Source organism: Variovorax sp. GW823-FHT04F07, assembly GCF_058795995.1.
In genome coordinates, this window is the sequence record NZ_JBXAIG010000002.1 from 53861 (window position 1) to 499749 (window position 445889).

General features: G+C 67.9%; 440 protein-coding genes, 2 tRNA genes, 1 other RNA gene and 5 pseudogenes (2 of these 448 running past the window's edge). 249 read left to right on the top strand and 199 right to left on the bottom strand.

The window, feature by feature from the left end; translation table 11 throughout:
- The 3 genes from AC1RAA_RS09255 to ahpC all read right to left on the bottom strand — a co-directional run.
- Positions 1-1711: the 5' portion of a TonB-dependent hemoglobin/transferrin/lactoferrin family receptor gene (locus AC1RAA_RS09255; RefSeq protein WP_492732463.1), read on the bottom strand. It extends 506 nt beyond the left edge of the window; only the first 1711 of its 2217 coding nucleotides appear in the window; the start codon lies at positions 1709-1711; the stop codon falls past the left edge of the window.
- A gap of 159 nt (positions 1712-1870) precedes the next feature.
- Complete coding sequence (ahpF, locus tag AC1RAA_RS09260; RefSeq protein WP_492732464.1) at positions 1871-3427, bottom strand: alkyl hydroperoxide reductase subunit F; 1557 nt, start codon at positions 3425-3427, stop codon at positions 1871-1873.
- 88 nt (positions 3428-3515) lie between these two features.
- The gene (gene ahpC / locus AC1RAA_RS09265) at positions 3516-4079 is read right to left on the bottom strand and encodes an alkyl hydroperoxide reductase subunit C (RefSeq protein ID WP_062473036.1); all 564 of its coding nucleotides are present in this window, start codon (positions 4077-4079) and stop codon (positions 3516-3518) included.
- Between the two features lie 259 nt (positions 4080-4338).
- Here ahpC and bfr point away from each other — a divergent pair, with 259 nt between their 5' ends.
- The 6 genes from bfr to AC1RAA_RS09295 all read left to right on the top strand — a co-directional run bounded on the left by bfr (position 4339) and on the right by AC1RAA_RS09295 (position 9430).
- On the top strand, positions 4339-4815 hold the full coding sequence (bfr, locus tag AC1RAA_RS09270) for a bacterioferritin (protein ID WP_062473038.1): 477 nt from the start codon (positions 4339-4341) through the stop codon (positions 4813-4815).
- Between the two features lie 131 nt (positions 4816-4946).
- Positions 4947-5594 carry a PepSY-associated TM helix domain-containing protein gene (locus AC1RAA_RS09275; protein ID WP_062473039.1) on the top strand — a complete coding sequence of 216 codons (648 nt, stop codon included), beginning with the start codon at positions 4947-4949 and terminating at the stop codon, positions 5592-5594.
- 65 nt (positions 5595-5659) lie between these two features.
- Positions 5660-6193 (top strand): DUF2271 domain-containing protein, encoded by a 534-nt coding sequence (locus AC1RAA_RS09280; RefSeq protein WP_139706084.1) that lies wholly within the window; start codon positions 5660-5662, stop codon positions 6191-6193.
- 41 nt (positions 6194-6234) lie between these two features.
- Positions 6235-7044, top strand: a complete 810-nt coding sequence (locus tag AC1RAA_RS09285) for a DUF4198 domain-containing protein (RefSeq protein WP_062473043.1) — start codon at positions 6235-6237, stop codon at positions 7042-7044.
- Between the two features lie 14 nt (positions 7045-7058).
- Positions 7059-8069 (top strand): FAD:protein FMN transferase, encoded by a 1011-nt coding sequence (locus AC1RAA_RS09290; RefSeq protein ID WP_492732467.1) that lies wholly within the window; start codon positions 7059-7061, stop codon positions 8067-8069.
- The gene (locus AC1RAA_RS09295; RefSeq protein WP_492732468.1) at positions 8066-9430 is read left to right on the top strand and encodes a sulfite reductase subunit alpha; all 1365 of its coding nucleotides are present in this window, start codon (positions 8066-8068) and stop codon (positions 9428-9430) included. Before AC1RAA_RS09290 ends, AC1RAA_RS09295 begins: the two co-directional genes overlap by 4 nt.
- Positions 9431-9448: 18 nt before the next feature.
- Here AC1RAA_RS09295 and AC1RAA_RS09300 read toward each other — a convergent pair whose 3' ends face one another.
- Positions 9449-9670 carry a hypothetical protein gene (locus AC1RAA_RS09300; protein ID WP_139140281.1) on the bottom strand — a complete coding sequence of 74 codons (222 nt, stop codon included), beginning with the start codon at positions 9668-9670 and terminating at the stop codon, positions 9449-9451.
- Here AC1RAA_RS09300 and AC1RAA_RS09305 point away from each other — a divergent pair.
- The 7 genes from AC1RAA_RS09305 to hemP all read left to right on the top strand — a co-directional run bounded on the left by AC1RAA_RS09305 (position 9669) and on the right by hemP (position 15490).
- On the top strand, positions 9669-12050 hold the full coding sequence (locus AC1RAA_RS09305) for a catecholate siderophore receptor Fiu (protein WP_492732470.1): 2382 nt from the start codon (positions 9669-9671) through the stop codon (positions 12048-12050). The genes AC1RAA_RS09300 and AC1RAA_RS09305 overlap by 2 nt on opposite strands.
- Positions 12051-12153: 103 nt before the next feature.
- The gene (locus tag AC1RAA_RS09310; RefSeq protein ID WP_070059743.1) at positions 12154-12834 is read left to right on the top strand and encodes a Fe2+-dependent dioxygenase; all 681 of its coding nucleotides are present in this window, start codon (positions 12154-12156) and stop codon (positions 12832-12834) included.
- A 111-nt stretch (positions 12835-12945) separates the two neighbouring features.
- Positions 12946-13218, top strand: coding sequence for a (2Fe-2S)-binding protein (locus AC1RAA_RS09315; RefSeq protein WP_062473051.1), 273 nt, complete (start codon positions 12946-12948; stop codon positions 13216-13218).
- A 104-nt stretch (positions 13219-13322) separates the two neighbouring features.
- Positions 13323-14012 carry an energy transducer TonB gene (locus tag AC1RAA_RS09320; RefSeq protein ID WP_070059744.1) on the top strand — a complete coding sequence of 230 codons (690 nt, stop codon included), beginning with the start codon at positions 13323-13325 and terminating at the stop codon, positions 14010-14012.
- Between the two features lie 22 nt (positions 14013-14034).
- A complete protein-coding gene (locus AC1RAA_RS09325; RefSeq protein WP_062479023.1) occupies positions 14035-14751 on the top strand; it encodes a MotA/TolQ/ExbB proton channel family protein in 717 nt (238 codons plus the stop codon).
- 8 nt (positions 14752-14759) lie between these two features.
- Positions 14760-15173, top strand: a complete 414-nt coding sequence (locus tag AC1RAA_RS09330) for an ExbD/TolR family protein (protein ID WP_062479026.1) — start codon at positions 14760-14762, stop codon at positions 15171-15173.
- A gap of 104 nt (positions 15174-15277) precedes the next feature.
- Positions 15278-15490, top strand: a complete 213-nt coding sequence (gene hemP, locus AC1RAA_RS09335; RefSeq protein ID WP_062479029.1) for a hemin uptake protein HemP — start codon at positions 15278-15280, stop codon at positions 15488-15490.
- A 184-nt stretch (positions 15491-15674) separates the two neighbouring features.
- Here the strand turns inward: hemP and AC1RAA_RS09340 are convergent, their stop codons facing one another.
- Entirely contained in the window at positions 15675-16082 is a 408-nt protein-coding gene (locus AC1RAA_RS09340) for a GlcG/HbpS family heme-binding protein (protein WP_056583078.1), read from the bottom strand.
- A gap of 171 nt (positions 16083-16253) precedes the next feature.
- Here AC1RAA_RS09340 and AC1RAA_RS09345 point away from each other — a divergent pair, with 171 nt between their 5' ends.
- A complete protein-coding gene (locus AC1RAA_RS09345) occupies positions 16254-16955 on the top strand; it encodes a Bax inhibitor-1/YccA family protein (RefSeq protein ID WP_062479032.1) in 702 nt (233 codons plus the stop codon).
- A 46-nt stretch (positions 16956-17001) separates the two neighbouring features.
- Here AC1RAA_RS09345 and rlmD read toward each other — a convergent pair whose 3' ends face one another.
- The 5 genes from rlmD to surE form a co-directional block, all read right to left on the bottom strand.
- A complete protein-coding gene (gene rlmD, locus AC1RAA_RS09350) occupies positions 17002-18438 on the bottom strand; it encodes a 23S rRNA (uracil(1939)-C(5))-methyltransferase RlmD (RefSeq protein WP_159277556.1) in 1437 nt (478 codons plus the stop codon).
- Between the two features lie 67 nt (positions 18439-18505).
- Positions 18506-19579: a sigma-70 family RNA polymerase sigma factor gene (locus tag AC1RAA_RS09355; protein ID WP_492732472.1), complete on the bottom strand. Its 1074-nt coding sequence runs from the start codon at positions 19577-19579 to the stop codon at positions 18506-18508.
- A gap of 4 nt (positions 19580-19583) precedes the next feature.
- Positions 19584-20495 (bottom strand): peptidoglycan DD-metalloendopeptidase family protein, encoded by a 912-nt coding sequence (locus AC1RAA_RS09360; RefSeq protein ID WP_070059619.1) that lies wholly within the window; start codon positions 20493-20495, stop codon positions 19584-19586.
- An 11-nt stretch (positions 20496-20506) separates the two neighbouring features.
- Positions 20507-21283: a protein-L-isoaspartate(D-aspartate) O-methyltransferase gene (locus tag AC1RAA_RS09365; RefSeq protein ID WP_307638550.1), complete on the bottom strand. Its 777-nt coding sequence runs from the start codon at positions 21281-21283 to the stop codon at positions 20507-20509.
- Between the two features lie 4 nt (positions 21284-21287).
- Complete coding sequence (surE, locus tag AC1RAA_RS09370) at positions 21288-22046, bottom strand: 5'/3'-nucleotidase SurE (protein WP_062479041.1); 759 nt, start codon at positions 22044-22046, stop codon at positions 21288-21290.
- Positions 22047-22174: 128 nt separating this feature from the next.
- Between surE and AC1RAA_RS09375 the strand changes: the two genes are divergently transcribed.
- Complete coding sequence (locus AC1RAA_RS09375) at positions 22175-23161, top strand: NADPH:quinone oxidoreductase family protein (protein WP_492732539.1); 987 nt, start codon at positions 22175-22177, stop codon at positions 23159-23161.
- 97 nt (positions 23162-23258) lie between these two features.
- On the opposite strand, the gene AC1RAA_RS09380 is transcribed toward AC1RAA_RS09375, so the two are convergent.
- Together AC1RAA_RS09380 and AC1RAA_RS09385 are read right to left on the bottom strand one after the other, a co-directional pair.
- A complete protein-coding gene (locus AC1RAA_RS09380) occupies positions 23259-23606 on the bottom strand; it encodes an H-NS histone family protein (RefSeq protein ID WP_056583066.1) in 348 nt (115 codons plus the stop codon).
- 285 nt (positions 23607-23891) lie between these two features.
- Positions 23892-23967: transfer RNA gene (locus tag AC1RAA_RS09385), tRNA-His, on the bottom strand.
- A gap of 277 nt (positions 23968-24244) precedes the next feature.
- Between AC1RAA_RS09385 and AC1RAA_RS09390 the strand changes: the two genes are divergently transcribed.
- Together AC1RAA_RS09390 and AC1RAA_RS09395 are read left to right on the top strand one after the other, a co-directional pair.
- Positions 24245-24493, top strand: a complete 249-nt coding sequence (locus AC1RAA_RS09390; protein WP_062479046.1) for a GlsB/YeaQ/YmgE family stress response membrane protein — start codon at positions 24245-24247, stop codon at positions 24491-24493.
- 95 nt (positions 24494-24588) lie between these two features.
- Positions 24589-24921, top strand: coding sequence for a hypothetical protein (locus AC1RAA_RS09395; protein ID WP_095744681.1), 333 nt, complete (start codon positions 24589-24591; stop codon positions 24919-24921).
- A 6-nt stretch (positions 24922-24927) separates the two neighbouring features.
- On the opposite strand, the gene AC1RAA_RS09400 is transcribed toward AC1RAA_RS09395, so the two are convergent.
- The 6 genes from AC1RAA_RS09400 to AC1RAA_RS09425 all read right to left on the bottom strand — a co-directional run bounded on the left by AC1RAA_RS09400 (position 24928) and on the right by AC1RAA_RS09425 (position 30287).
- Positions 24928-25602, bottom strand: a complete 675-nt coding sequence (locus AC1RAA_RS09400; RefSeq protein ID WP_492732475.1) for a histidine phosphatase family protein — start codon at positions 25600-25602, stop codon at positions 24928-24930.
- Positions 25603-25710: 108 nt separating this feature from the next.
- Positions 25711-27630, bottom strand: coding sequence for a SurA N-terminal domain-containing protein (locus AC1RAA_RS09405; protein ID WP_492732477.1), 1920 nt, complete (start codon positions 27628-27630; stop codon positions 25711-25713).
- 76 nt (positions 27631-27706) lie between these two features.
- Positions 27707-27782 (bottom strand) — tRNA-Val (locus AC1RAA_RS09410).
- A 29-nt stretch (positions 27783-27811) separates the two neighbouring features.
- Positions 27812-28084 (bottom strand): HU family DNA-binding protein, encoded by a 273-nt coding sequence (locus tag AC1RAA_RS09415; protein WP_007830705.1) that lies wholly within the window; start codon positions 28082-28084, stop codon positions 27812-27814.
- Between the two features lie 209 nt (positions 28085-28293).
- Positions 28294-29379, bottom strand: a complete 1086-nt coding sequence (locus AC1RAA_RS09420) for a tartrate dehydrogenase (RefSeq protein ID WP_062479058.1) — start codon at positions 29377-29379, stop codon at positions 28294-28296.
- Positions 29376-30287, bottom strand: a complete 912-nt coding sequence (locus AC1RAA_RS09425) for an alpha/beta fold hydrolase (RefSeq protein ID WP_492732479.1) — start codon at positions 30285-30287, stop codon at positions 29376-29378. Before AC1RAA_RS09425 ends, AC1RAA_RS09420 begins: the two co-directional genes overlap by 4 nt.
- A 70-nt stretch (positions 30288-30357) precedes the next feature.
- Between AC1RAA_RS09425 and AC1RAA_RS09430 the strand changes: the two genes are divergently transcribed.
- Positions 30358-31320: a LysR family transcriptional regulator gene (locus tag AC1RAA_RS09430; protein WP_492732480.1), complete on the top strand. Its 963-nt coding sequence runs from the start codon at positions 30358-30360 to the stop codon at positions 31318-31320.
- 16 nt (positions 31321-31336) lie between these two features.
- Here the strand turns inward: AC1RAA_RS09430 and AC1RAA_RS09435 are convergent, their stop codons facing one another.
- Genes AC1RAA_RS09435 through uvrC form a run of 3 tightly spaced genes read right to left on the bottom strand, consistent with a single transcriptional unit; the run spans position 31337 to position 34818 of the window.
- Positions 31337-32224, bottom strand: coding sequence for a DMT family transporter (locus AC1RAA_RS09435; RefSeq protein ID WP_062479066.1), 888 nt, complete (start codon positions 32222-32224; stop codon positions 31337-31339).
- On the bottom strand, positions 32221-32787 hold the full coding sequence (gene pgsA, locus AC1RAA_RS09440) for a CDP-diacylglycerol--glycerol-3-phosphate 3-phosphatidyltransferase (RefSeq protein WP_062479069.1): 567 nt from the start codon (positions 32785-32787) through the stop codon (positions 32221-32223). Before pgsA ends, AC1RAA_RS09435 begins: the two co-directional genes overlap by 4 nt.
- A gap of 57 nt (positions 32788-32844) precedes the next feature.
- Positions 32845-34818 (bottom strand): excinuclease ABC subunit UvrC, encoded by a 1974-nt coding sequence (uvrC, locus tag AC1RAA_RS09445; RefSeq protein ID WP_492732481.1) that lies wholly within the window; start codon positions 34816-34818, stop codon positions 32845-32847.
- 151 nt (positions 34819-34969) lie between these two features.
- Here uvrC and AC1RAA_RS09450 point away from each other — a divergent pair, with 151 nt between their 5' ends.
- Complete coding sequence (locus AC1RAA_RS09450) at positions 34970-37057, top strand: gamma-glutamyltransferase family protein (RefSeq protein ID WP_492732483.1); 2088 nt, start codon at positions 34970-34972, stop codon at positions 37055-37057.
- A gap of 60 nt (positions 37058-37117) precedes the next feature.
- Here the strand turns inward: AC1RAA_RS09450 and AC1RAA_RS09455 are convergent, their stop codons facing one another.
- On the bottom strand, positions 37118-38566 hold the full coding sequence (locus tag AC1RAA_RS09455) for a M20/M25/M40 family metallo-hydrolase (protein WP_492732484.1): 1449 nt from the start codon (positions 38564-38566) through the stop codon (positions 37118-37120).
- Positions 38567-38669: 103 nt separating this feature from the next.
- Between AC1RAA_RS09455 and earP the strand changes: the two genes are divergently transcribed.
- From earP to AC1RAA_RS09470, 3 genes are all read left to right on the top strand, one after another.
- Entirely contained in the window at positions 38670-39770 is a 1101-nt protein-coding gene (gene earP / locus AC1RAA_RS09460; protein WP_492732486.1) for an elongation factor P maturation arginine rhamnosyltransferase EarP, read from the top strand.
- Between the two features lie 153 nt (positions 39771-39923).
- Complete coding sequence (gene efp / locus AC1RAA_RS09465; protein WP_062479082.1) at positions 39924-40478, top strand: elongation factor P; 555 nt, start codon at positions 39924-39926, stop codon at positions 40476-40478.
- Positions 40479-40600: 122 nt separating this feature from the next.
- On the top strand, positions 40601-41464 hold the full coding sequence (locus AC1RAA_RS09470; protein ID WP_070059745.1) for an LOG family protein: 864 nt from the start codon (positions 40601-40603) through the stop codon (positions 41462-41464).
- A gap of 15 nt (positions 41465-41479) precedes the next feature.
- Here AC1RAA_RS09470 and AC1RAA_RS09475 read toward each other — a convergent pair whose 3' ends face one another.
- The 8 genes from AC1RAA_RS09475 to pncB all read right to left on the bottom strand — a co-directional run bounded on the left by AC1RAA_RS09475 (position 41480) and on the right by pncB (position 50613).
- Complete coding sequence (locus AC1RAA_RS09475; RefSeq protein ID WP_354347215.1) at positions 41480-42130, bottom strand: TetR/AcrR family transcriptional regulator; 651 nt, start codon at positions 42128-42130, stop codon at positions 41480-41482.
- Positions 42131-42132: 2 nt separating this feature from the next.
- Positions 42133-42591: a hypothetical protein gene (locus tag AC1RAA_RS09480; RefSeq protein ID WP_095950973.1), complete on the bottom strand. Its 459-nt coding sequence runs from the start codon at positions 42589-42591 to the stop codon at positions 42133-42135.
- An 82-nt stretch (positions 42592-42673) separates the two neighbouring features.
- Positions 42674-44212, bottom strand: coding sequence for an MFS transporter (locus AC1RAA_RS09485; protein WP_492732488.1), 1539 nt, complete (start codon positions 44210-44212; stop codon positions 42674-42676).
- Between the two features lie 131 nt (positions 44213-44343).
- Complete coding sequence (locus AC1RAA_RS09490; RefSeq protein WP_354347219.1) at positions 44344-45507, bottom strand: MFS transporter; 1164 nt, start codon at positions 45505-45507, stop codon at positions 44344-44346.
- Entirely contained in the window at positions 45504-46874 is a 1371-nt protein-coding gene (locus AC1RAA_RS09495; protein WP_492732541.1) for a DNA recombination protein RmuC, read from the bottom strand. The genes AC1RAA_RS09490 and AC1RAA_RS09495 overlap by 4 nt, the downstream gene beginning before the upstream one ends.
- Before the next feature lie 42 nt (positions 46875-46916).
- The gene (locus AC1RAA_RS09500) at positions 46917-47909 is read right to left on the bottom strand and encodes a 2-hydroxyacid dehydrogenase (RefSeq protein WP_095950975.1); all 993 of its coding nucleotides are present in this window, start codon (positions 47907-47909) and stop codon (positions 46917-46919) included.
- A 34-nt stretch (positions 47910-47943) separates the two neighbouring features.
- Positions 47944-49356: a sodium:proton antiporter gene (locus AC1RAA_RS09505; protein ID WP_492732490.1), complete on the bottom strand. Its 1413-nt coding sequence runs from the start codon at positions 49354-49356 to the stop codon at positions 47944-47946.
- Between the two features lie 36 nt (positions 49357-49392).
- Positions 49393-50613 carry a nicotinate phosphoribosyltransferase gene (gene pncB, locus AC1RAA_RS09510; RefSeq protein ID WP_070059637.1) on the bottom strand — a complete coding sequence of 407 codons (1221 nt, stop codon included), beginning with the start codon at positions 50611-50613 and terminating at the stop codon, positions 49393-49395.
- Between the two features lie 185 nt (positions 50614-50798).
- Here pncB and AC1RAA_RS09515 point away from each other — a divergent pair, with 185 nt between their 5' ends.
- Together AC1RAA_RS09515 and AC1RAA_RS09520 are read left to right on the top strand one after the other, a co-directional pair.
- Positions 50799-51032, top strand: coding sequence for a CsbD family protein (locus AC1RAA_RS09515; protein ID WP_095950977.1), 234 nt, complete (start codon positions 50799-50801; stop codon positions 51030-51032).
- Positions 51033-51099: 67 nt separating this feature from the next.
- A complete protein-coding gene (locus AC1RAA_RS09520; RefSeq protein ID WP_492732492.1) occupies positions 51100-51510 on the top strand; it encodes a hypothetical protein in 411 nt (136 codons plus the stop codon).
- Positions 51511-51574: 64 nt separating this feature from the next.
- On the opposite strand, the gene AC1RAA_RS09525 is transcribed toward AC1RAA_RS09520, so the two are convergent.
- Positions 51575-52027 (bottom strand): acyl-CoA thioesterase, encoded by a 453-nt coding sequence (locus AC1RAA_RS09525; RefSeq protein WP_492732494.1) that lies wholly within the window; start codon positions 52025-52027, stop codon positions 51575-51577.
- Positions 52024-52950 (bottom strand): histone deacetylase family protein, encoded by a 927-nt coding sequence (locus tag AC1RAA_RS09530; protein WP_369632162.1) that lies wholly within the window; start codon positions 52948-52950, stop codon positions 52024-52026. The genes AC1RAA_RS09525 and AC1RAA_RS09530 overlap by 4 nt, the downstream gene beginning before the upstream one ends.
- A 184-nt stretch (positions 52951-53134) precedes the next feature.
- On the opposite strand from AC1RAA_RS09530, the gene AC1RAA_RS09535 reads away from it, so the two are divergent.
- The 5 genes and pseudogenes from AC1RAA_RS09535 (at position 53135) to AC1RAA_RS09555 (ending at position 56243) form a co-directional block, all read left to right on the top strand.
- A complete protein-coding gene (locus AC1RAA_RS09535) occupies positions 53135-53686 on the top strand; it encodes a phasin family protein (RefSeq protein ID WP_492732543.1) in 552 nt (183 codons plus the stop codon).
- A gap of 129 nt (positions 53687-53815) precedes the next feature.
- Positions 53816-54574, top strand: a complete 759-nt coding sequence (locus tag AC1RAA_RS09540; protein ID WP_354347228.1) for a 3-hydroxyacyl-CoA dehydrogenase — start codon at positions 53816-53818, stop codon at positions 54572-54574.
- A 161-nt stretch (positions 54575-54735) separates the two neighbouring features.
- Complete coding sequence (locus AC1RAA_RS09545) at positions 54736-54945, top strand: hypothetical protein (protein ID WP_492732496.1); 210 nt, start codon at positions 54736-54738, stop codon at positions 54943-54945.
- Between the two features lie 136 nt (positions 54946-55081).
- Positions 55082-55339 (top strand): annotated as a pseudogene (locus AC1RAA_RS09550) (helix-turn-helix domain-containing protein); the annotation flags it as partial.
- A gap of 142 nt (positions 55340-55481) precedes the next feature.
- Complete coding sequence (locus tag AC1RAA_RS09555; RefSeq protein WP_492732497.1) at positions 55482-56243, top strand: HNH endonuclease; 762 nt, start codon at positions 55482-55484, stop codon at positions 56241-56243.
- 20 nt (positions 56244-56263) lie between these two features.
- Here the strand turns inward: AC1RAA_RS09555 and AC1RAA_RS09560 are convergent, their stop codons facing one another.
- From AC1RAA_RS09560 to AC1RAA_RS09590, 7 genes and pseudogenes are all read right to left on the bottom strand, one after another.
- Positions 56264-56527, bottom strand: a complete 264-nt coding sequence (locus AC1RAA_RS09560) for a hypothetical protein (protein ID WP_492732500.1) — start codon at positions 56525-56527, stop codon at positions 56264-56266.
- The gene (locus tag AC1RAA_RS09565; RefSeq protein WP_492732502.1) at positions 56520-56684 is read right to left on the bottom strand and encodes a hypothetical protein; all 165 of its coding nucleotides are present in this window, start codon (positions 56682-56684) and stop codon (positions 56520-56522) included. The genes AC1RAA_RS09560 and AC1RAA_RS09565 overlap by 8 nt, the downstream gene beginning before the upstream one ends.
- Positions 56685-56725: 41 nt before the next feature.
- A complete protein-coding gene (locus AC1RAA_RS09570; RefSeq protein ID WP_492732504.1) occupies positions 56726-57631 on the bottom strand; it encodes a hypothetical protein in 906 nt (301 codons plus the stop codon).
- A 91-nt stretch (positions 57632-57722) separates the two neighbouring features.
- Positions 57723-57980: pseudogene (locus AC1RAA_RS09575) on the bottom strand (helix-turn-helix domain-containing protein); the annotation flags it as partial.
- Between the two features lie 165 nt (positions 57981-58145).
- Positions 58146-58412, bottom strand: coding sequence for a DUF6953 family protein (locus AC1RAA_RS09580; protein ID WP_492732506.1), 267 nt, complete (start codon positions 58410-58412; stop codon positions 58146-58148).
- Positions 58409-58591, bottom strand: coding sequence for a YodC family protein (locus tag AC1RAA_RS09585; protein ID WP_492732508.1), 183 nt, complete (start codon positions 58589-58591; stop codon positions 58409-58411). The genes AC1RAA_RS09580 and AC1RAA_RS09585 overlap by 4 nt, the downstream gene beginning before the upstream one ends.
- A 254-nt stretch (positions 58592-58845) precedes the next feature.
- Positions 58846-59802 (bottom strand): annotated as a pseudogene (locus AC1RAA_RS09590) (YihY/virulence factor BrkB family protein); the annotation flags it as partial.
- Here AC1RAA_RS09590 and dnaG point away from each other — a divergent pair.
- From dnaG to AC1RAA_RS09610, 4 genes are all read left to right on the top strand, one after another.
- Complete coding sequence (gene dnaG, locus AC1RAA_RS09595) at positions 59784-61811, top strand: DNA primase (protein ID WP_492732510.1); 2028 nt, start codon at positions 59784-59786, stop codon at positions 61809-61811. The pseudogene AC1RAA_RS09590 and the gene dnaG sit on opposite strands and share 19 nt — an antisense overlap.
- A gap of 296 nt (positions 61812-62107) precedes the next feature.
- The gene (gene rpoD / locus AC1RAA_RS09600; protein WP_095950669.1) at positions 62108-64471 is read left to right on the top strand and encodes an RNA polymerase sigma factor RpoD; all 2364 of its coding nucleotides are present in this window, start codon (positions 62108-62110) and stop codon (positions 64469-64471) included.
- 107 nt (positions 64472-64578) lie between these two features.
- Entirely contained in the window at positions 64579-65817 is a 1239-nt protein-coding gene (locus AC1RAA_RS09605) for a multidrug effflux MFS transporter (RefSeq protein WP_062470580.1), read from the top strand.
- A 12-nt stretch (positions 65818-65829) separates the two neighbouring features.
- Positions 65830-66957 (top strand): HPP family protein, encoded by a 1128-nt coding sequence (locus tag AC1RAA_RS09610; RefSeq protein ID WP_492732513.1) that lies wholly within the window; start codon positions 65830-65832, stop codon positions 66955-66957.
- A gap of 48 nt (positions 66958-67005) precedes the next feature.
- Here AC1RAA_RS09610 and AC1RAA_RS09615 read toward each other — a convergent pair whose 3' ends face one another.
- The 3 genes from AC1RAA_RS09615 to AC1RAA_RS09625 are packed head-to-tail and all read right to left on the bottom strand — an operon-like array spanning position 67006 to position 70187.
- Positions 67006-68004, bottom strand: a complete 999-nt coding sequence (locus AC1RAA_RS09615; protein WP_492732515.1) for a Bug family tripartite tricarboxylate transporter substrate binding protein — start codon at positions 68002-68004, stop codon at positions 67006-67008.
- Positions 68005-68043: 39 nt separating this feature from the next.
- Entirely contained in the window at positions 68044-69243 is a 1200-nt protein-coding gene (locus AC1RAA_RS09620) for a CaiB/BaiF CoA transferase family protein (RefSeq protein WP_159272594.1), read from the bottom strand.
- Positions 69240-70187, bottom strand: a complete 948-nt coding sequence (locus tag AC1RAA_RS09625; protein WP_492732517.1) for a hydroxymethylglutaryl-CoA lyase — start codon at positions 70185-70187, stop codon at positions 69240-69242. The genes AC1RAA_RS09620 and AC1RAA_RS09625 overlap by 4 nt, the downstream gene beginning before the upstream one ends.
- A 100-nt stretch (positions 70188-70287) precedes the next feature.
- Here AC1RAA_RS09625 and AC1RAA_RS09630 point away from each other — a divergent pair, with 100 nt between their 5' ends.
- The 3 genes and pseudogenes from AC1RAA_RS09630 to AC1RAA_RS09640 all read left to right on the top strand — a co-directional run bounded on the left by AC1RAA_RS09630 (position 70288) and on the right by AC1RAA_RS09640 (position 72938).
- Positions 70288-71205, top strand: a complete 918-nt coding sequence (locus AC1RAA_RS09630; RefSeq protein ID WP_487849267.1) for a LysR family transcriptional regulator — start codon at positions 70288-70290, stop codon at positions 71203-71205.
- Positions 71206-71325: 120 nt separating this feature from the next.
- Positions 71326-72219 (top strand): annotated as a pseudogene (locus AC1RAA_RS09635) (MBL fold metallo-hydrolase); the annotation flags it as partial.
- Complete coding sequence (locus AC1RAA_RS09640; protein WP_492732519.1) at positions 72213-72938, top strand: DsbA family protein; 726 nt, start codon at positions 72213-72215, stop codon at positions 72936-72938. The pseudogene AC1RAA_RS09635 and the gene AC1RAA_RS09640, both read left to right, overlap by 7 nt.
- Here AC1RAA_RS09640 and AC1RAA_RS09645 read toward each other — a convergent pair.
- From AC1RAA_RS09645 to AC1RAA_RS09690, 10 genes are all read right to left on the bottom strand, one after another.
- A complete protein-coding gene (locus AC1RAA_RS09645; RefSeq protein ID WP_492732521.1) occupies positions 72935-73234 on the bottom strand; it encodes a putative quinol monooxygenase in 300 nt (99 codons plus the stop codon). The two genes, AC1RAA_RS09640 and AC1RAA_RS09645, sit on opposite strands and share 4 nt — an antisense overlap.
- 118 nt (positions 73235-73352) lie before the next feature.
- Positions 73353-75056: a tannase/feruloyl esterase family alpha/beta hydrolase gene (locus AC1RAA_RS09650; RefSeq protein WP_492732523.1), complete on the bottom strand. Its 1704-nt coding sequence runs from the start codon at positions 75054-75056 to the stop codon at positions 73353-73355.
- Positions 75057-75095: 39 nt separating this feature from the next.
- Complete coding sequence (locus AC1RAA_RS09655) at positions 75096-75803, bottom strand: ABC transporter ATP-binding protein (RefSeq protein ID WP_095950659.1); 708 nt, start codon at positions 75801-75803, stop codon at positions 75096-75098.
- Positions 75796-76557, bottom strand: coding sequence for an ABC transporter ATP-binding protein (locus AC1RAA_RS09660; RefSeq protein ID WP_492732525.1), 762 nt, complete (start codon positions 76555-76557; stop codon positions 75796-75798). The genes AC1RAA_RS09655 and AC1RAA_RS09660 overlap by 8 nt, the downstream gene beginning before the upstream one ends.
- Complete coding sequence (locus tag AC1RAA_RS09665; protein ID WP_369644033.1) at positions 76554-77540, bottom strand: branched-chain amino acid ABC transporter permease; 987 nt, start codon at positions 77538-77540, stop codon at positions 76554-76556. The genes AC1RAA_RS09660 and AC1RAA_RS09665 overlap by 4 nt, the downstream gene beginning before the upstream one ends.
- A gap of 1 nt (position 77541) precedes the next feature.
- A complete protein-coding gene (locus AC1RAA_RS09670) occupies positions 77542-78414 on the bottom strand; it encodes a branched-chain amino acid ABC transporter permease (protein WP_056582994.1) in 873 nt (290 codons plus the stop codon).
- 330 nt (positions 78415-78744) lie between these two features.
- The gene (locus AC1RAA_RS09675) at positions 78745-79929 is read right to left on the bottom strand and encodes an ABC transporter substrate-binding protein (RefSeq protein ID WP_487849273.1); all 1185 of its coding nucleotides are present in this window, start codon (positions 79927-79929) and stop codon (positions 78745-78747) included.
- 155 nt (positions 79930-80084) lie between these two features.
- Complete coding sequence (locus AC1RAA_RS09680) at positions 80085-81074, bottom strand: PDR/VanB family oxidoreductase (protein WP_307586007.1); 990 nt, start codon at positions 81072-81074, stop codon at positions 80085-80087.
- A gap of 43 nt (positions 81075-81117) precedes the next feature.
- Complete coding sequence (locus AC1RAA_RS09685; RefSeq protein WP_062470623.1) at positions 81118-81891, bottom strand: GntR family transcriptional regulator; 774 nt, start codon at positions 81889-81891, stop codon at positions 81118-81120.
- Positions 81891-83000: an aromatic ring-hydroxylating dioxygenase subunit alpha gene (locus AC1RAA_RS09690; RefSeq protein ID WP_492732527.1), complete on the bottom strand. Its 1110-nt coding sequence runs from the start codon at positions 82998-83000 to the stop codon at positions 81891-81893. Before AC1RAA_RS09690 ends, AC1RAA_RS09685 begins: the two co-directional genes overlap by 1 nt.
- Positions 83001-83145: 145 nt before the next feature.
- Here AC1RAA_RS09690 and AC1RAA_RS09695 point away from each other — a divergent pair, with 145 nt between their 5' ends.
- The 4 genes from AC1RAA_RS09695 (at position 83146) to AC1RAA_RS09710 (ending at position 88671) form a co-directional block, all read left to right on the top strand.
- Complete coding sequence (locus AC1RAA_RS09695; protein WP_062470629.1) at positions 83146-84267, top strand: 5-methyltetrahydropteroyltriglutamate--homocysteine S-methyltransferase; 1122 nt, start codon at positions 83146-83148, stop codon at positions 84265-84267.
- 27 nt (positions 84268-84294) lie between these two features.
- A complete protein-coding gene (locus AC1RAA_RS09700; RefSeq protein ID WP_492732529.1) occupies positions 84295-84963 on the top strand; it encodes a glutathione S-transferase family protein in 669 nt (222 codons plus the stop codon).
- Positions 84964-84988: 25 nt separating this feature from the next.
- Entirely contained in the window at positions 84989-86368 is a 1380-nt protein-coding gene (locus AC1RAA_RS09705; protein ID WP_492732531.1) for a phospholipase D-like domain-containing protein, read from the top strand.
- 539 nt (positions 86369-86907) lie between these two features.
- Positions 86908-88671 (top strand): Ig-like domain-containing protein, encoded by a 1764-nt coding sequence (locus AC1RAA_RS09710; protein ID WP_492732533.1) that lies wholly within the window; start codon positions 86908-86910, stop codon positions 88669-88671.
- 8 nt (positions 88672-88679) lie between these two features.
- Here AC1RAA_RS09710 and AC1RAA_RS09715 read toward each other — a convergent pair whose 3' ends face one another.
- Positions 88680-89738 (bottom strand): ROK family protein, encoded by a 1059-nt coding sequence (locus AC1RAA_RS09715; protein ID WP_492732535.1) that lies wholly within the window; start codon positions 89736-89738, stop codon positions 88680-88682.
- 110 nt (positions 89739-89848) lie between these two features.
- Here AC1RAA_RS09715 and AC1RAA_RS09720 point away from each other — a divergent pair, with 110 nt between their 5' ends.
- The gene (locus AC1RAA_RS09720; RefSeq protein WP_492732537.1) at positions 89849-91387 is read left to right on the top strand and encodes a glycine betaine ABC transporter substrate-binding protein; all 1539 of its coding nucleotides are present in this window, start codon (positions 89849-89851) and stop codon (positions 91385-91387) included.
- Positions 91388-91705: 318 nt separating this feature from the next.
- On the opposite strand, the gene AC1RAA_RS09725 is transcribed toward AC1RAA_RS09720, so the two are convergent.
- The 8 genes from AC1RAA_RS09725 to AC1RAA_RS09760 all read right to left on the bottom strand — a co-directional run bounded on the left by AC1RAA_RS09725 (position 91706) and on the right by AC1RAA_RS09760 (position 100179).
- Positions 91706-93142: an aldehyde dehydrogenase family protein gene (locus AC1RAA_RS09725; protein WP_492729806.1), complete on the bottom strand. Its 1437-nt coding sequence runs from the start codon at positions 93140-93142 to the stop codon at positions 91706-91708.
- Positions 93143-93195: 53 nt separating this feature from the next.
- Positions 93196-94293, bottom strand: coding sequence for an SMP-30/gluconolactonase/LRE family protein (locus tag AC1RAA_RS09730; protein ID WP_492729804.1), 1098 nt, complete (start codon positions 94291-94293; stop codon positions 93196-93198).
- A gap of 49 nt (positions 94294-94342) precedes the next feature.
- Positions 94343-95704, bottom strand: a complete 1362-nt coding sequence (gene gudD / locus AC1RAA_RS09735; protein WP_139706624.1) for a glucarate dehydratase — start codon at positions 95702-95704, stop codon at positions 94343-94345.
- A gap of 16 nt (positions 95705-95720) precedes the next feature.
- Positions 95721-96707 (bottom strand): Bug family tripartite tricarboxylate transporter substrate binding protein, encoded by a 987-nt coding sequence (locus AC1RAA_RS09740; RefSeq protein WP_492729801.1) that lies wholly within the window; start codon positions 96705-96707, stop codon positions 95721-95723.
- Positions 96708-96721: 14 nt separating this feature from the next.
- Positions 96722-97180: a nuclear transport factor 2 family protein gene (locus tag AC1RAA_RS09745; RefSeq protein ID WP_492729799.1), complete on the bottom strand. Its 459-nt coding sequence runs from the start codon at positions 97178-97180 to the stop codon at positions 96722-96724.
- A gap of 52 nt (positions 97181-97232) precedes the next feature.
- Positions 97233-98144, bottom strand: coding sequence for a 5-dehydro-4-deoxyglucarate dehydratase (gene kdgD, locus AC1RAA_RS09750; protein ID WP_062470656.1), 912 nt, complete (start codon positions 98142-98144; stop codon positions 97233-97235).
- 61 nt (positions 98145-98205) lie between these two features.
- Positions 98206-99195, bottom strand: coding sequence for a Bug family tripartite tricarboxylate transporter substrate binding protein (locus AC1RAA_RS09755; RefSeq protein WP_062470659.1), 990 nt, complete (start codon positions 99193-99195; stop codon positions 98206-98208).
- Positions 99196-99318: 123 nt separating this feature from the next.
- The gene (locus AC1RAA_RS09760) at positions 99319-100179 is read right to left on the bottom strand and encodes a FadR/GntR family transcriptional regulator (RefSeq protein ID WP_492729797.1); all 861 of its coding nucleotides are present in this window, start codon (positions 100177-100179) and stop codon (positions 99319-99321) included.
- Between the two features lie 109 nt (positions 100180-100288).
- Between AC1RAA_RS09760 and AC1RAA_RS09765 the strand changes: the two genes are divergently transcribed.
- The 18 genes and pseudogenes from AC1RAA_RS09765 (at position 100289) to AC1RAA_RS09850 (ending at position 121222) form a co-directional block, all read left to right on the top strand.
- Positions 100289-101113 (top strand): NAD-dependent epimerase/dehydratase family protein, encoded by an 825-nt coding sequence (locus tag AC1RAA_RS09765; RefSeq protein WP_492729795.1) that lies wholly within the window; start codon positions 100289-100291, stop codon positions 101111-101113.
- A gap of 14 nt (positions 101114-101127) precedes the next feature.
- Positions 101128-102018: an SMP-30/gluconolactonase/LRE family protein gene (locus tag AC1RAA_RS09770; protein ID WP_492729793.1), complete on the top strand. Its 891-nt coding sequence runs from the start codon at positions 101128-101130 to the stop codon at positions 102016-102018.
- A gap of 45 nt (positions 102019-102063) precedes the next feature.
- Positions 102064-103041: a TRAP transporter substrate-binding protein gene (locus AC1RAA_RS09775; RefSeq protein ID WP_070059672.1), complete on the top strand. Its 978-nt coding sequence runs from the start codon at positions 102064-102066 to the stop codon at positions 103039-103041.
- 96 nt (positions 103042-103137) lie between these two features.
- Positions 103138-103626 carry a TRAP transporter small permease gene (locus AC1RAA_RS09780; protein WP_062470671.1) on the top strand — a complete coding sequence of 163 codons (489 nt, stop codon included), beginning with the start codon at positions 103138-103140 and terminating at the stop codon, positions 103624-103626.
- 8 nt (positions 103627-103634) lie between these two features.
- On the top strand, positions 103635-104930 hold the full coding sequence (locus tag AC1RAA_RS09785; protein WP_070059673.1) for a TRAP transporter large permease: 1296 nt from the start codon (positions 103635-103637) through the stop codon (positions 104928-104930).
- 22 nt (positions 104931-104952) lie between these two features.
- A complete protein-coding gene (garD, locus tag AC1RAA_RS09790) occupies positions 104953-106524 on the top strand; it encodes a galactarate dehydratase (RefSeq protein ID WP_492729791.1) in 1572 nt (523 codons plus the stop codon).
- 26 nt (positions 106525-106550) lie between these two features.
- Positions 106551-107312 (top strand): SDR family NAD(P)-dependent oxidoreductase, encoded by a 762-nt coding sequence (locus AC1RAA_RS09795; protein WP_492729789.1) that lies wholly within the window; start codon positions 106551-106553, stop codon positions 107310-107312.
- A 51-nt stretch (positions 107313-107363) separates the two neighbouring features.
- Positions 107364-108344 (top strand): tripartite tricarboxylate transporter substrate binding protein, encoded by a 981-nt coding sequence (locus AC1RAA_RS09800; protein WP_492729787.1) that lies wholly within the window; start codon positions 107364-107366, stop codon positions 108342-108344.
- Between the two features lie 26 nt (positions 108345-108370).
- Positions 108371-109363, top strand: coding sequence for a Bug family tripartite tricarboxylate transporter substrate binding protein (locus AC1RAA_RS09805; protein WP_492729785.1), 993 nt, complete (start codon positions 108371-108373; stop codon positions 109361-109363).
- Between the two features lie 344 nt (positions 109364-109707).
- On the top strand, positions 109708-110553 hold the full coding sequence (gene asd / locus AC1RAA_RS09810; RefSeq protein WP_153285152.1) for an archaetidylserine decarboxylase: 846 nt from the start codon (positions 109708-109710) through the stop codon (positions 110551-110553).
- A gap of 189 nt (positions 110554-110742) precedes the next feature.
- Positions 110743-111045: pseudogene (locus AC1RAA_RS09815) on the top strand (winged helix-turn-helix transcriptional regulator); the annotation flags it as partial.
- 213 nt (positions 111046-111258) lie between these two features.
- Entirely contained in the window at positions 111259-111609 is a 351-nt protein-coding gene (locus AC1RAA_RS09820) for an FKBP-type peptidyl-prolyl cis-trans isomerase (RefSeq protein WP_019655816.1), read from the top strand.
- Between the two features lie 224 nt (positions 111610-111833).
- Positions 111834-112406, top strand: coding sequence for a nucleotide exchange factor GrpE (gene grpE / locus AC1RAA_RS09825; protein WP_082817966.1), 573 nt, complete (start codon positions 111834-111836; stop codon positions 112404-112406).
- A 114-nt stretch (positions 112407-112520) separates the two neighbouring features.
- Positions 112521-114458 carry a molecular chaperone DnaK gene (dnaK, locus tag AC1RAA_RS09830; RefSeq protein ID WP_492729782.1) on the top strand — a complete coding sequence of 646 codons (1938 nt, stop codon included), beginning with the start codon at positions 112521-112523 and terminating at the stop codon, positions 114456-114458.
- Positions 114459-114561: 103 nt separating this feature from the next.
- The gene (dnaJ, locus tag AC1RAA_RS09835; RefSeq protein WP_062470698.1) at positions 114562-115698 is read left to right on the top strand and encodes a molecular chaperone DnaJ; all 1137 of its coding nucleotides are present in this window, start codon (positions 114562-114564) and stop codon (positions 115696-115698) included.
- Positions 115699-116354: 656 nt separating this feature from the next.
- Positions 116355-118277, top strand: coding sequence for a PrkA family serine protein kinase (locus AC1RAA_RS09840; protein WP_062470701.1), 1923 nt, complete (start codon positions 116355-116357; stop codon positions 118275-118277).
- Positions 118278-118358: 81 nt separating this feature from the next.
- Positions 118359-119651: a YeaH/YhbH family protein gene (locus AC1RAA_RS09845; protein WP_062470703.1), complete on the top strand. Its 1293-nt coding sequence runs from the start codon at positions 118359-118361 to the stop codon at positions 119649-119651.
- Positions 119648-121222 carry a SpoVR family protein gene (locus AC1RAA_RS09850; RefSeq protein WP_492729779.1) on the top strand — a complete coding sequence of 525 codons (1575 nt, stop codon included), beginning with the start codon at positions 119648-119650 and terminating at the stop codon, positions 121220-121222. Before AC1RAA_RS09845 ends, AC1RAA_RS09850 begins: the two co-directional genes overlap by 4 nt.
- A gap of 166 nt (positions 121223-121388) precedes the next feature.
- Here the strand turns inward: AC1RAA_RS09850 and aroQ are convergent, their stop codons facing one another.
- Together aroQ and AC1RAA_RS09860 are read right to left on the bottom strand one after the other, a co-directional pair.
- On the bottom strand, positions 121389-121829 hold the full coding sequence (gene aroQ / locus AC1RAA_RS09855; protein WP_099796126.1) for a type II 3-dehydroquinate dehydratase: 441 nt from the start codon (positions 121827-121829) through the stop codon (positions 121389-121391).
- A 46-nt stretch (positions 121830-121875) separates the two neighbouring features.
- The gene (locus AC1RAA_RS09860; RefSeq protein WP_492729777.1) at positions 121876-122871 is read right to left on the bottom strand and encodes a LysR family transcriptional regulator; all 996 of its coding nucleotides are present in this window, start codon (positions 122869-122871) and stop codon (positions 121876-121878) included.
- 170 nt (positions 122872-123041) lie between these two features.
- Between AC1RAA_RS09860 and AC1RAA_RS09865 the strand changes: the two genes are divergently transcribed.
- From AC1RAA_RS09865 to AC1RAA_RS09910, 10 genes are all read left to right on the top strand, one after another.
- The gene (locus AC1RAA_RS09865) at positions 123042-123716 is read left to right on the top strand and encodes a Rieske 2Fe-2S domain-containing protein (RefSeq protein WP_447742866.1); all 675 of its coding nucleotides are present in this window, start codon (positions 123042-123044) and stop codon (positions 123714-123716) included.
- Between the two features lie 19 nt (positions 123717-123735).
- The gene (locus tag AC1RAA_RS09870) at positions 123736-124581 is read left to right on the top strand and encodes an aromatic ring-hydroxylating dioxygenase subunit alpha (protein WP_492729775.1); all 846 of its coding nucleotides are present in this window, start codon (positions 123736-123738) and stop codon (positions 124579-124581) included.
- Positions 124578-125228: a glutathione S-transferase family protein gene (locus tag AC1RAA_RS09875; RefSeq protein ID WP_492729773.1), complete on the top strand. Its 651-nt coding sequence runs from the start codon at positions 124578-124580 to the stop codon at positions 125226-125228. The genes AC1RAA_RS09870 and AC1RAA_RS09875 overlap by 4 nt, the downstream gene beginning before the upstream one ends.
- Positions 125229-125280: 52 nt before the next feature.
- On the top strand, positions 125281-126387 hold the full coding sequence (locus tag AC1RAA_RS09880; protein ID WP_070059685.1) for an S-(hydroxymethyl)glutathione dehydrogenase/class III alcohol dehydrogenase: 1107 nt from the start codon (positions 125281-125283) through the stop codon (positions 126385-126387).
- 131 nt (positions 126388-126518) lie between these two features.
- Positions 126519-127448, top strand: coding sequence for an alpha/beta fold hydrolase (locus AC1RAA_RS09885; RefSeq protein ID WP_492729771.1), 930 nt, complete (start codon positions 126519-126521; stop codon positions 127446-127448).
- A complete protein-coding gene (gene fghA, locus AC1RAA_RS09890) occupies positions 127445-128323 on the top strand; it encodes an S-formylglutathione hydrolase (protein WP_492729769.1) in 879 nt (292 codons plus the stop codon). The genes AC1RAA_RS09885 and fghA overlap by 4 nt, the downstream gene beginning before the upstream one ends.
- 46 nt (positions 128324-128369) lie before the next feature.
- Positions 128370-128864, top strand: a complete 495-nt coding sequence (locus AC1RAA_RS09895) for a GNAT family N-acetyltransferase (RefSeq protein ID WP_223301265.1) — start codon at positions 128370-128372, stop codon at positions 128862-128864.
- A 26-nt stretch (positions 128865-128890) separates the two neighbouring features.
- A complete protein-coding gene (locus tag AC1RAA_RS09900; RefSeq protein WP_492729767.1) occupies positions 128891-129286 on the top strand; it encodes a VOC family protein in 396 nt (131 codons plus the stop codon).
- A complete protein-coding gene (locus AC1RAA_RS09905; RefSeq protein ID WP_492729765.1) occupies positions 129283-129669 on the top strand; it encodes a TfoX/Sxy family protein in 387 nt (128 codons plus the stop codon). The genes AC1RAA_RS09900 and AC1RAA_RS09905 overlap by 4 nt, the downstream gene beginning before the upstream one ends.
- Positions 129666-130286 (top strand): 3'-5' exonuclease, encoded by a 621-nt coding sequence (locus tag AC1RAA_RS09910; protein ID WP_492729763.1) that lies wholly within the window; start codon positions 129666-129668, stop codon positions 130284-130286. Before AC1RAA_RS09905 ends, AC1RAA_RS09910 begins: the two co-directional genes overlap by 4 nt.
- Positions 130287-130299: 13 nt before the next feature.
- On the opposite strand, the gene AC1RAA_RS09915 is transcribed toward AC1RAA_RS09910, so the two are convergent.
- Positions 130300-131028: an alpha/beta fold hydrolase gene (locus AC1RAA_RS09915; RefSeq protein WP_492729761.1), complete on the bottom strand. Its 729-nt coding sequence runs from the start codon at positions 131026-131028 to the stop codon at positions 130300-130302.
- Positions 131029-131196: 168 nt separating this feature from the next.
- Between AC1RAA_RS09915 and AC1RAA_RS09920 the strand changes: the two genes are divergently transcribed.
- The 5 genes from AC1RAA_RS09920 (at position 131197) to AC1RAA_RS09940 (ending at position 135442) form a co-directional block, all read left to right on the top strand.
- A complete protein-coding gene (locus AC1RAA_RS09920; RefSeq protein ID WP_070059692.1) occupies positions 131197-131514 on the top strand; it encodes an ArsR/SmtB family transcription factor in 318 nt (105 codons plus the stop codon).
- Positions 131515-131817: 303 nt separating this feature from the next.
- Complete coding sequence (locus AC1RAA_RS09925; protein WP_492729759.1) at positions 131818-133104, top strand: arsenic transporter; 1287 nt, start codon at positions 131818-131820, stop codon at positions 133102-133104.
- A 30-nt stretch (positions 133105-133134) separates the two neighbouring features.
- The gene (gene arsC / locus AC1RAA_RS09930) at positions 133135-133566 is read left to right on the top strand and encodes an arsenate reductase (glutaredoxin) (protein ID WP_492729757.1); all 432 of its coding nucleotides are present in this window, start codon (positions 133135-133137) and stop codon (positions 133564-133566) included.
- Positions 133550-134269 (top strand): arsenical resistance protein ArsH, encoded by a 720-nt coding sequence (gene arsH / locus AC1RAA_RS09935; protein WP_095744561.1) that lies wholly within the window; start codon positions 133550-133552, stop codon positions 134267-134269. The genes arsC and arsH overlap by 17 nt, the downstream gene beginning before the upstream one ends.
- A 147-nt stretch (positions 134270-134416) precedes the next feature.
- Complete coding sequence (locus AC1RAA_RS09940) at positions 134417-135442, top strand: AraC family transcriptional regulator (RefSeq protein ID WP_492729755.1); 1026 nt, start codon at positions 134417-134419, stop codon at positions 135440-135442.
- A 7-nt stretch (positions 135443-135449) separates the two neighbouring features.
- Here the strand turns inward: AC1RAA_RS09940 and AC1RAA_RS09945 are convergent, their stop codons facing one another.
- Positions 135450-136637 carry an ABC transporter substrate-binding protein gene (locus AC1RAA_RS09945; RefSeq protein ID WP_487849304.1) on the bottom strand — a complete coding sequence of 396 codons (1188 nt, stop codon included), beginning with the start codon at positions 136635-136637 and terminating at the stop codon, positions 135450-135452.
- Positions 136638-136823: 186 nt separating this feature from the next.
- Here AC1RAA_RS09945 and AC1RAA_RS09950 point away from each other — a divergent pair, with 186 nt between their 5' ends.
- The 6 genes from AC1RAA_RS09950 to AC1RAA_RS09975 are packed head-to-tail and all read left to right on the top strand — an operon-like array spanning position 136824 to position 142293.
- Positions 136824-138086 carry a dienelactone hydrolase family protein gene (locus AC1RAA_RS09950; protein WP_492729753.1) on the top strand — a complete coding sequence of 421 codons (1263 nt, stop codon included), beginning with the start codon at positions 136824-136826 and terminating at the stop codon, positions 138084-138086.
- Positions 138083-139048: a PDR/VanB family oxidoreductase gene (locus AC1RAA_RS09955; protein ID WP_492729751.1), complete on the top strand. Its 966-nt coding sequence runs from the start codon at positions 138083-138085 to the stop codon at positions 139046-139048. Before AC1RAA_RS09950 ends, AC1RAA_RS09955 begins: the two co-directional genes overlap by 4 nt.
- 23 nt (positions 139049-139071) lie before the next feature.
- Positions 139072-140439: an aromatic ring-hydroxylating dioxygenase subunit alpha gene (locus tag AC1RAA_RS09960; RefSeq protein WP_492729749.1), complete on the top strand. Its 1368-nt coding sequence runs from the start codon at positions 139072-139074 to the stop codon at positions 140437-140439.
- On the top strand, positions 140436-140921 hold the full coding sequence (locus AC1RAA_RS09965) for an aromatic-ring-hydroxylating dioxygenase subunit beta (RefSeq protein ID WP_159277630.1): 486 nt from the start codon (positions 140436-140438) through the stop codon (positions 140919-140921). The genes AC1RAA_RS09960 and AC1RAA_RS09965 overlap by 4 nt, the downstream gene beginning before the upstream one ends.
- Positions 140918-141511: a cysteine hydrolase family protein gene (locus tag AC1RAA_RS09970; RefSeq protein WP_492729747.1), complete on the top strand. Its 594-nt coding sequence runs from the start codon at positions 140918-140920 to the stop codon at positions 141509-141511. Before AC1RAA_RS09965 ends, AC1RAA_RS09970 begins: the two co-directional genes overlap by 4 nt.
- Positions 141508-142293 (top strand): SDR family oxidoreductase, encoded by a 786-nt coding sequence (locus AC1RAA_RS09975; RefSeq protein WP_492729745.1) that lies wholly within the window; start codon positions 141508-141510, stop codon positions 142291-142293. The genes AC1RAA_RS09970 and AC1RAA_RS09975 overlap by 4 nt, the downstream gene beginning before the upstream one ends.
- Positions 142294-142300: 7 nt before the next feature.
- On the opposite strand, the gene AC1RAA_RS09980 is transcribed toward AC1RAA_RS09975, so the two are convergent.
- A complete protein-coding gene (locus AC1RAA_RS09980) occupies positions 142301-143299 on the bottom strand; it encodes an AraC-like ligand-binding domain-containing protein (RefSeq protein WP_492729743.1) in 999 nt (332 codons plus the stop codon).
- A gap of 128 nt (positions 143300-143427) precedes the next feature.
- Between AC1RAA_RS09980 and gnd the strand changes: the two genes are divergently transcribed.
- Positions 143428-144849, top strand: coding sequence for a decarboxylating NADP(+)-dependent phosphogluconate dehydrogenase (gene gnd, locus AC1RAA_RS09985; RefSeq protein ID WP_492729741.1), 1422 nt, complete (start codon positions 143428-143430; stop codon positions 144847-144849).
- 143 nt (positions 144850-144992) lie between these two features.
- Here the strand turns inward: gnd and AC1RAA_RS09990 are convergent, their stop codons facing one another.
- Together AC1RAA_RS09990 and AC1RAA_RS09995 are read right to left on the bottom strand one after the other, a co-directional pair.
- Positions 144993-145502, bottom strand: a complete 510-nt coding sequence (locus tag AC1RAA_RS09990) for a gluconokinase (RefSeq protein WP_492729739.1) — start codon at positions 145500-145502, stop codon at positions 144993-144995.
- Between the two features lie 113 nt (positions 145503-145615).
- On the bottom strand, positions 145616-146263 hold the full coding sequence (locus AC1RAA_RS09995) for a helix-turn-helix transcriptional regulator (RefSeq protein WP_492729737.1): 648 nt from the start codon (positions 146261-146263) through the stop codon (positions 145616-145618).
- Between the two features lie 469 nt (positions 146264-146732).
- On the opposite strand from AC1RAA_RS09995, the gene AC1RAA_RS10000 reads away from it, so the two are divergent.
- On the top strand, positions 146733-151838 hold the full coding sequence (locus tag AC1RAA_RS10000) for a DUF5801 repeats-in-toxin domain-containing protein (protein WP_492729735.1): 5106 nt from the start codon (positions 146733-146735) through the stop codon (positions 151836-151838).
- Between the two features lie 92 nt (positions 151839-151930).
- On the opposite strand, the gene AC1RAA_RS10005 is transcribed toward AC1RAA_RS10000, so the two are convergent.
- The gene (locus AC1RAA_RS10005) at positions 151931-153025 is read right to left on the bottom strand and encodes a PA0069 family radical SAM protein (RefSeq protein ID WP_492729733.1); all 1095 of its coding nucleotides are present in this window, start codon (positions 153023-153025) and stop codon (positions 151931-151933) included.
- Between the two features lie 135 nt (positions 153026-153160).
- On the opposite strand from AC1RAA_RS10005, the gene AC1RAA_RS10010 reads away from it, so the two are divergent.
- From AC1RAA_RS10010 to AC1RAA_RS10035, 6 genes are all read left to right on the top strand, one after another.
- Positions 153161-153763: a GbsR/MarR family transcriptional regulator gene (locus AC1RAA_RS10010; RefSeq protein WP_354347325.1), complete on the top strand. Its 603-nt coding sequence runs from the start codon at positions 153161-153163 to the stop codon at positions 153761-153763.
- A gap of 68 nt (positions 153764-153831) precedes the next feature.
- Positions 153832-154263, top strand: a complete 432-nt coding sequence (locus AC1RAA_RS10015; protein ID WP_492729729.1) for a thiol-disulfide oxidoreductase DCC family protein — start codon at positions 153832-153834, stop codon at positions 154261-154263.
- Between the two features lie 52 nt (positions 154264-154315).
- Positions 154316-155257 (top strand): SAM-dependent methyltransferase, encoded by a 942-nt coding sequence (locus AC1RAA_RS10020; RefSeq protein WP_492729725.1) that lies wholly within the window; start codon positions 154316-154318, stop codon positions 155255-155257.
- Between the two features lie 30 nt (positions 155258-155287).
- Positions 155288-156328: an SRPBCC family protein gene (locus AC1RAA_RS10025; protein ID WP_492729723.1), complete on the top strand. Its 1041-nt coding sequence runs from the start codon at positions 155288-155290 to the stop codon at positions 156326-156328.
- Complete coding sequence (locus AC1RAA_RS10030; RefSeq protein ID WP_492729721.1) at positions 156325-156942, top strand: DUF4166 domain-containing protein; 618 nt, start codon at positions 156325-156327, stop codon at positions 156940-156942. The genes AC1RAA_RS10025 and AC1RAA_RS10030 overlap by 4 nt, the downstream gene beginning before the upstream one ends.
- A gap of 7 nt (positions 156943-156949) precedes the next feature.
- The gene (locus AC1RAA_RS10035) at positions 156950-157297 is read left to right on the top strand and encodes a DOPA 4,5-dioxygenase family protein (protein ID WP_070059711.1); all 348 of its coding nucleotides are present in this window, start codon (positions 156950-156952) and stop codon (positions 157295-157297) included.
- Here AC1RAA_RS10035 and AC1RAA_RS10040 read toward each other — a convergent pair.
- The 3 genes from AC1RAA_RS10040 to AC1RAA_RS10050 form a co-directional block, all read right to left on the bottom strand.
- Positions 157294-157926, bottom strand: a complete 633-nt coding sequence (locus tag AC1RAA_RS10040; RefSeq protein ID WP_492729719.1) for a phosphoribosyltransferase — start codon at positions 157924-157926, stop codon at positions 157294-157296. The genes AC1RAA_RS10035 and AC1RAA_RS10040 overlap by 4 nt on opposite strands.
- Positions 157927-158009: 83 nt before the next feature.
- Positions 158010-159344, bottom strand: a complete 1335-nt coding sequence (locus tag AC1RAA_RS10045; protein WP_492729717.1) for a Rieske 2Fe-2S domain-containing protein — start codon at positions 159342-159344, stop codon at positions 158010-158012.
- A 31-nt stretch (positions 159345-159375) separates the two neighbouring features.
- On the bottom strand, positions 159376-160359 hold the full coding sequence (locus AC1RAA_RS10050; protein WP_492729715.1) for a tripartite tricarboxylate transporter substrate binding protein: 984 nt from the start codon (positions 160357-160359) through the stop codon (positions 159376-159378).
- 115 nt (positions 160360-160474) lie between these two features.
- Here AC1RAA_RS10050 and AC1RAA_RS10055 point away from each other — a divergent pair, with 115 nt between their 5' ends.
- A complete protein-coding gene (locus AC1RAA_RS10055; RefSeq protein WP_492729713.1) occupies positions 160475-161302 on the top strand; it encodes a helix-turn-helix domain-containing protein in 828 nt (275 codons plus the stop codon).
- 10 nt (positions 161303-161312) lie between these two features.
- On the opposite strand, the gene AC1RAA_RS10060 is transcribed toward AC1RAA_RS10055, so the two are convergent.
- Positions 161313-161969 (bottom strand): glutathione S-transferase, encoded by a 657-nt coding sequence (locus AC1RAA_RS10060; RefSeq protein WP_492729711.1) that lies wholly within the window; start codon positions 161967-161969, stop codon positions 161313-161315.
- A 91-nt stretch (positions 161970-162060) separates the two neighbouring features.
- On the opposite strand from AC1RAA_RS10060, the gene AC1RAA_RS10065 reads away from it, so the two are divergent.
- Both AC1RAA_RS10065 and AC1RAA_RS10070 read left to right on the top strand, forming a co-directional pair.
- Complete coding sequence (locus AC1RAA_RS10065) at positions 162061-163281, top strand: polyhydroxyalkanoate depolymerase (RefSeq protein WP_492729709.1); 1221 nt, start codon at positions 162061-162063, stop codon at positions 163279-163281.
- 406 nt (positions 163282-163687) lie between these two features.
- Positions 163688-164386 carry an N-acetyltransferase gene (locus AC1RAA_RS10070; RefSeq protein WP_492729707.1) on the top strand — a complete coding sequence of 233 codons (699 nt, stop codon included), beginning with the start codon at positions 163688-163690 and terminating at the stop codon, positions 164384-164386.
- Here AC1RAA_RS10070 and AC1RAA_RS10075 read toward each other — a convergent pair.
- On the bottom strand, positions 164383-165285 hold the full coding sequence (locus AC1RAA_RS10075; protein WP_492729705.1) for a LysR family transcriptional regulator: 903 nt from the start codon (positions 165283-165285) through the stop codon (positions 164383-164385). The two genes, AC1RAA_RS10070 and AC1RAA_RS10075, sit on opposite strands and share 4 nt — an antisense overlap.
- Before the next feature lie 85 nt (positions 165286-165370).
- Here AC1RAA_RS10075 and AC1RAA_RS10080 point away from each other — a divergent pair, with 85 nt between their 5' ends.
- Together AC1RAA_RS10080 and AC1RAA_RS10085 are read left to right on the top strand one after the other, a co-directional pair.
- A complete protein-coding gene (locus AC1RAA_RS10080) occupies positions 165371-166483 on the top strand; it encodes an adenosine deaminase family protein (protein WP_492729703.1) in 1113 nt (370 codons plus the stop codon).
- Positions 166484-166491: 8 nt separating this feature from the next.
- Positions 166492-167475, top strand: a complete 984-nt coding sequence (locus AC1RAA_RS10085; RefSeq protein ID WP_492729701.1) for a Bug family tripartite tricarboxylate transporter substrate binding protein — start codon at positions 166492-166494, stop codon at positions 167473-167475.
- Between the two features lie 26 nt (positions 167476-167501).
- Here the strand turns inward: AC1RAA_RS10085 and AC1RAA_RS10090 are convergent, their stop codons facing one another.
- The gene (locus AC1RAA_RS10090) at positions 167502-167960 is read right to left on the bottom strand and encodes a CBS domain-containing protein (protein ID WP_062476634.1); all 459 of its coding nucleotides are present in this window, start codon (positions 167958-167960) and stop codon (positions 167502-167504) included.
- A gap of 148 nt (positions 167961-168108) precedes the next feature.
- Between AC1RAA_RS10090 and AC1RAA_RS10095 the strand changes: the two genes are divergently transcribed.
- Positions 168109-169419 carry an O-acetylhomoserine aminocarboxypropyltransferase gene (locus tag AC1RAA_RS10095; RefSeq protein ID WP_369644093.1) on the top strand — a complete coding sequence of 437 codons (1311 nt, stop codon included), beginning with the start codon at positions 168109-168111 and terminating at the stop codon, positions 169417-169419.
- Between the two features lies 1 nt (position 169420).
- Positions 169421-170227 carry an alpha/beta fold hydrolase gene (locus AC1RAA_RS10100; protein WP_492729699.1) on the top strand — a complete coding sequence of 269 codons (807 nt, stop codon included), beginning with the start codon at positions 169421-169423 and terminating at the stop codon, positions 170225-170227.
- A gap of 24 nt (positions 170228-170251) precedes the next feature.
- Here the strand turns inward: AC1RAA_RS10100 and AC1RAA_RS10105 are convergent, their stop codons facing one another.
- Both AC1RAA_RS10105 and AC1RAA_RS10110 read right to left on the bottom strand, forming a co-directional pair.
- A complete protein-coding gene (locus AC1RAA_RS10105) occupies positions 170252-170917 on the bottom strand; it encodes an NAD-dependent epimerase/dehydratase family protein (protein WP_062476626.1) in 666 nt (221 codons plus the stop codon).
- Between the two features lie 21 nt (positions 170918-170938).
- On the bottom strand, positions 170939-171322 hold the full coding sequence (locus tag AC1RAA_RS10110; RefSeq protein WP_492729697.1) for a thioredoxin family protein: 384 nt from the start codon (positions 171320-171322) through the stop codon (positions 170939-170941).
- A gap of 98 nt (positions 171323-171420) precedes the next feature.
- Here AC1RAA_RS10110 and AC1RAA_RS10115 point away from each other — a divergent pair, with 98 nt between their 5' ends.
- The gene (locus tag AC1RAA_RS10115; RefSeq protein WP_492729695.1) at positions 171421-171771 is read left to right on the top strand and encodes an Mpo1-like protein; all 351 of its coding nucleotides are present in this window, start codon (positions 171421-171423) and stop codon (positions 171769-171771) included.
- A 22-nt stretch (positions 171772-171793) separates the two neighbouring features.
- On the opposite strand, the gene AC1RAA_RS10120 is transcribed toward AC1RAA_RS10115, so the two are convergent.
- Positions 171794-173005: a YihY family inner membrane protein gene (locus tag AC1RAA_RS10120; RefSeq protein WP_492729693.1), complete on the bottom strand. Its 1212-nt coding sequence runs from the start codon at positions 173003-173005 to the stop codon at positions 171794-171796.
- A gap of 66 nt (positions 173006-173071) precedes the next feature.
- Between AC1RAA_RS10120 and AC1RAA_RS10125 the strand changes: the two genes are divergently transcribed.
- Positions 173072-173485: a DUF2069 domain-containing protein gene (locus AC1RAA_RS10125; protein WP_489057548.1), complete on the top strand. Its 414-nt coding sequence runs from the start codon at positions 173072-173074 to the stop codon at positions 173483-173485.
- Positions 173482-174909: an FAD-binding oxidoreductase gene (locus AC1RAA_RS10130; protein WP_492729691.1), complete on the top strand. Its 1428-nt coding sequence runs from the start codon at positions 173482-173484 to the stop codon at positions 174907-174909. Before AC1RAA_RS10125 ends, AC1RAA_RS10130 begins: the two co-directional genes overlap by 4 nt.
- Here the strand turns inward: AC1RAA_RS10130 and AC1RAA_RS10135 are convergent.
- The 3 genes from AC1RAA_RS10135 to nthA are packed head-to-tail and all read right to left on the bottom strand — an operon-like array spanning position 174906 to position 176580.
- On the bottom strand, positions 174906-175283 hold the full coding sequence (locus AC1RAA_RS10135; RefSeq protein ID WP_492729689.1) for a nitrile hydratase accessory protein: 378 nt from the start codon (positions 175281-175283) through the stop codon (positions 174906-174908). The genes AC1RAA_RS10130 and AC1RAA_RS10135 overlap by 4 nt on opposite strands.
- Positions 175280-175945, bottom strand: coding sequence for a nitrile hydratase subunit beta (nthB, locus tag AC1RAA_RS10140; RefSeq protein WP_492729688.1), 666 nt, complete (start codon positions 175943-175945; stop codon positions 175280-175282). The genes AC1RAA_RS10135 and nthB overlap by 4 nt, the downstream gene beginning before the upstream one ends.
- Complete coding sequence (nthA, locus tag AC1RAA_RS10145; RefSeq protein WP_492729686.1) at positions 175942-176580, bottom strand: nitrile hydratase subunit alpha; 639 nt, start codon at positions 176578-176580, stop codon at positions 175942-175944. The genes nthB and nthA overlap by 4 nt, the downstream gene beginning before the upstream one ends.
- 36 nt (positions 176581-176616) lie before the next feature.
- On the opposite strand from nthA, the gene AC1RAA_RS10150 reads away from it, so the two are divergent.
- The 3 genes from AC1RAA_RS10150 to AC1RAA_RS10160 are packed head-to-tail and all read left to right on the top strand — an operon-like array spanning position 176617 to position 179104.
- On the top strand, positions 176617-177456 hold the full coding sequence (locus tag AC1RAA_RS10150; RefSeq protein WP_070059729.1) for a thymidylate synthase: 840 nt from the start codon (positions 176617-176619) through the stop codon (positions 177454-177456).
- A 5-nt stretch (positions 177457-177461) separates the two neighbouring features.
- Entirely contained in the window at positions 177462-177980 is a 519-nt protein-coding gene (locus tag AC1RAA_RS10155) for a dihydrofolate reductase (protein WP_492729845.1), read from the top strand.
- Positions 177977-179104: a phosphatidate phosphatase App1 family protein gene (locus AC1RAA_RS10160; protein ID WP_492729684.1), complete on the top strand. Its 1128-nt coding sequence runs from the start codon at positions 177977-177979 to the stop codon at positions 179102-179104. The genes AC1RAA_RS10155 and AC1RAA_RS10160 overlap by 4 nt, the downstream gene beginning before the upstream one ends.
- Before the next feature lie 7 nt (positions 179105-179111).
- Here the strand turns inward: AC1RAA_RS10160 and AC1RAA_RS10165 are convergent, their stop codons facing one another.
- Positions 179112-180353 carry an NADH:flavin oxidoreductase/NADH oxidase family protein gene (locus tag AC1RAA_RS10165; RefSeq protein ID WP_492729682.1) on the bottom strand — a complete coding sequence of 414 codons (1242 nt, stop codon included), beginning with the start codon at positions 180351-180353 and terminating at the stop codon, positions 179112-179114.
- Positions 180354-180422: 69 nt separating this feature from the next.
- Here AC1RAA_RS10165 and AC1RAA_RS10170 point away from each other — a divergent pair, with 69 nt between their 5' ends.
- Entirely contained in the window at positions 180423-180917 is a 495-nt protein-coding gene (locus tag AC1RAA_RS10170) for a MerR family transcriptional regulator (RefSeq protein WP_095744521.1), read from the top strand.
- Positions 180918-180972: 55 nt separating this feature from the next.
- Positions 180973-181212: a hypothetical protein gene (locus AC1RAA_RS10175; protein WP_062476589.1), complete on the top strand. Its 240-nt coding sequence runs from the start codon at positions 180973-180975 to the stop codon at positions 181210-181212.
- Between the two features lie 26 nt (positions 181213-181238).
- Here the strand turns inward: AC1RAA_RS10175 and gdhA are convergent, their stop codons facing one another.
- The gene (gene gdhA, locus AC1RAA_RS10180) at positions 181239-182582 is read right to left on the bottom strand and encodes an NADP-specific glutamate dehydrogenase (protein WP_095744520.1); all 1344 of its coding nucleotides are present in this window, start codon (positions 182580-182582) and stop codon (positions 181239-181241) included.
- 231 nt (positions 182583-182813) lie between these two features.
- Here gdhA and AC1RAA_RS10185 point away from each other — a divergent pair, with 231 nt between their 5' ends.
- Positions 182814-183305, top strand: a complete 492-nt coding sequence (locus tag AC1RAA_RS10185; RefSeq protein WP_492729680.1) for a hypothetical protein — start codon at positions 182814-182816, stop codon at positions 183303-183305.
- Positions 183306-183361: 56 nt separating this feature from the next.
- Here the strand turns inward: AC1RAA_RS10185 and AC1RAA_RS10190 are convergent, their stop codons facing one another.
- Positions 183362-184381: a TRAP transporter substrate-binding protein gene (locus AC1RAA_RS10190; protein ID WP_492729679.1), complete on the bottom strand. Its 1020-nt coding sequence runs from the start codon at positions 184379-184381 to the stop codon at positions 183362-183364.
- A 46-nt stretch (positions 184382-184427) separates the two neighbouring features.
- Complete coding sequence (locus AC1RAA_RS10195; protein WP_062476577.1) at positions 184428-185210, bottom strand: IclR family transcriptional regulator; 783 nt, start codon at positions 185208-185210, stop codon at positions 184428-184430.
- 196 nt (positions 185211-185406) lie between these two features.
- Between AC1RAA_RS10195 and AC1RAA_RS10200 the strand changes: the two genes are divergently transcribed.
- Genes AC1RAA_RS10200 through AC1RAA_RS10220 form a run of 5 tightly spaced genes read left to right on the top strand, consistent with a single transcriptional unit; the run spans position 185407 to position 190131 of the window.
- On the top strand, positions 185407-186390 hold the full coding sequence (locus AC1RAA_RS10200; protein ID WP_492729843.1) for a TRAP transporter substrate-binding protein: 984 nt from the start codon (positions 185407-185409) through the stop codon (positions 186388-186390).
- Positions 186391-186418: 28 nt separating this feature from the next.
- A complete protein-coding gene (locus AC1RAA_RS10205) occupies positions 186419-186880 on the top strand; it encodes a type II 3-dehydroquinate dehydratase (protein WP_492729677.1) in 462 nt (153 codons plus the stop codon).
- Positions 186877-187443 carry a TRAP transporter small permease gene (locus AC1RAA_RS10210; protein WP_062476567.1) on the top strand — a complete coding sequence of 189 codons (567 nt, stop codon included), beginning with the start codon at positions 186877-186879 and terminating at the stop codon, positions 187441-187443. Before AC1RAA_RS10205 ends, AC1RAA_RS10210 begins: the two co-directional genes overlap by 4 nt.
- The gene (locus AC1RAA_RS10215; RefSeq protein WP_492729675.1) at positions 187440-188720 is read left to right on the top strand and encodes a TRAP transporter large permease; all 1281 of its coding nucleotides are present in this window, start codon (positions 187440-187442) and stop codon (positions 188718-188720) included. The genes AC1RAA_RS10210 and AC1RAA_RS10215 overlap by 4 nt, the downstream gene beginning before the upstream one ends.
- A 4-nt stretch (positions 188721-188724) precedes the next feature.
- The gene (locus AC1RAA_RS10220; protein ID WP_492729673.1) at positions 188725-190131 is read left to right on the top strand and encodes an ELWxxDGT repeat protein; all 1407 of its coding nucleotides are present in this window, start codon (positions 188725-188727) and stop codon (positions 190129-190131) included.
- On the opposite strand, the gene AC1RAA_RS10225 is transcribed toward AC1RAA_RS10220, so the two are convergent.
- From AC1RAA_RS10225 to AC1RAA_RS10265, 9 genes are all read right to left on the bottom strand, one after another.
- A complete protein-coding gene (locus AC1RAA_RS10225) occupies positions 190112-191044 on the bottom strand; it encodes an alpha/beta fold hydrolase (RefSeq protein WP_492729671.1) in 933 nt (310 codons plus the stop codon). The two genes, AC1RAA_RS10220 and AC1RAA_RS10225, sit on opposite strands and share 20 nt — an antisense overlap.
- Positions 191045-191056: 12 nt before the next feature.
- The gene (gene pqqE, locus AC1RAA_RS10230) at positions 191057-192259 is read right to left on the bottom strand and encodes a pyrroloquinoline quinone biosynthesis protein PqqE (protein WP_492729669.1); all 1203 of its coding nucleotides are present in this window, start codon (positions 192257-192259) and stop codon (positions 191057-191059) included.
- A complete protein-coding gene (pqqD, locus tag AC1RAA_RS10235) occupies positions 192204-192473 on the bottom strand; it encodes a pyrroloquinoline quinone biosynthesis peptide chaperone PqqD (RefSeq protein ID WP_062481654.1) in 270 nt (89 codons plus the stop codon). The genes pqqE and pqqD overlap by 56 nt, the downstream gene beginning before the upstream one ends.
- On the bottom strand, positions 192470-193207 hold the full coding sequence (gene pqqC, locus AC1RAA_RS10240) for a pyrroloquinoline-quinone synthase PqqC (protein ID WP_070059766.1): 738 nt from the start codon (positions 193205-193207) through the stop codon (positions 192470-192472). Before pqqC ends, pqqD begins: the two co-directional genes overlap by 4 nt.
- 4 nt (positions 193208-193211) lie before the next feature.
- On the bottom strand, positions 193212-194132 hold the full coding sequence (gene pqqB / locus AC1RAA_RS10245) for a pyrroloquinoline quinone biosynthesis protein PqqB (protein WP_492729666.1): 921 nt from the start codon (positions 194130-194132) through the stop codon (positions 193212-193214).
- Positions 194133-194190: 58 nt separating this feature from the next.
- Complete coding sequence (gene pqqA, locus AC1RAA_RS10250) at positions 194191-194265, bottom strand: pyrroloquinoline quinone precursor peptide PqqA (RefSeq protein WP_013539171.1); 75 nt, start codon at positions 194263-194265, stop codon at positions 194191-194193.
- Positions 194266-194300: 35 nt separating this feature from the next.
- On the bottom strand, positions 194301-196526 hold the full coding sequence (locus AC1RAA_RS10255) for an outer membrane protein assembly factor BamB family protein (protein ID WP_492729664.1): 2226 nt from the start codon (positions 196524-196526) through the stop codon (positions 194301-194303).
- A gap of 91 nt (positions 196527-196617) precedes the next feature.
- Entirely contained in the window at positions 196618-197682 is a 1065-nt protein-coding gene (locus AC1RAA_RS10260; protein WP_492729662.1) for a ThuA domain-containing protein, read from the bottom strand.
- Between the two features lie 155 nt (positions 197683-197837).
- Positions 197838-198845, bottom strand: coding sequence for a TRAP transporter substrate-binding protein (locus AC1RAA_RS10265; protein ID WP_492729660.1), 1008 nt, complete (start codon positions 198843-198845; stop codon positions 197838-197840).
- Positions 198846-198985: 140 nt separating this feature from the next.
- On the opposite strand from AC1RAA_RS10265, the gene AC1RAA_RS10270 reads away from it, so the two are divergent.
- Positions 198986-199768, top strand: coding sequence for an IclR family transcriptional regulator (locus AC1RAA_RS10270; RefSeq protein WP_062481672.1), 783 nt, complete (start codon positions 198986-198988; stop codon positions 199766-199768).
- A 16-nt stretch (positions 199769-199784) separates the two neighbouring features.
- Here the strand turns inward: AC1RAA_RS10270 and AC1RAA_RS10275 are convergent, their stop codons facing one another.
- From AC1RAA_RS10275 to AC1RAA_RS10370, 20 genes are all read right to left on the bottom strand, one after another.
- Positions 199785-206957, bottom strand: coding sequence for a prealbumin-like fold domain-containing protein (locus tag AC1RAA_RS10275; RefSeq protein ID WP_492729658.1), 7173 nt, complete (start codon positions 206955-206957; stop codon positions 199785-199787).
- Positions 206958-206965: 8 nt separating this feature from the next.
- Complete coding sequence (locus AC1RAA_RS10280) at positions 206966-214579, bottom strand: OmpA family protein (protein ID WP_492729654.1); 7614 nt, start codon at positions 214577-214579, stop codon at positions 206966-206968.
- A gap of 177 nt (positions 214580-214756) precedes the next feature.
- Positions 214757-217684 carry a beta strand repeat-containing protein gene (locus AC1RAA_RS10285; RefSeq protein WP_492729652.1) on the bottom strand — a complete coding sequence of 976 codons (2928 nt, stop codon included), beginning with the start codon at positions 217682-217684 and terminating at the stop codon, positions 214757-214759.
- Positions 217685-217862: 178 nt separating this feature from the next.
- Positions 217863-218453 carry a DUF11 domain-containing protein gene (locus tag AC1RAA_RS10290; protein WP_082818235.1) on the bottom strand — a complete coding sequence of 197 codons (591 nt, stop codon included), beginning with the start codon at positions 218451-218453 and terminating at the stop codon, positions 217863-217865.
- A gap of 908 nt (positions 218454-219361) precedes the next feature.
- Positions 219362-220216: a response regulator transcription factor gene (locus AC1RAA_RS10295; RefSeq protein WP_492729648.1), complete on the bottom strand. Its 855-nt coding sequence runs from the start codon at positions 220214-220216 to the stop codon at positions 219362-219364.
- Between the two features lie 98 nt (positions 220217-220314).
- On the bottom strand, positions 220315-220545 hold the full coding sequence (locus tag AC1RAA_RS10300) for a hypothetical protein (RefSeq protein WP_492729646.1): 231 nt from the start codon (positions 220543-220545) through the stop codon (positions 220315-220317).
- Positions 220546-220619: 74 nt separating this feature from the next.
- The gene (locus AC1RAA_RS10305) at positions 220620-221483 is read right to left on the bottom strand and encodes an intradiol ring-cleavage dioxygenase (RefSeq protein ID WP_492729644.1); all 864 of its coding nucleotides are present in this window, start codon (positions 221481-221483) and stop codon (positions 220620-220622) included.
- A complete protein-coding gene (locus tag AC1RAA_RS10310) occupies positions 221467-222504 on the bottom strand; it encodes a branched-chain amino acid ABC transporter permease (RefSeq protein ID WP_307589564.1) in 1038 nt (345 codons plus the stop codon). Before AC1RAA_RS10310 ends, AC1RAA_RS10305 begins: the two co-directional genes overlap by 17 nt.
- Before the next feature lie 5 nt (positions 222505-222509).
- Complete coding sequence (locus AC1RAA_RS10315; RefSeq protein WP_492729641.1) at positions 222510-223487, bottom strand: Bug family tripartite tricarboxylate transporter substrate binding protein; 978 nt, start codon at positions 223485-223487, stop codon at positions 222510-222512.
- A 36-nt stretch (positions 223488-223523) separates the two neighbouring features.
- Positions 223524-225119, bottom strand: coding sequence for a sulfatase-like hydrolase/transferase (locus tag AC1RAA_RS10320; protein WP_492729639.1), 1596 nt, complete (start codon positions 225117-225119; stop codon positions 223524-223526).
- A 9-nt stretch (positions 225120-225128) separates the two neighbouring features.
- On the bottom strand, positions 225129-225989 hold the full coding sequence (locus AC1RAA_RS10325; RefSeq protein ID WP_095949975.1) for a branched-chain amino acid ABC transporter permease: 861 nt from the start codon (positions 225987-225989) through the stop codon (positions 225129-225131).
- Positions 225982-226698, bottom strand: coding sequence for an ABC transporter ATP-binding protein (locus AC1RAA_RS10330; protein WP_139703647.1), 717 nt, complete (start codon positions 226696-226698; stop codon positions 225982-225984). Before AC1RAA_RS10330 ends, AC1RAA_RS10325 begins: the two co-directional genes overlap by 8 nt.
- Positions 226695-227414 carry an ABC transporter ATP-binding protein gene (locus AC1RAA_RS10335; protein WP_062479592.1) on the bottom strand — a complete coding sequence of 240 codons (720 nt, stop codon included), beginning with the start codon at positions 227412-227414 and terminating at the stop codon, positions 226695-226697. The genes AC1RAA_RS10330 and AC1RAA_RS10335 overlap by 4 nt, the downstream gene beginning before the upstream one ends.
- A gap of 12 nt (positions 227415-227426) precedes the next feature.
- Positions 227427-228680, bottom strand: coding sequence for an ABC transporter substrate-binding protein (locus AC1RAA_RS10340; RefSeq protein WP_492729635.1), 1254 nt, complete (start codon positions 228678-228680; stop codon positions 227427-227429).
- Between the two features lie 49 nt (positions 228681-228729).
- On the bottom strand, positions 228730-229797 hold the full coding sequence (locus AC1RAA_RS10345; protein WP_492729633.1) for a maleylacetate reductase: 1068 nt from the start codon (positions 229795-229797) through the stop codon (positions 228730-228732).
- A gap of 21 nt (positions 229798-229818) precedes the next feature.
- A complete protein-coding gene (locus tag AC1RAA_RS10350) occupies positions 229819-230793 on the bottom strand; it encodes a tripartite tricarboxylate transporter substrate binding protein (protein ID WP_492729631.1) in 975 nt (324 codons plus the stop codon).
- A 38-nt stretch (positions 230794-230831) separates the two neighbouring features.
- Positions 230832-232295: an aldehyde dehydrogenase family protein gene (locus tag AC1RAA_RS10355; RefSeq protein WP_095747526.1), complete on the bottom strand. Its 1464-nt coding sequence runs from the start codon at positions 232293-232295 to the stop codon at positions 230832-230834.
- Between the two features lie 95 nt (positions 232296-232390).
- Complete coding sequence (locus AC1RAA_RS10360; protein WP_070059783.1) at positions 232391-233398, bottom strand: hydroxyquinol 1,2-dioxygenase; 1008 nt, start codon at positions 233396-233398, stop codon at positions 232391-232393.
- 23 nt (positions 233399-233421) lie between these two features.
- A complete protein-coding gene (locus AC1RAA_RS10365) occupies positions 233422-233931 on the bottom strand; it encodes a cupin domain-containing protein (protein WP_492729629.1) in 510 nt (169 codons plus the stop codon).
- A gap of 158 nt (positions 233932-234089) precedes the next feature.
- Complete coding sequence (locus tag AC1RAA_RS10370) at positions 234090-235040, bottom strand: LysR family transcriptional regulator (protein ID WP_062479604.1); 951 nt, start codon at positions 235038-235040, stop codon at positions 234090-234092.
- A 204-nt stretch (positions 235041-235244) separates the two neighbouring features.
- On the opposite strand from AC1RAA_RS10370, the gene AC1RAA_RS10375 reads away from it, so the two are divergent.
- Genes AC1RAA_RS10375 through AC1RAA_RS10385 form a run of 3 tightly spaced genes read left to right on the top strand, consistent with a single transcriptional unit; the run spans position 235245 to position 235925 of the window.
- Positions 235245-235406 (top strand): hypothetical protein, encoded by a 162-nt coding sequence (locus tag AC1RAA_RS10375; RefSeq protein ID WP_390345397.1) that lies wholly within the window; start codon positions 235245-235247, stop codon positions 235404-235406.
- Between the two features lie 9 nt (positions 235407-235415).
- Positions 235416-235661, top strand: coding sequence for a hypothetical protein (locus AC1RAA_RS10380; protein ID WP_062479607.1), 246 nt, complete (start codon positions 235416-235418; stop codon positions 235659-235661).
- A gap of 12 nt (positions 235662-235673) precedes the next feature.
- Positions 235674-235925: a general secretion pathway protein GspL gene (locus AC1RAA_RS10385; protein WP_095744491.1), complete on the top strand. Its 252-nt coding sequence runs from the start codon at positions 235674-235676 to the stop codon at positions 235923-235925.
- Positions 235926-235937: 12 nt separating this feature from the next.
- Here the strand turns inward: AC1RAA_RS10385 and AC1RAA_RS10390 are convergent, their stop codons facing one another.
- The 3 genes from AC1RAA_RS10390 to AC1RAA_RS10400 are packed head-to-tail and all read right to left on the bottom strand — an operon-like array spanning position 235938 to position 239567.
- Positions 235938-237704: a cytochrome c biogenesis protein DipZ gene (locus AC1RAA_RS10390; protein ID WP_492729627.1), complete on the bottom strand. Its 1767-nt coding sequence runs from the start codon at positions 237702-237704 to the stop codon at positions 235938-235940.
- A 27-nt stretch (positions 237705-237731) separates the two neighbouring features.
- Entirely contained in the window at positions 237732-239096 is a 1365-nt protein-coding gene (locus AC1RAA_RS10395) for an ATP-binding protein (RefSeq protein ID WP_492729625.1), read from the bottom strand.
- Positions 239097-239147: 51 nt separating this feature from the next.
- Complete coding sequence (locus AC1RAA_RS10400; protein WP_492729623.1) at positions 239148-239567, bottom strand: organic hydroperoxide resistance protein; 420 nt, start codon at positions 239565-239567, stop codon at positions 239148-239150.
- Positions 239568-239760: 193 nt separating this feature from the next.
- On the opposite strand from AC1RAA_RS10400, the gene AC1RAA_RS10405 reads away from it, so the two are divergent.
- On the top strand, positions 239761-240501 hold the full coding sequence (locus AC1RAA_RS10405; protein ID WP_062470956.1) for a response regulator: 741 nt from the start codon (positions 239761-239763) through the stop codon (positions 240499-240501).
- Between the two features lie 368 nt (positions 240502-240869).
- A complete protein-coding gene (locus AC1RAA_RS10410; RefSeq protein WP_492729621.1) occupies positions 240870-241892 on the top strand; it encodes an alpha/beta fold hydrolase in 1023 nt (340 codons plus the stop codon).
- A 13-nt stretch (positions 241893-241905) separates the two neighbouring features.
- Here AC1RAA_RS10410 and AC1RAA_RS10415 read toward each other — a convergent pair whose 3' ends face one another.
- Complete coding sequence (locus AC1RAA_RS10415) at positions 241906-242817, bottom strand: formate dehydrogenase accessory sulfurtransferase FdhD (RefSeq protein ID WP_492729619.1); 912 nt, start codon at positions 242815-242817, stop codon at positions 241906-241908.
- An 82-nt stretch (positions 242818-242899) separates the two neighbouring features.
- On the opposite strand from AC1RAA_RS10415, the gene AC1RAA_RS10420 reads away from it, so the two are divergent.
- The 16 genes from AC1RAA_RS10420 to AC1RAA_RS10495 all read left to right on the top strand — a co-directional run bounded on the left by AC1RAA_RS10420 (position 242900) and on the right by AC1RAA_RS10495 (position 259933).
- Entirely contained in the window at positions 242900-243490 is a 591-nt protein-coding gene (locus AC1RAA_RS10420) for a DUF3305 domain-containing protein (RefSeq protein ID WP_159277698.1), read from the top strand.
- Positions 243483-244106: a DUF3306 domain-containing protein gene (locus AC1RAA_RS10425; RefSeq protein ID WP_492729617.1), complete on the top strand. Its 624-nt coding sequence runs from the start codon at positions 243483-243485 to the stop codon at positions 244104-244106. The genes AC1RAA_RS10420 and AC1RAA_RS10425 overlap by 8 nt, the downstream gene beginning before the upstream one ends.
- A complete protein-coding gene (locus AC1RAA_RS10430) occupies positions 244066-246144 on the top strand; it encodes a 4Fe-4S dicluster domain-containing protein (protein ID WP_492729840.1) in 2079 nt (692 codons plus the stop codon). The genes AC1RAA_RS10425 and AC1RAA_RS10430 overlap by 41 nt, the downstream gene beginning before the upstream one ends.
- Positions 246141-246758, top strand: coding sequence for a TorD/DmsD family molecular chaperone (locus tag AC1RAA_RS10435; RefSeq protein ID WP_492729615.1), 618 nt, complete (start codon positions 246141-246143; stop codon positions 246756-246758). Before AC1RAA_RS10430 ends, AC1RAA_RS10435 begins: the two co-directional genes overlap by 4 nt.
- A 119-nt stretch (positions 246759-246877) precedes the next feature.
- On the top strand, positions 246878-247102 hold the full coding sequence (locus AC1RAA_RS10440; protein ID WP_492729613.1) for a formate dehydrogenase: 225 nt from the start codon (positions 246878-246880) through the stop codon (positions 247100-247102).
- Positions 247103-247111: 9 nt separating this feature from the next.
- Positions 247112-250087, top strand: a complete 2976-nt coding sequence (locus AC1RAA_RS10445; RefSeq protein WP_492729611.1) for a formate dehydrogenase subunit alpha — start codon at positions 247112-247114, stop codon at positions 250085-250087.
- A 9-nt stretch (positions 250088-250096) separates the two neighbouring features.
- Positions 250097-250717 carry a formate dehydrogenase FDH3 subunit beta gene (gene fdh3B / locus AC1RAA_RS10450; protein WP_062470938.1) on the top strand — a complete coding sequence of 207 codons (621 nt, stop codon included), beginning with the start codon at positions 250097-250099 and terminating at the stop codon, positions 250715-250717.
- Complete coding sequence (locus AC1RAA_RS10455) at positions 250714-250965, top strand: hypothetical protein (RefSeq protein ID WP_082817975.1); 252 nt, start codon at positions 250714-250716, stop codon at positions 250963-250965. The genes fdh3B and AC1RAA_RS10455 overlap by 4 nt, the downstream gene beginning before the upstream one ends.
- 12 nt (positions 250966-250977) lie before the next feature.
- Positions 250978-252234 (top strand): formate dehydrogenase subunit gamma, encoded by a 1257-nt coding sequence (locus AC1RAA_RS10460; protein WP_492729609.1) that lies wholly within the window; start codon positions 250978-250980, stop codon positions 252232-252234.
- The gene (locus tag AC1RAA_RS10465; protein ID WP_095744480.1) at positions 252231-252620 is read left to right on the top strand and encodes a hypothetical protein; all 390 of its coding nucleotides are present in this window, start codon (positions 252231-252233) and stop codon (positions 252618-252620) included. Before AC1RAA_RS10460 ends, AC1RAA_RS10465 begins: the two co-directional genes overlap by 4 nt.
- 150 nt (positions 252621-252770) lie before the next feature.
- Positions 252771-254024: a molybdopterin molybdotransferase MoeA gene (locus AC1RAA_RS10470; RefSeq protein ID WP_492729607.1), complete on the top strand. Its 1254-nt coding sequence runs from the start codon at positions 252771-252773 to the stop codon at positions 254022-254024.
- Positions 254021-255940, top strand: a complete 1920-nt coding sequence (locus AC1RAA_RS10475) for a molybdopterin biosynthesis protein (protein WP_492729605.1) — start codon at positions 254021-254023, stop codon at positions 255938-255940. Before AC1RAA_RS10470 ends, AC1RAA_RS10475 begins: the two co-directional genes overlap by 4 nt.
- Positions 255941-255988: 48 nt before the next feature.
- Complete coding sequence (locus AC1RAA_RS10480; protein WP_447742671.1) at positions 255989-256819, top strand: ABC transporter substrate-binding protein; 831 nt, start codon at positions 255989-255991, stop codon at positions 256817-256819.
- A gap of 76 nt (positions 256820-256895) precedes the next feature.
- Positions 256896-258389, top strand: a complete 1494-nt coding sequence (locus AC1RAA_RS10485) for an ABC transporter permease (RefSeq protein WP_492729603.1) — start codon at positions 256896-256898, stop codon at positions 258387-258389.
- Between the two features lie 222 nt (positions 258390-258611).
- On the top strand, positions 258612-259397 hold the full coding sequence (gene xth, locus AC1RAA_RS10490; RefSeq protein WP_095744475.1) for an exodeoxyribonuclease III: 786 nt from the start codon (positions 258612-258614) through the stop codon (positions 259395-259397).
- Positions 259398-259402: 5 nt separating this feature from the next.
- The gene (locus AC1RAA_RS10495) at positions 259403-259933 is read left to right on the top strand and encodes a hypothetical protein (RefSeq protein ID WP_070059800.1); all 531 of its coding nucleotides are present in this window, start codon (positions 259403-259405) and stop codon (positions 259931-259933) included.
- Between the two features lie 25 nt (positions 259934-259958).
- Here AC1RAA_RS10495 and ntrC read toward each other — a convergent pair whose 3' ends face one another.
- From ntrC to AC1RAA_RS10555, 12 genes are all read right to left on the bottom strand, one after another.
- Positions 259959-261485 carry a nitrogen regulation protein NR(I) gene (ntrC, locus tag AC1RAA_RS10500; RefSeq protein ID WP_492729601.1) on the bottom strand — a complete coding sequence of 509 codons (1527 nt, stop codon included), beginning with the start codon at positions 261483-261485 and terminating at the stop codon, positions 259959-259961.
- Positions 261486-261511: 26 nt separating this feature from the next.
- Positions 261512-262591 carry a nitrogen regulation protein NR(II) gene (gene glnL, locus AC1RAA_RS10505; RefSeq protein ID WP_062470910.1) on the bottom strand — a complete coding sequence of 360 codons (1080 nt, stop codon included), beginning with the start codon at positions 262589-262591 and terminating at the stop codon, positions 261512-261514.
- A 14-nt stretch (positions 262592-262605) separates the two neighbouring features.
- The gene (locus AC1RAA_RS10510; protein ID WP_062470907.1) at positions 262606-263133 is read right to left on the bottom strand and encodes a hypothetical protein; all 528 of its coding nucleotides are present in this window, start codon (positions 263131-263133) and stop codon (positions 262606-262608) included.
- Positions 263134-263279: 146 nt separating this feature from the next.
- A complete protein-coding gene (gene glnA, locus AC1RAA_RS10515) occupies positions 263280-264695 on the bottom strand; it encodes a type I glutamate--ammonia ligase (protein WP_062470904.1) in 1416 nt (471 codons plus the stop codon).
- A gap of 147 nt (positions 264696-264842) precedes the next feature.
- The gene (locus tag AC1RAA_RS10520) at positions 264843-265643 is read right to left on the bottom strand and encodes a competence/damage-inducible protein A (RefSeq protein WP_167394999.1); all 801 of its coding nucleotides are present in this window, start codon (positions 265641-265643) and stop codon (positions 264843-264845) included.
- Complete coding sequence (locus AC1RAA_RS10525) at positions 265640-266542, bottom strand: EI24 domain-containing protein (protein WP_492729599.1); 903 nt, start codon at positions 266540-266542, stop codon at positions 265640-265642. Before AC1RAA_RS10525 ends, AC1RAA_RS10520 begins: the two co-directional genes overlap by 4 nt.
- Positions 266543-266598: 56 nt before the next feature.
- A complete protein-coding gene (locus tag AC1RAA_RS10530) occupies positions 266599-267573 on the bottom strand; it encodes a sterol desaturase family protein (RefSeq protein ID WP_492729597.1) in 975 nt (324 codons plus the stop codon).
- Between the two features lie 16 nt (positions 267574-267589).
- A complete protein-coding gene (locus tag AC1RAA_RS10535; protein WP_492729595.1) occupies positions 267590-268420 on the bottom strand; it encodes a polysaccharide deacetylase family protein in 831 nt (276 codons plus the stop codon).
- The gene (locus tag AC1RAA_RS10540) at positions 268404-269417 is read right to left on the bottom strand and encodes a YncE family protein (protein WP_492729593.1); all 1014 of its coding nucleotides are present in this window, start codon (positions 269415-269417) and stop codon (positions 268404-268406) included. Before AC1RAA_RS10540 ends, AC1RAA_RS10535 begins: the two co-directional genes overlap by 17 nt.
- 105 nt (positions 269418-269522) lie before the next feature.
- Positions 269523-270263, bottom strand: a complete 741-nt coding sequence (locus tag AC1RAA_RS10545; protein ID WP_307694364.1) for a pseudouridine synthase — start codon at positions 270261-270263, stop codon at positions 269523-269525.
- Between the two features lie 61 nt (positions 270264-270324).
- Positions 270325-272061: a gamma-glutamyltransferase gene (gene ggt, locus AC1RAA_RS10550; RefSeq protein WP_492729591.1), complete on the bottom strand. Its 1737-nt coding sequence runs from the start codon at positions 272059-272061 to the stop codon at positions 270325-270327.
- Positions 272062-272120: 59 nt separating this feature from the next.
- A complete protein-coding gene (locus AC1RAA_RS10555) occupies positions 272121-273716 on the bottom strand; it encodes a class I SAM-dependent methyltransferase (RefSeq protein ID WP_492729589.1) in 1596 nt (531 codons plus the stop codon).
- Between the two features lie 145 nt (positions 273717-273861).
- Here AC1RAA_RS10555 and AC1RAA_RS10560 point away from each other — a divergent pair, with 145 nt between their 5' ends.
- The gene (locus tag AC1RAA_RS10560; protein ID WP_062470893.1) at positions 273862-274068 is read left to right on the top strand and encodes a hypothetical protein; all 207 of its coding nucleotides are present in this window, start codon (positions 273862-273864) and stop codon (positions 274066-274068) included.
- 162 nt (positions 274069-274230) lie between these two features.
- Here AC1RAA_RS10560 and AC1RAA_RS10565 read toward each other — a convergent pair whose 3' ends face one another.
- On the bottom strand, positions 274231-274587 hold the full coding sequence (locus AC1RAA_RS10565; protein WP_492729587.1) for a hypothetical protein: 357 nt from the start codon (positions 274585-274587) through the stop codon (positions 274231-274233).
- Between the two features lie 140 nt (positions 274588-274727).
- Positions 274728-275285, bottom strand: a complete 558-nt coding sequence (locus tag AC1RAA_RS10570; RefSeq protein ID WP_492729838.1) for an ureidoglycolate lyase — start codon at positions 275283-275285, stop codon at positions 274728-274730.
- A gap of 185 nt (positions 275286-275470) precedes the next feature.
- Here AC1RAA_RS10570 and AC1RAA_RS10575 point away from each other — a divergent pair, with 185 nt between their 5' ends.
- Both AC1RAA_RS10575 and AC1RAA_RS10580 read left to right on the top strand, forming a co-directional pair.
- Positions 275471-276796: an MFS transporter gene (locus tag AC1RAA_RS10575; protein ID WP_062470888.1), complete on the top strand. Its 1326-nt coding sequence runs from the start codon at positions 275471-275473 to the stop codon at positions 276794-276796.
- 73 nt (positions 276797-276869) lie between these two features.
- Positions 276870-277577: a FadR/GntR family transcriptional regulator gene (locus tag AC1RAA_RS10580; protein WP_492729584.1), complete on the top strand. Its 708-nt coding sequence runs from the start codon at positions 276870-276872 to the stop codon at positions 277575-277577.
- Positions 277578-277581: 4 nt separating this feature from the next.
- Here the strand turns inward: AC1RAA_RS10580 and AC1RAA_RS10585 are convergent, their stop codons facing one another.
- Together AC1RAA_RS10585 and AC1RAA_RS10590 are read right to left on the bottom strand one after the other, a co-directional pair.
- A complete protein-coding gene (locus AC1RAA_RS10585) occupies positions 277582-277899 on the bottom strand; it encodes an antibiotic biosynthesis monooxygenase family protein (protein WP_095744461.1) in 318 nt (105 codons plus the stop codon).
- Positions 277896-278849, bottom strand: a complete 954-nt coding sequence (locus AC1RAA_RS10590; protein WP_492729581.1) for an alpha/beta fold hydrolase — start codon at positions 278847-278849, stop codon at positions 277896-277898. The genes AC1RAA_RS10585 and AC1RAA_RS10590 overlap by 4 nt, the downstream gene beginning before the upstream one ends.
- A gap of 354 nt (positions 278850-279203) precedes the next feature.
- Between AC1RAA_RS10590 and AC1RAA_RS10595 the strand changes: the two genes are divergently transcribed.
- The 16 genes from AC1RAA_RS10595 (at position 279204) to AC1RAA_RS10670 (ending at position 309627) form a co-directional block, all read left to right on the top strand.
- A complete protein-coding gene (locus AC1RAA_RS10595) occupies positions 279204-280037 on the top strand; it encodes a DUF6502 family protein (protein ID WP_095950009.1) in 834 nt (277 codons plus the stop codon).
- A complete protein-coding gene (locus tag AC1RAA_RS10600; RefSeq protein WP_492729579.1) occupies positions 280034-281380 on the top strand; it encodes a DUF5666 domain-containing protein in 1347 nt (448 codons plus the stop codon). Before AC1RAA_RS10595 ends, AC1RAA_RS10600 begins: the two co-directional genes overlap by 4 nt.
- A 390-nt stretch (positions 281381-281770) precedes the next feature.
- Positions 281771-282241 carry a hypothetical protein gene (locus AC1RAA_RS10605; RefSeq protein WP_062470870.1) on the top strand — a complete coding sequence of 157 codons (471 nt, stop codon included), beginning with the start codon at positions 281771-281773 and terminating at the stop codon, positions 282239-282241.
- Between the two features lie 377 nt (positions 282242-282618).
- Positions 282619-284301, top strand: a complete 1683-nt coding sequence (locus AC1RAA_RS10610; protein WP_492729577.1) for a sensor histidine kinase — start codon at positions 282619-282621, stop codon at positions 284299-284301.
- 37 nt (positions 284302-284338) lie between these two features.
- A complete protein-coding gene (locus AC1RAA_RS10615; RefSeq protein WP_095950012.1) occupies positions 284339-285025 on the top strand; it encodes a response regulator in 687 nt (228 codons plus the stop codon).
- Between the two features lie 858 nt (positions 285026-285883).
- Positions 285884-286657, top strand: a complete 774-nt coding sequence (locus AC1RAA_RS10620; RefSeq protein WP_095744458.1) for a LuxR C-terminal-related transcriptional regulator — start codon at positions 285884-285886, stop codon at positions 286655-286657.
- Between the two features lie 14 nt (positions 286658-286671).
- Positions 286672-287124, top strand: coding sequence for a hypothetical protein (locus AC1RAA_RS10625; RefSeq protein WP_492729575.1), 453 nt, complete (start codon positions 286672-286674; stop codon positions 287122-287124).
- Between the two features lie 496 nt (positions 287125-287620).
- Complete coding sequence (locus AC1RAA_RS10630; protein ID WP_492729573.1) at positions 287621-298615, top strand: peroxidase family protein; 10995 nt, start codon at positions 287621-287623, stop codon at positions 298613-298615.
- A gap of 41 nt (positions 298616-298656) precedes the next feature.
- A complete protein-coding gene (locus tag AC1RAA_RS10635) occupies positions 298657-298926 on the top strand; it encodes a hypothetical protein (protein ID WP_157627276.1) in 270 nt (89 codons plus the stop codon).
- Between the two features lie 31 nt (positions 298927-298957).
- Positions 298958-300640, top strand: a complete 1683-nt coding sequence (locus AC1RAA_RS10640) for a type I secretion system permease/ATPase (protein WP_095950015.1) — start codon at positions 298958-298960, stop codon at positions 300638-300640.
- Positions 300641-300676: 36 nt separating this feature from the next.
- Positions 300677-302014, top strand: coding sequence for an HlyD family type I secretion periplasmic adaptor subunit (locus AC1RAA_RS10645; protein WP_492729571.1), 1338 nt, complete (start codon positions 300677-300679; stop codon positions 302012-302014).
- A 34-nt stretch (positions 302015-302048) separates the two neighbouring features.
- A complete protein-coding gene (locus AC1RAA_RS10650) occupies positions 302049-303833 on the top strand; it encodes a multicopper oxidase family protein (RefSeq protein ID WP_095950016.1) in 1785 nt (594 codons plus the stop codon).
- 29 nt (positions 303834-303862) lie between these two features.
- On the top strand, positions 303863-304516 hold the full coding sequence (locus tag AC1RAA_RS10655) for an SCO family protein (protein WP_070059880.1): 654 nt from the start codon (positions 303863-303865) through the stop codon (positions 304514-304516).
- Positions 304517-304602: 86 nt separating this feature from the next.
- On the top strand, positions 304603-305964 hold the full coding sequence (locus AC1RAA_RS10660) for a TolC family outer membrane protein (protein WP_492729567.1): 1362 nt from the start codon (positions 304603-304605) through the stop codon (positions 305962-305964).
- Positions 305965-306042: 78 nt separating this feature from the next.
- Positions 306043-306699 carry a winged helix-turn-helix domain-containing protein gene (locus AC1RAA_RS10665; protein WP_492729565.1) on the top strand — a complete coding sequence of 219 codons (657 nt, stop codon included), beginning with the start codon at positions 306043-306045 and terminating at the stop codon, positions 306697-306699.
- A gap of 216 nt (positions 306700-306915) precedes the next feature.
- Positions 306916-309627, top strand: a complete 2712-nt coding sequence (locus tag AC1RAA_RS10670; protein WP_492740565.1) for an NAD(P)/FAD-dependent oxidoreductase — start codon at positions 306916-306918, stop codon at positions 309625-309627.
- A gap of 68 nt (positions 309628-309695) precedes the next feature.
- Here AC1RAA_RS10670 and AC1RAA_RS10675 read toward each other — a convergent pair whose 3' ends face one another.
- Positions 309696-310706 carry an AraC family transcriptional regulator gene (locus AC1RAA_RS10675; protein WP_492729559.1) on the bottom strand — a complete coding sequence of 337 codons (1011 nt, stop codon included), beginning with the start codon at positions 310704-310706 and terminating at the stop codon, positions 309696-309698.
- Between the two features lie 224 nt (positions 310707-310930).
- Between AC1RAA_RS10675 and AC1RAA_RS10680 the strand changes: the two genes are divergently transcribed.
- The 12 genes from AC1RAA_RS10680 (at position 310931) to AC1RAA_RS10735 (ending at position 324557) form a co-directional block, all read left to right on the top strand.
- Positions 310931-312502: a long-chain-fatty-acid--CoA ligase gene (locus tag AC1RAA_RS10680; protein WP_492729557.1), complete on the top strand. Its 1572-nt coding sequence runs from the start codon at positions 310931-310933 to the stop codon at positions 312500-312502.
- A 44-nt stretch (positions 312503-312546) separates the two neighbouring features.
- The gene (locus AC1RAA_RS10685; RefSeq protein ID WP_492729555.1) at positions 312547-313731 is read left to right on the top strand and encodes a lipid-transfer protein; all 1185 of its coding nucleotides are present in this window, start codon (positions 312547-312549) and stop codon (positions 313729-313731) included.
- Positions 313732-313760: 29 nt separating this feature from the next.
- Entirely contained in the window at positions 313761-314201 is a 441-nt protein-coding gene (locus AC1RAA_RS10690) for a MaoC family dehydratase N-terminal domain-containing protein (RefSeq protein ID WP_095744448.1), read from the top strand.
- A gap of 11 nt (positions 314202-314212) precedes the next feature.
- A complete protein-coding gene (locus AC1RAA_RS10695; protein ID WP_492729551.1) occupies positions 314213-314632 on the top strand; it encodes a MaoC family dehydratase in 420 nt (139 codons plus the stop codon).
- Between the two features lie 26 nt (positions 314633-314658).
- Positions 314659-315489, top strand: coding sequence for an SDR family NAD(P)-dependent oxidoreductase (locus AC1RAA_RS10700; protein WP_492729547.1), 831 nt, complete (start codon positions 314659-314661; stop codon positions 315487-315489).
- A gap of 3 nt (positions 315490-315492) precedes the next feature.
- Entirely contained in the window at positions 315493-316296 is an 804-nt protein-coding gene (locus tag AC1RAA_RS10705) for an enoyl-CoA hydratase/isomerase family protein (RefSeq protein WP_492729542.1), read from the top strand.
- A 22-nt stretch (positions 316297-316318) separates the two neighbouring features.
- Positions 316319-317470, top strand: a complete 1152-nt coding sequence (locus tag AC1RAA_RS10710; protein WP_492729540.1) for an acyl-CoA dehydrogenase family protein — start codon at positions 316319-316321, stop codon at positions 317468-317470.
- Positions 317471-317713: 243 nt separating this feature from the next.
- Positions 317714-318697 (top strand): Bug family tripartite tricarboxylate transporter substrate binding protein, encoded by a 984-nt coding sequence (locus AC1RAA_RS10715; protein WP_492729538.1) that lies wholly within the window; start codon positions 317714-317716, stop codon positions 318695-318697.
- Between the two features lie 55 nt (positions 318698-318752).
- Positions 318753-321113: an arylsulfatase gene (locus tag AC1RAA_RS10720; RefSeq protein WP_492729536.1), complete on the top strand. Its 2361-nt coding sequence runs from the start codon at positions 318753-318755 to the stop codon at positions 321111-321113.
- Complete coding sequence (locus AC1RAA_RS10725; protein ID WP_492729534.1) at positions 321110-322441, top strand: DUF1254 domain-containing protein; 1332 nt, start codon at positions 321110-321112, stop codon at positions 322439-322441. Before AC1RAA_RS10720 ends, AC1RAA_RS10725 begins: the two co-directional genes overlap by 4 nt.
- A gap of 52 nt (positions 322442-322493) precedes the next feature.
- The gene (locus AC1RAA_RS10730; protein WP_492729532.1) at positions 322494-323489 is read left to right on the top strand and encodes a Bug family tripartite tricarboxylate transporter substrate binding protein; all 996 of its coding nucleotides are present in this window, start codon (positions 322494-322496) and stop codon (positions 323487-323489) included.
- 21 nt (positions 323490-323510) lie between these two features.
- Positions 323511-324557 (top strand): AraC family transcriptional regulator, encoded by a 1047-nt coding sequence (locus AC1RAA_RS10735; protein WP_492729530.1) that lies wholly within the window; start codon positions 323511-323513, stop codon positions 324555-324557.
- A gap of 13 nt (positions 324558-324570) precedes the next feature.
- Here AC1RAA_RS10735 and AC1RAA_RS10740 read toward each other — a convergent pair whose 3' ends face one another.
- Positions 324571-325299, bottom strand: coding sequence for a Crp/Fnr family transcriptional regulator (locus AC1RAA_RS10740; protein ID WP_082817968.1), 729 nt, complete (start codon positions 325297-325299; stop codon positions 324571-324573).
- Positions 325300-325721: 422 nt separating this feature from the next.
- Here AC1RAA_RS10740 and AC1RAA_RS10745 point away from each other — a divergent pair, with 422 nt between their 5' ends.
- The 4 genes from AC1RAA_RS10745 to AC1RAA_RS10760 all read left to right on the top strand — a co-directional run bounded on the left by AC1RAA_RS10745 (position 325722) and on the right by AC1RAA_RS10760 (position 329830).
- Positions 325722-327050, top strand: a complete 1329-nt coding sequence (locus AC1RAA_RS10745; RefSeq protein ID WP_492729528.1) for a porin — start codon at positions 325722-325724, stop codon at positions 327048-327050.
- A 22-nt stretch (positions 327051-327072) separates the two neighbouring features.
- Entirely contained in the window at positions 327073-327921 is an 849-nt protein-coding gene (locus tag AC1RAA_RS10750; protein WP_492729526.1) for an acid phosphatase, read from the top strand.
- Between the two features lie 117 nt (positions 327922-328038).
- On the top strand, positions 328039-328722 hold the full coding sequence (locus AC1RAA_RS10755; RefSeq protein ID WP_095744436.1) for a hypothetical protein: 684 nt from the start codon (positions 328039-328041) through the stop codon (positions 328720-328722).
- An 85-nt stretch (positions 328723-328807) separates the two neighbouring features.
- A complete protein-coding gene (locus AC1RAA_RS10760; RefSeq protein WP_070059833.1) occupies positions 328808-329830 on the top strand; it encodes a Bug family tripartite tricarboxylate transporter substrate binding protein in 1023 nt (340 codons plus the stop codon).
- Between the two features lie 21 nt (positions 329831-329851).
- On the opposite strand, the gene AC1RAA_RS10765 is transcribed toward AC1RAA_RS10760, so the two are convergent.
- Positions 329852-330757, bottom strand: a complete 906-nt coding sequence (locus AC1RAA_RS10765) for a LysR family transcriptional regulator (RefSeq protein ID WP_062470965.1) — start codon at positions 330755-330757, stop codon at positions 329852-329854.
- Positions 330758-330944: 187 nt separating this feature from the next.
- On the opposite strand from AC1RAA_RS10765, the gene AC1RAA_RS10770 reads away from it, so the two are divergent.
- Entirely contained in the window at positions 330945-331949 is a 1005-nt protein-coding gene (locus AC1RAA_RS10770) for a Bug family tripartite tricarboxylate transporter substrate binding protein (protein WP_492729524.1), read from the top strand.
- Positions 331950-331970: 21 nt separating this feature from the next.
- Entirely contained in the window at positions 331971-333512 is a 1542-nt protein-coding gene (locus tag AC1RAA_RS10775) for an amidase (RefSeq protein ID WP_492729522.1), read from the top strand.
- 13 nt (positions 333513-333525) lie between these two features.
- Here AC1RAA_RS10775 and AC1RAA_RS10780 read toward each other — a convergent pair whose 3' ends face one another.
- On the bottom strand, positions 333526-334872 hold the full coding sequence (locus tag AC1RAA_RS10780; RefSeq protein WP_492729520.1) for an aminotransferase-like domain-containing protein: 1347 nt from the start codon (positions 334870-334872) through the stop codon (positions 333526-333528).
- Between the two features lie 127 nt (positions 334873-334999).
- On the opposite strand from AC1RAA_RS10780, the gene AC1RAA_RS10785 reads away from it, so the two are divergent.
- The 3 genes from AC1RAA_RS10785 (at position 335000) to AC1RAA_RS10795 (ending at position 337434) form a co-directional block, all read left to right on the top strand.
- Positions 335000-335629 (top strand): LysE family translocator, encoded by a 630-nt coding sequence (locus AC1RAA_RS10785; RefSeq protein WP_492729518.1) that lies wholly within the window; start codon positions 335000-335002, stop codon positions 335627-335629.
- A 31-nt stretch (positions 335630-335660) separates the two neighbouring features.
- Positions 335661-336509, top strand: a complete 849-nt coding sequence (locus AC1RAA_RS10790) for a PhzF family phenazine biosynthesis protein (RefSeq protein ID WP_492729516.1) — start codon at positions 335661-335663, stop codon at positions 336507-336509.
- A gap of 292 nt (positions 336510-336801) precedes the next feature.
- Complete coding sequence (locus AC1RAA_RS10795; protein WP_062470962.1) at positions 336802-337434, top strand: TetR family transcriptional regulator C-terminal domain-containing protein; 633 nt, start codon at positions 336802-336804, stop codon at positions 337432-337434.
- 18 nt (positions 337435-337452) lie between these two features.
- Here the strand turns inward: AC1RAA_RS10795 and AC1RAA_RS10800 are convergent, their stop codons facing one another.
- On the bottom strand, positions 337453-338391 hold the full coding sequence (locus AC1RAA_RS10800) for a LysR family transcriptional regulator (RefSeq protein WP_159275093.1): 939 nt from the start codon (positions 338389-338391) through the stop codon (positions 337453-337455).
- Between the two features lie 111 nt (positions 338392-338502).
- Here AC1RAA_RS10800 and AC1RAA_RS10805 point away from each other — a divergent pair, with 111 nt between their 5' ends.
- The 7 genes from AC1RAA_RS10805 to AC1RAA_RS10835 all read left to right on the top strand — a co-directional run bounded on the left by AC1RAA_RS10805 (position 338503) and on the right by AC1RAA_RS10835 (position 346139).
- The gene (locus tag AC1RAA_RS10805) at positions 338503-339720 is read left to right on the top strand and encodes an MFS transporter (protein ID WP_492729514.1); all 1218 of its coding nucleotides are present in this window, start codon (positions 338503-338505) and stop codon (positions 339718-339720) included.
- A 178-nt stretch (positions 339721-339898) separates the two neighbouring features.
- Positions 339899-341167, top strand: coding sequence for an amidohydrolase family protein (locus tag AC1RAA_RS10810; protein WP_492729512.1), 1269 nt, complete (start codon positions 339899-339901; stop codon positions 341165-341167).
- Between the two features lie 19 nt (positions 341168-341186).
- Positions 341187-342050, top strand: a complete 864-nt coding sequence (locus tag AC1RAA_RS10815; RefSeq protein ID WP_492729510.1) for a creatininase family protein — start codon at positions 341187-341189, stop codon at positions 342048-342050.
- Between the two features lie 61 nt (positions 342051-342111).
- The gene (locus AC1RAA_RS10820) at positions 342112-343098 is read left to right on the top strand and encodes an ABC transporter substrate-binding protein (protein WP_492729508.1); all 987 of its coding nucleotides are present in this window, start codon (positions 342112-342114) and stop codon (positions 343096-343098) included.
- A 13-nt stretch (positions 343099-343111) separates the two neighbouring features.
- Positions 343112-343945: an ABC transporter ATP-binding protein gene (locus tag AC1RAA_RS10825; protein WP_492729506.1), complete on the top strand. Its 834-nt coding sequence runs from the start codon at positions 343112-343114 to the stop codon at positions 343943-343945.
- Entirely contained in the window at positions 343942-344760 is an 819-nt protein-coding gene (locus AC1RAA_RS10830) for an ABC transporter permease (RefSeq protein ID WP_492729504.1), read from the top strand. Before AC1RAA_RS10825 ends, AC1RAA_RS10830 begins: the two co-directional genes overlap by 4 nt.
- 8 nt (positions 344761-344768) lie before the next feature.
- Positions 344769-346139, top strand: coding sequence for an FAD-binding oxidoreductase (locus tag AC1RAA_RS10835; protein WP_492729502.1), 1371 nt, complete (start codon positions 344769-344771; stop codon positions 346137-346139).
- Positions 346140-346161: 22 nt separating this feature from the next.
- Here AC1RAA_RS10835 and AC1RAA_RS10840 read toward each other — a convergent pair whose 3' ends face one another.
- A complete protein-coding gene (locus AC1RAA_RS10840) occupies positions 346162-347088 on the bottom strand; it encodes a LysR family transcriptional regulator (RefSeq protein WP_492729500.1) in 927 nt (308 codons plus the stop codon).
- Between the two features lie 82 nt (positions 347089-347170).
- On the opposite strand from AC1RAA_RS10840, the gene AC1RAA_RS10845 reads away from it, so the two are divergent.
- The 3 genes from AC1RAA_RS10845 (at position 347171) to AC1RAA_RS10855 (ending at position 350136) form a co-directional block, all read left to right on the top strand.
- Positions 347171-348490 (top strand): arylsulfatase, encoded by a 1320-nt coding sequence (locus AC1RAA_RS10845; protein ID WP_492729498.1) that lies wholly within the window; start codon positions 347171-347173, stop codon positions 348488-348490.
- A gap of 58 nt (positions 348491-348548) precedes the next feature.
- Positions 348549-349523 (top strand): Bug family tripartite tricarboxylate transporter substrate binding protein, encoded by a 975-nt coding sequence (locus tag AC1RAA_RS10850; RefSeq protein ID WP_492729496.1) that lies wholly within the window; start codon positions 348549-348551, stop codon positions 349521-349523.
- Between the two features lie 292 nt (positions 349524-349815).
- Positions 349816-350136, top strand: coding sequence for a hypothetical protein (locus AC1RAA_RS10855; RefSeq protein WP_492729494.1), 321 nt, complete (start codon positions 349816-349818; stop codon positions 350134-350136).
- Position 350137: 1 nt separating this feature from the next.
- Here AC1RAA_RS10855 and AC1RAA_RS10860 read toward each other — a convergent pair whose 3' ends face one another.
- Positions 350138-350863, bottom strand: a complete 726-nt coding sequence (locus AC1RAA_RS10860; protein WP_492729491.1) for an SOS response-associated peptidase — start codon at positions 350861-350863, stop codon at positions 350138-350140.
- Between the two features lie 85 nt (positions 350864-350948).
- Between AC1RAA_RS10860 and AC1RAA_RS10865 the strand changes: the two genes are divergently transcribed.
- The 5 genes from AC1RAA_RS10865 to AC1RAA_RS10885 are packed head-to-tail and all read left to right on the top strand — an operon-like array spanning position 350949 to position 352836.
- Positions 350949-351428 (top strand): hypothetical protein, encoded by a 480-nt coding sequence (locus AC1RAA_RS10865; RefSeq protein ID WP_492729486.1) that lies wholly within the window; start codon positions 350949-350951, stop codon positions 351426-351428.
- 2 nt (positions 351429-351430) lie between these two features.
- Positions 351431-351739 (top strand): hypothetical protein, encoded by a 309-nt coding sequence (locus AC1RAA_RS10870; protein WP_492729484.1) that lies wholly within the window; start codon positions 351431-351433, stop codon positions 351737-351739.
- Positions 351726-351953 carry a hypothetical protein gene (locus AC1RAA_RS10875; protein WP_492729482.1) on the top strand — a complete coding sequence of 76 codons (228 nt, stop codon included), beginning with the start codon at positions 351726-351728 and terminating at the stop codon, positions 351951-351953. Before AC1RAA_RS10870 ends, AC1RAA_RS10875 begins: the two co-directional genes overlap by 14 nt.
- Positions 351950-352261 (top strand): hypothetical protein, encoded by a 312-nt coding sequence (locus AC1RAA_RS10880; RefSeq protein ID WP_492729480.1) that lies wholly within the window; start codon positions 351950-351952, stop codon positions 352259-352261. The genes AC1RAA_RS10875 and AC1RAA_RS10880 overlap by 4 nt, the downstream gene beginning before the upstream one ends.
- A gap of 8 nt (positions 352262-352269) precedes the next feature.
- A complete protein-coding gene (locus AC1RAA_RS10885; RefSeq protein WP_492729478.1) occupies positions 352270-352836 on the top strand; it encodes a thermonuclease family protein in 567 nt (188 codons plus the stop codon).
- A 7-nt stretch (positions 352837-352843) separates the two neighbouring features.
- On the opposite strand, the gene AC1RAA_RS10890 is transcribed toward AC1RAA_RS10885, so the two are convergent.
- Positions 352844-353455, bottom strand: coding sequence for a hypothetical protein (locus AC1RAA_RS10890; RefSeq protein WP_492740567.1), 612 nt, complete (start codon positions 353453-353455; stop codon positions 352844-352846).
- Between the two features lie 5 nt (positions 353456-353460).
- Positions 353461-353667 (bottom strand): hypothetical protein, encoded by a 207-nt coding sequence (locus tag AC1RAA_RS10895; protein WP_492729474.1) that lies wholly within the window; start codon positions 353665-353667, stop codon positions 353461-353463.
- Between the two features lie 320 nt (positions 353668-353987).
- On the opposite strand from AC1RAA_RS10895, the gene AC1RAA_RS10900 reads away from it, so the two are divergent.
- Positions 353988-354173 carry a hypothetical protein gene (locus AC1RAA_RS10900; RefSeq protein ID WP_492729472.1) on the top strand — a complete coding sequence of 62 codons (186 nt, stop codon included), beginning with the start codon at positions 353988-353990 and terminating at the stop codon, positions 354171-354173.
- On the opposite strand, the gene AC1RAA_RS10905 is transcribed toward AC1RAA_RS10900, so the two are convergent.
- Both AC1RAA_RS10905 and AC1RAA_RS10910 read right to left on the bottom strand, forming a co-directional pair.
- Positions 354170-356338 (bottom strand): hypothetical protein, encoded by a 2169-nt coding sequence (locus tag AC1RAA_RS10905; RefSeq protein ID WP_492729470.1) that lies wholly within the window; start codon positions 356336-356338, stop codon positions 354170-354172. The two genes, AC1RAA_RS10900 and AC1RAA_RS10905, sit on opposite strands and share 4 nt — an antisense overlap.
- Positions 356338-358482: a hypothetical protein gene (locus AC1RAA_RS10910; protein ID WP_492729468.1), complete on the bottom strand. Its 2145-nt coding sequence runs from the start codon at positions 358480-358482 to the stop codon at positions 356338-356340. The genes AC1RAA_RS10905 and AC1RAA_RS10910 overlap by 1 nt, the downstream gene beginning before the upstream one ends.
- A gap of 143 nt (positions 358483-358625) precedes the next feature.
- Here AC1RAA_RS10910 and AC1RAA_RS10915 point away from each other — a divergent pair, with 143 nt between their 5' ends.
- The gene (locus AC1RAA_RS10915) at positions 358626-359174 is read left to right on the top strand and encodes a HEPN domain-containing protein (RefSeq protein WP_492729466.1); all 549 of its coding nucleotides are present in this window, start codon (positions 358626-358628) and stop codon (positions 359172-359174) included.
- A gap of 27 nt (positions 359175-359201) precedes the next feature.
- Here AC1RAA_RS10915 and AC1RAA_RS10920 read toward each other — a convergent pair whose 3' ends face one another.
- The 22 genes from AC1RAA_RS10920 to AC1RAA_RS11025 all read right to left on the bottom strand — a co-directional run bounded on the left by AC1RAA_RS10920 (position 359202) and on the right by AC1RAA_RS11025 (position 376218).
- The gene (locus tag AC1RAA_RS10920; protein ID WP_492729464.1) at positions 359202-359720 is read right to left on the bottom strand and encodes a hypothetical protein; all 519 of its coding nucleotides are present in this window, start codon (positions 359718-359720) and stop codon (positions 359202-359204) included.
- Between the two features lie 2 nt (positions 359721-359722).
- Positions 359723-360256 (bottom strand): lysozyme, encoded by a 534-nt coding sequence (locus AC1RAA_RS10925; RefSeq protein ID WP_492729462.1) that lies wholly within the window; start codon positions 360254-360256, stop codon positions 359723-359725.
- Positions 360253-360567, bottom strand: coding sequence for a hypothetical protein (locus AC1RAA_RS10930; RefSeq protein ID WP_492729460.1), 315 nt, complete (start codon positions 360565-360567; stop codon positions 360253-360255). Before AC1RAA_RS10930 ends, AC1RAA_RS10925 begins: the two co-directional genes overlap by 4 nt.
- On the bottom strand, positions 360564-360902 hold the full coding sequence (locus AC1RAA_RS10935) for a phage fiber-tail adaptor protein (RefSeq protein WP_492729458.1): 339 nt from the start codon (positions 360900-360902) through the stop codon (positions 360564-360566). Before AC1RAA_RS10935 ends, AC1RAA_RS10930 begins: the two co-directional genes overlap by 4 nt.
- Positions 360903-360911: 9 nt before the next feature.
- On the bottom strand, positions 360912-361679 hold the full coding sequence (locus AC1RAA_RS10940) for a hypothetical protein (protein ID WP_492729456.1): 768 nt from the start codon (positions 361677-361679) through the stop codon (positions 360912-360914).
- Positions 361676-362023 carry a hypothetical protein gene (locus AC1RAA_RS10945; protein WP_492729454.1) on the bottom strand — a complete coding sequence of 116 codons (348 nt, stop codon included), beginning with the start codon at positions 362021-362023 and terminating at the stop codon, positions 361676-361678. The genes AC1RAA_RS10940 and AC1RAA_RS10945 overlap by 4 nt, the downstream gene beginning before the upstream one ends.
- The gene (locus AC1RAA_RS10950) at positions 362024-363253 is read right to left on the bottom strand and encodes a hypothetical protein (protein ID WP_492729452.1); all 1230 of its coding nucleotides are present in this window, start codon (positions 363251-363253) and stop codon (positions 362024-362026) included. It abuts the gene before it with no gap.
- 9 nt (positions 363254-363262) lie between these two features.
- Positions 363263-363670: a hypothetical protein gene (locus AC1RAA_RS10955; RefSeq protein ID WP_492729450.1), complete on the bottom strand. Its 408-nt coding sequence runs from the start codon at positions 363668-363670 to the stop codon at positions 363263-363265.
- Between the two features lie 68 nt (positions 363671-363738).
- Positions 363739-364749, bottom strand: a complete 1011-nt coding sequence (locus AC1RAA_RS10960) for a hypothetical protein (protein ID WP_492729448.1) — start codon at positions 364747-364749, stop codon at positions 363739-363741.
- A complete protein-coding gene (locus AC1RAA_RS10965) occupies positions 364749-366653 on the bottom strand; it encodes a hypothetical protein (RefSeq protein WP_492729446.1) in 1905 nt (634 codons plus the stop codon). Before AC1RAA_RS10965 ends, AC1RAA_RS10960 begins: the two co-directional genes overlap by 1 nt.
- On the bottom strand, positions 366650-368221 hold the full coding sequence (locus tag AC1RAA_RS10970) for a hypothetical protein (protein ID WP_492729444.1): 1572 nt from the start codon (positions 368219-368221) through the stop codon (positions 366650-366652). The genes AC1RAA_RS10965 and AC1RAA_RS10970 overlap by 4 nt, the downstream gene beginning before the upstream one ends.
- The gene (locus AC1RAA_RS10975) at positions 368218-369045 is read right to left on the bottom strand and encodes a hypothetical protein (protein WP_492729442.1); all 828 of its coding nucleotides are present in this window, start codon (positions 369043-369045) and stop codon (positions 368218-368220) included. The genes AC1RAA_RS10970 and AC1RAA_RS10975 overlap by 4 nt, the downstream gene beginning before the upstream one ends.
- Before the next feature lie 4 nt (positions 369046-369049).
- Positions 369050-369481, bottom strand: a complete 432-nt coding sequence (locus AC1RAA_RS10980) for a hypothetical protein (protein WP_492729440.1) — start codon at positions 369479-369481, stop codon at positions 369050-369052.
- 10 nt (positions 369482-369491) lie between these two features.
- Positions 369492-369992, bottom strand: coding sequence for a hypothetical protein (locus tag AC1RAA_RS10985; protein ID WP_492729438.1), 501 nt, complete (start codon positions 369990-369992; stop codon positions 369492-369494).
- Positions 369982-371211: a hypothetical protein gene (locus AC1RAA_RS10990; protein ID WP_492729436.1), complete on the bottom strand. Its 1230-nt coding sequence runs from the start codon at positions 371209-371211 to the stop codon at positions 369982-369984. Before AC1RAA_RS10990 ends, AC1RAA_RS10985 begins: the two co-directional genes overlap by 11 nt.
- Before the next feature lie 50 nt (positions 371212-371261).
- Entirely contained in the window at positions 371262-371960 is a 699-nt protein-coding gene (locus AC1RAA_RS10995) for a phage adaptor protein (protein ID WP_492729434.1), read from the bottom strand.
- A complete protein-coding gene (locus AC1RAA_RS11000) occupies positions 371957-372082 on the bottom strand; it encodes a hypothetical protein (RefSeq protein WP_492729432.1) in 126 nt (41 codons plus the stop codon). Before AC1RAA_RS11000 ends, AC1RAA_RS10995 begins: the two co-directional genes overlap by 4 nt.
- A 7-nt stretch (positions 372083-372089) precedes the next feature.
- Positions 372090-372413: a Gp49 family protein gene (locus AC1RAA_RS11005; protein WP_492729430.1), complete on the bottom strand. Its 324-nt coding sequence runs from the start codon at positions 372411-372413 to the stop codon at positions 372090-372092.
- A 21-nt stretch (positions 372414-372434) separates the two neighbouring features.
- A complete protein-coding gene (locus AC1RAA_RS11010) occupies positions 372435-373202 on the bottom strand; it encodes a RyR domain-containing protein (RefSeq protein ID WP_492729426.1) in 768 nt (255 codons plus the stop codon).
- Positions 373203-373275: 73 nt separating this feature from the next.
- On the bottom strand, positions 373276-373749 hold the full coding sequence (locus AC1RAA_RS11015; protein ID WP_492729423.1) for a hypothetical protein: 474 nt from the start codon (positions 373747-373749) through the stop codon (positions 373276-373278).
- Positions 373750-373813: 64 nt separating this feature from the next.
- A complete protein-coding gene (locus AC1RAA_RS11020) occupies positions 373814-375094 on the bottom strand; it encodes a N4-gp56 family major capsid protein (protein WP_492729421.1) in 1281 nt (426 codons plus the stop codon).
- A gap of 26 nt (positions 375095-375120) precedes the next feature.
- Positions 375121-376218, bottom strand: a complete 1098-nt coding sequence (locus AC1RAA_RS11025) for a hypothetical protein (RefSeq protein ID WP_492729419.1) — start codon at positions 376216-376218, stop codon at positions 375121-375123.
- A 164-nt stretch (positions 376219-376382) separates the two neighbouring features.
- On the opposite strand from AC1RAA_RS11025, the gene AC1RAA_RS11030 reads away from it, so the two are divergent.
- Positions 376383-376910 (top strand): hypothetical protein, encoded by a 528-nt coding sequence (locus AC1RAA_RS11030; protein WP_492729417.1) that lies wholly within the window; start codon positions 376383-376385, stop codon positions 376908-376910.
- On the opposite strand, the gene AC1RAA_RS11035 is transcribed toward AC1RAA_RS11030, so the two are convergent.
- The 23 genes from AC1RAA_RS11035 to AC1RAA_RS11145 all read right to left on the bottom strand — a co-directional run bounded on the left by AC1RAA_RS11035 (position 376907) and on the right by AC1RAA_RS11145 (position 392675).
- A complete protein-coding gene (locus AC1RAA_RS11035) occupies positions 376907-379201 on the bottom strand; it encodes a portal protein (protein WP_492729415.1) in 2295 nt (764 codons plus the stop codon). The two genes, AC1RAA_RS11030 and AC1RAA_RS11035, sit on opposite strands and share 4 nt — an antisense overlap.
- 8 nt (positions 379202-379209) lie before the next feature.
- Positions 379210-380745 carry a terminase gene (locus tag AC1RAA_RS11040; protein ID WP_492729413.1) on the bottom strand — a complete coding sequence of 512 codons (1536 nt, stop codon included), beginning with the start codon at positions 380743-380745 and terminating at the stop codon, positions 379210-379212.
- Positions 380735-381394, bottom strand: a complete 660-nt coding sequence (locus AC1RAA_RS11045) for a hypothetical protein (RefSeq protein WP_492729411.1) — start codon at positions 381392-381394, stop codon at positions 380735-380737. The genes AC1RAA_RS11040 and AC1RAA_RS11045 overlap by 11 nt, the downstream gene beginning before the upstream one ends.
- Positions 381395-381507: 113 nt before the next feature.
- The gene (locus AC1RAA_RS11050; RefSeq protein ID WP_492729409.1) at positions 381508-382179 is read right to left on the bottom strand and encodes a hypothetical protein; all 672 of its coding nucleotides are present in this window, start codon (positions 382177-382179) and stop codon (positions 381508-381510) included.
- Between the two features lie 198 nt (positions 382180-382377).
- Complete coding sequence (locus tag AC1RAA_RS11055) at positions 382378-382662, bottom strand: hypothetical protein (protein WP_492729407.1); 285 nt, start codon at positions 382660-382662, stop codon at positions 382378-382380.
- A gap of 140 nt (positions 382663-382802) precedes the next feature.
- Entirely contained in the window at positions 382803-383021 is a 219-nt protein-coding gene (locus AC1RAA_RS11060) for a hypothetical protein (RefSeq protein WP_492729405.1), read from the bottom strand.
- A 58-nt stretch (positions 383022-383079) separates the two neighbouring features.
- Positions 383080-383352: a hypothetical protein gene (locus AC1RAA_RS11065; RefSeq protein WP_492729403.1), complete on the bottom strand. Its 273-nt coding sequence runs from the start codon at positions 383350-383352 to the stop codon at positions 383080-383082.
- Complete coding sequence (locus tag AC1RAA_RS11070; protein WP_492729402.1) at positions 383349-383666, bottom strand: hypothetical protein; 318 nt, start codon at positions 383664-383666, stop codon at positions 383349-383351. The genes AC1RAA_RS11065 and AC1RAA_RS11070 overlap by 4 nt, the downstream gene beginning before the upstream one ends.
- Before the next feature lie 29 nt (positions 383667-383695).
- Positions 383696-384010: a hypothetical protein gene (locus tag AC1RAA_RS11075; protein WP_492729400.1), complete on the bottom strand. Its 315-nt coding sequence runs from the start codon at positions 384008-384010 to the stop codon at positions 383696-383698.
- Positions 384011-384065: 55 nt separating this feature from the next.
- The gene (locus AC1RAA_RS11080) at positions 384066-384575 is read right to left on the bottom strand and encodes a hypothetical protein (RefSeq protein WP_492729398.1); all 510 of its coding nucleotides are present in this window, start codon (positions 384573-384575) and stop codon (positions 384066-384068) included.
- A complete protein-coding gene (locus AC1RAA_RS11085; protein WP_492729396.1) occupies positions 384572-385060 on the bottom strand; it encodes a hypothetical protein in 489 nt (162 codons plus the stop codon). Before AC1RAA_RS11085 ends, AC1RAA_RS11080 begins: the two co-directional genes overlap by 4 nt.
- The gene (locus AC1RAA_RS11090; RefSeq protein ID WP_492729394.1) at positions 385024-385275 is read right to left on the bottom strand and encodes a LexA family protein; all 252 of its coding nucleotides are present in this window, start codon (positions 385273-385275) and stop codon (positions 385024-385026) included. Before AC1RAA_RS11090 ends, AC1RAA_RS11085 begins: the two co-directional genes overlap by 37 nt.
- A complete protein-coding gene (locus tag AC1RAA_RS11095) occupies positions 385272-385619 on the bottom strand; it encodes a hypothetical protein (RefSeq protein WP_492729392.1) in 348 nt (115 codons plus the stop codon). Before AC1RAA_RS11095 ends, AC1RAA_RS11090 begins: the two co-directional genes overlap by 4 nt.
- Entirely contained in the window at positions 385616-386161 is a 546-nt protein-coding gene (locus tag AC1RAA_RS11100) for a hypothetical protein (protein ID WP_492729390.1), read from the bottom strand. The genes AC1RAA_RS11095 and AC1RAA_RS11100 overlap by 4 nt, the downstream gene beginning before the upstream one ends.
- Positions 386158-386622: a hypothetical protein gene (locus AC1RAA_RS11105; protein ID WP_492729388.1), complete on the bottom strand. Its 465-nt coding sequence runs from the start codon at positions 386620-386622 to the stop codon at positions 386158-386160. Before AC1RAA_RS11105 ends, AC1RAA_RS11100 begins: the two co-directional genes overlap by 4 nt.
- Positions 386619-387089: a RusA family crossover junction endodeoxyribonuclease gene (locus AC1RAA_RS11110; RefSeq protein ID WP_492729386.1), complete on the bottom strand. Its 471-nt coding sequence runs from the start codon at positions 387087-387089 to the stop codon at positions 386619-386621. The genes AC1RAA_RS11105 and AC1RAA_RS11110 overlap by 4 nt, the downstream gene beginning before the upstream one ends.
- Entirely contained in the window at positions 387086-387301 is a 216-nt protein-coding gene (locus tag AC1RAA_RS11115; protein WP_492729384.1) for a hypothetical protein, read from the bottom strand. Before AC1RAA_RS11115 ends, AC1RAA_RS11110 begins: the two co-directional genes overlap by 4 nt.
- A complete protein-coding gene (locus AC1RAA_RS11120) occupies positions 387298-387687 on the bottom strand; it encodes a hypothetical protein (RefSeq protein WP_492729382.1) in 390 nt (129 codons plus the stop codon). The genes AC1RAA_RS11115 and AC1RAA_RS11120 overlap by 4 nt, the downstream gene beginning before the upstream one ends.
- Entirely contained in the window at positions 387677-388264 is a 588-nt protein-coding gene (locus AC1RAA_RS11125; protein WP_492729380.1) for a hypothetical protein, read from the bottom strand. The genes AC1RAA_RS11120 and AC1RAA_RS11125 overlap by 11 nt, the downstream gene beginning before the upstream one ends.
- On the bottom strand, positions 388251-389342 hold the full coding sequence (locus tag AC1RAA_RS11130) for a hypothetical protein (protein ID WP_492729378.1): 1092 nt from the start codon (positions 389340-389342) through the stop codon (positions 388251-388253). The genes AC1RAA_RS11125 and AC1RAA_RS11130 overlap by 14 nt, the downstream gene beginning before the upstream one ends.
- Positions 389339-391981, bottom strand: a complete 2643-nt coding sequence (locus tag AC1RAA_RS11135; RefSeq protein ID WP_492729376.1) for a DNA methyltransferase — start codon at positions 391979-391981, stop codon at positions 389339-389341. Before AC1RAA_RS11135 ends, AC1RAA_RS11130 begins: the two co-directional genes overlap by 4 nt.
- Complete coding sequence (locus tag AC1RAA_RS11140) at positions 391981-392301, bottom strand: hypothetical protein (RefSeq protein ID WP_492729374.1); 321 nt, start codon at positions 392299-392301, stop codon at positions 391981-391983. Before AC1RAA_RS11140 ends, AC1RAA_RS11135 begins: the two co-directional genes overlap by 1 nt.
- Positions 392298-392675 (bottom strand): hypothetical protein, encoded by a 378-nt coding sequence (locus AC1RAA_RS11145; protein ID WP_492740569.1) that lies wholly within the window; start codon positions 392673-392675, stop codon positions 392298-392300. The genes AC1RAA_RS11140 and AC1RAA_RS11145 overlap by 4 nt, the downstream gene beginning before the upstream one ends.
- An 86-nt stretch (positions 392676-392761) precedes the next feature.
- On the opposite strand from AC1RAA_RS11145, the gene AC1RAA_RS11150 reads away from it, so the two are divergent.
- From AC1RAA_RS11150 to AC1RAA_RS11250, 21 genes are all read left to right on the top strand, one after another.
- The gene (locus tag AC1RAA_RS11150; RefSeq protein WP_492729370.1) at positions 392762-393241 is read left to right on the top strand and encodes a hypothetical protein; all 480 of its coding nucleotides are present in this window, start codon (positions 392762-392764) and stop codon (positions 393239-393241) included.
- Between the two features lie 48 nt (positions 393242-393289).
- Positions 393290-393934: a LexA family protein gene (locus AC1RAA_RS11155; RefSeq protein ID WP_492729368.1), complete on the top strand. Its 645-nt coding sequence runs from the start codon at positions 393290-393292 to the stop codon at positions 393932-393934.
- A 236-nt stretch (positions 393935-394170) separates the two neighbouring features.
- Positions 394171-394305 carry a hypothetical protein gene (locus tag AC1RAA_RS11160; protein ID WP_492729366.1) on the top strand — a complete coding sequence of 45 codons (135 nt, stop codon included), beginning with the start codon at positions 394171-394173 and terminating at the stop codon, positions 394303-394305.
- Between the two features lie 2 nt (positions 394306-394307).
- Positions 394308-394625, top strand: coding sequence for a hypothetical protein (locus AC1RAA_RS11165; RefSeq protein WP_492729364.1), 318 nt, complete (start codon positions 394308-394310; stop codon positions 394623-394625).
- A 301-nt stretch (positions 394626-394926) separates the two neighbouring features.
- Entirely contained in the window at positions 394927-395487 is a 561-nt protein-coding gene (locus AC1RAA_RS11170) for an LPD29 domain-containing protein (RefSeq protein WP_492729362.1), read from the top strand.
- A complete protein-coding gene (locus AC1RAA_RS11175) occupies positions 395487-395651 on the top strand; it encodes a hypothetical protein (protein WP_492729360.1) in 165 nt (54 codons plus the stop codon). The genes AC1RAA_RS11170 and AC1RAA_RS11175 overlap by 1 nt, the downstream gene beginning before the upstream one ends.
- The gene (locus AC1RAA_RS11180) at positions 395648-395857 is read left to right on the top strand and encodes a hypothetical protein (RefSeq protein ID WP_492729358.1); all 210 of its coding nucleotides are present in this window, start codon (positions 395648-395650) and stop codon (positions 395855-395857) included. Before AC1RAA_RS11175 ends, AC1RAA_RS11180 begins: the two co-directional genes overlap by 4 nt.
- The gene (locus AC1RAA_RS11185) at positions 395854-396294 is read left to right on the top strand and encodes a hypothetical protein (RefSeq protein ID WP_492729356.1); all 441 of its coding nucleotides are present in this window, start codon (positions 395854-395856) and stop codon (positions 396292-396294) included. The genes AC1RAA_RS11180 and AC1RAA_RS11185 overlap by 4 nt, the downstream gene beginning before the upstream one ends.
- On the top strand, positions 396291-396797 hold the full coding sequence (locus AC1RAA_RS11190) for an HNH endonuclease (protein WP_492729354.1): 507 nt from the start codon (positions 396291-396293) through the stop codon (positions 396795-396797). Before AC1RAA_RS11185 ends, AC1RAA_RS11190 begins: the two co-directional genes overlap by 4 nt.
- Positions 396785-397039: a hypothetical protein gene (locus AC1RAA_RS11195; protein WP_492729352.1), complete on the top strand. Its 255-nt coding sequence runs from the start codon at positions 396785-396787 to the stop codon at positions 397037-397039. Before AC1RAA_RS11190 ends, AC1RAA_RS11195 begins: the two co-directional genes overlap by 13 nt.
- On the top strand, positions 397036-397218 hold the full coding sequence (locus tag AC1RAA_RS11200; RefSeq protein WP_492729350.1) for a hypothetical protein: 183 nt from the start codon (positions 397036-397038) through the stop codon (positions 397216-397218). The genes AC1RAA_RS11195 and AC1RAA_RS11200 overlap by 4 nt, the downstream gene beginning before the upstream one ends.
- Before the next feature lie 14 nt (positions 397219-397232).
- Positions 397233-398066, top strand: coding sequence for a RecB family exonuclease (locus AC1RAA_RS11205; protein ID WP_492729348.1), 834 nt, complete (start codon positions 397233-397235; stop codon positions 398064-398066).
- 27 nt (positions 398067-398093) lie between these two features.
- Positions 398094-399326 (top strand): hypothetical protein, encoded by a 1233-nt coding sequence (locus AC1RAA_RS11210; RefSeq protein ID WP_492729346.1) that lies wholly within the window; start codon positions 398094-398096, stop codon positions 399324-399326.
- Between the two features lie 11 nt (positions 399327-399337).
- The gene (locus tag AC1RAA_RS11215) at positions 399338-401095 is read left to right on the top strand and encodes an AAA family ATPase (RefSeq protein WP_492729344.1); all 1758 of its coding nucleotides are present in this window, start codon (positions 399338-399340) and stop codon (positions 401093-401095) included.
- Positions 401095-401526: a hypothetical protein gene (locus AC1RAA_RS11220; protein ID WP_492729342.1), complete on the top strand. Its 432-nt coding sequence runs from the start codon at positions 401095-401097 to the stop codon at positions 401524-401526. Before AC1RAA_RS11215 ends, AC1RAA_RS11220 begins: the two co-directional genes overlap by 1 nt.
- Entirely contained in the window at positions 401523-402140 is a 618-nt protein-coding gene (locus AC1RAA_RS11225; protein ID WP_492729341.1) for a 3'-5' exonuclease, read from the top strand. The genes AC1RAA_RS11220 and AC1RAA_RS11225 overlap by 4 nt, the downstream gene beginning before the upstream one ends.
- A 2-nt stretch (positions 402141-402142) precedes the next feature.
- Positions 402143-402382: a hypothetical protein gene (locus AC1RAA_RS11230; protein ID WP_492729339.1), complete on the top strand. Its 240-nt coding sequence runs from the start codon at positions 402143-402145 to the stop codon at positions 402380-402382.
- A gap of 168 nt (positions 402383-402550) precedes the next feature.
- Positions 402551-403234 carry a hypothetical protein gene (locus tag AC1RAA_RS11235; RefSeq protein WP_492729337.1) on the top strand — a complete coding sequence of 228 codons (684 nt, stop codon included), beginning with the start codon at positions 402551-402553 and terminating at the stop codon, positions 403232-403234.
- A 5-nt stretch (positions 403235-403239) separates the two neighbouring features.
- Positions 403240-403404 (top strand): hypothetical protein, encoded by a 165-nt coding sequence (locus AC1RAA_RS11240; protein ID WP_492729335.1) that lies wholly within the window; start codon positions 403240-403242, stop codon positions 403402-403404.
- Positions 403404-404324 carry a deazapurine DNA modification protein DpdA family protein gene (locus tag AC1RAA_RS11245; protein ID WP_492729334.1) on the top strand — a complete coding sequence of 307 codons (921 nt, stop codon included), beginning with the start codon at positions 403404-403406 and terminating at the stop codon, positions 404322-404324. The genes AC1RAA_RS11240 and AC1RAA_RS11245 overlap by 1 nt, the downstream gene beginning before the upstream one ends.
- Positions 404321-404788, top strand: a complete 468-nt coding sequence (locus tag AC1RAA_RS11250; RefSeq protein ID WP_492729332.1) for a Rel homology DNA-binding domain-containing protein — start codon at positions 404321-404323, stop codon at positions 404786-404788. Before AC1RAA_RS11245 ends, AC1RAA_RS11250 begins: the two co-directional genes overlap by 4 nt.
- 2 nt (positions 404789-404790) lie before the next feature.
- Here AC1RAA_RS11250 and AC1RAA_RS11255 read toward each other — a convergent pair whose 3' ends face one another.
- The gene (locus AC1RAA_RS11255; RefSeq protein ID WP_492729330.1) at positions 404791-405048 is read right to left on the bottom strand and encodes a hypothetical protein; all 258 of its coding nucleotides are present in this window, start codon (positions 405046-405048) and stop codon (positions 404791-404793) included.
- Between the two features lie 29 nt (positions 405049-405077).
- Here AC1RAA_RS11255 and AC1RAA_RS11260 point away from each other — a divergent pair, with 29 nt between their 5' ends.
- Genes AC1RAA_RS11260 through AC1RAA_RS11315 form a run of 12 tightly spaced genes read left to right on the top strand, consistent with a single transcriptional unit; the run spans position 405078 to position 411430 of the window.
- Entirely contained in the window at positions 405078-405944 is an 867-nt protein-coding gene (locus tag AC1RAA_RS11260; RefSeq protein ID WP_492729328.1) for a hypothetical protein, read from the top strand.
- Positions 405944-406144 carry a hypothetical protein gene (locus AC1RAA_RS11265; RefSeq protein WP_492729326.1) on the top strand — a complete coding sequence of 67 codons (201 nt, stop codon included), beginning with the start codon at positions 405944-405946 and terminating at the stop codon, positions 406142-406144. Before AC1RAA_RS11260 ends, AC1RAA_RS11265 begins: the two co-directional genes overlap by 1 nt.
- 37 nt (positions 406145-406181) lie before the next feature.
- Positions 406182-406898, top strand: coding sequence for a hypothetical protein (locus tag AC1RAA_RS11270; RefSeq protein ID WP_492729836.1), 717 nt, complete (start codon positions 406182-406184; stop codon positions 406896-406898).
- Positions 406895-407158 (top strand): hypothetical protein, encoded by a 264-nt coding sequence (locus AC1RAA_RS11275; protein WP_492729324.1) that lies wholly within the window; start codon positions 406895-406897, stop codon positions 407156-407158. The genes AC1RAA_RS11270 and AC1RAA_RS11275 overlap by 4 nt, the downstream gene beginning before the upstream one ends.
- Positions 407155-407379, top strand: a complete 225-nt coding sequence (locus AC1RAA_RS11280; RefSeq protein ID WP_492729322.1) for a hypothetical protein — start codon at positions 407155-407157, stop codon at positions 407377-407379. The genes AC1RAA_RS11275 and AC1RAA_RS11280 overlap by 4 nt, the downstream gene beginning before the upstream one ends.
- Before the next feature lie 2 nt (positions 407380-407381).
- Positions 407382-407618 carry a hypothetical protein gene (locus AC1RAA_RS11285; protein ID WP_492729320.1) on the top strand — a complete coding sequence of 79 codons (237 nt, stop codon included), beginning with the start codon at positions 407382-407384 and terminating at the stop codon, positions 407616-407618.
- On the top strand, positions 407615-408145 hold the full coding sequence (locus AC1RAA_RS11290) for a hypothetical protein (RefSeq protein WP_492729318.1): 531 nt from the start codon (positions 407615-407617) through the stop codon (positions 408143-408145). The genes AC1RAA_RS11285 and AC1RAA_RS11290 overlap by 4 nt, the downstream gene beginning before the upstream one ends.
- A complete protein-coding gene (locus AC1RAA_RS11295) occupies positions 408135-408686 on the top strand; it encodes a hypothetical protein (protein ID WP_492729316.1) in 552 nt (183 codons plus the stop codon). Before AC1RAA_RS11290 ends, AC1RAA_RS11295 begins: the two co-directional genes overlap by 11 nt.
- On the top strand, positions 408683-409348 hold the full coding sequence (locus AC1RAA_RS11300; RefSeq protein WP_492729314.1) for a J domain-containing protein: 666 nt from the start codon (positions 408683-408685) through the stop codon (positions 409346-409348). Before AC1RAA_RS11295 ends, AC1RAA_RS11300 begins: the two co-directional genes overlap by 4 nt.
- Entirely contained in the window at positions 409345-410073 is a 729-nt protein-coding gene (locus tag AC1RAA_RS11305; RefSeq protein WP_492729312.1) for a hypothetical protein, read from the top strand. Before AC1RAA_RS11300 ends, AC1RAA_RS11305 begins: the two co-directional genes overlap by 4 nt.
- Positions 410070-410288 carry an excisionase family protein gene (gene xisR / locus AC1RAA_RS11310; RefSeq protein ID WP_492729310.1) on the top strand — a complete coding sequence of 73 codons (219 nt, stop codon included), beginning with the start codon at positions 410070-410072 and terminating at the stop codon, positions 410286-410288. Before AC1RAA_RS11305 ends, xisR begins: the two co-directional genes overlap by 4 nt.
- A complete protein-coding gene (locus tag AC1RAA_RS11315; RefSeq protein WP_492729308.1) occupies positions 410285-411430 on the top strand; it encodes an Arm DNA-binding domain-containing protein in 1146 nt (381 codons plus the stop codon). The genes xisR and AC1RAA_RS11315 overlap by 4 nt, the downstream gene beginning before the upstream one ends.
- Before the next feature lie 133 nt (positions 411431-411563).
- On the opposite strand, the gene ssrA is transcribed toward AC1RAA_RS11315, so the two are convergent.
- The 4 genes from ssrA to ompA all read right to left on the bottom strand — a co-directional run bounded on the left by ssrA (position 411564) and on the right by ompA (position 414143).
- Positions 411564-411948: a transfer-messenger RNA gene (gene ssrA / locus AC1RAA_RS11320) on the bottom strand.
- 12 nt (positions 411949-411960) lie between these two features.
- The gene (locus AC1RAA_RS11325) at positions 411961-412638 is read right to left on the bottom strand and encodes an HAD family hydrolase (protein ID WP_390345513.1); all 678 of its coding nucleotides are present in this window, start codon (positions 412636-412638) and stop codon (positions 411961-411963) included.
- Complete coding sequence (gene ubiG / locus AC1RAA_RS11330) at positions 412635-413363, bottom strand: bifunctional 2-polyprenyl-6-hydroxyphenol methylase/3-demethylubiquinol 3-O-methyltransferase UbiG (RefSeq protein ID WP_070064006.1); 729 nt, start codon at positions 413361-413363, stop codon at positions 412635-412637. Before ubiG ends, AC1RAA_RS11325 begins: the two co-directional genes overlap by 4 nt.
- A gap of 129 nt (positions 413364-413492) precedes the next feature.
- Positions 413493-414143, bottom strand: a complete 651-nt coding sequence (gene ompA / locus AC1RAA_RS11335) for an outer membrane protein OmpA (protein WP_070064005.1) — start codon at positions 414141-414143, stop codon at positions 413493-413495.
- 224 nt (positions 414144-414367) lie between these two features.
- Between ompA and gyrA the strand changes: the two genes are divergently transcribed.
- From gyrA to mnhG, 21 genes are all read left to right on the top strand, one after another.
- Positions 414368-417013, top strand: a complete 2646-nt coding sequence (gyrA, locus tag AC1RAA_RS11340) for a DNA gyrase subunit A (protein ID WP_062468652.1) — start codon at positions 414368-414370, stop codon at positions 417011-417013.
- Positions 417010-417603, top strand: a complete 594-nt coding sequence (locus AC1RAA_RS11345) for a DUF2059 domain-containing protein (RefSeq protein ID WP_225616959.1) — start codon at positions 417010-417012, stop codon at positions 417601-417603. Before gyrA ends, AC1RAA_RS11345 begins: the two co-directional genes overlap by 4 nt.
- 6 nt (positions 417604-417609) lie before the next feature.
- The gene (serC, locus tag AC1RAA_RS11350; protein ID WP_492729304.1) at positions 417610-418740 is read left to right on the top strand and encodes a 3-phosphoserine/phosphohydroxythreonine transaminase; all 1131 of its coding nucleotides are present in this window, start codon (positions 417610-417612) and stop codon (positions 418738-418740) included.
- A 24-nt stretch (positions 418741-418764) separates the two neighbouring features.
- Positions 418765-419886 (top strand): prephenate dehydratase, encoded by a 1122-nt coding sequence (pheA, locus tag AC1RAA_RS11355; RefSeq protein ID WP_492729302.1) that lies wholly within the window; start codon positions 418765-418767, stop codon positions 419884-419886.
- Positions 419887-419904: 18 nt separating this feature from the next.
- Positions 419905-420798: a prephenate dehydrogenase gene (locus AC1RAA_RS11360; protein ID WP_492729300.1), complete on the top strand. Its 894-nt coding sequence runs from the start codon at positions 419905-419907 to the stop codon at positions 420796-420798.
- 1 nt (position 420799) lies between these two features.
- A complete protein-coding gene (locus AC1RAA_RS11365; RefSeq protein ID WP_492729297.1) occupies positions 420800-422818 on the top strand; it encodes a bifunctional 3-phosphoshikimate 1-carboxyvinyltransferase/cytidylate kinase in 2019 nt (672 codons plus the stop codon).
- Positions 422819-423050: 232 nt separating this feature from the next.
- Positions 423051-424739 carry a 30S ribosomal protein S1 gene (gene rpsA, locus AC1RAA_RS11370; protein WP_062468664.1) on the top strand — a complete coding sequence of 563 codons (1689 nt, stop codon included), beginning with the start codon at positions 423051-423053 and terminating at the stop codon, positions 424737-424739.
- 80 nt (positions 424740-424819) lie between these two features.
- A complete protein-coding gene (locus tag AC1RAA_RS11375) occupies positions 424820-425146 on the top strand; it encodes an integration host factor subunit beta (RefSeq protein ID WP_056582668.1) in 327 nt (108 codons plus the stop codon).
- Positions 425147-425192: 46 nt separating this feature from the next.
- The gene (locus tag AC1RAA_RS11380) at positions 425193-425528 is read left to right on the top strand and encodes a LapA family protein (protein ID WP_492729294.1); all 336 of its coding nucleotides are present in this window, start codon (positions 425193-425195) and stop codon (positions 425526-425528) included.
- Entirely contained in the window at positions 425518-426696 is a 1179-nt protein-coding gene (gene lapB / locus AC1RAA_RS11385) for a lipopolysaccharide assembly protein LapB (protein WP_307584920.1), read from the top strand. Before AC1RAA_RS11380 ends, lapB begins: the two co-directional genes overlap by 11 nt.
- A gap of 137 nt (positions 426697-426833) precedes the next feature.
- Positions 426834-427166: a ComEA family DNA-binding protein gene (locus AC1RAA_RS11390; protein WP_095744337.1), complete on the top strand. Its 333-nt coding sequence runs from the start codon at positions 426834-426836 to the stop codon at positions 427164-427166.
- A 162-nt stretch (positions 427167-427328) separates the two neighbouring features.
- Entirely contained in the window at positions 427329-428297 is a 969-nt protein-coding gene (locus AC1RAA_RS11395; RefSeq protein WP_492694673.1) for a TRAP transporter substrate-binding protein, read from the top strand.
- A gap of 3 nt (positions 428298-428300) precedes the next feature.
- The gene (locus AC1RAA_RS11400) at positions 428301-428834 is read left to right on the top strand and encodes a TRAP transporter small permease (protein ID WP_492729291.1); all 534 of its coding nucleotides are present in this window, start codon (positions 428301-428303) and stop codon (positions 428832-428834) included.
- Between the two features lie 21 nt (positions 428835-428855).
- Complete coding sequence (locus AC1RAA_RS11405) at positions 428856-430169, top strand: TRAP transporter large permease (RefSeq protein ID WP_174250226.1); 1314 nt, start codon at positions 428856-428858, stop codon at positions 430167-430169.
- Positions 430170-430194: 25 nt separating this feature from the next.
- The gene (gene crcB, locus AC1RAA_RS11410; RefSeq protein WP_062468679.1) at positions 430195-430581 is read left to right on the top strand and encodes a fluoride efflux transporter CrcB; all 387 of its coding nucleotides are present in this window, start codon (positions 430195-430197) and stop codon (positions 430579-430581) included.
- Between the two features lie 77 nt (positions 430582-430658).
- Positions 430659-433625 carry a monovalent cation/H+ antiporter subunit A gene (locus AC1RAA_RS11415; protein ID WP_492729288.1) on the top strand — a complete coding sequence of 989 codons (2967 nt, stop codon included), beginning with the start codon at positions 430659-430661 and terminating at the stop codon, positions 433623-433625.
- Complete coding sequence (locus AC1RAA_RS11420; protein WP_056582686.1) at positions 433625-433975, top strand: Na+/H+ antiporter subunit C; 351 nt, start codon at positions 433625-433627, stop codon at positions 433973-433975. Before AC1RAA_RS11415 ends, AC1RAA_RS11420 begins: the two co-directional genes overlap by 1 nt.
- On the top strand, positions 433972-435678 hold the full coding sequence (locus AC1RAA_RS11425) for a monovalent cation/H+ antiporter subunit D (RefSeq protein WP_159274629.1): 1707 nt from the start codon (positions 433972-433974) through the stop codon (positions 435676-435678). The genes AC1RAA_RS11420 and AC1RAA_RS11425 overlap by 4 nt, the downstream gene beginning before the upstream one ends.
- Entirely contained in the window at positions 435675-436166 is a 492-nt protein-coding gene (locus AC1RAA_RS11430; RefSeq protein WP_062468688.1) for a Na+/H+ antiporter subunit E, read from the top strand. The genes AC1RAA_RS11425 and AC1RAA_RS11430 overlap by 4 nt, the downstream gene beginning before the upstream one ends.
- Entirely contained in the window at positions 436163-436441 is a 279-nt protein-coding gene (locus AC1RAA_RS11435) for a K+/H+ antiporter subunit F (protein WP_062468691.1), read from the top strand. Before AC1RAA_RS11430 ends, AC1RAA_RS11435 begins: the two co-directional genes overlap by 4 nt.
- Positions 436438-436788, top strand: coding sequence for a monovalent cation/H(+) antiporter subunit G (mnhG, locus tag AC1RAA_RS11440; protein WP_062468694.1), 351 nt, complete (start codon positions 436438-436440; stop codon positions 436786-436788). Before AC1RAA_RS11435 ends, mnhG begins: the two co-directional genes overlap by 4 nt.
- Before the next feature lie 15 nt (positions 436789-436803).
- Here the strand turns inward: mnhG and AC1RAA_RS11445 are convergent, their stop codons facing one another.
- Positions 436804-437799 (bottom strand): ABC transporter substrate-binding protein, encoded by a 996-nt coding sequence (locus AC1RAA_RS11445; protein WP_492677906.1) that lies wholly within the window; start codon positions 437797-437799, stop codon positions 436804-436806.
- A 120-nt stretch (positions 437800-437919) separates the two neighbouring features.
- On the opposite strand from AC1RAA_RS11445, the gene AC1RAA_RS11450 reads away from it, so the two are divergent.
- The 6 genes from AC1RAA_RS11450 to AC1RAA_RS11475 all read left to right on the top strand — a co-directional run bounded on the left by AC1RAA_RS11450 (position 437920) and on the right by AC1RAA_RS11475 (position 443260).
- Complete coding sequence (locus AC1RAA_RS11450; RefSeq protein ID WP_492729286.1) at positions 437920-438609, top strand: TetR family transcriptional regulator; 690 nt, start codon at positions 437920-437922, stop codon at positions 438607-438609.
- Between the two features lie 83 nt (positions 438610-438692).
- Positions 438693-439505 (top strand): ABC transporter permease, encoded by an 813-nt coding sequence (locus tag AC1RAA_RS11455; protein ID WP_492729284.1) that lies wholly within the window; start codon positions 438693-438695, stop codon positions 439503-439505.
- Positions 439502-440551 carry an NAD-dependent epimerase/dehydratase family protein gene (locus tag AC1RAA_RS11460; protein WP_492729282.1) on the top strand — a complete coding sequence of 350 codons (1050 nt, stop codon included), beginning with the start codon at positions 439502-439504 and terminating at the stop codon, positions 440549-440551. Before AC1RAA_RS11455 ends, AC1RAA_RS11460 begins: the two co-directional genes overlap by 4 nt.
- A 4-nt stretch (positions 440552-440555) precedes the next feature.
- Positions 440556-441392 (top strand): GNAT family N-acetyltransferase, encoded by an 837-nt coding sequence (locus tag AC1RAA_RS11465; RefSeq protein ID WP_492740571.1) that lies wholly within the window; start codon positions 440556-440558, stop codon positions 441390-441392.
- A 12-nt stretch (positions 441393-441404) separates the two neighbouring features.
- On the top strand, positions 441405-442472 hold the full coding sequence (locus AC1RAA_RS11470; RefSeq protein WP_492729278.1) for a dihydrodipicolinate synthase family protein: 1068 nt from the start codon (positions 441405-441407) through the stop codon (positions 442470-442472).
- Positions 442469-443260, top strand: coding sequence for an ABC transporter ATP-binding protein (locus AC1RAA_RS11475; protein ID WP_139701848.1), 792 nt, complete (start codon positions 442469-442471; stop codon positions 443258-443260). Before AC1RAA_RS11470 ends, AC1RAA_RS11475 begins: the two co-directional genes overlap by 4 nt.
- Positions 443261-443285: 25 nt before the next feature.
- On the opposite strand, the gene AC1RAA_RS11480 is transcribed toward AC1RAA_RS11475, so the two are convergent.
- The 3 genes in view from AC1RAA_RS11480 to AC1RAA_RS11490 are tightly spaced (at most 34 nt apart) and all read right to left on the bottom strand, a layout consistent with a single transcriptional unit that may run on beyond the window.
- Positions 443286-444308 carry an XdhC family protein gene (locus AC1RAA_RS11480; RefSeq protein ID WP_492729276.1) on the bottom strand — a complete coding sequence of 341 codons (1023 nt, stop codon included), beginning with the start codon at positions 444306-444308 and terminating at the stop codon, positions 443286-443288.
- Positions 444309-444324: 16 nt separating this feature from the next.
- Entirely contained in the window at positions 444325-444978 is a 654-nt protein-coding gene (locus AC1RAA_RS11485; RefSeq protein WP_492729274.1) for an SRPBCC family protein, read from the bottom strand.
- Positions 444979-445012: 34 nt separating this feature from the next.
- On the bottom strand, positions 445013-445889 hold the 3' portion of the coding sequence (locus AC1RAA_RS11490) for a vWA domain-containing protein (protein ID WP_492729272.1). 338 nt of this gene lie beyond the right edge of the window; the window shows 877 of its 1215 coding nt (coding positions 339-1215); its start codon lies beyond the right edge, outside the window; the stop codon is at positions 445013-445015.

A 445889-nucleotide genomic window follows, 5' to 3' on the forward strand; every position in this document is an offset into this window, starting at 1 on the left:
CGATGCGCGGAATGCCGCGCCCGCCCACGAGCCTGTCGTTCTCGATGAGGTCCTTGTAGTCGCCGGTGAAGGCGGCCACGTCGAAGCTCAGGAGGCCGGTGCGACCGCGCACGCCCAGCTCGATGTTCTGGCTCTTCTCGGGCTTGAGGTTCGGGTTCGGGATCGTCTTGTAGCCCGAAATCACGTTCTCGAAGAAGTTGTTCACCTGGAACGCGTTGGGCGCCTTGAAACCCGAGGCGTAGTTGCCATACACGCTGAACTGCGGCGTGGCGCGGAACAGCACGCCCAGCTTGGGCGACACGGCCGAGCCCGACAGCGACACGGCCTGCGCGTTGAAGCCCGCCTGCTTCGCGTCGAGCGAGAAGCGGTCGAAGCGGATGCCGGGCGTGATGCTCCAGCGGTCGTGGATGAACTCGTCCTGCACGTAGAAGGCGGTCGAGGTTTCGCGCGTGTCGGGAAAGCGCTTGAGCGGGTAGCTCTCGCCGGCCGGCGGCACGAGGCCGGTCTGCAGGTTCTCGACATTGGTGCGCGTGTAGTCCAGGCCGTAGGTGATCTTCTGGGCCCAGCTGCCCATGCGGATCGTCTTGTCGGCCTGCAGGCCGAACTGCCAGGTGTTCTCGTCGTAGGTGACGTCGCGCGTGCGGTCGGCCGCGGTGAAGCGGTCTTCGTGGATGTACTCGCGCGAGCCGGCCTTCTGGTAGCTCACGACGGCGAGCAGGTTGTCGGCCACGACGCTGTTAAGGCGCAGCCGGCCTTCGTAGGTCAGGCGGTCGCGGTCGAGGTCGGTCTTGGCATTGAGGCCGATCACCGAGGTGGACGCATACGGCGGCTTGGCGACGCCCGACAGCAGGTTGTAGCGGCTGCTCTTCTCGACGTGCTCGAAGGTGAAGGCGTGGCGCTGGTCGGCGTTGGGCGTGAGGATGGCCTTGGCCAGCAGCGAACGGGTCTGGTCGCGCTGCGGATTGGGCGTGGTGCGGTCGAGGTTGGGCACGTTGAGCGAGCCCCGGTTCTCGAGTTCGCTGGCGTGCCCCAGGTTGGCGGACACGAGCCACTCGAGCACGTCGTTCGCCTTGCCCGCCAGCGTGACGCCGCCGCGCACGCCGTTGTCTTCGCCGCTGTAACCGATGTTCGCACTGCCGCCGAAGGTCTTGCCCTCGCGCAGGAAGGACGAGGGCTCGCGGGTGATGAAGTTGACCAGCCCGGCCAGGCCGTCCGAGCCGTACAGCGCCGAGGCCGGGCCCTTGATGATCTCGATGCGCTCGACGAGACTGATGTCGAAGTAGTCACGCCCGAAAGCATTGGCGCTGAACACGTAGCTGCGCGGCGTGCGGATGCCGTCGGTCAGCAGCAGCACGCGGTTGCCGTCCAGGCCGCGGATGTTGAAGCCCGCGTTGCTGTCGCGCCCGGTGTTGCCCTGCGCCAACCCGAAGCGCGCCGGCGAACGCTTGACCGACACGTTGGGCAGGTCGCGCACGGCATCGCGGATGTCGTGGATCTGCTTGCTCTCGATGTCCTGGCGGTTGATGACCTCGATGCTCAGCGGCAGGTCGTCCCTGGCCTGCTCCGAGCGCGATCCGCTCACCACCACTTCGCCGAGCGCCGCGAGTTGCTGGGACCACGCGGGCGCGGCGGCCATGCCGAAAGCAGAGGCGATCAGCCAGGGCAGCAGCGCGGGTCGATGGGAAGACGGTCGAGGGAAATGAGCGGCCACGAAAAAGGTCCAGGAAACAGTTGATGAACTGCTTGCTGGACCTTGAGGCGCAGAGGCTGCGCGAGTGACCTGGCTGGCAATGAGGGGCAGCGGTGTGCCCGTGTTTTTATTGTATGAGAATAATTCTCATCTTCACAACTTCAGGCACTTAAGACTTACTCACGCAGGGGCCGTCGTGCGGATCAGGTGGTCGAACGCACCGAGCGCCGCCTTCGCGCCGTCGCCGGCCGCGATGATGATCTGCTTGAACGGCACCGTGGTGACGTCACCCGCCGCGAACACGCCGGGCACCGAGGTCTGGCCGCGCGCGTCGACAACGATCTCGCCGTGCTTCGTCAGCTCGACCGTGCCCTTGAGCCAGTCGGTGTTGGGCACCAGGCCGATCTGGATGAACACGCCTTCGAGCTCGACCTTCTTCAGCTCGCCCGATGCGCGGTCCTTGTAGACCAGCCCGTTGACCTTCTGGTCGCCGGTGATCTCGGTGGTCTGCGCGTTGGTGAAGATGTCGACGTTCCTCAGGCTCTTGAGCTTGCGCTGCAGCACGGCATCGGCGCGCAGTTGCGTGTCGAATTCGATCAGCGTCACGTGGCCGACGATGCCGGCCAGGTCGATCGCCGCTTCGACGCCCGAGTTGCCGCCGCCGATCACCGCCACGCGCTTGCCCTTGAACAGCGGACCGTCGCAGTGCGGGCAGTAGGCCACGCCCTTGTTCTTGAACTCGTGCTCGCCGGGCACGTTGATGTTGCGCCAGCGGGCACCGGTCGAGATGATGACGGTCTTGCTCTTGAGCGACGCGCCGCTTTCGAGCTGCACCTCGATGAGGTCCTTGCCCGGCACCAGGGCCTTGGCGCGCTGCAGGTTCATGATGTCGACGTCGTAGTCGCGCACGTGCTCTTCGAGGGCGTGGGCGAACTTCGGTCCTTCGGTTTCCTTGATCGAGATGAAGTTCTCGATGCCCAGCGTGTCGAGCACCTGGCCGCCGAAACGTTCCGAGGCAACGCCCGTGCGGATGCCCTTGCGCGCGGCATACACGGCGGCTGCGGCACCGGCGGGGCCACCGCCGACGATCAGCACGTCGAACGCGTCCTTGGCGGCGATCTTCGCGGCTTCGCGCTCGACGCCGCTGGTGTCGATCTTGGCGAGGATTTCTTCCAGGCTCATGCGCCCCTGGCCGAACTCGGTGCCGTTCAGGAACACGGTCGGCACGGCCATGATCTGGCGTTCCTTCACTTCGTCCTGGAAGGTGCCGCCCTCGATCATCGCGGTGCGGATGCGCGGGTTCTGGATGGCCATCAGGTTCAGCGCCTGGACCACGTCGGGGCAGTTGTGGCAGGTGAGCGAGACGTAGATCTCGAACTCGAAGTCGCCGTCGAGCGCCTTGATCTGGTCGAGCACGGCCTGCTCGACCTTCGGGGGGTAGCCGCCGATCTGCAGCAGCGCAAGGATCAGCGACGTGAATTCATGGCCCATCGGCAGGCCGGCAAAGCGCGGGCCGTGGTTTTCGCTCGGGCGGTTGACCGAGAACGAGGGCTTGCGGTGGTTGTCGTCGCGGCTTTCGGTCAGCGTGACCAGCGGCGAGACTTCGGCAACGTCCTTCAGCAGCGACAGCATTTCGCCCGAAGCCTTGCTGTCGTCGAGCGAGGCAACGATCTCGATCGGCTGCGTGGCGCGTTCGAGGTAACTCTTCAATTGGGCTTTGGTGCTGGCGTCAAGCATGGCGGACTCTCTTTCGATAACTGGAAACTATCAACTGGGAACAAAAAAGCCCGGGGCCTCATGAGCGCCCGGGCTTTGTGCGGGGCGCTTAGATCTTGCCGACGAGGTCGAACGACGGAGCGATGGTCTTGTCGCCATCATTCCACTTGGCCGGGCAGACTTCGTTCGGGTGCTCGGCGGTGTAGACCGCTGCCTTCAGCTTGCGCAGGGTTTCCTTGACGTCGCGGGCGATCTCGTTGGAGTGCACTTCGGCGGTCTTGATGATGCCGTCGGGGTTGATCACGAAGGTGCCGCGCAGTGCCAGGCCTTCTTCGGGGATGTGCACGCCGAACGCGTTGGTCAGCGTGTGGGTCGGGTCGCCCACCAGCGGGAACTTGGCCTTGCCGACGGCCGGCGACGTGTCGTGCCAGACCTTGTGCGAGAAGTGCGTGTCGGTGGTCACGATGTAGACCTCGGCACCCAGCTTCTGGAACTCGGGGTAGTGGTCGGCCGCGTCTTCGACTTCGGTCGGGCAGTTGAAGGTGAAGGCCGCCGGCATGAAGATCAGCACAGACCACTTGCCCTTGAGCGTCTCGTCGGACACATCGATGAACTTGCCGTTGAGGTAAGCCTGGGTCTTGAAGGGTTGGACTGCGGTGTTGATCAGGGACATGTGATTCCTTGGATGCTGCGGTTGGAAAAATAAGCGTGAGCCATGAGTATAACTACCAATATATCATTTTTGATAGATATCAACTATTGAAAGTATTGGAACCCGCTATGTTTGCCATCACCTCGCGCGTCGCCTTGCGCCAGGTCAATACGAACGTGTATCACCATCACACGCATGCAGACCGGCGCAGCATGGGTTTGCTTGCAAGCGTGTGTTCGCCCCTCCGACAATCACCGCTTTCAGAACAAGGAAAATAATCATGAAGGGCGACCCCAAAGTCATCGAACACCTGCAGGCGCAGCTCAAGAACGAGCTGACTGCCATCAACCAGTACTTCCTCCACTACCGCATGCTCAAGCACTGGGGCCTGGACAAGCTGGCAAAGAAGGAATACGAGGAATCCATCGGCGAGATGAAGCACGCCGACAAGCTCATGGACCGCATCTTCATGCTCGACGGCCTGCCCAACCTGCAGGACCTGGGCAAGCTGAACATCGGCGAAGACGTGCCCGAGCTGCTGCGTTGCGACCTCGGCGCCGAAACCGGCGCGCAGGCGACCATCAAGGACGGCATCGCGCATTGCGAATCGGTGCGCGACTATGTCTCGCGCGACCTGCTGCAAGAGATCCTGGACGACACCGAGGAGCACATCGACTTCCTCGAGACGCAGATCGACCTGATCGACCGCGTCGGCCTGCAGAACTACCTGCAGTTGCAAGTGGGCGAGCTCGAGTAAGCACAACGCAACGCTGCCACGGCATTGCAAACAAACGGGGCTTCGGCCCCGTTTTTTATTGCTCTTTACTTAACTTCATAGCCACTGAATAGCAGTCATTCTCATTCGCGCGACTACAATTCGCGCTTTCGATGACTGCCCCCGCCCGTTCCGACAACCGCCGCCGCGCCTATTGGCTCAAGACCCTCCACGAGTGGCATTGGGTCAGTTCCGCCATCTGTCTCGTCGGGATGATCCTGTTCAGCGTCACGGGCTTCACGCTCAACCACGCGGGCCAGATCGAGGCCAAGCCGGTGGTCACCACGCACAACGGCACGGTCGACGACGCCTTGCGCGCCCGCCTCGAACAGCAGCTGCCGGCCGCCAAGGCCCAGCAGGGCAAGGCGCCGCTTCCCGCCGAACTGCAAGCTTGGCTGCGCAAGCAATGGGACATCGACACCGCCGGCCGCGAGGCCGAGTGGTCCGACGACGAAATCTACCTCTCGCTCCCCCGCCCCGGCGGCGACGCCTGGCTGCGCCTGAGCCTGCCCGAAGGCGAGGTCGAATACGAACGCACCGACCGCGGCTGGCTCTCCTACTTCAACGACCTGCACAAGGGCCGCAACACCGGCACGGCCTGGAGCTGGTTCATCGACATCTTCGCGGCCGCCACGCTGGTCTTCTCGGTCACCGGGCTGTTCATTCTCAAGATGCACGCAGGCAACCGCCCCTTCACCTGGCCCATGGTGGGCATGGGGCTGGTGGTGCCGGTGCTGCTCGCGTTGCTGTTCATTCACTGACCGGTCCGATCGACGGATCGTCCGGTGCGTTGTCTTTGCTGATTCAGGAAGAAAGAGGTTTTCCCATGCACCTTCGCTACTCGCTCGCGCCGATCGCCATGTCGGCGCTGTTCGCGGCCCCGGCCATCGCTGCCGGCCTGTCGGTCAACATCGAGATTCCCCGGCTCAACGTGTCGGAGTACCACCGCCCCTACGTGGCGACATGGATCGAACGCGCCGACAGCACGATGGCCGGCACGCTGGCCGTCTGGTACGACGTGCGCACCAAGACCAACAACCCCGAAGGCGAAGGCACCAAGTGGCTCAAGGACATGCGCCAGTGGTGGCGCCGCGGCGGCCGTGAGTTGGCAGTGCCCGTCGATGGCGTGACCGGCGCCTCCAAGCCCGCCGGCAAGCACCAGCTGAGCTTCACCGAAGGCACGGGCGCCATGCCCAAGCTCGCGCCCGGCGCCTACAAGCTGGTGGTGGAAGCCGCCCGTGAAGTCGGCGGCCGCGAGGTCGTGACCATCCCGTTCCAGTGGCCCCCCACCGCCGCTGCGCAACCGGTTGCTGCCGGCAAGGAAGAGCTCGGCGAAATCAAGCTCGAACTCAAGCCCTGACTTCCGACCGATCCGCCCCCTCTCTCATTCCAAGGACCACCATGACCCGCTTCACCCTGCGCGCCGCCGGCCTCGCCCTCGCCCTTTCGGCCGTTGCCTCCGTGACCCAGGCGCACAACGCCTGGCTGCTGCCCTCGACCACCGTGCTGTCGAAGGCCGACACCGTGAGCGTCGACGCCGCCGTGTCGAACGACCTGTTCGTTGCCAATCACGCGCCGCTGCGCCTGGACGGCCTGCAGATCACCGCCCCCGACGGCAGCTCGGTCAAGCCGGAATCCGAAGCCAAGCTCAAGCTGCGCAACGTGTTCGACGTGAACGTCGCGCAGCCGGGCACCTACCGCATCGCGGTGGTCAACAACGGCGCGTTCGCCGCCTGGAAGGACAAGGCCACGGGCCAGAACAAGCGCGCCCGCGGCACGGCCGAAACCATCGCCAAGGAAATCCCGGCCGATGCGCAGGACGTGACCATCACCCAATCGGCCGGCCGCATCGAGACCTTCGTGACCGTCGGCAAGCCCTCGGCGCTCAAGCCCATCGGCCAGGGCCTGGAACTGATCTCGGCCGGCAGCCCGACCGACCTGGCCAAGGGCGAGAAGGCCACCTTCACGCTGCACCTGGACGGCAAGCCCGCCAAGGACCTCGAAGTGACCGTGACCGCCGGCAACACCCAGTACCGCGACAAGCTCGACGAGCTCAAGCTCAAGACCGACGACAAGGGCCAGTTCAGCGTGACCTGGCCGGCCGCCGGCATGTACTGGCTCGACGCCAGCACCAAGGACAGCAAGACCACCGTGCCGCAAGCCAAGGAACGCCGCCTGAGCTACGCGGCCACCCTGGAAGTGATGCCCTGACCCTGCGTTTTTCCTTGGGCCTTTCCTTCAGCACCTGGCGCGCGGGCGGCTACGCCAGCGCGGCCGTTCCCCGTCCCGCCGATCCCGCCAGCCTTCAGCAGCTCGGCGGGCAGACGATGGGCACGACCTGGTCGCTGCGCTTCGACAACCCGCGGATGCTGCCGCTCGCGCAAGTGCGCGAGGCGGTCGAGGCGGCGCTCGCGCGTGTGATCGCGCAAATGAGCCACTGGGAGCCAGGCTCCCTCATCAGCCGCTTCAACACCGCACCCGCCGGTTCGCGCCATGCGCTGCCGGCGGAGTTCGCACAGGTGATGCAGTGCGCCCTCGCGTGGGCGCAGGCCAGCGGCGGCGCGATCGATCCGACGGTCGGTGCGCTGGTGGCGCGCTGGGGCTTCGGCCCCGCAGCGTCACAGGACAACGCCCTGCCCTCACGCGACGCGCTGGCCGCGATCCACTCGAACGTCGGCTGGCAACGGCTGACCTTCGATGAGGTCAACCACACGCTGATGCAACCCGGCGGCGTGCAGCTCGACCTGTCGGGCATCGCCAAGGGCTTCGCGGTGGACCATGGCGTCGACGCCCTGCGCGCACTCGGTCTCACCGACCTGCTGTTCGAGATCGGCGGCGAGCTGCGCGGCATCGGCCGGCGGCCCGGCGGTGCACCGTGGCAGGTCCAGGTCGACACCGAGATGCCGACCCCGCAACGCATCCCCCTGGCCGACATGGCCGTCGCCACCTCGGGCGACCGCTGGCATCGGCGCGCCATCGACGGCCGCAGCTGGTCGCACACCATCGATCCGCGCGATGGCGAGCCCGTAGCGCATGCGCTGGCCAGCGTCACCGTGCTGCACCCGCAGTGCATGCAGGCGGACGCGCTCGCCACCGTGCTGACCGTGCTCGGCCCCGACGAGGGCCTGGCCTTCGCGCAGCAGCGCGACATCGCGGCCCTGTTCATCGCCCGCGCCGACGACGGGTCGCTCACCGAGCGAGCCACGCGCGCGTGGCTCGCCCAGGCGGGCGCATGACCGAGACCCTGTGGCGCGCGCTGGCCGCCAGCGCGACGGTCGCGGCCTATGCCGCGCTGTGCCTGCGCATCTACGCACGCCAGCGGCAGCTGCACGCCACGGCCGCCCGCGAAGCCGCGGCGCTGTCGGCCGGTGACGGCGCGCAGGCGTCGCCCACCCTCGTGCTGTTCGCCAGCCAGACCGGCCAGGCGGAAACCATCGCGTGGCAGACCGCGCGACGTCTGCGCGCAGCCGGCACCGCCGTGCGCGTGATGGCCCTCAACGCCCTCGACAGCGCCACGCTGGCCTCGGCCCGCCGCGCCCTCTTCGTGGCCAGCACCTACGGCGAAGGCGATGCGCCCGACGGCGCCAGCGTGTTCGCCGAGCGCGTGATGGGCGCGCCGCTGGCGCTGCCTTCGCTGCGCTACGCCGTGCTGGCGCTCGGCGACCGCCAGTACACCCACTTCTGCGGCTTCGGCCGCGCACTCGACGCGTGGCTCCACACGGCCGGCGCCGTGCGCGACTTCGAACCCATCGAGGTCGACAACAGCGACCCCGCCGCGCTCGCCGATTGGCACGCCCGCTGGGGCGATGCGCCGGAAGGCGACGACGACGCCCCGGCGAGCTTCGCGCCCTGGCGGCTCACGCGGCGCGAACTGCTCAACGCCGGCAGCACGGGCGGCCCAGTCTTCCACCTCGGCCTCACGCCGCAAGCCGGCGCCCTGCCGCACTGGGCATCGGGCGATCTGGCACAGGTCGCCGTCGCAAGCGATCCGACGCGGCCGCGCGACTACTCGATCGCCTCCCTGCCCGCCGACGGCGAACTGCAACTGCTCGTGCGGCAGGAGCAGCACCCCGACGGCTCGATGGGCGCTGCGTCGGGCCTGCTCACCTCGACACTCTCGGTCGGCGACTCCGTCGCACTGCGCCTGCGGCCGCACCGCGGCTTCCGGCTCGAAGGCAACGAGAACCGTCCGCTGATCCTGATCGGCAACGGCACCGGACTGGCCGGCCTGCGCGCCCACCTGCGCGCACGCGCCGCGGCCGGCCGCAAGGACAACTGGCTGGTGTTCGGCGAGCGTCAGTCCGCCCACGACTTCCTCTGCCGCGAAGAAATCGAAGCCTGGCAGGCAGACGACACGCTCGCGCGGCTCGACATGGTGTTCTCGCGCGACCAGGCCGAGCGCTTCTACGTGCAGCACCGCCTGCTGCAGATGGCCGACACGCTGCAGGCCTGGCTGCGCGACGGCGCCGCCGTTTATGTCTGCGGCAGCCTGCAAGGCATGGCATCGGGCGTGGACGCGGCGCTGCGCCAGATCGCCGGCGACGACCTCTGGGCCGAGCTGTCGGCCGACGGGCGCTACCGCCGCGACGTCTACTGAACGGCCCGCGCAGCCTCGTCAGTTGCGCGCCGGCAACGGAGCGGGCGAAACTTTCTGGTTAAAAGCGGCCAGTTGAGCACCTTGGTATTGAGAAGCAATATCATTTGCATCGATTTGCAAAAACCCTTCGCAAATCAGCTCACCCAGCCAGTCTTGCCGCCCTTTTTCTCCCCGAGAGTGCGCCGCCCGGACCCAGCCAGTCGAGCTCTGCCCGCCCGCCCTTTCTGGAGAAAACAACATGGCCTATATCAAGAGCCGCAAACACGCCGTCGCACGCGCCGTTCCTCACCTTTCGGGTGCCGCCGCAGCCACGCTGCTGGCCATCGCAGCCCCCGCCGCCTTTGCCCAGACCGGGCGGGCCCTGCCTGAAGTCCGCGTGCAGGATTCGAGCGCCGCCGACTACAAGACCGACACCTCGGCCAACCCGAAGTTCACGGCCCCGCTGGTGAACACGCCGCAGACGATCCAGGTGATCAAGGAACAGATCATTCGCGAACAAGGCGCGACCACGCTCACCGAAGCGCTGCGCAACACCGCCGGCGTCGGCACCTTCTTCCTGGGCGAAAACGGCAACACGAACACCGGCGACGCCGTCTTCATGCGCGGCTTCGACAGCTCCAGCAGCATCTTCGTGGACGGCATCCGCGACCTGGGCTCGGTCTCGCGCGACATGTTCAACATCGAGCAGGTCGAAGTCGTGAAGGGCCCGTCGGGCACCGACGTGGGCCGCACCTCGCCCACCGGCTACATCAACCTCGTCACCAAGAAGCCGAAGCTCGAAGACAGCTTCCTGGGCTCGCTCGGTTTCGGCAGCGCCGACTACAAGCGCGGCAGCATCGACTGGAACAAGTCGCTCAGCAGCGCCAACGGCATCGGCGCCGCCTTCCGCCTGAATGCGGCGATGGAAGACTCGGGCGTGCCCGGCCGCGACTTCGTCAAGAACAAGCGCACGGCCATTGCACCGTCGATCGCGCTCGGCCTGAATTCGCCCACGCGCTTCTACTTCGACTACCTGCACGTCGACCAGGACAACGTGCCCGATGGCGGCGTGCCGACCATCGGCCTGCCCAGCTACTCGAACCCCGATCCGGTCGCTCTCGGCGCACGTCGCCGCAGCTTCCTGAACTACGCGGCTCCGGTTGATCCGAAGAATTTCTACGGCACCGCCTACGACTTCAACAAGGTGACGGCCGACATGTTCACCGCGCGCGTGGAGCACGACTTCACGCCCGACGTCACGCTGCGCAACACCACCCGCTACGGCAAGACGAAGCAGGACTACATGCTGACGGCGTTCATGCTCGGCGGCCTGGGCACCAACGGCAACCCGCCGCCCTCGGGCAACACCGCGTTCCTCAGCACGCCGATCCCGGGCCTGCCGTCCACCTGGACGACCACGCGCAACCTGCCGACCAACAAGAACCAGGAAAACACGATCTTCGTCAACCAGACGAACGTGACCGCCAAGTTCAACACCGGCAGCCTGAGCCACTCGCTCAGCGCGGGCGTCGAGCTGATCCGTGAAGAGCAGTCGAGCCTGGGCTACTTCAGCCCCGGCGCCACGTTCAACGGCAAGGTCGTGCAGAACGGCGCCTGGCCGGTGGCCAACCTGTACGCGCCGAACCCGTACGTGAACGGCTACAACCGCATGCTCAGCGGCGCCGACAGCAAGGGCGTGACCAACACGGTCGGCCTGTACGCCTTCGACACCATCAAGCTCAACGAGCAATGGCAGATCACCGGCGGCCTGCGCTTCGACCACTACAGCACCTCGTTCCAGAGCGCGACGCTGTCGACCGCAGCGACCAACCCCGGCCTGCCGGTCGGCACGCTGGTGCCCTCGTCGCTCAAGCTCTCCGACAACCTGTTCACCGGCAAGATCGGCGTGGTCTACAAGCCCGCGAAGAACGGCAGCATCTATGCGGCCTACGGCACCTCGGCCCAGCCCCCGGGCGGCGCGAACTTCTCGCTGTCGGCCGCCGGCACGGGCAGCAGCGCGGCGCGCACCGACTTCCTGCCGCAGAAGGCCAAGACCTTCGAAGTGGGCACGAAGTGGGATGTGCTGGACGACAAGCTGTCTCTGACCGGCGCGGTCTATCGCACCGACGTGACCAACGAAGTCGTGCAGGACCCGACCAACACCGCGCTGTACTACCAGAGCGGCAAGAAGCGCGTGCAGGGCATCGAGCTGGGCGTGGCGGGCACCATCACCGAACGCTGGGGCATGAGCGCCGGCTTCACGACGATGGACACCAAGGTGCAAAGCGGCCCCAACGTCACGGCCGACGGCACCAACGTGCTGACCTACACGCCGAAGAACTCGTTCACGGCCTGGACCACCTACCAGTTCCCGTTCGGCCTGACGGTCGGCGGTGGCGCGCGCTACAACGGCAAGCTGCACCGCGGCACCGACGGCGCGGTGGGCACGCCGGCGTACATCGACTCCTACTGGGTGTTCGATGCCATGGCGTCGTACCGCATCAACAAGAACGTCGACATCCAGCTGAACATCGCCAACGTGTTCGACAAGCAGTACGCCGCCGCCATCAACAAGAGCGGCTACCGCTACACGCCGGGCCTCCCTCGCTCGGCCAAGATCACCGCGAACTTCGCGTTCTGATCCCGACGACCGCGTCGCCTCCGTGCCGGCCCCTGCGGCAGGCGCGGTGCGACACTCGAGCCCCGGCCTGCGCCGGGGCTTTTTTCTTGTGGAGTTCACCGAAATGATGCTGCATGTGCCCGACGTGCTGAGCCCGGACCAGGTGCGCGAGATGCGCGCCGCGCTCGATGCCACCCACTGGGTCGACGGCCGCGAAACCGTGGGAGACCAAGGCGCGCAGGTGAAGCGCAACCGCCAGTTGCCGGAGTCTTCGCCGGTCTCGCGCGAACTCGGCGCGACCATCCTGGCGGCACTCTCGCGCCACGCGCTGTTCTTCTCGGCCGCGCTGCCCGCGCGTTTCGTGCCGCCGCTGTTCAACCGCTACGAGGGCGGCGAGCACTACGGCGTGCACGTCGACGGCTCGGTGCGCGCGGTGCCGGGCAGCAGCCAGCAGCTGCGCACCGACCTGTCGTGCACCCTCTTCCTGAGCGATCCGGAGGATTACGACGGCGGCGAGCTGGAAGTGATCGACACCTACGGCTCGCACGAGGTCAAGCTGCCGGCCGGCGACCTGATCCTCTACCCGGCGAGCAGCCTGCACCGCGTGCACCCGGTCACGCGCGGGGCGCGGGTGTGCTCCTTCTTCTGGCTGCAGAGCATGGTGCGCAGCGACGCCCAGCGCGGCATGCTGTTCGAACTCGACCAGACGATCCAGAAACTGCGCGCCCGCCTGGGCGAATGCGAGGAAACCGTGGCGCTCACCGGCCACTATCACAACCTCTTGCGGCTCTGGGCCGAGGTGTAACACCGGCTTGCAAAGTCCGGCGGCATGTCAGTCATAGTGATTGCAAATGCGATGGATTCTTATTTATAATGAGTCACATCCAACAGCCAGCCAACTGCCGCTTTCACCGCCATGATCGTTTGCGTCTGCCGCCGAGTCTCTGACCGTGAAATCGCACGTCATGTGCGCGCGGGCATGACTTTCGACGAAGTCCAGTTCGAACTCGGCGTGGCCACCCAGTGTGGCCAGTGTGAAGGTTGTGCCCGCGACATCGTGGCGCAGTGCAGTGTCTCTCACCCGGTCGCCGCCTTGAACTGCGAATCGGCGCCGAGAGCGATCCAGCTTGCCAACTCCATCAAGGAAAGCAAAGCATGGAACTCGTCTCGGCTCTCGGCGGCAGCCTGATCCTCGTCGCCGGCTCTGTCTGGTGGATTTTTCGCAAGTAGCGTCTCTGTAGCGGTTTTGCTGCAATCGGGGCACGATTTGTAGTGCCCGCATTCGAATGGTTGATCGTGTCTGACCGCTTTGCCCCCCCTCCCTCCTTTCTTGGCCTGTCGCGCACTGTCGTCATTGCCGGCGGCGTGATCCTGTTTCACGGCGCCGCGCTGTGGGCGCTGCAAAGCGGCCTGCTGCGCCGGGCCGCCGAAGTGGTGATTCCCGTCGAGATCCTGAGCCAGTTCGTCGAACCGCCGAAACCCAAGGCCGATCCGCCGCCCCCGCCGCCTCCGCCGCCGCAACCCAAGGTGAGCAAGGCGCCGCCGCCGCCGCGCCCGCAGGCCATCCGCGAACCCAAGCCGACGCCCGCGCCGAACGCGACCTCGGGCACCACCGAGCCGCCGCCCCCGCCTGCGCCCCCGGCACCGCCCGCGCCGCCGGCCCCTCCCGCACCGCCGCCGTCGCCCCCAGCGCCGCCCGCTGTGCAACTGCCGTCGAGCAATGCCGACTACCTGCAGAACCCGAAGGCGGTCTATCCCGCCATGAGCAAGCGGCTCGGCGAGCAGGGCAAGGTGATCGTGCGCGTGCTCGTGGGCGCCGACGGCCTGCCCAAGAGCGCCGAGGTCAAGAAGTCCAGCGGCTTCGACCGCCTCGACGAGGCCGCCGTCGAATACATCATGAAATGCCGGTTCGTGCCCGGCAAGGTCAACGGCGTGGTGCAGGCCATGTCTTACGACGCCCCCGTCAACTACGTCCTGAACTAATTTTTCTCTGGAGCAACTTCGTATGGATTCCCAATTTGGCTTGATGAACGTCTGGAATCAGGGCGACTTCGTCACCAAGGCTGTCGCGGTTCTGTTGATCGGCATGTCCCTCGCATCGTGGATCGTGATCATCGTGAAGGCGCTCGACGTCATCAAATACAAGCGCCTGGCCAAGCACTCACAGGACTTCTGGCACAGCGAAGACTTCGCCACCGCCCTGAACAAGCTGGGCACCGACGACAGCAACCCCTTCCGCGCCCTGGCACTCGAAGGCCGCGAAGCCGCCGCCCACCACCGCAACACCAAGGCGCACCTGCATGACGCGCTCGACGTGAGCGACTGGATCACGCGCGCCCTGCGCAACGGCATCGACGCCTTCACGGCGCGCCTGCAGACCGGCCTGGCCATCCTCGCTTCGGTGGGTTCGACGGCACCCTTCATCGGCCTGTTCGGCACCGTCTGGGGCATCTACCACGCGCTGATGAGCATCGGCTCGGCCGGCCAGGCGACCATCGACAAGGTGGCCGGCCCGATCGGCGAAGCGCTGATCATGACGGCCCTGGGCCTGGCGGTCGCCATTCCCGCCGTGCTGGGCTACAACGCCCTGGTGCGCGGCAACAAGTTCGTGCTGACCAAGCTCAACAGCTTCGCCCACGACCTGCACGCCTACTTCGTGACCGGCGCCCGCGTGCAAAGCGGCAGCGGCGAAGCCGTCGTGGTTCCGCTCAAGAAGGGCTGAGCAGCATCATGGCTTTCGGAACGCAAGACGAACCCGATGAGGTGATGAACGAGATCAACATGACGCCGCTGGTCGACGTCATGCTGGTGCTCCTGATCATCTTCATCATCACCGTGCCGGTCATGAAGCACGCGGTCAACATCGACCTGCCCCGCGCCAGCAGCGAGCCCGAGCAGCCCAAGCCGCAGAACATCCTGTTCAGCGTCACGGCCGACGGCGCCTACTACTGGAACGAACAGAAGATCGACGACAGCGAACTGCCGAACCGCCTGGCCGCCGAAGCCGCCAAGGAACCGCAGCCCGAGCTGCACATCCGCGGCGACAAGGCCGTGCGCTACGAGCGCGTGGCCAAGGCCATGGCCGAGGCACGCGAAGCCGGCGTGCGCAAGATCGGCTTCATCACCGAACCCGACACGAAGTGATCTGAACGGGTGAATGACGGATCGAAAAAAAGTTGATCGCGACGATTGACTTTATATTGAGAATCATTATCATTCACTCATCGCTTCCATAAAGGGAACTCCAGATGCCAGCCACCCCGAATGCCTTTTCCGTCCTGAACCACCCTTCGCTCGACCAATCGGGTGGCGGTCATGCGTCGATCCAGGCAGCGCGTCCGGCGCCGATGGTCGAAAGCACGGAGCTTCTGAAAGGAAGCAAGACCGTGGGCATCATGCACAACGGCTCGCTCTACCGGCTTCAGGCCACCAAACTCGGCAAGCTGATCCTGACCAAGTAGGTCGTTCAGCCCGCCCCTCGCGCAAGTTTCATCGTGGGGCGACTCGAGGAGATTCATCTCCGAAGGGTCGTTTTTTGCTAGCCAACGGTTCGCCGACTAGCCAAGCTTTTTTTCACGCTGAAGCCCCGAAAAAAGAAAACGCCGACCATCAGGTCGGCGTTTTGCTTTGGGCGAATGAAACGGCTTACAGGCCGAGCGCGGCGATGCCGGCCTTGGCGATCTGCGCATCTTCGTTCGACTTCACGCCGCTCACGCCCACAGCGCCGATGACGTGGCCGTCCTTCACGATCGGCACGCCGCCTTCGAGCAGGCCTTCCACCAGGGGCGCCGTCAGGAATGCGGTGCGGCCGCCGTTGATGATGTCTTCATAGACCTTGCTCTCGCGACGGCCCATGGCGGCGGTGTGTGCCTTGGCCGGAGCGATGTGCGAGGACAGCGCGGCGGCGCCGTCCAAGCGCTGCAGCCAGAGCAGGTTGCCGGCGTCGTCGGAGATGGCGATGGTCACGGCCCAGTTGTTCTTCAGGGCCTCGGCTTCCGCTGCAGCGGCGATGGCCTTGACGTCGGCGAGTTCGAGGAATGATTTGGTCTTCATGGATAAGCTCAGGTTGCGTCGAAACCCGACAGCATAACGGCGGGGCGCCACAGCGTCCCGCGGGGGCTTAAGAACAACGGGCATACGGTCTTTGCAAGGCCCCCTCTTGCAGCCCCCTAGAATGCGCCCAACTGCGTGTCATTGCATGCAGCAACCTCAGGAGCTTCGGCCATGAACGACCGTGTGACCACCCTCGACACTTCCACCGGCTACGGCCAGACACTGCCGCAGGCCGAACGCCAGCGCGTGCTGCGCAATACCTACTGGCTGCTGGCGCTGAGCCTGCTGCCCACCGTGCTGGGCGCCTGGATCGGCGTGAGCACCGGCATCACCCGCTCGCTCACCGGCGGACTCGGCCTGATCGTCTTCCTCGGCGGCGCCTTCGGCTTCATGTTCGCGATCGAGAAGACCAAGAACTCGGCCGCCGGCGTGCCGGTGCTGCTGGGCTTCACCTTCTTCATGGGCCTGATGCTGTCGCGCCTGCTCGCGATGGTGCTGGGCTTCAAGAACGGCCCCGAACTGATCATGACGGCCTTCGGCGGCACCGCCGGCGTGTTCTTCGTGATGGCCTCGCTGGCCACGGTCATCAAGCGCGACCTGTCGGGCATGGGCAAGTTCCTGTTCGTCGGCGCCCTGGTGCTGATGCTCGGCGCCGTCATCAACGTCTTCGTGGGCTCGAGCACCGGCATGCTGGTGATCTCGGTGGCAGCCATCGGCATCTTCTCGGCCTACATGCTCTACGACCTGAAGCAGATCATGGACGGCGGCGAGACCAACTACATCAGCGCCACGCTGGCCCTGTACCTGGACATGTTCAATGTGTTCCAGAGCCTGCTGGCCCTGCTGGGCATCTTCGGCGGCGAGCGCGACTGAGCGGCTTGCTCCGACCCCAGGAAAAAAGGCCCCGCGGGGCCTTTTTTCATTCCAGCTCGAAGACCGCGATCGACTCGACGTGCGCCGTGTGCGGGAACATGTTCACCACCCCCGCGAAGGTGCAGCGGTAGCCCGCCTGGTGCACCAGCAGGCCGGCGTCGCGTGCCAGCGTCGACGGGTTGCAGCTCACGTAGACGATGCGCTTGGGCGGCGTCCAGCCACCGGTGCGCAGTTCAGGCTGCTGGTGCAGGTCGGCCATGGCCTTGGCCAGCGCGAAGGCGCCTTCGCGCGGCGGGTCGACCAGCCACTTGTCGGCACTGCCGTCGGCCACCAGCATCTCGGGCGTCATGTCGAACAGGTTGCGCGCCACGAACCGGGTGGCCGACAGCGCACGCCGCTCAGGCGTTGCAGGCTGGTTTCTCTGGAAGTTGTCGGTGGCGCGTGCCACCAGCGTGTCGCTGCCCTCGATGCCGAGCACTTCGCGCGCCTGGCTCGCCAGCGGCAACGTGAAGTTGCCCAGGCCGCAGAACCAGTCGATCACGCGCTCCTCGGGCTGCACGTCGAGCAGGCGCAGCGCCTTGCCGACCAGCGCACGGTTGATGTGCGGGTTGACCTGGGTGAAATCGGTGGGCTTGAACGGCATCGTCACACCGAACGCGGGCAGGCGGTAGGCCAGCGGCGTGCCGCCCTCTTCCAGCAGCTTCACGGTGTCCGGGCCCTTGGCCTGCAGCCACCATTGAACGCCCTCGTTCTCGGCCGCGAACGCCTTGAGCCGCCCGATGTCGGCGCCCGACAGCGGCTCCAGGTGCCGCAGCACCAGGGCGATGGTGCCCAGCGCGGTCGAATCCGGCGCGTCGCCGCAGGCCAGCTCGATCTGCGGGCAGGTGTCACGCGCGTCCATGGAACCGATCAGCGCGCGCAGCGGCATCAGCATGGCGCTGACCTGCTTGGGCAGCACGGGGCAGACCTGCATGTCGGCCAGGTAGCGGCTCTTGCGCTCGTGGAAGCCGATCAGCACCGTGCCCTTCTTGACCACGTGGCGCACCGACAGGCGCGCACGGTAGCGGTAGTGCCAGGCCGGGCCTTCGAGCGGGCGCAGCACGTTCTCGGGCTTGACCTTGCCCAGGTGCCAGAGGTTGTCTTCCAGTGCACGCTGCTTCACCGCCACCTGGGCAGCGGCGTCCAGGTGCTGCATCTTGCAGCCGCCGCACGCGCCCGTGTGCAGGCCGAAGTGCGGGCAACCCGGGCGCACGCGCTGCGAGGATTCGCGGCGGATCTGCGTGACCGTGCCCTGCTCCCAGTTGTTCTTGCGGCGGTGGACGTTGAACTGCACCTCCTCGAAGGGCAATGCGCCTTCGATGAACACGACCATGCCGTCGGACTTGTGGGAGACGCCTTGGGCGTCCAGGTCGAGCGATTCGACCTGGAGCCATTCATCGGCGGGGCTCGCGGGGACTTTCTTTTCTTCGATGGATTCCGTCATCCCCCGATTGTCTCAGCGTGGCCGGGGTGGTCCCGGCGCGACGGGTTACCTTCTTTTCTTCACACCGCTAGAACAGCGCGTCGCGGCCGACGCCGGAGCGCGCCAGCTGCTTGCGCATCTTGGCCAGGGCCTCGTTCTGGATCTGCCGCACGCGCTCGCGTGTCAGGCCCAGCCGCACGCTCAGCACCTCGAGCGTCTCGGGCTCCCGGTCGTGCAGGCCGTAGCGGCCTTCGAGCACCTCGCGCTCCCGCGCGTTAAGGGCCTGCACCCACTGGTCGAGCAGGCGCTCCACCTCGTGCGTGTGGGTCACGCCGGCGGGGTTGCCCTGCTCGTCGTCGGAGGCCACGGTGTCGGCCAGCGTGAAGCCTTCTTCGCCGCGCGCATCGCCTGCATCGAGCGAACGCGGCGCCTCGGCCAGCGCCAGCAGGTCGGCCACCGCCTGCACCTCGCGACCGAGCAGCGCGGCCACGTCCTCGACGCGCACGCCGTCCGGCCGGCTCGCCAGGAACTCCGCGTCGCCCTCGAGCGTGCGGCGCGCCCGCAAGACCTGCTGCAGCTCGCGCACGACATGCACCGGCAGGCGGATCGCCCGCGATTGCGTGATGACGGCGCGCTCGACCGACTGGCGGATCCACCAGGTCGCATACGTGGAGAAGCGAAACCCGCGTTCGGGCTCGAATTTCGTGATGGCATGCATCAGCCCGAGGTTGCCTTCCTCGATGAGGTCGGACAGCGGCATGCCGCGCCCCAGGTAGTTCTTGGCGATGTTGACCACGAGCCGCAGGTTGTGCTCGATCATCGATTGCCGCGCCGCGAAGTCGCCGGCGCGTGCGGCGCAGGCGGTGGTGTATTCCTCGGCCGGGGTGAAGAGTCCGGTGCGGCGGACCTGGCGCAGGTAGATGGTCAGGGCATCGGCGCCTTCGCCGCCCATGACCTCGGTGGCGGTGCCGTGGGGCGGCGCCGATGCTGCTGAGGGAGTCGATGGGTCCGCTGCGGGGTCGTCGGGAAGAGAGTCCGTGCTCAGCGGCTCGTCGCTGCTGTCCTGATGGCCATTGTGGCCACCGTTGTTTCGAGGTGAAGGGCTGCCCTGCCCCGCCAGCCCACGCACGGGCAGTGTGCGAAGAGGGCGGGAGGCAGCCATGGCATCACCGGTTGGGCAGGTAGCGCGACGGGTCGACGGGCTTGCCCTGGCGGCGGATCTCGAAATGCAGCTTCACGCGATCGGCGTCGCTGTTGCCCATCTCGGCGATCTTCTGGCCCTTCTGAACCGACTGGTCTTCCTTCACGAGCAGCGTCTGGTTGTGCGCATACGCCGTGAGGTAGGTGTTGTTGTGCTTCAAGATGATCAGGTTGCCGTAGCCGCGCAGGCCGGCACCGGCGTAGACCACACGGCCGTCGGCCGCGGCCAGCACGGGGTCGCCGGCCTTGCCGCTGATGTCGTAGCCCTTGTTCTTGGCTTCGTCGAAACCGGCGATCAGCGAACCGCTGGCAGGCCAGATCCAGCCCAGGTCGTCGTCACCCGAGCTGCTCGGGCCCGAAGGCGAGGCCGTGACAGGCGGCTTGGTGGTGCCGCTCGCGCCACTGGCCGGCACGGCCGGCGTGACGGAAGCCTGTGGGGCCACCGGCTTGGTGGTCGCCTCGGTGGGCGCAGCAGGCGCCGAGGTGGACGGTGCCGTGGCAACCGCCGTGCTCCCACCGGTCGGTGGAATCACGCGCAACACCTGGCCGACTTCGATCAGGTCGGGGTTGTCGAGGTTGTTCCAGCGCACGATGTCCTGCCAGCGCTGGCCCGTTTCGCTGCCGATGCGGCGGATGGAGTCACCGGGGCGCACGGCGTAGTAGCCGGGCTTGCCGTAGTTCTCGATACCGGGGAGCGGTTTGCCGGACGCGTCGGTCGTGATGGGAGGACCGCCGGGCGTCGTTGCCCCGGGTGCGCGCGTCATGGTGCCCCGGTCTTCGACCGGTGCGGGACCGCGCGGTGCGGAGCAGCCCGCGATCACGAGCACAACAGCCAACGTGATGCCTGCGAACAAACTCCGATTGCCAAAACCCTGCATTTGTTATTCCTTCAAGCGATGCCCGATTTTAGGGGGACAAAGTGAACCGCCTCAAGAATGCGCCGCTCGAGCCCACGGGGGGTCTTGTCGATCACGACGAGGGCCTGTCCACCGGTGGCGGAATGGGTCGGCGCGACGATGCGCCCGCCCACCGCGAGCTGCGTGATCCAGGCCTCGGGCACGGCCTCACCGCCTGCCGCGGCGATGATGCCCGCGTACGGCGCACCCTTCGCGTAACCGATCATGCCGTCGCCCAACATCAGGTGGACGGTGGCCAGACGGAAGTGCCGCAGATTGGTGCGCGCACGCTCGTGCAACCCGCGCAGACGTTCGATGCTGTAGACCTCGGTCGCCACTTCATTCAGCACCGCGGCCTGGTAGCCGCAGCCGGTGCCGATCTCGAGCACGCGGCCCAGCCGTTCCTGCGGCTTGCCGACCAGCGCCGGCGCGCCCAGCAGCAGCTCGATCATGCGAGCCACCACATTGGGCTTGGAAATGGTCTGCCCCAGCCCGATCGGCAGGCTGGTGTCTTCATAGGCCTGGTTGACCAGCGCGCTGTCGACGAAGCGATGCCGCTCGACGGTGCCCATGGCGCGCAGCACGCGCGCGTCGGTGATGCCCTGCGCCGCGAGCTTTTGCACCATGCGGGCTCGCACGGCGTCGGACGCCATCGAGGGCGTGGACGGGACCATCGGCTTGACCGGCACGGCGGGCATGCGCCCGCGCGTGGCGGCCGAAGCGGTGGGGGTCAGTCGAACCGGGAAACTGGGCCGCGGAGGGGTCGCCATGTCGTCAATTGCCGAGACGGGCGACCGTCTCGCGCCATTGGCCCAGGTTGGCGTGGTCGGTCAGGTCGATCTGCAAGGGCGTCAGCGCGATGTGGCCGGCCGCGGTCGCATGGAAGTCGGTGCCCTCCCCGCTGTCCTTGGCGCTGCCTGCACCGGCGATCCAGTACATGGTTTCGCCGCGCGGGCTGTCCTGCGTGATCACCTTTTCGGCGGCGTGGCGGCGCCCGAGCCGGCACACCTTGACTGGCTTCAGTTCGTCGAACGGCCGGTTCGGCACGTTCACGTTGAGCAGGAAGGCGGGGCCGCCGAGCATCTTTTCGCGCTCGATCTGCTGTACCAGCCGGCGCGCCACCTGGGCCGCCGCATCCACGTGCGCCCAACCCTTTTCGATCTGCGAGAAGGCGATGGCCGGGATGCCGAACAGGTAGGCCTCCATCGCCGCGCCCACGGTGCCTGAATAGATGGTGTCGTCGCCCATGTTGGCGCCGTTGTTGATGCCCGAGACCACCAGGTCGGGGCGGTAGTCGAGCAGGCCCTTGAGCGCGATGTGCACGCAATCGGCCGGCGTGCCCGTCACGTAGCGGAAACCGTTGTGCGCCTTGTGCACGTACAGCGGCGCGGCCAGCGTGAGTGCATTCGACTTGGCGCTGTTGTTGTGCTCAGGTGCCACCACCTCGACGTCGGCGATGTCCTTGAGTGCGTCGTGCAACGCGACGATGCCCGGCGCCTGAAAGCCATCGTCATTGGAAATAAGTATCTTCATGGTGCTTCTGGGTGCAGCGGATTGTAGGTGCGGGGTGCGTCGCAGCAGGGACAACGCCGCACCACAGCGCCGCCTATCATCGCCCCGAATTCATTGCCCACACGACTCATTCGAAGGAGACCCCGAGCATGCACGCATGGCTTTGCGAAAACCCCACCGGCGTCGACGCGCTGACCTGGAAAGAACTGCCCACCCCCACGCCGGGCCCGGGCCAGGTGCTGATCGAGATCAAGGCGGCCAGCCTGAATTTTCCCGACCTGCTGATCGTGCAGAACAAGTACCAGATGAAGCCGCCGCTGCCCTTCGTTCCCGGATCGGAATATGCGGGCGTGATCCAGGCGGTGGGCGAAGGCGTCACGCACCTCAAGGTCGGCCAGAACGTGGCGTGCCTGTCGGGCACGGGCGGCTTCGGCACCCACACGCTGGCACCCGCCGCGCTGTGCATGCCGCTGCCCGAAGGCTTTGGCCATGTCGACGCGGCCGCTTTCATCATGATCTACGCCACCTCGTGGCACGCACTGATGGACCGCGCGCAGCTCAAGGCGGGCGAAACGGTGCTGGTGCTGGGCGCGGCCGGCGGCGTGGGCACCGCGGCGATCCAGATCGCCAAGGCGGCGGGCGCCAAGGTGATCGCCGCGGCATCGACCGACGAAAAGGGCGAACTGTGCCGCTCGATCGGCGCCGACGCGACGATCAATTACACGACGCACGCACTGCCCAATGGTTTCCGCGATGCCATCAAAGCCGCGACCGACGGCAAAGGCCCGGATGTGATTTACGACCCCGTGGGCGGCGATTTCGCAGAACCCGCATTCCGCTCGATTGGCTGGCGCGGTCGCTATTTGGTGGTCGGTTTTGCATCGGGCCCGATCCCGTCGCTGCCATTGAATCTCACGCTGCTCAAAGGCGCGTCGCTGGTGGGCGTGTTCTGGGGCGATTTCGCCAAGCGCGAACCCAAGGCCAATGCGCAGATGATGGCCGAATTGGCCCAGTGGTACGGCCAGGGAAAAATCAAGCCGGTGATCGACAGCACGATGCCGATGGCCGAATTGAAGGCTGCCTATGCGCACATGGGATCGCGCGGCGTCAAGGGAAAACTGGTGATGGTCAACTGATCGAACGCGCGCGCATCGCCGTGCGCGCCATCCAATAAAAAAGCCCGCCGAAGCGGGCTTTTTTATTGGGCGAATGTCCAACTGATTCTGCAGGCAATCACTTGATCTCGTAATCGGAGAGCGACTTGCCGGCTGCCAGGGCTTCCGTGACCCAGCGCGGCTTGCGGCCACGGCCACCGGACCAGGTTTCGCCCGTTGGGCCGCGGTATTTGGCGGCGGCCTTGGCGGCTGCAGGACCTGCGCTACGCTTGGTTGCGGCGGCACGGCCACCACCCAGCTTCAGATCGGAAGCGGTCAAACCGTATTCCGCAATCTTCCTGCGCACTTCTTCGATCACGCCGGCCCGTTCCTGGTTACGCAGGTCTTCGGCCTGCTTGCGCAATTGCGCAATCTGCTCGTCGTGCTTCTGGATCTGGGAATTGATATCGGCGAGTGACGAAGCCATTGTTGGACTCCTGTTGTGAATTGAAAACGGCTGAATTCTAATTCAAACCACTTTTGCCACAAGCGCCTTTTCAGCAGAAAAATGCAGGCGCATTGGTGGAATGCAACAACCCGCAACACACGCGCACCATTTTGGGTACTTTCAAAATCGAGGGTAGCGGGGAAAGAATGCGGCGTGCAACCAGGCGCTTGAAGCGACGGCGAAGCCAGAAATGACAACGCCGGGCAAGCCCGGCGTTGGAATCCCTTGGGTGCTATTGAGAAATAGCGCTGGGACTGAATTTTTTGGGGTGGCTGATGGGACTCGAACCCACGACGACCAGAATCACAATCTGGGACTCTACCAACTGAGCTACAGCCACCGTAGAGCCTCTGATTGTAGCGTTAAAAATCGCGGCTTTCGCTCCCGCGATCACCAAAGACGCTGAAATGCCACATCGACATGCGGCCCAACGCCTTCGGAGGCCGTCCGCGATGGCCTGCCGCCACACATGCGCCCTGCCCCATGGGCATAACTTCGCAGTCGCCCGTTCGATGTGCCTGGACGACGCTGAGCCGCGAATGGCTCCGCTATCATGAATGCGAGCGGCCCGACCGGGCCCGGCTTTCGCCACTTCACTTCATCAAAGGAACTTCTTCATGAGCATCGTCTGGACTATCCTGATCGGGTTCGTCGTGGGTCTCGTGGCGCGGGCCGTCAAGCCGGGCAACGATTCCGCCGGCTTTATCGTGACCACGCTGATCGGCATTGCAGGTTCGCTGGGCGTGACCTACCTCGGCCAGGCGATGGGCTGGTACACCGCCGGCCAGGGCGCCGGCTTCATCGCCTCCGTGCTGGGCGCGATCGTGCTGCTGATTCTCTACGGCCTCATCAAGCGCAAGAGCTGATGCCCCTGACGCCGTGCCGCGCAACGCGGCCGGCGGTTCTTCCGGCTGCCTGAGCCCCCCACTTCTTCAGCCAGCCTCGCGAGGCCTTCACGCCGATGCCCCGCAAACCACGCGCCCGTCATCACGTCTATGTGGTCGAACTCGACGACCGCGTCTGGAACAACGGCCGCTTCCGGCGCGCCAACCCCGACTACCAGCTCGGCAAGCCCTTCGTCTATGTCGGCATGACCGGCCTGGACCCCGACATCCGTTTCGACAAGCACAAGGCCGGCATCCAGGCCAATCGCTTCGTGCAGGAATTCGGCCTGCGACTGTTGCCCGCGCTCTACGAACGCTACAACCCGATGCCGTACGACGATGCGCGGCTGATGGAGGTCGACCTGGGCATCGCCCTGCGCCGCGCCGGCTACGGCGTCTGGCAGGCCTGACGCGGTTCAGGAGTAGGTGACCCAGTCCGCATACGCCGGGCCGTCGAGGTGCGGCAAGGTGTTGTAGGTCACGAGCATGTGCCGCTTCGGCGTGAAGGCGAACTCGGTCACCGAGCTGTTGCGGATGCGCAGGTTGAGTTCGATGGTCGTCTCGGCGCTCGTGCCCAGCACATGGCCGACCGCGGTGCTGATCGGCCCGCCGCTCGACACCACCAGCACCTTTGCGCCGTGGTGTCGTTCGCGCACATGGTCGAGCGCCGTGGTCACGCCGGCCAGGAAGTCAACGTAGCTCGGCATGCCGACCGGCGCCGTACGCCCCTGCATCCATGCCCCCAGCCCATCGCGCAGCAGGCGGAAGTGATGGCGGTACATCTCGGGTGAATCGGGCTTCTCGAGCTTGCCCTGGTGTACCGTGGCAATGACGGCTTCGCTGTCGTATTCGTTGAGCCCCGGCCATGGGAGCACGTCGTCACGCGACAGCCCGAGCCCCTGCGCGATGCCCACCCAGGTCTGCTTGTGACGCTTCAGGGTGCCGGTGATGACGGCATCGAAACGCATGCCGCGCTCGCGCCAGTATTCACCCAGGCGCACGGACTGCCGGTGTCCGAGCTCGCTCAGGTTGTCGTAGTCGGCAGCACCGAAACTGGCCTGCCCATGGCGCACGAGGTAAAGGGTTCCCATGCGCCGGATTCTGGCAAGAAGCGCGACACGCGCTTGTCCCTCGTGCGACCAAAAAAAAGCCCGGGTCGTCGAACCCGGGCTTGTGGCGAGCAGCAGTTGCCCGTCTGATCAGCGTGCCGCCGCAGCGGTCGGCAGCGTGTCGGCCGGCTTCGGCACGAGGATCTCCACCTTGAAGCGTTGCTTCAGCAGCTCGTAGTAGGCAGCGGCTTCGGCGGCGGTCACCGATTGGGCGATCTGCATGCTTTCCTGCTGTGCCTGTTCGGCCGTCGGCGGCGTGCGCGGCACGACCTTGGTCACGCGGACCACGGCGTAGCCTTGGGTGCCGAGGTCCACGCCGAGCAGCGCGGGCAGCTTGGCGCCGTCGGCACGCAGTGCGGCGTCGATCACCAGCGTCGGCTGCGACTGGGCATCGATGCGCGACACCGTGACCGGTGCGCCGAAGGTGGCGCCGTCGGCCTTCACCTTCCACGCGGCGAGCTTGGCTTCGCCCTCGGTCTTGGCCAGTGCTGCGGCGCGCTCGGTGATGAGCTGTGCGCGGATCTTGTCCTTCACATCGGCCAACGGAATCGGATGCGCGGCCGTGTACTGCGTCACGCGGCCCGATGCGAGTTGGTTCGGACCGACTTCGATGGCTTCGGTGTTCTGCTTGCGGTCGAGCGAGTCGGAGGCATACAGCGCCTGCAGGAAGTTGCGGCTAGCGAGCGGGCCGGTGGCGCCCGGCGCGGGCGTGCGCGGCACGTTGGTGGCGGTCTGGATCGTGAGCTTCAGCTTCTCGGCGGCCGGCTTCAGGCTCTCGGGTTGCTGATAGATGGTGTCCGTGAAAATTTCCGCAGCCTTCGCGAATTCCTGCGTGGCTTGTTGGGCGCGCACGTCGTTCTCGATGGTCGCGCGCACCTTCTCGAACGGCGGCACCACGGCCGGCTTGATGTCGGTCAGCTGGATGATGTGATAGCCGAACTCGGTCTCGACGAGGTCGCTGATGTCGCCCTTCTTGAGCGCGAACATCGCGTCTTCGAACGGCTTGACCATCGCGCCGCGCGTGACGAAATCGAGGTCGCCGCCCTTCTCGGCCGAGCCGGGGTCCTGCGAGTTCTTGCGTGCCACGTCGGCGAAGGTGGCCGGTGCCTTCTTCACGTCGGCCAGCAGCTGCTCGGCCTTGGCCTTCGCCTTGGCGCGGTCGCCGCTGGACATGCTGGCCGGCGCGGTGATCAGGATGTGGCTCGCACGGCGCTCTTCCTTGATGCCGAAGCGCGCGGTGTTCTGTTCGTAGTAGGTCTTGAGGTCGGCTTCGTTCGCGACGATGTTCTTCTTCGCGGCTTCGAGGTCGAGCACGAGGTACTCGATGCTGGCCTGCTCCGGCGCCTGGAACTGCGACGTGTGGTCCTTGTAGTAGGCCTCGATGTCGGCATCGCTGACCGTCACCTTCGACGCGAAGCTCTCGGGCGCGAAACGCGCGACCTGGATTTCACGGCGGTCATAGAAGGCATTCACCGTGGCAGCAGTCAGCGCCGCCGGTGCGAAGCTCGTGCCCGTCACGCCCAGCAGCACCTGCTGCGAGGCCATGTCGGCGCGCACCGAGGCTTCGTACTGCTCGGGCGTGCGGCCGGTGGCGCGCAGGAAGGCTTCGCGGTCGAACTTGCCGTCGGCCGTGCGGAACGCAGCCAGGCCGGCGTCCTGCGCGAACATGCGCGCGAGGCGGTCTTCGGACACCGACATGTTGGTCTTGACCGCCGCGGCCGCCAACACGCGATCGCGCACCATGCGTTCCAGCGTGGCGTAGCGCAGCGCGTCGGAGTCGAGCAGCGTCGGATCGACGTTGGGCGACTGCTGGCGGATGCGGTCGGTCTCGACGCGGTGCTGCTGGTCCCACTCGGGCTTGGTGATGTCATGGCCCTGGATGCGGGCCACCTTCTCGTCGCCGCCCATGCCCTGGTAGCGCTCGACACCAAAGAAGACGAACGAGGGAATGATCAGCAAGAACAAGAAAATCATCACGACTTTGTTGTACTTGCGGAAGGTATCAAACATGCTTGAACACTCTTTTTCGACGGGCGCCGGACGGCAATAAAAAAGGCGAACCGGTGTTCGCCTTTGCATCGGGTGGTGGTGGGTGCTGAGGGGCTCGAACCCCCGACCTACGCCTTGTAAGGGCGCCGCTCTACCAACTGAGCTAAGCACCCCACCTGGAATACTCTCCGAGTCTACAGCCTCAGTTCAGCGCGTCTTTGAGCGCCTTGCCGGGACGGAACTTCGGGATCTTGGCTGCCTTGATTTTAATCGCGTCGCCGGTGCGGGGATTCCGGCCGGTGCGGGCTGCGCGTTTGCCGACTGCGAAAGTGCCGAAACCGACGAGCGACACGGAACCGCCCTTCTTGAGCGTGGTACGAATGGCGCCAATGGTGGATTCGAGCGCACGGGTCGCTGCGGCTTTGGAAATATCGGCGTTCTTTGCGATGTGCTCAATCAGTTCGGTCTTGTTCACAAGGGCCCCTTGTCGAAAAAAAGTTGGTCGGCTTTCGTCAGCTGCGACCTGGCCGCGACGGGAGCGACTCAAGAACATGGCAGGCCTGACGCCTCGGCAGCTCACTGCCAGCGAGGATTACAACCACTGGTCTGCGGGGTGTCAATAAGACACAACGCACTGCAGCCCAGCGGAGCGCGCGATTTTAGGGGCGTTTCGCGACGTACTTTTCAAAGGGCCTCGGCAATTGCCTTTCCGAGGTCGGCCGTGCCCGCCCGACCGCCGATGTCCGGCGTGCGCGGTGCGCCGCTTTGGGGCGCGAGCACCTTCTCGATGGTCGCCAGGATCGCATCGTGCGCGTCCTTGTGGCCGAGGAACTCCAGCATCATCGCGCCGCACCAGATCTGGCCGATCGGGTTGGCGATGCCCTGCCCGGCGATGTCCGGCGCCGAGCCGTGCACCGGCTCGAACAGCGAGGGCGTGGTGCGCTCGGGGTTGAGGTTGGCGCTGGGCGCGATGCCGATCGTGCCGGTGCAGGCCGGGCCCAGGTCGGACAGGATGTCGCCGAACAGGTTGCTCGCCACCACCACGTCGAAGAAGTCGGGCCGCTGCACGAAGTGCGCCGTGAGGATGTCGATGTGGAACTTGTCCAGCGTGATGCCCGGGTAGCCCTTGGCCATTTCCACCACGCGCTCGTCCCAGTAAGGCATGGTGATCGAGATGCCGTTCGACTTGGTGGCGCTCGTCAGGTGCTTCTTGGGCCGCGATTGCGCGAGCTCGAAGGCGAACTTCAGCACGCGGTCGACGCCCACGCGCGACATCACGGTTTCCTGCACCACGATCTCGCGCGGCGTGCCCTGGTACATGCGCCCGCCGATGCTCGAGTACTCGCCCTCGGTGTTCTCGCGCACGATGTACATGTCGATCTCGCCGGGCGCGCGCGGCGTGCCGTCGCGGCGCACCACGGGCGCGACGATGCCGGGCATCAGGCGCGCGGGGCGCAGGTTGATGTACTGGTCGAACTCGCGGCGAAACATCAGCAGCGAGCCCCATAGCGACACGTGGTCGGGAATCTTCTCGGGCCAGCCGACCGCGCCGAAGAAGATGGCGTCGTGCCCCCCGATCTGGTCCTTCCAGTTGTCGGGCAGCATCTGGCCGTGCTTCTCGTAATAGTCCCAGCTCGAGAAGTCGAAGTGGTCGAACTTCAGGTCGATGCCGAATTTGCGCGCCGCCGCATCGAGCACGCGCAGCCCCTCGGGCATGACTTCCTTGCCGATGCCGTCGCCGGCGATGACTGCGATTCTGTGGGTGCTCATGGATGGGCTCCTGGGTGTTCGGGGAAAACGAAAAAATTCAGCGCCTCGGCCAGCAAGGCGTCGGGCGCTTCTTCGGGGATGTAGTGGCCGCAGGGCAGCGCGCGGCCCGACACGTCGTCGGCGCGTTCGCGCCACAGCGAGAGCACGTCGAAGGCGCGCCCCACTGCCCCGTGCTCGCCCCACAGCACGCGCAGCGGCTGCGCGAGGCGGCGGCCAGCGGCGATGTCGGCGCGGTCGTGCACGAGGTCGATGGTGGCGGAGGCGCGGTAGTCCTCGCAGATGGATTCGGCCGTGCCCGGGATGGCGATGCAACGCTCGTACTCGGCCAGCACCTCGGGTGCGAACGGCACGAGCCCCGCGTGCCGCCCGCCCATCACGCTGCGCACGTAGCGCACCGGATCGGACGCAATCAGCGCCTCGGGCAGCGGCGACGGCTGGATCAGGAAGAACCAGTGCCAGTAGGCCTTGGCAAACGCTTCGGAGGTGCCTTCGTACATCGCCAGCGTCGGCGCGATGTCGAGCAGCAGCATGCGCTCGACCGCGCCCGGATGGTCGGCCGCGAGCCGGTGCGCCACGCGCGCGCCGCGGTCGTGCGCGAGCACGGCGAAGCGATCGAAGCCATGGTGGTGCATGGCGGCCAGCGCGTCGCGCGCCATCTCCCGCTTGCTATAGACCGCGTGTTCGGCATCGGCCGCCGGCCGGCCCGAGTCGCCGTAGCCGCGCAGGTCCACGGCCACCACCGTGAAGCGCTCGGCCAGCGCGAGCGCCACGCGGTGCCAGATCGCATGCGTCTGCGGATGGCCGTGCAACAACAGCAAGGGAGCGCCCTGCCCGCCGATGCGACCGTGGATGTGCACGCCATCGCGGGCAATGTCGAAGCGGGGGAAGTCGAGGAAGGAGGCCGTCACGCCGCGATTGTGCGTTGCACCCCGGCGGCCATCAAGCAACAATCAGCCAATTCATACTTTCCAATCTTGCATGAATCCCCACGCGATGGAACGCGGCGATCTCGAACTGGTGCTGGCCATCCGCGACCAGGGCAGCCTGGCCGGCGCGGCCGCCACGCTCGACGTGGTGCCCTCGGTCATCACCAAGCGGCTCGGCGCGCTGGAGGCCCGGCTCGGGCAGCGGCTGTTCGACCGCACGACGCGCCGGCTCAGCGTCACGGCCGAAGGCGAGGCCGTGTGCCTGCATGCGCGCACGCTGCTCGAAGGCTTCGCGGCGCTCGAAAGCGAACTCGGCGAGCGGCAGAACGCGCTGATCGGCACGGTCCGTCTCGCCGCCACCTTCGGCTTCGGCCGGCACTGGCTCGGCCCGACACTCGCGGACTTCCAGGCGCAGCACCCCGGCCTGCAGGTCGAGCTGCTGCTGACCGAGCAGCTGCCCGACCTCGGCGCCGAAGGCTACGACGGCGCGGTCTGGTTGTGGGCGGTGCAGCAGCACCGCGCCGCCGACTGGACCACGCGCCGCATCGCGCGCAACCAGCGCGTGCTGGCCGCCTCGCCCGACTACCTGGCACGCCGCGGCACGCCGGCCACGGTGGAGGCGCTGGCCACGCACGACTGCCTGATCGCGCGCGAGAACGGCGACGCCGCGCAGTCGCGCCAGTTCGCGCTCTGGACGCTGCGCCACGCGCGCGACGGCAGCACGGCGCGCGTGCGGGTGCAGGGTCCGCTCACGAGCAATTCAGGAGAAATGGTGCGCGACTGGTGCCTCGCGGGCCACGGCGTCATGCTGCGCAGCCTCTGGGACATCGCGCCGCAGCTCGCAAGCGGCGAGCTGGTGCGCGTGCTGCCGCAGTACGGCATGCCCGATGCCGACATCCACTGGGTCGCGCCGTGGCGGCCGAAGACGCCGCGCCGCGTGCGCCTGCTGGTCGATCACCTGGTCGAGCAGTTCCGTTTGGAGCCCTGGAAGCCGGCCAAGCCGGCCGGGCGCTGAAAAGGAGAAAGCGCCGTCAGCGCTCCGCGCGCACCACGAGGCTCACGCCGACGGCCGTCAGGCCGATGCCCAGCACCGTGGTCCAGGTGATCGGTTCCGCGAACAGCAGCCAGGCCATCAGCGCCGTGCACGGCGGCACGAGGTACAGCAGGCTGGTGACGGCGGTGGCCGTGCCGCGCTGGATCAACATATAGAGCAGCGAGCTGCCGCCCAGCGACAGCGCCAGCACCGACCACGCCATGGCGCCGATCGAATGCGTGTTCCATTCGATGGCCTGCGCCTCGAGCGCGGCGAAAGGCAGGGTCACGAGCAGCGCGGCGGCCATCTGCACCGCGCTGGCGCTGCGCACGTCGCAAGGCGCCACGAAGCGCTTCTGGTACAGCGTGCCCGCCGTGATCGACAGCAGCGCCATCACGGCCAGCCCCATCGTCAGGGCGTTGACCTCGGTGCCCTGCCCCAGCTTGCGCGACACCACCAAGACCAGCCCGGCGAAACCCAGCGCAAGCCCGGTCCACTGCCGTCCCGAAATGCGCCCACCGTTGAAAGACAGCCAGACCGCCGTGAGCACCGGCTGGATGCCGACCAGCAGCGCCACCAGCCCCGCGCCCATGCCCGCATGCACCGCCGCCCAGACGCCACCGAGGTAGCCGGCCTGCATCAGCACGCCCGTGACCGCCAGGTGTCCCCATTGCGCCCGTTTCGCCGGCCACGCCACGCGCGCGAGCATGACCCACACGCCGAAGCAGGCGAGCGACAGCGCATAGCGCACGGCGAGGAACTTGAGGGGCGGCGCATAGGGCATGCCATAGCGCGCAACGATGAAACCCGTGCTCCAGATCAGCACGAAGACCGCCGGCATCGCCCGCAGCCATCCTGCGTTGCGGACCGAGACGGCCGCGGTCATTTGGAGTGGGCCCGAATCTCGGGAATGGCCTTTTGCAGGTAATAGACCATCGACCAGACGGTGAGCACCGCCGAGATCCAGATCAGCCACTGGCCCCAGAGGCCGGTGTCGATCACCTTGAAGAGGTGCCCGTCATAGAGCAGGAAGGGAATCGCGACCATCTGCACGGTCGTCTTGACCTTGCCGATCATGTGGACCGCCACGCTCTTGCCGGCGCCGATGCGCGCCATCCATTCGCGCAGCGCCGAGATGGCGATCTCGCGTCCGATGATGATGAGCGCCACGAACACGTCGGCGCGCTGCAGATGCACCAGCACCAGCAGCGCGGCGCAGACGAGAAACTTGTCGGCCACCGGATCGAGGAAGGCGCCGAAGGAAGAGGTCTGGTTGAGCTTGCGCGCCAGGTAGCCGTCGAGCCAGTCGGTGGCGGCGAACACGATGAACATGACCGTGGCGATCAGGTTGCGCGTCGGTTCGCTGATCGGCAGGTAGAAAACGCCGACGATCAACGGAATCGCGACGATGCGCGTCCAGGTCATGATGGTCGGTAGGGTCCAGAACATGCGGGCGATTGTGTCATGCACGCGTGAAGCGCCGGAAGGACGGGGGCAATCCCGGCTTCAACGCAGCGCGCGATAGATTTCCTCGGCCAGTTCGGTGGCAATGCCCTCGACCGAGGCGAGGTCTTCGACGCTCGCCGCCGCCACGCCGCGGATGCCGCCGAAACGCTGCAGCAGGCGCGCCCGGCGCTTCGGGCCGATGCCCGGAATGTCTTCGAGCTGGCTGCCGCCCACGCGCACCTTGGCGCGCTTGGCCCGCATGCCGGTGATGGCGAAGCGGTGCGCCTCGTCGCGGATCTGGGCCACGAGCATCAGGGCGGCCGAATCCTTGCCGAGGTAGACCTTCTCGCGGCCGTCGGCAAACACCAGTTCTTCAAGCCCGACCTTGCGGCCTTCGCCCTTCTCGACGCCAACGATCAGCGACAGCGGCAGGCCCAGTTCGCTGAACACCTCGCGCGCCATCGACACCTGACCCTTGCCGCCGTCGACCAACACCAGGTCGGGCATGCGCGCGGCCGGCGTCCTGGGCGGCGGCGCCTCGACGCCTTCGGCCCCTTCGCTTTCCGCGTCGCCCGGGGCCAGGGCCTCGGTCTCGGCCGCCATCGCCTCGGCCAGCTTGCCGTAGCGGCGGTGCAGCACCTGACGCATGGCGGCGTAGTCGTCGCCGGGCGTGATGCCGTCGATGTTGTAGCGGCGGTACTCGCGGTTCTGCATCGTGTGGTGCGCGAACACCACGCACGAGGCCTGCGTGGCCTCGCCCGCCGTGTGCGAGATGTCGAAGCACTCGACGCGGAAGTTCTCCAGGTCGTCCGATGCCAGTTCGAGCGCGTCGGCCAACGCACGGGTGCGCGCCTGCTGCGAGCCCTCTTCGGCCAGCAGCCGCGCGAGCTGCAGGCCGGCATTCGTCTCGGCCATCTCGAGCCAGTGGCGGCGCTGTTCGTGCGGCTGGAACACCGCCGTCACGCGCGCGCCGGCCTGCTGCGAAATGGCCTCGATGAGCGCGCGGCTCACCTGCCGGCCCAGCACCAGCGTGGCGGGCACCGGCACGTCGATGTAGTGCTGGGCGATGAAGGCCTCGAGCACCTGCACCTCGATCGGGTCGGCGGCCACCGGGGCGGCGCCGTCTTCGGCGTCGAGCTCGCCGTGGTGGATCTGCGCCGCGTCGTCCACGTGCACCGGAAAGTACGCGCGGTCGCCCAGGTGGCGCCCGCCGCGCACCATCGCGAGGTTGACGCAGGCCTTGCCGCCCTGCACCTTGACCGCGAGGATGTCGACGTCCTTGTCGGACACCACCTCGATCGACTGCTGGTGCAGCACGCGCGAGATCGCCGACATCTGGTTGCGCAGCTCGGCCGCCTGCTCGAACTCGAGCTTCTCGGCGTGCGCCGTCATGCGTTGCTCGAGCGTGGAGAGCACGCCCTGTGTGTCGCCGAGCAGGAAGGCCTCGGCGCTGGCCACGTCCTGCGCGTAGGCCTCGGGCGAAATGAGGCCCACGCAGGGGCCGCTGCAGCGCTTGATCTGGTACAGCAGGCAGGGCCGCGTGCGGTTGGCGTACACCGTGTCCTCGCAGGTGCGCAGGCGGAACACCTTCTGCAGCAGCTGGATCGATTCCTTCACCGCCCAGGCGCTCGGGTACGGCCCGAAGTAGCGATGCTTCTTGTCGACCGCGCCGCGGTAGTAGGCCAGCCGCGGAAACCCGTGCGAGGCGATCTTCAGGTAGGGGTAGCTCTTGTCGTCGCGAAACAGGATGTTGTAGCGCGGCTTGAGCGTCTTGATCAGGTTGTTCTCGAGCAGCAGCGCCTCGGCCTCGGAGCGCACCACGGTGGTCTCCATGCGCACGATCTTCGAGATCATGTGGCCGATGCGGGTGCCCCCGTGGCTCTTCTGGAAGTAGTTGGCGACCCGCTTCTTCAGGTTGCGCGCCTTGCCCACATACAGCACGGCGCCGGCCGCGTCGAAATAGCGGTAGACACCCGGCAACTGCGGCAGGGCCGCGACTTCGCTGAGCAATTGATCGGAATGCACGTCGGACATGGCGGCTATTGTGGCGCGCGGCGTGAGGGCCGGCTGGGCCCGACGCAAAGGCGACACGGACAGGAACGGAATGTGCTCAAGATCGCAGCGGGCGCCGGGGGGCGCCCATTGTCTTTTTTGGCATTCAAATTAACAGCAAAGGGAAATATTCATGAAGAAGAACTCCGTGCGCGCATGGTGGGCGTTGACGCCCCTCGCGCTCTCGCTGGCCGTGGCCGGCTGCGGCGGCAACAGCAACAACAACGCGCAGAACAACGCCGCACTGGTCGCGGCCATTGCCGCGATCAACGCGGCCAACCAGCCCACGCCCACGACCCCGCCCGCCGCCGACAACGGCTGCCAGATCCCGAGCAGCGGCACCTCCGTGGTCGTCGGCTCGGGCGACCCGGGCGATCCGGCCGCGCCCGAGCCAGCGTTGGGCTACGTGCCCGGCCACAAGCTGGTGTACGCCAAGAACTACATGGTGGTCGCGAACCATCCGCTGGCCACGCGCGCCGGCTGCGACGTGCTGAAAGCCGGCGGCAGCGCGGTCGATGCGGCGGTGGCGGTGCAGGCGGTGCTCGGCCTGGTCGAGCCGCAGTCGAGCGGGCTGGGCGGCGGCGCCTTCATGCTCCATTACGACGCGGCGACGAAGAAGGTGCAGGCGTACGACGGGCGCGAGACGGCGCCTGCGGCTGCCACCGAGAACTACCTGCGCTGGATCGACGACACGAACGACCAAACCGCACCCAAGCCCGGCGGCGCCCGCTGGAGCGGCCGCTCCATCGGCACGCCGGGCGCCGTGCGCATGCTCGACATCGCCTATCAAGACCACGGCAAGCTGCCCTGGAAAGACCTGTTCAGCTATGGCATCACGCTGGCGTCCGACGGCTTCCTGATCGGTGGACGCATGGCGGGCGCCATCGCGGGCTCCGCGGCATACCTGAAGCGCGACGCCGACGCCACAGCCTACTTCTTCAACGCCGACGGCACGCCCAAGGCGCTGGGCACCCGGCTCACGAACCCGGCCTACGCCAAGACGCTGAACACCATCGCCACGCAAGGCGCCAACGCCTTCTACACGGGCGACATCGCCAAGGGCATCGTCGACAAGATCGGCGTCACCACGGCGGCCAACGACGGCTCGGCCATCACGCCCGGCAAGACCACGCTGGCCGACCTGGCCAGCTACAGGGCCAAGCGCCGCGACCCGGTCTGCAGCACCTACCGCGAGTACTACATCTGCAGCATGTCGCCGCCGTCCTCGGGCGGCATCGCGGTGGTGGCGACCCTCGGCATCCTCGAGACCTTCAACCTGGGCCTGTACAAGCCGACCGCCATCGACCTCGAAGGCGGCAAGCCGAGCGTGATGGGCGTGCACCTGGTGAGCGAAGCCGAGCGGCTGGCGTATGCCGACCGCGACAAGTACGTGGCGGACACCGACTTCGTGCCGCTGCCCGGCGGCAGCCCCGCCATGCTGATCGACAAGTCCTACCTGCAGGGCCGCGCCAGCCTCATCAGCCTGACGAAGAGCATGAATCTCGCCAAGGCTGGCGACCGGGGCGATGTGCCGCTGGGCATCGACAAGACCGAAGAGCATGGCACCACGCACTTCACCGTCGTCGACAAGCAAGGCAACGTGGTCGTGATGACCACGACGGTGGAAGGCAGCATGGGCTCGTTCCACATGACGCAGGGCTTCCTGCTGAACAACCAGCTGACCGACTTCGCACTCAACCCGATCGACACCTCGGTGACCCCGAACGTGAAGTTCGCCAACCGCGTCGCGCCCGGCAAGCGCCCGCGCAGCACGATGGCGCCGACGCTGGTGTTCAAGAAGAACGCCGACGGCAGCATGGGCGAGTTCGTGATGGGAACAGGTTCGCCGGGCGGCGGCACGATCATCCAGTACGTGGTGAAGACACTGGTCGGCGCGCTGGACTGGGGCCTCGATGCGCAACAAGCCACGTCACTGGTCGACTTCGGTGCCACCAACACCCCGCCACCGACGCCCCCTGGCGCCACCTACAGCCTCACCAACGTGGGCGGCGAGCACCCGGCCATCGACACCTCGAACTCAGGCAACAACGATCCGCTGATCGCCGGCCTGCGCGCGCTCGGCCACACGGTGAACCTCGGGGCGCAGTCCAGCGGCGTGAGCACCATCCTGCGCACGAACGTCGGCGGCAAGCCCGTGCTGACCGGCGGCGCAGACCCGCGCCGCGAAGGCATCGTGCTGGGCGACACCTTCACGCCCTGAACGACAAGGGGGCTGGCGCCGCCTTCGCCGCGCCAGCCCCTTGCCCGATCACCTGTTGATTTACTTCGCGACTTCCGACACCAGCCGGTACAGGAACTCGCGCCCGTCGTACAGGCGCTGGATCTCGATGCGCTCGTCCAGCCCGTGCGCACGCGCATCGGCCGGCTCGAGGAACATGCCGGTCACGCCGTACATCGGGATGCCGGCGTTGCGCAGGAAGCGGCTGTCGGTGGCGCCGGTGCTCATGGCGGGCACCACGGGAACGCCGGGCCACATCTGCTGCGTGAGCGATTCCACCGTCTTCACCAGGTCGCCGTTCAGCGGCGAGGCCGGGCTGCGCAGCGGCTTGCCCATGTTGCGCACCACGATCTTGTCGTTGCCCACGGCCTGGGTCAGCAGGCGCTCGACCTCCTCGGGATCGTCGTGCGGCAGGATGCGGCAGTTGACCGTGGCCTTGGCCGATTGCGGCAGCGCGTTCTCGGCATGGCCGGCCTGCACCATCGTCGCCACGCAGGTGGTGCGCAGCTGCGCGTTGTAGGCCGGGTTGGCCGTCATGCGCTCGAGCACGCCGGCGTCGGGGTTGCCGCTGCCGATGGCGCGCATGTCGTCGGCCAGCTGGCCGGTGGCAAAGGGGGCGCTGCGCGCGAAGTAAGTCTTGGTGACGTCCGCGAGCTTGATCGGGAAGGCGTAGTTGCCCAGGCGCTCCAGGCCGGCCGAGAGCGCGTAGATCGGGTTGGTCTTGGTCGGCACCGAGCTGTGGCCGCCCACGTCGCGCGCCTCGAGCATGTAGGTGGTGTACATCTTCTCGGCCACCTGCATGCGGTGCAGGTTCGGCTTGCCGCCGCGCAGCTCGCCGCCACCGCCCTCGTTGATGCCGAACTCGGCCTGCAACAGCTCGGGCTTGTTGTTGATGAGCCAGAAGGCACCGTTGCTCAGCGCGTCGCCGCGCTCCTCGTCGGCGGTGAGCGCCAGGATGATGTCGCGCTTGGGCTTGAAGCCTTCCTGCTTGAGCTGCCCCAGCACGGAGACCAGCGCCGCGGCCATGGCCTTGTCGTCGATGGCGCCGCGCGCCGTGAAGTAGCCGCCGGTTTCCTGCAGCTTGAAGGGGTCGGTCTTCCAGTCTTCGCGGCGGGCCTCGACCACGTCGATGTGGGCCAGCAGCAGCAGCGGCTTCTTGCTGCCGTCGCCCTTGAAGCGCAGCACCAGGTTCCCCTTCTTCGGGAAGGGCTCGAAGATCTGGATGTCGCCGGGCGCAAAGCCCGCGTCGACCAGCCGTTTTTCCATGGCCCGCGCCGCGACCGTGTTGTCGCCCACCGAGTGGGTGGTGTTGATCTCGATCAGTTCCTTGTAGATCTCGCGAAAGCGCTGCTGCTGCGCAGTGAGCGGCGCGGTCTGGGCCTGGGCGCCGGCGATGCCGGCCAGGGCCAGCGAGAGCGCGAGCACGCCGCGTTTGGCGCTGCTCAAGGGCGAAGAAGAAAACGACGAACGGCGACAGGTCTGCATCCTCATGGTCTGGCTCTCTCCGATGGTTGTTGTGGCGAGGGCAGCATAGCAAGCGGGCCGCGTTTTCGCCCGCGCCTGAGCGACCGCGAAGACAGGCACACTCGCGGCCATGGGCACGCGCATGCAATGGGACATCTTCTGCAAGGTCATCGACAACCACGGCGACCTGGGCGTCTGCTGGCGCCTGGCCTGCCAGCTGGCGGCGGCGGGCGAGCGCGCGCGGCTGTGGGTCGACGACCCGACGGCGCTGCACTGGATGGCGCCGGCCGGCTGCGACGGCGTGCAGGTGATCGACTGGTCCGACGCCGAAGTCGTGCGCCGCGCGGTTGCCGACCCGGCGCCTGAGGTGCTGGTCGAGGCTTTCGGTTGCGACCCGGAACCGGAACTCATCGCGCGTTTCGCGCAGGCCCCAAGCCCTGCGCAGGCCTGGATCAACCTCGAGTACCTGTCGGCCGAACCCTATGTCGAGAAACTGCACCGGCTGCCCTCGCCCGTGTTCAAGGGCCCGGGCGCCGGGCTGACGAAACGTTTCTTCTACCCGGGCTTCACGCCCGCGACCGGCGGCCTGCTGCGAGAGCCCGACCTGATGGTGCGCCAGGCGCGCTTCGACCGGGCGCGCTGGCTGGAGGCGCAGCAGATTCCCTGGCAGGAAGGCGAGCGCCTGGTGTCGCTCTTCTGTTATGAGCCGCCCGCGCTGGCCGCCCTGCTCGCCCGGCTGGCCGCCGACCCGGTGCCCACGCGGCTGCTGGTCACCGCGGGCCGGGCCGCGCGTGCCGTGCAGGCCTGCCTTGCGAACACCGACACGCCCGATCGCCCGCCGGGCGGCCGGGGTTCGCTATCAATTTCATACCTCCCCTACCTCAGCCAGGCGGATTTCGACCACCTGCTGTGGGCCTGCGACCTCAATTTCGTGCGCGGCGAAGACTCGCTGGTGCGTGCCCTCTGGGCCGGCGCGCCGCTGGTCTGGCAGATCTACCCGCAGGACGACGACGCGCACCACGTCAAGCTCAACGCCTGGCTCGACTGGCTCGGCGCCCCCCCGGAGCTGCGGCTTTTTCACCACGCCTGGAACGGCTTCGGCGACGCCCCCCTGCCCGCGCCCGGCCCGCTGGACGCCTGGCGCGAAACCGCCCGCGCGGCGCGCGGCAGGCTGCTCGCGCAGGACGATCTGCTGGCCCAGTTGCGGCAGCTGGTCGCCGGAAAAAGCTAAAATAGCGGGCTTTGCGGAATTCAGCCCTGCCCGCCACGGTCGGGGAGGCCTTTCGCCAAACCTGCCGCGGGACATGTACGGCGGGGCCAGATACGACGGCATGCAGCGCCGAGGGCCCCGCGCACCGAGCGGCCAACATCCAGAGAACCTGATATGAAAATCGCTCAAGAAATCCGCGCCGGCAACGTCATCATGCACGGCAAGGACCCGATGGTCGTCCTCAAGACCGAATACAGCCGCGGCGGCCGCAACAGCGCCACCGTGCGCATGAAGATGAAGAGCCTGATCGCCAACTTCAACACCGAAGTGGTCTTCAAGGCCGACGACAAGATCGACCAGATCGTGCTGGACAAGAAGGAGTGCACCTACTCCTACTTCGCCGATCCGATGTACGTCTGCATGGACGCCGAGTACAACCAGTACGAAGTCGAAGCCGAGAACATGGGCGACGCCCTGAACTACCTCGAAGACGGCATGGCCGTCGAAGTGGTGTTCTACGACGGCAAGGCCATCTCGGTCGAACTGCCGACCAGCGTCGAGCGCGAAATCACCTGGACCGAGCCGGCCGTCAAGGGCGACACCTCGGGCAAGGTCATGAAGCCCGCCAAGATCGCCACCGGCTTCGAAGTCGGCGTGCCGCTGTTCGTGTCGCAAGGCGACAAGATCGAAATCGACACCCGCACCGGCGAGTACCGCAAGCGCGTCTGAGCGCGTCTGCACCCGGCTGACCACCACCACGACGAAGGCTCCGCAAGGAGCCTTTTTCGTTGGCGGGCACGCGGGTTGCATCGGCGCACAATGCCAAGCCAATTCCGTTCGACGACCGTTTCATGAACAACACGCACAACATTCACGACAAGCGCCTGGCCGATGCCTGGGCCACGCTGCAGTCCCATTCCGACCGGGGCCTGCCCCTCGATCCCGATCCCTCGCGCCTGGCCTTCGCCGACCCCGAGTTCCTGCTGCGCCGCGAAACGCGCGGCATCCGCATGCAGCTCGAGCTGATGAAGCCCGACCTCGAGCAGCGCGCCCACGGCATCGAGAACACGGTGGTGGTCTTCGGCAGCGCGCGCTTTCGCAGCGAAGACGAGGCCGCCGCGCTGGTCGCGCAGGCCGAGGCGGCCGGCGACACGGCCCTGGCCGAGCGCTGGCGCCGGCTCTCGCGCAACTCGCACTACTACGAGAAGGCGCGCACCTTCGGCAAGCTGGTCGCGCAGTACAGCGAGAAGAAGGAACCGCAGGACAAGCTCTTCGTGTGCACTGGCGGCGGCCCCGGCATCATGCAGGCGGCCAACCGCGGCGCGCACGAAGCCGGCGGCCTCTCGGTCGGCCTGGCCATCGCGCTGCCGATGGAAGAAGAAGCCAACCCCTACGTCACGCCGGCGCTGAGCTTCAAGTTCCACTACTTCGCGATCCGCAAGATGCATTTCATGATGCGTGCGAAGGCGCTGGTGGCGTTCCCGGGCGGCTTCGGCACGCTCGACGAGCTGTTCGAGGTGATCACGCTGGTGCAGACCAAGAAGTCGAAGCCGGTGCCGATCGTGCTCTTCGGCTCGGACTACTGGAAGAAGCTGATCGACTTCGACTTCCTGGTCGACGAAGGCGTGATCTCGCCTGGCGACGTGAAGCTCTTCGAATACGTCGACGCGCCGGAAGACGCGTGGGACGCGATCAAACGTTTCTACAAACTCTGATCGACCCGATATCGATCAGGCGTCGTCGCTGTCGTCGGGCCGCAGGGCCTGCTCGAAGAAGCGCGTGAGCGCGCGGGCGCGGCGGCGGCGGTCGGCCACGGGGTTCGCGTGCGGCCCCATGGCCACGGCATCGTCGGCCACGCCGTGCAGCGCATTGAAGAGGATCACGGCCGTCAGCGTTGCGTCCTCGACTTCCCACACGCCCGCGGCGTCGCCCTGCTTCAGCAGGGTGACCAGCTGCGTGATGACGACGTTGTCGTTGCGCATGCGCCGGTCCTCGGGGCGGTACTCGTGGAACACCACGTCGTGCAGCGCAACGTTGTCCAGGTAGGTCTCCAGCCCCGCTTCCACCCAGGCCTTGAGCCGCGCGCGGTACTTGCCCGGCGCGTGGCGGTCCATCGCCTCCTGCAGGCGGGCGCAGAAGGTGTCGACGAAGCGTTGCTGCAGCGCGCCGAGCAGCGCCTCCTTCGACGGAAAGTACAGGTAGAAGGTGCCCTTGGCCACCTGCGCGCCGGCGGCGATGTCGTCGATGCTGGTGGCGGGAATGCCCTTGGCGATGAACAGCTGCTCGGCGGCGTCCATCAGCGCGACGGCGCGGGTCTGCGGCGCCTTGGTGCGGCGGCGCGCGGCGGTGGCGGGGGCGTCGTCGGGGCTGCTGCTTGTCATGCTCAAGAACCGGCCATGGCACCGGCGCGTGCCGTGTCGATGGCGGCGTGCACCGCCGCGGCATCGAGACGCAGGCCGCGCGGGGCCAGCACGCGCTCGCGCAGCCAGGCCAGGGCCTCGTCGGTGCGGGCGAAGGTGCTGGCGGGAATGCCGAAGAGTTTTTCGACGTTCATCTTGCTGATCTTCTCGAACTGGTCGGCGGGCACCACGCTCGCCATGCCCATCATATGGCGGCGGATGTCGGCGCCGCGCGCCTGCAGCCACTGCTTCGCACTCTGAGCGCTGCCCTCGGGATGCACCAGCGCGTCGGCGTCCGCGAACACGCGCAGCGAGACAAAGGGCTCGCCGCGGTCGAGCCAGCGGTTCCAGTCTTCGGTGAAGGCCTGCAGGCTTTCCAGCGTCTGCAGGCCTGCGGACACGCTGATGACCAGCGGCCATTGACTGAGTTCGTGACGGATCATGAAAGACTCCTTGTAGACAACCGGAAGGCGCCGGGCACTGCGGCGCAGGAAGGGAATGCGGACAGCGGGCATGGCGAACAGCTCAGGCGCGCGTGGGGGCTGCGAGCGCGGCGGCCCGCGGCCTGACGCGCAGCAGCAGCCCCGCCGCCACCAGGCCGGCCACGCCGGCACAGGCCATCGCGGCATGGAAGCCGCCCGCGAGCGCATCGCTCAGGAGCCGCTGTGCCACGCCCGGGTCGAGCGCGGCCAGCGCGCCGAGGTCGTGACGGGACACCGCCGCCACGGCCGCCTGCGGTGCGTCGGGCACGCCGGCACGCGCGAGCGACTCGGTCATCAGCGCGGTGGCGCGCGTGCGCATCAGCGTGCCGAGCAGCGCGATGCCGATCAGCATGCCGCCCTGGCGCAGCGCATTCATGGTGGCCGAGGCCATGCCCGAGCGCTGCGCGGGCACCGACGCCATCACCGCCGTGCTCGTGGCCGGCACGGCCAGGCCCGCGCCCGCCCCCAGCGCCACGAAGAGCAGCGCCAGCGGCAGGTACGGCGTGTCGGCCGAGAACAGCGTCAGCAGCAGCATCGCCACGCCGATCAGTCCGTAGCCCGCGACCATCAGCGTGTGCACCTCGAAGCGGCGCGCCAGCCGGCCGAACTGCGAGGCCACGAGGCCCGTCGCCACGAACTGCGGCACCAGCCGCCAGCCGGTCTCGCTGGCCGACCAGCCCTGCACCTGCTGCAGGAACAGCGAGAAGAAGAACAGGCTGGCGTAGGTCGAGAAGCCCAGCACGAACGAGGCGAAGTTGGTGACCGAAAAGCGCGCGTCGCGGAACAGCGCGAGTGGCAGCAGCGGCCGTTCCACGCGCGCCTCCACGGCCAGGAACAGCGCCAGCCCGACACCCGCCGCGACGAGCGCGACCACCGCGTGGCGCGAACCCCAGCCGTGTTCGCCCGCGGCAATGAGCCCGTAGGTCAGTGCGCCCAGCCAGAGCACGCTGAGCACCTGCCCGACCGGATCGAGCGCCGCGTGCTCGGGGTGCGAGGACTCGCGCAGGCCCCACATCCCCAGCGCCACGGTCAGCACGCCGATCGGCAGGTTGATGAGGAAGATGCTCTGCCAGCCCGCGTGGTCCACCAGCAACCCGCCGAGCATCGGCCCGAGGATCAGCGACAGCGCCGTGAACGACGACCAGCCGCCGATCACCCGCGCGCGGCTGGCCGGCTCGGGAAAGGCATGCGCCAGCAGCGACAGCGCGCCCGGGATCATCAGCGCGCCGGCCACGCCCTGCACCGCGCGGCCCGCCAGCAGCATCGGTAGGCCCGACGCCATCGCACACATCGCCGAGCCCACGGTGAAGACCACCACGCCGGCCAGCCAGGCGCGCTTGCGGCCGTAGCGGTCGCCGATCGGGCCGGCCGACAGCATGAAGGCCGACAGGCACAGCGCGTAGATGTCGATCACCCACTGCAGCCCGGCCAGGTCGGTCGCGAGCGCGCGCTGCAGCGTGGGCAGCGCGACATTGACGATGCTGACGTCGAGCGTAGCGATGAAGCTGCCGAGGTAGACCGCCGCCACCAGGGCCAGGCGGCGGCGCGGGTCGGTCGCAGCCGACGGGGAATGGGAGTCCATGGACGCCTTCGAGTCAGGAACGAAGAAGGCGCCGATACTGACTTTGAGTCAGTATTTTGTCAATCAAATGAGAATTACTGTTATTTGCAACGTGGGATTCAGGCCGCCGTCAGGCGCCCTCCCCGCGCACGTCAGAGCTTCAAGCCCCAGGTCGCTTTCGCGCCCAGCGCGAGCACGCCGCCCACCACCCAGAACACGCCGGCAATGCCGATCAGCGCACCGAGCGAGCCGAACAGCATCGGCATCGCGACGCTCGACGCGTTGATGGTCATCAGCCGCAGCCCCAGCGCCTCGCCGTGCCGGGCATGCGGCGTGATCTGGTGCAGCATGCTCATCACCATCGGTTGCACCGCGCCGAGCGCGAAGCCCAGCACCACGGAGCAGATGCCCATGGTCCACGGCGAATCCAGCAGCGGGTAGATGGCGAACACGGCCGCAGTGACAACGGTCGAACTCAGGATCACGCTACGCTCCGACGCACGCGACGCGATCAGCGGCAGCACCACGCGAATGACCGCCGCGGCGATCGCGAAGGCGCCGAGGATGGAGCCGATCACCGAGGCGCTGATGCCCCGGTCGTGGCCCAGCACCGGCAGCACGAAGGCGTGCACGTCCCAGCTCGACGACTGCAGCCAGTTCACGAACAGCAGGCGGCGGAACATCGGCTCGCGCAGCAGGTCCCAGGCCCGCGTGGGCGCGGCGCCCGGCACCGGCGCCACCCGCGGCGGCTCGTGCGCGCCGCGCGCCAGCAGCCAGCACAGCAGCGGCAAAAAGGCCATCACGGCGAAGCAGATGCGAAAGGCCAGCAAGTCGGCCGGCGCGCGGCCGGCGTGGTCGATCAGCATCCCGGCCAGGAAGGGCCCGACGAAGTTCGCCGCCGCCGGCGCGATGGCCAGCCAGCTGAACACGCGCTTGAGCTGTGTCGGGTCGGTGGCCGAGCGGCCCACGTGCCGCTGCAGCGCGATGACGGTCGCGCCAGTGGCGCCGCCGGTCAGCAGCGCGGCGATGCACATGACGGGAAACACCGGAAAAACCAGCGCCAGCCCTGCCCCGCCCGAGGCCGCGATCACCGACAGCCACAGCGGTCGCTTGAGCCCGTGCCGGTCGGCGAAGCGCCCGGCCGGCAATGCAAGAAACACCTGGGTCAGCGCGAACAGCGCGATCAGCAGGCCGACGGCCGCTGCGCTGTAGCCTTGCTGCAGCGCGAGCAGCGGGGTGGCGAGCCGCATGCCCGCCATCGTGGCGTGCAAACAGACCTGCGCCACGATGACGCGCAGCAGTTCAGAACCTTTCACGGGGTGTCGTCGGCCTCGCTGTCAGTGTCGGCCGTGGGCGGCAGCAACGCCTGCGACTGCGCCTCGGGCAAGGCCTCGACCTTGCGCAGCGCCAGGCGCATCTGCTTGGCGCGCGTGTCGGCCTTGTCGATGGTGTCGGAGGCCTTGGCCACCTGTTCCTTGATGCGCGCGACCCATTCGCCGTAACGCTCGAACTCTGTCTTGACCGCGCCCAGCACCTTCCAGACCTCGGAGGCCTGGCGCTCCAGCGCCAGCGTGCGAAAGCCCATGTGCAGGCTGTTGAGCATGGCGAGCAAGGTGGTCGGGCCGGCCAGCGTCACGCGATGCTGGCGCTGGATCGCGTCCATCAGTCCGGGGCGGCGCAGCACCTCGGCATAGAGGCTCTCGACCGGCAGGAACAGGATCGCGAAATCGGTGGTGTGCGGCGCCGCGAGGTAGTTCTCGGCGATCGACTTGGCCTCGACGCGGATGCGCGTTTCGAGCGCCTTGGCCGCGGCCTCGGCGCCGGCTGCATCGGCGCGCTCGTGGGCATCGATGAGGCGTTCGTAATCGTCGCGCGGAAACTTGGCGTCGATCGGCAGCCACACCGGCGCGCCGTCGTCGCCGCGCCCCGGAAAGCGGATCGCGAAGTCCACGCGCTGGCCGCTGCGCGGCTTGGTCTCGACCTGGCGCGCGTACTGCTCGGGCGTGAGCACCTGCTCGAGCAGCGCCTCGAGCTGCACCTCGCCGAACACGCCGCGCGTCTTCACGTTGGTCAGCACGCGCTGCAGGCTGCCCACGCCGACGGCCAGCGTCTGCATCTCGCCCAGGCCCTTGTGCACCTGCTCGAGCCGGTCGGCCACCTGCTTGAAGCTTTCGCCCAGGCGCGCCTCGAGCGTGCTCTGCAGTTTTTCGTCGACGGTCTTGCGCATCTCGTCGAGCTTGGCGGTGTTGCTCTGCTGCAGCTGGGCGAGCTGGGTTTCCATGGTCGTGCGCACCTCGGAAAGGCGGCGCGCGTTCGATTCGCTCAGCCCCTGCAGCTGGGTGTTCAGCGTGTCGGCCAGGGTCTTCTGCAGCGACGCGAGCTGCAGCGCGAAGGCGTCGAGCTGGGCGTTCTGCGTGCGCGTGGCCTCGGCGCCCTGCTGCACCAGCGACTGCTGGAAGGTGGCGAAGGCCTGCGCGGTTTCCTGGCGTGCGCCGCGCGAGCTTTCGCCGATCTCGTGGCGCAGCTCGCGCTCGGTGCGTTCGTTGGCGCGGCCCATGGCGGCGAGCACGCCCAGCATTTCGCTGTGGTCAGGTGGGGGTGGCCGGCGGGCCAGCAGCCAGATGACCAGCACCAGCTGCACCACGGCGAGTGCGGCCAGTGCGAGAAGAATCAGATCCGTCAGTTCCAAGGTGGGGGCGTGTCGCGCTCGCGGTCAGATTTCAGGTTACTTCGTGGCCGCTGGCACCGGCGTGACCGGGGTCAAGGGCCCCTTGCCGGTGCCCCAGGCGATGAGGTTGTCGGCCGCGAGGTCGGCCATGGCGCGGCGCGTGGGCACGGTGGCGCTGGCGATGTGCGGCGTGAGCACGACGTTCGGCACGGTGAGCAGGTCGGGGTGGACCTTGGGCTCGCCCTCGAACACGTCGAGGCCGGCGGCGGCGATGCGCTTCTCGCGCAGCGCCACGGCCAGCGCGGCGTCGTCGACGATGCCGCCGCGCGCGATGTTGACCAGCGTGGCGGTCGGCTTCATGAGCGCGATCTCGGCCGCGCCGATGGTGTGGTGCGAGGCCGGCGAGTACGGCACGACCAGCACGACGTGGTCGGCGGTCTTGAGCAGCTCGTCCTTGCCGACATAGCGGGCCTTGCACTCGGCCTCGAGCGCGGCATCGAGGCGCGAGCGGTTGTGATAGATCACGTTCATGCCGAAGCCGTGCGCGCCGCGCCGGGCAATGCCCTGCCCGATGCGGCCCATGCCGATGATGCCCAGCGTCGAGCCGTGGATGTCGGAGCCGGCGAACATGTCGTAGCTCCACTTTTCCCACTTGCCCGCGCGCAGGAAGTGTTCGCTCTCGGTGATTCGGCGCGCGGTGGCCATGAGCAGCGCGAAGCCGAAGTCGGCCGTGGTCTCGGTCAGCACGTCGGGCGCGTTGGTGCCCAGCACGCCGCGCGCGGCCATGGCGTCGACGTCGAAGTTGTTGTAGCCCACGGCCATGTTGGCGCAGATCTTCAGCTCGGGGCAGGCGTCGAGCACCGCGGCGTCGATGCGCTCGCTGCCGGTGGTGAAGGCGCCCTGCTTGCCCTGCAGCTTCGCGATCAGCTGGTCTTTGCTCCAGGTCTCGTCGGCCTGGTTCGACTCGACCTCGAAATGCTGCGCCAGGCGCGCGAGGGTCTCGGGGAACACCGCGCGCGCGACCAGGATCTTGGGCTTGCTGCTGCTCATGGAACGTGTCTCTTTCTTTGAAGGGCTGGAAGGATCAACGGAAGAAGATGAAGGTGCACAGGACGAACAGCGGGACCAGGATCGCCCCCGACCACGCCATGTAGCCGAAGAAGCTGGGCATGCGCACGCCGCGGCTTTCGGCGATGGCCTTGACCATCAGGTTCGGCGCGTTGCCGATGTAGGTGTTGGCGCCCATGAACACGGCGCCGGCCGAGATGGCGGCCAGCGTGCTGGCATAGGTGGTCATGAGCGCCACCGGGTCGCCGCCCGCCGTGTTGAAGAACACGAGGTAGGTCGGCGCGTTGTCCAGGAACGAGCTCAGGATGCCGGTGGCCCAGAAGTACATGGCCGGGTCGGGCTGGCCGTCGGCGCGCGTCACGGCCGCGACGATGGCGCCGAACGGGCCCTGCGTGCCGGCCTTGAGCATGGCGATCACCGGGATGATGGTCAGGAAGATCCCGGCGAAGAGCTTGGCCACCTCGGCCATCGGGCCCCACTCGAACTGGTTGTCGGCGTGCACCTTGGGCGCCGTGAGCTTGTACGAGACGATGGCGATCAGCGCCAGCCCCACGTCGCGCACCAGGCCCGGCAGGCCGACCTCGGTGCCGAACACGTCGAACACCACGGGCGATTTCCAGAAGCCGCTCAGCAGCACCAGCGCGACGATGCCGCCCAGCAGCCAGAAGTTGGCCGCGCCGTCGAAGCCCAGGCGCGGGGTGTCGGGCGTCGGGTCCACGGGCAGCACGCCGTCCTTGCGGTAGAAGTGGCGGTCGATGACGTAGAACAACGCCAGCAGCACGGCCAGGATGAAGATCGTCTCGGGCAGGATGTGCTGCGCGGTCCAGAAGAAGCCCACGCCCTTGAGGAAGCCGAGGAACAGCGGCGGGTCGCCCAGCGGCGTGAGCGAGCCGCCCGCGTTCGACACGATGAAGATGAAGAACACGATCACGTGCACCTTGCGCTGCCGGTTGTCGTTGGCCCGGATCAGCGGCCGGATCAGCAGCATCGAGGCGCCCGTGGTCCCCATGAAGCTCGCGAGCACCGCGCCGATGGCCAGGATCGCCGTGTTGAGCCCCGGCGTGCCGTGCAGGTTGCCGCGGATGTGGATGCCCCCCGCCACGGTGAAGAGCGCCGTGAGCAGGATGATGAACGGGATGTACTCGGCCACCAGCGCATGCACGAGCTGCACGCCCGCCAGCCCCGCGCCGTAGGTCGCGGCAAAGGGCAGCAGGAAGGCCAGCGCCCAGGCGGCGGAAATCTTGCCGTAGTGGTGGTGCCAGAACGCGGGCGTGGCCAGCGGCAGCAGCGCGATGGACAGCAGGATGCCGGCGAACGGCACGCCCCACAGCGGCGAGAGCGCGGCACCGTCGAAATCGGCGGCGAAGGCCAGGGCGGGAAAGAGCATCGGCAGCGCCGCGGCTGCCGTCAGTCGGATCGTTTTCTTCATGGGGGCTGTACCGTACCAGACAGGTCAGTACAGCCTTCAAACGGGGGGTTGTTCGATCTCGAACACCTGGCGCAGGTAGGCCAGGTATTTCTCGTCCTCGCACATGTTCTTGGACGGCGTGTCCGACAGCTTGGCCACCGGCTGGTCGTTGCACTGGATCATCTTGATGACGATCTGCAGCGGCTCGTAGCCCAGGTCGTTGGTGAGGTTGGTGCCGATGCCGAAGGCCAGCAGGCAGCGGCCGCGGAACTGCTGGTACAGCTCGATGGTGCGCGGCACCGTGAGGCCGTCGCTGAAGATCAGCGTCTTGGTGAGCGGGTCGACCCGGTTCGCGTGGTAGTGCGCCAGCATGCGCTCGCCCCACTGGAACGGGTCGCCGCTGTCGTGGCGCGCGCCGTCGAAGAGCTTGCAGAAGTACAGGTCGAAGTCGCGCAGGAAGGCGCTCATGCCGTACACGTCGGACAGCGCGATGCCCAGGTCGCCGCGGTATTCGCGGGCCCAGCTCTCGAAGCCGAAGATCTGGCTGTCGCGCAGCCGCGGGCCCAGCGCCTGGCAGGCCTGCAGGTATTCGTGCGCCATGGTGCCCAGAGGGATGAGCCCGAGCTTCATGGCGTACAGCACGTTGCTGGTGCCCGCCAGCTGCGGCAGCCGCTCGCCCGCGGGCGACTTGGCCGGCGGCGAGGCCACGGCGCCGAGCCGCTGGGTCAGGGTGCGCAGCACTTCCTCGTGCCAGTCTTTCGAGAAGCGGCGGCGAGTGCCGTAGTCGGCGATCTTCAGGTCGCCCAGGCCGGCTTCCTGCAGCTGGCTGATCTTGAGGTCGAGGCGGCGGCGGCCTTCCTCGAAGTCGGGGTTCTTCTGCGTGTTGCGAAAGTAGACCTCGTTCACGATGGCCAACACCGGGATCTCGAACAGGATGGTGTGCAGCCACGGCCCCTTGATGCGGATCTCAAGCTCGCCCGAGGGCTGGGGGATGACGTTGATGTACTTCTCGTTGAGCCGGAACAGGCCCAGGAAGTCGACGAAGTCGCTCTTGATGAAGCGCATCGAGCGCAGGTAGGCGAGTTCGGCGTCGCGGAACTGCAGCGAGCACAGGCTGCGGATCTCGTCGCGGATCTGTCCCGCGAACTGCGCGAGGTTGACGCCCGGGTTGCGGCACTTGAAGCGGTACTCGACCCGCGCCCCCGGAAAGTGGTGCAGGACCACCTGCATCATCGTGAACTTGTAGAGGTCGGTGTCGAGCAGGCTGTGAATGATCATGGTGCGGTGCGCGGTGTCTCGGGTCTCTGTCGTCGGCGTCCGTTCCATTATCACGGCCTGCGTCGGCCTGTGCCTACGAGGGCCGGCCTGCACGTCCTACCGGCAGGGGGAATCACCCACGCGACATTGATTTCACGGCGGCGGCATGTTCCGCCGGGTCATCACTCTTTCTCAAGGAGATTCGCATGAACAAGGACACCATCGAAGGCAACTGGAAGCAGCTCAAGGGCAAGATCAAGGAGCAATGGGGCAAGCTGACCGACGACGACTTCGACGTCATCGCCGGCAAGCGCGACCAGCTGCTGGGCCGCATCCAGGAACGCCACGGCATCAGCCGCGACGAGGCCGAGAAGCAGGTCAAGGACTGGGAATCTCGCGACGGCCGCTCGCCGGACGCACTCTGGTTCGAGAAGAACTGAGAAAGAAGCAGGCGCCCTGCGCCCTTCCCTTCTCTTTCCCTGTCATTCACCGCAAAGGACACACACCATGAAAAAACAACACCTCGTCATGCTCGCCCTCGCCTCCACCTTCTTCGTCGCCGGCCAGGCCGGTGCGATGACCAAGGACGAGTACAAGGTCGCCAAGGAGAAGGTCGAGGCCGACTACAAGGTCGCCAAGGCCCAGTGCGACACGATGAAGGACAACGCCAAGGACGTCTGCCAGAAGGAAGCCAAGGGCAAGGAAGAAGTGGCCAAGGCCGAGCTGGAGCAGCAGTACCAGCCGAGCGACAGCCATGCCCGCAAGGTGGCCGAAGAGAAGGTGAAGGCCACCTATGAAGTCGCGAAGGAAAAGTGCGACGACCAGAGTGGCGCGGCCAAGGACGCTTGCGTGAAGCAGGCCAAGGCTGATGAAGCCCAGGGCAAGGCCGACATCAAGGCCATGAAGAAGACGATGTAAGCGGGGTCACACCCCACTCACCCACGAACGGCGCCTGCGGGCGCCGTTTTTCATGGGCGGGCGCTCAGGCGCGCAGCGAATCGACCACCTGCTGCAGCGCCTCGGGCAACGGCACCGGCCGCTGCGTCGCGCGGTCGACGTACACATGGACGAAGTGCCCCTGCGCGGCGGCAGTGTCAGCGCCCTCGGCAAAGAGCGCGATCTCGTAGCGCACGCTCGATCGGCCCGCCTGCGCCACGCGGATGCCCGCCTCCACCGTCTGCGGGAAGGCCACCGGCGCGAAGTAGTTGCACTGCGTCTCGACCACGAAGCCGATGGTCTGGCCACCGTGGATATCGAGCGCGCCGCGCTCGATGAGCAGCGCGTTCACCGCGGTGTCGAACCAGCTGTAGTAGACGACGTTGTTGACGTGGCCGTACATGTCGTTGTCGGCCCAGCGCGTCGGGATGCTGCGAAACGCCCGGTAGGCGCTGCGGGTGTGGGGCGTGGGCTTGGGGGTGGGGGTCGGGGCACTCATCGCGCGGCATTTTGCCAGCGGCGCCAGTAATCGAGCGCCACCCGGAAGGTGCCCAGCTGCACCTGCACCGTCTCGGCGATGTCGCTGGCGTAGCCGCCGGCCATCGCGAAGGCCGTCGGGATGCGGCGCTGCCAGGTCCAGTCGAACACGCGGCGGTCGCGCGCCTCCAGCCCGTCGAAGCTCAGCTTGAGGCGGCCCAGCCGGTCGCGCTCGAAGGGGTCGGCGCCGGCCAGGTAGATCACGAGGCCGGGCGAGAAGCGGCGGTCGAGCTCGTCGAGCGCGTGCTCCAGCGCCGCCAGGTAGTCGGTGTCGCCGCAGCCGTCGGGCAGCTCCACGTCGAGGTCGCTCGCCTCCTTGCGGAACGGAAAGTTCTTCTGGCCGTGCACCGACAGCGTGAACACGCTCGGGTCGCCCTGGAAGATGCGGGCGGTGCCGTTGCCCTGGTGCACGTCGAGGTCGATCATGGCCACCCTGAGCAGCCGGCCGGCGCGGGCCTGCTCGACCTGCATCAGCCGCGCGGCCACCGCCGCGTCGTTGAAGACGCAGAAGCCGCTGCCCTTGTCTGCATAGGCGTGGTGCGTGCCGCCCGCCATGTTGGCCGACACACCGCCCGCGAAGGCCGCGCGGCAGGCCGCGATGGTGGCGCCGGTGGAGCGGCGCGAGCGCTCGACCATCGCCTCGCTCCAGGGAAAGCCGATCTCGCGCATGGCCTGCGGGCTCACGCGGCCTTCGCTGACGGCGGCGATCCATTCGGGGGTGTGGGCCAGCGCCAGCTCGTCGTCGGTGGCGCGCGGGGCCGGGTCCATCTCGACGGCCGGCAGCTGCTCCTGCAGGCGATCGCGCAGCATCGCGTAGCGCGACATGGGAAAGCGGTGGCCCGGCGGCAGGGGCAGGACGAACTGCCCGGAATAGAAAGCACGCATGGCCGCATTCTGGCCGCGCAGGCCGGATTTAGAAGGCCGCTTCTAAATTGCTGCACAGCAGCAAAAACCACTTGATCGCTGCGTTCAGCTGCCTATACTTCAGGCCATGCTGCACCGCAACATGAACGACGAGGCGCAGCGCAACGTGAATCGACCACCCCATCATCCTTTCTGGAGATCTCAAATGGCCCTGACCGCTGACCAAATCCTCGCCGCTCAAAAAGCAAACCTCGAAACCCTGTTCGGCCTGACCACCAAGGCTTTCGAAGGCGTTGAAAAGCTGGTCGAACTGAACGTGACCGCTTCCAAGGCCGCCCTGACCGAAGCACAGAGCACCGCTCAAGCTGCCCTGAACGTCAAGGACGCCCAAGAGCTGCTGACGCTGCAAGCCAGCCTGTTCCAGCCCCTGGCCGAAAAGACCGCTGCCTACAGCCGTCACCTGTACGACATCGCCCAAGGCACCAGCGCCGAATTCTCGAAGGCTTTCGAAGCCAAGGCCGCTGAAGCCCAGCAAGCCTTCGTCGGCCTCGTCGACAGCGCTTCCAAGAACGCCCCCGCCGGTTCGGAAACCGCCGTCGCCGTGCTCAAGAGCGCCGTGGCCGCCGCCAACAACGCTTTCGAATCGGTCCAGAAGGCCGTCAAGCAAGCGTCGGACGTCGCCGAAGCCAACTTCAACGCCGTGTCGACCCAAGCCGTCGCCGCTGCCAAGACGGCCACCGCTTCGCGCAAGCGCTAAGCACCGACCACCACCAGTTGTCTCCTTGGGTCCTCACGGATCCAATTCAGGGCCTCGTCTCACGACGAGGCCTTTTTTTTGTCCGGCGGCCGTCTTCGATAATGCGGGTCTCATTTCAGGAGACTCTCAATGCAGATCGACGGCAAAGTTTTTATCGTGACCGGTGGCGCTTCGGGCCTCGGCGAAGGCACGGCGCGCATGCTGGCCGCCAACGGCGCCAAGGTGGTGATCGCCGACATGCAGGCTGACAAGGGCGAAGCCGTTGCGAAGGAAATCGGTGGCGTGTTCGTCAAGTGCGACGTGAGCCAGGAAGCCGACGGCCAAGCCGTGGTGGCTGCCGCCGTCAAGCTCGGCAAGCTGATGGGCCTGGTCAACTGCGCCGGCATCGCGCCGGCCGAGAAGACCGTGGGCAAGAACGGCCCGCACGCGCTGGCCGTGTTCAGCAAGACCGTCACGGTCAACCTGATCGGCAGCTTCAACATGATCCGCCTGGCGGCCGACGCCATGGGCAAGAACGAGCCCGAAGCCACAGGCGAGCGCGGCGTGCTGATCTCGACCGCCTCGGTCGCAGCCTACGACGGCCAGATCGGCCAGGCCGCCTACAGCGCCTCGAAGGGCGGCGTGGTCGGCATGACCTTGCCCATCGCCCGCGACCTCGCGCGCAGCGGCATCCGCAACATGACCATCGCCCCCGGCATCTTCGGCACGCCCATGCTGTTCGGCATGCCGCAGGAGGTGCAGGACGCGCTGGCAGCCAGCGTGCCCTTCCCCTCGCGCCTGGGCACGCCCGAGGACTACGCCAAGCTGGCCAAGCACATCATCGAGAACGACATGCTCAACGGCGAGGTGATTCGTCTGGACGGAGCGATTCGATTGGCCCCTCGCTAAAAGTCGCATGAATAGGGAGCTTCGCGCTCCCTTTTTTGCAGCAATGCGATTTAGGGTGATTATCGATTTCGGTCACTTGATCCAAGCCGCGAATTTAGTGGGGTAAGCGGGAGCCGGAAATGGGATCACCAGATTCGCTCCTATCTTTTTCAGGTAGTTCAGTGAACAACGTGGTCCGAGCCCTCGAAGAACGCCTTGCCGAAGAACTCGAGCAGCTCTTGAAACTTCGATACCTCCTCATCCTGAAAGACGAGGAACGCTATGACAACGCAAAATTCAAGGCGGTGTACCAAGAGGTCCAAGATCTCCGTCTTGCGATCCGGGAGGCGACCGGCATTTGGCCTCCGCCCGTCGATTCCAAGCTTATCTAGACAGCCAATTTGTCACGCAGAGGGTGAACGTGTTGATTGCCGCCGAAAATTGACCCAGCTAAAGCAGTAATTTCCGTCTAAGACTGACCCACGTAAAACCCTACCCTGCTGTTTTTTAAAGCAGGGGATCCTAAGAGTGATAGACGTGGCGACATTGAGTGTCATCAGACGCTGGGCCCTGCGCGAGCAGATGTCCATTCGCGAGATAGCCAGGCGTACAGGCCTGTCTCGCAACACCGTAAAGAAGTACCTGCGAGCCGGCGATGAAGAGCCGCGCTACGCCAAGCGGACGAGTTCAAGCAAGCTCGATCCCTATGCCGAGAAGCTCGCGACCTGGCTCGCGATCGAGGCCACCAAATCGCGCAAACAGCGGCGCAATCTGCGGCAGATCCACACACCGAATGTTCAAGCAAGGCCAGCGACTGATCTGGAACGCCTCACAGGAGTCACTCCCGATCTACTGATTCCGCATTTAGGGCGGACAACGTGTAAGATGATGTTGCAAGAATAATCTTGCTTAAAAACATGGGGTTGCGATGAAAGACCGAGTCATAGCGGAGCTATTTGGAAAAGCAGCAGGTTGCTGCAGTATTTGCGGAATGAGTGTTTTCATCGAGGACGTGAAGATCGGCGAGATGGCACACATCATTGCCCAAAGCGATGACGGTCCTAGAGGTGATGCTGACTTTCCTGGAGATCGGGACTCCTATGAGAATTTAATTCTTCTATGCCGCAATCACCACGGCATTGTTGATGGCAATAAGGAGGCCTACACGGTTGAACGACTTCACACAATAAAAAATGATCATGAACTGCGGGTAAGAACCAATCTCGCAGAGCACTCAAATAAGCATCTAGACATTGCCGGCCTTTCAGCACTCCTGAGGTATTTGCCATTTACTCAAATCCCGGCTTTAGTTGAATTTCTCCCAATCAACTTTCTTCCTAGAATTTTTGAGATCCAAAGTGCCATTGAGGCGTTCCCCATCGACAACCCCCATTGCCGGCCGTTTAACGATTCGAAGCTCGAAATTCTTTATACTTCATTTGTTGAAGGTTTTGACGCACTGTACGGCGAATTAACCGCCTCAGTAAACGGGATTTCCGTCTACATCAATCCTGAATCCGCTTCAGCCGAACTAGTTTTAAAACTGAATCCTGCGTTGCCGTATCAAGACAAGGCAAATGCAAAGACGAGGATCGATGCGGCAGGACGGAAGTTTCTCGAAGCCTACTACCCATTACTGAACTATTTGCGCAGTAATTTTCCTGAAGTAAACATCGCTTCGTTTCGCTAAGTAGGTAGCGATCCCTGCGTTCAACCCAGCCTGCCAACGATGCTTTGAAGCGCTGGCTGTAGCTCGTTGTTCTGGGCAAGGTACTGCACCGTGTAGTCGTACAAATCCAGAAAATCTTGATGACCAACCTCTGGTTCGAACTGAGTGCCGTAGTACCTGACCTTTTCGGCCAGGTTGTCCAGCACCTTCCATTCCTCAGCGACAACCAGCAACTCGAAGTCGGCCCGGGATGCGTTCGCTACGAACTTCCATTCGTACCTGCTGATGCCGTGGATGTCACTCAAGGGGAAGCTCCGTCTGCACAGCCAGGAGCAGTTGGTACTTCGACTGTGCGAGCTGTGCTTGTAGCTTGGATCGCTTCAGGTTGCGGCGAAGGTTGTACGTGGCGATCAGCAGAGCGCCGATTGCGAGGGGTGTGAGGACGAAGAGTAGTTCGGTCATGGTGAGCCTTTAATTGCTCACCTTATTTATGACCGAGCACCCTACTTCTTCGGAGGCCCAGGAAGCTCGAAGAGATCCCGTGCTCGAAAGTGCTTGCAGATCGCCGATGCTGTGCTTTCGAACAACCCGTCAGTCACCGTCGCCGAGTGGATGGCGACACTCAGTTGGCCGTAGATTTCTCGAAGCGAAGGAAACTTGCTGCTGAAATCCTTGGGCTGCGTATCCATGTACTCATCCATGATCACATCTGCCTTGTCTGTCGTCGTGGCAAAGAGACGAGCCCACTGCTCGATGAGGGTACGAAGCATGAAGACGCCGGAGAGTGGTTGCCCGGCCTGATACGCCACGACCGCCCCGGAGTAAAACTTTCTCACCTCATCAGGGATTTCCTTCGGCACTTCCACATGCTCCATCGGACCGCGACCCACGAGTGTCAAACGGTTGCCAAGACGGCGGATGACAAACACCTCTGGGACGCCTCTACACGACTGGCAGACGTAGGAAAGGACATAGAACTCAACCTTGCCCTTGTCTGTCTGTATGCCACCCACATGGTTGTTAGATGCATTCAGAAGGTTACTTACAGACGTAAGGCTGTATGGCTCTTGGCGCTTGCACTTCGTGCAATACGTCTTGATGTGCGGCGCCTCCCACGTGATGTCGTTCGACTCGAAAATCTCCGAACCAAAGACTGGAAACCGGCCGGCGCCCCTCTCCTGGACGTACCAAGGCCAATCAGCGCTGTTAGCAAAGCGGTCGTCGATGTGCTCTTTCTGAAACTTGGGTGGACTCAGCCGGTGCCCAGCGACTGCGCCATCAACATTTACCACGACTGACTGGTACATGTGCTTCTTCTCTAGCAACTCCAATACCGCAGCTCGTACTAGCTTCGTCAGGTCGGTCTTGATTTCGGAGACAGCTTCTTCTGGGTGCGTGTATGTTTTCATGAGCCGTGGATCATCGTCGGTGGCTGGCCGCCGTTCAATCTGTAAGTGACGCCAAAAGTTAGCGCCCATTAACTTAATTTCTGGTGAGTGTGTGGATCTGCCGCAGATTGCGCCGCTGTTTGCGCGATTTGGTTGCCTCGATCGCGAGCCAGGTCGCGAGCTTCTCGGCATAGAGATCGAGCTTGCTTGAACTCGTCCGCTTGGCGTAGCGCGGCTCTTCATCGCCGGCTCGCAGGTACTTCTTTACGGTGTTGCGAGAGAGGCCTGTACGCCTGGCTATCTCGCGAATGGACATCTGCTCGCGCAGGGCCCAGCGTCTGATGACACTCAATGTCGCCACGTCTATCACTCCTAGGATCCCCTGCTTTAAAAAACAGCAGGGTAGGGTTTTACGTGGGTCAGTCTTAGACGGAAATTACTGCTTTAGCTGGGTCAATTTTCGGCGGCAATCAACAGGCGAGTGAGCGAATCTTAGAGATTGCTCAAAGAAAAAGGACCGCAAAGGTCCTTTTTGTTACCCGCGCTGCTCGCGCCCCGGCTCATCGGTCGAACACCGCCACCGCCAGTATCGATCAGGCTTGACCCAAACCGCAGTCGTTTCGTTCAGCTTTCGGAACGCTGCAAGCACTTCCTTGGCGAGCACGATGTTCCCGTCATCATTGATCCGGTAGAGATGCTCTGCATGAGCTTTGATGCCAACGTCCACCGATTCGTCTTGGTAGACGCAAGATTGGTCGGTTAGCCGATCCTGCATCCACTTCGCCAGATCGTCAGCGGTCACGGCTTCTTCTTGACCAATACAAGTTGGTCTTCGTAAAACTCACCCTGTTCGAGCTTCTTACCTGCAAACCACTGGGTGTAGTAGCGACGACCGGGCTCGCTCGGCTGAGCCTTGATCGTCATGTCGGGGCCGTCGGACGCCAGTTTCACCACATCACCCACTTCGAATTTGTATGTCATTCCTCTTCTACTCCTCGTCTCTGAAATTGGTTGAACCCCGAAGATGAGGGTCCATACCGACGACTTCAAGAGGGTCACGGCCCATGGGCTCAATTTCGGGATCAGGTTTTATCCGGATCAAATTCTCGGCAGGGGATCTGTAAAGGCATCTGCCATCGAGAACGACATGCTCAACGGCGAGGTGATTCGTCTGGACGGAGCGATTCGATTGGCCCCTCGCTGATCTCGGACGCCGGCGGCTTCGTGCTGCCGGTGCGGTCCAGGCGCTCGTAGTTCGCGATCACCTGGGCCCCGAGCAGCACCAGCATGGCGGCGATTTCCAGGCTCAGCAGCACCACGATGGCCGTGGTGAGCGAGCCGTAGACGATGTTCACCTGCGACAGCGTCGAGAAGTACCAGATCAGCACGCGCCGTGTGGCCTCCCACAGCAGCGCGGCCGTGACGCCGCCCAGCAGCGCATGCCGCAGCGACATGCGCCCGGCCGGCATCACGAGGTAGAGCGAGGTCAGCATGAAGATCTCGCCGCCCAGCCCCAGCAGGTACAGCAGCAGGCCCGAAATGCCCGACAGCGACCAGCTGCGCCCCAGCAGGTCGACGCTTTCCTGCCCCACCAGCTGCAGCGCCCCCGACACCAGCGTGACCAGCAGCAGCCCCGCGCACAGGCTCAGGATGTAGAGGTACGGCATCGCCACCGACACCAGGAAATGGCGCTTGTGATCGTCCTTGCGGTGGTGAAAAATCACCGCCATCGCGCTCTCGAGCACGCTGAACGCCAGCGAGCTGAAGAAGATCATCGTCACCAGCAGCACCGGACCGAGCACCGAGCGGTGGTCCAGGAAACTCGACAGCTCGGCCACGATCGCTTTCGACTGCCCCGGCAGCAGCCATTCGAGATAACGCCCGATGGTGCGCAGCAGCTCGGCCTGGTCGATCACGTGCGACAGCGCCATCACGCTCACGATCAGCAGCGGCACGATGGACAGCAGCGCGTAGTACGCCACCGCCCCCGCCAGCAGCAGGCCCTGGTTGGCGCGAAAGTCCTTGAGCGCGCCCCAGACGAAGCGCAGCGGATGGCGCAGCAGCGGCGCGGCGTGTTGCAAAGGCAGAGGCGTCTTCATGCGTGATGTGGATTTGCGGCGGGGTTCAGTATGCCGCCCGTGCGCTTGCGTATGATTTACCGCTCCCCGCAGCCATGACCATCCCCGCTTCATTCATCCAGGAACTCATCGCGCGCGCCGATGTGGTCGAAATCGTCGGCCGCTACGTCCAGCTCAAGAAGGCCGGCGCCAATTTCATGGGGCTGTGCCCCTTCCACGGCGAGAAGTCGCCCTCGTTCTCGGTCAGCCCGACCAAGCAGTTCTATCACTGCTTCGGTTGCGGCGTGCACGGCAACGCCATCGGCTTCCTCATGGAACATGCGGGCATGGGCTTCGTCGAAGCCGTGCACGATCTGGCCGGCCAGTACGGCCTGGTCGTGCCCGAGGACGACGTCTCGCCCGCCGAACGCGCCCGCGCCGCCAGCCAGCGCCAGAAACAGGCCACGCTGACCGACGTGCTCGAGAAGGCCGGCGACGCCTACCGCAAGGCGCTGCGCCAGGCGCCCGGCGCCATCGACTACCTCAAGGGCCGCGGCGTGTCGGGCGAGATCGCCAAGCAGTTCGGCATCGGCTATGCGCCGGCCGGCTGGCGCGCGCTGGCCAGCGTGTTTCCCGACTACGACGACCCGCTGCTCGCCGAGAGCGGGCTGGTGATCGTCAACAACGAGGAAGGCAAGCTCAGCGACGAGGAAGCCAAGCGCTACGACCGTTTCCGCGACCGCGTGATGTTCCCGATCCGCAACGTCAAGGGCGAGTGCATCGGCTTCGGCGGGCGCGTGCTCGGCGACGAAAAACCCAAGTACCTGAACTCGCCCGAGACGCCCGTCTTCAGCAAGGGCCGCGAGCTCTACGGCCTGTACGAGGCGCGCGCCGCCTTCCGCGACCGCGGCTACGCGCTCGTCACCGAGGGCTACATGGACGTGGTGGCGCTGGCCCAGCTCGGTTTTCCGAACGCGGTGGCCACGCTGGGCACCGCCTGCACCACCGAGCATGTGCAGAAGCTCTTCCGCTTCACCGAATCGGTGGTGTTCAGCTTCGACGGCGACGCCGCCGGACGCCGCGCCGCGCGCAAGGCGCTCGACGGCGCCCTGCCCTACGCCACCGACACGCGCAGCATCAAGTTCCTGTTCCTGCCGGCCGAGCACGACCCCGACAGCTACATCCGCGCGCACGGCGCCGAGGCCTTCGCGGGCTTCGTGGCCGAGGCCACGCCGCTGTCGCGCTTCATGCTCGAAGCCGCCCGCGAAGGCTGCGACCTGAGCTCCGCCGAGGGCCGCGCCCACATGACCAGCAACGTGCGCCCGCTCTGGAGCGCCATGCCCGACGGTGCGCTCAAGCGACAGCTGCTCAGCGAGATCGCCACGCTGGTCCAGCTCGACGCCGCCGCGCTGTCCGACCTGTGGGCCACAGCCGCGCCCGGCCCGCGCAAGGGCGCCGGCGCACCATCCCAGGCGCCGCAGCGCCACAGCGAACCCGACAGCTACGGCAACGACCCCGGCGACTACTACCCGGACATGCCGCCGACGCAGGACTACGAGCCGCCGCGCTACGAAAACGAGAGCAAACCCAAGTTCCAGCCGCGCAAGTTCACCAAGGGCAAGCGCTGGGGCGGCAAGTTCGAGGAGCCCATCGAGCCGCTGCGCGGACGCGGCAAGCCGCCGAGCCGGCCCGACGTGGCGGTGCGGCTGGTGCTGTCGAACATGGCGCAGTGGGAGGCGCTGTCCCACGAGCTGCACGTGATGCTGTGCGACCTGCCGGGCGAACACGGCGCCCTCTTCACCTGGCTGGACAGCCAGCTGCACGAGCACGGCGTGCAGCCCTGGGCGGCGCTGCGCGAAGGCCTGCGCGGGCTCGATTTCGCGCCGCTGGCCGAGCGCCTCATGAGCGTTTCCGAGGCCGGGCCGGTGCCCGAGGGCGAGGAAGAACAGCACCTGGCCGAGGCCGCCAAGGAACTGGGGAGCGTGCTTGACTTCATGCTCGACGACCGGCTCAAGGCCCAGCAGAGCGAGGCCATCGCTTCGGTTGGAAAAGACCCGAAAGCCCTGGAACGCTACAAGGCACTGGAAGCCCGCCGGCTCGAATTGCGAGACCGCATTCGCGCGTCGGGGACAGATACTGCTTGAAATTTGCGCAACAGGCTATAATGTAGGGCTTCGCAACTGGCGAAATTAGGCAAGAGCGACAGCAGCACCTCCGGGCCGACCCCTAGCGCAACGCACTCCAACGGTAAATTCCGGCGGAAAGGGTCAATAACCGCAAGGACTGCACACCAAATGTTCGCCCGACATCTTGCCTGGTGAGGAATTAATTCCTCGTTTCCCAATTGTTTTGTCCGTGCCTGTGCACGGGCATGGTGGTGCTGTCCGCGTGACAGCGCGCCTGTGATCCCGCTTGTCTTTTCTTGTCGTAACGAGGTCGTATGCCCAGTTCAAAGAAGCCTGCTCCTTCACTTGCCAAAAGCGCCAAGAGCGCTGCCACCAAGCCCGCAGCAGAGAAACCGCTGAAAGCCGGTGCCAAACCGGCAACCAAGACGGCTGCCGCCGCGTCCAAAACGGCAGCCGCAACGAAAGTGAAAACCGTGCCCACGAAATCGACCTCTCTCGACGATCCAAAAAAAGCCGCGGCCACTGCCACGGCTGCCCCCGCCGCCAAGAAAGTTGGCCGTCCGCCCAAGGCCGCCGGCGCTGCCGCCGCGCCCGCCACCGGCGCCAAGCGCGGGCGCAAGCCCAAGGCCGCCAAGGAAGCCGGCGAGAGCGACATCGACCTGTCGGACATCGAGGAAGACCTGGCCGGTGACGAGCCCGCGGCCGTCGCGACCACCGAAGAGAAGGTCAAGCCGCTGCGCATGAAGATCAGCAAGGCGAAGGAACGCGCCTTGATGAAGGAGTTCGGCCTCGACGAGACCGTGCTCTCCGAAGAAGACCTGGCCAAGCGCCGCTCGCGCCTGAAGACCCTGATCACGCTGGGCAAGACCCGCGGCTACCTCACGCACGGCGAAATCTCCGACCACTTGCCCGACAAGCTGGTCGACGCCGAGACCATGGAAGTCGTGGTCACCATGCTCAACGACATGGGCGTGGCGGTGTACGAGCAGACGCCCGACGCCGAAACCCTGCTGCTGAACAACACCGCGCCCACCGCCACCACGGTGGAAGAAGCCGAGGAAGAAGCCGAAGCGGCTCTGTCCACGGTGGACAGCGAATTCGGCCGCACCACCGACCCGGTCCGCATGTATATGCGCGAAATGGGCACGGTCGAGCTGCTGACGCGCGAAGGCGAAATCGAAATCGCCAAGCGCATCGAAGGCGGCCTGATGGCCATGATGGAAGCCATCTCGGCCTCCCCCGCCACCATCGCCGCGATCCTCGAAATGGCCGCGACCATCCGTGAAGGCAAGGTCGTCATCTCGACCATCGTGGACGGCTTCTCGAACCCCAACGAGGCCGACGACTACGTGGCCGAAGAAGACTTCGACGAATTCGACGAAGAAGACGACGACGACGGCAAGGGCGGCTCCAAGGCCCTGACCAAGAAGCTCGAAGAACTCAAGAACGAAGCCCTCTCGCGCTTCGACCGCATCGCCGAGATGTTCGAGAAGATCCACAAGATCTACGAGAAGGAAGGCTACGGCACGCCCGCGTACACCAAGGCCCAGCAGGCCGTGTCCGACGAGCTGATGACCATCCGCTTCACGGCCAAGACCATCGAGAAGCTGTGCGACCTGGTGCGCACGCAGGTGGACGACGTGCGCAAGAAGGAACGCGAACTGCGCCGCATCATCGTGGACAAGTGCGGCTTCCCGCAGGACGAGTTCATCCGCGACTTCAGCGGCTTCGACAAGAACGGCAACCGCATCGCCTCCAACCTGCTGAACCTCAAGTGGGTCGAGAAGCAGGCCGCGGCCGGCAAGCCCTGGAGCGCCGTGCTCGCGCGCAACATCCCGCCGGTGCAGGAACTGCAGCAGAAACTCACCGACATCCAGTCGCGCGTGGTGGTGCCGCTGACCGAGCTCAAGGACATCAACAAGCGCATGAACGAGGGCGAATCGTCCTCGCGCGATGCCAAGAAGGAAATGATCGAGGCCAACCTGCGCCTCGTGATCTCCATCGCCAAGAAGTACACCAACCGCGGCCTGCAGTTCCTCGACCTGATCCAGGAAGGCAACATCGGCCTGATGAAGGCGGTCGACAAGTTCGAATACCGTCGCGGCTACAAGTTCTCGACCTACGCGACGTGGTGGATCCGCCAGGCCATCACCCGCTCGATCGCCGACCAGGCGCGCACCATCCGCATCCCGGTGCACATGATCGAGACGATCAACAAGATGAACCGCATCTCGCGCCAGCACTTGCAGGAGTTCGGCTTCGAGCCCGACGCCGGCATCCTGGCCGCCAAGATGGAGATCCCGGAAGACAAGATCCGCAAGATCATGAAGATCGCGAAGGAGCCGATCTCGATGGAAACCCCCATCGGCGACGACGACGATTCGCACCTGGGCGACTTCATCGAGGACAGCAGCAACACGGCCCCCATCGAGGCCGCGATGCAAGCCGGCCTGCGCGACGTGGTCAAGGACATCCTCGACTCCCTCACGCCGCGCGAAGCCAAGGTGCTGCGCATGCGCTTCGGCATCGAGATGTCCACCGACCACACACTGGAAGAAGTCGGCAAGCAGTTCGACGTGACCCGCGAGCGCATCCGCCAGATCGAAGCCAAGGCGCTGCGCAAGCTGAAGCACCCGTCGCGTTCCGACAAGCTGCGCAGCTTCATCGACACCCTGTAATCCAGGTTCGCTGAAGCCCAAGCGCCCGCCTTGCCCCTCACCCGGGCGGCGGGCGTTCTCGTTTTCCACCGACACACAACACACAAGTACAACGGAGCCGCCTTTCCATGAATCCCGACGCAGACAAACTCTGGCAGGCCCCGCGCTGGGCGCTTGCCGTGCTGCTCGCCGTGCTGGGCATGCTCGGGCCCTTCTCCATCGACACCTACATCCCGGCCTTCTCGGGCATCGCGAAATCGATCGGCGCCACGCCGGCCGAGATGCAGCAGACGCTGTCGGCCTACCTGTTCGGCTTCGCCTTCATGAACCTGTTCCACGGCGCGCTGTCGGACAGCTTCGGCCGCCGGCCGGTGGTGCTGTGGGGGCTGGCGGTGTTCACGCTGGCCTCGCTGGGCTGCGCGCTGTCGCAGAACATCACGCAGCTGGTGCTGTTCCGCGGCCTGCAGGGCCTGTCGACCGGTGCCGGCATCGTGGTGTCGCGCGCCGTGATCCGCGACATGTTCCCGCCGGCCGAGGCGCAGCGGGTGATGAGCCAGGTCACGATCTACTTCGGCGTGGCGCCGGCCATCGCGCCCATCGTGGGCGGCTTCCTGTTCGTGCACGCGGGCTGGCACTCGATCTTCTGGTTCCTCGTGGCCGTGGGCGTGGTGCTGTTCGTCGCCAACTACAAGCTGCTGCCCGAGACGCTGCACAAGGACCACCGCCAGCCCTTCCAGGTGCGCCACCTGATGCGCGGCTACCGCGACCTGTGCTCCGACCCGCGCTTTCTCTTGCTGGCCTTCGCGAGCGGCGTGCCCTTCAACGGCATGTTCCTCTACGTGCTGGCCGCGCCCGCGTTCCTGGGCGACCACCTCGCGCTGCAGCCGCAGCAGTTCTTCTGGTTCTTCCTGCTGACCATCGGCGGCATCATGCTCGGCGCGCGCGCCAGCGGCCGCATGGCCGGCAAGGTGGCGCCCAAGCGGCAGATCCGCGACGGCTTCCTGATCATGATGGTCACCTCGGTGGTCAACGTGGTGGCCAACATCTTCTTCCAGGCGCATGTGGCCTGGGCCGTGTGGCCGCTGGCGGTGTTCGCCTTCGGCTGGGCGCTGATGGTGCCGGTGGTCACGTTGCTCGTGCTCGACCTGCACCCCGAGCGCCGCGGCATGGCCTCGTCATTGCAGGCCGTGATCGGCTCCACCGCCAACGGCGTCGTGGCCGGCGCGGTGGCGCCGCTGGTGATGCACTCCACGCTGGCACTGGCCCTCACCTCCGCGCTGATGCTCACGATCGGGCTGGTTGCCTGGGTCTGGCTGCACCACCGCTGGCCCGACATCGGGCGTCGGGTGGCTCACGAAGAAGCCTGAGGGGGACGGGGGATGCGATTCGCCGCACTGTGGACTTATCTGCGCGCCTGGCTCCCGGGCCCTTCCAACGTCAACGCGCGCGAGCGCCTGCGCGCCGTGGGCGGCGCAGGCATCGGGCTGCTGATCACCGGCCTGCTGTGCCGCTGGCTGTCCGTCCCGCTCGAGCACGCGGTGTGGCTGGTCGCACCGATGGGCGCCACCGCCGTGCTGGTGTTTGCCGTGCCCGCCAGTCCGCTGGCGCAGCCCTGGTCAGTGATCGGCGGCAACACGCTGTCGACGCTGGTGGGCATCGCCTGCGCCAGCTGGATTCCCGACACCGCCGTGGCCGCCGCCGTGGCCGTGGCGCTGGCCATCGGCCTCATGTTCTTCACGCGCTGCCTGCACCCGCCCGGCGGCGCGGCGGCGCTGCTGGCGGTGCTCACGCACACCACCGATTTTTCGGCGGCGCTGTTCCCGGTGCTCGTGAACTCGCTGCTGCTGGTGCTGGCGGGCGTGGCCTACAACACGCTCACGGGGCGGCGCTATCCGCACGTGCAGGTGGCGCGCCCGCCCTCGCCCGACGCGCGCTTCAGCCAGGCCGACATCGACGCCGTGCTGGCGCGCTACAACCAGGTGCTCGACATCAGCCGCGACGACCTCGAGTCGCTCATCCAGCAGACCGAGCTCGAGTCGTACAAGCGCCGCCTGGGCACGCTGCACTGCGCCGACATCATGTCGCGCACGCCGATCTCGGTGGAGTTCGGCACGCCGCTGCAGGAGGCCTGGACGCTGATGCACCAGCACCGCATCAAGGCATTGCCGGTGACCGACCGCACGCGCCGCGTGGTCGGCATCGTCACGCAGGCCGACTTCTTCCGCCAGCTCGACCTGCAGCACCACGACGGCATCGCGGGCCGGCTGCGCGACCTGATCCGCGCCACGCGCACGGTGATGTCGAACAAGCCCGAGGTGGTCGGCCAGATCATGACGCGCCAGGTGCGCGTGGCCAGCGCCGACCGGCCGGTGGTCGAACTGGTGCCGCTGTTCTCCGAAGGCGGCCACCACCACATTCCGATCATCGATGAAGAGAAGCGGCTGACGGGGATGATCACGCAGTCGGATTTCGTGCGGGCGCTGTACCGCGCAGTGAGCCCGGCGTAGGGCCCGCACGTCGCCTTCCCCTTCTCGCGAAGGGGAAGGCGCAAGGCTTCACTCCAGCACCACGTTCGCCTTCTTCACCAGCGCCGCATAGCGCGCGGCCTCGCTGCGGAAGTAGCTCGCGGCCTGCTCGGGCGACGTGGGCTTGACGATGTTGCCCTGCTTGTCCATCGCCTCGCGCACCTCGGGCGCGGCAAAGGCGGCCACGATGGCCTCGTGCACGCGCTTCACGTCCGCCGGCTGCATCTTCGGCGGGCCGATCACCGCGAACCAGCCTTCGACCGCGTAGTTCGGCAGCCCCTGCTCCGCGATCGTCGCAATCTCGGGCGCGGCCGGCGAACGCGCCGAGCCGCACAGGCCGATGGCGCGCAGTGCGCCGCTCTTGAGATGCGGCTGCACCGCCGGCAGCGCGACCACGCCCATCTCGACCTGCCCCGCGATCATGTCGGTCACCATCGGCCCGGTGCCCTTGTACGGAATGTGCCGCGCCTTCACGCCGGCCTCGTCCATGAACATCTCGCCCGCGAGGTGGATGATGGTGCCGTTGCCCGACGAGGCGTAGTTGTAGCCCTCGGGTTTCGCGCGCAGCAGCGCCACCAGCTCCTTCACGTTCTTGGCCGGCAGCTTCGGGTTCACGGCCAGCACCAGCGGCGTGGCGCCCACCACGCTGATGGGCGTGATGTCGGCGATGGCGTCGAAAGGCATCTTCTTGAACACGCTCGGGTTGATCACGTGGTTGTTCGACACCATGCCGAGCGTGAACCCGTCAGGCGGGGCCTTGATCACGGCCGAGGTGCCGGTGATGCCGCCGGCGCCCGGCAGGTTCTCGATCACCACCGGCTGGCCCAGCGCCTTGCCGAGCGCGACCGAGGCGGCGCGCGCAATGGCGTCCACGCCCGAGCCCGCGCTGATCGGCAGGATGAAGCGCACGGGCTTGTCGCTGCCCTGCGCGAACACCGGGCGGGCGGCCGACAGCACGACCGCCGACGCCCCCAGGCCGAGCAACGCACGGCGGTTGAATGAAGAAGAGGAAAACGGAATCGGGCTCATGGGTCTTGTCTCTCTTTGTCTTTGTCGGTGCTTGAAAAATCAGGCCACGGCCGCTTCGGCATGCAGCGCCTCGACCTGTTCGTGCGCGTAGCCCAGCTCGGCCAGCAGCGCGCGCGTGTGCTCGCCCAGCGTCGGCGGATGCAGGCGCACGCCCAGCCGCTCGCCGCCGAGCGTGATCGGGAACAGCGTGGTCTGCGCCATCTCGCCGGCCCGCTCGCCATCGGGCAGGCGGATGTCCGCGAGGCCGCCGGTGGCCTGCAGGTGCGGATCGGCATACAGGTCTTCGGGCCGTGTGATCGGCGCGAACGGCAGGCCGCGCGCTTCGAAGATCGCCGACAGCTCGGCGGCCGAACGGTCGGCCAGGCGGGTGCGCAGCGCGGCCAGCAAGGTCGGGCGCAGGCGCACGCGGTCGTTGTTGGTCTGCAAGGTGGCGTCGGCCTTCAGGTCGTCGAAGCCCAGCGCGTCGCAGAAGGTCTTCCACTGCGCGTCGCTCACGGCCGCCAGGAAGATCTGCTCGCCGTCCTTCACGGTGAACACGTCGTACAGCGCCCAGGCCGAGATGCGCTCGGGCATCGGCGCGGCCGCCTGCCCCGTGATGGCGTACTGCAGCATGTGCTGGCCGACCAGGAACACGTTGTTCTCGAACAGCGCCGACTGCACTTCCTGCCCCCGGCCGGTTTCGGCGCGCTGCATCAGCGCGGCGATGGCGCCGATGGCACCGAACATGCCGCCCATGATGTCGTTCACGCTCGTTCCCGCGCGCAGCGGATCGCCGGGGCGCCCCGTCATGTAGGCCAGGCCGCCCATCATCTGCACCACCTCGTCGAGCGCGGTGCGATGCTCGTACGGGCCGGGCAGGAAGCCCGTGTGGTTCACGTACACGAGGCGCGGATTGAGCTTGCCCAGCGCGGCGTAGCCCAGGCCGTACTTGTCCATCGTGCCGGGCCGGAAGTTCTGCGCCACCACGTCGGCCGTGGCGCACAGGCGCAGCGCGGCCTCGAGCCCCTGCGGATGGCGCAGGTCGAGCGCGATGCTCTTCTTGTTGCGGTTGAACATCGGGAAGAAGCCCGCACCCGCGCCCAGCAGGTGCCGCGTGCGGTCGCCGTCGATGGGCTCGACCTTGATGACCTCGGCGCCCAGGTCGGCCAGCACCATGCCGCAGGTCGGCCCCATGACCATGTGCGTGAACTCGACCACACGGATGCCCGCGAGCGGCAGGCGTTTGGCTTCGGTGCTCATGCGGCGACGCCTTCCGCCAGTGCAAAGGTCTTCGGAAAGCCCGCGCGCCACACCGTGCCCTGCAGCGTCTCGCCGTCGAGCCAGACGGCCACGCGCTTCCTCAGATCGAGCAGCTTCGACAGATCGACACCCGTCTGCACGCCCATGCTCTCGAGCATGAAGACGAGGTCTTCGGTGTCGACGTTGCCGCTCGCGCCCGGTGCATGCGGGCAGCCGCCGATGCCAGCCAGGCAGGCGTCGAAGCGCGTGATGCCAACTTCCAGCGCGGCGTAGACATTGGCCAGGCCCAGCCCGCGCGTGTCGTGGAAATGCCCGCACCACAGGCGGTCGCCCGCGATGTGCAGTGCGCGCTCGAACAGGCTGCGCACCATGGCCGGATCGGCGTAGCCCACCGTGTCGGCCAGGCTCACGCGGTCGGCACCGGCATCGAGCAGCGCCTGCATCAGGCGCAGCACTTCGTCGGGGTCGACATGGCCCTGCAGCGTGCAGCCGAAGGCCGTGCCGACGCCGCCGTCGATCAGCGTCTTCGAGCCCGCCGCGTCGCGCGCCGCGCGGATGCGGCCGACCTCGGCCACCACCTCGTCGGGCGTCTTGCGCAGGTTGGCCAGGCTGTGCGCGTGGCTGGCCGACAGCGGCACCATCATCAGGTCGGCCTCGCCCGCGATGGCGCGCTCGGCGCCCTTCAGGTTGGGCACCAGCACCGAGGCGAAAAGCCCTGGCAGCGTCTTCGCAAAAGCCAGCAGCTCGGCCGTGTCGGCCAGCTGCGGCAGCAGGTGCGCCGGCACGAACGAGCCGACCTCGATCTCGCGCTGGCCGGCCGCGTGCGCGTCGCGGATCCATTCGAGCTTGCGTGCGGTTGGCAGCACGCGGGCAATGCTTTGCAGGCCGTCGCGCAGGCCCACTTCGCGGACGACCGCGCGCGGCGGCAGGAAGGCGTGAATCAAGAGCGTGTCTCCGTCGTGAGGGAATGACGCCGATCGTAGAAGTTCCGATTCAGTCCTGAAGGTATATTTTGGAAGCCGTTTGCTTCCAGATTGGAACTTCATGAGAGACCTCGACCTGACCACCTTGCGCCTGTTCGTCGCCGTCTGCGACAGCCGCAGCATCGCGCGCGCGGGCGAGCAGGCGAACATCGTCGGCTCGGCGATCAGCAAGCGCCTGGCCCAGCTCGAAGACACGGTCGGCACGCCGCTGCTGCTGCGCAAGCGCCGCGGCGTGGTGCCCACGCCGGCCGGCGAAACGCTGCTCGAACACGCGCGCGCCATGCTCGGCAGCGCCACCCGCATCGAGCGCGACATGGCCGCCTACGCGGGCGGCGCGCGCGGGCACGTGCGCATCCTGGCCTCGGCCTCGGTCATGGCCGAATCGCTGGCCGAGGACGTGGCCGGCTTCCTGCAGGACCCGGCGCACCGCAACATCCGCGTCGACATGGAAGAGCGCGTGAGCCCCGAGATCGTGCGCGGCATCCGCGAGGGCATCGCGTCCATCGGCCTGTGCTGGGACGCGGCCGACCTCGACGGGCTGGAGCGGCGCGACTACCGCTCGGACCACCTGGCCATCGTGGCCCACCCGTCGCACCCCGTGGCCCGCCACGACGCGGTGCGCTTCGAGCAGGTGCTCGACCACGAATTCGTCGGCATGCCCGCGCTCAGCGCCGTGCAGCTGATGCTGGCGCGCGAAGCGGCCGTGGCCGGCAAGCCGCTCGTGTACCGCGTGCTGGTGTCCAACTTCGACGCCGCGCTGCGCGTGGTGCGCGCCGGGCTGGCCATCAGCGTGGTGCCGGCGGAGGTCGCCCGGCCGTTCACCGAGGCCTTCGGGCTGCGGCTGATGCCGCTCACGGACGACTGGGCGCGCCGGCGCTTCGCGATCTGCTTTCGCAGCGAGGCGGCGCTGTCGCCCTCGGCGCAGCTGCTGGTCGCGCACCTCGAGCGGTGCGCCACGGACCGCGCGGAAGCCGCCTGATTCGTCCGATAACCGAAACGATCCATTGTGCTGGCGGTGGTTTTTGTTTCGTTTCGCGCAACCTAACATTCGGTCTGTTCACGCTGTCACCCTCAACCCCATCGACCGAAAGACACCGCCATGTTCCGCAGAACCCTCGTTGCCGCCGCCGCCCTGTCCGCCGCATTCGCCCTCGCGCCGCTCGCCGCCCAGGCCGCCCAGCCGCTGAAGATCGACGTCTACAACCCCGGCACGAAGTCGATGTTCCCCGTGTCGTCGGTGCTCGTCGCCGGCGCCACCGATGCCGTGCTGGTCGACGCCCAGTTCCAGCGCAACGACGCGCAGGCGCTGGTGCAGAAGATCAAGGACAGCGGCAAGAAGCTGACCACGGTCTACATCAGCCACAGCGACCCCGACTACTACTTCGGCCTGGACGTGATCCGCGCCGCCTTCCCCGACGCGAAGATCGTCGCCACGCCGCAGACCGTGGCCGCCATCCAGGCCTCCAAGGACGGCAAGCTCGCGCACTGGGGCCCGATCCTCAAGGACAACGCGCCCCAGGCGCTGGTCGTGCCCGAGCCGCTGGCCGGCGACAGCCTCACGCTCGAAGGCAAGAAGATCCAGGTCGTCGGCCTGGACGGCCCCTCGCCCGCGCGCACCTTCGCGTGGATTCCCTCGCTGAAGGCGGTGGTCGGCGGCATTCCGGTGTCGGCCAACATCCACGTCTGGGTGGCCGACACGCAGACGGTGCAGTCGCGCCGCGACTGGCTCAAGACCCTCGACCGCATCGCCGCGCTGCACCCCAAGACCGTGGTGCCCGGCCACTACCTGCCGAACGCCGACGGCTCGGCGCCCTACACCGTGGCCTCGGTGAAGTTCACGCGCGACTACCTGAAGGCCTTCGAAACCGAAGCAACGAAGGCCAAGGACTCGGCCGCGCTGATCGCCGCCATGAAGCAGCGCTACCCGAAGCTCGAGGACGCCTCGTCGCTCGAGCTCGGCGCCAAGGTCATCAAGGGAGAAATGAAGTGGCCCCAATAACCAACAACAACGTCGACTCCGCCACGCTGCACTGCATCTTCGATCCGCTGTGCGGCTGGTGCTACGCCGCCGCGCCGCTGGTCGAGGCCGCGCGCACCGTGCCGGGCCTGCGCGTCGAGCTCCACGCCGGCGGCATGATGACCGGCGCCAACCGCCGCCCCATCACGCCGCAGTGGCGCGACTATGTGATCCCGCACGACAGGCGCATCGCCGAACTCACGGGCCAGCCCTTCGGCGAGGCCTACTTCGAAGGCCTGCTGCGCGACACCGGCGCGGTGATGGACTCCGAACCGCCGATCACCGCCATCCTCGCCGCCGAATCGCTTCGCGCGGGCGGCGGGCTCGACATGGCGCACCGCGTGCAGCAGGCCCACTATGTCGAAGGCCAGCGCATCGCGGAGGCTGGCGTGCTCGCCGAACTGGCGGTTGAACTCGGCTTCGATACCGACGCTTTCGCCACGGCTTTCCAGCAGCACACGGGCGACGCCACCGCGCGGCACATCGCCGCGAGCCGCGACCTGCTGCAGCGCGCGGGCGGCCAGGGCTTTCCGACCTTCGTGCTGGCGCAGGCCGATGGCAGCGCGGGCCGCATCGACATCGGGCCGTGGCTGGGGCGTGCCGACGACTGGAAGGCGCAGCTCGCCACCTTCGTCGCGCCGGCGCCGTCTGCAACGGCATCCGAAGCCTGCGGCCCCGACGGCTGCGCGATCTAGGCGACCTTCTCGAGGAACACCAGCCGGATCGGCGCGTCCAGCAGCTCGTCGAACCGCTTCTCGAAGGCCTGGAAATACGGCGTGGCGAAGTGCGCGTCCAGCGCGGCCTGGTCCTGGAACGACTCGCGCATGTAGAAACTGCCGGGCTCGTCGCGCAGCTCGAACAAGGTGTAGTCGAGGCAGCCGGGCTCCTGCCGCGTGGGCGCCACCAGCGCGCTCAGGGCGTCACGCAGCGCCTCGCGCTGGCCGGTCTTGGCCTTCAGGACGGCGATGCTGATGAGGGGCGTGGTGCTCATGGGTCGTTTTGAAGTTCGGATGCCTGCAGTCTGCGGCGACACCCGCACATGAAAAAGCCCCCTCGCCCCGAAACTCCTTCAATCGCCCCTTGAAGATCGCGGCCGCTTCAAGCGAGCGCTACCGGCTGCACTGAAAGCTCGCCGCCTGCGACGCATCCCCACTCACATAACGCGGCCACAGCGGCCACTCGCACAGCGGACGCGCGCGGGTCGTCTTGAATGGCGGCTGCACTTCCTGTTCAAGCAATTGCAGCCCGGCCGGCGCACGCCCACGCTCGACCCAGTCGGCCAGCGCGCCGAGCATGTCGACGTTGGCCGGTGCGCCGCTGCCCACATGGTCGACACCGGGCGCGGTGTACAGGCGCATGAAGCGGTCCACGTTCTCGCGGCTCATGCGCGCCACCACCGACTCGTAATAGCGAATGCCCGCGAACGGGCTCTGCGCGTAGTCGGCCATGTGCTCCAGCATCAGCAGCTTGCCGCCGCGCGCATGGAAGGCGCTCAGGTCGGGGTTGGTCGAGTCCATGAGCTGCGACACGGTGGCGATGCGCGCGGCGAAGTCTTCGGCGCGGTAGTTGCGCACGTCGAGCGACGGATTGCGCGCATAGAAATACTGCAGCGCCCCGCTGCCGTAGAACCATGCGATGCCGTTGCTCGGCTGCGGCGGCACGGTCGGCGCGGCGGTGCCGGTCCACCACGCGTTCCAGCCGCCCATCGACGCAAAGGCCGGCGTGCCTTCGCCACCGATGCCCCAGCCCGGGTACTCGGTGACGCCATACGCCAGCGGCACGGGCGAGCGCCACGGCGAGCGCAGCGTGCGCACCGCCTGCACCTGCGCGTCGTTGAGGCAGTTGTCGCCGCTCGTGCCCGACGCGCAGCGCAAGGTGGCCGGGTCGAAGCGCTGCAGGCAGGCCACCGGGTTCGACACGATGCGGTCGGCCACGCCATCCGTCGCGTCGCACGACGCGAGCACCGCGTTGTGCACCAGCTGCACCTGCGCGGGCCGCAGCCAGCCTTCGCCGAAGGTGGCGATGCCGTTGCGCGTGCCCGCATGCTGCAGCCCGGTCCAGTTGATCACCGGCACGCGGCTGAAGATGCCGTCGAAGTCCTGCGGATAGCGCTGTGCCATCGTGAGCGCCTCGCGCCCGCCTTCGGAACTGCCCATGAAGTAGAGCTTCTGCGGCGCGTGGCCGTAGGCGCGCTGCGTCAGCGCCACCGCCACGTCGCGCACCTTCTTGTACGAGGCATGCGCGAAGTTCACGAGCGCCTCGTCGTTGAGCGCAAAGGCCTGCGGCGGCTGGCCCTGCACGTTCTGGTGACCCGAGTCGGTGCCGTAGGTCGCGTAGCCCTGCGCGAGCGGCGTGGGCAGGTCGAAGCGCGCGGCAGGCACCAGCGCCAGGCCGGTGATCAGCGTGCCGTTGAAGCCCCCGCCGCCGTACTGCACGCTGCGCCCGTTCCACGCAAGCGGCAGGTTGACCTGGAACAGGATCGGCGGCGCACTCGCGTCGAGCGGTGCGATGCGCCCGAGCACCTTGCAGTACGCGGGCATTGCCGGCGTGATGCGCGACGCGGGGCTGGGGCCGCGCTCGGCCACGGCCAATGCAGACGCCGGCACGAGCGCTGCCGAGTCGATCATCGCCGCGCCGCTGGGCAGGCCGATGGCAGTGGGCGCCACCGGCGCGGTGAGCGCCGCGCAGGCCTGGGCCGGATCGGCGCCGAGGCCGAGCCGCGTGGGGCCGGTCGGCGCCGTGCCGCATGCGGCGAGCAAGGCGGCGGTCGCCAGCATGGCGCCCCCGCTGAACACTGTCTGGGGGATCGCCATCTGTCTGTCTCCTAGTAGTTCGTTGTGACTGACCAGCCGCTACCGCGCCACGCCCAGCAGCCGGTCCAGCACCTCCGGCTGCGCGCGCAGCGCCGCCGCGGTGTCGGCATGCACGATGGTCCCGTGGTCGAGCACCACGGCCTGGTCGGAAATCGCGAGGATCGCCTGCGGGTGCTGCTCCACGATGATCGCTGCCAGCCCTTCGCCCTGCGTGATGCGGCGGATGGCGCGCAGCAGCTCTTCCACGATGATCGGCGCCAGGCCTTCGAGCGGCTCGTCGAGCAGCAGCAGCTTCGGGTTGAGCACCAGCGCGCGGCCCACGGCCAGCATCTGCTGCTCGCCGCCCGAGAGCTGCGTGCCCAGGTTGGTCTTGCGCTCGGCCAGGCGCGGGAACATCTCGTACACGCGCTGCGGGTTCCACTGGCCCGGGCGCTCCACGGCCGTGAGGTTCTCGTGCACCGTGAGCGACTTGAAGATGTTGCGCTCCTGCGGCACCCAGCCGATGCCGGCCGCCGCGCGCTGGTGCGGCTGCAGCTTGTGCAGCGCCGCCTGCCCGCCGAGCGCGATGGTGCCGCCGTGCTGGCGCGTGGCGCCGGCCAGCGTGTTGATGAGCGTGGTCTTGCCCGTGCCGTTGCGGCCCAGCAGCGCGAGCGTCTGGCCCTCGCCGAGCGTGAAGGCCACGTCGTGCAGCACCACGGCCTCGCCGTAGCCGGCGCTCAGGTTCTCGATGCGCAGCAGTTCAGACATGGGCATGTTCTCCGTGGCCCAGGTAGACCTCTTTCACTTTCGGATCGTTGGCGATCGTCTCGGGGTCGCCCTCGGTCAGCAGCGCACCGTTGACCAGCACGGTCATGCGGTCGGCGAAGCTGAACACCAGGTCCATGTCGTGCTCGATGAGCAGCACCGACACGTCGGCCGGCAACGCGGCCACGGTCTGCAGCAGCTCTTCGCGCTCGCCGGCGGGCACGCCGGCCACGGGCTCGTCAAGCAGCAGCACGCGCGGCTCGCAGGCCAGCGCGATGGCGATCTCCAGCAGGCGGCGCTTGCCGTAGGCCATGAATTTCGTCTGCTGCTGCGCCACGTCGGCGAGGTGGAACTGCTCCAGCAGTTGCCCGGCCCGCTCGGCGATGCGCTTGTCCGCGCCCAGCGGGCGCCACCATTGCGCGCCGATGCCCTTGTGCTGCGACACCACGAGCGCCAGCGTTTCCAGCGGCGTCATCGAGTCGAAGAGCTGGTTGATCTGGAAGGTGCGCACCAGCCCGCGCGCCACCCGCTTGTGCGGCGCGAGCGTGGTGATGTCTTCGCCGAGCAGCGAGATGCGGCCTTCGGTGGGCGTGAGCACGCCGGTCAGCAGGTTGATCAGCGTGGTCTTGCCGGCGCCGTTCGGGCCGATGAGCGCATGGCGCGCGCCGCGCTTCAGTTCCATCGTGACGTTGTTCGTGGCCGTGATGCCGCCGAAGCGCATCACGAGGCCTTGGGTCGAGAGCACGGTATCGGTCATGCCGCACCGCCCTTCTTCTTCGCAGTGCCGAACCAGGTCCAGGGCTTGAGCAGGCGGTCGCGTCCCACGAGCACCAGCAGCACGAGGATGAGGCCGATCCAGAACATCCAGTACTGCGGCGTCACCGAGGACAGCCAGGTCTGCAGCAGCTTGAAGACGATGGCGCCCGCCACACCGCCGTACAGCCAGCCCACGCCGCCGATGACCAGCATCAGCAGCACGTCGGCCGAGCGGTCGAAGGCCAGCACGTCGAGCGAGGCGAAGCCGGTGGTCTGCGCCAGCAGCGCACCCGCGGCGCCCGCGATGCCGGCGGCCACGGTGTAGACCACGGCGAGCCGCGACACCACCGGGATGCCGATGGCCATGGCGCGCAGCCGGTTGTCGCGGATGGCCTTGAGCGTGGCGCCGAAGGGCGAATGCACGATGCGGCGCATCACGAGGAACAGCACGAGCATCACGGCCAGCGAGTACCAGGCGGCCGTGCGGCCATACAGGTCGAACTCGAACAGGCCGAGCACCGGCCCCATCACCACGCCCTGCAGGCCGTCGGCGCCGCCTGTGAGCCAGTCGAGCTTGTTGGCGAGTTCGAGCAGCAGCAGCGCGGTGCCCAGCGTGACCATGAGCCGCGTGAGGTCGCTGCCGCGCAGGATGGTCACGCTGGCCACGAGGCCCAGCACGGCCGACAGCACGGTGGCGAACACGAGGCCGACGGTCGGGTCGGGCATGACGAGCTTGGCAAACAGCGCGGCGGCGTACGCGCCGAAGCCGAAGAAGGCGGCGTGGCCGAGCGACACGATGCCGGTGTAGCCGAGGATGAGATCGAGCGACATCGCGAACAGCGCGACGATGGCGATCTCGTTGACCAACAGCGAGTGCGAGGGCATGGCCAGCGGCAACGCGAAGGCCACGGCCCAGACCACGAACTCCCAGGGGCGCCAGCGCGCGGTGCGCAGCAGGGCCGATTCATAGGCAGGCGCGCTCATCTCAGCGGCCTCCCTTGCGCGTGAACAGGCCCTGGGGCCGCCACATGAGGATCAGGATCATGAGCAGGTAGACGGTGAACGCGCCCATCTTCGGAATGAAGTACTTGCCGGCCACGTCGGCAATGCCGAGCAGCAGCGCGGCGGCGAGCGGCCCGGTGATCGACGAGGTGCCGCCGACCGAGACGACGATGAGGAAATAGATCATGTACTTGAGCGGGAAGGTCGGATCGAGCCCGAGGATTTCCGCGCCCAGCGCACCGCCCAGCCCGGCCAGGCCCGAGCCCACGGCGAAGGTCAGCAGGAACACGATGTTGACGTTGATGCCCAGCCCGGCGGCCACGCGCGGGTCGTCGACGGCGGCGCGCAGGCGGCTGCCGAAGCGCGTCTTCGAGAGGATGAGTTGCAGCACCACGGTGAGCACGGCGCACACGGCGATGATGAAGATGCGGTAGTGGCCCATGCCCAGCAGGAACGCGCCGTCGCCGAATTCGCTGCGCCCGCGCAGCCACTCGGGCAGCTGCAGGTTCTGCTGCGACGAGCCGACGAAGTAGTCGACGGCCGCGACGGCCATGAACGCCAGCCCGATGGAGAACAGCACCTGGTCCAGGTGCGGCTTGCCGTACATCGGCCGGTAGAGCGTGCGCTCCAGCAGCGCGCCGGCCAGCGCGACGACGATGAACGCGAGCGGCAGGCAGGCCAGGAACGGCACGCCGAACTTCTGCATCGCGAACACGGTGAGGTAGCCGCCCGCCATGGCGAAGGCACCGTGCGCGAGGTTGATGAAGTTCATCAGCCCGAGCGTCACGGCCAGCCCCACGGCGAGGACGAAGAGCAGCATGCCGTAGGCGATGCCGTCGAAAAGAATGGTCAGCATGTCGGTTGTCTGGGTCTGGTGCGGTCGTTCAGGATGCTGCTATTCGGGGTGCGTGCACAGGACACCGGGTACTTCCCTCCGCGAATGTCCCCCGGGGCTTCGCCCCTCCTCCTTGATTTCGCTGCGGGAAGCACCCAGTGCCCTGAGCCCGAGGGGCGCTGTCGGGGTGCTGGCCGATCAACAACGGCTCTGCACCCGCTCACGTCGATGGGGTACCTTGCGCAGCGAAATCAAGGAGGAGGCCGAAGGCCGGGGGACATTCGCGGAGCAAGGCACCCCGTCGGCGGGAGCGCCGCCCTGAACGGCAACGTTCCCACCGGCGAAGCGAAATTACTTGGCTTTACCCGGGTCCTTCACGCCCTTGAGCACGTCGAACTCGATGTTGTAGAGCTGCCCGTCCTTCTTTTCAACCTTGCGCAGGTACACGTCCTGCACGATGTCGCGCGTCTGCGCATCGATCAGCACCTGGCCGCGCGGGCTTTCGAAGACCTGGCCCTTCATGGCTGCCAGCAGCGCTTCGCCGCCGCCCTGGCCCTTGGTGGTCTTGAGGGCTTCGTAGATCACGCGCATGCCGTCATAGCCGCCCACGGCCATGAAGTTGGGGCGCATCTTCGGGTTGGCTTTCTGGAAGGCCTCGACGAACTTCTTGTTCAGCGCCGAGGGGTGCGCGGCCGAGTAGTGGTGCGAGGTGACCACGCCCAGCGCGCCGTCGCCCATGTCGTTCAGTTGATCGTCATCCGTCACGTCGCCGGTGGCGATCATCTTGATGCCGGCCTTGTCCATGCCGCGCTCCAGGAACTGCTTCATCACCGCCGCGCCCGCGCCCGAGGGCACGAAGACGAACAGCGCGTCGGGCTTGGCGTCGCGCACCTTCTGCAGGAACGGCGCGAAGTCGGGGTTGCGCAGCGGCACGCGCAGCTTCTCGAGCACCTTGCCGCCGTTGAGCTGGAAGCGCTCGCTGAAGAACTTCTCGGCGTCGTTGCCGGGGCCGTAGTCGGTGACCAGCGTGACCACCGACTTCACGCCGTTCTTGGGCGCCCAGTCGCCCATCACCACCGACACCTGCGGCAGCGTGAAGCTGCTGCGCACGATGTAGGGCGAGGCCTCGGTGATGCTCGAGGTGGCGGCGGCCATCACGACCTGCGGCGTCTTCGACTGCGTGGCCAGCGGCGCGGCGGCCAGCGCGGCCGGCGTGATGCCAAAGCCGGCGATCACGTTGACCTTGTCGTTGACGATGAGCTCCTGCGCCAGGCGCTTGGTCACGTCGGGCAGGCCGGTGTCGTCCTTCACGATCAGCTCGACCTTCTTGCCGGCCACGGTGTCGCCGTTCTGAGCCATGTACAGGCGCGCGGCGGCCTCGATCTGGCGGCCGGTGGAGGCCGACTGCCCCGTCATCGGCAGGATCAGGCCGATCTTGAACTTGTTGTCCTGGGCGCTGGCCACAGGCAGCGACAGCGCGGTGGCGAGCGCAATCGCCGAAAGGCCGGCGGTCTGGATGAGATGGCGTCTTTGCATGGAATTTTTCCTTTGAGGGACGGAACGCGAAACCGGGCGTATTTTGAACAATTCGCAACAATTAGCGGAGCAGGCAACCACCTAGCCACCCGCCGCACGGGCCTTTGTTGCGCGATCAGTCGAATGGTTGCGCGATGATCGCGCAACCGATGTTTTCAACGGTCCGGGCGGTACGCGGAATCGAGCGTGAGCGTACCCACGGCGCGTGACACGCAGGCGCAGATGCGCGTGGTCGCCTGCTTCTCGTGCGGGCTCAGGAACACGTCGCGGTGGTCGACCTCGCCGTCCACGGCCAGCACGTCCATGGCGCACAGGCCGCACTCGCCGCGCTTGCAGTCCGACAGGGTCTGCACGCCGGCCGCATCGAGCGCGTCGAGCAGGGTGCAGTCGGCCGGCACGGTGATCGACAGGTCGTGGCGCGGAATGCGCACGGTGAAGGCCTGCGTGGCGAGGCGCCCGCTGCTGCCGAAGGTTTCGAAGCGCAGGTCGGCGAGCGGCCGGCCGGCCGCGGCCCAGGCGCGCTTGACGGCTTCGAGCATCGGCACCGGGCCGCAGGTGTAGAGCTGGCCGCCGGGCGGCAGCGCGGCGATGGCGGCGTCGAAGTCGATGGGCGCGGCGCCTTCGTGCGCCTGCACGCCGGCCTCACCCAGCGCATCGCGCAGGGTGTCGAGGTAGCCGAACTCGCCCGCGTGGCGCGCGCCGTACAGCATGGCCACCGGCACGCCGCGGCGTTGCGCCAGCGCGCCCAGGCGCTGCGCCATCAGCACCAGCGGCGTGATACCGATGCCGCCCGCCACGAGCAGGTAGCCGGGGGCCGCGAGGTCGAGCGGAAAGTGGTTCTGCGGCGCGCTCACCTGCAGCCGGTCGCCCACGGCCAGCCGCCACATCGCGCGCGAGCCGCCACGGCCGTCGTCCAGCCGCTTGACGGCGATGCGCCAGCAGCTGCCGTCGCCCTCGCCCACCAGCGAGTAGGAGCGCGTCTGCACGCGGCCCTGCTCGGTCATCACCTGCACCTGCAGGTGGGCGCCGGGCTCATGCGCGGCAACGAAGTCGGTGTCGGGGCGCAGCGTGAACTCGCGCACGGTGGGCGTGACGTCGCGCAGCGCCACCACCTGCGCCTGCATCCATTGAAGATCGCTTTTCATCGGGGAACACCAGCAGGGAAAGAGAAGAAAAAGAAGTCGTCGATCAGCCGCGACGGCGGATCAGTTGCACGCCCGGCAGCGGGCGCTGTTCGGCGCTCGGCGTGCCGTGCAGCGCCTCGCGCAGGTTGCGCCGCGCGATGCGGCTGTGCTCGCGCATCAGCGCTTCGGCGCGCGAGCCCTCGCCAGACTCGATGGCGTCGAGCACCTGCAGGTGCTGGTCCTGCGCGATCACGAGCATGTCGCGCGCGGCCGGCGAATTGGCCTGCACGATGACGAAGCCCGAGGGCGAGGCGAACGGCAGGTTGACCACGCGCTCCAGCTGCTGCGCGATGACGGGGCTGCCCGCCATCTCGCACAGCAGCGCGTGGAATTTTTCGTTGTGCGTCACGTAGCGCGAGAAGGCCGCGTCGTCGAGCGCGGGCTCGCGCAGCAGCTCGTCGATGCGCGTGAGGCAGGCGCGCGCTTCGCGCAGCACCACGGGCGCCGCGCCGCGCTCGGCCGCCAGCCGCGCCACCAAGCCTTCGAGCGTGCCGCGCAGCTCGATGGCGTCGGCCACGTCGCGTTCGGAAAAGGTGCGCACGGCATAGCCGCCGTTGGGCAGCGCTTCGAGCAGGCCTTCCTGTTCGAGCCGCATGAGCGCGCTGCGCACCGGCGTGCGCGACACGCCGAGCTGTTCGGAGATGGCGACCTCGGCAATGCGCGCGCCGCCGGGCAGTTCGCCCGCCAGGATCATCTCGCGCAGCCGCAGCTGCGCCTTCACGGCCTGCGAGCTGCCGCTGTCGCCGGGCTCGGCGGGAGAGACGGTGGCGACCTTCATCACGCGGCCTGGCTCTCTGGGGCGGGACGGATCGGGATCGCGGCGCGCGCGGGCCGTTCCTTCTCGATCATGCGGTCGATGAGGCGCCGCGCCCACATCGAGCCGGCGTCGATGTTGAGGTTGTAGAACTGGTGGTCGGGGTGCTCGTCGATGGCCTTCTGCTGCGCCTCGAGCACGATCTCGTCCTCGCGGAAGATGCCCGAGACGCCCTCGCGCAGCTCGTGCGTGAGGCGCTGTTCGCCCAGGCAGTAGTTGCGCGCGAAGGCCCAGAAGTACAGGCAGGTCTTGTCGGTCTCGGGCGTGATGGTGTTGAGCACGTAGCCGTTGACGCCCTTGCTGCGGTCGCCGGCGCTGTCGTTCGACGGCACCGCGCCGCTGCCGGCCTCGGCCACACCGACGTCGATGTTCACGGTGCACGGGCCTTCGAAACGGATGATCTGCCAACGGTCGACCTTGCCCGTGTAGCCGCGCGCGTGGCGGATCTGGTTGCCCCAGAACGGCGGCGCGTCGATGTTCTCCATCCAGCGCGTGACGGTGGCCGAGCGGTCGCCGTGCGTGGCCACGAAGGGCGCCTCGGCCACCTCGCGGTTGCCGATCGACGAGCCGTGCACGAAGGTCTCGTGCGTGAGGTCCATGAGGTTGTCGACCACGAGCCGGTAGTCGCAGTTCACGCGGATCATCTTGCCGTCGCCGGCCCAGGCCGGGTCGTCGTTCCAGTGCATGTCGGGCACCAGCGCCGGGTCGGCCTTGGCCGGGTCGCCGGGCCAGATCCACACGAAGCGGTGCTTCTCGACCACCGGAAAGCTGCGCACACAGGCCGAAGGGTTGAGCGTCTCCTGGCTCGGCATGTGGGTGCAGCGGCCCTGGCTGTTGTAGACCAGGCCGTGGTAGCCGCAGACCAGCTCGTCGCCCTCGAGGCGGCCCAGCGACAGCGGCATCAGCCTATGCCAGCAGGCGTCTTCGAGCGCGGCCACCTGGCCGTCGGTGCGGCGGAACAGCACCACTTTCTGGTTGCAGATGGTGCGTGGCAGCAGCGCGTGACGCACTTCGACGTCGTAGGCGGCGGCATACCAGGCGTTGAGCGGAAAGGCGGTCGTGGGCGTCTTCATGAATACGCAATGTATACAGAACAACGAGAAATTCCAGTATGAAACCCCTTATTCGAGGGTAAATACTGACCCCTACGTATACAAACAGGCTTTTCACGAAGGCGCTAGGATTCCGCTCGTTCACAGTCACGACGGAGTTCATTCCATGTCCCAGCATGCCGCCCTGCCCGCCCGCTACGACCACGTGGGCAGCTTCCTGCGCCCGCAATACCTGCTCGAAGCCCGCGAACAGAAAGCCAAGGGCCAGATCACGCCCGAGCAACTGCGCGAGGTCGAAGACAAGGCCATCACCGAGATCGTCCGCTTCCAGGAAGACATCGGCCTCAAGAGCATCACCGACGGCGAGTTCCGCCGCACCTACTTCCACATCGACTTCCTCGACCAGCTCGGCGGCGTGAAGACCGACATCCCGGTCACCATCCGCCGCCCCGACGGCACCGAGGAACTGGCGCCGCCCGCGATGCGCGTGATCGACAAGGTGCGCCACGTGAAGGACATCCAGCTCGCCGACTTCCAGTACCTCAAGAGCCAGGTGTCGGCCGGCCGCACGCCGAAGGTGACCATCCCCTCGCCGACGATGCTGCACTTCCGTGGCGGGCGCGCCGGCATCAGCAAGGACGCGTACCCCGAGCTCGACCCGGTGTTCTACGACGACGTGGCCAAGGCCTATGGCGACGAGTTGCGCTCGCTGGCCGCGGCCGGCTGCACCTACGTGCAGATGGACGACACCAACCTCGCCTACCTGTGCGACGAGCACATGCGCGAAGCCGCCCGCAAGCGCGGCGACGACCCGAACGAGCTGCCGCACCGCTACGCGGCCTTCATCAACAAGGTGGTGGCGCAGAAGCCGCCGGGCATGCTGTTGGCCATGCACCTGTGCCGCGGCAACTTCAAGAGCACGCACGCCGCGGCCGGCAACTACGAGCCGGTGGCCGAGGCGCTCCTGAAGGAGATGGACCTCGACGCCTACTTCATGGAGTACGACGACGCCCGCTCGGGCGACTTCAAGCCACTGCGCTACCTGCCCAAGGGCAAGACCGTGGTGCTCGGCCTGGTGACCACCAAGTTCGGCGAGATGGAAGACAAGGACGAACTCAAGCGCCGCATCGAGGACGCCAGCAAGTACGCCTCGCTCGACCAGCTCGCGCTGTCGCCGCAGTGCGGCTTCTCCAGCACGGTGCACGGCAACAACATCGCCGTCGAAGCGCAGCGCAACAAGCTGCGGCTCGTGGTCGAAACGGCGCAGGAAGTCTGGGGCTCGACCTGACGCGCGCTTTCTGTTGAAGTCGGGGGCATGACGACGACGCAGATTTACTCCGGCCCCCTCAGCATGTTCGGCGCGAAGGTGCAGATCGCCGCGTACGAAAAAGGCATCACTTTCGAGCTCACCATGGTGCCGTTCACCACCGACGACGCCTACGAGCCCAAGCATCCCGAGGTGCTGCGCGTGAACCCGGTGAGGCAGCAGGTGCCGGTGCTGGTCGACGACGAGGTGGCGCTGTTCGACTCGACGCAGATCTTCGAGTACCTCGAAGATCGCCATCCGCAGCCGGCGCTGTGGCCCAAGGGCATCGCCGACCGGGCCCGCGCGCGGCAGCTGGAGCAGAAGTCGGACGAGGTGTTTTTTCCGAACGTCATCAAGCTCTTCGGCTTGCAGGACGCCATGCAGAGCGCGCCGGCCGTGGCCGCATGCGCCGGCTGCGCGCGCTTCTACGAAGAGATGGAAGGCCTGCTCGCCACGCGCGAATACCTGGCCGGCCCCTACTCCTTCGCCGACATCGCCTTCTACATGGCGCATGTGTTCGCCGACCGCAAGGGCGCCGGCATGACCGGCGCCACGCCGCGCCTCGTGGCCTGGCGCGAGCGCGTGGGCGCGCGGCCCGCCGTGCGCGCGGTGGTCGATCCGATGATGCGGTTCCTGGCTTCGCAAGGGCGCGGCGTGCCGGCCTTCCTGCAGCGCTGAGCGGGCACCGAGGCATCACCCGCCCATGCCGGACACCCTCTTCGACTGGCTGCCCTCCCCTTCGCAGCATTTTCTTGTCGTCACTTTCGCGTTGCTGGTCTATGTGCTGACCACGCGCACGCGCCGCGAGCAGCGCGCCCCCACCACCGCCATCGCGTGGGTCATGGGGCTGGTGCTCATGCCCTACGTGATCCTTCCGATGTACCTGCTGTTCGGCCAGCGCAAGCTGCGCCCGGCCGGCGCGCCCCGGCCGCCGCGTTCGCTGCCGCCGGGCCACTGGGCGGCCGACCTGATCGAGAGCTTCGGCCTGGCGCCGCCCGGGCGCTGCGCGATCCGCATGCACGCCGACGGCGAGGCCGCGCGCGAGGCGCTGTTCGAGGTGATCGACGGCGCGCGCCAGCGCCTGGACGTGTGCACCTTCATCATCGGCGACGACGCGCTCGGCCACGCCGTGCTGGCGCGGCTCGCGCAGCGCGCGCGCGAGGGCGTCAAGGTGCGCGTGCTGCTCGACGGCTTCGGCGCGCTGTCGCTGCCGCGCCATCACTTCGACCGGCTGCGCGCGGCGGGGGGCGAGGTGGCGGTGTTCCGCCCCTTCTTCAGCCTGCGCCGCATCGGGCCGCGCAACCTGCGCAACCACCGCAAGCTCACCATCGCCGACGACCGCTGGCTGTGGTCGGGCGGGCGCAACCTCGCGGGCGAGTACTTCTCCGGCAACGACAAGCACCCCGAAGCCTGGCACGACCTGTCCTTCGACCTGCAGGGCAGCGTGGCCGCCGCCGCCGCGCGCCAGTTCGACCACGACTGGAGCTCGGTGCGCGGGCGCAAGGCGCGCGCCATCACCGCCGCCAACGTGCCCGCGGGCCCCGGCTGCGCCATGGCCCAGTTCCTGCCGAGCGGCCCCGACCAGACCGAGGACACGGCGCATGCACTGCTCATCGACGCCTGCTTTCGCGCCGAGCACCGCATCCTCGCGATCACGCCCTACTTCGTGCCCGGCGACGGCCTGCGCGACGCGCTGCGGCTCGCCGCGCGGCGCGGTGTGCAGGTGACCATCGCGATGCCCGCGCAGTCGAACCACCGGCTGGCCGACTTCGTGCGCGCACGCGCCATGCGCGACCTCGCGCGCGCCGGCGTGAGCTTTCGCATGCTGCCCTTCATGGCGCACGCCAAAGCCGTGGTGGTCGACGACGAACTGGCGATGTGCGGCTCGATCAACCTCGACCTGCGCAGCCTGCTGCTGAACCACGAGGCGGCGGTGGTGTTCTACGGCCACGACGACATCGAATGGCTGGCCGAATGGATCGAGACCACCGCCTCGGCCGGCGAGCCCTACCGCGCGCGGCGCCCAGGGCTGCTGCGCGACGTGGCCGAGGGGCTGCTGCTGACCGTCGCCTTCCAGCTGTAGGCAGGTGGTGCATCGCCCAAGATGCGCGAATGCAACACAATTGCAACCAATTGAACATTCACACTAGAATCGCCACCGGTTCCGGTGGATGACCGTTCTCCCGGAGCCCCCTGCATCGCGGGGCAGCCCGCTCCGGCCCGGCCTCATGGGGCCCACCGAAGCGCCATTCGTACCGCCGTTGTCGTGAGAAAGTGCCCAAATAACAGGCACCACTACAGCGAGGCCAGTTCCCTTCCTACGAGCCCAGAAATTAAGATAAAGGTTCACTGATTGTTGCCACATCGTGTGGAGGAATGAGCGGTCCGCCCGCCCCTCTGCCCTGAATGAGCAACCAGTAGTCCCCCGCACTTCAGAAGCATCGGCGCCCGTCAGGGCGTATCGCCTTCGGCGACCTCGATGCGATGCAGGAGCGTGACCGGCAAAGGCGGTCGCGGCGGGGTTTGAGCGCTGGGCGCCGGGCGACACCTTCGCGCGGCCCGAAGCGGTCCCCTTTGTTGTCGATCACTGCCGGATTCCCCTGAGCACGGGGAGAAAAATCGATGCCTTTCATTGATTCGCTGCTGGCGCTCGCGCGCCGGCTGGGCGCAGCCTTGCCTGTCGTTTGGGCCCTGCTGCTGCCGTTGTCCGCCGCCCCGACCTGGGCAGCCCTGAACGAAGTCGGCCGCGCCACGCCGAGCGTGCACCGCCTGCGCTTCTTCATCGACCCGCAACTGGCGGCCGACATCGGCGCGCCCGAGGCCGGCCGCCGGCTCGCGCAGTACGTGGCCGACCTCAACACCGTGTTCATGCGCGAGACGGTGCGCAGCTTCACCTTCGACCCCGCGAAAGACCTGCAGATCGTCGCGCCCGGCGCGGCGCCGCCCTGCGGCTTCAGCGGCGTGGCCGGCGGCGAGATCGTGCTGTGCGTCGGCCCCTCGAAGCGCGGCTACAGCCACGGCGGCCTGACCACCAGCACCACCTTCCCGCCCACCGGTGTGACCTGGAACCTGAACTGGACCGCCATCCACGACCCGCTGCGCCTGTCGCGCGCCATCACGCCGGCCGCGCCCGAGTCCACCGAGAAGGACTACCTCGGCCGCCAGCTCAAGACCCTGCTGCACGAGCTGGAGCACGTGTTCGGCGCCGGCTCGGGCGAGTACTACAACGCCATCGCCGTCGCCGACACCACCGAGACCGCGCCCGCCAGCGACCTGGCCCTGGTGAAGCACACCGACCGCTACTGGTGGCCGCGCCAGCACTGGCGCCTCGACCCGCTGCTGGGCACCGTGTTCGAGCAGCGCTACGACCCGGCCGCCAACCGCGTCGCCACGCTCGGCCTGATCCGCTTCACCGAAGGCACCAAGGCGCAGATCAACACCGACTGGCGCGACTGGCCCAAGCTCGGCAGCTCGAAATTCATGGCCGCGACCACCGCCACGCAGGTGCGCGTGACCGAACGCGAGAGCGGCGCCGCGCTGGCCGGCGCGCCGGTGTCGGTGTGGCGCGACCCGGGTGCCGGCAAGCCGCTGGAGCCGATCGCGCAGGGCACGACGAATACCGACGGCCGTTTCGTCTTCGACTGGCGTTGCGGCTTCAGCTGCTTCGCCGTCGGCAAGACCACGCTGCTCGTGAAGGCCCAGGCCCCGGGCCGCGCACCGGGCGCGACCTGGTTCACCATCTTCGACGCCTTCGAGCAGAAGGCGGTGCAGGGGCAGGCGGCCTTCACCATCGACCTGCCGCTGGGCGTGCCCGACAGCCAGAAGCCGGTCGTGTCCCTGGCCGCGCCCGCGATGGCGACCGTGGGCCAGCCCGTGGCGCTGGCGCCCGTGGCGGTCGACAACGTCGGTGTCTTCGGCGTGAAGGTGATCGGCACCGACAGCCTGCCGATCTGCACCTTCACCGCCCCGCCCTACACCTGCCACTGGACGCCGACCGCGCCGGGCGTGCAGATCGTCCGCGTGATCGCCATCGACGCGGCGGGCAATGCCGAGGTCGCGTCGGCGCAGGTGATCGTGCGCGCGCCCGCCGACACCACGGCACCGACCGTCACGCTGAACGTGCCGTCCATGGCGGCGTCGGCCGCCGGCCTGCCGGTGCGGCTGACGGCCAGCGCGACCGACGACACCGGCGTGGCCGAGCTCGCCTTCATCGTCGACGGCAAGACCGTCTGCGCGCTGCGCGCCGCGCCTTATGCCTGCAGCTGGACGCCCGCGCGTGCGGGCCTGGCGAACATCGAACTGCGCGCCACCGATGCAGCAGGCAATGTCGCCACCGCCTCGGCCATCGCGCGCGTCGGTGCGGAACTGCGACCCGAAGACCTGTAGGAGATAACTCAACGCCGGTTCGTGAAGCTGGCGTTGCCCAGCCCGGTGCCGATCGTCAGCACGCCCCAGTGACGCACGTCGCGCATGAAGGGCAGCTCGCTCAGGCCCTGCACCACCGCGTCGTTGTGCATGAGCACCAGCGTCGCGCCCGAGCCGATGATCGGCAGCCGCCGCCATAGCGCGGCCGGCAGGTGGAAGGCCCGGCTCTCCCAGTCGCCCGGCAGGTTCTGCGCGCCGCGCGCGATCGAGCCGTCGGAGCGGATCAGCCCCGGGCAGCCGATGCCGATGAAAGGCGCGAGCCGGATCTTGCGGCGCTCGGCGTAGACGACCATGTCCTCGAGCATGTCGGCGATGCGCTCGACCATGTGGCTGCGGTTCGGGCCGTCGTCGGCGTGGCGCCACTTCTCACGCTTGACCACCTTGGTGCGCGAGAAGTCGGGCGCCTTGCGGTGGCGCGTCTTCACGATGCCGCAGCGCACGTTGGTGCCGCCGATGTCCACCGCCAGGATGGCGTCGTGCCCCTTCAGCAGCGGCGGCGGCGTCAGGTGCGCCCAGCCGATCAGCCCGCCGTCGTCGACGTTGTGCGACAGCCGGCCCAGCTGCACATGCACGCCCAGGTCCTCGAGCATCGCGCCTGCCTCCAGGATCGCGCGCTCGCCCACGTCGCTCTCGGGAAAGCCGCCGCCGACCACGATGCGCTGCACCTTGCGCCACGAGGGCTGGCGCACGAAGCGCTGGACCACGAAGGCCAGCTCTTCCGCGAACTCTTCGATGGCGCCATGCATCACGTCGCCGGCGGCCGTGGCGGTCTTTCCCTGCAGCGCGCGGTCGAGCTGCTTCTTGCTCAGATCGCGCGAGTGGGCCGCGCCCAGCGGGTCGCGGCCGGTCTTGCGGCGCCGCTTGCGCCAGCGCTCGAGCAGTTCGCGAAACGCCGTCTGGCTGGCCTGGTCGCCGACGAAGCCGTCCTTGTCGCGCAGCTGCAGGCTGTAGCCGTCCACGCGCAGGCCGGGCAGCTCGCGCAGGCCATGGATGTCGGGACCGGGGGGCGCGTGCCTGGTTTTTTTCATGACGGCCACTATGGGCCGCCGCGCGGCCGTGGCGCATCGGCTTCGCGCACCACGGCGTGTAGGAGACGGACGGGTACGGCTGGCGCGGCGATGCCGATACACTGACCCGGATGCACCTGCCTCGCAGCTTCTGGCACCCCGCCCTGTGGCTTTTCGCGATGCTCTGGCTGGCCGCCGCGCCTTGTGCGCAAGCCGCCGACGAGACGCTGCGCGTCGGCTCCAAGCGCTTCACCGAGTCGTACATCCTGGCCGAGGTGCTGGCGCAGACCGCCGCGCCGCACACCGCCTCGCCGCCCGTCGTGCGGCAGGGGCTGGGCAACACGGCCATCGTCTACGAAGCGCTGCGCTCGGGCGCCATCGACCTGTACGCCGAATACACCGGCACCATCGCACTTGAGATCCTCAAGGGCTCGCCCGCCGACACGCGCGAGGCCATGAACACCGCACTCGCGCCGCTCGGGCTGGGCGTGGCGATTCCGCTGGGCTTCAACGACGGCTACGCGCTGGCCGTGCGCGCCGCCGATGCCGACAAGCTCGGTCTGCGCACGCTGAGCGACCTGGCCCGGCACCCCGAGCTGCGCATCGGGCTGTCGAACGAATTCATCGGCCGCGCCGACGGCTGGAAGGGCCTGGCGGCAAGCTACGGCTTCACGCAGACGCCGACCGGGCTCGACCACGGCCTGGCCTACGAGGCGATGACGGCCAAACAGATCGACGCGATCGACATCTACACCACCGACGCCAAGATCGACCACCTCGGCCTGCGCGTGCTCGTGGACGACAAGCAGTACTTTCCGCGCTACGACGCGGTGGTGCTCTACAAGCTCGACCTGCCTGCGCGGCTGCCGAAGGCGTGGGCTGCGTTGCAGACGCTCGAAGGCAAGATCGACGAGCACGCGATGATCGCGATGAACGCACGCGCCGAACTGCAGGGCGTGCGCTTCGACACCATCGCGCGCGACTTCCTGGCCGGCGCCACCAAGGACGGCAAGACGCCGCCGAGCGCCGCGCGCGGCTTCACGGCCAAGCTCTTCGGCCCCGACCTCTGGCCGCTGGCGCGCCAGCACCTGCTGCTGGTGGCGGTGTCGGTCGGCGTGGCCATCCTCATCGGCGTGCCGCTCGCGATCCTCGTGTTTCCGCACCTGCGGCTGCGTGCCGTGGTGCTGGGCTTCGCGAGCGTGATGCAGACCGTGCCGTCGCTGGCGCTGCTCGCGGTGCTGATCTCTTTGCTTGGCGCCATCGGCGCCCTGCCCGCGCTCATCGCGCTCACGCTGTACTCGCTGCTGCCGATCATGCGCAACACCGTGACCGGGCTGGCCGAAGTGCCGAATGGACTTCGGCTGGCCGGCACCGCGCTGGGCATGACGCCGCCGCAGAGCCTTCAGTTGGTGCTGCTGCCGCTCGCGTTGCCCACGCTGCTGGCGGGCGTTCGCACCGCGACAGCCATTGCCATCGGCACGGCCACCATCGCGGCTTTCATCGGCGCGGGCGGCTTCGGTGAGCGCATCGTGACAGGACTCGCGCTCAACGACCGCGAGCTGTTGATGGCGGGAGCGCTGCCGGCTGCGGCCATGGCGCTGATCAGCGAAGGCATCTTCGAGCTGATCGAATTCCTGATGCGTCGCAGTCGCAGGGCACCATTGGCCTGAGCTGTTCAGGGCGACGCTCACGCCGACGCGGTACCTTGCTCCGCGAATGTCCCCCGGGCTTCGCCCTCCTCCTTGATTTCGCTGCGCAAGGCACCGCATCGGCGTGAGCGTGTTCAGTGCGGTCGTTGATCGGCCGCACACCAGCGCCGCGTCCCGTGCGCAGGACACCGGGTGCTTCCCGCAGCGAAATCAAGGAGGAGGGGCGAAGCCCCGGGGGACATTCGCGGAGGGAAGTACCCGGTGGCCTGTGCACGCGCCCCAACAGGGCAGACGTTAAAAAGCCCCCAACTGGGGGCTTCCAACGAGACAAGAAAAGCGTCAGGCCAACGTGTAAGCCGTCTTCACCGTAGTGAAGAACTCCTGCGCGTACTTGCCCTGCTCCCGCGGTCCATAGCTCGATCCTTTGCGGCCGCCAAACGGCACGTGATAGTCCACCCCCGCCGTCGGCAGGTTCACCATCACCATCCCCGCCTGGCTGTGGCGCTTGAAGTGCGTCGCGTACTTCAGCGAGGTCGTCGCGATGCCGGCCGACAAACCGAACTCGGTGTCGTTCGCCGTCGCCAGCGCCTCTTCGTAGTTCTTCACGCGGATCACGCTCGCCACCGGCCCGAACACCTCCTCGCGGTTGATGCGCATGTTCGCGGCGGACTCGCTGAACAGTGCCGGCGACATGTAGTAGCCGTCCGTCTCCAGCTTCAGCAGTTCGCCGCCAGCCGCCAGCGTGGCGCCTTCGCCCTTGCCGATGGCGACGTATTCCATGTCTTGGTCGAGCTGCGACTTCGACGAGACCGGCCCCACGTCGGTGCCCTGCGCCAGCGCGTCGCCGACCTTGATCTTCGCCATGCGCGCCTTTATCGCGTCGATGAACTTCGGGTAAATGCCTTCGGTGACGATGAGTCGGCTCGACGCCGTGCAGCGCTGGCCGGTCGAGTAGAACGCGCTCTGCACGCTGAGCTCCACAGCCTGCGCGAGGTCGGCGTCGTCGAGCACCACCTGCGGGTTCTTGCCGCCCATTTCGAGCTGCACCTTCTTGTGGTTGGTGACGCATTGCACCGCGATGTTGCGGCCCACACCCACCGAGCCCGTGAAGCTGATCGCATGGATGCCGGGGTGGTTGACCAGCGCATCGCCGATCACGCTGCCGCGCCCCATCACGAGGTTGAACACGCCGCCCGGAATGCCCGAGCGGCTGATGATCTCGGCCAGCGCCCATGCGCAGCCCGGCACGAGGTCGGCGGGCTTGAGCACCACGCAGTTGCCGAAGGCCAATGCGGGCGCGATCTTCCAGGCGGGAATCGCGATGGGGAAGTTCCACGGCGTGATGAGCCCGACCACGCCGACCGGCTCGCGCGTGATCTCCACGCCGATGTTCGGACGCACCGACGGCAGCACCTCGCCCGACAGGCGCAGGCACTCGCCCGCGAAGAACTTGAAGATCTGCCCCGCGCGCGTGGCCTCGCCGATGCCTTCGGCCTTGGTCTTTCCCTCTTCGCGCGCCAGCAGCGTGCCCAGCTCTTCCTTGCGCGCGAGGATCTCGGTGCCGATCTTGTCGAGCGCATCGGAGCGCGCCTGGATGCTGCCCGTCGCCCAGGCGGGGAAGGCCGCGGTGGCGGCGGCCACGGCGGCGTCGACCTGGCCCTTGTCGCCCTGCGTGTACTGGCCCAGCACGTCGGCCAGGTTGCTGGGGTTGATGTTGGGGCTGTAGCTGTGGCCGGCCAGCCATTCGCCATTGATGAGGTTGTTGAATTCAGTCATCGTCGATGTCCTTGTGTGCGTGTTGCGGTGAGGAGGTTGGAAAAGTCCGACGGCTAGGTGGCGCCTTCGGACTCCACGTAGAGGGCGTACAGCGAATGGCTGGCCGCCATGTAGAGGCGATTGTTTTTGGGGCCGCCGAAGGTGAGGTTGGCACAGCGTTCGGGCAGGCGGATGAAACCGATGGGCTTGCCTTGCGCGTTGAAGATCTTGACGCCATCGAGGTCTTCGGACTTCGCCTGCGGCTGATAGACCTTCATGCCGTTGCCTGCATCGACGGGTTCGGGCGCGAGCGCGCCGTTCCAGCCCCAGCCCATCCAGAGGTTGCCGTCGCGGTCGACGCGAAAGCCGTCGAGCGCCGCAGCGCCCGTGCCATCGATGAGCTTCACCTTGTTCGACACACTGCCATCGGCCGCCACGTCATAACTCCAGAGGCTGCGGTTGGGCGTGCCCTTCCATTCGACGACGTAGAGCTTCTTCTCGTCCGGCGAGAAGGCCAGGCCGTTGGGATTCACGAGGTCGGTGATCACCGCCGAGAGCTGGCCGTCGGGCGTGAGGCGGTACACGTTGGTCGTCGCCTGCTCGGACGCGGCCTTCTCGCCTTCCCACGTGCCCGAGATGCCGAAGAGCGGATCGGTGAACCACACGGTATCGTCCGATTTCACAACCACGTCGTTCGGCGAGTTCAGGCGCTTGCCCTGGTAGCGGTCGGCCAGCACGGTCACGCGCCCGTCGGATTCGGTGCGCACCACGCGCCGCGTCACCGAGTGCTCGCAGCTGATGAGGCGGCCCTGCCGGTCGCGCGTGTTGCCGTTGCAGTAGCCGGCGTTCGCCTTATGGACCTTGAACTCGCCGGTCTTTTCCTCGTAGCGCATCAGACGGTTGTTCGGAATGTCGCTGCACACGAGATAACCCTCGCGCGGCAGGTACACCGGGCCCTCGGCCCAGCGCATGCCGGTGCCGACCTGCTCGAGCGTGCTGCTGTAGATGCGGTACTTCGCAAAGCTGGGGTCGAGAATCAGCACCGACGGATCGGGATACCGCTGCTGCGGCTTGTAGGGAAACGACTGGGCGCCCGCGGCGGCGGCCACCGCGCCGAGTGCCGAGCCGGCAGCCGCTTGCAGCAGGCGACGGCGATCCATGTGCTTGTTCATTCAGTCTCCTGGGATGTTTCAGCCGTCAGCGCACGAAGGCACCGGGCGCTCAGCGGACCATGCAGGGGCGCTTGTTGTCGAAGGTCCAGTTCGGAATGAGGAACTGCATCGCCTGCGCATCGTTGCGCGCGCCCAGGCCATGCTTCAGGTACAGCTGGTGCGCCTTCTCGACCTCGGCCATGTCGAGCTCGATGCCCAGGCCGCCGCGCGTGGGCACCTGCACGAGGCCGCCTTCGATCTGCAGCGGTGCCTTCGTGAGGCGCTGGCCGTCCTGCCAGATCCAGTGCGTGTCGATGGCCGTGACCTTGCCGGGCGCCGCAGCGGCCACGTGCGTGAACATCGCGAGCGACACGTCGAAGTGGTTGTTCGAATGCGAGCCCCAGGTCAGGCCCCAGGCCTGGCACAGCTGCGCCACGCGCACCGAGCCCTGCATCGTCCAGAAGTGCGGGTCGGCCAGCGGAATGTCGACCGACTGCAGCGAGAGGCTGTGCACCATCTCGCGCCAGTCGGTGGCGACCATGTTGGTGGCGGTGGGCAGGCCCGTGGCGCGGCGGAACTCGGCCATCACCTCGCGGCCCGAGAACACGCCCTCGGCGCCGCATGGGTCTTCGGCATAGGCCATCACGCCGTGCAGGTCGCGGCACAGGCGGATGGCGTCGGCCAGCAGCCAGCCGCCGTTGGGGTCGAGCGTGACGCGCGCCTGCGGAAAGCGCGCGTGCAGCGCGCGGATCGCCTCGACCTCTTCCTCGCCGCGCAGCACGCCGCCCTTGAGCTTGAAGTCGGTGAAACCGTAGCGCGCATGCGTGGCCTCAGCCAGCCGCACGATGGCCTCGGGCGTCATCGCCTCTTCGTGGCGCAGTCGGAACCAGTCGTTGTCGGCGCCGGGGTCGGACTCGTACGGCAGGTCGGTCTTGGTGCGGTCGCCCACGTAGAAGAGGTAGCCGAGCATCTGCACCGCATCGCGCTGCTGGCCTTCGCCGAGCAGCGCGGCCACGGGCACGCCCAGGTGCTGGCCCAGCAGGTCGAGCAGCGCGGCTTCGGCGGCCGTCACGGCATGGATGGTCACGCGCAGGTCGAAGGTCTGCAGGCCGCGCCCGCCGCTGTCGCGCGCGGCAAAGGCGCTGCGCATGCGGTTGAGCACGGCGTTGTGGTTGCCGATGGGCTGGCCCACGATGAGGTCGCGCGCGTCTTCGAGCGTCTGGCGGATCTTCTCGCCGCCCGGCACCTCGCCCACGCCGGTGTGGCCGGCGCTGTCGGTGAGGATCAGCAGGTTGCGCGTGAAGAACGGACCGTGCGCGCCGCTGAGGTTCATCAGCATGCTGTCATGGCCCGCAACGGGCACGACGCGCATGGCGGTGACGACGGGCGCGCCCGACACGATAGGGGAGGCAGCGGATTCAGGAGAGGTCATCTTCGGGCTCGGTGGCTCAGTCTGCGGTGATGTGGCGGGTGTCGATCAATGTCTTCCATCGCGCCCACTCGCGCAACTGGAAGGCGGTGAAGTCCTCGGGCGTGCTGGCGACGATTTCCAGGCCTTGGTCGAGCATGCGCTTCTTCGTCTCGGGGTCCTGCATGGCGGCGATGACCGCGTCGCTCAGCTTCTTCTTCGTGGCAGGCGGCAGGCCCTTGGGCGCGGCCATGCCCTGCCACGAATAGACCTCGGCGCCCTTCACGCCGGCCTCGGCGAGCGTGGGCACGTCGGGCAGCACGGGCGAGCGCTTGTCGCCGGTGACGGCCAGCGCGCGCAGCTTGCCGGCGCGGATGTGCGGCAGCACGGCGTTCACGTTCTGGAACGAGAAGTCGACCTGGTTGCCCAGCAGGTCGTTCACCGCCGGCGCGCCGCCCTTGTAGGGCACGTGCACGCCTTCGGTCTTCGATTGCTGCCAGAAGAGCTCGGCCGACAGGTGGTCGGACGAGCCGTTGCCCGAGCTCGCGAACGAGACCTTGCCGGGCGTCTTGCGCAACAGCGCGAGCACGTCGGCCACGCTGCGCTCGGGCCGCGCGACATTCGCCACGAGCACGTTGGGCGCCTGCACGGGCACGCTGATGTAGTCGAAGTCCTTGGTGGCGTCGTAGGGCACGCCCTTTTGCAGATGCGGCGTGACGACGAAGGCGCCCAGCGACGACACCAGCAGCGTGTAGCCGTCGGGCAGTGCGCGCTTCACGAAGCCGGTGCCGATGGTGCCGGTGGCGCCGGGCCGGTTGTCGACCACGAAGCTGCCGCCGAGTTTGCCCTGCAGCTGCTGCGCCAATGCGCGCGCCACCATGTCGGTGGAGCCACCGGCCGGGAACGGCACGATGATCGTCACGGGTTTCTGCTGCGGCCATGCATCGGCCTGCGCCGAGGCGTGCAGCGGCAGCAGAGCGGTGGCGGCGAGCGCGAGGCCCGCGGCCAGGAGTTGTTGTCTCTTCATCGATCGCGCCTCCGTCAGGTCGTGAGACGCACAGCCTGGCGCGCGAGCAGCTTCCACTCGCCGCCCTGCTTCTGCCAGACGCCGAGGATCTTCAGCGCGACCTTGCCGGGCTTGCCTGAGTCGTTGGTGTCGGCCGTGAGCGTGTGGCGCACGATGGCGGTGTTTCCGTCGACGACCTTGATGGTCTGGTCGGTGATCGCGATGGTCACGAAGTCCGACTTGCGGTCGAGCAGGTCGGCGATGAAGCTGGCCTGCGTGTCGACCTTGCCGCCCGAATGGCCGTAGCTCAGGTCGTCGGCCACCAGCGCGCGCAGCGCGGCCGGCGTCGGGTCGACCATGGCGACGCGCAGCCGCTCGGCGGCCGCGGCCACTGCCGGTTCGGCCGATGCGCCGCTGTTGCTGCCTCCGCTGGCGGCGCAGCCCGCGAACACGGCGGTCGCTGCGGCGGCGAGCAGGAATTTTCTGATGAGCATGTCGTTGTCTCCTGTTTGTTTTGTGGTGCGGTCGACTGCGATCAGTGCCTGCTTACTGCGGGCCGAGCGTGTCGATGAGCGCCTTCAGTGCGTCCATCTCGTCGGGCTTCAGGTCGGTCAGCGGCGCGCGCACGGGGCCGGCGTCGTGGCCGACAAGCTTGGCGCCCGCCTTCACGATGCTCACGGCGTAGCCGGGCACGCGGTTGCGCAGCTCCAGGTAAGGCATGAAGAAGTTCTTCAGCAGGCGGTGCTGCGTGGCCATGTCGTCGTTGGCGACCGCGTGATAGAAGTCCATCGCCGTCTTCGGAATGAAGTTGAAGACCGCCGACGAGTACACCGGCGTGCCCATCGCCTTGTAGGCCGCGGCATACACCTCGGCCGTGGGCAGGCCGCCCAGGTAGGCAAAGCGGTCGCCCATCTTCTGGAAGATCGCGACCATCGCCTCGATGTCGCCCACGCCGTCCTTGAAGCCGACGAGGTTCGGGTTGCGCTCGGCCAGGCGAGCCAGCGTGTCGGGCTTCAGGCGGCTCGAAGCGCGGTTGTAGACGATCACGCCGAACTTCACGCTCTTGCACACGGCCTCGACGTGCGCGGCCAGGCCTTCCTGGCCGGCTTCGGTGAGGTAGTGCGGCAGCAGCAGGATGCCGTGCGCGCCGGCCTTCTCTGCGGCCTGTGCGCATTGGATGGCGAAGCGCGTCGGGCCGCCGGCACCGGCAATGATCGGCACCACGCCGCGGCAGGTGTCGACCGCCGTCTGGATGATGCCGGGGTACTCGTCACCGGTCAGCGAGAAGAACTCGCCCGTGCCGCCCGCGGCGAACAGCGCGCTCGCGCCGTAGGGCGCCAGCCATTCGAGGCGCTCGATGTAGCCCTTCTTGTTGAAGTCGCCGTTGCTGTCGAAGTCGGTCAGCGGGAACGAGAGCAGGCCGGAGCCCATGATGGTCTTGAGTTCTTGCGGGTTCATCGGAAGTCGTCCAGTGAAAAAAGAGAAATGAGGAAAAGAAGAGAGAAGAAGAAGGGGCCGCTCAGTCGAGCTTGAGATTGGCCTGCTGGATCACTTGCGCCCAGCGCGCGCGTTCCTTGGCGAAGAACTGGTCCTGCTCGGGCGCGGTCATGGTCACGACCTCGGCGCCCTGCCCCGCAAGGCGCGCCCGGATGTCGGGCGTGCGGATGATGCGGACCAGTTCCTTGTTGAGCCGGGCGATCACCGCGTCAGGGGTGCCGCGCGCCGCGACCACGCCCTGCCATGTGCCCGACTCGTAGCCGGGAACGCCCTGCTCCGCGATGGTCGGCACGCTGCCGATCAGGGGCATGCGCGTCGACTTCGACACCGCGATGAGCTTGAGCTTGCCGCTCTGTACATGCGGGTACGTGGCCAACATGCCGTTCATGAGCACCTGCGTCTGGCCCGCGACGGTGTCGAGCACGGCCTGCACGCCGCCCTTGTAGGGCACGTACTCCCACTTGGCGCCGCTCTTGCGCTGCAGCTCGACGCCGGCCAGGTGCGCGGTGCTGCCGCTGGCAGTGACGGCGAAGTTGAGGTCGCTCTTCTTCGACAGCTCGACCAGCTCCTTCAGCGTGTTGGCCTGCACCGACGGGTGCACCACCAGCAGGTGCGGCGAGTAGGCCAGCATGGCCACGCTGCGCAGGTCCTTCGACGGATCGAACGGCAGCTTGGGGTACAGCGACGGGCTGATGGCCAGCGCACCGAGGTCGCACAGCATGAGCGTGTGGCCGTCGGCCGGCGCCTTGGCCAGCATGTCCGCGCCGAGGTTGCCGTTGGCGCCCGCGCGGTTCTCGATGACCACGGGCTGGCCCAGCGCTTCGGACAGCGGCTGGCCGATGGCGCGCGCAATGATGTCCGACGAGCCGCCCGGCGGGTACGGCACGATGAGACGGATGGGCTTGGAAGGCCAGGTGCCGCCCGCCCCTTGCGCGAACGCGTGCAAGGGCAGGCTGGCGGCCAGTGTGGTGGCGAGGGCGGCGCCGAGTGCGCCGCGTCGGTTGACGGTCATGGGGGCTGTCTCCTGAAGTTCGATGCAGGCATGCGGGACCGCGATGGCGCCGCATGTTATCAGTCATCGTACAACTAGAAAATCAGCTTGTCCAGACTTGGCCCCCGAAAACCCGGGGAGAACTCAGCGCGAAGGGGTGTTGTCGGACGAGGCGGCGCCGTGGCCGGCCGCCTCCGCCCTGGCTTTTTGCTGTTGCGCGGCTTCCTGCGCCATGCGCAGCCGCTCGCGGCTGTTGGTCAGGTGGATGCGCATCGCGGCGCGTGCCGACTCGGGGTCGCGGCGCGCGATGGCCGCGTAGATTTCCTCGTGCTCGCGGTTCACGCGGCTCAGGTAGCTGCCGTCCTGCACGCGGATCGCGCTGATGCGCGTGCGCGGGATGATCGTCGTGCCCAGGTGCCGCATGATGTCGGCGAAGTAGGGGTTGCCGGTCGACTGCGCGATCTCCAGGTGGAAGGCGAAGTCGGGTCCCACGGTGTCGCCGCCCACCGTGACGTTCTGCTCGAACGCGTCGAGCGCCTGGCGCATCGCGACCAGCTGCTCGTCGGTGCGCCGGCTCGCGGCCAGCCCGGCGGATTCGGTCTCCAGGCTGATGCGCAGCTCGAGCACGGCGAGCACGTCGACCGAGGTCGCGATCTCGCCGGGATCGAGGCGAAACACCCCGCCCATGCCGCCCGGACGCGGCTGCAGCACGAAGGTGCCCACGCCGTGCAGCGTCTCGACCAGCCCGCCCGCCTGCAGCTTCGACAGCGCCTCGCGCACCACGGTGCGGCTCACGCCGTAGGCCTGCATGATGGCCGACTCGGTCGGCAGCTTGTCGCCGGGGCGCAGCGACTGGCTGCGGATCTTCTCGCCCAGGTCTTCCACCAGCCCGTTCGCCAGGCCGCGCGCGCGCTGACGCGGCCGCCCCACGAAAGCGGCGTTGCCCGCCGGGTTGTCAGCGGTCGTTGTCTGAACTTCGGGATTACCCGCAGTCGTTGAGGCCATGACGACGATCATAATCCCCTCACAGTTGTACGACAACAGATAACTTATCACCTAAAAACGGTGACGACGTTGTCCACCTCCTCCGCTTCCCCTCACACATCCCGAAGACATGTCGACGCCTGAAGCCCCCTCCCCCCAGCTCGGCCGCCTGCTGCTGACCGGCGCCGCCGGCGGCCTGGGCCGCGTGCTGCGCGAACGGCTCGCGCCTTTTGCGAACGTGATCCGCCTTTCCGACATCGCCGACATCGCGCCGGCCACCGGCGCACATGAAGAAGTCGTGCCCTGCGACCTGTCCGACAAGGCCGCGGTCGACGCGCTGGTGGCCGGCTGCGACGCCATCGCCCATTTCGGCGGCGTGTCAGTCGAGCGCCCGTTCGAGGAAGTGCTCGAAGCCAACATCAAGGGCGTGTTCAACCTGTACGAGGCCGCGCGCCGCCATGGCGTGAAGCGCGTGGTGTTCGCCAGCTCGAACCACGTGATCGGTTTCTACAAGCAGGACGAGCACATCGACGCGCACGCCGCGCGCCGGCCCGACGGCTACTACGGCCTGTCGAAGTCCTTCGGCGAGGACATGGCGCAGTTCTACTTCGACCGCTGGGGCATCGAGACGGTGAGCATCCGCATCGGCTCGTCGTTCCCCGAGCCGCTCAACCGCCGGATGATGAGCACCTGGCTCAGCTACCGCGACCTCACGACGCTGATCCAGAAGTCGCTCTTCACGCCCGACGTGAAGCACACGGTGGTCTACGGCATGTCGGCCAACCGCGACCTGTGGTGGGACAACGCCGCCGCCGCGCACCTGGGCTTCGCGGCGCAAGACAGCTCCGAGGTGTTCCGCGACAAGGTCGAGGCGCAGCCGCCGGTGGCGCCCACCGATCCGAACGCCATCTACCAGGGCGGCGCCTTCACCGCGCAAGGCCCGTTCGGCGACTGAACAGGCCGCACCGCATGCAAGCCGAACTCGTTCTCGACGCGCGCAACGGCACGGGCGAAAGCCCGGTGTGGCTGGCCACGCAGCAGGCGCTGTACTGGGTCGACATTCCCGCGCGCACGCTCAACCGCTGGCACGCCGGCGAAGGCCATGCGCAGTGGCACGCCGACGAAATGATCGCCTGCATCGCACCGCGCGCCGACCGGCCCGGCGAATGGATCGCCGGCATGGAAAGCGGCCTGTTCTCGCTGCGCGAGCGCACCGACGGCACGCTCGCGGCCACGCCGCTCGCCCCGGTAGCGCACGCCGCGCCGGGCATGCGTTTCAACGACGGCCGCTGCGACCGGCAAGGCCGCTTCTGGGCCGGCACGATGCGGCTGGACATGGCCGCGGGCGCGCGCGTCGGCCGCCTGTACCGCCACGGCCCCGGCGACGACGGCGCGGCCTTGCAGTTGGACGACCTGATCGTGCCCAACGGCCTGGCCTTCAGTCCCGACGGCCGCACGATGTACCTGTCGGACTCGCACCCGAACGTGCAGGCCGTCTGGGCCTTCGACTACGACACCAACACCGGCACGCCGAGCAACCGCCGTCTCTTCGTCGACATGAATCCCCTGCCCGGCCGCCCCGACGGCGCAGCGATGGACGTCGACGGCTGCTACTGGATCTGCGGCAACGACGCCGGCCTGGTGCACCGCTTCACGCCCGACGGCCGGCTCGACCGCTCGCTCGCCGTGCCGGTGAAGAAGCCCGCCATGTGCGCCTTCGGCGGCCCGACGCTCGACACGCTGTTCGTCACCTCGATCCGCCCCGGCGGCATCGACCTGTCGGACCAGCCGCTGGCTGGCGGCGTGTTCGCGCTGCGCCCCGGCGTGGCCGGTGTGCCCGAGCCGGCCTTCGGCGGCTGACCCTTTTCTTTTTTATTGACGACAACCACCAAGAGGACGAGACAAATGAAGCTCTACAAGACACTCATCGCACTTGCTGCCGGCGCGGCGGCCGCGTTGACCACGCTGGCTGCCGGCGCCACCGAGTTCCGCTCGGCCGACATCCACCCCGACGACTACCCCACCGTGACCGCCGTGAAGTTCATGAGCGAACGGCTCAAGGCGCTGTCCGGGGGCAAGCACAGCATCAAGGTCTTCAACAACAGCGCGCTCGGCAACGAGAAGGACACGATCGAGCAGACCAAGATCGGCGCGCTGCAGATGGTGCGCGTGAACATCGCGCCCATGAACAACATCTGCCCCGAGACGCAGGTGCCGACCATGCCCTTCCTGTTCCGTTCGGTGGAGCACCTGCACAAGGTGCTCGACGGCCCGGTCGGCGAAGAAATCCTGAAGTCGTGCGAGAAGCAGGGCTTCGTGGGCCTGGCCTACTACGACAGCGGCGCGCGCTCGATGTTCACGGCCAAGAAGCCGGTGCGCAACTTCGCCGACATGAAGGGCCTGAAGGTCCGCGTGCAGCAGTCCGACCTGTGGGTGTCGATGCTCGAGGCCATGGGCGCCAACGCCACGCCGATGCCGATGGGCGAGGTCTACACGGGCCTGAAGACCGGCCTCATCGACGCCGCCGAAAACAACTACCCCACCTACGAAAGCGCGCGCGCCTTCGAGGTCGCCAAGTACTACAGCAAGACCGAGCACTCGATGGCGCCCGAGATGCTGCTGTTCTCCAAGCGCGCGTGGGACAAGCTCTCCGCCGAAGAGCAGGGCTGGCTGCGTCAGGCCGCCAAGGAATCGGTGCCCTACATGCGCAAGCAGTGGCAGGAGCGTGAAGTGAAGTCGCTGGCCACGGTGAAGGCCGGCGGCGCCGAGATCATCGACGTCGACAAGGCCCCGTTCCAGGCCGCGATGAAGCCGGTGTACGACAAGTTCATCACGGACGCGAAGCTCAAGGACCTGGTCAAGCGCGTCCAGGACACGAAGTAAACAGGGCTCGCCCCCAGGCTTCGCGCACTTCGTGACCCTGCGCCCCTGCCGGGGGCCACGAAGAGGCGGAGCCTCTCCATTTTTCGCGCTGGAAATATGTACACCAAACTTTGCCGCACGCTCGCCCGTGCCTGCATGTGGTTGGGCATCCTCGGTCTCGTCGCGGTGATCTGCGCCGTGAGCTGGCAGGTGTTCGGCCGCTACGTGCTCAACAACACTCCCACCTGGGCCGAGAGCCTCGCGCTGCTGCTGGTGCTCTACGTGACCATGCTGGGCGTGGCCGTGGGCGTGCGCGACGCGGGCCACATCGGACTTGAATCGTTCCTCGTGCTCGCACCCGACTGGCTGCGCCTGAAGATGGAATACCTCATCCACGCGCTGATCCTGCTGTTCGGCCTGGCCATGGCCTGGAACTGCGCCTCGCTCGCCGAATCGGTGTGGGACTACCGCCTGCCCACGCTGTGGATTTCCGAAGGCTGGAAGTACGTGCCCGCCGCCGTGTCGGGCGTCCTCATCGTGATGTTCTCGATCGAACACATCATCGCGCTCGCTCAAGGCCGCGAAGTCGAACCCGCCTGGGGCTGAACCTCATCATGACGACCCCTCTTCTCATTCTCTGCCTCTCGTTCACGCTGTTCCTCCTGCTCGGCGTGCCGGTGGCGTTCTCGATCGGCCTGTCGGCCCTGGCCACGCTGCTGTACGAAGGCCTGCCGCTCGCGGTGGGCTTCCAGCAGATGACCTCGGGCATGGGCATCTTCTCGTTCCTGGCCATTCCCTTCTTCATCTTCGCCGGCGAGCTGATGCTCTACGGCGGCATCGCGGACCGCATCGTCAACTTCGCGCGCAACCTCGTGGGCCACGTGCGCGGCGGCCTCGGCATGTCGAACGTGGTGGCCTGCACCCTGTTCGGCGGCGTCTCCGGCTCGCCCGTGGCGGACGTCTCGGCCATGGGCGCCGTGATGATCCCGATGATGAAGAAGGAGGGCTACCACGCCGACTACGCCGTCAACGTGACGACGCACGCGGCCCTGGTCGGCGCGCTGATGCCGACCAGCCACAACCTCATCATTTACTCGCTCGCAGCGGGCGGCAAGGTGTCGATCGCGGCGCTGATCCTGGCGGCGCTGCTGCCGGCGGCCGTGCTCACGCTGAGCAACCTCGCGGCCGCGTACCTCGTGGCCGTGAAGCGCGGCTACCCGGCCGGCAGCTTCCCGGGCTGGGCCATCGTGGCGCGCTCGTTCGCGGCGGCGCTGCCGGGCCTGTTCATCGTGGTGCTGATCCTCGGCGGCATCCTGTCGGGCATCTTCACGGCGACCGAATCGGCGGCGGTGGCGGTGCTCTATGCGCTGGCGCTCACGATCTTCGTGTACCGCACGCTGAAGTGGGAGCACTTCATCAAGGCCGCCTCGAAGGCTGTGCGCACCACGGGCGTGATCCTGCTGCTCATCGGCATCTCGAGCACCTTCGGCTACCTCATCAGCCTGTACGGCGTGGCCGAACTCACGGGCCAGATGCTGTCGCAGGTGACGACCACGCCGTGGATGATCTTCCTGCTCATCAACATCATCCTGTTCGTGCTGGGCACCTTCCTGGACATGGCCGCGACCATCCTGCTGTGCACGCCGATCTTCCTGCCCATTGCACAGCAGTACGGCATGACCTCGGTGCAGTTCGGCGTGGTGATGCTCATCAACTGCGCGCTCGGCCTGAACACGCCGCCCGTGGGCACCACGCAGTTCGTCGGCTGCGCCATCGGCGGGGTGTCGGTGGGCACGGTGATGCGCACGATCTGGCCCTTCTACGGCGCGTTGATCTTCGCGCTCGGCGTGGTCACCTTCGTGCCGGCGTTTTCCACCTGGCTGCCGAGCCTCTTCATGGTGGTGAAGTAAAGAAAAGAGAAAGGGCCTCCCGATGGCCGATGCGAACACCCGACCGCCGCTGTACATCCGCATCCACGCGGCCGACAACGTCGCCATCGTCGCGAACGACGGCGGCCTGAAGGCCGGCACGGTCTTCGACGACGGCCTGGTGCTGGTCGACACCGTGCCCCAGGGCCATAAGGTGGCACTCGTCGACCTGGCCGAAGGCGACGCCATCCGCCGCTACAACGTGGTGATCGGCTACGCGCTCAAGGCGCTGCCGCGCGGCAGCTGGGTGCACGAGCGCGTGATGCGCATGCCGGTCGCGCCGGAGCTCGACGGCCTGCCCATCGCCACGGTCAAGCCCCCTGCCCTGCCGGCGCTCGAGGGCTACACCTTCGAGGGCTACCGCAACGCCGACGGCTCGGTGGGCACGCGCAACATCCTCGCGATCACGCAGACCGTGCAGTGCGTGGCGGGCGTCACCGAATTCGCCGTGCAGCGCATCAAGGCCGAGCTGCTGCCGAAGTACCCGCATGTGGACGACGTGGTGGCGCTCGAACACAGCTACGGCTGCGGCGTGGCCATCGACGCGCCCGACGCCATCGTGCCGATCCGCACCCTGCGCAACATCAGCCTCAACCCGAACTTCGGCGGCGAGGTGATGGTCGTGAGCCTGGGCTGCGAGAAGCTGCAGCCCGAGCGGCTGCTGCCGCCCGGCACCATCCCCATCGCTGACCAGCGCGGCGCGCCCGCCGAGGAGCTCGACGTCGTCTGCCTGCAGGACGACGCGCACGTCGGCTTCATGTCGATGATCGATTCGGTGATGCGCCAGGCCGAGACGCACCTCGCGCGCCTCAACAAACGCCGGCGCGAGACCGTGCCCGCGAGCGAGCTCGTCGTGGGCGTGCAGTGCGGCGGCAGCGACGCCTTCTCGGGCGTCACCGCCAACCCGGCCGTGGGCTTTTGCACCGACCTGCTGGTGCGCGCGGGCGCCACCGTGATGTTCTCGGAAGTCACCGAGGTGCGCGACGGCATCGACCAGCTCACCTCGCGCGCGGCCACGCCCGAAGTGGCCGACGCCATGATCCGCGAGATGGCCTGGTACGACGCCTACCTCGACAAGGGCCGCGTCGACCGCAGCGCCAACACCACGCCGGGCAACAAGAAGGGCGGGCTGTCGAACATCGTCGAGAAGGCGATGGGCTCGATCGTCAAGTCGGGCTCGGCGCCGATCACCGGCGTGCTCGCGCCCGGCGAGAAGCTGACGCACAAGGGCCTGATCTACGCCGCCACACCGGCCAGCGACTTCATCTGCGGCACGCTGCAACTCGCGGCCGGCATGAACCTGCACGTGTTCACCACCGGCCGCGGCACGCCCTACGGGCTGGCCGAGGTGCCGGTGATCAAGGTCGCCACGCGCAGCGACCTCGCGCGCCGCTGGCACGACCTGATGGACGTGAACGCGGGCCGCATCGCCGACGGCGAGGCCAGCATCGAGGACATCGGCTGGGAGATGTTCCGCCTGATGCTCGACGTGGCCAGCGGCCGCAAGAAGACCTGGGCCGAGCACTGGAAGCTGCACAACGCGCTGGTGCTGTTCAACCCGGCACCGGTCACCTGATCGACTCACCCTCACGGAGCACAGCCATGGAAGACCTCAAGGACAAGACCGCCCTCGTCACCGGTGCCAGCACCGGCATCGGCGCCGCGGTGGCCATCGCGTTCGCCGCGCGCGGCATGCGCGTGGCCGTGCACTACAACAGCTCGGCCGATGCGGCGACCCGCGTGGTCGACACCATCCGCGCCGCCGGCGGCACGGCCTTCGCGCTGCAGGCCGACGTGCGAGACACGGCCGCGATCCGCGCCTGCGTGCAGGAAACCACGGCGCAGTTCGGCCGCATCGACGTGCTCGTGAACAACGCCGGCAGCCTCGTCAAGCGCATGCCCATCGCCGACTTCGACGATGCGCTGTTCGACGAGGTGATGCACATCAACGCGCGCTCCGTGCTGGCCTTCTGCCGCGAGACGGTGCCGCAGATGCGCAAGCAAGGCAGCGGCGCCATCATCAACGTGACCTCGGTGGCCGCACGCACCGGCGGCGGGCCCGGCGCCTACCTGTACGCCGGCGCCAAGGGCTTCGTGAGCACCGCAACGCACGGCCTGGCGCGGGAACTCGTGGGCGACCGCATCCGCGTGAACGCGGTGGCGCCGGGCGTGATCCAGACGCCGTTCCAGGACCGCTTCTCGACGCCCGCGATGCTCGAGACCTTCAGGACCGGCATCCCGATGGGGCGCCTGGGCACGGCCGACGAATGCGTGGGTGCCTTCCTGTACCTCGCGTCCGAACAGCTCTCGGGCTACGTGACGGGACAGGTGCTCGAGGTGAACGGCGGGCAGTACATGCCCTGACGCCCCCCCGCCTTCTCAGCACAACAGATCAACAACGGAGACAGAGACATCATGAAGAGAAGCCAGTTCGTCCGCGGCATTGCCGCCCTCTCGGCCACCGCCGCCCTCTCGCTCGGCCTGGCCGCGCCCGCCGCGGCGCAAGCCAGCGACTTCCCGAACCGCACCATCGAGCTGCTCGTGCCCTACCAGCCCGGCGGCGGCACCGATGGGCTGGCGCGCGCGTTCTCGGAAGCCAGCCGCAAGCACATCTCGCAGAGCATCGTGATCGTCAACCGTCCCGGCGCGGGCGGCGCCATCGGCTGGACCGAGGTGATCAACGCCAAGCCCGACGGCTACAAGCTCGCGGTGCTCACGGTGGAGCTGCTCACACTGCCGCACCTGGGCCTGGCCAAGTTCAACTACGACGACTTCCAGCCCATTGCGCAGCTCAACGCCGACCCGGCCGCGATCACCGTGAAGGCCGATGCGCCGTGGAACACCATCGAAGAATTCCTCGCCGCCGCGAAGAAGTCGCCCGAGGGCATCCGCGTGGGCAACTCGGGCAACGGCTCGATCTGGCACCTGGCCGCCGCCGCGCTCGAAGACAAGACCGGCACCAAGTTCGGCCACATCCCGTTCCAGGGCGCCGCGCCTGCCGTGCTGGCGCTGCTGGGCGGCCACATCGAGGCCGTGGCCGTGAGCCCCGCTGAAGTCACGACGCACGTGCAGGGCGGCAAGCTCAAGGTGCTGATGGTGATGGCCGACAAGCGCGTGAAGGGCTTCGAGAAGATCCCGACCGCCAAGGAGCGCGGCATCGACCTGTCGATCGGCACGTGGCGCGGCCTGGGCGCACCGAAGAACACGCCACCCGAAGTGATGGCCAAGCTGCGCGAGATCACCGCCAAGACCGCCGCCGAGCCGCTGATGCACGAGGTGATGGACAAGCAGAACCTGGGCTACGTCTACACCGACGGCGCGGTGTTCAAGGAAACGCTGGCCAAGGACAACGCCTACTTCAAGGCGCTGATCACCAAGCTGAACATCAAGCCGTGAACGCGACACGACAAGGAGACACAGCCATGCAACGTCGCACACTCATACAGTCCGCCCTCGCCGCCTCGCTGGCGGCGGCCCTGCCCGCCTTCGCGCAAGGCGGCACCACCTGGCCCACGGGCAAGGCCATCACCTACCTCGTGCCCTTTCCCGCGGGCGGCACCACCGACGTGCTGGGCCGGCTCATCGGGCAGAAGCTCGGCACCGTGCTGGGCACGAGCGTGATCATCGACAACAAGGGCGGCGCCGGCGGCAGCGTGGGCTCCGAGATCGGCGCGCGCGCCGCGCCCGACGGCTTCACGCTGGTAGGCGGCACGATCAGCTCGCATGCCATCAACGTGAGCCTGTACCCCAAGCTGGGCTACGACCCGCAGAAGTCGTTCGCGCCCGTGACGCTCATCGGCACCAACCCCGTGGTGCTGGTGGTGAACCAGGCCAGCCCCTACAAGACGCTGAAGGACGTGATCGCCGCGAGCAAGGCCAAGGCCGGTGGCCTCTCGTCGGCCTCGGCGGGCACGGGCACCTCGCAGCACCTGGCGCTGGAGCTGCTGGGCTACAAGTCGGGCGTGAAGTTCACGCACATCCCGTACAAGGGCAGCGGCCCAGCGATCCAGGACGTGATCGGCGGCCAGGTCGACATGATGTTCGACACCACCGTGGTGGCCGGCCCGCACATCCAGAGCGGCAAGCTGCGCGCCATCGCCGTCACCTCGGCCAAGCGACTGGCCTCGATGCCCGACGTGCCGACGGTGGCCGAGTCGGGCGTACCCGGCCTGCAGGACTTCGAGGTGGTGTCGTGGCAGGCGATCTTCGTGCCCGCGGGCACGCCGGCGCCCGTCGTCGACCGCCTGCACACCGAGATCCGCAAGATCCTCGCGACGCCCGAGATGCAGGACAAGCTCAAGGGCTTCGGCATGGAGCCCGCCGACCTCACGACCGCGCAGATCGCCGCCTTCCAGAAAACGGAAGTGGAGAAGTGGGCGCAGGTGATCAAGGCCGCAGGCATCAAGGCCGACTGACCTCCCCCTTCCCCGCATCCGACAACATCCACACCCCCACAAGCGCCCGGTGGGCGGTGTGGTGCGGGCGGCCCCTCTGTGCCGCCGAGGCGCGCAGCGTTTCGCGGATCAGGGCTCGCAGCTGTTTGAGCGAAGCGAGTTCTGCGAGACCCCGCGAAACGCGAGCACCGCAGGGCAGCCGCGAAGCGGCCGGCACAGTGGGGCCGCCCGCGCCGCGCCGCCCGCCGGGCGCGTGCCTGCAAAGGTCAAGGACCAGCAAGGAACCAAGGGAAGCTTCCTACGCCCCCAAGAAGAAGCGCTTTATAGAATGCCCGTCCGATTCCGCATTCCAGGCCTTCCACAACGTGTCCGATCGCTCCGCAGTTCTGCCCCAATACCTGTTCCCCAAGCAGGCCCTGACCAATTTCGCCGGCTGGGTCGCAGGCAAGGAACGAGGCGCGGTCACCACCTGGATCATTCGCCGCTTCGTTGCCAAGTACGGCGTCGACATGGGCGAAGCGCTCGAGTCCGACATCCATCACTACAAGAGCTTCAACCAGTTCTTCACGCGCGCCCTCAAGCCCGGCATGCGCCCCCTCGCGCAGGCCGACCTCGTGTGCCCCGTGGACGGCGCCATCAGCCAGTTCGGCGCCATCGAGGGCGACCAGATCTTCCAGGCCAAGGGCCACAACTACACGACCACCGCGCTGGTCGGCGGCGATGCCGCGCTGGCCGCCAAGTTCGCGCACGGCAGCTTTGCCACGCTGTACCTGAGCCCCAAGGACTACCACCGCATCCACATGCCCTGCGACGGGCGACTGGTGCGCATGATCCACGTGCCCGGCGACCTGTTCTCGGTCAACCCGACCACCGCGCGCGGCGTGCCCGGCCTGTTCGCGCGCAACGAGCGCGTGGTGTGCGTCTTCGAATCGGCCAACGGCCCCTTCGTGCTCGTTCTCGTGGGCGCCACCATCGTCGGCAGCATGGCCACCGTGTGGCACGGCGTGGTCAACCCGCCGCGCGTGGGCGAGCTGCGCGAGTGGCACTACAACGACCAGCAGATCGACATCAAGAAGGGCGACGAGATGGGCCGGTTCTTGCTGGGCTCCACCGTCGTCATGCTGTTCCCGGCGCCCGCGCTGGCCTTCAACCCGGACTGGTCGCCCACCCGCGCGATCCGCCTGGGCGAAGCCATGGCCAACTACGCCTGATTTGTGAAGCTTTGTCTCGAAACCCGCATGCTGCATGCCTGTACAGCTATAAAACCAGTAGCATCCTGATCCTTCGCGCTATAGTCGTCGGCCAGCCAGACGGTCCATGACGACCAATCACAAACAAGAGTGCGCCGCCCCGGCCTGCCCCCGGCCGACGGTCCGCCCAGCTTCGAGGAGATGATGTCGATGAGTACCAAGGAAAACGCAGCCATCAGCCAGTTGCTCGCCCTGCTCGAAGCCCGCTATGCGCTGCGTGTGCTGTGGGCCCTGCGCGACGGCCACGCCCAGACCTTCCGGCTGCTGCAGGACAGCGTCGGCGGCATCACTCCCAACACCCTCAACACCCGCATCAAGGAGCTGCGCGAAGCCGGCGTCGTGAGCCACGGCAGCGACGGCTACTGCCTCACGCTGAGCGGACAAGACCTGCTCAAGCGCCTGTCCGACCTGCAGGCCTTCGCCGCCAAGTGGCAATTGGGGCAGAGCAAGAAGGCCGCGGGGCCGGCCGCCGCGCAGCCTGCATCGGCCGAGGCATCCTCGCCCGTGGCGCCTGCTGCGCCAGCGCCGTCCGCCCCCGACGCAGCACCTCCCGCAACCACGCCGCCCGGCTCCGACAGCCAGGGCTGAAGCGGGGTCCTCGCGGGCCTCGGTAAACTCCGCGCCTCCGATTCCTCTCCCATTTCATCGACGCAAGGAGCGTTTCCCATGCCCACCACCCCCTCCGGCCTGCAATACGAAGACACCGAAGTCGGCACCGGCGCCGAAGCCAAGGCCGGCCACCACGTGCACGTGCACTACACGGGCTGGCTCTACAACGACGGCGTGCAAGGCGCCAAGTTCGACTCCAGCCGCGACCGCAACGACCCCTTCGCGTTCTCGCTGGGCGCCGGCCAAGTCATCAAGGGCTGGGACGAAGGCGTCGCCGGCATGAAGATCGGTGGCAAGCGCACGCTGATCATCCCCGCCTCGCTGGGCTACGGTGCCCGCGGCGCCGGCGGCGTGATCCCCCCGAACGCCACCCTGAAGTTCGACGTCGAGCTCCTCGACGCGCATTAAGGGCTCGCCCCCAGGCTGCGCGGCACTTCGTGTCCGCTTCGCCAACCCCCTACCGGGGGCGACACCTGCGGCCCGGCGAAGCCGGTTCCGCGGTGTCTCTCGCGAAAGCCACTTCGCACCCCTCTTGCGGCCGCTTTGGCCGCATTTTTACGCTTGAAAAGCCCTAGAGCAGCCCCAAGTGGCTGGCTGTGTTTGTTTTCCGGCGCACGCCGGTTCTTTGAAAAATGTCTGACCCGCAACAATCCGCACAGAATTCTCAAATGCTGCAAGGCGAGCCCAGTCCCGAAGAACTGGAGGCCGCGCAAGCCGCCAACGAAGCCGAGGCGCTCGACGCCCTGGCCGTGGCGCAAGGCGAACTGGCTGCCCTTCAGACCAAGAATGCCGAGCTGGCCGACCAGTACCTGCGCGCCCAGGCCGACGTGCAGAACGCCCGCCGCCGCGCCGACGACGAGATCACCAAGGCCCGCAAGTTCGCGGTCGAAGCCTTTGCCGAGAGCCTGCTGCCGGTGACCGACAGCCTCGAAGCCGGCCTGGCCGTCAAGGACGCCACGCCCGAGCAGATCCGCGAAGGCGCCGAAGCCACGCTGCGCCAACTCAAGAGCGCGCTCGAACGCAACAAGGTGATCGAAGTGGCCCCCGCTGCCGGCGACAAGTTCGACCCGCACCTGCACCAGGCCATCTCGATGGTGCCCGCCGACCAGGACGCCAACACCGTGGTGGGCCTGCTGCAAAAGGGCTACACGATCAACGAGCGCGTGCTGCGCCCGGCGCTGGTCACCGTGGCCGCCCCGAAGTAAATCGGCACTGCCCCACAAGATTCCCACAGGAAATCCCCGCGTCGTCCCTTGAATCGCACCGGGTTATCCACAAGTTCATAACAACATATTTTTCCGAATTTCAGGAGTAAGAACATGGCAAAGATCATCGGCATCGACCTCGGCACCACCAACTCGTGCGTGTCGATCATGGAAGGCAACACCACGCGTGTGATCGAGAACTCGGAAGGTGCGCGCACCACGCCGTCGATCGTCGCGTACCAGGAAGACGGTGAAGTCTTGGTCGGTGCCTCGGCCAAGCGCCAGGCCGTCACCAACCCCAAGAACACGCTGTACGCGATCAAGCGCCTGATCGGCCGCAAGTTCGAGGAAAAGGAAGTCCAGAAGGACATCGACCTGATGCCCTACACCATCGCCAAGGCCGACAACGGCGACGCATGGGTGGAAGTGCGCGGCAAGAAGATGGCCCCGCAGCAGGTCAGCGCCGACATCCTGCGCAAGATGAAGAAGACCGCCGAAGACTACCTCGGCGAAGCCGTGACCGAAGCCGTGATCACGGTGCCGGCCTACTTCAACGACGCACAGCGCCAGGCCACCAAGGACGCCGGCCGCATCGCGGGCCTGGACGTCAAGCGCATCATCAACGAGCCCACCGCTGCTGCCCTGGCCTTCGGCCTGGACAAGCAGGACAAGGCCGACCGCAAGATCGCCGTGTATGACCTGGGCGGCGGTACCTTCGACGTGTCGATCATCGAGATCGCGGACGTCGACGGCGAGAAGCAGTTCGAAGTGCTGTCGACCAACGGCGACACCTTCCTGGGCGGCGAAGACTTCGACCAGCGCATCATCGACTACATCATCGGCGAGTTCAAAAAGGAACAAGGCGTCGACCTGAGCAAGGACGTGCTAGCCCTGCAGCGCCTGAAGGAAGCCGCTGAAAAGGCCAAGATCGAGCTGTCGAACAGCGCGCAGACCGACATCAACCTGCCGTACATCACGGCCGATGCCACCGGTCCGAAGCACCTGAACATCAAGCTCACCCGCGCCAAGCTGGAAAGCCTGGTCGATGAGCTGGTCGAGCGCACCATCGCGCCTTGCCGCCTGGCCATCAAGGACGCCGGCATCAGCGTGAACGACATCAACGACGTGATCCTGGTCGGCGGCATGACCCGCATGCCCAAGGTGCAGGAAAAGGTGAAGGCCTTCTTCGGCAAGGAACCGCGCAAGGACGTGAACCCCGACGAAGCCGTGGCTGTCGGCGCCGCCATTCAAGGCCAGGTGCTCTCGGGCGACCGCAAGGACGTGCTGCTGCTGGACGTGACCCCGCTGTCGCTGGGCATCGAGACCATGGGCGGCGTGATGACCAAGATGATCACGAAGAACACCACGATCCCGACGAAGTTCGCACAGACCTTCTCGACCGCCGAGGACAACCAGCCGGCCGTGACCATCAAGGTGTTCCAGGGCGAGCGCGAGATCGCCTCGGGCAACAAGCTGCTGGGCGAGTTCAACCTGGAAGGCATTCCGCCGGCATCGCGCGGCACGCCGCAGATCGAGGTGAGCTTCGACATCGACGCCAACGGCATCCTGCACGTCGGCGCCAAGGACAAGGGCACCGGCAAGGAAAACAAGATCACCATCAAGGCGAACTCGGGCCTGAGCGAAGACGAGATCCAGAAGATGGTCAAGGACGCCGAGCTCAACGCCGACGAAGACAAGAAGAAGCTCGAGATCGTGCAGGCGCGCAACCAGGGCGAAGCCATGGTGCACAGCGTGAAGAAGTCGCTCGGCGAGCATGGCGCCAGCCTCGAAGCTGCCGAGAAGGACGCGATCGAAGCCGCGATCAAGGACCTGGAAGAAGCCCTCAAGGGTGAAGACAAGACCGTGATCGAGGAAAAGACCAACACGCTGATGACCGCGAGCCAGAAGCTCGGCGAGAAGATGTATGCCGAATCGCAGGCTGCGGCCAACGCCTCGGCCGCCAGCGGCCCGGCAGGCGCGGAAGCTGCGGCGCATGCCCAGGCTGACGACAACGTGGTCGACGCCGAAGTCAAGGAAGTGAAGAAGGGCTGATCCCCTGCCCTTCTAACAAGGCTGGAACACCTGAACAGGTGCTCCAGCCTTTCTCGCTTCCAGTTCCCCGACGAGTTCCCGCCGCCCGACCGAATCTGCTGCCATGGCCACCAAACGCGACTACTACGAAACCCTCGGCGTTCCCAAGAACGCGAGCGAGGAAGAAATCAAGAAGGCTTATCGCAAGCTTGCGATGAAGCACCACCCCGACCGCAACCACGGCGACACCAGCAAGGACGCCGAGGCCAAGTTCAAGGAGGTGAAGGAAGCGTACGAAATGCTGTCGGACGGCCAGAAGCGCGCGGCCTACGACCAGTACGGCCATGCCGGCGTCGATCCCAACATGCGCGGCGGCCCCGGCGCGGAAGGCTTCGGCGGCTTCGCGGAGGCCTTCGGCGACATCTTCGGCGACGTGTTCGGCGGCGGCCGCGGCCGCACCAGCGGCGGACGCCAGGTGTTCCGCGGCAGCGACCTGAGCTACGCGATGGAAGTCACGCTCGAGGAAGCCGCCGACGGCAAGGACGCACAGATCCGCATCCCGAGCTGGGACGACTGCGGCACCTGCCACGGCTCCGGCGCCAAGCCCGGCACCAAGCCCATCACCTGCACCACCTGCCACGGCGCGGGCGCCGTGCAGATGCGCCAAGGCTTCTTCAGCGTGCAGCAGACCTGCCCGACCTGCCACGGCAGCGGCAAGATCGTTCCCGAGCCCTGCACCGTGTGCCACGGCCAGGGCAAGATCAAGAACAACAAGACGCTCGAGGTGAAGATTCCGGCCGGCATCGACGACGGCATGCGCATCCGCAGCACCGGCAACGGCGAGCCCGGCACCAACGGCGGGCCACCCGGCGACCTGTACATCGAGATCCGCCTCAAGAAGCACGACCTGTTCGAGCGCGACGGCGACGACCTGCACTGCGTGGTGCCCGTGAGCGTCACCACCGCGGCGCTCGGCGGCGAGATCAACGTGCCCACGCTCAAGGGCGCGGCCGCCATCGACATTCCCGACGGCACCCAGAGCGGCAAGCAGTTCCGCCTGCGCGGCAAGGGCATCAAGGGCGTGCGTTCGAGCTACCCGGGCGACCTGTACTGCCACGTGCGCGTGGAAACGCCCGTGAAGCTCACCGAGCACCAGCGCAAGCTGCTCAAGGAGCTCGACGAATCGCTCAAGAAGGGTGGCGAGAAACACAGCCCGACCGACAAGGGCTGGTTCGACAAGGCCAAGGAATTCTTCAGCTGATGATGATGCTGACGCGCTGACGGCCTTCGTCAGCGCCGGGCCGGCGCCCTGTCGGCCCGAAGCGTGCCCTCTTTCGGCCGCTGCCGCCCTGTGGCGGCGCGCCAGGCACGCGAACGGTGCTCCCCGCACCGTTGCGGAACGCCGCCGACCGGCGCCCGCGTTGTCTTCCCACGTTGCCATGCGCCAGCCACTCGCCACAGGAGTGGCGCGGGGATTGCTTTAATGTTTTTTTGGATATGCAATAAACCAAACGACAGGTCGCGCGTTATTGCTGAAAGGCATCGGCTTTATTGAACCCGGGTTCAATTAGGAAAGGTGTTCGCCACAGAATTTCAATGAGGACGATAGCCATTCGGCATAGTCATTTCATCCGGGGACAATTACGCGAGCGCGAGCTTTTCAATTTAACAGAAACACGAATAGAAGTTCCTTGTTTTCCGAGGAACTTTACTCGGCAGAGGGGTTCAGAATAAATAAAACATTTGCCCGGTTCATTCTTTGCTTTATGCTGATTGAACCGATTGTGTAGATAGTGTGTAAGGGAGTTTTCCACGGCATACGGCCATGGGCGGGGCCCCTCTTCCAAGAGGAGCGACGCAGTCTCTGGCTGTAGGCATCGGGGTCAAAAGCCCCGCCGACCTGAAGGAGGCGCGACCATGGACGTGATCAGCAACTTTGCAGCCCGCTACGAACGCACCCGCGAGGAAGTTCTCTCGCTGCAGGAATATCTGGATATCTGCAAACGCGATCCGACGGCATATGCAACGGCCTCCGAACGAATGCTCCAGGCCATTGGCGAGCCGGAACTGGTAGATACCCGCAATGACCCCCGTCTTTCGCGGATCTTCGCGAACAAGGTCATCAAGATCTATCCGGCGTTCAAGGAGTTCTATGGCATGGAAGATGCCATCGAGCAGGTGGTGTCCTATTTCCGCCACGCCGCGCAGGGACTCGAAGAAAAGAAGCAAATCCTTTACCTGCTGGGGCCCGTCGGCGGCGGCAAGAGCTCGATCGCGGAGCGCCTGAAGCAGCTCATGGAGCACGTGCCCTTCTATGCGATCCACGGCTCCCCGGTGAACGAATCGCCCCTCGGGCTGTTCGACACCCTCGAAGACGGCGAGATCCTCGAAAAAGAGTACGGCATCCCCGTGCGCTACCTGAACCGCATCCTGTCGCCCTGGGCCGTCAAGCGCCTCGAGGAGTACGGCGGCGACATCCGCCAGTTCAAGGTGGTCAAGCGCTACCCCTCAGTGCTGCGCCAGATCGCGGTCGCCAAGACCGAACCCGGCGACGAGAACAACCAGGACATCTCTTCGCTGGTCGGCAAGGTCGACATCCGCAAGCTCGAGACCTACGCCCAGGACGACCCCGACGCGTACGCCTACTCCGGCGGCCTGTGCCTGGCGAACCAGGGCCTGCTCGAGTTCGTGGAAATGTTCAAGGCACCCATCAAGGTGCTGCACCCGCTGCTCACGGCCACGCAGGAAAGCAACTTCAAGGGCACCGAGGGCTTCGGCGCCATTCCCTTCGACGGCATCGTGCTGGCCCACAGCAACGAGAGCGAGTGGAAGGCGTTCCGCAACAACAAGAACAACGAGGCTTTCCTCGACCGGATCTACATCGTGAAGGTGCCGTACTGCCTGCGCGCCTCCGAAGAGATCAAGATCTACGAGAAGCTGGTGCGCAACTCCTCGCTGGCCAAGGCGCCGTGCGCGCCCGGCACCTTGCGCATGATGGCGCAGCTGTCGGTGCTCACGCGCCTGAAGGAGCCCGAGAACTCCAGCACCTTCAGCAAGATGCAGGTGTACGACGGCGAGAACCTCAAGGACACCGATCCCAAGGCCAAGTCGATCCAGGAGTACCGCGACTACGCGGGCGTCGACGAAGGCATGAGCGGCGTCTCCACGCGCTTCGCCTTCAAGATCATCTCCAAGGTCTTCAACTTCGACAGCACCGAGGTGGCCGCCAACCCGGTGCACCTGATGTATGTGCTCGAACAGCAGATCGAGCGCGAGCAGTTTCCGCCGGAAACCGAGCAGAAGTACATCAGCTACATCAAGGAGCTGCTGGCGCCGCGCTATGCCGAGTTCATCGGCAAGGAGATCCAGACTGCCTACCTGGAGAGCTACAGCGAGTACGGCCAGAACATCTTCGACCGCTACGTGACCTACGCCGACTACTGGATCCAGGACCAGGAGTTCCGCGACGTGGACACCGGCGAAGTGTTCGACCGGGCTTCGCTCAACGGCGAACTCGAGAAGATCGAGCGACCCGCCGGCATCGGCAACCCGAAGGACTTCCGCAACGAGATCGTCAACTTCGTGCTGCGCGCACGGGCCGGCAACGCGGGGCGCAACCCGGCGTGGACCAGCTACGAGAAGCTGCGCGCGGTGATCGAAAAGAAGATGTTCTCCAACACCGAAGAGCTGCTGCCGGTGATCAGTTTCAACACCAAGAGCAGCGCCGACGAGCAGAAGAAGCACGAAGACTTCGTGACCCGCATGGTCGAGAAGGGCTACACCGCCAAGCAGGTCCGGCTTCTGTGCGAGTGGTACCTGCGGGTGCGCAAGAGTTCATAGCGGACAGCGGGAACAACGGACGCGTGCGAAGGACCTAACCAGCGCACCGTCCACCGTTTTGCAAGGAGCTTTGAAAACATCGTGGCCATCCTGCAGCAGATCATCGATCGTCGGCTCTCGGGCAAGAACAAGTCCATCGGCAACCGCGAGCGCTTCCTTCGGCGCTACAAGGGCCAGATCCAGGAGGCGGTGCGGCGCGCGGTCAGCGGGCGCAACATCCGCGAGCTGGAGCAAGGCGAAGACGTGACCCTGCCGCGCCACGATGTCTCCGAGCCGGTGTTCGGCCATGCGCGCGGCGGCGACCGCGAGTACGTGCACCCCGGCAACCAGGAATACCTCAAGGGCGACCGCATCGCGCGCCCCGAGGGCCAGGGCGGCGGCGGCTCGGGCAGCGGCGAGGCCAGCGACAGCGGCGAAGGCGAGGACGACTTCGTCTTCCGCCTCACGCGCGAGGAGTTCATGCGCGTCTTCTTCGACGACCTTGCGCTGCCCCACCTCGTGCGCACCCAGATCGCCGAAGTGCCCGAGTGGAAGAGCCACCGCGCCGGCTTCACCAGCGACGGCTCGCCCAACAACCTGCACGTGGTGCGCTCCATGCGCGGCGCGCTGGCGCGGCGCATTGCATTGGGCGGCGAACCGCGCAAGGAGCTCAAGCGCCTGGAGGCGCACCTCCTGGTCCTGAAAGCGCATCCGCAGGCCGAGACCGCGCTGATCCAGAAGGAAATCCGCGAGACCGAGGATCTCATCGCCGAGCTGCGCCGCACCATGCGGCACGTGCCCTACATCGACCCGATCGACCTGCGCTACCGCAACCGCGTGAAGACGCCCGTGCCCAGCGCCAAGGCCGTGATGTTCTGCCTCATGGACGTGTCGGGCTCGATGGACGAGGCGCGCAAGGACATGGCCAAGCGCTTCTTCATGCTGCTGTACCTGTTTCTCACACGGCACTACGAGCGCATCGACCTCGTGTTCCTGCGCCACCACACGCAGGCGCAGGAAGTGACCGAAGAAGAGTTCTTCCACGCCACCGAGACCGGCGGCACCGTGGTGTCGAGCGCACTGGTGCTCATGGACGAGATCATCAAGGCCCGCTACGCCAGCGGCGAATGGAACGTGTACGGCGCCCAGGCCAGCGACGGCGACAACTGGCACCAGGACAGCGGCCGCTGCCGCGAACTGCTGGTCGACAACATCCTGCCCGTGGTGCGCTACTACGCCTACGTGCAGGTGGCCGAGACCGAGCAGAACCTGTGGCAGGAATACCAGCAGCTCGAAGGCGTGGCGCCCAACTTCGCCATGCGCAAGGTATCGGACGCGCAGGACATCTACCCGGTGTTCCGCGACCTGTTCAAGAAGGAAGGGGTGCCCACATGATCACCACCGAACGCCCTCCCGGGGCCCCCGTCCTGCCGCGCAGCACCGACCTGCCCACCTCCCGCCTCGAGCGCCTGCCCAGCCCGTCCGACTGGACCTTCGAACTCATCGAGATGTACCACACCGAGATCGCCAAGACGGCGAGGAGCTTCGGCCTGGACACCTACCCGAACCAGCTCGAGGTGATCACGGCCGAGCAGATGATGGACGCCTACGCCAGCGTGGGCATGCCCATGATCTACAGACACTGGTCGTACGGCAAGCAGTTCATCTCCACCGAGAAGAACTACAAGCGCGGCCACATGGGGCTGGCCTACGAGATCGTCATCAACTCCGATCCGTGCATTGCCTACCTCATGGAAGAAAACACCATGGCCATGCAGGCCCTGGTGATCGCGCACGCGGCCTACGGCCACAACAGCTTCTTCAAGGGCAACTACCTGTTCCGCATGTGGACCGACGCGTCGTCGATCATCGACTACCTCGTCTACGCGCGGCACTACATCGCCGAGTGCGAGGAACGCCACGGCCTCGACGCGGTGGAAGACCTGCTCGACTCCTGCCACGCGCTCATGAACTACGGCGTCGACCGCTACCGCCGTCCGCAGAAGCGTTCGCTGGCGCAAGAGAGCGCGCAGCGCACCGACCGCGAGCGCCACATGCAGCAGCAGGTGAACGACCTGTGGCGCACGCTGCCGCGCAAGAGCGAACAGGCGGCCGAGTCCGAAGCCGCGCGCCGCTTTCCGCCCGAGCCGCAGGAGAACCTGCTCTACTTCATCGAGAAGAACGCCGCCCTGCTCGAGCCGTGGCAGCGCGAGGTGGTGCGCATCGTGCGCAAGATCGCGCAGTACTTCTACCCACAGCGCCAGACCCAGGTCATGAACGAAGGCTGGGCCACCTTCTGGCACTACACGCTGCTCAACACCATGTACGACCGCGGCCAGCTGGACGACGGCTTCATGATGGAATGGCTCAGCTCGCACACCAGCGTGGTGTTCCAGCCGCCCGTGGGCCACCGCGCCTACAGCGGCATCAACCCCTATGCGCTGGGCTTCAAGATGTTCACCGACCTGCGCCGCGTCTGCGAAAAGCCGACCGACGAAGACCGCCGCTGGTTCCCCGACTTCGCGGGCACCGACTGGGTCAAGACGCTCGACTACGCGATGCGCAACTTCAAGGACGAGAGCTTTGTCGGCCAGTTCCTCAGCCCGAAGACGATGCGCGATTTCCGCCTGTTCTCGATCCGCGACTACCAGAGCGAATCGGAGCTCGAGGTGTCGGCCATCCATGACGACAGCGGCTACCAGGCGCTGCGCGAGTCGCTGTCACGCCAGTACGACATCGGCAACCGCGAGCCCGACATCCAGGTCTGGAGCGTGGCCACGCGCGGCGACCGCTCGCTCACGCTGCGCCATACGCAGCGCAACAACCTGCCGCTGAACGACAACGCCGAAGAAGTGCTGAAGCACGTCGCAAGGCTCTGGGGCTTCGACGTGCACCTGGAAAGCGTCGACAGCGCAGGCCGGGTCAGCCGCAGCTGGAAGGCCGCGGCGCCGAAGCAAACCTACTGAGAAACCTGCTGCTCAGAGCGGCTGTTGATCAGCCGTCCACCCGAAGCGTGCCCCCGTGCGCAGGGCACTGGGTGCTTCCCGCAGCGAAATCAAGGAGGAGCCGAAGGCGGGGGACATTCGCGGAGGGAAGTACCCGGTGCCTTGCGCACGCCCCCGAAAGGCAACCTCAGGGAACCAGCGCGGCGATGGCCAGCGTGTACCCCTTCACCCCCAGCCCCACGATGATCCCGCGCGCCGCAGGCGAGATGTACGAGTGGTGGCGAAACTCCTCGCGCGCATGCACGTTCGAGATGTGCAGCTCGATCAGCGGCACGCTCGCCCCCTTGATCGCGTCGTGCAGTGCAATGGATGTGTGGGTGTAGGCCCCCGGGTTCATCACCACGCCCAACATGTTCCCGGCGGCCACTTCGCGGCCCGCCTCCTGAACCCAGTCGATCAGCACGCCTTCGTGGTTCGACTGGCGGCACTCGATCTCCACACCGAGTTTCGCGCCCGTGTCCTTGCACAGGCGTTCGACGTCGGCGAGCGTGTCGCGGCCGTACTGTTCGGGCTCGCGCGTGCCGAGCAGGTTGAGGTTGGGGCCGTTGAGGACGAGGATTTTCTTCATGATGGATCGGTGAAGGAAGCAACCGGATACCGGCAGATGGCCAAGATTATGGTCGCGCCGCCGACCGCACCCGCCGTGCAGGTGACACCGCCGCGGTCGACCCCACGTAGTGGTTGTACGAGCCGATGTCCGCCACGCAGCGCGCCATCAGGTCGACGAACGCGCGCAACTTCTGCCCCATGTAGCGCTGCCGCTGGTAGGCGCAGTACAGCCGCCGCGCCTCCGGCGGCCACTGCGGCAGCACCGGCACCAGCACGCCCTGCGCCACCTCGGGGCCCGCGAAGAACACCGGCAGCGGCGCGATGCCCAGGCCGTCGATGCAGAAAGTCTTCATCACCCAGTGGTCGTTGGTCTCGAAGGCCGGCTCCGTGCGCACCACATGGCGCCCCGAGGCCTGCTGCGACACCAGCCGCAGCGGCGACGGCGGGCCCGACGGCTCGCGCATCGCGATCATCCGGTGCTGCGCCAGCGCCTCGGGCGTCAGCGGTGTGCCCTGCCGCGCCAGATACTGCGGGCTGGCGTACAGGCCGTAGGCCAGCCGGCCCAGCAGCTTGGCGACCAGGTCCGGCAGGTCGGGCGGCGCCGAGCCGACGTAGCAATCGACCTCGCCGATCTGCGGGGCCTGCGCGCCGTTCGCCACGTCGAGCTGGCAACGCACGTTCGGGTGCGATTCGAGAAAGATCCGCACCACATGGCAGACGAAGGAGGTGCTGAACTGCGTGTCCGACAGCAACGTGAGCCGGCCCGACACCCCGCCCGTGAGCTCCTGCACCTCGGTGCGCGCCGTTTCCAGCCGGCCGCTCACCTCGCCGAGCAGCCCCTCGCAGCGTGCGAAGAACGCACGCCCGGCCTCCGTGGGCGCGATGCGGCGCGAGCTGCGCAGCAGCAGCTGGGCGCCCAGCAGTTCCTCCAGCCGCGTGAGCTGCCGGCTCAGCGTGGCCTTCGACACGCCCGACAGGCTCTCGGCCTTGGTGAGGCTGCCGCTCTTCATCACGAGGACGAAGGCCTCGACCAGCGCGAGGTCGATGCGCCCTGCGCTCATGAAAGCCACCGCCGTGGGAGTCGTCGTTGCAGGAATGAAAAGGAGCGTCTTGGCATGGGGCTTTCATCGGTGCGACGGACACGCTACGGTAGGCGGCACCGCCGACAAGGGCATGGCCGATGCTATGCCGATTTGTGGCGCCCTTTCCCGCCGCCCCACGATCAAGACCCATGAACCCTTCCGCCACCTGGCACCCCGTCACGCCCTCCGCCGAGGTGCGCGCCGGCGCCAACATCGTCGCCGGCTTTGCGCAAGGCCAGGAGCTCGCGCTGTGGCGCGCGGCCGATGGCTCGCCGCAGGCCTGGGAGAACCGCTGCCCGCACCGCAGCGTGCGCTTCACGCTCGGCCAGGTGACCGGCGGCGACCGCCTGGCCTGCGCGTACCACGGCTGGCAGTACGAGGCCGGCAGCGGCGCCTGCGTGCGCATCCCGGCGCACCCGGCCATGCAAGCGCCGCGCAACGTCTGCGCCAAGACGTTCGCCACGGCGGATGCCGCGGGGATGCTGTGGGTGCGCCTCGCGGCCGACGGCGCAGATGCGCCGCCCGAACTGGCCGGCGCCGTGCCCGCCGGCTGGCACCTCGCCCGCACGCTGACGCTGCGCGTGGCCGCGTCCGAGGTGCGCGCTGCGCTGGCGTCGCATGGCTTCGCGTCGACAGGAACGCCCGATGCATGGCAAGGCACGCTGGGCGAATCGCCCGTCGCCGCGCTGCTGCTCGACGCCCAGCCGCAGCTGAGCTTCCTGCACCTGTGGACCGACGCAGCCCCCGGCTCCGACGCGATGGCCCGGGTGCACCGCGCGGCGCGACAGCTGCGCAGCGACATCGAAGCCGCCGCCTCGCACTGAACAAGAAGAAAGAAGCAACATGCCCTTCGTCACCGACGATCCCAACATGCTCGACGACTGGCTCGTCGTCGGCCCCGCCAGCGGCTTGCCGCGCACGGCGCGGCTGCTCGGCGAAACCCTGCAGCTGCACACCGACGCCGACGGCACGCCGCACGCCCGGCTCGGCACCGACGCGCTGACCGTGCAGTCGCGCTACGGCTTCCTCTGGGTCTGCCCCAGCGGCCGCCCCGCGCGCCCGCTGTTCGCCTTCCCCGAGCACGAAGAGCCTGGCCGCCGCATCGTCGATTGCGGCGGGCTCGGCGTGGCCGTGTCGGGCCTGCGCGTGATCGAGAACTTCCTGGACATGGCGCACTTCCCCTTCGTGCACCCCGACTACCTCGGCAAGGTGCCGCACACCGAAGTGGCCAAGTACAACGTCGAGGTCGACGCCGCCACCGACGAGATCTGGGCCACCGACTGCCGCTTCTGGCAGCCGCGCGCCTCGGCCGCCCACGACACGGGCAGCGAGGTGTTCTACAAGTACCGCGTGATGCAGCCCTTCTCGGCCATGCTCTACAAGTCGAGCCACCGGCCCGACAGGCTCGACGCCATCGGCCTCTTCTTGCAGCCGGTGGACGACGAGCACGTCATCGCCCACACGCTGCTGGCCTACTTCGACGACGTGTCGAGCGACGCCGAGCTCATCGCCTTCCAGCACACGATCTTCGGGCAGGACAAGCCAATTTTGGAGAACCACGCCTTCAAGCGCATGCCGCTCGAAGGCCGCGCCGAGACACCCACGCGCGGCGACACCACCTCCGTCACCTACCGCCGCTGGCTGCGCGAGCGCGGCATGCGCTTCGGCACCGCGAGGGCCGCCGCATGACCGTCCGGCTCTACGACTACCCGCTCTCGGGCAACTGCTTCAAGGTGCGGCAGATGCTGCTGTGGCTCGGTGTGGACCACGCGAGCGTGCCGGTCGATTTCCATCCGGGGCGCGAGCACAAGTCCGCCACGTTCCTTGCCACCATCAACCCGCTCGGCCAGCTCCCGGTGATCGACGACGAAGGCTTCGTGCTGCGCGACGCGCAGGCCATCCTGGTCTACCTCGCGAGCCGCTACGACGACGCACGGCGGCGCTGGTACCCCGCCGACCCGAAGCTGCGCGGCCAGGTCGCGATGTGGCTCGCCATGGCCGACGAGATCACGCGCACCGCCTCGGCCGCCCGGCTGCACGACGCGCTGGGCTACACGCACCTGGACATCGAGGCCTGCCGGCGCGGTGCGCGCGCGGCCTTCCGTGTGCTCGACGACCACCTGGCCGAGCAGCACGCCGCCACCGGCCTGCGCTGGCTCGTGGCCGCGCCCGAGCCGACCATTGCCGACCTCGCCTGCTTTCCGTACGTGGCGCTGGCGGGCGAAGGCGGCATCTCGCTCGACGAGTTTCCCGCGCTGCGCCGCTGGGTCTGGGACTTTCGTCACCTGCCGGGCTTTGTGGGCATGTCGGGTATCTTCCCGGCTGGCCCCGCCTGAAGGCTCGCCTGAGTATCCTTGTCCCCTTCCGCTCTCTGAAGAACCGAATCCCATGAAAACCAAAGCCGCCGTCGCCTGGCAAGCAGGCCAACCCCTGACCATCGAAACCGTGGACCTCCAAGGCCCGAAGTTCGGTGAAGTGCTGGTCGAGATCAAGGCCACCGGCATCTGCCACACCGACTACTACACGCTCTCGGGCGCCGACCCCGAAGGCATCTTCCCCGCCATCCTGGGCCACGAAGGCGCGGGCATCGTGGTCGACGTCGGCCCCGGCGTCACCACGCTGAAAAAGGGCGACCACGTCATTCCGCTGTACACACCCGAATGCCGCCAGTGCAAGTTCTGCCTGAGCCGCAAGACCAACCTGTGCCAGCTGATCCGCGGCACGCAGGGCAAGGGCCTCATGCCCGACGCCACCAGCCGCTTCAGCCTCGACGGCAAGCCCATCTTCCACTACATGGGCACGAGCACCTTCAGCAACTACACGGTCGCGCCCGAGATCTCGCTGGCCAAGATCCGCGAAGACGCGCCCTTCGACAAGGTCTGCTACATCGGCTGCGGCGTCACCACCGGCATCGGCGCGGTGATCTTCACGGCCAAGGTCGAAGCCGGCGCGAACGTCGTGGTGTTCGGCCTGGGCGGCATCGGCCTGAACGTGATCCAGGGCGCCAAGATGGTGGGCGCCGACAAGATCATCGGCGTCGACCTGAACCCCGAGCGCGAGGCCATGGCCCGCCAGTTCGGCATGACGCACTTCATCAACCCCAAGACCACCGAGAACGTGGTCGACGCCATCGTGCAGCTGACCGACGGCGGCGCCGACTACAGCTTCGAGTGCATCGGCAACACGCAGGTGATGCGCCAGGCGCTCGAGTGCACGCACAAGGGCTGGGGCCGCAGCATCATCATCGGCGTGGCCGAGGCCGGTGCCGAGATCAGCACGCGCCCGTTCCAGCTGGTCACCGGCCGCAAGTGGGAAGGCTCGGCCTTCGGCGGCGCACGCGGTCGCACCGACGTGCCGAAGATCGTCGACTGGTACATGGAAGGCAAGATCAACATCGACGACCTGATCACGCACACCATGCCGCTGGAAGACATCAACAAGGGCTTCGACCTGATGAAGCGCGGCGAGTCGATCCGCGGCGTGGTGCTTTACTAACCCCCAGTCTTCGCGCACTTCGTGTCGCTTCGCCAACCCCCTTGCAGGGGGCAACACCAGCGGCCCGGCAAAGCCGGTTCCGCGGTGTTCCTGGAAAAGACATCGGCTCCCCCTTTGGAGGTGATCTCGTGATGGAAAGAATGGAACCCCTGCGCAAGATAGAAGCGGGCGTCCTCGAAGTCGCCTATTACGAAGCCGGCCCCGCCGACGGCCCGCCCGTGCTGCTGATGCACGGCTTTCCGTACGACATTCACACTTACGCCGAGGTCGCGCCGATGCTGGCCGCCCAAGGCTGCCGCGTGATCGTGCCGTACATGCGCGGTTACGGCGCCACGCGCTTCCTGAGCGAGGCCACGCCGCGCTCAGGCGAACAGGCGGCCTTCGGCGTCGACCTGCTCGCGCTGCTCGACGCCTTGAAGATCGAGCGCGCCGTGCTCGCCGGCTACGACTGGGGCGGCCGCGCCGCCTGCGTGGTGGCGGCGCTGTGGCCTGAGCGCTGCGCGGGGCTGGTCTCGCTCAACAGCTACAACATCCAGAACATCGCCAAGGCGATGGAACCCGACACGCCCGCCAACGAGCACAGCCTCTGGTACCAGTACTACTTCCACAGCGAACGCGGGCGCGCCGGTCTCGCGAAGGACCGCAAGGCCCTCACCAGATTGCTGTGGCAGTTGTGGTCGCCGACATGGCAATTTGACGACGCCACCTTCGCGCGCAGTGCCGCCGCCTTCGAGCACCCCGACTTCGTGGACGTGGTGATCCATTCGTACCGCCACCGCTTCGGCCTCGTGCCCGGCGACCCGGCCTATGCCGACATCGAACGCCGCCTTGCCGCGCAGCCGACGATCACCGTGCCCGCCATCACCTTCGACGGCATCGACGACGGCGTGCGACCACCCGCCGATGCCTCGGCCCACGCGCACCGCTTCAGCGGGCCGCGTTCGCACCGCCTCGTGCCCGGCGCGGGCCACAACCTGCCGCAGGAAGCGCCGCGCACCTTTGCCGACGCCGCGCTCGAACTCGTGCCCGCGCTGCGCAGCCAGACGACCTCCTCTTCATGACCGACACCACCCCGACACTTCTTTCCGAACACCACGCCTTCGGCAGCGTGCAGCGCTTCGTCGAGCACCGCTCGCACGAAATCGGCCTGCCGATGCGCTTCTCGGTCTACCTGCCGCCGCAGGCCGCGCACACGCGCGTGCCCGCCCTGCTCTACCTTGCCGGCCTGACCTGCAACGAGGAGACCTTCGCGGTGAAGGCCGGCGCGCAGCGCATGGCCGCGAGCCTGGGCGTTGCGCTCATCGCACCCGACACCAGCCCGCGCGGCGCCGGGCCCGAAGGCCTGCCGGGCGCGAAAGACAGCTGGGACTTCGGCATCGGCGCCGGCTTCTACCTCGACGCCACCGCCGAGCCCTGGGCCACGCACTGGCGCATGGAAAGCTGGATCGTGCACGAGCTGCTGCCGCTGGTGGCCCGCCACTTTCCGGTCGACGGCGAGCGCATCGGCATCTTCGGCCACTCGATGGGCGGCCACGGCGCGCTCACGCTGGCGCTGCGGTACCCGGGGCGCTTCAAGTCGCTCTCCGCCTTCGCGCCGATCTGCGCGCCCACCCAGTGCCCGTGGGGCCAGAAGGCCTTCGCCGGCTACCTAGGCGAACCGGGCGACGACCGCGCGCAATGGCTCGCGCACGACGCCAGCGCGCTGATGCAATCGCAGACCGTGGCGCCCTATCCGCAGGGCATCCTCATCGACCAGGGCCTGGCCGACAAATTCCTCGCCGAGCAGCTGCACCCCGAAGCCTTCGAGGCCGCCTGCTTCGCCGCCGGCCAGCCGCTCACGCTGCGCCGCCACGCGGGCTACGACCACGGCTACTACTTCATCCAGAGCTTCATGGCGGACCACATCGCGCACCATGCGCAGACGCTGAACGGCTGAGCACAAAGGGGTGCGGTCCGCACCCGGCGTGGCTATCATGGTCCGCATGTCCGCCGCCCAGATTCCCGCCTTCCAGCTGCGCTCGCGCGATGGCGGCGCCGAAGAGAACATGGTGCTCGCGGGCATCTGGCGCCGCGCCTGGGTGTCGGCCAACCGCAGCGCCGTCCACGTCGAGCCCATCGGCCACTGGCTGCGGCGCGTGCAGACCGAATTCATCCCGCCCGCCGACGTGGTGCTGGCCGAGCGCGACGGCCAGGTGCTGGCCTTCATGGTGCTGCTCACGGCGCGCGAGTACGTGGCCCAGCTGTTCGTCGAGCCGCACCTGCGCAGCCAGGGCCTGGGCAAGGCGCTGCTCGACGAGGCCTGCGTGCGCATGCCGCACGGCTGGCGGCTGCACGTGGCCGTCACCAACACCGAGGCGCAGCGGTTCTACGAACGCTACGGCCTCGTGCGCGGCGTGGTCGACCGGCATCCTGGCAGCGGGCGCGAACGCATCGCCTACCATTGGTCGCCCACCCGCGCGCCCTGGCGCACGGGCTGACACCCTTCGCACTTCCTTCCTGCCCCATGCGCATCCGCATCGACCACATCGCCCTCTGGACCACCGACCTCGAACGCTGCAAGCGCTTCTACGTCGACTACTTCGGCGCCACCGCCGGCGCCGGCTACGTCAACCCGGCCAAGGGCTTCGCCTCGTGCTTCCTGAGCCTGGGCGACGGCGCGCGCATCGAGGCCATGACCACGAGCACCCTCTCGCCCGTGGTCGCCGAGGCCGGCGCGCAGCGCATGGGCTGGACGCACCTGGCGATCTCGGTCGGCTCCGACGCCGAGGTCGATGCGCTCACGCAGCGGCTGAAGGCCGACGGCTATCCGCTGCTCGACGGCCCGCGCCGCACCGGCGACAGCTACTACGAGAGCGTGGTGCTCGACCCGGACGGCAACCGCATCGAGATCACTGCATGAGCGCTTTCGTCCAGAGCCTGCACGAGACCTTCGAGCGCCTCGGCCGCATCGAGACCCGCCGCATGTTCGGCGGCCACGGCGTGTGGCACGAGGGCCGCATGATCGCGCTCATCGCCAAGGACACGCTGTACCTCAAGTCCGATGCCGGCAGCGCCGCGCACTTCGACGCACTCAACCTGCCGCCCTTCACCTACGTGCGCGAAGGCAAGGAGATGCCGATGTCGTACCGCCTGGCGCCGGCCGACCTGTTCGAAGACCGCGAGGAAGCCGCGCGCTGGGGCCGACTGGCCTACGAGGCCGCGCTGCGTTCGGGCCAGCCGCCGAAGCCGAAAAAACCCAAACCCAAGACAACCCCCAAGGCCGCGAAAGCGAAGACCCGGTGAACGCCCCCCACACCAACAGCCACCGGCTCCCGCCCCTTCCCGAACGTGAACAGATCGCGCTGCTCGATCCGTTCGACAGCCTCGACCTGAAAGACATCGTGGTCGTCAGCTCGCTGGCCGAGGCCGAGCGCGCCGCAGACGAATTGCTCGACGCCGGCGTGGCCGGCTTCGACACCGAGTCGCGCCCCACCTTCGCAAAGAACGAAGTGTCGACCGGCCCGCACGTGGTGCAGTTCGCCACGCGCGACACGGCCTGGCTGTTCCAGCTGCACCGCGACGAATGCAACCCCGTGGTCGCGGGCCTGCTCGCGTCCACCGAACTGCGCAAGGTCGGCTTCGGCCTCTCGAGCGACCTGTCGCTGATCCGCCTGCGGCTGGCGATTGCGCCGCAGGCCGTGTTCGACATCGACGACGAATTCCGCCGGCGCGGCTACCGCCGCTCGGTGGGCGTGAAGACGGCGGTGGCGCTGATGTTCAACCGCCGCTTCGCCAAGTCGCGCAAGGCGACCACCTCGAACTGGGCGCACAAGCAGCTCACCGAGTCGCAGATCCGCTACGCGGCCAACGACGCCTATGCGTCGCTGCGCGTGTTCGACGCGCTCTTTCCGAACGGCTGACTGAAGCCTTCCGTCAGTCGCGCCCCGCTTCGAGGATCGCCTGCGCCAGCCGCTGCGGGTTCGAGAAGAACATCTCGTGGCTGCCCGGGCACTCCACGAGCCGGAACAACCCCAGCCGCTCCGACAGCCGCGGATGCCACGGCAGGCTGTGCGGCAGCGCCGTGTCCTGCTGGCAGTTGACGTACGACTTGCCCAGCGCCAGCGCCGCCAGCGGCTGCTTCAGCTGGATCTTGTCGGTGAAGGTGCGGTACGGGTGCGGGTTGAGCTTGTCGTAGGCGGACTGCGCCAGCGGCAGGTCGGCGTCGTTGATGAAGGCCTCGCGCCAGATCTCGAAGGGCAACGTCACGGCGTTGTTGTTGGCGGCCGCCACCACGTCGAACATGGTCACGTAATGCGGCGGCACCATGTCGTTGAGCGCCTCGCCATCGAGCGGCACGAAGGCGTTGATGTAGACCAGCCGCTGCAGCCGCGCCGCGATGCGGTCGGCCACGCCCGAGATCACCATGCCGCCGTAGCTGTGGCCCACGAGCCGCACCTGCGTGAGGTCCTTGCCCTCGATGAAGCGGACCACCGAGGCGATGGCGTCGGCCAGGCCGGTGCTCGCGCGGTCGTCGCCGGGGTTGTTGCCTGCCACGGTGGGGCAATGCACGGTGTGGCCGGCCGCGCGCAGGCCGTCGGCCACGGCCTCCATTTCGGCGCCGGTGTGCCAGGCGCCGTGAACCAGAACATAGGTGTCGGACATGGGTGTCTCCTTCGTTGGATGCGTCATTGGGGAATGGACCGAGGGCGACTGTAGAAAAAGCGGTACGTCGCGGATGGCCGTTGCCTGCCAGGGCGATGGCCGATTCGCGCCACCGGTCTTTTTGTCTTTCGGGTTGCCTCTGTTCAATAATTCAAAGATACTTGAATAATGGAAGAAAACGATGTGGTCCGCGCCTTGGGCGCACTCGCGCAACCCGTGCGCCTTCGGGTGTTCCGTGCCTTGGTGGTGGCCGGGCCCGACGGGCTGACGCCGGGTGCGCTGACCGAAGCGCTGGCGGTGTCGGCGACGGGGCTGTCCTTTCACCTCAAGGAGCTGGTGAACGCGAGCCTCGTCTCGCAGGAGCGCCAGGGGCGCAACCTCATCTACCGCGCGTCGTTCGAGCGGATGAACGGCCTGCTCGGCTACCTCACCGAGAACTGCTGCCAGGGGGAAGCCTGCCTTCCCGCGACCACCTGCGACTGCTGACCATGAAAGCTTGTGCTGTTGCACGCAGCGTGCGTGCGCTCTGGCGTGCTCCCGCCGACGGGGCACCTTGCTCCGCGAATGTCCTCCGGGCTTCGCCCTCCCCCTTGATTTCGCTGCGCAAGGCACCCCATCGACGTGAGCGTTGTTCGCGGCGGTCGTTGATCGGCGAGCACCAGCAGCGCCTCCATGTGCGCAGGGCACTGGGTGCTTCCCGCAGCGAAATCAAGGAGGAGGCCGCAGGCCGGGGGACATTCGCGGAGGGAAGTACCCGGTGGCCTGCGCACACGCCCTGAACAGAAGAACATGACCACCGCCCTCCTCATCTTCGCCGGCACATTGCTGCTCGTCATCTGGCAACCACGCGACCTCGGCATCGGCTGGAGCGCCTCGCTGGGCGCCATCATCGCCCTGCTCTTCGGCGTGGTGCAGCTCACCGACATCCCCGTCGTCTGGGCCATCGTCTGGAACGCCACCGCGACCTTCATCGCGGTGATCCTCATCAGCCTGCTGCTCGACGAAGCCGGCTTCTTCGAGTGGGCCGCGCTGCACGTGGCCCGTTGGGGGCGCGGTAACGGCCGGCGGCTGTTCGCCTTCATCGTGCTGCTGGGCGCCGCGGTCTCGGCCCTCTTTGCCAACGACGGCGCGGCGCTGATCCTCACGCCCATCGTGATGGCCATGCTCGTGGCGCTCGGCTTCACGCCGGCGACCACCCTGGCCTTCGTCATGGCGGCGGGCTTCATCGCCGACACGGCCAGCCTGCCGCTGATCGTGTCGAACCTCGTGAACATCGTGTCGGCCGACTTCTTCGGCATCGGCTTCAACGCGTACGCCTCGGTGATGGTGCCGGTCAACGTCGCGGCCGTGCTCGCGAGCCTGGGCGTGCTGCTGTGGTGCTTCCGGCGCGACATTCCCGCCCACTACGACATGGCTCGCCTCAAGCAACCCGCCGATGCGATTCGCGACCGCGACACCTTCCGCGCCGGCTGGGTCGTGCTCGCGCTGCTGCTCGTAGGCTTCTTCGGCCTGGAGCCGCTGGGCGTGCCGGTGAGCGCCGTGGCCGCCTTCGGCGCGGTGATCCTGCTCGCGGTGGCGGCACGCGGCCCGGTGATCGGCACGCGCCAGGTGCTGCGCGGCGCGCCCTGGCAGATCGTCGTCTTCTCGCTGGGCATGTACCTCGTGGTCTACGGGCTGCGCAACGCCGGACTCACCGGCCAGATTGCCACGCTGCTGAACCTGTTCGCGCAAGGCGGCGTCTGGGGCGCGGCCATGGGCACCGGCTTTCTCGCGGCGGTGCTCTCCTCGGTCATGAACAACATGCCGACCGTGCTGGTCGGCGCGCTGTCGATCGAGGCCTCGGGCGCCGTGGGCCTCGTGAAGGAGGCCATGGTCTATGCCAACGTGATCGGCTGCGACCTCGGCCCGAAGATCACGCCCATCGGCAGCCTCGCCACGCTGCTGTGGCTGCACGTGCTCGCGAAGAAGGGCATGACCATCACCTGGGGCCACTACTTCCGCATCGGCATCGTGCTGACCCTGCCCGTGCTGGCCGCGACGCTCGCCGCGCTGGCGCTGCGCCTCAGCCTGGGCTGATCCATTTTTTCTTCTCTCAACGAGCCTGCCATGAGCGACATCACCATCTATCACAACCCCGCCTGCGGCACCTCGCGCAACGTGCTCGCGCTGATCCGCAACACGGGCGACGAACCCACCGTCATCGAGTACCTGAAGACCCCACCCGACCGCGCCACGCTCACGCAGCTGATCGCGGCGATGGGCGTGCCCGTGCGCGAGGTGCTGCGCCAGAAGGGCACGCCGTACGACGAGCTGGGCCTGGGCGATCCGAAGTGGAGCGACGAACAGCTCATCGACTTCATGCTGCAGCACCCGATCCTCATCAATCGCCCCATCGTCGTCACGCCGCTGGGCACGCGCCTGTGCCGGCCTTCCGAGGCCGTGCTCGACATCCTGCCGAAGCCGCAGCAAGGCGCGTTCGCCAAGGAAGACGGCGAAGCCGTGATCGACGCGAAAGGCCAGCGTGTCGCCAAGCCCTGATCTCCCGCAGCTCGACGCCGACGCGTTCCGTGTTCCCCGCCTGCAGGAGCTGCTTCCCACCGCACGCGCCACGCACGCACCGCGCATCCTGCTGCTGTACGGATCGCTGCGCGAGCGCTCCTACAGCCGCCTGCTGACCGAAGAGGCCGCGCGCCTGCTGCGCGCGATGGGCGCCGAGCCCCGCATCTACGACCCGCGCGGCCTGCCGCTGCCCGACGGCGAACCCGAAGACCACCCGAAGGTGCAGGAGCTGCGCGATCTTGCGCAGTGGGCCGAGGGCATGGTGTGGACCTCGCCCGAACGCCACGGCGCGATGACCGGGATCATGAAGGCGCAGATCGACTGGATTCCGCTGGCCGTCGGCTCGGTGCGGCCCACGCAGGGCAAGACGCTCGCGGTGATGGAAGTGTCGGGCGGCTCGCAGTCCTTCAACGCCGTGAACCAGCTGCGCGTGCTGGGCCGTTGGATGCGCATGATCACCATCCCCAACCAGTCGTCGGTGGCCAAGGCCTTCCTCGAGTTCGACGACGCGGGCCGCATGAAGCCCTCGCCCTACTACGAGCGCGTGGTCGACGTGATGGAAGAGCTGGTGAAGTTCACGCTGCTCACGCGCGACTGCGCGGACCACCTGGTCGATCGCTACAGCGAGCGGCGCGAGAGTGCCGAAGCGCTGTCGAAGCGAGTGAATCTCCGCAGCATCTAGACACAAGCCAGGCAGGCTTCTTGCAACGGGGACGCCCGTTGCCCGGGCAACTCCCATGGCGGCGCGCGGCGCACCCACGTAGATTCCAGCGTAGAAAAAAGCGTCCGTTTCCGTCGCTTTCCCCACTTTGGCCCCGCAGGAGTGTCCATGGACGCATGGTCGAGTCAGCAACTGTCCCCGCTGTACAGGCGCGAGGTCTTCCGCTCGCGCGAGGCCGAAGAGACGCACGCGCGCGTGGCCCATGAGCTGAAGCCGCACCGCAGCGTGTGGCGCTCGGGCGATGTCGATGCGATCTTCTGCCGCGCCGAGATGAGCGCACTGTCGCTGTGCATCCTGCGCTACGGCTGCGACGTCGACATCGAGCCCGACGCGCTCGGCAACTTCGTGCTGGTGCAGATGCCGCTGCGCGGCCGCGCCGACATCCACACCGGCGGACAGACGCTGCAGATCCACCCCGGCCAGGGCGCCATCATTTCGGCCCACAAGCCGGTGCGCCTGCGCTGGCATGCCGACTGCGAACAGCTGATGCTGAAGATCGAGCTCAGCCGCCTGCAGGAGGTCGCGCGCCATGCCTTCGCGCTGCGCGGCAGTGACACCGTGGGCGAGATCGATTTCGACATGCCCCTGCGCCTGGACGACGCGGCGGGCACGCAGTGGTGCCGCATGGTGGCAAGCCTGGCTTCGCTGCTGCCGCCCACGGAGTTCGAGCGTCACGACCCGCGCTGGCTCGCGCACTGCGAAGACAACCTCATGCTCTACCTGCTGTGCCACCGGCCGAACTCGGTGCTGCAGCGGCATGCCGACGCGCAGCGCGGCACCGAGGAAACCAGCCTGCGGCAACTGCGCCGGGCCGAAGAATTCATGCGCGAGCGGCTCGACTCGCTGCTCTCGCTCGAAGACGTGGCACAGGCCGCGGGCGTCACGCGCCGCGGGCTCGCCCTGCTCTTCAAGCGCCACCGCGACCTGTCGCCCGGCGAGGTGCTGCGCAACATGCGGCTCGATGCCGCGCACGCACTGCTGACACGGCACGACGGCGCCAGCGTCACCGAGGTGGCGCTGAACTGCGGCTTCTCGCACCTGAGCCGCTTTGCCGCCTGCTACCGCGAGCGCTTCGGTCAGCTGCCGCGCGACACCTCGCGCGACCCCGCGCGGCTCCCGGCCGCGCGGCACTGAAGCCCAATCAGGACTTCATCGCGCACTGCACAGCGGTGCGATCCTGGTAGCGCTCCAGCACGGTGCCGATCACCTTGTTGGCGATGCGCCCGCTGCCGTCCTTGGCGACCACGCGCAGGTAGTAGTTCTGGATCGGGAAGTTGTTGGGGCCGTAGCGGAAATCGCCGCGCACCGACTTGTAATTGGCGGCCTTGATCGCCTTGAGCAGCGCAGGCTTGTCGGCCACCTTGCCGCCGACGTCGCGCACCGCCGCATCCATCGCCATGAGCACGTCGTAGGCCTGGCCGGCATAGAACGACGGGTTGCGCCCGTTGTTCTGCTGGCGGAACGCGGCCACGAAGCGCTGGTTGGCCGGGTTGTCGAGGTCGAACGACCAGTGCGCGGTGTTGAAGAGGCCCAGCATCGGCTCGCCGACGGCGGGGATCATGTCCTCGTCGGCCGAGAAGGCGGTGGAGATCAGCGCCACGTCTTTCGACAGCCCCGCGCCGACGAACTGCTTGATGAAGCTCACGCCCATCGCGCCGGGCAAGAAGAAGTACAGCGCATCGGGCTTCGAGGCGCGGATCTGCGCCAGCTCGGCCGAGTAGTCCAGCTGCCCGAGCTTGGTGTACAGCTCGTCGCCCACGGCGCCCTTGAAGGTGTGCTTGAAGCCGTTGATGGCGTCCTTGCCGCCCGGGTAGCTGGGCGCGATCATCGCGACCTTCTTGAAACCCTTGTCGCTCGCGAACTTGCCGGCCGACTCGTAGTACGCGTCGTTCGGGTACGAGGCGCCGAAGAAGTACGGGTTGCAGCGCGCGCCCGAATAGTCGCTCGGGCCGGTGTTGCTCGACAGGTAGGGCACCTTGGCGGCGAAGAGCGGCGGGCCGACGGCCAGCGCGACCGACGAGCCGACGGGCCCGGTGAACAGGTCGATCTTGTCGCGCAGCAGCATGCGCTCGACCACCTGGCGCGCCATCTCGGGGTTGCCGGCCGTGTCGGCCTCGACGAACTCCACCGGCACCCCGCCGAGCTTGCCACCCAGCTGCTTCATGGCCACGGCGAAGCCGGCCTTGGCTTCGGCGCCGCCGACGGCAAACGGGCCGGACAGGTCCATCGCCAGGCCGACTTTCACGGTCTGCGCCTGCGCGGGTAAAGCCAGCGCGCCCACCAGGACGGTGAGCGCGCACAAGACGGATCGGGGCGTGGCCTGCGACATGAAAGGTCTCCTCGGGGTGAGTTCGTTGAACGTGGGGGGCAGCAAATGCAGGGCGCAGTCTCTGTGCGGCGGCGGCGCCCCGCTATCCGTTTCGTGCGGCGCAAACCGCTGCACGAAATGGACAGACAACGCCCCGGCGCGCTCCCCAGAATCGCCGCCGACCCCACCACTTCAAGAGACGAACCGATGAGCGACACCATCGACATCCCGGCCGGCGACGGCACCCAGACCTTTCGCGGCTACCTGGCCCTGCCGGCCTCGGGGCGCGGCCCCGGCATCGTGCTGTGCCAGGAGATCTTCGGCGTCAACGCCTACGTGCGCGAGGTGGCCGACCTCTATGCGCAGGAAGGCTACGTGGTGCTCGCGCCCGACCTGTTCTGGCGCATGGAGCCCGGCGTCGATCTGGGCTACTCGCCCGAAGACTGGCAGCGCGCCTTCGGCTTCTTCCAGAAGTTCGACATCGAAGCCGGCGTGGCCGACGTCACGGCGAGCGTGAAGGCGCTGCGCGCGCACCCGGCCTGCACCGGCAAGGTCGGCGCGCTGGGCTTCTGCCTCGGCGGCAAGCTGGCCTATCTGGCCGCCGCGCATTCGGGCGTGGACGCGGCCGTGGGCTACTACGGCGTGGGCATCGAAGGTGCGCTCGACCTCGTGCCGCAAATCAAATGCCCGATCGCCCTGCACTTCGCCGAGCTCGACCAGTTCTGCCCACCCGAGGCCCGCGCCCAAGTGCTCGAAGCCTTTGCCGGCAAGCCCGATGCGCAGATGTACGTGTACCCCGGCGTCGACCATGCGTTTGCACGCACCGGCGGTGACCATTTCGACAAGCCCTCCACGCTCATGGCGCACCAGCGTTCGATGGCGCTGTTCAAGGACGCGATCGGCCCGGTGTACGACCTCTCGGCGCTGTGGGACAAGCACTGCGAGTACGAGTTCGCCACGCGCGACGTGGTCGCCACCATGGCCACGATGGTGAGCGAGCCCTACGTGAACCACATCCCGACCATGACCGGCGGCGTGGGCGCCAAGGAGCTGTCGCGCTTCTACAAGCACCACTTCATTCCGAGCACGCCGCCCGACACGCGGCTCACGCCCATCTCGCGCACCGTGGGCGCCACGCAGATCGTGGACGAGATGCTGTTCAGCTTCACCCACACGGTCGAGATCGACTGGCTGCTGCCGGGCATCGCACCCACCGGGAAGCCGGTGGAGATTCCGCTCGTGGCCATCGTGAAGTTCCGCGGCGACAAGCTCTACCACGAGCACATCTACTGGGACCAGGCCAGCGTGCTGGTGCAGATCGGCCTGCTCGATCCGAAGGGCCTGCCCGTGGCCGGCGCCGAGACCGGGCGCAAGCTGGTCGACGAGACGCAGCCGTCGAACACGCTGATGCCGCGCTGGGAAAAATCGACCGACCTCACCATCGCCGACCCGGCGCTGCCCTTGGGATGAACGGCGCTTCCGACATGCTGGCGCTGGTCGTGGACTCGGTCACGCCGCTCACGCCGGCCATCAAGGCCTTCGTGCTGCGCTCGGCGAATGGCGAGCCGCTGCCGCCGTTCGCACCCGGCGCGCACCTGGGCGTGCAGGTGGTGCAGGCCAACGGCCACCCGGGTCAGCGCGCCTACTCGCTCGCCAAGCCGCACGACGGCTCGGACCGCTGCGAGATCGCGGTGCTGTGCGAGCCCCAGGGCGCGGGCGGCTCGGCCTGGATGCACGCGCTGCAACCCGGCACCGCGCTGGCCGCGCACGCGCCGCGCAACGACTTCGCCTTGCACGCGGGCATCGCGCCGCCGCTGCTCATCGCGGGCGGCATCGGCATCACGCCGCTGCTGTGCATGGCGCGCTCGCTCGCGGCTGAAGCCCGCCCCTTCGACTTCGTCTATGCCACGCGCAGCGAGGACGCCACGGCCTACCTGCACGAGGTGCGCGCGCTCGGTGGCACGGTGGTGCACGACGGCGGCGACCCCGCACGCGGCCTCGACCTGCGCGCGCTGCTGGCCGCGCCCGTGCCCGGTCGCCACCTGCATGTGTGCGGCCCGCGCGGCATGGTGCAGGCCGTGATCGACACCGCCCGCGCGCTCGGCTGGCCCGACGACCACGTGCACTTCGAACTCTTCGCCGGCGCCATCGAGCAGGCAGGCGACGCGCCCTTCGAGGTGCGCACGCTGCGCTCGGGCAAGACGCTGACCGTGGCGCCCGACCAGAGCCTGCTCGACGTGCTCATCGCCGCCGGCCTGGACCCGCTGTACGACTGCCGCCAGGGCGACTGCGGCGTGTGCGTGGTGGACGTGGTCGAGGGCGTGCCCGACCACCGCGACCACAACCTCAGTCCGCGCGAGAAGGCGGACGGCAAGACCTTGTGCACCTGCGTGTCGCGCGCCAAGACGCCGCACCTGGTGCTCGACATCTGATGACGTTTCAGGAGACCCACCCGATGAATTCCGTGATCCCCATCATCCCCATCGCGGCGACAAGCCCGATCGACATCCAGTCGCTCGTGCAGCCCGACCGCGTGCACAAGCGCGTCTACACCGACCCCGCCATCTTCGAGCTGGAGATGGACCGCGTGTTCGGCCAGGCCTGGATCTACATCGGCCACGAAAGCCAGGTGCCCAAGCCCGGCGACTACTTCACCACCCGCCTGGGCCGCGAGCCCGTGGTGATGGTGCGGCACACCGACGGCCAGGTGCACGTGATGTTCAACCGCTGCCCGCACAAGGGCGCCAAGCTCGTGCCCGACGGCAGCGGCAGCGCCGGCAAGTTCCTGCGCTGCCTGTACCACGGCTGGACCTTCAAGTGCGACGGCAGCCTGCTGTCGGTGCCGCTGCGCAGCGGCTACGAATGCACCGCGCTCGACCTGAAGGACCCGCAGTACGGCGTGCGCAAGGTGGCGCGCGTGGCCACGCACCGCGGCTTCGTTTTCGCCAGCCTGTCGGAAGACGGGCCCGAGCTGAAAGAGTTTCTGGGCGGCGTGGCCACGTCGCTCGACAACTTCTGCGACCGCGCGCCCGAGGGCGAAGTGGAAGTAGCGGGCGGCGTGCAGCGCGTGATCCAGCGCAACAACTGGAAGATCTTCTTCGAGAACCTGCACGACACCATCCACGCCGTGGCCACGCACGAGTCGTCGTGGCGCGCGGCCAAGGAAGAGCACGAGGCCATGCCGGCCGGCACGCCCAAGCCCTTCGAGGTGGTGATCGTCGACGGCAACGGCGAGCCGCTGGAGTTCTGGGAGAAGCTGGAGCTCAAGGGCTACGACCACGGCCACGGCTTCATGGAAGGCATCTTCGTGCCGCCCACCGACCCGGTGAGCCTGGCCTACGTGGCCTCGCTCGAAGCCGCGAAGGGTGCCGAAGAGGCCGATGCGATCCTGCGCGTGAACCGGCACAACACCATCGTGTACCCGAGCTGCTCGCCGCACACCTCGTTCCAGCAGATCCGCGTGATCCGGCCGCTGTCGGTGGACCGCACCCTGGTCGAGATCTTCAGCTTCCGGCTCAAGGGTGCGCCCGAGGCCACCTTCCAGCGCACGCTCAAGTACACCAACATCGTCAACTCGCCCTCGTCGAACGTGATGCCCGACGACCTGGAGGCCTACAACCGCGTGCAGGAAGGCCTGGGCTCCGACGGCGGCGACTGGGTCAGCATGCACCGCGCCGCCGGGCGCGACCAGCCGCTGCCGGGCGGGCGCGCGTCCAACGGCAACAGCGAGATGCCCTCGCGCAACATGTTCGCGGCGTGGGCCGGGTACATGGGCGTCGACACGGGTGTCAAGACGAACGAACAGACCGGGAGCGCCGAATGAACTTCCGCGACTGGAACGAACAGCAGGACCTCACGCAGTTCCTGCACCACGAGGCGCGCCTGCTCGACGAGCACCGCTGGGACGAATGGCAGAAGCTCTTCACGCCCGACGGCCTGTACTGGGTGCCGCTGGTGCACGGCCAGGCCGACCACCTGAACCACGCCTCGCTGTTCTGCGAAGACGCCCTGCTGCGCTCGATGCGCGCGCGGCGGCTCGAGCAGGCCCGCGCCTACTCGCAGCAGCCGCCCACGCGCACCGTGCACGTGCTGGGCAACATCGCGCTCGAAGCACGCGACGACGCGGGCTGCACCGTGCGCTCGACCTTCCTGCTGCTGGAGTGGCGCAAGACCGAGCAGCGCACCTTCGGCGGCAGCGTGCTGCACACGCTGCGCCGCGCCGACGACGGCTGGCGCATCCAGACCAAGCGCGTCGACCTCGTCAACTGCGACGCGCCGCACGAAGCCCTGCAGGTGTTCCTGTGAAGGCCGCGCTGCTGGCGATGCATTACCAGAACGACGTGCTGCACGTCGACGGCAAGGTGCGCGTGGGCGTGGCCGCCGACGACCCGGCGCGCCCGCGCCTCATCGCCTCGGCCGCACGGCTCATCGCCGGTGCGCGCGCGAACGGCGTGCCGGTGATCTTCGTGCGCATCGCCTTCGCGCCCGACTACGCGGACTGCCTGCGCAACTGCACGCTGTTCCGCCGCGTGGCCGAGAGCGGCGCGGTGCAGGAAGGCAGCTGGGGCGCGGGCTTCTACGACGAGCTCGCGCCGCGGCCGGGCGAGGCCGTCGTCACCCACAAGCGCAACAACCCCTTCTGGGCCAGCGGGCTCGAAGAGGCGGTGCGCGCCACCGGCGCCAGCCGCCTGTACCTGGCCGGGATCGCCACGAACCACGTGGTCGAGCACGGCGCGCGCCATGCGAGCGACCTGGGCTACGACGTGGCGGTGGTCGCCGACGCCTGCAGCACCGCGCAGGCGCACCTGCAGGCCGCGAGCCTGGAAACCCTGGCGATGCTCGCGGACGTGGTGCGCGTGGACGACGCCGTCGCGCAGATGGGAGGCCGGCCATGACGACGCTGCAAGGCCAGGTCGCGATCGTGACCGGCGCCGCCGCGCTGCTGGGCGGCGCCATCGTGCGCGCCTTCGTGCAGGCCGGCGCGCGCGTGGTGGCGGTCGACATCGACACGGCGCGCGGCGCCGCGCTCGCGGCCGATGTGGGCGCGGGCTGCCGCTTCGTCGCCTGCGACATCGCCTCGGACGACGCGCTCGATGCGCTTGTGGCCGGCACGCTGCGCTCCGAAGGCCGCATCGACTTTCTCATCAACAACGCCGTGGTCTACGGCGATGCAGGCTTGGATGCCGCGCGCGCCGACTGGCTGGGCGCGCTGAACGTCAACCTGGTTTCCGGCGCGATGCTGGTGCAGAAGACCGCCGACGCACTGGCCGCACACGGCGGCGCCATCGTGAACATGGGCAGCGTCGGCGGCAAGTTCGGCGCGGCGGGCCGCGCGCTGTACCCGGCGGCCAAGGCCGCCATCCTGCAGCTCACGCGCAACCAGGCCGCCACGCTGGCGCCGCGGGGCGTGCGGGTGAACTCGGTGTCGCCGGGCTGGACCTGGTCGGACGCGCTGTCGCGCATGGCGGACGGCGACCGCGCACGCGCCGACCGCGTCGGCGCGCCGATGCACCCGCTGGGCCGCGTGGGCGACGGCGACGACGTGGCGCAGGTGGTGCTGTTCCTGTGCTCGGACGCGGCGCGCTTCGTCACGGGTGCGGACATCCCGGTCGACGGCGGCTTCTCGATGCTGGGGCCGGACCAGGGGCGGTCGGCGCGCGACTGGTTCGAGGCGTAGCCGCCGCTCAGCCGCGCGACTGCCGCAGCGCGCCTGGCGTGCCGCCCAGGTGGCGGCGGCACAAGCGCACGAAATGCGAGGCGTCGGCCAGCCCGACGCGCAGGCCGATCTGCGCCACGCTCAGGCGGTCGAAGCGCGCATCGGCCAGCATGCGCTGCGCCACCTGCATGCGGCAGGCGGCCAGCGCATTGGCGAAGGTGGTGGCGCCTTGCCCTGCCCCGGCGCCTTCGGCCAGGCAACGGTGCAGGCTGCGCTCAGAGATGCCCAGCCCCTGCGCCACGGCCGCGGCCGTGAGGCCCGGCTCGGCATGGCGCTCGCGCGTGGCATCGAGCACGCGCTGGCGCAGGGCGGCGCGGCCGCACGGGTCGGGCATGGCCCCGCCGCCGCCCGGGCCGAGCGCCAGCGCCAGCAGTCCGCCGAGCTGGTCGGCCAGCAACGCCGCCGGCAGCGGCGGCCGCAGGGCCACCTCGGGCGACAGCGCCTGTGCGAAACCGCTGAGCGCCGCGCCCCAGCCGCTGTGACCGTCGATGCGGCGCGCCACGTGGTCGCCGGCGTCGGGCAGCCACGACTCGACCCACGCGGTCGGCAGCTCGATCGACACCGTGTCGGCTGACTGCTGCAGGTGGAAGGCGTAGCAACGCCGCGAATCGACCAGCACCGCGTCGCCGGGCAGCAGGCGCGCTGAGCGCTCTTCCTGCACCGCGACCCAGGGCGAGTCGGCCTTGCACAGCAGGTAGTAGAAGTTGTGGCGGCTGTGGGCGATGGCGCGGCGCGTGCGGTACACGTCCTGCGCGCTGCCGCGCACCCGGTTCACGTGCAGCGGCCCGAGCGGCGCGGATTCGAGCGAGGCGCCGAAGCCACCGGCCAGCGGGCTGGTCACGTCCATCTCGAGAAAGCCTTCGCAGACCGCGCCGATCCAGTAGTCCAGCCGCTGCGGCGGCGGCACGGTGTCGGTCGACCAGGTGTGGATCGCAGCAGGGGCTGCGGGCATGGCGGCGGAAGTCATCCCGCCAACATAGCCAGCCCGGGCCCGTTTGCCAAGCGGGTATAGACGCCCTCCGACGCCGCGGCGCGCGGGTGCCCGGCACAATGGCCCGCTTCATCCACCGCACACGCACGAAGGGCCCGGCACACATGAGCAAGCAAAGCGATTTCGGATTGATCGGCCTGGCCGTGATGGGACAGAACCTGGTGCTGAACGTGGAAAGCCGCGGCTTCCAGGTCAGCGTCTACAACCGCACCGAGGCCACCACCGAGGCCTTCATTGCCGCCCACCCCGGCAAGCAGCTGGTGGGCGCAAAGACGCTCGAGGAGTTCGTCCAGAGCCTGGCCAAGCCCCGCAAGATCCAGATCATGGTGAAGGCCGGCGCACCGGTCGACCAGGTGATCGAACAGCTCATTCCGCTGCTCGACAAGGACGACATCGTCATCGACGGCGGCAACAGCCTCTACACCGACACCGAACGCCGCGACGCCTACCTGGCGAGCAAGGGCCTTCGCTTCATCGGCGCGGGCGTGTCGGGCGGCGAGGAAGGTGCGCGCAAGGGGCCGTCGATCATGCCGGGCGGACCGCTCTCGACCTGGGAGGTGATGAAGCCGATCTTCGAGAGCATCGCGGCCAAGGTGGACGGCGAGCCCTGCGTCGTTCACATCGGCCCGGGCGGCGCGGGGCACTACGTGAAGATGGTGCACAACGGCATCGAGTACGGCGACATGCAGCTGATCTGCGAGGCCTACAGCCTGTTCAAGGCCGCCGGCTTCACGACCGACGAGATGGCCGCGATCTTCAACGAATGGAACGAGGGCGAGCTGCAGAGCTACCTGATCCAGATCACCGCCAAGGCGCTCGAGCAGAAAGACCCGGAAACCGGCCAGCCGGTGGTCGACCTCATCCTGGACAAGGCCGGCCAGAAAGGCACGGGCCAGTGGACGCTGCTGAACGCGGCCGAGAACGCGGTGGTCATCAGCACCATCAACGCCGCCGTCGAGGCGCGCGTGCTGTCGTCGCAGAAGAAGCAGCGCGTGGCGGCCAGCCGGTTGCTGCAGGGGCCGAAGATCGCACTGTCGCTGGAGAAAAAGGCGCTGGTGGCCAAGGTGCACGACGCGCTCTACGCCTCGAAGGTCATCAGCTACACGCAGGGCTTCGACCTGATCCAGACCATGGGCGAGAAGAAAGGCTGGCAGCTCGACCTGGGCGGCATCGCCTCGATCTGGCGCGGCGGCTGCATCATCCGCGCGCGCTTTTTGAACCGCATCACCGACGCCTTCCGCCGCGACCCGGCGCTGGGCAACCTGATGCTCGACCCATTCTTTCAAGACCTGCTGAACCGCACGCAGCAGAACTGGCGCGAGGTGGTGGCGCTGGCGGTGAGCAACGGCATCCCGGTGCCGGCCTTCAGCGCCTCGCTGGCCTACTACGACAGCTACCGCACGGCACGCCTGAGCGCGAACCTGCTGCAAGCGCAGCGCGACTTCTTCGGGGCGCACACGTACGAGCGTGTCGACAAGCCGGAGGGCCAGTTCTTCCACACCGACTGGCCGGAAGTCATCGAATAAATAAATTGGGCTCGCCCCCAGGCTTCGCGCACTTCGTGTCGCTTCGCCAACCCCCTACCGGGGGCAACACCAGCGGCCCGGCAAAGCCGGTTCCGCGGTGTTTCTGGTGAATGCCCGCTCGCCGCCTCTTCAGGTGATGCGACTCAGCCGGCGTCGGCCAGCCAGTCGCGCACCACGCCGACCGACTGCGCCAGCGGCGCCGTCGCATCCACCGCCAGCACGCCGGCTTCGCCCACCGGCGATTCGAGCGTGGCGAACTGGTTGGCCACGAGGCTGGCCGGGAACATGTGCAAGCCAGCGCCCGCGCGCGCGGCCACGCGGCGCTCGGCCTCGGCGCGGTCGATCTGCATGAACACGAAACGCAGGCCCGGCGCGGCGGCGCGCAACTGGTCGCGGTAGCTGCGCTTGAGCGCGGAGCAGGTCATGACAGCGCCCTGCGGCGCATCGGCCAGGGCGCGGCCCAGCGTGGCCAGCCAGCCGGCGCGGTCGGCATCGGTGAGCGCGACGCCGCGGCTCATCTTGTCGACGTTGGCGGGCGGGTGGTGGTCGTCGCCCTCGATCAGCGGCAGCCCGAGCGCGGTGGCCAGCGCCGCGCCCATGCTGGACTTGCCGCAGCCCGAAACCCCCATCACCACGAGCCAGACCCTGTTCATGCGCACCCTTGACCTTTGTTGAAGCTGACAGGCGCGTGCCGGAGCCGGCACGCGCGATCACGAATCTACCGCGTCGGCGGCCGCGCGGGCGCAAAGCCGGTGCCGGCCACGTGTCAGGCCAGATGCCAGCGCCGGCTGTGCGGCCCCTGCTTCGCGAACACGTGCGCGAGGTGCTTCTTGACGGTGTTGACACTGATGCCGAGCCGCTCGGCGATCTGCTTGTTGGTCATGTCCCGGTGCATGAGCGACAGCACCTCGTCTTCCCGTGCGGTCAGCCGGAGGGCCGGCGTGGCACCGCCGGACGCCGGCCGCCCGCCGCTGGCCTTCGCGCGCAGCACGCACAGGTACAGCGCCTGCACCACCGGCCCCGGAAAGCCCAGGGTACCCGCCAGCACGGCGTCCAGCGATTGGGCGAACTGCTCGGCGCTCGCGGCCCACTCGACGCTGCCGCGCGCCTGGCTGCGGATCGCGGCATCCAGGCCCTGCGGGGACGGCGCCTCCCAGCCGAGGAGCCAGTCGGTGGCGGGAAAGCGGCGGCGCAGACCGTCCAGGCTGGCGACGCTCTCCGGCGCCATCAGCGCGATGTCCACCAGCAGCAGGCGCGGCGCCTGCGGCCGGCAGTGGGCTTCCAGCTCGAAGAGGCTGTTCACCTGCACGCACGCGACCTCGTACATGCGCCCTGCCCGCTGCCGCGAGGCCAGCAGGCCCTGCCCGAACCGCAGTGACGCGCGGCCGGTGCCGGTGGCGACAAGCACCGGCACGCGGAGGTCGGCCGCAGGGCAAGGGAGGTCGGGGAACGCCGGTTGAAAACAGTCCGATGCCAACAGCGCGGGTGGCACGGAGGGCGCGAACGGCGACAGGGGACGCAAGCCCTGCATGAACGGCAGCGGGTCTGCGTTCCACGCAGGTTCCAGCCCAGCAGACGGCAGTGGGACTTGTTCCATGGTTTCCCTCCGAGGTGCCTATTGGGAGGCAGCCGGAGCTTAATGATAAAGACCACAAATTCCTGCAGACAGGTCTGCCGACCTCGCAAGGTATCAAAGGGTAAGGGCGCGCGATCGGCGCGGCGCATCACCCAGTGGGTGACAACTTTTATCCTATGGACAGGGCGCAGCCCGGCGGTTCAGCATCCCTTTCTGCTGATATGTGAACGTGGTTGATCGCCAGTGCATGCAGGTCAATCGGGAGCACTGATTCCAGTCGGCGCATCTTTTCAACCAAGGAGTTCCCATGGCTGCGCTCAACCTGACGGCCGGCTCGACCGTCACCCTGGATGAATCCGCCAATTTGCAGAACCTTGCCGCTACTCCCGCTGCCGCCGGCGACAGTAACGACAATGACATCTCCGCAAGTTCGCTGCCCACCGCCTTCAGCACCCGCCTGGCGGCCCAAGGCGTCGGCACCGCCATCAACGCCGCGTTGAGTGGCTACAACGGGACCAACACCGGCACCAACGCCTTCACGTTCAGCGTGACGGGCACGGTCACCGACATGTCCTTCACGGACGCGAACGGCGCGCCGCTCAATGGCCTGGACAGCGGCCTCAATACGGCCGACGGCGAAGACATCTTCCTGTACACCGACACGACCAACAACAACGTCGTCTACGGAAAGACCGCCCTCAATGCCGTCGTGTTCGCCGCCTACCTGGAAGAGACGGGCAGCCCGGTGAACGGCGCCAAGATCTGGACCGTCCAGTACGAAGCGATGTCGAACCCCGACGCGGCCAACGCCGACGATCCGATCGACCTGACGGACAAGGTCTTCGTCAGCGTCAGCCAGGACACGGAGTTCAACCTCGCGGACGCGCCCTCCGGCCAGAACCTGTTCCTGATGTTCACGACCGGCAGTCCGACCATCGTCGATGGCCGCATCTCCAACGTGTCGATCATCGCGACGGGCAAGGACCCGGCCAACCAGTCCGGCGCCAACCCCAACAGCACCGCCGACGACATCAACATCTCGACCGGCGACACGATCAACACCAGCAAGGCGGGCGGACCGACCACGTTCGGCACCAACAGCCAGATGATCACCGAGCAGGAAGGCATCCGCTTCACGTTCGTGACGGGTGCCCGGGCGGACGTCACCATTCCGAACCTGGACCAGAACGAGGCCGACCTGGAGTCGAACATCGACTTCACCGGCATGTTCGGCGCGAGGACCGCCGACTTCGACGTGGTGCAGCTGCAAAGCGGCAAGAGTGCCCAGGTCAAGATCTCGGCCTTCAGCACGGCGGCGGAGTCCGGCAACAGCTTCATCGACGGCTATGCGGGCGACGCGACGGTGGCGATCACGAGCGTGCGCGTGCTCAATTCCGTCACCGGGGCCGTGCTCGAAACCTTCTCGGCCGGTGCCGAAGGCGGACTGAGTTCGAGCCTCGCCATCAGCATCACCGGCGGCGTCGCGACCATCACCGGCGTGGTGGCCGGCCAATCGATCGAATACACGACGTCGGCGGACCACAACCGCGTGCTCATCGAGAACGGGGCGGCCCTCAATGCCTCGGGCAACACGCACGCGGACTTCGACATCGGGGGCTTCCGGCTGCTGAGGTCGTCCACCGCCACGGCGCAGATCGGCTCGCAGATGATCTTCGAGGACGACGGGCCGAGCATCGCGGTGGCCGACACGGCGCCCCCTGACGCATTGACGGTGGACGAGAGCGCCCTGGCCACCAACGCGTCGGCGAGCTTCGCCGACAACTTCACCAGCACGCCGAGCTACGGCGCGGACGGCGCAGGCACGGTCAGCAGCACCTACGCGCTGAGCCTGAAGACCAGCGGCGCGGACTCCGGGCTGGACGACGTGGCCACCGGCAACAGCGTGTTCCTGTTCCTCAATGCCTCGGGCGTCGTCGAGGGACGCCAGGGCACGGACGCCGCGGCGGCCGCCACGGGCGACATCGTCTTCACGGTGAGCGTCAACGCCGCCGGCACGGTCACGCTCGACCAGGTGCGTGCGATCGTGCATCCGAACACCGCCAACCCGGACGATTCGAAGACGCTCGCCGCAGCCGACCTGATCGTGCTGACCCGCACCGACACCATCACCGACAGGGATGGCGACCCGAACACCGGCTCGGACTTCCTCAACATCGGCCAGGCCCTGAACTTCAAGGACGACGGCCCGAGCATCGCGGTCGCCGACACTGCGCCGCCCGACGCATTGACGGTGGACGAAACCGCCCTGGCCACCAACGCGTCGGCCAGCTTTGCCGACAACTTCTCCAGCACGCCGACCTATGGCGCGGACGGCGCAGGCACGACCAGCAGCGCCTACGCGCTCAGCGTCAAGAGCGCGGGCATCGCCTCGGGCCTGGTCGACACCCTGACGAACCAGAGCGTGGTGCTGACCGTCAACGCCGGCGTGGTCGAGGGGCGCACCGCCATCAGCGGTGCACTGGTCTTCACCGTCAGCGTGAACGCCGTGGGCCTCGTCACGCTCGACCAGCAGCGCGCCATCGTTCACCCGGACGCCACCAACCCGGACGACTCGAAGACGCTGGCCGCGGCCGACCTGGTCGTGCTGACCCGCACCGACACCATCACCGACAAGGATGGCGACCAGAACACCGGCTCGGACTTCCTGAACATCGGCCAGGCCCTGAATTTCGAGGACGACGGCCCGAGCATCGTGGTCACCGACACAGCGCCGCCCGACACGTTGACGGTGGACGAGAGCGCCCTGGCCACCAACGCATCGGCCAGCTTCGCCGACAACTTCTCCAGCACGCCGACCTACGGCGCGGACGGTGCGGGCACGGTCACCAGCGCTTATGCGCTGAGCGTCAAGAGCGCAGGGATCGCCTCGGGCCTGGTCGACACCCTGACGAACCAGAGCGTGGTGCTGACCGTCAATGCCGGCGTGGTCGAGGGGCGTACCGCCATCAGCGGTGCGCTGGTCTTCACCGTCAGCGTGGACGCTGCGGGCCTCGTCACGCTCGACCAGCAGCGCGCCGTCGTGCATCCGGACGCCACCAACCCGGACGACTCGAAGACGCTCGCCGCAGCCGACCTGATCGTGCTGACCCGCACCGACACCGTCACCGACAAGGACGGCGACCAGAACACGGGCTCGGACTTCCTGAACATCGGCCAGGCCTTGAACTTCGAGGATGACGGGCCGAGCATCACGGTGGCCGACACGGCGGCCGCCGATCCACTGACGGTGGACGAGACCATCCTGGCCACCAACGCGTCGGCCAGCTTCGCCGACAACTTCACCAGCACGCCGACCTACGGCGCGGACGGTGCCGGCACGGTCACCAGCGCCTACGCGCTCAGCGTCAAGAGCGCGGGCGTTGCCTCGGGCCTGGTCGACACGCTCAGCAACCAGAGCGTGGTGTTGACCCTCACCGCCGGCGGCGTGGTCGAAGGGCGCACGGCCGGTAGCGGATTGGTGGTCTTCACCGTCAGCGTGAACGCCGCGGGCCTCGTCACGCTCGACCAGCAGCGCGCGGTCGTGCACCCGGATGCCACCAATCCGGACGACTCGAAGACGCTCGCCGCGGCCGACCTGGTCGTGCTGACCCGCACCGACACCATCACCGACAAGGACGGCGACCAGAACACGGGCTCGGATTTCCTGAACATCGGCCAGGCCCTGAACTTCGAGGACGACGGCCCGACCATCGTGGCCCGCACCGACCTCATCTACGCGAACACCAGCAACCCGTCGCCCGGCGGCACCGGCACCTTCGACTACGAGATCGGTGCCGACGCGCGGTCGAGCTACAGCGTCTCCAACTCCGACTTTTCAGCGATCACGCTGACCGGCACGGTGGGCAATGCGGCGATCACCAGCCCGACGGTGACCTGGACCTCCGAGACGGCGACGAGCGCCTCCTTCGCCGTGAGTTTCAGCTACAAGCCGGACCCGGGCTCGGCCACCACCACCAACGCGACCGGCACGCTGAGCTTCGACAAGGTGAACGGCACCTACTCGCTCGCGCTGAATGCGCCCATCGCGGGCTTCAACACCGTCTCGACCGGCCAGGCGCTGGGCTTCACCGGCTACACGGTGGGCACATCGACGGTCGACCAGACGCAGCCCGATGTGTCGGTGGCCCAGCTGAGCAGCAACTTCTTCGTGCAGTTCACCGGCTACAGCGAGCCGGGCGGCGGCACCGGTGCCAACAACATCCAAGCAATCGCTCCGGCAGCCCCGTTGGGCACGGCCAATGGAACCGCCTTCGCGAACGGCGAGCTGTTCAAGCAGGCCGGGACGTGGGTGAGCGTGTCCAACCTGGCCAACGGCGTGGCGGGCGACACCATCCAGCAGGGCGAGGTGCTGGACCTCGACTTCTTCGCCGCGAACCCGTTCGGCTTCACGACCGCGACGCCGACCACGCAGGCCGCCGGCATGTTCCTCAAGTTCGACGGCATCGGCAGCGAGGACCTGGTGCTCGTGCTCAAGCTGGTGGACCCGGACGACGGCAGCCGCACGACGAAGGCCATCATCATCGACAACGCCGACATCATCAAATCCGGTGGCACCATCCCGGCCCCGTACAGCATCTCGCTGGACAACAACGACGGCGCGGTCATCATCGAGTCGAACGACTTCAACACCGGCACCGAGAACTACGTCATCGAAGGCGCGCAGCTGCTGGTATCGACCGAAGGCGTGACGGGCACGGCCATCAACCTCAATGCGCTGACCGGGGCCGGCGGCAACAGCACCACGCTGCAGGAATTCTCGGGAACACCTGGCACGGCCAACCCCGAAGCGGCCACGTCCGACAACGACGTCATCAAGATCTCGGACATCGGGTTCGTCACCCTCAACAGCGGCCAGCTCGACGCCAACCTGCAGTTCTCGCTGGCGGTCAAGGACGCCGACGGCGACGCCACCGCGACGCAGGTGCTGGACGTCGGCATCGTCGGCGGCACCGCCTTCACCGGTGGCGCGGACAACGAAGCGATCCAGGGCAGCGCGGGCAACGACACGCTCAACGGCGGCGGCGGCAACGACACGCTGACCGGCGGACTGGGCAAGGACACGCTCATCGGGGGCGATGGCAACGATATCTACGACTTCAATGCCGTGGCCGAGAGTGCGGCCGGTGCGAACAGGGACGTGGTCACCGGATTCATGAGCGGTGCGGACACGCTCGACCTGTCGGGCATCGACGCCATTTCGGGCAACGCGAACGCGGACGACGCCTTCAGCTACCTCGGCGATGCGGCGTTCACCAACATAGCCGGACAGCTGAGGTTCGACGTCGCCACCCAGACGCTGCAGGCCGATATCGACGGCAACGGCACCGCCGACTTCGAAGTGCAACTGGTGGGTGTCGTGGCGCCGCCACCGCTGGACGACTTCTTCATGTAGGCCCGGGCATTGCGTGGAAGCGAGGGTGGCCCTACCGACCGCCCTCGTCAGCCGCAGCGGTCCGGGCCGGGGCGCGTCAGCGTTGCTCGCACTCAGAACAGGCTGCCCTGCCCTTGCGCGCCGGGCGGGCGGAACGCGCCGGTGTCCAGCGCGATCCGCTCGCGGTTGAAGCCCAGCCGGTGCGTCGCCTTCTGGAAGCGCTGGTGGATCAGGTCGGCCCACAGGCCGCTGCCCTTCATGCGCGTGGCGAAGTCGGCGTCGTAGTCCTTGCCGCCGCGCATCTCGTGGATGCGCGCCATGACGCGCTCGGCGCGCTGCGGGTAGTGCAACTCGAGCCATTCCTTGAAGAGCGGCGCCACCTCCCACGGCAGGCGCACCACGGTGTAGAAGGCGCTGCGCGCGCCGGCCTCCCAGGCGGCTTCGAGCACCTGCTCCATGTCTTCGGTGATGAACGGAATCTGCGGCGCCACGCTCACGCCCACCGGCACGCCGGCCTCGGCCAGGGTGCGGATGGTGCGCAGCCGCCGGTGCGGCGCGGCGGCGCGCGGCTCGAGCTTGCGCGCCAGCTCTCCGTCGAGCGTGGTGATCGTGACGTACACGGCCGCGAGCCGGTCGGCGGCCATGGGTGCGATCAGGTCGAGGTCGCGCTCGACCGCGCTCGACTTGGTGACCAGCGCGAACGGATGCCGCACCTCGCTCAGCAGCTCGATCACGCCGCGCGTGAGCCGCAGCTCGCGCTCGATGGGCTGGTAGCAGTCGGTGGCGGTGCCGATGGCAAGGTTGCTGGGGCGGTAGCCCTTGCGCCCAAGTTCGGCGCGCAGCACCTCGACGAGGTTGCGCTTGGCGATGAGCTTGGTCTCGAAGTCGAGGCCGGGCGAGAGGTTGAGGTAGCTGTGCGTGGGCCGCGCAAAGCAGTAGATGCAGCCGTGCTCGCAGCCGCGGTACGGGTTGAGCGAGCGGTCGAAGGGGATGTCGGGCGACTCGTTGCTGCTGAGCACCGACTTCACGTCCTCGAAGCGCACCTCGGTGGCCAGCGGCAGCAGCCCGGCGGCTTCGGCTTCGCCGTCTTCCAGCGTGCCCCAGCCGTCATCGAAGGCGTCGCGTTCGTCTTTGGAGAACCGGTGCGCGAGCCGCGTGGCCGCGCCTCGGCCCTTGATGATGTGGATGGGAACCTGGGCGGCGGGCATGGCGAGTCCTTGGAAGGAAACAGGAAACAAGTCGAATAACTGTTTATTCATACAGTATTTCACTTTTGCGGCCACCATGCAGCGGTTTTTTGTTTCTGTCTTGACAGAAATTCAGGAATTCCTAAACTCGGCGCCATGGAACTCACCGACATTCAACGCAAGTTCGTCCTGCACTGGGGCGAGATGGGCTCCATGTGGGGCGTGAACCGCACGGTCTCGCAGATCCACGCCCTGCTCTTCGCGCACGGCAAGCCGATGCACGCCGAAGAGCTGTCGGAAACGCTGGGCGTGGCCCGCTCCAACGTCAGCAACAGCCTGAAGGAACTGCAGGCCTGGAACCTCGTGCGCGTCACCCACACGCTGGGCGACCGGCGCGACTACTTCGAGACCAGCGTCGACGTGTGGGAGCTGTTCCGCACCGTGGTGCGCGAGCGCAAGGAGCGCGAGTTCGACCCCACCATCCGCGTGCTGCGCGAGATCGTCGCCAGCCCCGATTTCCAGAAGGAGCCGCCCGATGCGCAGGACCGCATCCGCTCCACCATGGACCTCATGACCAAGCTCGCCACCTGGGCCGACGAGATGCTGCGGCTGTCGCCCGGCACGCTCGACAAGGTGCTCACGCTCGGCGCCAGCGTGCAGAAGTTCGTGCGCGGCGACAGCCCACCGCCCCCCGCCCCTCCTGGCGCCGGCAAGGGCGACGACCCCGACGCGCACCACGCCAGCCTGCCCATGATCTGAGAAAGGCCGCGTCCTTTTTTTGCCTTCTTATTTCTGTTTTGACTGAAATATCGAGAACCAAAAGCACCATGACCCGCTTCGCCCCCGCCACCTACCCGCTCACCGTCTACTTCGACGCCACCTGCCCACTGTGCACGGCCGAGATGGGCGCCATGCAGGCGCGCGACAGCGCGAAGCGGCTGCGCCTGGTCGACTGCTCGCCCATCGGTTTCGCGGACGGCCCGGCGCCGCGCGAGGCGCTGATGCGCTCGCTGCACGCGGTCGATGCCGCAGGCCGGCTGCGCGTGGGCGTGGATGCGATCCGCGCCTGCCGCGCGGCGGTGGGCCTGCCGGCCGGCGGCGCCGTGCTCGACCTGCCGGTGGTCGGCCGGCTGGCCGATCGCGCCTACGCGGTGCTGGCGCGCAACCGCTACCGGCTGCCGCGCTGGCTGGTCCTGCGGCTCGCGGGGCACGGTGCGATCGCGCCAGCGACATGCGCCGACGACCACTGCAAGCTCTAGAAAAAAACCCACGCTGTCACACCCCACCCGCCCACGTCCGAAGGAGTTTTCGATGCCCGACGTCTTCCAGCCCGACTTCCGCCTGCCCGGCACCGCGCGGCCTGCGCCGCCTGCCGTCGAAGGCCACGTGAGCCGCGAGGACACGCAGGACTATTTCACCGAGGTCGCCGACGACTACCGCGCCTGGAGCCCGAGCTACAACATGCACTTCGGCTTCTGGCGCCTGGGCCTGAACCCGCTGCGGCGCGAGGGCATGCTGATCGAGATGAACCGCACCGTCGGCCGCGCACTGCGGCTCGACACGGCCACCCCCGGCCCGCGCTGCGTGCTCGACCTGGGCTGCGGCGCCGGCGCCACCTCGCGCACGCTGGTCGGCGACGACCCGGCGCTGCACGCGGTCACGGTGACCAACGTGCCGGTGCAGAACGGCATCGCCGCGCGGCTCGATGCCCGCGCCGGCGTGGCCGACCGCGTCGCGCACGTCGAGGCCGACTACACCCGCACCGGCCTGCCTGCCGCCCAGGCCGACGGTGCCTGGGCGCTCGAAAGCGCCTGTTATGCCGAGGGCACCGCCAAGGCCGACTTCGTGCGCGAGGCCGCGCGGCTGCTCAAGCCCGGTGCGCGGCTGGTGGTGGTCGACGGCTTCCTGCTGCGCCGCCGGTCGGGCCGCCTCGCGGGCTGGCTGCACCGCCTGTGGGCCGACAGCTGGGCCGTGCCCACGCTGGCCCAGCGCGACGACTTCACGGCCGCGCTTCGCGCGCACGGCTTCGAGGACATCGAGTTCACCTCGCTGCGCTGGCGCGTGGCACCGAGCGCCTTGCACATCCCCGTGCTGGCCACCCGCTTCACGCTGGCCGAACTGTGGAAGGCCCGCGGCAGGCTCAGCCCCTGGCGCCGCAAGCACATCGTGGCCAGCTACTGCGCACTCGCACTGGGCATGTTCTGGCGCGACTTCGACTACGCCATGGTGACGGCCCGGCGCAGCGCCAGCTGAGCCCACACAAGAAGAGGAGAAGAGGTTTTCATGCACACAGATCCCGAAGAGAGCAGGCTTGCAGACCTGCCCCCAAACGCCGAATTGCCGCCCCCAAAGCCCGTGCGCGGCATGCCCTTCGGCTGGTTCTGGCCCATGTTCGCCGGCGCGGCGCTGGCGCTCGTGCTGCGCCTCGTTTTCAGCGGCGGCCCTGGCGAGCCCTTCTCGGCCATGCTGGGCTCCTTCGTCTACTTCGCGCCCGCGGCGTGCGGCGCGGTCACGGTGTATATGGCCGAGCGCATCGAACGGCGCAGCTGGGGCTACTACCTCTGGGCGCCGTGGGTGGCCACCGCGCTGTTCGTCGGCGGCACGCTGATGGTGTTCATCGAGGGCATCATCTGCGCCGCCTTCATCGTGCCGCTGTTCGCGGTGATGGGCAGCGTCGGCGGGCTGGCCATGGGCATCGTGTGCCGCATCACCAACTGGCCGAAGCCCGCGCTGTACAGCGTCGCCCTGGTGCCGCTGTTGCTCGGCGGCATCGAGCCGCAATGGCCCAACCCCGACCAGTTCTCGAACACCTCGCGCACGCTCTTCATTGCAGCGCCGGCCGGGCGCGTGTGGCACGAGCTCAACGCCGCGCGCGACATCCGCCCCAGCGAAGTCGGCGACGCGTGGGCCTACCGCGTCGGCGTGCCGATGCCGGTGTCGGGCGTGACCGTCGACACGCCCGAGGGCCGCGTGCGCCAGGTGCAGTGGCAGAAGAACGTGCACTTCGAAGAGGTCGTCACCGAGTGGCAGCCCGATCGCCTGCTGAAGTGGCGTTTCCGTTTCACGCCCGACTCCTTCCCCGCCGGCGCGCTCGACGACCATGTGATGATCGGCGGCCAGTACTTCGACCTGCGCGACGCCACCTACACCCTGACCCCGCGCGACGGTGGCACCGAGCTGCGCGTCGCGGTGTCGTGGCGGCTGAGCACGCGCTTCAACTGGTATGCGGACCCGGTCATGCAGTTCCTGCTTGGCGACGCCTCGGAGAACATCCTGCGCTTCTACAAGGCGCGCAGCGAAGCCACCCAGGCGGTGGCGGGATGAGCGCGCCACCCGTCTTCCAGCAGGCGCTCGGCCCTGCGTGGGACCGGCTCGGCGACGTGATCCGCCGCCACTACACGATGGCGCCGTTCTCCGACGACTACGTCTGCGTGCGCGGCACGATGCGCGAGGTCTGGCACGCCCCGTGGGCCGCGCTGCTGATGCCCTTCGGCCGGCTGTTCGGCGCGCTGGTTCCGCACCAGGGTACCCAGGTGCCGATCGAGGTGCACTACCGCTGCCACCCCGACAACGCCCACCTCTACTGGGACCGCGTCTTCCACTTTCCGAACAGGCCACCTTTTCATTTCCGCTCGCACATGGAACACGACGCGGCGCAAGGCAGCGAGGTGATCGAATACGTGCGCTTCGGCATCGGCATGCGCCTGGCGGTGAGCGCGGAAGACGGCGCGCTCGTGTTCCGCGACCGGGGCTACATCTGGCGCCTCGCGGGGCTGCGCATTCCGCTGCCGCTGGGCCTCTTTCTCGGCACTGCCTACGTCGAGGAGCGGCCCGATCCGTCCGCCCCCGACCACTTCACGATGAAGATGCGGCTGCGCCACCGCTGGTTCGGCGATGTGTTTCGCTACAGCGGACGCTTCCGCCTCGGTTCACAATGAGCCCACCATGCCGCGCCGCCCCGAAAACCTCTACGCCCAGTACCACGCCCACATCTACTTCGCCCCCGCCACGCTGGCGCAGGCGCGCGAACTCAGCGAGCGCGCCGGCCGCGAGCTGATGGTGGTGGTGGGCCGGGTGCACGAACGCCTGGTCGGCCCGCACCCGCACTGGAGCTGCCAGCTGGCCTTCGACGCCGCCGAGTTCGACGAAGTCATCGGCTGGCTCGACGCCAACCGCAACGGCCTGGACATCTTCGTGCACGGCGTGACCGGCGACGACTTCGCGGACCACACAGCCCATGCGATGTGGCTGGGCGAAGAGAGCGCGCTCGATCTGCGGATGTTCAGGCGCTAGGCCTTCGCCAGCAGCGCGCAGACCTCCTCATCCGTCGTCTGCGAGAAGTCTTCATACCAGGCGCCGACCGCGCGAAACACCGTGGGGCAGCGCACGCACAGCACGTCGTCGGCCTCGCGCTGCAAGGCCTCGCAGGCCTCGGGCGACGCCACGGGCACGGCGGCGATCACGCTGCCGGCGTTCTGCCGCCGCAGCCCGCGCACCGCGGCGCGCATGGTGGCGCCAGTGGCAAGCCCGTCGTCGATCACGAGCACCGTGCGGCCTTGCACGTCGCACTCTGGGCGATCGCCGCGATAGACCTGCGTGCGGCGCGCCAACTCGGCGAGTTCAGCACGGACCACCGCATCGATCTCCGAAGGCCGCAGGTCCAGCGTGCGCACCAGGTGTTCGTCGATCTCGGGCACGCCATCGCCCGCGAGCGCGCCGAAGGCGTACTCGGGTTGTTCGGGCAGGCCCAGCTTGCGTACCACCAGCACGTCGAGCGGCAAGCGCAGCGCGCGGGCCACCTCGAAGGCCACCGGCACGCCGCCGCGCGGCAGCGCCAGCACCACGGCATCCGGAAAACCGCCGCGCCGCTGCAGCAAGGCAGCGAGTTGGCGGCCGGCGTGTGTGCGATCACGAAACTTCACGGCGTGTGCTCCCGACCTGGGATGTTCACACGCCGTTCGCGTCGAGGCGAGCCCCGGCGCAAAGACCCGGATCGCGGCGTGCGTTATGCAGCCTCTTGCGTTTCCACCTCGGCGTCCGATGTGCCGCCGTGGACCTTGAAGAACTGCGCCCCTTCGACCTTCTGCCCGATGGCCTGCTCATACGCCGCGCGCACGTCGTCGGGCTGCCCGGCCTGCCCGAAGAAGTCCTTCAGGTACGGCCCCAGCAGCGGATGCGCCGCCAGCTCCTCGCGCGGCAGGCCGTGCAGCATCTCGTCGCGGCAGGCCGAGGGCAGGTACACGTCGCGGTTCCTTTCGGGGTCGCGGATCAGGCCCTTGGGCTCGTGCGACGGGTCGGACTGCATCGACTCGAGTTCTTCGAAAAAGCGCCGGCGCATCATCACGATGCCCTTGTCACTCTGGCCCAGCTTCTCGCGCGTGCGGTCGGTGACGGTGCCCTGCCCGACCCAGACCACGAAGTCCTGGTTGGCGACGTGGCTGGTGATCCAGCGGCCCGTGGCCGGGTCCTTGATGGGGCCGTACCACGAGGGAATGCGTTCCTGCACATAGGGCTCCTGCTCGGTCGGCACGCGGCTGAGCACCCACAGCACGCTCAGCGTGTGGTGGTCGTCGATGGGCACGCGCCATTCGAAGTGGTGGCCCAGGAAGAAGCCGTTGGGCCACAGCGTGACGCGGCCGGTGGTCCACATGACGTTGTCTTCGCGCTCGCCGCCGCGCAGGCGCTTGTAGACGAAGCCGTGCTCGAACTCCTCGAAGGCGAGCTTGAGGTGCGTGGGCACGTAGGGGCCTTCGTCGCCCTGCAGGCGCGTGGTCCAGTTGTTGTGCGTCCACTCGAAATGCACGGGGTCGATGGAGTTCTCCTGGCACTGGAACCAGTTGCAGGGAATCTCGGCGAACACGGCCTGCGCGAAACCGTTCCTGCAGTTGAAGAGTTCCCAGTCGGGCAGCAGCGGCGCGGGCTGCGGGCCCATGTAGGCCCACAGCAGGCCGGCCTTTTCCTGCACGGGGTAGGCCTTGATCTTCGTGTTCCTGCGCATGCGCGCGTCGGGGTCCAGCGTTTCTTCAAAAGGCTGGTGGATGCACTGGCCGCTGGTGTCGTACTGCCAGCCGTGGTAGCTGCAGCGCAGGCCGCACTTCTCGACGTAGCCGTACGACATGTCGGCATTGCGGTGCGGGCAGCGGCGGTCGACGAGGCCGTAGTTGCCGCTCAGGTCCTTGTAGAGCACCAAGTCTTCACCGAGGATGCGCAGCGGCTTCACGGCCTTGTCGTCGAACTCGCTGGCACCGGCGATCGGGTGCCAGTAGCGGCGCAGGTAATCGCCCATGGGCTTGCCCGGACCGACTTCGGTCAGCAGGCGGTTCTTTTCTTCGCTCAACATGCATCGTCTCCTTGTCTGCAGGTGTGTGTCGTCAGTCAGCGCGGATGCCGAACTCGCGCACCAGCTTGCCGAAGCGCTGGTCGTCGTCGGCGATCTGGCGGGCCAGCACGGCCGGCTCGCCGCCCACGGGCTCGATGCCGAGCGCGGCCATGCGGGCCTGCACGTCGGGCATCTTCAAAATTTCGTTGACGTGGCGGTTGAGCGTCTGCACGACCTCGGCCGGCAGAGCCTTCGGGCCGAGCAGGCCCATCCAGGCGCTCACGTCCATGTCGCGGTAGCCCAGTTCCAGGAAGGTGGGCACGCTGGGCATGAGCTTCGTGCGCTGGCGCTCGGCCACGGCCAGCGGCACCAGCTTGCCGGCGGCGATGTGGGCCGCCACCGCGCCGGGCGTGATCCAGCCCACGCTCACGTGGCCGCCCAGCGTGTCGTTGACCACCGGTGCCACGCCGCGGTACGGCGCGTGTGCAATGGCCACGCCGGCGTCCTTGTTGAAGAGCTCGCCCGCGATGTGCATCGGCGAGCCCGCGCCCGGCGTGCCGTAGGTGAAGGCCTTGCCGGCCTTGGCGCCGGCCACCAGCTGCGCCACGGTCTTGATGCCGCTCGTGGGCGCGGTGACCATCAGCACCGGGATGTTGCCGGTCTTGACGATGGGGGTGAAGTCTTTCACCACATCGTGCGCCACGCCGGGGCCGGCCTTGAGCACGTGCTGCGCGATGGGGAAGGTGCTGGGCGTGAAGAGCAGCGTGTAGCCGTCGGCCGGCGCCTTCGCGACCCAGGCGTTGCCGATCATGCCGCTCGCGCCGGGGCGGTTGTCGACCAGCACCGGCTGGCCCAGGCGCTGCGCGAGCTTCTCGGCGTAGGTGCGCGCGATGGCGTCGGTGTCGCCGCCGGCCGGGTAGGCGACGACGAGGGTGATCGGCTTCGCGGGCCACGATTGCGCCAGCGCCGCTGTCGCGGCGCACAGCAAAAGAATGGCTCCTGCAGCGGCACGGACCATGTTTCGTTGGTGGAACATCTTGCGTTTTCCTTCTCGGTGGGACGACGTGGGGGTGTCGTCGAACTGTAGGAATGGCGCCGCGCGGCCAGAAGATATAGTTTCACTGAGTGAACCTTTTTTCTTCGGAGGCGACATGTCGGACACCCGCGGCGCGCACAGCGTGAAGTCGATCGACGCCCTGCGCCGTGGGCTCGACGTGATGCTGGCCATCCAGCGCTCGTCGGCCGTCACGCTGCAGGAGCTGCACCGGCAGACCGGCCTGTCGAAGGCCACGCTGCTGCGCATCCTGAAGACGCTGCAGCAGGCCGGATGGGTGGAGCGCAACGAGCTGGAGAAGCGCTACGTGCCCACCTCGGCCACTGGCCAATCGGGCGCTGCGGCCGCGTGGCGCACGCGGCTCACGGCGCTGGCCGCATCGCCGCGCGCCACGCTGCAGCGGTTGGTGCCGTGGCCGATCGACCTGGGCGTGCGCGACGGCACGGCGATGCTGATCCTCGACACCGACCGGCCGCGCAACGGCCTCGCGGTGAACTACCGCGCGCTGGGCTTTCGTCCGCCGATGCTGCTGTCGTCGCTCGGGCGTTGCTACCTCGCGTTCTGCCCCGAGGGTGAGCGGCGAGAAATCGTTGCCGCACTGGCGCGTTCACCCAACGACTTCGACCGCGGCGCGCGGCGCCCCGACAGCATCCGCCGCATGGTGGCGCACGCACGCGACCAGGGCTACGCGGCGCGCGACCCCACATCCACCAGCCTCGACTCTCCCGACCGCTTCGGCGCGGTGTCGGTGCCGGTGCGGCTGGGCGAGCAGGTGGTGGGTTGCCTCAGCTGCGCGTGGCTGCCGGCGGTGAAGAGCGAGCGCGAGATCGTGTCGGCGCACCTGGGCGACCTGCAGCAGGCCGCGCAGAGCATCGAGCGCCGGCTGCGGCAGGACGGCCTCGGCCTGCCGCCCGCGAGCGCGTGAAGCAGCAGCGTCAGAACTCCGCGTCGAGCTCGTCGATCTCGTCGGGCTCCTGTAGCGCGGCCGCCACCCATTCCTTCATGGCGGGCAGCTCCATCACGCGCTTGCAGTACGCGGCGCACACGCTGTCGAGCGCCACGTCGTAGCTCAGGAAGCGCGTGACCACGGGCGCATACATCGCGTCGGCCATGCCGGGCTGCTTGCCGAAGAGGAACGGCCCGCCGTAGGCCTTGAGGCACTCGCGCCAGATGGTGACGATGCGGTCGATGTCGCCCTGCGCGCGCGACCACACCTTGAAGTTCTTGAAGCGGGCCTTGATGTTCATCGGCAGCGCGCCGCGCATCGAGGCAAAGCCCGAGTGCATCTCGCCGCAGATGGCGCGGCAGTGCGCACGCGCCGCGGCGTCGGCGGGCAGCAGGCCGGCCTTGGGCTTGATCTCGTTCAGGTACTCGCCGATGGCCAGCGTGTCCCACACCTTGATGCCGCCATGCTGCAGCGAAGGCACCAGCATCGACGACGACAGCAGCAGCATCTCGGCCTTCATGGCCGGGTCGTCGGGCGGAATGACCTTCTCGCTGAAGTCCAGCCCCGCGAGCCTGCACATCAGCCAGCCGCGCAGCGCCCAGGCGCCGTAGTTCTTGCTGCTGATCGTGAGAACGGGTTTGGCCATCGCGACACTCCTTGGACGATGCGTGCTGTGTGCAAGCGCCGTGCCACGAGCTACCGTGCTTGCTGGCCCGCAACTTGCCTGCAGCCCCTGCATGCTGTACCGCGCTTACCAGAACCAGGCCGACCTGCTCTCGCCATGGCGGCTCACCGCGCAGTACCTGGGCCGCGCCCTCTGGCAGGACGGCACCGAGCGCACCGCGCTGCGGCGCATGGCCGCACGCTGCGAGGTCTTCTCGCGCATGCGGCTCACCCACACGCGGCCGGCCTACGGCATCGACAGCGTGGTGGTGGACGGCACCGACGTGCCCGTGCACGAAGAGGTCGCGCTGGTCTCGCCTTTCGGGACGCTGTTGCACTTTCGCAAGGCACACACCGAAGCGGTGCACCCGCGCGTGCTGTTGGTCGCACCACTGTCGGGCCATTTCGCCACGCTGCTGCGCGAAACCGTGCGCACCCTGCTGCGCGACCACGACGTGTACCTGACCGACTGGCACAACGCGCGCGACGTGCCGCTGTGGCAGGGCCGCTTCGGGCTGGACGACTACACGCTGCAGCTGATGCGCTTCGTCGAGGCCGTGGGCCCGGGCACGCACATGGTCGCCGTGTGCCAGCCCTGCGTGGCCGCGCTGGCCGCGACCGCGCTCATGGCGGAAGACGACCACCCGGCCACGCCGCGCAGCCTCACGCTGATGGCGGGGCCGGTCGATTGCCGCATCAACCCGACCGCGGTGAACAAGCTCGCGACCGACCGGCCCATCGACTGGTTCCGCCGCAACCTCATCAGCCATGTGCCGTGGCCGCATGCGGGCGCGATGCGGCGCGTGTACCCCGGCTTCCTGCAGCTCACTGCCTTCATGAGCATGAACCCCGAGCGCCACAAGAAGCAGTTCGAGGACATGGAGCGCCTGCTGGTCGAAGGCGAGCTCGACAAGGCCCGCACCATCGCCGAGTTCTACGACGAGTACCTGGCGGTGAACGACCTGCCGGCCGAGTTCTACCTGGAGACCGTCGAGCGCGTGTTCCAGACCTACGACCTGCCGCGCGGCGTACTCACCGTGGCCGGGCGCACGGTGAACCCCGCGGCGATCCGGCGCACTGCGTTGCTCACGGTGGAAGGCGAGCGCGACGACATCTGCGCGGTCGGCCAGACCGTGGCCGCGCAAGACCTGTGCAGCAGCATCCGCCCTTACCTCAAGACGCACCACCTGCAGGCCGGCGTGGGGCACTACGGCGTGTTCAGCGGCAGCAAATGGAACACGCAGATCTACCCGCGCGTGCGCGAGACGATCCACGCGGCCGACGAACTGCACTGAGCGCAACCCGCGTTCAATCTGGCAGAGACCGCGGGGGCTTTGGTTGCCCGAACACCCCCGGCTTCCTACAATCGACCCTATGAACGTCATGGTTTTCATCCCCGGTTTCGATCGCGCGGCGGCCTCTGCGGCCCCGGGCGACGCGCGCGTGCGCGCACCCGCGGCGATGACGGCGAGGTCGCAGCAGACCCTCGCACATCCCTGAGCCCGGCGGTCAGCCTCCTTTTTTCTTCAGCGCACATCGACCGTCGGGCACCCGCCCCGCGCGGTCGCGCGTCCTGGCTTTGATCCGCCCGGGCGACGCACCACTTCCCCCAGCGTCCGACCTTCTTCCCGCCTCCGGCCCCGTGCCGCGCGGAAGAACCTCGCCCGCTTCGCCGTCGTGTTTCGTCGTGAGGATTTCCCCGTGGTGGCTCTTGCCTGCTCCCCTTCCGTCTCTTTTTCGCCTTCGCCTGCCCTGCCGCCCTGGCCCGCCTGGCTGTCGTTCGACGCGCTGCGCCGCCGCTGGCTGCGGCCGGCCGAGCTGCGCATCGACGTCGATCCGAAGAAGGGCCGCCCGAGCGAGCCGCTGACGCCGGTGTACGAGCGCATGCGCGCCATGGGCGAGCGCGTGCAGGACCTGCCCGCGCTGCGCCTGGACGACCCCGACCTGCGCGCGCGCTTTCGCGAGGCCGACGGCGAGATCTACGTGTACATCGAGGACGTGCGCCACCAACGGCTGGTCGGCTACACGGTGTTCAACCGCCTGATCGAACTCGACCGCCGCGCCGACCGCCACATCCGCGCGCCGCATTCGCAGTACGACCCCGCCTACCAGCGGCGCGGGCTGGCCACGGCCGTGTACCGCTGGGCACTGGGCAGCGGCATGTGCCTGATGAGCGGCGCGCGCCAGTCGCCGGGCGCGCATGCGCTGTGGCTGCGCCTGGGGCGCGACTACACGACGGGCTTCGTCGACCTGCGCGAGAAGCGCTTGAGTTATCTCGGCGACGAAGTGGACGGCGACACGCTGTCGCAGCTGCACACGCGCATGTTCATGCTCGGCGAAGGCTGGACGCTGGAGCGTTTCAGCAGCGAAACGCGCATGGCGATGCTGGAGACTGCCTAGGCCTGCGGCAACCGCTCGCGCAGGAACCCGATGAGCTCCTGCGCCGCCACGTTGCGCATCGGCCCCGGCAGGTAGGCCAGCACCACGCGCCGCTCGATGCGCGGCGCCGACAGCGGCACCACGGCCAGCTCGGGGTCGCGCAGCGACGAGGTGTACAGCCGCGGCATCAGCCCCAGCGCCTGCCCGCTGCGCACCAGCGCGTAGAGCGTTTCGGAATAGCTCACGCGGTACGGCTGCGCGCCCTGCGCGAACTGCGCGCGCGCCGGATCGCCCAGCGCCGGCATGCTGCCGCTTTCGAACAGCACGAGGCGCTCGCTGCCAATGGCCTCCCAGCGCGCCTCGCCGGCCGCCGCCAGCGCATGGTCGCTGCGCACCACGAGCACCAGCGGGTCGCGGAACAGGTCGATGCATTCCAGGCCACCCGGCGGCTCGGTGATCGCGGCCACGGCCATGTCGAGCTGGCCGCTGCGCAGCTCGGCCAGCAGCACCGTGGAGGGTGCATCGCGCCAGGCCAGTTCCACCTCGCCGCGCTGCTGCAGGAAGCCGGCCGCCGCCGCCGCGACGCGCGCGCTGGCCGAGGGGATCACGCCCACGCGCACGTAGGCCCGGCCGCGCTGCACCGTGCTCTCGATGTCGCGCAGCGCCACCTCGAAGGTGTGGACCAGGAAATCGGTGCGCGCCAGCACCTCGGCGCCGACGGGCGTGAGTTCGAGCCGGTGGGTGGAGCGGGTCAGCAGCTCGGCGCCGAGCAGCTTTTCCATCTGCTTGATCGCGTTGCTCAGCGCGGGCTGCGTGATGGCGAGACGTCGCGCCGCGCGGCCGAAGTGCCCTTCCTCGACCAGCACCGAGAAACACTGCAGCTGGCGCAGCGTGAGCGCACGCAGGGGCAAAGCGGCCATGGGCGTCCTGGTTATCGATTCAATGAATCAAATTATAGAAATTCGAAATTTTCCTTATGAGCACGCACTGCCTAGACTGCGCCGCATGACCCTTGCCGCGCCTGCGCCCGCCGCCGCTCCTTTCACGCTCGAAGCGATGCTGCGCGCCATTCCCAAGGTGGAACTGCACTGCCACCTCTTCGGCACCGTGCGCCACGACACCTTCCGCCAGCTCAACCAGCGCGCCGGCGCGCCGCTGGCCGAGGCGGAAATCGACGGCTTCTACACGCGCGGCGAAAAGCCCGTGGGCGTGCTGCGTGTGCTGCGCGCGCTCGACGCCCAGCTGGTGCGCAGCGCCGACGACCTGTACCAGCTCACCCTCGAATACCTGCAGGACGCGGCCTCGCACCAGGTGCGCTACGCCGAGTTCTTCTGGAACCCGACCGGCACGGTGCACGGCTCGGGCATTGCCTACCCGCTGGCGCAGGGCGCCATCGTCCGCGCGATCCACGATGCGCAGCAGGCGTTCGGCATCACCGGCCGGCTCATTGCCGCCATCGACCGCGAGGCCAGCGCCGAGGCTGCGGTGGAGATGGTCGAGTGGGTCCAGGCCCACCGCTGCGACGAGGTGATCGGCATCGGCATCGACTACCGCGAGAACGACCGCCCGCCCGAGCTCTTCGCCCGCGCGTACGCCGATGCGAAGAAGGCCGGCCTGAAGACCACCGCGCACGCCGGCGAGTTCGGCATGCCCTGGACCAACGTGCGCACTGCGGTCGAGTTGCTGCAGGTCGACCGCATCGACCACGGCTACACGGTGGTCGACCAGCCCGACTTCGCGCGCCAGTGCGCCGAGCGCGGCGTGATCTTCACCGTGGTGCCGACCAACTCCTACTACCTGCGCACGCTGCCGCCCGAGCGCTGGGCGCTGGACCACCCGATCCGCCGCATGCCCGGCCTGGGCCTGCGCATCCACCCGAACACCGACGATCCGACGCTGCACCAGGTCACGCCCACGGGCGCCTGGCTGATGATGGTGCGCGACTTCGGCTTCGGCCTGGACGACCTGCGCGGCTTCATGCACAACGGCCTGGACGGCGCCTGGATCGACGACACGCAGCGCCGCCAGTGGCGCGCCGAATGGAGCGCCGCCTTCGACGCGCTGCGCGCCCGCCTCGCCTCTGAACCCACGCCTTCCGCCACACCCTTCCCCGGATGAACCCCGCCATGACCACGAACCGCCGCCTGATCCTCGCTGCCGCCGCCCTCTGTGCCGCCCTGCCCACGGGCGCCCTCGCCCAGCCCGCCTGGCCCGCCGCCAAGCCCCTCACGCTGATCGTGCCCTTCACGGCCGGCGGCAGCGTGGACGTCAACGCCCGCCTCGTGGCGCAGCGCCTGGGCGAGCGGCTCAAGCAGTCGGTCGTGATCGAGAACGTGAGCGGCGCGGGCGGCGCCATCGGCGTGGCCAAGGCCGTGAGCGCCGCACCCGACGGCTACACGCTGGTGGTCGGCCCCGACAGCGCCATCGCCATCGGCCGGCTGGTCAACCCCTCGGCCTTCCGCTTCGATCCGCTCAAGGACCTTGCGCCCGTCGGCCTGCTCAACACCGCGCCGATGGTGCTGGTGGCGCGCCCCGGCCTGGACGTGCACAGCTACGCCGACTTCGTGAAGCTCGCCAAGGCCAAGCCGGGCCACTACAACTACGCCACCTCGGGCGTGGGCACCGTGCTGCAGCTGGCGATGGAACTGCTCAAGGAACGCAGCGGCATCTTCGTGACCCACGTGCCCTACCGCGGCGGTGCGCAGATCGCCACCGACGTGATCGGCGACCAGGTCGACCTCGCGATGCTGGTGAGCACCAGCGCCATCCCGCACGTGAACGGCAAGCGCCTGAAGGCCCTGGGCATCACCGGCAGCCAGCGCCTGCCGGCGCTCGCGCAGGTGCCCACCTTCAACGAGATGCCCGGCCTCAAGGGCTACGACATGGTGAGCTGGACCGGCATCTTCGCGCCCGCGAAGACGCCGCCGGCCGTGGTGGCGCGGCTCAACCAGGAACTGAATGCGGTGCTGCAGGAGGAAGGCGTGCGCGCCAAGCTGGCGGAGCAAGGCGCATTGCCGGGCAGCGGAACGCCGGAGGCGTTCGGGAAATTCGTGCAGGCCGAGTACGCACGCAACAAGAAGATCGTCGAAACCGCCAACATCAAAGAGTAGGCGGTCCGTCCATCGGCCGGCCGGGCTCAGCCGGCCTTTTCGTTGCTCTCGTCTTCCGGCCAGTCGCGGATGTACGCCTTGAGCATCTTGTTCTCGAAGTTCTGCGCGTCGACCACGGCCTTGGCCACGTCGTAGAAGCTGATCACGCCCATGAGCATGCGCTTGTCCATCACGGGCATGTAGCGCGCGTGGCGCTCCAGCATGATGCGGCGGATTTCGTCGAGGTCGGTTTCGAGCGTGCAGGTGACGGGCGCGTCGTCCATGGCCTTGCGCACCAGCGTGGTCCCGACCTGGCCGCCGTTGTTGACGACCGCCACGATCACTTCACGGAAGGTGAGCATGCCGACCAGGTCGCCGTGCTCCATGACCACCAGCGAACCGATGTCCTTGTCCGCCATGGTCTTGGCGGCTTCCGCCAGCGGGTCGTCCGGCGTGGTGGTGAAGAGCGTGTTGCCCTTGACGCGAAGAATGTCGCTGACTTTCATGGTGGTGCTCCTCTCGGGGATTCGTCGTTCTCGGCGTCGTGCCGATTTGAATATAGCCCACAATCGACGCCGACCCGAACGCCCCTGTCGCCTGTGCAAGCATTGCCGGCGTCACGGGGCATTGCGAAGAGACAACAGAAAGGCCTTCATGCCCGGTTATTCCGACCCCGGTTTCGACACCCTCGCGCTGCACGCCGGCGCCGCCCCCGACCCCACCACCGGCGCGCGGGCCGTTCCCATCCACCTGACGACCTCCTTCGTCTTCGAATCCAGCGACCACGCAGCCGCGCTGTTCAACCTGGAACGCGCCGGCCACGTCTACTCGCGCATCAGCAACCCGACCAACGCGGTGCTGGAGCAACGCGTGTCGGCGCTCGAAGGCGGCATCGGCGCCATCGCCACGGCCAGCGGCCAGGCGGCGCTGCACCTGTCGGTCGCCACGCTGATGGGCGCGGGCTCGCACATCGTGGCCAGCACGGCGCTGTACGGCGGCTCGCAGAACCTGCTGCACTACACGATGCGCCGCTTCGGCATCGAGACCACCTTCGTGAAGCCCGGTGACCTCGATGGCTGGCGCGCCGCGGTGCGCCCCGAAACCAAGCTCTTCTTCGGCGAAACGGTGGGCAACCCGGGCCTCGATGTGCTCGACATTCCCGCCGTGAGCGATATCGCCCACGAAGCCGGCGTGCCGCTGCTGGTCGACTCCACGCTCACCTCGCCCTACCTCATCAAGCCCTTCGACTGGGGCGCCGACCTGGTCTACCACTCGGCCACCAAGTTCCTGTCGGGCCACGGCACCGTCATTGGCGGCGTGGTGGTCGACGGCGGCAGCTTCGACTGGGAGAAGTCGGGCAAGTTCGCCGAGCTCACGCAGGCCTACGACGGCTTCCACAACATGGTGTTCAGCGAGGAAAGCACCGTGGGCGCCTTCCTGCTGCGCGCGCGCCGCGAAGGCCTGCGCGACTTCGGCGCCTCGATGAGCCCGCACACGGCGTGGCTGATCCTGCAGGGCATCGAGACGCTGCCGCTGCGCATGGAGCGCCACATCGACAACACGCAGAAGGTGGTCGAGTTCCTGGCCAGCCATCCGTTCGTGTCGCGCGTGGGACATCCGCTGATCGAGTCGCACCCGAGCCATGCGCTCGCGCAGAAGCTGCTGCGCCACGGCGCGCGCGGTGCCGGCGCGGTGTTCAGTTTCGACATCAAGGGCAGCCGCGCGCAGGGCAAAGCCTTCATCGAGGCGCTCAAGCTGTTCAGCCACCTGGCCAACGTGGGCGACTGCCGCAGCCTGGTGATCCACCCGGCCAGCACCACGCACTTCCGCATGACCGACGAGGCGCTGGCGGGTGCGGGCATTTCGCAGGGCACCATTCGCCTGTCGATCGGCCTCGAGGACCCGGCCGACCTGATCGACGACCTCAAGCGCGCGCTGAAGGCCGCGGAAAAGGCGGGTGCCTGAGATGAACTACACCGTCAACGGCCACGACACCTACTGCTACACCGCCGGCAAGCCCTTCGATGCGGCCAAGCCCACGGTGGTGTTCATCCACGGCGTGCTCAACGACCACAGCGTGTGGATCTTGCAAAGCCGCTGGTTCGCCAACCACGGCTGGAACGTGCTGGCGGTCGACCTGCCGGGCCACTGCAAGAGCGCCGGCGCGCCACCGGCCAGCGTGGAAGAGGCGGCGCAGTTCGTCATCGCGCTGCTCGATGCGGCGGGCGTGCAGAAGGCCGCGCTGGTCGGCCACAGCTTCGGCTCGCTGATCGCGCTCGAAACCGCGGCACGTGCCCCGGAGCGCATCACGCAGCTCGCGATGGTCGGCACGGCCTACCCGATGGTGGTGTCGCCCGCGCTGCTCGAAAGCTCGGTGAGCGATCCGCAGCGCGCCATCGCGATGGTCAACACCTTCTCGCACTCGCTGCTGGCGCCGCCGCCTTCGTCGCTCGGCCCGGGCACCTGGCTGTACGGCAGCTCGCGCGCGCTGATGCGCCGCGTGCTCGCGAGCAACCGCGAGGCCAACGTGTTCCACATCGGCTTCAAGGCCTGCAACGACTACGCCAACGGCGAGGCGGCGATGGAGAAGGTGCAGTGCCCCGTGCTGTTCCTCCTGGGCGACGCCGACCAGATGACGCCGCCGCGCGCCACCAAGGCGCTGGTGAGCAAGGCACGCAATGCCAAGGTGGTGACGGTGCATGCCGGCCACGCGCTGATGAGCGAGGCGCCGGACGAGGTGCTGTTCGCGCTGCGCGACTTCGTCGCGGGCTGAAAACTGCGAAGAACGCGGGGCGGCTCAGCTGCCCAGCGCGTTGATGTCCGCCGGATCGAGCAGCACCTTGCGTGCACCCCGGCGCGCCACCGCGAGCATCGCGCGGCCCACCTTCTCGGTGGTGGTCACGCGGTCGGGCCACCAGCGGTGGGCCAGCCCGAGCACGGGCTTGAGCACCACGATCGCGGCGTCGTACAGCGGCGTCTTCGAGCGCACGCCGTGCAGCGGCTGGATCATGCCGGGCCGGAACATGTAGGACGCGCGAAACGGCAGACGCATCAGCGCGTTCTCGGTCGCGCCCTTCACACGCGCCCACATGCGTTCGCCGCGCTCGCTGCTGTCGGTGCCCGCGCCCGTCACGTAGGTGAAGGTCATGCCCGGGTTGAGCCGCGCCAGCACGGTGGCGGCTGCGATCGTCAGGTCGTAGGTGATGCGCTTGTACTCGGGCTCCTTCATGCCGACCGACGACACGCCCAGGCAGAAGAAGCAGGCATCGAAGCCCGTCAGCTGCGACTCGATGGCGCGGTAGTCGTACATGTCTTTGTGCACCAGGTCCTGCAGCTTGGGATGCTGCTGCCCGGTGGCGCTGCGTCCCACGGCGACCACGCGTTCCACGTCGGGCGCCAACAGGCACTCGCGCAGCACGCCCTGCCCCACCATGCCGGTGGCGCCAAAGATCAGGATGTTCATGGGAAGGAAGCTCCGAAGCGGTCAGACCGCGAAGGCCGCGGGCTTTTTCTCGAGCACGGCCAGCAGCAGGTCGACGTCGAGGCTGGAAGGCTGCGGCGGCTGCAGCGCACCGAGCAGGCGCGACAGCGTTTCGATGTGCGGCAGCAGCGGACCGAGAAAGCGCGTGCCGTCGGCGCCCGCCACCAGCAAGGTCGGGAAGGTCTCGACGTCGAAGGCGTCGGCGATCTCGGCGTGATCTTCGATGTCGACCCAGGCGAAGCGGAACTGCGGGTGCGCCTGCGCCAGCTCGGCCAGCAGCGGCCGGTAGTCGCGGCAGGTGCCGCACCATTCGGCGCACAGGCACACGACCCACATCGCGTTGGCATCGGCGGAAGAATCGACGGGGACGACGGGAACAGCGCTCAAGGTGGATACGGCGAAGGTGGGATGGCGAACCCGGGTGGTGCGGCCGCGGGGTCGTGGCTATTATCAACAAAGCCCCTGCGGGGCGCAGGAGACCCACGATGAACACCTCCACCCCTGCCGCACCGGACGCGCCGGCCCCGGTCGATCCGCGCCGCTTCACCAGCTTTGCCGAGTTCTATCCCTTCTATCTGACCGAGCACGCCAACGTCACCTGCCGGCGGCTGCATTTCGCGGGCTCGACGATCTCGCTGCTGTGCCTCGCGGCCCTGGTGGTCACGCTCAATCCGTGGTGGCTGCTGGCCGGGCTGGTGGCGGGCTACGGCTTCGCCTGGGTCGGGCACTTCGGCTTCGAGAAGAACAAGCCGGCCTCGTTCAAGCGCCCGCTGTATTCCTTCATGGGCGACTGGACGATGTACCGGGACATCTGGGCCGGCCGCGTCAAGATCTGACGGCCCGAACGCCAGGACGCTCCTAGATCAATAGCACGTCGCCCAGCCGCAGCGTGCGCAGCGGGCCCTTCTGCCACAGGTCTTCCAGCGGCTCGGCGCGCGGCATCAGCAGCTCGCGCAGCAGCGGCTCGATGGGTGTCGACGGGTCGGCCAGCAGCACGTAGCGCGGGTCCTGGTTGGCGGGCTCCTCGGCCAGCGGCGCGATCCAGTCGAGCCGCACCAGCGTCTCGAGCACCGGCGCCAGCTGCAGCCCGTCGACGCGCATGCGCGTCAGCAGTTCGCTCGCGCCCATGCCCTTGACCGGCGTGGCCTGCGCGCGTGCCAGGTGCTGCAGCACTTCCATCGCGAGCTGCATCGGCCAGCCCGCCGCGCCGCCCCGACGCGCCACGCCCGTCAGCAGGCTCGGCAGGTAGGCCGCGATGACGGCGCCCAGCAGCACGATCACCCAGGCCACGTAGATCCACACCAGCAGGATCGGGAAGGTGGCGAAGGCGCCGTACAGCACCGAGTAGGTCGGCACCAGGCTCAGGTAGTAGCCCAGCACGCGCTTGGCGATCTCGATGGCCGCCGCCACGAAGAGGCCGCCGGCCCAGGCATGCGACCAGCGCACCGTGGTGTTCGGCACGTAGTGGTACAGCCCGGCCATGCCGGCCGCGAGCAGCAGGAATTCCAGGGTGTCGAAAGCCAGCTTGACGATGCCTCCGCCCACCACGTCGCGCGAGGCGGCGAACACGTACGAGGTGGTCGACAGGCTCACCGCAAGGATCAGCGGCCCCAGCGTGATGGTGGCCCAGTAGATCAGCACCCGCTGCGCGAGCGGCCGCGGCGTGCGCACGCGCCAGATGTTGTTGAGCGTCTTGTCGATCGTGAGGATCAGCGCGATGGCGGTGATCAGCAGCACCACCAGGCCCGCGATGCCCAGCCCGCTGGCCTTGCTCGCGAACTGGTTCAGGTAGCCCAGCACCTGGCGCGCGATGTTGTCGGGAATCAGGCTCTCGATCAGCCAGCGCTGCAGGCGGCCCTGCATGGTGGCGAACATCGGGAACACGGTGAACAGGGCCAGCGCCACCGTGAAGAACGGCACCATGGCGATGGTGGTGGTGAAGGTCAGGCTGCTGGCCGTGAGGCCGAGGCGGTCTTCGCGGAAACGCTCGCCCAGCACTGCGGCGGTGTTGCGCCAAGGAAAGCGCGAAAGATCCCTCCAAAGCTGCCTGCGATTCATGGCCGGTATCATGCCATCCGCTCTTTCCCGAGACGCGCCACACCCAGTGCGTCTCCCCCTCTCTCTTTCGCCGCCACTGTGTCCGACACCCCACTCCCGCCCTCTTCCGTCCGCGCCACCCGATGGGCCGCCGTGGGCAGCCTCGTCGGCCTGATCGTGCTGGGCCTGGCCTGGGAGCTGTGGCTGGCGCCGCTGCGCCCGGGCGGCTCGCTGCTGGCGCTGAAGGTGCTGCCGCTGGTCATTCCGCTCGCGGGGCTCTACAAGAACCGCATGTACACCTACCGCTGGGTCAGCCTGATGATCTGGCTCTACTTCACCGAAGGCGTGGTGCGCGCCTGGAGCGACACCAACGGCGTGGGACAAATCCTTGCGCTCGTCGAGGTGCTGCTGTGCCTCGTGCTCTTCGCGGCCTGCGCGTGGCATGTGCGCCTTCGCCTGCGCCACGCCAAGGCCGCCGCTGCTGCCCGTCCCCTGGAGGCTTCCGCCCAATGACCACCTCTTCTTCCCTCATCGACCAACTGCGCGCCATCGTCGGCGCCACGCACGTGCTGACCGAGGGCGACCTCGCGGCCTACGAGCAGGACTGGCGCAAGCGCGCGCGCGGCAAGTCGCTCGCCGTGGTGCGCCCGGCCAATGCGCAGCAGGTGGCCGACGTGGTCAAGGCCTGCGCCGCGGCCGGCACGGCCGTCATTCCGCAGGGCGGCAACACCGGCCTGGCGGTCGGCTCCATTCCCGACGACAGCGGCACGCAGGTGGTGCTGAGCCTGCAGCGCCTGAACGCCATCCGCAACATCGACGCCGCCAACCTCACGATGACCGTCGAGGCCGGCTGCATCCTGCAGACCCTGCAGGAAACGGCCGAGAAAGCCGGCTACCTGTTCCCCCTGAGCCTGGCGGCCGAGGGCAGCTGCACCATCGGCGGCAACCTCGCGACCAACGCGGGCGGCACGCAGGTCGTGCGCTACGGCAACACGCGCGACCTGTGCCTGGGCCTGGAAGTGGTCACGCCGCAGGGCGAGATCTGGGAAGGCACGAGCGGCCTGCGCAAGGACAACACGGGCTACGACCTGCGCGACCTGATCGTCGGCAGCGAAGGCACGCTGGGCGTCATCACCGCCGCTACCATGAAGCTGTACCCGCTGCCCGCCGCGCAGCTCACGGCCTGGGCGGCCGTGCCCTCGCTCGACCATGCGGTCACGCTGCTGGGCCTGGCGCACAAGCACCTGGGCTCGGGCCTCACGGGCTTCGAGGTGATGGGCAAGTTCGCGCTGAGCCTGGTCGACAAGCACATGCCGCAGCTGCGCGTGCCCTTCATCGGCGATGAGGCCGTGCCCTACTGCGTGCTGCTCGAGAACTCCGACAGCGAGTCCGAGGACCACGCCCGCGCGCGCTTCGAGGCGCTGCTCGAAACCGCCTTCGAAGACGGCTGCGTGAGCGATGCGGTAGTGGCGGAAAACCTCACGCAGGCGCACCAGCTCTGGCACATCCGCGAGAGCATTCCGCTCGCGCAGGCCGAAGAGGGGCTGAACATCAAGCACGACATCTCGATCCCCGTGTCGCGCATCCCGGCCTTCGTGGAAGCCACCGACGCCCTGCTGAAACGCGAGATCGCCGGCGTGCGGCTGGTGAACTTCGGCCACCTGGGCGACGGCAACCTGCATTACAACGTGCAGGCGCCCGAGAACATCGACACCAAGGCCTTCCTGAAGAACGAGGAAGAACGCATCAACACGCTGGTCTACGACGCGGTCGAGCAGTTCGGCGGCTCGTTCTCGGCCGAGCATGGCGTGGGCTCGCTCAAGGTCGACAAGCTCGAGAAGCACAAGTCGCCGGTGGCGCTGGAGATGATGCGGGCGATCAAGCGCGGGCTCGATCCGAAGAACATCCTGAACCCTGGCCGCGTGATCCGCGTCTAGCCCGGAAAGTCTTCGCCGCGCAGCTCGATCGGCTGCCCGTGCGGCGTGCGCTCCGCCGCATGGTCCCAGGCGTGGCGGTAGCGGGCCAGCTCGTCGCCGGAACTCGCGCCCTTGCGGGCCACGAGGCCTTCGAGCGCGGCGAGCCAGTGACGGTAGTAGGTGTCGCCCGTGTCCGGGTCGCCCGCGGCCTGCGCGGCGGTGATCTGGGCGGCCAGCGCCTCGGCCCATTCGACCCAGCTGAACAGCCCGCGCTCGTGCAACGCCAGCGTCATCGCGAAGGCCTGCGCCTCCCACGGTTCCCTGAACACCGGCCCGTCGGCGTCGCGCGGCATGCCCGGGGCGAGTGCGAGCGGCGGCATGTCGTTCGCCTTCATGCCGCGGGCTCCAGGTAGCTTTCCCACGCATCGACCGATACCGCGAGGTTCTGGCGCGGCGCGGCGTCGCCCCACAGCTCGGCTTCGTCGAAGACCACGGTGTAGAGCCATTGCGGCTGCTCGCCGAGGCCCTGCGCATTCGCATCGGCGAACACGTGCGCGCCGTGGATGTGTTCGATCGTGCCGCGCTTGCCCTGCACGTAGCCCGGCAGGCGCGTGTGGTGGTCGACCCGCCCGAGGTGCATGCGCACGGCCTGCCCGACCGCAAAGCGCGCGGGCGCCGATGCGGGGCGCTCGGTGCCCGAGCCCTTGGCGAGCACGGCGGGCACGTTCGCGGCCTGCAGCACGCGGGCGACCGGCGCGGCCGGATGGTGCATCTGCCCGGATTCGATCTCGTCCGCGAAGACCTGGCCGCGCTGCAGCATCAGCTGCTCCAGCGCGCCGAGCCAGATCTGGTAGTAGCTCAGGTCGCGGTAATCGGGCAGCGTCTCGCGCGCGGCGCGGCTGGTGTCGATGTTCCAGGAGCCGGTGGCGCCCATGGCCAGCGTGAGCGCCAGCGCGCGCGGCTCCCAGGCGCCGTGGAACAGCTCGCCCTCGGGCTCGGGCGTGACGGGGCCGAAGCCGGGTTGTCCGCCGAGGTCGGCGTGGGTCGTGTAGGTCATGTCGCGCTCCTTGCCGACGGCGCCTCGACCACGCGCGTGCCGATCATCGAATCGCGCGAGACCAGCGCGGCGAGTTCGTCTTCGCTCCAGCCCTCGGTGCCCGCCGGGCGCTGTGGGATCACGAGGTAGCGCACCTCGGCGGTCGAGTCCCAGACGCGGATGCGCGTGGTCTCGGGCAAGGTGGTGCCGAAGTCGGCCAGCACGCCGCGCGGGTCTTTCACGGCGCGCGAGCGGTAGGGTGCGCTCTTGTACCAGGTGGGCGGCAGCCCGAGCACGGGCCAGGGGTAGCAGCTGCACAGCGTGCAGACGACCATGTGGTGCTGGTCGTCGGTGTTGGCCACCGCGACCATGTGTTCGCCCTGGCGGCCGGTGTAGCCCAGCGAGGCGATGGCCGCCGTGGCGTCGGCCATCAGCCAGTCATGGAACTTGCGGTCGACCCAGGCCCGCGCCACCACCCGTGCGCCGTTGCGCGGGCCGATGCGGGTCTGGTAGGTGTCGATCAGCGCGTCGAGCGCGGCGGGGTCGATGTAGCCTTTTTGCGTGAGCACGCTTTCGAGGGCGCGCACGCGCAGGTCCATCTCGCCGAGTTCGCTGTGGTCGTGGGAATGGTCGTGGGAGTGGTCATGGCCGGTCATCGGCCGATGCTAGCGCCGCCCCGTAAAATTCCCAACATGACCCTCCCAGCCCGCCCCGTCCGCTCCCAGTACGAAGATTTCATGCGCCACGTCGACACGCACGGCGTGTTCAAGAGCGACCGCACGGGCACGGGCACCAAGAGCGTGTTCGGCCATCAGATGCGCTTCGACTTGAACGAGGGCTTTCCGCTGGTGACCACGAAGAAGGTGCACCTCAAGTCCATCATCCAGGAACTGCTGTGGTTCCTGACCGGCTCGAGCAACAACAACTGGCTCAAGGAGCGCGGCGTCACCATCTGGGACGAATGGGCGCGCGAAGACGGCGACCTGGGCCCGGTGTACGGCGTGCAGTGGCGCAGCTGGCCCACGCCCGATGGCGGCCACATCGACCAGATTTCCGACGTCATCAAGACGCTGAAGACCAACCCCGACTCGCGCCGCATCATCGTGAGCGCCTGGAACGTGGCCGAGCTGTCGAAGATGGCGCTCATGCCCTGCCACGCCTTCTTCCAGTTCTACGTGGCGCCACCGCAGGCCGAGGGCGAGCGCGGCAAGCTCAGCTGCCAGCTCTACCAGCGCAGCGCCGACATCTTCCTGGGCGTGCCCTTCAACATCGCCAGCTACGCGCTCCTCACGCACATGGTGGCGCAGCAGTGCGACCTCGACGTGGGCGATTTCATCTGGACCGGCGGCGACTGCCACATCTACAGCAACCACGCCGAGCAGGTGAAGCTGCAGCTCAGCCGCACGCCCTTCCCCTACCCCACGCTGAACATCAAGCGCAAGCCCGACTCGATCTTCGACTACCAGTACGAAGACTTCGAGGTGCTGGACTACAAGCACGGCGATCCGATCAAGGCGCCGGTGGCGGTGTGAGTGCCATGAACGTCGCCACGCCCCGCATCAACCTGATCTTCGCGCGCGCCGCCAACGGCGTGATCGGCGTGAACAACACCATTCCCTGGCACCTGCCCGAGGACATGGCGCACTTCAAGCAGCAGACCGCGGGCGCGCCCGTGGTGATGGGCCGCAAGACCTGGGACTCGCTGCCCCCGCGCTTTCGTCCGCTGCCGGGCCGCCGGAACATCGTGGTCACGCGACAGACCGACTGGCAAGCCGAAGGCGCGCAAGCGGTCGGCAGCCTGCCCGATGCGCTGTCGCTGTGCACGCCGTCGGACTCGCCCGAAGTCTGGGTGATCGGCGGCGCACAGATCTATGCCGAAGCCGAGCCGCTGGCCCAGCGCGCCGTGGTCACCGAGATCGCGCGCGACTACGAAGGCGACGCGCACGCCCCCGTGCTCGACGCCGCCGTGTGGCGCGAGACGCAGCGCGAGTCGCACGTCTCGGCCAAGGACGGCCTGCCCTTCAGCTTCGTGACCTACGAACGCGTCACTGCATGACGATCAAGTACCGCGCGCCCGGTACCTCGCCACAACTGTCGCGTCGCACCGTGCTGGCCGGTGCCGCCCTGCTCGCCGGCCTCGCGCCGCTGCAGGCCCTGCAGGCTGCCGGGCCGCTGGAGTCGGACGAAGAGGCGCTGTTCATGCCCGGCACCGCGCGCCCCACGGCCGATGGCCGGCTCGAGGTCGACGTGCATGCCTGGGTGTTCGAGCGCGAGCACCGCTGGGGCCTGGACGCCGCGCTCGCGCGCTACCTCGGCATGAACCTGAAGAAGCTCACGCCGGCCGCGCGGCTGCGCTTCAGCCAGCGCACGGCGCTGTTCCATGCCGAGTCGGAAGAAGACAAGGTGATCGACGTCGTCTTCGACGGCTCGGCCACGCGCCTCACGATGCCGTCCACGGGCGCCGACGGCCGCAGCAACCTGCGCGCGGTCATCGAGGCCTCGCACATCCCGGCGTCGCAGGAGTGGCTGCCCTTCCATGGCGTGACCGGCCCGGGCGAGCTGCTGCCGCGCTTTCGCGGCCGTGCGCAGATCGTGCCGGCGCAGGGCGTGTCGGTCATCTCGGACATCGACGACACCATCAAGCGCACGCAGGTGCGCGACCGGCGCGAGATGCTGCTGAACACCTTCGCGCGCCGCTTCGAGGCCGCGCCGGGCATGGCGGCGCACTACCGCGCGCTGGCGCAGGCGCCCGGCACGCGCTTTCACTACCTCTCGGGCAGCCCGATCCAGCTGTACCCCGCGCTCACCGACTTCATTCGCGACGCCGACTTTCCCGCCGGCAGCATGCACCTGCGCGAAAGCACGACGTGGCGCACGCTGATCCCCAGCGCCGAAGACTCGCGCGCGCACAAGCTCGGCGTGATCGAGCGGCTGCTGGCCGAATTTCCGCAGCGCCGCTTCCTGCTCGTGGGCGATTCGGGCGAGGCCGATCCCGAGATCTACGCGCAGGTGTTCCGTGCGCATCCGCAGCGCATCGACGGCATCGTGATCCGCGACGTGACCGACGAGAACCGGCTGTCCGACCGCTACCGCGCCACCTTCGAAGGCATCGCGCCCGTGGTCTGGCACCTGCTGCGGCCCGACACCACCGCCTGGCCCATTCAACCGGCCAATCGATAGCGGCGGCTCACGCCGTGCGCGCGCCCAACCAGCGCCGGTAGCGCTTCGTCAGCCGCTTCGTGCGCAGCTGGTCGAGCACCAGGGTCAGGAACGGCGAATGCGCGGGCGCTGCGTTGCGCCCCGGGCGCAGCGTGCGCAGCCGGCGCTTCACCAGCGCCATGCGCGCCAGCGCGGCCATGACCTGGTCCTTCCAGTCGACCTGCGGGCTCTGCGCCGCCGCGTCTTCGCCCGCGCGCCAGCGTGCGGGCAGGTCGGGCGCCACGGCCAGCGCGGTGGCCATGCCCACCACGGCGACGCCTTCTCCCAGCACCCGTTCGGCGACGGCGCGGCGCACGATGCCGCCCGTGGTCATGACCGGCATGCGCGCCTCGGCGGCCAGCTCCCGGGCGAACTCCAGGAAGTAGGCCTCGCGCGCCAGCGTGCGGCCGTCGGCGGTGCGGCCCTGCATCGCCGGGCTCTCGTAGCTGCCGCCCGACAGTTCGACCAGGTCCACGGCCTCGTCGTTGAGCCAGCGGATGACCTGCTTCGCATCGTTCTCCGAGAAGCCGCCGCGCTGGAAGTCGGCGGAGTTGAGCTTGACGGCCACGGCGAAGCCGCGCGCCACGCGGGCCCGCACGGCACGCACCACGTCGAGCAGAAAGCGCGCGCGGTTCTCCAGGCTGCCGCCCCAGGCATCGGTGCGCTGGTTGGTCAGCGGCGACAAAAACTGCGAGAGCAGGTAGCCGTGCGCCGCATGGACCTGCACGCCGGTGAAGCCCACGCGCTCGGCGGCCTGCGCCGTGGCGGCGAAGCGGTCGACGGTCTCGGCGATCTCCGCCTCGCTCATCGCCTTGGGTTGCACGAAAAGCTTGCTGTGCTTGCCCAGGTCGAGCGCCACCGACGACGGCGCCCACGCCGTGCCGCCCATGCTGATCTGCACCTGCCGGCCCGGATGGTTGATCTGCATCCACACCTGCGCGCCGCCGCTGCGCGCGGCCGCGGCCCATTCGGTGAAGCGCTCGAGCGGCGTATCGGCTTCGAGCACGACGCCGCCCGGGCCGGTGAGCGCACGGCCGTCGATCATCACGTTGCCCGTGAGGATCAGGCCCGCCCCGCCCTGCGCCCAGACGCGGTAGAGGTCGTGCAGCGCCGCGCCCGGCAACTGCCCGGCATCGGCCATGTTTTCCTCCATGGCGGCCTTGGCCAGGCGGTTGGGCAGGACGCTCCCGTTGGGCAGGGTCAGCGGCAGGAAAAGCGGCGAGGAGTTCACGATGAGGACCGGGTGGTGAAGTGGAAAAACCCGATGCTAAGATTCAAGCCAACTTGAAGGTCAAGCGATATGAAGATCGGTGAATTGGCAGACAAGACCGGCATGGCGCCCTCGGCCATCCGCTTCTACGAACAAAGCGGCCTGCTGCCCGCGCCCGAGCGCGGCGCCAATGGGTACCGCGTCTACACCGAGGCCGCGCTCAAGCGGCTGCAGCTGATCCAGATCGCGCAGAACCTCGGCTTCTCGCTGGACAGCCTGCGCAGCGCCTTCGCGGGCTGCGAGGTCTTTTCGGGGGACGACCTGCTCGAGCGGCTCGACGGCCGCGTGCGCGAAATCGACCAGCTCATGGCCGGCCTGCGCGCGCAGCGGCGCGACCTGACCGACCTGCGCACCACCTTGCGACAGACCTGGGCCGCCGGCGAATGCATGGACCCCGCCACGCTGGCCGAAAGCATGGCGACGACCAGAAACAAAGTGGCACGTCCTTCGCGCCCGCAGAAAGAACTGGAAACTTCGGTACACGCCTCGAAAGGCATGCGCGGCGCAGGGTTTAGACAGCGCTAATTGTTTGTGCGCACAATGTCCGAACCGCCCTCCCCTCAACACAAGGAGACGACCCATGTCCATGGAATTTCTTCGGACCCTCGCCGAGCAGAAATTGCCATACGTCCTCCACACGCCCGCAGACATCGACAGGCTGCGCGTGCTGCGTGCCGCTGATCTCGTGACTGCCTTCATTCCGCCGTCGGAGCACGCGCCCGACGAGCGCGCGATCCGTCAGCTGGCCCAGGTGGAGTCGATCACCGCGAAGGGCCGCCTGGCCCTGAACAAGGCGACCTCTTCGTTCATCGAACTCTGAGGTGCGCCCGCACGCTCAGGTCACGCTCAGACCACGCCCTGCGCCAGCATCGCATCGGCCACGCGCACGAAGCCGGCGATGTTCGCGCCGTCCACGTAGCTCACGCTGCCGTCGGCGCGTGAACCGTAGTGCAGGCACGACTCGTGGATGCCCTGCATGATCTGCAGCAGGCGCGCATCGACCTCGTCGCGCGTCCATGACAACCGGGCCGCGTTCTGGCTCATCTCCAGGCCCGACGTGGCCACGCCGCCCGCGTTGCTGGCCTTGCCCGGCGCGTACAGCACGCCGTGGCCTTCGAGCACTTTCACGGCCTCCATGGTCGAGGGCATGTTGGCGCCTTCGGCCACGCACACCACGCCGTTCTTCACCAGCGTGCGCGCGTCTTCCTCATTGAGCTCGTTCTGCGTGGCGCTGGGCAGCGCCACGTCGACTGGCACGTGCCACGGCGTGGCGCCGGCCACGAAGCGGGTGCCGGTGCGCTCGGCGTAGTCGCTCACGCGGCCGTAGAGGTGGTTCTTCACGTCCATCAGCACGGCCAGCTTCTCGGGCGTGAAGCCTTCTTCGTCGACCACGGTGCCGCTCGAATCGGACACCGTGACCACCTTGGCGCCCAGCGCCATGGCCTTCTCGATGGTGTACTGCGCCACGTTGCCCGCGCCCGAGACGCTCACGCGCAGGCCGTCGAAGCTGCGGCCCTTGCGCTTGAGCATTTCCTGCGCGAAGTAGACGTTGCCGTAGCCGGTGGCCTCGGGGCGGATGAGCGAGCCGCCGAAGCTCAGGCCCTTGCCGGTGAACACGCAGTCGGCGCGGTTGGTGAGCTTCTTGACCATGCCGGCCATGAAGCCGACCTCGCGCCCGCCCACGCCCACGTCGCCGGCCGGCACGTCGGTGTCGGAGCCCACGTGGCGGAACAGCTCGGTCACGAGGGCCTGGCAGAAGCGCATCACCTCGCCCTGGCTCTTGCCCTTGGGGTCGAAGTCGGCGCCGCCCTTGCCGCCGCCCATGGGCAGCGTGGTCAGCGCGTTCTTGAAGGTCTGCTCGAAGGCCAGGAACTTGAGGATCGACAGGTTCACCGAGGGATGGAAACGCATGCCGCCCTTGTAGGGGCCGATGGCCAGGCTGTGCTGGATGCGGAAACCGCGGTTGACCTGCACCTCGCCGTGGTCGTCCACCCAGGACACGCGGAACATGATCACGCGCTCGGGCTCGACCAGCCGCTCCAGCAGGCTGTGGCTCGTGTACTTGGGGTGCTTCTCGATGTAGGGCCACAGGCTCTCCATCACTTCGGTCACGGCCTGCAGGTACTCGGGCTGTCCGGGGTTGCGTTGTGCGACGTGTGCGAGGAACCCCCCGACGGATGCGTGCTTCATTCCAATCAATCCTCTGTTTTCCAAAACGGTGCATAACCTTATGCGAATCCTGCATTTTGCCGGATCGGAGAACCAGATTGAGGCGCAAAGCCCTAACAAGGTGCGTTGTTTGAGGCGCGTAGCGTGGTGAGGCCCCAACTTGGAACATCGCCCGGGCGCACAGGCGGCCGCAAAAGCGGTCAGAATCCCGCCCCGCGCGCCCTCCCGCACGGCCCGTCTCGGAATTCAAAGATGCAGATCAGCTACCGCTTCCAGTTCTCGCAGGCGCATGTGCTCACCGGCTTCCTGCGCAACCTGCAGCAGGTCTGGTGGGTCCGGTTCAAGTGGCCGTTGGCGCTGCTGTTCGCCCTGGCCCTGGCCGTGTGCGTCCACGAAGGGTTTCCCGTCCTGGCGGTCGTTTTCGCGGTCGGCATCGCGCTGCTGCTGAGCGCGCCGGCCATCGCCCGGCTGGCCCTCCATCGCTTCAGGCAGAGCCCCTTCTACAACGACGAGATCGACTTCTCGCTGTCGGAGAGCGGCTCCCACGCACGGGGCCGCCACAGCGAGGTGCGCCACGGCTGGGAGGCCTACACCAAGGCCCGCCGCTTCAAGGACGGCCTGCTGCTGTGCCACGGCCCGGACACCTTCCACTGGCTGCCCGATGCGGCCGCGGCCGATCCGGCGGCCATTGCAGCGGCGCAGCAGCTCGCTCGCGCGCGCATCCGGGACTACCGCGAGCTCTGACCGGGAACCGTGGACGATGAAGGCCAGGCGCCCCGGATCCAGGGCGCGCTCGCCTGCTACTTGCGCGCCTTCTCGATCTCGGCCATCAGTTCCTTGACGGTGGCCTCGCCGACCGAGGCCGTGTACTTGTCGATCACCGGCTTCACCTTGGCGCGCAGCTTCGCCATCTCTTCGGGCGGCAGTTCGGAGACCGTCATGCCGGCCTTCTTGAGCGCATCGAGTGCGCTGTCGGCGGCGCCGCGCGAGGCCTGGCGCTGGAACACGGTCGCCTCGGCGGCGGCCTCGTTGACGATCTTCTTTTCGTCGGCGCTCATGCCGTCCCAGGTCTTGCGGCTGATCAGCAGCGCCTGCGGGTTGTAGATGTGGCGGGTCTGGGTGATGTACTTCTGCACTTCCGCGAACTTGGACGACAGGATGGTCGTGTTCGGGTTCTCCTGGCCGTCGACCGCCTTCTGGTCGAGCGCGGGGTACAGCTCGGGGAACGGCAGCGGCGTGGCGTTGGCGCCCAGTGCGCTGAACATGTCGATGTAGATCGGCGACTGGATCACGCGGATCTTCAACCCCGCGATGTCGTCGGCCTTGACGATCGGACGCTTGCTGTTCGTCAGGTTGCGAAAGCCCAGGTCCCAGTAGCCCAGGCCGTGCAGCGCCTTGTCCTCCAGCTTGGCCATCAGCTTCTGGCCGAAGGGGCCGTCGGTGACGACGTCGGCTTCCTTGCCGCTGTTGAAGAGGAACGGGAAGTCGTAGGCCGCGAACTCCTTCACCTGCGCCGACAGGATGCCGGCGTTGAGCACGGTCATCTCCACGGTGCCACCCTGCAGCGCCGACACCGTCTGCAGGTCGCCGCCCAGCGTGCCGCCGGGGAACAGCTTCACGGTGATCTTGCCGCCCGACTTCGCGGCCACGAGGTCGGCGAACTTCTGCGCGCCCTGCGCCTGCGGATGGCCGGCCTGGTTCTGGAACGCGAACTTGATGGTGCGCTCCTTGAGCTGCGCGAACGCACCAGGGGCGGCGAACGCAAGGGCCGCCGCCATGGCGGCCAGCAGCAGGGTGCGCTTCGAATGCTTCGTCTTCATGGTGATGTCTCCTTCTCTTTGTTGGGGATGGTGCAAACGGCTGGGCCTACGCCCTCTTCTTGAACAACGCCGAGGCCCCGCTGGCGCGCGCCACCTCTTCGGCGGCCTGGCACAGCGCCGGCCCCAGCGCTTCCATGCGCTGCGGCGTGAGCCGCACCGACGGGCCCGCGATGGTGACGACCCCGATCGCCGTGCCGTCGGCGCCGAACACGGGTGCGGCCATGGCGGTCATCGCGGGGGCGAACACCTCGTTGATCATGCTGAAGCCGCGCTGGCGCGCCGCCTTCACGAAAGCCATCACGGCCTTGAGCGACGTGGGGGCCTTGGGGCCGTAGTCCTCGGGCTTGCCCAGCCCCTTCTTGGCGACGAGCGCCATCGCGTCGTCCTCGCCCATGGTCGACAACCACGCATGCCCGGCTGCGCTGCACGAGAGCGCGACCGACAAGCCCATGTCGGGGTCGTAGCGCAGGCCATGCGTGGCGCCTTGGGCCTTCGCGACAAAGGTCAGGTCTTCGCCGTCGACCACCGCCAGGCGCACGAGCTCGCCCGAGGTCGAAGCCAGTTGGTCGAGCAGCGGCTGCGCGATGTCGACGATGCCCGAGCGGCTGAGGAACGACAGGCTGATCGAGACCAGCTTGATGGTCAGCACGTAGTGGCCGTCGCGCGCCTCCTGCCGCACGTAGCCGCAGCGGATGAGCTCCGCGAGCAATCGGTGCGATGCACTCAATGGAATCTGCAATTCGCTGGCCAACGCCGACAGCGCGCACCCCTCGGGATGCTCCGCCAGATGTTCCAGCACCTTGAAGCTGCGTTCCAGTATTCCGCTCATTTCGTCCTCCAGATGTCGTCTCGTCAACGCGGGCGATGCGGCCCGCCACTCAGGGTCCGCCAGCGTATCAGAACTCGGGGAAGGGATTTCCATTATGGAAATTCTTTCCAACAAAAATACGATCGCCTCCGTCCGGCATTTTTTCCTTCCCCCTTTCTTCCTTCCTGCCTGAGGACCCTTCGTGAAACTTCTTCGTATGCTTGCCGTGGCCGGCCTGTGCGCCGGCCTCACCGCCCCGTCGTGGGCGCAGCAGGAGCGCGTGATCCGCTTCGGCCACCTGAACAACGCCGACCATCCCGTGAGCTTCGGCGTCAAGCGCTTTGCCGAGCTGCTCTCGGCCAAGAGCGGCGGCAAGATGAAGGTCCAGGAGTTCCCCGCCTCGCAGTTGGGCAACGAGATGCAGCAGCAGTCGGCCCTGCAGGGCGGCGTGCAGCAGATGTCGGCACCGGCCACCACGTCCCTCGCAGGCATCGTCAAGGAGTTCGGCCTCGTCGACTTCCCCTTCTCGGTGAACAACTTCGCCCAGGCCGATGCGCTGCTCGACGGCCCGTTGGGCCAGGCCCTGATCGCCAAGCTCCCCGAGAAGGGCCTCGTCGCCCTGGGCTACTGGGACCTGGGCTTTCGCAACGTCACCAACAGCAAGCGCCCCATCGCCAAGCCTGAAGACCTCGAAGGTCTGAAGATCCGCGTGATCCCCAACCCCGTGTTCCTCGAAACCTTCAAGGCCTTCAAGGCCAACCCCGTGCCGATGCCTTTCGCCGAGCTGTACGGCGCCCTCGAAGCCAAGGCAGTCGATGGCCAGGAGAACCCCTATGCGGTGATCCTGTCGAACAAGTTCTACGAAGTGCAGAAGTTCGTCAGCGCCACCAACCACGTGTACGCCGCCAACATCGTGCTGGTGAGCAAGAAGTTCTGGGACTCGCTCACGCCGGCCGAGCAGAAGATGATGAACGACGCGGCCAACGAGGCGCGCGGCTACCAGCGCCAGGTCAGCCGCGCCGCCGCGCAGAAGGCCGTGGGCGACCTGCAGGCCAAGGGCGCGCAGTTCAACGAACTCGGCGCCGCCGAACAAAAGCGCATGCGCGACATCGCCAAGCCCGTCGTCGACAAGTTCGCAGCCCAGTACGACCCCGCCATCGTCAAGCTCTACAACGACGAGCTCGTGCGCATCCGCAAGTAGGCCAGCCCGTCCCTCACCGAAGCTCCCCATGAAGATCCTCGTTCTCCACGGCCCCAACCTCAACCTGTTCGGTCGCCGCGAACCGCACATCTACGGCAAGACCACGCTCGCCGAAATCAACGCGCAGCTGCAGGCCCTCGCCGTCGAACTCGGCGTGACGCTGGACACCATCCAGTCGAACCACGAAGGCGACCTGATCGACTTCCTGCACACCCACATCGACGATGCGCAGGGCGCGCTGGTGAACCCCGCCGGCCTCACGCAGCACGGCGTGCCGTTGCACGATGCGATCAAGGCCATGCCGTTCCCGACCATCGAGGTCCACATGTCCAACATCGCCGCGCGCGAGGCATGGCGCGCGCATTCGATCATCTCGCCGGCGGTGAAGGGCACGGTCCAGGGCCTGGGCCCGCTGTCGTACCTGGCCGCGTTGCGCGCGCTGGTCGACATGCAGCGCCAGGCGCAAGCGCAAGCACAGGTCTCCGCATGACCCGCTGGCTCGACCGGTGCTGCACCGGCATCGAGGCGCTGATCGCGGCCGCGCTCGCGGTCATGGTCGTGCTCGTGTTCGGCAACGTGGTGCTGCGCTACGGCTTCAACTCGGGCATCACGGTGTCCGAGGAAATCTCGCGCTGGCTCTTCATCTGGATGACCTTCCTGGGCGCCGTGGTGGCGCTGAAGGAGCACGGCCACCTGGGTGTGGACATGGTGGTGCAGAAGCTGCCCCCCATCGGCAAGAAGATCTGCCTGGCCGTCGGCCATGCAGTCATGCTCTACATCGTCTGGCTGCTGCTGCAAGGCAGCATCGCGCAGGCGCGCATCAACTGGGACGTGACGGCGCCCGTCACCGGCGCGTCGATGGCCATCGTCTACGCGGCGGGCATCGTGTTCTCGGTGCTGGCCGGGCTCATCCTGGCGCTCGACCTGCTGCGTCTGCTCACGGGGCGCATCGCCGACCATGAACTGGTGATGGTGCAGGAATCGGAAGAAGCGGTGCAGCTGCAGCAGATCCTGGGTTCGCAAGACGCCAAGGAACCGGGGGCACGGCCATGACCATCGCTGTTTTTGTCGGCTCGCTGTTGCTTGCCATGGCGATGGGCATTCCCATCGCCTTCTCGCTGCTGGCCAGCGGTGTCGCGCTGATGTGGCACCTCGACCTGTTCGACGCGCAGATCCTCACGCAGAACGTGATCGGCGGCGCTGACAGCTTTCCGCTGCTGGCCGTGCCCTTCTTCATGCTCGCGGGCGAGATCATGAACGTGGGCGGGCTGTCCAAGCGCATCGTCGACTTCGCGCTCGCGCTGGTCGGCCACGTGAAGGGCGGCCTGGGCTACGTGACCATCATGGCGGGCTGCCTGCTGTCGGCGCTCTCGGGCTCGGCCGTGGCCGACGCCGCCGCGCTCACCGCGCTGCTGCTGCCGATGATGGTGCGCGCGGGCCACGACAAGCCGCGCGCGGCCGGCCTCATTGCGGCCACCGGCGTGATCGGCCCCGTGATCCCGCCGAGCATCGGCCTCGTGATCTTCGGCGTGGCGGCCAACGTGTCGATCTCCAAGCTGTTTCTCGCGGCCATCGTGCCGGGGCTGCTGATCGGCGGCGCGCTGTGGATCACTTGGGCCTGGCTGGTGCGGCGCGAAAAGATCGTGCCGCCGCCGCGCAAGTCGTCGGCCGAGATTGCCGCCGCCTTCCGCAACGCGCTGTGGGCGCTGATGCTGCCGGTGATCATCCTCGTGGGCCTGCGCATGGGCGTGTTCACGCCCACCGAGGCCGCGGTGGTGGCCGCCGTGTACGCGCTGTTCGTGTCGACGGTGGTGTACCGCGAGATCACCTGGAAGGACCTGTACGCCATCTTCGTGAGTGCAGCCAAGACCAGCGCCATCGTGATGTTCCTGATCGCCGCGGCGATGGTGAGCGCCTGGCTCATCACGGTGGCCGACCTGCCCTCCAAGATCGTGGGCATGCTGCAGCCGTTCATGGGCAACCAGATGCTGCTCATGATCGCGATCATGGTGCTCGTGATGGTGGTGGGTACGGCGATGGACATGACGCCCACCATCCTCATCCTCACGCCGGTGCTCATGCCCGTGGTGAAGGCGGCCGGCATCGACCCCGTGTACTTCGGCGTGCTGTTCATCATCAACAACTCGATCGGTCTCGTCACGCCGCCGGTGGGCACGGTGCTCAACGTGGTGGCCGGCGTCGGCAGGATCTCGATGGACGACGTCACGCGCGGCGTGGTGCCGTTCATGCTGGCCGAGTTCGCGATCCTGTTCGTGATGGTGGCGTTTCCGCAGCTGGTGATCGTGCCGGCGCGGTGGTTCGGGGGCTGAGCCGATGCGCGCCGTTTTCCTCACCGCGCTCGCCCTGCTCACCGCCCTGCCCGCCGCTGCACAAGACCCCGAACGCGAAGTGCTGCCCGAGCAGCGCCAGCGGCTGGCCTTCATCGCGCCCTCCGGCCTCGCGCCGCTGGGCAGCGGCAAGATGGTCTTCAGCGCCTTCCATGTCACGACGGGCCAGGAGCTGTGGGTCACCGACGGCAGCAACGCCGGCACCACCCTGTTGAAAGACATCCGGCCGGGCTTCCGGGGGTCGTTCCCTGCCGGTCAGGTCGCGTTCAAGGGCCACGTCTACACCACGGCCACCGACGGCGCGAGCGGGCTCGAGCTCTGGCGCACCGACGGCACCGCCGCCGGCACGACGCAGGTGATCGACCTGCGCCCCGGCGAGGAAGGCGCGATGCCCAATGAGCTGACCGTGTTCCGCGACGCGCTCTACTTCGTGGCCGACGACGGCCAGACCGGCTTCCAGGTGTGGAAGACCACGGGCGATGCGAAGAGCACCACGCGCGTGTCCGCCGTCGATGCCGGGCCGCGCGCCCTCACCCGCCAGCTCACCGTGGCCGGCCCGCGCCTGTTCTTCACCGCGACCACGCGCGCGCAGGGCCACGAACTCTGGGTGACCGACGGCTCGCCCGAGCACACGCGCCTCGTGAAGGACATCCGGCCGGGCCTCGAGGACGCGGGCATCCAGAACCTCACGGCCGTGGGCAACGACCTCTACTTCACCGCGCACGACGGCGAACACGGCGCCGAGCTGTGGAAGAGCGACGGCACTGCACACGGCACGCAGCTGGTGAAAGACCTGCGCCCGGGCGCCGCGCCCTCGCGGCCGACGCACCTGGCAGCGCTGGGCCGCACGCTGTACTTCTCGGCCGACGACGGCGTGCACGGCATCGAGCTGTGGAAGACCGACGGCACCGCGAAGGGCACGACGCTGGTGAGGGACATCCGCCCCGGCCCGGGCGGCGCCATGTCGAGCGCGATCGCCGTGATGGGCGGCAAGCTCTACTTCGCGGCGACCGACGGCGTGTCGGGTGCGGAACTGTGGCGCAGCGACGGCACGGCGGCGGGCACGGTGCGCGTGAAAGACATCGCGCCAGGCGCGGAGAACGGCTCACCGGCACGCTTCGCCGTCATCGGGGCGCGCCTGTGGTTCGCGGCGAACGGCGGCGGTGGCCGGGGCGTCGAGCCGTGGATCAGCGACGGCACGCCGGCCGGCACGCGTGCGGTGGCCGACCTGGCCGCCGGCGAACGCCACGCGATGCCGCTGGGCTTTCGTGCGATCGGTGACGCGGTGCTCTTCGTGGCTGACGACGGCCATGGCAACGACCGGCTGTGGGCACACCGCAAGGACGGCCGGGTGACGCTGATCGGCGATCCGCTCAAGGCGAGGCTGCGCTGACACCGAAGGCCTGCGTGGCCGCATAGTCGCGCAAGGCCTGCTGCATGGCCGCGGCGATGGCCGGATGCGTCGGGTCGTGGCCCGCGCCCTGCGCCCACTGCAGCGGCGCGCCCAGCACCTGCGCCAATGCCTGCGCACCCTCGGGCGGACACAGCGCGTCCTGCGTGCCGTGCACGATCAGCGTGGGCACTGCAGGCATTGCGGCGCAGCGCTGCAGCAGCGTAGGCGCATCGAGCCAGCAGCCATGCCGCAGGTAATGGCTCTGCACGCGGTAGCGCGCCACGAGCCGCGGCAGCATCGCCTCGTCGATCGGCGGCGCGGCGCCACCGGTGGAGAGGCGCTGTTCCCAGTCGAACCAGCAGCGTGTCAGCGCGCACTGCCGCGCCCAGGTGCCGTGCGCGAAGACCTCGGCTATCGGCACCGTCACCGGGCATTGCCTGTCGTTGGCCTCATTCCACAGCGCGCGCCATGCAGGGCCGTCGTACTGCAGGGCCCCGGCGAAGAGCACGTGGATGTCGCTCTCGCGCGCGAGGAACACGTTGCGCAACAGCAGGCCCGCCACGGCCTCCGGTGCGTCGAGCGCATGCATCAGCGCCAGCGTGGCGCCCCACGAGCCGCCCACCACCAGCCATCGATCGATGCGCAGGTGCGCGCGCAGCAGACGCAGATCGGCCAGCAGATCGGCGAGCGTGTTGTGCGTGATCGATCCGGTGGGTGTGCTCAGGCCCGAGCCGCGCTGGTCGGGGCAGACGATGCGGTAGTGCGCCGGGTCGAAGTCCCGGCGCAACAGCGGCGAGCAGCCCGAGCCCGGTCCGCCGTGCAACACCACCACGGGCAGGCCTGCCGGATTGCCGTGCTCCTCGACGTGCATCACATGCCCGCCGTCCAGAGGCAGGCGATGGGTGATCGTCATCGGCGCGTGTTCTCAGCTCAGCGCGTTCGCGTCGGTGCGAAAGACGAGTTCGCCCGCACGCCGCGCGCCCGGCACGAAGCGGATCGGCGTGCCGACGTCGCGCGGATCACCCGCCGCCTTGACCATCGCCTCCACCTCTTCATGCCGCGGACTCTTCGGGCACACCGGGTCCGTGGCCGCCGCGTCGCCCGTCAGCAGGAAGGCCTGGCAGCGACAGCCGCCATGGTCCTTCTCCTTCTCGTCGCAGCTCTGGCAGGTGCTGCTCATCCAGCCCGTGCCGCGGTAGGCGCCGAAGGCCGGGCTCTCCTGCCAGATGCTGCGGATGCTGTGCTCGCGCACATTGGGAAAGTCGAGCCCGGGCAGCATGCGCGCGCTGTGGCACGGCAGCGCCACGCCGTCGGGCGCGACCACGAGGAACACGCTGCCCCACCCCGCCATGCAGGGCTTGGGCTTGCCTTCTGCGTAGTCGGGCACCACCCAGAGGATCTTCATGCGGCCGTCCAGGCGCGGACGATGGGTTTGCACCACCGCCTCGGCCGTGGCCAGCATCTCGCGCGAGGGCATCAGCATCTCGCGGTTGCGCCAGGCCCAGCCGTAGTACTGCACGTTCGCGAGTTCGAGAAAGTCGGCTTCCATCGCCTCGGCCATCTCGATGATCCGGCCCACGTGCGGCAGGTTGTAGCGGTGCATCACGCAGTTCAGCACCATCGGGTAGCCGAGGTCCTTGATGGTGCGGGCCACGCGCTGCTTGAGGTCGAAGGTCTTCGTGGAGCTGAGGAAGTCGTTGAGCTCGCGGCTCGAGTCCTGGAACGACAGCTGGATGTGGTCCAGCCCCGCACGCTTGAGCGTCTCTGCGCGCTGCGGCGTGAGGCCCACGCCCGAGGTGATCAGGTTGGTATAGAAGCCGAGCTCGTGCGCCGCCGCGACCAGCTCGGGCAGGTCGTCGCGCAGCAGCGGCTCGCCGCCCGAGAAGCCCAGCTGCACCGCGCCCATCGCACGCGCCTCGCGAAACACGCGAATCCATTCGGCCGTGTCCAGCTCCTCGCGGTAGCGCGTGTAGTCGACCGGGTTGGAGCAGAAGGCGCAGTGCAGCGGGCAGCGGTACGTCAGCTCGGCCAGCAGCCACAGCGGCGGCTTGGCCACGGCGCGGGGTTGCACCTCAGCGGATCCAGTGGCGTCCACGGGCCTGCTCCAGGAATTCGAGCACGTCGGCATGCAGGTCGCTCTCGCCGAAGGTGCGCTCCAGGTCCGCCACGAGTGCGGCCACCGAGGTCTTGCCGTCGCAGCGCTGGAGGATCTCGGCCGCCGGCCCGTTCAGCTTGATCATGCCCTCGGGGAACAGCAGCACGTGGCACTGCTGCGCCTCTTCCCACTGCATGCGGTAGATCGAGGTGAGCGCCGGCTGGGCATCGTCGGTCCATGCGGTCATGGCTGCTGGTCTTTCGGAAGGTCGTCGGGATAAGCCTTCTCGATCGCGTCGAGCATGGCCCAGAGGATGTCGAGCTTGAAGCCCAGGATGTGCAGCGCGCGCTGCTGCCGCTCGCGCGTGGTGCACCACTGCATCGCCACCTCGAGGCCGTGCTCGACGTCGCGGTCGGCCAGCGGAATGCGGCTGCGAAAGTAGTCCAGGCCCGAGGTGTCGATCCACGGGTAGTGCGTGGGCCAGCCCGCGAGCCGGTCCTTGTGGATGCGCGGCGCGAACATCTCGGTGAGCGACGAAATCACCGCCTCCTGCCACGGCGCCGTGCGCGCGAAGTTGACGTAGGCATCGACCGCGAAGCGCACGCCGGGCACGACGAGCGCGTGCGACTCGAGCACCTCGCGCGCCAGGCCGGTGGCGATGCCCAGGCGGGTCCAAATCTCGATGCCGCCCGCGTTGGCGCCTTCATGGTCGCCGTGCCCGTCGTGGTCGAGCATGCGCACCACCCAGCGCCGGCGCGTGGCGCGGTCGTCGCAGTTGGACAGAACGGCGGCGTCCTTCACCGGGATGCGGCACTGGTAGTAGAAGCGGTTCGCCACCCAGCCGCGCACCTGGAAGGGCTGCAGCTCGCCCGCGTTGAGCCGGCGATTGAACGGGTGGTGGCTGTGGTAGCGCGACTCCATGGCGCGCAACCTCGCTTCGAACTCCTGCGGGGACCATGGGCCTTGTGTCTCTTGGGTCACGTGTTCAGATCTCCAGGGCCATGCCGTCGAACGCGACCTCGATGCCGCGGCGCACGAGTTGCGCGCGCTGTGGCCCGTCTTCGTCCAGGATGGGGTTGCTGTTGTTGATGTGGATGAGCACCTTGCGCCGCGCTGCGCAGGCGTCGAGCGCCTGCAGCATGCCGGGGCCGTGCGGCCCGTCGCATTGCGGCAGGTGGCCCATGTCGGCCGCGTGCTTCTTGCCGAGCCCGGCCGCGACCATTTCGTCCTCGGTCCAGAAGGTGCCGTCGACGAGCACGCAGTCGCAGGCGTCGAGGCTGCGGCGTTCGGCCTCGCCGACCTGCGCCAGGCCCGGCGCGTAGAGCACTCGCTTGCCGGTGGTGGGGTCTTCGATGAGCACCGCGGCGTTCTCGCTGCGCGCCTCGGTCTGGCGGCGCGGCGAATACGGCGGCGCCTTGCCGGGCACCGGCACGGCCTGCAGCCGCAGCCCGGCGATGTCGTGCCAGGCACCGCCGCCGGGCTCGAGCGACAACGGGTGCCAGGTCACGCCGCAGTAGCTGTCGAGGGTGCGCAGCAGCGGCAGGCTGCCGGTGAGGTCGTCATGGGCCTCGGGCGTGCAGTACAGCTGCAGCCGCTGCCCTTCGCGCAGGCTCAGCAGGCCTGCGACGTGGTCGATTTGAGAATCCATCAGCACCACCGCCTCGATCGGCGAATGGCGCAGGCCGTGGCGCGGCCACAGGGCCGGCGAGGCGCGCAGTTGCGCGCCGAGGTCGGGAGAGGCATTCAGCAGAATCCAGCGTTCGCCATCGGCCGACACGGCGATCGAACTCTGCGTGCGGGGCGTGGCCCGCACCTGCCCGCTTCGCTGGCCGGCGCACAGGCGGCAATTGCAATTCCATTGAGGGAAGCCACCGCCCGCTCCCGAACCCAGCACCAGAATCTTCATGGGGGCCCAACAAAAAAACACGGCACCGGCGCAAGGCCGGTGCCGTGGGTCTGCGCTCTCAGCGAGCGGAGATGTACATCGTGATTTCGAAACCGAAACGCATTTCTTCGAACTCAGGCTTGCACCATTTCATCGCATTGCTCCTTCAGGGTTGGGGTTAAGGACATATCAATAGACGACGATCTTTCCCGTCGGGCGCGGGCTATGGCAGTCGTTGTAAAAGTATTCGCCCGGCGTGTCAAAGGTGTGGGTCTGCGACTGGCCCGGGGTCAGCCTGAAATTGAACCGCCCTTCGAAGAACTGCGTGGCGCAGTGGGTGTTGGCGTTGGTACTCGGGTTGGTGAAGGTCACGGCGGTGTTGACAGGCACGCGCATGAAGGTCGGCGTCATGGCGTTGACGGCCGTCGATTCGGTCGCGCCCGGCTCGTTCGCCGCCGTCTGCACGCGCGCCAGGAACACGGTGTTCGGCGTCGGCAGTGCCGCGCCCTCCACCGCCTGGCCCGACACGGGCCGGCGCACCACGGGCGGCGTCGGCGTGGCGGCCGCGGTCACCGCGCCGCCGACCTTGAAGGCCCACAGCCGGTCGCCGCGTGGGGCCGAGTCGCCGTACGGAATGCTGGTGCCGCCCGAGAACACCGCGATGTACTGCTCGCCGTCGATCTCGTAGGAGACCGGGCTCGCGCTGATCGCCGCGCCGGTCTGGAAGCGCCACAGCTCGGTGCCGTCCTGCGCATCGAGCGCCAGCAGGTTGCCGTCGGGCTGCCCGATGAACAGCAGGTCGGAGGCTGTGCTCAGGATGCCGTTGCCGTGCGCCACCGAGTACGGCAGCGGCTTCTTCCACTTGACGAGGTTGGTGCTCGGGTCCACCGCCACGACCGCGCCGGTCATGTAGGTGCCCGGCGGACGCAGGCCGTTGCTCGACTCGCTGAGCGAATGCGCTGCCGACACGTAGCCCATGCCCGTGTAGACCAGGCCCGTGCGCTGGCTGAAGGACTGGTGGTTCCAGTTGGCACCACCGCCGTGGCCCGGGATGGAAAGAATCGGCACGTCCCAGTGCGCGTCGTACAGGCAGCCCTTGGTGTAGTTGGGCACCGCGCGGTTGGGGTCGCCCGGAATGGCCGTGCCCAGCGGCTGGTCGACGATGCAGGTCTCGGTCCAGGCGCCCTGGCGCGGCAGGGGCTGCGTGGGCCAGCTGGCCTGGCGGGCGTCCTGCTTCACGGGCACTTCGTCGATGCCCAGCGGCGCGCTGCCGTCCTTGCGATCGAGGATGTAGTACATGCCCGTCTTGCTGCCGTAGATGACGACCTTGCGGTCCTTGCCGTCGATCTTCACGTCGGCGAGCACCGGCGACATCACGTTGTCCATGTCCCAGATGTCGTGGTGCACCGACTGGAAGTGCCACTTGTACTCGCCGCTCTTCAGGTCGAGCGCGACGATGGAATTGGCGAACAGGTTCTGGCCCGGGCGCGAGGAGCCGTCTTGCGACGAGCCGCCGCGCACGTTGCCGAAGGTCCAGTACACCAGGCCCAGCTCGGGATCGACCGCGGGATGGATCCACGGCGTGGCGCCGGTGCGTGCCGTGTCGGGCGCGCCGCCCCAGGTGTCGTAGCCGAGTTCGCCCGCGCGGGGCACGCCCCAGAAGGTGGTCAGCACCTTGCCGGTGAGCGCGTCGGCAGAGAACGCGGCGCCGCGGTTGCCATCGTTGGTGCCCAGGTACAGGCGCTTGTCGTGGTAGACCAGCGCGACCTTCTGCAGCGCGCCCTTGTAGTCGGGGTCGGTGCTGCTGGTCGGGTACTGCTTGATCCACTCGACGGCGCCGGTGTCGGTGCGCAGCGCCACGAGGCGGTTGCCGGTGGCCACGGTGAACACCAGGCCCAGGTCCTTGGCGACGGCCACGCCGCGGCGGGTGATGCTGCCGTAGGGCGTGGTCCACTTCCACTTCGTCACGCCGGTCTTGCCGTCCACCGCGACCACGTTGCCCAGTGCGGACTCGATGTAGAGCACGCCGTCGACGACGACGGTGGTGCTTTGGTTGTTGCCGGTGGTCATGCCGCCTTCGATCTGGTTGACCCAGGCGCCGCCCAGTTGCGTGACCAGGCCCTTGTTGATCTTGCGCAGGCTCGAATAGTTCTGGTTGCCCAGGTTGCCGCCGACCTTCGGAAAGTCCTTGTCGCCGGCGGTGCAGCAGTCCGACAGGTCGGCCGCGGGTGCGGCGGCAGCCGGCGGCGATGCGGGCGGCGGTGTGCCGGCAGACGGCGGCGGCGCAGGGGCCGGCACGACGGGCAGCACGGGCGTGCCGCCACCGCCGCTGGAGCCGCCGCAGGCGGTGATCAGCAACGGCGATGCAAGCACGCCGCACGAGATCAACAGCGTGACCAATGATTTTTTCTTCATGGATGTCTCTACTCGGTGAACGTTGGAACAGGGATGTTCGAAACGACCGGTGGCGCGCACACGGCGCCGCACCGGCCCCGGGAGGTCGTGGTTACTCAGTGGTGCAGAAAGGCGTCAGGCCCATCGCCGACTTCACGCCTTGCACGACGAGCTTCTGGAACTCGATGGCGCCCACGCCCGACAGGTCGGCGGTGAACGAGTGCGCGTTGTGCCCGAGGGTCGTGAGCCATGCGCGGCCGCCGTCGTAGTACTGGCACCAGGCGACCGGATGGAAGTCGGCGTGGCCGGGATGCGGCGCGGAGGTGAGCGGCTTCAGCGTCGAGGTGTCGACCTTGGCCAGGAACTTCACCTTCGTCGGGAAGGGCATCAGGTTGTACCACTCGTCCTGGAAGGAGAAGCGCTTGGGCACGTCCTTCGTCGAAGGGTCGTCCGAGACGATCTCGACATCGCCCGCGCGGTTCGGTCCGTGGTTGTAGAAGTTCGCGTTGCCCAGCAGGCCTTCGTAGTAGGGCCAGTTGTATTCGGCGCCGAAGGCGTTGTGCAGGCCGACGAAGCCGCCGCCGCGGCGCATGTAGTTGCGCAGTGCGGTGCGCGCGGCGTCCTGGCTGGTGCTCACGGCGCCGTTCCACAAGGTGTCGCGGTTCGAGCTCGCGAAGATGATCGCCTTGTAGTTGTTGATGCGGCTGCCCAGCACGGCCACGTCCTCGGTCCAGTCGACCGTGATGCCCTCGGCGGACAACATGCGCACAAGGCCTGCCTGCATCACGTTGTCGGTGTTCATCGCCGGGTTCAGGCCGGCCGCCATCGGCGTGCCCAGCACGGCATGGCGCGGGCCGGCGGTGCGCGAGTAGATCAGCACGCGGTCGGGCGTGGTGGCGAACGCGCCCCAGTCGTTGTAGCACTTGGGGTTGGTGCCGCGGCAGACGTTGTAGTACTCGTCGAAGCTGTCGTCGACCTCGGCCACCGGCTCGGTGGGCGTTGCCGGCACTTCGTCGGTCGGCGCGGGCGGCGGCGCCGATGCAGCAGGCGCAGGCGCCACGGGCAGGATCGGCAAGGCCGCGCCGCCGCCGCCGTCGCCTCCACCGCAGGCAGTCAATGCCAGCGCGAGCGCGGCGGCCGATGCAAGTCCGAAGGGAATGGATCTGGGATGTGTCAACGGAGTCTCCTCTTGGTGGTCAATGGCGGAATCGGACGGGCGCACGCGCCCAGCACGTGTCGCTGCGCCGCGGGTGGCGGCAGGCGCAGACGTGGGAGTGACGGAAATTGCCGGCGGGAACGAGGAAAGAATTCGTCGTCAGCCGTGGGGGCGCGCTACTTGCGGATGCGTGCGAGCTCGTCGTTGTAGAGCTTGACGATGGCGGGGTCGTACTGGGCGGCGAACTTGTCGACGACAGGCTTGGCGATGTCGCGCATGCGCTTCTGTTCAGCTGGTGAGAGTTCGTTGAACTGCGCGCCCTTGGCCTGCAGGTCGCCCACGGCCTTCTGCGCGGCGGCGCGACTCACTTGCCGCTGATAGCCGCGAGCCTCGTTGGCCGCGTCGTTCATCATCTTCTGCTCGGCCGGCGTGAGCGAGTCCCAGAACTTCTTGCTCACCAGCACGATGTTGGCGGCGTAGACATGGTTCGTCGCGCTCACGAACTTCTGCACTTCGTAGAACTTGTTCGACAGGATCACCGCATACGGGTTCTCCTGGCCATCGACTGCCTTGGCTTCGAGGGCGCCGTACAGCTCGGCGAAAGGCATCGGCACGGGGTTGGCCTTGAAGGCCTTGAAGGTCTCGAGGAACACGGGGTTGGGGATCACGCGGATCTTCAAGCCCTCGAGGTCTTCAGGCTTGGCGATGGGGCGCTTGCTGTTGGTGACGTTGCGAAACCCGAGATCCCAGTAACCCAGGGCGACGAGGCCCTTCTCGGGGAGCTTGGCGATGAGGGCCTGGCCCAACGGGCCGTCGAGCAGTGCATCGGCCTGCGCGAAGTTGTTCACCGAGAAGGGGAAGTCGACGAGGCCGAACTCCTTGACGATGCCTGCGAGCGACGTGGTGGCCGGCGCCGACATCTGCTGCACGCCGCCTTGCAACGCCGACTGCTGCTGCATCTCGTTGCCCAACTGGGAGGCAGGGAACTCCTGGACCTTCATCTTGCCGCCGCTCTTGGCCGAGAGCAGCTCGGCGAAGCGCTTGACGCCGAAGCTCACGGGATGGTCGGCGTTGTTCAGGTGGCCGAAGCGGATCACGCGCTCCTGCTGCGCTTGCGCAACAGCAGGAACGACCAGGGCGAGGGCAAGGCCGGCGGTGGCCAGCGAGCGGTAAAGCGTTCTCAAAGTTGTTCTCCAGCGTGCGATTGAGCGGTCCATGCCGGGGCGCTTCACACGCGCTCCGACTCCTGGCGGCGCGATCTTATCGATTTAGTGGAAAATCTTTCTACTAGTGAAAACACTTGGCAAAATGCTAGAGTCGTCTCATGACAGCCATACTCGAACGCAGCTTCAAGGTGCTCGAACACCTCTCCGGCCACCCCGAGGGCCGTGCGCTTTCCGCGCTTTCTGCCGAGCTGGAAATGCCGTTGAGCGCCACCCACCGCCTGCTGAGCGAACTGGTGCGCTACGGCTATGTGCGGCAGGACCAGAGCCATGGCGACTACATGCTGACCATCAAGCTGGTGTCGCTGGGCCTGAGCTTCTTGAGCAACAGCGGCATCGTCGACGTGGCGCAGCCGCTGCTCGACCGGCTCGCGGTCGCATCGGGCGAACTGGTGCGGCTGGCGGTGGTCGACGGCGACGAGCTCACCTTCGTCGCGAAGGCGCAAGGCGCCACGCGCGGGCTGCGCTACGACCCGGACATGGGCCTGTCGGTGAACCTCTCATGCAGCTCCGCGGGCCACGCCTGGCTCTCGACCATGACGGACGAACAGGCGCTGCAACTCGTCGCGAAGCAGGGCTTCGGCCAGCCGGAAGACTTCGGCCCGAAAGCACCGACCACCGTGAAGGCGCTGCTGGTGTTCCTGCGCGCCACGCGCAAGCGCGGCTTCTCGATGATCAACGAGGTGTTCGCCCCCGCGATGACCGCCATGGCCGCGCCGGTGCGCGGTGCGCATGGCGGCGTGATCGGCGTCATCACCATCGCGGGGCCGCTGGTGCGGCTCACGGAAGAACGCATGCTCGCGCTGGGCCCGCAGTTGCTGGCCGCGGCGGACGACGTGGCGCGCGCCAGCGGCGCGTCCGCGCTGTTCAAGCGCCGGGCCTGAAGGCCCCGCCAGGTCCTTAGTCGACCTTCACCTGGAACAGCACGAAGCCCGTGCCGCCCGGCTCGACCGTGCCCGTGAAGCGCCAGTCGATCGCGCCCGTGCCCCCTGCGGGTTGAACGGTGGTGCAGGCCACCGCGCCCGCAGGCGGCGCGTTCGCCGGCGTGGTCTTGACGCAGCCCGTGAGCGACGCCGGCGTGGTGCCCGTCGTCGCACTCACGAAGGTCGTGTAGCCCGGCGTCATGTCGTTCACGACCATGCTGCGGATCGGTGCGTCGCCGTTGTTCGTGTAGGTGATGCGGTACTCCAGCGTCTCGCCCGACTTGGCCTGGTTGTTGACGCCGAAGGTGCCGCTTTGCGTGATGTTGCGCACTTCCTTCTTCAGCTCCAGCGCCACGCCCGACACCGTCGTGAGGTCGTCCAGCGTGAAGCTGCCGCTGAGCGAGGGGCTGGCGTTGGTGTAGGTGAAGTCGGCGCGGATCGTCGCCTTGTTGTTCGAGCCCAGCGGCGCCGTGGCGGGAATGAACTCCTGCACGATCACGCAGACCTTGCCCGCGAAGGCCACGGGCGTGGCCGCCGCGCTCGGCGGGTACAGCTGCGCCGCGCCGGCCTGCAGGCTGCCGGTGCAACCCACATCGGCGAAGACCTTCGTCGTCCAGCCGGTGATGGCGGGCGTGGCCGTCTCGCTCGCCACGCTGAAGCGCACCTGCCCTGCCGTGCCGGCCGTGAAGGTGTGGGCGTAGGTCACGGTGCTGCCCGGCAGGCCGGTCTTGGCGCCGTCGGTCGCGAAGGCGCTGTTGTCGACGTCGCCGAAGTTCAGGTTGGCGTGGCCCGTACCGTTCCAGCTGAAGGCGATGCGGTCGGGCGTGCCGGTGCGCGTGTAGGTGTAGGTGCCACCGGCCGCGGCCACGGCCGAGCCCGAGGGCAGCGCGACGTTGCCCACCGAGGCGCCCGTGGACACGCGCGTGCCCGGGTTGGACTCTTCCACGCACATCGCCGAGCCCGTGGCCGCGCCGGCCGGCACGCTCAGGCTGTAGGCACCCGACGCGTCCGTGAGCGCGCTCGCGTACACGGTGGCGCCGCAGTTGGTCAGCCGCACGCTCACGCCCGACAGCGGGCCCTCGCCGCCGTTGACGATGCCGTCGTTGGCCGTGCCGCTGCCCACGCCGTTGTCCAGGAACACGCGGCCGCTCACGATGGCCGCGAGCGTGTTGGTGAAGGTACAGACCACCGCCGTGCCGTTCGTCAGCCCGGCCGCGGGCAGCGTGACGGTGCCCGCCACCAGATCGACGGCCGCCGTCGCCCCGCCCGCCAGGCCCGTGCAGGTCGCGCCCGAGAACGCGAAGCCGCCGGGCATCGAGGCCGCGACTTCGGTCAGCACCGTCTGCGTGTTGGCCGTGGTGAGTGTCTTGATGGTGCCCACCACCGTCGAGCCCGACACCGAGACGTTGATGCTGTCCGAGCCGAAGCCGTTGGTACCGCTGAACGCGAAGGTGCCCGTGCCGCCTAGCGCCTGCTTGCGGATCTGCACCGTCGGCAGGCGGTTGTTGCTGTAGGTACAGACGATGGCCTTGCCGGCGTCGCCCGCGCCGATCACCAGCGTGTTGCTGGCCTGGCCGTTGGTGCCGCTCAAGGCATTGGCTGTTGCGCCGCCGTCGGCGGTACACGACAGCACGGTCGTGTAGTTGGCCAGCGTGCCGGTGGGCATCGTTTCCGCGGGGAAGGTGATGATGTTGCCCACGGCCGCCACCACCGCCGCGCCGCTGTTGCCGGCCGTGGGTGCGGTCGCGGTGAACGCGGCCGTGTTGTTGGTCGCGCCCGTGGTCGCGCCGATGCTAGCGACATTGCCCGCTTCGCTGTTCGCGCCCCAGGCCTTGCGCACCTGCAGGGTGACGGTCTTCTTCGCGTTGGTGTAGGTACAGACGATGGCCTTGCCGGCGTCAGCCGCGGCAATCGCCAGCGTGTTGCTCGCCTGGCCGTTGGTGCCGCTCAGCGCGTTGGTGGTGGCGCCGCCGTCGGCGGTACAGGCGAGCACCGTGCTGTAGTTCGCGAGCGAGCCGGTGGTCATCGTCTCGGCCGGCAGCGTGAGCGTGCCGCCGACGACCATCGACACCGCCGCGCCGCTGTTGCTGGCGGTGGGCGCCGTCGCGGTGAATGCCGACGTGTTGCTGCTGCCGCCCGAGGTGGCGCCGATGCTGGCCACGTCGCCGTTCGTGCTGTCCGCGCTCCAGGCCTTGCGCAGCTGCACGGTGACGGTCTTGGGCGTGTTGGTGTAGGTACAGACGATGGCCTTGCCCGCGTCGCCCGCGCCGACCAGCAGCGTATTGCTGTTCTGCCCGTTGGTGCCGCTGAGCGCGTTGGCCGTGGCGCCGCCGCCGGCCGTACAGGCCAGCACCGTGGTGTAGTTGGCCAGCGTGCCCGGCGCCATCGTCTCGGCCGGCAGCGTGATCGTGTTGCCGGCCTGCACGGTCACGGCCGTGCCGCTGTTGGCGCCCGTGGGCGCCGTCGCAGTGAAGGCCGTGGTGTTGCTCGATCCGCCCGCGCTCGCGCCGATGCTCGCCACGTTGCCGGCGATGCTGTTCGCACCCCAGGCCTTGGCGATCTGCAGCGTGGCCGTCTTCGGTGTGTTGGTATAGGTACAGACGATGGCCTTGCCCGCGTCGCCCGCGCCGACCACCAGCGTGTTGCTGGCCTGGCCGTTGGTGCCGCTCAGCGTGTTGGCCGTGGCGCCGGCATCGGCGGTACACGACAGCACGGTGGTGTAGTTCGCCAGCGTACCCGTGGTCATCGTCTCGGCCGGGAAGGTGAGCGTGTCGCCCGCGGCCACCGACACCGCGGTGCCGCTGGTGCCCGCCGTCGGCGCCGTCGCCGTGAACGCGGCGGTGTTGCTCGCGCCGCCCGTGGTCGCGCCGATGCTCGCCACGTTGCCCGTGGTGCTGCCGGCGCTCCAGGCCTTGGTCAGTTGCAGCGTCGCGGTCCTGCGCGTGTTGGTGTAGGCGCAGTTCACGGCGCTGTCCGACGGCATGGTGAAGCTGCGGCTCAGGCCGCCGCCGCTCACCGTCACCGCGCTGCCGTCCGACACCTTGGTACAGGCCAGCGTGGTGGTGTAGTTGGCGGCGTTGCCGGTGGTGAAGGCTTCGGCCAGCGTCACCGTGGCGCCGCTGGCCGCGGTGGCCGTGGCGTTGGTGGTGGTGGCCGGCGCGGTCGACGTGCCGGCGGTCGCGCCTGTCACTTCGGCGGCGCTGCCGCTGACCGTCAGGTTGACCTTGTCGCCGGCGATGGCGCCGCTCCAGCTCTTGGACAAGGTCACCGCCGCCGTCTTGCGCGTGTTGGCGTAGGTACAGACGATGGCCGTGTCGGCCGCGCCCACCGTCAGCGTGTTGCCCGACAGCCCGCTGGTGCCGGTGCAGCTCAGCGCGCTGGTGTAGTTGGCGGCGCTGCCGGTGGTGAAGCTCTCGGCCAGCGTGATGACGCTGCCCACGGGCACGGCCTGCGCGGTGCCGGTGTCGGTCTCGGCGGCCGTGTTGGCCACCGAGGCCAGCGTGGTGAGGCCCGTGCCGGTGACGTTCACGGCGTCGTTGACGATCGCGCCCGACCAGGTCTTGGCCAGCGTGACGGTCGCCGTCTTCGCGGTGTTGGTGATCTCGCAGACGATCGGCAGGCCCGCATCGGCGTTGCCCAGGGTCAGCAGGTTGCCGCTGAGCGAACCGCCGCCGGTGCAGCTCCAGGCGCTGGCGGTGTACGAGCCGGCGTTGGTGCCGAACGGCGTCTCCGACAGGGTCACGGTGTCGCCCACCGCCACGCGCTGCGCGCCGCCGGTGTCGGTCTCGTTGGGCGTGTTGGCCGTGGCCTGCAGGTTGAAGGCGTAGCCGATGTTGTGGTTCGGGTGCACCGTGCCCGAGGCGGTCAGCGTGAAGGCGTCGTTGACCAGCGCGTTGACCCACTTCTTGCGCAGCTGCACCGTCGGCGCCTTGGCGTTGGTGACGGTACAGACGATGTTCGAGCCCGCCACCGTCGCCGCGGCATTCAGCGTGAACTGGTTCGTGTTCTGCGCGGTCCCGCGCGTCACCGTGCCGCCGCTGCCCATGCCCGTGCAGCTGACGTCGGTGATCACGTAGTCGGGCACGCCCGTGGCCGGCGTGTAGGTTTCGGTGAAGGTGGTCGCCGTGCCCGTCGCGGTCAGCGTCTGCAGCGGCCCGTTGACGGCCGTGCCGGCCACGGTGGTGGTGATGGTGTGCGCCGCCACGCCGTTGGTGCCCGTGAAGTCGAAGCCGGCCACGCCGCCGAGCGAACGCTTGGCGAGGGTCAGGGTCGCGGGCTTGCCGGTGTTGGTGTAGGTACAGACGATGGCCTTGCCCGCGTCGGTCGCGCCGATCAGCAGCGTGTTGCTGTTCTGCCCGTTGGTGCCACTCAGCGCGTTGGCCGTGGCGCCGCCCCCTGCCGTACACGACAGCACCGTGTTGTAGCTCGCGAGCGAACCCGTGGGCATCGTCTCGGCCGGCAGCGTGATGGTGTTGCCCGCCACCACGTTCACCGTGCTGCTGTTGCCCGCCGTGGGCGCGGTCGCCGTGAACGCCGTGGTGTTGCTCGCGCCGCCCGTGCTCGCGCCGATGCTCGCCACGTTGCCGCTGATGGCGCCGGCGCCCCAGGACTTGGTGATCTGCAGCGTCGCCGTCTTCGGCGTGTTGGTGTAGGTACAGAGAATCGCCTTGCCCGCATCGGCCGGGCCGATCAGCAAGGTGTTGGTGACCTGCCCGTTGGTGCCGCTGAGCGCATTGGCCGTGGCGCCGCCGCCGGCCGTACAGGCCAGCACGGTGTTGTAGTTCGCCAGCGTCCCCGTCGGCATCGTTTCCGCGGGGAAGGTGATGGTGTTGCCGGCGACCACGGTCACGGCCGCGCCGCTGTTGACGCCCGTGGGCGCCGTCGCCGTGAAGGCGGCGGTGTTGTTCGCGCCGCCCGTGCTCGCGCCCAGGCTCGCCACGTTGCCGGCGATGCTGTTCGCGCCCCAGGCCTTGGCGATCTGCAGCGTGGCCGTCTTCGGCGTGTTGGTGTAGGTACAGACGATGGCCTTGCCCGCATCGCCCGCGCCGACCAGCAGCGTGTTGCTGTTCTGTCCGTTGGTGCCGCTGAGCGCATTGGCCGTGGCACCGCCGCCGGCGGTACACGCCAACACCGTGTTGTAGTTCGCCAGCGTGCCCGGCGACATCGTCTCGGCCGGCAGCGTGATCGTGTTGCCCGTGGCCACGGTCACGGCGGTGCCGCTGTTCGCGCCCGTGGGGGCCGTGGCCGTGAAGGCCGTGGTGTTGTTGGTGCCGCCCGTGGAGGCCGGAATGCTCGCCACGTTGCCCGTGAAGCTGTTGGCGCCCCACGACTTGACCAACTGCAGCGTGGAGGTCTTCGGCGTGTTGGTGTAGGTACAGACGATGGCCTTGCCCGCGTCGCCCGCGCCGATCTGCAGCGTGTTGGTCGCCTGGCCGTTGGTGCCGCTCAGGCTGTTGGCCGTCGCGCCGCCACCGGCGGTACACGACAGCACGGTCGTGTAGTTCGGCAGCACGCCGCCGTTCATGGTTTCCGCGGGGAAGGTGATCGTGTTGCCGGCCGCGACGGTCACGGTCGCGCTGGTGTTGGCCGTCGGCGCCGTCGACGAGAACGCCGCGGTGTTGGCCGCGCCGCCCGTGGTGGCGCCGATGTTCGCCACGTTGCCCGTCACGCTGATGGGGTTCCACGACTTGGCCAGCTGCAGGGTCGCGGTCTTGCGCGTGTTGGTGTAGGTACAGACGATGTCCTTGCCGATGTCGCCGAGGGCGATCGTCAGCGTGTTCGACACCTGTCCGTTGGTGCCGCTCAACGTGCTGGCCATCGTGCCGCTGTTCACGGTGCATGACAGCACGGTGTTGTAGTTCGCCAGCGTGCCGGTGGTCAGTGTTTCAGCGGGCAGCGTGATGACGTTGCCGATGTTCACGCCCACGACGGAGCTGGAGGCGGCAGTGGAGGCCGTCGAGGTGAAGGCCGAGGTGTTGCTGGCACCGAAGAAGTTGGTACCGCCCGTGGAGGCGCCAATGCTCGCCACGTCGCCGGTGTTGCTGCCGGCCGACCAGGCCTTCGCGAGCTGCAGCCTGACCACGTTGAACTGGATGACGACGAGGCCGTTGCCGCCGGTGGAGCCGGTCAGCGAAGCGCGCGCGCCGCCCACGCCGACGCCGCCCTGGTAGAGCGTGTTGCCCTGGTTGGCCGGGTTGGAAGCCGCCGAGTAGCTGCCGTCCGCTCCCGCGGTGATCACGCCGCCGGTCACGCCCGTGCCGATGAAGCCCGAACCGCCGCCGCCCGGTCCGTTGTAGGAACAGCCGACCGAGACGGGATTGGGCGTGTTGCTGCACTGGGCCATGCCGCCGCCGCCGCCGAACCAGCCGCCACCACCGCCGCCGCCGCCCTCGTACTGGAGGGGGGTGCCACCGACCGCCGAGCACCCGGTGCCGCCCTGCAAGGCGCTGCCGTCAGTGCCAGCCGGACAGGTGGCCGCGACGGTCCCCGCACTCGGGGTGCCGCGCGCACCGCCGGCGGCCTGGGTACCGCCCCGTCCGCCCGTGCCGGTGGACGAGCCGCCGTTGGTGCCACCGCCGCCGCCCGGCACCGGGCTGCCGACGTCGGTCCAGAAGGCGCTGCCGCCGCCGCCGCCCGCGATCAGTCGCGCGGCGGCCGCCGAAAACTCCGTGCCGCCGTTCCACAGCGCACTCATGCCGCCGCCCGACGAACCGGCAACGCCCGCGTTCGCGCCATTGCCGCCGCCGCCCCCGCGGCCGTAAGTCGCGCCGGTGCCCCCGTTCTGCCCGCCCTGCCCCACCGTCACCGCCATGGCGGTGCCGGGCGTGACCGACACGGTGCCGTCGGCGAAGCCGCCGGCGCCCCCGTTGGCCGAGTTGCCGCCGGCCGCCGTGGAGCCGCCGCCGCCGGCGCCCCACATCGTGACGCGCACCGACGACACGCCCGCAGGCACCGTGAAGGTCTGCGCCGAGCCCGAATGGGTGAAGGTCACGCAGCTGTTGTAGCCCGACTGCGGCGTGCACGTAGCGGTTGCAGCCTGCGCACCCGGCATGGCAAACAGCCACAAGGCCGTCGCGGCAAGCACGCCCTTCAACACCCCGCCGAGCCGCGCCATCCCGCCCGCTTCGTTTCTCGTTCTGCTTTGCATCATGGTCTCGTTCAGCGGGTTTCTTGCGCGGCCGCGGCGATCACGACCCAGCGGCTCTTGGCGCTGCTGTCATCGCCTGCGACAGGCTGCGTGTCTTCTTTGGTGTCGGTGCGCAGGCGCAGCACGTCGACGCCGCGCCCGATCAGGTAGCTGCGCACGGCGTTGGTCCGCTGCGCGACCAGCTGCATGCGGTCGTCGGCGCTGCCTTGCTGCGCGTCCGAGTGGCTGATGTGGATCACCACCTGCGCCTCGGTCGCCTTGATCTGCGCGGCCAGCGTGTTCAGCGTGTCGTGCGCCTGCGGCTTGATGAAGGACTTGGCGGGCTCGAACAGCGCCTCGGCCTGCAGCACTGTGCGCATCGGCAGCGGTGCCACTTCCGGCGCATCCGCAGCCACCTTCTCGGCCTTCTCCGCTTTCTGTGCCTTGGCCACGTTCGCATCGGCGCCCGTCGAAGCAAACCCCAGGTGCGTCTCGTCGAACTTGAAGCGCAGCCGCACATAGGCGCCCTTGCTCGTGTACTCGTTGGCCGTCAGGTCGCGGTCGTTCAGGCCCACGAAGTTGTAGCCCGCCGACACCCACATGTTCTTCTGCACCTGGTAGCCCACCTCGACGCCGAAGGTCTTCTGCAGCGCGCCGCCCTTGCCGTACAGCAGGCCGGCCTGCACGCCGAAGTCCCAGTCCTGGTTGATGTCCTGCGTGTAGCGCGCCTGCACCAGGTGCGCCCAGTACTTGCTGGCCAGCGTGCCGTCGTCGGCGCGGCTGAGCTTGAAGGCATAGCGCGCCATCACCGCCTTGCCCGGCTCGGGGTTGTAGTTGACGTGCGCCGAGACGATGTCCGCGCTGGTCTTGCCCGGCAGGCTGGCACCGTTGTCGGCGCCGAAGACGCTGCTGCCCTGCAGCGCGCCGGCCGCATTGCCCGCGCCCACCACGCGCTCGGAGCGGCGCTCATAGCGCGCCAGCGCGTTCCAGGTGTCGTCGTCCACCGGCCGGTAGGCGATGCCGATCTGATGGCGCTGCAGGTGGCGCTCGTTGCCCGCGTTGGCGCCCTGGCCTTCGCTGTCGCTCACGATGCTGCGCGCCAGCAAGCTCCAGGACGGATCGAGCTTGAAGCCGAAGCCGGCACTGAACAGGCGCGTGTTCGCGTCGTCGCCGCGGCGCGCTTCGTACACGCCGCTGGCCTTGATCCGGTCGGTGATGTATTCGATGCCGCTGGTGATCGCGGTCGACTCGCCCAGCCCGCCCGCGTAGCCCGTGCCGGTGTTCTTGCTGTTGCTGTAGCCGCTCATGTCGCGCGTGTGCTCGATGCCCCCGGTCACGCGGATCTGCTCGTTGACCTTGAAGGTGTTGCGCACCCCGATGGCCGCCTGCACGCCGCGCCCTTCGGCGCCGTCGGCGATGCGGTACTCGTTGTACACGCGACCGCCTTCCATGTAGTTGCTCTCGATGCCGACGATGCCGGTGTTGTTGCGCTGCGTGCTGTCCAGCTCGTAGGGGCCGTTGAGCGTGGAGATCAGCTCGTAGCGGCCGTACACGCGCGTCTTGTCGGTGATGGCGTAGTTGCCGCCCACGGCCAGCACGTGGCGCTTGCCGTCCTTGAGGTCCTGCTCGCCTTCCACGAACACCTGCGCACCGGCCACGCCGGGCACCTCGGTCGACAGGCGCCCGCGCACGGTCGTCTGGCTCTGCGTGTCCACGCCGGCGGCGGCGGCGGCCGCGCCCAGCGTGGTCACGCTGTTGGCGCCGATGCTGCTGCCCATCTGGCCGTTGTAGGTGGAGATCTGGCCGTAGTCGAAGCCCGAGCTGGAGCCCAGCGCGTTGTTGCTCTGGCCGTGGCGCAGGCCCACCTCGGCGACGGTCTTGTCGCTGAGCTTCTTCTGCACGCTCACCGTGGCGCCCTTGCGCTCGTCGACCTGGGCCGCGTCCTTGCTGTAGAGCACCTCGCCGCGCACGGCCAGGGTCGGGTCGACGCGGTACTCGGCGCGCGCCGAGGCTTCGGTGTGGCCGGCCGAGAAGCTCGCGCCGGGGTTGTCGAAGCCCTTGCTGGTCTTGGCCGCCAGGGCCACCACGGCCAGCTTCTCGTCCTGGTAGCGCGCTTCCACGCGCGCGCCGTGACCGTTGCCCTTGTCGTCGGAGTCGGTCTTGACCAGCTCGGCCGCCACGCTGGTGTTCTGGCCGATGCGCGCCACGCCCGTGAGCGCCTGCAGGTTGCGCTTGTTCTGCGGGTTCTGGTCGGTGGAAGCCACCACGCCCAGCTGCAGGTTCTCGCTGACCTTGACCTGCACGTCGGTGCCGGCCACGGTGAACTTGGGGCCGCCGCTGTCCACTTCGTAGGTCACGCGGATCGACTGCGGGTTCAGGTTCGCGTCGATGGAGGCGATGGCGTGCGTGAACAGGATGCGGCGCGTGAGCGGCTCCACCGTGTAGTCCACGAAGCGCGCCACGGCCGTGCGCTGCAGCACGATGTTGGGCTGGTTGCGGTCGCGCACCACGATCTCGATCTGTTCGCTGTTGTCCACGAACTCGCCGTTGCTGGCGCTCAGGTAGTACGGGCCCGAGGTGCCCAGCGCGCGGAACTCCTCCACCTGCTGGGTCTGCGCGGTGCGCGAGACATAGCTGGTGGCGCGCACGTTCTCGTCCTCGTACACGTGCTTCAGGCCCGTGAGCGAACGGTTGCTCTGGCTCAGGTTGCGCACCTCGGTGCTGCTGGCGGTGGTGAAGTCGCCGTACAGCAGGTAGGAGCGGTTCTTGTCGATGCGCACGTAGAGCTTTTGCGTGCTCTGGGCGTCGAAGCCCTTGACCGCGGAGTCGCCGTAGATCGGATAGAACTCGTCCGGACGGATGTCGCGGAACAGGCGGTCCTTGCGGGTCTTGTCGGAATCGTAGGCGGCGGTGAGCAGGTACTCGCCCTTGACGGTGCCCTTGAAGAAGAAGGCGGCGCGACCGCTGGCGCGGCTGTTGGTGCCTTCGTCCTTCAGGCCCGAGAGTTCCGCTTCGAAGGCGGCGCCGGCGGGCATGGCGCCCAGGGGCAGCTTGCCGCGCTTGGTGAAGTCGAGCACGCCCTCGACGATGCCCACGCCGATCATGGGGCGCATCTCGGGCAGCAGCGCCAGGCGCACTTCCTTGACGAAGGTGCCGGCGCTCACGCGCAGGCGCGCATCGCCCGGTTCGCCCGGGGGCATCAACTGGAACTCGGCGGCGCCGCCGTCCATGAAGACCTGGGTGCCCGGTTCGGTGGGGTTCAGGTCTTCGGCCAGCCAGCGGCCGCGGTCGGTCTCCAGCGTGAGCTGCGTGCGGGCGGTCACGGGCACGCCGGCCGCGTCGATCAGGCGCACCTTGACGACGACGGGCGTGCGCAAGTCGGCGCGCGCCACCTCGGGCAGGTCGACCTCGATGGCGCCGAGCTTGTCGGGGGCGACGACGGTGATCTCGTCGGCGCTGCCGCGCACGTTGCCGAAGCCGTCCACGGCCTCGAGCTTGAGGGTGTTGGTGCCGGGGCGCAGGGCCACGCCGATGTATTCCCAGGCGGCGATGTTCTTGGACGCCAATTGCGTCTTCTTGCCGACGCGGCGCTCTTCCAGCGCGGCGCCGTTCACGCTCAGGCGCAACGAGGTGCCGGCGGTGCCCTTGACGCGCACGTTGATCGACTGGCCGGCGACGGTGTCGCGGTCCTTCAGGCCGATGAAGCCCAGCGTGTTGTTCTCCAGCTGGGGCAGCAGGGTCTCGAGTTCGATGGGACTCGGAACTGCCTGGGGCAGCAGCGGGTTGGCGCGCGGCTCGAGCATCGCGCCGCCGGTGCCGATGGGACGCATGGCCTGCGCGCCGACGCCGGTGGCCGAACCGCTGGTGGTCGACGACGGCAGGCCCGAGGTGGGCACGCCGTTCAGCGGCGAGAACAGGCTGCCGGTGGGGATCGCGGGTTGCACGCCCAGCGTGCCGCCCATGTTGCCGCCACCGCCGCTGACGAAGCTGCTGGCGTTGGCCGGCGCCACGGGCAGCGCGATCAGCGGCGCCGAGGTGGGCTGCACGGCGCCGGTGCTGCCGCTGGCCAGGGCTTGGCCGGTGGCCGGCAGGCCGCGCACGTCGCCCACGGGCACGACCTTGCCTTCGGGGTCCAGGCGCAGGCGCACCTGCGCTTCGGCCTCGGTGTCGGGACGCGCGGCAATGGCGGCGCGGCGCGCGGCCACGTCGGCGATGACGCTCTTCTCGTCGCAGTTCGTGATGATGAAGTTGGCCTTGTGGAACTCGCCCTTCTTCAGGTCGACGAAGCGGCTCTCGGGGGTGCCCGAGTTGCGGTTGTCGAGCACTTCGAGCTTGGCGCCCAGCGGCAGCGTGGTCTGGTCCAGGCGCAGCACGTGGGTGACGGGCTTGAGGCCGTACAGGCTCCACTTGCCTTCGATGTCGGTGACGACGTGGGTGCCGTCTTCCATGTACAGGCGCACGCCGGGCACACCGATCTCGTCGGCGCCCTCTTGGCGGCCGTCACGTTGGCCGTCGCGCTTGCAATCGAGGTAGACCTTACCGAAGGCGAAGGCGTCGTCGGAGAACACGCCGCCCGTCACGCGCACGGTCCAGTTGGCCAGGTTCGACTGGATGGGGCCCGAGGTGGCGCGTGCGCGGTTGATGGCGTCGCCGTTGGTGGGCGCGCCCACGCCGATGCGCACGCGGTAGCGCACCATGGCCGACTGGTCGGGGGCCACCACCAGCGTGGGGTAGTGGAAGATCAGGCCCGGGCCGGCGCCGCCGGCGGGGTTGGGCACCACTTGCCCGTTCAGGCGCACGCTGTTGGCCACATACGCGAAGCCCGGGGGCAGCGTGTCGTTGAAGGTCAGGCCGGTGACGGGGAAGCCGGTCTTGTTGGTGACGGTGAGCGCGTAGTCGATGAAGTCGCCGAACTCGACCTGGCGCTTGCTGCCGTCCTTGCGCAGCACCAGGCCCAGGATGTTGCCCGGGTCGAGCGGGATGTGGTTGTGCACGGCGTCGCACGGCGTGCCATCGGGCTTGGCACCGGCCTGCACCTGGAAGTAATAGCTGGTCGGGTCCGCGTCCTTCGGGGGCACGGCGCTGGGCACGACGGCGCCGCAGCTGGTGAACGAGCCACCGGTGACGGGGATCAGCTGCGAGGGGTAGACGTAGCCGCTGCCTGCGGGCGGCGTGACCGACAGCGCGTAAGTGCACAGGCCCGTCACCGGCGGCGTCTGCAGGTAGAACTGGTAGGCGCCGTCGGCACCCGTGGTCATCGAGATGCTGCCGTTGGGGTTGAGCGTGTAGGTGCCCGAATCGGCGCCGTAGATCTCGGCCGCGGTGATGGGGCCAGCCGTGCCGCTGCTGCACGACTGGCGCGTGTAGGTGACCAGCGCGCCGGCCACAGGTTGACGGGTCAACGCGTTGTAGACCGTGCCTTGCGGATCGACCAGCAGCGCCTGCGCCGAGGTGGCGGTGGCCGCCAGCAGCATGGTGGGCGTGACGTTGACGGTGTTCTGCTCGAAGGCGGCGGCCCAGGCCTTGTTGGTGAGCGACACGCGCCCGCCGATGGCCGATGCCTTCTCGGTGATGCGCACGCTCAGGCGGATCTGCTCGCTCTGGCCCGGGGCCAATGCACGGCTTCCATCCGTCAGGCTCAGCGCCACTTCGGTGGGCAGCTGGAACGGGTCGGCGCTGTCCTGCGTGGTGCGGTTGCAGGTGGCGCGGCCGGTGAAGCCGGTGGCGGCGTTGAGGTTGCCGTTGGCGGCCTTGGGCGGGCCCAGCAGTTCCCACGAAGCGACCTGCCCGCTCGACTTGTCCATGTCGAAGGTGCAGTTCAGGTTGTCGATCACGCGCACGTTGGGCGCGGCGACGGCGCCGGTGTTGGTGACCTTGAAGGTGTAGTCCAGCTCGTAGACGCCGGGCGACACGCGCCGTGCGATGGAGGCCTGCTTGGTCAGCGTGAGCGTGGGCAGTTGCGTGGAGACGGGCGTGGGCGAGGTGTCGTTGTTCGGGTTGCCGTCGCCGTCGGCGTCGGGGTTGTCGCCGTTGACGGAGTCGTCCAGGGCCACCGCCGGGCCGCCGGCATTGAGGGCGCCCGAGGCCTTGACGGTGTTCAGCAAGGTGCCGGTGCGGCCGGTGAAGTTGATGCGCGCATCGAACTGCACCGTCAGTTGTGCGCCCACAGGCAGCACGGCGCCGTCGGCCAGCAGGTTCGAGGCGGCGGCGGTGCCCTTGAAGGCGGGGTTGGGGGCGGCGACGGTGCCGCCGCTGGGTGCGGGCGCGATCACGATCGAGCCGGGCACGATGGTGTACTGGTTCGCGCCGGGCACGGCGGCTGCCGTGTAGGTGCCGAACTGCGTGGCGCCCGCGCCTTCCATCACGTCGGCGGCCTGCACGCCGTACAGCCATGACGTGCCGTAGTTGCGCACGTTGACGCTGAAGCGCACGGTGGCCGTGCCGTCGGTCTTGCCGTCGGCGCTGCGGTTCACGCGCGGGGTGGATGCGGCCTTGGCCACGCCGATGCGCGCCTGGGTGGAGCTGATGACGATGGTGTTCGAGGGCACGGTGGCCGGGCCGGTGCCGTCGTTGTACTGGCTGTGCGCGGTGTTGCGGATCTCGCCCACCTGGTCGGCGTTGACCTTGACGGCGAACTGCATCGCGATGGACACGTTGCGCGCCACCGGCGTGGAGATGCCGATGGCCACTTCGACGGCCGAGGCGTCTTCGGCGGTGCGGTAGCTGAACGCAGGATCGTTGGCCAGGCGGTACAGCTTGACGGCGTTGGCGGCGGTGGTGCGCAGCGTGCCGGGCACGTACTGGGTGCCGACGGGCACGGGGTCGCGCACGAGGACCAATGCGGAAGGCGCGCCGTTCACGAGCAGCGGCGTGTTGGTGGGCGCGATGACGTTGGACGGCTGCGCGTCCTGCGCGCCGATGTTGGTGCCCGAGACCGAGAAGTCGATGCGCGTCTGGCCGGGGATGACGTTGCCGGGGTAGCTGGCCGACTTGACCAGCTGCAGCGCGGCGGCGTTGCCGACGGTGACGGTGTCGCGGTTGATCGCGGTGAGGCCTTGCAGTGCGGTGGTGGCAGTCAGGCCCACGCAGGCCACGCCCGTCGCGGCGGTGGGGATCGTGCCCTGCACCAGCAGCGCGGCGGTCTCGCCGGGCTTCAAAGCAATGGCACCCGCGGCGTTGAGCTGCACCACCGGATCGGCCGCATCGACCACGCCGTTGTTGTTGCTGTCGCGCACCACGCGAAGCGCCGAGAGGTCGAGCGTGTCGGCCGCGCAGCCGCCGGCGTTGTTGGCCAGCGCCAGCATGTAGTTGGAGGCGACGTTGCCGGTGTTGGTGAGCAGGTGGCTCAGCGTGACGATGCTCGCGGGCGGGCGCGACAGCGACTGGTCCTGCGTGAGCACCAGCGCTTCCACGGGCAGCACCGTGGCGATCACTTCGTTGGACGAGATGGTCTCGGTCTGCGCCAGGCCGTTGGGCACGTAGGTGCCCGTGGCGATGCTGCGGATCACGATGCCGGCCGGGGCCGGTGCGGCGTTCGCTTCCTGCACGGCACCACCCAGCAGCAGCGCCGCGCCAGCGGCGAGCGCGGCAGCCCATCCGCGCCACGATGGCCGGTGTGTGCTCCTGGGATTGAAAGTGAACAGCATGCCGCGAACCCTTGATCGATCACCGCGTGGGGATCAGAAGAAACGAAAGAACTTTTTCGTTTGCGCCCTCGCCTCGGAAACGAGAGAAGGCGCAAAGGAAAACGCACAGGCCTGTGTGCCCTGTGCGAGGGAGCCGACGGGCTTGCGCCCGTCGGTTTCGCTTCACTCAGGTGAAGCTCAGTTGTTGACCTTCACGGAGAACAGCAGCGTGGCGGTGCCGCCAGGTGCCACGGTGTTGCTTGCGCTGCCGCAAGCCACGGTGGTGGCGGTGCTGCTGTAGGCCAGGGCCGTGCCGGTCACGCCGGTGGACGTGCACTGGTTGGCGGCCGGAGGCTGCGTCGCACCGGTGAAGGAGGTGTAAGCCGGCACCGCGTCGTTGATCGACATGTTGGTGACCGGTGCCGCGCCTTCGTTGGTGGCAACGACGCGGTACACGATGCACTCACCGGGCTTGGCGACCAGCGGAGCCGACGAGGACGGGACCTCGGTGCCATCGCAGTTCGTGTCCAGTGCCTGCGTCTTCACGAGGCGCATCTGGCCCGTGATGACCGTGGTCACGTCGGTGGCCGAGGGCGTGCCGCACGAGGTGGCGCCTGCCGGGAAGGTCACCGTGACGGTGGCCGTGTCCACGGCACCTGCCGAAGCGCCGCCCGGTGCGAACACCTTGACGAGCAGCTTCTGCGTGCCGCTGGCTGCCAGCGGGCCCGCGATCGGACCGGTCACCAGCGTGTCGCCGCTGCCGATCTGGCCGTCGCCGTCCACGTCGATGTACAGCGCGGTGGTCCAGCCAGCCGTCACGTCTGCCGCCGGCAGCGTGGCCGACACCGTGTACGGGCCTGCGCAGCTTTGCGTGCCGGTGTTGGTCAGCGTGTGGGCGTACACGACCGAGCCGCCGGGGGCGATCTGGCCGTTGTTGTTCGGCGTCAGCGTCGCACCGTAGGTCACGGCCTGGGTCACGGTCACGGCATCGGTCTTCGTGTCGATCGCCACGGCGCCCGTCGAAGTCACGATGGTGGAACGCACCTGGAAGTACACCAGCTGGCCGGTGACGGGCGTCTGCGAAGCAGGCGGCGTCACGCAGGCATCGACCGGCGTCTGCGCGTTGGCTGCAACGTCCACCGTGGTGATCGCCGCGCCCGTGCAGGTGCCACCCGCCGCCACGAACTTGACGGTCCAGCCTGCGGGCAGGCTGCCCGGGAAGCTGTTGGTCTGGCTCGCCGCCAGGCTGTAGGTGTTGGCCACCGTGTCGTTGTTCTTGACGAACAGCGTGAAGATCGCGCCGGTGCCGGCAGCGGTCGTCTTCGTGGTGGTCGGCTGCGGGCTCGGGCCCGTGCCCACATCGCCGTTGCCGGTGTTGCCTGCGGTGCCGTTACCGGTGGCCGTGTTGGTCAGGTCGACCAGCACGCCGATCATGGCGTTCAGGGTGTCGCGGGTGGATTCCGTCTTCGTGCTGTCGCCCGTCGAGGTACCCGTCACGATCGCGCTGAACGGACCGGTGGGCAGCGTGCCGGGAGACGGCAGCGTGGCGGCGAGCACGAACTGCACGCTGCCGTTGGCCGCGACCGGACCGGTGTCGGGAATGCCGTCGCTGTTGTTGTCGATCAACGGCGTGACGCCGTCGGCGGCAAAGAACTTGAAGGTCGTTCCGGCCGGGAAGGTGCCCAGGGCGGCCGTGAGGTTCACGACGTCCGTGGCATTGCCCGTGTTGAACACCGTCTGCGTGAACTTCACCGTGGCGCCCATGGCCGCGCTGGCGACAGTCGTCGTGTCGGCTGCGGTCGTGTTGGGGTTGCCCACCGCCGTGTCCAGCGAGGTGGTCGGGCTGCCGGAAGCAGAACCGAGCACGATGCCGAAGGTGCCGATGACGTTGTAGCTCGCGGGGTTGGTCGGCGAGCCCGTCGTGCCCGGGTTGTCCGACGTGACCGTCGTCGGCACAGTCACGGGGTTGTACTTGGCCGTGTTGGTCGTGGTCGACGTGCCGATGGCCGCCGTGTTGTTGACCATCACGACGAAGCTCACCGTCTGCGTGACGTTCGGCGGCAGCGAGGCCACCACGAAGGCCAGCGTGTTGCCGGTCGCGGTGAAGTCGATGGCGTTACCAGCCACATCACCCTGCGGTGCGTCCGTGAGCGCCGTGCCCGGTGCATTGCTCCAGACGGCCGAACCTGGCACGTACGTGAAGCCTGCGGGCAACGTGTCGGTCATGACGAACCGGCCAGCCGCACCACCCGTGTTGTTGAACTTCAACGTGTAGGTGGTGTAGACGCAGCCTGCTGCGGGTGCGCCAGCTGCCGTGGTGGTAGCCGCGCAACCTGCGACCGAGCGCGGACCGCTCACCGATGCCGCGGGCCAGGTGCCGCCATTGGTCGACCAGGCGACCGACGGAACGCTCAGGCTCTTGGTGGCGTTGAAGGCCGCCTGATCCGTGAGGTTCACGTTGTCGACGTCGGCCGCTTGCGTGTTACCCGCCGCGTACAGCGCCGGCGTGCCTGCGGTGGCCGTGATGGTCGCTGCGACCGGCGAGGTGAACGTGCCCGACGAAGCGGTGCTCGGGATCGAGTACGCCACGACGAACGGGAACGTGCCGTTGCCACCCGCCACGGTCTGGGCCGGGACGTTACAGACCGCACCCGGAACGACCGAGCACAGCGCGGTCGTGCTGTCGGGCACGCCGTCGGCGTTCGCGTCGGCGAACACTTCGACCTTGGTGAAGCCGTTCGGGCTGGCCGGTGCGGCCACGCTCAGCGTGAACGTGTCGGTGCCGTTACCCGTGTTGGTCAGCACGTGCGGCGCATACACGGTCGTGCCTGCGGCGCCGGTCTTCGTGTTGACCACGTTGGTCGTCACGGTGGTGTAGGTGTCCAGGTTGAACGAGCCGACCTGCTGCACCGTCGTCTGCACGAGGTTGGAGGTGGCCAGCTGGCTGGCGCCGTTCGGGTCCAGGTAGGTGGCCGAAGCCTGGTTACCGATGATGGTGTTGGCGGGTGGAGCCGCAGCGAGTGCGCCGGAACTTCCAAAAAGGAAGCTCAGCGTCAGGGCTGCTGCGCCCGCCCAGAGCGCGCGCGGCGCGGGGCCGGTGCGACGGGCAGACAAGGTAGGGATCACTTGGGTTTCTCCTCGGGGGTTGGGGTCAAAAAAGGTCAAAAAAAGGACGAACTCACCCCGGCCGGGGATTTCCGCGAACGGAAACCGGCAATGGAAAAACCAGCGGGGTTTTGAAAAAGAGAGAACCGGCCGTCAGCGCGGCTCAGCGCCGCCGGCGGTCGTCGTCAGCGCGGGAAGCTCAGGGCGTGCTGCGCGCAACCTTCTGCGCGTCGGCACCAGCGGCCACCGGCGCGGGCGGCACCACCGTCTCGACCTTGGCGCGCGCGGTCACCGCGGCCGAGCCGTTGGCGGGCAGCTGGCCCAGCGTCCAACGCAGCGAGCGGTACTCGTTGTAGGGCACCGGCTCCGACTTGCCGTTGACGACGCGCGCCAGCGGCTCGGCGGCAAAGGCGCCGTCCTTGGTCGCGGCCTTGACCAGCGTCGCGCCGGGCTTGGCGGTCTTGGGCAGGTACTCCAGGCCTTCGGGGATCGGCAGGTTGGCCACCAGGCCGGTGACGGCCTTGCCCGTGTGGTTGGTGTAGGTGGCCGTGTACTCGAGCACGTCGCCCGGCTTGACCGAATCGGCCGCCAGCAGCTGCTCCTTGCCTTGCGCGTCCTTGACCACCTTGGCCTGCGTCAGCACGACCGCGACGGTCTTCTTCTGCGCGGCCTCGGTGGGCGCGGGCGCGGCCTTCGTGCCCTGCGCGGCGGCCATGCCGCCCAGCCCCAGGGTCATGGCCACGCCGAGCCCCAGGCCGAGGCGAACGGTCAGCCGGACCACCGGCGACATGAATGAATTCACTTGAGACGAACTTCCGATAGACATAGACAACTCCTAAAAAACAACTTCAAAGCCAGACCGAGGCAACACGAAGATCAAACCGACTTGACCTGTGGCCTCGCGAATTGGCGTCGAAGCCATTTCCCAGCCACTTGCAGCACACCACTGACACACCGGCATCGGCGGCGACCGCCTCCGATGCCCACGCTCGGCCTCACGCAAGCACGCCCTTTTCGAGCCGCCTCCATGAGCCATTTACCACGTTCATATTATTTTCTGAATGTTTACAAAAACAATCGAACGTCCGCGATCCGCCACTTGCAATGGCCGAGGGTTCCGTGAAAATGTCACGAGAGGCCCTCCAAAGTTAACAACTGTGAATACAGATGTAATCTGGACGCTCGCTTAGATTGTGAATAAACCTGCAATTGGAGTGTGATCAATTTCACAAGCGGATCGCCTCCAAGTTGTTGATGTGTTTGAATAATTTCACCTCCACATCAACCCGCCTCCTCACGATCACCCAGTGTTTCAAGGGAGAAACGAGGCCCTTCGAGCGGCCTCGGACTGGCCCCCTGGGGCCACTTCGAAACTAAATTTACAAATTCACAGACTGTGTAATCAGGCACCGTGAATTTCAGGGACTGCATGCGCGACCTGTCCCCCAATGGTTTCAATCACGGGCTGCGCAAAATACGTCTTGGTGGATTTTTCAAAATCCAATTCCATTCAAACAGGCACGGCTGCGCCATTGGCTTGAATTCAATTCAAGCCAATCCCAGCCGGCTCACTTCGCCGGAATTCATTCGTTGGTCTGCCGACGCCCGACCTCAATTCGGAGGCGAATGGGCGAGCGTCTTTTTTCAAGGTGACCTTGCATCACCCCTTCGGATGCCGCGGGCGCTGCCCGCGAAAACTCACTTGCCGTGCCGGTTGTGTGCGCGCTCCAGCGTGTAGCCCACGCCGTAGAGCGAGCGCACGCGGAATTCGCCCGCCACGATCGATGCCAGCTTCTTGCGCACGCGCGACACCAGCGCATCGAGCGACCGGCTGGCGCCCAGCTCCCCGTTGCATCGGGGCCCCTGGGGCAGTTGCTGCCGCGACACGGGCGTGTCGAGGTGGCGCACCAGCACCCGGGCGATCTCGAATTCGCTCGGCGTCATGATGGCTTCGCGGCTCGCGTACTCGACCGCGAGGCGGCTGCGCACGAGCTGGAAACCGTAGAGGCCGTGCGGCTTCGCGTTCCTGCGCAGCGATTTCCTGCCGCACAGCGTCGACACGCGCGCCACGACCTCTTCCGCGTTCCAGGGGCTCACCAGGAAATCATCGACGTCGAACACCGACACGCGGGGCGTTTCCAGCACGCCGCGCGACCGGGTCAGCACGACCACCGGCGCCGTGGCCGCACGGCTGGCGCCGATGCCGAACAGGATTTCCGGCAGCGCGCCCTCCATCGTCTCGCCCATCAGCAGGAAGAGCCCGACGCCGGGCATCGAGGCGGCCTCCAGCAGGTCTTCCTCATTGACCACGCACAAGGGGCTGAAGCCGGCGTCCTTCAACCGGCCTCGCAGCCAGTCGATCTCTTCGCCGGAGTCCGTCAGCACCACCACACGACCGTTTTTCTGTTCCACCCTGTCCACCATCGCTTCCCTTTTCATCGCTCCCCGCATGCCTCTCACAATGGAGTGGAATGTATTAACGTTTATGAACAGTCGATAGGGAAAAGTGCCGATATTGACCAACGGAAACAGGTAGCCCTGTTCTTTTGTCATCGTGTGCAAACAAACTCACACTAATGGGGCGTCACCCCCTCGACACGGGCGGATGGAATCCCGGATCAGCCTTCCATTCCGCGAAGGCCGATCGCTCATCAACCCCTCTGGGAAGTGGCCTCGGACGCAGGGGCCGCCTTGCGCGCGGACAGCCTTTCGAGCAGCCCGACGAGCCAGCACATCGGACAGCCGCGCAGCAGCAGCAAGGCGCCGACGAGGGCCGGCGGCGCGATCCAGGGATGGGCGGACGACAGCAGCACAGCCAGCGCGATGAGCGCCAGGGCGCCCGCACCGCGAAGCAGATGCCAGGTGATGGAAACAGAACACATGGTGCAGGGCTCCTTGGGAATGGACACCTGCAAGAGAGGCGGCGAACCGCCGAAACGGTTCGCGGGCCCCCTCCTCACCCCCCAGTCGGCTCGAGCACGAACGCGAAGTCCAGCGTGTGGAACGGCCCGTCCTGCACGCTGCCGTCGGGCGCGCGACCCGGGCCATGCGCCATGAAGTCGCCGATGAGCGAGCTGCGCACGCCGAACACCGCGTCGCTGTCGAGGTAGGGATCGCCCTCGCGGAAGACGTGCGTGATCAGCGTCTCGTAGCCCGGCGCCTGCACCATGAAGTGCACATGCGCGGGCCGCCACGGATGGCGCCGGGTGGCGCGCAGCATGGCGCCCACGGGTCCGTCGGTGGGAATCGGATAGGCCACCGGCGCCACGCCGCGAAACCACAGCCGGCCTTGCGCGTCGGTGCGCAGCACCGCCCGCCCCTGCATGCGGTCGCCGGGCCGCTGCACGTCGTAGAAGCCTTCGGCGTCGGCCTCCCACACGTCGACCATCGCATCGGCCACGGGCTCGCCGTCGCGCCCGCGCACGGTGGCCTGCACGAACAGCGGCTCGCCCACCGCGCCGGCCGCGATGTCGCTGCCCAGCGGCAGCTGCGGCGCGCCGGCCACGTGGAAGGGGCCGAACACGGTGGCCTCGGTGGCCTGCGGGCTCTTGGCGTGGTTCATCGCCACCGTGAGCATCGACAGGCCCAGCGTGTCCGACAGCAGGATGAACTCCTGGCGCTGCGCATCGCACTTCTGGCCCGTGGCGGTGAGGAAGTCGATGCCCGCGGCCCACTCGGCCTCGGTGAGCCGCACCTCGCGCGCGAAGTCGTGCAGGTGGCGCACCAGCGCCGACAGCACCTCCTTCAGCCGCGCGTCCTCGCAGCCGGCCATGCGCTCGAGCACGGCGGCGGTGATGGTGTGTTCATCGATGTTGCGCATGGGCGTCGGGCTCCGGGTGGGAAGAAGGCGCGTGCGGCGTCGCCAGGCGCCGCTGCGTCGGGAACAGGGACCAGGCCCAGCGCTGCTGCGCCCAGCCCCACAGCCCCTGCTTGAAGAAGATCGTGGCCACGATGGCCAGCAGCCCGAGGCCAAGCAGGTACCAGGTGCCGTAGTCGCTCAGGAACTTGTTCAGCGCCCAGAACACGAGCGCGCCCACCAGCGGCCCCTCGATGCGGCCGATGCCGCCGATCACCACCATGAAGATCGCGAAGGCGGTCCAGTTCGGCGCGAAGGCCGCGTCGGGGCTGATGCGCAGGTTGCCCACGAAGTACAGCGCGCCCGCCAGCCCGGCGCCGAAGGCCGCCACCACGTACACCGCGAGCTTCATGCGCGCCACCGGGATGCCCTGCGACTCGGCGGCCATCTCGTTGTCGCGGATCGCCAGCAGCGCCAGCCCGAAGCGGCTGCGCAGGAACAGGTAGACCAGCGACACCGCCGCCACCACGCAGCCCAGCGCCATCCAGTAGGTGACGCTCTCGCGCGTGGCGCGCTCGATGCCGCGCAGCGCCGTGAGCGTGGTGCCCGAGCCGCCGCCCACCGCCGACACGTTGGCGAAGCTGAGCCGGAACACCTCGGCGATCACCCAGGTGCCGATGGCGAAGTAGCCGCCCGACAGCCGGAACGCCACGAAGGACACCGGCACCGCGATCAGCGCCGCGGCCAGTGCCCCCAGCGGAATCGCCACGAACGGATTCACGCCCGCGAAGTTGCCCAGCATCAGCATCACGTAGCCGCCGAAGCCGAAGAAGGCCTGCTGCCCGATGCTGACCATGCCGCCGTAGCCGGCCAGCAGGTTCCACATCATCGCGAAGATGAAGTAGCAGGCGATCTCGACGAACTCGCGCATCCAGCTGGGCTCGCCCCAGAAAGGCAGCGTGGCGGCCACCGCCACCAGCGCGGCGGCGGTCCAGCCCGCGCGGCGGCTGCTGCCGGTGTCGATGGTGACGACGACGGAGGCCATGGCGTTCAGTCCAGCTGCAGCTGCACGCGCGCGGCCACCTGGCCCCAGCGCTGGTGTTCGGCGCGCAGGCGGCGCGCCGCTTCTTCGGGCGTGTTGGCCACCACCTCGAGGTCCATGGTGGCCAGGCGCTCGCGCAGCTCGGGCGCGGCCAGCGCCTTCGCCACCTCGGCCTGCAGGCGCGCCACCACGGCCGGCGGCGTGGCGCGCGGCATCGCCATCATCTCGGCGAAGCTGGCGTCGTAGCCCTTCACGCCCGCCTGCGCCACGGTCGGCACCGTGGGCTGGCTGCCCAGGCGCTTGCTGCCGGACACGGCGATGGCCACCAGCTTGCCGTCGCGGATGATCGGGCCGACCGTCGGCGAGGCCAGGAAGCCGCAAGGCACCATGCCGCCCATCACGTCCTGCATGGCCGGGCTCGGGCCGCGGTAGGGCACGTGCTGCATCTGCACGCCGGCGTCGGCCAGCAGCATCTCCATGGCCATGTGGCCGGGCACGCCGGGGCCGCCCGAGGCATAGCTCATGGGCTTGGCCCTGGCCGCGGCCAGCAGCTCGGGCAGGGTCTTGATGCCGGCGCCGGGAAAGCACACCAGCTCCTGGCTGAACGCCGCGAGCTGGGTCACGGGCACCAGGTCTTCCATCGGGCGGATGGCGAGCTTGCGGTACAGGTGCGGGTTGATGGTCAGCATGGTGTCGGGGCCGACCAGCACCGTGTGGCCGTCGGTGGCGCGCGCCACCTCCTGCATGCCGATGTTGCCGCCCGCGCCCGGCTTGTTGTCGACCACCACGGGCTGGCCCAGCGCCTTCTGCAGGGCCGGCTGCATCAGCCGCGAGACGATGTCACCGGGCGCACCGGCCGGGAAGGCCACCACCAGCCGCACGGGCTTGGTGGGCCAGGTGTCGGCGGCGTGGCTGGGTGCGGCGATGGTGGCGAGCACCGCGGCTGCTGTCAGGCAGGCCGCGAGAGGTCGACGGAAAGCGTTCATGGGATGTCTCCTTTTTTTGAAATGGGGTGCGCTCGCCTACCAGGCGCCGATGAGGATGCCGGCCGCCAGCTCGCGTGCGTTCCAGCGCGCGATGTCCTCGGGCGCCACCGTGGGAAAGCGCCGCCGCTGGCGCAGCCAGTCGAACAGCAGGCCCAGCATCTGCTCGCGCACCGCGGCGAAGGCCGGGTCGCGGCCCAGGTCGACCAGCTCGTCCGGGTCGGCCTGCATGTCGAACAGCTGCGGCGGCAGGTCTTCGAAGTGCACGAACTTCCAGCGGCGCGTGCGCAGCATCGTCATGTGGCAGCGCTCGACGGGCTGGGCCAGCGGCAGGCGCACCTCGTCGCGGAAGGCGAAGCTGTTCTCGCACACCACCAGGTCCTTGCCGGCGGCGCCGGCGTGGCCGTGCAGCAGCGGGCGCAGCGACTGCCCTTCGAGCCATTCGGCCGGCTGCGGCAGGCCCAGCGCGTCGAGCATGGTCGGCACGAGGTCGATGCACTCGACCAGCGCGTCGCTCACCGTGCCGCGGCGCGCATCGGCCTCGGCGCGCGGATCGACCACGATCAGCGGCACCTTCACGATCGGATCGTGGAACAGCTCCTTCTCGCCCAGCCAGTGGTCGCCCAGGTAGTCGCCGTGGTCGCTGGTGAAGACCACCAGCGTGTCGCGGTCCAGCCCCTGTTCGGCCATGAAGGCGAAGAGCCGGCCGAGCTGGTCGTCGACCTGCTTCACGAGCCCCATGTAGGTCGGCACCACGGCGCGGCGCACCTCGTCGCGGCTGAAGTTGCGGCTCACGGTCTCGCGCCGGAAGCCGTCGACCACCGGATGGGCGTCGACGCGCTCGGCCTCGCTGCGCACCACGGGCAACATGTCGTCGGGCCCGTACATCGCGTGGTACGGCGCGGGCGCCACGTAGGGCCAGTGCGGCTTGATGTACGACAGGTGCAGCACCCAGGGCGCGTCGCCGGCCTCGCGCATGAAGTCGATGGCGCGCTCGGTCGTGTAGGGCGTCTCGCTGTGCGCGCCGGCGATGTGCGCGGGCCGGTCGGCCCAGCGCATCTGCCAGCCGCTCAGGATCTCGCCGTCGGGGCCGCGGCCCGAGTTGGCGAAGTCGTGCCAGGGGTTGTCGGAGTCGTAGCCCTGCGCGCGCAGCCAGTCGCAGTAGGCATTGCCCGTGACCTTGAAGCCCGGCGGCCAGATGCCGTCGTCGCGCGCATAGGGCTCGAAGCCGCCTTCCATCGCGAGCCGGCCCGCGCCCTGCGTCGGGTCGATGCCCAGGCGGCGGGCGCCCTCGGTGTCGGCCTCGACATGCGTCTTGCCGACCAGCGCGCAGCGCACGCCGTGCGGGCGCAGGTGGTCGCCCAGCGTCTTCTGCCCCACCGACAGCGGCACGAAGTTCCACATCGTCCCGTGGCTGCTGACATAGCGGCCGGTGTAGGTCGACATGCGCGAGGCGCCGCAGACCGCGCCCTGCGCATAGGCATGGCTGAAGCGCACGCCGCGCGCGGCCAGCGCATCGATGTGCGGGGTCTGCAGGCGCGGATGGCCGTAGCACGAGAGGTGGTCGGCGCGCAGCTGGTCGCACATGATGAACAGCACGTGCCTGAGCGGCGCGGGGGAGGTCTTGTCGGTCATGTCAGCAGGTCAGCGTGTCTTGGGGAACAGTCCCTGCGGCCGCAGCACCAGCACCGCGAGGAACACGAGATGGCCGAACCAGATGCCCCAGCCCGGATCGATGCGAAAGCCGATCTGCTGCGCGATGCCCAGGATCATGGCGCCGGCCAGCGTGCCCCAGAACGAGCCCATGCCGCCGATGATCACGGCCTCGAAGGCGAAGAGCAGCAGCAGCGGGCCGTCCGACGGCGACACCGTGGTGCGCATGCCCTGCAGCGCGCCGGCGATGGCGATCAGCACGAAGGCGATGCCCGTGGCCAGCGCATACACCTGCTTGGCCTTGAGGCCCATCAGCTCGGCGATCTCGCGGTCGTCGGAGACCGCGCGGAAGGTGCGCCCCAGCGGCGTGCGCGTGAACATCCACTGCATCGCGCCCGTGGCCGCCACCGCGACCGCCAGGATCACCAGCGGCAGCGCCCCCAGCGCCAGCGTGTCGCCCAGCGGCACCGAGGCGGTGGCCAGCGCGCCGACCTCGATGGCGCGCGGGTCGGCCGAGAACAGCTCCAGCAGCAGGTTCTGGATCACGATCGACAGGCCGAAGGTCACGACCAGCGAAGGCAGCGGGTCCTTGCCCAGCGTGCCGTTGAGCACGTGGCGCTGCAGCAGGTAGCCGAAGCCGAAGGCCAACGGCAACACCGCGAGCACCACCCCCCATGGCACAGATGCGCCGGTCATCGAGACACCCGCGATCACCGCGAAGGCGCCCAGGATGATGAAGTCGCCCTGCGCCGTGTTGGTCAGCCGCATGACGCCGAACATCAGCGACTGGCCGAGCGCGAACAGCGTGTAGAGGCCGCCGAGCAGCACGCCCTGGAGCAGGGTTTCAAGCATGGTGCTCCTCGATGCCGAAGTAAGCCTGCGATATCTGCTCGGGCGTGAGTTCGTCCGAGCGCCCCGTGAGCGACACGCGCCCGTCCTGGAAGCAGTACACGCGCTGCGACACCTGCCGCGCCATGCGCACGTCCTGCTCCACGATCACGACCGTCATGCCCTCCCCCGTGATGGCCGGCATGGCCGCGTAGATTTCGCGGATGACGACCGGCGCCAGGCCGAGCGAGAGCTCGTCGCACAGCAGCAGCTCGGGGTTGCTCATGAGCGCGCGGCCCAGCGCCACCATCTGCTGCTGCCCGCCCGAGAGCGAAGTGGCGGGCTGGCGCCGTTTCTCGGCCAGGATCGGGAACAGGCCGTACAGGCGCTGCAGGTTCCACGGCCCCGCGCGGCGCGGCGTGGCACCCATCAGCAGGTTCTCTTCCACGCTCAGGCTCGGGAACAGGCGCCGGCCTTCCGGCACCATCGCCAGGCCGCGCCGCACGATCTCGCCGGGCGGCAGGCCGCCGATGGGTTCGCCCTTGAAGCGGATCGCGTCGGACGGCGCGCGCAGCAGCCCCGTGAGGCTTTTCAGAAAGGTCGACTTGCCCGCGCCGTTGGCGCCGATGACCGCCACCAGCTCGCCCGCCGACAGCGTGAAGTCGATGCCGAACAGCGCCTGCGCATCGCCGTAGAAGGCCTGCAGGCCGTGGGTGTCGAGCAGCGCGCTCATGCCTCGATCCCCATGTACACGCGCCGCACCTCGGGGTCGTTCATCACCGCGCGCGGTGCGCCTTCCGCGAGTTGCTGACCGAAGTTGATGACGAACAGCCGGTCGGCCAGCGACAGCAGCGCATGCACGACGTGCTCGATCCAGATCATGGTCACGCCGCGCGCCTTGATGCGCTTCAGCTCCGCCACCAGCACCGCCGCCTCGGGCTCGGTGAGCCCGCCCGCGATCTCGTCGAGCAGCAGCAGGCGCGGCTTGGTCGCCAGCGCGCGGGCCAGCTCCAGCCGCTTGCGGTCGAGCAGCGTGAGCCCGCCGGCCGGCTTGTTGGCGTGCGGCGCCAGGCCGGTCTGGGCCAGCACCTCGTGCGCCGTCTCCCAGGCTTCGCGCTCGGCCTGCTGGCCGCCGAAGCAGGCGGCGGTGACGAGGTTCTCGAACACGCTCATGTGGCCGAAGGGCTGCGGCACCTGGTAGCTGCGGCCGATGCCGGCGCGGCAGCGCTGGTGCGGGCGCAGCCGCGTCACGTCGCGGCCCGCGTACTCCACGCGGCCGGCGTCGACGCGCGCGTCGCCCGAGATCAGGTTGAACAGCGTGGTCTTGCCCGCGCCGTTGGGCCCGAGGATGCCCAGCGTCTCGCCCTCGGCCACCGCCAGCGTGATGCCGTCGGTGACCTTGAGCGCCCCGTAGGACTTGCTCACGCCGTGCAAGGCCAGCAGCGTCATGGCAGCCGTCACTCAGAGCAGGCGCAGCGCGCCGCCGGTCGGGATCGCCTTCGCGGCCTCGTTGTTCACCAGCGTCAGCTCCACCTTGCGCTGCTTGCCCTTGCCCCACTGGCCGAGCACCAGCGGTGTCTTGCTGACGTTCTTGAACGGGCCCTGCCCGCCCCACTTCACGGGGCCGACCACGGAGTTGATCGAGGTCGCGGCCACGGCGTCGCGCACGTCGCCGGCCTTGAGCGACTTCGATCGCGACAGCGCGTTCGCCGCCACCTCGAACAGCGCATGCGCGAAGCCGATGGGCTGCGTCCACTGCTTCTTCGTGCCGGCCTCGTAGGCCTCGGCCAGCGCCCTGGCGCTTTGCTGCGTGAGGCTGGAGCTGAAGGGGTGCGACGGGCTCCACCACACCTCGGTCGAGAGACCCTCGCCCAGCTCGCCCAGCGCCTCGATGGCCCCGGGGAACAGCAGCGCCTTGCCGAGCGTGATCACCTTGGGCTTGAAGCCCTGCTGGCGCGCCTGCGTGAGGAAGGTCTTGGCGTCGGGCGGGATCACCACGCCGGTGACGATCTCGACGTTGTCGCGCTTGAAGGCCGCGATCTGCGCGCTGAAATCCTGCGTGCCGTTCTGGAAGCGGCCGGGGTCGGTGAGCGTGAAGCCCATCTGCGCGAGCGGCTTGGGAAAGCCCAGCTCCTTGTCGCCCCAGGCATTGCCGTCGCCGTCGTTGGGGAACAGGCCGCCGACCTTCTTGTTGGTGGCCACGGTCTTCCAGCCGTTGGTGAAGGTGGCGATGACGTCTTCGAGCCCCCAGAACAGGTGGTAGGTCCAGTTGAAGCCCTTGGCCGGGTCGCCCTTGCGGCCGAAGAACCAGGGCTGCCACGGCACCACGCTGGAGATGCAGGGCACCTCGTTGAGCTCGCAGGCATCGCTCACCGGGTTGGCGGTCTCGGGCGTGCCGGCCGTGAGCACCAGCGCGACCTTGTCCTTCAGGATCAGGTCGTTGGCCACCTCGCCCGCGCGGTTGGGGTTCGACTGGCTGTCCTTGAGCACGATCTGCACGGCGTACTTCTTGCCGCCCACGCTGATGCCGTCCTTGAAGGCGGCCTTCATCTGCTCGATCACCCACTTGTCGGCCTCGCCGAAGGGCGCGAGCGGCCCGGTCTGCGGCGACACGTAGCCGATCTTGAGCGTGTCGGCGGCGAACGCCAGCGGCGCGGCGCCCGTGGCGGCGAGCGCGGCGGCGGCCTGCGTGAACTGTCTGCGGTTGAATGTCATGGCTGTCTCCTTCGTTGTTCGTGTGTGTCTTCGATGCCCGCGCCGTGGCCTAGCCCGGCGGCTCGCCGTCGAAGGCGCGTTGCAGCAGCGCGCGGATCGCGTCGCGCTCGGCCGGGCTGAAGGGCCGCGGGTTCCAGTACGGGTTGGCAACGGCGATGTCGGCCGCGCGGTCGAGGTCGGCGGCGCGCATGCCGATGTCCTTCAGCGCCACCGGCGCGCCGTTGTCGCGCGCCAGCGCAAACACCGCCGCCGGCGCCGACACGCCGCCGAGCGCGCGCGCGATGCGCGCCATGGCACGCGGCGCGGCCTGCGCGTTGAACGCGAGCGCATGCGGCAGCACCACCGTGTGCACCTCGGCGTGCGGCAGGTTGAAGCTGCCGCCCAGCGTGTGGCACAGCTTGTGGTGCAGGGCCATGCCCACCGCGCCGAGCACGCCGCCGCAGAGCCAGGCGCCGTACAGCGCATCGGAGCGCGCGGCCAGGTCGTCGGGCTGCACGCGGATGGCGGGCAGTGCTCGGGCGAGCGCGGCGATGCCTTCTTCGGCCATCAGGTCCATCACCGGGTTGCTGTCCTGCGCGTACAGGCCTTCGGCCGCGTGCGCGATCGCGTTGATGCCGCTGGTCACGCTCAGGCCCACCGGCAGCGTGCGCGACAGCTCGGGGTCGTAGATCACGGTGCGCGGCAGCACGCGCGGGTCCTTGCCGGTCTTCTTCAGGCCGTTCTCGGTGAGGCCGTAGATCGGCGTCATCTCGCTGCCCGCGTAGGTGGTGGGGATGGCGACGATCGGCAACCCGGATTCCAGCGCGATGGCCTTGCCCAGCCCCGTGGTGGAGCCGCCGCCCAGCGCCACGGCACAGTCGGCACCGAGCCGGCGCGCCAGGTCGCGGGCCTCGCGCGCCGTTTCCACGGGCACGTGCATCACGGCGCGGTCGAACAGGCCGGCCGCCTGCGCGCCCAGCGACGCCGCCACGCGCTCGGCCTGCGGGCGCTGTTCGGGCGTGCACAGCACCAGTGCTTTTTTCGCGCCCAGCGCATCGATCTCGCGCGCCAGGTGGCGCAGCGAACCGGCGCCGAACACCACGCGCTGCGGATGGGTGGTGTGGATGAAGTCGTGCATGGCGCGCTCCTTTCTGTCTGGCTATTCGAGGCTCAGGCGGCGCTCGCGCACCAGCCGGGCCCACTTGTCCTGCTCGGTGCGCAGCACGGCGGCGAACTGCTCGGGCGTGTTGGCGATGCCGGTCAGGCCCTGTTCGCGCAGCCGCTGCTGGAACGCGGGCTCCGTCACGATCTTTCGCACCTCGGCCTGCAGCCGGTCGACCACCGCGCGGGGCGTGCCGGCCGGGGCCAGCAGGCCGACCCAGGAGTTCACCTCGAAGCCGGGGTAGCCGCTCTCGGCCACGGTCGGCACCTCGGCATAGGCGGCGACGCGCTGCGCGCCGGTCTGGGCCAGGGCACGCAACCGGCCCGCGTTGACATGCGGCTGGGCCAGCACGGCCGAGAGGAACATCATCTCGACCTGCCCGCCCAGCAGGTCCTGCTGGGCCGGACCGCCGCCGCGATAAGGGATGTGCGTGACGAAGGTGCCGCTCACGGCCTTGAAGTACTCGGCCGTGAGGTGGTTGCTCGAGCCCGGCCCGACGCTGGCGTAGTTCAGGCGCCCCGGCTGCGCCTTGAGCAGGCCGACGAAGCGCACGAAGTCCTTGGCCTCGACCTTCGGGTTGACCACCAGCACCAGCGGGTTGCTCGCCACCTGCGTCACGGGCTGCAGGTCTTTGGCGATGTCGAAGCTCAACTTCGGATAGACCAGCGGGTAGGTCGCGTAGCTGTCGAACACCATCAGCAGCGTGTGGCCGTCGGGCGCCGCGCGGGCCACCTCGGCGCCTGCCAGCGTCCCGCCGGCGCCGCTGCGGTTGTCCACGATCACGGTCTGGCCGAGCGCGGCCTGCAGGCGCGGCTGCAACTGGCGCGCGACGGTGTCGACGATGCCGCCCGGCGGAAAGCCGACGACCAGCCGCACCGGCTTGGTCGGCCAGGCCGGCGCCTGGGCCTGCGCGGCCATGCCCCACAGCAGCGTGCAGGCGACCAGGGCCCGGGAAAGGATCGAGAAAGACATTGTGTGCGTCCGTCGGGTTGGGAAGAAAAAGGAAGACGTCAGCGCACGAAGTGCGGCGGAATCTGCGCGTCGACGTTGACCCACACACTCTTGACCTGCGTGTACTCGCGCATCGCATCGAAGCCCATCTCGCGGCCGTAGCCGCTCTGGCCCACGCCGCCGAAGGGCGAGCCGGGGTTCACGCGCTTGTAGCTGTTGATCCAGACCATGCCGGCGTGCAGGTCGCGTGCCACCTTGTGGGCGCGCTGCAGGTTGCTGGTCCACAGGCCGCTGCCCAGGCCGTAGTCGGTGCCGTTGGCGATCTGCATCGCCTCTTCGTCGCTCTTGAAGGTGAGCACGGTGACGAAGGGGCCGAAGACTTCTTCCTGCGCCACGCGGTCCTGGTACGAACGGGCGCGCACCACGGTCGGCTGCACATAGCAGCCCTGCGCCAGGTCGCCGCCGGGCGCGCCGCCGCCCGCCAGCACCTCGCCGCCCTGCGCCTGCGCCACCTCGACATAGCTCAGCACGCGGTCGCGGTGCTGGGCGCTGGTGAGCGGGCCCATCTCGGTGGCCTCGTCGAGCGGGTTGCCCAGGCGGATGGATTGGGCCAGCGGAATGAACTGCTCGAGGAAGGCGTCGGCGATCTTCTCGTGCAGCATCAGCCGCGAGCCCGCGATGCAGGCCTGGCCCTGGTTGTGGAAGATGGCCCAGGCGCTGCCGTTCACGGCAGCCTGCAGGTTGGCATCCTCGAACACGATGTTGGGGCCCTTGCCGCCGAGCTCGAGCTGCACCTTCTTCAGGTTGCCCGCGCTGGCCTGCACGATGCGCCGGCCGGTGGCGGTGCTGCCGGTGAAGGCGATCTTGGCGATCTCGGGGTGCTCGGCGATGTACTGGCCCGCCACGCTGCCCAGGCCCGGCAGCATGTTGACCACGCCGGGCGGCACGCCGGCCTCGGCCATCAGCTCGGCGATGCGCAGCGAGGTGAGCGGCGTGATCTCGGCCGGCTTCATCACGATGCAGTTGCCGGCCGCCAGCGCGGGCGCCATCTTCCAGCTCGTGAACATGAGCGGGAAGTTCCACGGCACCACCTGGCCGACGATGCCCACGGGCTCGCGCAGCGTGTAGTTGAGAAAGCCCTCTTCCACCGGAATGGTCTCGCCCTGGAACTTGTCGGCCATGCCGCCGAAGTAGCGGAAACACGCGGCGGTGCGCGGCACGTCGAGCCGGCGCGAGTCGCGGATCGGGTGGCCGGTGTCCAGCGATTCGAGCCGCGCGAGTTCTTCGCCGTTGGCCTCGATGAGGTCGGCCAGCTTCAGCAGGATGCGCCCCCGGTCGGCGGCGGCCATGCGGCTCCACTTCGGGAACGCGCGCTTCGCGGCGGCCACGGCCTTGTCGACGTCGGCCTTGCCGGCCAGCGCGACCTGGGCGATGGGCGTGTTGTCGTGCGGGTTCAGCGTGGCGAGCGTCTCGCCGGATTCGGCGTCGACGAAACGGCCGTCGATGAAAAGCTGGTGGCGGATGGAAAGAGCAGGCATGGGTTCTCCTCGCCCTCCCCGCGCGGGGAGGGCTGGATGGATGAATGGCGGGAAGAAAGAAGCGGCGGCGCGCCGGCCGGTCAGAACTCGACCGGGATCTCGGGCGACTCGCCCTTCTGGATCTCGTAGACCAGGCTGGGCGAGCCGTTCTCCCACACCAGCAGCATCGAGCGCTTGGGGCTGAAGCCCTGGTGGCGGCAGTAGGCGGGCATGGCGGCCATGTCGCCGGCCTTCATGATCACGCGGGCCATGGGCTTGCCGGTGTTCTTGTCGCCGCAGTCCCAGTGGATCTCGTCGGTCATCTGGAAGAACCACTCGACGCGGTCGTTGCCGTGGATGATCGGCAGGATGTGCTCCTCGGTCGTCGGGCACATGTAGCTGTGCTTCACCACCGAGGTGAAGCTCGGGTTCCACGTGACCTGCGAGCGGCTCAGAAAGCCGAAGAGGTTGAAGGCGTGCACCTCGTTCTCGAAGCCCGGCTCGGGGTGCAGCTCGGGCTGGCCCTGCGGCACGTCGGCGAAGGCGCGGTTGACCGGCGCGCCGCGCGCGTCGCTGCGCAGGTCGAGGTCGCCCTTCAGGCCCACGCAGCGCTTGGCCAGCTCGCGCGCCCGGGTGATCTTGGCCGTGTTGTTGCCGCTCTTGCGGCCGTAGGGCGAGCCGGTTTCCTGCGGCGCGGCGAAGGGGTCGAAGGCCTCGTTGGTCCAGTCGTCGAGCATGGCCTCGAAGGTGGCGCGGATCTGCGCCGTGGGAAAGTTCTCGAGCAGGTCGATGCCCGCGTCCTTCATGGTGCCGTTGAAGCTGCCGGCGTACAGGTCGACCGAGTCGTAGTGGTTGATGGTGCCGAACACGTTGTCGAAGTTGACCCAGCCGTAGAAGAAGCCCCAGGCCACGTCGCGCATCAGCGCACGCAGGTAGTTGCCAGCGTCCATGGTGTGGCTCATGGGTCGGCCGTCACGGGTCTTCCAAGTGATGTGGGCAAAGTACTCGTCGCGACGGAAGCCGAAGCTGCCGAGCGAAAAATCCTTGTAGCCGAGCGTGGCATCGGGCTGCGATGCGATGACCTTGGCGAGTTCTGCGGGTGCGTTCATGGTGTGGCTCCTGGATGGCGGGTTCAGTGCGTCTGGCAGATGTCGGCCCACTTCTCGACCGACAGATCGCCCTTGCAGGTCTGCAGAACGATCACGCCCGGGTCGCCAGCGACCCTGAACTGATAGGCGGTGTTCTTCGGCAGCAGGCCCTGGTGGCCGCGCGAGAGCTTCATCCAGCCCATCTTCTTGCCCTGCGGCTCGCCCTTCACGCGCACGGCGCCGTTCTTCTCGGTGTCGGCCACGGTCTGGGCCGCATCGAGCTGCACGAGGTGCACTTCGACCTCGCCGTCCATCACCAGCGCGAACTCGTCGTGGGCGCAGGTGAACCAGGGCGAGGTGCCTTCGGCGCGCAGCGTTTCCAGCACGTAGATCTGGTTCTGGCCGAACACGACCTTCTCGTAGGGCTGGCTGATGCTGGCGATCTCGAAGCAGTTGGAGAACGCGTAGTGGCGCACGTCGTCGTCGATGGGCTCGACGTGGCCTTTCTCGAAGTGCTTGAGGGACCCGAAGCGGGTCTGGTATGCGACGGTCATGGGTTGTCTCCTGAGGTGCCGGACGGTGCAGCGTGGTGGCTGCGATGTCTGCACTGTAGGAAACGGGGGGCGCGAGCGGTAGGCCCGAAACGCGGGCCGCATTGTTCGGCAAATCCGTTCAATGCACAGGGTTTACCCCGGAACGGACCGCGCTCGCGTCAGGCGTCCCAGATCAGGCCCGGCGGCAGCAGGCCGCGCTCGATCATGGCGGCGTCCCACGGCGGCACCTTCGAGAACGCCTGGGTCAGGTGCTCGATGAACAGGCGCAGCTTGAAGGCATTGCGCGAGGTGCCCGCGTACACCGCGCTGAGCGAGAACGACGACAGCTGGTGCGCCGGCAGCACCACCTCCAGGTCGCCGCGCAGGATCGCCTCGCCGGCCACCAGCGTCGGCAGACAGACGATGCCGGCGTGCTCCATGGCGTACTCGCGCAGCAGGTGGACGCTGTTGGTGAGCAGCGCGGCGCTCATGTACAGCGTGACCTGCTCGCCCGCGTGATGGAAGGTCCAGCGGTCGCGCGTGGGGTAGCCCGAGTACAGGCCGAGCGTGTGCTTGTGCAGCTCACGCGGGCTCGCGGGCCGGCCGTGCGCACGCAGGTACTCGGGCGTGGCGCAGAACACGCGGCGCACCGGGAACAGCGGGCGCGACACCAGCTCGGTCGATGCCGCCGGAAAGATCTGCAGCGCGCAATCGACGCCCGCCTTCACCGGGTCGACCACCGCGTCGCTCACGATGAGCTCCAGGTGGATGTCCGGAAAGCTCACCTGGAAGGCGCGCAGCAGCGTGGCGAAATGCCCCAGCACGAAACCGGTGAGCGCATGCACGCGCAGCGTGCCGGTGGGTCCGTCCTTGGCGTCGCGCATCTGGTCCATGATGTCGTTGGCCCGTCCGACCAGCTCGACGCAGTCGCGCAGGAAGGCCTGCCCCACGTCGCTGAGCCGGACCACGCGCGTGCTGCGGTGGAACAGCGGCGCGCCGACGTGGTCCTCGAGCTGCTTCACGCGGCTGGTCACCACCGATTTCGACACCCGCAGCTGGCGCGCGGCCTCGGCAAAGCTCTGGGTCTGTGCGACCCGCACGAAGGTCTCTATGTTCTCGAGGCGGTCCATGGGGAATGCAATGTAGCGGTTGCGCGGCGGCGGCCGGTCGGCCGCACGGGTGTGAAGTACTGCGCAATCCCGCTCGGAGATTGACCGCGCCCTTCTCAATTCGCCCACAAATGTGAGCATTTCCCTGTGAGATTGTTAATACGGCAACTATTGTCCTGCCCCGAAGCACCCCGGGTGCACAAGAAATCGAAGCAGGGAGTTCCCATGACCAAATCCACGATCACCGTGATGCTCGCGCTGGCGGCATCCGTTCTCATGAGCGCCTGCGCGCACCACCACGCGCCACCGCCGCGCGCGGAGCCCGCGCCGGCGCACAAGGGCGGCAACTTCTGCCCGCCGGGCCAGGCCAAGAAGGGCAACTGCTGATCGCCCGCCATGCTGAACCCGTTCCTGCGTGACATGACGCCCGACGAACTGCCGACCGGCACCGCGCGGCCGGCCTACATCGCCCTGCTGCCCGTGCTGGCCTATGTGCTCGTCGCCATCGCGTTCCTGAGCATGTCGGTGGTCGTGCCGAGCCTGCTCGTGGCCTGCCTGTTCGCGACCGCGGCGGCCATGTCGCTGGGCGCGGGCGTGGTGCTCGGCATGAGCATCTGGATCTTTCCGCAGCTGTCGAGCTGAGGGCCGCACGCGATGAGTACTTCGAACGCTTCGGTCTTCCGCGTCCACAGCTGGCGCACGACCCTGCTGGCAGCCTCCGTGGTGCTGCTCATCGTGATGGCGCTGCTCATGAAGTGGCTGGTCGAGCTGCAGGTGGAAACCGCGCAGGAACGCCAGCTGCGCGAAGCCGTCGCCCGCGAGGCCGACGCCCGCTGCTTCGTGCTGCCCACGCGCCAGGAGGTCGACACCTGCCGGGCCGTCAACGCGGCGGGCCTCACGCCCTGACCGGCGCGCCGCTCACCCGAAGGTGAACGCGTAGGCCTGCGCGCCGGCGTCGAGAAACTCGATCTCGAACAGCCGTTCCCTGCCGCTGCCCGCCGACTGTCGCACCAGCTGGTACAGCTTCTGCGCATCGACCACGCCGTGGCCCTGGGCATCGGTGTCGGCGCCGTGGTCCGCCAGCGGCGGCTGGCCGTCGACCCGCACCGTGAAACGCACCGGCTTGCCGTCGGCCATCGGCCCGAGCACGAGGTGCAGGTCGCGCGCCTTGAAGCGGTAGGCGATGCGGCCATTGGCCTGGTTCAGCACGGCACGCTCGCCCTCCACCGTCCAGTCGCCGCCCAATGACCACTGGTTGGTGCGCAGTGAAGAAACCACGGGCTCGTAGGCCTTCGCACGGTCGCGCGCGATGCCGCCGGGCGACGCAAAGCCGTGCGCACGCGCATGGCCCAGGTAGGTTTCGCCGGACTGAGCCGGCTCGGCGCCGGGCGCGGCCTGGGTGCCCTGCCCCTGCGGCGCCACCAGCCCGGCATTGATGCTGTTCGCCTGCCCGGCCTCGGCCAGCAGCTGCTGGATCACCTGCTCGGCCTTGTCGTAGCGGTTCTCGCCGAACTGGTGATGACGGATGCGCCCCTGTGCATCGACGAAATAGAACGCCGGCCAGGCCTGGTTGTCGAAGCCGCGCCAGATCGAAAAATCGTTGTCCAGCGCCACCGGGAACCCGATGCCCAGGTCTTTCACGGCCTTGCGCACGTTGGCCGGGTTCTTCTCGAACGCGAACTCCGGCGCATGCACACCCAGGACGACCAGGCCCGCGTCCCTGTACTTGTCGGCCCACGCGCGCACGTAGGGCAGCGTGCGCAGGCAGTTGATGCACGAGTAGGTCCAGAAGTCGACCAGCACCACCTTGCCGCGCAAGGCCTCGGGCGTGAGCGGCGCCGAGTTGATCCACTCGGTCGCGCCCGCCAGCGAAGGCAGGCGGCCTTCGACACGGAGGTCGCGCGCGGGCACCGACGCCGGGCGGGTGTCCGCGACGCGCACGAAGCCGGCGTCTGCGCGCTGTGCCTGCGGCGCGTCTTTGCGCAGCGTGTCCACCAGCGCCTGCTCCAGCGTCGACGTGGTGCCCAGCGACAGGCGCGCGAGCCAGCCGGTGTCCAGCCCCAGCGCAATGGCGCCCACGCCCGTCAGCACCGCAGCACCGGCGAGGCGCCGCACGCCGTCGCCGGTCGGCAGCGTGCGCTTCAGCGCCGACAGCAGCCGGCCGCCGGACAGCAGCGCCACCGCGAGCGAGGTGCACGCGCCAGCCGCATAGGCGAGCAGCAGCAGCGAGGTGCCGACGCTGGCGCCATTGAGCGCCGCGCCCGTCAGGATCAGCCCGAGGATCGGCCCCGCGCACGGCGCCCAGAGCAGGCCTGTGCCCACGCCCAGCCACAGCGGCGAGAACACGGAGGCCTGCCGCTCATCGGAAATGCGCAGGCCCAGCGCCACCAGCGGCCGGCTCAGGCGCTCGGCCACGCGCGGGAACAGCAGCGTCGCACCGAACAGCGCGAGCAAGGCCATGGCCGCGTAGCGCCCGTATTCGTTGAGCGTGACGATCCAGCCGCCGCCCACCGCGGCCAGCGTGGCGACCACGGCGAAGGCCAGCGCCATGCCCACGAGCATCGGCAGGCCGTGCGAGCGGAAGGGCCGGTCGGCGCGCGCGAACACGAAGGGCAGCACCGGCAGGATGCAGGGGCTCAGGATCGTGAGCACCCCGCCCAGGTAGGCGATGAAGAGGATGAGCATGGGGATGTGAAAGATGGGGGGACGGGTTCAGCGAGCGGGCGCGGTGACCAACGCCAGCCGCGCCTCCAGCCCGCCTTCGGGTCGGTTGTGCAGCGTGAGCTCGGCGCCCATCGCCATGGCCAGCTGGTGTGCGATGGCCAGGCCCAGGCCGGTGCCGCCGGTGCTGCGGTTGCGCGAGCTTTCGACGCGGTAGAAAGGCTTGAGCACCGCGTCGAGCTCGTCGGGGGGAATGCCCGGGCCGTTGTCGAGCACGCTCACCACGAGGCGGCCACCCTCGCTTTCGGCCTGCACGCGCAGCGTCACGTCGGAGCCGAACTTCAGCGCGTTGTCGATCAGGTTCATCAGGATGCGGCGCAGCGCATTGGGGCGGCTCACGATCGGCGCACCGGCCCGGCCGTCGAGCCGCACCTGCTGGCCCACGTCTTCGTAGTCGGCCACCATGCTTTCGAACAGCGCATCGGCGTCGATGCGCAGCGGCGGCTCGGTGGCGCCGTGCAGCGTGCGCGCATAGGTCACGCCCTCGCGCACCAGCGCGTTCATGGCGTCCAGGTCCTGGCGGAATTTCTCGCGGTCGTGCGTGTCGTCCATCAGGTCGGTGCGCAGGCGCATCCGCGTGATGGGCGTCTGCAGGTCGTGCGAGATGGCCGCCAGGATCTCGACGCGCTCCGCCATGTAGCCCGCGATGCGCTGCTGCATGGCGTTGAAGGCGCGCGCCGCATGCGCCACTTCGGTCGGGCCCTCTTCCACCAGCGTGCGGCCCTTCAGGTCGGGCCCGAGCTGGTCGGCCGCCGCGGACAGCTGCGCGAGCGGCCGCGTCACCAGCCGCACCGCGACCCAGGCGCACACGGCCAGCACCAGCAGCTGGCCCGCCAGCAGCCACATCACCCAGCCCGACACCGGCATGCCCACGCGCATGGCGTGCACGACCACGGACGACCCGTCGCCCAGCCGCACCTCGATCTGCAGGCCCTCGGGCGGCCAGGCCACCTCGCCGACCTTGACGACCGGGAACGGGCGCATCGCGTCGACGATGGCCGCGGCAAACTGCTGCGAAGCCTCCGAGCGGGGCGTGCCACCCTGCGCGTTGCCGCCCAGCACGAAGCGGTAGTTGCGCCGTTCCAGCCGGTCGAGCCAGCCGGCGCGCTCCGCCGCGGGGAGCCGGTCGAGGATGGCGACCGAGCTCGCGATGTCGCGCTCGATGCCGATCATCATCAGCTCGCGAAGCGCCATGTTCCGCTCGTAGCGGATCGCCGCGAAGGTGAGCAGCTGCGCGATCGCCAGGCCCACCACGATGATCAGCGTCACGCGGGAGAACAGCGAGCCGGGCAGCAGCCGGCGCCAGCGCGGCGCCGTGCCGGTCGGATTCGCAACGGGATTCGCGGAAGTGGACATGGACAGCTTCTTCGTCAGGCGGCGTGGCGATGCGTCATCGGCGCAGCGGGCTCACACCAGGTGGATGGCAACGTCGATGTTGCCTCGGGTCGCCTTGGAATAGGGGCAGGTCTGGTGCGCGGCCTCGGTGAGGGCCTGCGCCACCTCGCGGTCCAGGCCCGGCAGGCTCACGTTCAGGCGCGCCTGCAAAAAGTATTCGCCGCCCGCGGTGCCCAGGTCGACCTCGGCATCGACGGCCAGGTCGGGCGGCAGCGCGAGCTTCATCTTGCCGGCCGCCTTGCCCATCGCGCCGATGAAGCAGGCCGACCAGCCGGCCGCGAACAGCTGCTCGGGGTTGGTGCCGGTGCCGGCGCTGCCGGGCGACGAGAGCTTGATGTCCAGGCGGCCGTCGGAGCTGCGCGCCTCGCCGTCGCGGCCTCCCGAGGAGGTGTGGGTCTTGCCGGTGTAGAGGACTTTGTCGATGCGGGTCATGAAGGTTCCTTGAATGCAGGGTGGTTGGAAAACGCACGGATTGTTGGGCCGCCCACCCCTTGCCGGATCGCCTTCTGTATGCCTGTGTATCTGGCCCGCACATCCACACACTACGTTTCCACGGCCACCCCCGGCGCGCCGCCGGAACGCTACATTGCGGCTGCGGCGCCGTGCCGCCCCTGCCCACCCTGCCATGACGCCCAAGACCTCCGACCACATCCTCATCGTCGACGACGACCGGGACATCCGCGAACTGCTCACCACCTACCTGGTGAAGAACGGCCTGCGCGTGGTCGCGGTGCCCACGGGGCGCCACATGCGCGCCGCGCTCGAGGCGTCGGGGCCCTTCGACCTGATCATCCTGGACCTGATGCTGCCCGGCGAAGACGGACTCACGCTGTGCCGCGACCTGCGCACCGGCAAGTACAAGGCCACGCCCATCCTCATGCTGACCGCGCGCAGCGAGGAAGCCGACCGCATCCTGGGCCTGGAGATGGGCGCCGACGACTACCTGGCCAAGCCCTTTTCCGCGCGCGAACTGCTGGCGCGCATCCGCGCCGTGATGCGGCGCACGCGCATGCTGCCGCCCAACATGGGCACCGTCGAACCCTCGCAGAAGCTGGGGTTCGGCGAATGGCAGGTCGACACGGTGGCGCGCCACCTGATCGACGACGCCGGCGTGATGGTGGCGCTCAGCGGCGCCGAGTACCGGCTGCTGCGCGTGTTCCTGGACCACCCGCAGAAGGTGCTCAGCCGCGACCAGCTGCTGAGCCTGACGCAGGGGCGCGAGGCCGAGCTCTTCGAGCGCTCCATCGACCTGCTCGTGAGCCGGCTGCGCCAGCGCCTGCGCGACGACGCGCGCGAGCCGCGCTACATCAAGACCGTGCGCAGCGAAGGCTACGTGCTCGCTTCGGCGGTCGAAGCGAGAGACTGACCGACGCCACGCTCTGGCACTGGGTCGGGTGGCGCACCTCGTGCGCCAGCCCGCCCGCGAAGAACAGCAGCGCGAACCAGAGCTTCTTGAATCCGCGAGGGCACGTCATGGGGATTTCCTTCGGGCGATGAGTGGATGACGGGCGGATTGTTGGCCGCCTTCTCACCGTGCAACGGGCATTGCGTATGCCTGTGTATCCCGGCCCGACATCGACACACCACGTTTCGTCGAGGTGCCTTCGCGCGCCTGCGATTGAAATTTAGTGTGGCCGGAAGCGGCGCGGATACAGAGGCATACACAAGCCGATCAACAGGTGGGTTTCCCCCCGAACAATCGCGCCGTCCCCCCTCGAATCCCAGGAGATTTCCATGACCGCCTCCCCCTCGCTGCCACGCCGCGCGTTCCTCGGCAAGGCCGCACTCGGCCTCGCCGCCACGCAGCTCACGTCGATCGTTCCCGCCTTCGCCCAATCCGTCAGCACAGGCGGCGCCCGTCGCCTCGAACCCCTCAGGAGCATCGACGCCGGCAGCCTGCGCATCGGCTACCACGAAGCAGGCCCGGCCGACGGCGCGCCGGTGATCCTTCTGCACGGCTGGCCCTACGACATCCACATGTTCGTCGACGTCGCGCCGCAGCTGGCCGCCGCGGGCTTTCGCGTGATCGTGCCGTACCTGCGCGGCTACGGCACCACCCGCTTCCTGTCGACCGACACGCCGCGCAACGGGCAGCAGTCGGCGGTGGCCGTCGACATCATTGCGCTGATGGACGCGCTGAAGATCCCCGTCGCCACCGTGGCCGGCTGCGACTGGGGCGCGCGCACCGCGTGCATCATGGCCGCGCTGTGGCCCGAGCGCGTGAAGGCGCTGGTGTCGGTCAGCGGCTACCTCATCGGCAGCCAGGAGGCCGGCAAGGCGCCGCTGCCGCCGCAGGCCGAGCTGCAGTGGTGGTACCAGTACTACTTCGCGACCGAGCGCGGCCGCGCGGGCTACGAGAAGAACCGCCACGACTTCGCCAGACTCATCTGGCAGCTCGCCTCGCCGAAGTGGAACTTCGACGCCGCCACCTTCGAGCGCAGCGCCGTGGCCTTCGAGAACCCCGACCACGTGGCGATCACGGTGCACAACTACCGCTGGCGCCTCGGACTGGCCGAGGGCGAAGCGAAGTACCAGGCGCTGGAGAACCGGCTCGCCCAGGCGCCGGTGATCGGCGTGCCGACCATCACGCTCGAAGGCGACGCCAACGGCGCACCGCACCCGGAACCCAGCGCTTATGCGAAGAAGTTCTCGGGCCGCTACGAGCACCGGCTGGTCAGCGGCGGCATCGGCCACAACCTGCCGCAGGAGGCGCCCGAGGCGTTCGCGAAGGCGGTGATCGACGTGGCGCGCGGATAAGCCGCGCGAACCCTCAGTCGGCGACGAGCGCCTGCGCCAGCGGCTCGGCGTCGAAGCGCTCGAACCCGCAGTAGCACAGGAAGTGGCGGTTGGCCGCGCGGCCGAACAAGGTCATGCCGAGCTGGGTGGCCAGCTCGTGCCCCATCGCGGTGACGCCGTTGCGCGAGACGACGATCGGCACGCCCATGTGGGCCGACTTCATCACCATCTCGCTCGTCAGGCGGCCCGTGGTGTAGAAGACCTTGTCGCCGCCGTCGATGCCGTGCACCGCCATCCAGCCGGCGATGGTGTCGATGGCGTTGTGCCGGCCGACGTCTTCCGCGAACACCAGCATCTCGGTGCCGCAAAACAGCGCGCACCCGTGCACCGACCCGGCATGCCGGTGCACGCTGTTGCGCGATTTCATCTGTTCGAGGATGCGCGCCAGCGTGCCCTGCGCGATGCGCGCCGACTGCGCCGCCGGCAGCCGCACGGCGCCGATCTGCGCCATGGCGTCGCCGAAGACGGTGCCTTGTCCGCAGCCCGTGGTCACGACCCGGTGCGCGGTTTTTTCGGCGAGGTTCGCGATGCCGCGGTGGGTCTTCACGGCGGCCGCCTCCACGCTCCAGTCGACATCGATGCTCTCGACCTCGTCGGCGCGCCGCACCAGGTCCTGGTTGAGCAGATAGCCCAGCACCAGCAGCTCGGGCGCGGCGCCCAGGGTCATCAGCGTCACGAGTTCGCGCTTGTCGACGAAGACGGTTAACGGCCGCTCCGCCGGGATGTCGATGTCGCGGCGCTCGCCGTGCTGGTCGACGATCTCGATGCGGCGCAGCAGCGGGCCGCGCGCCGGGTTCAGGCGCGGCGCGCCGGCGCGCCGGGGCAGCGGGACCGCATCGAAAGCCAGCGGTGTCTCGTCTTCTGCGTCGTCTTCACGTGGGGCCATGCGGAATCCTACGCCACCGCTGCGAGCGGAGCGCGAAGGGGTACTGCTCGCAGACGGGCGCGCCATCGGCTATGGTTCGTTCATGCCTTCTTCGGACACTCCCGCGACCGCGCCCACGGGCCGCCCGACGCTCGACGTCGCGGTGGTCATGCGCCGCGAGCGCCTGCACGGCCCCTCGAGCCACTGGCAGCCCTGGCGCTGGACGCTCGACAGCGTGCTGCCCGACGAGCCCGGCTTCGGCACCGAGCCGCGCCTACTGCGCGACGACGACGGCGAGCAGCACTGGCTGCACCCCGGCTTCAAGGTCGAGCTGTACCGCGACGAGGCCGAGGGCTACCACCTCAACGCGATCACGCCGACGCCGTGCTGGTTCGTGCTGTGGCGCATGGATGAAGAGCCCACGCTCGCGCCGCTGCCCATTCCGCGCCCGGTCGTGGTCACGCTCAGCTACTACGAGGCCGGCCGCTGGCTCGATGCGCAGGAAACCGTGGAACAGGTGCCGGCGCCCGCGGAGGTGGTCGACTGGGTGCGCGCCTTCGTCGACGAACACTACGTGGTGGAGCCCAAGCGCCGCCGCCGGCCCGAGAGCTTCCGCTCGCTGGTCGACCGCTTCGGCAACGCCGCGAGCGTGACGACCGAGAAAAAGCGCGGACGGGGTGCGGGCGATGTCTGAAGGTTTCCTGGGACGCTGGTCGCGCCGCAAGCAGGAAGTGCGCGCGGCCGAGGCCGCCGTGGAAGAAAAGACCCTGCCGGCCGTGGAACCCGTTGCGGTGCCGGCGCCAGTGCCACCCCCCGCCGCGCTCGCCGAGCCCCCCGCCGCCGAAGGCGAGCAGGACACCGCGCCGCCGCTGACGCTCGCGGACGTGGACGCGCTCGACATCGGCTCCGACTTCAAGCCCTTCCTCACAAAGGAGGTCGCGCCCGAGGTCAAGAACGCGGCCTTCCGCAAGCTTTTTGCCGATCCGCATTTCAATGTGATGGACGGCCTGGACACCTACGTCGACGACTACTCCCAGTCCACCCCCGTGCCCGAGAGCGTGCTGCGCCAGATGGCCAGCGCCAAGTTCCTCAAGCTCTTCGACGAAGCCCCCGAAGACATTCCCCCGGAAACCCCCGACGACGCCGAAACGGCGGACGTGGCACAGTCCCAGGGTTCCGAAACGCTTCCCAGCCCGCCGGTTGCCGCGATGCAACCCGCCAGCCAAGAAACCGATGACCACCACGCTGATTTGCGACTGCAACCAGACGATGCCGCTCGAGCCGAAGACGCTCGGCGCGGCACTGGCTGAAACCCTCCCGCTGCATTCGTCGCTGTGCCGCCGCGAGGCGACCTCCTTCCAGCGCGCCATCCAGTCCGGCGACGACGTCGTGGTGGCCTGCACCCAGGAAAAACGGCTGTTCGGCGAACTCGCCACGCAGACGCCCAACGCCACCTCGCCGATCCGCTTCATCAACATCCGCGAGACGGGTGGCTGGAGCCGCGACGCCAAGAGCGCGATGCCGAAGATCGCCGCGCTGCTGGCCGCCGCCAGCCTGCCCGAGCCCGACCCTGTCTCGACCGTGAGCTACACCAGCCAGGGCCGGCTGCTGATCATCGGCGCGCTCGACGCGGCCGAGCGCGCCGCGGCGCTGGTCGGTGACACGCTCGACGTCACCCTGCTCGCGCAGGGCCCCGGTGCAGACGGTGGCGCACAGGCGCGCCGCTGGCCGGTGATCGCCGGGCGCATCGATTCGCTCACCGGCTGGCTCGGCGCCTTCACGCTGCGCTGGACGCGCGACAACGCGATCGACCTCGACCTGTGCACCCGCTGCAACGCCTGCGTGGTCGCCTGCCCCGAGCAGGCCATCGGGCTGGACTACCAGATCGACAACGCGCGCTGCACCTCGCACCGCGACTGCGAGCGCGCCTGCAGCGTGGCCGGCGCCATCAATTTCAGCCGCGAGCCGCAGGCGCTCGACGCGGCCTTCGACCTCGTGCTCGACCTTGGCGCCGCGCCGCAGATCGACTGGCACGCGCCGCCGCAGGGCTACTTCCACCTGCCCGGCGGCGTCGCGCAGGCCGAGGGCCTGCAGACGCTGCTGCGCCTGCGCGAGCTGGTGGGCGAATTCGAGAAGCCCAAATTCTTCGACTACAAGCAGAAGCTGTGCGCCCACAGCCGCAACGAGGTGGTCGGCTGCAACGCCTGCGTCGAGGTGTGCTCGGCCCACGCCGTGAGCAGCGACCCGCAGCGCCAGCGCATCGTGGTCAACCCGAACCTGTGCGTCGGCTGCGGCGCCTGCACCACGGTGTGCCCGACGGGTGCGCTGGGCTACACCTACCCGCGCGCGCCCGACCAGGGGCTCAAGCTGCGCAAGCTGCTCAGCACCTATGCCTCGGCGGGCGGGCGCGATGCGGCGCTGCTGCTGCACAGCCAGGAAGGCGGCCAGGCGCTGCTCGAACAGCTCGGGCGGCAGGCGCAACTCGGCAAGGCCCAGGGCGTGCCGGCGCGCGTGATGCCGGTCGACCTCTTTCATGCGGCCAGCACCGGCATCGACCTGTGGCTGAGCGCCGTCGCCTTCGGCGCCTCGCAGGTCGCGGTGCTGTGCACCGGCGAAGAGGCGCCGCAGTACCTCGCGGCGCTCAAGCAGCAGCGGGACGTCGCGCAGGCGCTGCTGCTCGGCCTGGGCTACACCGGCACGCACTTCCACGTGATCGAGGCCGACTCGCCCGCCGCGCTGGACGCCGCGCTGGCCGGCCTGCGCACGACCACGCAGCGCGTGCCGGCCACGGCGGCGCGCTTCGCCGTCGGCGCCGACAAGCGCGACCGGCTCGAGATGGCGCTGGACCATCTGATGGGTGCGGCCCCGGCTCTGCAGGCGCCCGCCGAGGCCCCGCTGGCGTTCGCGCTGCCGGCCGGCTCGCCGCTGGGCGCCGTCGCGGTCGACAAGGACAAGTGCACGCTGTGCCTGGCCTGCGTCAGCGCCTGCCCGTCGGGCGCGCTGCTGGACAGCCAGAGCGCGCCGCAGCTGCGCTTCATCGAGAAGAACTGCGTGCAATGCGGCCTGTGCGAAACCACCTGCCCCGAGGACGCCGTCTCGCTCGTGCCGCGCCTGCTGGCCGCGCCCAAGCGCAAGCAGCAGGTGCTGCTGAACGAGGCCAAGCCCTGGGCCTGCATCCGCTGCAGCAAGCCCTTCGGCACGCAAAAGGCCATCGAGGCCATGCTCGGCAAGCTGGCCGGGCACGCCATGTTCCAGGGCGAGGCGCTGGAGCGCCTCAAGATGTGCAGCGACTGCCGCGTCATCGACCTGTACAGCGCCACCAACGAAGTGAAGATCGCCCCGCTATGAGCCAGACCTTTCCCGCCACGTCCGCGCTCGACGAGGAGGTGGCCCGGGCCGAGCTCTACGGCCTGCTCGCGCGGCTGTGGTACGCCGCGCCCGATGCCGAACTGCTGGAAGCCTTCCAGGTCGCGCCCACCGAGGCGCCGGCCGCGGGCGCCTTCCTGGAAGAACCGTGGCGCCAGCTGGTCGGCATCGCGCGCGACACCAGCGCCGCCGCCGCGCACGAGGAATACGACGCGCTCTTCGGCGGCATCGGCAAGCCCGAGGTCTTCCTGTTCGGTTCGCACTACCTGAGCGGCTTTCTCAACGACAAGCCGCTCGTGCAGCTGCGCCACGACCTCGACAAGCTGGGCCTGGCGCGCACCGAGACCACCTACGAAACCGAGGACCACATCGCCTGCCTGTTCGAGGTCATGCGCTACCTGATCGCCGGCGAGGACGTGGCGGTGGCCAACCTCACGCAGCAGCAGGCGATGTTCTCCAGACACGTCCAGCCGTGGCTGCCCGCCTTGTGCGATGCTGTGTTGCAGCATCCGAAGGCGCGGTTCTATGCGGCGCTCGCCGCCTTCACGCGCGCGTTCGGCGACGTCGAGGCGCAGGCCTTCGACATGCTGGACTGAGAAGGTGTGAACGAATGCGAGGGGTATTCAGGTTGCTCACACCTTGTTGCTGGTCTAGTATCCACAAGGCCGACCGGGTTTCCCCTCTCTCGTCGCGCCCAGCCACTCCTGGAGTCAATATGCAGGACAGCCAAAACACCGGCATCAAGCCGGCCTCCCGCCGCGGATTCTTCATCGGTGCCGCCACCGCCGGCGCCGCTGCGGTGGCCGTCACCGCGCTGCCGAAGGTGGCGACCGAAACGCCCGTCGCCGCCACGCCTTCCCTGCCGCCCCCGCCCGAAAACGGCGGCGGCTATTCCCTGAGCGAACACGTCAAGCGTTACTACGCCACCACGTCAGCCTGAGGAGACCCCGTGCTTCTGACCAGAAAATCCCCAGGCACCGCGAGCCCGCGGACCTCCGATGCGTCGCCCTTCGTTCACAGTTTGCGGCGCGGCCTCGCGAACGCCCTGCCGACCATGGACCGGCGCGCCTTCCTGCGGCGCTCCGGCCTGGGCGTCGGCGTGGGCCTGGCGGCCAGCCAGCTCACGCTGATCCAGAAGGCCAAGGCCGCCGACGGCCGGCCCACGGCCATCGGCGCCGGCAAGATCGAGGTGAAGCGCACCGTGTGCTCGCACTGCTCGGTCGGCTGCGCGTCCGACGCGGTGGTCGAAAACGGCGTGTGGGTGCGCCAGGAGCCGGTGTTCGACTCGCCCATCAACCTGGGCGCCCACTGCGCCAAGGGCGCGGCGCTGCGCGAGCACGGCCACGGCGAGTACCGCCTGCGCTATCCGATGAAGCTCGTGAACGGCAAGTACGAGCGCATCAGCTGGGACACCGCGCTCGACGAGATCACCGCCAAGCTGAAGGAACTCACCAAGGCCAGCGGCCCCGACGCGATCTACTGGATCGGCTCGAGCAAGCACAGCAACGAGCAGGCCTACCTGCTGCGCAAGTTCGTGAGCTTCTTCGGCAGCAACAACTGCGACCACCAGGCGCGCATCTGCCACTCGACCACGGTCGCGGGCGTGGCGAACACATGGGGCTACGGCGCCATGACCAATTCGTACAACGACATGCGCAACGCGAAGATCGCGATGTACATCGGCTCGAACGCGGCCGAGGCGCACCCCGTGAGCATGCTGCACATGCTGCATGCCAAGGAAAACGGCTGCAAGATGATCGTGGTCGACCCGCGCTTCACGCGCACGGCGGCCAAGGCCCACGAGTACGTGCGCATCCGCTCGGGCTCGGACATCGCGTTCCTGTTCGGCATCCTGCACCACATCTTCAAGAACGGCTGGGAAGACAAGCGCTACCTCAACGACCGCGTCTACGGCATGGAAGAAGTGCGCGCGGAAGTCATGAGCAAGTGGACGCCCGACAAGGTCGAGGAAGCCTGCGGCGTGAACGAGGCGCAGGTGCTGAAGGTCGCGACCATGCTGCACGAGCACCGCCCCGGCACCGTGGTGTGGTGCATGGGCCAGACGCAGCACAGCATCGGCAACGCCATCGTGCGGGCCTCGTGCATCCTGCAGCTGGCGCTGGGCAACGTGGGCACCTCGGGCGGCGGCACCAACATCTTCCGCGGCCACGACAACGTGCAGGGCGCGACCGACGTCGGCCCCAACCCCGATTCGCTGCCGGGCTACTACGGCCTGGTCGAAGGCTCGTGGAAGCACTTCGCCGCCACCTGGGGCGTGGACTTCGAATGGATCAAGGGCCGCTTCGCCTCGCCCGCGATGATGAGCAAGCCCGGCATCACGGTGTCGCGCTGGATCGACGGCGTGCTCGAGAAGAACGAGCTCATCGACCAGGACTCGAACCTGCGCGGCGTCTTCTACTGGGGCCATGCGCCCAACTCGCAGACGCGCGGCCTCGAGATGAAGCGGGCCATGGACAAGCTCGACCTGCTGGTCGTGGTCGACCCGTACCCCTCGGCCACGGCCGCCATGGCCGCGATGCCGGGCCGGCCCGAGGACGCCAACGCGAACCGCGCGGTGTACCTGCTGCCCGCGTGCACGCAGTTCGAGACCAGCGGCTCGGTGACGGCGTCGAACCGCTCGATCCAGTGGCGCGAGAAGGTCATCGAGCCGCTGTGGGAAAGCCGCACCGACCACATGATCATGCAGCAGTTCGCCGACCGCCTGGGCTTCGGCAAGGAGCTCAGCAAGAACTACAAGATGCAGAAGGTCAAGGGCATGGACGAGCCCGTGCCCGACGACATCCTGCGCGAGATCAACAAGTGCTGCTGGGCCGTCGGCTACTCGGGCCAGAGCCCCGAGCGGCTGCAGGCGCACATGCGCAACATGGCCGCCTTCGACGTGCGCACGCTGCGGGCCAAGGGGGCGGTCAAGGACAAGGTCAACGGCTACGACATCTCGGGCGACTACTTCGGCCTGCCCTGGCCCTGCTACGGCACGCCCGAGCTCAAGCACCCCGGCTCGCCGAACCTGTACGACCCGTCCAAGCACGTGATGGACGGCGGCGGCAACTTCCGCGCGAACTTCGGCGTGGAGCGCAACGGCAAGAACCTGCTGGCCGAGGACGGCTCCCACTCGCTGGGCGCCGACATCACCACCGGCTACCCCGAGCTCGACCACCTGCTGCTCAAGAAGCTGGGCTGGTGGGACGAACTCACCGAGGCCGAGAAGCCCAAGGCCGAAGGCAAGAACTGGAAGACCGACAGCTCGGGCGGCATGATCCGCGTGTTCATGAAGAACCACGGCTGCCACCCCTTCGGCAACGCGAAGGCGCGCGCGGTGGTGTGGAACTTTCCCGACGCGATCCCGCAGCACCGCGAGCCGATCTACGGCACGCGCCCCGACCTCGTCGCCAAGTACCCGACGCACGACGACAAGATGGCCTTCTGGCGCATGCCCACGCTCTACAAGACGGTGCAGCAGAAGAACATCGCCGACAAGATCGCCGAGAAGTTCCCCTACATCATGACCTCGGGTCGGCTCGTGGAGTACGAGGGCGGCGGCGAGGAAACCCGCTCCAACCCCTGGCTGGCCGAGCTGCAGCAGGAGATGTTCATCGAGATCAACCCGAAGGTGGCGGCCGAGAAGAACATCCGCAACGGCGAGCGCGCCTGGGTGCACACGCCCACGGGCGCCAAGCTCAACGTGCAGGCCCTGGTGACCGAGCGCGTGGGGCCCGACACGGTGTTCATGCCCTTCCACTTCTCGGGCCGCTGGCAGGGCGAAGACCTGCTGGCCTACTACCCGAAGGGCGCGGCGCCCATCGTGCGCGGCGAGGCCATCAACACCGCCACCACCTACGGCTACGACAGCGTCACCATGATGCAAGAGACCAAGACCACGGTCTGCAACATCGAGAAAGCATAAGGAATCACCATGGCAAGAATGAAGTTCGTCTGCGATTCCGAGCGCTGCATCGAGTGCAACGGCTGCGTCACGGCCTGCAAGAACGAGAACGAGGTGCCCTGGGGCGTGAACCGCCGCCGCGTGGTCACGCTCAATGACGGCCTGCCGGGCGAGAAATCGATCTCGGTGGCCTGCATGCACTGCTCCGACGCGCCCTGCATGGCGGTGTGCCCCGTGCAATGCTTCTACCGCACCGACGAAGGCGTGGTGCTGCACGACAAGGACGTGTGCATCGGCTGCGGCTACTGCTCGTACGCCTGCCCCTTCGGCGCGCCGCAGTTCCCGTCGCAGGGCACCTTCGGTGCGCGCGGCAAGATGGACAAGTGCACCTTCTGCGCCGGCGGCCCCGAAGCCAACGGCTCCGAAGCCGAGTTCGAGAAGTACGGCCGCAACCGCCTGGCCGAAGGCAAGCTGCCGGCCTGCGCCGAGATGTGCTCGACCAAGGCGCTGCTGGCCGGCGACGGCGACGTGGTGGCCGACATCTTCCGCACCCGCGTCGTGCACCGCGGCACGGGCGCCGAGGTCTGGGGCTGGGGCACGGCCTATGGCTCGCAGCAGGCCGGCACGCCGCCCACCGGAGGCACCAAGTGAAGCGCGCGGTCGTGATGCTCGTCGCGCTCGCCTCGGGCGCGATGCTGCTGGCGGCCTGCAGCGAGAAGCCGCAGACGAACGCCGAGGGCGTCAAGCACGACGCGGTGCCCTGGAGCGGCACGGGCACGCAGGCCAACACCGGCACCGCCTTCACCGCGCCCGGCTGGAAGGTGGGCGACAAGACGGCGTGGGAGCAGCAGATCAAGACGCGCTCCAACGGCCAGAACGAGTACACCCGAGAAAACTGAACCGGAGGCCGCATGAGCGTCACCATTCGCACCAGGCACGCGCTCCACGCGCTGCTGGCGACCGCGCTCCTGGGCTGGGCGGCGGTGGCGCCGGCCCAGGAGGCCACCCCGGCCGCGAGCGGCGCCGTGACCGCGGCGCCCGCCCCTGCTTCGCCTGCCGCAGCCACGGCTGCAGCACCGAAGGCCGAGGGCGGCATCCGCAGCCAGAACATCTTCGACGTCAAGCCCGAGGCCAGCGCCGACCCCAACTACCTCAACCAGACCAACGGCGAGCGCAACAAGGTGCAGCCCGGCAACAACGCGCCGATGTGGCGCCAGGTGAGCGGCGGCGTCACCGGCTACAGCAGCCTGCCGGTGAGCCAGGCGCCCGAGGCCGGCAACCTGATCCAGCGCTTCGTGCAGTACCCGGGTTCGCGCTTCACCAACGCGGGCGAGGCCTGGCGGCAGGTGCGCAACGACTGGATCATTCCGTACGGCGCGGCGCTGCTCTTCGTCACGCTGCTGGCGCTGGCCATCTTCTATTTCACGCGCGGGCCGATCCGCCTGCACGGCACCGAAACCGGCCGCAAGATCGAGCGCTTCACGCCCTTCGAGCGCGCCACGCACTGGTCGAACGCGCTGGCCTTCGTCACGCTCGCGATCTCGGGCATCGTGATGGCCTTCGGCAAGTTCTTCCTGCTGCCGGTGCTGGGCAGCGCGCTGTTCGGCTGGCTCGCCTACGTGCTCAAGACGGTGCACAACTTCGTGGGGCCGCTGTTCGTGGTGACCACGCTGTTCATGATCTTCACCTTCATCCGCAGCAACTGGCCGAGCAAGGACGACTTCACCTGGCTGCGGCACGGCGGCGGCCTGTTCGGCGGCAAGGAGCCCGCGTCGCACCGCTTCAACGCCGGCGAGAAGGCGGTGTTCTGGGGCGGCGTGCTGTTCCTGGGCAGCATCGTCATCGCCTCGGGCCTGTTCCTGGACAAGCTGCTGCCCGGCTTCGTCTACACGCGCGGCGAGATGCAGGTCGCGCACATGGTGCATGCGGTGGCCACGCTGCTCATGATGGCGATGATCATGGGCCACATCTACATCGGCACGCTGGGCATGGACGGCGCCTACAAGGCGATGCGCGAAGGCTATGTCGACGAGGCCTGGGCGCGCGAGCACCACAAGCTCTGGTACGACGACATCCAGGCCGGCAAGATCCCCGCGCAGCGCTCGCAACCGGCCGGCGCACCCGAGCCCGCACGGCCGGCGACGGCGCAGCAAGGAACCTCCGCATGAAGCACACGCTGACCCTTCTTCTGTGCGCACTCGCTGCGACCTCCGCTGTCGCCAAGCTCCCCCCGCCCACGCCGGAAGCGCAGGCCAAGGCCGCCGAGGCCGCGGCCCGCACCGCGTGGAGCGCCAAGACCGACGGCTACCTGCTGTGCAAGTCACAGGACCAGGTCGCCGCCAAGTACCGCGCCAGCGCGCAGGCCGCCGGCAAGCCGGCACCGGCCGCGGTGGCCACGCCGCCCTGCGTGGACCCGGGGCCCTACGCCGCCGCCCCCAAGGTTGAAACCAAGCCCATCGAAGCATCGGGCGCCCACTCCCCGGCCCCCACGGCCGCGTCGCCGCCGAGTTCGAACCAGACCTCGGCGCAGACGAATCCCGCACCCAAGAAGTAAGCCGGCGGTGCCGCGCACCTGCGCGGACGCAGCCGAAAAAAACGATCGCAAATGGCCCGCCGGCAAGGTCCGGCACGGCCGCTCTTGCGCATGGCTGTCGGGTGCCATGCCCGACCACGCCGGCGACCTCCAACTTCTATACTGGCCCCGATGCCCACACCCGAACGAACTGCCTCGACCGATGTGCGTATGCGCGGCTTCACGCAGCGCGCCGAGGTGCCCGCCGCCCTCGCCTGGATCGACGCCCACACGCCCCTGCTGCCCGGTGAATCCGTGGCCGTCGACGAGGCCACGGGGCGGGTGCTGCTGCAGGAGGTGATCGCGCCCATCGCGGTGCCCGAGTTCGACCGCGCGGCCATGGACGGCTATGCGCTGCGCGGCGGCGAGACCACGGGGGCCGGCGAATACAACCCGCTCGAATTTCCGATCGCGGGCCACGCCTGGCCCGGCCGCCCCTTCGAAGGCGAGGTGCCCGCGGGCGCCGCCATCCGCATCATGACCGGCGCCCCGGTGCCGCGCGGGCTGGACGCCGTGGTGCCCGCCGAGTACGCGAGCGAGCAGGACGGGCGACTGGCCATCACGCGCGCCGTCGCGCCGGGCCAGCACGTGGGCCACGTCGGCGAGGACATCGCGCGCGGCAGCACCGCGCTGGCCACGGGCCGCCGCCTGCGCCCGCAGGACGCGGGGCTGGTGGCATCGCTGGGCCTGGCGCAGTTGCAGGTGGTGCGCCGGCCGCGCGTGCGGCTGCTCGTCACCGGCAACGAGGTGCGCGCGCCCGGCACGCCCAAGGGCCCGAGCGAGATCTACGACGCCAACTCCGTGACCTTGCGCGGCCTCGTGGCGCGCGACGGCGGCCTGCTCGAGTCGCACCAGCGCCTGGGCGACGACCCGCAAATCATCGCGCAAGCACTGGCCGCGCCCGGTGCCGACGTGGTGCTCATTTCCGGCGGCTCCAGCGTGGGCGCCGAGGACCACGCGCCGCGCCTGCTGGCCGAGCTCGGCGAACTCGCGATCCACGGCATCGCGATGCGGCCTTCCAGCCCGGCGGGCATGGGGCGCATCGGCGACACGCTGGTGTTCCTGCTGCCGGGCAACCCGGTCTCCTGCCTGTGCGCCTACGACTTCTTTGCCGGGCGTGCGATCCGCCAGCTCGGCGGCCGGCCCGCCGACTGGCCCTACCCGCGCACGCGCGCCACCGTGGCGCGCAAGATCGTCTCGCAGGTGGGGCGCGTCGACTACGTGCGCGTGAAGATCGGCGCAGACGGCGTGGAGCCGCTCGCGCTCTCGGGCGCCTCGGTGCTGAGCTCGACCACGCGCGCCGACGGCTTCGTGATCGCCCCCGCCGAAAGCGAAGGCTTCGGGCCCGGGACCGACGTCACTGTTCATCTGTACGAGTGCCTGTGAAAGCCCAATCGCAATTTCTCGATGTCGTCACGCGGGACGAGGCCGAGCGCCGCTTCCGCGAACACCTGAGCCTCGCGCCGCTGGGCCGCGAGACCGTTCCCCTGCACGCGGCGCTGGGCCGGGTGCTTGCCGACGACGCGGTCGCCGCCATCGACGTGCCCGGCTTCGACCGCTCCAACGTCGACGGCTTTGCCGTGCAGGCCGCCGACACCTGGGGCGCGATGGAAGAACAGGTCCGCGCGCTGGCCCTCGTGGGCGAGACGCTCGCACCCGGCATCGTGCCGCAGCGCGAAGTGACGCCCGGCCACGCCACGGCGATCGCCACCGGCGGCATGCTGCCGCGCGGCGCCGACGCGGTGGTGATGGTGGAACACACCGACCTCGACGGCGGCAACGTGCAGGTGCGCCGCGCGGCCACGGCCGGCGAGAACGTGAGCTACGCCGGCACCGACATCGCGCGCGGCGAAACCGTGCTGCGCGCCGGCCAGGTGCTGAGCTCGCGCGAGATCGGCGTGCTCGCGGCGCTGGGCCTGGCCGAGGTCGGCGTGTGGCGCAAGCCGCGCGTGGCCATCTTCTCCACCGGCAACGAGATCGTCGCGCCCGGTGCGCCGCTGCCCACGGGCGCGGTGTACGACTCCAACGCCGCCATCATCGGCGCCGCGGTCGAGGAACTGGGCGGCGAGCCGGTGCGCCTGGGCGTGATCCCCGACGACGAGGCCCTGCTGTCGGCCGCGCTCGCGCGGGGCCTCGCATGCGACGCCGTGGTCTTCTCGGGCGGCACGTCCAAAGGCGAAGGCGACCTGTCGTACCGCGTGGTGGCCGCCCTCGGCGACCCGGGCGTGGTGGCGCACGGCGTGGCGCTCAAGCCCGGCAAGCCGGTGTGCCTGGCGGTCACGGGCGGCAAGCCGGTCGTGATCCTGCCGGGCTTTCCGACCTCGGCGGTCTTCACCTTCCACGAGTTCCTGGCGCCCGTGATCCGCGCCTTCGCGGGCCGGCCGCCGCAGCGGCACGCGCACGTGGCGGCCACGCTGCCGATGCGCGTGAACTCCGAGCGCGGCCGCACCGAGTACCTGCTGGTGGGCCTGGTGCCCACCGACGACGGCGTGGCCGCCTACCCGATGGGCAAGGGCTCGGGCTCGGTCACCACCTTCAGCAGCGCCGACGGCTTCATCACCATCGGCCAGCACACCGAGATCGTCGATGCCGGCGCCCCCGTGCAGGTGCAGCTGCTGGGCCAGGGGCTGGACGCCGCCGACCTGATCTTCATCGGCAGCCACTGCGTGGGCCTGGACTGGCTGGCCGGCGAGCTGATGCGCCAGGGCATCCGCATCAAGGCCATGAACGTGGGCAGCACGGGCGGGCTGATGGCCGCCAAGCGCGGCGAATGCGACGTGGCCGGCATCCACCTGATGGACCCGGCAACGGGCGTCTACAACCGGCCGCTGCTCACGCCAGGCCTCGAACTGGTGACGGGCTACGGCCGCATGCAGGGCGTCGTCCATCGCCCCGGCGACACGCGCTTCGAGGGCCTGGACGCCGCCGCGGCCATCGCCGCCGCGACCGCGCAGCCCGGTTGCACCATGGTCAACCGCAACGCCGGCAGCGGCACGCGCATCCTCATCGACCGCCTGCTCGGCGGCGCGCAGCCGCCCGGCTACGGCGTGCAGACCAAGTCGCACAACGCGGTGGCGGTGGCCGTGGCGCAGCAGCGCGCCGACTGGGGCCTGGCCATCGACACGGTCGCGCGGCAGTACGGGCTGGGTTTCATTCCCGTGCAGGAGGAACGCTACGACTTCGTGGTACCCCAGGCACGGCTTGGGCGCGCGCCGGTGCAGGCCTTCATTGCACTGCTGCAATCGGCCGCGGCGCGCGAGGCGCTGGGCCGGCTGGGCTTTCGCGTCGACGCCGCAGCTTGATGGCAAGAGCGCTTCTTTCTTTCACTCTCGAGGACTGACACGATGACGATGGCTTCGCGCAGACGCTTCACCCTTCTCGCCCTCGCCGGTGCGCTCGCCGGCGCGCTGCTCGCGCCGATGGCGCATGCACAGGACAAGTTCATCGTGCTGGCATCGACCACCTCGACGGAACAGTCGGGCCTGTTCAAGCACCTGCTGCCGCAGTTCACCAAGGCATCGGGCACCGAGGTGCGCGTGGTGGCGGTGGGCACGGGCCAGGCACTGGACATGGCGCGCCGCGGCGACGCCGACGCGCTGTTCGTGCACGACCAGCCCGCCGAAGAGAAGTTCGTCGCCGAAGGCTTCGGCCTGCCGCGCCGCCCGGTCATGTACAACGACTTCGTGCTGATCGGACCGAAGTCCGACCCGGCCGGCGTGCGCGGCAACGACATCGCGGCGGCCCTCAAGCGCCTGGGCACCACGGGCGGCGCCTTCGTTTCGCGCGGCGACAAGAGCGGCACGCACGCGGCCGAGCTGCGCCAGTGGAAGCTGGCCGGCATCGACCTGGCCGCCGCCAAGCCGGCCGGCTACAAGGAATGCGGCTGCGGCATGGGCCAGGCGCTCAACATCGCGGCGTCGACCAATGCCTATGTGCTGTCCGACCGCGGCACCTGGCTCAACTTCAAGAACCGCGCCGACCTGGGCATCGTGGTCGAGGGCGACAAGCAGCTGTTCAACCAGTACGGCGTGATCGTCGTGAACCCGGCCAGGCACCCGCACGTGAAGAAAGACCTGGCGCAAGCCTTCTCCGACTGGGTCGTGTCGCGCGACGGGCAGGCCGCCATTGCCGCGTACAAGATCGGCGGCGAGCAGCTCTTCTTCCCGAACGCGGGCCAGTGAACGGCGCGCCGGTCGATGACGGTGCCGGGCTGTGCAATGCGCACGGCCTCGCGTCGGCGATGAAAGCCGTCTCCCGATGAACACCGTGACCGAAGGCTGGGCGCTGGCTTGGCGCCTCATCACCGGCGCCGACCCCGAACTCGTGCGCATCACGGCGCTCTCGCTGCAGGTGAGCGCCACGGCCTGCCTGGTCGGCGCGCTGTTCGGCCTGCTGCTGGGCGCCTGGCTGGCAGTGGCGCGCTTCCCGGGGCATGCGCTGGCCGTGTGGCTGGTGAACACGCTGCTCGCCCTGCCCGCCGTGGTGGTGGGCCTGCTGGTGTACCTGCTGCTCTCGCGCTCGGGGCCGCTGGGCGAACTGGGCATTCTTTTCACGCCGTCCGCGATGGTGGTGGCGCAGAGCGTGCTCGTCACGCCGCTGATCGCCGCGCTGTCGCGCCGGCTCGTGATGGCGGCGCTGGCCGACGGCGGCGACCAGCTGCGCTCGCTGGGCGCCGGGCCGCTCGCCACCGCCCTGCTGATGCTGGTGCACGACCGGATGGGCGTGGCCACCGTGCTGCTCACGGCCTTCGCGCGGGCCATCGCCGAGGTGGGGGCCGTGATGATCGTCGGCGGCAACATCGCCGGCGTCACACGCGTGATGACCACCACCATCGCGCTGGAGACCAGCAAGGGCGACCTCGCGCTGGCCCTGGCGCTGGGCATCGTGCTGCTGGCGGTGGTCGGCGCGGTCAACGGTGCCATCGGGCTGCTGCAATGGCTGGCCACGCGTCCGCTGAACACTGCCCCGCCGGCGAAGCCGCGCACGGTGCGCCGCACGCTCGCCCCGCACACGCCGGCCGTGGCCGGCACGGTGCCGCTGATCCGGCTCGAGCGCGCCACGGTGCGCTTCGGCGCGCTGGTCGCATTGGACGACGCCTCGCTGACCCTGCACCGGGGCGACCGGCTCGTGCTCGTGGGCGCCAACGGCTCGGGCAAGACCACGCTGCTGCGGCTGCTGCACGGCCTGCTGCCCTGCGAAGGACGCTGCGAGCGCCTGCCGCTGCGGCCCGAAGGCCGCCTGCCGCGCGCGGCCATGCTGTTCCAGCGCCCCTTTTTGCTGAGCCTCTCGGTGTGGCGCAATGTGTGGGTGGGCCTGTGGCTGGCGGGCGTGCCGGCCGCCGAGCGCAGCGAGCGCTGCGGCCTGGCGCTGGCGCGCGTGGGCCTGCTCGAACATGCCGAGCGCTCGGCGCGTTCGCTGTCGGGCGGCCAGCAACAGCGCCTGGGCCTGGCGCGCGCCTGGGCGCTGCAGCCGGACATCCTGTTCCTGGACGAGCCCACGGCCAGCCTGGACCCCGGTGCCAAGAACGAGATCGAGGCGCTCATCGAAGAGGTCGCCCACAGCGGCGTGACGATCGTGATGAGCACGCACAACCTCGGGCAGGCCAAGCGCCTGGCCACGCGCGTGGCCTACCTGCACGCCGGGCACATCGTGGTCGAGCGGCCCGTGGCGAGCTTCTTCGACTCGGACGATCTGCCGCCCGAGGCCGCCCAGTTCCTGCAGGGCGAGCTGGGCTGGTACCTTCAGCCCTAGCGCCGGCGGGCGGGTCGGCGGTTCCGCGCCCCTCGCCTTCACTTACACGGCATCCCGATCCAGCGAGGCAAAATACCGCGATGGAAACCACTGTCGCGGTCTCGCTGCCGACACGCCTTCCTTCCGGGTCTGGGCGCGGCCACTTCCTTCGCCTGCACAGAGACCTCACCGACCGGCTGCGAACGCACGGCCGCCCCCCATAACCGAATACGCAGAGCCCTCATGAAAATAGCCACCTGGAACGTCAACTCCCTCACCGCGCGCCTGCAGCATGTGCTCGACTGGCTCATCGCCAACCCGGTCGATGTGCTGTGCCTGCAGGAGCTCAAGATGACCGACGACAAGTTTCCGCTCGAGGTGCTGAAGTCGGCCGGCTACGAGGCGGCGGTGTTCGGTCAGAAGACCTACAACGGCGTGGCCATCCTCAGCCTGGCGCCGGTGCGCGACGTGGTGAAGAACATCGAGAACTTCGCCGACGAGCAGTCGCGCGTGATCGCCGCCACCATCGAGACGCCCTCGGGCCCGCTGCGCGTGATCAACGGCTACTTCGTGAACGGCCAGGAACCGGGCAGCGAGAAGTTCGCCTACAAGATGAAGTGGCTCGACGCGCTGCACGCCTACATTGCGCGTGAACTCGCGGCGCACCCGAACCTCGTGCTGCTGGGCGACTTCAACGTCACGCCCGAAGACCGCGACAGCTTCGACCCGGTGGGCCTGAAGGAAACGATCCATCACACGACCGAAGAGCGCGACCACTTCAAGGCGCTGCTCGGCCTGGGCCTGACCGACAGCTTCCGCATGTTCGAGCAACCCGAAAAAAGCTTCTCGTGGTGGGACTACCGCATGCTGGGCTACCAGAAGAACCGCGGCCTGCGCATCGACCACATCCTCGTGAGCGAGCCGCTGCGGCCGCTGGTGAAGGGTTGCGTCATCGACCGCGTGCCACGCAAGTGGGAAAAGCCGAGCGACCACGCCCCGGTGGTGCTCGAACTCGGCGCGGGCGCCTGACGGCCATGACGACGCCGATCGCCGCACGTCTGGCCCGTTCCGCCGCGATCGCCGCCGCGGCGCTCGCGCTGACCGCCTGCTCGGTGCTCAAGCCGGGCAGCGGATCGGAAAGCGGCACGGGCAGCACATCGCCCGGCGGCGCAACCGCCACCGAAGGCAGCCGCGACGTGCCGACCGTGCGGCTCATCACCGCGCAGACGCCCGCAATCCGCACCTACCGCAAGACCGGCGCGCGCCACATCTACAAGGCGTATGCCAGCCGCATCTACAAGGGCAAGATCCCGCCGCTGGTGTACGCGGTGGTGGTGGTCGAAACGGAGATCGATGCCAACGGCAAGGTCACCAACGTCACGTTCAGCCGCGTGCCCAGCCATGCGCCCGAAGTGCCGCCGATGATCGCGGAGCTGGTCAAGGCGACCTCGCCCTTGCCGAGCCCCGGCAAGCTGGGCGGTCACACGTATGTCGACACCTGGCTCTGGGACAAGAGCGGCAATTTCCAGCTCGATTCCCTCACGCTCGGCCAGCGCAGCCGGTAATAAAAAAAGCCCTGGGAGGGCCTTTTCATTCGATACCGAGTTCCTGGATTTTCCGGGTGATGGTGTTGCGCCCGATGCCCAGCTTCTGGGCCGCCTCGATGCGCCGGCCGCGCGTGTTGGCCAGCGCGGTGAGGATCAGCCGCGATTCGAAGCGGCGCGTGAGCACGTCCCACACGTCGGTGCGGCCTGCGGCCAGCAGCGCCTGAGCCTCGGCCTCGAGGCCGCTTTCCCAGGCACTGGGGCCGGCGGGTGCGCCCGACACCCCTTCGGGCGCGGCGACCACCGGCGCGGACGCATCACGCTCGACAGCCAACGGAGCCACCGCAGCAGCCTGCACGGGCGCCGCCACCTCGGGCACCGCCACATGCACGTCCGCCCCACTGCCCGCCATCACCTCGGGCGGCAGGTCCTTCGACTCGATCAGCTGCGCGGGCGCCATCACGGTGAGCCAGTGGCAGATGTTCTCGAGCTGGCGCACGTTGCCCGGGAAATTGAAGGCCGCGAGCCTGGCGAGTGCCGCATCGGAGATGCGCTTAGGCTCGACGCCCAGCTGGCGCGCGCTCTGCTGCAAAAAGTGACGCGTGAGCGCGGGCACGTCTTCGCCGCGTTCGCGCAGCGCGGGCAGGCGCAGGCGGATCACGTTGAGGCGGTGGAACAGGTCTTCGCGGAAACCGCCGAGCTTCACGCGCTGCTCGAGGTCCTGGTGCGTGGCCGCGATGACGCGCACATTGGCCTTGACCGAGTTGTGGCCGCCCACGCGGTAGAAGTGGCCGTCGCTGAGCACGCGCAAGAGGCGCGTCTGCAGGTCGAAGGGCATGTCGCCGATTTCGTCGAGGAACAGCGTGCCGCCCTCGGCCTGCTCGAAGCGGCCGCGGCGCATGGTCTGCGCGCCGGTGAAGGCGCCGCGCTCGTGGCCGAAGAGTTCGCTCTCGAGCAGGTCCTTGGGAATGGCGGCGGTGTTGATCGCCACGAAGGGGCCGTTGGCGCGCGGCGAGTGCTTGTGCAGCGCGCGCGCCACCAGTTCCTTGCCCGAGCCCGATTCGCCGGTGATGAGCACCGTGACGTTGCTTTGCGACAGCCGGCCGATGGCACGGAACACGTCCTGCATCGCGGGCGCCTGGCCGAGCATTTCGGGGGCGGCGACCATGCGCTCTTCGGACACCTCCTCGCGCTGGCTTTCGTCGACGGCGCGGCGGATGAGTTCGACGGCGCGCGGCAGGTCGAAGGGCTTGGGCAGGTACTCGAAGGCACCGCCCTGGAAGGCCGAGACCGCGCTGTCCAGGTCGGAGAAGGCGGTCATGATGATGACCGGCAGGCCGGGGTGCTTGGCCTTGATCTTGTCGAGCAGGTCGAGCCCCGAGCCGCCCGGCATGCGGATGTCGCTCACCAGGACCTGCGGGCCCTGCTGCTCGTCGCCTTCGGCCTGTTCGAGCGCGGCCAGCACTTCGCGTGTGTTCGTGAAGCTGCGCGTGGGCAGGTCTTCGCGCAGCAGCGCCTTCTCGAGCACGAAGCGTATCGATTGGTCGTCATCAACTATCCAGATCGGCTTCATGCATCTCCTCTGTTGCCGGGGCTGCGCTAGGGCAGCGGAATCAATATCTTGAAATCGGTTCGGCCCGGGACGCTGTCGCACTCGATCACGCCGTGATGCTGTTGCACAAAAGTTTGCGCAAGCGTCAGTCCCAGCCCGGTCCCGCCTTCCCTGCCCGAAACGAGCGGATAGAAGATGCGGTCCTTGATCGTGTCCGGCACACCCGGTCCATTGTCGATGACATGCAATTCCAGTGCCAATCGATACCACTGCTTGTTGAAGATCACCTGGCGGGCCACGCGGGTCTTGAAAGTGATCTGCGCATCGCCCGCCGCGCGGCGCTCGGCCAGGGCCTGCGCGGCGTTGTGCGCGATGTTGAGCGTGGCCTGGATGAGCTGCTCGCGGTCGCCGCGGAACTCGGGAATGGAGACGTCGAAGTCGCGCTCGATGTGCAGGTCGCGCGGAAACTCCGCCAGGATCACCGAGCGCACGCGCTCGCAGACCTCGTGGATGTTCACGTCGCCCACCACGTGCGGCCGGCGGTGCGGCGCCAGCAGCCGGTCGACCAGCGTCTGCAGCCGGTCGGCCTCGTGGATGATGACCTGGGTGTATTCGATGAGGTCGCGCGACTCGACCTCCATCTGCAGCAGTTGCGCCGCGCCACGAATGCCGCCCAGCGGGTTCTTGATCTCGTGCGCGAGGTTGCGGATGAGTTCCTTGTTGGCCTGCGCCTGGTCGATCAGGCGCTCCTCGCGGTCCTGGCGCACCTGCTGCTCCAGCGGCGACATCTCGATGATGAGCTCGCCCTTCTTGTCGCCGTGCGCGAGCGTGACCTGCACGGGCATCAGCTCGTGGTTCACGCGCCGCAAAAAGGCCTCGTAGCGCAGCGTGGCGAAGTCGTTGCTGCTGGCGCCGTCGAGCGCGGTGCGCAGCACCTGCGGCTCATGGAAACAGGCGCCGAACTGCGAGCCCTCGAGCGTGCGCCGCGAGGTACCCAGCGCGTCTTCGAGGCCTGCATTGGCGAACAGCACCGAGCCGTCGCTGTTGACCACCGCGATCAGCGTGGACAAGAGGTCGAAGGCGCGAAAGCGCGGATTGGCGCCAGTCGCCTTCTTGCCGAACACCATGGACTGCGCGCCGCTTACTGCGCTTGCGGCTTGCCGGGCAGGCGGCCGATTTCGCGGCGGATGCCGGCGATGTCGCTCTCGTTGCGCGCGAGTTCGGCCTTCATCTCGGCCACGCGGTCCAGGTACTTCTGGTAGTTGCGGCCTTCGCTGCCCTGCTTCTCGGGCTCGCCGTTGTTGTATTCCTTCTTGAGCTCGGTCTGGCGGGCCTCGGCCTTGCGCAGCTCGGCCTCGAGCACCGAGCGCGCCTCGCCGTCGCGGGCGCGCTGGTCGACGCCTTCGACGCGCGGGCTGCCCGCCGGGGCGCGCGCGGCCGAACCGCCCGAGCCCGACGACGACGCGCTGCCACCACCGCCGCCCGAGGGCTTCGTGCCCTGCACGACGGTGACGTTGCCGCCTTCCATGATCTTGCAGCCCTTTTGCTGGGCCACGGTCGCGTTGTTGGTGTACTCGTTGCCGCAGCGCCAGACGCGCTCTTGCGCGAGCGCCGCCGTGGCGGTGGCGAACGAGGCGGCGGCCAGGAAAATCAGGGAAGCAGTCTTCATTTGGATCCGGAGAGGGCGCGACAAACGCGCATTTTGATGCAATTCGGGCCCTCTCACGATGGGATGTTCCGCACCAAGGAAAAAGGACGGCCGGGGCCGTCCTTTTGTCTTACTTGCCCGCCGGGGCGGGCACGTTGTGGCGCTTTTTACAGCGAGTAGTACATGTCGAACTCGACGGGGTGCGTCGCCATGCGGAAGCGCGTGACTTCCTGCATCTTGAGGTCGATGTACGCGTCGATGTACGAGTCGGTGAACACGCCGCCCTTGGTCAGGAACGCACGGTCCTTGTCCAGGTGCTCCAGGGCCTGGTCCAGGCTGTGGCAGACGGTCGGGATCAGCGCGTCTTCTTCCGGCGGCAGGTGGTACAGGTCCTTGCTGGCGGCTTCGCCCGGATGGATCTTGTTTTCCACGCCGTCCAGGCCGGCCATCAGCAGCGCGGCAAAGCCCAGGTACGGGTTCATCAGCGGATCGGGGAAGCGCGCTTCGACGCGGCGGCCCTTCGGGTTGGCCACGAACGGGATGCGGATCGAGGCCGAACGGTTCTTGGCCGAGTAGGCCAGCTTCACCGGGGCTTCGAAGCCGGGCACCAGGCGCTTGTAGCTGTTGGTGCCGGGGTTCGTGATGGCGTTCAGGGCACGGGCGTGCTTGATGATGCCGCCGATGTAGTGCAGCGCGAAGTCCGACAGGCCTGCGTAGCCGTCGCCGGCGAACAGGTTCTTGCCGTCCTTCCAGACCGACTGGTGCACGTGCATGCCGGAGCCGTTGTCGCCGACGATGGGCTTGGGCATGAAGGTGGCGGTCTTGCCGTAGGCGTGGGCCACGTTGTGGATCACGTACTTCTGCAGCTGGACCCAGTCGGCGCGCTGCACCAGCGTGCTGAAGCGGGTGCCGATCTCGAGCTGGCCGGCGTTGGCCACTTCATGGTGATGCACTTCGACCGGGATGCCCAGCGATTCGAGCACCAGGCTCATTTCCGAGCGCATGTCCTGGAAGCTGTCGACCGGAGGCACCGGGAAGTAGCCGCCCTTGACCGCCGGACGGTGGCCGCTGTTGCCGTGCTCGAACTCCTTGTCGGTGTTCCACGAGGCTTCTTCGGACTCGATCTTCACGAAGCAGCCCGACATGTCGTTCTTCCAGCGCACGCCGTCGAACACGAAGAATTCGGGTTCCGGTCCGAAGTAGGCGGTGTCGCCCAGGCCGGAAGCCTTCATGTACGCCTCGGCGCGCTTGGCGAGCGAACGCGGGTCGCGCTCGTAGGCCTTGCCGTCGGCCGGGTCGATCACGTCGCAGGTCAGGATCAGCGTCGTTTCTTCGAAGAACGGGTCGATGTTGGCGGTGTTCGGGTCGGGCATGAGCTGCATGTCCGAGGCTTCGATGCCCTTCCAACCGGCGATGGACGAACCGTCGAACGCGTGGCCCGAGGTGAATTTGTCTTCATCGAAGTGCGACACGGGCACGGTCACGTGCTGCTCTTTGCCGCGGGTGTCGGTGAAGCGCAAGTCGACGAACTTGACCTCGTTTTCCTTGACGAGCTTGAGTACATCGGCGACGGTCTTTGCCATCAGTTTCTCCTGAGTTGGATGGTGGTTAGGAATACAGGGACGGGAGGATGCAGTTTCTGTGCCATTGTCACCCCGCCGGATGAGGCCCAGGTGACGGCCCAGGGGCTGCCGGAAAAGGAAAATATCCCCAAATTGGTGCAATGCAGATTAACGCACCAATTCGGGGCCAAGCTTCGCATCGAAAGTGTGCAGACCTTCGATGAGCTGGCCATAGGCGGCATCGAGCTTCGCGGGGTCGCCCTTGACGCCCAGCTCGATGTGGCGCCCGTACTGGGGGTGATCCACGCTGGGAAGGCTGAACACCTTGATGCCGGCGTGGGCCTGCTCGATGGCCTGCATCAGCGGCGTGAGGGTGGCTTCCATCGCACCGAAAACGATCACGGACTTCTCGGCGATGGCGTTGCGGGTGAACAGATCGGCATAGCGGCTGTCGAGCACCGACTCGATCATCGGCCAAGCCATGACCGGGAAGCCCGGCACGAAATGCACGTGCTCGACGCTGAAGCCCGGGATCTTGTTGTACGGGTTGCGGATGATCGACGCGCCCTGCGGAAACACGCCCATGTTCAGGCGGTGGATGTTGTCGGGCCGGTCGGGTTCGTAGGGCACGCCCTGCTCCAGGGCCGTGTCCTGCATGCGCTCGCGGATCAGCGCCTCGGCCTCGGGGTGCAGCGCCAGCGGCACGCGCAGGGCCTGGGCGGCGCACTGGCGGGTGTGGTCGTCGGGCGTGGCGCCGATGCCGCCGGTCGAGAACACGATGTCGCCCGAGGCGAAGGCGCGCATCAGGGCCGCGGTGATCCGCGTGGGCTCGTCGCCCACGTACTCGGCCCAGCCCAGTTGCAGGCCGCGCGCGGCCAGCAGCTCGATGACCTTGGCCATGTGCTTGTCGGCCCGCTTGCCGGAAAGGATCTCGTCGCCGACGACGATGAGACCGAATGCGCGTGTCATGGAGAACTCCATTGAGAAAGAGCGGCCTTGTTGGCCTCGGTGGCTTCGGCCGCCTCGAGCGTCTGCTGTGCGTCGCCGCTGCCGGCCGCGGGTTGCTGCGCCGCGCGCTGGGCGCGCAGCTGGGTCAGGGCGTCGAGGCAGTAGTGCGCGAACCAGAGCGCAGAAAAGGCGAAGACCAGCGTGTAGATCCAGATGGCGATCGGCACCAGCACGAAGAAGGCGGCGGCGAACAGCAGGCCCGAGGCCCAGACGATGCTCGGCGCGGCGCCGAGGTAGCCGCACAGCACGCCGATGCACAGCAGCGGCAGCCGGTGGGCGCGCAGCAGCGCGGCGCGCTCTTCGGGGCTGGCGTGCTCGGCCAGCGCGTCGAAGCTCATCACCCGGTAGGTCAGCCAGCCCCAGATCAGCGGCGGCAGGATCAGCACCAGCGGCGGAATGAGCCACAACGGCATCGACACCACCAGCGCGATCAGCGCCAGCACCGTGGCACCGAGCGAGCGCAGCACGCTGCCGAAGAAGGAGGCGCCCTTCTTCTGCTCCAGCGTCGGAAAGCGCCGTTCGGCCACGAGCTTGGTGAGCGCCGGCGCCATGAAGCCGGCCACGATGAGCAGCGACAGCACGACGATGAGCGGCGTGACGCCGAACACCACCACCAGCGGCGCCAGCGCGGCCGTGACGTCGCTCGAGAAGAGGCGCCCGATCCAGGCCCAGAAGCTGGACAGCAGCGGCCAGGCGTCGAGGGCCTCGCGCGTCCAGACAACGGCCGCGTCCCAGTAGAAGTAGCCGAGCCCCGCGGCCAGCAGCACCATGAGCGCCAATGGCAGGAGCGACAGCACGATCACGCGCGGGAGCATGCAATAGGCCACCGCGCGCCAGAAGGAGTCGAGGAGCAGGCGCATGAGGTTCGAGGATAGCGCAAGGCCCCGGCCCGCCAGCCGCCGGGCCTGTGTGCGGATCAGGCGCGGCCGAACAGCCGCTTCAGCCCCAGCCACTGCTGCGACCAGAAGCCCTGGCCGTAGTCGCGCGGCCGGCCGTCGGCGCCGGGCTCGACCTGGTCGCGGATGCCGGTCGGGTCGTAGCGGTTTTCGAAGTTGGCGGTGCGAAAGAGCATGTCCCACCAGGGCAGCAGCACGCCGAAGTTGTGGCCGCCCAGCGTGCTCCGGCCGTGCGACTCGTGGCCCAGCCCGATGCTGTGGTGCAGCCGGTGAAAGCGCGGGCTGACCCACAGCCGCTCGCCGATGGCCCCGAAACTCAGCCGCAGGTTGGCGTGCTGCAGGCTCTCGCTGAGCTGGGTGAAGGCCACGACGGCGATGAACTGGCCCGGCGCCACGCCGATCAGCTGCGCCACGATGACGATGAGCGTGTCGTGGATCACGTCGTCGAGCAGGTGGTTGCGGTCGTCGCTCCACATCGTCATCTGGCGCTGCGAGTGGTGCAGCGAATGCAGGCTCCACCACCAGTTGAACTGGTGCTGGCCGCGGTGGATCCAGTAGCCAACGAAGTCGAGCACCACGAGGTAGATGGCAAAGGCCACCCACGGCACGTCGGTCACGCCGGGCCAGGCCTCGTCCAGGTGGAAGGTGCCCCACCCCGCCATGCGCAGGCTGCCGAGCAGGTCGTCGAACAGGGGCTGCAGCGTGAAGAACAGCGCCAGCCGGAACAGGCCCAGCCGGTGGATCAGCGTGTAGAGCACGTCGATGCGGATGGCGCGGCGGTCGGTCACGGGCTCGACCGCGCGCCAGCGCTGCAGCGGGCCGATCACGGCCAGCAGCACGAGGATCTGGACCACGCCGACCAGCAGCCAGCCGGTGGCGTCGAAGGCGTCCTCGGCCCAGCCGCCCAAGCCGATGGCGTACACCAGCGGCTGCACGGCGGTCTCGAAGAGCCAGCCCTGCATGGCGGAAAAAACGTCGGTCAACCAGTCGATCACGGCGAAAACTCAGGCTTCAAGGGTGGGAGGCGATCCAGGCGCGGTAGTCCGGATGCTGGCGCAGGGTGCGAAAGCAGAAGCCCTTGGCCTTCAGGCCGACGATGAGCGGCTCGAGGTTGGCGGGCGCCCACGGGTCCTTGCGCGACCAGATGCCCAGGTGCGCCAGCAGGATGTCGCCGGAGCGGATGCCCGCGAGCGCCTGGGCCAGCAGCTTCTGGTTGCTGAAGGCCTCGCTGGGCAGTTCGTCGCCCAGGAAGCCGGCGGGCGACCAACCCACGTGCGCGTAGCCGCAGTCCTTCGCGGCCGCCAGCAGCGCGGGCGAGGTCTTGCCGCCCGGCGCGCGGTACAGCGGCAGCGGCTTCTTGCCGGTGATGGCAGCCAGCCGGTCGGACGACTTGCGGATGTCGGCGCAGTACTGGGCCGCGCTCCAGACCGACTCCTTGCCGGTCTGCGGGCCGGCCGACGGCTTGATGCGAAAGCTCGGCGGCGTGCCCTTGACGTCGCCGCGCCAGTAGGCGTGGTCGTAGGTGTGCGAGCCGAACTCGTGGCCTTCGGCCGCCCTCGCCTTCCACCACGGCGCCCAGTGGTCGTCCAGGCTGTCGCCGTCGGTCTGGGTGCGCTCGGCGGCGGCGAAGAAGGTGACGCGCACGTCCTGGCGCTTGAGCACGTCGGCCACCAGCGGGGCGATGCCCATGTGGCCGGTGTCCAGCGTCAGGTAGACCGGCTTGTCGCAGGCGGCGGCGTCCTGGGCACCGGCCGCCGGCACGGTGGCGCAGGCCAGCGCCGCGACGGCGAAGGCCACCCCGGCGGTGCGCACACCGCGCACGCGCTCAGATGCGCTTGGCATGGTCGAGGGTCCAGACGCCGTGCGGCGAGCGGCCGACGTTGATCTGCCGCACGACCTTCTGGCTCGCGAGATCGACCACCGTGAGCTTCTTGGCCCAGCGCGAGGTCACGTACAGCGTCTTGCCGTCGGCCGACACGTCCATGCAGTCGGGGCCGCCGGGCACGTTGTAGGTGGCGACGACCTTCAGCGTGGTCAGGTCGATGCGGCTGATGGTGTTGGCGACCCGGTTGCTCACGAACACGGTCTTGCCGTCGCCCGCCGAGCGGAAGGCGTGGGCGCCCTTGCCGGTGGGGATCTTGCCGACCAGCTTGGGCTGGGCGCCGGCCACGTCGAACACCTGCACGCCGTCGCTGCCGGTGAGACCCACGAGCAGCGTCTTGTCGTTGTGGGCGCCGAAGATGTCGGCCGGCATGGCGCCGGTGGCCATGCGCCAGCGCACGGTCTGCGTCGGCAGGTCGACCGCGATCAGCTCGTCGCTGTCCTGCATGGTGACGTAGGCCACCGTGCTGGTGTTGTCGATCCAGATGTGGCTGGGCGTCTTGCCGGTGGCGATGCGCTTGACCAGCTTCAGGTCCTTGCCGTCCCAGCGGTACACGTCGACGTGGTTCAGGCGGTTGGCCGCCGTGACGAACCACTTCATGTCGCGCGAGAACTGCAGCTGGTAGGGATCGATGATGCCGTACACCACGCGCTGCACCTCGGCCGTGCGCGGATCCAGGAAGGTGAGCGAATCACCCGCCGAATTGGCCACGATGACCGACTTCTCGTCGGGCGTCATGTAGATGTGGTGCGGCTCCTTGCCGGTGGGAATGCGCTGCTTCTCGGTCCAGTCGACCGGGTTGATCACGCTCACGCTGGCGTCCAGCGAATTGAGCACAAAAACCGGTGGAGGGGCCGGCGGCGCCGCCGCGGCGGGGAGGGTCACCAGGGCTGTCAGGCACAGGCAGGACAGCAGGAAGGCCGCGATGCGGCCGTTCGGGCGGGCAGGGAGTCGCAAGGGAAGGTTCCGGGAGAGGGTTAACAATCTTAACGGTCGAACCCGACAAACAGCTGACCGCCGGCGCCCCCTCACCCGCTGTTCGGCCCGGCGCCTTGACCTATGTCAAGCAGCCCGGGGCACGGGCGCCCGCAGCTGGGCCACCTGTTCGGCCGTGAGCCAGCGCCATTGCCCCGGCGCCAGGTCGTCCGGCAGCGCCAGGCCGCCGATGCGCGAGCGGTGCAGCCCTTCGACCCGGTTGCCGACCGCGGCCAGCATGCGCTTGACCTGGTGGTACTTGCCCTCGGTGAGCGTGAGCCGCAGGTGCAGCGGGCTGTCCGATTCGCAGGCCGCCGCGCGCACGGGCTTCGGATCGTCGTCGAGCACCACGCCGGCCAGCAACTTGGCGATCTGCGCCTCGTCGATCGGGTGCTTGGCCGTCACCTCGTAGACCTTGGGCACGTGGTGCTTGGGCGAACCCATCTTGTGGATGAACTGGCCGTCATCGGTCAGCAGCAGCAGGCCGGTCGTGTCCTGGTCGAGCCGGCCGATGGCCTGCACGCCCTGCACCGCGCCCTTGTTGGGCCGCAGCCGCAGCGGCGACGGCAGCAGCGTGTAGATGCTCGGGTAAGTCGAGGGCTTCTGCGAGCACTCGGTGCCGGCCGGCTTGTGCAGCATCAGGTAGGCCTTCTCGTGGCAGGCCCACTCGGTGCCCTGCACGGTGAACAGCAGGCCTTCGGGGTCGAGGTCGGCAAAAGGGTCGGTCACGGCCGCGCCGGCGATGCTCACATGGCCTTGCTGGACCAGGCCCGCGCACACGCGGCGGGTGCCGAAGCCCTGGGTATAGAGGATGTCTTGCAGGTGCATGAAAAATGAAAAAAGCGGCCGTGCCGACAGGGGCACGACCGCCTTCAAGTGTGCCGCAGGTTCAGTAGCCTGCTGCCAGGCCCGTGTTGCGGCGCGGGTCGTTGGCGCCGTAGAAGCGGTTGGCACCGACCGGCTTGCCGCCCAACGAGGGCGCGCCGACGATGATCGCCGCCAGGTGGTTGGCCGGCTGCGGCACGCCCAGGTTGTGACCCATGTCGGTCAGGATCTTGCGGGTGTCGGGGCTGATCGCGAAGGTCTCGACGTTGGTCACGTCGGGCAGCCATTGCTGGTGGAAGCGCGGCGCATCCACGGCCTCCTGCACGTTCATGCCGTAGTCGACCACGTTCAGGATGGTGTGCAGCACGGCCGTGATGATGCGGCTGCCGCCGGGCGTGCCGACCACGAACACCGGCTTGCCGTCCTTGGAGACGATGGTCGGGCTCATCGAGCTCAGCGGGCGCTTGCCCGGGGCGATGGCGTTGGCCTCGCCCTGCACCAGGCCGTACATGTTGGGCACGCCGACCTTGGAGGTGAAGTCGTCCATCTCGTTGTTCAGCAGCACGCCGGTCTTGTCGGCCGTGACCTTGGCGCCGAACCAGTCGTTCAGCGTGTAGGTGACCGAGACCGCGTTGCCCCACTTGTCGGTGATCGAATAGTGGGTGGTGTTGCTGCCTTCATGCGGCGCCACGCCGGGCTTGATGTCCTTGGAGACGCCGGCCTTCTTGGGGTCGATGGCGGCGCGGATCTTGGCGGCGTAGCCCTTGTCGAGCAGGCGGTCGAGCGGGTTCTTCACGAAGTCGGGGTCGCCCAGGTAGCTGTTGCGGTCCACGTAGGCGTGGCGCATGGCTTCGATCTGGTAGTGCACCGACTCCGCCGAACGGAAGCCCAGGTCCTTCAGCGGATAGCCTTCCAGGATGTTGAGCATCTCGCAGATGATCACGCCGCCCGAGCTCGGCGGGGGCGCCGACACCACGCGGTAGCCGCGGTAGTCGCACTCGACCGGCGCGAGTTCGCGCGTCTTGTACTGGTCGAGGTCGGCCTGCGTGATGATGCCCTTGCCGGCCTGGCTCGACGCCACGATGGCCTTGCCGACCCAGCCCTTGTAGAAGCCGTCGGTGCCCTTGGCGCTGATTTCCTTCAGCGTCTTGGCGAGGTCTTTCTGCACCAGCTTCTGGCCGACCGCGAAGGGCTCGCCCTTGTTCAGGAAGATCGCGCCGGAGACCGGATCTTTCTTGAAGTCGTTGGTGGCAGTGAGCAGCATGTCGATGTCGCCCTGCTCCAGCGCGAAGCCCTTGTCGGCCAGCTGGACCGAGGGGGCGATGAGGTCGGCGCGCTTCATCGTGCCGTACTTCTCGCGCGCGTACTCCATGCCCGAGACCGAGCCCGGCACGCCGACGGCGAGGTGGCCGTGGGTGCTCAGGCCCTTGACGACGTTGCCGTCCTTGTCGAGGTACATGTTGGCCGTGGCGGCCAGCGGTGCCTTCTCGCGGAAGTCCAGGAAGGTCTTGCGGCCGTCGGCCAGCTGCACGGTCATGAAGCCGCCGCCGCCCAGGTTGCCGGCGGCCGGGTACACCACCGCCAGCGCATAGCCCACGGCCACGGCCGCATCGACCGCGTTGCCGCCGCGCTTGAGCACATCGACGCCGACCTTGCTGGCCAGGTGCTGCGCGCTCACGACCATGCCGTGTTCGGCCGCCACCGGCGCCTGCGACGCGGCCTGCGCGCCGCCGGCCGCCGCCAAAGTGAGCGCGGCCGCGACGGCGGCGCGCAGGGTGGGGGTCCACTTGAAGTGCTGCATGGAAAAGTCTCCTCTGTGCGTTGGATGAAGAATGAGGGAGGGGTGAATGGTGTGGGCCTTCAGGTCGTGAGCAGCGCCTTGCGCCGCAGGCTTTGCAGCGCCTGCGCGACCTGCTCCTGCGCGAAGGCGTGCAGCGCCGACGGGTCGGTCAGCGGCTGGTCGTCCTTGAGGAAGCGCAGGCGTTCGGCGCGCACCTCGTCGAGCAGGAAGGCGGCCAGCGCCTCGTGCGTGTGCGCCCCGTCGAGCAGCGGCAGCAGGCTGCGTTCGAGCACCGTGAGCGACACCGGCTCGTGCCACTGGTTGCAGAGCACGGCCGTCGCCTGCGACGCGGGCAGGCCGACCAGCGCGCGGCGCACCGGCGCCAACACCTGAGGCAGCGCGGACACCGAAGCAGCCGCCGACACGGGCGTGCGGCGGATGCGCAGCGCGCCGAGGATCAGCAGTTCCTCGAGCATGGCGAGCACGATGGGCTCGACGGCCGTGCGCGGCTCGCCGGTGAGCGTCACCACGGCGGCCAGCAAGGCCTCGGTCGACATCGAACACGGATAGCTCGCGTCGAGTGCCTGCGCCACCGCCTTGTGCGCCGGCAGCCGCAACGTGACCTTCAGGTCGCGCAGCGCAGTACAGGGCTGCTCGCGGGTGTCGATCGTGAGGGCCTCGCCGCCGTCGACGCGGAAGACGCCGGCGAACTCCAGCGCGCGCAGGCGAGGCACCTCGAGGCGGTAGCGGATGTTCGCGGCGTTGCCCTGCTTCACCAGCAGCGTCTGGCGGAAGGTGCGGTTGACCAGGAAGTCGAGGTACTGCTCCATCATCACCTGGCTGCCGCCGCACTCGCGCAGCAGCGGGTCGCGCACCTTCTCGCCGTAGTTCTGCACGAACATGGTCGAGGGCTCGGCGTCGCACAGGTAGGCCAGCCCGCGCGCTTCGGCACGGGCGACGAACTCCTTGAAGTAGCAGGGCTCGTTGCAGGGCTCGAGGAACTCGTGCAGCAGGTAGTAGTTGCCGGAGTTGCGCACGATCGGCATCGTCTCTTCGAGCGTCTTGCGCAGCACGCTGTCGGGCCGGGCCGACTGTTCGAGGAACTCGAGCATGCCGCGCGCGTAGGAGAGCTTTTCTTCGGGCGTGTCGCGCGGGCCGCCGCGCAGGATCATCGCGTCGCGCACGATCTCGCGCGCCTTCCAGCCCGGGTACACGTTGTAGCTCACGTACACCACGCCGCCCGGCGCCAGATTCTCGGCGCACACGCGCAGGATCGCGTCCTGCACCGGCCCCGGCACCCAGCTGTACACGCCGTGGCAGACGATGTAGTCGAACAGGCCGAACGAGGCGTCGATGTCGGCGATGTTGAAGGCCTTGAGCTCGATGTTCGACAGCCCCGCCTGGTCGAGCGCCGCGGCGCCCTGCGCCACCTGCACGCGCGACAGGTCCACGCCCACCGCGCGCGCCTGCGGATGGCGCGCCGCGAACGGAATCAGGTTGCCGCCGGCGGCGCAGCCCAGTTCGAGCACGCGCGCCTTGTGCGGCGGCGGCGCCTCGAGCCCGAACAGGAAGGCCAGGGCTTCCAGGTGCTCCACGGCGGACTGGGGAAACGGGTGCGAGTCGTAGGGCACCGCATCGTAGTAACTGGTGAGCGTGGAAGTCAGAGAGTCCGGCACGAACGTCCTTTGGGGATCGGAAGGGGCTGCAGCAGTGCTCGCAGACTATAGCCCCGTGCCCTCGCAAAAAGAAGCCGGCGCGGGTCGAGCCGCCCTGCCCTGGCCGCGGACTTCGGTGCTTGCACGACCTCTTTAGAATGGCCCGATGAACTGGCGCATCACACTGTTTCCCCTGGCTTTGGTCATTGCCGGCTGCTCGACGCCGCCCAACCAGATCGTTCCCTTCCGCGACGGTGTGCTGCGTGCCATGACCTACACCCAGGCCTCGGACTACTGCAGCGCCAAGAGCCAGGAGCCGAAGTGGCTCGGCAAGGCACCGGCCGAATCCGGCGTGCTGTTCCAGTGCCAGTGAGTCACTGCACCACCCACCTCATCACGCAGGGCTGACGCCCGGCCGCACCGCTCAGGCGTCGACGTCGATGAGCGCCAACCCGCTCTCGCGGTCGCAGGTCTTGCGCAGGTAGCCCGGCGACTCGACCATTTCATGGCGAGGCGTGTTCTTCCGTTCAAGGCGTCATCGTGGGGAGTTCTGCCTGCAGTCCTCGGCGGTGCCCCGGCAGTCGTCCTGGCGCGAGGGCGCGCCGGGGTCGTCCACGCGGGGCCTGTCCTCGCCGGCCCGCTTCGCGTCCGCCGGTGGCTTTTTCACCATGCCGGGGTCGCGGTCGGGCGGCGCGGGCTTCACCAGCCGCGGATGGCCATGGGGCGGCGGCTTCACGAGGAGTTCGGGATCGGGCCCGGGTTGCGCTTGCGGCTTGACCGGCGGTGGCTTGTCGGCCGACTGCGCGGCAGCCGGCCCGGCGAGGAGCGCCGCGACGCTGATGACCCCGACAGCGAGGCTTCCGGCAAACATCGATTTCGTTGGATTGCGCATGGCGTTCACCCATGGCCCGAAGGTTTCACCGGGGCGCTCCCGACGGTGTAGGCCTCTTTCGCCAATGGCCGCAAGTCGGCGTCGCGGTGCCTGCGACGCTGGCGCAGCCGCCGGGCGATGGCCGCAGGGATGGCGCGCGCTCAGCCCGCCAGGCTGACGCGCACCACGCACGCCGGCGGTACCAGAATCTCGTCGCAGTTCGGCCCGGCCCCGCCGCGGTCGATCACCACGAAGCTGGCCGGCTGCTGCGTGACCACCAGCGGGTGGTGCCAGACGCCGCGCGCGTAGTTCACGCCCTGCCGCCCGTCGGTGACGAAGGCGCGGATGTCTTCCACGCGCACCGCGTCGCCCGCCGGTGCTACCACCACGAGAAAGCGGCTGCCGTCCATCGGCACGAAGGCCTGGCTGCCCAGCGGGTGGCGCTCCAGCATGCCTACCTGCAGCGGCATCGCGTAGGGCTGCGTCTCGAAGATGTTCACCAGCACGCGGCTGTCGCCGGGGCCCGGGTCCACGCGCGCCAGGTCGTGAAAGCGCGTGGTCATGCCCGCGTTGATCGGCATCGACCGTGCGTGCGCGCTCTCGATGACGTCACCGAACGCGGCGAACGCCTCGCGCGTCAGCGGCTGCGCAACGAGCGCGAGCGCCGCGGGCGTGCCCGGCGCCGGGGGCAGGAAAGTGGGGCTGGCAATCGTCAACAGAAACTCCTCGGCTTTTGGTCCAACTGGTATTACCAGTATCCTTGCGATACATCCACTCAGTCAATCTCCCGGCGTCAGGGAAATCGCTAGTGTCCAATGGCGCATGAGGCCTTAAGGTCTCGGTCGCGTTAAATCATACCGGTAATACCAGTTAATCCACCCCATCGACGCCTTCGAGGACCGCCATGTCAACCACCACCCTTCATGCGCCGCTGCAGCCGGCCACCACCTCTGCTGCAGCGGAGAACGCGCTCTACAAGAAAGTGGCATGGCGACTCATGCCGTTCCTGATGCTCTGCTACGTGGCCGCCTACCTGGACCGCGTCAACGTCGGCTTCGCCAAGCTGAACATGCTCAGCGACCTGCAGTTCAGCGAGGCGATGTACGGGCTGGGCGCGGGGCTGTTCTTCATCGGCTACTTCTTCTTCGAGGTGCCGAGCAACCTGCTGATGCACCGCATCGGCGCCAAGGCCACCATCTCGCGGATCATGATCACGTGGAGCCTGATCTCGGCCGCGATGATGTTCGTGACCACGCCCACGCAGTTCTACGTGCTGCGCTTCCTGCTCGGGGCGGCCGAGGCCGGCTTCTACCCGGGAATGATCCTGTACCTCACCTACTGGTTTCCCTCGCACCGTCGCGCCAAGATGGTGGCGGTGTTCATGTGCGCCATTCCGGTGTCGGGCGTGCTGGGCGGGCCGCTGTCGGGTCTGATCATGGACGCCATGCACGGCATGGGCGGGCTGCGCGGCTGGCAGTGGCTGTTCCTCATCGAGGCGCTGCCCTCGCTGGTGATCGGCCTGCTGGTCATCGTGTACCTCGACAACAGCATCCAGGGCGCACGCTGGCTCACCGCGGAAGAAAAGGCCGTGCTCGCACGCAACATCGCCGCCGAGAACGCCACCAAGGGCGGCACCAGCCACATGACGCTGCGCGCGCTGTTCGCCGACCGCCGCATCGTGAAGATGGCGCTGATCTGCTTTTGCACGGTGATGGGCCAGTACGGCCTGACCTTCTGGCTGCCCACGCTGGTGCGCCAGTCGGGCGTGTCGGGCGCGCTGAACATCGGGCTGCTCACGGCCATTCCGTTTGCCGTGGCCATCGTCTCGATGCTGCTGGTGAGCCGCAGCTCCGACCGCATGCGCGAACGCCGCTGGCACCTGATCGTGCCCTTCTGCTGCGGCGCGCTGGGCCTCACGCTGAGCGCGATCTTCAGCAACAACGTGTACCTCTCGCTGGCCGCATTGGCCCTGGCCGCGGGCGGCAGCCTGGCGACCTCGCCGCTGTTCTGGAGCCTGCCGACGGCCATCCTGTCGAGCGCGGGCGCGGCGGCCGGCATTGCGCTCATCAACTCCTTCGCCAACCTGGCGGGCTTCGTGAGCCCCTACATGATCGGCCTGATCAAGGACGCCACGAAGAGCACCGACATCGCCCTGTTCGTGCTGGCCGGCGTGCTGCTGTTCGGCGCCTTCCTCACCTGGACGGTGCCGGCCAAGCTGGTCAACAAGTAGGGAAGGCCCGGGGTGCGGCCACAGTAAGATTTCCAGTTCCCGCCACTGCCGCACTTCGCACCGAAAACCGCCCATGCTCGCCTCCCCCGCCGTCGCCGCCACCGCCGCCCGCCTGATCCAGCAGCGGATCGCGGACGGCACCTATGCGGCCGGCGGGCTGCTGCCTTCGCAGCGCGACCTGGCCGAGCAACTCGGCATCAGCCGCACCTCGCTGCGCGAGGCGCTGTCGACGCTGCAGGGCACGGGCCTCGTCATTCCGCGCCCCGGCAAGGGCATGTACGTGGCCGAAGACGGCGGACAACAGGCGCCGGCCGCCTCCCCGGCCTGGAAGTTCGCCACCTCGCATTCGCTGCAGGACGTGTACCAGCTGCGCTTCGCGGTCGAGAACTTCACCGCGCGGCTGGCCTGCCTGGTCATCGAAGCGGACGACCTGGCGGCGCTGCGCGCCAATGCACAGGCCATGCGCGCATGCATCGACGCCGGCGACTTCACGCAGGCCACGCAGCTCGACTTCGACTTCCACATGCAGATCATCGGCATCGCCGGCAACCAGGCCATCGCCGAGATCCTGCGCAACAGCGCCGAGGTGATGCAGGAGAGCCAGCGCCTGCCCTTCTACAAGCGCGGCGCGCGCCATGCCACCTACGACGAGCACATGGCGATCATCGAAGCGCTGGCGCAAGGCAACCCGGCGCTGGCGCAGCAGGCGATGACGCAGCACATCGTGCAGGCCGCGCAGCGCGCGGGCGTGCACTTTCCGACGGGGCTCGAGGCAGCCTGACGCTTCAGGTCCACGTGTCGACGACGATGCGCAGCACCTCGACGCGCTCGGGCAGCTCGATCAGGAACTCCGCATCGCGCGGCAGGTGATGCACCCCATTCGGGTCGCCGCCGGTGAACGCGCTCATCGCGGCCACGTCGGGCCAGTAGGAGGTCGTGACGAACTCGGTCTCGGTGGCGCGGTCTTCCCGGAACAGCTGCACCGCGAGCGCCGTCTTGCGCAACGGCGGAATGCCTTCAGCCAGCAGGTAGCGTTCGTAGGCCTCCGCGCGATCGGGCGTGACGCGGCCGCGCCAGATGCGCGCGATGGTGGCGACGCTCATACCGGCACGCCTTCGATCGTCCGGGTGGATGCAGACGCCGGCACCGGCAAGTGCCGCCCCAGGAAATCGCGCAGCGGCGGCAGCACCTCGGCCAGGTGCGTCTCGAGCAGCCAGTGGCCCCCGTCGTCGAACGCGTGGAACTGGGCGTCGGGCAGGTCGCGCAGGTAGGCACGGCCGGCCTCGATCGGCATGTAGCCGTCCTGCGGCCCCCACAGGATCAGCGTGGGCGGGCGGTACGTGCGCAGGTAGTCCTGGTAGCGCGGAAACCACCGCAGGTTCTCCTTCAGCCCCTTCATGAGACCGAGCGCAATGCCACGCCGCACGGGCGTGTCCATCAACGGCCAGTGAAGGCGCCAGAGATCGGGCGCGAGCCGCGGGGCCACGCGCGACGACACCTCGCCGATGAACTCGTCGCGAAAGCCTTCTTCGCTCACGGCGCGCTCAAGCACCGCGAGATGGACCTCGCTCGGGTCGTTCCAGTACGCCCGGATCGCCGCGTACTTCGGCCCCAGCGTGTCTTCGTAGATGTCGCCGTTCTGGACGATCAGCGCCGTCACCCGCCCGGCCCGCCGCATCGCATGGCGCAGGCCGATCTGCGAACCGTAGTCGTGCAGGTACAGCGCGTAGCGGCGCAGCGCGAGGGCGGCGGTGAAGCGGTCGAGGAAGTACGCGTAGCCATCGAAATCGAACGCGAAGTTCTCCTCGGGCGTGCCGCTGTAGCCGAAGCCCGGGAAATCGGGCGCCACCACGCGCCAGCGGTCCGCCAGCGCCGGCATCAGCGCGCGGTACTGGAACGAAGAACACGGATAGCCGTGCAGCAACAACAGCACCGGGGCACCCACCGGACCGGCCGCGCGGTAGAAGACCTCGACGCCATCGATCTGCACCGTGCGGTGCGTGACGGCGGTCGTGCCGGCCGCGTCGTTCTTTCGGGGGTTCGCATTGGCCATCTCGGCTCCTTGAGACATGCAAAGAAACAGAGGTGTCTTTGTCGCCTCCGGCGCGGGGCCCGCATGTGGGAAAGGGCCGACCCTGGGTGTCGTCCAGGCCGCGCGCGTCCTGCGGCGGGCACGCTGCAGGGCGACATAGGCAACCTGGCCATCCCGTCGGCCGATCGGCCTTGGCAGCACCGGCCGGACGGTCGCCCCGCGCCTGAACATGAAACTTTGGCTCACTGGCCGTCAAACCGCAGTCCAAAGCTTTCACTGCAGCGCGGTGCGCAGGACAATGGGGCGTTGATGGTGGTCGGGGCGCCGCCTCCGATCCTGTCGGCATCGCACTTTCAGGACTACACACGTCGCGTCATGGAACAACGGCTGGAATGGGCCCTCGCGGCCTGCTCACGCATCCTTCGACCCGTGGTGAAGCTCGCCCTCGCGATGGGGGTCAAGCACCCCCACCTGGAGGAGTTGCTGCGTGACCTGCTGATCGAGGAGGCGCAGCACTCCTGGCGCAGCCAGGGCGTTCCCAAGCCCAACCTGAGCCAGTTGTCGGTCACCACCGGCCTGAACCGCAAGGCCGTGACCGCCAAGGTCCGCTCCACCGTCGACCCCCTGCCCCACACCGAACTGTCGGCCGCGGCCAAGACCTTCACGCTGTGGCTGCAGATGCTGACTGAAGACGCTTCGTTCCGGCGCCTGCCCGTCACCTCGGGCCACACGGCGCCCTCGTTCGAGGCGGTCGCCCGCCTGAGCAGCCGCGGCAACGTCCACCACCGCACCATCCTCGACGAGCTGATCCGGTTGAACATGGTGACCGAAAACGAGGGCATGGCCGAACTCACCGCAGACGGTTTCGTGCCCGTGCAGGACCTGCAATCGATGCTGGCCTTCCTGGGCGACAACGGCCGGGACCACCTGCTGGCGGCCGTCGCCAACACGCTGGGCGAACAGCCCCGCATGCTCGAACGCGCGGTGTACGCGCGCGGGCTGTCGCTCAACGATTGCGAACAGATCCACCGCCTGGTGCGCGACCGCTGGTCCGCCCTGCACCACGAGCTCGCGCAGGAAATGGCACAGGCGGTCAGCCGCGCGCCGGCCCGCGCCGAAGGACGAATCCGTGTCGGCATCTACACGTACTACGAGGACGAGGGCACGCCGCCCCCGCCCGCGTCCTCTGAAAGCGAGCGCCCCTCATGAGCACGATCCAAACACCCCGCCGCCTCCTGCTGGGCCTGTTCTGCGCCAGCCTCATGGCCCTGTTGATGTCCTGCGGAGGCGGCGGTGGTGCCTCGACCGGGAACCTGGGCCTGGGCACCGGCACCGCGATCGGCGGTGACAGCCCCGGCGGCGCGGGCACGGGCACAGGCGGGGATGGGACCGGGTCCGGCTCGGGCAATGTCGGCACGGGCGGCTCCGGCGACACCGCCAGCAACGGCAACACCGACGGCTCCGGTGTCGGCTCGGGCGGCACCGGCGTGACCGCGGACGCCGCCGGCATCGGCGCCGCGGACGGCCTGGGCAGCATCATCCTGAACGGCCTGCGCTACACCACGGACACGGCCACCATCACCGTCGAGGACGCCACCGAGCTCCAGATCGGCATGAGCGCGCGGGTCGCCGGCAAGGTCGACCCCGACTTCACCCGCGGCATCGCGACGCAGGTCGTGTCGGGGGCCGAACTGCGCGGCGCCGTCTCACGCATCGACGTGGGTGCCGGCAGCTTCGTCGTCATGGGCATCAACGTGACCATCGATGCGGCCACGGTCTGGGCCGACGCGAACGGGCTTGCCAATGTGGCCGACGGCAGCCTCGTCCAGGTGTGGGGCCTGCCCGGCGCGCCGGGCACGCTGCGCGCCACCCGCGTGCAGACCGCGCCCACGCTGACCGCCCCGCTGGTGACGGGCGCCATCCAGAACCTCGATGCGACGAACCAGACCTTCACGCTCGGCCAGCTGACGGTCAGCTATGGCGGCGCCAGCTTCGCGGGCATCGACACCTCGTCGCTGGCCAACGGGGTCATCGTGCGCGCCCGTGGCACGGCCGCGCCGGTTGGCAACGCGTTCACGGCAACCAAGGTGGAGGGCTGGTACGCGATACCGACGGGCAACGGCATCGCACTGCAGCTCGCGGGGGACATCACCGACTTCGTCTCGCGCGGCGCCTTCAAGGTGTTGGGCACGCCGGTGGACGCCACCAATGCGCAGATCACGGGCGGCCCCGTCGGTTCGCTCGGCAACGGCGTGAAGGTCGAGGTCGACGGCTTCATGTCCGGCGGGGTGCTGGTCGTCAAGAAGCTGCGCATCCGCCATGTGCCGGGCACGGGCGGGCCGGCCTCGTTCACGCTCATCGGGGCCATCGGCGGCTACCAGTCCCCTGCCAATTTCAGGGTGCAGGGCCAGCCGGTGGACGCCAGCGGACCGGGTACCACCTTCGAGAACGGTACCGCCGCGAACCTGGCCAACGGCCAGCGCGTGACCGTCGTGGGAGACCGGGTGGTCGACGGCGTTCTCATTGCCCAACGGGTGACATTCAACCCCTGACCTGAAGCGGCGGCGCAGCGCCCCGCCGTCCGGTCGCATCGCCCGCCCCTTCTGGCGGCAGGCGAAGCCGGGCTTTCGCACACATCCAGTTCCAGTTCGACACCGCCGCACCGCGGCGGGCGTCGGCCTGCGCGCACGCGGGCCGGATAGCACCTTCGGCCATCTATCTCCAAATCCATGGCGAAAGTACGAAAAAGGGACTAAAGTGAAAAAATCACATTTCTTACATTGGTGGCTTCCGTGTCTGTTCCCGCGAGTTCAGTGCGACCGTTGCTCCCCGTTGGCATCGCAGGCCCACGCCTGACGGATGCCTCCCTGTGCGGGGCTGCGCATCGGGTGCCTGTTCGTCGCCGGACCAGCCGGCACCGCTGACACTGCGAGGAGTACCGCATGCCGCTCGTCCTTCTTCTTCGGCTCATGAACAAGCGTTTTCCGGTCATGCTCACGGCGGACGCGGACATCCGGCATGCCTCGGTGCTGGTCGCCACCGGACTCATCGAAGCCGAGTTCCATGTCGACAACTTCGGCTACCAGCGGTACGAAAGCGCCCAGGTCTTTGCCATCACGGACGAGGGGCACGCGGAGATCGCCACGCTCTGCGGCAATGGCGCCTCGGTGCATGAAGAACGCCCCCAATGGAGCGTCATGCCGCTCGATTACCTGCGCAGGATCGGCAACTCGACCTTTCCCCTGCACACCGAGGACCCGTCGGAGATCAACTCCGTGGCGGTCCTCGAAGCCGCCGGCATGGTGGAGGCCACCCTCCCCCCGATCTGCCGCGCACGGCAGAAGCTGCGCCAGGCCACCGTCCTGCGCGTCACGCCCCTGGGACGGACGGCGCTGGTGCCACGGCGGGGCTGAATCCGGGTTCGGGTCGAACGCCCGGCGTGCCATCCCTGGCGCGCCGGGATCGGTGCGTCCGGCGCGCACAAACACCGCCCCTCGCGTTCCCCTTGCCCCACACCTCCATGAATCGGGTACCCGTTTGCCCTGCGGCAGCCCCCGGCCGAGGGAAAGCGCCTCGTACAGCGATGAAAAAAGCCTGCCCACGACACAATTGAAACCAAGCGCAACAGACGTCACAGATCGCCCACAAGGTTCCTTTCGAGTACCAAAGAAGTAATGTGAAACCTTCACATACACCGCGTTATTGGCACGAAGAAATGAACGCCAGGCTGTTACCACCGAACGTCGGCCCCTGCCGTGCATGAAACAGTTCATGCGAAGGATGTCTTGCCATGCGCGCCCCCGTCTCCGCCCCGAGCCTCGACAGCAGCCTGTCGACGGACGCGCTCATGGCCGCCCGCATGCGGCTGGTGCTGTCGATCTCGGCGGTGCTGGCCATGGCGGTCGATGCGGGGCCCGCCCGGCAACCGGTGGCCAGCGCGGTCTGGCTGGCCTTTTGCGGATACCTCCTGCACAGCGTGCTGGTGCATGCCTGCACGCAGGGCGGCTGGCGCCATGTCCAGGGCAAGGCGGTCCACTGGTCCGACGTGATGTGGTTCACGCTGATCGTCTTCGTGACGGGCGGCGTGCACAGCCTGTTCTTCCTGTTCTATTTCTTCGCCATCCTGACCTCCTCGTTCCGCTGGGGCTTCGAGGAAGGCGCCCGCGTGACGATCGTCTCGGTCGCGTCGTTCGCCGCCTGCGGGCTCGGCACGAGCACGGGCGACGACGCGCCGCAGCTGCTGATGCGCACGACCTTCCTGCTGGCGCTGGGGCACATGATCGTGCACTGGGGCGGCTCCAAGCTCATCCTGCAGCGGCGCCTGGCCCTGCTGGGTGACATCAGCCAGCTGTCGAACCCGCGCTTCGGCGCGGGCCGCACCATCGCCCGCACGATGGAAAAGACGCTGACCTTCTTCAAGGCCAGCCACTGCATCCTCATGACGCGGGACACCGCCACCGGCAACTGGACCCTGCGCACGCTGCGCAAGGACGACACCTGCGAGCACGTCGGTGTCGAGACGCTCGGCGGCATCGCCGAGTCGCCGCTGATGGCGCTGGAGCATCCGCACACCGTGCTGAGCAACCGCCTGCCCTGGCCCCTGAACCACTTCTTTGCGCGCAGCCACATGCACGGCCCCGGCGCGATCGGCTGGCGCCCCGAGGGCCGCGACGGCGCCAAGCGCAGTGCCGCGGTGGCCGCCATGCTCGAGGCCCGCGCGTTCATCAGCGCCGCGCTGCCGCTGCGCCTGGGCGAGGGGCGCGTGTTCATCTCCTCGCGCAACGGCCACTTCAGCAAGTCCGATGCGCTGTTCCTCGCGCACCTCATGGAACAGATCTTCCCGGTCATCGAGACCATCGAAGTGCTCGACCGCATGGCCTCCGAAGCGGCCGCGACCGAGCGCCTGAAGATCTCGCTGGACCTGCACGACACCGCCGTGCAGCCCTACATCGGGCTGCGCATGGGCCTGTGCGCCCTGCGCAAGAAGGCCGCCGCGGACAACCCGCTGCTCGAGGACCTGGACAAGCTCGCCGAGGTGGCGAGCGGCGTGATCGCCGACCTGCGGCGCTTCGCGGGCGCGGTCAAGGCCGGCCCGGAAAGTTCGTGCGGCCTCGTGCTGCACCAGCTGTACAGCCAGGCCGCCCGCATCCAGGGACTCTACGGCATCGAGATCTCGGTGAACGTCGAAGGCCACGTGCGTCTTGACGACCGCATGACCGCGGAGGTCCTGCAGATGGTGGGCGAAGGCCTGAACAACATCTGCAAGCACACGCAGGCCCGCCGCGGCAGCGTGCGCATCGGCTGCCGCAACGGCTGCTTGCACCTGCGCATCGAGAACGAAGGCGACGAAGAGAACTTCGCGCCCTTCCGGCCACGCTCCCTCAGCGACCGCGCAGCGGCGCTCGGAGGCCGCGCGCAGGTCAGCCGGTGCCGGGGCGGCGGCACCGAGGTGCTGATCGAAATCCCCATCTGAGCCCCCAAAAGCACGACAACAGTCCGAGGAGCCCCTCATGCAAACCGAAGCCCATCCCATCGGCGTCCTGCTGGTGGACGATCACCAGACCATGCTGTGGGGCCTGTCCCGGCTGATCGACGGCGAACAGCCGCGCATGAAGGTCGTCGCCACCGCCAGCTGCTGCGAAGAAGCCGTGGCGCACACGCAGAGCCTGGCCCCCGACGTCATCGTGCTCGACCTCGACCTGGACGGCCATTGCGCCCTCGACATCCTGCCGCAGCTGCTGTCGAACGAAGTCTCGCGCGTGGTCGTGCTGACCGGCGAACGCGAGCAGCGCACGCTGGACCTCGCGGTGCTGCGCGGCGCGCGTGGCGTGATGCGCAAGGACGCCTCGGCCGAGCAGGTGCTCGATGCGATCGAGCGCGTGCACCACGGCGAACTCTGCGTCGACGCCCCGACCATGGGCCGCGTGCTCTCGGAACTCACCTCGGTGAAGAAGCCGCCGAAAGCCGACCCCGAGTCCGTCAGGCAGGCCAGCCTGACCCAGAAGGAGCGCGACATCGTCCGCACCGTGGTGCACGGCAGCGGCGCCTCCAACAAGACCCTGGCCGGGCAGGCCTTCGTCACCGAACACACGCTGCGCAACCATCTCACGTCGATCTACCAGAAGCTCGGCGTGACGAACCGGCTCGAGCTGTACATCTACGCCGTCAAGCACCACCTCGACGCGATGGCGCACTGACAGCGCCCTGCCCGCCCCGTCCTTCGGGGCGCCCGCTGCGGGCCGCTCAGCGTCGGCATGCCCCTCCGGGACCCGCCATTTCCCCGCTTTTCCGATCCCCGCCTGCTGCGATCAGTTGACGTGCGGGAGCGCACCGCACTGGCAGAGGAGGAGAAGATTCGGCACCGTATTTCGTGCCACCTCAAAGAAATTGAATTTCAATTGAATTGAAAAATCATGATCAAGCGAGAGAATAAGCTCCAAAAATAAAAATCGGATAGCAGACAATTTGGTTAATAGAAGATTTCATTCAATTCAAATATCACTGGAATTTCAATAATCAAATTATTTCCTCGGTTTCAATTGGTTTTTTGAATATTTTATTCTACCAAACACCAAATACCCAATCAAAAATGAATTTCATATTTGATTAATTTCATTATCTTCAAAATTTCCTCGCATAAATAAACCCATTCCACTTTTCAACCAGCATTGCTCACTTGGCGAACAATGCGTCGTTTTTCACGATCCGCCTGAAAAACAGAGAAATTAGGTATATCGAACGTCATGGTTCAGGTAGTTCCATTTTGAAACACTCATGTCTTTCCACAAGCAGGAGCAAAAGACCCGCGCAACCGTCCCGTCAAGTTCATAGGATTGCGCAAGCCTCGGGCCGAATTGAATTTCAATTAAAACTCACAGAAAACATTCAATTCAGCACTTGCCTTTCATTTTTCTATTGAAAATGTATGAGACCCCAAACTGCTTTGCCGCCGATGGGGAAAGTGGCCCCGGAGCACTCGACGGACGACCTTTGCGTCTCCCCGCCCACGCTCGCAACGACCGGCCTGCGTCGCTCACGCCAACCGGGGCAGGCACATGCTTGATCACCGGCTCATCAGCTCTGGCGAGAAGGCCTCCGTCGGCGTCTGCGCGCCCGCCGCGAGGCTGTGGCCGGACTTCCTGATCGGCCAGGAGAAATCGCCGGTGCGCGTGCTGCTCGTCGACGACGACGAGTACATGCGCCGGGTGATCGCCCAGGAGTTGCTGTCGGACCTGCGCATCCAACTCGAAGGCCAGGCCGACAGCGTTCGCGAGGGACGCCGGCTGCTGACCACGCACACCTTCGACGTGCTGATGCTCGAGCTGCAGCTGGGCGACGAGATGGGCTTCGAGCTGATCACCGAGGCACGCCGCCTGCACCGCAGCAGCGAGGTCATCGTGATCTCCTCGCTCGAGGACGACGCCCACGTGCTGCGCGCCTTCGAACTGGGTGCCATGGGGTACCTCCTGAAGAACGCCTGGTTGCAAAGCTTCGCCGATGCCGTGCTGCACGTGGTGAACGGCGGGGCCGCGATCACGCCCCGGCTCACGCGGCGCCTGCTGCACCGCCTGGACTACCACCCCCGCGAGCCGGTCGCCGACAAGGCGCCGTCGCCGCCGAGACCGCCATCGCGCGACATGACACTGACGCCGCGAGAGAGCGAGGTCCTGCGTTGCGTGGCCTCGGGTTACGTTTCCGCGGAGATCGGCGCCAAGCTCGGCATCACCGGCCAGACCGTCAATGTGCACATCAAGAGCATCTACAAGAAGCTGCATGTGCACTCGCGCGCCCAGGCGGTGAACTTCGCCGTTCACACGGGCCTGATCTGAAGGGCAGCGACTCCATGACCCCGATCGATTGCCCCTTCGCCGCCGGATCGCGCCCTCGCCGCGCGCTCGACAAGCGGCCCTTCGTCCAGGCCATGCTTGTCGCGGCCTGGGCCACGCAGGTCATGTGCGCCGACCTGGCGATCGCGACGGAAGCGACGTCGGCGGCCGTTGCGGCACACGAGAACCCGGATGGCGGCGTTCCGGACGGCGAAGTCGCAAGCGACGCGGCCGTGGTGACGGCCTCTCCCGACGATCCGGCGGCCACAACAGGAAGCGGTGACCCGGAGCGTCCCGGCTCCGCCGTCTACAGCCCCTTCGCGAGCCCGCCACACGGCAATGAACGCCCTCCCGCTTTCGCTGCGGCGTCCCAAAAAAGCAATGGCGGCCATGCGGAAATGGCGCTGATCGCCCTGATTTCGGCCGGTGTCGCCGCGGTCGCTGTTTTTTTTTGGCTCTGGCGCGCGTAGTCAGGTTCTCGTCAGTTAATTTGTATGTGAGAAAGTTGCATTCCTGAAGATGGCCTCTCATAATTAGCACCTTCGTTTTCGAAGACAACCAATCGACCACCGGTTGCCGTCCGCTTACAAGCGGCAACGACTTTCGGCGCGCCGACCTAGATTCTTTTTGACAGGATCCATGGTGGGGGTATCGCATGAACAAGTGTCGAATCAAGGTCCGCATGAAATGCGGGCTTCATCTCCATGCCGGCATCGCGCCTGACCGGCATCGCGCAATGGATATTTGCTGCACCGCCCCGCTGCGGTGCCTGAGCGGCCGACGACGACCCTAGCCGCTCCCCAGGCGTGACCGCCACCGGGTCACGCGCTGCATCACTTCCTCGAAAAACCCGCGGCTGGCAATTCCAGGCGCGCGGTCACTCCTGAGCCACGCTACATGAGCCTTTTCGCCATGTAGGCGGGACCGGGGCTGCATTGAAAGTCGTTCGTCTTGAGGAGAATAGAAATGGCCACGCTGATCAGGTCCGATCTCGAATTCATTCTTCAACAAATTCTCATTGCGGAAGCACAAGCAGCGGGAGCGGACCCCGCCAGCCTGGTCCCGAACGCCTTTGCGCCTTTCGGCCTCCGGACGGTCGACGGGTCCTACAACAACCTGATGCCGGGCCAGAGCGACTACGGCTCCGCAGACAACCCGTTCCCGCAGCTGGTGCCGCAGACCTACAGCAACGAGCAGGACGACGCCTTCGCAGGGATCACCAACACGGACTACGGCAGCGCCGGGAACGTGGTCGATGCCGACCCGCGGCTGATCAGCAACCTGGTCGCCGACATGACCAGCAACAACCCCGCGGCGGTGAGCGCCTTCGTGGCCGCGGGCCTCGGAACGCTCGACGCAGCCGGCGTCCTGTACGACCTCCAGGGCGTCGTCATTCCCCCCGGCACGCTGCTGGAGATTCCGAACACCACGCCCGACGAAGGCCTCTCGGCGCCCTTCAATTCATGGTTCACCTTCTTCGGCCAGTTCTTCGACCACGGACTCGACCTGGTCAACAAGAGCAGCACCGAGATGATCTTCATGCCGCTGCAGCCGGACGATCCGCTGTTCAGTACGGCCCCCGGCGCCCCCAATTTCATGATCCTGTCGCGCGCCACGCGCGATGCGAACGGCGACCAGACCAACCAGACCACGCCCTTCGTCGACCAGAACCAGACCTACACCTCGCATCCCTCGCACCAGGTGTTCCTGCGCGAGTACGTGCTCGACGCCAACGGCCGTCCGGTGGCCACGGGCAGCCTGCTCGATGGCGCCGACGGCGGTCTTGCCAACTGGGCCCAGGTCAAGGCGCAGGCGCTGATGCTCGGCATCCAGCTCGACGACGCCGACGTGCTGGACCTGCCGCTCCTGGCGACGGACCAGTTCGGCAAGTTCATCCCCGATCCCGTGACCGGCTTCGCGCAGATCGTGCTGCGCGCCGCCGACGTCGGCGGGCCGCTGGACCCGGACGGCAACGGGCTCGCCTCGGGCACGCCCGGCGCGCCCCTCGACGCCAGCGTGGGCGTTCGCACCGGCCATGCTTTCCTGAACGACATCGCGCATGCCGCGGCGCCCGTGTTCGTGGGCGGCGTGCTGGCGCCCGACAGCGACTCGGCCGTCGGCCTCTCGGAACCGGGCACCTATGACAACGAGCTGCTGGACCGTCACTTCATCACCGGCGACGGCCGCGGCAACGAGAACATCGCCCTGACCTCCGTCCACCACGTCTTCCACTCCGAGCACAACCGGCAGGCCGAAGAGATCAAGGCCACCGTCCTGGCCACGGGCGACGCTGCGTTCATCGCCTCATGGCAGCTGCCCGACGGCTCATGGAACGGCGAGCGCATCTTCCAGGCCGCGCGCTTCGCGACGGAGATGCAGTACCAGCACCTGGTGTTCGAAGAGTTCGCGCGCAAGATGCAGCCGGCCGTCGACGAGTTCCTGGCCGAAACCAACTACCAGACGACGATCAATCCGGCGATCGTCGCCGAGTTCGCACACGCGGTCTTCCGCGTCGGCCACACGATGCTGACCGAGACCGTGGACCGGCTGGACCCCAATTTCCTGTCGAGCGATCTCGCGCTGGTCGATGCCTTCCTCAACCCGATCGGGTTCAACAACGACGGCGCACTGACGCCGGAGCAGGCGGCCGGCGCCATCGTGCGCGGCATGACCCGGCAGGTGGGCAACGAGATCGACGAGTTCGTCACCGACGCGGTGCGCAACCAGCTCCTGGGCCTGCCGCTGGACCTCGCCGCCATCAACATCGCACGCGGCCGGGACACCGGCATTCCCACGCTCAACGAAGCGCGCCGGGAGTTCTACACCTCGACCGCGGACCCGCAGCTCAAGCCCTATACGAGCTGGGTCGACCTCACGCAGCACCTCAAGCATGAAGCCTCCGTCATCAACTTCATTGCGGCGTACGGCACGCATGGCGCGCTGACCGCCGCGGACGTCGACACGATGGCCGAGAAGCGGGCCGTGGCGGCCGCACTCGTCTTCGGCGGCACCGTGGTTCTCAACGCCGGCACGGCCGCGGAGCGCAGCTTCGTTGCAGACGAAGCCGACAGGCTCGCCTTCCTGAACAGCACGGGCATCTACGCGATGGTCGGCGGTGTCACCACCACGGGCGTGGACGACATCGACCTGTGGATCGGCGGCCTGGCCGAAGAGCAGATGCCCTTCGGCGGCCTGCTGGGCTCGACCTTCAACTTCGTCTTCGAGTCGCAGATGGAGGCGCTGCAGAACGGCGACCGCTTCTATTACCTCTCCCGTCTGGCCGGCCTCAACTTCCTCACCGAACTGGAGAACAACACCTTCGCCAAGCTGGTGATGCTCAACACCGACGCGACGCACCTGCCGGCCGACATCTTCTCGACCCCGGGCCTGATCCTCGAAGTCGACCCGCTGCGCCAGTTCACCGGCATCGGCGTGGACGGCCACGGCGACCCGACCGAAGGCGGCACCGAACTCACCCCGCTGGTGATCCGTGACGATCCCACGACCGCGGCCGTGGAGACCACCTACCTGCGCTACACGGGCGACGAACACGTCGTGCTCGGCGGCTCCGCCGGCAACGACACCCTGATCGCCAGCATCGGCGACGACACCATCTACGGCGACGGCGGCAACGATCGCATCGAGTCCGGCGACGGCAACGACCAGGTCGAGGGCGGCGCGGGCGACGACATCATCACGGACCGCGGCGGCGACGACGTGCTCAAGGGCAACGAGGGCAACGACGTCATCCACGGCGGCAACGGCGCGAACCTCATCATCGGCGGGGACGGCAGCGACTTCATCATCACCGGCGAGGACGTCTCGGAAGTCTTTGCCGGCCAGGGCAACGACTTCGTCCTGGGCAGCAAGGGCAACCTGCCGACATTCGGCAACGAGGGCCACGACTGGATCGAGCTGGGAACCCAGGACGGCACCACGGGCGACAGCTTCGACCCGCTCGTGCAAGACAGCGTCATCGGCAACGACGTCCTGATCTCCGGCGGCGGTTTCGACGAGCTGATCGGCGAAGGCGGCGACGACATCTTCACCGGCTCCGACGGCGAAGACCACTTCGACGGCGGCTCCGGCTTCGACTGGGCCAGCTACAAGTTCGACAAGTACGGCGTGACCGCCGACATGATCGTCAACGACTTCGTGGTGCCCCCGGTGGTCAACTCGAACGCCGCGATGATGGACCGCTTCGCCTTCACCGAAGGCCTGTCGGGATCGGCTTTCGCCGACTTCCTGCGCGGCGACGACGCCGACGCCGTCGAGATCCTGCAGGCCGGCTGGACCGGCAGCGTGCTCACCAACATCGCGCTGATCGACGGCCTGCAAGGCCTGCTGCCCGCGGGCATGACCTCGTTCGGCGAGGGCAACATCATCCTGGGCGGCGACGGCAGCGACCTCATCGAGGGCCGCGGCGGCAACGACATCATCGACGGCGACGCCTGGCTCAACGTGCGCATCGCCGTCTCGGGCGTGCCCGGCCTCACCAGCGTCGACAGCCTGAAGGAGCTGGTGCCGCGCATGCTCTCGGGCGAGATCAACCCGGGCCAGCTCAGCATCGTGCGCGAGATCCTGATGTCCGACAGCGCCGACTACGACACCGCGATGTTCTCCGGGCTGCGCGCCAACTACACCGTCACCACCGGCGCCGACGGCCGCACCACCGTCACCGACAACGTCGGCACCGACGGCACCGACATCCTGCGCAACATCGAGCGGCTGCAGTTCTCCGACACCGTCCAACTGCTGTCCGGCAGCAACAACGCACCGGGCGGCTCGGTCACGATCAGCGACGACACGCCGCAGATCAACCAGCTCCTGAGCGTGTCGGCCGCCCTCACCGATGCGGACAACCCTGGCGGCACCGTCACCGGGCCGATCAGCTACACGTGGCAGTACGAGGCCGACCCGACGCGCGCGCCGGGCGTGTTCCGCGACATCATCGACCTGGGCGGCGGCCAGCCCGCCACGGTGAACGGCACGACCTTCCGGGTCACCGCGCCCTTCGACGGCCTGGCCATCCGGGTGCGGGCCGTGTACCGCGATGCCGACGGCGTGCTGGAAACCGTGTACTCCACGCCCACCGCGGCGGTCACCGGCGTGGCGGCCGTCGTGCCGCCGGCGCCGGCGCCTTCCTCCGCGCTGGTCGACAGCGCGGGCGTGCGCTTCCTGCAGTCCGACCTGCAGTTCATCCTGGAGCAGATCAAGATCTCGGAGCGACACGCGAACGGCGAGGCGCTGACCGACATCCTGGACAACGCGCGCGCGCCGCTCGGCCTGCGCACGGTGGACGGCTCCTACAACAACCTGGTGCAGGGCCAGTCCGGCTTTGGCGCGGCGGACCAGGTGTTCCCGCGCCTGGTCGATCCGGTGTTCCGCAACGACCAGGACGGCGACAGCATCAACCTCGGCCCGGGGGGCACGCTCACCAACACGGACTACGGCCCCAGTGGCAATGTGGTGGACGCCGACCCGCGCATCATCAGCAACCTGATCGTCGACATGACGAGCAACAACCCGGCGGCAGTGAGCGCATTCGTCGACGCGGGCCTGGGCACGCTGGTGGACGGTGTCCTGTACGACCTGGACGGCGTGGCGATTCCCGTCGGCACCCTGCTGGTCATTCCGAACACCGCGCCGGACGAAGGCCTGTCGGCGCCGTTCAACGCCTTCATGACCTTCTTCGGCCAGTTCTTCGACCACGGCCTGGACCTCGTGGCCAAGGGCGGCAACGGCACCATCTTCGTCCCGCTGCAGCCCGACGATCCGCTCTATGTGTCGGGCAGCAACAGCAACTTCCTGGTGCTGACGCGCGCCACCCAGGTTGCCGGACCCGGCGCCGACGGCGTCATGGGCACCGCGGACGACACCACGCACGAGGCAACGAACCTCACGACGCCTTTCATCGACCAGAACCAGACCTACACGTCGCACCCCTCGCACCAGGTCTTCCTGCGCGCCTATGAGCTCAACGCCGAAGGCAAGCCGGTCGCCACCGGGCGGCTGATCACCAACCGCGACCTCGGTGCCGACGGCCTCTTCGGCACGGCCGACGACATCGAACTCGGCGGCATGGCCACCTGGGCGGTGGTCAAGGCGCAGGCGCGCGACCTGCTGGGCATCGCGCTGGACAATGCCGACGCGCTCAACCTGCCGCTGCTGGCGGCCGACGAGTACGGCAACTTCATTCCCGACCCGGTGACCGGCTTCGCACAGATCGTGCTGCAGGCCGGCGGCACGCTGGCCTCGGGCTCGCCGGGCGCGCCGATCGATGCAAGCCTGGCCGTGCGCACGGGTCACGTGTTCCTGGCCGACATCGCCCACACCGCCAACCCGGTGAACAGCCAAGGCGTCGCGCTGACGGCCGATACCGACGACCAGATCGGCGGCACACCGGCCGCGGGCTTCTACGACGACGAACTGCTCGATGCGCACTACATCGCCGGCGACGGCCGGGTCAACGAGAACATCGCGCTGACCAGCATTCACCATGTGTTCCACGCCGAGCACAACCGGCTGGTCGAACACACCAAGGCGGTGATCATGGCGTCGGGCGACGCGGCCTTCATTGCCGAATGGCACCTGCCCGATGGCTCGTGGGACGGCGAGCGCCTGTTCCAGGCGGCCCGCTTCGGCACCGAGATGCAGTACCAGCACCTGGTGTTCGAAGAGTTCGCGCGCAAGGTGCAGCCGCAGATCGACATCTTCTTTGCCGCCACCCAGGTCTACGACACCGAGATCGATCCGTCGATCGTCGCCGAGTTCGCCCACACGGTGTACCGCTTCGGCCACTCGATGCTGACGGAGACGGTGGACCGCTTCGACGTCGACTTCAACGTGATCGGCGGCACGGCCGACCCCACGCAGCAGCTCGGGCTGATCGAGGCCTTCCTCAATCCGCTCGCGTTCGCCGCCAGCGGCATCACGGCGGATGAAGCCGCCGGCGCGCTCGCGCGCGGCCTCACGCGGCAACAGGGCAACGAGATCGACGAGTTCGTGACCGAGGCCCTTCGCAACAACCTGCTCGGCCTGCCGCTCGACCTGGCGACGATCAACATCGTGCGCGGGCGCGACACCGGCGTGCCGACACTCAACGCCGCGCGGCGCGACTTCTACGGCGTGACCGGCGACAGCCAGCTCAAGCCCTACGCGAACTGGGTCGACTTCATGCAGCACATCAAGCATGAGGCCTCGGTGGTCAACTTCATTGCGGCCTACGGCGTGCACGCCAGCCTGGCCGCCGCCGACACCCTGATCGAGAAGCGCGCGGCGGCGGTGGCACTGGTCTACGGCGGCATCGGTGCGCCGGAGGACCGGCTCGACTTCCTGTACGGACGCAATGCCTACGCGGACGAGGCCGGCATCACGACCACCGGCGTCGACGACATCGACCTGTGGATCGGCGGCCTGGCCGAAAAGCAGATGCCGTTCGGCGGCCTGCTGGGCTCGACCTTCAATTTCGTCTTCGAGGAGCAGATGGAGAAGCTGCAGGACGGCGACCGCTTCTACTACCTGGAGCGCACGCAGGGCCTGAACTTCCTCACCGAGCTGGAGAACAACTCCTTCGCCCGGCTGGTGATGGCCAACACCGATGTCGAGCACCTGCCTGGCGACATCTTCACGACGCCGGGGTTCACGCTGGAGGTGGACCCGTCCCGGCAGTTCACGGGCCTGGGGCTCGACGGGCGCGACGATCCGACGGCCGAGGGGAGCCTGACGCCACTGGTGCTGCGCAACAACCCCGGCACCGAAGCGGCCGATCCGAACTACCTGCAGTACAGCGGCGAGGACCACGTCGTTCTGGGCGGTACCGCAGGCAACGACACCATCATTTCCAGCATCGGCGACGACACGCTCTGGGGCGACGCCGGCAATGACCGGCTCGAAGGCGGGGACGGCAACGACTTCGTCTTCGGCGGGGCCGGCGACGACATCATGACGGACCTGGGTGGCGACGACAACATGCAGGGCGGCGACGGCAACGACGCCATCCACGGCGGCAACGGCATCAACCTGATCCTGGGCGGCCACGGCAACGACTTCATCGTCACCGGCGAAGACCCGTCCGAGGCGTTCGGCGGCACGGGCAACGACTTCATCCTCGGCGCCCGCGGCAACGAGTTCGTGTTCGGCAACGAAGGCGACGACTGGATCGAGAAAGGCATGGCCGACGGCAGCGCCGGCGAGAACTTCGACGCCTTCGCCCGCGACCAGGTGGTGGGCCACGACGTCTTCATCGGCAACTCGATCTCCGACCGGATGGACGGCGAAGGCGGCGACGACATCATGTTCGGCAACGGCGGGCAGGTGGACCGCTACGAGGGCGGCTCCGGCTTCGACTGGGCCGGCTTCAAGGACGACGCCTTCGGCGTCACGGCCGACCTGTTCCTTCGTGCCTTCGACGAGACGCCCGTGCCGATCTCGAACGCGACCGTGCTGGCGCGGTTCACTTCGGTCGAGGGCATGTCGGGCTCGGCGCACGCCGACGTCCTGCGCGGCGACGACAACGATGCGGCCGCGATGGCGCTGTCGGGCACCACCGGCAGCGTGCTGACCCACATCGAACTCATCGACGGCCTGCAGGGCCTCCTGGACCAGGTGCTCGGTGTCGGCATGGAGATGGACGGACCGGTGACTTCGTTCGCCGGCAACATCATCCTGGGCGGCGGCGGCAGCGACCTGCTGGAGGGCCGCGGCGGCAACGACATCATCGACGGCGATGCCTGGCTGAACGTGCGCATCAGCGTGCGGGAGAACGCCGACGGAACCGGCGCCGAGATCGCGAGCTATGACACCATGACCGACCTCGAGCTGCAGGGGCGCGTCTTCGACGGCACCTACAACCCGGGTCAACTCACGATTGCCCGCGAGATCCTGATGTCGGATGCGCCGGACTTCGACACGGCCGTCTTCTCGGACGTCTTCGGCAACTACGAGATCACCTTCCTCGAAAACGATGTCTGGCGCATCAGCCATGTCGTGGACGGCGTGGCCGGCGCCGACGGCATCGACGTGGTGCGCAACATCGAGCGCCTGCAGTTCTCCGATGGCGCGGCGTTCATTGCGGAAGAAGGCTTCAACCTCGATCCCGAAGGCCAGCTGACCCTCAGCGATACCACGCCCACCCTGGGCGCGACCCTCACCGTGTCGGCCCTGGGCGTGACCGACCCAGACAACGTCAGCGCGACCAACCCCGACGGTGCGATCACCGGCCCCATCGCCTACTTCTGGCAGGCCGAGGTCCGCCCCGGCATCTTCGAGGACATCCTGATCGAGAACGCCGGCGGCGAAGTGGCGCGGGCCACGGGCACGAGCTTCACGCCGCGGACCTTCGAGCTCGGCCTGGCGCTGCGCGTGCGGGCGGTCTACAAGGACGCCAACGACGTGCTGGAGAACGTGTACTCCGCCACGACCGCGCCGCTGGCCCTCAACACCGCGGCCACCGGGCAGCCGACGATCAGCGACACCACGCCGACCGAAGGCCAGCTGCTGACGGCATCGACCCTCGGCATCAGCGACGTGGACGGGCTGACGGGTGCCGTCTTCAGCTACCAGTGGGAACAGGCCGTCAACACGGGCGTCGGCGGCGGCGCCGCCGGGTTCACGCCCATCGCGGGCGCCACCCTGGCGACCTTCACGCCGGGCGCCGACCAGGTCAACCGCGAACTGCGCCTGACGGTGAGCTTCACGGACGATGCGGGCGCGCTCGAGACGGTGCGCTCCGCGGCCACCGTGGTCACGGGCGACTTCATCGCGGCCAACAACGCCGCCCAGGTCCTCACGGGCACTGAAGGCCAGGACGTGATCTTCGGCGGCGGCGGCGCGGACGCCATCAACGGCCTGGGCCAGGACGACCTCATCGACGGCGGCGCGGGCAGCGACAGCATCGCCGGCGGCGCCGGCAACGACACCATCAACTACACGATGGGCGAAGGCACGGACACCGTCGACGGCGGCGCGGGGCTGGACACCCTGAACGTCATCGGAACGGCCGCGGCCGACGCGCTCGCGGTGAGCTACAACGGCACCGCGCTCACGGTGGTGGCCGGCGGCACGGTGAGCAATGTCGAGTCGGTCACGGCCGACCTGCTGGCCGGCGTGGACACGCTGACCTACACCAGCGCCGCCGCCATCTCGGTGAACCTCACGGCCGGAACGGCCTCGGGCTTCACCTCGATCGCCGGCATCGAGAACGTGACGACAGGCGGCGGCGCCGACGTGCTCGTGGGCAATGCGCTGGCCAACGTGCTCAACGGCGGCGGCGGCGACGACCGCTTCGTTGCGACGGTGAACGACGGCAACGACAGCTACACCGGCGGCGGCGGCACCGATACGCTGGACCTGTCCGCGATCTCGGCAGGCGTGACGATCACCCCGACGACCGCCACGGGCGCGCAGACGGGCACCGATGCGCTCTCTGCCATCGAGAACTTCATCGGCAGCCAGGGCGCCGACAGCATCGTCGTCAACGGCGGCGCGAACGTGATCGACGGCCAGGGCGGCAACGACGTCATCGACGCCGGCGGCGGCAACGACACCGTGACGGGTGGCGAGGGCAACGACACGCTCACCGGCGGCGCCGGCAACGACACGGTCGACGGCGGCGCGGGAGACGACCTCTTCCACTACCTCGTCGGCGACGGCGCCGACACGATCAACGGCGGCGCGGGTGCCAACGACCGGCTGAACATCGCCGGCACGGCGCTGGGCCAGACGCTCGCGGTGGTGCTGACGGGAACGGCGATCGCGTCCCTGGCGGGCGGCACCGTCACCGGCATCGAGGCGGTCACAGCCGACCTCCAGGGCGGCGTCGATACCCTGAGCTACGGCGCCACGACCACGGCCGTCACCGTGAACCTGGCCACCGGCACGGCCACGGGCTTCGAATCGGTGGCGAACATCGAGAACGTGACCGGTGGCGCCGGCAACGACACGCTGACCGGCAACACCGGTGCCAACGCACTGAACGGCGGCGGCGGCGACGACCGCTTCGTCGCGACGATCGGCGACGGCAACGACAGCTATGTCGGCGGGGCCGGCGTGGACACCTACGACCTGTCGGCCACCACGGCCGGCGCGACGGTGACGGTCAACCTCGCCACGAGCGCGCAGATCGGCTCCGACACGCTCAACACGATGGAGAACATCATCGGCAGCCAGGGCAACGACATCATCGTCGTCAATGGCGGCGCGAACTTCATCGACGGCCAGGGCGGCAACGACACCATCAGCGCCGGCGCCGGCGACGACATCGTGCTGGGTGGCTCAGGCAACGACACCATCAACGGCCAGGCGGGCGACGACAGGCTCACGGGCGGGCTGGACAGCGACACGGTGGACGGCGATGCGGGCGCAGACACCTTCATCGCCACGGTGGGCGACGGCAACGACAGCTACGCCGGCGGCATCGGCAACGACACCTACGACCTGTCCGCCACCTCGGCCGGTGCCACGGTCACGCCGACCTCCGCCACCAGCGCCGAGACCGGCACCGACACGCTGAGCTCGGTGGAGAACGTGATCGGCAGCCAGGGCAACGACAACATCAGCTTCGCGCCCGTGGCCCTCCTGAATGCCGCGAACGTGGTGGATGGCGGTGGCGGCAACGACACCCTCAGCACCGGGGCGGGCGCGGACCGGCTGACCGGCGGCACGGGCAACGACACCATGGACGGCGGAACGGGAGACGACGTTTTCGTGTTCGCGCCGGGGTTCGGCAACGACACGATCCTCGGCTTCGATGCCAGCGGGAACCTGCTCAACGGGCAGGACCGGCTGAACATCTCCGCGATGGGGATCAACGCCGGCAACTTTGCCGCCAACGTGTCCATCACCGACCTGGGCGCCGACACGCTGGTCGAGTTCGACGGCCTGGAAAGCATCCTGCTGATGGGCGTGAACGGGGTGGGAACGAACACCATCACGCAGGCCGATTTCGTGCTGTCGGCATGAGCACCGCCAACGTTTCAACGACATTGACCACGGAGAACGACATGGACGAGAAAAACAACGCAAGCCCGCAGCAGGCCCCTCGCTCCATCTCCGACCCGCGCGAGGTGGCGACGTTGATCATGTCGCGCATCGGCATGGTCAACGCGAAGAAGGACGAGCTGAGCGTCGCCATCCAGGGCCTGTGCGACGCGACCCAACAACTGTCGCGCGCCTACTCGGCGCAGATGGTGACCATCGACCGGCTGGTGCGGCGGGTGAAGTCGCTGGAAGCCGCGGCGCAGGCCGCGGCCCAAGACCAGCAGGTCAACTGAGCAACGCCCCACAGAACCACAGGAGACGCACATGAAAACCCTGTGGATGGAACTGCGACCGCTGCTGCTGTACATCGCGGCGTTCTCCTTCTTCATCAACCTGCTGTTCCTGGTGCCCGCGTTCTTCACCCTGCAGGTGTTCGACCGGGTCATCTCGACCAGCAGCCATGAAACGCTGCTGGTGCTGCTCGCCGGGACCGGCGTGGCGCTGTTCATCCTGCTGCTGCTGGACTACCTGCGAACCCGGCTGCAGAACGTGGTGGGCATCATGGTGGACGAGCGACTCTCCCCACCGGTGGTGAACGCCATCGTGGAGCGCGCCGCACGCGCCCCGAGCGGCGTGAGGACAGAAGGAATCCGCGACGTGGCCGCGCTTCGCGCCGTGTTTTCCGCCAATGGCCTGATCGCGGTGTTCGATGCGCCCTGGGTGTTCGTGTACGTGTTCGTGATCTGGATGTTCCACCCCGCGCTCGGCGTGGGCGCTGCGTTCTCCGCGCTCCTCATGCTCGGCCTGGCCTGGCTCAACGACCGCATCAGCCGCCGGTCGCTCGAAACCCTGCAGAACGAAGGGCGACGCGCCGCGCAATACGTCGAGAGTTCCTTGCGCAACGCCGAAGTGCTGCAGGCCCTGGGAATGACACAGCGCCTGCTGGTGCGCTGGCGGGCGCTGCAGGACCAGATCGCGACCATGCAGACCAGCGCCAGCCGCAGCACCGTGGCGTTCACCGCCGGGACCAAGGCCGCGCGCCAGGCCATCCAGATTCTGATGCTGGCCCTGGGCGCGTACCTGGTGCTGAGCCAGCAGGCTTCCGCCGGCGTAATGATCGCCACCAGCATCCTGCTGGGCCGCGCGGTGCAGCCGGTGGAGCAGCTCGTGGGCAGCTGGCGCACGCTGATCGAAGCACGGGCGGCCTACGGGCGCCTGCAGGAACTGTCGAAGGACTTCGAACGCACCGAGCCGCATGTCGCCATGCCGCGCCCCGAAGGACGCCTGAGCGCGGAGAACATCTCGTACCGCGCGGCCGGCTCGGAGACCCTGGTGCTCTCGAACATCGTCTTCGCGCTGGCGCCGGGCGAGGCCCTGGCCATCGTCGGCCCGAGCGCGGCCGGCAAGTCGACCCTCGCGCGCGTGCTCACGGGCGTGTGGCGCCCCAGCAGCGGCAAGGTCCGCCTCGACGGTGCCGACGTGTCGTACTGGCCGCGCGAAGAACTGGGCCCCTACATCGGCTACGTGCCCCAGGACGTCGAGCTCTTCGACGGCAGCGTGGCGGACAACATCGCGCGCCTGGACAAGGTGGACTCCGAAGCGGTGGTTGCCGCCGCCGTGCGCGCCAATGCGCACGACATGATCCTGACCCTCCCGAAAGGCTACGACACGCCGGTGGGCGAACACGGCTCGCGGTTGTCTCCGGGCCAGCGCCAGCGCATCGCGCTCGCCCGTGCGCTGTACGGCAACCCGCAGCTGGTGATCCTGGACGAGCCGAACTCCAACCTGGACGGTGCCGGAGAAGTCGCACTCGCCCAGGCGATGAGCGGCCTGCGCCAGGCGGGCGTGACCTCGGTCGTCGTCACCCACCGCCCGTCGCTGATCGCCCACGTCGACAAGATCCTGGTGCTCGCCGCAGGCCGCATCCAGCAGTTCGGCCCGGCGAGCGAGGTGATGCGCGACATGCAGCGCCAGGCCCAGGCCATCGTGGACCAGAAGGCCGCCTGAGCGCCGCGCCGCCGTTGCGAACAAGGACCCCGCACCATGAGCACCGCCACACTCCCGATGCCTCCCGTTGCCACCCCACGCAGCAGCCGGGAACATGCACGACGCCTCGCGCGAAGCGGATGCTGGGTCATCCTCGGCGCGATCCTGCCCCTGGGCCTGTGGATGGGCCTCGCCCCGCTCTCGATGGCGGTGGTGGCCCCCGCGTTCGTCAAGGTGGACCTCAACCGCCGTCCGGTGCAGCACCTGGAAGGCGGCACCGTGCGGGAAGTCATGGTGCGCGACGGCCAGCATGTGAACGCCGGCGATCCGATCCTGGTCCTGGGTGACGTTCGCGTGGACGCCGACCGCAACCGCCTGAGCTACCGCGTCCATCTGGAGCGTGCCATGCTGGTGCGCCTGGAGGCCGAGCAGTCCGTCGCCAAGACGCTCGCCTTCCCCGAAGACCTGCTGCGCGCGGCCCGGCAGGACGATCGCATCGGCCAGGCCCTGCTCAAGGAGACGGCGCTGTTCCAGGCCCAGCGCCATTCGCTGGACAGCGCGGCCTCGCTCATGAGAACGCAGCGCGATCGCGTGCAGCAGGAAATCGTCGCCGTGCACGCGCAGATCGCGCAGGCGCAGAACTCGCTCGTCCTGCAGCGGCAGGACCTGGAGGCCAACCGCGGCCTGATCCAGGAAGGCTTCATTTCGTCGAGCCGGATCTCCCAGCTCGAGTCGGTGGTGATGGAGTACGCGGCCAAGCTCGAAGAGCGGCGCACGGAACTGGCGCGCGCCGCCCAGCGCCTGGTGGAGATCGACCTGAAGATCCAGTCGATCCGCAACGACTACGTGAAGGCCGCGAGCGACCAGCTCAAGGCCACCACGCAGCGCCTGGGCGAGATCGAGCAGGAGCAGCGCAAGTCGAACGACGCGGCGCAGCGGCAGGTCGTCGTGGCCCCGGCCAGCGGCGAAGTGATCGACCTGAAGTTCACCTCGCCCGGCGCGGTGGTCGGACCCGGAGAGTCGATCGCGGACATCGTGCCCAGCGACGCCCAGCTGATGATCGAGGCGCGCATCCGTCCGGAAGACATCAGCAACGTGCACCTCAACCAGCGCGCGCGGGTGAAGTTCACCGCCTTCAAGTACCGCAACACCTCGATGGTCACGGGCAAGGTGACCTATGTCGCCGGCGACCGGTTGATCGAGCGCCAGACCAACCTGCCCTACTACAGCGTGATGATCCTGGCCGACGCCGAGTCGCTCAGGGCCATCGGCGACTTCAAGCTCCAGGCGGGCATGCCCGCCGAGGTCTACATCGCGGGCGTCTCGCAGACCGCGCTGCAGTACGTCATCGAGCCCATCACCTCCACCATCCGCCGATCGGGACGGCAGATGTAGCGGGGCTGTTCTCTGTCAACGAGGGGAATACATCATGCGCAAGGATTCCAACCACCACGACCCCGTGACGCCTGTCGCCCACAGCAAGAGACGCACGTTCCTGAAGGCCTCGCTGGCAGCCACGGCCGCCCCCCTGGTCCTGACACCGGGCAAGACCCGCGCACAACCCACGCCCCTGCCACCCAGCCCGCCGACGACACCGTGGGTCGAGGACCTGCCCAACCAGGTCACGCCGCTCACACCGCTGGCCACGCTGACCCCGGCCCCGACCCTCAACGCGAACATCGCAGGCGGCGAGTGCGGCCGTGCACCGCACCAGCGCTACGCGGAACTGACCGTGCCCGGCAAGGCCGGCACGCCGCTGCTGTACCAGCTGACGGCCAAGGAAAACCCGGCCTGGCTGTTCAACGGCAACAACCCCTACTACCCCCCGCAGCCCATCTGGGGCTACGAAGGCAACACGCCGGGGGTGACCACGCCGGGCCCCACGATCCACGCGCGCTACGGGCAGTCGGTCATCTGCCGCATCCGCAACCAGCTGCCGCAGAACCACACGGGATTCGGCTCGCCCGAGATCAGCACGCACCTGCACAACATGCACACGCCGTCGGAGAGCGACGGCTTCGCGAGCGACTTCTACAGCGCCGTCCAGGGCGGCGTGACGCTGACCGCGCCGGGGACCTTCAACGACCACTTCTACCCCAACCTCTACGCCGGCTTCGACGAGTTCGGCGGCCTCGGCGACTCGCGCGAAGCCCTGGGCTCGCTCTTCTATCACGACCACACGGAAGGCGTGACGGCACCGAACGTGCTCAAGGGCATGTTCGGGCGCTACATGGTCTTCGACGCGCTTGACACCGGCGACGAGACCACGGGGCTGCGACTGCCCAGCGGCGCGTACGACTACCCCCTGAGCTTCTCGGACAAGCGGTTCGACTCGGGCGGCCGGCTGACCTTCGACGAGCTCAACCCCGAGGGCGTGCTGGGCGACAAGATCGTGGTCAACGGCAAGATCGAGCCGGTGCTGCGCGTCGCACGCCGCAAGTACCGGCTGCGGCTGCTGAACGTCGGGCCGTCGCGCTTCTACGAGTTCGTGCTGCAGAACACGGGCGGCACCATCGTGTACCCGTACACCCAGATCGCCAGCGACGGCAACCTGCTGCCGGCACCGATCCTGAACCAGCTGAGGGTGCGGATCGCACCGGCCGAGCGCGCGGACATCGTGGTGGACTTCTCGCGATTCCCGCTGAACACCACGCTCTACCTCGTCAACCAGCTCACGCAGGTCGATACCCGCCGGCCCGGCCCGGTGCAGTCGCCGGGCACGCGCGTGCTCAAGTTCATCGTCGATCGCCAGCCCCCGACGCCCGACCTGAGCGTGGTGCCGAGCGTGCTGCGCCCGCTGCGCGACCTGCCCAGTGCCAGCGAACTCGCGGCCCTGCCGGTTCGCACCTGGGTGTTCCAGCGCAACAGCGGCATGTGGAACGTCAACGGGCTGTTCTTCGATTCGCTCACGGCCAGAGCCAGGGTCACCAGGGGCACCGCCGAGATCTGGGAGTTCATCAATCCCGACAACGGCTGGCAGCACCCGATCCACGTGCACTTCGAAGAAGGACGGATTCTCAGCAAGAGCGTCAACGGCGTGAGCCTGACCATTCCCGTGAACGAGCGCGGACGCAAGGACGTCTTCGTCGTCGGCGAACTCATGACCGTGAGGGTGCTCGTGCGCTTCCGCGATTTCTCGGGCAAGTACCTGATGCACTGCCACAACCTCACCCACGAGGACCACGCAATGATGGTTCGCTTCGACATCGTGTGAAGAACGCCGATGACTTTCAGGAGATTCTCATGAACCACCGCAGACACTTGATCGCCGGACTGGGCGTCGCGTCCTTGTACGCGTTCGGCCTGCCCGCCTCCGCCGAGGCACCGGCAACGGCTGCACGCCCGGGGCGTCGCATGCCGAACGTCGAACTGAAGACCCACACCGGGGCGAAGGTGAACTTCTACGACGACCTGGTCCGTGGAAAGATCGTCGCCATCAACATGATGTATGCGGACTGCGAAGGCATCTGTCCGCTCATGACCAACAACCTCCTGCGCGTGCAGGAGCGCCTGGCCTCTCGGGTGGGCCGGGACATCTTCATGTACTCGATCACCATCCGCCCGGAGATCGACACCGTGGAGCACCTGGCCGACTACGCCGAGATGCACAGCGTGAACCCGGGCTGGCTTTTCCTGACCGGGAGCCGGAGCAACATCGACCTCGTGCGCTTTGCCCTGGGCTTCTACGACCCGGACCCGAAGGTCGACAAGGAGATCAATCGCCACACCGGCATGGTGCGCATCGGCAACGACGTCTATGACCGCTGGTCGATGGCGCCGGCGCTGGCGGCACCCGAGCAGATCGTGGCCGCCATCCTGCATGTCGATCGCAGCCCGGCCGCGGTTCGCCGCGCGGGTGGCGCCATCTTGCAGGCCGACCCTCGGAGCACGGTCTGAACCAGCGCCTGCGCCGACCCCCACCCGGTGGACAGGGCTCACGGGCCCCCGCCACCGGGAAGCGTCTCGTCCCGGCGTGGGGCGCCGTGCTCGCAGCGAGCTTCGCGTGGCCCGTCCATGGCCAGAGCCTGGTCGAGATCTACACGTCGGCGCGCGGCTACGACGCCACGTACCAGGGCGCGCGGGCCCAGTACGAGGCCACGCTGGCGCGGGCGGCGCAGTCCAGGGCCGGCATCCTGCCCACCGTTGGCCTCTCGGCCGGCGCCTCGCACACCCGGCAGGACCTCTCGACGGAAGGCAGCGCGACGACGCGCGGGTTCAACACCCAGAGTGTCGGCATCAACGCCACGCAGCCGCTGTACCGCCCCGCCAACTGGGCCGCCTACGAGCAGGGCCAGCGGCAGGCCGAGGTGGCGCAGATGGTGCTCACCATCGCCGAACAAGACCTCATCGTGCGCGTGAGCCAGGCCTACTTCGACGTGCTCGCCAGCCAGGACAGCCTGGCCCTGGTGCGCGCGCAGAAGGTGGCCGTGGCCGAGCAGCTCGCATCGGCCAAGCGCAACTTCGAAGTCGGCACCTCCACCATCACCGATGCGCGCGAAGCGCAGGCCCGCTACGACCTGGTGATCGCGCAGGAGATCGCCGCCGAGAACGACCTGCAGGTGAAGAAGATCGTGCTCGACCAGCTCGTCGGCAGCACCGGCAGCGTGCCCGTGCCGCTGGCGGCGCCCGTGGTGCTGCCTCCGCTCGCGCCCGCCGACATCGAGGTCTGGACCTCGCACGCGGATGCCGGGCACCCTGCGATCCAGCAGGCCCGGCTGGGCCTGGACGTGGCCGGGCTCGAGGTGCAGAAGGCGCAGGCCGGCCATCTGCCCACGCTCGATGCGACCCTGGGCTACAACGTCACGAACAACCCCCAGGGCACCAACACCACGCCGGGCCGCTCGCGGGTCAAGGCCCTCACCGTGGGCGTCTCCCTCAACCTGCCCTTGTTTGCAGGCTACGCGATCGAGAACCGCGTCAGGGAAACGCTGGCGCTCGAAGACCAGTCCCGCTCGCTGCTCGAGGCCACGCGCCGCGGCGTCGCGCAGGCCACCCGCGCCACCTACCTGGGGCTGGTGTCGGCCGCCGGCCAGGTGAAGGCGCTCGAAGCCGCCGAGGTCTCCAGCCAGATCGCGCTGGAGGCCAATCGCATGGGCTACCAGGTGGGCGTGCGCATCAACATCGACGTGCTCAACGCGCAGAGCCAGCTCTTCCAGACCAAGCGCGACCTGGCGGTGGCGCGCTATTCGGTGCTGCTCGGCAATCTCAAGCTGCGGCAGGCCAACGGCACGCTGGTGCCCGAGGACCTGAACGCCATCGATGCCGCGCTTGCAACCCACGGCCGCACCCCGGTCGACAGCGCGGCGCCCGTCTCCGTGTCCAGGAGAACGCCGGCCCGCCAATGACGAGGCATGCCATGGCACGTACCGACAGCACCAGCGACTGCTCGCGGCCATGACGGCGCTGAACATGCAGGTGACGCCATGCGACTGCTTCTGCTTCAGGATCGCGCGCGGGTCGACGACGGCCTGTTCACGCACTTGCGCAAGAACGGGTTCCTGATCGACAGCGTCGAGCGGCTCGGCGACATCGACGTGCTGGAGAACGAGTCCTACGACGTGCTGCTCGTCAGTTCGCACTTGCCCGACGGATCGGGACTCGACTGGGTCCGGTTGTTGCGGGTGCAGCACATCACCACGCCGGTCCTGATGCTGATGGTGGGAGCGCCCGGCCCGGCCGCGCAGGCCGAGGTCCTCGACGCGGGCGCGGACGACTTCGTGGTGATGCCGTGCCGCCCCGAGCTGGTGGCCGAGCGGGTGCGGGCACTGCGTTGCCGGGCCGCGGGCCTGGCAACGCCGCGCGTGCGGTGCGGCGACGTCGAGTTCGACCTGGGCAGCCGGACGACGGTCCGCTGCGGCATGCCTGTCGCGCTGACCGAGCGGGAATGGAACCTGGTGGAGGCGCTCGCGCTGCGCTTCGATCACACGGTCCCCAAGGCCCAGGTGGAATTGCTGGTGCAGGGGATTCACGGCGCACCGACGAGCAACGCCCTGGAAGTGCATCTGTCCAACGTGCGGCGCAAGCTCGGGCGGCAGATCATCCGCACGATCCGCGGGGTCGGCTACCGCCTGAATACCTGAGCCCGTCGTCTTCAGACTCGTAAGCGTGCCGCACACAAGATAGCAACCTTAAGACGTGCGACTGGCCAGAATCGCACCACTCGCAGAGCCCCATCACTCACCGATGGCGCCACCACTGTCGCAGCGTCCCCCCGGGGCATGAATGGCGACACCTTCTCACGCAGGTACCACCGAACCATGTTCAAGCCCTCTCCCGCTCTCGTTTTCGCCAATTTCATGCAGCTGCCGACCATCGTGCCGAAAGCGGTGTGGCGCGCGCTGCGCGTGGTGAGCATCGCGTCGGCCCTGGCCCTGGCCGTCATGCTGGCGCTGCGGCCCGCCACCGCGATGCCGTTGTTCTGGGGGCTGATCGTGCCGTCGCTCCCGCTCGTGTTCATGCTGGCACCCGGGCTGTGGCGCAACGTCTGCCCGCTGGCCGCCATCAACCAGATCCCCCGCAGGCTCGGCATCACGCGCGCCCTCACGAGCCGCCGCCTGTCGCAGGGCGCGGCATTTCCGATCGGCATCGGCCTGCTGATCTGCGCGGTCGTCGCGCGCAAGCTGCTGTTCAACGGCAACGGCATGGCCACCGCCGGCCTGCTGGCGGCAGCCATGGGGGCGGCGCTCATCGGCGGCTTGCTGTTCAAGGGCAAGAGCGGCTGGTGCAGCAGCATCTGCCCCCTGCTGCCGGTGCAGCGGCTGTACGGCCAGACGCCGTTCATCCGCATCGCCAACACGCACTGCGAACCGTGCGTGGGCTGCGCCAAAAACTGCTACGACCTCAACCCCGGCGCGGCGTACCTGGCCGACCAGTACGACCCGAACCCGGCCTACCGCAACTTCCGCAGCTTCTTCGCGGGCGTCTTTCCGGGCCTGATCCTCGGCTACTACCTCGTGCCTTCGCCCACCGAGATCGGCCCGGTCTCCACGGTCATGCAGATGCTGGTCTACATGGCCGCCAGCCTGACGCTCTTCAACCTGATCGAATTGCTGGGCAGCAAGACGCGCAACCTGTCGCCGGTGCTCTTCGCGGCGGCCGCGTTCTCGCTGTACTACTGGTTCACCGCCCCGCTGGTCGTCAGCACCTTGAGCAGCCTGAGCGGCATGGCCATCGCCCCCGAAGTCGTCGCCACGCTGCGCGGCCTGACGATCATCGCGAGCCTGACGTGGATCGTGCGGTCGCTGCATGTCGAGCGCCTGTTCCTTCGCCGTGAACTGCGCAAGGGTGTCCGGGACGGTTCCCGGCTGGCGCCGATCGTCATCGAGACGATGCGGCTGCACCGCGGCCCGAACGACGCCGCGCGCAAGGCGCCGGTTGCAGCCCCGCCGGAGAACGAGGCCGCTGCGGCCGCACCGGCCGATGCGTCCACGCAGCCTACCGAACTCTGCATCGACCCCACCGGCATGAAGACCCCCATCCGCAAGGGCCAGACCCTGCTCGAGGCGCTCGAGGACTGCGGCGCCCCCATCAACGCCGGCTGTCGTTCCGGCGTGTGCGGCGCCGACCCGATCGCCGTCGTGGCGGGCGGCGAGCGGCTCGCACCCATCGGCAGCGACGAACGGGCGACGCTGGCCCGGCTCGGCTGCGCCGACGGCACGCGCCTGGCCTGCATGGCGCGCATCCGCAATGCCGGGCCCATCCGCATCGACCTGAAGCGGGAGGCGACCCCGGCGGCGCGCGAGACACGCAAGCCCGAGGTCGTGCCCTTCGATGCGTCGATCCGCCGCGTCGTGATCGTGGGCAACGGCGTGGCCGGCCTGACCGCGGCCGACCATGTGCGGCGCCGCCACCCCGACTGCGAGATCCATCTCATCGGCCGCGAGAACCACAACGCCTACAACCGGATGGCCATCGCCAAGCTGATCAGCATGCCGACGGGTGTCCAGGGCCTGCACCTGCTGCCCGAGCAGTGGTATGCCGAACACCGTGTCACCGCGTGGCTCAACACGCATGTGTCGGGCGTCGACACGCAGCGTCGCGAGCTCACGCTGGCGACCCGGGAGACGCTGGGCTACGACAGGCTCATCCTGTGCTCGGGCAGCTCGGCGTGGGTCCCGCCGCTCGACGGCTACGGCATCGAGGGCAGCTTTGTGCTGCGCGATGCCGACGACGCGATGGCGATCCGCGACTACATGCAGCGCTTCCACGGCACCTGCGCGGTCGTGCTGGGCGCCGGCTTGCTCGGCCTGGAAGCGGCGCAGGCGCTGGCGCAGCTCGGGGCGCAGGTCCAGGTGCTGTCGAACAGCGGCCAGATCCTCGACCGGCAGATCGACACCCCGGCCAGCGCCTTGCTGGAAGCGCACCTGGCAACCCAGGGCATCCATGTCATGACCGGTGCCGACGCCGCGCGGCTGGAGCCGGGCAGCGAGGGCCGCGTGGCGCGGCTCGTGCTGAAGGACGGACGCCAGCTCCCCGCCGACGTGGTCGTGGTGTGCACCGGCGTGCGCGCCAACGTCGACATCGCGCAGTCGGCCGGCCTGGCGCTCGGCCGCGGCATCATCGTCGACGCGCAGATGCGCACCAGTGCCGCCCATGTCTATGCCGCGGGCGATGTGGCCGAGTTCGAGGGCCACTCGATCCCCCTGTGGGCCGTGGCGGCCGAGCAGGGAGAGATCGCGGCCGTCAATGCGCTGGGCGGCAAGCGCGTCTATCGCGGCCATGTGCCCGTGACCGCGCTGAAGGTCTCGGGCATCGACGTCCGCTCCGCGGGCACCGTGCACGCCGCACGACCCGGCGAATTCGAGTTGACGCAGTCCGAGCCTGCGCAGGGCATCTATCGCAAGCTGGTGGTCGCCGAGGGCCGGCTTGTCGGCGCGGTGCTGGTCGGATCGCCGGACGAGGCGGACGAGGTCATTCCCGCCGTGCGCGAGCACGCGCCGGTCTCCGCGATGACCGCCTTGCTGGAGCGTGGGGACTGGCAGCAGCATTCGGTGGCATTGGCGGCCTAGCCTGTGCGGCGGGTCGCCCGTCCCGGCGGCCGTCGTCGGTGTCGGATGGCGGACATCCGCGACGTCGATCACAAACCGCCGCTTCGGCGGTAGCTCCCGGGCGCGCTGCCCGTCCAGCACTTGAACGCGCGCTGGAAGGCCGAGCTGTTGGCAAACCCGAGTTCGTCGGCCAGCTCCGCCAGCGGCACGGCGCTCGTGCTCAGCCGCTGGATGGCCGTGTCGCGGCGCAGCTCGTCCTTCAGCGCCTGGAACGAGGTGCCCTCCAGCGCCAGCCGCCGCTGCAGCGTGGAGACCGTCACGTGCAGCGCGGCGGCCGTCGCCACGAGGTCCGGCCATGCGGGCTGCGCGTGCTGCAGGTGGCCGCGCACGCGCGCGCCGATCCCCTCGTCGGTGCGCCTGGGAACGATCATGTGGGCCTGCGCATCGGCCAGGAAGACATGCAGCGCGGCTTCGTCGCGGCGCACCACGTCCTTCAGGCGTGCCGCGTCGAACCAGAACGCCGACAGCTCGCAGTCGAATTGCTGCGGCGCCGGAAAAATCTTGCCGTAGCCGCCGGCATGCGCGGGCGGCCCGAACGCAAAGTCGAAGCACACCACGGGCAGCTGGCCGCCCACGATCCACGCCATGAGGCGCCATGCGGTGCGCAGCAGCACCTCCTGCAGAAAGACCGTCGGCGCGGCGTCCGGTTCGGTGAAGCGCACCACCACCCCGGCCAGCTCGGCCCGGCACACCAGCTCCAGCACCACGTCGTCCTGCAGCAGGCGAAAGGTGCGCGCCGCGCGGCGAAGCGCCACCTGCAGCGTGGGAGCGCCGAGCGCCGAGCGCGCGATCAGCGCGAAGCTCCCGCGCCGCAGCGGGCGGCTCAGCAGCCCGATGAAGTCGTCGTCCAGCCGCTCGGTCAGCACGCGGAACAGCCTCGCGTATTGCTGCGTCGTCACGCGCGCGTCCGACTGCCCGAGCAGGCCAGGTGCGATGCCGGCCTCGACCAGGAAAGGCTCGAGCGGCTGGCCGCGCGCATGCACCCCGGACAGGATGCCGTGCACGAAGCTGATGGAAACCGTTTGGGGAGGATGAAGCATCGAAGGCGGGCCGCGTCGCGTGGATGTTGCCGGGCCGACTGTGCACCGGCGCGTGCCTGTCGTGCAAGCGCCGCGTCGCCTGATCGCGTGCCACGCAGATTGCGATGTTCTGCCATCCGAACAACGCAAAACGGCATCGTGCCAAAGGCGATCGGTTCCTAACATGGGCCACGCAGACAAGGGTCTGCGAAACCCAGACCAAGAACCAACGAGAGACAAACGCCATGTACATGACCCAGTCGCTGCACCGCGCCCTGCAGCAGAGCCCCGACAAGGTGGCCGTGCGTTTTGCCGGCCGCACACGCACCTTCCGCGCGTTCGTGGAGCGCGTCGCCCGCCTCGCGGGCGCCCTGCAGCAGCTGGGCATGAAGCCGGGCGACCGCGTGGCGATGCTGGCGCTCAACTCCGACCGCTACCTCGAATACCAGATGGCCGTGCCCTGGGGCGGCGGCGTGCTCAACCCCTGCAACATCCGCTGGTCGGCCGCCGAGATCCTCTATTCGCTCGAAGACTCGGGCTCGACCCTGCTGCTGGTCGACGAGGCCTTCCGCCCGATGGTCGAGAAGATGCGCAGCGAATCCAGGAGCCTGCGCGAAGTCATCTATTGCAGCAGCGGCGAGCACGACGGCGAGTTGCCGCCCGGCATGCACGGCTACGAGGCGCTCCTGGCCGCGGCCTCGCCCGTTCCCGACGCAGTTCGCCGCGACGAAGACCTGGCCGGCATCTTCTACACCGGCGGCACGACGGGCTTTCCCAAGGGCGTGATGCTCAGCCACGCCAACCTGTGCAGCTCGGCCATGGCGATGCAGGCCGAGGGCCTGGCGCCGAGCGGCGGCAACTACCTGCATGCCGCACCGATGTTCCACCTGGGCGACATGGGCCTGGCCATGCCGCACTGGCCCGCCGGCAACACGCACACGATCATCCCGATGTTCACGCCGCAGGGCGTGCTCGATGCGATCGAGCGCGACCGCGTGACCAACACGCTGCTGGTGCCCACCATGATCCAGATGCTGGTCGACCACCCCGCGATGAAAGAGCCGCGCGACCTCGCCAGCCTGCAGTGCATCTTCTACGGCGCCTCGCCGATGCAGGAGGCCGTGCTGGAACGCGCGATGGCCGCCCTGCCCCATGTGGATTTCGTGCAGGGCTACGGCATGACGGAGCTGGCGCCGCTGGCCACGATCAACCCGCCCAGCTCGTACACGGCCGAGGGCCACCGCCTGGGGCGGCACCGCTCCGCGGGGCGCGCGAGCATCTGCATGGAAGTGCGCATCGTCGACCCCGCCGGCCTCGAGGTGCCGCGCGGCACGGTGGGCGAAGTCACGGTGCGCGGCCCCAACGTGATGCAGGGCTACTGGGGCAAGCCGGAACAGACGGCCGCCGCCGTGCGCGACGGCTGGATGCACACCGGCGACGGCGCCTGGATGGACGACGGCGGCTACATCTTCGTGGTCGACCGCATCAAGGACATGATCATCAGCGGCGGCGAGAACGTCTACTCGGCCGAGGTCGAGAACGCCGTCACGCAGCACCCCGCCGTCGCGGCCTGCGCGGTGATCGGCATCCCCAGCGACGAATGGGGCGAGAGCGTGCACGCGGTGCTGGTCCTCAAGCCGGGACAGCGCGTCGAAGCCGCGGACATCGTCGCCCACTGCAAGACGCTGATCGCCGGCTACAAGTGCCCGCGCAGCGTGGCCTTCGTCGACACGCTGCCGATGTCGGGCGCGGGCAAGGTGCTCAAGACGCAGCTGCGCGAGCCCTTCTGGCAAGGCCGCCAGCGCAACGTCGCATGAGTGCGTCGCCTTCTTTCTTTTCTCTCAACCCTCAGGAAATTCCCATGAGCCGCGATGTCTTCGTCACCGGGGTCGGCATGATCCCCTTCACCAAACCGGGTGCCAGCGCGCCCTACCAGGCCATGGCCGCCGACGCCACGCGCCGTGCGCTGGCCGATGCCGGCATCGGCTACGAGCTGGTGCAGCAGGCCTACGTGGGCTACGTGTACGCCGACTCGACCGCCGGCCAGAGCGCGCTCTACGAAGTCGGCATGACCGGCATTCCGGTCGTCAACGTCAACAACAACTGCTCCACCGGCTCGACCGCGCTGTTCCTGGCACGCCAGGCCGTGGCCAGCGGCGCGGCCGACTGTGTGCTGGCGCTGGGCTTCGAGCAGATGAGCCCCGGCGCGCTGGGCTCGGTGTTCAAGGACAAGCCCAGCCCCTTCGCGCGCTTCGACACGGCCACCGATGAATTGGTCAGCGAAATCGACATTCCTCTGGCGCTACGCTACTTCGGCGGCGCGGGCCTGGCGCACATGCAGCAGTACGGCACGCAGCTGTCGACCTTCGCGAAGATCCGCGCCAAGGCCAGCCGCCATGCCGCGAACAACCCGGTGGCGCTGTTCCGCAACGTCGTCACCGAAGACGAGGTGATGGCCGTGCCCGTGATGTGGCCCGGCGTGATGACGCGGCTCATGGCCTGCCCGCCGACCTGCGGCGCGGCGGCCGCCATCGTCTGCTCGGACGCGTTCGCGCAGCGCCACGGGCTCGATCGCAGCGTGCGCATCAAGGCGCAGGCCATGACCACCGACCGGCCCATCACCTTCGAGGCGCGCGACATGCGCGAGGTGGTGGGCTTCAGCATGGCGCAGGAAGCCGCGCAGAAGGTGTACGACGCGGCCGGTGTCGGCCCGCAGGACATCGACGTGGTCGAGCTGCACGACTGCTTTGCGCACAACGAGCTCATCAGCTACGAAGCGCTGGGCCTGTGCCCCGTCGGCGGCGCGGAGAAGTTCGTGGTCGATGGCGACAACACCTACGGCGGCAAGGTCGTCACGAATCCGTCGGGCGGTCTGCTGTCGAAGGGCCACCCGCTCGGTGCGACGGGGCTCGCGCAATGCACGGAGCTGGTTCAGCAATTGCGCGGCACGGCCGACAAGCGCCAGGTCGAAGGCGCGCGGCTCGCGCTGCAGCACAACCTGGGCCTCGGCGGCGCCTGCGTGGTCACGCTGTACGAGCGCATCTGAACCCCACGACAACCCAAGGAGACCCTCTCATGATCGACAAGAAATGGATCGGCCACGCGCTGCCCACGTCGGTGCTGCCCATCGAGCGCAGCCGGCTGCAGTTTTTCGCCAAGGCCATCGGCGAGACCGACCCGGTCTACACCGATGCCGCCGCCGCGCGCGATGCCGGCTACCCCGACCTGCCGGCACCGCCCACCTTCCTGTTCGCCGCTGAACTGGACTCGGGTGCTTCGGACCAGCTGCTCACCGACCTGCAGATTCCGCTGGCCAAGCTGCTGCACGGCGAGCAGAGCTTCAGCTACCACCGCCCCGCCTGCGTGGGTGACACGGTGACGGTGCGCTCCACCGTCAGCGACATCTACGACAAGAAGAACGGCGCGCTCGAATTCGTCGTGAAGACCTCGCGCGCCACCAACCAGCGCGACGAACTCGTGGCCGAGCTGCGCACGGTCATCGTCTGCCGCCACTGAAGGAACACCCCATGACCTCCCCCACCTTCGACTCCGTGCAGGTCGGCGACGAACTTCCGGCCGTGCAGTTGCCGGCCGTGAACCGCACCGCGCTCGCGCTCTTCGCGGGCGCCTCGGGCGACCACAACCCGATCCACATCGACACCGACATGGCACGCCGCTCGGGCATGCCCGACGTGTTCGCGCAAGGCATGCTGGGCATGGCCTGGCTGGGCCGCGTGCTCACGCAGTGGGCGCCGCAAAGCCGGCTGCGCCACTTCGAGGCGCGTTTCCAGGGCATCACGCACCTGGGCAACGCCATGCGCTGCAGCGGCCGCATCGTCGAGAAGACCGAGCGCAACGGCGAACGCGGCGTTCGCATCGAACTGCAGAGCACCAACCAGTTCGGCCAGACCAAGATCGTCGGCGAAGCCTTCGTGTCCCTGCCCTGACAACCCACACCTTCCGAAAGAACACCATGACACGCAAACTCGAAGGCAAGGTCGCCCTCATCACCGGCTCGGGCCGCGGCATCGGCCGCTCGATCGCGCTCAAGCTCGCCAGCGAAGGCGCCCGCATCGTCGTCAACGACCTCGACGCCGAACCCGCGCAGGAGGCTGTACAGGCCATCCGCGAGGCCGGCGGCCAGGCCGTGGCCTGCGTCGGCAACGTCAACGCGACCGACTTCGCCGAGCGCTTCGTCGGCACGGCGGTGAGCGAATTCAAGGGCCTGGACATCGTCGTCAACAACGCCGGCTACACCTGGGACAACGTGATCCAGAAGATGACCGACGAGCAGTGGTACGCGATGCTCGACTGCCACCTGACGGCGCCGTTTCGCATCCTGCGCGCGGCGCAGCCGGTGATCCGCGCGCTCGGCAAGGCAGAGACCGAAGCCGGGCAACGCGTGGTGCGCAAGGTCGTCAACATCTCGTCGATGGCGGGCCTGTTCGGCAACCCGGGCCAGACCAACTACGCGGCGGCCAAGGCCGGCATCACCGGCATGACGCAGACGCTGGCCAAGGAATGGGGCCGCATGAACGTCACGGTCAACTGCGTGGCCTACGGTCTCATCAAGACCCGCCTGACCGGCAACGCCGCCGATGGCGGCACCGCCAACATCGACGGGCGCGACATCAAGGTGGGCGTGAACCCCGATCTCATGGCCGCGATGGAACGCGGCATTCCGCTGGGCCGTGGCGGCACGCCCGAAGAAGCGGCGGGCGCGGTCTACCTGCTGTGCATTCCCGAGTCCGACTATGTGAGCGGCCAGACGCTGGTGTGCAGCGGCGGCCTCACGGGGTTCTGAGCGATGACCGCTGCTGTCCGGCGCGAGGTGCATGAGGGCATCGCGACGCTCACGCTCGACCGGCCCGACGCCCTCAACGCCCTGGCACCGCCGCTGCTCGAAGCCCTGCTGGCGGCGCTGCGCGACAGCGCGGCCGACAAGCACGTGCGCGCCATCGTGCTGACGGGCGCGGGCCGCGCGTTTTCCGGCGGGGGCGACATCGGCTACTTCGGCGACGTGCTCGCCGGCGGGCCGGCCCACGCGCAGGAAGAGATCGGGCGCGGCATGCAGGAGGTGGGCAACCCCATCACGCAGGCCATTGCCGACTGCGCCGTGCCGGTGGTGGCCGCCGTCAACGGCCCCTGCGTGGGCGCGGGCGTGGGCATTGCGCTGGCGGCCGACGTCGTGCTCGCGGCGCGCTCGGCCTACTTCCTGGTGCCCCAGGTGCCGCAGCTGGGGGCCGTGCCCGACCTGGGCGCGACCTGGTCGCTGCCCCGCCTGCTCGGGCGCAGCCGCGCGCTCGGCATGGCGCTGCTCGGCGAACGCATCGACGCGGCGAAGGCCGAGCAATGGGGCCTCGTCTGGCGCTGCGTCGACGATGCCGTGTTGCTCGAAGAAGCCCACGCGATCGCCAGGCGGCTGGGCGCTGCATCGGCCGCCGCCCTGCGCGATACGCGGCAGTTGATCGACGCGGCGAGCGACAACACGCTCGCGCAGCAACTGAGCGACGAATGCACGGCCCAGCGCCGACACGTGGCCGGTGAATTTTTCAACGAGGCCTGCGCGCGCTTCCTGGCCCGCGCCAAGGCCGATCGATCGACCCACTGACTGACCGACCTCGAAGAACACCATGCTTCCACAGCTGTATCGCCATCGCTGGATGGACGAAGACACCGACGCGTTCCGCGAACAGGTGCGCCGCTACATCGCGAGCGAGCTCTCGCCGCACCTGGACGGCTGGCGCCGCCAGGGCTTCATTCCGCGCGAGGCCTGGCGCCCCTTCGGACAGATGGGCTTCCTGCTGCCCGAACTCGATGAGGCCTACGGCGGCGCCGGCGCCTCGCTGGCCTGCCAGATGGTGGTGCAGGACGAGCTGGCCAAGGCCGAGTTTCCCGCCAACACCGGCGTGCACAACCTGGCGGCGCACTACATCCTCGACTACGGCACCGAGGCGCAGAAGCAGCGCTGGCTCCCGAAGCTCGCCAGCGGCGAGCTGCTGGCCGGCATCGCGCTCACCGAGCCCGGCTGCGGCTCGGACCTGAAGGCGCTGCGCACGCGCGCGCGGCGCGACGGCGACCACTACGTGATCGACGGCGCCAAGACCTTCATCACCAACGGCTTCACGGGCAACCTGCTGGTGGTGGCGGTGCGCACAGGCGAGGCGGGCAGCCGCGGCGTGTCGCTGGTCGTGTTAGAGACGGAGGGCCTGCCGGGCTTTCGCGTGGGACGCCGGCTCGAGAAGCTGGGCCAGCATGCGTCGGACACCGCCGAGCTCTTCTTCGACGGCGTGCGCGTGCCGGCCGACCACCTGCTGGGCGGCAAGGAAGGCGACGGCTTCGTGCAGCTCATGAGCCAGCTTTCCTACGAGCGCCTGTTCCTGTGCGTGCCGGCCGCGGCGGTGATCGAACGCGCGGTGGAACTCACGCTCGAATACACGCAGCAGCGCAAGGCCTTCGGGCAGGCCGTGTTCGATTTCCAGAACACGCGCTTCAAGCTCGCGGAGTGCGCGACCATCGCGCACGTCGTGCGCACCTTCGTCAACGACTGCATCCAGCGCATGGTCGACGGCACGCTCGACCAGGAGGCCGCCTACATGGCCAAGCTGTGGTGCACCGAGCAGCAGGGCAAGGTCCTGGACGAATGCCTGCAGCTGTTCGGCGGCTACGGCTACATGGTCGAGTACCCGATCGCACGCATGTACGCCGACGCGCGCGTGCAGCGCATCTACGGCGGCACCAGCGAGATCATGAAGGACCTGATCGCGCGCAAGCTGGGCGCATGAAAGCACCCCGTCGAGAGTGCGCGCGACCACGGAACGACAACGCGCCCTCGCCGGTCGACATACGGCCCGCATCCGGCTGAGCCAGAGGGTATTCCCCGAGCCGGTGTCGGCGAATCTGTCGGCTGGTTGACGGAATCGATGGCCGCTGTTTCCTAGCATGGAGACGCAGTCCCACCCCCTGTGCAACGGGGACGCGCCCAGAGGCGCGGGGCCTGCGCGACCCATTCCCAAGGAGACATTCCCGTGAACAGGACATTGCTGCGGCCGGCACTCACCGCATTGGCCCTTCTCGCCCTCGCCGGCACGGCCACGGCGCAAGACGGCGCCGCCTACCCGGGCAAGACGGTGACCATCGTCGTGCCCACGCCGCCCGCCGGCGGCACCGACCTCATCGCGCGGCTGTTCGCCGACGTGCTGGGCAAGGCCTTCAAGCAGAGCGTGATCGTCGACAACCGCGCCGGTGCCAACGGCATCCTGGGCGTCGACTTCGTCGCCAAGGGGCCGGCCGACGGCACACGCGTGCTGTTCACCTACGCCGCCACGATGGTGATCAACCCGGCGCTCTACAAGAAGCTGCCCTACGAGCCGCTCAAGGACTTCGCGCCCGTCGCGCAGGTGGGCCGCGGCGGCAACCTGCTGCTGGTGCGCAAGGACCTGCCGCCGAACACGCTCAAGGACTTCGTCGCCCATGCCAAGGCCCACCCCGACAAGCTGAACTACTGCTCGTGGGGCAACGGCTCGGGCGGCCACCTCACGATGGAAAGCCTGAAGAAGCAGGCCGGCATCTCGCTGCTGCACGTGCCCTACAAGGGCAGCAGCCCCTGCGTGCAGGACCTCATGGGCGGCCAGGTGGACGCCGGCTTCGCCGACATCTCCTCCACCATCGAGGTGGTGAAGGCCGGCCGGGTCAAGGCCCTGGCCTACAGCGGCCCCGACCGCCTGCCGATGCTGCCCGACGTGCCCACGATGACGCAGGCCGGGTTCCCGTTCAAGAACTACACCTGGTACGGCTTCTTCGTGCCGGCCAGGACGCCGCCCGCCGTCGTCAAGCGCCTGAACGAAGAGATCTACCGCGCCCTGCAGGACCCGGCCGTGACCCAGCGCCTGCGCGAACTCAACTTCACCGACCTGCCGCGCCCCACGCCGGAGCAGTTCAAGGAGGTCCTGCGCCAGGACCTGCAGGACTGGAGCGCCCTGGTCAAGTCCATCGGCGTCACGCTGGACTGACGCCCCATCCACCACGACGCCGGGGCCCTGCCCCCGCGCGTCCCGGAGAACCCCCATGACACAAGAAAAATCCAACCCGTCCGCCACGCTCGGCGGCTTCAACACCCTGCCCGGCCAGGGCGGCCACCTGCCCTTCGACGCGCCGCCCAGCGCCAGCATCGCGGGGCGCAAGCTGTCGGAGTCCACGCACGAGCGGCGCAAGGCGGTGCCGCACCTGCGCGACGACGCACCGAACGTGCTGATCGTGATGCTCGACGACGCCGGCTTCGCGCACCCCGACACCTTCGGCGGCGAGATCCACACGCCCACGCTGACGCGGCTGGCCGGCAGCGGCATCACCTACAACGCCTTCCACAACTGCGGCGTGTGCTCGCCCACGCGCGCGTCGCTGCTGACGGGGCGCAACGCGCACCGCGTGGGCTACGGCCACATCTCCGAGTACGCCACCGACTGGGACGGCTACGTGGGCGTCATTCCCAAGAGCGCCGGCACGATGGCCGAGGTGCTCGGGGCCTGGGGCTACAACACGGCCGCGTTCGGCAAGTGGCACAACACGCCGGCCAACCTGACCACGCAGATGGGCCCCTTCGACCGCTGGCCCACCGGCCACGGCTTCAACCACTTCTACGGCTTCCTGGGCGGCGAGAGCTCGCAGTACGAGCCGCGCCTGGTCGAGAACACCACGCTCATCGAGCCGCCGCGCGACGAGGGCTACCACCTGAGCGAGGACATGGCCGACAAGGCCTGCGGCTGGCTGCGCCGCCACCGCGCCATCACGCCCGACAAGCCCTTCCTGATGTACTGGGCGCCCGGCGCGGTGCACGGCCCGCACCACGTCTTCAAGGAATGGACCGACAAGTACAAGGGCAAGTTCGACGACGGCTGGGACGCCTACCGCGAACGCGCCTTCGCGCGCCAGAAGGAGATGGGCTGGATCCCCGAGAGCGCCGAGCTCACGCCCCGGCCCGAGACGCTCGCCAGCTGGGACAGCATCCCCGAGGCCGAGCGCCCGTTCCAGCGCCGGCTGATGGAGGTCTACGCCGGCTTCCTGGAGCACACCGATGCGCAGATCGGCAAGGTCGTCGACGAGCTGGAGCAGCTCGGGCTGCGCGACAACACGCTGGTGTTCTTCGTGTTCAGCGACAACGGCGGCAGCGCCGAAGGACAGAACGGCACGGTGGTCGAGCTGCTGGCGCAGAACCGCATCTCCACCAAGATCTCACAGCACCTCGAACTGCTGGAAGGCCTGGGCGGCCTCGACGCATTGGGTGGGCGCAAGACCGACAACATGTACCACGCGGGCTGGGCCTGGGCCGGCTCCACGCCGTTCCAGAGCACCAAGCTCATCGCCGCGCACTTCGGCGGCACGCGCACGCCGCTGGTCGTGTCGTGGCCGCGCGGCATCCGGCCCGACACCACGCCGCGCTCGCAGTTCCACCACGTCAACGACATCGCGCCCACGCTCTACGACATCCTGGGCATCACGCCGCCGGTCGAGCTCAACGGCGTGCGGCAGGACTCGCTGGACGGCATCTCGATGGCCTACACCTTCGCCCATCCGCAGGCCGAGGGCCGCAAGGGCGTGCAGTACTTCGAGGTGGCGGGCAGCCGCATGGTGCACCACGACGGCTGGACCGCGGGCGTGTTCGGCCCGCGCATTCCGTGGGTCGCGGGCGCCGCGCCCGGGCTGGCCACCTGGGACCCGGACAACGACGTCTGGGAGCTGTACCACGTCGCGAAGGACTACGCGCAGGCGCACGACCTGGCGCAGGCGCAGCCCGCCAAGCTGGCGCAGATGAAGGAGATGTTCGCCGTGCAGGCGGGCATCAACCACGTCTATCCGCTGGGCGCGATCTACCACCTGACGCTGAAGCCGCAGCACCGCATCGCGCCCCGACATACCTCGTGGCACTTCAGCGGCGACATCACGCGCATTCCGGAGAACTGCGCGCCCAACATCAAGACGCGCAGCCACACGGCCACCGTCGATGCCACGCTGGGCGAGCGCGCGAGCGGCGTGCTGTTCGCGCTGGGCGGCTTCAACGGCGGCATCTGCCTGTACCTGGACGACGGCCACCTGGCCTACGAATACAACATGCTCGGCATGTACCGCTTCAAGGCGCGCTCGCCCGCGCGCGTTGCCGCCGGACGCCATGCGATCGATGTCGAGTTCACGATGAGCGACGGCACGGCGCCCCAGCGGCCCGCGCGCGCCGTGCTGCGCGTCGACGGCGCGCAGGTGGCGGCGTGCGACATCGGCGTGACCGTGACGGCCATCTTCTCGGCCTGCGAGACCTTCGACGTCGGCTGCGACCTGGGCTCGCCGGTGGCGGCCGAGTACTTCGACCGTGCGCCGTTCGGCTTCGACGGGCAGATCCACGATGTCTGGCTGCGCTATGCGGAGGCCCAGTCGTGAGCACGTTGATCACTGAAGCAGACGCCTACGCCATCGGCATCGAGGCCTACACCTACGCCTATCCGATGGTGGTGATGGAGCTGACGCGCCGCGTGGCCACCAACGTCGCGCAGCCCGACGGCGCGCGCGTGCGCGGGCCGATGAACCGCTTCGTGCACGTGCCCACCTACCCCGACGCCGGCTTCAAGGACGTGGTGCGTCCCAACGCCGACACGCTGTACTCCAACATCTGGTACGACGTCGGCGACGAGCCGCTGGTGCTGACGCTGCCGGACATGGGCGAGCGCTACCACGTCATTCCGTTCTACGACCTGTGGACCGACGTGTTCGCCACGCTGGGCACGCGCACCAACGGCAACGGCGGCGGCCACTTCGCGCTCGTCGGCCCGCGCTGGCAAGGCACGCTGCCCGAGGGCGTGCGCGCCATCGTGAGCCCGACGGATGTGGGCTGGATCGTCGGGCGCATCCAGACCAACGGCGCGGCCGACTATGCCCACGTGCACACACTGCAGGCCGGCTTCGAGGCCGTGCCGCTGTCGGCGTGGGGCCAGCCCCATGACCCACCCGCCGGCCACGTCGACCCGGCGGTGGACATGCGCCCGCCCGTCGAGCAGGTGGCCGCGCTCGGCGCCGGCGACTTCTTCGCGCTCTTCGCCGAACTGCTCCAGCGCAACCCGCCGCATGCCACCGACGGTGCGCTGCTGCTGCGCATGGAACGCATCGGCCTGGTCCCCGGCCGCGGCTTCGCACTGGCCGAAGCCCCCGAGGCCGTGCAACGCGCCCTGACGCGTGCCGCGCCCGATGCCTACCGGCGCATGCTCGAGCGCGCACCGGCGATGCGCATGGTGCGCAACGGCTGGAGCCTCGGCAGCAACGTGGGCGTCTACGGCAACGACTACCTGGCGCGCGCCTTCGTCGCCTACGCCGGCCTGGGCGCCCTGCCGCGCGAAGAGGCGATGTACCCGCGCTCGGTCTGCGACAGCGAGGGCCAGCCGCTGTCGGGCACTGCGCGCTATGTGCTGCACTTCGACGCACACGAGTTGCCGCCGGCCGATGCGTTCTGGTCGCTGACGCTGTACGGCCCCGACCAGTTCTTCGTCGACAACGCGCTGAACCGCTACGCCATCGGCGACCGCGACGCGCTCGCCTTCAACGCCGACGGTTCGCTGGACCTGCACATCCAGCATGCGTCGCCGGGCCCGGCCAAGGCCCCGAACTGGCTGCCCGCGCCCGCCGGCCCCTTCAGCATGAACCTGCGCCTGTACGTGCCGCAGGCGCCGGTGCTCGACGGGCGCTGGGCGCCGCCTGCGCTGAAGCGCCTGCCCTGACCGAACCGACCGCATCGACAGCACCGTCCCCCACCCGAAAGGCACTCACTTCATGACCCGTTCCCGCTTCCGCGCACTGCGCGCGCCCGGCCTGTGCATCGTCGGGCTCCACCTCGCAGCCGGCGCCGCCCTGGCGCAGGCCGACTACCCGAGCAAGCCGATCCGCATCATCGTCCAGTACCAGGCCGGCGGCTCGGCCGACGCGCTCGCGCGGCTGGTGGGCGACGGGCTCGCCAAGCGGCTGAAGCAGCCCGTGCTGGTGGAGAACCGCAGCGGCGCCGGCGGCATCATCGGCACCGACTACGTGGCCAAGAGCGCGCCCGACGGCTACACCGTGCTGCTGTCGGTTCCGGGCCCGATCGCCGCGAACCTGGCGCTGTACAAGAAGCTGCCCTACGACCCGCGCACCGACCTGCGCCACGTGTCGGACATCGCGAGCACGCGCACGATCATGGTCGTGCACCCCTCGGTGCCGGCGCAGGATTTCAAGGGCCTCGTCGAGGCCGCGCGCAAGGCGCCCGGCAAGTACGCGATGGGCTCCTGGGGCCCCGGCGTGCAGCCGCACCAGATGCAGGTCTTCATGGACAAGACCTACGGCACGCAGACGCTGCACGCGGCCTACAAGGGCGAAAGCCCGATGGCGGTCGACCTGCTCAGCGGCGTGATCCAGATGACCGTGGGTTCCATCAGCACCTTCCAGCCCTACGTCGCGGCCGGCAAGCTGCGCGCCATCGCCGTGCCGGGCGCGCAGCGCGCCAAGGCCGCCCCCACGGTGCCCACCTTCGCCGAGCAGGGCTACAAGGACGACATGTTCATGCTCATGGCGCCGACCTCGCTGCTGGTGCCCGCCAAGACGCCCGACGCCGTCGTCGAGAAGCTCAGCCGCGAAGTCGCCGCGGTGGTGAAGCAGCCCGAGGTGCAGCGCCGCATCGAGGACATGGGCGCCGAGCCCATCGGCAACACGCCGGCCGAAGCCTCGGCGGCGTACAAGGCGTTCCTGCCCGTGTCGCTGAAGCTCACGCGGGCCACGGGCGTCACGCTGGACTGATTGCGCCGCTTCTCGAGAACCGTGCATCACCCGCCTCCCGATTTCGAACCCCGGGTGTACACCCCGCAGCGCATCGCCGCGGTCGTCGCCACGCTGGCCTCGGACGGCATCCCCGCCGCACAGGCCCTGGCCGGCAGCGAGCTCGACGAGGCCGCGCTGCGCGCGCCCGGCACGCGCGTGTCGTATGCGCAGACGGTGACCGTGCTGCGCAATGCGCTCGCGCTGGCACGCAACCCGACGGTGGCCCTGCGTGCCGGCGCGCGCATGCACCTCACGGCCTACGGCATGTGGGGCTATGCGCTGCAGAGCAGCCCCACCTTCAGCGCGTTGATCGAGTTCGCCATCACCTACCGCCGCGCCATCGGGCCGCTGGCCGACATGCACCACGACCCCGTGCGCGCGCCCGGCACCTGCAGCTTCGAGGTGCTGGTGTCGCCCGACCCGTGCGACCCGCTCTACCGCTTTGCGCTGGCCTTCACCTTCGCGGCCCACCTGACGCTGGCGCGCGACCTCTACGGCGATGGCTTCGGCTTCACGGGCCTGCGCCTGGCCTGCCCCGCGCCCGAGCACGGCGCGGGCGTCTGGGAGGCGTGGTTCCAGTGCCCCGTGCAGTTCGGCCAGCCCGACAACGCGCTGCAGTTCGACGAGGCCTGGTGCACGCGCGCACCGCGCCTGCACGATCCGCTCACGCACGCCATGGCCAGCGAGAGCTGCCAGCAGTTCGTGGCCGGGCTGGTGCATGCCGGTGGCATCGCCGCGGCGGTGCGCCGCAAGTTGGTGGAGCAGATGCCGTGGCGTTTTCCGAGCATCGAGTCGATGGCCCGCACGCTCGCGCTGGAGCCGCGCACGCTGCGGCGGCGGCTCGCCACGCACGGCACCACGTACCGGTCGATCCTCAACGAGGTGCGCCTGCGGCTGGCCATCGAGTACCTGCGCAAGACCCGCATGACCACCGAGGAGATCGCGGAGCGCCTGGGCTACAGCGAGGCCGCGAACTTCCGGCACGCCTTCGTGCGCTGGACCGGCACCAGCCCGCACGCCTACCGCCTGGCCTGCGCGCCGTGCTGAGTGAGGCCTCGGCTCAGTCTTCCGCGGCGATGCGGTGCAGCCGGGGCAGGTCGACCACGGTGACCAGGCGGTAGCCCTCGTTGCAGCCGAGCACGCCCTCGTCCTTGAACTGCGCCAGTTCCTTGCCGACGGTCTGGCGCGACACGCCCAGCATGTTCGCCAGGTCGGTCTGCGACACGCGCAGCTCGGTGTCGCACGGCGCGCCGCTCGCGTCCCCGTAGCGATACACCATGTTGAGCAGCGTGATCGCCGTGCGCCGGCGCACCGAGCCCAGCACCTGGTCCTGCAGGATCTCGGCGCTCATGCGATAGCGCCGCAGCATGGTCTGGGCGATGCTGCGCCACAACACCGGCTCCGCATCGAGGATGCGCCGCATGGCGGCACCGGGGATGTGGATGATGTGCGAATCGGCGCGCGCATCGAAGGCGAAGATGGGCTGCATGTCGTCGATGAGGTGCACCATGCGCGTGATCTGGCCGGCCCCGAGCACCGAGAGGATGTACTTGTCGCCGGCCGCGTTGGTGGCCGCGATCTCGATCGAGCCCGACACGATCACGAACACCTCCCGCTGGTGGTTGCCGCGACTCACGAGCGGCGTGCGGCGCCGGTAGTGCCTGGCGCGCGCGGCGTTCGCCAACTCGCGCAGCCGGTCTTTCGGCCAATCGAGAAACACCGCGCACGTGCTCAGCCCGTGCTCGATCTCTTCCCTTGTGCTCTGCGATACGGGTTGCGGGTATTCCATGGGATGACTCAGCAAAAACTGTTGCCTGGTTGACGGATTCGAAGAGCAGCGATTCCTATCATAGGACTGGCCAATCAAAGAACAACGAGGAACTCCCTAAGTGAGACATGCACGTTCCCTGCCTGCACGCCTGCCGCTGTTTCGCAGCACCACGGCGCGTTCGTTGATCCGGCTTCTTGCGTCGCCCATGCGACGCAACGCGCGAACGACGAGACCCCTGCGCGGCATGCGCGGCTCGCGCGACGCGATGCGAATGCCGTGATGCGCGGCCACACGCCCTGCGCGCGCGGCTAGAGGCCGCCCCCTTTTCCCCGAAGTCCCCGAAGGGCACCCGCCCTTCGGAACACCCGAGCCCTGGAACGCAGCGATGCGCACCAGCGGACTCGTTCACCCCTGAAGAAGCAAGCAAAGCAAGACCTGCCATGAAACATCACTCCCTCGCCGCACTGGCCCTTCTCGCGACTGCCGGTACTGCATCGGCGCAATCGTCCGTCACGGTGTTCGGCATCGTCGACGTCGGCATCAGCCGCTACACGTCCAAGAGCACGTACCACAGCCCCAACCCCTTCGCACTGCCACCGGCGAACGCCGCGGGCGGCAGTGCCAAGACGAGCCAGACCGCGCTGTCGAACTCGGGCTATGCGGGCAGCCGCGTCGGCTTTCGCGGCACGGAGGACCTGGGGGGCGGCCTGGCGGCGAGCTTCTGGCTGGAGTCGGGCATCACCAACGACGACGGCGCCAAGGGCATCACCAACTTCAACCGCCGCTCGACGATGAGCCTGTCGGGCCCGTTCGGCGAACTGCGCCTGGGCCGCGACTACGCCGCGACCTTCTGGAACGACACCGTCTTCGATCCCTTCGGCACCAACGGCGTGGGCACCAACCTCATTGCCAACATCAACAGCCGCATCGCCGCCATCGCCGGCCCCGGCTCCGTCGTGGCCGCGACCGACAACTACATCCGCACCGGCAACTCGATCGGCTACTTCCTGCCGCCGAACCTGGGCGGCGTCTACGGCCAGTTGCAGTACACGCTGCACGAGAACACCAAGCGCAGCGACCAGCCCGGCACGCCGTCGGCCAAGGGCCGCTACGTGGGTGGTCGCCTGGGCTATGCCAGCGGGCCGCTCGACCTGGCCCTGGCCTACGGCCAGAGCACGGCCGCCGACAGCACCACGCTCAACGCGCTGGGCATCGCGACCGCCACGCAGGAGCGCAAGATCAACGCGCTGAACCTGGGCGCGTCGTACAACTTCGGCCCCGCCAAGCTGTTCGCCGAGGTCTCGCGCGTGCAGGACAAGAACGAGACCGGCACGCTGCAGAACCTGCCGGGCCTGGCGGTTCCGTTCATGAACACCGCCACGCGCAAGGACAAGTACAACGGCTACATGCTGGGCGTGACCGTGCCCGTGGGCCCGGGCCTCATCCGCGCGTCGTACGCCTCGGTGAAGTACAAGAACGGCGCGCCGGCCGCGACCGACCTGAACAGCCTGCTGTGGGGCCTGAACGGCAACCGCGACACCACGGCCAACCAGATCTCGCTGGGCTACGTGCACAACCTGTCCAAGCGCACCGCGCTGTATGCCTCGGTGTCGCGCATCCGCATCAAGGACGGCTGGAACAACCCCGGCGTGATGGGCGCCATCACCGGCGGCTCGGCCGCCTACCTCACGGGCGGCACCGCGCAGACCGCGGGCTGGGCGCCGCGCTCGTCGATGGGCTACGACTTCGGCATCCGCCACGCGTTCTGAGCCGATGCGAAAAGAGGTACCCATGGCTTTGAAACACCTGTCGCCGCTGCTCATCGCGGCCCTGCTCGCAGGCGGCTGCGCGACATCGCCCGCGCCGACCACCTCGGCCGCCGACGTCGGCGAAACACGCCCGGGGTCGGGCTATCTCAAGGGCTACCTGGCCTCGGCCGAGATGCCCGACAGCCTGGCGCTGCTGCCGCCGCCGCCCGAGGCGAACTCGGCCGCGCTGGCGGCCGACGTCGCCGCGTTCCGCAGCCTCACAGCGCTGCAGGGTTCGCCGCGCGGCGCGCTCGCGGTGCGCGATGCCAACCTGCGCTTTCCGGAGGCGGCCTCCACCTTCTCCTGTGCGCTGGGCGTGCGCATTTCGGAGCAGCAGACGCCGCACCTGAACATGCTGCTGCGGCGCACGCTGGCCGATGCCGGCGGCGCCACCTACAAGGCCAAGGAGAAGTACCAGCGCACGCGGCCCTTCGTGGCGCTGAAGGCCGCCAGCTGCACGCCGAAGGAAGAGGCGCACCTGGCCAAGGACGGCTCCTACCCCTCCGGGCACTCGGCGCTGGGCTGGGCCTGGGCCCTGGTGCTGACGGAGCTCGCGCCGGAGCGCGCGGACGCGCTGCTGCAGCGCGGCCGCGCCTTCGCGCAAAGCCGCGCCATCTGCGGCGTGCACTGGCGCAGCGACATCGAGGCGGGACGCCTGATCGGCGCGGCCACCGTGGGCCGGCTGCATGCCAACCCGGTGTTCACGGCGCAGATGAGCGCGGCGAAGAACGAGATCGCGCAGGCGCGCAGCCGCCCGGACAGCGCCCCGCCTGCCGCCGACTGCGCGGCCGAGGCGAATGCGATCGCGGGCTCCGCGGTGCTGACGCCCTGAGCACGCGCCCCCCGACCACCTCGCCCACGGCCAGCGTGTGTGCGGGTTGTCGAGGGGAACGCTGCGTGTGCGAAGCGGGTAGCCTCGCCAACTCCAACCACTCCAAGGAGACCTCGCATGCGCCATCGTTCCGTTCTGTCATGGGGTGCCGCGGCCTCGGCGGTCGCACTCCTCGCTGCATGCGGCGCCATGTCTTCGGGCAAGGACGCCAACCCGATGAGCTTCTTCATCACGAGTGCCAATCCCGGCAAGGGCGGCGACCTCGGCGGCCTGGCCGGCGCCGACCGCCAGTGCCAGGCGCTGGCCGCCAGCGCCGGTGCGGGCGGCAAGACCTGGCGCGCCTACCTGAGCGCCACCGAAGCGGGCGGCCAGCCCGCCGTCAACGCCCGCGACCGCATCGGCGCCGGGCCGTGGCGCAACGCCAAGGGCGTGGTCGTGGCCACCAGCGTGGCCGACCTGCACAGCGCGAACGCCAAGCTCGGCAAGGACACCTCGCTGACCGAAAAGGGCGAGGTGGTCTCGGGCTTCGGCGACCCGGTCAACCGGCACGACATCCTCACCGGCTCGCGCCCCGACGGCACGCTCGCACCGGCCGCCGCCGGCAAGGACACCACCTGCGGCAACTGGACGCGCAGCGTCGACGGCTCGGCCATCGTCGGCCACCACGACAAGAAGGGCACCAACCCCGACCCGGTCGCCAACGCCTCGTGGAACGCGTCCCACGGCACGCGGGGCTGCAGCGTCGACCAGCTCAAGCAAAGCGGCAGTGCCGGCCTGATGTACTGCTTCGCCGTGAACTGAGCCCGCAGGGCAGCGCCCCGGCCCGTGCGTCGATCCACGGGCGGGCGCGCTGCGATTTGCCACAGACGACCCATCGGAGGACTTCATGATCCAAGCCACCCAGCCCCTTCGTGCAGCGCCGCGGCGCCTGCTTCTTTGCCTGGGTGCCGCGGCACTCGGCCTGGGCGCCTTCGGGGCAAGCCCCGCGTGGGCACAGACGGCCTGGCCCAGCAAATCGATCACGCTGCTGATCGGCTTCCCGCCCGGCGGGCAGACCGACTTCGCCGGCCGCGTGCTGACGAACGGCATGCAGGGCGCGCTCGGCCAGCCCGTGGTCATCGACAACAAGGCCGGCGTGAACGGCAACATCGCGTCCGTCGAACTGATGAAGGCGCCGCCGGACGGCCACAAGCTGCTGGTGGGCAACGGCTCGATGACGATCATGCCGCACGTGTACACCAAGCTCGGCATCGTCGATCCGCAAAAGATGACCCCCATCGGCATCATGCTGCAGTCGCCGCTGGTGCTGGTGGTGCCCGCCACGTCGCCGATCAAGACCTACGCGCAGTTCGCCGAAGAGGTGAAGTCGCGTGCCAAGAGCGGCAAGGGCATCGACTACGGAACGGGGGGCGCAGGCTCGCTGATCCACGTCACCATGGAACTGCTGCGCGAGCGCCTGGGCAACCCGGCGATGAACCATGTGCCCTACAAGGGCAGCAGCCCGGCAATGGTCGACCTGATGGCCGGGCGCCTCGACGCCATGTTCGACGCCACCTCCGTCGTCGCGCCGTTCGTGAAGTCGGGCCAGCTGCGGCCCTTGCTGGTGACCAGCGACAAGCGTTCGCCGATGCTGCCGAACGTGCCCACTGCCGCGGAAAGCGGCATCAAGGACTTCAGCATCATCTCCTTCATCGGCCTGTACGGGCCGCCCGGGTTGAGTCCCGAGGTCGTGAAGAAGGCCAACAGCGCGATGAACGCGGCACTGAAGGAGCCGACCGTGGTCAAGAGCATCGTCGATCGCGGGGACGAGCCCGGTGGCGGCTCGCCCGAGCAGCTCGGCGCGATGACGCGCGACCAGTACAAGATGTGGGGCGCCGTCGTGAAGGCGAACAACATCACGGCCGACTGAGCTTCGGCGGCGCGCCTCGCATCAGGCGCTGAGCACCTCGCGCAGGTGCTCGACGAAAGCGCGCGCCGCATCGGGCAGGCGCCGACCGGCCATGCTCTGCACCTCGAAATGCCGCTCGTTCATCTCGCGGTCGCGCAAGGCGCGCGCCACGATCGTGCCGTTCTCGAGCTGCTGGCGCAGCGCGAGCTCGCCGCAGAAGGTCACGGCCTGGCCGTGCGCCGCGTAGTGCACCAGCGGGTAGAGGTGGTCGCTGGTCAATGCCGCCTCGAGCGGCAGGCGCTGGCGGGCGCAGCTGATGTTGAGCAGCTGGCGCAGCGTCGACGTGGGGGCCGGCAGCGCGAGCGGGTAGTGGACCACCTGCGCCAGCGACACCTGCCGTCGCTCGGCCAGCGGATGCGAAGGCGCCATGACCGCGCACACGGGCGAGGGGTGCCGGATCTCGACGTCCAGGCCATGCTCCGAGCCCAGGCTCACCGTCACGCCGAGGTCGACCAGGCCTTCGCGCACGCGGCGCGCCACTTCGCGCTGCACGCACATGTCGAGCGAGAAGCGGATGCCGGGACAGCGCGCCTGGAACGCCGCCACCAGGGCCGGCAGGAACTCGTAGGCAAAGCCCTCGGTCGCGGCCACGCGCACCTCGCCCTTGCGCAGGCCGCGCAGCGCGAGGATGTCGTCGGTCACGCGCTCGATGTCGAGCCAGGCCCGGCGCGCGTGCGCCGCCAGCAGTTCGCCGGCTGAATTGAGCGCCATGCCGCGGGCGCGGCGCTCGAACAGGAGGGTGTCGAGTTCGCGCTCGATGCGGCCGATCTGGCGGCTCACGGCCGACGGCGCCACGTTCAGCCGCACGGCCGCCTCGGTGACCGAGCCGACGCGCGCCACCTCCAGGAAGTAGCGCATCGACTCCTCCTGGAGCACGCGCTGGTTGATCGGGCGTTCGGTGCGCGCCCCGGTGCGAGCCGGGGCGGGAGGCTTGGAAGTGGGAGGTTTCATCGGCGTGGTCTGCGTTGCGCCAGCAGCAACGCAACCTTCCAATCATTGTGCTTGCTACACCGCAGGGCGTGCCCCAGCATTTCCCCTCCCCCTCTTCTCTTCGCTCTACGGAAGGACCCTGTCAATGAACGCTCCCCGTTCGCAAGCGCCGCATCGGCGCTGGTGCTGTGCCGTCCTCGCGGGCCTGGCCGCCTGCCTCGGCACGGCCCTGCCCGCCATGGCACAACCGGCCTACCCGACGCGCCCCGTCACGCTGGTAGTGCCGTACCCGCCCGGCGGCAGTGCGGACACGGTGGGACGCCTGGTCGGCCAGCGCCTGTCGGAGGAACTGGGGCAGCCGGTGCTCATCGACAACCGTCCCGGCGCCGGCACGGCGGTCGGCGCCGCGTTCGTGGCCAAGGCATCGCCCGACGGCTACACGCTGCTGCTCGGCTCGGGCTCGACCCTCACGATGAACCCGGCCATCCGCCCGAACCTGCCCTATGACGCCCTGGGCAGCTTCGAGCCGATCGCGATCGTCGCGCGCATTCCGCTGATCCTGCTGGCCAACAAGAACGTGCCCATCGGCAACGTCAAGGAGTTCGCCAGCGCGGTGCGCGCAGCGCCCGACAAGTACTCGTACGCGTCCTTCGGCACGGGTACGTCCTCGCACTTCACCGGCGAGATCATCCTGCAGGCGGTGGGCGCGAAGATCATGCACGTGCCCTACCGGGGCAGCGCGCCGGCCATGACGGACCTGATCGGCGGCCAGGTGCCGTTCTCGGTGGACACCGTCACCGCCGCCATTCCGCAGCTCAAGGGCGGCAAGGTCAAGGCGATCGCCGTGACCACCCGGCAGCGCTCTTCGCAGCTGCCGCAGGTCCCGACCTTCGCCGAGGCAGGCTACCCCGAGGTCGATGCCGACACCTGGATCATGGTCGTGGCGCCGAAGGGCACCCCCGCGCCGGTGCGCGAGCGGCTGGAGAAGACACTCGCCAAGATCGTCGCCACGCCCCAGGCCCAGGCCGCCCTGCAGGCCCAGGGCGCGGAGCCGGCCTTCGCCGGCGCCGCCGCCTCGCTCGCGCAGATCGAACGCGAACTTCCGCTCATGCGCGCCGTCGCCCGACGCGCCAACATCCAGGCCGACTGAGTGCGGCACATTCCGAAAGCCATGACCCAACCTTCTTCCTCCTCCGATCTCGTCGAACTCTCCGCCGTGGAACTGCGACGGCTGATCGGCACGCGCGCCCTCTCGCCGGTCGAGCTGCTCGAGGCCTGCATCGCGCGCATCGAGCAGCTCAACCCCTTCGTCAACGCCGTGACCGCCACCTGCTACGAGCGCGCCCGCGCCGAGGCCCGCGCGGCGGAGCGGGCCGTGAAGAGCGGCGAGCCGCTGGGCCTGCTGCACGGCCTGCCGCTGGGCGTCAAGGACCTCGAGCCGACGGCGGGCCTGCTGTCCACCATGGGAACCCCCGCCTTGCGCAACCACGTGCCGTCGAACGACATCGAGCTGGTGCGCCGCCTGCGTGCCGCCGGCGCGATCGTGGTGGGCAAGACCAACGTGCCCGAGATGGGCGCCGGCGCCAACAGCCGCAATCCGGTCTGGGGGGCCACGGGCAATCCCTTCGACCCCAACCTCAACGCCGGCGGTTCTTCGGGCGGTTCGGCCGCGGCGCTGGCGCTGGACATGCTGCCGGTGTGCACCGGCTCCGACACCGGCGGGTCGCTGCGCATCCCGGCCGCCAAGTGCGGCGTGGTGGGCCTGCGGCCGTCGCCGGGCATCGTGCCCAGCGTGCGCAAGAGCCTGGGCTGGTCGCCGATCTCGGTGGTCGGTCCGATGGGCCGCGATGTGGCCGACGCCTGCCTCCAGCTCGCGGCCACGGCGGGCCCGCATCCGGGCGATCCCTTGAGCTATCCGCTGGAGGCGACGGCCTTTGCGCGGCCCGCACCGCTGGACCTGTCGCGCCTGCGCGTGGCCTGGACCACCGACTTCGGCCTGTGCGATGTCGACCCGTCGATCCGCCGGACGATGCACGACCGCATGGCCGCCATGCGCGGGCTCTTTGCGGCCTGCGACGAGGTGCGCTTCGACCTGGGCGAGGTGCACCGCTGCTTCGACGTGCTGCGTGCGGAGGCCTTCGTCGCCGGCATGCGCGAAACCTACGAACGCGCCCCCGAGAGCCTGGGCCCGAACCCGCGCAGCAACTACGAGATGGGTGCGCGCATGAGCCTGCCGGACGCAGCCTGGGCGCAGACGGAACAGACGCGCATCCTCCAGCGCTTCCAGAAGGTGTTCGAGAACTACGACCTGGTGCTCTCGCCCACGACACCGGTCTCGCCCTTTGCCTGGACGCAGTCGCATGCGCTGCAGATCGACGGCCGCCCGCAGGAGAACTACTACCGCTGGCTCGCACTGACCTACGTCGTGACGCTGACCACCCACCCTGCGATCAGCCTGCCGTGCGGCACCGATGAGCGCGGCATGCCCTTCGGCCTGCAGGTGGTGGGGCGCTTTCGCGGCGACCTCGCGCTGCTGTCGGCCGCGCAGGCGATGGAACAGGCCTTCGCACCGGACCCGCGGCTGCGCCGGCCACGGCCCGATCTCGCACGCCTTCGCAAGGCCGAGCCCGCCCTCGACTCGATCGTGACCGCGCCGCCCGACGACCGGCACGCCAGCGTGCCCACCGACGGCGCCCCGGCACCGGTCGTCTGAGGTCCGCGCCGCGTCAGGCGCCTGGCTTCAGCAAGGTGGCCAGAAGTGCCAGGGCCCCGGTCAGCTCGTCGAAGCCGGGGCCGCCCAGGCAGATCCGCAGGCCACTCGCCTTGTCCTTCGGGTTCGCCATCAGGGTCTGCGGCGGGGTGAGCTTCACGCCGGCTTGCGCCGCCGCGGCCACGACACCCTCGGCGGCATCGCGCCGCATCGGCAGCCAGACGTTGTAGGCATCGGGATGCCAGACCAGTTCGCTGGCACCGAGCAGCGAGACGGCCAGCCTGGAACGCCGCCGGGCCTCGTGGCGCAGATCGCGCTGGACCGAGGCGACCACACCGGTGGCCAGCCATTCATCGACCACCGCGCAGGAGAACGCCGACGGCGCCATGGGCACATCCTGCAGAAGCTCCTGCGCCGGACCGCACAGTTCGGGCGGCAGTGCCAGCACGCCGACCTGCAATCCCGGGCCGAGCGACTTGGAGAGCCCGTTCACATGCAACGCGATGTCGGGCGCCAATGTGGCCAGCTGGGGCAAGCCGTCGGAGGCCGCTGCGTACACGCCGTCTTCGATGATCCAGGCGCCCGCGCGGCGACACACCGCCACGATGGCCCGCCGTCGCTTCGCGCTCATCGTGGCTGTCGTCGGGTTGTGCAGCGTCGGGGTGAGGTAGACCGCCGTGTCACCGGCGGGCGCCGCGCCGTCGAGCGCCTGTGCGAGCGCCTGCGGCACCATCCCTTCCGCATCCATCTCGACGCCCTGGATGCGACACCCCTTGCGCCGGGCCAGCGCGAGGGCGCCGGGATAGGTGATCCGTTCGGTGAGCAGCAATCCTTGCCGTCCGCACACCAGCTCGAAGGCCAGCGACAGCGCCTGGCGTGCGCTGCTGGTCAGCACCAGCTGCGACGGATCGACGGCCAGGCCGATCGTTTCGAGCCAGCGAGCGAGAACGCGGCGATGTTCCAGGTGCCCGCCGGGTGGCGCATACAGGTTGAAGTGATCCGCGTCGATCTTGCGCGCGATGCCCGTCAACGTGCGCGCCAGCACGCGCGCACCGAGCGCGGCCGGCGGCGCATTCGACGACAGATCGATCTGCCGGTCGCCGTGCGCTTGATGGATCGCCACGAAGGTTCCCCGGCCCTTGACGCTGCGCGTCAGGCCCCTGCGCTCCAGCATGGCATAGGCCTTCGTCACGGTGCCCAGGCCGATCTGCAGCGTCTTCGCCAGGTCCCGATGGGCAGGCAGGCGATCGCCACCTGCGAGCCGCCCCTCGACGATGTCGTCGGCCAGGGCCAGCACCACCCGCTCGGTGGCGTTCGTGCCGTTGCTTGCCAGACGGGGCGTCCAGGAGGATCGAAGGAGCATGTGCGCGGCCTCGCAAATAAAAGTGTCACGTGACACTTTTTGAATATCTCAATAGTGTAACTTTCACTGCACGGCCTCCATCGCGCTGAAGGCCGCTGAAGACACCCCTTGGTTTTGGAGCACCCGCATGGCCGTCAGCCAGATCGCACTCGTCTACGGGACGTACCTCATCGCCACCGCCAGTCCGGGGCCGAGCAACATGGCCATCATGGGCACCGCGATGCGTGACGGCCGCCGCCCCGCGCTCGCACTTGCGGCCGGCGTTGTCACGGGCTCGCTCTTCTGGGCGATCCTGGCGGCGACCGGCGTTTCCGCAGTCCTGACCGCGTACGCGCAAGCGCTTGTCGTGCTCAAGATCGCCGGCGGCCTCTACCTGCTGTACCTGGCTTTTCGCGCGGGCCGGTCCGCCATGCGACCTGGCGCCGACGCGGTGAAGAACAGCGCGGAACGCGGCGCATTGCGCTACCGCACCCTCTACCGCCAGGGCGTGCTCATGCACATCGGCAACCCGAAGGCCATCATGTCGTGGATCGCGATCATCTCGCTCGGCGTGCGCCAGGACACACCCGCCGGTGGGTTGCCGGCCATCGTGGGCGGTTGCGTGTGTCTCGGCATCCTGGTGTTCGGCGGCTATGCGATCGTCTTTTCGACCGCGTCGATGATCGCGCTGTATGCGAGGTTGCGACGCTGGATCGAAGGCGTGCTCTCGGCGGTGTTTGCGGCCGCAGGGCTCAAGCTGCTGGCCTCGCAGAACTGAACTCGATGAATCCCAGCGAAAGACCACGCTCATGAGCATCACCGTCCACATGGTCGACGTCTTCGGCGCCGGCCCGCTCTCGGGCAATCCGCTGGCGGTCGTCACCGGCGCCGACGCGTTCGCCACGCACGACATGCAGCAGCTGACGCGGTGGTTCAACCTCTCGGAAACCGCGTTTGTCTTCGCACCCACGCATCCGGAGGCGGACTACCGCGTGAGGATCTTCACCCTGGACCGGGAGATGCCTTTTGCCGGGCACCCCACGCTCGGCAGCTGCCACGCCTGGCTGTCGGGCCAGGGCGCGCCCAGACAACAAGCCACGGTGATCACGCAGGAGTGCGGCGCGGGGCTGGTCCAGATCCGGCGCGACCAGGGACGGCTCGCGTTCGCCGCGCCGCCGCTGATCCGCTCGGGCGCGCCGACCCCGGTCGAACTCGACGATGCACGGCGGCTGCTGGGCATCGAAGCCGACGACATCGAGGACGCGGCCTGGATCGACAACGGTCCCGGATGGTTGGGGATTCGGCTGGCCTCGGCCGAGAAGGTGCTGTCTCTGGAGCCGGCCCGACGCTGGCCCACCCGCATCGACGTCGGCGTGGTCGGCCCTCATGCGAAGGGCGGTGACGCGGCCTTCGAAGTGCGCGCCTTCTTCACCGACCATCTGGGCGCCATCGTCGAAGACCCCGTCACGGGAAGCCTCAATGCCTCGCTCGCGCAGTGGCTCTTCGCCACGGGCGTGGCACGGGACGACTATGTCGCCGCGCAGGGCACGCGCCTGGGCCGGCAGGGCCGCATCCACCTGACCCGCGACGACGCCGGCCAGGTCTGGGTCGGCGGCGACACGCGCACGCACGTCAAGGGCGAACTGGACGATCTCTGATCCGTTCACGCAAGGCCTGCACAGACTTCACTCTGACTTCACCTGCGTTGCGCACACTACTTTTCGACAGCGGTTCGGCGCTGGTAGAGGCAAGGGGAAGAAAAAAAGTAGCTCAGGGAAACGCCTCGATGCCGACCGCTGTCACCTTTCATCGCCCATCGAGAAAGGCGCAGGCGCACTCATCGCAAGAAAGGGCCACGGGCCAAGGATTACCATCGGCCGGGCGCACGCCGCGCCTCCCACGCCCATGACCGTCGCCACCGCCCCCGTGCCCCCTGCCATCGCCCAAGAAATGCCCGCCCCCGACGGCCCGCTGTCGCGCGCGAGGCCGGGACGCGAACGCATCATGGCGGCCATCCGCACGGCGGCGGTGACCGAGTTCAGCCTGCACGGCCTGAAGGGCACCTCCACCCAGGCCATCGCCGCGCGCGCCGGCCTCACCAAGCCCCAGCTGCACTACTACATCGCCGGCAAGGAAGAGCTCTACGAAGAGCTGCTGATGCAGGTGCTGCATGCGTGGAAGGTGGTGTTCTCGTTCGAGGACGCCAGCGACCCGGCCACGGTGCTGGGCGACTACATCCGCAAGAAGCTCGACCACGCGTTCGACAACCCGGAGATCTCGCGCATCTTCACGCGCGAGGTGCTCGACGGCGGACGCAACCTCGACCGCTACTGGCCCAACGCGCAGGCGTGGACGCAGAAGAAGGTCGACATCATCAACGGCTGGATCGCGCGCGGGCAGATGCGCCCGCTCGATGCGCGCCTGCTGCTGATGCACATCTGGGCCATGACCCAGAGCTACGCCGACTACGCGATCCAGACGCGCGTGATGCTCGGCCTGCCGCCCGAGGCGCCGATCGACCGCGAACCGATCGCGCGCGAACTCGTGGCGTTCGTCCTGGGCGGCTGCGGCATCAAGGCCTGAGTTCCGCGCCGCCCTCGCTCAGCCCACGCGCGCCTCCCAGACCTGGCCCGTCGGGTCGGCCAACGCAAGCCGCATCATCTCGATGAAGCGGCGCAGGCGCGCCGGCTGGAAGCGCGCGTGCGGGTAGGTCAGGTAGACGGGCAGCGGCGCCACATGCCATTGCGGCACGAGCTGCACCAGCCGTCCGGCGGCGATGTCCTCGTTCAGCAGCCAGGCCGAGCCCAGGCAGGCGCCCAGTCCCATGCGCGCCGCGCTTTGCAGCGCATAGAGGCTGTCGGTGCTCATGCGTGGACGGATCGGCACGCGCGCGATCTCGCCGGTCGGCCGGTGCGTGAGCAGCACCTCGTTGCGATAGAAGGTGCGCAGCGCGAGCCACGGCAGCTCGGCCAGTTCTGCTGCGTGCGCAGGCGGTGATCGTCCTTCCAGCAGCGAAGGCGCGGCGACCACCACGCGCGGAACCTCCGAGACCTTGACCGCCACGGCCATGGCGTCGGTCATCTCGCCGACCTGGATCGCGCAGTCGACGCCTTCGGCGATGAAGTCGGGCCGGCGGTCGTTCAGCAGCCATTCGACGGACACGCGCGGATAGGCGCGCAGGTACTCGGCCAGCGGACCGACCAGCAGCAGCTGGCCCAGCGCATGCGGCGCAACCACGCGCAGCGTGCCCTCGGGCTCGTCGCCCACGCCGCGCAGATCGGCTTCGAAGGCGTGCCAGTCGGCGATCAGCTCCCGGGCCCGCTCGTAGCAGCGCTCGCCATCCTCCGTGAGCTTCATGGCGTGCGTGGAGCGACGCAGCAGCCGCACGCCCAGCGAGCGCTCCAGCGCCTGCAGGCGACGGCTCACGGTGGGCTGGGTCGCGCCCATCTGGAGCGCGGCGGCCGACAGGCTGCCGGCCTCGACGATGTGAAGAAAGGTCTGCATCAGCTCGATGCGGTCGACAGCAGGGGACGTGGACATGGCCTTATTTATGCGTTTGGCGTATGGGCATTGTGCGATCCACGGGACTACCAAGCCAAGCCCCCAGCGGGCACATTCCAACCCTTGCTTCGATAATCGAGGGTTAACACCATGTCTTCCATTCAAACCACGCATGCACCGGCCTCCGCGCCGGGGCACGGCCTGCCGGCCTCGCTGATCCTGCTGCTGGCCGCCGGCGCGGGCCTGTCGGTGGCCTCGCTCTACTACGCCCAGCCGATGCTCGGGGTGCTGGGCGCCGACATCGGCGCCTCCACCCACGCGGTGGGCTTCATTCCCACGCTCACGCAACTGGGCTATGCGCTGGGCATCCTGCTGCTGGCGCCGCTGGGCGACCGCTTCGACCGGCGCCGCATCGTGCTGATCAAGGCAGGTGCGCTGTGCGCCGCACTGCTGGTGGCCGGCGCGGCACCGTCGATCGGCGTGCTGCTGGCGGCCAGCCTCGCGATCGGGCTGGCAGCCACGATGGCGCAGGACCTCGTGCCCGCCGCCGCCACGCTGGCGCCCGACGCCACGCGCGGCAAGACGGTCGGCACGGTGATGACGGGGCTGCTGCTGGGCATCCTGCTGTCGCGCGTGGTGAGTGGCTTCGTGGCCGAGCACTTCGGCTGGCGCGCCATGTTCATCGCGGCCGCGGCCAGCATCGCGCTCATCGGCGCCGCGGCCTGGCGCGGGCTGCCGCGCTTTCGGCCGACCACGCACCTGGCCTACGGCGCCCTGCTCGGCTCGCTGGGCACGCTGTGGTCGCGCCACGGCACGCTGCGCCGCGCGGCGCTGGCCCAGGGGCTGCTGGCCGTGGGATTCAGCGCCTTCTGGTCGACGCTGGCCGTGATGCTGCACGGCGCGCCCTTCCATCTGGGCAGCGCGGCGGCAGGCGCCTTCGGCCTGGCCGGCGCGGCGGGCGCGCTGGCGGCGCCGCTGGCCGGACGGCTGGCCGACCGGCGCGGACCGGAGCTGGTGACGCGCCTGGGCGCGGGGCTGGCGTTGGTGTCGTTCGCAGCCATGGGTCTGGCACCGCTGATGACGCCGCATGCGCAGTTGTGGCTGCTGGCACTCGCAGCGATCGGCTTCGACCTGGGCATGCAGGCGGCGCTGATCGCCCACCAGACGATCGTCTACGGCATCGAGCCCGGTGCGCGCAGCCGGCTCAACGCCGTGCTGTTCACCAGCATGTTCATCGGCATGGCGACCGGCTCGGCGCTGGGCGCGCTGGTGCTCGCTTCTTGGGGCTGGGCCGGCGTGACGGTGCTGGCGACCACCACGGCCGCCGCCGCGCTGGCGGTGCGGCTCTGGCCGCGCCAGGCAACGTAGTCGCATCAGTCGCGGGCTGACGCCCGCCTCCCCAGTCCGGTGCACCCGGACTGGCACGTCGCTTGCATAACCTGACCAGTTGCTCTGATTGATTGGTCAAATTCATGCACGTCCGCGTTGCCTGCCGTCTGTCGATGGAAACCAGCGCCCCCGCAGGCCCGGCGGAGGCCCGTTTCGCATGAACGCGCCCGCGCTGCTGGACAACGCACGGCTGCCGCGCTGGCTGCTGCCCGCCGACTGGCCGCAGCGCCACGGTGTGCCCGAACTCGCACGCATCGGCATCGAAGCCGGCCGCGTCCGGTCGGTGCAGCCCGCGAGGGACATCACGCCGGGCGCCGGCTGGGACCTCGCCGGCACGCTCGCCCTCCCCGCCTTCGTCGACGCGCACACGCACCTGGACAAGGCGTTCACGCTGGCGCGCATGCAAAAGGTGCAGCCCGGCCTGCTCGGCGCGATCGACGCGATGCTGGCCGACCGCGTGCACTGGACGCCCGCCGACGTGCACGAACGTGCATCACGCGGCCTGCAATGGGCCTGGGCATGCGGCACCGCCCATGTGCGCACGCACGTCGACTGGTGGGAGCCCGACGCGCTGCCCATCGCCTGGCCCGTCATGGCCGAGCTGGCGCAGGAATGGGCCGGCCGGGTGCGGCTGGAGCAGGTCGCCCTCATCAAGCTGCCCCTGTTCGAAGACGCGTCGCAGGCGCTGCGCCTGGCGCGGCAGGTGAAGGCCACCGGAGCGCACGCGCTGCTCGGCGGCTTCGTGCACTCCACCAACTGGAGCGAGAACGCGCTGCGCAACCTGCTGTTGGCGGCGCAGGCCTGCGAGCTCGACATCGACCTGCACGTGGACGAGGAACTCGACGCCTCGGCCGTGGGCCTGCAAACCACCGCGCGCCTCCTGCGCGAGATCGGCTACGAAGGCCGCGTGGTCTGCGGCCACCTCTGCGCGCTGGCGGCCCAGCCCGAGGCGCAGGCCTTCGCCACGCTGGACGCCGTGGCGCGCGCGCCGATCACCGTGGTGTCGCTGCCCGCCACCAACCTGCTGCTGCAGGACGCCGTCACCGGGCGCACGCCGCGCCAGCGCGGCATCACGCTGGTCAAGGAAGCGCATGCACGCGGCATTCCATTGCTGTTCGCCAGCGACAACGTGCAGGACCCGTTCTGCCGGCTCGGCAGCTTCGACCCGGTCGAGGCACTGGGCACGGCTGCGCTGGTCGCGCAGCTCGACGAGCCCTTCGACACCTGGTCGCAGGCGCTGTGCCGCAGCGACTGGCTTGGACGCACGCCCGCCACCACGACGCCCACGCTGGTCGGCGCGAAAGCCGACCTGGTGCTGTTCACGCAGGCCGACCGCCACGGCTGGCCCTCGCGCAGCGCCGCCCGCGTGGTGCTGCGCGACGGCCGCGTGACGCACGGCGATGCATCGCCTTTCTTCCCTGAATAAAGAACACGCAAGGACCCCCATGCTCCACGGCTACATCCCGCCCCACCGCTTCCTGCCCTACCTGAGCTGGACCGAAATCGCCGCGCTGCCCGACCGCGAGAACACCGTCATCGTGCTGCCGTGCGGCGCGATCGAGCAGCACGGCCCGCACCTGCCGTGCTCGGTCGACAGCGTGATCGCCTCGGGCGTGATGGGCAAGGCGCTGGAGAAACTGCCGGCCGAGGTGCGCGCCTTTGCCCTGCCGCCGATCACCTACGGCAAGTCGGAAGAGCATCTGCACTTTCCCGGCACGGTGACGCTCACGGGCACCACGCTGCTGTCGACCGTGATCGAGATCGGCGAGTCGGTGTACCGCTCGGGCTTTCGCAAGCTGCTGTTCGCCAACGGGCACGGCGGCCAGCCGCAGGTGCTGGAGATGGCGGCGCGCGAACTGCGCCTGCGCCATGGCGACTTCGTGATCGTGCCGCACGGCGTGTCGCGCCTGCCCAGCGCGGCGAGCCGGCAGGTGAGCGAGCAGGAGAAGAAGCTCGCGATGCACGCAGGCCATTCCGAGACCGCGCTGATGCTCGCGCTGGCGCCCGACACCGTGCACATGGAACGCGCGGTGGTCAACTTTCCGCCGCCCTTCCCGATCAAGCTGCTGTCGGCCGACGGCCGCCCGGCCTGCGCCTGGACCGCGCGCGACTTCGGCCCCAGCGGCGTGATCGGCGACCCGACCAGCGCCACGCGCGAACAGGGCCTGGAAATCCTGGACACGCTCTCGGACAGCTGGGCCCAGGCGCTGACGGAGCTTCATGCGCTGCGCTGGGTCGTGCGCGAGGAAGCCACCTGGGAGCGCGGCCACCAGCAGGGCTTCATCCAGCAGTCGTTCGTGCCGGCCTGAGGCGCGCTCCTTGCAACGGCTTCACTCTTCTTTTTCATCCCGCCTTCGAGAGGTTCCCACCATGCGTTCCTTCGCTCTTTCCCTGGCCGGCGCCGCCGCGCTCTCGCTCCTCACGGCCGTTGCACCCGCACAGGCCCAGGACAAGTTCACCTACATGACCAACTGGTACGCGCAGGCCGAGCACGGCGGCTTCTACCAGGCGGTGGCGCAGGGCATCTACAAGAAGCACGGCCTGGACGTGACCATCCGCATGGGCGGCCCGCAGGTCAACATCACGCAGATGATGGCCGCGGGCCAGGCCGACTGCATCATGGGATCGAGCGACATCCAGATGATGCAGGTGCGCGAAGGCGGCGTGCCCGTGGTCAACGTGGCGGCCTTCTTCCAGAAGGACCCGCAGGTGCTGATCGCGCACGACGACGTCAAGAAGTTCGAGGACCTCAAGGGCAAGACGCTCCTGATCGGCGCGCAGGCCAACCGCGGCTACTGGCCATGGCTCAAGGCCCGCTTCGGCCTGAAGGACGAACAGACGCGCCCCTACACCTTCAACATCCAGCCCTTCGTGGCCGACCCGAACACCGCGCAGCAGGGCTACCTGACCTCCGAGCCCTACGCCATCCAGAAGGCCGGCGTGAAGAGCACGGTGCTGATGTTCAGCGACCACGGCTACCCCTCCTACGCGGTCACCGTGTCGTGCATGGACAAGACGGTGAAGGAGCGCAGCAAGCAGGTCGCGGCCTTCGTGAAGGCCTCGGCCGAAGGCTGGAAGAGCTACCTGGCCGACCCGGCACCGGCCAACGCGCTGATCAAGAAGGACAACCCCAACATGACCGACGACCAACTGGCCTACAGCGTGGCCAAGCTGAAAGAGATGGGCATGGTCACGGGCGGCGACGCGGCCAAGCTCGGCATCGGCGTGATCACCGATGCGCGCGCCAAGGCGAGCTACGACTTCCTGGTGGCTTCCAAGCTGCTCGACCCGGCCAAGGTGGACCTCGCAAAAACCTACACGACCGAGTTCGTGAAGGAAGCCAAGGTCTTGCCCTGAATCTCGCCGCGCCATGAACCGCATCGAACCCCACACCCTCGTGCCGCCGGTGGCGCCCGCCGTGCCCGCCGTCGAAATCCTCTCGGCCGAGAAGACCTACCCCAACGGCACGCAGGCGCTGCTGCCGGTGGACCTGTCGATCGCCGAAGGCGAGTTCGTCACGCTGCTGGGCCCCTCGGGCTGCGGCAAGAGCACGCTGCTGAAGATGGTGGCGGGCATGCTCGAACCCAGCGACGGGCGCCTGCTGGTGTGGCGCAAGCCCGTGGCGCAGTTGCACGACTGCCCGCACAAGATGTCGTTCGTGTTCCAGTCGCCCACGCTGATGCCGTGGGCCAGCGTGCAGACCAATGTCCGGCTGCCGCTGGACCTGGCCGGCGTGCCGCGCAAGGAGGCCGACGCGCGGGTGACGGAATCGCTCGCGCTCGTGGGGCTGGAGAAGTTCGCCAGTGCGCTGCCGCGCGCGCTGTCGGGCGGCATGCAGATGCGCGTGTCGATCGCGCGCGGGCTCGTCACGCAGCCCGACCTGCTGCTGATGGACGAACCCTTCGGCGCACTCGACGAGATCACGCGCCACAAGCTCGACGCCGACCTGCTGGAGCTGTGGCGCAAGAAGAAGCTCACGGTGATCTTCGTGACGCACTCGATCCACGAGGCGGTGTTCCTCTCGAGCCGCGTGGTGATGATGGCCGCGCGGCCGGGTCGCGTGGTCGAGCAGTTCCAGATCGACGAGCCCTACCCACGCCAGGCCGACTTCATGGTCACGCCCGGGTTCGCGCGCCACGCGAAGCAATTGCAGGACAGCCTGCTGCGCGCCAGCACCACAGAAGAAGAGGAGACCGCGCCATGAAGGCAGCGACGAAACCCGCGGCGCCCCTGCTGAGCCAGCCACGCGTGCAGCGCGTGCTCTATCCGGTGCTCATCGGCGTGGTGCTGATCGCGCTGTGGCAGTGGATGGTGGTGGCGATGGAACTGCCGCCCTACCTCGTGCCCTCGCCCTGGCTGATGGTGCAGACGCTGGTGACCGACTGGGCACCGCTGGGCAGCGCGCTCCTGGTCACGCTGAAGATCACGATGCTGTCGTTCGCGCTGGCCACGGTGGCGGGCGTGCTGATCTCGTTCCTGTTCGTGCAGAGCAAGCGCATCGAGACCGCCCTCTTTCCGTACGCGGTGTTGCTGCAGGTCACGCCCATCGTGGCCGTGGCGCCGCTGATCATCATCTGGGTGAAGAACCCGGTGGCGGCCATGACGGTGTGCGCGGCGCTGGTGGCGCTGTTTCCCATCATCAGCAACACCACGCTGGGCCTGCGCAGCATCGACCCCGACCTGCAGAGCTACTTCAAGCTGAACCGCGCCACGCGCTGGCAACAGCTGGTGCGCCTGCGCATTCCGAGCGCGCTGCCCTACTTCTTCGGCGGGCTGCGCATCTCCAGCGGCCTGGCGTTGATCGGCGCGGTGGTGGCGGAGTTCGTGGCCGGCACGGGCGGCTCGGGCGCGGGGCTGGCCTACCAGATCCTGCAGGCGGGCTTCCAGCTGAACATTCCGCGCATGTTCGCGGCCCTGCTGCTCATCTCCCTCACCGGTGTCGCGCTCTTCGTGCTGATGGCCTGGCTCACCAAGGTGGCGCTGGGCTCGTGGCACGCGAGCGAACTTTCCCAGGATTGAAATCGACCATGAACGCTCCCGCTTCCGCCATCGAGCAACTGCTGCTCGAACTCCCCGACCTCGACTGGATCACCGACGAAGGCCGCGTCACGCGCCTCTCGCAGGACTTCTCCTGGTTCAGCCCGGTACTCACCCGCCAGCTGAAGGACAAGCGCGCCGACGTGGTGGTGCGCCCGCGCACCGAAGAAGACATCCGCGCGGTGGTCGGCGCCTGCGCACGCCGCGGCGTGCCCATCACGATCCGCGGCAGCGGCACCGGCAACTACGGCCAGACCACGCCGCTCGCCGGCGGCGTGGTGCTCGACATGACGGGCTACAACGCCTGCCTGTGGGTGCAGCCCGGCGTGGCGCGCGCGCAGGCCGGCATCCGCCTGGGCGAACTCGAGAAGCAGACGAAACCCACCGGCCAGGAGATGCGCTGCGTGCCCTCGACCTACCGCAGCGCGACGCTGGGCGGCCTGTTCGGCGGCGGCTTCGGCGGCGTGGGCTCGATCAACTACGGGCCGCTGGGCGCCCCCGGCAATGTGCTGGGCATTCGCGCGATGACCATCGAGGCCGAGCCGCAGGTGATCGAACTGCGCGGCGCCGACGCGATGCGCATGCACCACCTGTGGGGCACCAACGGCCTCGTGCTGGAGCTGGAGATCGCACTGGCGCCAACGCATCCGTGGCTCGAGACGCTGGTGACCTTCGACGACTTCGAGAACGCGCTGAACTTCGCGGACAAGCTCGCGCATGCGCCGGGCATCGTGAAGCGCGGCGTCACCTTCTTCGCCGCGCCCATCGCCGACCACCTCGCGCAGCTGGCGACGCACCTGCCCAAGGGCTGCCACACCGTGCTGTCGCTGGTGGCCGAGCAGAGCGAGCCGGCCATGGTGCTGCTGGTGCAGGCGCACGGCGGCACCGTGGGCTACCGCAAGACGGCGGCCGAGGTACAGAAGAGCAACCGCACGCTGATGGAGTTCACCTGGAACCACACGACGCTGCACGCGCTGAAGATCGACCCGACGCTGACCTACCTGCAAAGCGGCTTCATTCCCGGCAAGCATGTCGAGCAGGTCATCGAGATGGAGAAGCTGCTGGGCGGCGAGGTCATGATGCACGTCGAGTTCCTGCGCAACGCGGCGGGGCTGCTGACCTGCAGCGGGCTGCAGCTGGTGCGCTTCAGCACCGAAGATCGCCTGAACGAGATCATCGACATCCACCGCGCGCACCAGGTGCACATCAACAACCCGCACGTGAACATCGTGGAAGACGGCAAGGCCGGCGGTCCGCTGCCGCCGGAAGTCATCGAGGTGAAGCAGCGCTTCGATCCGATGGGCTTGCTGAACCCGGGCAAGTTGCGCGACTGGCCGGTGAAGGCGGCGACCGCGGCCTGAAAACGGCCTCAGCGAGCGTCCGTCATCCCTTGCGCGCCGCGCTGCTTCGCTGCGCCGGCGCCAGTGCCTTGAGCGCCTGCACGAACTCCTCGAGGAGTGGGGAGCGGTAGGTATTCGGACGTGAGAAAAGCGAGATCCGCCTCGGAATCGACAGCGCGTCGACGGGAATCACCTTGACGCCACGCGCCTGGGGCAGCGCGAGCACGGAGACCGGGACGATGCCCATCAGATCGGTCGCTGCAAGCACCGGCAGCGACCAGGACGCATTGAAGTGCACCTCGATCGCGCCTTGCGGCGGCGTCGCGCCGGCGGAACGAAATACCTCGTCCAGCTTCGCGCGTGCAGCCGAATGAACGGACGGCAGCACCCAGGAAAACTTCGACAGATCGCCTATCGTGAGACGGCGACGCGCAAAGACCGGATGCCCCACGCGCGCCACGGCGACGAGCGCATCGGTCAGCAGATCCTCATGCACCAGGCCGTGCGGCATGGATTCATAGGTCGGAATCACGGCGACATCGAGCAGGCCCTGGCGCGTCCAGTCGATCAACTCGTCCGAAGACGCCACTTCCAGGCGCACATGCATGCCCGGGCGACGGGGCTGCAGCGCCGCAAGCGCCGGTGAGAGCACGGCATCCAGAACCGCCAGCGTCGCGCCCACACGGATGAGCCCGGCACGTCCCGCGCGGACGTCGCCCGCATGACGAAGCGCCTCGTCGTGCTCGGACTTCATGCGTTGCGCACGTTCGCGGAACGCGACGCCGAAGGGCGTGAGCGTCATGCCGTGGCCCGAGCGCTCGAAGAGACCGAGCCCCATCTCGTCCTCCAGCCGGCGGATCGCCTTGGAAAGCGCGGCGGCCGTCACCGTCAGGCTGGTTGCCGCACGGGCCAGCTGCCCATGGCGCGCCACTTCCAGGAAGTAGTCGAGGTCACGTGCCGAGAAGGGCATGAATAAAAGTTAACGAAAACTTCCTATATGGAAACACCCGAATCCTAGCCGTTCCTAGACTGCAGTCGCAATGAGTCCTTCCATGAACCCACCCAACATCGTTCTCATCCTGGCCGACAACCTCGGCTGGGGCGAGCTCGGCTGCTACGGCGGCGGGGCGCTGCGGGGCGCGCCCACGCCACGCATCGACGCGCTCGCCAGCCAAGGCCTTCTGCTGCAGAACTTCAATGTCGAGAGCGATTGCGTGCCGACGCGCTCCGCGCTGATGAGCGGGCGGCATCCGATTCGTACGGGCTGCCTGCAATCGGTGCCGCCCGGCCTGCCTCAGGGCCTGGCACGCCGCGAGATCACGCTGGCGCAGTTGCTCTCGGCACAGGGTTATGCGACTGCGCACTACGGCAAATGGCACCTGGGCGATGTTCAAGGCCGCTTCCCGAGCGACCGGGGATTCGACGAGTGGTACGGCATCCCGCGCACCACGGACGAGAGCCAGTTCACGGCCAGTGTCGGCTACGACCCGAGCGTGGCGGACATCCCGTACATCATGCAGGGCCGTGCCGGTGTGCCTTCGCAGAACGTCGAGGAATACAACCTGGATTCGCGCCGGCGCATCGATGAAACGCTGACGAACCGGTCCTTGGAATTCATCCAGCGCAACCACGCAGCACAGAAGCCGTTCTTCCTTTACCTGCCGCTCACGCACCTGCATTTCCCCACCCTGCCTCACCGCGATTTCGCGGGCCGCACCGGCCATGGCGATTTCGCCGACTCCATGGTCGAGATGGACCACCGCGTGGGCCAGGTCATCGACGAGATCGAGCGCCTCGGCATTTCGGAAAACACCCTCTTCATCTTCGCGAGCGACAACGGCCCCGAGTTCCGCGCCCCTTACCGCGGCACGGCCGGTCCCTGGCGCGGCACCTATCACACGGCCATGGAAGGCAGCCTGCGCGTGCCGTGCATCGTGCGCTGGCCAGGCAAGATCGCCGCGGGCCGGGTGAGCAACGAGATCGTGCACGTCACCGACCTCTTCTCCACGCTGGCACGCGCGGGCGGCGCCCGCATTCCCGAGGACAGGCCGATCGATGGCATCGATCAGATGCCTTTTTTCCTCGGCGAACAGAAGTCCTTGCGCGAGGGCTTTCTCTTCCATATCAAGAACGAGCTGCGCGCGGTGAAGTGGCGCGACTGGAAGCTGCATTTCTATTGGGAGCCCGAGGTGAACGAAGGCAAGGGCAAGCTCGAGTCGCCCTATCTCTTCAACATCACGCGCGACCCCAAGGAGGAGTCGGATGTGCTCGTCTACAACACGTGGGTCCTGGGGCCGATCCAGCGGATGGTCCGTGCCTTCCATCAGAGTGCGACAGCACATCCTCACACGGCGCCGGGCGCGCCCGACTGAGGCCGCGGAATCCCCGACGCGCTCGCGCATCTCTCCACCGTCCCAGAAGGCTCACCCCATGTCCAAGCACCCAGGCGGCCGCCGAGGCCTCTTTCTGATCTTCTGCGCGCTCACGGCGCTGGCGTCTTCTGCGACGCTCGCGCAAGAGAAGTACCCCTCTCGAGCGATCACCTGGGTCGTCGGCTACCCACCCGGGGGCAGCGTCGATGTCGTCACGCGCCTTGTCGCCCGCAAGCTGGAGGCGACGCTCGGCCAGCCCATCGTGGTCGACAACAAGCCCGGCGCCACGGGCTCGCTCGCGCTTCGATACGTGGCAACCCAGCCCGCCGACGGCTACACCCTGGTGACGGTTCCCGGCCCGGTGCTCACGAGCATCCCGATGCCGCAGATCGGCAAGGAGGTGAGCGCCATCGCCATGCTCGCCAAAGGCTCCACCGTCCTCGTGGGACCGGCACGGCCCGATGCGCCCAAGGACCTCAAGGCCCTGCTCGCGGACGCATCCGCCCACCCGGACAAGTACAGCTACGGCTCCTCCGGCAACGGCACCGGCCAGCACCTGACCGGAGAACTCATCCAGGCACTGACGGGCGTGACGATGACGCATGTGCCCTACAAAGGCGGCAACCAGGCGGTGACCGACGTGATCGGTGGACAGCTCCCCCTGGCCGTGCTGGGCATCACGCCCGTGCTGCCGCACATCAAGTCCGGCAAGCTCAAGGCGTACGGGGTCTCCACGGCGATCCGCTCCGCCTCCTTGCCCGAGGTGCCGACACTCAGGGAAGCCGGCATCGCCAACTTCGAAGCCAGTCAGTGGTTCGTCCTCGCTGCGCGCACGGGCCTCCCGGCAGACCGAAGCGATCGCCTCAACGAAGCGGTGGCACAAGCCCTGAAGGACCCGGAGGTCATGAAAGGCTTCGAGAACGTCGGGATGTTTCCTGAAGTCCACAGCGCAAAGCAGACCGCCGACTACATCCACACCGACATGCGGCGCTGGGCAGACCTTGTGAAGAAGAACAAGATCGCGATCGACTAGCTAGCGTGTGGAGTGAACCCCATCGACGGGATCGCGGGGGTCGTCCAAACGAAGCCGTCTGGCCAATGAAAAAGGGCGTTCACTGAATTTCAGTGAACGCCCTAGGTCGTTGTGTGGTGGAGCTGGGGGGATTTGAACCCGAGTCCGCACCAGCATTGGCGCGGCTCGCACCGGCCGTGTGCGAAATACGTGCGAATCGCGCGGCTGCTCAACCACTGTATGGGCATCCAGATTCACTCAGGTGGTGCCGAGGCATCTTTCGCACCTCATTTCTGGGCCGTACGATGCGCCCATGTGGAAGCCCGCCAGCCCCATCGTGATCGCCGGCCGCACCCTGACCGATCAGGAGGCGTGGTGGCACGAGTTCAAGGACGAGTTCTACGAACTGTATGCGGGCGCGGTCGATCATGACGTGCTCACCATGATCTGCGACACCATGTACCCGCGCGCCTTCAATGACGACCCGCGGCATATCGCCCGTCTGGCCCACGCGGTGCTGACGTGTGAGCGCCCGGAACTTGCAGAACGCTCGCGCGGCGCACGCGCGCATCTGCCGCGCGCCGCCGCGCCGCGGGCAATGCGTTGCACCTGCTGCCGCCGGCCGCGCCGGTAGCTCAGAAGAGGCGCATCTGCGCCTTCGGGATCGGCTCGCCAACCATGCGCAGATGCTCGGCGGGGTACTGCTTCGCGAAGTCCATCGAACGCTCGGCAGGTGCATCGAGCCATGCCTCGTACTGGCTCGAGGGCAGGATCACCACCATGCGCTTGTCCTGCTGATCTGGCGGGAGCAGCCGATCCGGCTTGTGCATGAGGCTGAACATCGGGTGCGTGTCGGCGTTCACCGTCAGCATCGCGAAGGTCAGCTCTTCCAGCCGCGTGACGGGGTTGCGCCACGGCGCCCAGATGCCTGCGACGCCGAGCGTGTCGTCGTTGGCAGCCGTGAACCGGGTCGGGACGTGCTCACCAGTGCGCCAGTCTGGCTCGTAGATCGCCTCGCACGGCACGATGCAGTGCCGTGCGCGCGCCCAGGACTCCCTGAAGGTCCGCAGCTCGGCGACGGTCTCGGTGCGCGCGTTGTAGGTCCGGTACGTGGTGCTGTAGGCCAGATCCTTGGCGAACCGAGGCAGCATGCCGAAATGTCCGCCGACCACCTCGAAGTCGGGCGCGGCGCCATCACCCGCGCTGCGCTCGAGCGGGCGGCGGATGAACGGCGCCATGAACGTCGGACGCACGTCCAGGTGGATGCTGCCGCGCGGCGGTTCCCAATTCGGCGGCAGGGTGATGCCGAATCGCTTCTCGATCTGCCGGCGGCGCTTCTCCGCTTGGTAGTGGCTGCACATGGTTGAATTTTGCGCTCAGAGGCCCATTGACGAAGGGGTGGGACCAGGAAGATACTGTATTTTCGTACAGTACTTGGAGAGCCCCATGGACACCATCACCATCCCCGCTTTCGACCCGTCTTCCGCCGCGCCGGCGGCGCTGAAAGAGCCTGAACTATCGCCCCACGAGCTGAATCGCCGAGAGGCCAAGCGCGACTGGATCGACCGCTACGTCGCCGAGTGGCAGACCCTCGCCAACGGCCGAGTCGACATCGAGTACGCCATCATGGACGGCCAGACGCTGCAGTACGTGGTGGGCCACCGGCCGCCCGAGGAGATCGCACGCCAGCACTTCAACGCATGCACCAACGCCGATTCGACGGTGCTTCGCGCCGAAGAGAAGTACCAATCGCTCGGCGTCGAGGTGGGCCTGGTGCAAGCCGGCTCACCGCTCACCAGGGAACAGCTGGAATTCGCCTACGGGGTGGCCACGCTGTGCGCCTCCGTCGGCGACCATTTCCGCACCGCGCGCGACGGCAGCGCAGGCGACCAGATCCGATCGATGTACGGGCCCGTGCCGTTCTGACCGTGAAAGAAGTCGAGCAATTCACCTTCATGCTTCCGCCGGACATCTGGCGGAAGAAGGGTGGCCCCTCAAGGTGGAAGATGACGATCGAGGATGCCGCGCGGCGGTATCCCGGGGCGACTCCCATTCTCAGCACACGAGAGATTCTGCGGATGCCCGAGACAGAAGCTGAGCACGCGGAGCGCGCAAAGTACTTCTGCGGGTACACGAAAGGCAAGCCGACCTCTGAGGAAATCTTCGCGAGCTGGAAGAAGGCCAAAGTCCAGGCGCCACAGGCCGGCAGCGACAATCCCGCCCATGAGCCAGACTGACTTTTTCCCCGAAGCCACCACGATCCTGCGCACGCCCGTCTGGTACGACGGCGTCGCGCACGATGACCACCCTCTTCCCCTCTCTCTCGGCGACTACAAGGTCACGCCGGGCGCGTCCGGCGAACACTGGACCGTGACCAACCTGAAGACTGGAGAGACGATCTACAACGGCGTCGGCCCTGTCGAAGTCTTGAGGAGCCAGCCGGCAGCATGAAGACTTCGGAGCTAGCCGGCGCCGCCCTGCACGCTTGGATCGCCAAGGCCCTGGGCGACGAGCCGGGCACGGCGTACACAACCGCCTGGCCAGGCTTCGACCAGCTGCTCGAGCGCGAGGCGATCCACGTTGCGCCCATGCCCGGAAAGGGCTACCAGTGGTGTTCCATCGTCGTGGGCCGGCCCGGCGGTCGCCTGCAGGAAGGCCGAGGCCCGTGGCAGGAAGGGCCGAACCCGCGCATGGCCGTCGGCCGCGCTATCGTAGCGGCGCGGTACGGCCCTGAAGTCGCCGACATCCTTCCGACCTGATCGCACCGATGAGCCGAAAACTTCTGCCCCCTCTCCTGCTCGTTGCTCTTCTCGCGCCCGCATGGGCCGCGGCGGCCGAGCCGCGCGAGTGCCTGGTGGTGGGCGTCAGCGACGGCGACACCATCACCGCGCGCTGCGGCGAGCCGGGCGCATTCGAGCAGGTGAAGGTGCGGTTCAACGGCATCGACGCGCCCGAGAAGAAGCAGCCCTTCGGCCAGCGCGCCAAGGAAGCCCTGTCCGATCTGGTCTACATGAAGGACGTTGAGCTCGACTGCCCGAAGACCGATCGCTATGGCCGCAGCGTGTGCCGTGTGCACGTCGCGCCGGCGTCAGCCCCACACGGGCCCATGACCGTCGATGCCGGCCTGACCATGATCACGCTCGGCATGGCCTGGTGGTATCGCGACTACGCCCGCGAGCAGACGCCGCAGGCTCGCGCTCAGTACGAGTTCGCCGAGGCCGAGGCGAAGGCCAAGCGCGTCGGGCTGTGGCGCGATGCAGCGCCGGTGCCGCCCTGGGCCTGGCGCAAGGAACAGCGCGCCGAGGCCAACGCTACGCGCGAGCGAGTCGATTGACCGGCTGCTATGTCAACTCTCGCGGCAAGAAGTAGCCCTTGATGCAGCTTGGATCGCGGACCGCGATCTGGATATGGTTCTTCTCGCAGATCGATGTGCCTGGGAAAAGCGGGTCGCCTTCAATGAACCCAGCGCGCATCGTCTGATACTCTGGCAGCGTCGGCTCCATGACCTGCCGAAGGGTATGCATGTGCTCGATGACGAGCTTGTCCAGCGGCCGCAGCATGTGCCCCTTGCCGTTCTCTGGCATCACGAGCTCGAACTTTTCGAATGAGCTCTGCATGAACTTGTGCGCGCGCTGCATTTCTTGAAGCGCAGCTTGGTCGAAAAGGTTACAGCACAAGCCGAGATCGATCACCGCGCCGACAACGAACGGATTCTTGATCTTGCCCTTGGTGACCTTGCCGCCCATGCCCTGCTTCGCGAACTGCATGGCCCGCTCCGGGTCGTTCTCCCAAAAGTAGATACCGCTACCGAGCCAGTCGTAGTGGTTGTCGCTCTTTTTGAGATGCTTTGAAGGGTTGGTCAGGACATCCATTCCGACGGCCTTGTCGCAGCCGTGGAAACCCAGCACCCAAGTAGGCAGGCGCTGATAGCCGACCCCGGCCCCCTCCGCCACGCGGGTCAGCCGCCGTAGGCCTTGGTCAGATGGCCAGTGGGCGTGAGCACGCCCTTCTTGCTGAAGTGCTTGATCGCAGCCTCACGCGTGGGAAACATGCGCTTGTGCGCGGCAAGGATCTTCTGATCCATGCCAGGATCGGCCAACGTCGGTCCCACCAAGCGGCCGTTGACCACTTTGACGATGACTTGCGTGTTGTGTCCTTGCTTCATGCGGTGTCCAGTCGGTGTATGACCTCAATGTTCAAAGCGCTGAAAATGAGCGTTTGGCCAGCCGATCTTCACTTCGGCGACTTCAACTGCCTTTTCAACGTTCCATTGACGGTACCGTCAATTTTGCCACTTTTACTGGTTTGTCATCCAGTACTTCTACAGACGTTTCAGATAAGTGAATGGTTTCTCACACGAATTTCGATGTGAGATTCAACGATTCGCCGAGCGACGTTGATTTCGCTGCTTCATTTACGCGATGGCCGAATCCCCGCTTGACAAGCCTTTTTGCCCGTTTTGAGGCGCCCTGTTACATTCCGGGCATGGCCCAGCCCCCCATCTTCGACCGCAACACGCACGAGCGTCAGAAGACGCTTCTGGCGGCTGAAGAGCGACGACTGCAGGCGAAGACAGAGTGGAAGCTGTTCGGCCTGCTGGGCGTTCTACTCGTCAGCGCCGTGCTCGTGATCGCCGGGGCCATCTCTCTCGTTCTCGGCCTGTTCCGCTAGCGCCCCTCGCCGCGCGACCGCCGAATTCGTTCCTTGTTCGCCGACTTCCGTTCTTCAAAGGACGGCAGACGCGCAGCTGCAGCGGCTGCTACGGGGCCGGCGCCAGCTGAGACTTGCGCAGGCTGACTGATAGCCTGAACGATCTGTGGGCTCGTGGCGATCCGTGCTCCAGCACCAGCAAACACCGGCGCCGCCAAGGCCCCGCCAATCGCAATCGGATTGCCAGTGGCGAACGACGTCATGAGGGTGCCCAGCCAGCCCAGCAACGCCGTCTGGCGCGCTGTCCCGCTCGGGTTGGCAAACACCCGCGCGCCCTCGCGCCGCATGTTCGCCACTGCGCCCAGCTGCTGCACGCGCTCTTCGAGTCCCCCGAACCCCGACGAGCCGAACAGCGCGCGCCGCGCCGGCGCGCTCATGTTCGCCAGGTTGGTGAGGAACGTCTCCGAGCTGAAGGCGTCGCCCATCTCGTTCTGCTGACCTGGCTTGGCTCGACCGAGCCGCTGCAGCACGGCGGCGGCGACCTCGCGACGGTTCTCGACCGGCATGGACTTCATCACCCGGTTGATGGTGGTGCCGCCCTCGGCCAGCCCGGTAGTCGCCGCCTTGAAGATCTTTTCGGGCGCATCGCGGTTCACGATCGTTTCCAGCTGCTCGAGCCGCTGGATGCTGGATCGCGTGTACTGGTTGGCGCGGGCCCAAGTCTGCTGAGCCTGCGGGCCGGCGGCGGTCGCCGCATCACCCAGGTCATCGCTGAGGGCCGCGTAGAGCGCGCGCCACTTGCTGCGGGGCACGTCAGAGGTGAGCGAGTTCTCCGAGATCTCACGACCGACCAGGGTGCGCAGCTTCTGCACCGCCTGGTACGGCAGTTGCCCAGGCAAGGTCGTTGCGCCTGTGCTCGACATGCCTGTCGGCGCCTGCGCTCGGCGAGCCAGCTCGAGGTCTTCGCCCAGCGCGCGCTCGATTGAGCCGATCCGCGCGTTCTTGAAGAAGTTGCTGATGTTCGGCGCGCCGGGAATGCCCTCATTCAGCGCCTCGAGTGCGGCCTGTGTCCGTCCTACGGCCATGGGAGTGGCCGCCGGAATGTGGCGATCGAGATCCGCGTACAGCCGCTGCTGCACGGACTTCACGTTGTCCTTGAACGCATTCACGCCGCGCGTGATCGCTGCGCCGGCGTCAGCCCCCGTTGCATTCGGCGAGAGCGCATCGGTCAGATCTTGCACGCTCTTCTGCATTGCCTCCGCCTGGGCCTCGCCGCGGCGGATCATGATCCCCGAGCCGCCCACCACGTTGGACAGGCCGGTCTCAGCAGCCTGCACCGCCCGGCGCCCTGTCGCTTGGCCAAGCGTTGGCGTCTCGCCCGTCGCTTGCTGGAAAGTCTGGATGCGATCGGCCATTTCCTGCCGACCGGCTTCACCGCCACGGATGGCTCCGCGCACCGCTGCGCGCGCTGCGAATGGTGCCGCCGTGGGCGCGAGCGCACCAGCCAGGCCCGCCACGGTCTGTGCCACGGCGCCGCCGCCGCTCTCGCGCGTGACGCCTGCCGCGCCTGCTCCGGTCGCTGCGCTGGCCAGCTGCGTGCTTGGAGCTGCAGCGAGCGCGCTGCCGACAGCGGCTGCCACCGGCTCGGCGGCACGCGCCAGGACTTGGCCTGCGCCGACGCCGGTAGCGGCTGAACCCACGCCCGTGGCAATGTCCTGAACGACCCGCTCGGTGGCGTTCTCCGGCTTGGCCACACCGGCCTCGTCCATGATGTTGCCCAGCGCGCTGGAGACCTTCTGGAAGCGAAAGCCGTTCCCCTCCCCTGCCACCTTGTCGAGGCCAGCATTGATTGGTCCGGTGACGGCGTCGGAGACCATGCCCGGCAGGGCGGCAGCGCCCTGCACCGCCGCGCGCGCCGTGAGCCCGAGCTGGTGACCGACCTCGCCCAGCGCCGTGCGCTCAGGCTTCGGCGGCTCGGCCGGCGTGCGCGCGGGGAGCGAGGCGAGCAGCTCGTCGTCGCTCATCTTCGAAAAGTCGGGCGCGCTGCTCGATGGCGCTGCGGCCGGCGCGGTCGTAGCAGATGGCGACACCGTCGATGCCGTCCCCGCCGGTGGCGCTGCAGGTGTTCGAGCGGGAAGCTGCGCGAACAGCTCGTCGTCGGACATGGTGCTGAAGTCGGTGGCCATCAGTACCCCGCCTCGCGCAAGCGCTGAGCCAGCGCCGGGTTGTTGGCTGCGCGGCGCTGCAGCTCGGCGATCTGTGGGGGCGCAGCCTGCGCTGCGGGCGCGGCCACGGCCGGCGTGTAGTCCTGCGGAACGACCAGCGACGGGTCTGCATTCGATCGCCGCGCGATGTCGGAATACCGATCACGCGCAGCGCCGAACTCCTTGTCGAAGGTCCCCATGCGTGACCGCGCCTCGGTCAGGATCTGGTTCTTGACCTCATCGGTCAGCTTGCCGCCGCCGGCGACGTATTGAACGTAGCCCTTGACCCGCTCCGGGATGGCGGGCGCGTTGGCGACGGTGGAGTACTCGCCCTCGCGCACCACGCTGTTCGGGTCATACAACTTGGCGATGCCGTAGACGATGTTGATGTCCGACATCGGCGTGTTGCGCTTCACGGCGTCTTCGATGCCACGAAATGAAGGCAGCGCCTGCTTGTAGTTCTTGACCTCGGGCAGGCTCTCGAACTCCTTGCGGATGGCTGTCGATACCTCGCCGGTCTTCCCCGCTTCGTCCAGTCCCTTGCCCATCAGTGCGGCCTTCTGCGCTGCGGCGGCCTTCTTCTGAAGCGGATTCCCGTTCAGGATCATCTCGTCGAGCTGCGCAACCCGAGCCTTCTGGGCCTGGTCTGCCTGCGCTGCCGCGGTCTGCCGGTCGTCACGACTCGCATCCAGCGCCAGCCGCTTGCCTTCAAGAGCCAGCTGCTGTTGCTGGCGGGAATCGACTACGCGAGCGCGCGAGTCGAGGCCCTGCTCTGCGATGAGCGCGCGCCGCGTTTCGCCAGCATCTCGAACGCCGAGAGCAGCCTGACCCGCCCGCTGATCGATGGGCGCCTGTGCGGCACCGAGCTGGGCCGCGTAGGCCTGCGCACCATTGCGCCCCGGCGGCGCGCCTCGCGCGATCAGTGTGCGCACCGCGGCGCTGTCGTTGAAGTCGGCGTTTCGATTCGCCCCGCCGTTGTCGATGATGCCGAGGCCCGGCGTCGGGTCAGAAGGATTCCGCCAGGTCTGCTTGTCCTGCTGGAAGGCCACGTCTCGATTCAGTTGCGCAAGTCGATCGGTAGCAGGGACAGCGCCCAACTCCGACACGGTGCCCGCGGCTTGGTACGACGGCACGGCCGCGGGCGGAGCTTCTACTGGCGCCGCCGCAATCGAGTTATCGACCTGGCGAACCTGAGCCTGGGTCGCAGGTGTCACGGTCGCCGCGGCACCGGAGATTGGCCCCGCCGCGCGGGCGGGAACGCCGCCGGCGAACGGAGCTGCAGACTCATAGCGCCCACGCGGGATCTCAGCTACATACGGAGCCGGTGCAGGCGCTGCTGTCTCTGCTGCGGGGGCAGGTGCCGGCATGGCGCCGCCTGCCGCATCGGAGATCGTGGCCATGATCTGCTGCTCTTCGCGCTTGCGCGGATCTTCGACGTAGCCGCCGTCGGCGTAGGCTACTCGGCCATTCTTCACCACACCGAAGCCAGTGGGCTCGTGCGTCGCATCGATCGCGGCCTGCAGGTTGCCGACGCCCAACGCTCGTACGGTGTCGGCCGGCATCACGACTTCGCCTTTCGAGAGCATCGCGGGAATCGAATCGCTGGTGCCGGTGCCCGGGCCTTCAACCACACCGCCATCGCGATACGCGACCATTTGCGGGGCGACCCCGCCCGTGCGATTGGTGTAAGGCGCTGGCGCAGCTGCTGGCACACCAGAGGTCGAAGCGACCGTGCCTACGGCTGGCCGCGAGGTCGTCGCCCCAGACACAGACGGCGCGGTCGGTGCCGCTGGCCGAACGCCCAGCGCTGGCGCGTCGTACGAGGACCGCAGGCTATCGATCTGCGCATTCGTGTCAGCCAAGCCGCCGAGCAGATTCGGCCGGCCCACGCCGAGTGCAGGATTGAACGGCGCGGGCGCCGGCGTCGTCACCAGTGCGGTCGCCGGCCGCGGCACGGACGAGATACCAAGCGCCGGAGCACCGGGGCCGATGGAGCTGAAGGTGCCGCCTGGGGCCTGCCCGTTCACGGTGATCGGGCCGGAGACGTTGCCGCCGCTGTAGCTATTGCCGACGCGATTGACGGCGCCCAGTCCTGGAGCGGTGGGCTGAAGAAGATCGGGTGCCATGGAGACCTTTCTGAGGTTCCTTGGCATTCTTCGCGCGCGCACCGCGCGGGTCGAACCCTACCGGGGGGCGAGAGGCGTACAAATTCGAAAGCAGAAAGAACAATGGCAACATCACACCGCCAAATAACCAAAGGATGGAGACCATGCCCTCAGCCGCAAATACAAAGCTCAAAACCAGGCTACTCGAGATCGATGAGGTGATCGCAGCGCGAGATGCCATTTGCCCTCCAGGTGCCGGCAAGCCAGCTCAAAAAAAGGGCTCCGCGGTACTCAAAGCTGGGACCACTCTACTGGCCGCTGTGTTTGAGGGCTTTGCAGAAGAGCTTTTCGACAACACGCTCGATCTACTGCATCCACAAAAACCGGCTGAAGTAAAAGAGCTAAAGAAGCACACGAGCGCCAAGAATCACAATGCGAACGTTCACCAAGTGAACAACTTGTTTTTCTATGCCGGCGTGCCTTGGATCATGGCGTCCACAGAGATTCGATGGCAGAAATGCAGCAACGCCACCATTCAAAAAACGCTGCGCGATCTTTCTTCAGCCAGAAATAAAATCGCCCACGGCAGCGCTCACACTGTGACTAAAAATGAATTGGTCGCGTGGCGTAATTTCATCGAGCGCCTTGCAGACAGACTCGATGTTGTCGTTTCAGCCCATATAACGAAGCAAGTCGGCGCTTGCCCTTGGTGAATTCGTCGTCACGCCTCAACTGCAAGCTCATCGATCAGGAAACGACGTCGCACGGCAAGAGGCGTAAGCGGCACTCATCATCTCCACCTCTGTCAGGGCGTCTGCAAGGCGTCTAGCACCAGCCTCCGAAAGTAACCCACTGGCCGAGCCGGTGTGTCCTGCACCAGCTTCGGAGGTGGCGGCTGGACCACCTGGGGCGCTTCCACCACCGCGCCCGGCATCACGGGTGCAGTCGAGCACGCGGACACGAACAGGAGCAGCACGCTGCTGCCGATCATCAGCAGCAATCTGCTGGGTCGCTTTTCCATCGGTGATCTCCTGCGCCGTGGCGCGTTCGTTGAGCTTCTTCTGCGCGGCGTCGCGCTCGGCGGTTCGGGTCTTCAACAGCGCTGCCGCGGCCAGGTTCTGTTGCACGACGGCAGCGCTCTGCGTGGCCAGGGCGAACGCCGTGGCCTTGGCCTGGGTGCGGTAGCTCCATGTCGACAGGCCCAGCACCAACACCAAGACGCCCAACACCCACAGCGCAGCATTGCGAAGATCGGGCATGGTCACTGCGCCTCTATGCACTGCTTGTGCACGCGCTGCCGGTCGGCCCACACACCAGCGCAGCGCCGGTTGCCAGGCGTCGAGCAGTCGAAGCCCGCGGCGTAGCGGTACAGCAGGATCGCATCGCACGCGCCGGCATAGTCGCGCGCCTGCAGCTTGCGCACGATGACGCTGGGCCCGCCGGTCTTCGGGTTCGTGCAGAAGTTGCGCGTGCCGATGTTGTAGGCCAGGTCGACGTATGCGTCGTACTCGGCCTGGTGCAGCGGCACGTCTTCGCCGATGCAGCGCTTGAGCGCGGTCTCGTCCTTCTGGATGTGCGCCAGCGACCGCTGGGCCGCGCGCACCGGCGTCGTGGTGTCACCCATGCGCACCAGCGAGCCGTCTTCCTTCACCGTGCTGCCGAAGCCGACCGTGGGCACGTCGCCCTTCGTGGGGATCATGGCTGTGCCCACGTAGTCCTCGCGCGTCAGGATGCCGACGAACGCCGCAGCGCTGAGCGTCAGCGCGCCGACAGCAAGACGCAGCTTCGTGCTCATTTCGGCGACCCGCCGCGGTAGATGGTCCACGCCGTCGCGATGGCGACGAACAAGCCGACGATGGCGCCCAGCGGCTTGGCCAGCTTGCCCAGCCCCTCAAGCACCTTGAAGGCGCCCTTGCCGTTCTCGAACCACCCCAGCAACTCGGCGGTGTTGCCTTCGACGCGCGCCGTGGCCGCCGTGTTGGCCGCCAGGCTCTTCTCGATGCGCTCCATGCGCGCATCGCCCTCGTCGAGCCGGGCGTGAATAGCTGCGACCTCGGCGTGCGTCGGGACGGGTGTGCTTTCGGGTGTGCTGCCAGGAGTGCTCATCGCTCGACGATCCTCAAGAAAATGGACCGGTCATCGATCCGTGGCGGGGTGTTGGTAGTGGTGATGCGGCAGGTCGCGCGCAGCTTGTTCGGCCCCGTGGCGGGCTTGGTGCCGCCGGTCAACCACACGGTAGCCGTGGTGTCGTCGTGCGACTGATTCACAACCGTCAGCGACGGGTCGACGATGAACTCGACTGATGCGATGGCATCGCCAGGGTTCAGTGCGAGCCAGGCCGACCAGTCGAAGGAATAGTCGAGCTGCGCATCCGGATCTCGATCGATCACGAAGTCGCCGCGCTCGTCAACGACATAGGTGGTGGGCTTCAGGGTGGCCATGTTGATCCTTCAGTCGGTGACGGCGATGCGCCGCCGCTCGCCCCGGAATGCAGCAGTGCGCAGCTCGGTCGTGGCCGCCATGCTTCTGACCTCGCGCGCGACGGTGCAGCCTCGGCGCTCGGCGGTGACCACGACCGTGCGTTCGTTGCGCTCGAATTCGTAGTTGTGCACGACCTCGGCCGCCTGGCTCAGCTCGCCCAGCAGCTGCGACGCATGCAACGACACCGGCGAGCTGACCTCGCTGGCCTGTGAGAACTCCCCGAGACTCTGTGCGGCAGCCACGGAGACGGCCACCGCCGCCAGCGCGGAAGCCATGAAGGCATCGAGCGCCTGCGCTGCGGCAGCATCCATCCGCGCCGCGGCTTGCGCGACCTGGTCGAAAGCCCCCAGCGATTGAGCCGCCACGAATCCGGCGTCAGCCGAAAGCACAACCTGCTGCGTGAACGCGCCCAGTGCCTGGGGCGCTGCCGCCCGTGCGGGCGCGGCCGCCGCAACGGCCTGCGCGAATGGCGAGAGCTGCTGCGCTGCGCTCAGGCTCGCCGTGTCGGTCGAGACGGCCGTCGCGGCCTGGGCGAACACACCAAAGTTCTGAGCGGCAGCGGCGCGCACCACGGCGGCGACGCTCGCGCCCTGCGCGAGGGCTTGCAACGTCTGCGCGGCGGCGGCCGATGCCGTGCCTGTCGTGCCGAACTCCAGCAACACCGGCGAGGTCGTCGCGTTCGGCGCGCCGGTGAGGTCGAAGACAACGGCCTGGCCGTTTGGCGGCGTGTAGCTCATGTCGCCAGCACTCCGTTCCAAGCCTGCACCTGATAGGTGCCGGTGTAGTCGTAGGCGATCACGGTATACGGTCCGCGCGCGAGCCCCGGGAACGAGAAACTCCCGCTCGTTGCATCCGACCAAGCCTCGCGAGCCAGTCCTCCCGTCCGTTCGCCGTAGAGGCGCACGCGCCGCCGCGCGGGCACACCCACTACCTTGACCAGACCAGCCACAGTAAAGCCGCCACCATAAGCGGGGTCTTGGCCGAGCAAAAGGGTCGTGACCTTGGTGGCGAACGCAGGTGTCGCCGCGATCACGACGCGAGGCGGTGCTTCACTACGGACGGGGACCGTATAGGTTGCCATTTACCGCGCCCACGGTCCCGTGATATCGATGAAGGCCACCCCCGACGTCGTAGAGGCGGTCGCCGTAGTCGGCTGGCAGCGCGTCACGTTCAGGCGGCGGCCCGCAAGCGGCCCGGTCGCCGTGATGCGGTCGTTGTTGTCGAACGCGCCGATTGGGACGGACTGCTGCGTGTGCCACAGGCCGGGGAATTCACCACGGAAGACCGAATCGACCTTCGTGATGCCTTCCGTAACGAAGCACGGGTGCACGCGCAGCGACAAGTCCGGTCCGTTCGGGTACGTACCGTACGCGTCAGTGCTGGACCCCGAGATATGGGCGATCTGTTGCGGACTGCCGCGAAACACAGGCACGCTGGCGCCGATCTGGGTGTGCGAGCGAGCCATGTAGGCGTTCGACGGGATCGTAAACGCAGACTGCGAGATATTCATATCGCCAGCCTGAGCAACGACTGCGGACCACACCGCGCTCGTAGAAGGGCCGTTGATGCAGCAACCGAACGCATCGCCCGCCTTATAGGAGAGGATATCTCCGAAGAACGACGTCTCGCGATTCGTGGCGAGTGCGACGCTGCCCATAGAGGTAGCGCGCATGAGATAGAACGCGCGAGCGTCACCGATGATCTCGTAAGGGATCGCGGTCGAGTTCGCCGTGTTGGAGCGCCACCACCAGTGACCGCCCGAAATTTGCGCCGCCGAGGGGAACAAGCCCGTCCCGGTATCTACGTCGCTCATGGTCTCGTAACCGATGACGCGCATGAAGCGAGCGTCGGAGTCGTCCACGCGCAAATACATGCCATGGCCCGCAGGATCAATCGACTTGTATGCGGCCTTGTTCGTTCCGGAATAGACCTTCGTCCACCCCATCGAGGCCATTTTCATCGTGACGGTGCCAGCGGCAGTGCCGTTCGCAGCAGCGGTGGCGAAAGTGACGCTGTTCGCGGTCGGCTTGCCGGTGATCTTCTGCTCGCCATTGAGCGCAGTCAGCGGTCCAGTCACGCCCGCGATGAGCACCACGGTATCAGTGTCGGCGCTGTGAGGGCCAGAGTAGGCAGCAGTCGCCACCCCGCCGCTGACGACGAGCGACGTGAGCGTGACCTGATCGAAGCCGTCCGAGAGCACTGCATCGAGGATCGGAATGCCCGTCCCCGTCGTGCCGTTCATGATGAGCGCGCTCAAGCCGCTCATCGTGCTGGTGAAATTTTTGACGCTGGTGTCTACAGGAGAAGCCATCTCACCCCCTTACGCGCCGGGCGCAGTGATCGACCAGCTCGTGATCTGCACGTTCTGGGCGGCTGCGATGTTGGTGTTGTCGATGGTCATGTCGCCGCCACCCCCGGTGGCAGACACGGAGCCCTGCATGTGCGTGGTGGCGCCGGTGCTGTCCTTGAAGCGGTAGTGGCCCGCCGTGCCTGCCGCGCCGGCTGCCGCGCTCTTCGGCAGCCCGGTGAATGTTTTCACCCCGCCCGCAGCGGCCGAGGCCCAATCGGCGTCGAGCGTGATCTCGACCAGCAAGGTGCCGCTGTCGGCGGCGGCGCAGTTCGCGGGCTGCGCGCCGGTGCGGATCTGCACCTTGGGCGCGGTGCCGGCGGTGATCTCGATCTGGTCGAGCAGCGCATTGCGCAGTGAGGTTCCGAGTTGAATTGTCATGACGGCTCCGAAGATGCCCGTCATGGTGTCGGCGCGCTCCCCCAGCGTCGAACCCTACTGGGGTGCCGTCAAACCGACGTGCTGTCGCTGCCGCTGATCGAGGACGAGGCGTTGATCGCGTTGATGCCGGCGCTGGCCTGCGAGGCCAGCATCGTGGCCGCAGCCTTGGCCAGGTCCGCCTTCGACTGGGCCGTGGCCACGATGGAGCGCTGGTTCGCCTCGTTCGTGCCGGCCTGCAGCCGCGCATCCTCGATCGCCAGCTGCACGCGCGGCTGCAGCGCCTGCACCTCGGCCGAGTACAGCGCCACCATCGAGCGGTTCACATCCAGCTCCAGCCCGGCCAGGCCCGTCGCCAGCTGCATGGCTGTCTGCGGCCCCATCATCAGCGTGCGGATGTAGTCGGCCATCGCGCTCATCGCCTTCGAGCGCAGGTCCAGCGTCTGCGTCACGGCCAAGCGCACGTTCTCGATCTCGGTGTCGAAGCTCTTGATGGCGATGTCGCGGCTGATTTCGGCCATCTTGCGACTGCGGTCCAGCTGGATGCGCTGGAGCCCGTAGACCAGCGCACCAGGCGGCAGCGGGTAGCCGCGCGCGGCCCAGCCCGCCGTGAGGTTGTCTTCGGCCTCCATGCTCTCTTCGAGCACGCGGGCCTTGCCGCGCTGCCAGAGCTGCTGTTCGACGCCGGCATTGATCCCGGTCCCGCCGTCCACGATGGCCTGGCGAAGCCACTCCACCGCCTGGTCGTAGGGGCCGAGCGGAAAGTAGTTCTGGAAGAAGTCCGCAATGCCCTGGCCGATCAGGTTCACCAGCTTCTGCAGCTGGGTGTTGTACATCGCCTCGCCGTTCGCGATGTTCGGGTCTTGCAGCTGCGGCGCCAGCGGCGGCACGTAGCTCTTGTCGAGCACCGGCACGCCGATGATGGGCGCCGGGCCGACGTCCCCCAGCCCGGCGGCAATGCGCGCGTTCGATTCGTCAGTGCGCGTCTGGGAGTTGTCCCACATGGCGTTGATGACCTGGGTGGTCGTGACGGCTGCGCCGGCGCCGCCGGTGATCGGGTCGGGAACGGTGACGATGGGCATCAGTTGATCCTCCTGCTCAGGTCGGCCACGACGAAGCGCACCGAGTCGATTTCAAAATCCGCACCGTCCTCGTTGAAGAACTGCACGGTCACGTAGTTGGTCTTCAGCCCCTTGCCGGGGGTGATGCGCTGCTGCTGCATGTGCTCGGAGAAGCTGCGGGTCTTGTAGATGAACTCGCGGCCTTCGGCGATGACCTTGAGGAACAGATTGCCCTTAGCCGACAGGCCCACATAGCACTCGGTGATGGTCTTGAGTTCGGCGGTGCCGAAGTCCATCTCGCCGAGGTCGAAGCTCGCATGGATCGGCTCGCCGGCGTCGTCGTCGCCTTCCAGCAGGAACAGCCCTTCGGCGCTGGCGCCGTAGTGCTTGCCGTCGATCACCGCAAAGCTATTGAACGGGTAGCTGCGGTACACCGTGCTGCCCTTGGCGTCGGCGTGCCATACCCAGGTGTCCTGATCCGTGCGCCCGGTAGCGCCTTCGAGCACGCCGGTGGAGCCCGCCTGGATGAAGGTGCGCGCCACCACCTCGAGCAGCTGCTCGACGGCGACCGAGGGCGCGGCGCTGATGATTTCATGGATCGCCGCGTCCAGCAGCGTCGAGGGCACGGCCGTGCTGCCCAGCGTGACGTGCTCCAGCACCGTGACCAGCAGCGTGGCGTTGGCGGCCGCCGCAGTGCTGGTGGCCAACGTCTCCAGCGCGTAGGCCTCGTCGTTGCCTTCCGTGAAGGCAAACACCGTCATCAGCGGCAGCGTGGCCTTGGCCTCGCCGTAGGCGCCCTCGGCCACCAGGCCGGCCAGCGCCGGCAGGTCGACCTCGGCAGAGCCAGTGCCGCCGGTCAGCCCCACCGCCGAGCCCATCAGCACGGGCAACGAGATGTCGCACGCATTGGCGCCGGCCCCGGGCGCCATACCGCCGTAACTCGTGACCGTGAGCGCTGGCAGCGCGCCGACGACGGCGCCGTATACGCTGGCGCTTCCCGACAGGCCCACCAGGGCAGGAAGCGTCGCGTGCGCGTAGTCGGTGCCCGAGCCGGCGTCGACCGTCAGCGCCGGCAGGACCGTGACGGCCTGCGCATAGTCGCTCTCGAAGGCGAAGGCGGCCAGCTGCGGCAGCGTGCTTTCGCTGCGCCCGTGGCCTTCCTCGACCAAGCCGGGGTTGTCCACCATGTCGCCCACGTCGTACATCGTGGCCGTGAGGTACAGCGGCTCGGCGCGGTAGGTGGACGGCTCGGCGTCGATCTCGTCGCCGTTCTGCAGGAACACCACCTCCGAACCGTCGTAGGTGATCTCGAATTCGTCATCGTCGAGGAACTCGCCCAGATCGACGCCGGTGCGCGCGTTGAAGACGCGATCGCCACCGAACCGCAGGCCGTGCCGGATGTGGCCGTAGCCGCCGTTGGGTACGGAGTACTCGGCCAGGCCGATCACCACCCCGCTGACGCCCACAGGGACGGTGAAGCGCGCCACGCCCGCGGCGATGCCCTTCATCGACCGGGCGAAGGCGGTCCAGCCAGCCGGCGGCACCGAGATGCGTCCACCTGGCGCGCCGGGTTGTTCCGGCTGCTCCGGCACCGTGACGATGCTGTAGCCGACGATGCCGTACGTGGGCTGCGTGCCTCCGACCGGGATGGTGACCCCGACGCCCGGTGTGTTGGGCGGCTTGACCCCCTTCACCACGACCGAATAGCCTGCGGGCAGCCAAGTGCCGTCGGGCAGCAGGATGCCGGAGCCGGAACCTTTCCCGCCGTTGGAACTGGCGCTGGGCGAGCCCACGTCCATGCTCCAGCCGTTGGGCTGGGTGTAGCCGAAGATGGGGTCGAGGTAGGTGTACGCCGGCCGGTAGGGGACGTAGGGCGTCGCCGGGATCGTGTAGCCGTAGCCTTCCCGCTTGAGTGCGTTGGTCATGGGGGTGTGATCCTGTCGTCGGACAGCCAGGGGGCGCCGGGCGTCGCATTCTTGGCGCGGCCGTCATCGCGCAGGTACACGACGGCGCCGAAAGAGCGCGGGCCCGTGTTGGCGCCGGCGGGCCCCGGCAGCGCCTCGGTGGCCTTCGTGGAGAAGGTCGCGCGCTTCGACCATGTGAGCCCGCGGTTCTTCGACTCGAAGAGCACGTGCGTCTCTTCGTCGTAGACGGGCATGAAAAGCTGGGTCGGCGAGACAGCCAGCGGCACGCCCGCCCTGCCCGCCTGGAAGGGCATGCTGCCCACGAGCTCGAGCGGGCCGCCGTTGGTCTGGTAGATCGTCGGCTGCGCGGTCCAGTTGGCGCTGTAGTCGGCGTCGTTGAAGAACACCAGCGCACCGCCGCCGGGCGCGATGTGGGCGCCCCGCTCCCAGCGCGGAAACGCCTGCGCGAGGTAGTCGGTGCCCAGTGCGGCGAACGGCGGATCGAAGAGCGTGCCGAGCAGCGAGACGGTGCCAGCCTCGAGGTCGGCCACGCCCACGCGCACGCGCGCATTCGGGTATCGGGTGCCTGGCGTCCACGGGCCGGGCGGCGCCTCGTCCGGCGACGACAGCACGGCGTACACCAGCGCGGTGGTGCGCGACAGCGGCACGATGGTCGCGCCGGTGTTCATCGCCGTCCGGTTGCACAGCTCCCAGGCACCCAGCGGCCCGGTGTTGGCCAGGTACTGCGCCTGTTCGTGCGCCGTCATGGCTGGCGCGGGGAACGTGGCCCAGGTGTGGCCCCCGTCGGTCGACGCGAAGAAGAACAGGCCCGGGTGCGCGGTGCGGTCGTAGCCTGGCACGACAGCGCCGCGCCAGAAGAACGCGCCGCCGAGGCCGAGGAAGGTGCTCGGGCCCAGGCGGTTGAAGGCGAGCGGGAAGATGATCTGGCCCGCCACCTTCGCACCGATCACCACCCGCTGGGTTTCTCTGTCGTCGAAGGCCACGCCGATGACGTGATCGCCGTCCTCGTCCAGCGCAGAGAACGCCATCGCGTGCTCGTGGCGGCCGTCGCGGCGCGCGCCGATGGTGGAGAACACCGACGCTGTGCGCGTGCCCGCACCATCCGACGCCCCGACCGAGGCCAGCGGCGGGCGCACGGTCGGCGTCCTGCCGTCGCGCGTGATGTAGGTGTCCATGCGATAGAGCCGGTTCAGCCCGAACGCGCTGCTCACGTCACCCACGTAGGTGAACGCAGAGAGTGTCCAGGCCGTGCCGTCACCGCGTGCGAGCAGCTGCGGAATGCCCAGCTCAGACGCCGGCGCCGGGCCGCGCAGGAAGAACGAGCCGCGGGCATTCGTGGAGCCCCGCACCACCGTCGCGCCCTCTTCAATGCCGAGGGAGTAGAACCCGTCCACGGCGTTGGCGTCGACCTTGACGGTGAGGTGCCCGCCCTTGTTGCGCGCCTCGGCGCCGAAGCGCCGCTTGCGGCTCCAGCTCAGGCTGTTGTCACCCTCACCGGCGAGCGAATAGGCGGCCGTGCGGCCTGGGCCGCTCCAGCCTCCCCGGTTCTTGGGAAACTCGTCGGTCATAGCACCTCACGGGCGTTCACCTGGTCAGTCCAGAACCGCTGTGGTGGCTCGGGCTCAGGGCCGCCTGGCCGCTCGACCAACACGCGCGAGATTGTTGCGTGGCGGGTCAGGAGGAGCGACAGCGGCGCGAAGGCGGGCTTCGATTCCTCTGGAAGCGTATCGCTCGAAGGCCCTGGCGGTGGCGTGACTGATCGCGTCGTCCCGAACCCCTCGAGCAGGCACTCGTCGGGCCCAACGGTGAGTTTGCAGGTGTACGGCGTGTTTGCGTCGAACGCGAAGCCGAAGTCGTCGACCGCGCTGCTGGAGCGCAGCAGCAACCGGTACTCCGACATGAAGCGACGCACGTTCACCTCCGCATAGGGGGTGAACTCGAGAGGCGCCCCAGGGTCGCCGGGATCAGTGTAGGAGGCACGCCGACCGACCGAGAAGACGAACATGCCGTCGGTGCCCGGTGGCGTCGACGAGTCGATATCGAACGTGAGATCGAACGTCACCACGAAGCGATCGAGCACAACCTCCGGCGGCTGCGCGTGGGGCGCGCTCGGGTCCGACGCATACCCCGGATACAGGACACGCGGGTTCGCCGGATAGAAATCGTCGGCGCCCACGATGCCCCCGCTTCCCGTCAACACCGCAGGGAAGGTTGAGACTTCGTCCCACGGCACGTCACCCCACGCGGTGCCGCTTTGCTGCGTCGCGCCCGGCACCCACGCAGCATCGCCCGCGACGTTGTAGTCGGGGACGTGGCCAGCAGCAGGGCCTGCGGCCCCATCGAAGGTGTCGTAGAACAGCGCGTCGGCGCTCGGCGGCGTACCGGTCGGCATGTGCTCAACCTGCCGGCATTGCGACCGAGTAGAAATTCAGGCTCTGCGTGGCGCCGCTGACCAGCGCCACCGACGACAGGTTCATGTCGGCGCCGGCAAAGCCCACGGTGCCCTGGATCCGCACCGCCGCCGTCGATGCCGTGCCGTCGTCGGCCGACAGCACGTGCCGATAGAAGCGAGCGTTGCCCGTGGCGGCATTGACGCCCGACCAGACCTCACCGGACGCCTTCTGCATCACGCCGCCGGCAGCCGCGGCGAAGGTGATGCCCGCGCCGCTGTTCTTGATGACCACCAGCAGCGTGGCGCCGCCGATCGCATCGTCAGCAGACGCCGGCACGGTGGCCGTGTCGTAGACGCGGATTTCCCCGCCGTCCAGCAGCGCCTTGAGAGAGCCGCCGGACAGCAGTCCGTTGCGCAGGCCAGTCGAGAGTTTCATGGGTATCTCCTTAAACGGAAGCGAAAGCGAAGCCCGCGACCACGCGCAAGGTGCTGCCTGCGTCGACGGTCTTGGGGGAGGCGAAGCGCACCACCGAGATCAGCGTGCCGGTGGTGGCCGCCTTGGGCGATGCCGACACGAGGAACACGCCCCGGATGGTCTTGGCGGCGTTGAAGACGAACTCAGCCTTGTTCGCCGAGTTGTCGACCGCGCCGGAGGCCACAGCACCCTCGACGAACTCGAGGCGCGCAGCGGCGTCGTAGGCCGTGCTCTCCTGCGCGGCCGCGGCGATGGTCGCGGCGGTGTCGCCGGGCGTGGGCGTGTAGTCGCCCTCGAAGGGCGCGATGAACCACGGGTTCACCTGCGTGCCGCCCTTGAAGATGGCGGCGGCCATGTGGTTCAGGCCTTCGGTGGGCACGAGGTTGTGCTCGACCGAGCACTGCGACACGGTGCCGTCGGGTGCTACCACCTCGACGGTGTAGGTCGCGCCGCTCTTGATTTCAGAGGTCATTGCTGGTTTCCTTTCGGATGACATCGGCGTCGGCCCACGCGAGGGCTGCGGCACGGTTGGGTTGAACACCGTTGCGGGTGGTGACGACGCTGGAGCGGCCGTCGCGCATGCGGTACAGGGTTGCGCCGAACGAGGCCGGCGGCAGGCGCAGGGCGTCGGCCTGCAGCAGCTCGACGTTGCCGAGGGCGTCGCCGGCAGCCAGGCCCATCGGCGTCTGCCAGTACGCCTTGATCTCTTCGGGCGAGAAGACGCCGGTGCCGGGCACGCCGCCGAACGGGAAGCGCGGCACGAGGGCGGCCTCGCCGAAGAAGTCGGTGATCCAGTACGTCTGCTGCGCGGTGCACACGTAGACGCCGCCCTCGACCGGCTCCACCACGGTGAGCTTCGAGGGGAACGGCACGTAGCCCCGCGAGGGCTGGTAGATGCCGCTGGCGTAGGGCACCGACACGAACAGCACGTTCTCATGCGCCACGAGCAGACTGCCGTTGTGCATGCGCACGATGTGGCCGGCCGGCATCGGCGCGGTGTTCAGCATGCGCGAGACACGGCCGCCTGGCGACAGCACCGCCACCGACGTGACCGCCCCGTAGCTGGAAACGTGATCGCCGTTCGGATCGGACAGCCACACGGTCGCGCCCGCGGCGTCGGCAAAGTCGATGCGGCCATTCGCAGGCACGTCGACCTGCACCGCGTGCGTGGGCGCGCTCTCGCCCTGCGGCCCCTGCCAGGTGAACGCCACGATGTACAGGCCCGCCGGCAGCGCGCCGCCGGCGCTGGCCACCACCTCGGGCGCCAGGGCTGGCGCGGCGGACATGGGGTAATCAGCGCCGCCGACGATGCAGCGCAATTCGAGGCCGTTGCTCCACGACACGGTGCCGTTGCCGGCGCGCGCGTAGCTCAGCGCTGGCTTCGGGAGGCCTGCGCGCAGGACGGCAGCAACTGCGAGTGCTCCATCGCGCGGCGCCAACGCGCACAGAGCATCGTCGACGACGGCGAAGGCCCCGAGTGCATCGCCCCACAGCGAATGCCAGTTGCCGGGCACCTGCAGGCCGAAGCCCTCGCGACGCCGGGGCATGCCGCGCGCCGTCAGGTCGACGTTCTCTGCGCCGTAGAGGTATCGGGCATTGGGACGCTCCCGCGTGCCGGCGCCCAGCTCAGTGGGCGGAAGCCGGTTGTTCAGGCCCAGGAACGGGCCAGCAGGAACATTGCGAGAAGACATGGCCGGGAGTTTTCCCGGCGGGCGCAGAAGCGTCGAACCCTAATGGGTGGTCACCACCAAGCGACGTTGTGATGCACCTGATTGGCCTGCTGGTCCCTGCGCAGGTCTGCGTCAGGGCGCAGGCCGAAGTACTGCTCGAAGGCCACGAGCGCGTGCTGCGAGCGCGCCGGGTCGAAGGTGTCGGCGTCCTGCTTCCCGTAGGCGCGGTGCAGCACCCAGTGAACGAGAAAGCGATGATGGACGGCCGCGATCTCGGGCTCGACATCGTCACTGCTGTCTGCAGTGATGGGCTCCAAGGGCGTCCGATAGCCCTCAAGGCGCAATGTGTAGGCTCGGTCCACGATGCCGGGCAACACGATGCGCGTGTCGTCCTGGATGAATGCACCGGGCTGCCGGCGTTCGTCGCGCCAACGCGCGCACCGCTGGTCCAGCGCATCGCGCGTCGTGATGTAGAGATCCTCGACGAACTCACTGGTGGTGGCGTTCAGAAGCCTGGCCTTCGAGACCTCGATCATCCGCGAGTCCAGCGGATAGGAACTCTGCCCTTCCAACACGTTGATACTGACGATGGCCGGGGTGTAGTCGTCAAAGAGCAAGCGCTTGCGAATGGCAGCCTCCTCCTCGGCCTCGCCGAACCAGCGCTTCACATCGCAGTCAGGCCAGAGCAGGTCGCCCTGCCCGCCGCCGATGCTGTTCGCCTTGTCGTCCGAGTCCACGCGAAACGAGGCGATGAGTTCCTGGAGGGTCATTTGAATTCCCGGATGTACGACAGCACGGGGAGCCCGAAGATGCGCCAGGTCATGCGAGCGGTTTCGGCGCCCGACATGCTGCGGCCGATATGCTCCATGTAGCAGTAGATCAGCGCCTTCATGTTGAACTCACTTCGGGGCGATGGCGTCGTGGAGGCGCTGCTTGAGCGCGTAGCCCATGAGAGGCCACAGCTCGTTGCGGGCGTTCTCGATGGCGGTTGCCACGCCGATTTCCGGGTCGTCGTTCTCGGCCGAGACTGCAGCCGAGGGCCGCCCGGTGACGGCGAAGCCGCAGCGCGTGGTGAGCACGGCCCAGCGCAGGATTTGCCCGGAGGGAGCAACGTGCTTGACGATCTCGGTGTCGACGATGTTTGCGGCCAGATCGTCCGGCGTGACACGCGGCGCGGTCTTGCCCTTCGCCAGCAACTCGGATTCGATGGATTGATCGCTCATGGCGTTCTCCTGTGCGTTCGATCAGGACGCGCCGAAGCGGTCGATCAGCTGGGTGACGTGGGCACGGGTGTCGGGCAGCGAGAGCCGGCCGTCGACCTTGACGCGGTACCGGGTCTGGGCGAACTCCCGGAGCGCGGCCTTGTCCATGTTCTGCACCTGGTCGCGCAGCTCCTGCGAGAGCTCGTCTGGCGTCTCGCCCGGCTTCTGCGCCTGCATCACGGCCGCCGGCTGTGCGGTCCCGGGAAGCTGCACCTCCTCGAACACGTCGCGATGCTTGAGGAGTTGGCGCGCCAGGCCGGGCGACACAGCCTTGACCTGATCACGCGCCCACGCGCCGGAGCCGTACAGCGTGTCTGCGTGCGTCTCGCGGCGGCCGATGTACTTCACGCCGACTGCGGCCACTGGCTGCGAGGCTGCCGGCGCAGGCGCGCTGGGTGCTTCAGGTGCCATCGCAGCCAGCACGTGCACGACGCCGCGGAACAGGTAGTCCTTGGCCTTTTGCTCGGTCGGCAGATCGGCATACGGGCAGAAGCAAGGGTGTTCCTTCTTCTCGGCGTCCTTGACCGGGCCGTGCTTCCAGCCGTCGGCGGTCTTTTGCGCCAGCCACGATTCGTGTGATTGCTCGGGCGTCGCGTCGGGATTGGCCAAGTGCATGTCGACGCCTGCCAGTGCGCTTGCGCGCTGCCATTCGGGAGCATCGGTCCAGGTAGGCTGCGTGGTGTCGCCCAGCGAGGCGCAGTAGGCTCGGTTGACCTCGTGCGCTGCCTGCGCGATCTGTTCTCGATTCATCGTCTTCTCTCCAGTGGATGAAAAATGGGGCGGGCCGAAACCCGCCCCGAACGGGCCCTTCAAGGAGAAAGGGTTACAGCGGGCCGCGGTCCTCGCCGTCGATGAAGAAGTCAGCGCGGCCGACCGAGGCGTGCGCCGCCACCTGGTTGGTCCAGATGAGGTAGGCGTCCTTCGGCAGCGTGACGGGCTTGTTCGCGGCCGTCATGCGGGTACGTGCGGCCGTGGCTGCTGCGAGGTCGACAAAGAAGTAGTCGGGGTCCTGCGGCACCGCTGCGTCATCGACGCCATCGACGTACTCGAAGCCCAGGTCACCGGTGATGGTGGCCGTGAAGGCGTCCGAAATGACGGCGAGAGCGTCGTCAAGGCGAAAGCCCTGCGGCAGGATGCCGAGGCGGACCTTGTCGGTGGCGCCGATCGCGGCAGTGGAGTCGCCATTGACGAGGGCGCCAGCGGCGTTCGTCTCCAGCACGAAGTGGTGGCTGGTCTTGTTGCCGTACGGCGTGCCGCCGAACTGCGGCGACGCGAACTTGCGGGTGATGGTTGCCATGTTGAGGCTCCTGATTCGGTTGAGAAAGAGCGTCAGAAGGGCCAGCCGCAGCCGGCCCCGCTGATCACTGGCCGGCGATGGCGACCGCGGTGTCGATCGCGATCACGCCGTTGTCGGTGGGCTGATAGCCGTCGCCGTAGTTCACGTCGAAACGCACCTTGCTCTTGCCGCCCACGGAACCGATGAGCACTTCCAGCTTGTCGCCGTGGTCGAGCTCCTTCTCGCTCCAGAAGAACGGGTTGCCCGAACGGCTGTTCTTGCCCCAGGCCTCGGCCAGCGCCTGGCCGCCGAGCAGAATTGCGCGGTCCACCGCGAAATTGGCGCCGAAGCTCGCCGGCACCATGTCGGTCGCGGTTTCGGTCTCGTCGGTGAGGCTCGCGCACCAGCGCAGCACGTTGCCCGCGTAGAAGCGGATCGGCTTGGGCATCTTGACCAGCAGGATGTTGTTCCACAGGCCGGCGTCGCCGGTGAAGAGCGGGTTGCCCTTCGCCTGCTGGGCCCGGGCCATCGCCGAGGCCTGCAACGTGCGGAAGTTGCCCGATTTCACGAACGACGTGTACTGCTCTGCCGAGACCAGCAGCACGCGCAGCGGCGCATCATCGGCCATCGCATCGCCCTCGAACTTCACGGGCGGCGGCGGCAGCGGAATCGAAGCGATGACCGTGGCGATCGAATCCACGACGTCCATGTTCATCACGTCGGTGGTGGCGAGGTTGATCTCGTTGGCCGTGGCGCCCATGCGCTCGATGCCGGTACCGGTCGAGATGTAGTGGCGATTTCGCGTGGGCGCCTTCACCGGGTTGACCATGATCTCGGCATAGTCCGGGTCCGCATCGATCGGCACAGCCCACTCGATGTTGTTGTGGAAGCCTCGGGCACCGGCCATGTGCACCAGCGTGCGCTGATCCTCGAGGCGCAGCATGTAGCCCTGGCCGGAAGCGCGGGCGAGCTGGCGCAGTTGGTGAGGCGTGCGTTGCTGCGTCATCGTGTCGCCGGCCGAGATCGGCTTGCGCGACTGGTTGATGCGCAGCTTGTCCTGCTGGAGGTCGAGGCGCTCACCGCGGCCCTCGGCCATGCGTCCACCCATGATCGGCTTGCCACCGATGGGGTTGACCAGGTCGAAGGTCACTTCGTCGCCCGCGACCTTGGTCAGGTCCATGCAGCGCACGACGGGCATGTCGGTGCTCGATTGCACGCGCAGCTTGCCCTCGGCGTCGCTCTGGGTCGGCATCTGGCCGGTCAGGCGGTTCAGGTTGGTGAGGCGCTGCATGGTGGCAGCGAACAGGCCGACCGACTGCGCCTTGAGCGCGAGCGGCGAGCCGTAGGGGATGTTGGTCGTTGACATTCAAGACTCCGAAATGGCGGGATAGGTCACACCAGCTTTCGCATCAGGGCTTCGATCTGCGCGGGCGTCTTGCCCTCGAACTTGGCCATGAGGTCCAGCGGGCTCATTTCGGCCATCGCTTCGGCTTCGTCGTGGTGCACCTTCGCGCCGGCCGGAACATCCGACAGGCTGATGGGCGTCTTCGACTTCACCGAGGCGACGACCTCGTCGGCCTTCTTCTGCGGGTCGACTGCGGCAGCAGGTGCGGCAGCGGGGGCAGGCGCCGGCGCGGGCGCGGTGGCAGCTCGAGCAGCCTTGTAGGTGTCCAGCATCTCGACCACCTGCGAAGCGGTCCCCTGCTTGAGCACGGTTTCGTACGTCTTGCGTACGAACGACGGGTGCGCTTCGAGCCATTGCTGGTACTCGGCGCTCTCGACGATGGAATCCGTGTCGGGGTGCTTCGTGTAGATCGTGCGGAAGTGCACGTCAGCGGCGGACTCGGCCGCCTGCTTCTTGACCGGTTCGAGCTCGGCGGTGAAGTCTGCTTTGAACTTGCTCAGGGCTTCCGCCACGCGCGCATCCACGCCTCTCTTCAATGCCTCGTCCGAGTAGTCGCCAAACAGGGCGCCCGGGTTGTCCGCTGGTGCGGCGGCCGGTGCCGGCGCAGCTGCAGGAGCTGCACCGGCTTTCGCCAGCTGCGCCCGCAGTTGAACCGCCTCGGCCTCAGCCAGGTCGGCTCGCGCCTTCTCGGCCTTCGCTTCCTCCCGCGCACTGGCCAGCTTCTGGTAGGGGATGGTGTGTTTTCCATCCTTGGCCAGGATCACTGCGCCCTCTTCCGCTGCAGCAGGATCTGCTGCAGGTGCCGGAGCGGACGACGGTGCTGCTGGGGCATCTGCGGGCGACGCGGCCGGCGCGGAGGCCGGCGCGTCAGCTGCAGGTGCAGGCGCGGGTGCTGGTGCAGCCGGAGCGGCGGCGGGTGCGTCGGTCGTTGCGTCGTTGCCGGCGGCGGGCGCGCCGGTGTCCGCAGCAGGTGCTGCCGCGGTATCGCCCTCGATGCCACCCGTCAGCAGACGGGCCATCGCTTCTTCGCTCACGTTGCCGTCGGCATCCGCGTGCTTTTCCAAAAACTGCTCGATGTTTGCCATGTGTTCCAGTTCCTTGCCACATCTCGCCGTGGCCGCCAAAGGTCTTGGTGGTGCTTCGCCGGGTTGGCGTTGCTGGGCGTGATGGTGTCGAGGACGGAACGCGAGGGCGAACCCTAGTGGGGGGCGGTATAAAGGCTGCGTCCAAAATTACGAGGAGCGGCGGCATGGCAGAACCCATCAACTGGGGATCGGTGGCGGACTGGGTTTCCGGTCTCGGATCGTTTGCGGCGGTTATCACCGCGCTCTATCTTTCAAACGCTTCTCAACGAATTCGGCTCAACGCGTACGCTGGCCACAGGATCGCAATCGGAAATGGGTCTCCGGAGTTAGATCTGTTCGTCGTGTCTGCGACAAACGTCGGCTCCAGGGCTACGGTGGTCAGCTCCGTCGGAATGCAAGTCGGCCTCTTCAAGAAGCGACATGCCCTCGTGATGCTCTACGACGTGTCGCCCTTCTCAGCCGGCCTTCCGAAAGCCCTGAGCGACGGCGAGAGCGCCCAGTGGAGCGCGGAAATGGGGGCAGGGTTCGAATGGGTGCGCAAGCTCACAAAGGACTTCATCAAGTCGAAATGGGACGTCGAGACGCTTCGCTTCGTTTTGCATACCAGCAACGGAGGAGAGCGCCGCATTAAGCCGGAGCCCGGTCTCAAGAAACTCTTGCTGCAGTCTCTCGCCGGCGAACTCCCGTCCTAGACAGGCACGTTGTCGGTCGTGCGCTGCGTCTCGATGCCTTGCCCGCTCCCGTCCATCGGAGAGCCCGGGCTAGGCGCTACCGGTGGCAGCGCTGGACTCGTGTTCTCGGCGACACCTGGCGTTCCAGCCACGTCGACCACTGCCGCAGGCGGCAGGCCAGCCGGCACCGGCAGGTTCGGATCGACGCCGGCCGGATTCGGCGGCCGGTAGCCGGCGGCCTCGGCCACGGCATCGGCCACTGGCGCAATCGCCGGGTTCATCGCGATGGTCGCGCCCGTCTGGTTGGCCGAGTACAGGCCTTCCACGTAGGTCTTGAAGGACTTGGCCAGGATCTCGCCGATCTCGGCATCGAGCTTCTCCTTCGGGTACCGCAGCGACAGCTCCTGCAGCTTGAGGTCGCGGGCGTCTGCCATGCGCGCTTGGTTGACGGCTTCGTCGATGCGCTGCTGCATCTGGTCCGGCGTCATCTGCTGGGCAGCCTCGCGCACTGCCTTGATGATGTCTTCTCGGTTCGGTAGATCCATGAGCGCGATCAGGTACGGCATGGCCACCTGCTGGAACTGTGGCGGCATGGCCTTGAACGCCTCCGACATGGCCGACAGCTGCTGGCTGCGATAGCTGGGCGTGCTGGGCACGTCGTTCAGTGCCACCTTCAGCTTCGTGCGCTCGACGTCGTTGTCGAGGTAGGTGATCCCGTCGTCATCCTGCGTGGGCGTGTTGAGCTTGACCACGACCTCGTCGCGCAGCGGGTCGCCCTTCACGGTGACCGTCGTCTCGCGCCCGATGGTGTCTTCCACGATCAGCGACAGCAGCAGGTCGCCGACTTCGGCCCGGCTGGTGGCGAAGTTGTCGTTGATCTCGGCCAGCGCCTGCGTGCTCTGCTCGAGCTGCGTGGCTTCCTGCAGGCCGGAGTTCGCCCCGCTCTGGGCGCCCTGCAGGCTGGGCGAGATGCCGCTGACGCGCTGAATGCCGGCGCGCGAGTCCTGGAGCATCTGGTACTGCTGCTGGTTCAGCTGGAAGTCGCGCTGCACCTTGAAGGTCGCGCCCGGCTTGGCCATGTGCTCCTGATTCAGGATGATGTCGGCGTCGACGCGCGCGACCTCGCGGCGAAACTGCTCGTCGGTGCCGTTCACCGCGCCCTTCGTGCGCTCGGTGCGCATCGCGGCCAGACCCCAGCGCAGCTTGCTGTTCGTGGCGTTGACGTTGTCCTGCATGTAGAGCATGCCGCGCACGAGGCCGTAGGGCACGCCGGTGCGGTCTTCCTTCTTCCCCCAGAACGGCACGTACGGGAACTTCTGGTGCCGGTAAGGCGTGGCCATGTCGGAGAGCCGGTGCGGGCCCATCCACATCGACATGCGCATCTTCGGCACGATCGCCCACTCGGGCACGGTCGCCCCGATGGCCACGAACTGCACGTGCATGGGGTTGCGGCGGTCGTACTCGACGACACGGCCGTCGGGCATCTTCAGCACCAGCACGCGGCTCCAACGCCGGTACCAGACTTCGAACAGGCACACCCGCTTGCCCGTCATGTCGCGCCACTGCTGCTCCTCAACACTCCAGCCACGCTGCTGGTCCCAGGCGCTCACCAGGTCGGTGGACGTGCCGCCCTCGGTGGTGCCCAAGCCCTCGTAGATCGGCCAGCCACTGACCACTTGGCCGATCAGCTCGGCCTTGTCTGGGAACATCAGCTTGGCCTGCACCGTGGGAGTCCAGCGACGACGGATCAGGTAGCGCGCGTCGCCCAGGTCGTCCTCGGTGGACAGCATGTCCCACCAGATCTCATTACGGTGGATCGACTTGCAGCGGTATGGGAAGCGGAACGGGTCCGGGTTGCGCGACACCTCAACCCATCCGATGCCGGCCGCCACCTGCGTCTTGAAGGCGTCGGAGCAAGCCTTGTCCGCCTTGCTGTGGCGCTCGGCTTGGTTCAGCTTGAAGTTCAGCGCTACCGCCACCTGGTCGCCGCTGTCGCTCTCGCCGTCGGGCAGCACGCGCCAGTCGGCGCGCGTCTTGGCCTCCAGGCCGAGTACAGCGTCGATCGCGGGCCCGATGAGCGGCTCGATGGCCGGCGGCATGCCCATCTGCTGCTGACGCTGCAGGATTTCGGAACTGAGCTGGTTGCCGTCGTAGTACTCCATCTCGCGATCGGCCTTGGCGCGCCAGCCCGGCTGATCCTCGATCTCGTGGAAGTACTGGCTGAACTCGTCGAGCGTGAGCGCGCCAGTCTCGGCGCTCTCGGCCGGCGTGCGTGGAGCGGGGCCGTTCAGTTCGATGGTGGATGCAGTCATGGTGGTTCTCAGTAGCGCCAGTCGGGCGCCTCACGTGGAGAGGTCTCGTGCAGGGCCACGACCTCGGGGATGTCGGAAAGGAAGGTCTGTGCGACGCTGTCCCCCTTGTCGGGGGAGCGGCCGAGCAGCTCGCGGATCTCGTCCTTCTCGCGCACCAGGATGGCGGCGAAGCGGCCGAGCTGCACGACCTTGTAGCGAACGGCGCACAGGTCGGCCAGCAGCTCGTCGTCGGGCGGCAGAGAGATCGGATCGTCGGCCGTGGGGTCCAGCGCCTCGCGCATCAGCCAGTACATCTCGGCCCGCTTGTTGCGGAATCGCAGGTTGCCCGTCTTGTCCATCATGTCGCTCTTCTCCGAGCCCACAACCGGTACGCACAGCACGTTCAGGCCACGCAGGAAGTCGAGCACCGACACGCCCACGCCTATGGCATCCACCGCCACCGGCGCACCGTTGCGGATCAGGCCGACCACGAAGGCCGCGCCCTTCGGCCCGTCGTTGGTGGCGATGCCGGGAACCGTCACCAGTTCATCGAACCAGCTGCCGTGCCGGCGCGCGGCCGAGGTCTTATCGATGCCGCCACGCGCGACGTCTAGGCCGACGGCCGACATCGGGCCTTTCTTGTCCTGCGGCTTCCAGCGCGCCTGCGCGGCCTTGATCCACTCGGTGGGGATCAGCTGCCAGACCGGGTCGCTGCGACCGGCCAGGAAGTCGCCGCGCAGCATCTGAGAACGCAGCGGCTCGGGCAGCGATTGCAGCGTGGCCTTGTAGCCGGTGAGACTGAGATAGAGGTTGTCGTCGACCGATGAGGGAATGAACGTCCGGCTCTTCGGGGTCATCAGCTCCTTGCCGACCATCACGGGCGTGGGCCCGGGCACCTCCATATCCTTGCCCTGCTCGTCCGTCACGAACCACCGCAGCTCGCCGGGCTTGGCCGGGTTCGGGTGCTTCGGATCGAGCCACGGCGCCCAGAAGCGGATGACCCATTCGCCCTCGCTGCTGGTCGGCGGGTTGCCGGCGCAGATCACGCGCTGGCGCACCTGCGGGTTGTCGGTGCGCATCCAGCCGATGAGCGTGCGGAACTGCGTTTCCAGGAAGTGGGTGATCTCGTCGAAGCCCTTGAGGTCGTGCGGCCGGCCTTGGTACTTCATCCAGTCGTCGGGATCTTTCACCGAGCCCAACTCGAGGACTCGCTTGCCCGGCAAGCGCCAGACACCGTCGGTGCTGTTGTAGCCCTTGCGCGTGCCCAGGATCTTAGTCATACGCTCTTCGATGCCGACCAGCTGCACCGACTCGCGCCGAAAGATGATGCTGTGCTCCTGCTGCGTCAGCGCGGCACCGAGCAGCAGGTCTGTCTTCCCGCCGCCGGCCGAGCCGCCGTAAAAGACGATGTCGGCCAGGGATTCCAGCGCCATCGACTGCGGCCCGACCTGAGCCATCCACAGCGGCAGGCCTTCGGTCAGCAGGATGTCGAGCTCGGCGCGCTCCATGTCCGTCAGGAACGGCATGAGCTTCACCAGCTCGGGCGCGGTGATGTCAGGCGCCATCGGCAGCCGCCCTCTTCCGTGCCGCGTCGATCAGCGCAGCCATGCGGCTCGCGCGCTCGGCGTCGCTCAGCTTGCTCACGATGCCGCCTTCGTCCGGCTGAATCTTGTCGATGCCGTAGGCCTCGCGCTCGCCGCGGCGGATCTTCTCGTCGACCTCGGCCAGCTGCTTCAGCGACGCGATGCGCACAGGCAGTGCCAGCCCGGCGACGGGTTCGGTCTGGCTTTCGGTGCCGGCAGGCGCAGGCTCGGGTTTGGCTTTGGATTCCGGCGCAGCCGAGCCTTCGAGTTCGGTGAGCAGCGCATCCCGGAGCCCTGACAGCTTCGTCAGGCCCGCGCGGTGGGCCATCTGGACGCGATACACGGCGTTCGCGTTGGCGTCGACCACGACCTTGTCGGGAATCCGGTTCGCATTGCGCACCTCGGTGCGAACCGCTTCATTGCGTACCAGCTCGTCAGCCTTCGCCTGGATGGCTGCGGAGAGGTCTCGGGCCCAGCCTTCGATCCTTGCCCGCTTGCGGATGGCCGCCTCTGAGAGGCCATGCTCTCGGGCGATCTGGCGGATGCTCTTGATGCCCGCGCGGAAGTCGGCTTCGATGGTCGGCCAGTGGGCTGTCGGCTTGTCGATCTCAGGTTCGCGCGCGTCTGTCATGGACCCGGATGATTCCGGGTGCGCACCAGTCGTGCGAACCTTACTGGGGGGAAGAAACTATTTCAGCCCGCAGAGTGCTTGGTGACGATGAATCGCCGCGGCAGGCGCTTTTCTCACCAAAGTTGCCAGAGCCGCTTCGCGATGATGCCCGCCGCGAAGATCGTTAAGACCCAAGGCGCAAGGAACGCAACACTCGCCCGGGAATAGATCAACAGCCAAGCGCTCACCCAAAGGAACTTTCCAATTGTGTGGAGCCTCGTGAGCCGGAAGTCGACTGGCTGCGACACCGGTATCTTAGAGCCGTCGGTCGACACGAAAAGATAGTCGATCGCGGCGTGGCCTGATACGCGCGAGGGAATGTAGTCGCCACGTTCGAAATTACCGAGTGCTGCGTCGTGAAGTTTCACGTGCACTAGCTTGGACTGCTGTTCGGGGGCGCCGAGGCGCTCACGGGCGCCTTGTAGTAGCCGTTGATGATCCCCGAGTACCGAGCCTCTTACTTCGAATTTTGAACACAAGGCCAGTTCCCAACCTAGCCACCGCTTTAGGACTTTCCGTTCCAACGTCCCAAACTCGTTCCGCAGACCTTTGAGTCCGCTCTGATGTTCGTCTGAGAACCGATAGCGCCAAGTCAAATAGACGAGCAGCGCGCCTGCCGCAAGCCACACGCGACGCTGAGAAATGACGAAATCCTGCTTCGCGCTGATACCCAGCAACTTCTCGCTGACGAGCTCCAAGGGAAGCTTGAGCCATGCAAGCAGTAAAACGATGGTGGCGTAGGCCACGAGGTTTCGCCTGATTTTTGTGTCTTCGTCCTCTGGCATCGCCTCTCCCTCGGATCATGAAGGGCGACATTCTCCCGCATGGCGGATGCGAGTTCGAAGGAGGTTGCCGGTTGCCCCCGGCGCTGCTCTCGCGGCAGCGGCTTGCCCACGTGGCCCGTGGGCGTGAAGTTGCCGAATTGCGAAATTTCGCAAGTTCGATCAGGTCGACGGGCACATCCGCCAGCCGGGCATGACGCGCGGCCGCTGGCGCTTGGCTAGGCCCACCGCGTAGGCGCAGGCCTGCACCAGCTCGACCGGGCGGGCGACCAGCTGCAGCACGGGCTCGGCGAACTTCGCCGGCACGCTCACCACGAAGTCGCAGGCGAAGCGGTAGGCGGCGCGGCAACAGGTGGCGACGCGGTCGACGGCCGTGGTGACGGAACTGGATGCGAAGGCCAGCGCGGCGAGCGCGAAGGCGGCGAGACGGGAGCCGGTGAATTGCATGGGATTCCTCAGGATTGGATGCCGCGGCTACCGGCGGGTGCCCCCTTGCCATGACGGGGAAGTCGGTGTGGCCACCGGCCAGGTCGGGCACGGCCCGCTTAGCCACCGCGCGGAGCGCACGCGGCAGACCCTGCCAGTGTTCAGGCGCTGGGCGCGGCGGTGGGAGTGTCCTGGTGCGGGCGCACCAGCGGCAGGTCGGGGGCGGAGACGAATTCGCCTTGCTCGCGGATCTTGATCTCGCCGTCGCCGTGAACGGTGAAGGTGTGGTGCGCGCCGGGCTGCAGCAGGGTCTGGCCGGCCTGCGTCTGGACGGTGACCTGCTTGTTGCCGCTGATGGCGATGTGGACGGTGGTGGTCATGAGGCCTCGAATGGAGTGAGGCCCGAATCTTCTGGCCGCCCTGCGGGGCGACCAATCCCTACTGGGGGTCAGCCGCCTGGCGTTCCACAGCCGCACGAATGATCCGAGCCACCTCCGCCCGCCGGTCAACCGGGTGCCGGAACGTTTGATCCGCCTGAATGCTGAGCCGTACCTGCAGGCAGGCCAGCACCCAGCGCTGGTAGTTCGGATCGGCGTGGCAGCGCTCGAGCACCGCGTCGCGCGGATCCAAACCGACAGGCACAACGAACGTCGACACCTCGCCGGTGGCGGGTGCCGGCGCACCTAGGGGGCTGATGCGCCGGAAGCTCACAGAATGCGAGCCTTCATCATCGATTCGGCCTTCAGGTAGCGGATGCGCGCCTCGGCGTCGCACCACCACTGCATGGCCAGGCCAGGATGCGCGTCCCAGGAGGGCGGGTCCTCGCCCATCACCGCGGCGGCGCTGCGCGTCTGGATATTGCCGTCAGTGTCACGCCCGATCGCTGCGGTGCTGGCGAAATGATCGAGCAGCGCGGCGTCGCGCGTGGCGGCGTCGATGTGGCTGCCGATCCACTGGAGCGCCTGCTCCTGGGTGCAGTCGCCCTTGGCGAACATGGCGAGGATTTCTTCGATGCTGGGGATCATGGTTTTCCTGGTAGTTGAGGGCAAGGTTCTCAGGGCAGTTCGAGACGGTTGAGGGCATCCTGGGCCAGCGCGTCCAGGCCGCGCACGCGTCGCAGCAGGTCATGAAGCGAGCTGCCGAGGTCGGTGTAAGCAGGCGCTTCCCCGGTGCCGCTGGTGGCCGAGGGGCTTTCCGCACGCATGACCGGGCCGATGCGCTCGAGCAGCATGCCCAGCGATGTCGAGGCCGACTGGGCCGCGCCGAGCAGTTGGCCGAGCAGATCCGGGATCTCGCGCTCACGGGGCTGCTCGGCGCTGGCCTGAATGGCTCGGCCGCTGCCGAGGCTGAGGGAGTGGGGATGGTTCATGGTTCTCTCCTGGTTGAAATGGGCTCAGGGCCCGGGGTGATGGCCTCGCGGCCGGTTAGCTGAAATCGATCTCCGCCTGCTCAGGGACGCCCTGCAGCACGCGGATGGCGTTGTCGCGTTCCTTCTCGCGCGCAGTGGCCGCGACCTGGTAGCGCCGCAGCTCGGCGACGCTGTCGGTGAGCTCGCGAGCGTTCTGCAGGCCCGCCAGCTCCTCGGCGCTGCCGCGGAACAGGCTGCCGATGCGGCGGCAGTCGGCGGGGTTCAGGTCGAGGCACAGGTCGCCGACCTCGAGCTTGGCCATGCCGCTGGGCAGCACAGTCAGCGAGATGGCCTGCGCCGGCGGCAGCTCCTCGACCGGCTCGAAGACGCCCGGCAGCACGCGGCGCAGGCGTCCGTCCTCGAGCATCCGCTTCACGTGGTCGTCGACCACGCTGTAGCTCTGGCCTGTCAGCTCCTTCACGACGGTGCGCGTGGCGACGCGCCCGGCGTTGTGCAGGTCGAGGATGGTCTGGTAGACCAACTCGCCGATGCCGCGGCGGATGGGTTGCGGTGGCTTCTGGCTCATCGGACTCCCGTGTGGGGTGCCGCTCCGCCGGAGCACACCTTGACGCTCGGGTGGGCGCCGCGAATGCGGTTGGCGGTGCGGACGATCGCGGTCTCGTAGACCGAGCGTGCGACGCTGGTGCGCTGCAGGTGGTGCCACTCCTGCAGCTCGCGCATGGCGTGCAGGCCCGGCCCGGTGGTGCCCATGCGGCCGGTGGCGGCGTGGCGCTGGTGTGCCTCGTTGAGCACGCTCTCGACCTGCAGCGCGGCCGGCATCACCTCGGGCCCGACGCCCATGTCGCACATCGTCTGCGCGAGGTTGGTCAGGTCCGCCACGGTGCGCCAGTCGTCAACGGTTGCCGCGCCAGTGGCGAAGGCCTGAATGGCGGACAGCTCGAGCAGCCGCAGCTTGTCGAGGCGCTCGTCATCCGTGATGCGCGCGCCGTCGATCGCCAGCGCGATCGGGTTTGTCAGGGCGTAGTGCTTGCGACGGCATTGCTTGCGCATGCATCCCCCCGTGCGAAGCGGTACTTCCCCACCGCGTTGTGTTCGATGTGGCCCTTCTTGGCCAAGGTCATGAGGTAGCTGGCGGCGGCGTTGTCGCTGGCCCAGCCGAAGCGCGCCCGCAACGCGCTCGCCGGCGGCAGCTGATCGTTGAGCGCGAAGAATTCGCGCATGAACGCCAGCACCTCGGCCTGCTTGGGTGTGAGAGAAACGGTCATGCGTCGAAGCTCCTGATGTCTGGCACCGGCACCTCGGCCGGCCAAAGTCCGCGGCGCAGAAGCTCGCGGACGGTTTTCTGGTGAGCGGCCTGCCACATGGCCTTGCGTTCGTCGCGCTTGAGGCGGCTGCCCTGATCGAGCACGGGCACGTGGCAGCGGTCGCACAGCGCCGCGACGCGGTTGTCATCCGCCTTGATGTGCCCGCCCTTGCCGTGCACGCCCCAGTTGCTGTGCGCGGCGCACACGCGCCCGTACTCGCTTCGGCCGCAGTGCTGGCACGGCAGCTCGCGGCAGGCGGCCAGCAGCTTCGGGCTGCGCACGTAGGCGCGCTTCGGGAACTTCATGGCTGCGGGCCCTCCTCGCGCGGCTGCAGCACCGCCTCGAGCATTTCGGCGCGCTTGGCAGCCGACAGGTGCGGCCAGAGCCGGCGCTGCGCGCCCGGCGTGTGCAGGAAGGCCAGCATGGCGGCATGCACCTCCCGCATCTCGTCGTCGCTGCACTGCTCGTACGAGGTGCTGCGCGGCACGAAGCGCAGCGCGCCGCGGGGGTTGACCTGGTAGTCGCCCCAGGCGGCGCCGACCTTCAGCCAGTCGCGGAAGGGCTCCAGCTGGCCCCAGCGCTCCTGGCTCTCGAACAGCCGCTGTTCCATGCCCATGTGCATGCGATGGAACGGGCCCGAGCGCTCGACGACGTTGTCGAACTGGAAGACCTGGCCGACCTCGGCCTTCCAGATCCGCGACCAGAACCGACGCCAGCGCGTGTTGTGCTGCTCGTTCAGGCCCTGGATGCCGTCGAAGATGAACCGGCGCACGATCGACAGCTCGTGCTCCGACCAACCCGCCAGCGGGTGGGCCTTCATGATCAGGATGGAAGACGGCTTGGTCACTGATTGCAGCCCTTGCCCACCGCGCCCTTGTCGCGCGCATCTGTGAAGTCCTGCCAGTGCACGAAACCCTGCGGGCACAGGAAGCCCCACGGGCGGATGCGCGGGCCGGTGATGAATAGCGTCCAGCAGGGGCCGCTCGTGAGCTCAACGCGGTGCGCGGCCGGGCCCCAGCGGAACTTCAGAGCGCCGGCGGCGCGGTCGGCGAAGTTCAGCATGCCCAGCCAGCGGAACCACTCGCGATAGTTGCCGGCGAGCAGCCAGCTGCAGTTGAACAGCCACGGATGTGTGTGCAGCGCGCGGTCGTCGTCGCTGCGCAGGAAGCAGTGCAGATAGACGTTGAAGACCGGATTGCGCGGGATGAGCCACCAGCGCAGCAGGTAGGGATGCTCGGTGCCGCCGATGACGAAGTCAGGCGGGCGCCTGTCCGCAATGGCCAGGATGCGATCGCGCACGCGCTTCATGCAGCCGCTCCCAGCAGGTCGGCCTGCAGCGGCGCCGGGGCGCTGGCGTCCAGCAGCTCTACGCGCACAGCGACGCCCGGCACCATGCTGTAGCGCTTCGACACGGCAAGGTCGACGGCCTGCACGTCGTCTTTCCACACCACGCCGTTCATGGCGTCGAAGATCGCCTTGATAACGTTGTCGGCGTCTGGCTTTGTGGTCGGCCGGATCTCGCCGGCGGCCGCGGCGCGCTGCTTCTTCTGCGACCAGCTCGTGGGGATCTGGCAGTCGATGCGCAGCTTCACATCGCACGCGCCCTCGAGCAGTGCGGCCCCGGCCATCGCCTGCTGGGCGGCGTAGGCCACGAGGCCTTCGTAGTTCACCGTCTTCTCCGGCGTGTACATGCGAGCGTGGCCGCCCGCCTTGCCGATGCGGGGGCGGCCCTTGCCCACTGGCTGGCCGGGAACGTGAAAGTGCAAAACGGTCATGTGGATGCTCCTGCTGTGGTTTCCATGTCGCGGTCTGTGTGAACGGCGATCAGCCCCTCACGCACGGCGAAGGCGATCTCGCTGCGGCTGAGCGGCGTCTCGCCAGCGTCGGGCTGGCGCACCTGCTCGACGCTGAGCGCCTTGCGATTGCGGATCTCGAAGGCGCGCGCGGCGCTCCTCCAGATCTGTGAACGGGTCATCGGGCGGTTCATGCGGCCTTCCTCTGCAAGGCTTCCCGCACGCGCGCATCGAGGAACTTCTCGAGCTGGTGGCCCCAGCTGACATAGCTGCAGCCCTCGATCGGCGCCAGCTCCACCAACCACTGGCCGCGGAGCGCCGGCTGCAGGCGCGTCCAGGCCTTGGCCACGGCCGATTTGTCGATGTCGACCTTCTGGTGGGCACTGCGGCAGGCGTTGATCTCGTAGGTCACGCACTCCCAGTCCAGCAGGATCTGCGTGACGCGCTCCACCTCGCGCCCGACAACGCCGTAGTGGTATGAGCAGATGCCCGGGGCATGCGGGCCGGCCAGGAAGATGCCGCCCGTCATCTGGCAGAAACTCACGAGGCAGCGGTACTGGTCGCCAGCTTCAGTCGTCATGGCTCACCTCGAGGCGTTCAACTGCACTCAGGGCCAGCGCAGCCACCTTCAAGGCGCCAGGCAGCATCGGGTGCAGCACCTGGGCCTGTTCCAGGCTGAGGCGGCCCTTGTCGACGGCTTCCTTGAGCGCAACGCCTCGACCGTCGACGTCGTGGCCCAGGGAGGCCCACCAGTTCACCGGGCGCCCAGCGTCGCGCGCCGCCGCGACGGCCTTGGTGTAGGCCTCGCGAAACGCGAAGCGCGCGGCGGTGCGATCGCCCTCGCGCAGCAGCGGGAGCGCCACGCCGAATGCGGCCGCCATGTCTTCGGACCACACCACCGACGTCTGTTCGTCGAAGGGCAACATCGCCCATGCCTCATCCACGCCGGGGCGCCCGTCGTCCAGTCGGCTGACCACGTCCTGGACGGTGAGCACGCCGCGCACCTCGCGCCGGCAGCGCGACAGCGCCCCCAGCACCGCAGCCTCGGGATACAGCGACAGGTCGTTCACGAACATGCGCGCGGCGCCTTCGGTGAACGTACGGCCGCACAGCTCGGCGGTGACCGCAACAGCTTGCAGGAGTTCAATGCTGGCCATGGGCTTCCTTCTGCTGGGCTTCGGCGAGCAGCCCGGCGAATGCGTTGGCGTTGGTTTGGGTCTGGTCGACCAGTCGGGCCTGTGTGGCCGTGGTCTGACGGCCGGTCGCCCACTCCGTGCGGAGCTTCTCGGCGTCCATCAGCAGCATCCCGACCGAATGGCCGGCGCTGACGTACCGGCTGTTGTTGCTGCGGACGTAGTACGCGGCGACCGACGGCGCCTCCTCCGCGCCAAGGCGCGCGACCAGGTTGGCCAGCTGGCCGTTGACCGTCGCGTTGCGCACCGGCTGCACGCGGTAGCGGACTTCGTAGCTGTTTGCGTAGGCCTTCCAGGTCCCGGCAGTCGGCGCTTCAGCCTTCGGCTCGGCCGCCTTCCTCGGCTTCGGAGCGGGCGCAGGCCCTGCCCGTGGCGGAGCCGGCGTCGTCACCGCGGGCGGTGGCGCCGAAGGCGTCAGCGCAAAGGCGGGGGGTGCGGGGGGGTTTACTCCCCCGTGCTGTTCCTGTTCCTGTTCCTGTTCCTGTTCCTGTTCCTGTTCCTGATTCGCCATAGCCTTCGGGGAAGGCTTTGGGGAAGGCTTTCCGAAAGAGTCATCGAAAGCCTTGGCGAAAGACTCTCCGAGCGCATGGATACTGGCTTTCAGCGATTCGTAGGCCTCTCGCTTGAGGTCGCATTCGGGGATCAGGTCGAACTCGGCGGCCCAGCTGCGCACCACGTTGGGGGACTCGGGCCGGTTGTGCTTGATGGCCTTCGGCACCCACATCACGCGGGCCTTGAAGTCGGCTTTCGCCATGCCTTGCCGAAAGACTTCCCGGAAGGCTTCGTCGAAGGCTTCGATGTCCCAATCCAGCTCTTCCGCCATCGCCGCACGGCCGGCGCGGAACAAGCCCGGGATCGGGCCGGTGTGCGGGCCCGTGATCAGGTACAGCCACAGGCCCTTGCCGCACGGTGGGATCGGCGACAGCTCGCGAAAGCGCTCGTCGCCCCAGGTGCGCACCTCGACCTTCCGGTAGCGGCTGGTCTTCTTCGCGTCCTTGGGCTCCGGCGCCGTGTCGGCGCTGGGTGATGTGGCACGGCTCAAGACGCCACCTCCTCTGCCGGCTCCTCGGCCTCGAGATCGAAGAGGCTGGGCATGCTCATCTCGCGCGCCGCCGCCTCGCAGTACATGACGCCGTCGGCGAAGTAGCTGGGGCTGAGTTCGCAGCCGCGCCCGCGGCGGCCCAGCTTCATCGCACGGTACGGCACCGTCATGAGGCCGCCGAAGGGGTCGTAGACCTCGTCGTCGGGGTTGGAGTACTGCGTGATCGCCCGGTCGGCGATGTCGAACTGCATGGGGCACAGGTGCATCTCGCGCCCGGCCGCCGACTGGGCACCGTTGAGCGTGCGCATGCGCGTCACGTCGGTCCAGACGTCGTCGTGCCAGGACTGCGGCTGCAGCAGCATGAACGACGGCGGCAGCATGCCCTTCTCGGCCAGCGCTTCACCGAGGCGCACGTCGTGCTCGAAATCGAACACTGTGCCCAGCGAGTGCGCCTTGAACAGCTTGAAGATGGCATCGGCGGGCATGCCCACCAGGTCCTCGGGCTGCAGCGCGCGGTTGCCGCTCGAGCGCGTGAAGCCGTGGGCGTCGAGCTGCCACCGCGCGCGTGAGTACTTGCCCTTGTCCTTGACCACCGGCAGGTCGGCGTATCCGCGGCTGGCGTCGGTGGGAGCCTTGCGGAACAGCAGCAGGTACTCGTTCATGCCGAAGCCCATGCGCGAGCCGTCCTTGCACTGCTCGGACCAGCCCAGCCGGTAGGTCTGAGCGTTCTCGCGCACCACGTCGGTGACGATGGTCTTGCGGCCCACGAAATGGAAGCCGTGCCGGCGGAAGCACGCCACGGTGTCGAGGTCGAAGGGGTACTCGGTCTGGAAGCCGACGCCCGGCACCATGCCGCTGGGCACGATGCGGTTCTTCACATGGATGGCGGCCAGCCGGCCCGGCTGCAGCACGCGCAGCAGCTCCGGCACCAGGAAGTCCATCTGCGCGAAGAAGTGCTCGTTGTTGTCGGTGTGCCCGAAGTCAGCGTAGTTCGGCGAGTACTCGTACTGCGTGCTGAACGGGATCGACGTCAGGATCAGGCCCACGCTGTCGCTGGCCATGCGCCGCGTCTCGTTGACGCAGTCCTCGTTGACGACGGTGTAGCCCGGGCCCGAGACTTCCACGCGGGGCACGCCCATTGCGCGTGCCAGGGTCTGGGCCATCGCAATACGCGAGAGCCCGTAGGTGCGGATGATTTCGCTCATCTTCTGCCTCAGTTCGATGTCTTGTTGCCACTTCCGCTCGAGGTTGCGGCGCACCTCACGCTCGGCTTCGGTGTAGATAAGGTCGACGCGCACCGTGTGCTCCTGCAGGAAGCGCTGCACGCGGTGGATCGCTTGAATGAAGTCCTTGAACTTGTGACCGATGCCCAAGAACACCTCCCAGTGGCAGTGCCGCTGGAAGTTGCAGCCCGCGCCCAACATGACGGGCTTGCCGGCCAGTTCGCGGATCTGGCCGTTGGCGAATGCGATGACGGAGGCCTCGCGCTCGTCCAACTCCTGCGAGCCGTAGACCGTCACCACCTCGGGCATCTCGCGCTCGATCGCGTGGCGCTCGGCCTCGAGGTCGTGCCAGATGACGCGGTGCGCGGCGGGGTCCTCGGCGCGGATCTCGCGCAGCTTGGCCAAGCGCGCCGGCAGGCTGTCGCGCTTCTCGCGCGCAGCGTCGACGACACCGATGGCCTGGTGCTTGAACATGAGGCCCTGGCCGCGCGAGTCGGCGCCGGCCTCGCTGTGATCGCTCGGGATCTCGTGCCAGCGCACGTCGAGCGCCGGCAGCACGTAGCCCTCGTCGGAGAAGCTCGGATCGAGGTCCGAGGGCAGCTGCACGAACAGGGCCCAGCTGGCCATCCACAGCCAGAACTCGCGCTCCTTGTGCGGATGGATCGTGAGCTGGTCGGCCTTCTCGCTGTTGCGCTTGAAGAAGCGCGTCTTCGCCTGCCCCACGTCCATGACGCCGAGGTAGGCGCAGTAGGCGAGCAGCTCGACGAACTCGTTCGGGCTCGGCGTGGCCGTGGCCACGAAGCGGTACGGCACGCCGCCGGTGCGCACTCGAACCTTCATGTTGCGCCGGTCATCGCCGGCGAACAGCGCCATGAACTCTCGGAAGGTCTTGCTGCCGCCGAAGCCACGCAGGCAGTCGGCCTCATCGAGGCTCACGACGGTGAACAGCTCGGGGTCGAGCTTCCCGTCGCGCACCGTCTCGTAGTTCGTCAGGTAGATGCCGTTCGGGTCGTCGCACTCGGCCAGGGAGCGCACGAACTTCAGGTGCGGCACTCGGCCCGGGCCCGCGGCCTGCCAGGCCTTCAGCGCCGCGCGCTGCGCGTCGGTGAACTTCGGGTCGTCCCCGGTCGCCAGCTTGCGCGCATCGATCAGGAATTCCTGGCGCACGCCCAGCGGCAGCACGATCAGGCCCATGCCGCCGGCGCGAGCGCGCACGATGCGCACGATCTCGATCTGGTCGAAGGTCTTGCCCAACCCGAAGCGCTTGAAGATGGCGCGGCGCCCGCCGGCCACGGCCCAGCACACGGTCGCGATCTGGAACGGCGCCAGCAGTGGGTTCACCTCGCTGGCGTCGATCTCGAAGCCCAGCGACGGCGCCATCTGCACCTTGGACTTGAGGAAGTCCGCGTACTCCATTAAGCGGCCTCCCACACGGTGGCCAGCAGCGGGCGGCGTTGAATGGCCCGCTGCACCGTGGTCTGCGCCACATACGGCTCGATCTCGGGCGCAGGCACGTTGCCGACGCGCTCGTCACCAGCGGTCGTGCGCCGGAAGTACGCGATCACGCGAGGCGCTTCGCCGTCGTTCAGACGCTCGATGTACCCGCGGCTCTTGAGGTTCGCGATGTTGCTCATCAGCAGCTTGATGTCGATGCCGGTCGCCGTGGCGATCTCGTCGTACGTGGTGCGCTGCCCGATCGCGGCCAGGGTCTGCATCAGCTTGGTGTCGGTGCTCATGCGCCGGCTCCGCGCAGCGCCTCGACCAGCACGCGCTTGTCGTGCTGCAGCTGGGCCACCTGTTCCCGGACCACCCGAAGCTCTCGCTCGAGATCGGTTTCGCGCCGACGGATGCTGGACAGGTCGTAGCCGCGATCCAGGTTCATCCACAGCAACGGGGCATCGTTGCCACAGAAGTCCATGACGGTGCGCAGCTTCGGCCAGATCACGCCCTCCTGGCCCGACTCCCAGCGCGACCACTGGGCCTTGTCCAGCGGCTTGCCGTCGACGCGCACGGCGTCCATCACTTCCTTAGGCTCGTAGCCGGCGGCCTTGGCGCACAGGCCGATGGCCCCGCCGAGCGTCTTCTCGCGCGCGATCTCCTGAACGGTCACGGCAGAGGGGAAACCGAGTTGGTTCACAACGGTCCTCGAATCAGTTGAGTGGTGTTGAGAGGCTCGCGGGCTCAAAACTGAGAGCCATGCGAAACACGAACTTCGGAAGCGACGGCGGCGACTGGCTGCACATCGGCGACCTCGCCGTCGACCTGCTTGAGCGGCTGCTCGTCGAGCGCTTCGTCGTCGAAGAGCTCGATGAGGGCCAACACCACACCGGCGGCGATGGCGAAGGCGGCGAGCACCAGCAGGACCTGGACGTGGAAGGGAATGGCGGGCACGGGTCAGACCCCCTGCTCTGCGTTCTCGGCTGGTGGCGTCTCGGACCGCACTGCGTGCTGGTGCTTGGCACGCTCCGTCAACGGGAGGTCGGGCAGTTCGACGCCCTGGCAGAGTGCTACCAGGCAGTCCGCGAGGCCGAGCTCGATTTCCTTTCCGGCGTAAACGACTTGATTCAGCGTGCCGCGGGTAGTGCCTGCTCTTCGAGCAAGGTCGTCACGAGCTGTGGTGCTGAGCGCGAGGTAATGGGCTTTGAAGTGCATGCCCTTCAGTTTACCCATGGGTAATGATAAATCAATACCCTCCGGTAAATTACCTACTGGTAACGTCGTCTGATGGACGTTTTTGACCGACGCCGCAGCAGGCTGCGCGAGATCCTCACCACGATGACCCAGGCTGAGCTTGCGCGCGCGAGCGGCGTGGCCGCGACCTACATCAGCCGCTCCCTCAAGGAGTCGGACGAGCCGGGATACAAGTCGATCGGCGAAGTCACCGCTCGAAAGCTAGAAAAGGGTGCGCGCAAGAAAGAAGGCTGGCTCGACGGGCTCAGCAACGTCGAAGAAACGAATGTCTCGGTCCAAGCACTGGTCCCGCTGATCTCCTGGATTCAAGCGGGAACCTGGAACCCAGCATCAGACCCACTGCCCCCCGGGGAGGCTGAGCGCTGGATGCATTGCCCCGCCAATCACAGCACTTCGTCATATGCCCTGCGCGTGCGCGGCGACAGCATGACGGCGCCTCACGGCAACAGCCGGACCTACCCTGAGGGATGCTTCATCTTTGTCGACCCGGAGAAGCGCAGCCCCATGAACGGCGATCGGATCATCGCCAAACTGGAAGGCGAAGACGAAGTGACTTTCAAGGTCTACAAGAACGAGGACGGGCGGCAGTGGCTCCAGCCTCTAAACCCATCGCATGAGCCGATTCGGCAACCGTTTCGTGTGCTGGGCACCATCATCGGAAAGTGGGAGGACGGGTGAAATTCATCTTTGCAGCACTCACGATGGCGTTGCTCAGCGCCGGTGCGTTCGCACAGGATTGCCAGCGCGCCACACGCAACTACGAGGTGTCGCGAAACTCGATGAGGCCCGACCGGGGCATGCTCGACAGGGCATGGCAGGAGATGCAGGCGGCATGTGGTCCTACGGCCGCGCCAGCCCAGCAACAGCAGTACTACCAACCAGCTCCACCCGCTCGCCGAGGGCCTGGTCAGTTCGTGAACTGCGACACCGCCGGCTGCTGGGGCGCACAGAACGGCGTTCGCTACAACTACGGCGCCGGCGGCAACCTCCACGGCACCGACGGCTCGTTCTGCGCACGGGGCGCAGGCAACAACTTCAGCTGCAACTGACGATGACCCAACCACTGGAAATAACGCAAACGATGGCCGCCACCGAGAGGGGTCTGGTCACCTTCGACACGCTGACGATCAATGGGCAACGCTGGATCGTCCCCGAATGGATCGACGGATATCCCACAGAAGGATTCTCCAGGCCAGCCTACATGATCCGAGTAGACCTGCTGCCGGGAAGTCCGAGCCCATTTGCTGACTGGGTTGTGCATGGCCAATTGCCAGCACCTCTCCTCCGTGGGGAAACAGTGCCAGGATTTGAAGTGGTACATCTGCCTGACCACTACGTCGTGCACGGAGACCCGGGAGCGCCACAGTAGCCAAGAAACTTGGCTCAGCTACGGCCACCTGTGGCACTGACCACTCCCCTGCACTGGCCAACTGTTCGCTCTTCATATCGCTCCTTTTGCCCGCCGCGCGAGCGTTCTGAACTCGTAGCGTAGATACCGCCCTCCCCTTAGCGAACCCCTACCGGGGGCGTCGCCACCAAGCCCGCCGCGTGCGGGCTTTTTTGCGCTCGATCGCTGGCTTCATTACCCACCGCTAAAAATAATTACCCAAGGGTATTGACCACGTTGATTACCTGCGGGTAATCTACGGCTCATCAACAAGGAGATGGGCATGACGAAATACATCAGCTGCGCCGAGACAGCCAAACTGATCCGCACGGCGCTGAAGGAATCTTTCCCGGGCATCAAGTTCTCGGTTCGCTCCAGCGTCTACAGCGGCGGCGCATCGGTCAGCGTGGGCTGGACTGACGGCCCGAACACGGCGCAGGTCGAAGCCGTGGCGCACGTCTTCAAGGGCGCGTACTTCGACGGCTCCATCGACCTGAAGGGCAGCAGGTTCGCCATGATCGACGGCGAGCAGGTGAACTTCGGCGCCGACTACGTGTTCGCCCGCCGCGAGTACTCGGACGCCATGGTCGACAAGGCCATCGCAGCTGTTTGCCGCTTCTGGGGCCTCCCCTTAGTTGCCAGCGCCAACGACTTCCGCCGCGGCCTGCTCAACGGCATGCGCCCCGGCAACTACGGGCGCGACCTGAGCACGCTCGTGCACCAGCAGCTCAGCAAGATGAGCGACCGCCTCGCCGTCGCGAAGTCGAAGACCGCCGGGAAGGTGATCTACCTGGGCAACGACGGCCACAGCCAGCAAGGCGCGCTGACTTCGGTGGTGGCGTGATGGGCGCGCTCTTCTTCATGGAAGCGCACCAGAGCTTCCTCTTCGACAACCGCGACAACCTGCCGCAAGGCAAGGCAGCGATCGAGGTGGTCTTCAGCGACGGCGCCGCGGCGCGCGCGATGTTCAACAAGTTCTTCGCCCAGCGCGATCTGGAACTGGCATGAGCAAGTTCTCGCAATCCAACCTCTCCAGTCGGCGCAACGCGCGCCGCGAGCGCGTCGAGGCCAAGCACCACCCCGAGGTGTTCGAGCTCACCGAAGAACAGGCGCAGGTCATCGACCGCGCTGGCGCCGTGATCAAGACGACAGCGGCGCACTACGCCCTGCCCGACCACTACGCGCTCGAGCAGCAGAACCGAGGTGCCCTTTGAACGCCGCGAAGAACGCGCCGGCCATGAAGCTCGGCGAGGTCATCTTCGGTCACGACTTGGCGCAATGGGTCTGCGGCGGCGACTGGATCGAGATCAACGCGCCCGGCCACGGCGCCACCGCCCTCGTGGTCTGGCGCATGGAAGACGATGACCGTAGCCCCGACTGTGAACAGCGCGCAGCGTTCATGGTCGCCGCCTTCAATGCCTGCGCCGGCATCCCGGTCGCGGTGCTGGAAGCGAACGCCTCGGGCGGCCTGCCGTGGCGCGTGGCCGACCAGATCGAGGCCCGCGTCGACCGGACCCTCCTGCTCGAAACGCTGCGACGCTTGCACGACTGGGCTCAGGCCAACGCGCCCGACACCCACTTCGGTGGGGACCACCCCATTGCGCTCGCTCGCGACATGCTGCGCGCCAAGGGCACGGGAGGCGCATCGTGAGCGCCTTCTACTCCGCCAAGCTTCCAAAGCGTCAGGCTGACCTCAAGACCTGGCTCGCCTCGCGCGGCGCCGAAGTGCTGGTCACCACCAACCCGTACGAGTTTGTTCGCTACCGCGCCGCCGGGGAAACCCACGTGCTGTATCGCAAGGCTGACGGTTCGTTCACCGTCACGAAGGCCGTGCTCACGATGGTGACCGCCTTCCTGGGCAATCAGGCGTGGTCGGCTGGCGTGGCCACGAAGCGCAAGGCCCGCAATCCCGTCGAGGTGCGCGCGCTCCTGCAGCGCGACGGCGATTCCTGCTTTCTATGCCGGCAACCGCTCGGCAACGACATCACTGTCGAGCACCTGGTCGCCGTCGTGCATGGCGGCCCGAACCACATCGCGAACAAGGCGCTGATGCACGAGCTGTGCAACCAGCAGGTGCACCACCTCTCCGTCATGGAGAAGGTGCGCATGCGCGAGCGCCACCAACTCACTGGAGAACGCGCATGCGAGGCCTGATCCATACCCCGCTGACCGCGCCGCGGCAATTCGTCGGCACCGTCGACGCAACGCACGACACCGGCCGCGCCACCGCTCGAACGCTCGAGCAGCTGCAGGGCAACCAGCGTAGCGCCATCGCTCGCATCGAGCCCATGCCCGACCCGGCGCGCGCGCACCGTGCGGCCGACGTTGCCCTCTATGTCGTCGCGGTGATCGGCATCGCTGCGGCCCTCATCTTCAACAACTGGAGCCCGCTATGAGCCGCGCCCGCCCTCACTACTTCCCGCACGACACGCCCGAACCTGTCGCGCAGCCGTACAGCGCCATCGACGAGCTGCTGCAGCTGATCGAGGTCTGGCTCGCCTTCGCCGCCGTGTGTGCCCTGCTGGCCGCCGCCGTCGCCTTCTTCTTCCCCTCCTTCTTCACCCTCATTCCTTGAAAGGCCCACGCACCATGGACTCCACCACCGCCAACCAGCCGCTCGCCACCGTGCGCGCCAGCTCCTGGCCCAGCCTCTTCGACTGCTCGTACAAGTGGTACTGGCAGAACATCATGGGTCTGCGCAGCCCGTCGGGCGGCGCCGCGCACCTCGGCACGGCCGTTCACGCCGGCACCGCGGCCTACGACCAAGCCATCCTCGACGGCAAGTTCATCAGCGTCACCGAGGCCGTGGACGCCTCGCGCGAAGCCTTGGCCGCGCCGAAGGACGAAGTGGCCTGGGATGACAGCCTCTCGCCGGCCGAGGCCGACAACTTCGCGGTGAAGCTGACGACGCGCTACTGCGCCGACATCGCACCGACGCGCACCTACACCGCCGTCGAACTGAAGTGCACGGCCCTCGACATCTCGACGCAGCACGGTGTGGTGCGCGTCACCGGCACCACCGACCGCGTGCGCCAGGTCGAAGACGGCCGCAAAGGCATCTCCGACGTGAAGACCGGCGGCCGCGCCACCGAGAAGACCGATGCCGGCGGCCGGCGCGCAGTGACCAAGGGCCACCACATCCAGCTGGGCATTTACACACTGATGGCTGAGCAGGCCTCGGGAGAGCGCATGGACGGCCCCGCCGAAATCATCGGCCTGCAGACGACCAAGGACACCCCCTGCGCCACCGGCGAACTCGCCGACGTGAAAACGCCGCTGCTGGGCGACGGGAAGTTCCCGGGCCTCATCGAGATCGCTGCGGGCATGTTGAAGAGCGGCGTGTTTCCGCCCAACCCGAAGTCGATGCTGTGCTCGAAGAAGTTCTGCCCGGCCTACGCCGCGCACTGCAAGTACCACGACTGATCCGCCTCAACCCGCAAAGGAAATTCCATGTCTGCAACCGCTGCGGCCCCGGCCGCGAACACCGCCTCCATCGAGCAGCTGCGCCGCAACCAGTTGACGCAGGTGCAGGAGCCCGCCGACCAGGTGGTCGACCTCTTCTCCTCGCGCGGCTTCGCGCTGGCTCAGCGCATCGCTACGGCCTTCTCCACGTCCAACGCCGTGCCCGCCGCGTTCCGGCAGTTCAATGAAAAGAAGGTCCGCGGCGGGGGCACGGAATGGGTGGAGAACCCGAACGCAATGGGCAACTGCCTTGTGGCCATCGAGACGGCCCGCGCCGTCGGCATGAGCATCACCGCAGTGATGCAGAACGCCAATGTGATCGAGGGGCGGCTGACCTGGTCGGGCCAATACAAGATCGCCGCGATCAATGCGAGCCGGCGCTTCACCCCCCTGCGCTTTGACGTGGTCAACAAGGGCTTGATCAAGGCGACGTACAGGGAAAAGCAAGGCTGGAACGAACAGAAGCGCGGCTTCGACTTCAGAGACGTGACCGTCGAGCTGGAGAACCTCGTGTGTGTCGCGTGGGCTCTGCCGGGGAACATGGCCTTTCCCGCGAACGTGCGCACGCTCGACGACGCCAAGGCCGCGAGGCTGCCGGTGATCGAGTCCGCGCCGGTCAGCATGAAGCTGGCTGTCGAGGAGGGCTGGTACGGCAAGACCGGCTCGAAGTGGCAAACCGAAATGAAGCACCTGATGCTCCAGTACCGGGCCGGCAGCTTCTTCGGGAACATCCACGCGCCGGACGTCGTCATGGGCATGGGTCGCACCACCGAAGAAGCGATCGACGCTGTGGTGGTCGACGTGGACACCGAAGGCCGCATCACCAACGTCTCCACCGAAGACCTGCGCACCGGCCCATCCACCCCGGCGGACGTCGTTCAGAAGAACAGCACCGAGAGCACCGAAGAACCCGCTGCAGCCGGCGAGCCGGAAGGCCAAGCCGCCTCGACCGATACCGCGGCCGCCACGACGCTCGACGTCGCAGCCTTCGCCGAAAAGCTGGCCGCGTGCCAGGACCAGGACTCGCTGGACGCGGCCATGGACGGCCTGCGCGCCTTGAACCCGAGCGAAGAAGAGCGCGCCGTCCTCTCCGACGTCTACCAGCGCCGCGCCACCGAACTCGAAGGCACGCCCGACGCGCCCGCGCCGGCCGCGCCGGCCGCGCCCGCCGCCGCGCCCACCAGCCGCCGCGCCCGCGGCACCACCCCTTCCGTCGACTGAGCACCACCACCATGAAGATCACCCACATCACCGCCGAGAACTTCCTCGGCATCCGCCGGGCCGACGTGGCCCTGGCCAAGCCCGTCACCCTGTTCGCTGGCAGCAACTACGCCGGCAAGAGCAGCCTGCAGGAAGCCGTGCGCATGGCGCTCACCGGCGAGGCCGTGCGTGTCGGCTTGAAGAAGGAATACGGCGCGCTGGTGAACGAAGGCCAGAAGCTCGGCTTCGCCGAAGTCTTCACGGCTGGCGCCGGCGCCGATCAGGAAACGGCCAGCATCGTGCTGCCCAGCGGCAAGGCCTCGCAGAGCAAGGGCTTCACGGTGCCGCCGGCGCTGCCCTATGTGCTCGACGCCCAGCGCTTCAACAGCATGGACGACAAGGCCCGCCGCACGTTCCTGTTCGGGCTCATGGGCATCCGCATCACGCCCGAAACCGTCTCCGAGCGACTGCTGGCCAAGGGCCACGACAAGGCGCGCGTGGAGCGTGTGCTGCCGTTGCTGCGCGCCGGCTTCGATGCGGCGTGCACCGACGCCAAGGCCAAGGCGACTGAGGCCAAGGGTGCATGGCGCGCGCTGACGGGCGAGAACTACGGCTCGGTGAAGGCCGCGACCTGGAAGGCCCCCGAAGTCGCCACCGATCCTGCTGCCCTGACGGCGGCCCAGCACCAGCTCGCCGAAGTCGACAAGCAGATCGCCGCCAGCAACCAGACGCTGGGCGCGCTGCAGGCCGACATGCGCGCGCACACCGCCAGCGAGGCGCGCATCGCGGCGCTGCGCGAGCCCGCCGCCCGCGTGGAGCGTGTCGAGGCGAAGCTGGCGGCCGATGAAGCGGATCTCGTTGGCTGGGAGACGCGTGTGCAGGAAACGGAAGCGAAGGCGGCCGGCGCTGCGCCGACGCAGCCGCTGACCTGCCCCCACTGCAAGGGCCTCGTGGAGCTGGCGGGGAAGGATCTGCTGGCCTACCAGCAGCCCACCGGCGTGCGCGACGAGGAAGCGGCAGCCGCGCTGCCGGAGCTGGTGCGCTCGCGCGAGCTTCTGCGCTCGGCCGTGGCCAATGACAAGCGCGACCTCGAAGCGGCGCGCACCGCCGCCGCCGAGCTCAAGGCGCTGACCGAAGGCGAACTGCCCGCCGCGCCGAAGCAGTCGGACCTCGATGCCGCCTCGCTGGGCCTCACGACGCTCAAGCAGAGGCGCGCGGCCGCTGCCGCCGAGGTCGAAAAGCTCGAAGCACTGGCGCGCGCCAGCAAGGACGCCGCCACGAAGACGACCAGCGCCGCGGGCCACCACGGCGACGTGGCGGCGTGGGATGCGATCGCCGGCGACCTGGCGCCGGACGGCATCCCGGGCCAGATGCTCGCCGAGGCGCTGACGCCCATCAACAGCCGGCTGCAGCAGAGCGCCGTGGACGCCGAGTGGCTGCGCGTCGGCATCGAAGCCGACATGTCGATCACGTGCCTCACGCCCACCGGCACCGCGCGCCCGTATGCGCTGTTGAGCGAGTCGGAGCGCTGGCGCGTGGACGCGATGGTCGCCGAGGCCATCAGCTTCCAGTCGGGCGTGAAGCTGCTCGTTCTCGATCGCTTCGACGTGCTCGACGCCCAGGGCCGCGTCGACCTGCTGGCCTGGCTCGATGTGCTCGCCCAGAACGGCGAGATCGAGACCGCCCTCCTGTTCGGCACGCTAAAGGCGCTGCCCTCGAACCTGCCGGCCTCCGTCGCCGCGGAATGGATCAACAACGGCCACGTCGGCCAGCTCAAGGAAGCCGCCTGATGGGCCGCCCGCTCAAGCCCACGCTGTACGTGCTGCCGCACGGCATCGAGGTCGTGGGCGAGTACGCACCGCGCGGTGGCAACCCGTATTGGCGCGTGCGCATCCGCCCTCACGCCTTCTTTCCAGAGGTGGCGGTGCGCCACGGCGGCCAGTACGTGCGCCGGAGTCGAGTGATCTTGGCATCGAAGCTCGGCCGCGCGCTGACGCCGGCCGAACACGCCCACCACGGCGACGAGAACGTCCACAACGAAGGCCCCGACAACCTGGTGCTGCTGTCCGCAGCCGAACACAACCGGCACCACAAGACCGGGGCCTCGCACAGAGCCGACAGCCGCGCCAAGACCAGCGCATCCCTTCGGGTTGCATACGCCGAAGACCGCCACCGCCGCATCCCCATCACCAACCGCAACCAGCTTGGACAAATCCAATGAAACTCGCTCTTGTCTACGATTTCGAGACGTCCGGTCTCCCCCTGTTCAAGGAACCCAGCGAGCACCCGAACCAGCCGCACATCGTGCAGCTCGGTGCCGAACTGGTCGACCTCGACACGCGCCGCGTGTACAGCTCGCTCGACGTGATCGTGAAGCCCGACGGCTGGACGATTCCCGAAGAGGTCTCGGCGATCCACGGCATCACGACCGAGATGGCGCTGGACGTGGGCATCCCCGAGCACCTCGCGCTGCGCATGCTGTTGGCGATGTGGCGCCGCGCCGACGTGCGCATCGGCCACAACGAGACGTTCGACGCGCGCATCGCCCGCATCGCGTGCATGCGATTCCTGGATGAAGCCACCGCCGACGAGTGGAAGGCCGGCAAGGCCGAGTGCACGCAGCTGATCAGCACGCCTATCCTGAAGCTGCCGCCCACCGACAAGATGAAGCGCGCCGGCTTCTTCAAGCACAAGAGCGCCAGCTTGGCGGAGGCCTACGAGTTCTTCACCGGCACGAAGCTCGAAGGTGCGCACAGCGCCATCGTCGACGTGCGCGCCTGTCAGACCGTCTACTTCGCGGCCACCGGCGCCGCGGCCGAACTGATCGCGGCCTGACGATGGACAACCTCGAGTTCTGGCTCGTGTGGAACCCGGAGGGCATTCAGCCTCCCCGGTACAAGCACCACAGCGCCAAGGCAGCCACCGACGAAGCCGACCGTCTCGCTGGGCACCGTCCCGGGCACTCGTTCTACGTGTTGCATGCCACCGAGATGCGTCGTACCGCCGACGCGCCCGTCGAGGCCATCACGCTGCTGAAGCGCCCCGAGCCCGACCCCGACGACGACATGCCGTTCTGACCCCCCTTTCGGGCGACACCAGCCGGCCGGGCTCCCTCCCTCCTCCATCCAACTGTTCCCGGCCGGCGCTGCGCAAGCAGCCGCCCTCTTTCTTTTCTTTCACCACCGGAGCAATGACCTATGTTTGAACTTGAAACTCCCACCAAGGCGAAGCAGACCGACCTCGAAGTGCTGAGCCAGAAGAACCGTCCCGCCGACAGCAACCCTGGCGTGGTGCTGTCGTTCATGGCCGAACGCCCGAACAGCGCCTTGTCCGAGTTGTCGGGTCTGCTGCGATCCAGCATGTACTGCAAGGACGCCAAAACGGAAACGATGCAGAAGAGCCTCGAAGGCGTCGAGCCGATCAGCGATCTGCCGAACCTCACGCCCATCGGTGAGCACATCGGTCGCTTCACCTGGGCATACAAGCAGACCGGCTGCACGCTGATCTACGACTACGGCACCGGCGGCCCGTCGAACATCGAGCTCAAGGACGTGACCGTCGAGGCATTGCACATCACGTGCAAAGAAGGCGGAACCACAACGTGGCAGTGGAAGTGCGAAATCAACGACGTGGACGTCGCGGTGTTCGGCAAGCTGGCCACTTTCAAGAACCGCGAAGTGTCGATCCAGTTGCTTGGGCCTCGCGTCGAAGACGACCTGATCTCCGACAGCTCCAGCGCCGAATCGCGACCCGACGCGCCGCCGGCCGCCGAGCAACAAGCCGAGGGTGCACAGGGCGGGGATGGCAAGGGCCCGTGGCCGTTCCCGAACGATGCGCCGGCCGAAGCAGCGAAGACTGCCACGAGCCGCCGCAAGGCCGCGCCCGGCAAGACGGCCGAGGAAATCTTCGCCGCCACGTCGAGGGCCTGAGCCGAATGGACTTCACCGTCATCCCGATCCAGAAGGTGACGGCCGCGTTCGCGCGTGCCCTCGCCCTCAACGCTGACCGCGAGGCTGCCGCGCGCGCAGCAGCCCAGGCCCTCGGCATCACCGTCGAGGCGGTGCGCGAGGTCGTCAACCCGGAAGTGCAGGAGGCCTGATGGTGGACGACCGCCACATGGCCCGCGTGTTCCTGGCGCAGGCGCGCGCCACGCCGCACGCCGCATGCCGGCTGGCGCGCCACCCTGCTCGCCTGGGCCCGGCGGCGCCGCGTGGCCGGGCGCGTGGTGCGCGCGTGGTGCGCGCAGCAGCTCAGCCTGTTCTCGGAGGGCGTGTGAGATTCTTCACCGGCCTCCACCAGCCCAGCGATGCGCGTCATTTCGACGGCGCCTTTGTGAGCGTGAATCGCCTGCGCGCCCGAAAGTCGCCCATGAACGTTGGCGACTGGATCATGGACAGCGGCGCCTTCACCGAGATCTCGCGCCACGGAGGCTACCGGCATGACGTCTCGAGCTACGCAGCCGAGATTCGACGCTGGGCCGCCAACGGCTCGGGCAGGCTGCTCGCCGCGGCCGCGCAGGACTACATGTGCGAGCCGTTCATCGTGAAGATCACCGGCCTATCGGTGGCCGAGCACCAGCGGCTCACGATCGAGCGCTACGACGCGCTGCGCGCCGAAGACACCGGCGGCGTGTACATCCTGCCGGTGCTGCAGGGTTTCGACCCTGCCGACTACGTGCGCCACGTCGAGGCCTATGGTGCCCGGCTGGCTCGTGGCGCCTGGGTCGGGGTCGGGTCGGTCTGCAAGCGCAATGGCTCGCCCGACCAGGTAGCCGCGGTGCTCATGGCGATCAAGTCGATTCGCCCCGATCTGCTGCTTCACGGTTTCGGCCTCAAGACAACCGCGCTGGCGCACCCATTCGTGCGCTCGATGCTGCATTCCGCCGACTCGATGGCCTGGAGCTTTGCAGCTCGAAAGCAAGGCCGCAACGCCAACGACTGGCGGGAAGCCGTACGGTGGACCGACGCCATCGAGAGCCGCCCTGTGCAGCACATGCTCGACTTGGAGGCCGCACGATGAGCCGCCGCCGTAATGCACAGCAGGAACTGCGCCCCGTCTACGTGCGCCCGTCGCTGGAGCGGAGAGAGCGCGCGGCGCAGCGGGACTGGTGCCGCTCCGTTTTCCGCGGCGAGCGCTACCGGGCCAAGCCTGGCGACTTTGATCCACTGTGGTTGCGACTCGGCCTGCGCGCATTTCTCATCGAGTCGCGCGCCGGCTGGGTGGTCAGCAACCCGATCTACGACCAACTGCTGCGGAACAACCCAGCGACCGACCCTTCGCTTCCCGGCCCGAAATGGCTGTGGGAGGTCTACCACTGGCATCGTGGCCAAGGCCTGGTGACGCTTCCGGGCGTGGCGCGCGTTCTCGAACGCAGAAGCGAAGCGCGGCGGGCCGCCGAGACCTTCGATTGCCCATCTCCGCAGCCATCTGTGCCCACGTCCAGCCCTGCGCAAGGCCTGCTGTTCAGCGCGGAGGACGCGTGATGTCAGGCGTTGCCGTCCGGCCACCGGTACTCGTTGCGACAGACCTCGCAGCGACCCCGCGCAGTTTGGCCCTCATTGCCCAACGGAACGATCCGATTCACCTGGCTCGTGTGCACGAAGCAGAACGGGCACGGGATGGGCTTCCCGCTCTCCTTCTGTGCCTCGTTCCAGAGCGCTTGCCACACGGCCTTCTGACTGTCGCGCGCCTTTTCAGCTTCGAGTCGCCCGCGCAGCACCGCAAGCATGTTTTCAAGAGCCATTTCCACCTCCGTCCTGTGAAAGCCGCAGTATGAACCCACCTACCATCCAGCCCGTCGAGCCCTGCGGCGCCGTCGGCAAGTGCATGAGCAGCCCGGCGAGCTACGCCAGCCGCATGAGCTACGGCGCCGACAAGCCGCGCGCCGTGGCCGGCCATGCGCTACGCGAACTCGAAGCCGCCCGCGCCCGTGACGTCGCCACGCACGAGAAGAATCTGCCGGCCATCGAGGCGAACAAGGCTGTGGCCGCGCGCGTCGAGGCCCTCATGGCCGAGATCGGGATGCCGAAGTCCTACAGCGAGCGCGACGCGAAGTCCCGGGCTCGCTACCCGAAGTCGATCACCCACTCGGCCGGCTACATCGCCGACCTCCGCCGGCACTGCCCGACGTCGGACAGCTTCGAGCACGCCACGAGCACCTACGAGCGCCTGAAGAAGGAATACGACGCCTACGCCGCGCGCGCCGAGGAAGAAGCCAAGCAGGCCGATGCCAAGCGCGAGCGCGAAGCCGCGGCGCTGGTCGAGAAGCGCAAGGCCGACATGGAGTTGGTCGCGATCCTGTTGCGCTACGAACTGCCGCTGGAATCGAGCTGGTCGGACGTGCTAGACGCGCTGCGCGAGAAGGACCAGCGCCTCGACCTGGCCGTGGCCATGCAGCGCACGCGCGGAGACTGGAGCGAGGGCCCGTACCGCGTGAAGAACGCGCTCGATCGCTTCCAGATCGAGACGACCGAAGACAAGGACATCGCCAACGACGTGCTGTCCTGCCTTGAAGACTTCGAAGACGGCCGGGTGTTCCGCGACACGAACTGGAGCTACGACCGCCTGTTCGCCAGCGTCAAGGACGAAACCCTCTCCGCCGACGTGCAGAAGGCCCTGCAGCACTCTGGAGACGAATGATGCAACTGCTCGACACTTCCCCCGAGCGCGTGCGCGCCAAAGAGATCCAGGCCTTGCAGATGGCCGCCCAGCAGCTGGTCGACGCGGCCCGCGCGCGCGGCCTGGTTGTCACCATCGATCTCGAATCGCGCATGCCGCCGGCGATGGGCTCCTACGACATGGTCTTCGACGTGCGGGAGGCCCGACATGGCGCCGCCTGAGTTCGTGAGCACCGAGCAGTTTCCGCCTGTGCCAACAGTGAAAGAGCGCCCCATCCTGTTCTCGGCGCCGATGGTGCGCGCACTGCTCGACGGCACAAAGACGCAGACGCGGCGCGTGGTGAAGCCGCAGCCAGCCGCCGACACATTCCAGGTCACGCCGTACCACCATCCCGACAACAAGCCGCGTTTCTACGCGTGGAAAGAGGGTTTCGGCGGCGCCGAGATGCATCCGGGCTGGGAGCCGATCCGCAGCCCCTACGGGCAGCCCGGCGACCGGCTCTATGTGCGCGAGACGCACGCCAAGATCATCGGCCAGTCTGGCGGCTGGATCGAGACGGACTACCGTGCCACCTACACGCACGGCGACCGCCTGGGCGACAAGCTCGGCATCAAGAAGAAATGGACGCCGGCGATCCATATGCCGCGCGACGCCAGCCGCATCGACCTCGAAATCACCGGCGTGCGCGTCGAGCGCCTGCAGCACATCAGCGAGGCGGACGCCGACGCAGAGGGCTGCGAGCGGCTGGACAGCGAGCGCACCGAGCACGACTGGCGCCTGTGCCCCCGGTGCGGCGGCACTCGACTCCACAACGCGCTCGGCGCCAACCTGGGCGTGATCTTCGATGTGGACTGCTGCGAGTGCGACACCTACGTGAAGCGGTACCGGCACCTGTGGGAGTCCATCAACGGCGTCGGCAGCTGGGACGCGAATCCCTGGGTGTGGGTGGTCGAGTTCCGGAGGGTGCGGCCTTGAGCACCGCGGTTCTCGACTCCCTCATCACAGACGCGCTGGCCATCGCAGGCAATTCCGACCAGCGCCTGCACAACGGGCGCCTCTGGCTGTTCCAGGGTGGCCGAGCCTGCCCCATCGGCTGGTGGGACTGCTCGCAGGCTGTTTTCCGCTGCGCAAAGACCGACGACTGGGACTACGGCGAGCCGGGCGGTCCTGGTGCTGCCGAGTGCCAAGCCACGTGCAAGCACGGCATGCAGCCGCCGCCGGAGGAATCGCCATGACAACACCCGGCTTCGGCGCCTTCTCCAGCGCGGTGGCGCGCGCCAAGAACGAGATCTTCCGCCGCCACTACAACCCCGCGACGCTGCGCCCCACCGAGACCGTGAAGGCCTCGATGCAGTGCGTGCGCTGCGGCGGCCTCTTCAACTACACCGCCAGCTCGATCGACGGCCGCATGAGCGGTCGCTGCTCGAGCGCGGGCTGCATCAAATGGAGCGACTGACCATGAGCACCAAGACCATCCCCGCCAAGACCATCAAGACCTGCGACTGCTGCGGCAGCGTCATGGACAGTCGCAACTCCGTCAAGGATGGCGGCCTCGTCCTCAAGGCCCACGCGCTGGACATGCACGGCTCGCCCTGCGCCGACGCCACGCGCCAGCTCGACCTCTGCGATTCGTGCCTGCACGGCGTGACCAAGGCGATCGATGCCGTCATCGCGCAGAGGGGGCCCGCAGCATGACGGGACACATCGGCCATGAGGTCAGCGAACGTCGCACTGACCTCGTGCCGGGGCAAATGCACTGCGCACGCTGCAAGTTCCAGCTCACCCGAACGAACCTCTACGTGAACAGTGGCACGGCCGGCGCTGGTGATTCGAAGACGGAACCCTGCCCGAACGGTTGCGGCCCGCTGTGGCCTGTGACGTGGGAGCAGGCCGCGCGCGATGCTTGGGCAACCTGCGAAACGCTGTTCGATCGCGCCAAGGTCGCCGAGGACGCCCTGGCGGCAGTCAACCCGCCTCGGCTTGTCGGCTCCCCCACCACGCCCGAGGCCTCAGCGGCACCGGATGCACCGAGCGCCGGGGTGAGCCCTGATGACGACTTGCTGGTGGCGCGCATCACGCTGAACGGAACCACGCTGACGGTCGAAGCGAACACCCTTGCCGACATGTTCGGCACGGACGACGAGCAGCACACCTACGAACTGACCTTCGAACGCATGACGCGCGCGGCTTTCGAGGCGCTGGGAGAGTTCAATGGCTTCTGACCAGAATTTCAGCGATTGGTACTTCACGTTCAGCAAGGCACACGACCGCACGCCCAGCCAGGAAGAAGTCTGGAATGCCGCCACCGCGGCGCGTGAGCAGGAGGCGCATCACCGCATTTACGACCTGCTGCTGGGCGACGACGGCCAGGCCCACAAGGAAGCCCGCAAGTACCTGGAGCGCAGTGCGCCGAGTCTCGCGGCAGGTCTCGCAGCGCGAGCCGCAACACCAGCAGCGGGCGATCTGACTACGCTGGGCGACGACCTGATCGCCATTCTCGGCCGTCCAAACTTCACTTGCATTCGGCTCGCTCAAGCGCTGCGCCTCTGCGGTGTCGAGATCGAAACGAAGGCCGAGCACGAGCAGGCCGCAGTGATTCACTTCCTGCTCACGCGCTACATGCGCCACGGCAGCGACTGGGCGAAGCACGCCGACGCCGATCTGCGCACCATGCTCGACAAGGCAGAGGCGAAGAACAAGGCCGCCATGACCCCGAAGCCCGGCAGCACGCAGATCGAAGCCGGCGAAGGAGACGCGCGATGAGCATCACTGCATCGCCTCTATCTTGGCCGCCGGGCTGGCGTCGCACCGAGGACGACATGCGGACCTTCGGGCGTTTCGGTGTGCGCCGCCGCGAGTCCGGCCGCTCCTACGCGTCCTTGCAGGACATCACGATCGCAGAGGCTACGAGCCGGCTTCTTGAGGAGCTGGTGCGCATGCGCGTTCAGCGCGGCTCGATCATCCTGAGCACCAACCTCAAGCTGCGCCTCGACGGGCTCCCGCGCAGCGACCAGGCAGCGCCGCGCGACCCTGGTGCCGCGGTCTACTGGGAAGACCCGTACAACGGCCAGCCCCGCAGCATGGCGATCGACGCCTACACCAAGGTCGAAATGAACATCGCCGCTCTGGCGGCCACTATCGAAGCCATGCGAGCGATCGAGCGGCACGGCGGCGCGGTTGTGCTGGAGCGCGCTTTCACCGGCTTCGCCGCCCTGCCGGCGCCGATCGTGGCCGGCATGAAGCGCGACTGGCAGGCGGTGCTGGAACTGCAGGCGCTGCTGCAGCCGACCGAGGATGACATTCGCCGCGCATACCAGCGGCTGGCCAGCAAGTACCACCCCGACCGGGCCGGCGGCGGCGCTGCGCGCATGGCCGAGCTCAACCAGGCGCGAGACGAAGCGCTGATCTGGGTGGCGAAGCGATGACGCCGGCATCGCTGGCCGTCGTCGGCCACATCGACATCCCGCCGGCCGTGCTCGAGCATCGCTTCGTGCGCGAGGCCCTTGCCAATGCCATGCTGCTCACGAAGAAGGAAGACCCGAGCGCGCAGGTGGTGGGCACTGAAAACACGCGGTCCTGCGAGCTGTACGGCTGGGCGCCCAACGTCGAAGCGCACCGCGACTGCACCGGATGGGTCTACCTGGTCGCGCTCAACGACGGTTTCAGCACCGTTCAGGCCTGGGCCTCGGCCCTGCCGCGCTCCCGCAAGCTGCACTGCGTCGAGCTGCGCCGCGGCGACGTCGTGCGGCTGTGGGACTTCTGCGAGCACTGGACCGAGGACCGCGCGCCGCGTATCGCCGCGTTCGTGGGCTCCTACGAGCGCCCCAACGACAAGCACGCGCTGGCTGCCCTGCAGCGCGGCATCGACAGCCTCGCCGCCGGCGCCTACTACGGCGCGCCGCGCGTGCGCTCGGCGTTTCGCGCGCTGCTCGACGACGAATGCCTGGCCGCCGACGCCGACATGACCGAGCTGCAGCCGATGCTGCTGGCCGACGCTCGCCGCGAGGACCGCCTGATCGAGACCTGTGCCCACTGCGACAAGCCCGCAGTGCGGCCCGATGAGAAGTGGCCCTACTTCTCCTCCATGTCGGTGTGCCGCACGCACCTGAGCCACCGCGAACACCTGATATCAACCCTGGAGGCTCTATGAGTGCCAACGAAGCCAGCTACCGCTGGGTCAAGCTGAAGAAGCACTGCGCGGACACGGGCGACACCGCCAACGCAGTGCACGCGCGCCGCCGCAAACGAATCTGGACCGACGGCGTGCAGTGCCGCAAAGGTCCAGACGGCAATCTCTACATCAATCCGGAGGAATACAACAAATGGGTCGAAAACCAGTCACCCTCGAATGCCCGCGCGGCGTGAGCATTCGCGAGTTCAAGCACGAGCAGCGCATCCAGATCGCGTTCAGCTTCCGCGGCACCGAGTGCCGCGAGCTGCTGCCCCTGCAGAGCATCACGAAGAGCGCCTTGACCTACGCGGCCGGGCTGCGCACCGAGATCCTGCGCAAGATCACCGACGGCGAGTTCCAGTACTCCGAGTACTTCCCGGACAGCACGAAGGCCAAGCGTTTCGAGAATGCTGGCATGCGCACGCTGATCGGGCCGCTGCTCGACGCCCAGCTCGCCACCTACGAGAAGCAGGTGAAGGCCGGCAAGTTGTCGCCCAGCACCCTCGCGGGCTACAAGAAAGCGATCAACAGCGAGCGCATGAGCTTCTGGCGAGAAAAGACGCTCGCCGAGGCCACGCCAAGCGCCCTACGCGGGTGGATTTCCGAGATGAACGTCACGGCGAAATTCACCCGCAACCTGCTCACGCCGCTGCGCAGCGTCTTCGAGGACGCGCTCAACGACGACATGATCACCTTCGACCCGTTCGATCGGATCGCCCTGACGAAGCTGTTGAAGCAGACCGCCAAGACCAGCGAGTACCAGGCGAACCCATTCTCGGCAGAGGAACGGGCCAAGATCCTGCAGGCCGCGCGCGCCGACGAGTGGCCGATGGTGCAGTTCTGGTTCAACGCCGGCCCACGCCCAGGCGAGATGATCGCGATGAAGTGGCCCAAAGTGAACTTCAAGGCTGCGAAGGTGCGCATCGATCTGAACCAGGTGGAGGGTGTCGAGAAGCCCCCGAAGACCGAGGCAGGCATCCGCGACGTCGACCTGAATCAGGACGCGATCGCCGCACTGCGAGCGCAGGAGCCGATCAGCAGGGCCAAGGGCGAGCACGTCTGGCTGAACCCGGGGACCGGGGAGCCCTGGACGAACGACGCCCAGATTCGGAAGACGATGTGGACGCCGTTGCTGACGCGGGCAGGCGTCCGGTACCGAAACCCGTATCAGGCCCGGCACACGTACGCCAGCGCCGCGTTGACGGCTGGCGCGAACCCGTGGTACTTGGCCGACCAGCTCGGCCACGAAGACGCCACCATGGTCTTCACGATCTACGGGAAGTTCATTTCCGAGGACTACAAGAAGCCGAAGCCCCAGCTTCGGGCCGTGGCCTGAGGGGAGTTTCGCGTGCGAATTCCCCCGGTTTGGCGTGCGAATTTCGTGCGAAACGAACGCCAAAAGTGGATGGCGAATGCCAATTTAGCCAGTCAAGCGCCCTTGTTCTCACATTGGCGTTGACGATCTGAGATGGTGGAGCTGGGGGGATTTGAACCCCCGTCCGCAAGCCTTCATCGCGCAGTTCTACATGTGTAGTGATCTGATTTAAGTCTCGCTTCCGGAGTCGCGCAGTCACACGCTAAACCGGACGCCAGCACCCTATTTTCTCGCCCCGACCCAAGGTACCCGGATCGGAGCCAGCCCATGTAATTATCCTTGCAGCCGGGAGGTCAGGATTGCTCCAGACCCCCTTGCCCAGCCCATCGGCCAACTGTTGCAAGGCTCACTGGCAATTAAGCAGCGAGTGCGAAACGTTCGTCGTTTGCAGTTAGTTTGTTTGAATCTGTTTTACGAGCGCATTCAGCTCGACATGCCCCGCTGCGACTCCGAACCCACGTCGAAACCAGTGCAGCCCCAAGCGACTCATTTTAGGCGCTATTGAGTAACTTCAAGAGCTCCAGGGGCGAAGAGATTGAGGCATCGGCTTTCCACAGCGCCGCATCGGCCTGCGAACCCATGTAACCGTAGGTGGCCGCCACGGTTCCCATGCCCGCGGCGCGGCCCGCGATGATGTCGCGCTCGTCGTCCCCCACGTAGATGCAGGCCTCGGGCGCCACGCCAAGACGGCGCGCCGCCTCGTGCAGCGGCTCGGGGTGCGGCTTGGCGAATGGCGTGGTGTCGCCGCTCACGATCGCACCGGCGCTCGCGAAGAGCGGCATCGCGGCGGTCAGCGGTTCGGTGAAGCGGGCCGACTTGTTGGTGACCACGCCCCAGCGCAGGCCGCGCTCGCGGATCGCCTCGATCAGCGGCGCCACGCCGTCGAACACCAGGGTGTTGAGCAGCATGCGGCGTTCGTAGCCGACGTAGAACTCCTCGCGCAGCGCATCGAACTCCGGCGCCTCGGGCGTGATGCCGAAGGCAATGCCGAGCATGCCGCGTGCGCCGGCGCCGGCCATCGGGCGGTAGCGCTCCAGCGGGTAAGGCGCCAGGCCGCGGTCGGTGCGCATCTTGTCGGCCGCCGCGCCCAGGTCGGGCGCGCTGTCGATCAGCGTGCCGTCGAGGTCGAACAGGATGGCCTGTGTGGTCGTGCTCCCGATCTTCATCATCCCTGCGCCTCCGGCAGCGCCGGCTTCTGGGTCGCGAAGAGGTAGTTGACGCTGGTGTCGGCGCTGAGCCAGTAGCGGCGGGTCAGCGGGTTGTATTCCATGCCCCGGGTGTGGCGCAGGTCCAGGCTGGCAGCGCGGCAGTAGCCGGCCAGTTCGCTGGGACGGATCAGCTTGGGGTACTCGTGCGTGCCGCGCGGCAGCATGCCCAGGACGTACTCGGCGCCCACGATCGCCAGCATGAAGGACTTCAGGTTGCGGTTGATGGTCGAGAAGAACACCCAGCCGCCCGGCTTCACCAGCGTGGCGCAGGCCTGGATCACCGACGCCGGATCAGGCACGTGCTCCAGCATTTCCATGCAGGTGACCACATCGAAGCTGCCGGGCTGCTCGGCCGCGAGCGCCTCGGCACTGATTTCGCGGTACTTGACGCCGCGCGTCCCGGCTTCGAGGGCGTGCAGTTGAGCGACCTTGAGCGCCTTGGTCGCGAGGTCGACGCCCAGCACGTCGGCGCCCTTGCGCGCCATCGAATCGGCCAGGATGCCACCGCCGCAGCCGATATCGACCACGCGCTGGCCCGAAATAGGCGCAATACCGTCAATCCATTCCAGCCGCAATGGATTGATTTCGTGCAGCGGGCGGAATTCGCTCTCCAAATCCCACCACCGGTGCGCAAGCTCCGAAAACTTGGCCAGTTCGGCCGGGTCTGCATTCACGTTTTCTGTCATGGGGCAATTATGAAGCGAGCAAAGCCCGGCTCGAACGCAATGGGCTTGCCTCAGGCACGGCCGCAAATACGGCAGGCATAAAAAAACCCCGCCGAGGCGGGGTTTTCATTCGTCGATGGAATCGATCGATCAGTTGGCGCGGGTGCCAACCACTTCGATTTCCACGCGACGGTTCTTGGCGCGGCCTTCCTTGGTGCGGTTGTCAGCCACAGGCTGCTTCTCGCCCTTGCCTTCGGTGTAGACGCGGTTGCGTTCGATGCCCTTCGAGACCAGGAAGGCCTTGACGGCTTCGGCGCGACGCACCGACAGACGCTGGTTGTAGGCGTCGGTACCGATGGAGTCGGTGTGACCCACAGCGATGATGACTTCGAGGTTCACGCCACGGATCTTCTCGACCAGGTCGGTCAGCTTGGCGCGACCTTCGGGCTTCAGCACCGACTTGTCGAAGTCGAAGAAGGCGTCAGCAGCGAAGGTGACCTTCGAAGCAGCGACTTGAGCCGGGGGAGCCACGGGAGCCACGCCAGGAGCGGTGGGCACAGCAGCCGGAGCAGCCGGAACCAGGGCGCCGTCGCAACCGGCGGCAGCCGTTGCGGGCGTCCAGTTGGCATCGCGCCAGCACAGTTCGTTCGTGCCGTTCTTCCAGACCAGTTCGCCGGTGCCGTTTTGCCAGTTGTCGATCGTAGGACCGCCGTTCGCAGCGGTGACACGGGTCTGCGCGCCGGCGGCAGTGGCGAGCGCAGCGACTGCAAACATCATCGCCACTTTATTCAGTTTCTTCATGGTTCTCCTCTTGGGGAAAAAGCCGCAGCCGCGCTGCGAATCAAGGACGCTTTAAGTGACCACCACCCAAAACGTTGAGACGATTGTGCCATAGGGTCTTTGGCAAACAGGCCGCTGGACGCCCCTGAAGCGTAGGACGGAGGCGGAATAGAGCCCTTGTGTTGCGGCGGTGCGACACCCCTCACAGCGTAAAATTTCGCCTTCCTGCCGCCAGCCTCTTGCTCATGACCTCCTTCGCCAAAGAAACCCTGCCCATCAGTCTCGAAGAGGAAATGCGCAGCAGCTACCTCGATTACGCCATGAGCGTGATCGTCGGCCGGGCGCTTCCCGACGCCCGCGACGGCCTCAAGCCGGTGCACCGGCGCGTGCTGTACGCGATGCACGAGCTCAACAACGACTGGAACCGGCCGTACAAGAAGTCGGCCCGTATCGTCGGCGACGTGATCGGTAAGTACCACCCGCACGGCGACCAGTCGGTCTACGACACCATCGTCCGGCTGGCCCAGGACTTCTCGATGCGCCACATGCTGGTCGACGGCCAGGGCAACTTCGGGTCGGTCGACGGCGACAACGCCGCCGCAATGCGTTATACGGAAATCCGGCTGGCCAAAATTGCGCATGAAATGCTGGCCGATATCGACAAGGAAACTGTCGACTTTCAGGACAATTACGACGGCTCCGAAAAAGAACCGAAAGTTTTGCCCAGCCAGCTGCCGAATTTGCTGGTCAATGGCTCCGGCGGTATTGCGGTCGGCATGGCCACCAATATCCCGCCGCACAACCTGAATGAAGTGGTGGATGCCTGCCTGTATCTGCTGCGCAATCCGCAGGCGAGCATCGACGAACTGATGGAAATCGTGCCGGCGCCCGACTTCCCCACCGCCGGCATCATCTACGGCATCAACGGCGTGAAGGACGGCTACCGCACCGGCCGCGGCAAGGTCGTGATGCGCGCCAAGTGCCACTTCGAGGACATCGACCGCGGCCAGCGCCAGGCGATCATCGTCGACGAGCTCCCCTACCAGGTCAACAAGAAGACGCTGCAGGAGCGCATGGCCGAGCTGGTGCACGAGAAGAAGATCGAAGGCATCAGCCACATCCAGGACGAATCCGACAAGTCGGGCATGCGCCTGGTGATCGAGCTCAAGCGCGGCGAAGTGCCCGAGGTGGTGCTCAACAACCTCTACAAGCAGACGCAGCTGCAGGACACCTTCGGCATCAACATGGTGGCGCTGGTCGACGGCCAGCCCAAGCTGTGCAACCTGAAGGACCTGATCGAAGTCTTCCTGCAGCACCGCCGCGAAGTGGTCACGCGCCGCACCGTCTTCACGCTGCGCAAGGCCCGCGAACGCGGCCACGTGCTCGAAGGCCTGGCGGTGGCGCTGGCCAACATCGACGAGTTCATCCGCATCATCCGCGAGTCGCCCACCCCGCCGGTCGCCAAGGCCGAGCTCATGACCCGCAGCTGGGACAGCAAGCTGGTGCGCGAAATGCTCACGCGTTCGCGCGCCGACGGCGGCGTGATCAACGCCGACGACTACCGCCCCGAAGGCCTCGAGCGCGAGTACGGCATGGGCGGCGACGGCCTGTACCGCCTGTCGGAAACGCAAGCGCAGGAAATCCTGCAGATGCGTCTGCAGCGCCTGACCGGCCTGGAGCAGGACAAGATCGTTGCCGAGTACAAGGACGTCATGGCCGAGATCGACGACCTGCTCGACATCCTGGCCAAGCCCGAGCGCGTCTCGATCATCATTGGCGACGAACTCGGCGAGATCAAGCAGGAGTTCGGCCAGTCGAAGATCGGCGCCCGCCGCAGCCTGGTCGAGCACAGCGCCTACGACCTCTCGACCGAAGACCTGATCACGCCGACCGACATGGTCGTCACGCTCTCGCACAGCGGCTACATCAAGAGCCAGCCGCTGGGCGAGTACCGCGCGCAAAAGCGCGGCGGGCGCGGCAAGCAGGCCACGTCCACCAAGGACGACGACTGGATCGACCAGCTCTTCATCGCCAACACGCACGACTACATCCTGTGCTTCTCCAACCGCGGCCGGCTGTACTGGCTCAAGGTGTGGGAAGTGCCGGCGGGTTCGCGCGGCTCGCGCGGACGTCCCATCGTCAACATGTTCCCGCTGCAGGAAGGCGAGAAGATCAACGTCGCGCTCGCCCTCACCGGCGAGAAGCGCAACTTCCCGGCCGACCAGTACGTGTTCATGGCGACCTCGATGGGCACGGTCAAGAAGACGGCGCTCGACGAATTCAGCAACCCGCGCAAGGGCGGCATCATTGCCGTGAACCTCGATGAAGGTGACTACCTCATCGGCGCGGCGCTCACCGACGGCAAGCACGACGTGATGCTCTTCAGCGACAACGGCAAGGCCGTGCGCTTCGACGAGGAAGACGTCCGCCCGCTGGGCCGCAACGCCCGCGGCGTGCGCGGCATGTCGCTGGAGCCCGGCCAGGGCGTGATCGCCATGTTGGTGGCCGAGGACGAGCAGCAGAGCGTGCTCACCGCCACCGAAAATGGTTACGGAAAACGCACAAGCATTACCGAATACACGCGTCATGGTCGCGGAACCAAAGGCATGATCGCGATTCAACAGAGTGAGCGCAACGGCAAGGTCGTTGCCGCCACGCTCGTTCATGCGGACGATGAGATCATGCTCATCACCGACAAGGGTGTGCTCGTGCGCACCCGTGTGGCCGAGATTCGCGAACTGGGTCGGGCGACGCAAGGCGTCACGCTGATCGGGCTCGACGAAGGCGCCAAACTCAGCGGGCTTCAACGCATCGTCGAAAACGACGCGAACGGCGAAGGTGAGCCGGACGCAGACGACACTTCCACATCTTCAACGGAGAATCCTCAGTGAAAAAACAACTCAAGCTCGCACTCCTGACCGCTGCCCTCGCCGGCTCGTCCATGGCCGCCATGGCCCAGGACAAGGCCACGCTGATCAAGCAGTTCATCGAGATCCAGCGCCCCGGCATCGAGTCGCTGGCACGCGGCCTGATCGAGCAGTCGAGCGCCCCCATCGCGCAAGCCGGTTCGCAGTACCTGCAGACGCAAGTGCCCGAAGCCAAGCGCGAATCCGCCGCCAAGGCCGCTGACGCCGAACTGAAGAAGTACTTCGACGACGCCTACCCGGTCGTGCGCGACAAGGCCGTGCAGATCGCCCCTGGCGCCCTCACGCCCATCCTCGAGCAGAACTTCACCGAAGAAGAGCTCAAGCAGCTGCTGGCCTGGATCAACTCACCCCTGAGCAAGAAGTACCAGGAACTGAACCCGAAGATGCAGACCGCTCTGACGGAAAAGCTGGTGACCGACACCCGCGCCACCATCGAACCCAAGATGCGCGCACTCGACACCAACGTCGCCAAGGCCCTCGGTGCTCCCACCGACGGCGCCGCCGCAGCTCCCGCCAAGGCGCCCGCCGCCAAGGCTCCCGCCAAGACAAAGTAAAGCACCGTGACCCAGCAGCAGACGCCGGCCGGCAAGCGCCCCTACAACTTTTCGGCCGGTCCGGCTGCCATGCCGGAGGCGGTGCTGCAACGCGCCGCTTCCGAGATGCTCGATTGGCAGGGCAGCGGCATGAGCGTGATGGAGATGAGCCATCGCGGCAAGGAATTCGGTGCCATCTGCACCCAGGCCGAAGCCGACATCCGCACGCTGCTGGCCATCCCCTCGCACTTTCACATCCTGTTCATGCAGGGTGGCGGCCTTGGCGAGAACGCCATCGTGCCGTTGAACCTGTCGCGCGGCGCCGCTGCCGACTTCGTCGTCACCGGCAGCTGGAGCGCCAAGTCCCACAAGGAAGCGCAGCGCTACTGCACCGCCCGCGTGGCGGCCAGCAACGCCGACAATCAGCACACGCAGCTGCCCGATCCCGCCAGCTGGCAGCTGTCCGCCGATGCCTCGTACGTGCACGTGTGCAGCAACGAGACCATCAACGGCATCGAGTTCCAGCAACTCCCCGACCTGGCCGCGCTCGGCAGCAAGGCGCCGCTGGTCATCGATTTTTCTTCCCATGTCGCTTCACGCAGCGTCGACTGGAGCCGCGTCGGCCTGGCCTTCGGCGGCGCCCAGAAGAACCTCGGCCCCGCCGGCTTGACCATCGTGGTCGTGCGCGACGACCTGCTGGGCCACGCCCTCGAGATCTGCCCGAGCGCGTTCAATTACAAGACCGTGGCCGACAACCACTCCATGTACAACACGCCGCCGACCTGGGGCATCTACATGGCGGGGCTCACGTTCCAGTGGCTGCTGCAGCAGACCGAAGGCGCGCTCACCGGCATCGCCGCCATGGAGCAGCGCAATGTCGAGAAGGCGAAGCTGCTGTACGACTTCATCGACGGCTCCGACTTCTACGCCAACCGCATCGACGCCAACTGCCGTTCGCGCATGAACGTGCCGTTCTTCCTGGCCGACGAGGGGCGCAACGAGGCCTTCCTGGCCGGCGCGCGCGAAGCCGGGCTGCTGCAGCTCAAGGGCCACAAGTCGGTCGGTGGCATGCGCGCGAGCATCTACAACGCCATGCCGCTGGCAGGGGTGCAGGCCTTGGTGGCCTACATGAGAGAATTCGAGCGATCGCATGCGTAGGCGCATGCCCTGTTGCTCGCACCGATGACCGCCTCTGCCCCCACACCCCCCACCACCCCCGACAATTCCGAAAGCCTGGCCGGTCTGCGCGTGCAGATCGACTCCCTCGACCAACGGCTGCTGAGCCTGCTCAATGAGCGCGCCCATGTGGCCGAGCTGGTCGGCGAGGTCAAGAAGCGCGAAGGCACGCCGTTCTTTCGCCCCGACCGCGTCGCCGCGGTCATCAACAAGATGCAAAGCAGCAATGGCGGTCCACTCAAGGACCTCCATGTCGCGGCCATCTGGCGCGAGATCATGTCGGCCTGCCTGGCACTCGAATCGCCCCAACGCGTGGCCGTGCTCGGCCCCGAGGGCACCTTCTGCGAACAGGCCGCCATCGAGTACTTCGGCGGCGCCGCCGACCTGATCTACTGCGCCAGCTTCGACGAGGTGTTCCACGCCACCGCCGCGGGCAGCGCCCAGTACGGCGTGGTCGGCGTCGAGAACTCGACCGAAGGCGTGGTCACGCGCTCGCTCGACCTGTTCCTGCACTCGCCCACCCATGTCGTCGGCGAAGTCAGCCTGCTGGTGCGCCACCACCTGATGCGCAGCAGCAACTCGCTCGAAGGCGTCGAGGCCGTGCTGGCCCATCCGCAGGCGCTGGCGCAGTGCCAGACCTGGCTGTCCAAGCACCTGCCCAACGCCGAGCGGCGCGCCGTGTCGAGCAACGCCGAAGGCGCACGCCTCGCGGCCACCAACCCGGCCTGGGCCGCGCTGGCCGGCGAACGCGCCGCCACCCGCTTCGGCCTGCACATCGTGGCGCACGCCATCCAGGACGATTCGTACAACCGCACCCGCTTCTCGGTGATCTGCCTGCCGCAGACGCTGGCCATGCCGCCGGCTTCGGGCAAGGACTGCACGAGCCTGATCGTCTCGGTGCCCAACCGCCCCGGCGCGGTGCACGACCTGCTGGTGCCCCTGAAGGCCAACAACGTGTCGATGACGCGCTTCGAGTCGCGCCCCGCGCGCACCGGCCAGTGGGAGTACTACTTCTACATCGACCTCGACGGCCACCCCTCGCAGCCCAACGTGGCCGCGGCGCTGGCCGAACTGCGCGGCCTCTGCGCCTTCTACAAGGTGCTCGGCGCCTACCCGATCAAAGCCTGAGCCGAACGGACCGACGCGATGTTCGAGCAACTGGGATTGATCGGCTGCGGCCTCATGGGCGGCTCCTTTGCGCTCGCGCTCAAGCGCGCGAAGCTGGTGAAACGCGTGGTGGGCTACAGCAAGTCACCCTCCACCACCGAGCGGGCGCGCCAGCTCGGCGTGATCGACGTGGCGGCGCCCTCGGCGCTGCTGGCGGTGTCGGGCGCCGACCTCGTGCTGCTGGCCGTGCCGGTGGCCGCCTCGGAAGCCACCTTCAAGGCCATCCGCCACGGCATCTCTGCCGACACGCTGGTGATGGACGTGGGCTCGACCAAGGGCGACGTGATCGAGGCCGCACGCAACGGCCTGCAAAAGCAGTTCGCGAACTTCGTGCCGGCGCACCCGATCGCCGGCAAGGAAGTCTCCGGCATCGAGCATGCCGAAGCCTCGCTCTTCACCGGCCGCCAGGTCGTGCTGACCCCCGTCAAGACCACGCTGCGCTCCAACGTGCAGCGCGCCTCGCAGGTGTGGAGCGGCATCGGCGCCAACGTCGTCACCATGACGCACGAAGAGCACGACGCCGCCTTCGCCGCCGTGAGCCACCTGCCGCACCTGCTGGCCTTTGCCTACACCAACGCCCTCATCGGCCAGCCGCAGGGCGACCGCTTCCTGAGCCTCGCGGGACCGGGCTTTCGCGACTTCTCGCGCATCGCCGCCAGCGACCCCGTCATGTGGCGCGACGTGCTACTCGCCAACCGCGAGCAGGTGCTGCAGCAGTCGCAGGCCTTCCGCAAGGCGCTGGAAGACCTCGAAGCCCTGATGAGCGCCGGCGACCTGCAAGGCCTGGAGCAATCCATCGCCGGCGCCAGCAAGGCGCGCGCCGCCTGGAAGCCGAACTCGAGCACCGACGCCTTGGCCCAGCAGGACAGCTGACATGTTCTCGACCGCCTTCCTCGACCTCCCCCCCCTTGCGGGCGCCACCGGCACGGTCCGGCTGCCCGGCTCCAAGAGCATCTCCAACCGCGTGCTGCTGCTGGCTGCGCTGGCCAGCGGCACCACCACGATCCACGACCTGCTCGACTCCGACGACACGCGCGTGATGCTCGACGCCCTGCGCGCGCTGGGCTGCGGCATCGAGCCGGCCGGCGCCTCGCTGCGCATCACGGGCCTGGGCGGCCAGCTGCCGCCAGCGCTGGGCACGACGCTGCTGCCGCTGTTCCTGGGCAACGCCGGCACGGCCATGCGTCCGCTGACGGCGGCGCTGTCGCTGCTCGGCGGCGAGTTCGAGCTCAGCGGCGTGCCGCGCATGCACGAGCGCCCGATCGGCGACCTGGTCGACGCCCTCACGCAGCTCGGCTGCCGCATCGACTACCTCGGCAACCCCGGCTACCCGCCGCTGCGCATTCATCCGGTGTCGCACGACGAGCTGGCGCTGGGCGCACCGATCCGCGTGCGCGGCGACGTGTCGAGCCAGTTCCTGACCGCCCTGCTGCTGGCGCTGCCACTGGCGGCGGCCGACGACATCGTGATCGAGGTCGTCGGCGAGCTGATTTCCAAGCCCTACATCGAGATCACGCTGAACCTGCTGGCGCGCTTCGGCATCACGGTGCAGCGCGACGGCTGGGAGCGTTTCACCATCCCCGCCGGCAGCCGCTACAGCTCGCCGGGCGAGATCCACGTCGAGGCGGACGCCTCTTCTGCTAGCTATTTCATAGCGCTCGGCGCCATCGCAACGGGCGTTTCGGGGCAGAACGGCATCCGCATCGAAGGCGTCGGCGCGGCCTCGATCCAGGGCGACATCCGCTTCATCGACGCCGCCCAACAGATGGGCGCGCGGGTCGACAGCGGCCCGAACTGGCTCGAAATCCGCCGCGGCGCCTGGCCCCTGAAGGCCATCGATCTCGACGCGAACCACATCCCCGACGCCGCCATGACGCTGGCCGTCATGGCGCTGTACGCCGACGGCCCCACCACGCTGCGCAACATCGCAAGCTGGCGCGTGAAGGAAACCGACCGCATCGACGCCATGGCGAACGAGCTACAGAAGCTCGGCGCGACGGTCGAGGCCGGGCCCGATTTCATCCGCGTCCACCCCCTGCCCGCCGCCGGCTGGCGGCCCGCCAGCATCCGCACGTACGACGACCACCGGGTCGCCATGTGCTTCTCGCTCGCGGCCTTCAACCCGGCCGGCGTGCCGGTGCGCATCCTCGAGCCGCACTGCGTCGCCAAGACCTTCCCCGACTACTTCGAGACCCTGTTCTCGGTGGCCGAGGCCGCCGAAGTGCCCGTGATCTGCATCGACGGCCCGACCGCCTCGGGCAAGGGCACGCTGGCCGCCGAGGTGGGGCGCCTGCTGGGCTACCACTACCTCGATTCGGGGTCGCTGTACCGCGTGACCGGGCTTGCCGCGCGCCGCGCCGGCCTGGAGGCCAACGCCGCGAACGAAGCGCAGATCGCCGCGCTCGCCGCCGCCCTGCCCCTGCAGTTCACCGAGGGCAAGGTGCTGCTGGCCGGCGAAGACGTGAGCGACGATATCCGTACCGAAGCCGCCGGCATGGACGCCTCGCGCGTCTCCGCGCTGCCTGCCGTGCGCGAGGCGCTGCAAGACCTGCAACACCGCTTTCGCCGCCTGCCCGGCCTGGTGGCCGACGGGCGCGACATGGGCACCGTGATCTTCCCCGACGCGGCGCTCAAGGTGTTCCTCACGGCGGGTGCCGCCCAGCGCGCCGAACGGCGGCATAAGCAGTTGATTTCAAAGGGTATTTCGACTACACTCGACAGTCTTCGCTCCGACTTGGAAGCACGTGACGCCCGGGACTCTTCCCGCAGCGTCGCCCCTCTGAAGCCGGCGCAGGACGCTCGCCACCTCGACAACTCCCAGCTGTCCATCGAACGCTCGATCGACACGGTGTTGAACTGGTGGCAAGAAATTCAACCGTTCAAGTCCGCTTGAGCGGATTGAAGTGCAGCCTTTCAAGTCCGCTTGAAAGGCTTGCGTCTCCCGGGTGTTCCGGGTGGCGCCTACCGCTCCAGCAGGCTCCTTCCGCGCGACAGCGCACCGGCCTGCTGGTTGTTCAACCAACCGGGCTCACGCCCACAACCTAACCGCCGTCTACAGACCTCCAGCAGCCGCACGCAATTTCGCAAGAGCGCCTGCCAACCCTGCCTGACGGAAGGAACCATAAATGTCTGAATCTTTTGCCGACCTATTCGAAGAGTCCCTGAAGCGTTCCGAAATGCGCAGCGGCGAGGTCATCACCGCCGAAGTCGTGCGCGTCGAACACAACCACGTCGTCGTCAACGCCGGTCTGAAGTCCGAAGCGTATGTGCCGATCGAAGAGTTCAAGAACGACAAGGGCGAACTCGAAGTCCAGGCCGGCGATTTCGTTTCCGTTGCCATCGGCAGCGTTGAAAACGGCTACGGCGACACCATCCTCTCGCGCGACACCGCCAAGCGTCTGGCTTCGTGGCTCGCCCTCGAGAAGGCCCTGGAATCGGGCGACTTCGTCACCGGCACCACCAGCGGCAAGGTCAAGGGCGGCCTGACCGTCCTGGTCAACGGCATCCGCGCGTTCCTGCCGGGTTCGCTGATCGACACGCGTCCGATCAAGGACCTGACCCCGTACGAGAACAAGACCCTCGAATTCAAGGTCATCAAGCTCGATCGCAAGCGCAACAACGTCGTGCTGTCGCGCCGTGCCGTGGTCGAAGCCAGCATGGGCGAAGAACGCGCCAAGCTGATGGAAACCCTGAAGGAAGGCGCTGTTGTCCGCGGCGTGGTCAAGAACATCACCGAATACGGTGCGTTCGTGGACCTCGGCGGCATCGACGGCCTGCTGCACATCACCGACATGGCATGGCGCCGTGTCCGCCACCCGAGCGAAGTCGTTCAGGCCGGCCAGGAAATCACCGCCAAGATCCTCAAGTTCGACACCGAAAAGAACCGTGTCTCGCTGGGTCTCAAGCAAATGGGTGACGACCCGTGGATGGGCGTTTCGCGCCGCTACCCGCAATCGACCCGCCTGTTCGGCAAGGTCACGAACATTGCCGACTACGGCGCGTTCGTCGAACTCGAACCCGGCATCGAAGGCCTGGTGCACGTCTCCGAAATGGACTGGACCAACAAGAACATCGCTCCGAACAAGATCGTCTCGCTGGGCGACGAAGTCGAAGTCATGGTCCTGGAAATCGACGAAGACAAGCGCCGCATCAGCCTGGGCATGAAGCAGTGCAAGGCCAACCCGTGGCAAGAGTTCGCTCAAAACACGAAGCGTGGCGACCGCGTCAAGGGCCCGATCAAGTCGATCACCGACTTCGGCGTGTTCGTGGGTCTGGCTGCCGGCATCGACGGCCTGGTTCACCTGTCGGACCTCTCGTGGAACGAAACCGGCGAAACCGCCGTTCGCAACTACAAGAAGGGCCAGGAAGTCGAAGCGATCGTGCTGGCTGTCGACGTCGACCGCGAACGCATCTCGCTGGGCATCAAGCAGCTCGACAGCGATCCGTTCACCACGTTCACCACCGTGAACGACAAGGGCCAGATCGTGACCGGCAAGGTCAAGACCGTGGACGCCCGCGGCGCTGAAATCGACCTCGGCGAAGACATCATCGGCTACCTGCGTGCTTCGGAAATCTCGCGCGACCGCGTCGAAGATGCCCGCAACGTGCTCAAGGAAGGCGACGAAGTCACGGCCATCGTGGTGAATGTGGATCGCAAGACCCGCAACATCCAGCTGTCGATCAAGCAGAAGGACATGGTCGACGAACAAGGCGCCATGGCCAGCCTGAGCCAGCAGTCGGCACGCGAAAACGCGGGCACGACCAGCCTAGGCGCCCTGCTGCGCGCCAAGCTCGACAACAGCGACAACAAGTAAGCTGAGTCCGAAGACAGAGGCAGGCCCCCGGGGCCGCTCTGTCTTTTTTTTCGTCCACGTTTTTCGTTTATGTTTGGCCTATGACCCGCTCAGACCTCGTCGAAGAACTCGCAGCCCGTTTCGCGCAGCTCACGCACCGCGATGCCGAATACGCCGTCAAGACCATCCTGGACGCCATGAGCGACGCGCTGGTGCGCGGCCATCGCATCGAGATCCGTGGCTTCGGCAGCTTCTCGGTCAACCGCCGTCCGCCGCGCATCGGCCGCAACCCGCGTTCGGGCGAGAGCGTGCAGATTCCCGAGAAGCGCGTGCCGCACTTCAAGCCGGGCAAGGCACTGCGCGAGGCCGTCGACGCGAAGACCGCCGAGCTCGATGCAGGCAAGGAAGCCGCCGGCCGCAAGGCCTGATGCAAATGAATGCAAACGTAGAATGCTCCCGGCAACGGGAACAGCTATGAAGTACCTCCTGTGGCTGCTCAAGGCAGCCATTTTTTTTACGCTCTTCGCCTTCGCGCTGAACAACCAGCACGACGCGACCGTCTACTTCTTCTTCGGAACCCACTGGCGCGCGCCGCTGGTGCTCGTCGTGCTCGCGGCCTTTGCCGGCGGGCTCGTGGTCGGCGCGCTGGGCATGCTGCCCGGCTGGTGGAAACACCGCGCCGCCGCGGCCCAGGTGCCTGCGGTTTCCGAAGCCCCCTCGCCCGCACCGCAGGCCACTGCGACCGCCTCCGCGCCAACGCCGTCCATCTCCGCCACCGACCTTCCCGCCGTACGTCAACATGGACTTTGATCCCAGCTGGCTGCTGATCGGCCTGCCCGTCGCCTTCGTGCTGGGCTGGCTCGCATCGCGCTTCGACATCCGCCAGCTCAAGCTCGAGAACCGGCAGGCGCCCAAGGCCTACTTTCGCGGCCTGAACTTCCTGCTCAACGAGCAGCAGGACCAGGCCATCGACGCCTTCATCGAGGCCGTGCAGAACGACCCCGACACGCAGGAGCTGCACTTCGCGCTCGGCAACCTGTTCCGCCGCCGCGGCGAGTACCAGCGCGCCGTGCGCGTGCACGAGCACCTGCTGGGGCGCGGCGACCTGAGCCGTGCCGACCGCGAGCGCGCGCAGCACGCGCTGGCGCAAGACTTCCTGCGCGCCGGCCTGCTCGACCGCGCCGAAGCGGCGCTGCAGAAGCTCGAAGGCACGCGCTACGAGAACGAGGCCCGGCTCGCGCTGCTGGCCATCTACGAACGCTCGCGCGAATGGGCGCAGGCCGCGGACGTGGCGCAGAAGCTCGACGAGTCCGACCAGGCCAGCTACAGCACGCGCCGCGCCCACCACCTGTGCGAGCAGGCCAACGAACGCGTCGCGGCCGGCGACCTGCAGGGCGCCGGCGACCTGCTCACGCAGGCCCGCGCCCTGGCGCCGCAGGCACCACGCCCGGCCATCGACACCGCCACCTTGCAGCTGCGCAACGGCGAAGCCGCCGCGGCCTTCGACACGCTCGAAGGGCTCAGCGACACGGCGCCGCTGGCGCTGCCGCTGTATGCCGCGTCGCTGCAGAAAGCCGCCGTGGCCGCGCAGCGCGAAGGCGAGGCGCTGGCGCTGCTGCAGCGGCGCTATGCCGAGTCGCCGTCGATCGACGTGCTCGAAGCGATGATCGCGCTCGGCGGCACACCCGACGCCACGCCATCGGACACGCCCACCGAAGCCCCCACGCCGCGCGACAGCTACATCGCCCACCTCGCGCACCAGCCCTCGCTCGTCGCGGCGTCGCGCTGGCTGGCCGGCGAGCGCTTCGAGCACGAACAGTTCCATCCGCAGGTGCAGCGCGCGCTCGACCAGGCCACCCGGCCGCTCATGCGCTACCGCTGCGCAGCCTGCGGCTTCGAGGCGCACCAGTACTTCTGGCACTGCCCCGGCTGCCAGGCCTGGGACAGCTATCCACCGCGGCGCGTGGAAGAACTCTGACCACGGTTCGGAACAATCGTCACACGGGGCCCTGGGCCCCGTTTTCACGTCAACTGCCGCGTTCGCCCTCTCGTTGAGCCGAAGCCGATATTCCTGTCGGCATAGCCATACCAACGATTGAAGAGGGAGTTTTCACCATGTTCAAGAAAGTCATCGCCACGCTCGCCATGTGCTTCGCGGCCGTCTCGTTCGCCGCCGTCGACGCCAACAAGGGCAGCGCCGCCGACCTCGACGGCCTCAAGGGCGTCGGCCCCTCGCTGTCCAAGCGCATCCTCGACGCCCGCAAGGAAGGCGAGTTCAAGGACTGGCCCGACCTCATGCAGCGCGTGAAGGGCGTGAAGGAAAAGAGCGCGGCCAAGCTGTCGGCCGAAGGCCTGACGGTCAACGGCCAGAGCTTCAACGGCGCGGCGGCACCGGCCAAGGCGGGCAAGGCCGCCAAGGTGGCCGAGGCGAAACCCGCCAAGCAGTGACGCCGACCTGAACCGAAGAAACCGCCCTCGAGGCGGTTTTTTCATGCCCGCACCGGGTGCCGCATCGACACCACATGGCAGGGAAATGCCTCAGCGAATGGCCCGGAATTTGCACGTATGCTTTTCTTTCATTCAGCTTTGACTACATTCCGGAGCGCGTCCATGAATCACAAGTTCGGCATTGCCCTGGCGGGCCTCACCCTTGGCGCCGCCGCCTTCGCGCAAACCAAGTGGGACCTGCCCACCGCCTACCCCGCGACCAACTACCACACCGAGAACATCACGCAGTTCGCGAAAGACGTGGACGCGGCCACCGGCGGCAAGCTGAAGATCACGGTGCATGCCAACGCGTCGCTGTTCAAGGCGCCCGAGATCAAGCGCGCCGTGCAAAGCGGCCAGGCCCAGGCTGGGGAGATCCTGCTGGCCAACTACGCCAACGAGAACCCGATCTACGCGCTGGACGGCGTGCCCTTCCTGGCGACGACCTACCCCGAGGCCCGCAAGCTCTACGACGCCTCCAAGCCCGCGATGGACAAGCTGCTGGCCGCCCAAGGCATCAAGGTGCTGTTCGTGGTGCCATGGGCGCCACAGGGCATCTACACCAAGAAGGAGATCGGCTCGGTGGCCGACCTGCGCGGCATCAAGTGGCGCGCCTACAGCCCGGCCACGGCCAAGATCGCCGAACTCATCGGCGCGCAGCCGGTGCAGATTCAGCAGGCCGAACTGAGCGCCGCCATGGCCACCGGTGTGATCGAGAGCTACATGAGCTCGGGCTCCACCGGCTACGACACCAAGACCTTCGAGCACATCAAGAACTTCTACGACACGCAGGCATGGATTCCGAAGAACGCGATCCTCGTGAACGCCAAGGCCTTCGACGCGCTGGACGCCGCCGGCAAGGCCGCCGTCACCAAGGCCGCCGCCGACGCCGAGGCACGCGGCTGGAAGGTCGCGCAGGAGAAGAACGACGAGTACAAGCGCCTCTTGGCTGAACGCGGCATGAAGATCCACAAGCCTTCGCCCAAGCTGGACACCGACATGCGCCAGGTCGGCGGCATCATGCAGGCCGACTGGCTCAAGGCCGCCGGTGCCGATGGTGCTTCCATCGTCGACACCTACAAGAAGAAGTAAGCCGTGCGCCGCTTCCTCGACCGCCTGTACGACGGTGCAGGCGCGCTCGGCGCTTTCTGCGTGTTCCTGATCTTCGTGCTGATGATCGTGGCCGGCGTAGGCCGCCAGATGAACTGGCACGTGAGCGGGCTCAACGACGCAGTGGCCTGGCTGTGCGCGGCGGCGGCCTTCTTCGCGATGGCGCACGCCTTCCGCCACGGTGACTTCGTGCGCGTCACGCTGCTGCTCGATGCCGTGCCGCCCAAGGTGCGCCGCGTGCTCGACGTGGCCTGCCTGCTGGTCGCCGCCGTGTCGGTCGCCTACCTGACCTACTGGGCCACCAGCTTCACGTACGAGAGCTACGAGTTCAAGGAGATGGCCACGGGCCTGCTCGTGATCCCGATCTGGATTCCGCAGTCGAGCTTCGTGATCGGTTGCTGGCTGCTCTTGATCGCCATGGTCGATGAACTCGTCGGCGTGGTGCGCGGCGAGAAGCCCAGCTACCAGCGCGCCGTCGAAGAGCGCCACGCGGCAGGCGACTTCTCCTCCGACGTCTGAACGACAACAACAAAGACACCGATGCTCGAAACCCTTCTGATGGGCGCGCTGCTGCTCGGCATCATGCTGTTGCTGCTCGCCGGCGGCGTGTGGATCGCCATGACCCTGGCCATCGTCGGCTGGGTCGGCCAGGCCTTCTTCACCAACACGCTGCCCGGCAAGAACCTGTTCTCGGCCTTCTGGGAAAGCAACGCGAGCTGGGAGCTGGCGGCGCTGCCGCTGTTCATCTGGATGGGCGAGATCCTGTTCCGCACCAAGCTCAGCGAGGAGATGTTCGAAGGCCTGCGGCCGTGGCTCAACCGCGTGCCCGGCCGGCTCATGCACACCACCATCCTCGGCTGCGGCGTGTTCGGCTCGGTCTCGGGCTCCTCGGCCGCCACCTGCGCGACCATCGCCAAGGTGGCGCTGCCCGAGCTCAAGCGCCGCGGCTACAACGAGAAGCTGGCCATCGGCTCGCTGGCCACGGCCGGCACGCTGGGCATCCTGATCCCGCCGTCGATCACCATGGTTGTGTACGCGGTGGCGGCCGACGCCTCGATCATCCGCATCTTCCTGGCCGGCTTCCTGCCGGGCTTTTTGCTGATGCTGCTGTTCTCGGGCTACATCGGCTGGTGGAGCCTGCGCCACCCCGACCAGGTGCCGCCGGCCGACCCGCCGACCACCTTCATGGAGAAGATCAGGCTCTCAGGCAACCTCATCCCCTGCGCGCTGCTGATCGTGTTCATCGTCTGGGTGCTGGTGGCCGGCTGGGCCACGGCCACCGAGTGCGCGGCCTTCGGCGTGCTGGGCTCGCTGGCCATCGCGGCCTACGGCAAGAGCCTGACCTGGCAGAACTTCAAGGACGGGATCATGGGCGCCACGCGCACCAGTTGCATGATCATGTTCATCCTGGCCGGGGCCGCGTTCCTCACCAAGACCATGGCCTTCACCGGCATCCCGCGCGAGCTGGCCGAGTGGGTCGACAGCATGCATCTGTCGCCCTATGCGCTCATCGGTGCGCTGGTGGTGGTGTACCTGGTGCTGGGCACGGCGCTGGACGGCATCTCGATGATCGTGCTGACCAGCGCCGTGGTGCTGCCGATGATCCAGAAGGCGGGCTTCGACCTGGTCTGGTTCGGCATCTTCGTGGTGCTGCTGGTCGAGATCGCCGAGGTCACGCCGCCCGTGGGCTTCAACCTGTTCGTGCTGCAGAACATGACCGGAAAAGACAGCAACGTGATCGCCAAGGCGGCGATTCCGTTCTTCTTCTGCCTCGTGCTGTGCATCGCGCTGATCACGCTGTTCCCGGGTATCGTCACGATCCTGCCCGACCTGGTGATGGGCAAGGAGAAATGACAGTGCGACGACGACAAGGGAACGGATGCCTCCTCTATTGCCGGTTCTAGCGATCTGCGTGGGCGCCTCGTGCGGCGCCCTCGCCCGCTGGGGCCTGGGCCTGTGGCTCAACACCGGCGGCCCCGTGCCCTATGGCACGCTGGCCGCCAACCTCGTCGGCGGCTACCTCGTCGGCGTGGCCGTGGCCGTCTTCCAGGCGCTGCCGCAGCTCGACCCGGTGTGGCGGCTGCTGCTCATCACCGGCTTCCTCGGCGGGCTCACGACCTTCTCGAGCTTCTCGGCCGAAGTGGTCGCCCTGCTGCTCGGCGGACGGCCCTTGCTGGCGCTGGGTACCGGCCTGCTGCACCTGTGCGGCTCGCTGGTGCTGACCTGGCTGGGCATCCGCAGCGTGCAGCTCGTGCTGGCTTCGTGACAGCGAAAAAACTGCCCGCGCTCCTGCGGTTATAGACAGGGGCTCTCCAGAGGGTCGGTCGATAGAATCGACCCCCGATGCCCCTCGCCCTTCTCGTCGCACTCCCCTTTCTTGCCAGCGTGCTGGCCGCGTTGATGCCGTCCAACGCGCGCAACCGGGAGTCGACCCTCGCAGGGCTCGTCGCATTGGGCTGCGCGATCCAGGTCGCCTGGCTCTTTCCGCAGATCGCGCACGGCAACGTGCTGCGCCAGGAGATCGAGTGGCTGCCGGCCCTCGGCCTGAACCTCGTGTTCCGCCTCGACGGCTTCGCGTGGCTGTTCTGCATGCTGGTGCTGGGCATCGGCGCGCTGGTGGTGCTCTATGCGCGCTACTACATGTCGGCCTCCGACCCGGTGCCGCGCTTCTTCTCGTTCTTCCTCGCGTTCATGGGCGCGATGATGGGCGTGGTGCTCTCGGGCAACCTGATCCAGATGGTGCTGTTCTGGGAGCTCACCAGCCTCTTCTCCTTCCTGCTCATCGGCTACTGGCACCACCGGCGCGACGCGCGGCGCGGGGCGCGCATGGCGCTCACCGTCACCGGTGCCGGCGGGCTGTGCCTGCTGGCCGGCGTGCTGGTGCTGGGCCGCATCGTCGGCAGCTACGAGCTCGACATCGTGCTGGCCTCGGGCGACATCATCCGCGCGCACGCGCTGTACCCGGTGGCGCTGGTGCTGATCCTGCTCGGCGCGTTCACCAAGAGCGCGCAGTTCCCGTTCCACTTCTGGCTGCCGCGCGCCATGGCCGCGCCCACGCCGGTGTCGGCCTACCTGCACTCGGCCACCATGGTGAAGCTGGGCGTGTTCCTGATGGCGCGGCTGTGGCCCGTGCTCTCGGGCACCGAGCAGTGGTTCTGGATGGTGGGCGGCGCGGGCGCCATCACGCTGCTGCTGGGCGGCTTCGCGGCCATGTTCCAGCGCGACCTGAAGGCGCTGCTGGCCTACTCGACCATCTCGCACCTGGGCCTCATCACGCTGCTGCTGGGTCTGAACAGCCCGCTGGCGGCCGTCGCAGCAGTGTTCCATGTCATGAACCACGCGACCTTCAAGGCGTCGCTGTTCATGGCGGCCGGCATCATCGACCACGAAACCGGCACGCGCGACATCCGCAAGCTCAGCGGCCTGATGCGCCTCATGCCCATCACGGGCACGCTGGCCATCATCGCCAGTGCCTCGATGGCCGGCGTGCCGCTGCTCAACGGCTTTCTCTCGAAGGAGATGTTCTTCGCCGAGACCGTCTTCATCCAGGCCACGCCCTGGATCGACCTCAGCCTGCCGGTCATCGCCACCCTCGCGGGCATCTTCAGCGTGGCGTACTCGGCGCGCTTCGTGTTCGACGTGTTCTTCGGCCCGCCCTGCGGCCCCGACGTGCCCAAGCCCCCGCACGAGCCGCCGCACTGGATGCGCGTGCCGGTCGAGCTGCTGGTGCTGGTGTGCCTGGTGGTGGGCGTGGCGCCGGCCTGGTCGGTCGGCCCGATGCTCGCGGCCGCGGCCACGCCGGTGGTCGGCGGCACGCTGCCCGTCTACAGCCTGGCCGTGTGGCACGGCTTCAACCTGCCGCTGATGATGAGCTTCGTCGCACTGGCAGGCGGCGCCGTGCTCTACCTGCTGCTGCGCCGTCCGCTGGGCAGCGGGCGCCTGGAGCACACGCCGCTGCTGCACCGCTTCGACGGGCAGCTCATCTTCGAACACCTGATCGCGCTGCTGAGCGAAGCCGGCCGGCGCAGCCGCCGCCTCTTCGGCACGCGCCGCCTGCAATGGCAGCTGCTGTGGCTGGTGGTGGTGGCCGTGGCCGGCGCCGCGGCCTCGCTGTGGACCACGCCGGCCGATCGTGGCACGCGCGAGCTGCTGCCGTTCTCGCCGATGTTCGCGATGACCTGGCTCATCGGCTGCACCTGCGCCGTGGCCGCCGCCTGGCAGGCCAAGTTCCACCGGCTCGCCGCGCTGATGCTGGCCGCGGGCGCCGGGCTGGTCTCGTGCGTCACCTACATCTGGTTCTCGGCCCCCGACCTGGCGCTCACGCAGCTGGTGGTCGAGGCCGTGACCACCGTGCTCATCCTGCTCGGCCTGCGCTGGCTGCCGATGCGCAGCAAGGACGTGGTGCAGCCCGCGCGCATGCGGCTGCGGCCCTGGGGTCGGCGCGGACGCGACCTGCTGGTGGCCACCATCGCCGGCTGCGGCATGGCGGCGCTGGCCTGGGCGATGATGACGCGCACCTTCCCGCAGAGCATCTCGCCCTTCTTCCTCGAACGCGCGCTCACCGAAGGCGGCGGCACCAACGTGGTCAACGTGATGCTGGTCGACTTCCGCGGCTTCGACACCTTCGGCGAGATCACGGTGCTGGGCATCGTGGCGCTCACCGTGTATGCGCTGCTGCGGCGCTTCCGCCCGGCCATCGAATCGATGGCGCTGCCCATTCAGCAACGGCTGCAGGTCGACGACGGCAGCAGCGACCTGCTGAACCCGCGCCGCGCCACCGACTCCGCCATCGGCTACCTGATGGTGCCGGCCGTGCTGGTGCGCCTCGTGCTGCCGGTGGCCGTGCTGGTGTCGGTGTACTTCTTCATGCGCGGCCACAACGCACCGGGCGGCGGCTTCGTCGCGGGGCTGGTGATGTCGGTCGCGCTGGTGCTGCAGTTCATCGTCTCGGGCACCGAGTGGGTGGAGGAGCACCTGCGCATCTACCCGCGCCGCTGGATCGCCATCGGCCTGCTGTTCGCGCTCGCCACCGGCGGCGGCGCGATCGTGTTCGGCTACCCGTTCCTGACCACGCACACCGCGCACGTGCACGTGCCGCTGCTGGGCGACATGCACGTGCCCAGTGCCCTCTTCTTCGACATCGGCGTGTTCGCGCTGGTGCTCGGCGCCACCATGCTGATCCTGACCGCGCTGGCCCACCAGTCCATCCGAAGCCACCGCTGGGCCGACGAACAAGAAGAGAAAGAAGCGCAGGCCCGCGCCGCCGCCGAAGCCGAAGAGGCTGCCACCGCCACCGGAGGGGCCCGCTGATGGAAATCGTGCTGGCCATCGCCATCGGCGTGCTCACCGGCTCGGGCGTGTACCTGCTGCTGCGTCCGCGCACCTTCCAGGTCATCATGGGCCTGACGCTCATCTCGTACGCGGTCAACCTGTTCATCTTCAGCATGGGCCGGCTCAAGGTCGACAGCGAGCCGGTGCTGGTCGAAGGCTTCAAGGCCACGCTGGCCAACACGGCCGACCCGATGCCCCAGGCGCTGGTGCTCACGGCCATCGTGATCGGCTTCGCGATGACCGCCCTGTTCCTCGTGGTCATGCTCGCCTCGCGCGGCCTGTCGGGCACCGACCACGTGGACGGTGAAGAGCGGGAGGCCGTGGAATGAACGACCTCTTGCACCTGCTCGACCGCTTCCTCGAGTTCAGCATGCCGCACCTGGTGGCAGTGCCCATCCTCGTGCCCATGCTCACGGCGGCACTGATGCTGCTGATGAACGAGAACCACCGGCGCACCAAGTCCTTCCTCAGCGTGGTCTCGGGCCTGGTCGGCCTGCTGGCCGCGCTGGCGCTGCTGCGCTGGGTGAACGCGGCCGACACCGGCGGCGGCCCGGGCTCCATCGGCGTGTACCTGCCGGGCAACTGGCGCGCGCCCTTCGGCATCACGCTGGTGGCCGACCGGCTCTCGACCATGATGGTCGCGCTCACGGGCGTGGTGGCCTTCGCGGCGTCGATCTATTCGACCTCGCGCTGGGACCGCGCGGGCGTGCACTTTCATCCGCTGCTGCAGCTGCAGCTCATGGGCCTGAACGGCGCCTTCCTCACGGGCGACCTGTTCAACCTGTTCGTGTTCTTCGAGGTGATGCTGGCGGCCTCGTACGGCCTGCTGCTGCACGGCTCGGGCCGGCTGCGCGTGCGCGCCGGGCTGCACTACATCGCGATCAACCTCGCGGCCTCGTCGCTGTTCCTGATCGGCGCGGCCATCCTGTACGGCGTGACCGGCACGCTCAACATGGCCGACCTGGGCGCGCGCATCGCCGAGCTCGCGCCGGGCGACCGCGGCCTGGTGCACGCGGCCGCGGCCATCCTGGCCACCGCGTTCTTCGCCAAGGCGGGCGCGTGGCCGCTGAACTTCTGGCTGGTGCCGGCCTACAGCGCGGCCGTGTCGCCGGTGGGCGCGGTGTTTGCGCTCCTGACCAAGCTCGGCGTGTACACCGTGCTGCGCCTGTGGACCGTGCTGTTCGCGCCCGACACCGGCGCCTCGGCCGCCTTCGGGCAGGCCGCGCTGGTGGGCGTGGGGCTGGCGACGCTGTTCGTGGGCGCCATCGGCATCGTCGGCACGCAGCGGCTGTCGAACCTCGCGGGCTTCAGCGTGCTGGTGTCGGCGGGCACGCTGCTGGCCGCCGTCGGGCTGGGCGATCCGGCCGTGTGGGCGGGTGCGCTGTACTACATGCTGAGCTCGACGCTCGCGGTGGCGGCCTTCTTCCTGCTGATCGACATGATCGAGCGCTGGCGCAACGCGGGCATGAGCGTCGCGCCGCACGAGGCGGCGGGCAACGCGCCCTTCCTGGCCGAAGACCTGCGCGCACTCGACGACGTGAACCTCGACGACGACGCCCAGGCGCTCTACGGCCGTGCCATTCCGGCGGGCGTGGCCTTCCTGGGCCTGAGCTTCATGCTGTGCACGCTGCTGCTGGCGGGCCTGCCGCCGCTGTCGGGCTTTGTCGGCAAGTTCGCGATGCTCTCGGGCCTGCTCGACGGCAGGACCGTGGCCTCGGCCGGCTGGACCTTCCTGGGCCTGCTGATCGTCTCGGGCTTTCTCTCGCTGATCGCCCTGAGCCGCACCGGCATCCGCCATTTCTGGACGCAGCCCCACGCCACCATGCCCTCGCTGCCCGCGCTGGAGGTGCTGCCGGTGGCCGCCCTGCTCGCGGCCTGCGTGGCGCTCACGGTCTGGGCCGAGCCCGTGATGCAGCACGCGCAGGCCACCGCCGGCGGCCTGCGCACGCCCACTGCGTACCGCGAGGCCGTGCTCGGTGCCAAGCAGAAGCCCAACCCGGTGCCCGCGAAGAAAGAGGAGGCCAAGCCATGAAGCGCTTGATGCCTTCCCCGCCGCTGTCGTTCGCGCTGTTCGTCATCTGGCTGCTGCTCAACCAATCGCTCGAAGCGGCCACGCTGCTGTCGGCCGCGCTGCTCGCCATTGCGGTGCCGCTGATCACCAAGGGCCTGCGCCCCGCCACCGTGCGCATGCGCCGCCCCGGCGTGGCGCTGCGGCTGTCGTTCCTCGTCACCTTCGACATGCTGAAGTCGGCGTACGACGTGGCACGGCTGCTGCTCACGCGCCGCACCGCCGACATCTCTGCGCGCTTCGTGCAGATTCCGCTGGACATGCGCGACCCCAACGGCCTCGCCGTGCTCGCGATGATCATGTGCCTCACGCCCGGCACGGCCTGGGGCGAGGTGTCGTTCGACCGCACCACGCTGCTGATCCACGTGTTCGACCTCGAGGACGAGGCGGCCTTCATCGCCCTGATCAAGACCCGCTACGAACGTCCGCTGATGGAGATTTTCGAATCATGACGCCTGTTCTCTTCTGGGCCCTGAAGGCCGCGCTCTTCCTGCTGGCCGTGGCGATGCTGTGCGCGCTCTTTCGCCTGCTGGCCGGCCCGTCCGCGCAGGACCGCGTGATGGCGCTCGACTGCCTGTACATCAACGGCATGCTGATGATGCTGGTGCTCGGCATCAACTACGCGAGCAGCGTGTACTTCGAGGCGGCGATGCTGGTAGCGCTGTTCGGCTTCGTGGGATCGACCTCGATCGCCAAGTTCTTGCTGCGCGGGGAGGTCATCGAATGAGCGCCACCGCACTTCCTCTTTGGGCGGAGATCATCACCGCCGTGTTCGCGGTGCTGGGCGCGGCCTTCGCGGCCATCGGCTCCTTCGGCCTGGTACGCATGCCCACCTTCTTCCGCCGCATCCATGCGCCCACGCTGGGCGCCACGGTGGGCGCCTGGTGCCTGACGGTGGCCACCATCGCCTACTTCTCGGTGCAGGGCTTCAGCCTGTTCCTGCACGCGGTGCTGATCGTGCTGTTCATCGTGCTGACGGCGCCGATCACCACCATCTTCCTGATGCGTGCCGCCCTCTTCCGTGAACGGCAGAAGGGCAACACGAAGGTGCCGCCCTCCTCCGAGTCGCGCTGAAGCGGCTTCTTCCCATCAGTTGGGCGCCATGCGCACGCCCTTGTCGAGGAACTCGTTGGTAAAGAGCGTCGCAGGGTCGTAGGCCTTGTCGATGCCGATCAGCGAGGACACGAGCTCGTAGTCGGCCTTCACGCGTGCACCGTCGAAGGCGCCGAGTGCCACCTTGGTGGTGGTGTCGTCACGCATCAGCTGCTTGATGCGGTTCCACTGGTCGCGCTGGTTGTCGGGCGTGAGGCCGCTCACGCTGGCCTGCAGCGCCTGCAGGCAGGGCTCGAAGCTCTTCACGCAGGCCTCGTAGGCGCGCTGGGTCACGGCGACGAACTTCTTCACCTGGCCGGGGTTCTTCGCGAGGTACGGGCCGTTCACGATCAGCGAGTTGCCGTACACGTTCACGCCCGCGTCGCGCCACGGCTGGAAGCCCAGGTCGGCGCCGAACTCGCGCGCCTTCAGGTCGTGCTCGTTGTAGAAGTCGCTGATGATGTCGACCGACTTGCTCTTCAGCGCCGCCACCTTGGCCTGCGGGCTCACGTTGACGAAGGTCACGCTGGCCGGGTCGAGCCCCACCTTCTTGGCGAAGGCCGGCCACATGAGGCGCGCGGCGTCGCCCGGCGGGTTGCCGATCTTGCGGCCCGCGAAATCTTTCGGCCCGTTGATGCCCGACGACTTGAGCCAGTAGAAGCCCTGCGGGCTGTTGGCGTAGATGACCATCACGGCCTTCACGTCGGCGCCCTTGCCCTTGGCCTGGATCGTGGTGGGCAGGTCGGAAATCCCCAGGTCGCTGCCGCCGGTGCCCACGCGCTGCGCCGACACGGCCGAGCCCTTGCCGGCCTCGATGTTCAGGTCGATGCCCGCCTCGGTGTACCAGCCCTTGGCCTTCGCGAAATAGATCGGCGCATGATCGGCCGTGGGTGTCCAGTTGAGCATCAGGCTCATGGCATCGGCCGCGAACGCGGCGGGGGCCGAGGCCATGAGCAAGGCGGTGGCGCCGGCGGCCGACAACAGCTTTTTCATGCGGAACACTCCAAAAGAAGGTAAAAACAGGTCCTGAAATTCATATTACCAACTGTTTGGTTGACAGGCAATCCAGATCATCCAGACTGCGTTGCCCCTGCCGGGAGAATCAAAAACACCATGACCGCCACCAAGCCCGCGAGCCCCGCCACCCCCGCCCGCACCGCCGTCGCCACGAAACGCGAGCGCGATCCCGTCGCCGCCAAGCAGGCCCTCATCGCCGCCGCGGTGGCCGAGTTCGCCACCAAGGGCTTCGCAGGCGCGCGCGTCGACGAGATCGCCGCCAACGCCGGGGTCAACAAGCAGCTCGTGTACCACTACTTCGACAGCAAGCAGGGGCTGTACCTGGTCGCGCTCGAATCGGTCTATGCCGAGATCCGCGAGAAGGAACAGAAGCTCACGCTCGATGCACTCGAGCCGCTGGAGGCCATGAAACAGCTGGTGGCCTTCTCGTTCGACTACCTGGCCGAGCACCCCGAGTTCATCGCGCTGCTGGCCGACGAGAACCGCAATCACGGCGCGCACCTGCGCGAGTCGGAGCGGCTGCAGAAGATGCACTCGCCCTTCATCGAGATGCTCGAAGCCACGCTCGAGCGCGGCGTGGCGGCCGGCGTGTTCCGGCCCGACTTCGACGCGATCAACCTCTACATCTCGATCGCCGGCATCTCGTACTTCTTCTTCTCCAACAACCACACGCTGTCGGCCATCTTCGGCAAACCGCTCGATGCGCGCGGCGCGCTGCTGCAGCGGCGCCGGCACGTGATCGAGTTCGCGCTCAACGCCTTGCGGCCCGACAAGGCCAATGCATGAAAATTATCAACTAGTTGGTTGACTCGGGTCGTGGCGACTCCTATGATTCGCCGCATTGCTTCTTCCCTGACCCAGGAACAGACATGACGGCACCCGACGGCGCGCTGGCGCCCCTCGCTTCCACGCCCCTGTCGGGCGAGCGCCCCGAATGGCAGCGCTGGTCCCTCGTGGTCGCGGTGCACCTGGCGGGCATTGCGCTGTGGGAGCTCGCGGTGCGGGTCTTCGCGGTCCAGCCCTTCATCCTGCCGGCGCCCTCGAAGGTGCTGGCCACGCTGGCCAACCCGAACTACAGCTGGCTCAAGAACACCGGCGTCACCGCGCTCGAAGTGTTCGGCGGCTACGCACTGGGCCTGGTGCTCGGCATTCTTTGCGCCCTGCTCTTCATCACCAGCAAGCGGCTGATGCTGCTGGTGTTTCCGCTGCTGGTCACGCTCAACATGATTCCGAAGGTGGCGATGGGGCCGCTGGTGATCGTGTGGTTCAGCTACGGCATCGGGCCGAACATCCTCATCACGTTCAGCCTGTGCTTCTTCCCGATCCTGCTGACCACCATCCGCGGCCTGAACGAGACCGAGCCCGAGCTGCTCGACCTCGTGCGCGCGCTCAAGGGCTCGCGCTGGCAGCTGTTTCGCTACATCCAGCTGCCGGGCTCGCTGCCGTACGTGTTCTCGGGCATGAAGGTCGCCACCATCCTCGCCGTGGCGGGCGCGGTGGTGGGCGAGTTCATCGCCTCGGAACGCGGCCTGGGCTATCTGATGATCCAGGTCCAGGCCTCGCTGGACACGCCCGCGGTCTTCATGGCCGTGCTGCTCATCACGGGCCTGGGCGTGCTGCTCTATCTGCTGGTGCTTCTGCTGGAGCGCCTCTTCATCACCCAGGACGCAAGAATCCAATGACCTCCACGCCTGTCCTCGACGACCTGCCCTTTCCCGAGCGCTTCGAGAGCGAAGCCGCGCTTGAAGACTACCTGGCCACCCCTTCGCGCGACCTCGTGCGCGACATGGCCCGCCTCGACGGCGACCTGATGATCCTCGGCGTGGGCGGCAAGATGGGCCCCACGCTGGCCCGCCTCGCAAAGAACGCCATGCCCGGTCGCCGCGTGATCGCCGTCGCCCGCTTCAGCGAAGCCGGCGTGCGCGAGGCGCTCGAGGCGCACGGCATCGAGACCATCGCCTGCGACCTGCTCGACCGCGTCGCCATCGCCGCGCTGCCGCCGTGCGCCAACGTGGTCTTCATGGCCGGGCGCAAGTTCGGCGCCGACGCCGACAACCCGCTGACCTGGGCCATGAACGCACACGTGCCGGCGCTGGTGGCCGAGCACTTTCACGCCTCGCGCATCGTCGCCTTCTCGACCGCCTGCGTGTACCCCTTCGTGCCGGTGACCAGCCAGGGCGCAAGCGAGAGCGACGCGCCCAACCCGCCCGGCGAGTACGCCAACTCGTGCGTGGGCCGCGAGCGCATGTTCGAGTACTTCTCGCAGCGCCACGGCACACCCGGTCGCCTGTTCCGCCTGAGCTACGCCATCGACCTGCGCTACGGCGTGCTGGCCGACGTGGCGCTCAAGGTGTGGCGCGGCGAGCCGGTCGACGTGACCATGGGCCACGTCAACGTGATCTGGCAGGGCGACGCGAACGCGCAGGCGCTGCGCTGCCTCGCGGCGGCCACCGTGCCGACCTCGCCGCTCAATGTGAGTGGGCCCGAGACCACGTCGATCCGCTGGCTCGCGGAAGAATTCGCACGCCAGTTCGATAAGCCCGTGACGATCACCGGGCAAGAGGCGCCGACCGCCTGGCTCATGAACACTGGCGAGGCCGAGCGCCTCTTCGGCTACCCGCGCGTGCCGCTGGCGCAGCAGATCCGCTGGGTGGCCGACTGGATCTCGCGCGAACAGCGTCAGTACGGCAAGCCCACGAAGTTCGAATCGCGCGACGGCAAGTACTGAGCCCATGACCATGCCCGCCGTCGAAGCACTCTCGTCGATCACGCCCGGCATCGCCCCGATGCTCGACGCGCTGGTTGCCGCGAGCGGCTGGAACCAGACCGCGCACGACTGGCGGCTGTTCGAGCGGCTCGGCACGGTGCATGGCGTGCGCGACGGCGAGGGCCAGCTCGTCGCGAGCGGCGCGGTGCTGCCAATGGGAGGCGTGGCCTGGATCAGCATGATCCTCGTGATGCCTGCCGCGCGGGGGCAAGGCCTGGGTCGCGCGGTGTTCGCGCGCTGCCTTGAGCAAGTGAAAGCCGCTGGCCTCGTCGCCATGCTCGACGCCACGCCGCAGGGCGAGCCGCTCTATGCGAGCTTCGGCTTCACGCCGCTGTGGCGCCTCACGCGCTGGCAGCGCGAGGCCGCACCCGCCACCGCATCGCTCGCCACCGACAAGCCAGCCCTCGACAACCTGGCGGCGCTCGACGCGCAGGCGCTGGGCTTCGCACGCCCCACCGTGCTCGCCGACCTGCTCGGGCGCGACGACAGCCGCTGCGTGCGCAACGGCCTGGGCTTCGGTCTCGTGCGCGCGGGCCGCACCGCACACCACATCGGGCCGCTGCTGTCGTCGGACGAAGCCGTCGCCGCCGCGCTGCTGACGCAAGCTGCGCGCGGCATCGACGGCCGCATCTACGTCGACGTGCCCGACGACCGCAAGACCATGACCGCCGCGCTGCACGCCGCCGGCTTCACGCCCCAACGCGGCTTCGCACGCATGGCGCTGGCCACGCGCGAAGGCGCGCAGCCGCCCACCGGACACCCCGCCTTCATCCACGCCATCGCCGGCCCCGAGTTCGCCTGAGGACCTTCGCCCATGCCACTGAACCGCTCCGACCTTCCCGCCGACGTGCTTGCGCTGCTGTCGCAAGGCACCGTCATCCCGGCGCATCCGCTCGCACTCGACGCCGATCGCCAGCTCGACCGCCAGCGCCAGCGCGCGCTCACGCGCTACTACGTCGATGCCGGCGTGGGCGGCCTCGCGGTGGGCGTGCACACCACGCAGTTCGCGATCCGCGAGCGCGGCCTGTATGCCACCGTGCTCGAAGCCGCGATGCAAGACCGCCTGGCCTGGAACGACCGCCCGATGGCGATGATCGCGGGCCTGTGCGGCCCGACCGCGCAGGCGCAGGCCGAGGCGCGCACCGCCGTGGCTCTCGGCTATCACGCGGGGCTGCTGAGCCTCGCGGCGCTGGCCGGCTCGTCGGAAGACGCGCTCATCGCCCATTGCGAGGCGGTGGCACAGGAGATTCCGCTGATCGGCTTCTACCTGCAGACCGTGGTCGGCGGCCCGATCCTGTCGAGCGACTTCTGGCGCCGCTTCGCGCTCATTCCCAATGCGCTGGCGATCAAGGTCGCGCCCTTCAACCGCTACCGCAGCATCGACGTGGTGCGCGGGCTGGTCGATGCGCGCGCCGAGGAGCGCGTGTTCCTCTACACCGGCAACGACGACCACATCGTGCTCGACCTGGCGCTGCCCTTTGCCGCGATGCGCGACGGTGCGCCCGTGCAGGTGCGCTTTCGCGGCGGCCTGCTGGGCCACTGGTCGGTGTGGACATCGAGTGCGGTACACCAGCTGCAGCAGATCAAGGCCGAGCTGGCCGCCAGCGGCGGCGCGCTGAGCCCCGCCCTGCTCGCACTCGATTCGCGCGTGACCGACTGCAACGCCGCCTTCTTCGACGTGGCGAACAACTTCCACGGCTGCATCGCGGGCTGCCACGAGGTGCTGCGGCGCCAGGGCCTGCTCGAAGGCATCTGGTGCCTCGACCCCGAAGAAGGCTTGGGCAAGGGCCAGCCGGCGGAAATCGACCGCGTCTACCGCCAGCATGGCGACCTCGCCGACGACGCCTTCGTGCGCGACAACCTGGCACGGTGGCTCGCATGAGCGCCGTACTCGCGCCCGCGCAGGAGGCGCCGCTGATCCGCATGCGGCAGCTGCGCAAGGTCTACCGCAAGCGCAACGAGGAGTTCCTCGCCGTCTCCGACGTCACGATGGACGTGCATGCGGGCGACATGATCTCGCTGGTCGGCCCCTCGGGCTGCGGCAAGTCGACGCTGCTGAAGATTCTGTCGGGCCTGCACGGCCACGACGGCGGCACGCTCGAGATCGGCGGCCCTGGCGGTACGGGCTTCAACCCGGGCCGCGACGTCGGCATGGTGTTCCAGCAGCCGCTGCTGCTGAAGTGGCGCACCATCCTGGAGAACGTGCTGCTGCCCGCCGACATCCTCGGGCTGGACCGCAAGGCCGCCAAGGCACGCGCGCACGAACTGCTCGACATGGTCGGCCTCACGGGTTTCGCCGACAAGCTGCCCTACGAACTCTCAGGCGGCATGCAGCAGCGCGCGGCCATCGCGCGTGCGCTCATCCACGACCCGAAGCTGGTGCTCATGGACGAGCCTTTCGGTGCGCTCGATGCGCTCACGCGCGAGAAGATGAACCTGGAGATGCTGCGCATCTGGGAGCGCAGCCGCAAGACCTTCATCGTGGTCACGCACAGCATCCAGGAGGCGGTGTTCCTGGGCTCGCATTGCGCCGTGCTCACGGCCGGGCCGGCACGCATGGCCGACTTCTTTCGCATCAATCTGCCCGAGCCGCGCAAGCTGCACGTGAAGACCAGCCCCGAGTTCGGCGAGTACGTGCGCCGCATCTACGACCTGCTGGGCGTGGACTGAGCCCCGCGCAGCAGGTCGGTTCAGCTCAGCTGGGTTGCAGCTGCTGGATTTCCTTGGCGCGCGCCACTTCGACTTCGCGCGGCAAGGTCACCGCGTTCTTCACCGCCAGAATTTCCGCCATCACGCTCACCGCGATCTCGGGCGGCGTCTTGCTGCCGATGAAGATGCCGATGGGCCCGCGCAGGCGCGCGAGCGACTCGGCCGTCTGGTCGAAGTGCTCGATCATGCGGTCGCGCCGCGCATCGGCGTTGCGGCGCGAGCCGATGGCGCCCACGTAGAAGGCCTCGCTCTGCAACGCTTCGAGCAGCGCGAGGTCGTCCAGCTTGGGGTCGTGCGTGAGCGCGACCACGCAGCTGCGGCGGTCGGGCTTGAAGGCCAGCACGGCGTCGTCGGGCATCTCGGTGGTGATCGTCACGCCGGGCAGCGTCCACGCGGTGCGGTACTCGGCGCGTGGGTCGCACAGCGTCACGGCGAAGCCGCTGAACTTGGCCATGGTCGCCAGGTACTCGGCGAGCTGGCCGGCACCGATCAGCAGCATGCGGTACTCGGGGCCGAAGGTGTTGGTGAGCTCGGTGTCGTTCACCGTGAGCTCGTCGGGCGCGGTCGCCTCGGCCAGCCGCACCGCGCCGGTGGCCAGCGTCACCGTGCGGCGCATGAGCTTGCCGCGTTCGAGTTCGGCGACCAGCGTGTCGAGCGTGTCGGCGTCGGGCGCGTATTCGAGCAGCAGCTCGAGCGTGCCGCCGCAGGGCAAGCCGAAGCGGTGCGCCTCGTCGGCCGTGATGCCGTACTTGACGAGCGCGGGCGGCGCGCCCAGCGGCACGTCTTCGCCCTTGCCGTGGGCGTGGCTGTAGCGCGCGATGAGGTCGTCTTCGATGCAGCCGCCCGAGACCGAGCCGACCACGGCGCCGTCTTCGGCCAGCGCCATGATCGAGCCCACGGGCCGCGGCGACGAGCCCCAGGTGCGCACCACGGTGGTCAGCAGCGCGCGCTTGCCGGCACGCCGCCAGTCGCGCAGCGTGCGCAGCACCATGACGTCGAGGTTTTCCATGGCAGGACCCTGTGTGTCAGGCGGCGTCGCCCGGGGTGGCGGCGTCGTCACCGTCCTTCTTGCCGAAGCCCATCTTCTTCATGAGGCCCGACATCACGCCGGCCTTCTCGGCGGGCGCCTCGGCCGCCGCTTCCTCGGGCGGTGCGGGCGGCGGGCCGTAGCGGCTTTGCATCTCGGCCTCGAAGCGCTTGAAGAAATCGTCGGCGGTGGACTTGGCCGCGCCGTCGATCAGGCGCTGGCCGAGCTGGGCGATCTTGCCGCCGACCTGGGCCTGCACGGTGTAGTCGAGTTCGCAGCCGGCAGGGGTCGGAGTCACCGGGGCGGCTTCGGCAGCAGGTGCGCCCTCTGCGATGGGTGCGCTGTCGGCCACGGCCACCGGCTTGAGCGACACGCTCGACGAGCCCTTGGCAAACCCCGCCACGCCGCCCTGCCCCTCGAAGGTGAGCTTGTAGCCGTCGGGCGCGACGATGTCCGACAGCATCACCTTGCCGCTGAACTTGGCCGACACCGGGCCGATCTTCACGGCCAGCGCCACGCTGTAGGTGTTGTCGCCCGTGAGCTCGAACTTGTCGCAACCGGGGATGCACTTCTTGAGCGTCTCGGGGTCGTTGAGCGCGTCCCAGGCCTGTTGTTGCGTGATGCCGAGGCGGCGGTTTCCGAGCATTTCCATGGTGGGTTTCCTTTGTTCCTTCCTGGGCGCTGGCCTAGCGACTGGCGCGCATCAGCGCGGCCAGGCTGGCGGCCAGCTGTTCGAGTGCATTCAGATTGTGGACCGCCAGCATCGCGTCCGCATGGCGGTGCAGCACGGCGGCCCCACGCGCCAGAGGGGCGTAGCCCTCGAAGCGCAGCAGCGGGTTGAGCCACAGCAGCCGGCGCGAATGGCGCTTCAGCCACTGCAGCTCGGTCTCGAGCTGCGCGGGCTCGCCCGTGTCGAGGCCGTCGCTGATCACCAGCACCAGCGTGCGCCGGCCGATGAGCCGGCGCGCATGCGACTGGCGCAGCTCGGCCAGCGAACCGCCCAGCCGCGTGCCGCCTGCGAAGTCGTCGATGGCCAGGCTGGCGGCCCCCAGCATGGCATCGGTGTCGGCCAGCCGGAAGGCGGGCGTGAGGTCGGTCAGCCGCGTGCCGAAGGCGAACACGTCGCGCCGGCCGGCCCGCCGCGTGGCGGCATGCAGAAAGGCCAGCAGCAGGCGCGCATAGCGCTCCATCGAGCCCGACACGTCGACCAGCACCAGCAGCGGCAAGGGCTGCTCGCGCCGCGCCAGCCGGGGCAGGCGCAGGATCTCGCCGCCGGTGCGGGCCGCCTCGTGCAGCACGCCGGGCCAGTGCATGCGCGCGTGCGCACGGCCGGCGTCGCCCGCCGGGCGCAGGCGGCGCGCAGGCAGTTCGGGCACCGGCAGCGTGATGTCGCGCGCCAGCCTCTCGACCAGCCGGTACTCGGCCGCGCCGAGCGCGTTGAAGTCGGCATGCTGCAGCCGCTGGCGGTCGCTGGCCGTCATGGCGGCGTCGAACTTGATCTCCTCGTCGGGCTTGGTCGGCGCCGCGGGCTTCACGGCGTCGCGCGGCGGGCTCAGCGCCTCG

Excerpts from the sequence above, each read along its gene's own strand:
- AC1RAA_RS10395 (WP_492729625.1), bottom strand. The coding sequence starts at position 239,096 with ATGTCCACTTCCGCGAATCCCGTTGCGAATCCGACCGGCACGGCGCCG.
- AC1RAA_RS09665 (WP_369644033.1), bottom strand. The coding sequence starts at position 77,540 with ATGAGCGCGCCTGCCTATGAATCGGCCCTGCTGCGCACCGCGCGCTGG.
- AC1RAA_RS10045 (WP_492729717.1), bottom strand. The coding sequence starts at position 159,344 with ATGTTGAGCGAAGAAAAGAACCGCCTGCTGACCGAAGTCGGTCCGGGC.
- AC1RAA_RS10710 (WP_492729540.1), top strand. The coding sequence starts at position 316,319 with ATGCTTCCACAGCTGTATCGCCATCGCTGGATGGACGAAGACACCGAC.
- AC1RAA_RS10220 (WP_492729673.1), top strand. The coding sequence starts at position 188,725 with ATGCGCGCCGTTTTCCTCACCGCGCTCGCCCTGCTCACCGCCCTGCCC.
- AC1RAA_RS10665 (WP_492729565.1), top strand. The coding sequence starts at position 306,043 with ATGCGACTGCTTCTGCTTCAGGATCGCGCGCGGGTCGACGACGGCCTG.
- AC1RAA_RS10560 (WP_062470893.1), top strand. The coding sequence starts at position 273,862 with ATGAACTGGCGCATCACACTGTTTCCCCTGGCTTTGGTCATTGCCGGC.
- AC1RAA_RS10320 (WP_492729639.1), bottom strand. The coding sequence starts at position 225,119 with ATGACCGACAAGACCTCCCCCGCGCCGCTCAGGCACGTGCTGTTCATC.
- AC1RAA_RS11295 (WP_492729316.1), top strand. The coding sequence starts at position 408,135 with ATGGCTTCTGACCAGAATTTCAGCGATTGGTACTTCACGTTCAGCAAG.
- AC1RAA_RS10280 (WP_492729654.1), bottom strand. The coding sequence starts at position 214,579 with ATGCTGTTCACTTTCAATCCCAGGAGCACACACCGGCCATCGTGGCGC.
- AC1RAA_RS11135 (WP_492729376.1), bottom strand. The coding sequence starts at position 391,981 with ATGGAGTACGCGGACTTCCTCAAGTCCAAGGTGCAGATGGCGCCGTCG.
- AC1RAA_RS10775 (WP_492729522.1), top strand. The coding sequence starts at position 331,971 with ATGACCCAACCTTCTTCCTCCTCCGATCTCGTCGAACTCTCCGCCGTG.
- AC1RAA_RS10785 (WP_492729518.1), top strand. The coding sequence starts at position 335,000 with ATGGCCGTCAGCCAGATCGCACTCGTCTACGGGACGTACCTCATCGCC.
- pgsA (WP_062479069.1), bottom strand. The coding sequence starts at position 32,787 with ATGTTCTGGACCCTACCGACCATCATGACCTGGACGCGCATCGTCGCG.
- AC1RAA_RS10720 (WP_492729536.1), top strand. The coding sequence starts at position 318,753 with ATGACACAAGAAAAATCCAACCCGTCCGCCACGCTCGGCGGCTTCAAC.
- AC1RAA_RS10095 (WP_369644093.1), top strand. The coding sequence starts at position 168,109 with ATGCCCGGTTATTCCGACCCCGGTTTCGACACCCTCGCGCTGCACGCC.
- AC1RAA_RS09875 (WP_492729773.1), top strand. The coding sequence starts at position 124,578 with ATGACCGTCCGGCTCTACGACTACCCGCTCTCGGGCAACTGCTTCAAG.
- AC1RAA_RS09470 (WP_070059745.1), top strand. The coding sequence starts at position 40,601 with ATGAACAACACGCACAACATTCACGACAAGCGCCTGGCCGATGCCTGG.
- AC1RAA_RS10655 (WP_070059880.1), top strand. The coding sequence starts at position 303,863 with ATGAACCACCGCAGACACTTGATCGCCGGACTGGGCGTCGCGTCCTTG.
- AC1RAA_RS11080 (WP_492729398.1), bottom strand. The coding sequence starts at position 384,575 with ATGAGCCAGAAGCCACCGCAACCCATCCGCCGCGGCATCGGCGAGTTG.
- AC1RAA_RS09980 (WP_492729743.1), bottom strand. The coding sequence starts at position 143,299 with ATGACTTCCGCCGCCATGCCCGCAGCCCCTGCTGCGATCCACACCTGG.
- fghA (WP_492729769.1), top strand. The coding sequence starts at position 127,445 with ATGACCGACACCACCCCGACACTTCTTTCCGAACACCACGCCTTCGGC.
- AC1RAA_RS09340 (WP_056583078.1), bottom strand. The coding sequence starts at position 16,082 with ATGAAGACCAAATCATTCCTCGAACTCGCCGACGTCAAGGCCATCGCC.
- AC1RAA_RS09405 (WP_492732477.1), bottom strand. The coding sequence starts at position 27,630 with ATGTTTGATACCTTCCGCAAGTACAACAAAGTCGTGATGATTTTCTTG.
- AC1RAA_RS09670 (WP_056582994.1), bottom strand. The coding sequence starts at position 78,414 with ATGCTGACCATTCTTTTCGACGGCATCGCCTACGGCATGCTGCTCTTC.
- AC1RAA_RS10600 (WP_492729579.1), top strand. The coding sequence starts at position 280,034 with ATGAGCACGATCCAAACACCCCGCCGCCTCCTGCTGGGCCTGTTCTGC.
- AC1RAA_RS10085 (WP_492729701.1), top strand. The coding sequence starts at position 166,492 with ATGACCACGAACCGCCGCCTGATCCTCGCTGCCGCCGCCCTCTGTGCC.
- AC1RAA_RS11075 (WP_492729400.1), bottom strand. The coding sequence starts at position 384,010 with ATGAACCATCCCCACTCCCTCAGCCTCGGCAGCGGCCGAGCCATTCAG.
- fdh3B (WP_062470938.1), top strand. The coding sequence starts at position 250,097 with ATGGCAAGAATGAAGTTCGTCTGCGATTCCGAGCGCTGCATCGAGTGC.
- AC1RAA_RS09380 (WP_056583066.1), bottom strand. The coding sequence starts at position 23,606 with ATGGCTTCGTCACTCGCCGATATCAATTCCCAGATCCAGAAGCACGAC.
- AC1RAA_RS10055 (WP_492729713.1), top strand. The coding sequence starts at position 160,475 with ATGTCGGACACCCGCGGCGCGCACAGCGTGAAGTCGATCGACGCCCTG.
- AC1RAA_RS11045 (WP_492729411.1), bottom strand. The coding sequence starts at position 381,394 with ATGACAGACGCGCGCGAACCTGAGATCGACAAGCCGACAGCCCACTGG.
- AC1RAA_RS11095 (WP_492729392.1), bottom strand. The coding sequence starts at position 385,619 with ATGAAGTTCCCGAAGCGCGCCTACGTGCGCAGCCCGAAGCTGCTGGCC.
- AC1RAA_RS10485 (WP_492729603.1), top strand. The coding sequence starts at position 256,896 with ATGAACACCGTGACCGAAGGCTGGGCGCTGGCTTGGCGCCTCATCACC.
- AC1RAA_RS11300 (WP_492729314.1), top strand. The coding sequence starts at position 408,683 with ATGAGCATCACTGCATCGCCTCTATCTTGGCCGCCGGGCTGGCGTCGC.
- AC1RAA_RS10290 (WP_082818235.1), bottom strand. The coding sequence starts at position 218,453 with ATGTCGCCGGTGGTCCGGCTGACCGTTCGCCTCGGCCTGGGGCTCGGC.
- AC1RAA_RS10565 (WP_492729587.1), bottom strand. The coding sequence starts at position 274,587 with ATGCGCAATCCAACGAAATCGATGTTTGCCGGAAGCCTCGCTGTCGGG.
- AC1RAA_RS11425 (WP_159274629.1), top strand. The coding sequence starts at position 433,972 with ATGAACGACCTCTTGCACCTGCTCGACCGCTTCCTCGAGTTCAGCATG.
- AC1RAA_RS10950 (WP_492729452.1), bottom strand. The coding sequence starts at position 363,253 with ATGGCTTCTCCTGTAGACACCAGCGTCAAAAATTTCACCAGCACGATG.
- AC1RAA_RS11365 (WP_492729297.1), top strand. The coding sequence starts at position 420,800 with ATGTTCTCGACCGCCTTCCTCGACCTCCCCCCCCTTGCGGGCGCCACC.
- AC1RAA_RS11110 (WP_492729386.1), bottom strand. The coding sequence starts at position 387,089 with ATGACCGTTTTGCACTTTCACGTTCCCGGCCAGCCAGTGGGCAAGGGC.
- AC1RAA_RS10370 (WP_062479604.1), bottom strand. The coding sequence starts at position 235,040 with ATGGACCGCCTCGAGAACATAGAGACCTTCGTGCGGGTCGCACAGACC.
- AC1RAA_RS10410 (WP_492729621.1), top strand. The coding sequence starts at position 240,870 with ATGACCGCCTCCCCCTCGCTGCCACGCCGCGCGTTCCTCGGCAAGGCC.
- pncB (WP_070059637.1), bottom strand. The coding sequence starts at position 50,613 with ATGATCATTCACAGCCTGCTCGACACCGACCTCTACAAGTTCACGATG.
- AC1RAA_RS10495 (WP_070059800.1), top strand. The coding sequence starts at position 259,403 with ATGACGACGCCGATCGCCGCACGTCTGGCCCGTTCCGCCGCGATCGCC.
- AC1RAA_RS10975 (WP_492729442.1), bottom strand. The coding sequence starts at position 369,045 with ATGCCGACCGGTACGCCGCCGAGCGCCGACGCGCTGTTCTACGACACC.
- AC1RAA_RS11180 (WP_492729358.1), top strand. The coding sequence starts at position 395,648 with ATGAGCAAGTTCTCGCAATCCAACCTCTCCAGTCGGCGCAACGCGCGC.
- AC1RAA_RS10825 (WP_492729506.1), top strand. The coding sequence starts at position 343,112 with ATGAACCGCATCGAACCCCACACCCTCGTGCCGCCGGTGGCGCCCGCC.
- AC1RAA_RS09680 (WP_307586007.1), bottom strand. The coding sequence starts at position 81,074 with ATGAAAAGCGATCTTCAATGGATGCAGGCGCAGGTGGTGGCGCTGCGC.
- AC1RAA_RS10970 (WP_492729444.1), bottom strand. The coding sequence starts at position 368,221 with ATGACCGACGAGTTTCCCAAGAACCGGGGAGGCTGGAGCGGCCCAGGC.
- AC1RAA_RS09950 (WP_492729753.1), top strand. The coding sequence starts at position 136,824 with ATGAGCGACACCATCGACATCCCGGCCGGCGACGGCACCCAGACCTTT.
- AC1RAA_RS11030 (WP_492729417.1), top strand. The coding sequence starts at position 376,383 with ATGGCAGAACCCATCAACTGGGGATCGGTGGCGGACTGGGTTTCCGGT.
- AC1RAA_RS11475 (WP_139701848.1), top strand. The coding sequence starts at position 442,469 with ATGAGCGCCGTACTCGCGCCCGCGCAGGAGGCGCCGCTGATCCGCATG.
- AC1RAA_RS10810 (WP_492729512.1), top strand. The coding sequence starts at position 339,899 with ATGAACGCGCCCGCGCTGCTGGACAACGCACGGCTGCCGCGCTGGCTG.
- AC1RAA_RS11305 (WP_492729312.1), top strand. The coding sequence starts at position 409,345 with ATGACGCCGGCATCGCTGGCCGTCGTCGGCCACATCGACATCCCGCCG.
- AC1RAA_RS09480 (WP_095950973.1), bottom strand. The coding sequence starts at position 42,591 with ATGATCCGTCACGAACTCAGTCAATGGCCGCTGGTCATCAGCGTGTCC.
- AC1RAA_RS11195 (WP_492729352.1), top strand. The coding sequence starts at position 396,785 with ATGCGAGGCCTGATCCATACCCCGCTGACCGCGCCGCGGCAATTCGTC.
- AC1RAA_RS10385 (WP_095744491.1), top strand. The coding sequence starts at position 235,674 with ATGAGTACTTCGAACGCTTCGGTCTTCCGCGTCCACAGCTGGCGCACG.
- AC1RAA_RS09630 (WP_487849267.1), top strand. The coding sequence starts at position 70,288 with ATGAGAGACCTCGACCTGACCACCTTGCGCCTGTTCGTCGCCGTCTGC.
- AC1RAA_RS09850 (WP_492729779.1), top strand. The coding sequence starts at position 119,648 with ATGATCACCACCGAACGCCCTCCCGGGGCCCCCGTCCTGCCGCGCAGC.
- AC1RAA_RS10375 (WP_390345397.1), top strand. The coding sequence starts at position 235,245 with ATGACCAAATCCACGATCACCGTGATGCTCGCGCTGGCGGCATCCGTT.
- AC1RAA_RS09655 (WP_095950659.1), bottom strand. The coding sequence starts at position 75,803 with ATGTCTGAACTGCTGCGCATCGAGAACCTGAGCGCCGGCTACGGCGAG.
- AC1RAA_RS09450 (WP_492732483.1), top strand. The coding sequence starts at position 34,970 with ATGAAGAAGAACTCCGTGCGCGCATGGTGGGCGTTGACGCCCCTCGCG.
- AC1RAA_RS10185 (WP_492729680.1), top strand. The coding sequence starts at position 182,814 with ATGCAGATCAGCTACCGCTTCCAGTTCTCGCAGGCGCATGTGCTCACC.
- AC1RAA_RS09860 (WP_492729777.1), bottom strand. The coding sequence starts at position 122,871 with ATGAGCGCAGGGCGCATCGACCTCGCGCTGGTCGAGGCCTTCGTCCTC.
- AC1RAA_RS11215 (WP_492729344.1), top strand. The coding sequence starts at position 399,338 with ATGAAGATCACCCACATCACCGCCGAGAACTTCCTCGGCATCCGCCGG.
- surE (WP_062479041.1), bottom strand. The coding sequence starts at position 22,046 with ATGAAGATACTTATTTCCAATGACGATGGCTTTCAGGCGCCGGGCATC.
- AC1RAA_RS09915 (WP_492729761.1), bottom strand. The coding sequence starts at position 131,028 with ATGTCCGACACCTATGTTCTGGTTCACGGCGCCTGGCACACCGGCGCC.
- AC1RAA_RS10850 (WP_492729496.1), top strand. The coding sequence starts at position 348,549 with ATGTCCAAGCACCCAGGCGGCCGCCGAGGCCTCTTTCTGATCTTCTGC.
- AC1RAA_RS10430 (WP_492729840.1), top strand. The coding sequence starts at position 244,066 with ATGCCGCTCGAGCCGAAGACGCTCGGCGCGGCACTGGCTGAAACCCTC.
- AC1RAA_RS09530 (WP_369632162.1), bottom strand. The coding sequence starts at position 52,950 with ATGCGTGCTTTCTATTCCGGGCAGTTCGTCCTGCCCCTGCCGCCGGGC.
- AC1RAA_RS10415 (WP_492729619.1), bottom strand. The coding sequence starts at position 242,817 with ATGGCCCCACGTGAAGACGACGCAGAAGACGAGACACCGCTGGCTTTC.
- AC1RAA_RS10080 (WP_492729703.1), top strand. The coding sequence starts at position 165,371 with ATGACCCTTGCCGCGCCTGCGCCCGCCGCCGCTCCTTTCACGCTCGAA.
- AC1RAA_RS10000 (WP_492729735.1), top strand. The coding sequence starts at position 146,733 with ATGGCTGCGCTCAACCTGACGGCCGGCTCGACCGTCACCCTGGATGAA.
- AC1RAA_RS10175 (WP_062476589.1), top strand. The coding sequence starts at position 180,973 with ATGTCCATGGAATTTCTTCGGACCCTCGCCGAGCAGAAATTGCCATAC.
- AC1RAA_RS09280 (WP_139706084.1), top strand. The coding sequence starts at position 5,660 with ATGCACCTTCGCTACTCGCTCGCGCCGATCGCCATGTCGGCGCTGTTC.
- AC1RAA_RS09395 (WP_095744681.1), top strand. The coding sequence starts at position 24,589 with ATGCCCCGCAAACCACGCGCCCGTCATCACGTCTATGTGGTCGAACTC.
- AC1RAA_RS10060 (WP_492729711.1), bottom strand. The coding sequence starts at position 161,969 with ATGGCCAAACCCGTTCTCACGATCAGCAGCAAGAACTACGGCGCCTGG.
- AC1RAA_RS11445 (WP_492677906.1), bottom strand. The coding sequence starts at position 437,799 with ATGAAAAAGCTGTTGTCGGCCGCCGGCGCCACCGCCTTGCTCATGGCC.
- AC1RAA_RS11090 (WP_492729394.1), bottom strand. The coding sequence starts at position 385,275 with ATGACCGTTTCTCTCACACCCAAGCAGGCCGAGGTGCTGGCGTTCATG.
- AC1RAA_RS11375 (WP_056582668.1), top strand. The coding sequence starts at position 424,820 with ATGACCCGCTCAGACCTCGTCGAAGAACTCGCAGCCCGTTTCGCGCAG.
- AC1RAA_RS10255 (WP_492729664.1), bottom strand. The coding sequence starts at position 196,526 with ATGAAGAAAAAATCATTGGTCACGCTGTTGATCTCGTGCGGCGTGCTT.
- AC1RAA_RS10200 (WP_492729843.1), top strand. The coding sequence starts at position 185,407 with ATGCTTGCCGTGGCCGGCCTGTGCGCCGGCCTCACCGCCCCGTCGTGG.
- AC1RAA_RS10905 (WP_492729470.1), bottom strand. The coding sequence starts at position 356,338 with ATGGCCACCGACTTCAGCACCATGTCCGACGACGAGCTGTTCGCGCAG.
- AC1RAA_RS09705 (WP_492732531.1), top strand. The coding sequence starts at position 84,989 with ATGCCGGACACCCTCTTCGACTGGCTGCCCTCCCCTTCGCAGCATTTT.
- AC1RAA_RS10935 (WP_492729458.1), bottom strand. The coding sequence starts at position 360,902 with ATGGCCACCCTGAAGCCCACCACCTATGTCGTTGACGAGCGCGGCGAC.
- dnaJ (WP_062470698.1), top strand. The coding sequence starts at position 114,562 with ATGGCCACCAAACGCGACTACTACGAAACCCTCGGCGTTCCCAAGAAC.
- AC1RAA_RS10315 (WP_492729641.1), bottom strand. The coding sequence starts at position 223,487 with ATGAACGCTTTCCGTCGACCTCTCGCGGCCTGCCTGACAGCAGCCGCG.
- AC1RAA_RS09745 (WP_492729799.1), bottom strand. The coding sequence starts at position 97,180 with ATGCTCATCAGAAAATTCCTGCTCGCCGCCGCAGCGACCGCCGTGTTC.
- AC1RAA_RS10170 (WP_095744521.1), top strand. The coding sequence starts at position 180,423 with ATGAAGATCGGTGAATTGGCAGACAAGACCGGCATGGCGCCCTCGGCC.
- AC1RAA_RS09740 (WP_492729801.1), bottom strand. The coding sequence starts at position 96,707 with ATGAAGAGACAACAACTCCTGGCCGCGGGCCTCGCGCTCGCCGCCACC.
- AC1RAA_RS11265 (WP_492729326.1), top strand. The coding sequence starts at position 405,944 with ATGCAACTGCTCGACACTTCCCCCGAGCGCGTGCGCGCCAAAGAGATC.
- nthB (WP_492729688.1), bottom strand. The coding sequence starts at position 175,945 with ATGACCTACACGACCCACGCCGACCTCGGCGGACAACCCGGCTTCGGC.
- AC1RAA_RS09435 (WP_062479066.1), bottom strand. The coding sequence starts at position 32,224 with ATGACCGCGGCCGTCTCGGTCCGCAACGCAGGATGGCTGCGGGCGATG.
- AC1RAA_RS09365 (WP_307638550.1), bottom strand. The coding sequence starts at position 21,283 with ATGGCGACCCCTCCGCGGCCCAGTTTCCCGGTTCGACTGACCCCCACC.
- AC1RAA_RS10880 (WP_492729480.1), top strand. The coding sequence starts at position 351,950 with ATGAAGACTTCGGAGCTAGCCGGCGCCGCCCTGCACGCTTGGATCGCC.
- AC1RAA_RS09905 (WP_492729765.1), top strand. The coding sequence starts at position 129,283 with ATGAGCGCTTTCGTCCAGAGCCTGCACGAGACCTTCGAGCGCCTCGGC.
- AC1RAA_RS09770 (WP_492729793.1), top strand. The coding sequence starts at position 101,128 with ATGCAAGCCGAACTCGTTCTCGACGCGCGCAACGGCACGGGCGAAAGC.
- AC1RAA_RS10210 (WP_062476567.1), top strand. The coding sequence starts at position 186,877 with ATGACCCGCTGGCTCGACCGGTGCTGCACCGGCATCGAGGCGCTGATC.
- rlmD (WP_159277556.1), bottom strand. The coding sequence starts at position 18,438 with ATGACGGAATCCATCGAAGAAAAGAAAGTCCCCGCGAGCCCCGCCGAT.
- AC1RAA_RS10520 (WP_167394999.1), bottom strand. The coding sequence starts at position 265,643 with ATGACACGCGCATTCGGTCTCATCGTCGTCGGCGACGAGATCCTTTCC.
- AC1RAA_RS10440 (WP_492729613.1), top strand. The coding sequence starts at position 246,878 with ATGCAGGACAGCCAAAACACCGGCATCAAGCCGGCCTCCCGCCGCGGA.
- lapB (WP_307584920.1), top strand. The coding sequence starts at position 425,518 with ATGGACTTTGATCCCAGCTGGCTGCTGATCGGCCTGCCCGTCGCCTTC.
- AC1RAA_RS09375 (WP_492732539.1), top strand. The coding sequence starts at position 22,175 with ATGCACGCATGGCTTTGCGAAAACCCCACCGGCGTCGACGCGCTGACC.
- AC1RAA_RS11240 (WP_492729335.1), top strand. The coding sequence starts at position 403,240 with ATGGACTTCACCGTCATCCCGATCCAGAAGGTGACGGCCGCGTTCGCG.
- AC1RAA_RS09400 (WP_492732475.1), bottom strand. The coding sequence starts at position 25,602 with ATGGGAACCCTTTACCTCGTGCGCCATGGGCAGGCCAGTTTCGGTGCT.
- AC1RAA_RS10435 (WP_492729615.1), top strand. The coding sequence starts at position 246,141 with ATGAGCCAGACCTTTCCCGCCACGTCCGCGCTCGACGAGGAGGTGGCC.
- gudD (WP_139706624.1), bottom strand. The coding sequence starts at position 95,704 with ATGACCTCTCCTGAATCCGCTGCCTCCCCTATCGTGTCGGGCGCGCCC.
- AC1RAA_RS11070 (WP_492729402.1), bottom strand. The coding sequence starts at position 383,666 with ATGATCCCCAGCATCGAAGAAATCCTCGCCATGTTCGCCAAGGGCGAC.
- AC1RAA_RS10650 (WP_095950016.1), top strand. The coding sequence starts at position 302,049 with ATGCGCAAGGATTCCAACCACCACGACCCCGTGACGCCTGTCGCCCAC.
- AC1RAA_RS09570 (WP_492732504.1), bottom strand. The coding sequence starts at position 57,631 with ATGAAAACATACACGCACCCAGAAGAAGCTGTCTCCGAAATCAAGACC.
- AC1RAA_RS10750 (WP_492729526.1), top strand. The coding sequence starts at position 327,073 with ATGGCTTTGAAACACCTGTCGCCGCTGCTCATCGCGGCCCTGCTCGCA.
- AC1RAA_RS10980 (WP_492729440.1), bottom strand. The coding sequence starts at position 369,481 with ATGAAACTCTCGACTGGCCTGCGCAACGGACTGCTGTCCGGCGGCTCT.
- AC1RAA_RS10100 (WP_492729699.1), top strand. The coding sequence starts at position 169,421 with ATGAACTACACCGTCAACGGCCACGACACCTACTGCTACACCGCCGGC.
- AC1RAA_RS10615 (WP_095950012.1), top strand. The coding sequence starts at position 284,339 with ATGCAAACCGAAGCCCATCCCATCGGCGTCCTGCTGGTGGACGATCAC.
- AC1RAA_RS10420 (WP_159277698.1), top strand. The coding sequence starts at position 242,900 with ATGCCTTCTTCGGACACTCCCGCGACCGCGCCCACGGGCCGCCCGACG.
- AC1RAA_RS10575 (WP_062470888.1), top strand. The coding sequence starts at position 275,471 with ATGTCAACCACCACCCTTCATGCGCCGCTGCAGCCGGCCACCACCTCT.
- AC1RAA_RS10610 (WP_492729577.1), top strand. The coding sequence starts at position 282,619 with ATGCGCGCCCCCGTCTCCGCCCCGAGCCTCGACAGCAGCCTGTCGACG.
- AC1RAA_RS11230 (WP_492729339.1), top strand. The coding sequence starts at position 402,143 with ATGGACAACCTCGAGTTCTGGCTCGTGTGGAACCCGGAGGGCATTCAG.
- AC1RAA_RS09345 (WP_062479032.1), top strand. The coding sequence starts at position 16,254 with ATGAACGACCGTGTGACCACCCTCGACACTTCCACCGGCTACGGCCAG.
- AC1RAA_RS10295 (WP_492729648.1), bottom strand. The coding sequence starts at position 220,216 with ATGACAAAAGAACAGGGCTACCTGTTTCCGTTGGTCAATATCGGCACT.
- earP (WP_492732486.1), top strand. The coding sequence starts at position 38,670 with ATGGGCACGCGCATGCAATGGGACATCTTCTGCAAGGTCATCGACAAC.
- AC1RAA_RS10940 (WP_492729456.1), bottom strand. The coding sequence starts at position 361,679 with ATGAGCTACACGCCGCCAAACGGCCAGGCCGTTGTCTTCGACCTCACC.
- AC1RAA_RS09925 (WP_492729759.1), top strand. The coding sequence starts at position 131,818 with ATGACCACCGCCCTCCTCATCTTCGCCGGCACATTGCTGCTCGTCATC.
- AC1RAA_RS10700 (WP_492729547.1), top strand. The coding sequence starts at position 314,659 with ATGACACGCAAACTCGAAGGCAAGGTCGCCCTCATCACCGGCTCGGGC.
- AC1RAA_RS11060 (WP_492729405.1), bottom strand. The coding sequence starts at position 383,021 with ATGACCACCACCGTCCACATCGCCATCAGCGGCAACAAGCAGGTCACC.
- AC1RAA_RS11325 (WP_390345513.1), bottom strand. The coding sequence starts at position 412,638 with ATGATGAAGATCGGGAGCACGACCACACAGGCCATCCTGTTCGACCTC.
- AC1RAA_RS11175 (WP_492729360.1), top strand. The coding sequence starts at position 395,487 with ATGGGCGCGCTCTTCTTCATGGAAGCGCACCAGAGCTTCCTCTTCGAC.
- AC1RAA_RS11280 (WP_492729322.1), top strand. The coding sequence starts at position 407,155 with ATGACAACACCCGGCTTCGGCGCCTTCTCCAGCGCGGTGGCGCGCGCC.
- AC1RAA_RS09785 (WP_070059673.1), top strand. The coding sequence starts at position 103,635 with ATGACGACCCCTCTTCTCATTCTCTGCCTCTCGTTCACGCTGTTCCTC.
- AC1RAA_RS09920 (WP_070059692.1), top strand. The coding sequence starts at position 131,197 with ATGGAAGAAAACGATGTGGTCCGCGCCTTGGGCGCACTCGCGCAACCC.
- AC1RAA_RS10465 (WP_095744480.1), top strand. The coding sequence starts at position 252,231 with ATGAAGCACACGCTGACCCTTCTTCTGTGCGCACTCGCTGCGACCTCC.
- AC1RAA_RS10780 (WP_492729520.1), bottom strand. The coding sequence starts at position 334,872 with ATGCTCCTTCGATCCTCCTGGACGCCCCGTCTGGCAAGCAACGGCACG.
- AC1RAA_RS10510 (WP_062470907.1), bottom strand. The coding sequence starts at position 263,133 with ATGAAGACTGCTTCCCTGATTTTCCTGGCCGCCGCCTCGTTCGCCACC.
- AC1RAA_RS11455 (WP_492729284.1), top strand. The coding sequence starts at position 438,693 with ATGACGGCACCCGACGGCGCGCTGGCGCCCCTCGCTTCCACGCCCCTG.
- AC1RAA_RS11260 (WP_492729328.1), top strand. The coding sequence starts at position 405,078 with ATGAACCCACCTACCATCCAGCCCGTCGAGCCCTGCGGCGCCGTCGGC.
- AC1RAA_RS10805 (WP_492729514.1), top strand. The coding sequence starts at position 338,503 with ATGTCTTCCATTCAAACCACGCATGCACCGGCCTCCGCGCCGGGGCAC.
- AC1RAA_RS11115 (WP_492729384.1), bottom strand. The coding sequence starts at position 387,301 with ATGAACCGCCCGATGACCCGTTCACAGATCTGGAGGAGCGCCGCGCGC.
- AC1RAA_RS10675 (WP_492729559.1), bottom strand. The coding sequence starts at position 310,706 with ATGCTTCATCCTCCCCAAACGGTTTCCATCAGCTTCGTGCACGGCATC.
- AC1RAA_RS10380 (WP_062479607.1), top strand. The coding sequence starts at position 235,416 with ATGCTGAACCCGTTCCTGCGTGACATGACGCCCGACGAACTGCCGACC.
- AC1RAA_RS09700 (WP_492732529.1), top strand. The coding sequence starts at position 84,295 with ATGACGACGACGCAGATTTACTCCGGCCCCCTCAGCATGTTCGGCGCG.
- AC1RAA_RS10820 (WP_492729508.1), top strand. The coding sequence starts at position 342,112 with ATGCGTTCCTTCGCTCTTTCCCTGGCCGGCGCCGCCGCGCTCTCGCTC.
- AC1RAA_RS11055 (WP_492729407.1), bottom strand. The coding sequence starts at position 382,662 with ATGCAATTCACCGGCTCCCGTCTCGCCGCCTTCGCGCTCGCCGCGCTG.
- AC1RAA_RS09390 (WP_062479046.1), top strand. The coding sequence starts at position 24,245 with ATGAGCATCGTCTGGACTATCCTGATCGGGTTCGTCGTGGGTCTCGTG.
- AC1RAA_RS10480 (WP_447742671.1), top strand. The coding sequence starts at position 255,989 with ATGGCTTCGCGCAGACGCTTCACCCTTCTCGCCCTCGCCGGTGCGCTC.
- AC1RAA_RS10225 (WP_492729671.1), bottom strand. The coding sequence starts at position 191,044 with ATGACGATCACCCATCGCCTGCCTCTGGACGGCGGGCATGTGATGCAC.
- AC1RAA_RS10865 (WP_492729486.1), top strand. The coding sequence starts at position 350,949 with ATGGACACCATCACCATCCCCGCTTTCGACCCGTCTTCCGCCGCGCCG.
- AC1RAA_RS11085 (WP_492729396.1), bottom strand. The coding sequence starts at position 385,060 with ATGCGCAAGCAATGCCGTCGCAAGCACTACGCCCTGACAAACCCGATC.
- AC1RAA_RS10620 (WP_095744458.1), top strand. The coding sequence starts at position 285,884 with ATGCTTGATCACCGGCTCATCAGCTCTGGCGAGAAGGCCTCCGTCGGC.
- AC1RAA_RS10580 (WP_492729584.1), top strand. The coding sequence starts at position 276,870 with ATGCTCGCCTCCCCCGCCGTCGCCGCCACCGCCGCCCGCCTGATCCAG.
- dnaG (WP_492732510.1), top strand. The coding sequence starts at position 59,784 with ATGACCATCCCCGCTTCATTCATCCAGGAACTCATCGCGCGCGCCGAT.
- AC1RAA_RS10895 (WP_492729474.1), bottom strand. The coding sequence starts at position 353,667 with ATGAAGCAAGGACACAACACGCAAGTCATCGTCAAAGTGGTCAACGGC.
- pqqD (WP_062481654.1), bottom strand. The coding sequence starts at position 192,473 with ATGACCGCATGGACCGACGATGCCCAGCCGGCGCTCACCTCGATCTAC.
- AC1RAA_RS10405 (WP_062470956.1), top strand. The coding sequence starts at position 239,761 with ATGACGCCCAAGACCTCCGACCACATCCTCATCGTCGACGACGACCGG.
- AC1RAA_RS11415 (WP_492729288.1), top strand. The coding sequence starts at position 430,659 with ATGCCCCTCGCCCTTCTCGTCGCACTCCCCTTTCTTGCCAGCGTGCTG.
- AC1RAA_RS09960 (WP_492729749.1), top strand. The coding sequence starts at position 139,072 with ATGAATTCCGTGATCCCCATCATCCCCATCGCGGCGACAAGCCCGATC.
- AC1RAA_RS09475 (WP_354347215.1), bottom strand. The coding sequence starts at position 42,130 with ATGACAAGCAGCAGCCCCGACGACGCCCCCGCCACCGCCGCGCGCCGC.
- AC1RAA_RS10680 (WP_492729557.1), top strand. The coding sequence starts at position 310,931 with ATGTACATGACCCAGTCGCTGCACCGCGCCCTGCAGCAGAGCCCCGAC.
- AC1RAA_RS09870 (WP_492729775.1), top strand. The coding sequence starts at position 123,736 with ATGCCCTTCGTCACCGACGATCCCAACATGCTCGACGACTGGCTCGTC.
- AC1RAA_RS10365 (WP_492729629.1), bottom strand. The coding sequence starts at position 233,931 with ATGACCGTCGCATACCAGACCCGCTTCGGGTCCCTCAAGCACTTCGAG.
- AC1RAA_RS10705 (WP_492729542.1), top strand. The coding sequence starts at position 315,493 with ATGACCGCTGCTGTCCGGCGCGAGGTGCATGAGGGCATCGCGACGCTC.
- dnaK (WP_492729782.1), top strand. The coding sequence starts at position 112,521 with ATGGCAAAGATCATCGGCATCGACCTCGGCACCACCAACTCGTGCGTG.
- AC1RAA_RS11465 (WP_492740571.1), top strand. The coding sequence starts at position 440,556 with ATGACCATGCCCGCCGTCGAAGCACTCTCGTCGATCACGCCCGGCATC.
- AC1RAA_RS10390 (WP_492729627.1), bottom strand. The coding sequence starts at position 237,704 with ATGCTCATCCTCTTCATCGCCTACCTGGGCGGGGTGCTCACGATCCTG.
- bfr (WP_062473038.1), top strand. The coding sequence starts at position 4,339 with ATGAAGGGCGACCCCAAAGTCATCGAACACCTGCAGGCGCAGCTCAAG.
- AC1RAA_RS10945 (WP_492729454.1), bottom strand. The coding sequence starts at position 362,023 with ATGGCAACCTATACGGTCCCCGTCCGTAGTGAAGCACCGCCTCGCGTC.
- AC1RAA_RS10270 (WP_062481672.1), top strand. The coding sequence starts at position 198,986 with ATGACAGCCATACTCGAACGCAGCTTCAAGGTGCTCGAACACCTCTCC.
- AC1RAA_RS10050 (WP_492729715.1), bottom strand. The coding sequence starts at position 160,359 with ATGTTCCACCAACGAAACATGGTCCGTGCCGCTGCAGGAGCCATTCTT.
- AC1RAA_RS10135 (WP_492729689.1), bottom strand. The coding sequence starts at position 175,283 with ATGAAGGCGAACGACATGCCGCCGCTCGCACTCGCCCCGGGCATGCCG.
- uvrC (WP_492732481.1), bottom strand. The coding sequence starts at position 34,818 with ATGTCCGACGTGCATTCCGATCAATTGCTCAGCGAAGTCGCGGCCCTG.
- AC1RAA_RS10995 (WP_492729434.1), bottom strand. The coding sequence starts at position 371,960 with ATGACCCTCCAGGAACTCATCGCCTCGTTTCGCGTGGACTCGGACGAC.
- AC1RAA_RS11010 (WP_492729426.1), bottom strand. The coding sequence starts at position 373,202 with ATGAATCGAGAACAGATCGCGCAGGCAGCGCACGAGGTCAACCGAGCC.
- AC1RAA_RS09945 (WP_487849304.1), bottom strand. The coding sequence starts at position 136,637 with ATGTCGCAGGCCACGCCCCGATCCGTCTTGTGCGCGCTCACCGTCCTG.
- xth (WP_095744475.1), top strand. The coding sequence starts at position 258,612 with ATGAAAATAGCCACCTGGAACGTCAACTCCCTCACCGCGCGCCTGCAG.
- AC1RAA_RS10115 (WP_492729695.1), top strand. The coding sequence starts at position 171,421 with ATGAACACCTCCACCCCTGCCGCACCGGACGCGCCGGCCCCGGTCGAT.
- AC1RAA_RS10035 (WP_070059711.1), top strand. The coding sequence starts at position 156,950 with ATGCCGCGCCGCCCCGAAAACCTCTACGCCCAGTACCACGCCCACATC.
- AC1RAA_RS10925 (WP_492729462.1), bottom strand. The coding sequence starts at position 360,256 with ATGAGCACGAAGCTGCGTCTTGCTGTCGGCGCGCTGACGCTCAGCGCT.
- AC1RAA_RS09585 (WP_492732508.1), bottom strand. The coding sequence starts at position 58,591 with ATGACATACAAATTCGAAGTGGGTGATGTGGTGAAACTGGCGTCCGAC.
- AC1RAA_RS10795 (WP_062470962.1), top strand. The coding sequence starts at position 336,802 with ATGCCCGCCCCCGACGGCCCGCTGTCGCGCGCGAGGCCGGGACGCGAA.
- AC1RAA_RS10790 (WP_492729516.1), top strand. The coding sequence starts at position 335,661 with ATGAGCATCACCGTCCACATGGTCGACGTCTTCGGCGCCGGCCCGCTC.
- ahpC (WP_062473036.1), bottom strand. The coding sequence starts at position 4,079 with ATGTCCCTGATCAACACCGCAGTCCAACCCTTCAAGACCCAGGCTTAC.
- AC1RAA_RS10020 (WP_492729725.1), top strand. The coding sequence starts at position 154,316 with ATGCCCGACGTCTTCCAGCCCGACTTCCGCCTGCCCGGCACCGCGCGG.
- AC1RAA_RS10745 (WP_492729528.1), top strand. The coding sequence starts at position 325,722 with ATGAAACATCACTCCCTCGCCGCACTGGCCCTTCTCGCGACTGCCGGT.
- AC1RAA_RS09360 (WP_070059619.1), bottom strand. The coding sequence starts at position 20,495 with ATGCAGGGTTTTGGCAATCGGAGTTTGTTCGCAGGCATCACGTTGGCT.
- AC1RAA_RS11220 (WP_492729342.1), top strand. The coding sequence starts at position 401,095 with ATGGGCCGCCCGCTCAAGCCCACGCTGTACGTGCTGCCGCACGGCATC.
- AC1RAA_RS10910 (WP_492729468.1), bottom strand. The coding sequence starts at position 358,482 with ATGGCACCCGATCTTCTTCAGCCCACCGCTCCAGGACTGGGCGCCGTC.
- AC1RAA_RS09695 (WP_062470629.1), top strand. The coding sequence starts at position 83,146 with ATGTCCCAGCATGCCGCCCTGCCCGCCCGCTACGACCACGTGGGCAGC.
- AC1RAA_RS11450 (WP_492729286.1), top strand. The coding sequence starts at position 437,920 with ATGACCGCCACCAAGCCCGCGAGCCCCGCCACCCCCGCCCGCACCGCC.
- AC1RAA_RS09730 (WP_492729804.1), bottom strand. The coding sequence starts at position 94,293 with ATGAACAAGCACATGGATCGCCGTCGCCTGCTGCAAGCGGCTGCCGGC.
- AC1RAA_RS11035 (WP_492729415.1), bottom strand. The coding sequence starts at position 379,201 with ATGACTGCATCCACCATCGAACTGAACGGCCCCGCTCCACGCACGCCG.
- AC1RAA_RS09685 (WP_062470623.1), bottom strand. The coding sequence starts at position 81,891 with ATGAAGGTCGCCACCGTCTCTCCCGCCGAGCCCGGCGACAGCGGCAGC.
- AC1RAA_RS11255 (WP_492729330.1), bottom strand. The coding sequence starts at position 405,048 with ATGGCTCTTGAAAACATGCTTGCGGTGCTGCGCGGGCGACTCGAAGCT.
- AC1RAA_RS09805 (WP_492729785.1), top strand. The coding sequence starts at position 108,371 with ATGCAACGTCGCACACTCATACAGTCCGCCCTCGCCGCCTCGCTGGCG.
- AC1RAA_RS10460 (WP_492729609.1), top strand. The coding sequence starts at position 250,978 with ATGAGCGTCACCATTCGCACCAGGCACGCGCTCCACGCGCTGCTGGCG.
- AC1RAA_RS11480 (WP_492729276.1), bottom strand. The coding sequence starts at position 444,308 with ATGGAAAACCTCGACGTCATGGTGCTGCGCACGCTGCGCGACTGGCGG.
- AC1RAA_RS10630 (WP_492729573.1), top strand. The coding sequence starts at position 287,621 with ATGGCCACGCTGATCAGGTCCGATCTCGAATTCATTCTTCAACAAATT.
- AC1RAA_RS09285 (WP_062473043.1), top strand. The coding sequence starts at position 6,235 with ATGACCCGCTTCACCCTGCGCGCCGCCGGCCTCGCCCTCGCCCTTTCG.
- AC1RAA_RS09505 (WP_492732490.1), bottom strand. The coding sequence starts at position 49,356 with ATGAAGAAAACGATCCGACTGACGGCAGCCGCGGCGCTGCCGATGCTC.
- AC1RAA_RS10340 (WP_492729635.1), bottom strand. The coding sequence starts at position 228,680 with ATGACATTCAACCGCAGACAGTTCACGCAGGCCGCCGCCGCGCTCGCC.
- AC1RAA_RS10920 (WP_492729464.1), bottom strand. The coding sequence starts at position 359,720 with ATGCCCGATCTTCGCAATGCTGCGCTGTGGGTGTTGGGCGTCTTGGTG.
- AC1RAA_RS10190 (WP_492729679.1), bottom strand. The coding sequence starts at position 184,381 with ATGAAGACGAAGCATTCGAAGCGCACCCTGCTGCTGGCCGCCATGGCG.
- AC1RAA_RS09555 (WP_492732497.1), top strand. The coding sequence starts at position 55,482 with ATGAAAGACCGAGTCATAGCGGAGCTATTTGGAAAAGCAGCAGGTTGC.
- ompA (WP_070064005.1), bottom strand. The coding sequence starts at position 414,143 with ATGAAGAAACTGAATAAAGTGGCGATGATGTTTGCAGTCGCTGCGCTC.
- nthA (WP_492729686.1), bottom strand. The coding sequence starts at position 176,580 with ATGACCGGCCATGACCACTCCCACGACCATTCCCACGACCACAGCGAA.
- AC1RAA_RS10595 (WP_095950009.1), top strand. The coding sequence starts at position 279,204 with ATGGAACAACGGCTGGAATGGGCCCTCGCGGCCTGCTCACGCATCCTT.
- AC1RAA_RS10990 (WP_492729436.1), bottom strand. The coding sequence starts at position 371,211 with ATGTCTTCTCGCAATGTTCCTGCTGGCCCGTTCCTGGGCCTGAACAAC.
- AC1RAA_RS10640 (WP_095950015.1), top strand. The coding sequence starts at position 298,958 with ATGAAAACCCTGTGGATGGAACTGCGACCGCTGCTGCTGTACATCGCG.
- AC1RAA_RS09675 (WP_487849273.1), bottom strand. The coding sequence starts at position 79,929 with ATGCAAAGACGCCATCTCATCCAGACCGCCGGCCTTTCGGCGATTGCG.
- AC1RAA_RS10275 (WP_492729658.1), bottom strand. The coding sequence starts at position 206,957 with ATGATGCAAAGCAGAACGAGAAACGAAGCGGGCGGGATGGCGCGGCTC.
- AC1RAA_RS10670 (WP_492740565.1), top strand. The coding sequence starts at position 306,916 with ATGCAGCTGCCGACCATCGTGCCGAAAGCGGTGTGGCGCGCGCTGCGC.
- AC1RAA_RS09895 (WP_223301265.1), top strand. The coding sequence starts at position 128,370 with ATGTCCGCCGCCCAGATTCCCGCCTTCCAGCTGCGCTCGCGCGATGGC.
- ubiG (WP_070064006.1), bottom strand. The coding sequence starts at position 413,363 with ATGACAGAAAACGTGAATGCAGACCCGGCCGAACTGGCCAAGTTTTCG.
- AC1RAA_RS10325 (WP_095949975.1), bottom strand. The coding sequence starts at position 225,989 with ATGCTTGAAACCCTGCTCCAGGGCGTGCTGCTCGGCGGCCTCTACACG.
- AC1RAA_RS09775 (WP_070059672.1), top strand. The coding sequence starts at position 102,064 with ATGAAGCTCTACAAGACACTCATCGCACTTGCTGCCGGCGCGGCGGCC.
- AC1RAA_RS10545 (WP_307694364.1), bottom strand. The coding sequence starts at position 270,263 with ATGCACCTGCAAGACATCCTCTATACCCAGGGCTTCGGCACCCGCCGC.
- AC1RAA_RS10860 (WP_492729491.1), bottom strand. The coding sequence starts at position 350,863 with ATGTGCAGCCACTACCAAGCGGAGAAGCGCCGCCGGCAGATCGAGAAG.
- glnA (WP_062470904.1), bottom strand. The coding sequence starts at position 264,695 with ATGGCAAAGACCGTCGCCGATGTACTCAAGCTCGTCAAGGAAAACGAG.
- AC1RAA_RS10760 (WP_070059833.1), top strand. The coding sequence starts at position 328,808 with ATGATCCAAGCCACCCAGCCCCTTCGTGCAGCGCCGCGGCGCCTGCTT.
- AC1RAA_RS11485 (WP_492729274.1), bottom strand. The coding sequence starts at position 444,978 with ATGGAAATGCTCGGAAACCGCCGCCTCGGCATCACGCAACAACAGGCC.
- AC1RAA_RS10635 (WP_157627276.1), top strand. The coding sequence starts at position 298,657 with ATGGACGAGAAAAACAACGCAAGCCCGCAGCAGGCCCCTCGCTCCATC.
- AC1RAA_RS11170 (WP_492729362.1), top strand. The coding sequence starts at position 394,927 with ATGACGAAATACATCAGCTGCGCCGAGACAGCCAAACTGATCCGCACG.
- AC1RAA_RS09310 (WP_070059743.1), top strand. The coding sequence starts at position 12,154 with ATGATGCTGCATGTGCCCGACGTGCTGAGCCCGGACCAGGTGCGCGAG.
- AC1RAA_RS09780 (WP_062470671.1), top strand. The coding sequence starts at position 103,138 with ATGTACACCAAACTTTGCCGCACGCTCGCCCGTGCCTGCATGTGGTTG.
- AC1RAA_RS11360 (WP_492729300.1), top strand. The coding sequence starts at position 419,905 with ATGTTCGAGCAACTGGGATTGATCGGCTGCGGCCTCATGGGCGGCTCC.
- AC1RAA_RS10470 (WP_492729607.1), top strand. The coding sequence starts at position 252,771 with ATGCCCACACCCGAACGAACTGCCTCGACCGATGTGCGTATGCGCGGC.
- AC1RAA_RS09610 (WP_492732513.1), top strand. The coding sequence starts at position 65,830 with ATGCGATTCGCCGCACTGTGGACTTATCTGCGCGCCTGGCTCCCGGGC.
- AC1RAA_RS11140 (WP_492729374.1), bottom strand. The coding sequence starts at position 392,301 with ATGAGCACCGACACCAAGCTGATGCAGACCCTGGCCGCGATCGGGCAG.
- AC1RAA_RS10305 (WP_492729644.1), bottom strand. The coding sequence starts at position 221,483 with ATGCGCAACATCGATGAACACACCATCACCGCCGCCGTGCTCGAGCGC.
- AC1RAA_RS09795 (WP_492729789.1), top strand. The coding sequence starts at position 106,551 with ATGGAAGACCTCAAGGACAAGACCGCCCTCGTCACCGGTGCCAGCACC.
- AC1RAA_RS10335 (WP_062479592.1), bottom strand. The coding sequence starts at position 227,414 with ATGACGCTGCTGGCCTTGCACGGCGTGAGCAAGTCCTACGGGGCGCTC.
- AC1RAA_RS09315 (WP_062473051.1), top strand. The coding sequence starts at position 12,946 with ATGATCGTTTGCGTCTGCCGCCGAGTCTCTGACCGTGAAATCGCACGT.
- AC1RAA_RS10815 (WP_492729510.1), top strand. The coding sequence starts at position 341,187 with ATGCTCCACGGCTACATCCCGCCCCACCGCTTCCTGCCCTACCTGAGC.
- AC1RAA_RS09710 (WP_492732533.1), top strand. The coding sequence starts at position 86,908 with ATGCCTTTCATTGATTCGCTGCTGGCGCTCGCGCGCCGGCTGGGCGCA.
- AC1RAA_RS10400 (WP_492729623.1), bottom strand. The coding sequence starts at position 239,567 with ATGACCCGCATCGACAAAGTCCTCTACACCGGCAAGACCCACACCTCC.
- AC1RAA_RS10160 (WP_492729684.1), top strand. The coding sequence starts at position 177,977 with ATGACGATCAAGTACCGCGCGCCCGGTACCTCGCCACAACTGTCGCGT.
- AC1RAA_RS09725 (WP_492729806.1), bottom strand. The coding sequence starts at position 93,142 with ATGACTGAATTCAACAACCTCATCAATGGCGAATGGCTGGCCGGCCAC.
- AC1RAA_RS10855 (WP_492729494.1), top strand. The coding sequence starts at position 349,816 with ATGTGGAAGCCCGCCAGCCCCATCGTGATCGCCGGCCGCACCCTGACC.
- AC1RAA_RS11390 (WP_095744337.1), top strand. The coding sequence starts at position 426,834 with ATGTTCAAGAAAGTCATCGCCACGCTCGCCATGTGCTTCGCGGCCGTC.
- arsC (WP_492729757.1), top strand. The coding sequence starts at position 133,135 with ATGAGCGACATCACCATCTATCACAACCCCGCCTGCGGCACCTCGCGC.
- AC1RAA_RS11405 (WP_174250226.1), top strand. The coding sequence starts at position 428,856 with ATGCTCGAAACCCTTCTGATGGGCGCGCTGCTGCTCGGCATCATGCTG.
- AC1RAA_RS10740 (WP_082817968.1), bottom strand. The coding sequence starts at position 325,299 with ATGGAATACCCGCAACCCGTATCGCAGAGCACAAGGGAAGAGATCGAG.
- AC1RAA_RS11380 (WP_492729294.1), top strand. The coding sequence starts at position 425,193 with ATGAAGTACCTCCTGTGGCTGCTCAAGGCAGCCATTTTTTTTACGCTC.
- gdhA (WP_095744520.1), bottom strand. The coding sequence starts at position 182,582 with ATGAAGCACGCATCCGTCGGGGGGTTCCTCGCACACGTCGCACAACGC.
- AC1RAA_RS09520 (WP_492732492.1), top strand. The coding sequence starts at position 51,100 with ATGAAAAAACAACACCTCGTCATGCTCGCCCTCGCCTCCACCTTCTTC.
- AC1RAA_RS10360 (WP_070059783.1), bottom strand. The coding sequence starts at position 233,398 with ATGAACGCACCCGCAGAACTCGCCAAGGTCATCGCATCGCAGCCCGAT.
- AC1RAA_RS11000 (WP_492729432.1), bottom strand. The coding sequence starts at position 372,082 with ATGAAGGCGCTGATCTACTGCTACATGGAGCATATCGGCCGCAGCATG.
- xisR (WP_492729310.1), top strand. The coding sequence starts at position 410,070 with ATGAGTGCCAACGAAGCCAGCTACCGCTGGGTCAAGCTGAAGAAGCAC.
- pqqE (WP_492729669.1), bottom strand. The coding sequence starts at position 192,259 with ATGCCGACGTGCTCGAATTCCTGGAGCAGGCCCGTGGACGCCACTGGA.
- AC1RAA_RS09355 (WP_492732472.1), bottom strand. The coding sequence starts at position 19,579 with ATGGCTGCCTCCCGCCCTCTTCGCACACTGCCCGTGCGTGGGCTGGCG.
- hemP (WP_062479029.1), top strand. The coding sequence starts at position 15,278 with ATGCCAGCCACCCCGAATGCCTTTTCCGTCCTGAACCACCCTTCGCTC.
- AC1RAA_RS11165 (WP_492729364.1), top strand. The coding sequence starts at position 394,308 with ATGACCCAACCACTGGAAATAACGCAAACGATGGCCGCCACCGAGAGG.
- AC1RAA_RS11205 (WP_492729348.1), top strand. The coding sequence starts at position 397,233 with ATGGACTCCACCACCGCCAACCAGCCGCTCGCCACCGTGCGCGCCAGC.
- AC1RAA_RS09305 (WP_492732470.1), top strand. The coding sequence starts at position 9,669 with ATGGCCTATATCAAGAGCCGCAAACACGCCGTCGCACGCGCCGTTCCT.
- AC1RAA_RS10015 (WP_492729729.1), top strand. The coding sequence starts at position 153,832 with ATGACCCGCTTCGCCCCCGCCACCTACCCGCTCACCGTCTACTTCGAC.
- AC1RAA_RS09800 (WP_492729787.1), top strand. The coding sequence starts at position 107,364 with ATGAAGAGAAGCCAGTTCGTCCGCGGCATTGCCGCCCTCTCGGCCACC.
- AC1RAA_RS09485 (WP_492732488.1), bottom strand. The coding sequence starts at position 44,212 with ATGGACTCCCATTCCCCGTCGGCTGCGACCGACCCGCGCCGCCGCCTG.
- AC1RAA_RS11225 (WP_492729341.1), top strand. The coding sequence starts at position 401,523 with ATGAAACTCGCTCTTGTCTACGATTTCGAGACGTCCGGTCTCCCCCTG.
- AC1RAA_RS09975 (WP_492729745.1), top strand. The coding sequence starts at position 141,508 with ATGACGACGCTGCAAGGCCAGGTCGCGATCGTGACCGGCGCCGCCGCG.
- AC1RAA_RS11120 (WP_492729382.1), bottom strand. The coding sequence starts at position 387,687 with ATGACGACTGAAGCTGGCGACCAGTACCGCTGCCTCGTGAGTTTCTGC.
- AC1RAA_RS10965 (WP_492729446.1), bottom strand. The coding sequence starts at position 366,653 with ATGACCAACGCACTCAAGCGGGAAGGCTACGGCTACACGATCCCGGCG.
- AC1RAA_RS09430 (WP_492732480.1), top strand. The coding sequence starts at position 30,358 with ATGAATCCCCACGCGATGGAACGCGGCGATCTCGAACTGGTGCTGGCC.
- AC1RAA_RS11025 (WP_492729419.1), bottom strand. The coding sequence starts at position 376,218 with ATGGCAAACATCGAGCAGTTTTTGGAAAAGCACGCGGATGCCGACGGC.
- AC1RAA_RS10955 (WP_492729450.1), bottom strand. The coding sequence starts at position 363,670 with ATGACAATTCAACTCGGAACCTCACTGCGCAATGCGCTGCTCGACCAG.
- AC1RAA_RS10525 (WP_492729599.1), bottom strand. The coding sequence starts at position 266,542 with ATGCGCCTGCTCCTCGACTCCTTCTGGCGCGCGGTGGCCTATTGCATG.
- AC1RAA_RS10205 (WP_492729677.1), top strand. The coding sequence starts at position 186,419 with ATGAAGATCCTCGTTCTCCACGGCCCCAACCTCAACCTGTTCGGTCGC.
- AC1RAA_RS09660 (WP_492732525.1), bottom strand. The coding sequence starts at position 76,557 with ATGACCGATACCGTGCTCTCGACCCAAGGCCTCGTGATGCGCTTCGGC.
- gyrA (WP_062468652.1), top strand. The coding sequence starts at position 414,368 with ATGACCTCCTTCGCCAAAGAAACCCTGCCCATCAGTCTCGAAGAGGAA.
- AC1RAA_RS10900 (WP_492729472.1), top strand. The coding sequence starts at position 353,988 with ATGGCCCAGCCCCCCATCTTCGACCGCAACACGCACGAGCGTCAGAAG.
- AC1RAA_RS10835 (WP_492729502.1), top strand. The coding sequence starts at position 344,769 with ATGAACGCTCCCGCTTCCGCCATCGAGCAACTGCTGCTCGAACTCCCC.
- AC1RAA_RS09765 (WP_492729795.1), top strand. The coding sequence starts at position 100,289 with ATGTCGACGCCTGAAGCCCCCTCCCCCCAGCTCGGCCGCCTGCTGCTG.
- AC1RAA_RS09620 (WP_159272594.1), bottom strand. The coding sequence starts at position 69,243 with ATGAGCACCGAAGCCAAACGCCTGCCGCTCGCGGGCATCCGTGTGGTC.
- AC1RAA_RS10605 (WP_062470870.1), top strand. The coding sequence starts at position 281,771 with ATGCCGCTCGTCCTTCTTCTTCGGCTCATGAACAAGCGTTTTCCGGTC.
- AC1RAA_RS10915 (WP_492729466.1), top strand. The coding sequence starts at position 358,626 with ATGCCCTCAGCCGCAAATACAAAGCTCAAAACCAGGCTACTCGAGATC.
- AC1RAA_RS11245 (WP_492729334.1), top strand. The coding sequence starts at position 403,404 with ATGGTGGACGACCGCCACATGGCCCGCGTGTTCCTGGCGCAGGCGCGC.
- AC1RAA_RS11210 (WP_492729346.1), top strand. The coding sequence starts at position 398,094 with ATGTCTGCAACCGCTGCGGCCCCGGCCGCGAACACCGCCTCCATCGAG.
- AC1RAA_RS11040 (WP_492729413.1), bottom strand. The coding sequence starts at position 380,745 with ATGGCGCCTGACATCACCGCGCCCGAGCTGGTGAAGCTCATGCCGTTC.
- AC1RAA_RS09820 (WP_019655816.1), top strand. The coding sequence starts at position 111,259 with ATGCCCACCACCCCCTCCGGCCTGCAATACGAAGACACCGAAGTCGGC.
- AC1RAA_RS10845 (WP_492729498.1), top strand. The coding sequence starts at position 347,171 with ATGAACCCACCCAACATCGTTCTCATCCTGGCCGACAACCTCGGCTGG.
- AC1RAA_RS10535 (WP_492729595.1), bottom strand. The coding sequence starts at position 268,420 with ATGCCAAGCGCATCTGAGCGCGTGCGCGGTGTGCGCACCGCCGGGGTG.
- AC1RAA_RS10645 (WP_492729571.1), top strand. The coding sequence starts at position 300,677 with ATGAGCACCGCCACACTCCCGATGCCTCCCGTTGCCACCCCACGCAGC.
- AC1RAA_RS10625 (WP_492729575.1), top strand. The coding sequence starts at position 286,672 with ATGACCCCGATCGATTGCCCCTTCGCCGCCGGATCGCGCCCTCGCCGC.
- AC1RAA_RS09880 (WP_070059685.1), top strand. The coding sequence starts at position 125,281 with ATGAAAACCAAAGCCGCCGTCGCCTGGCAAGCAGGCCAACCCCTGACC.
- AC1RAA_RS10300 (WP_492729646.1), bottom strand. The coding sequence starts at position 220,545 with ATGTGTTCTGTTTCCATCACCTGGCATCTGCTTCGCGGTGCGGGCGCC.
- AC1RAA_RS10120 (WP_492729693.1), bottom strand. The coding sequence starts at position 173,005 with ATGATACCGGCCATGAATCGCAGGCAGCTTTGGAGGGATCTTTCGCGC.
- AC1RAA_RS09840 (WP_062470701.1), top strand. The coding sequence starts at position 116,355 with ATGGACGTGATCAGCAACTTTGCAGCCCGCTACGAACGCACCCGCGAG.
- AC1RAA_RS09615 (WP_492732515.1), bottom strand. The coding sequence starts at position 68,004 with ATGAGCCCGATTCCGTTTTCCTCTTCTTCATTCAACCGCCGTGCGTTG.
- AC1RAA_RS10830 (WP_492729504.1), top strand. The coding sequence starts at position 343,942 with ATGAAGGCAGCGACGAAACCCGCGGCGCCCCTGCTGAGCCAGCCACGC.
- AC1RAA_RS09690 (WP_492732527.1), bottom strand. The coding sequence starts at position 83,000 with ATGAAGACGCCCACGACCGCCTTTCCGCTCAACGCCTGGTATGCCGCC.
- AC1RAA_RS11125 (WP_492729380.1), bottom strand. The coding sequence starts at position 388,264 with ATGGCCAGCATTGAACTCCTGCAAGCTGTTGCGGTCACCGCCGAGCTG.
- AC1RAA_RS11470 (WP_492729278.1), top strand. The coding sequence starts at position 441,405 with ATGCCACTGAACCGCTCCGACCTTCCCGCCGACGTGCTTGCGCTGCTG.
- AC1RAA_RS11430 (WP_062468688.1), top strand. The coding sequence starts at position 435,675 with ATGAAGCGCTTGATGCCTTCCCCGCCGCTGTCGTTCGCGCTGTTCGTC.
- AC1RAA_RS09325 (WP_062479023.1), top strand. The coding sequence starts at position 14,035 with ATGGATTCCCAATTTGGCTTGATGAACGTCTGGAATCAGGGCGACTTC.
- pheA (WP_492729302.1), top strand. The coding sequence starts at position 418,765 with ATGACCGCCTCTGCCCCCACACCCCCCACCACCCCCGACAATTCCGAA.
- AC1RAA_RS10755 (WP_095744436.1), top strand. The coding sequence starts at position 328,039 with ATGCGCCATCGTTCCGTTCTGTCATGGGGTGCCGCGGCCTCGGCGGTC.
- AC1RAA_RS09900 (WP_492729767.1), top strand. The coding sequence starts at position 128,891 with ATGCGCATCCGCATCGACCACATCGCCCTCTGGACCACCGACCTCGAA.
- AC1RAA_RS10585 (WP_095744461.1), bottom strand. The coding sequence starts at position 277,899 with ATGAGCGTCGCCACCATCGCGCGCATCTGGCGCGGCCGCGTCACGCCC.
- AC1RAA_RS09300 (WP_139140281.1), bottom strand. The coding sequence starts at position 9,670 with ATGTTGTTTTCTCCAGAAAGGGCGGGCGGGCAGAGCTCGACTGGCTGG.
- AC1RAA_RS09420 (WP_062479058.1), bottom strand. The coding sequence starts at position 29,379 with ATGAGCACCCACAGAATCGCAGTCATCGCCGGCGACGGCATCGGCAAG.
- AC1RAA_RS09295 (WP_492732468.1), top strand. The coding sequence starts at position 8,066 with ATGACCGAGACCCTGTGGCGCGCGCTGGCCGCCAGCGCGACGGTCGCG.
- AC1RAA_RS09755 (WP_062470659.1), bottom strand. The coding sequence starts at position 99,195 with ATGACCGTCAACCGACGCGGCGCACTCGGCGCCGCCCTCGCCACCACA.
- AC1RAA_RS11435 (WP_062468691.1), top strand. The coding sequence starts at position 436,163 with ATGACGCCTGTTCTCTTCTGGGCCCTGAAGGCCGCGCTCTTCCTGCTG.
- AC1RAA_RS09455 (WP_492732484.1), bottom strand. The coding sequence starts at position 38,566 with ATGAGGATGCAGACCTGTCGCCGTTCGTCGTTTTCTTCTTCGCCCTTG.
- AC1RAA_RS09760 (WP_492729797.1), bottom strand. The coding sequence starts at position 100,179 with ATGGCCTCAACGACTGCGGGTAATCCCGAAGTTCAGACAACGACCGCT.
- rpsA (WP_062468664.1), top strand. The coding sequence starts at position 423,051 with ATGTCTGAATCTTTTGCCGACCTATTCGAAGAGTCCCTGAAGCGTTCC.
- AC1RAA_RS11250 (WP_492729332.1), top strand. The coding sequence starts at position 404,321 with ATGAGCCGCCGCCGTAATGCACAGCAGGAACTGCGCCCCGTCTACGTG.
- ahpF (WP_492732464.1), bottom strand. The coding sequence starts at position 3,427 with ATGCTTGACGCCAGCACCAAAGCCCAATTGAAGAGTTACCTCGAACGC.
- AC1RAA_RS11150 (WP_492729370.1), top strand. The coding sequence starts at position 392,762 with ATGCGAAACACGAACTTCGGAAGCGACGGCGGCGACTGGCTGCACATC.
- gnd (WP_492729741.1), top strand. The coding sequence starts at position 143,428 with ATGAGCAAGCAAAGCGATTTCGGATTGATCGGCCTGGCCGTGATGGGA.
- AC1RAA_RS10960 (WP_492729448.1), bottom strand. The coding sequence starts at position 364,749 with ATGCCCATCGTCACCGTTCCCGACCCGATCACCGGCGGCGCCGGCGCA.
- AC1RAA_RS10155 (WP_492729845.1), top strand. The coding sequence starts at position 177,462 with ATGAACGTCGCCACGCCCCGCATCAACCTGATCTTCGCGCGCGCCGCC.
- AC1RAA_RS10075 (WP_492729705.1), bottom strand. The coding sequence starts at position 165,285 with ATGGCCGCTTTGCCCCTGCGTGCGCTCACGCTGCGCCAGCTGCAGTGT.
- rpoD (WP_095950669.1), top strand. The coding sequence starts at position 62,108 with ATGCCCAGTTCAAAGAAGCCTGCTCCTTCACTTGCCAAAAGCGCCAAG.
- AC1RAA_RS10690 (WP_095744448.1), top strand. The coding sequence starts at position 313,761 with ATGATCGACAAGAAATGGATCGGCCACGCGCTGCCCACGTCGGTGCTG.
- AC1RAA_RS10685 (WP_492729555.1), top strand. The coding sequence starts at position 312,547 with ATGAGCCGCGATGTCTTCGTCACCGGGGTCGGCATGATCCCCTTCACC.
- AC1RAA_RS10150 (WP_070059729.1), top strand. The coding sequence starts at position 176,617 with ATGACCCTCCCAGCCCGCCCCGTCCGCTCCCAGTACGAAGATTTCATG.
- AC1RAA_RS10010 (WP_354347325.1), top strand. The coding sequence starts at position 153,161 with ATGGAACTCACCGACATTCAACGCAAGTTCGTCCTGCACTGGGGCGAG.
- AC1RAA_RS10065 (WP_492729709.1), top strand. The coding sequence starts at position 162,061 with ATGCTGTACCGCGCTTACCAGAACCAGGCCGACCTGCTCTCGCCATGG.
- AC1RAA_RS09525 (WP_492732494.1), bottom strand. The coding sequence starts at position 52,027 with ATGAGTGCCCCGACCCCCACCCCCAAGCCCACGCCCCACACCCGCAGC.
- AC1RAA_RS10590 (WP_492729581.1), bottom strand. The coding sequence starts at position 278,849 with ATGGCCAATGCGAACCCCCGAAAGAACGACGCGGCCGGCACGACCGCC.
- AC1RAA_RS11015 (WP_492729423.1), bottom strand. The coding sequence starts at position 373,749 with ATGGCAACCATCACCCGCAAGTTCGCGTCGCCGCAGTTCGGCGGCACG.
- AC1RAA_RS09720 (WP_492732537.1), top strand. The coding sequence starts at position 89,849 with ATGCACCTGCCTCGCAGCTTCTGGCACCCCGCCCTGTGGCTTTTCGCG.
- AC1RAA_RS09605 (WP_062470580.1), top strand. The coding sequence starts at position 64,579 with ATGAATCCCGACGCAGACAAACTCTGGCAGGCCCCGCGCTGGGCGCTT.
- AC1RAA_RS11020 (WP_492729421.1), bottom strand. The coding sequence starts at position 375,094 with ATGTCAACGACCAACATCCCCTACGGCTCGCCGCTCGCGCTCAAGGCG.
- AC1RAA_RS10840 (WP_492729500.1), bottom strand. The coding sequence starts at position 347,088 with ATGCCCTTCTCGGCACGTGACCTCGACTACTTCCTGGAAGTGGCGCGC.
- AC1RAA_RS10800 (WP_159275093.1), bottom strand. The coding sequence starts at position 338,391 with ATGTCCACGTCCCCTGCTGTCGACCGCATCGAGCTGATGCAGACCTTT.
- AC1RAA_RS09330 (WP_062479026.1), top strand. The coding sequence starts at position 14,760 with ATGGCTTTCGGAACGCAAGACGAACCCGATGAGGTGATGAACGAGATC.
- AC1RAA_RS09940 (WP_492729755.1), top strand. The coding sequence starts at position 134,417 with ATGGACGCATGGTCGAGTCAGCAACTGTCCCCGCTGTACAGGCGCGAG.
- mnhG (WP_062468694.1), top strand. The coding sequence starts at position 436,438 with ATGAGCGCCACCGCACTTCCTCTTTGGGCGGAGATCATCACCGCCGTG.
- AC1RAA_RS10005 (WP_492729733.1), bottom strand. The coding sequence starts at position 153,025 with ATGCCCGCCGCCCAGGTTCCCATCCACATCATCAAGGGCCGAGGCGCG.
- AC1RAA_RS11155 (WP_492729368.1), top strand. The coding sequence starts at position 393,290 with ATGGACGTTTTTGACCGACGCCGCAGCAGGCTGCGCGAGATCCTCACC.
- AC1RAA_RS09500 (WP_095950975.1), bottom strand. The coding sequence starts at position 47,909 with ATGAGCAGCAGCAAGCCCAAGATCCTGGTCGCGCGCGCGGTGTTCCCC.
- ggt (WP_492729591.1), bottom strand. The coding sequence starts at position 272,061 with ATGCAGCACTTCAAGTGGACCCCCACCCTGCGCGCCGCCGTCGCGGCC.
- AC1RAA_RS10195 (WP_062476577.1), bottom strand. The coding sequence starts at position 185,210 with ATGAGCGGAATACTGGAACGCAGCTTCAAGGTGCTGGAACATCTGGCG.
- AC1RAA_RS09535 (WP_492732543.1), top strand. The coding sequence starts at position 53,135 with ATGGCCCTGACCGCTGACCAAATCCTCGCCGCTCAAAAAGCAAACCTC.
- efp (WP_062479082.1), top strand. The coding sequence starts at position 39,924 with ATGAAAATCGCTCAAGAAATCCGCGCCGGCAACGTCATCATGCACGGC.
- AC1RAA_RS11460 (WP_492729282.1), top strand. The coding sequence starts at position 439,502 with ATGACCTCCACGCCTGTCCTCGACGACCTGCCCTTTCCCGAGCGCTTC.
- AC1RAA_RS09540 (WP_354347228.1), top strand. The coding sequence starts at position 53,816 with ATGCAGATCGACGGCAAAGTTTTTATCGTGACCGGTGGCGCTTCGGGC.
- AC1RAA_RS10875 (WP_492729482.1), top strand. The coding sequence starts at position 351,726 with ATGAGCCAGACTGACTTTTTCCCCGAAGCCACCACGATCCTGCGCACG.
- AC1RAA_RS11420 (WP_056582686.1), top strand. The coding sequence starts at position 433,625 with ATGGAAATCGTGCTGGCCATCGCCATCGGCGTGCTCACCGGCTCGGGC.
- AC1RAA_RS10215 (WP_492729675.1), top strand. The coding sequence starts at position 187,440 with ATGACCATCGCTGTTTTTGTCGGCTCGCTGTTGCTTGCCATGGCGATG.
- AC1RAA_RS09715 (WP_492732535.1), bottom strand. The coding sequence starts at position 89,738 with ATGAAAAAAACCAGGCACGCGCCCCCCGGTCCCGACATCCATGGCCTG.
- AC1RAA_RS10330 (WP_139703647.1), bottom strand. The coding sequence starts at position 226,698 with ATGAGCGCGCTGCTCGACACCCACGGCCTGCAGGCCTTCTACGGCGAT.
- ntrC (WP_492729601.1), bottom strand. The coding sequence starts at position 261,485 with ATGAAGCCGATCTGGATAGTTGATGACGACCAATCGATACGCTTCGTG.
- kdgD (WP_062470656.1), bottom strand. The coding sequence starts at position 98,144 with ATGAACCCGCAAGAACTCAAGACCATCATGGGCTCCGGCCTGCTCTCG.
- pqqB (WP_492729666.1), bottom strand. The coding sequence starts at position 194,132 with ATGAAGATTCTGGTGCTGGGTTCGGGAGCGGGCGGTGGCTTCCCTCAA.
- AC1RAA_RS10030 (WP_492729721.1), top strand. The coding sequence starts at position 156,325 with ATGAGCGCGCCACCCGTCTTCCAGCAGGCGCTCGGCCCTGCGTGGGAC.
- AC1RAA_RS09650 (WP_492732523.1), bottom strand. The coding sequence starts at position 75,056 with ATGGCGATCCCCCAGACAGTGTTCAGCGGGGGCGCCATGCTGGCGACC.
- AC1RAA_RS10025 (WP_492729723.1), top strand. The coding sequence starts at position 155,288 with ATGCACACAGATCCCGAAGAGAGCAGGCTTGCAGACCTGCCCCCAAAC.
- AC1RAA_RS10770 (WP_492729524.1), top strand. The coding sequence starts at position 330,945 with ATGAACGCTCCCCGTTCGCAAGCGCCGCATCGGCGCTGGTGCTGTGCC.
- AC1RAA_RS10310 (WP_307589564.1), bottom strand. The coding sequence starts at position 222,504 with ATGGCCTCCGTCGTCGTCACCATCGACACCGGCAGCAGCCGCCGCGCG.
- AC1RAA_RS09645 (WP_492732521.1), bottom strand. The coding sequence starts at position 73,234 with ATGAGCACCACGCCCCTCATCAGCATCGCCGTCCTGAAGGCCAAGACC.
- AC1RAA_RS10350 (WP_492729631.1), bottom strand. The coding sequence starts at position 230,793 with ATGTCTTTCTCGATCCTTTCCCGGGCCCTGGTCGCCTGCACGCTGCTG.
- AC1RAA_RS10695 (WP_492729551.1), top strand. The coding sequence starts at position 314,213 with ATGACCTCCCCCACCTTCGACTCCGTGCAGGTCGGCGACGAACTTCCG.
- AC1RAA_RS11290 (WP_492729318.1), top strand. The coding sequence starts at position 407,615 with ATGACGGGACACATCGGCCATGAGGTCAGCGAACGTCGCACTGACCTC.
- AC1RAA_RS10730 (WP_492729532.1), top strand. The coding sequence starts at position 322,494 with ATGACCCGTTCCCGCTTCCGCGCACTGCGCGCGCCCGGCCTGTGCATC.
- AC1RAA_RS11395 (WP_492694673.1), top strand. The coding sequence starts at position 427,329 with ATGAATCACAAGTTCGGCATTGCCCTGGCGGGCCTCACCCTTGGCGCC.
- AC1RAA_RS10885 (WP_492729478.1), top strand. The coding sequence starts at position 352,270 with ATGAGCCGAAAACTTCTGCCCCCTCTCCTGCTCGTTGCTCTTCTCGCG.
- AC1RAA_RS09275 (WP_062473039.1), top strand. The coding sequence starts at position 4,947 with ATGACTGCCCCCGCCCGTTCCGACAACCGCCGCCGCGCCTATTGGCTC.
- AC1RAA_RS11285 (WP_492729320.1), top strand. The coding sequence starts at position 407,382 with ATGAGCACCAAGACCATCCCCGCCAAGACCATCAAGACCTGCGACTGC.
- grpE (WP_082817966.1), top strand. The coding sequence starts at position 111,834 with ATGTCTGACCCGCAACAATCCGCACAGAATTCTCAAATGCTGCAAGGC.
- AC1RAA_RS10930 (WP_492729460.1), bottom strand. The coding sequence starts at position 360,567 with ATGAGCACTCCTGGCAGCACACCCGAAAGCACACCCGTCCCGACGCAC.
- crcB (WP_062468679.1), top strand. The coding sequence starts at position 430,195 with ATGCCTCCTCTATTGCCGGTTCTAGCGATCTGCGTGGGCGCCTCGTGC.
- AC1RAA_RS09565 (WP_492732502.1), bottom strand. The coding sequence starts at position 56,684 with ATGACCGAACTACTCTTCGTCCTCACACCCCTCGCAATCGGCGCTCTG.
- AC1RAA_RS11105 (WP_492729388.1), bottom strand. The coding sequence starts at position 386,622 with ATGAAGCGCGTGCGCGATCGCATCCTGGCCATTGCGGACAGGCGCCCG.
- AC1RAA_RS09885 (WP_492729771.1), top strand. The coding sequence starts at position 126,519 with ATGGAAAGAATGGAACCCCTGCGCAAGATAGAAGCGGGCGTCCTCGAA.
- glnL (WP_062470910.1), bottom strand. The coding sequence starts at position 262,591 with ATGGTGTTCGGCAAGAAGGCGACTGGCGCCAATCCGCGCTTTCGCGCC.
- AC1RAA_RS09965 (WP_159277630.1), top strand. The coding sequence starts at position 140,436 with ATGAACTTCCGCGACTGGAACGAACAGCAGGACCTCACGCAGTTCCTG.
- AC1RAA_RS10130 (WP_492729691.1), top strand. The coding sequence starts at position 173,482 with ATGACCACCTCTTCTTCCCTCATCGACCAACTGCGCGCCATCGTCGGC.
- AC1RAA_RS09865 (WP_447742866.1), top strand. The coding sequence starts at position 123,042 with ATGAACCCTTCCGCCACCTGGCACCCCGTCACGCCCTCCGCCGAGGTG.
- AC1RAA_RS10090 (WP_062476634.1), bottom strand. The coding sequence starts at position 167,960 with ATGAAAGTCAGCGACATTCTTCGCGTCAAGGGCAACACGCTCTTCACC.
- AC1RAA_RS09515 (WP_095950977.1), top strand. The coding sequence starts at position 50,799 with ATGAACAAGGACACCATCGAAGGCAACTGGAAGCAGCTCAAGGGCAAG.
- AC1RAA_RS11200 (WP_492729350.1), top strand. The coding sequence starts at position 397,036 with ATGAGCCGCGCCCGCCCTCACTACTTCCCGCACGACACGCCCGAACCT.
- AC1RAA_RS10105 (WP_062476626.1), bottom strand. The coding sequence starts at position 170,917 with ATGAACATCCTGATCTTTGGCGCCACCGGCATGGTGGGGCAGGGCGTG.
- AC1RAA_RS09955 (WP_492729751.1), top strand. The coding sequence starts at position 138,083 with ATGAACGGCGCTTCCGACATGCTGGCGCTGGTCGTGGACTCGGTCACG.
- AC1RAA_RS10425 (WP_492729617.1), top strand. The coding sequence starts at position 243,483 with ATGTCTGAAGGTTTCCTGGGACGCTGGTCGCGCCGCAAGCAGGAAGTG.
- AC1RAA_RS10985 (WP_492729438.1), bottom strand. The coding sequence starts at position 369,992 with ATGACCTCTGAAATCAAGAGCGGCGCGACCTACACCGTCGAGGTGGTA.
- AC1RAA_RS11005 (WP_492729430.1), bottom strand. The coding sequence starts at position 372,413 with ATGAGCGATCAATCCATCGAATCCGAGTTGCTGGCGAAGGGCAAGACC.
- garD (WP_492729791.1), top strand. The coding sequence starts at position 104,953 with ATGGCCGATGCGAACACCCGACCGCCGCTGTACATCCGCATCCACGCG.
- AC1RAA_RS09990 (WP_492729739.1), bottom strand. The coding sequence starts at position 145,502 with ATGAACAGGGTCTGGCTCGTGGTGATGGGGGTTTCGGGCTGCGGCAAG.
- AC1RAA_RS10345 (WP_492729633.1), bottom strand. The coding sequence starts at position 229,797 with ATGCACGACTTCATCCACACCACCCATCCGCAGCGCGTGGTGTTCGGC.
- aroQ (WP_099796126.1), bottom strand. The coding sequence starts at position 121,829 with ATGAAGAAAATCCTCGTCCTCAACGGCCCCAACCTCAACCTGCTCGGC.